At 51.3% G+C, this 461,373-nt stretch carries 382 protein-coding genes, 1 tRNA gene, 3 rRNA genes, 5 pseudogenes and 9 riboswitches (2 of these 400 running past the window's edge); of the genes and pseudogenes, 282 read left to right on the top strand and 109 right to left on the bottom strand.

Annotated features, from left to right (window positions below):
- Nucleotides 1-959: the end of a heavy metal translocating P-type ATPase gene (locus P40081_RS02300; protein ID WP_042133037.1), read on the top strand. It extends 1,495 nt beyond the left edge of the window; only the last 959 of its 2,454 coding nucleotides appear in the window; its start codon lies off the left edge, out of view; the stop codon is at nucleotides 957-959.
- A 676-nt stretch (nucleotides 960-1,635) separates the two neighbouring features.
- Here P40081_RS02300 and P40081_RS02305 read toward each other — a convergent pair.
- On the bottom strand, nucleotides 1,636-2,580 hold the full coding sequence (locus P40081_RS02305) for a DMT family transporter (protein WP_042133039.1): 945 nt from the start codon (nucleotides 2,578-2,580) through the stop codon (nucleotides 1,636-1,638).
- 207 nt (nucleotides 2,581-2,787) lie between these two features.
- Between P40081_RS02305 and P40081_RS02310 the strand changes: the two genes are divergently transcribed.
- Together P40081_RS02310 and nfsA are read left to right on the top strand one after the other, a co-directional pair.
- Nucleotides 2,788-4,131 carry an aminotransferase-like domain-containing protein gene (locus P40081_RS02310; RefSeq protein WP_042133041.1) on the top strand — a complete coding sequence of 448 codons (1,344 nt, stop codon included), beginning with the start codon at nucleotides 2,788-2,790 and terminating at the stop codon, nucleotides 4,129-4,131.
- A gap of 82 nt (nucleotides 4,132-4,213) precedes the next feature.
- Entirely contained in the window at nucleotides 4,214-4,966 is a 753-nt protein-coding gene (gene nfsA / locus P40081_RS02315; RefSeq protein WP_042133043.1) for an oxygen-insensitive NADPH nitroreductase, read from the top strand.
- A gap of 102 nt (nucleotides 4,967-5,068) precedes the next feature.
- Here nfsA and P40081_RS02320 read toward each other — a convergent pair whose 3' ends face one another.
- On the bottom strand, nucleotides 5,069-6,568 hold the full coding sequence (locus P40081_RS02320) for a glycoside hydrolase family 30 protein (protein ID WP_042133044.1): 1,500 nt from the start codon (nucleotides 6,566-6,568) through the stop codon (nucleotides 5,069-5,071).
- A gap of 222 nt (nucleotides 6,569-6,790) precedes the next feature.
- Here P40081_RS02320 and P40081_RS02325 point away from each other — a divergent pair, with 222 nt between their 5' ends.
- The 4 genes from P40081_RS02325 to P40081_RS02340 are packed head-to-tail and all read left to right on the top strand — an operon-like array spanning nucleotide 6,791 to nucleotide 10,241.
- Nucleotides 6,791-7,699 carry an ABC transporter ATP-binding protein gene (locus tag P40081_RS02325; protein ID WP_042133046.1) on the top strand — a complete coding sequence of 303 codons (909 nt, stop codon included), beginning with the start codon at nucleotides 6,791-6,793 and terminating at the stop codon, nucleotides 7,697-7,699.
- A gap of 2 nt (nucleotides 7,700-7,701) precedes the next feature.
- Nucleotides 7,702-8,439 (top strand): ABC transporter permease, encoded by a 738-nt coding sequence (locus P40081_RS02330; protein ID WP_042140683.1) that lies wholly within the window; start codon nucleotides 7,702-7,704, stop codon nucleotides 8,437-8,439.
- Between the two features lie 6 nt (nucleotides 8,440-8,445).
- Entirely contained in the window at nucleotides 8,446-9,642 is a 1,197-nt protein-coding gene (locus P40081_RS02335) for a sensor histidine kinase (protein ID WP_076243548.1), read from the top strand.
- Nucleotides 9,639-10,241: a response regulator transcription factor gene (locus P40081_RS02340; RefSeq protein ID WP_042133048.1), complete on the top strand. Its 603-nt coding sequence runs from the start codon at nucleotides 9,639-9,641 to the stop codon at nucleotides 10,239-10,241. The genes P40081_RS02335 and P40081_RS02340 overlap by 4 nt, the downstream gene beginning before the upstream one ends.
- A 622-nt stretch (nucleotides 10,242-10,863) precedes the next feature.
- Here the strand turns inward: P40081_RS02340 and P40081_RS02345 are convergent.
- The 8 genes from P40081_RS02345 to P40081_RS02380 all read right to left on the bottom strand — a co-directional run bounded on the left by P40081_RS02345 (nucleotide 10,864) and on the right by P40081_RS02380 (nucleotide 19,142).
- On the bottom strand, nucleotides 10,864-11,709 hold the full coding sequence (locus P40081_RS02345) for an ABC transporter ATP-binding protein (protein ID WP_081969800.1): 846 nt from the start codon (nucleotides 11,707-11,709) through the stop codon (nucleotides 10,864-10,866).
- A gap of 89 nt (nucleotides 11,710-11,798) precedes the next feature.
- The gene (locus tag P40081_RS02350) at nucleotides 11,799-12,560 is read right to left on the bottom strand and encodes an ABC transporter permease (protein WP_039299509.1); all 762 of its coding nucleotides are present in this window, start codon (nucleotides 12,558-12,560) and stop codon (nucleotides 11,799-11,801) included.
- The gene (locus P40081_RS02355; protein ID WP_042133050.1) at nucleotides 12,557-12,850 is read right to left on the bottom strand and encodes a thiamine-binding protein; all 294 of its coding nucleotides are present in this window, start codon (nucleotides 12,848-12,850) and stop codon (nucleotides 12,557-12,559) included. Before P40081_RS02355 ends, P40081_RS02350 begins: the two co-directional genes overlap by 4 nt.
- A gap of 53 nt (nucleotides 12,851-12,903) precedes the next feature.
- A complete protein-coding gene (locus tag P40081_RS02360; protein ID WP_042133051.1) occupies nucleotides 12,904-13,989 on the bottom strand; it encodes an ABC transporter substrate-binding protein in 1,086 nt (361 codons plus the stop codon).
- A 131-nt stretch (nucleotides 13,990-14,120) separates the two neighbouring features.
- A riboswitch (TPP riboswitch) is annotated at nucleotides 14,121-14,231 on the bottom strand.
- Between the two features lie 72 nt (nucleotides 14,232-14,303).
- Entirely contained in the window at nucleotides 14,304-15,704 is a 1,401-nt protein-coding gene (locus tag P40081_RS02365) for a hypothetical protein (RefSeq protein ID WP_042133055.1), read from the bottom strand.
- Nucleotides 15,698-16,291, bottom strand: a complete 594-nt coding sequence (locus P40081_RS02370; protein ID WP_042133057.1) for a sigma-70 family RNA polymerase sigma factor — start codon at nucleotides 16,289-16,291, stop codon at nucleotides 15,698-15,700. Before P40081_RS02370 ends, P40081_RS02365 begins: the two co-directional genes overlap by 7 nt.
- A gap of 135 nt (nucleotides 16,292-16,426) precedes the next feature.
- On the bottom strand, nucleotides 16,427-17,887 hold the full coding sequence (locus P40081_RS02375) for a hypothetical protein (protein WP_042133059.1): 1,461 nt from the start codon (nucleotides 17,885-17,887) through the stop codon (nucleotides 16,427-16,429).
- 46 nt (nucleotides 17,888-17,933) lie between these two features.
- Complete coding sequence (locus P40081_RS02380) at nucleotides 17,934-19,142, bottom strand: MFS transporter (protein ID WP_042133060.1); 1,209 nt, start codon at nucleotides 19,140-19,142, stop codon at nucleotides 17,934-17,936.
- 162 nt (nucleotides 19,143-19,304) lie between these two features.
- Between P40081_RS02380 and P40081_RS02385 the strand changes: the two genes are divergently transcribed.
- From P40081_RS02385 to P40081_RS02420, 8 genes are all read left to right on the top strand, one after another.
- Nucleotides 19,305-19,742: a pyridoxamine 5'-phosphate oxidase family protein gene (locus tag P40081_RS02385; protein ID WP_042133062.1), complete on the top strand. Its 438-nt coding sequence runs from the start codon at nucleotides 19,305-19,307 to the stop codon at nucleotides 19,740-19,742.
- Between the two features lie 296 nt (nucleotides 19,743-20,038).
- Nucleotides 20,039-21,076, top strand: a complete 1,038-nt coding sequence (locus tag P40081_RS02390) for an EAL domain-containing protein (protein ID WP_042133064.1) — start codon at nucleotides 20,039-20,041, stop codon at nucleotides 21,074-21,076.
- A gap of 97 nt (nucleotides 21,077-21,173) precedes the next feature.
- Nucleotides 21,174-21,848: a response regulator transcription factor gene (locus P40081_RS02395; RefSeq protein WP_042133066.1), complete on the top strand. Its 675-nt coding sequence runs from the start codon at nucleotides 21,174-21,176 to the stop codon at nucleotides 21,846-21,848.
- Nucleotides 21,845-23,278, top strand: coding sequence for a sensor histidine kinase (locus P40081_RS02400; RefSeq protein WP_042133068.1), 1,434 nt, complete (start codon nucleotides 21,845-21,847; stop codon nucleotides 23,276-23,278). The genes P40081_RS02395 and P40081_RS02400 overlap by 4 nt, the downstream gene beginning before the upstream one ends.
- Before the next feature lie 70 nt (nucleotides 23,279-23,348).
- Nucleotides 23,349-24,260, top strand: a complete 912-nt coding sequence (locus tag P40081_RS02405; protein WP_042133070.1) for an ABC transporter ATP-binding protein — start codon at nucleotides 23,349-23,351, stop codon at nucleotides 24,258-24,260.
- Nucleotides 24,257-24,973 (top strand): ABC transporter permease, encoded by a 717-nt coding sequence (locus P40081_RS02410; RefSeq protein ID WP_042133072.1) that lies wholly within the window; start codon nucleotides 24,257-24,259, stop codon nucleotides 24,971-24,973. The genes P40081_RS02405 and P40081_RS02410 overlap by 4 nt, the downstream gene beginning before the upstream one ends.
- Before the next feature lie 2 nt (nucleotides 24,974-24,975).
- Nucleotides 24,976-25,713, top strand: a complete 738-nt coding sequence (locus P40081_RS02415; RefSeq protein ID WP_042133074.1) for an ABC transporter permease — start codon at nucleotides 24,976-24,978, stop codon at nucleotides 25,711-25,713.
- A 217-nt stretch (nucleotides 25,714-25,930) separates the two neighbouring features.
- On the top strand, nucleotides 25,931-26,296 hold the full coding sequence (locus P40081_RS02420; RefSeq protein ID WP_039299548.1) for an ArsR/SmtB family transcription factor: 366 nt from the start codon (nucleotides 25,931-25,933) through the stop codon (nucleotides 26,294-26,296).
- Nucleotides 26,297-26,609: 313 nt separating this feature from the next.
- Here the strand turns inward: P40081_RS02420 and P40081_RS02425 are convergent, their stop codons facing one another.
- The gene (locus tag P40081_RS02425; protein WP_042140685.1) at nucleotides 26,610-27,596 is read right to left on the bottom strand and encodes a cation diffusion facilitator family transporter; all 987 of its coding nucleotides are present in this window, start codon (nucleotides 27,594-27,596) and stop codon (nucleotides 26,610-26,612) included.
- Nucleotides 27,597-28,127: 531 nt separating this feature from the next.
- Here P40081_RS02425 and P40081_RS02430 point away from each other — a divergent pair.
- Together P40081_RS02430 and P40081_RS02435 are read left to right on the top strand one after the other, a co-directional pair.
- Entirely contained in the window at nucleotides 28,128-30,452 is a 2,325-nt protein-coding gene (locus tag P40081_RS02430; RefSeq protein WP_042133076.1) for a heavy metal translocating P-type ATPase, read from the top strand.
- Nucleotides 30,453-30,805: 353 nt separating this feature from the next.
- Entirely contained in the window at nucleotides 30,806-32,698 is a 1,893-nt protein-coding gene (locus P40081_RS02435; RefSeq protein ID WP_231575270.1) for a methyl-accepting chemotaxis protein, read from the top strand.
- Nucleotides 32,699-32,804: 106 nt separating this feature from the next.
- Here P40081_RS02435 and P40081_RS02440 read toward each other — a convergent pair whose 3' ends face one another.
- From P40081_RS02440 to P40081_RS02450, 3 genes are all read right to left on the bottom strand, one after another.
- Nucleotides 32,805-33,767: an L-lactate dehydrogenase gene (locus P40081_RS02440; protein WP_042133078.1), complete on the bottom strand. Its 963-nt coding sequence runs from the start codon at nucleotides 33,765-33,767 to the stop codon at nucleotides 32,805-32,807.
- 409 nt (nucleotides 33,768-34,176) lie between these two features.
- Nucleotides 34,177-34,683, bottom strand: coding sequence for a CcdC family protein (locus tag P40081_RS02445; protein ID WP_042133080.1), 507 nt, complete (start codon nucleotides 34,681-34,683; stop codon nucleotides 34,177-34,179).
- Between the two features lie 198 nt (nucleotides 34,684-34,881).
- Entirely contained in the window at nucleotides 34,882-35,142 is a 261-nt protein-coding gene (locus P40081_RS02450) for a GlsB/YeaQ/YmgE family stress response membrane protein (RefSeq protein WP_036732764.1), read from the bottom strand.
- A 254-nt stretch (nucleotides 35,143-35,396) separates the two neighbouring features.
- On the opposite strand from P40081_RS02450, the gene P40081_RS02455 reads away from it, so the two are divergent.
- Nucleotides 35,397-36,446 (top strand): lactonase family protein, encoded by a 1,050-nt coding sequence (locus P40081_RS02455; protein ID WP_042133084.1) that lies wholly within the window; start codon nucleotides 35,397-35,399, stop codon nucleotides 36,444-36,446.
- A gap of 241 nt (nucleotides 36,447-36,687) precedes the next feature.
- Here the strand turns inward: P40081_RS02455 and P40081_RS02460 are convergent, their stop codons facing one another.
- Nucleotides 36,688-39,027, bottom strand: a complete 2,340-nt coding sequence (locus P40081_RS02460; RefSeq protein WP_042133086.1) for an alpha/beta hydrolase — start codon at nucleotides 39,025-39,027, stop codon at nucleotides 36,688-36,690.
- 461 nt (nucleotides 39,028-39,488) lie between these two features.
- Between P40081_RS02460 and P40081_RS02465 the strand changes: the two genes are divergently transcribed.
- The 4 genes from P40081_RS02465 (at nucleotide 39,489) to P40081_RS02480 (ending at nucleotide 42,974) form a co-directional block, all read left to right on the top strand.
- Nucleotides 39,489-40,610 carry a sulfate ABC transporter substrate-binding protein gene (locus P40081_RS02465; RefSeq protein ID WP_042133087.1) on the top strand — a complete coding sequence of 374 codons (1,122 nt, stop codon included), beginning with the start codon at nucleotides 39,489-39,491 and terminating at the stop codon, nucleotides 40,608-40,610.
- 114 nt (nucleotides 40,611-40,724) lie between these two features.
- Nucleotides 40,725-41,576 carry a sulfate ABC transporter permease subunit CysT gene (cysT, locus tag P40081_RS02470; RefSeq protein ID WP_042133089.1) on the top strand — a complete coding sequence of 284 codons (852 nt, stop codon included), beginning with the start codon at nucleotides 40,725-40,727 and terminating at the stop codon, nucleotides 41,574-41,576.
- Between the two features lie 202 nt (nucleotides 41,577-41,778).
- Nucleotides 41,779-42,642: a sulfate ABC transporter permease subunit CysW gene (cysW, locus tag P40081_RS02475; RefSeq protein WP_042133091.1), complete on the top strand. Its 864-nt coding sequence runs from the start codon at nucleotides 41,779-41,781 to the stop codon at nucleotides 42,640-42,642.
- A 110-nt stretch (nucleotides 42,643-42,752) separates the two neighbouring features.
- Nucleotides 42,753-42,974, top strand: a complete 222-nt coding sequence (locus P40081_RS02480) for a YezD family protein (RefSeq protein WP_039299580.1) — start codon at nucleotides 42,753-42,755, stop codon at nucleotides 42,972-42,974.
- Nucleotides 42,975-43,101: 127 nt separating this feature from the next.
- Here the strand turns inward: P40081_RS02480 and P40081_RS02485 are convergent, their stop codons facing one another.
- Entirely contained in the window at nucleotides 43,102-43,410 is a 309-nt protein-coding gene (locus P40081_RS02485; protein ID WP_042133093.1) for a hypothetical protein, read from the bottom strand.
- A 271-nt stretch (nucleotides 43,411-43,681) separates the two neighbouring features.
- On the opposite strand from P40081_RS02485, the gene P40081_RS02490 reads away from it, so the two are divergent.
- The 3 genes from P40081_RS02490 to P40081_RS02500 all read left to right on the top strand — a co-directional run bounded on the left by P40081_RS02490 (nucleotide 43,682) and on the right by P40081_RS02500 (nucleotide 46,922).
- On the top strand, nucleotides 43,682-44,098 hold the full coding sequence (locus tag P40081_RS02490; RefSeq protein WP_042133096.1) for a GNAT family N-acetyltransferase: 417 nt from the start codon (nucleotides 43,682-43,684) through the stop codon (nucleotides 44,096-44,098).
- A 51-nt stretch (nucleotides 44,099-44,149) separates the two neighbouring features.
- Nucleotides 44,150-44,782, top strand: a complete 633-nt coding sequence (locus P40081_RS02495) for an NAD(P)-dependent oxidoreductase (RefSeq protein ID WP_042133097.1) — start codon at nucleotides 44,150-44,152, stop codon at nucleotides 44,780-44,782.
- A 202-nt stretch (nucleotides 44,783-44,984) separates the two neighbouring features.
- Nucleotides 44,985-46,922, top strand: a complete 1,938-nt coding sequence (locus P40081_RS02500; protein ID WP_042133099.1) for a bifunctional ADP-dependent NAD(P)H-hydrate dehydratase/NAD(P)H-hydrate epimerase — start codon at nucleotides 44,985-44,987, stop codon at nucleotides 46,920-46,922.
- Between the two features lie 146 nt (nucleotides 46,923-47,068).
- Here the strand turns inward: P40081_RS02500 and P40081_RS02505 are convergent, their stop codons facing one another.
- Complete coding sequence (locus P40081_RS02505) at nucleotides 47,069-47,524, bottom strand: hypothetical protein (protein ID WP_039310540.1); 456 nt, start codon at nucleotides 47,522-47,524, stop codon at nucleotides 47,069-47,071.
- 67 nt (nucleotides 47,525-47,591) lie between these two features.
- The gene (locus tag P40081_RS02510; protein ID WP_042133103.1) at nucleotides 47,592-48,488 is read right to left on the bottom strand and encodes an SDR family oxidoreductase; all 897 of its coding nucleotides are present in this window, start codon (nucleotides 48,486-48,488) and stop codon (nucleotides 47,592-47,594) included.
- 146 nt (nucleotides 48,489-48,634) lie between these two features.
- Here P40081_RS02510 and P40081_RS02515 point away from each other — a divergent pair, with 146 nt between their 5' ends.
- The 3 genes from P40081_RS02515 (at nucleotide 48,635) to sdaAA (ending at nucleotide 50,760) form a co-directional block, all read left to right on the top strand.
- Nucleotides 48,635-49,051 carry a GNAT family N-acetyltransferase gene (locus P40081_RS02515; RefSeq protein WP_039310545.1) on the top strand — a complete coding sequence of 139 codons (417 nt, stop codon included), beginning with the start codon at nucleotides 48,635-48,637 and terminating at the stop codon, nucleotides 49,049-49,051.
- Nucleotides 49,052-49,174: 123 nt separating this feature from the next.
- Nucleotides 49,175-49,885 carry an L-serine ammonia-lyase, iron-sulfur-dependent subunit beta gene (gene sdaAB, locus P40081_RS02520; protein WP_042133105.1) on the top strand — a complete coding sequence of 237 codons (711 nt, stop codon included), beginning with the start codon at nucleotides 49,175-49,177 and terminating at the stop codon, nucleotides 49,883-49,885.
- Nucleotides 49,882-50,760: an L-serine ammonia-lyase, iron-sulfur-dependent, subunit alpha gene (gene sdaAA, locus P40081_RS02525; RefSeq protein WP_042133107.1), complete on the top strand. Its 879-nt coding sequence runs from the start codon at nucleotides 49,882-49,884 to the stop codon at nucleotides 50,758-50,760. Before sdaAB ends, sdaAA begins: the two co-directional genes overlap by 4 nt.
- A gap of 38 nt (nucleotides 50,761-50,798) precedes the next feature.
- Here sdaAA and P40081_RS02530 read toward each other — a convergent pair whose 3' ends face one another.
- Complete coding sequence (locus tag P40081_RS02530) at nucleotides 50,799-51,101, bottom strand: hypothetical protein (RefSeq protein ID WP_039310552.1); 303 nt, start codon at nucleotides 51,099-51,101, stop codon at nucleotides 50,799-50,801.
- A gap of 79 nt (nucleotides 51,102-51,180) precedes the next feature.
- Between P40081_RS02530 and P40081_RS02535 the strand changes: the two genes are divergently transcribed.
- Entirely contained in the window at nucleotides 51,181-51,375 is a 195-nt protein-coding gene (locus P40081_RS02535) for a YwbE family protein (protein WP_042133109.1), read from the top strand.
- Nucleotides 51,376-51,485: 110 nt separating this feature from the next.
- Here P40081_RS02535 and P40081_RS02540 read toward each other — a convergent pair whose 3' ends face one another.
- Nucleotides 51,486-52,289, bottom strand: a complete 804-nt coding sequence (locus tag P40081_RS02540) for an HNH endonuclease (RefSeq protein WP_042140687.1) — start codon at nucleotides 52,287-52,289, stop codon at nucleotides 51,486-51,488.
- 291 nt (nucleotides 52,290-52,580) lie between these two features.
- Here P40081_RS02540 and P40081_RS02545 point away from each other — a divergent pair, with 291 nt between their 5' ends.
- From P40081_RS02545 to P40081_RS02605, 12 genes are all read left to right on the top strand, one after another.
- Nucleotides 52,581-53,063: a hypothetical protein gene (locus P40081_RS02545; RefSeq protein ID WP_042133111.1), complete on the top strand. Its 483-nt coding sequence runs from the start codon at nucleotides 52,581-52,583 to the stop codon at nucleotides 53,061-53,063.
- 53 nt (nucleotides 53,064-53,116) lie between these two features.
- On the top strand, nucleotides 53,117-54,133 hold the full coding sequence (locus P40081_RS02550; protein ID WP_042140688.1) for a LacI family DNA-binding transcriptional regulator: 1,017 nt from the start codon (nucleotides 53,117-53,119) through the stop codon (nucleotides 54,131-54,133).
- 102 nt (nucleotides 54,134-54,235) lie between these two features.
- Nucleotides 54,236-55,579, top strand: a complete 1,344-nt coding sequence (locus tag P40081_RS02555) for a glycoside hydrolase family 30 protein (RefSeq protein WP_042133113.1) — start codon at nucleotides 54,236-54,238, stop codon at nucleotides 55,577-55,579.
- 327 nt (nucleotides 55,580-55,906) lie between these two features.
- Nucleotides 55,907-59,134 (top strand): hypothetical protein, encoded by a 3,228-nt coding sequence (locus P40081_RS02565; protein ID WP_042133118.1) that lies wholly within the window; start codon nucleotides 55,907-55,909, stop codon nucleotides 59,132-59,134.
- Between the two features lie 1,084 nt (nucleotides 59,135-60,218).
- Nucleotides 60,219-60,353 carry a hypothetical protein gene (locus P40081_RS39670; protein ID WP_256704074.1) on the top strand — a complete coding sequence of 45 codons (135 nt, stop codon included), beginning with the start codon at nucleotides 60,219-60,221 and terminating at the stop codon, nucleotides 60,351-60,353.
- A 139-nt stretch (nucleotides 60,354-60,492) separates the two neighbouring features.
- A complete protein-coding gene (locus tag P40081_RS02575) occupies nucleotides 60,493-61,482 on the top strand; it encodes an ABC transporter permease (RefSeq protein WP_039309713.1) in 990 nt (329 codons plus the stop codon).
- An 18-nt stretch (nucleotides 61,483-61,500) separates the two neighbouring features.
- Nucleotides 61,501-62,391 carry a carbohydrate ABC transporter permease gene (locus P40081_RS02580; protein ID WP_042133123.1) on the top strand — a complete coding sequence of 297 codons (891 nt, stop codon included), beginning with the start codon at nucleotides 61,501-61,503 and terminating at the stop codon, nucleotides 62,389-62,391.
- A 100-nt stretch (nucleotides 62,392-62,491) separates the two neighbouring features.
- Nucleotides 62,492-64,189, top strand: a complete 1,698-nt coding sequence (locus tag P40081_RS02585; RefSeq protein WP_042133124.1) for a type 2 periplasmic-binding domain-containing protein — start codon at nucleotides 62,492-62,494, stop codon at nucleotides 64,187-64,189.
- 99 nt (nucleotides 64,190-64,288) lie between these two features.
- Nucleotides 64,289-66,181 carry a cache domain-containing sensor histidine kinase gene (locus P40081_RS02590; RefSeq protein WP_042133126.1) on the top strand — a complete coding sequence of 631 codons (1,893 nt, stop codon included), beginning with the start codon at nucleotides 64,289-64,291 and terminating at the stop codon, nucleotides 66,179-66,181.
- A 2-nt stretch (nucleotides 66,182-66,183) separates the two neighbouring features.
- Nucleotides 66,184-67,767, top strand: coding sequence for a response regulator (locus P40081_RS02595; protein WP_042133127.1), 1,584 nt, complete (start codon nucleotides 66,184-66,186; stop codon nucleotides 67,765-67,767).
- 39 nt (nucleotides 67,768-67,806) lie between these two features.
- Complete coding sequence (locus P40081_RS02600) at nucleotides 67,807-68,610, top strand: AAC(3) family N-acetyltransferase (protein ID WP_042133129.1); 804 nt, start codon at nucleotides 67,807-67,809, stop codon at nucleotides 68,608-68,610.
- 68 nt (nucleotides 68,611-68,678) lie between these two features.
- The gene (locus tag P40081_RS02605) at nucleotides 68,679-69,317 is read left to right on the top strand and encodes a histidine phosphatase family protein (RefSeq protein WP_042133131.1); all 639 of its coding nucleotides are present in this window, start codon (nucleotides 68,679-68,681) and stop codon (nucleotides 69,315-69,317) included.
- Between the two features lie 431 nt (nucleotides 69,318-69,748).
- Here the strand turns inward: P40081_RS02605 and P40081_RS02610 are convergent, their stop codons facing one another.
- Both P40081_RS02610 and P40081_RS02615 read right to left on the bottom strand, forming a co-directional pair.
- On the bottom strand, nucleotides 69,749-71,020 hold the full coding sequence (locus tag P40081_RS02610) for an MFS transporter (RefSeq protein WP_042133133.1): 1,272 nt from the start codon (nucleotides 71,018-71,020) through the stop codon (nucleotides 69,749-69,751).
- A gap of 5 nt (nucleotides 71,021-71,025) precedes the next feature.
- A complete protein-coding gene (locus P40081_RS02615; protein ID WP_042133135.1) occupies nucleotides 71,026-71,931 on the bottom strand; it encodes an ArsR/SmtB family transcription factor in 906 nt (301 codons plus the stop codon).
- Nucleotides 71,932-72,156: 225 nt separating this feature from the next.
- Here P40081_RS02615 and P40081_RS02620 point away from each other — a divergent pair, with 225 nt between their 5' ends.
- The gene (locus P40081_RS02620; RefSeq protein ID WP_331281699.1) at nucleotides 72,157-72,759 is read left to right on the top strand and encodes an RNA polymerase sigma factor; all 603 of its coding nucleotides are present in this window, start codon (nucleotides 72,157-72,159) and stop codon (nucleotides 72,757-72,759) included.
- Nucleotides 72,746-73,891, top strand: coding sequence for a DUF4179 domain-containing protein (locus P40081_RS02625; protein WP_042133137.1), 1,146 nt, complete (start codon nucleotides 72,746-72,748; stop codon nucleotides 73,889-73,891). The genes P40081_RS02620 and P40081_RS02625 overlap by 14 nt, the downstream gene beginning before the upstream one ends.
- 84 nt (nucleotides 73,892-73,975) lie before the next feature.
- Here the strand turns inward: P40081_RS02625 and P40081_RS36140 are convergent, their stop codons facing one another.
- Entirely contained in the window at nucleotides 73,976-81,841 is a 7,866-nt protein-coding gene (locus tag P40081_RS36140) for a 5'-nucleotidase C-terminal domain-containing protein (RefSeq protein ID WP_197074321.1), read from the bottom strand.
- Nucleotides 81,842-82,258: 417 nt separating this feature from the next.
- A complete protein-coding gene (gene serS, locus P40081_RS02640) occupies nucleotides 82,259-83,551 on the bottom strand; it encodes a serine--tRNA ligase (protein WP_042133139.1) in 1,293 nt (430 codons plus the stop codon).
- A 407-nt stretch (nucleotides 83,552-83,958) separates the two neighbouring features.
- Between serS and ssuE the strand changes: the two genes are divergently transcribed.
- Nucleotides 83,959-84,513, top strand: coding sequence for an NADPH-dependent FMN reductase (ssuE, locus tag P40081_RS02645; protein ID WP_042133141.1), 555 nt, complete (start codon nucleotides 83,959-83,961; stop codon nucleotides 84,511-84,513).
- A 105-nt stretch (nucleotides 84,514-84,618) separates the two neighbouring features.
- On the opposite strand, the gene nrdG is transcribed toward ssuE, so the two are convergent.
- Nucleotides 84,619-85,146, bottom strand: coding sequence for an anaerobic ribonucleoside-triphosphate reductase activating protein (gene nrdG, locus P40081_RS02650; protein ID WP_042133143.1), 528 nt, complete (start codon nucleotides 85,144-85,146; stop codon nucleotides 84,619-84,621).
- Nucleotides 85,143-87,128, bottom strand: a complete 1,986-nt coding sequence (locus P40081_RS02655; protein ID WP_042133144.1) for an anaerobic ribonucleoside triphosphate reductase — start codon at nucleotides 87,126-87,128, stop codon at nucleotides 85,143-85,145. Before P40081_RS02655 ends, nrdG begins: the two co-directional genes overlap by 4 nt.
- Nucleotides 87,129-87,224: 96 nt before the next feature.
- Between P40081_RS02655 and P40081_RS39675 the strand changes: the two genes are divergently transcribed.
- The 4 genes from P40081_RS39675 to P40081_RS02675 all read left to right on the top strand — a co-directional run bounded on the left by P40081_RS39675 (nucleotide 87,225) and on the right by P40081_RS02675 (nucleotide 89,332).
- Entirely contained in the window at nucleotides 87,225-87,350 is a 126-nt protein-coding gene (locus P40081_RS39675; protein WP_256704072.1) for a hypothetical protein, read from the top strand.
- Between the two features lie 116 nt (nucleotides 87,351-87,466).
- Nucleotides 87,467-87,697, bottom strand: a riboswitch (cobalamin riboswitch).
- A gap of 340 nt (nucleotides 87,698-88,037) precedes the next feature.
- Nucleotides 88,038-88,346, top strand: a complete 309-nt coding sequence (locus P40081_RS02665) for an MTH1187 family thiamine-binding protein (protein ID WP_042133148.1) — start codon at nucleotides 88,038-88,040, stop codon at nucleotides 88,344-88,346.
- A 50-nt stretch (nucleotides 88,347-88,396) separates the two neighbouring features.
- Nucleotides 88,397-89,176 (top strand): sugar phosphate isomerase/epimerase family protein, encoded by a 780-nt coding sequence (locus P40081_RS02670; protein ID WP_042133150.1) that lies wholly within the window; start codon nucleotides 88,397-88,399, stop codon nucleotides 89,174-89,176.
- Between the two features lie 84 nt (nucleotides 89,177-89,260).
- Nucleotides 89,261-89,332: transfer RNA gene (locus P40081_RS02675), tRNA-Thr, on the top strand.
- Nucleotides 89,333-89,492: 160 nt separating this feature from the next.
- On the opposite strand, the gene P40081_RS02680 is transcribed toward P40081_RS02675, so the two are convergent.
- On the bottom strand, nucleotides 89,493-90,230 hold the full coding sequence (locus P40081_RS02680; RefSeq protein WP_042133152.1) for an SDR family oxidoreductase: 738 nt from the start codon (nucleotides 90,228-90,230) through the stop codon (nucleotides 89,493-89,495).
- A 160-nt stretch (nucleotides 90,231-90,390) separates the two neighbouring features.
- Here P40081_RS02680 and P40081_RS02685 point away from each other — a divergent pair, with 160 nt between their 5' ends.
- Nucleotides 90,391-91,266 (top strand): AraC family transcriptional regulator, encoded by an 876-nt coding sequence (locus P40081_RS02685; protein ID WP_231575271.1) that lies wholly within the window; start codon nucleotides 90,391-90,393, stop codon nucleotides 91,264-91,266.
- 76 nt (nucleotides 91,267-91,342) lie between these two features.
- Here the strand turns inward: P40081_RS02685 and P40081_RS02690 are convergent, their stop codons facing one another.
- Together P40081_RS02690 and P40081_RS02695 are read right to left on the bottom strand one after the other, a co-directional pair.
- Entirely contained in the window at nucleotides 91,343-91,594 is a 252-nt protein-coding gene (locus tag P40081_RS02690; protein WP_042133155.1) for an Atu4866 domain-containing protein, read from the bottom strand.
- A 205-nt stretch (nucleotides 91,595-91,799) separates the two neighbouring features.
- Nucleotides 91,800-92,732: a zinc-binding dehydrogenase gene (locus tag P40081_RS02695; protein ID WP_042133156.1), complete on the bottom strand. Its 933-nt coding sequence runs from the start codon at nucleotides 92,730-92,732 to the stop codon at nucleotides 91,800-91,802.
- A gap of 132 nt (nucleotides 92,733-92,864) precedes the next feature.
- Here P40081_RS02695 and P40081_RS02700 point away from each other — a divergent pair, with 132 nt between their 5' ends.
- Nucleotides 92,865-93,743 carry an MmyB family transcriptional regulator gene (locus tag P40081_RS02700; RefSeq protein WP_042133158.1) on the top strand — a complete coding sequence of 293 codons (879 nt, stop codon included), beginning with the start codon at nucleotides 92,865-92,867 and terminating at the stop codon, nucleotides 93,741-93,743.
- Nucleotides 93,744-93,790: 47 nt separating this feature from the next.
- Complete coding sequence (locus tag P40081_RS02705; protein WP_042133160.1) at nucleotides 93,791-94,213, top strand: ASCH domain-containing protein; 423 nt, start codon at nucleotides 93,791-93,793, stop codon at nucleotides 94,211-94,213.
- A 466-nt stretch (nucleotides 94,214-94,679) separates the two neighbouring features.
- On the opposite strand, the gene P40081_RS02710 is transcribed toward P40081_RS02705, so the two are convergent.
- The gene (locus P40081_RS02710; protein ID WP_042133162.1) at nucleotides 94,680-95,054 is read right to left on the bottom strand and encodes a YhjD family protein; all 375 of its coding nucleotides are present in this window, start codon (nucleotides 95,052-95,054) and stop codon (nucleotides 94,680-94,682) included.
- Nucleotides 95,055-95,905: 851 nt separating this feature from the next.
- Nucleotides 95,906-95,998, top strand: a riboswitch (cyclic di-GMP riboswitch).
- An 82-nt stretch (nucleotides 95,999-96,080) separates the two neighbouring features.
- On the opposite strand from P40081_RS02710, the gene P40081_RS38910 reads away from it, so the two are divergent.
- The 13 genes from P40081_RS38910 (at nucleotide 96,081) to P40081_RS02785 (ending at nucleotide 115,054) form a co-directional block, all read left to right on the top strand.
- Nucleotides 96,081-99,884, top strand: a complete 3,804-nt coding sequence (locus P40081_RS38910; RefSeq protein WP_197074322.1) for a choice-of-anchor A family protein — start codon at nucleotides 96,081-96,083, stop codon at nucleotides 99,882-99,884.
- 504 nt (nucleotides 99,885-100,388) lie between these two features.
- Nucleotides 100,389-100,478: riboswitch (cyclic di-GMP riboswitch) on the top strand.
- A gap of 81 nt (nucleotides 100,479-100,559) precedes the next feature.
- On the top strand, nucleotides 100,560-102,422 hold the full coding sequence (locus P40081_RS37205; RefSeq protein ID WP_081969803.1) for a choice-of-anchor A family protein: 1,863 nt from the start codon (nucleotides 100,560-100,562) through the stop codon (nucleotides 102,420-102,422).
- A gap of 304 nt (nucleotides 102,423-102,726) precedes the next feature.
- On the top strand, nucleotides 102,727-103,848 hold the full coding sequence (gene tnpB / locus P40081_RS02735) for an IS200/IS605 family element RNA-guided endonuclease TnpB (protein ID WP_042133165.1): 1,122 nt from the start codon (nucleotides 102,727-102,729) through the stop codon (nucleotides 103,846-103,848).
- 212 nt (nucleotides 103,849-104,060) lie between these two features.
- Complete coding sequence (locus P40081_RS02740; RefSeq protein WP_042133167.1) at nucleotides 104,061-105,026, top strand: alpha/beta hydrolase; 966 nt, start codon at nucleotides 104,061-104,063, stop codon at nucleotides 105,024-105,026.
- Nucleotides 105,027-105,541: 515 nt separating this feature from the next.
- Nucleotides 105,542-107,056 carry an HD domain-containing phosphohydrolase gene (locus tag P40081_RS02745; RefSeq protein WP_305954220.1) on the top strand — a complete coding sequence of 505 codons (1,515 nt, stop codon included), beginning with the start codon at nucleotides 105,542-105,544 and terminating at the stop codon, nucleotides 107,054-107,056.
- Nucleotides 107,057-107,263: 207 nt separating this feature from the next.
- On the top strand, nucleotides 107,264-107,653 hold the full coding sequence (locus P40081_RS02750) for a NusG domain II-containing protein (RefSeq protein WP_039309813.1): 390 nt from the start codon (nucleotides 107,264-107,266) through the stop codon (nucleotides 107,651-107,653).
- Nucleotides 107,637-108,200, top strand: a complete 564-nt coding sequence (locus tag P40081_RS02755; protein WP_042133170.1) for a Gx transporter family protein — start codon at nucleotides 107,637-107,639, stop codon at nucleotides 108,198-108,200. The genes P40081_RS02750 and P40081_RS02755 overlap by 17 nt, the downstream gene beginning before the upstream one ends.
- 19 nt (nucleotides 108,201-108,219) lie before the next feature.
- The gene (locus tag P40081_RS02760) at nucleotides 108,220-109,086 is read left to right on the top strand and encodes an ATP-binding cassette domain-containing protein (RefSeq protein ID WP_052421644.1); all 867 of its coding nucleotides are present in this window, start codon (nucleotides 108,220-108,222) and stop codon (nucleotides 109,084-109,086) included.
- Nucleotides 109,062-109,964 carry an energy-coupling factor transporter ATPase gene (locus tag P40081_RS02765; RefSeq protein WP_042133171.1) on the top strand — a complete coding sequence of 301 codons (903 nt, stop codon included), beginning with the start codon at nucleotides 109,062-109,064 and terminating at the stop codon, nucleotides 109,962-109,964. Before P40081_RS02760 ends, P40081_RS02765 begins: the two co-directional genes overlap by 25 nt.
- Nucleotides 109,957-110,748 (top strand): energy-coupling factor transporter transmembrane component T family protein, encoded by a 792-nt coding sequence (locus tag P40081_RS02770; RefSeq protein ID WP_042133173.1) that lies wholly within the window; start codon nucleotides 109,957-109,959, stop codon nucleotides 110,746-110,748. The genes P40081_RS02765 and P40081_RS02770 overlap by 8 nt, the downstream gene beginning before the upstream one ends.
- Nucleotides 110,749-110,769: 21 nt before the next feature.
- Nucleotides 110,770-112,695, top strand: coding sequence for a peptidase U32 family protein (locus P40081_RS02775; protein ID WP_042133176.1), 1,926 nt, complete (start codon nucleotides 110,770-110,772; stop codon nucleotides 112,693-112,695).
- Nucleotides 112,696-112,855: 160 nt separating this feature from the next.
- Nucleotides 112,856-114,151 carry an aspartate aminotransferase family protein gene (locus tag P40081_RS02780; protein ID WP_042133178.1) on the top strand — a complete coding sequence of 432 codons (1,296 nt, stop codon included), beginning with the start codon at nucleotides 112,856-112,858 and terminating at the stop codon, nucleotides 114,149-114,151.
- Nucleotides 114,152-114,169: 18 nt separating this feature from the next.
- Complete coding sequence (locus P40081_RS02785) at nucleotides 114,170-115,054, top strand: UbiA-like polyprenyltransferase (RefSeq protein WP_042133181.1); 885 nt, start codon at nucleotides 114,170-114,172, stop codon at nucleotides 115,052-115,054.
- Nucleotides 115,055-116,130: 1,076 nt separating this feature from the next.
- On the opposite strand, the gene P40081_RS02795 is transcribed toward P40081_RS02785, so the two are convergent.
- From P40081_RS02795 to P40081_RS02810, 4 genes are all read right to left on the bottom strand, one after another.
- Nucleotides 116,131-117,111: a polyprenyl synthetase family protein gene (locus P40081_RS02795; protein ID WP_042133185.1), complete on the bottom strand. Its 981-nt coding sequence runs from the start codon at nucleotides 117,109-117,111 to the stop codon at nucleotides 116,131-116,133.
- 18 nt (nucleotides 117,112-117,129) lie between these two features.
- A complete protein-coding gene (locus tag P40081_RS02800; RefSeq protein WP_039309806.1) occupies nucleotides 117,130-117,579 on the bottom strand; it encodes a hypothetical protein in 450 nt (149 codons plus the stop codon).
- A 237-nt stretch (nucleotides 117,580-117,816) separates the two neighbouring features.
- Nucleotides 117,817-119,694 carry an FAD-dependent oxidoreductase gene (locus tag P40081_RS02805; protein WP_039309805.1) on the bottom strand — a complete coding sequence of 626 codons (1,878 nt, stop codon included), beginning with the start codon at nucleotides 119,692-119,694 and terminating at the stop codon, nucleotides 117,817-117,819.
- A gap of 49 nt (nucleotides 119,695-119,743) precedes the next feature.
- Complete coding sequence (locus P40081_RS02810) at nucleotides 119,744-120,664, bottom strand: hypothetical protein (RefSeq protein WP_042133188.1); 921 nt, start codon at nucleotides 120,662-120,664, stop codon at nucleotides 119,744-119,746.
- A 482-nt stretch (nucleotides 120,665-121,146) separates the two neighbouring features.
- On the opposite strand from P40081_RS02810, the gene P40081_RS02815 reads away from it, so the two are divergent.
- The 6 genes from P40081_RS02815 to P40081_RS02840 all read left to right on the top strand — a co-directional run bounded on the left by P40081_RS02815 (nucleotide 121,147) and on the right by P40081_RS02840 (nucleotide 125,811).
- Nucleotides 121,147-121,350: a CsbD family protein gene (locus P40081_RS02815; RefSeq protein ID WP_042133189.1), complete on the top strand. Its 204-nt coding sequence runs from the start codon at nucleotides 121,147-121,149 to the stop codon at nucleotides 121,348-121,350.
- 55 nt (nucleotides 121,351-121,405) lie between these two features.
- Complete coding sequence (locus P40081_RS02820; protein WP_156118517.1) at nucleotides 121,406-121,678, top strand: hypothetical protein; 273 nt, start codon at nucleotides 121,406-121,408, stop codon at nucleotides 121,676-121,678.
- Nucleotides 121,679-121,837: 159 nt separating this feature from the next.
- On the top strand, nucleotides 121,838-123,235 hold the full coding sequence (locus P40081_RS02825; protein WP_042133193.1) for an ATP-binding protein: 1,398 nt from the start codon (nucleotides 121,838-121,840) through the stop codon (nucleotides 123,233-123,235).
- 117 nt (nucleotides 123,236-123,352) lie between these two features.
- A complete protein-coding gene (locus P40081_RS02830; RefSeq protein ID WP_042133195.1) occupies nucleotides 123,353-124,627 on the top strand; it encodes an MFS transporter in 1,275 nt (424 codons plus the stop codon).
- Between the two features lie 32 nt (nucleotides 124,628-124,659).
- A complete protein-coding gene (locus tag P40081_RS02835) occupies nucleotides 124,660-125,322 on the top strand; it encodes an oxidoreductase (protein WP_042133196.1) in 663 nt (220 codons plus the stop codon).
- Nucleotides 125,323-125,430: 108 nt separating this feature from the next.
- The gene (locus P40081_RS02840) at nucleotides 125,431-125,811 is read left to right on the top strand and encodes a RidA family protein (RefSeq protein ID WP_042133197.1); all 381 of its coding nucleotides are present in this window, start codon (nucleotides 125,431-125,433) and stop codon (nucleotides 125,809-125,811) included.
- A 181-nt stretch (nucleotides 125,812-125,992) separates the two neighbouring features.
- Here P40081_RS02840 and P40081_RS02845 read toward each other — a convergent pair whose 3' ends face one another.
- The gene (locus P40081_RS02845) at nucleotides 125,993-126,757 is read right to left on the bottom strand and encodes a TspO-related membrane protein (RefSeq protein ID WP_042133200.1); all 765 of its coding nucleotides are present in this window, start codon (nucleotides 126,755-126,757) and stop codon (nucleotides 125,993-125,995) included.
- Nucleotides 126,758-126,984: 227 nt separating this feature from the next.
- Between P40081_RS02845 and P40081_RS02850 the strand changes: the two genes are divergently transcribed.
- From P40081_RS02850 to P40081_RS36150, 3 genes are all read left to right on the top strand, one after another.
- Complete coding sequence (locus P40081_RS02850; RefSeq protein ID WP_042133203.1) at nucleotides 126,985-129,432, top strand: glycoside hydrolase family 31 protein; 2,448 nt, start codon at nucleotides 126,985-126,987, stop codon at nucleotides 129,430-129,432.
- A gap of 1,258 nt (nucleotides 129,433-130,690) precedes the next feature.
- Complete coding sequence (locus P40081_RS02855; RefSeq protein ID WP_042133205.1) at nucleotides 130,691-133,780, top strand: DEAD/DEAH box helicase; 3,090 nt, start codon at nucleotides 130,691-130,693, stop codon at nucleotides 133,778-133,780.
- Nucleotides 133,781-133,814: 34 nt separating this feature from the next.
- Complete coding sequence (locus P40081_RS36150; protein WP_052421645.1) at nucleotides 133,815-134,603, top strand: hypothetical protein; 789 nt, start codon at nucleotides 133,815-133,817, stop codon at nucleotides 134,601-134,603.
- Between the two features lie 75 nt (nucleotides 134,604-134,678).
- Here P40081_RS36150 and P40081_RS02865 read toward each other — a convergent pair whose 3' ends face one another.
- Both P40081_RS02865 and P40081_RS02870 read right to left on the bottom strand, forming a co-directional pair.
- Nucleotides 134,679-135,350, bottom strand: coding sequence for a GTP pyrophosphokinase (locus P40081_RS02865; RefSeq protein WP_042140699.1), 672 nt, complete (start codon nucleotides 135,348-135,350; stop codon nucleotides 134,679-134,681).
- Between the two features lie 304 nt (nucleotides 135,351-135,654).
- Nucleotides 135,655-136,029 carry a hypothetical protein gene (locus P40081_RS02870; protein WP_039309768.1) on the bottom strand — a complete coding sequence of 125 codons (375 nt, stop codon included), beginning with the start codon at nucleotides 136,027-136,029 and terminating at the stop codon, nucleotides 135,655-135,657.
- A 190-nt stretch (nucleotides 136,030-136,219) separates the two neighbouring features.
- Here P40081_RS02870 and P40081_RS02875 point away from each other — a divergent pair, with 190 nt between their 5' ends.
- Genes P40081_RS02875 through P40081_RS02890 form a run of 4 tightly spaced genes read left to right on the top strand, consistent with a single transcriptional unit; the run spans nucleotide 136,220 to nucleotide 138,841 of the window.
- Nucleotides 136,220-137,020, top strand: a complete 801-nt coding sequence (locus P40081_RS02875; protein ID WP_042133207.1) for a zinc ribbon domain-containing protein — start codon at nucleotides 136,220-136,222, stop codon at nucleotides 137,018-137,020.
- 36 nt (nucleotides 137,021-137,056) lie between these two features.
- On the top strand, nucleotides 137,057-137,875 hold the full coding sequence (locus tag P40081_RS02880; RefSeq protein ID WP_042133210.1) for a TrmB family transcriptional regulator: 819 nt from the start codon (nucleotides 137,057-137,059) through the stop codon (nucleotides 137,873-137,875).
- A gap of 42 nt (nucleotides 137,876-137,917) precedes the next feature.
- Complete coding sequence (locus tag P40081_RS02885) at nucleotides 137,918-138,223, top strand: hypothetical protein (RefSeq protein ID WP_042133213.1); 306 nt, start codon at nucleotides 137,918-137,920, stop codon at nucleotides 138,221-138,223.
- A gap of 42 nt (nucleotides 138,224-138,265) precedes the next feature.
- Nucleotides 138,266-138,841 carry a xanthine phosphoribosyltransferase gene (locus P40081_RS02890; RefSeq protein ID WP_042133215.1) on the top strand — a complete coding sequence of 192 codons (576 nt, stop codon included), beginning with the start codon at nucleotides 138,266-138,268 and terminating at the stop codon, nucleotides 138,839-138,841.
- Nucleotides 138,842-139,704: 863 nt separating this feature from the next.
- Here the strand turns inward: P40081_RS02890 and P40081_RS02895 are convergent.
- A complete protein-coding gene (locus P40081_RS02895; protein WP_042133217.1) occupies nucleotides 139,705-140,652 on the bottom strand; it encodes a diacylglycerol/lipid kinase family protein in 948 nt (315 codons plus the stop codon).
- Between the two features lie 86 nt (nucleotides 140,653-140,738).
- Nucleotides 140,739-141,077, bottom strand: a complete 339-nt coding sequence (locus P40081_RS02900; RefSeq protein ID WP_042133218.1) for a DUF4870 domain-containing protein — start codon at nucleotides 141,075-141,077, stop codon at nucleotides 140,739-140,741.
- 627 nt (nucleotides 141,078-141,704) lie between these two features.
- Here P40081_RS02900 and P40081_RS02905 point away from each other — a divergent pair.
- The 7 genes from P40081_RS02905 to P40081_RS02935 all read left to right on the top strand — a co-directional run bounded on the left by P40081_RS02905 (nucleotide 141,705) and on the right by P40081_RS02935 (nucleotide 147,724).
- Nucleotides 141,705-141,893: a hypothetical protein gene (locus P40081_RS02905; RefSeq protein WP_019913840.1), complete on the top strand. Its 189-nt coding sequence runs from the start codon at nucleotides 141,705-141,707 to the stop codon at nucleotides 141,891-141,893.
- A 407-nt stretch (nucleotides 141,894-142,300) separates the two neighbouring features.
- A complete protein-coding gene (coxB, locus tag P40081_RS02910) occupies nucleotides 142,301-143,350 on the top strand; it encodes a cytochrome c oxidase subunit II (RefSeq protein ID WP_042133221.1) in 1,050 nt (349 codons plus the stop codon).
- Nucleotides 143,351-143,487: 137 nt separating this feature from the next.
- Nucleotides 143,488-145,326: a cytochrome c oxidase subunit I gene (ctaD, locus tag P40081_RS02915; RefSeq protein ID WP_042140700.1), complete on the top strand. Its 1,839-nt coding sequence runs from the start codon at nucleotides 143,488-143,490 to the stop codon at nucleotides 145,324-145,326.
- Between the two features lie 6 nt (nucleotides 145,327-145,332).
- Nucleotides 145,333-145,959, top strand: coding sequence for a cytochrome (ubi)quinol oxidase subunit III (locus P40081_RS02920; protein ID WP_039306709.1), 627 nt, complete (start codon nucleotides 145,333-145,335; stop codon nucleotides 145,957-145,959).
- Nucleotides 145,960-145,963: 4 nt separating this feature from the next.
- Entirely contained in the window at nucleotides 145,964-146,287 is a 324-nt protein-coding gene (locus tag P40081_RS02925) for a cytochrome C oxidase subunit IV family protein (protein ID WP_042133225.1), read from the top strand.
- A gap of 27 nt (nucleotides 146,288-146,314) precedes the next feature.
- Nucleotides 146,315-147,241, top strand: a complete 927-nt coding sequence (gene ctaG, locus P40081_RS02930; RefSeq protein ID WP_042133228.1) for a cytochrome c oxidase assembly factor CtaG — start codon at nucleotides 146,315-146,317, stop codon at nucleotides 147,239-147,241.
- Nucleotides 147,242-147,259: 18 nt separating this feature from the next.
- On the top strand, nucleotides 147,260-147,724 hold the full coding sequence (locus tag P40081_RS02935) for a DUF420 domain-containing protein (protein WP_042133229.1): 465 nt from the start codon (nucleotides 147,260-147,262) through the stop codon (nucleotides 147,722-147,724).
- A gap of 96 nt (nucleotides 147,725-147,820) precedes the next feature.
- Here the strand turns inward: P40081_RS02935 and P40081_RS02940 are convergent, their stop codons facing one another.
- Entirely contained in the window at nucleotides 147,821-148,612 is a 792-nt protein-coding gene (locus P40081_RS02940; RefSeq protein WP_144026148.1) for an MBL fold metallo-hydrolase, read from the bottom strand.
- A gap of 394 nt (nucleotides 148,613-149,006) precedes the next feature.
- Here P40081_RS02940 and P40081_RS02945 point away from each other — a divergent pair, with 394 nt between their 5' ends.
- The 6 genes from P40081_RS02945 to P40081_RS02970 all read left to right on the top strand — a co-directional run bounded on the left by P40081_RS02945 (nucleotide 149,007) and on the right by P40081_RS02970 (nucleotide 153,798).
- Nucleotides 149,007-149,735: a hypothetical protein gene (locus P40081_RS02945; protein ID WP_042133233.1), complete on the top strand. Its 729-nt coding sequence runs from the start codon at nucleotides 149,007-149,009 to the stop codon at nucleotides 149,733-149,735.
- Nucleotides 149,736-149,789: 54 nt separating this feature from the next.
- Nucleotides 149,790-150,185, top strand: a complete 396-nt coding sequence (locus tag P40081_RS02950) for a GntR family transcriptional regulator (RefSeq protein WP_039306744.1) — start codon at nucleotides 149,790-149,792, stop codon at nucleotides 150,183-150,185.
- A gap of 14 nt (nucleotides 150,186-150,199) precedes the next feature.
- Nucleotides 150,200-151,129 carry an ATP-binding cassette domain-containing protein gene (locus tag P40081_RS02955; RefSeq protein WP_042140701.1) on the top strand — a complete coding sequence of 310 codons (930 nt, stop codon included), beginning with the start codon at nucleotides 150,200-150,202 and terminating at the stop codon, nucleotides 151,127-151,129.
- A gap of 3 nt (nucleotides 151,130-151,132) precedes the next feature.
- Nucleotides 151,133-152,035 (top strand): ABC transporter ATP-binding protein, encoded by a 903-nt coding sequence (locus P40081_RS02960; RefSeq protein WP_042133234.1) that lies wholly within the window; start codon nucleotides 151,133-151,135, stop codon nucleotides 152,033-152,035.
- Complete coding sequence (locus tag P40081_RS02965) at nucleotides 152,028-153,317, top strand: ABC transporter permease (RefSeq protein WP_042133235.1); 1,290 nt, start codon at nucleotides 152,028-152,030, stop codon at nucleotides 153,315-153,317. The genes P40081_RS02960 and P40081_RS02965 overlap by 8 nt, the downstream gene beginning before the upstream one ends.
- A gap of 286 nt (nucleotides 153,318-153,603) precedes the next feature.
- Nucleotides 153,604-153,798 (top strand): hypothetical protein, encoded by a 195-nt coding sequence (locus P40081_RS02970; RefSeq protein WP_042133237.1) that lies wholly within the window; start codon nucleotides 153,604-153,606, stop codon nucleotides 153,796-153,798.
- An 82-nt stretch (nucleotides 153,799-153,880) separates the two neighbouring features.
- On the opposite strand, the gene P40081_RS02975 is transcribed toward P40081_RS02970, so the two are convergent.
- From P40081_RS02975 to P40081_RS03005, 7 genes are all read right to left on the bottom strand, one after another.
- On the bottom strand, nucleotides 153,881-154,237 hold the full coding sequence (locus tag P40081_RS02975) for a YxeA family protein (protein WP_042133238.1): 357 nt from the start codon (nucleotides 154,235-154,237) through the stop codon (nucleotides 153,881-153,883).
- Between the two features lie 25 nt (nucleotides 154,238-154,262).
- Complete coding sequence (locus tag P40081_RS02980) at nucleotides 154,263-156,194, bottom strand: FtsX-like permease family protein (RefSeq protein WP_042133241.1); 1,932 nt, start codon at nucleotides 156,192-156,194, stop codon at nucleotides 154,263-154,265.
- A complete protein-coding gene (locus tag P40081_RS02985; protein ID WP_042133242.1) occupies nucleotides 156,181-156,966 on the bottom strand; it encodes an ABC transporter ATP-binding protein in 786 nt (261 codons plus the stop codon). Before P40081_RS02985 ends, P40081_RS02980 begins: the two co-directional genes overlap by 14 nt.
- Before the next feature lie 139 nt (nucleotides 156,967-157,105).
- Complete coding sequence (locus tag P40081_RS02990) at nucleotides 157,106-157,816, bottom strand: sensor histidine kinase (RefSeq protein WP_231575272.1); 711 nt, start codon at nucleotides 157,814-157,816, stop codon at nucleotides 157,106-157,108.
- A gap of 350 nt (nucleotides 157,817-158,166) precedes the next feature.
- Nucleotides 158,167-158,850 carry a response regulator transcription factor gene (locus tag P40081_RS02995; protein ID WP_042133247.1) on the bottom strand — a complete coding sequence of 228 codons (684 nt, stop codon included), beginning with the start codon at nucleotides 158,848-158,850 and terminating at the stop codon, nucleotides 158,167-158,169.
- Between the two features lie 107 nt (nucleotides 158,851-158,957).
- Nucleotides 158,958-160,835 (bottom strand): ATP-binding protein, encoded by a 1,878-nt coding sequence (locus P40081_RS39885; RefSeq protein WP_063779775.1) that lies wholly within the window; start codon nucleotides 160,833-160,835, stop codon nucleotides 158,958-158,960.
- A 40-nt stretch (nucleotides 160,836-160,875) separates the two neighbouring features.
- Nucleotides 160,876-161,589, bottom strand: coding sequence for a response regulator transcription factor (locus tag P40081_RS03005; RefSeq protein ID WP_042133249.1), 714 nt, complete (start codon nucleotides 161,587-161,589; stop codon nucleotides 160,876-160,878).
- Nucleotides 161,590-161,794: 205 nt separating this feature from the next.
- Here P40081_RS03005 and P40081_RS03010 point away from each other — a divergent pair, with 205 nt between their 5' ends.
- From P40081_RS03010 to P40081_RS39680, 8 genes are all read left to right on the top strand, one after another.
- Nucleotides 161,795-163,144: an ABC transporter substrate-binding protein gene (locus P40081_RS03010; protein WP_042133251.1), complete on the top strand. Its 1,350-nt coding sequence runs from the start codon at nucleotides 161,795-161,797 to the stop codon at nucleotides 163,142-163,144.
- 20 nt (nucleotides 163,145-163,164) lie between these two features.
- Nucleotides 163,165-163,560 (top strand): hypothetical protein, encoded by a 396-nt coding sequence (locus tag P40081_RS03015; protein WP_042133253.1) that lies wholly within the window; start codon nucleotides 163,165-163,167, stop codon nucleotides 163,558-163,560.
- 8 nt (nucleotides 163,561-163,568) lie between these two features.
- Nucleotides 163,569-163,871 carry a hypothetical protein gene (locus P40081_RS03020; RefSeq protein WP_042133255.1) on the top strand — a complete coding sequence of 101 codons (303 nt, stop codon included), beginning with the start codon at nucleotides 163,569-163,571 and terminating at the stop codon, nucleotides 163,869-163,871.
- On the top strand, nucleotides 163,871-164,182 hold the full coding sequence (locus P40081_RS03025) for a C39 family peptidase (protein ID WP_042133257.1): 312 nt from the start codon (nucleotides 163,871-163,873) through the stop codon (nucleotides 164,180-164,182). Before P40081_RS03020 ends, P40081_RS03025 begins: the two co-directional genes overlap by 1 nt.
- A gap of 10 nt (nucleotides 164,183-164,192) precedes the next feature.
- Complete coding sequence (locus P40081_RS03030) at nucleotides 164,193-164,660, top strand: hypothetical protein (RefSeq protein WP_042133259.1); 468 nt, start codon at nucleotides 164,193-164,195, stop codon at nucleotides 164,658-164,660.
- 125 nt (nucleotides 164,661-164,785) lie between these two features.
- Nucleotides 164,786-166,117, top strand: coding sequence for an ABC transporter substrate-binding protein (locus tag P40081_RS03035; protein WP_052421646.1), 1,332 nt, complete (start codon nucleotides 164,786-164,788; stop codon nucleotides 166,115-166,117).
- A 181-nt stretch (nucleotides 166,118-166,298) separates the two neighbouring features.
- Nucleotides 166,299-167,666 (top strand): ABC transporter substrate-binding protein, encoded by a 1,368-nt coding sequence (locus tag P40081_RS03040; protein ID WP_052421647.1) that lies wholly within the window; start codon nucleotides 166,299-166,301, stop codon nucleotides 167,664-167,666.
- A 106-nt stretch (nucleotides 167,667-167,772) separates the two neighbouring features.
- The gene (locus P40081_RS39680) at nucleotides 167,773-167,895 is read left to right on the top strand and encodes a hypothetical protein (RefSeq protein WP_269323217.1); all 123 of its coding nucleotides are present in this window, start codon (nucleotides 167,773-167,775) and stop codon (nucleotides 167,893-167,895) included.
- 74 nt (nucleotides 167,896-167,969) lie between these two features.
- On the opposite strand, the gene P40081_RS03050 is transcribed toward P40081_RS39680, so the two are convergent.
- Nucleotides 167,970-168,599, bottom strand: a complete 630-nt coding sequence (locus tag P40081_RS03050; RefSeq protein ID WP_042133262.1) for a class I SAM-dependent methyltransferase — start codon at nucleotides 168,597-168,599, stop codon at nucleotides 167,970-167,972.
- Nucleotides 168,600-168,724: 125 nt separating this feature from the next.
- Between P40081_RS03050 and P40081_RS03055 the strand changes: the two genes are divergently transcribed.
- Both P40081_RS03055 and P40081_RS03060 read left to right on the top strand, forming a co-directional pair.
- Nucleotides 168,725-169,021, top strand: coding sequence for a hypothetical protein (locus P40081_RS03055; protein ID WP_042133264.1), 297 nt, complete (start codon nucleotides 168,725-168,727; stop codon nucleotides 169,019-169,021).
- 102 nt (nucleotides 169,022-169,123) lie between these two features.
- Nucleotides 169,124-169,312: a hypothetical protein gene (locus P40081_RS03060; protein WP_039306684.1), complete on the top strand. Its 189-nt coding sequence runs from the start codon at nucleotides 169,124-169,126 to the stop codon at nucleotides 169,310-169,312.
- 299 nt (nucleotides 169,313-169,611) lie between these two features.
- Here P40081_RS03060 and P40081_RS03065 read toward each other — a convergent pair whose 3' ends face one another.
- Nucleotides 169,612-170,058, bottom strand: coding sequence for a hypothetical protein (locus P40081_RS03065; RefSeq protein WP_042133266.1), 447 nt, complete (start codon nucleotides 170,056-170,058; stop codon nucleotides 169,612-169,614).
- Nucleotides 170,059-170,233: 175 nt separating this feature from the next.
- Nucleotides 170,234-170,401: riboswitch (cyclic di-AMP (ydaO/yuaA leader) on the bottom strand.
- A 603-nt stretch (nucleotides 170,402-171,004) separates the two neighbouring features.
- On the opposite strand from P40081_RS03065, the gene P40081_RS03070 reads away from it, so the two are divergent.
- Both P40081_RS03070 and P40081_RS03075 read left to right on the top strand, forming a co-directional pair.
- Nucleotides 171,005-171,406, top strand: coding sequence for a MerR family transcriptional regulator (locus P40081_RS03070; protein ID WP_042133267.1), 402 nt, complete (start codon nucleotides 171,005-171,007; stop codon nucleotides 171,404-171,406).
- A gap of 32 nt (nucleotides 171,407-171,438) precedes the next feature.
- A complete protein-coding gene (locus P40081_RS03075) occupies nucleotides 171,439-172,461 on the top strand; it encodes an oxidoreductase (protein ID WP_042140706.1) in 1,023 nt (340 codons plus the stop codon).
- 72 nt (nucleotides 172,462-172,533) lie between these two features.
- Here P40081_RS03075 and P40081_RS03080 read toward each other — a convergent pair whose 3' ends face one another.
- Together P40081_RS03080 and ytxJ are read right to left on the bottom strand one after the other, a co-directional pair.
- Nucleotides 172,534-172,776, bottom strand: coding sequence for a glutaredoxin family protein (locus P40081_RS03080; protein ID WP_042133269.1), 243 nt, complete (start codon nucleotides 172,774-172,776; stop codon nucleotides 172,534-172,536).
- A complete protein-coding gene (ytxJ, locus tag P40081_RS03085; protein ID WP_039306673.1) occupies nucleotides 172,773-173,099 on the bottom strand; it encodes a bacillithiol system redox-active protein YtxJ in 327 nt (108 codons plus the stop codon). Before ytxJ ends, P40081_RS03080 begins: the two co-directional genes overlap by 4 nt.
- A 232-nt stretch (nucleotides 173,100-173,331) precedes the next feature.
- On the opposite strand from ytxJ, the gene P40081_RS03090 reads away from it, so the two are divergent.
- The 4 genes from P40081_RS03090 (at nucleotide 173,332) to P40081_RS03105 (ending at nucleotide 175,803) form a co-directional block, all read left to right on the top strand.
- Nucleotides 173,332-174,054: an SDR family NAD(P)-dependent oxidoreductase gene (locus tag P40081_RS03090; RefSeq protein ID WP_042133272.1), complete on the top strand. Its 723-nt coding sequence runs from the start codon at nucleotides 173,332-173,334 to the stop codon at nucleotides 174,052-174,054.
- A gap of 76 nt (nucleotides 174,055-174,130) precedes the next feature.
- On the top strand, nucleotides 174,131-174,766 hold the full coding sequence (locus P40081_RS03095; protein ID WP_042133274.1) for a ThuA domain-containing protein: 636 nt from the start codon (nucleotides 174,131-174,133) through the stop codon (nucleotides 174,764-174,766).
- 136 nt (nucleotides 174,767-174,902) lie between these two features.
- Entirely contained in the window at nucleotides 174,903-175,268 is a 366-nt protein-coding gene (locus P40081_RS03100; protein WP_042133275.1) for a MerR family transcriptional regulator, read from the top strand.
- Between the two features lie 193 nt (nucleotides 175,269-175,461).
- Complete coding sequence (locus P40081_RS03105) at nucleotides 175,462-175,803, top strand: thioredoxin family protein (RefSeq protein ID WP_042133277.1); 342 nt, start codon at nucleotides 175,462-175,464, stop codon at nucleotides 175,801-175,803.
- 178 nt (nucleotides 175,804-175,981) lie between these two features.
- On the opposite strand, the gene P40081_RS03110 is transcribed toward P40081_RS03105, so the two are convergent.
- Nucleotides 175,982-176,884 carry a CHAD domain-containing protein gene (locus P40081_RS03110; protein ID WP_042133279.1) on the bottom strand — a complete coding sequence of 301 codons (903 nt, stop codon included), beginning with the start codon at nucleotides 176,882-176,884 and terminating at the stop codon, nucleotides 175,982-175,984.
- A gap of 288 nt (nucleotides 176,885-177,172) precedes the next feature.
- On the opposite strand from P40081_RS03110, the gene P40081_RS03115 reads away from it, so the two are divergent.
- Nucleotides 177,173-178,069, top strand: coding sequence for a lipoate--protein ligase family protein (locus P40081_RS03115; RefSeq protein ID WP_052421648.1), 897 nt, complete (start codon nucleotides 177,173-177,175; stop codon nucleotides 178,067-178,069).
- A 432-nt stretch (nucleotides 178,070-178,501) separates the two neighbouring features.
- On the opposite strand, the gene P40081_RS03120 is transcribed toward P40081_RS03115, so the two are convergent.
- The gene (locus P40081_RS03120) at nucleotides 178,502-179,281 is read right to left on the bottom strand and encodes a carbon-nitrogen family hydrolase (protein ID WP_042133281.1); all 780 of its coding nucleotides are present in this window, start codon (nucleotides 179,279-179,281) and stop codon (nucleotides 178,502-178,504) included.
- Between the two features lie 109 nt (nucleotides 179,282-179,390).
- Between P40081_RS03120 and P40081_RS03125 the strand changes: the two genes are divergently transcribed.
- The 9 genes from P40081_RS03125 (at nucleotide 179,391) to P40081_RS03165 (ending at nucleotide 187,620) form a co-directional block, all read left to right on the top strand.
- Complete coding sequence (locus tag P40081_RS03125) at nucleotides 179,391-179,819, top strand: MarR family winged helix-turn-helix transcriptional regulator (protein ID WP_042133283.1); 429 nt, start codon at nucleotides 179,391-179,393, stop codon at nucleotides 179,817-179,819.
- 39 nt (nucleotides 179,820-179,858) lie between these two features.
- The gene (locus P40081_RS03130; protein WP_042133284.1) at nucleotides 179,859-180,494 is read left to right on the top strand and encodes a nitroreductase family protein; all 636 of its coding nucleotides are present in this window, start codon (nucleotides 179,859-179,861) and stop codon (nucleotides 180,492-180,494) included.
- Nucleotides 180,495-180,552: 58 nt separating this feature from the next.
- Nucleotides 180,553-180,849 (top strand): putative quinol monooxygenase, encoded by a 297-nt coding sequence (locus P40081_RS03135; RefSeq protein ID WP_042133285.1) that lies wholly within the window; start codon nucleotides 180,553-180,555, stop codon nucleotides 180,847-180,849.
- 27 nt (nucleotides 180,850-180,876) lie between these two features.
- Complete coding sequence (locus P40081_RS03140) at nucleotides 180,877-182,064, top strand: pyridoxal phosphate-dependent aminotransferase (protein WP_042140708.1); 1,188 nt, start codon at nucleotides 180,877-180,879, stop codon at nucleotides 182,062-182,064.
- Nucleotides 182,065-182,306: 242 nt separating this feature from the next.
- Entirely contained in the window at nucleotides 182,307-183,935 is a 1,629-nt protein-coding gene (locus tag P40081_RS03145; RefSeq protein WP_052421649.1) for a phospholipase D-like domain-containing protein, read from the top strand.
- Between the two features lie 65 nt (nucleotides 183,936-184,000).
- On the top strand, nucleotides 184,001-184,378 hold the full coding sequence (locus P40081_RS03150) for a hypothetical protein (protein ID WP_042133286.1): 378 nt from the start codon (nucleotides 184,001-184,003) through the stop codon (nucleotides 184,376-184,378).
- A 112-nt stretch (nucleotides 184,379-184,490) separates the two neighbouring features.
- Nucleotides 184,491-184,817 carry an ArsR/SmtB family transcription factor gene (locus P40081_RS03155; protein WP_039306638.1) on the top strand — a complete coding sequence of 109 codons (327 nt, stop codon included), beginning with the start codon at nucleotides 184,491-184,493 and terminating at the stop codon, nucleotides 184,815-184,817.
- Nucleotides 184,818-184,925: 108 nt separating this feature from the next.
- Complete coding sequence (locus tag P40081_RS03160) at nucleotides 184,926-186,704, top strand: SulP family inorganic anion transporter (RefSeq protein WP_042133287.1); 1,779 nt, start codon at nucleotides 184,926-184,928, stop codon at nucleotides 186,702-186,704.
- Nucleotides 186,705-186,918: 214 nt separating this feature from the next.
- Nucleotides 186,919-187,620, top strand: a complete 702-nt coding sequence (locus P40081_RS03165; protein ID WP_042133288.1) for a DUF1361 domain-containing protein — start codon at nucleotides 186,919-186,921, stop codon at nucleotides 187,618-187,620.
- On the opposite strand, the gene P40081_RS03170 is transcribed toward P40081_RS03165, so the two are convergent.
- Nucleotides 187,596-187,988 carry an MGMT family protein gene (locus tag P40081_RS03170; RefSeq protein WP_042133289.1) on the bottom strand — a complete coding sequence of 131 codons (393 nt, stop codon included), beginning with the start codon at nucleotides 187,986-187,988 and terminating at the stop codon, nucleotides 187,596-187,598. The genes P40081_RS03165 and P40081_RS03170 overlap by 25 nt on opposite strands.
- 281 nt (nucleotides 187,989-188,269) lie before the next feature.
- Here P40081_RS03170 and P40081_RS03175 point away from each other — a divergent pair, with 281 nt between their 5' ends.
- The 10 genes from P40081_RS03175 to P40081_RS03220 all read left to right on the top strand — a co-directional run bounded on the left by P40081_RS03175 (nucleotide 188,270) and on the right by P40081_RS03220 (nucleotide 198,218).
- Complete coding sequence (locus P40081_RS03175) at nucleotides 188,270-189,817, top strand: spore germination protein (protein WP_042133290.1); 1,548 nt, start codon at nucleotides 188,270-188,272, stop codon at nucleotides 189,815-189,817.
- Nucleotides 189,814-190,968 carry a Ger(x)C family spore germination protein gene (locus tag P40081_RS03180; RefSeq protein WP_052421650.1) on the top strand — a complete coding sequence of 385 codons (1,155 nt, stop codon included), beginning with the start codon at nucleotides 189,814-189,816 and terminating at the stop codon, nucleotides 190,966-190,968. Before P40081_RS03175 ends, P40081_RS03180 begins: the two co-directional genes overlap by 4 nt.
- Nucleotides 190,969-190,970: 2 nt before the next feature.
- Complete coding sequence (locus P40081_RS03185) at nucleotides 190,971-191,174, top strand: hypothetical protein (protein WP_042133291.1); 204 nt, start codon at nucleotides 190,971-190,973, stop codon at nucleotides 191,172-191,174.
- Between the two features lie 27 nt (nucleotides 191,175-191,201).
- Nucleotides 191,202-192,296 carry a GerAB/ArcD/ProY family transporter gene (locus P40081_RS03190; protein ID WP_042133292.1) on the top strand — a complete coding sequence of 365 codons (1,095 nt, stop codon included), beginning with the start codon at nucleotides 191,202-191,204 and terminating at the stop codon, nucleotides 192,294-192,296.
- A 123-nt stretch (nucleotides 192,297-192,419) separates the two neighbouring features.
- Nucleotides 192,420-193,040: a BTB/POZ domain-containing protein gene (locus tag P40081_RS03195; RefSeq protein ID WP_042133293.1), complete on the top strand. Its 621-nt coding sequence runs from the start codon at nucleotides 192,420-192,422 to the stop codon at nucleotides 193,038-193,040.
- Between the two features lie 15 nt (nucleotides 193,041-193,055).
- Nucleotides 193,056-193,352 (top strand): antibiotic biosynthesis monooxygenase family protein, encoded by a 297-nt coding sequence (locus P40081_RS03200; RefSeq protein ID WP_039306615.1) that lies wholly within the window; start codon nucleotides 193,056-193,058, stop codon nucleotides 193,350-193,352.
- 17 nt (nucleotides 193,353-193,369) lie between these two features.
- The gene (locus tag P40081_RS03205; RefSeq protein ID WP_042133294.1) at nucleotides 193,370-194,185 is read left to right on the top strand and encodes a phosphotransferase family protein; all 816 of its coding nucleotides are present in this window, start codon (nucleotides 193,370-193,372) and stop codon (nucleotides 194,183-194,185) included.
- A gap of 28 nt (nucleotides 194,186-194,213) precedes the next feature.
- A complete protein-coding gene (locus tag P40081_RS03210; protein ID WP_042133295.1) occupies nucleotides 194,214-194,759 on the top strand; it encodes a DUF1697 domain-containing protein in 546 nt (181 codons plus the stop codon).
- Between the two features lie 261 nt (nucleotides 194,760-195,020).
- Nucleotides 195,021-197,204, top strand: coding sequence for an ArnT family glycosyltransferase (locus P40081_RS03215; RefSeq protein ID WP_042133296.1), 2,184 nt, complete (start codon nucleotides 195,021-195,023; stop codon nucleotides 197,202-197,204).
- 30 nt (nucleotides 197,205-197,234) lie between these two features.
- Nucleotides 197,235-198,218: a glycosyltransferase family 2 protein gene (locus tag P40081_RS03220; protein ID WP_042133297.1), complete on the top strand. Its 984-nt coding sequence runs from the start codon at nucleotides 197,235-197,237 to the stop codon at nucleotides 198,216-198,218.
- Nucleotides 198,219-198,780: 562 nt separating this feature from the next.
- On the opposite strand, the gene P40081_RS03225 is transcribed toward P40081_RS03220, so the two are convergent.
- From P40081_RS03225 to P40081_RS03235, 3 genes are all read right to left on the bottom strand, one after another.
- A complete protein-coding gene (locus tag P40081_RS03225) occupies nucleotides 198,781-199,347 on the bottom strand; it encodes an FAD-dependent oxidoreductase (protein ID WP_042133298.1) in 567 nt (188 codons plus the stop codon).
- A 225-nt stretch (nucleotides 199,348-199,572) separates the two neighbouring features.
- The gene (locus P40081_RS03230; RefSeq protein ID WP_042133299.1) at nucleotides 199,573-201,201 is read right to left on the bottom strand and encodes a sensor histidine kinase; all 1,629 of its coding nucleotides are present in this window, start codon (nucleotides 201,199-201,201) and stop codon (nucleotides 199,573-199,575) included.
- Nucleotides 201,198-201,884, bottom strand: coding sequence for a response regulator transcription factor (locus P40081_RS03235; protein ID WP_042133300.1), 687 nt, complete (start codon nucleotides 201,882-201,884; stop codon nucleotides 201,198-201,200). The genes P40081_RS03230 and P40081_RS03235 overlap by 4 nt, the downstream gene beginning before the upstream one ends.
- A gap of 480 nt (nucleotides 201,885-202,364) precedes the next feature.
- On the opposite strand from P40081_RS03235, the gene P40081_RS03240 reads away from it, so the two are divergent.
- The 3 genes from P40081_RS03240 to P40081_RS03250 all read left to right on the top strand — a co-directional run bounded on the left by P40081_RS03240 (nucleotide 202,365) and on the right by P40081_RS03250 (nucleotide 207,192).
- Nucleotides 202,365-203,528, top strand: coding sequence for a glucose-1-phosphate adenylyltransferase (locus P40081_RS03240; RefSeq protein WP_039309915.1), 1,164 nt, complete (start codon nucleotides 202,365-202,367; stop codon nucleotides 203,526-203,528).
- 22 nt (nucleotides 203,529-203,550) lie between these two features.
- On the top strand, nucleotides 203,551-204,654 hold the full coding sequence (glgD, locus tag P40081_RS03245; RefSeq protein ID WP_042133301.1) for a glucose-1-phosphate adenylyltransferase subunit GlgD: 1,104 nt from the start codon (nucleotides 203,551-203,553) through the stop codon (nucleotides 204,652-204,654).
- Nucleotides 204,655-204,759: 105 nt separating this feature from the next.
- Nucleotides 204,760-207,192, top strand: a complete 2,433-nt coding sequence (locus P40081_RS03250; RefSeq protein ID WP_042133302.1) for a glycogen/starch/alpha-glucan phosphorylase — start codon at nucleotides 204,760-204,762, stop codon at nucleotides 207,190-207,192.
- A 145-nt stretch (nucleotides 207,193-207,337) separates the two neighbouring features.
- Here the strand turns inward: P40081_RS03250 and P40081_RS03255 are convergent, their stop codons facing one another.
- A complete protein-coding gene (locus tag P40081_RS03255; protein WP_039309920.1) occupies nucleotides 207,338-207,817 on the bottom strand; it encodes a GAF domain-containing protein in 480 nt (159 codons plus the stop codon).
- A gap of 221 nt (nucleotides 207,818-208,038) precedes the next feature.
- Here P40081_RS03255 and P40081_RS03260 point away from each other — a divergent pair, with 221 nt between their 5' ends.
- The 3 genes from P40081_RS03260 (at nucleotide 208,039) to P40081_RS03270 (ending at nucleotide 210,608) form a co-directional block, all read left to right on the top strand.
- Entirely contained in the window at nucleotides 208,039-208,338 is a 300-nt protein-coding gene (locus tag P40081_RS03260; RefSeq protein ID WP_039309934.1) for a hypothetical protein, read from the top strand.
- A 177-nt stretch (nucleotides 208,339-208,515) separates the two neighbouring features.
- A complete protein-coding gene (locus P40081_RS03265) occupies nucleotides 208,516-209,076 on the top strand; it encodes a GNAT family N-acetyltransferase (protein ID WP_042133303.1) in 561 nt (186 codons plus the stop codon).
- Between the two features lie 26 nt (nucleotides 209,077-209,102).
- Complete coding sequence (locus P40081_RS03270) at nucleotides 209,103-210,608, top strand: MDR family MFS transporter (RefSeq protein ID WP_042133304.1); 1,506 nt, start codon at nucleotides 209,103-209,105, stop codon at nucleotides 210,606-210,608.
- A gap of 125 nt (nucleotides 210,609-210,733) precedes the next feature.
- Here P40081_RS03270 and P40081_RS03275 read toward each other — a convergent pair whose 3' ends face one another.
- Complete coding sequence (locus tag P40081_RS03275) at nucleotides 210,734-211,201, bottom strand: MarR family winged helix-turn-helix transcriptional regulator (RefSeq protein ID WP_039309924.1); 468 nt, start codon at nucleotides 211,199-211,201, stop codon at nucleotides 210,734-210,736.
- A gap of 403 nt (nucleotides 211,202-211,604) precedes the next feature.
- Between P40081_RS03275 and P40081_RS03280 the strand changes: the two genes are divergently transcribed.
- On the top strand, nucleotides 211,605-212,348 hold the full coding sequence (locus tag P40081_RS03280) for an ABC transporter ATP-binding protein (protein WP_042133307.1): 744 nt from the start codon (nucleotides 211,605-211,607) through the stop codon (nucleotides 212,346-212,348).
- Entirely contained in the window at nucleotides 212,327-213,595 is a 1,269-nt protein-coding gene (locus tag P40081_RS03285; protein ID WP_197074324.1) for an ABC transporter permease, read from the top strand. Before P40081_RS03280 ends, P40081_RS03285 begins: the two co-directional genes overlap by 22 nt.
- A gap of 78 nt (nucleotides 213,596-213,673) precedes the next feature.
- Here P40081_RS03285 and P40081_RS03290 read toward each other — a convergent pair whose 3' ends face one another.
- Nucleotides 213,674-214,942, bottom strand: a complete 1,269-nt coding sequence (locus P40081_RS03290) for a BaiN/RdsA family NAD(P)/FAD-dependent oxidoreductase (protein WP_042133311.1) — start codon at nucleotides 214,940-214,942, stop codon at nucleotides 213,674-213,676.
- Nucleotides 214,943-215,279: 337 nt separating this feature from the next.
- On the opposite strand from P40081_RS03290, the gene P40081_RS03295 reads away from it, so the two are divergent.
- From P40081_RS03295 to nadE, 3 genes are all read left to right on the top strand, one after another.
- Nucleotides 215,280-216,824, top strand: a complete 1,545-nt coding sequence (locus tag P40081_RS03295; protein ID WP_231575273.1) for an ATP-binding protein — start codon at nucleotides 215,280-215,282, stop codon at nucleotides 216,822-216,824.
- Between the two features lie 176 nt (nucleotides 216,825-217,000).
- The gene (locus P40081_RS03300; protein ID WP_039309930.1) at nucleotides 217,001-217,435 is read left to right on the top strand and encodes a BrxA/BrxB family bacilliredoxin; all 435 of its coding nucleotides are present in this window, start codon (nucleotides 217,001-217,003) and stop codon (nucleotides 217,433-217,435) included.
- Between the two features lie 125 nt (nucleotides 217,436-217,560).
- Nucleotides 217,561-218,370 (top strand): NAD(+) synthase, encoded by an 810-nt coding sequence (nadE, locus tag P40081_RS03305; RefSeq protein WP_042133313.1) that lies wholly within the window; start codon nucleotides 217,561-217,563, stop codon nucleotides 218,368-218,370.
- A gap of 112 nt (nucleotides 218,371-218,482) precedes the next feature.
- On the opposite strand, the gene P40081_RS03310 is transcribed toward nadE, so the two are convergent.
- Nucleotides 218,483-219,301, bottom strand: a complete 819-nt coding sequence (locus P40081_RS03310) for an alpha/beta hydrolase family protein (RefSeq protein ID WP_042133314.1) — start codon at nucleotides 219,299-219,301, stop codon at nucleotides 218,483-218,485.
- Between the two features lie 166 nt (nucleotides 219,302-219,467).
- Between P40081_RS03310 and acpS the strand changes: the two genes are divergently transcribed.
- The 4 genes from acpS to ltrA all read left to right on the top strand — a co-directional run bounded on the left by acpS (nucleotide 219,468) and on the right by ltrA (nucleotide 223,918).
- Nucleotides 219,468-219,860 carry a holo-ACP synthase gene (gene acpS, locus P40081_RS03315; protein ID WP_042133315.1) on the top strand — a complete coding sequence of 131 codons (393 nt, stop codon included), beginning with the start codon at nucleotides 219,468-219,470 and terminating at the stop codon, nucleotides 219,858-219,860.
- Between the two features lie 134 nt (nucleotides 219,861-219,994).
- Nucleotides 219,995-221,410, top strand: a complete 1,416-nt coding sequence (mutY, locus tag P40081_RS03320; protein WP_042133316.1) for an A/G-specific adenine glycosylase — start codon at nucleotides 219,995-219,997, stop codon at nucleotides 221,408-221,410.
- Between the two features lie 328 nt (nucleotides 221,411-221,738).
- Entirely contained in the window at nucleotides 221,739-222,008 is a 270-nt protein-coding gene (locus P40081_RS03325; RefSeq protein ID WP_042133317.1) for a hypothetical protein, read from the top strand.
- A 518-nt stretch (nucleotides 222,009-222,526) separates the two neighbouring features.
- On the top strand, nucleotides 222,527-223,918 hold the full coding sequence (gene ltrA, locus P40081_RS03330) for a group II intron reverse transcriptase/maturase (protein WP_081969805.1): 1,392 nt from the start codon (nucleotides 222,527-222,529) through the stop codon (nucleotides 223,916-223,918).
- Between the two features lie 113 nt (nucleotides 223,919-224,031).
- On the opposite strand, the gene P40081_RS03335 is transcribed toward ltrA, so the two are convergent.
- A complete protein-coding gene (locus P40081_RS03335) occupies nucleotides 224,032-224,640 on the bottom strand; it encodes a superoxide dismutase (RefSeq protein ID WP_042133318.1) in 609 nt (202 codons plus the stop codon).
- 480 nt (nucleotides 224,641-225,120) lie between these two features.
- On the opposite strand from P40081_RS03335, the gene P40081_RS03345 reads away from it, so the two are divergent.
- From P40081_RS03345 to folE, 5 genes and pseudogenes are all read left to right on the top strand, one after another.
- Nucleotides 225,121-225,540, top strand: a complete 420-nt coding sequence (locus P40081_RS03345) for a GNAT family N-acetyltransferase (RefSeq protein ID WP_039308670.1) — start codon at nucleotides 225,121-225,123, stop codon at nucleotides 225,538-225,540.
- A gap of 210 nt (nucleotides 225,541-225,750) precedes the next feature.
- On the top strand, nucleotides 225,751-226,368 hold the full coding sequence (gene lepB, locus P40081_RS03350) for a signal peptidase I (protein WP_081969806.1): 618 nt from the start codon (nucleotides 225,751-225,753) through the stop codon (nucleotides 226,366-226,368).
- Nucleotides 226,369-226,406: 38 nt separating this feature from the next.
- Nucleotides 226,407-228,178, top strand: a pseudogene (gene queG / locus P40081_RS03355) (tRNA epoxyqueuosine(34) reductase QueG).
- A gap of 106 nt (nucleotides 228,179-228,284) precedes the next feature.
- Nucleotides 228,285-228,536: a YneF family protein gene (locus P40081_RS03365; protein ID WP_042133331.1), complete on the top strand. Its 252-nt coding sequence runs from the start codon at nucleotides 228,285-228,287 to the stop codon at nucleotides 228,534-228,536.
- Between the two features lie 54 nt (nucleotides 228,537-228,590).
- On the top strand, nucleotides 228,591-229,184 hold the full coding sequence (folE, locus tag P40081_RS03370; protein WP_039308661.1) for a GTP cyclohydrolase I FolE: 594 nt from the start codon (nucleotides 228,591-228,593) through the stop codon (nucleotides 229,182-229,184).
- Between the two features lie 87 nt (nucleotides 229,185-229,271).
- Here folE and P40081_RS03375 read toward each other — a convergent pair whose 3' ends face one another.
- Entirely contained in the window at nucleotides 229,272-230,465 is a 1,194-nt protein-coding gene (locus tag P40081_RS03375; RefSeq protein ID WP_042133333.1) for a Fe-Mn family superoxide dismutase, read from the bottom strand.
- Between the two features lie 203 nt (nucleotides 230,466-230,668).
- Nucleotides 230,669-231,664, bottom strand: a complete 996-nt coding sequence (locus P40081_RS03380; protein WP_042140714.1) for an alpha/beta hydrolase — start codon at nucleotides 231,662-231,664, stop codon at nucleotides 230,669-230,671.
- A gap of 348 nt (nucleotides 231,665-232,012) precedes the next feature.
- Between P40081_RS03380 and P40081_RS03385 the strand changes: the two genes are divergently transcribed.
- The 3 genes from P40081_RS03385 to P40081_RS03395 all read left to right on the top strand — a co-directional run bounded on the left by P40081_RS03385 (nucleotide 232,013) and on the right by P40081_RS03395 (nucleotide 236,379).
- Nucleotides 232,013-232,762 (top strand): IclR family transcriptional regulator, encoded by a 750-nt coding sequence (locus P40081_RS03385; protein WP_042133334.1) that lies wholly within the window; start codon nucleotides 232,013-232,015, stop codon nucleotides 232,760-232,762.
- A 168-nt stretch (nucleotides 232,763-232,930) separates the two neighbouring features.
- Nucleotides 232,931-235,147, top strand: a complete 2,217-nt coding sequence (locus tag P40081_RS39685; protein ID WP_052421652.1) for a helix-turn-helix transcriptional regulator — start codon at nucleotides 232,931-232,933, stop codon at nucleotides 235,145-235,147.
- A 200-nt stretch (nucleotides 235,148-235,347) separates the two neighbouring features.
- Nucleotides 235,348-236,379 (top strand): ABC transporter substrate-binding protein, encoded by a 1,032-nt coding sequence (locus P40081_RS03395; RefSeq protein WP_042133335.1) that lies wholly within the window; start codon nucleotides 235,348-235,350, stop codon nucleotides 236,377-236,379.
- 118 nt (nucleotides 236,380-236,497) lie between these two features.
- Here the strand turns inward: P40081_RS03395 and acnA are convergent, their stop codons facing one another.
- Nucleotides 236,498-239,242 carry an aconitate hydratase AcnA gene (gene acnA / locus P40081_RS03400; protein WP_042133336.1) on the bottom strand — a complete coding sequence of 915 codons (2,745 nt, stop codon included), beginning with the start codon at nucleotides 239,240-239,242 and terminating at the stop codon, nucleotides 236,498-236,500.
- A 444-nt stretch (nucleotides 239,243-239,686) separates the two neighbouring features.
- Between acnA and P40081_RS03405 the strand changes: the two genes are divergently transcribed.
- The 10 genes from P40081_RS03405 to P40081_RS03450 all read left to right on the top strand — a co-directional run bounded on the left by P40081_RS03405 (nucleotide 239,687) and on the right by P40081_RS03450 (nucleotide 247,527).
- Nucleotides 239,687-240,715: an amidase domain-containing protein gene (locus P40081_RS03405; protein ID WP_042133338.1), complete on the top strand. Its 1,029-nt coding sequence runs from the start codon at nucleotides 239,687-239,689 to the stop codon at nucleotides 240,713-240,715.
- A gap of 19 nt (nucleotides 240,716-240,734) precedes the next feature.
- Nucleotides 240,735-241,826, top strand: coding sequence for a D-alanine--D-alanine ligase (locus tag P40081_RS03410; protein ID WP_042133340.1), 1,092 nt, complete (start codon nucleotides 240,735-240,737; stop codon nucleotides 241,824-241,826).
- A 47-nt stretch (nucleotides 241,827-241,873) separates the two neighbouring features.
- Entirely contained in the window at nucleotides 241,874-242,191 is a 318-nt protein-coding gene (locus P40081_RS03415) for a hypothetical protein (protein WP_042133342.1), read from the top strand.
- The gene (uvsE, locus tag P40081_RS03420; RefSeq protein ID WP_042133344.1) at nucleotides 242,188-243,195 is read left to right on the top strand and encodes a UV DNA damage repair endonuclease UvsE; all 1,008 of its coding nucleotides are present in this window, start codon (nucleotides 242,188-242,190) and stop codon (nucleotides 243,193-243,195) included. The genes P40081_RS03415 and uvsE overlap by 4 nt, the downstream gene beginning before the upstream one ends.
- A gap of 165 nt (nucleotides 243,196-243,360) precedes the next feature.
- Complete coding sequence (locus P40081_RS03425; protein WP_042133346.1) at nucleotides 243,361-244,248, top strand: inositol monophosphatase family protein; 888 nt, start codon at nucleotides 243,361-243,363, stop codon at nucleotides 244,246-244,248.
- Nucleotides 244,249-244,263: 15 nt separating this feature from the next.
- Complete coding sequence (locus P40081_RS03430) at nucleotides 244,264-244,554, top strand: hypothetical protein (RefSeq protein WP_042133348.1); 291 nt, start codon at nucleotides 244,264-244,266, stop codon at nucleotides 244,552-244,554.
- A gap of 106 nt (nucleotides 244,555-244,660) precedes the next feature.
- Complete coding sequence (locus tag P40081_RS03435) at nucleotides 244,661-245,953, top strand: stalk domain-containing protein (RefSeq protein ID WP_042133350.1); 1,293 nt, start codon at nucleotides 244,661-244,663, stop codon at nucleotides 245,951-245,953.
- Nucleotides 245,954-246,058: 105 nt separating this feature from the next.
- Entirely contained in the window at nucleotides 246,059-246,625 is a 567-nt protein-coding gene (gene def / locus P40081_RS03440; RefSeq protein WP_042140716.1) for a peptide deformylase, read from the top strand.
- Nucleotides 246,625-246,876 carry a hypothetical protein gene (locus tag P40081_RS03445; protein WP_042133351.1) on the top strand — a complete coding sequence of 84 codons (252 nt, stop codon included), beginning with the start codon at nucleotides 246,625-246,627 and terminating at the stop codon, nucleotides 246,874-246,876. The genes def and P40081_RS03445 overlap by 1 nt, the downstream gene beginning before the upstream one ends.
- 33 nt (nucleotides 246,877-246,909) lie before the next feature.
- A complete protein-coding gene (locus P40081_RS03450; protein WP_042133352.1) occupies nucleotides 246,910-247,527 on the top strand; it encodes a hypothetical protein in 618 nt (205 codons plus the stop codon).
- 72 nt (nucleotides 247,528-247,599) lie between these two features.
- On the opposite strand, the gene P40081_RS03455 is transcribed toward P40081_RS03450, so the two are convergent.
- Nucleotides 247,600-248,925, bottom strand: a complete 1,326-nt coding sequence (locus P40081_RS03455) for a glutamate-1-semialdehyde 2,1-aminomutase (RefSeq protein WP_042133354.1) — start codon at nucleotides 248,923-248,925, stop codon at nucleotides 247,600-247,602.
- A gap of 105 nt (nucleotides 248,926-249,030) precedes the next feature.
- On the bottom strand, nucleotides 249,031-250,089 hold the full coding sequence (locus tag P40081_RS03460) for an LCP family protein (RefSeq protein ID WP_042133356.1): 1,059 nt from the start codon (nucleotides 250,087-250,089) through the stop codon (nucleotides 249,031-249,033).
- Between the two features lie 102 nt (nucleotides 250,090-250,191).
- On the opposite strand from P40081_RS03460, the gene bcp reads away from it, so the two are divergent.
- Both bcp and P40081_RS03470 read left to right on the top strand, forming a co-directional pair.
- Entirely contained in the window at nucleotides 250,192-250,653 is a 462-nt protein-coding gene (bcp, locus tag P40081_RS03465; protein ID WP_042133357.1) for a thioredoxin-dependent thiol peroxidase, read from the top strand.
- A 120-nt stretch (nucleotides 250,654-250,773) separates the two neighbouring features.
- A complete protein-coding gene (locus P40081_RS03470) occupies nucleotides 250,774-255,060 on the top strand; it encodes a 2-hydroxyacyl-CoA dehydratase (RefSeq protein ID WP_052422167.1) in 4,287 nt (1,428 codons plus the stop codon).
- A 435-nt stretch (nucleotides 255,061-255,495) separates the two neighbouring features.
- Here the strand turns inward: P40081_RS03470 and P40081_RS03475 are convergent, their stop codons facing one another.
- Complete coding sequence (locus tag P40081_RS03475; RefSeq protein WP_042133358.1) at nucleotides 255,496-256,185, bottom strand: hypothetical protein; 690 nt, start codon at nucleotides 256,183-256,185, stop codon at nucleotides 255,496-255,498.
- A 208-nt stretch (nucleotides 256,186-256,393) separates the two neighbouring features.
- Between P40081_RS03475 and P40081_RS03480 the strand changes: the two genes are divergently transcribed.
- Nucleotides 256,394-256,846: a MarR family winged helix-turn-helix transcriptional regulator gene (locus P40081_RS03480; protein ID WP_039310060.1), complete on the top strand. Its 453-nt coding sequence runs from the start codon at nucleotides 256,394-256,396 to the stop codon at nucleotides 256,844-256,846.
- On the top strand, nucleotides 256,843-258,375 hold the full coding sequence (locus P40081_RS03485) for a DHA2 family efflux MFS transporter permease subunit (protein WP_042133359.1): 1,533 nt from the start codon (nucleotides 256,843-256,845) through the stop codon (nucleotides 258,373-258,375). The genes P40081_RS03480 and P40081_RS03485 overlap by 4 nt, the downstream gene beginning before the upstream one ends.
- Before the next feature lie 90 nt (nucleotides 258,376-258,465).
- Here the strand turns inward: P40081_RS03485 and P40081_RS03490 are convergent, their stop codons facing one another.
- Together P40081_RS03490 and P40081_RS03495 are read right to left on the bottom strand one after the other, a co-directional pair.
- Nucleotides 258,466-258,762: a zinc ribbon domain-containing protein gene (locus P40081_RS03490; RefSeq protein WP_063779776.1), complete on the bottom strand. Its 297-nt coding sequence runs from the start codon at nucleotides 258,760-258,762 to the stop codon at nucleotides 258,466-258,468.
- A gap of 131 nt (nucleotides 258,763-258,893) precedes the next feature.
- A complete protein-coding gene (locus P40081_RS03495; protein WP_042133361.1) occupies nucleotides 258,894-259,865 on the bottom strand; it encodes a helix-turn-helix transcriptional regulator in 972 nt (323 codons plus the stop codon).
- Between the two features lie 133 nt (nucleotides 259,866-259,998).
- Between P40081_RS03495 and P40081_RS03500 the strand changes: the two genes are divergently transcribed.
- Nucleotides 259,999-261,276, top strand: coding sequence for an MFS transporter (locus tag P40081_RS03500; RefSeq protein ID WP_042133363.1), 1,278 nt, complete (start codon nucleotides 259,999-260,001; stop codon nucleotides 261,274-261,276).
- Between the two features lie 13 nt (nucleotides 261,277-261,289).
- On the opposite strand, the gene P40081_RS03505 is transcribed toward P40081_RS03500, so the two are convergent.
- Nucleotides 261,290-261,976, bottom strand: a complete 687-nt coding sequence (locus P40081_RS03505; protein ID WP_042133365.1) for a DedA family protein — start codon at nucleotides 261,974-261,976, stop codon at nucleotides 261,290-261,292.
- Between the two features lie 109 nt (nucleotides 261,977-262,085).
- Between P40081_RS03505 and P40081_RS03510 the strand changes: the two genes are divergently transcribed.
- The 17 genes from P40081_RS03510 to P40081_RS03590 all read left to right on the top strand — a co-directional run bounded on the left by P40081_RS03510 (nucleotide 262,086) and on the right by P40081_RS03590 (nucleotide 289,786).
- Entirely contained in the window at nucleotides 262,086-263,507 is a 1,422-nt protein-coding gene (locus tag P40081_RS03510; RefSeq protein ID WP_042133366.1) for a polysaccharide deacetylase family protein, read from the top strand.
- Nucleotides 263,508-263,665: 158 nt separating this feature from the next.
- Nucleotides 263,666-265,165: a DUF58 domain-containing protein gene (locus tag P40081_RS03515; RefSeq protein ID WP_081969807.1), complete on the top strand. Its 1,500-nt coding sequence runs from the start codon at nucleotides 263,666-263,668 to the stop codon at nucleotides 265,163-265,165.
- A gap of 28 nt (nucleotides 265,166-265,193) precedes the next feature.
- A complete protein-coding gene (locus P40081_RS03520; protein WP_042133370.1) occupies nucleotides 265,194-267,755 on the top strand; it encodes a DUF4129 domain-containing transglutaminase family protein in 2,562 nt (853 codons plus the stop codon).
- Nucleotides 267,756-268,450: 695 nt separating this feature from the next.
- Nucleotides 268,451-269,989, top strand: coding sequence for a glutamine-hydrolyzing GMP synthase (gene guaA / locus P40081_RS03525; RefSeq protein WP_039309743.1), 1,539 nt, complete (start codon nucleotides 268,451-268,453; stop codon nucleotides 269,987-269,989).
- A gap of 381 nt (nucleotides 269,990-270,370) precedes the next feature.
- Nucleotides 270,371-270,470: riboswitch (purine riboswitch) on the top strand.
- 124 nt (nucleotides 270,471-270,594) lie between these two features.
- The gene (locus tag P40081_RS03530) at nucleotides 270,595-271,995 is read left to right on the top strand and encodes an NCS2 family permease (RefSeq protein ID WP_042133371.1); all 1,401 of its coding nucleotides are present in this window, start codon (nucleotides 270,595-270,597) and stop codon (nucleotides 271,993-271,995) included.
- A gap of 290 nt (nucleotides 271,996-272,285) precedes the next feature.
- On the top strand, nucleotides 272,286-274,280 hold the full coding sequence (locus P40081_RS03535) for a glycosyltransferase family 39 protein (RefSeq protein WP_042133373.1): 1,995 nt from the start codon (nucleotides 272,286-272,288) through the stop codon (nucleotides 274,278-274,280).
- Entirely contained in the window at nucleotides 274,277-278,116 is a 3,840-nt protein-coding gene (locus P40081_RS03540) for a phospholipid carrier-dependent glycosyltransferase (protein WP_052421653.1), read from the top strand. The genes P40081_RS03535 and P40081_RS03540 overlap by 4 nt, the downstream gene beginning before the upstream one ends.
- Before the next feature lie 82 nt (nucleotides 278,117-278,198).
- A complete protein-coding gene (locus P40081_RS03545; protein ID WP_076246315.1) occupies nucleotides 278,199-279,176 on the top strand; it encodes a glycosyltransferase family 2 protein in 978 nt (325 codons plus the stop codon).
- Nucleotides 279,166-279,570, top strand: a complete 405-nt coding sequence (locus P40081_RS03550) for a GtrA family protein (RefSeq protein ID WP_042133375.1) — start codon at nucleotides 279,166-279,168, stop codon at nucleotides 279,568-279,570. Before P40081_RS03545 ends, P40081_RS03550 begins: the two co-directional genes overlap by 11 nt.
- A gap of 71 nt (nucleotides 279,571-279,641) precedes the next feature.
- Nucleotides 279,642-280,295, top strand: coding sequence for a class D sortase (locus P40081_RS03555; protein ID WP_042133377.1), 654 nt, complete (start codon nucleotides 279,642-279,644; stop codon nucleotides 280,293-280,295).
- 127 nt (nucleotides 280,296-280,422) lie between these two features.
- Nucleotides 280,423-280,503: riboswitch (cyclic di-GMP riboswitch) on the top strand.
- A 72-nt stretch (nucleotides 280,504-280,575) separates the two neighbouring features.
- Nucleotides 280,576-280,656, top strand: a riboswitch (cyclic di-GMP riboswitch).
- 32 nt (nucleotides 280,657-280,688) lie between these two features.
- Entirely contained in the window at nucleotides 280,689-281,480 is a 792-nt protein-coding gene (locus P40081_RS03560; protein WP_231575274.1) for a transglutaminase-like domain-containing protein, read from the top strand.
- Between the two features lie 364 nt (nucleotides 281,481-281,844).
- A 16S ribosomal RNA gene (locus P40081_RS03565) occupies nucleotides 281,845-283,402 on the top strand.
- Between the two features lie 335 nt (nucleotides 283,403-283,737).
- Nucleotides 283,738-286,666, top strand: a 23S ribosomal RNA gene (locus P40081_RS03570).
- A 126-nt stretch (nucleotides 286,667-286,792) separates the two neighbouring features.
- Nucleotides 286,793-286,909 (top strand): 5S ribosomal RNA (rrf, locus tag P40081_RS03575).
- The 16S, 23S and 5S rRNA genes sit together here, the layout of an rRNA operon.
- 275 nt (nucleotides 286,910-287,184) lie before the next feature.
- Nucleotides 287,185-287,931, top strand: a complete 747-nt coding sequence (locus P40081_RS03580) for an acyl-[acyl-carrier-protein] thioesterase (protein WP_042133381.1) — start codon at nucleotides 287,185-287,187, stop codon at nucleotides 287,929-287,931.
- A gap of 96 nt (nucleotides 287,932-288,027) precedes the next feature.
- Nucleotides 288,028-288,675, top strand: coding sequence for an RNA polymerase sigma factor (locus P40081_RS03585; RefSeq protein WP_231575392.1), 648 nt, complete (start codon nucleotides 288,028-288,030; stop codon nucleotides 288,673-288,675).
- Nucleotides 288,676-288,751: 76 nt separating this feature from the next.
- Nucleotides 288,752-289,786, top strand: a complete 1,035-nt coding sequence (locus tag P40081_RS03590; RefSeq protein ID WP_197074325.1) for a DUF4179 domain-containing protein — start codon at nucleotides 288,752-288,754, stop codon at nucleotides 289,784-289,786.
- A gap of 76 nt (nucleotides 289,787-289,862) precedes the next feature.
- Here P40081_RS03590 and P40081_RS03595 read toward each other — a convergent pair whose 3' ends face one another.
- Both P40081_RS03595 and tsaA read right to left on the bottom strand, forming a co-directional pair.
- Nucleotides 289,863-290,768 carry an AraC family transcriptional regulator gene (locus tag P40081_RS03595; RefSeq protein ID WP_042133385.1) on the bottom strand — a complete coding sequence of 302 codons (906 nt, stop codon included), beginning with the start codon at nucleotides 290,766-290,768 and terminating at the stop codon, nucleotides 289,863-289,865.
- A gap of 21 nt (nucleotides 290,769-290,789) precedes the next feature.
- Nucleotides 290,790-291,239, bottom strand: a complete 450-nt coding sequence (gene tsaA / locus P40081_RS03600) for a tRNA (N6-threonylcarbamoyladenosine(37)-N6)-methyltransferase TrmO (protein WP_042133388.1) — start codon at nucleotides 291,237-291,239, stop codon at nucleotides 290,790-290,792.
- A gap of 127 nt (nucleotides 291,240-291,366) precedes the next feature.
- On the opposite strand from tsaA, the gene P40081_RS03605 reads away from it, so the two are divergent.
- The 21 genes from P40081_RS03605 (at nucleotide 291,367) to ilvA (ending at nucleotide 319,269) form a co-directional block, all read left to right on the top strand.
- Nucleotides 291,367-293,508, top strand: a complete 2,142-nt coding sequence (locus tag P40081_RS03605; RefSeq protein ID WP_042133389.1) for a DNA topoisomerase III — start codon at nucleotides 291,367-291,369, stop codon at nucleotides 293,506-293,508.
- A 550-nt stretch (nucleotides 293,509-294,058) separates the two neighbouring features.
- A complete protein-coding gene (locus P40081_RS03610; protein ID WP_052421655.1) occupies nucleotides 294,059-295,312 on the top strand; it encodes an MFS transporter in 1,254 nt (417 codons plus the stop codon).
- 147 nt (nucleotides 295,313-295,459) lie between these two features.
- On the top strand, nucleotides 295,460-295,723 hold the full coding sequence (locus tag P40081_RS03615) for a DUF1294 domain-containing protein (RefSeq protein WP_039310312.1): 264 nt from the start codon (nucleotides 295,460-295,462) through the stop codon (nucleotides 295,721-295,723).
- A gap of 50 nt (nucleotides 295,724-295,773) precedes the next feature.
- Nucleotides 295,774-296,208, top strand: a complete 435-nt coding sequence (locus tag P40081_RS03620; protein WP_042133392.1) for a universal stress protein — start codon at nucleotides 295,774-295,776, stop codon at nucleotides 296,206-296,208.
- Between the two features lie 162 nt (nucleotides 296,209-296,370).
- Nucleotides 296,371-296,472: riboswitch (purine riboswitch) on the top strand.
- A gap of 239 nt (nucleotides 296,473-296,711) precedes the next feature.
- Nucleotides 296,712-297,197 carry a 5-(carboxyamino)imidazole ribonucleotide mutase gene (gene purE, locus P40081_RS03625; RefSeq protein WP_042133394.1) on the top strand — a complete coding sequence of 162 codons (486 nt, stop codon included), beginning with the start codon at nucleotides 296,712-296,714 and terminating at the stop codon, nucleotides 297,195-297,197.
- Between the two features lie 80 nt (nucleotides 297,198-297,277).
- Nucleotides 297,278-298,579, top strand: a complete 1,302-nt coding sequence (locus P40081_RS03630; protein ID WP_042140722.1) for a 5-(carboxyamino)imidazole ribonucleotide synthase — start codon at nucleotides 297,278-297,280, stop codon at nucleotides 298,577-298,579.
- 6 nt (nucleotides 298,580-298,585) lie between these two features.
- The gene (gene purB, locus P40081_RS03635; RefSeq protein ID WP_042133396.1) at nucleotides 298,586-299,881 is read left to right on the top strand and encodes an adenylosuccinate lyase; all 1,296 of its coding nucleotides are present in this window, start codon (nucleotides 298,586-298,588) and stop codon (nucleotides 299,879-299,881) included.
- A gap of 368 nt (nucleotides 299,882-300,249) precedes the next feature.
- Nucleotides 300,250-301,140, top strand: coding sequence for a phosphoribosylaminoimidazolesuccinocarboxamide synthase (locus P40081_RS03640; RefSeq protein WP_042133399.1), 891 nt, complete (start codon nucleotides 300,250-300,252; stop codon nucleotides 301,138-301,140).
- A 363-nt stretch (nucleotides 301,141-301,503) separates the two neighbouring features.
- Nucleotides 301,504-301,749, top strand: coding sequence for a phosphoribosylformylglycinamidine synthase subunit PurS (purS, locus tag P40081_RS03645; RefSeq protein WP_039298247.1), 246 nt, complete (start codon nucleotides 301,504-301,506; stop codon nucleotides 301,747-301,749).
- Nucleotides 301,750-301,754: 5 nt separating this feature from the next.
- A complete protein-coding gene (gene purQ / locus P40081_RS03650) occupies nucleotides 301,755-302,444 on the top strand; it encodes a phosphoribosylformylglycinamidine synthase subunit PurQ (RefSeq protein ID WP_039298250.1) in 690 nt (229 codons plus the stop codon).
- A complete protein-coding gene (purL, locus tag P40081_RS03655; protein ID WP_042133403.1) occupies nucleotides 302,422-304,668 on the top strand; it encodes a phosphoribosylformylglycinamidine synthase subunit PurL in 2,247 nt (748 codons plus the stop codon). Before purQ ends, purL begins: the two co-directional genes overlap by 23 nt.
- Nucleotides 304,653-306,149, top strand: a complete 1,497-nt coding sequence (gene purF / locus P40081_RS03660) for an amidophosphoribosyltransferase (protein WP_042140723.1) — start codon at nucleotides 304,653-304,655, stop codon at nucleotides 306,147-306,149. Before purL ends, purF begins: the two co-directional genes overlap by 16 nt.
- Before the next feature lie 691 nt (nucleotides 306,150-306,840).
- Entirely contained in the window at nucleotides 306,841-307,881 is a 1,041-nt protein-coding gene (gene purM, locus P40081_RS03670; protein WP_042133407.1) for a phosphoribosylformylglycinamidine cyclo-ligase, read from the top strand.
- The gene (gene purN / locus P40081_RS03675; RefSeq protein ID WP_042133409.1) at nucleotides 307,881-308,495 is read left to right on the top strand and encodes a phosphoribosylglycinamide formyltransferase; all 615 of its coding nucleotides are present in this window, start codon (nucleotides 307,881-307,883) and stop codon (nucleotides 308,493-308,495) included. The genes purM and purN overlap by 1 nt, the downstream gene beginning before the upstream one ends.
- A gap of 476 nt (nucleotides 308,496-308,971) precedes the next feature.
- The gene (gene purH / locus P40081_RS03680) at nucleotides 308,972-310,519 is read left to right on the top strand and encodes a bifunctional phosphoribosylaminoimidazolecarboxamide formyltransferase/IMP cyclohydrolase (RefSeq protein ID WP_042133411.1); all 1,548 of its coding nucleotides are present in this window, start codon (nucleotides 308,972-308,974) and stop codon (nucleotides 310,517-310,519) included.
- A gap of 23 nt (nucleotides 310,520-310,542) precedes the next feature.
- On the top strand, nucleotides 310,543-311,808 hold the full coding sequence (gene purD / locus P40081_RS03685; RefSeq protein WP_042133413.1) for a phosphoribosylamine--glycine ligase: 1,266 nt from the start codon (nucleotides 310,543-310,545) through the stop codon (nucleotides 311,806-311,808).
- 382 nt (nucleotides 311,809-312,190) lie between these two features.
- Nucleotides 312,191-313,537: an SEC-C metal-binding domain-containing protein gene (locus tag P40081_RS03690; RefSeq protein ID WP_144026201.1), complete on the top strand. Its 1,347-nt coding sequence runs from the start codon at nucleotides 312,191-312,193 to the stop codon at nucleotides 313,535-313,537.
- Between the two features lie 160 nt (nucleotides 313,538-313,697).
- Entirely contained in the window at nucleotides 313,698-314,540 is an 843-nt protein-coding gene (locus P40081_RS03695; RefSeq protein ID WP_042133417.1) for an NmrA family NAD(P)-binding protein, read from the top strand.
- Nucleotides 314,541-314,585: 45 nt separating this feature from the next.
- Complete coding sequence (locus tag P40081_RS03700; RefSeq protein ID WP_052421656.1) at nucleotides 314,586-315,077, top strand: PadR family transcriptional regulator; 492 nt, start codon at nucleotides 314,586-314,588, stop codon at nucleotides 315,075-315,077.
- Between the two features lie 313 nt (nucleotides 315,078-315,390).
- Complete coding sequence (locus P40081_RS03705; protein WP_052421657.1) at nucleotides 315,391-317,475, top strand: methyl-accepting chemotaxis protein; 2,085 nt, start codon at nucleotides 315,391-315,393, stop codon at nucleotides 317,473-317,475.
- A gap of 531 nt (nucleotides 317,476-318,006) precedes the next feature.
- Nucleotides 318,007-319,269, top strand: a complete 1,263-nt coding sequence (ilvA, locus tag P40081_RS03710) for a threonine ammonia-lyase IlvA (RefSeq protein WP_039298277.1) — start codon at nucleotides 318,007-318,009, stop codon at nucleotides 319,267-319,269.
- A 132-nt stretch (nucleotides 319,270-319,401) separates the two neighbouring features.
- Here ilvA and P40081_RS03715 read toward each other — a convergent pair whose 3' ends face one another.
- Together P40081_RS03715 and P40081_RS03720 are read right to left on the bottom strand one after the other, a co-directional pair.
- On the bottom strand, nucleotides 319,402-320,361 hold the full coding sequence (locus tag P40081_RS03715) for a hypothetical protein (protein ID WP_052421658.1): 960 nt from the start codon (nucleotides 320,359-320,361) through the stop codon (nucleotides 319,402-319,404).
- Between the two features lie 41 nt (nucleotides 320,362-320,402).
- Complete coding sequence (locus tag P40081_RS03720) at nucleotides 320,403-321,065, bottom strand: DUF1129 family protein (RefSeq protein WP_042133420.1); 663 nt, start codon at nucleotides 321,063-321,065, stop codon at nucleotides 320,403-320,405.
- 224 nt (nucleotides 321,066-321,289) lie between these two features.
- Between P40081_RS03720 and P40081_RS03725 the strand changes: the two genes are divergently transcribed.
- The 13 genes from P40081_RS03725 (at nucleotide 321,290) to corA (ending at nucleotide 333,355) form a co-directional block, all read left to right on the top strand.
- Nucleotides 321,290-321,490: a hypothetical protein gene (locus P40081_RS03725; RefSeq protein WP_042133422.1), complete on the top strand. Its 201-nt coding sequence runs from the start codon at nucleotides 321,290-321,292 to the stop codon at nucleotides 321,488-321,490.
- 191 nt (nucleotides 321,491-321,681) lie between these two features.
- Nucleotides 321,682-322,512, top strand: a complete 831-nt coding sequence (locus P40081_RS03730; protein ID WP_039298286.1) for an alpha/beta hydrolase family protein — start codon at nucleotides 321,682-321,684, stop codon at nucleotides 322,510-322,512.
- An 85-nt stretch (nucleotides 322,513-322,597) separates the two neighbouring features.
- A complete protein-coding gene (locus P40081_RS03735; protein ID WP_042133424.1) occupies nucleotides 322,598-323,374 on the top strand; it encodes a DODA-type extradiol aromatic ring-opening family dioxygenase in 777 nt (258 codons plus the stop codon).
- A gap of 147 nt (nucleotides 323,375-323,521) precedes the next feature.
- Nucleotides 323,522-324,625 carry a DUF3048 domain-containing protein gene (locus P40081_RS03740; protein WP_042133426.1) on the top strand — a complete coding sequence of 368 codons (1,104 nt, stop codon included), beginning with the start codon at nucleotides 323,522-323,524 and terminating at the stop codon, nucleotides 324,623-324,625.
- Nucleotides 324,626-324,829: 204 nt separating this feature from the next.
- On the top strand, nucleotides 324,830-325,447 hold the full coding sequence (locus tag P40081_RS03745) for a DUF47 domain-containing protein (RefSeq protein ID WP_039298293.1): 618 nt from the start codon (nucleotides 324,830-324,832) through the stop codon (nucleotides 325,445-325,447).
- 13 nt (nucleotides 325,448-325,460) lie between these two features.
- Nucleotides 325,461-326,450 (top strand): inorganic phosphate transporter, encoded by a 990-nt coding sequence (locus P40081_RS03750; protein WP_039298295.1) that lies wholly within the window; start codon nucleotides 325,461-325,463, stop codon nucleotides 326,448-326,450.
- Between the two features lie 350 nt (nucleotides 326,451-326,800).
- On the top strand, nucleotides 326,801-327,529 hold the full coding sequence (locus P40081_RS03755; RefSeq protein WP_042133427.1) for an amino acid ABC transporter ATP-binding protein: 729 nt from the start codon (nucleotides 326,801-326,803) through the stop codon (nucleotides 327,527-327,529).
- 32 nt (nucleotides 327,530-327,561) lie between these two features.
- Complete coding sequence (locus P40081_RS03760; protein WP_039298300.1) at nucleotides 327,562-328,413, top strand: glutamate ABC transporter substrate-binding protein; 852 nt, start codon at nucleotides 327,562-327,564, stop codon at nucleotides 328,411-328,413.
- Nucleotides 328,414-328,574: 161 nt separating this feature from the next.
- On the top strand, nucleotides 328,575-329,225 hold the full coding sequence (locus P40081_RS03765; protein ID WP_039298474.1) for an amino acid ABC transporter permease: 651 nt from the start codon (nucleotides 328,575-328,577) through the stop codon (nucleotides 329,223-329,225).
- A 31-nt stretch (nucleotides 329,226-329,256) separates the two neighbouring features.
- Complete coding sequence (locus P40081_RS03770) at nucleotides 329,257-329,907, top strand: amino acid ABC transporter permease (RefSeq protein ID WP_042133429.1); 651 nt, start codon at nucleotides 329,257-329,259, stop codon at nucleotides 329,905-329,907.
- Between the two features lie 87 nt (nucleotides 329,908-329,994).
- A complete protein-coding gene (locus P40081_RS03775) occupies nucleotides 329,995-331,284 on the top strand; it encodes an ATP-binding protein (RefSeq protein ID WP_039298305.1) in 1,290 nt (429 codons plus the stop codon).
- A 3-nt stretch (nucleotides 331,285-331,287) separates the two neighbouring features.
- Nucleotides 331,288-332,190, top strand: a complete 903-nt coding sequence (locus P40081_RS03780; RefSeq protein ID WP_042133432.1) for a response regulator — start codon at nucleotides 331,288-331,290, stop codon at nucleotides 332,188-332,190.
- A 205-nt stretch (nucleotides 332,191-332,395) separates the two neighbouring features.
- Nucleotides 332,396-333,355 carry a magnesium/cobalt transporter CorA gene (gene corA, locus P40081_RS03785; protein WP_042133434.1) on the top strand — a complete coding sequence of 320 codons (960 nt, stop codon included), beginning with the start codon at nucleotides 332,396-332,398 and terminating at the stop codon, nucleotides 333,353-333,355.
- A 124-nt stretch (nucleotides 333,356-333,479) separates the two neighbouring features.
- Here corA and P40081_RS03790 read toward each other — a convergent pair whose 3' ends face one another.
- Entirely contained in the window at nucleotides 333,480-334,028 is a 549-nt protein-coding gene (locus P40081_RS03790; RefSeq protein WP_042133435.1) for a hypothetical protein, read from the bottom strand.
- Nucleotides 334,029-334,457: 429 nt separating this feature from the next.
- On the opposite strand from P40081_RS03790, the gene P40081_RS03795 reads away from it, so the two are divergent.
- The 6 genes from P40081_RS03795 to P40081_RS03820 all read left to right on the top strand — a co-directional run bounded on the left by P40081_RS03795 (nucleotide 334,458) and on the right by P40081_RS03820 (nucleotide 343,702).
- A complete protein-coding gene (locus P40081_RS03795) occupies nucleotides 334,458-334,748 on the top strand; it encodes a YerC/YecD family TrpR-related protein (RefSeq protein WP_019913624.1) in 291 nt (96 codons plus the stop codon).
- The gene (locus P40081_RS03800) at nucleotides 334,749-335,522 is read left to right on the top strand and encodes a sirohydrochlorin chelatase (RefSeq protein ID WP_042133436.1); all 774 of its coding nucleotides are present in this window, start codon (nucleotides 334,749-334,751) and stop codon (nucleotides 335,520-335,522) included.
- Between the two features lie 372 nt (nucleotides 335,523-335,894).
- Nucleotides 335,895-336,788: a diacylglycerol kinase gene (locus P40081_RS03805; protein ID WP_042133438.1), complete on the top strand. Its 894-nt coding sequence runs from the start codon at nucleotides 335,895-335,897 to the stop codon at nucleotides 336,786-336,788.
- Between the two features lie 43 nt (nucleotides 336,789-336,831).
- Entirely contained in the window at nucleotides 336,832-338,298 is a 1,467-nt protein-coding gene (rlmD, locus tag P40081_RS03810) for a 23S rRNA (uracil(1939)-C(5))-methyltransferase RlmD (protein WP_042133439.1), read from the top strand.
- A 1,416-nt stretch (nucleotides 338,299-339,714) separates the two neighbouring features.
- Nucleotides 339,715-341,433 carry a DUF262 domain-containing protein gene (locus P40081_RS03815; RefSeq protein WP_042133441.1) on the top strand — a complete coding sequence of 573 codons (1,719 nt, stop codon included), beginning with the start codon at nucleotides 339,715-339,717 and terminating at the stop codon, nucleotides 341,431-341,433.
- A gap of 91 nt (nucleotides 341,434-341,524) precedes the next feature.
- Nucleotides 341,525-343,702 carry a hypothetical protein gene (locus P40081_RS03820; protein WP_042133442.1) on the top strand — a complete coding sequence of 726 codons (2,178 nt, stop codon included), beginning with the start codon at nucleotides 341,525-341,527 and terminating at the stop codon, nucleotides 343,700-343,702.
- A 246-nt stretch (nucleotides 343,703-343,948) separates the two neighbouring features.
- Here P40081_RS03820 and P40081_RS03825 read toward each other — a convergent pair whose 3' ends face one another.
- On the bottom strand, nucleotides 343,949-344,704 hold the full coding sequence (locus P40081_RS03825; protein ID WP_042133443.1) for a GNAT family N-acetyltransferase: 756 nt from the start codon (nucleotides 344,702-344,704) through the stop codon (nucleotides 343,949-343,951).
- Between the two features lie 225 nt (nucleotides 344,705-344,929).
- Here P40081_RS03825 and P40081_RS03830 point away from each other — a divergent pair, with 225 nt between their 5' ends.
- The gene (locus P40081_RS03830; protein ID WP_197074327.1) at nucleotides 344,930-345,739 is read left to right on the top strand and encodes an AraC family transcriptional regulator; all 810 of its coding nucleotides are present in this window, start codon (nucleotides 344,930-344,932) and stop codon (nucleotides 345,737-345,739) included.
- A gap of 76 nt (nucleotides 345,740-345,815) precedes the next feature.
- Nucleotides 345,816-346,841, top strand: a complete 1,026-nt coding sequence (locus tag P40081_RS03835; RefSeq protein WP_042133445.1) for a serine hydrolase domain-containing protein — start codon at nucleotides 345,816-345,818, stop codon at nucleotides 346,839-346,841.
- Here the strand turns inward: P40081_RS03835 and P40081_RS03840 are convergent.
- From P40081_RS03840 to P40081_RS39180, 3 genes are all read right to left on the bottom strand, one after another.
- On the bottom strand, nucleotides 346,825-347,115 hold the full coding sequence (locus P40081_RS03840; RefSeq protein ID WP_331281727.1) for an aminoglycoside 6-adenylyltransferase: 291 nt from the start codon (nucleotides 347,113-347,115) through the stop codon (nucleotides 346,825-346,827). The genes P40081_RS03835 and P40081_RS03840 overlap by 17 nt on opposite strands.
- A 661-nt stretch (nucleotides 347,116-347,776) precedes the next feature.
- Nucleotides 347,777-347,926, bottom strand: coding sequence for a serine hydrolase (locus P40081_RS39175; protein ID WP_442950220.1), 150 nt, complete (start codon nucleotides 347,924-347,926; stop codon nucleotides 347,777-347,779).
- A gap of 18 nt (nucleotides 347,927-347,944) precedes the next feature.
- A complete protein-coding gene (locus P40081_RS39180) occupies nucleotides 347,945-348,082 on the bottom strand; it encodes a hypothetical protein (RefSeq protein ID WP_231575277.1) in 138 nt (45 codons plus the stop codon).
- A gap of 1,361 nt (nucleotides 348,083-349,443) precedes the next feature.
- Between P40081_RS39180 and P40081_RS03850 the strand changes: the two genes are divergently transcribed.
- Entirely contained in the window at nucleotides 349,444-352,182 is a 2,739-nt protein-coding gene (locus tag P40081_RS03850; RefSeq protein WP_052421659.1) for a glycoside hydrolase family 32 protein, read from the top strand.
- A 143-nt stretch (nucleotides 352,183-352,325) separates the two neighbouring features.
- Here P40081_RS03850 and P40081_RS03855 read toward each other — a convergent pair whose 3' ends face one another.
- The 4 genes from P40081_RS03855 to P40081_RS03870 all read right to left on the bottom strand — a co-directional run bounded on the left by P40081_RS03855 (nucleotide 352,326) and on the right by P40081_RS03870 (nucleotide 357,382).
- Nucleotides 352,326-353,102 (bottom strand): class I SAM-dependent methyltransferase, encoded by a 777-nt coding sequence (locus P40081_RS03855; protein WP_042133450.1) that lies wholly within the window; start codon nucleotides 353,100-353,102, stop codon nucleotides 352,326-352,328.
- Nucleotides 353,103-353,276: 174 nt separating this feature from the next.
- Nucleotides 353,277-355,160, bottom strand: a complete 1,884-nt coding sequence (locus P40081_RS03860; protein WP_042133452.1) for a leucine-rich repeat domain-containing protein — start codon at nucleotides 355,158-355,160, stop codon at nucleotides 353,277-353,279.
- Nucleotides 355,161-355,497: 337 nt separating this feature from the next.
- Nucleotides 355,498-356,484: a hypothetical protein gene (locus P40081_RS03865; protein ID WP_042133454.1), complete on the bottom strand. Its 987-nt coding sequence runs from the start codon at nucleotides 356,482-356,484 to the stop codon at nucleotides 355,498-355,500.
- Nucleotides 356,462-357,382 carry an AraC family transcriptional regulator gene (locus P40081_RS03870; protein ID WP_171719890.1) on the bottom strand — a complete coding sequence of 307 codons (921 nt, stop codon included), beginning with the start codon at nucleotides 357,380-357,382 and terminating at the stop codon, nucleotides 356,462-356,464. Before P40081_RS03870 ends, P40081_RS03865 begins: the two co-directional genes overlap by 23 nt.
- Nucleotides 357,383-357,539: 157 nt before the next feature.
- Between P40081_RS03870 and P40081_RS03875 the strand changes: the two genes are divergently transcribed.
- Genes P40081_RS03875 through P40081_RS03895 form a run of 5 tightly spaced genes read left to right on the top strand, consistent with a single transcriptional unit; the run spans nucleotide 357,540 to nucleotide 362,469 of the window.
- Complete coding sequence (locus P40081_RS03875; protein WP_042133457.1) at nucleotides 357,540-357,782, top strand: acyl carrier protein; 243 nt, start codon at nucleotides 357,540-357,542, stop codon at nucleotides 357,780-357,782.
- A complete protein-coding gene (locus P40081_RS03880; protein WP_042133458.1) occupies nucleotides 357,779-359,128 on the top strand; it encodes an ATP-grasp domain-containing protein in 1,350 nt (449 codons plus the stop codon). The genes P40081_RS03875 and P40081_RS03880 overlap by 4 nt, the downstream gene beginning before the upstream one ends.
- 16 nt (nucleotides 359,129-359,144) lie before the next feature.
- Nucleotides 359,145-360,266: a glycosyltransferase family protein gene (locus P40081_RS03885; RefSeq protein WP_042133460.1), complete on the top strand. Its 1,122-nt coding sequence runs from the start codon at nucleotides 359,145-359,147 to the stop codon at nucleotides 360,264-360,266.
- Nucleotides 360,266-361,459 carry a radical SAM/SPASM domain-containing protein gene (locus P40081_RS03890; protein WP_042133462.1) on the top strand — a complete coding sequence of 398 codons (1,194 nt, stop codon included), beginning with the start codon at nucleotides 360,266-360,268 and terminating at the stop codon, nucleotides 361,457-361,459. The genes P40081_RS03885 and P40081_RS03890 overlap by 1 nt, the downstream gene beginning before the upstream one ends.
- On the top strand, nucleotides 361,456-362,469 hold the full coding sequence (locus tag P40081_RS03895; protein ID WP_042133464.1) for a Gfo/Idh/MocA family protein: 1,014 nt from the start codon (nucleotides 361,456-361,458) through the stop codon (nucleotides 362,467-362,469). Before P40081_RS03890 ends, P40081_RS03895 begins: the two co-directional genes overlap by 4 nt.
- A gap of 70 nt (nucleotides 362,470-362,539) precedes the next feature.
- Here P40081_RS03895 and P40081_RS03900 read toward each other — a convergent pair whose 3' ends face one another.
- From P40081_RS03900 to P40081_RS03910, 3 genes are all read right to left on the bottom strand, one after another.
- Entirely contained in the window at nucleotides 362,540-363,328 is a 789-nt protein-coding gene (locus tag P40081_RS03900) for a nucleotidyltransferase domain-containing protein (protein WP_042133465.1), read from the bottom strand.
- An 81-nt stretch (nucleotides 363,329-363,409) separates the two neighbouring features.
- The gene (locus P40081_RS03905) at nucleotides 363,410-365,074 is read right to left on the bottom strand and encodes a cellulase family glycosylhydrolase (RefSeq protein ID WP_052421660.1); all 1,665 of its coding nucleotides are present in this window, start codon (nucleotides 365,072-365,074) and stop codon (nucleotides 363,410-363,412) included.
- Between the two features lie 218 nt (nucleotides 365,075-365,292).
- Nucleotides 365,293-366,591, bottom strand: coding sequence for an MFS transporter (locus P40081_RS03910; protein ID WP_042133467.1), 1,299 nt, complete (start codon nucleotides 366,589-366,591; stop codon nucleotides 365,293-365,295).
- A 309-nt stretch (nucleotides 366,592-366,900) separates the two neighbouring features.
- Between P40081_RS03910 and P40081_RS03915 the strand changes: the two genes are divergently transcribed.
- The 4 genes from P40081_RS03915 (at nucleotide 366,901) to P40081_RS03930 (ending at nucleotide 369,323) form a co-directional block, all read left to right on the top strand.
- Entirely contained in the window at nucleotides 366,901-367,890 is a 990-nt protein-coding gene (locus P40081_RS03915) for a tRNA dihydrouridine synthase (RefSeq protein ID WP_042133468.1), read from the top strand.
- A gap of 187 nt (nucleotides 367,891-368,077) precedes the next feature.
- Nucleotides 368,078-368,308, top strand: coding sequence for an AbrB/MazE/SpoVT family DNA-binding domain-containing protein (locus P40081_RS03920; protein ID WP_042133470.1), 231 nt, complete (start codon nucleotides 368,078-368,080; stop codon nucleotides 368,306-368,308).
- Nucleotides 368,302-368,643: an endoribonuclease MazF gene (gene mazF, locus P40081_RS03925; protein WP_042133472.1), complete on the top strand. Its 342-nt coding sequence runs from the start codon at nucleotides 368,302-368,304 to the stop codon at nucleotides 368,641-368,643. The genes P40081_RS03920 and mazF overlap by 7 nt, the downstream gene beginning before the upstream one ends.
- Before the next feature lie 110 nt (nucleotides 368,644-368,753).
- Complete coding sequence (locus tag P40081_RS03930) at nucleotides 368,754-369,323, top strand: SF0329 family protein (RefSeq protein WP_042133474.1); 570 nt, start codon at nucleotides 368,754-368,756, stop codon at nucleotides 369,321-369,323.
- 65 nt (nucleotides 369,324-369,388) lie between these two features.
- Here the strand turns inward: P40081_RS03930 and P40081_RS03935 are convergent, their stop codons facing one another.
- Both P40081_RS03935 and P40081_RS03940 read right to left on the bottom strand, forming a co-directional pair.
- A complete protein-coding gene (locus P40081_RS03935; protein WP_052421661.1) occupies nucleotides 369,389-370,081 on the bottom strand; it encodes a response regulator transcription factor in 693 nt (230 codons plus the stop codon).
- Nucleotides 370,078-372,240, bottom strand: coding sequence for a sensor histidine kinase (locus P40081_RS03940; protein ID WP_042133476.1), 2,163 nt, complete (start codon nucleotides 372,238-372,240; stop codon nucleotides 370,078-370,080). Before P40081_RS03940 ends, P40081_RS03935 begins: the two co-directional genes overlap by 4 nt.
- A 219-nt stretch (nucleotides 372,241-372,459) precedes the next feature.
- On the opposite strand from P40081_RS03940, the gene P40081_RS03945 reads away from it, so the two are divergent.
- Together P40081_RS03945 and P40081_RS03950 are read left to right on the top strand one after the other, a co-directional pair.
- The gene (locus P40081_RS03945; RefSeq protein WP_042133477.1) at nucleotides 372,460-373,482 is read left to right on the top strand and encodes a carbohydrate-binding protein; all 1,023 of its coding nucleotides are present in this window, start codon (nucleotides 372,460-372,462) and stop codon (nucleotides 373,480-373,482) included.
- Nucleotides 373,483-373,632: 150 nt separating this feature from the next.
- A complete protein-coding gene (locus P40081_RS03950; RefSeq protein ID WP_042133479.1) occupies nucleotides 373,633-374,250 on the top strand; it encodes a type 1 glutamine amidotransferase family protein in 618 nt (205 codons plus the stop codon).
- A gap of 132 nt (nucleotides 374,251-374,382) precedes the next feature.
- Here P40081_RS03950 and P40081_RS03955 read toward each other — a convergent pair whose 3' ends face one another.
- Entirely contained in the window at nucleotides 374,383-374,946 is a 564-nt protein-coding gene (locus P40081_RS03955) for a hypothetical protein (protein WP_042133481.1), read from the bottom strand.
- A 195-nt stretch (nucleotides 374,947-375,141) separates the two neighbouring features.
- Here P40081_RS03955 and P40081_RS03960 point away from each other — a divergent pair, with 195 nt between their 5' ends.
- The 4 genes from P40081_RS03960 (at nucleotide 375,142) to P40081_RS03975 (ending at nucleotide 379,189) form a co-directional block, all read left to right on the top strand.
- Nucleotides 375,142-375,450 (top strand): hypothetical protein, encoded by a 309-nt coding sequence (locus P40081_RS03960; RefSeq protein WP_042133482.1) that lies wholly within the window; start codon nucleotides 375,142-375,144, stop codon nucleotides 375,448-375,450.
- 56 nt (nucleotides 375,451-375,506) lie between these two features.
- Nucleotides 375,507-376,082, top strand: a complete 576-nt coding sequence (locus tag P40081_RS03965) for a DinB family protein (RefSeq protein ID WP_042133484.1) — start codon at nucleotides 375,507-375,509, stop codon at nucleotides 376,080-376,082.
- A gap of 273 nt (nucleotides 376,083-376,355) precedes the next feature.
- A complete protein-coding gene (locus P40081_RS03970; RefSeq protein ID WP_042133485.1) occupies nucleotides 376,356-377,921 on the top strand; it encodes a hypothetical protein in 1,566 nt (521 codons plus the stop codon).
- A gap of 41 nt (nucleotides 377,922-377,962) precedes the next feature.
- Nucleotides 377,963-379,189, top strand: coding sequence for an RtcB family protein (locus tag P40081_RS03975; RefSeq protein WP_042133487.1), 1,227 nt, complete (start codon nucleotides 377,963-377,965; stop codon nucleotides 379,187-379,189).
- A 67-nt stretch (nucleotides 379,190-379,256) separates the two neighbouring features.
- Here P40081_RS03975 and P40081_RS03980 read toward each other — a convergent pair whose 3' ends face one another.
- Entirely contained in the window at nucleotides 379,257-382,229 is a 2,973-nt protein-coding gene (locus P40081_RS03980; RefSeq protein WP_042133488.1) for an AAA domain-containing protein, read from the bottom strand.
- Nucleotides 382,230-382,500: 271 nt separating this feature from the next.
- Here P40081_RS03980 and P40081_RS03985 point away from each other — a divergent pair, with 271 nt between their 5' ends.
- The 3 genes from P40081_RS03985 (at nucleotide 382,501) to P40081_RS03995 (ending at nucleotide 388,576) form a co-directional block, all read left to right on the top strand.
- Complete coding sequence (locus P40081_RS03985; protein WP_042133490.1) at nucleotides 382,501-383,970, top strand: type I restriction-modification system subunit M; 1,470 nt, start codon at nucleotides 382,501-382,503, stop codon at nucleotides 383,968-383,970.
- Nucleotides 383,963-385,156, top strand: coding sequence for a restriction endonuclease subunit S (locus tag P40081_RS03990; protein ID WP_052421662.1), 1,194 nt, complete (start codon nucleotides 383,963-383,965; stop codon nucleotides 385,154-385,156). The genes P40081_RS03985 and P40081_RS03990 overlap by 8 nt, the downstream gene beginning before the upstream one ends.
- Before the next feature lie 69 nt (nucleotides 385,157-385,225).
- Nucleotides 385,226-388,576, top strand: coding sequence for a DEAD/DEAH box helicase family protein (locus tag P40081_RS03995; protein ID WP_042133492.1), 3,351 nt, complete (start codon nucleotides 385,226-385,228; stop codon nucleotides 388,574-388,576).
- An 80-nt stretch (nucleotides 388,577-388,656) separates the two neighbouring features.
- Here the strand turns inward: P40081_RS03995 and P40081_RS04000 are convergent, their stop codons facing one another.
- On the bottom strand, nucleotides 388,657-388,905 hold the full coding sequence (locus tag P40081_RS04000; RefSeq protein WP_042133494.1) for a helix-turn-helix domain-containing protein: 249 nt from the start codon (nucleotides 388,903-388,905) through the stop codon (nucleotides 388,657-388,659).
- 151 nt (nucleotides 388,906-389,056) lie between these two features.
- Between P40081_RS04000 and P40081_RS04005 the strand changes: the two genes are divergently transcribed.
- From P40081_RS04005 to P40081_RS04015, 3 genes are all read left to right on the top strand, one after another.
- Nucleotides 389,057-389,554, top strand: a complete 498-nt coding sequence (locus P40081_RS04005) for an aspartyl-phosphate phosphatase Spo0E family protein (protein WP_042133496.1) — start codon at nucleotides 389,057-389,059, stop codon at nucleotides 389,552-389,554.
- A gap of 184 nt (nucleotides 389,555-389,738) precedes the next feature.
- Entirely contained in the window at nucleotides 389,739-390,446 is a 708-nt protein-coding gene (locus P40081_RS04010; RefSeq protein ID WP_042133498.1) for a nuclease-related domain-containing protein, read from the top strand.
- Nucleotides 390,443-391,465 (top strand): restriction endonuclease, encoded by a 1,023-nt coding sequence (locus P40081_RS04015; RefSeq protein ID WP_042133500.1) that lies wholly within the window; start codon nucleotides 390,443-390,445, stop codon nucleotides 391,463-391,465. The genes P40081_RS04010 and P40081_RS04015 overlap by 4 nt, the downstream gene beginning before the upstream one ends.
- Before the next feature lie 62 nt (nucleotides 391,466-391,527).
- Here the strand turns inward: P40081_RS04015 and P40081_RS04020 are convergent, their stop codons facing one another.
- Nucleotides 391,528-394,419, bottom strand: a complete 2,892-nt coding sequence (locus P40081_RS04020; protein ID WP_042133502.1) for a DEAD/DEAH box helicase — start codon at nucleotides 394,417-394,419, stop codon at nucleotides 391,528-391,530.
- Between the two features lies 1 nt (nucleotide 394,420).
- Nucleotides 394,421-394,819: a (deoxy)nucleoside triphosphate pyrophosphohydrolase gene (locus tag P40081_RS04025; RefSeq protein WP_042133504.1), complete on the bottom strand. Its 399-nt coding sequence runs from the start codon at nucleotides 394,817-394,819 to the stop codon at nucleotides 394,421-394,423.
- Between the two features lie 1,037 nt (nucleotides 394,820-395,856).
- Between P40081_RS04025 and P40081_RS04035 the strand changes: the two genes are divergently transcribed.
- From P40081_RS04035 to P40081_RS04050, 4 genes are all read left to right on the top strand, one after another.
- A complete protein-coding gene (locus P40081_RS04035) occupies nucleotides 395,857-396,960 on the top strand; it encodes a slipin family protein (RefSeq protein ID WP_042133506.1) in 1,104 nt (367 codons plus the stop codon).
- A 137-nt stretch (nucleotides 396,961-397,097) separates the two neighbouring features.
- Nucleotides 397,098-397,892, top strand: coding sequence for a hypothetical protein (locus P40081_RS04040; protein ID WP_042133507.1), 795 nt, complete (start codon nucleotides 397,098-397,100; stop codon nucleotides 397,890-397,892).
- A gap of 58 nt (nucleotides 397,893-397,950) precedes the next feature.
- Complete coding sequence (locus tag P40081_RS39690; RefSeq protein WP_042133510.1) at nucleotides 397,951-398,694, top strand: riboflavin biosynthesis intermediates N-glycosidase; 744 nt, start codon at nucleotides 397,951-397,953, stop codon at nucleotides 398,692-398,694.
- A 103-nt stretch (nucleotides 398,695-398,797) separates the two neighbouring features.
- On the top strand, nucleotides 398,798-406,129 hold the full coding sequence (locus P40081_RS04050) for a DUF4972 domain-containing protein (RefSeq protein ID WP_081969817.1): 7,332 nt from the start codon (nucleotides 398,798-398,800) through the stop codon (nucleotides 406,127-406,129).
- Between the two features lie 73 nt (nucleotides 406,130-406,202).
- On the opposite strand, the gene P40081_RS04055 is transcribed toward P40081_RS04050, so the two are convergent.
- Together P40081_RS04055 and P40081_RS39695 are read right to left on the bottom strand one after the other, a co-directional pair.
- Nucleotides 406,203-407,306 carry a response regulator gene (locus tag P40081_RS04055; RefSeq protein WP_042133514.1) on the bottom strand — a complete coding sequence of 368 codons (1,104 nt, stop codon included), beginning with the start codon at nucleotides 407,304-407,306 and terminating at the stop codon, nucleotides 406,203-406,205.
- A 12-nt stretch (nucleotides 407,307-407,318) separates the two neighbouring features.
- Nucleotides 407,319-407,450 (bottom strand): hypothetical protein, encoded by a 132-nt coding sequence (locus P40081_RS39695; RefSeq protein WP_269323223.1) that lies wholly within the window; start codon nucleotides 407,448-407,450, stop codon nucleotides 407,319-407,321.
- Between the two features lie 258 nt (nucleotides 407,451-407,708).
- Between P40081_RS39695 and P40081_RS04060 the strand changes: the two genes are divergently transcribed.
- Nucleotides 407,709-408,863: a cobalamin-independent methionine synthase II family protein gene (locus tag P40081_RS04060; RefSeq protein ID WP_039292589.1), complete on the top strand. Its 1,155-nt coding sequence runs from the start codon at nucleotides 407,709-407,711 to the stop codon at nucleotides 408,861-408,863.
- An 87-nt stretch (nucleotides 408,864-408,950) separates the two neighbouring features.
- Here the strand turns inward: P40081_RS04060 and msrAB are convergent, their stop codons facing one another.
- The 5 genes from msrAB to P40081_RS04085 all read right to left on the bottom strand — a co-directional run bounded on the left by msrAB (nucleotide 408,951) and on the right by P40081_RS04085 (nucleotide 413,577).
- Nucleotides 408,951-410,489 carry a bifunctional peptide-methionine (S)-S-oxide reductase MsrA/peptide-methionine (R)-S-oxide reductase MsrB gene (msrAB, locus tag P40081_RS04065; RefSeq protein ID WP_197074328.1) on the bottom strand — a complete coding sequence of 513 codons (1,539 nt, stop codon included), beginning with the start codon at nucleotides 410,487-410,489 and terminating at the stop codon, nucleotides 408,951-408,953.
- Nucleotides 410,490-410,508: 19 nt separating this feature from the next.
- The gene (locus P40081_RS04070) at nucleotides 410,509-411,234 is read right to left on the bottom strand and encodes a cytochrome c biogenesis CcdA family protein (RefSeq protein ID WP_340949010.1); all 726 of its coding nucleotides are present in this window, start codon (nucleotides 411,232-411,234) and stop codon (nucleotides 410,509-410,511) included.
- 18 nt (nucleotides 411,235-411,252) lie between these two features.
- The gene (locus P40081_RS04075; protein WP_042133520.1) at nucleotides 411,253-412,296 is read right to left on the bottom strand and encodes a sensor histidine kinase; all 1,044 of its coding nucleotides are present in this window, start codon (nucleotides 412,294-412,296) and stop codon (nucleotides 411,253-411,255) included.
- Complete coding sequence (locus P40081_RS04080; protein WP_042133522.1) at nucleotides 412,296-413,000, bottom strand: response regulator transcription factor; 705 nt, start codon at nucleotides 412,998-413,000, stop codon at nucleotides 412,296-412,298. The genes P40081_RS04075 and P40081_RS04080 overlap by 1 nt, the downstream gene beginning before the upstream one ends.
- A 73-nt stretch (nucleotides 413,001-413,073) precedes the next feature.
- Nucleotides 413,074-413,577 (bottom strand): stalk domain-containing protein, encoded by a 504-nt coding sequence (locus tag P40081_RS04085; protein WP_042133524.1) that lies wholly within the window; start codon nucleotides 413,575-413,577, stop codon nucleotides 413,074-413,076.
- Between the two features lie 142 nt (nucleotides 413,578-413,719).
- On the opposite strand from P40081_RS04085, the pseudogene P40081_RS04090 reads away from it, so the two are divergent.
- Nucleotides 413,720-414,028, top strand: a pseudogene (locus P40081_RS04090) (5-methyltetrahydropteroyltriglutamate--homocysteine methyltransferase); the annotation flags it as partial.
- Nucleotides 413,991-414,185, top strand: a complete 195-nt coding sequence (locus P40081_RS04095; RefSeq protein ID WP_042133529.1) for a hypothetical protein — start codon at nucleotides 413,991-413,993, stop codon at nucleotides 414,183-414,185. The pseudogene P40081_RS04090 and the gene P40081_RS04095, both read left to right, overlap by 38 nt.
- Nucleotides 414,186-414,343: 158 nt before the next feature.
- Here the strand turns inward: P40081_RS04095 and P40081_RS04100 are convergent, their stop codons facing one another.
- Together P40081_RS04100 and P40081_RS04105 are read right to left on the bottom strand one after the other, a co-directional pair.
- Complete coding sequence (locus P40081_RS04100; protein WP_231575278.1) at nucleotides 414,344-415,975, bottom strand: sensor histidine kinase; 1,632 nt, start codon at nucleotides 415,973-415,975, stop codon at nucleotides 414,344-414,346.
- A 104-nt stretch (nucleotides 415,976-416,079) separates the two neighbouring features.
- Nucleotides 416,080-416,814 carry a response regulator transcription factor gene (locus tag P40081_RS04105; protein ID WP_042133532.1) on the bottom strand — a complete coding sequence of 245 codons (735 nt, stop codon included), beginning with the start codon at nucleotides 416,812-416,814 and terminating at the stop codon, nucleotides 416,080-416,082.
- Between the two features lie 225 nt (nucleotides 416,815-417,039).
- On the opposite strand from P40081_RS04105, the gene P40081_RS04110 reads away from it, so the two are divergent.
- Entirely contained in the window at nucleotides 417,040-417,351 is a 312-nt protein-coding gene (locus P40081_RS04110) for a YbjQ family protein (protein WP_038585821.1), read from the top strand.
- Here P40081_RS04110 and P40081_RS39190 read toward each other — a convergent pair.
- Nucleotides 417,347-417,554: pseudogene (locus P40081_RS39190) on the bottom strand (hypothetical protein); the annotation flags it as partial. The gene P40081_RS04110 and the pseudogene P40081_RS39190 sit on opposite strands and share 5 nt — an antisense overlap.
- Before the next feature lie 105 nt (nucleotides 417,555-417,659).
- On the opposite strand from P40081_RS39190, the gene P40081_RS04115 reads away from it, so the two are divergent.
- From P40081_RS04115 to P40081_RS04145, 7 genes and pseudogenes are all read left to right on the top strand, one after another.
- Entirely contained in the window at nucleotides 417,660-418,391 is a 732-nt protein-coding gene (locus P40081_RS04115; RefSeq protein WP_231575279.1) for a CPBP family intramembrane glutamic endopeptidase, read from the top strand.
- Between the two features lie 73 nt (nucleotides 418,392-418,464).
- Nucleotides 418,465-418,740, top strand: a pseudogene (locus tag P40081_RS04120) (5-methyltetrahydropteroyltriglutamate--homocysteine methyltransferase); the annotation flags it as partial.
- Between the two features lie 259 nt (nucleotides 418,741-418,999).
- Nucleotides 419,000-420,070: an ABC transporter substrate-binding protein gene (locus P40081_RS04125; protein ID WP_042133536.1), complete on the top strand. Its 1,071-nt coding sequence runs from the start codon at nucleotides 419,000-419,002 to the stop codon at nucleotides 420,068-420,070.
- 1 nt (nucleotide 420,071) lies between these two features.
- Nucleotides 420,072-420,848: an IucA/IucC family C-terminal-domain containing protein gene (locus P40081_RS04130; protein ID WP_042133537.1), complete on the top strand. Its 777-nt coding sequence runs from the start codon at nucleotides 420,072-420,074 to the stop codon at nucleotides 420,846-420,848.
- Between the two features lie 51 nt (nucleotides 420,849-420,899).
- On the top strand, nucleotides 420,900-422,588 hold the full coding sequence (locus P40081_RS04135; RefSeq protein ID WP_042133539.1) for a helix-turn-helix domain-containing protein: 1,689 nt from the start codon (nucleotides 420,900-420,902) through the stop codon (nucleotides 422,586-422,588).
- Nucleotides 422,589-422,759: 171 nt separating this feature from the next.
- The gene (locus P40081_RS36165) at nucleotides 422,760-424,472 is read left to right on the top strand and encodes an ABC transporter ATP-binding protein (protein WP_052421663.1); all 1,713 of its coding nucleotides are present in this window, start codon (nucleotides 422,760-422,762) and stop codon (nucleotides 424,470-424,472) included.
- Entirely contained in the window at nucleotides 424,469-426,193 is a 1,725-nt protein-coding gene (locus tag P40081_RS04145; RefSeq protein WP_042133541.1) for an ABC transporter ATP-binding protein, read from the top strand. Before P40081_RS36165 ends, P40081_RS04145 begins: the two co-directional genes overlap by 4 nt.
- 43 nt (nucleotides 426,194-426,236) lie before the next feature.
- Here P40081_RS04145 and P40081_RS04150 read toward each other — a convergent pair whose 3' ends face one another.
- Nucleotides 426,237-427,148 (bottom strand): SDR family oxidoreductase, encoded by a 912-nt coding sequence (locus P40081_RS04150; protein ID WP_042133544.1) that lies wholly within the window; start codon nucleotides 427,146-427,148, stop codon nucleotides 426,237-426,239.
- Nucleotides 427,149-427,350: 202 nt separating this feature from the next.
- Here P40081_RS04150 and P40081_RS04155 point away from each other — a divergent pair, with 202 nt between their 5' ends.
- From P40081_RS04155 to P40081_RS04185, 8 genes and pseudogenes are all read left to right on the top strand, one after another.
- Entirely contained in the window at nucleotides 427,351-428,613 is a 1,263-nt protein-coding gene (locus tag P40081_RS04155) for a carbohydrate-binding domain-containing protein (protein ID WP_042133545.1), read from the top strand.
- A gap of 230 nt (nucleotides 428,614-428,843) precedes the next feature.
- Nucleotides 428,844-430,397, top strand: a complete 1,554-nt coding sequence (locus tag P40081_RS04160; protein WP_231575394.1) for a response regulator transcription factor — start codon at nucleotides 428,844-428,846, stop codon at nucleotides 430,395-430,397.
- A 969-nt stretch (nucleotides 430,398-431,366) separates the two neighbouring features.
- Nucleotides 431,367-431,704, top strand: a pseudogene (locus P40081_RS39890) (sensor histidine kinase); the annotation flags it as partial.
- 111 nt (nucleotides 431,705-431,815) lie between these two features.
- Nucleotides 431,816-432,142, top strand: a complete 327-nt coding sequence (locus P40081_RS39200; protein ID WP_231575395.1) for a sensor histidine kinase — start codon at nucleotides 431,816-431,818, stop codon at nucleotides 432,140-432,142.
- A 115-nt stretch (nucleotides 432,143-432,257) separates the two neighbouring features.
- Entirely contained in the window at nucleotides 432,258-433,940 is a 1,683-nt protein-coding gene (locus P40081_RS04170) for an ABC transporter substrate-binding protein (RefSeq protein WP_042133548.1), read from the top strand.
- 116 nt (nucleotides 433,941-434,056) lie between these two features.
- The gene (locus tag P40081_RS04175; protein ID WP_231575280.1) at nucleotides 434,057-435,019 is read left to right on the top strand and encodes an ABC transporter permease; all 963 of its coding nucleotides are present in this window, start codon (nucleotides 434,057-434,059) and stop codon (nucleotides 435,017-435,019) included.
- A 17-nt stretch (nucleotides 435,020-435,036) separates the two neighbouring features.
- The gene (locus P40081_RS04180; protein WP_042133550.1) at nucleotides 435,037-435,951 is read left to right on the top strand and encodes a carbohydrate ABC transporter permease; all 915 of its coding nucleotides are present in this window, start codon (nucleotides 435,037-435,039) and stop codon (nucleotides 435,949-435,951) included.
- Between the two features lie 125 nt (nucleotides 435,952-436,076).
- Nucleotides 436,077-437,246, top strand: a complete 1,170-nt coding sequence (locus P40081_RS04185; protein ID WP_042133552.1) for a DUF4317 domain-containing protein — start codon at nucleotides 436,077-436,079, stop codon at nucleotides 437,244-437,246.
- A gap of 138 nt (nucleotides 437,247-437,384) precedes the next feature.
- Here P40081_RS04185 and P40081_RS04190 read toward each other — a convergent pair whose 3' ends face one another.
- Nucleotides 437,385-437,969, bottom strand: a complete 585-nt coding sequence (locus P40081_RS04190) for a DUF4304 domain-containing protein (protein WP_042133555.1) — start codon at nucleotides 437,967-437,969, stop codon at nucleotides 437,385-437,387.
- 367 nt (nucleotides 437,970-438,336) lie between these two features.
- On the opposite strand from P40081_RS04190, the gene P40081_RS36170 reads away from it, so the two are divergent.
- The 8 genes from P40081_RS36170 to P40081_RS39205 all read left to right on the top strand — a co-directional run bounded on the left by P40081_RS36170 (nucleotide 438,337) and on the right by P40081_RS39205 (nucleotide 450,532).
- Entirely contained in the window at nucleotides 438,337-444,666 is a 6,330-nt protein-coding gene (locus P40081_RS36170; protein ID WP_052421664.1) for an S-layer homology domain-containing protein, read from the top strand.
- Between the two features lie 248 nt (nucleotides 444,667-444,914).
- Nucleotides 444,915-445,436, top strand: coding sequence for a MarR family transcriptional regulator (locus tag P40081_RS04200; RefSeq protein ID WP_042133557.1), 522 nt, complete (start codon nucleotides 444,915-444,917; stop codon nucleotides 445,434-445,436).
- Nucleotides 445,417-446,196 carry a Fe-S cluster assembly ATPase SufC gene (sufC, locus tag P40081_RS04205; protein WP_042133559.1) on the top strand — a complete coding sequence of 260 codons (780 nt, stop codon included), beginning with the start codon at nucleotides 445,417-445,419 and terminating at the stop codon, nucleotides 446,194-446,196. Before P40081_RS04200 ends, sufC begins: the two co-directional genes overlap by 20 nt.
- Before the next feature lie 23 nt (nucleotides 446,197-446,219).
- On the top strand, nucleotides 446,220-447,527 hold the full coding sequence (gene sufD / locus P40081_RS04210; RefSeq protein ID WP_042133562.1) for a Fe-S cluster assembly protein SufD: 1,308 nt from the start codon (nucleotides 446,220-446,222) through the stop codon (nucleotides 447,525-447,527).
- Nucleotides 447,528-447,600: 73 nt separating this feature from the next.
- Nucleotides 447,601-448,998 (top strand): Fe-S cluster assembly protein SufB, encoded by a 1,398-nt coding sequence (sufB, locus tag P40081_RS04215; RefSeq protein WP_042133564.1) that lies wholly within the window; start codon nucleotides 447,601-447,603, stop codon nucleotides 448,996-448,998.
- A 286-nt stretch (nucleotides 448,999-449,284) separates the two neighbouring features.
- Nucleotides 449,285-449,524 carry a NifU family protein gene (locus tag P40081_RS04225; protein ID WP_042133566.1) on the top strand — a complete coding sequence of 80 codons (240 nt, stop codon included), beginning with the start codon at nucleotides 449,285-449,287 and terminating at the stop codon, nucleotides 449,522-449,524.
- Nucleotides 449,525-449,594: 70 nt separating this feature from the next.
- Complete coding sequence (locus tag P40081_RS04230) at nucleotides 449,595-450,134, top strand: universal stress protein (protein WP_231575281.1); 540 nt, start codon at nucleotides 449,595-449,597, stop codon at nucleotides 450,132-450,134.
- A 254-nt stretch (nucleotides 450,135-450,388) separates the two neighbouring features.
- Nucleotides 450,389-450,532, top strand: a complete 144-nt coding sequence (locus P40081_RS39205) for a hypothetical protein (protein ID WP_231575282.1) — start codon at nucleotides 450,389-450,391, stop codon at nucleotides 450,530-450,532.
- Nucleotides 450,533-450,556: 24 nt separating this feature from the next.
- Here the strand turns inward: P40081_RS39205 and P40081_RS39990 are convergent, their stop codons facing one another.
- From P40081_RS39990 to P40081_RS04235, 3 genes are read right to left on the bottom strand one after another with little or no spacing between them, the layout of a single operon-like run.
- Entirely contained in the window at nucleotides 450,557-450,868 is a 312-nt protein-coding gene (locus P40081_RS39990; RefSeq protein ID WP_081970402.1) for an IS3 family transposase, read from the bottom strand.
- Between the two features lie 9 nt (nucleotides 450,869-450,877).
- Entirely contained in the window at nucleotides 450,878-451,012 is a 135-nt protein-coding gene (locus P40081_RS39705) for a hypothetical protein (RefSeq protein ID WP_269323227.1), read from the bottom strand.
- Nucleotides 451,013-451,014: 2 nt separating this feature from the next.
- Nucleotides 451,015-451,956: a helix-turn-helix domain-containing protein gene (locus P40081_RS04235; RefSeq protein ID WP_039292517.1), complete on the bottom strand. Its 942-nt coding sequence runs from the start codon at nucleotides 451,954-451,956 to the stop codon at nucleotides 451,015-451,017.
- 176 nt (nucleotides 451,957-452,132) lie between these two features.
- Here P40081_RS04235 and P40081_RS04240 point away from each other — a divergent pair, with 176 nt between their 5' ends.
- From P40081_RS04240 to P40081_RS04265, 6 genes are all read left to right on the top strand, one after another.
- Nucleotides 452,133-453,152, top strand: coding sequence for a glycoside hydrolase family 88/105 protein (locus P40081_RS04240; RefSeq protein WP_042133568.1), 1,020 nt, complete (start codon nucleotides 452,133-452,135; stop codon nucleotides 453,150-453,152).
- 12 nt (nucleotides 453,153-453,164) lie between these two features.
- Complete coding sequence (gene gnpA, locus P40081_RS04245; protein ID WP_042133571.1) at nucleotides 453,165-455,327, top strand: 1,3-beta-galactosyl-N-acetylhexosamine phosphorylase; 2,163 nt, start codon at nucleotides 453,165-453,167, stop codon at nucleotides 455,325-455,327.
- A gap of 555 nt (nucleotides 455,328-455,882) precedes the next feature.
- Nucleotides 455,883-457,151 carry a helix-turn-helix domain-containing protein gene (locus P40081_RS04250; RefSeq protein ID WP_042133573.1) on the top strand — a complete coding sequence of 423 codons (1,269 nt, stop codon included), beginning with the start codon at nucleotides 455,883-455,885 and terminating at the stop codon, nucleotides 457,149-457,151.
- 54 nt (nucleotides 457,152-457,205) lie between these two features.
- Nucleotides 457,206-458,372 (top strand): GyrI-like domain-containing protein, encoded by a 1,167-nt coding sequence (locus P40081_RS04255; protein ID WP_042133575.1) that lies wholly within the window; start codon nucleotides 457,206-457,208, stop codon nucleotides 458,370-458,372.
- A gap of 250 nt (nucleotides 458,373-458,622) precedes the next feature.
- Nucleotides 458,623-459,393: a peroxide stress protein YaaA gene (gene yaaA / locus P40081_RS04260; RefSeq protein WP_042133576.1), complete on the top strand. Its 771-nt coding sequence runs from the start codon at nucleotides 458,623-458,625 to the stop codon at nucleotides 459,391-459,393.
- Nucleotides 459,394-459,593: 200 nt separating this feature from the next.
- Nucleotides 459,594-461,373, top strand: the 5' portion of a protein-coding gene (locus tag P40081_RS04265) for a hypothetical protein (protein ID WP_042133578.1). It continues 1,583 nt past the right edge of the window; only the first 1,780 of its 3,363 coding nucleotides appear in the window; its start codon is at nucleotides 459,594-459,596; its stop codon lies off the right edge, out of view.

The following is a 461,373-nucleotide window of genomic DNA, read 5'->3' on the forward strand; positions in this document are numbered from 1 at the left end:
GCATTAAGGTTGTTGTAGTGGATAAGACCGGAACTGTGACCAACGGCAAGCCTGTGCTGACCGACATTGTAACCAGTACCGGCATTGTAGCACAGGGCAAGGTGCTTGCCGAGAACCGGCTGCTGTCGATTACAGCGGCGGCGGAGAAGCTCTCGGAGCATCCGCTGGCGGATGCCATTGTTGCGGGCGCGAAGAGCAGAAGCATTGAGCTTCCGCCTGCAGGGCAGTTCGAGGCTGTGCCGGGCCGCGGCGTATCTGCTGTAGTGGCAGGCCAGAAGGTAAGCGTGGGCACACGGCGGATGATGGAGGAGAGCGGCCTTGATATCGGGCCGTGGACAGCAATCATGACCCGGCTTGAGCATGAAGGCAAAACAGCGATGCTGGTAGCTGTTGACGGCGAAATTGCCGGTGTCGTAGCGGTGGCGGATACGATTAAGGAAACCTCGCGCGCTGCGGTATCCAGACTACACGAGATGGGCATCGAGGTCGTTATGATCACCGGGGACAACAAGATTACGGCTCAGGCCATTGCCGAGCAGGCGGGCATCCGCACGGTGCTGGCAGAGGTGCTGCCGGAAGGCAAGGCAGCCGAGATCCGCAGGCTGCAGAGCGGCGGAGTCAAGGTTGCCATGGTTGGCGATGGCATCAACGATGCGCCGGCACTGGCAACGGCAGACACCGGTATGGCCATCGGCACCGGCACGGATGTGGCGATGGAGGCGGCGGATATTACGCTCATGCGCGGCGATCTGCTGAGCATTCCGGATGCCATTCTGATGAGCCGCAAGACGATGCGCAATATCAAGCAGAATTTGTTCTGGGCGCTTGCCTACAATACGATCGGCATACCGGTTGCCGCGCTGGGCTTCCTGGCTCCGTGGCTGGCCGGTGCAGCAATGGCCTTCAGCTCTGTATCCGTTTTGCTGAATGCGCTGCGGCTGCAGCGGGTCAAGCTGTAATGTTCACTGCTTCTGCTGCAGACGGAGCGATCCGGACTTGAGCGCCGATAACCAAAGAACCGCCGGAGCGTTAATGTCCGGCGGTTCTTTGTGTTGCCGCCGAAAGCGGGCCAAGGGAGGAAATGAGGGGCACTAGTGCCCTTGATGCCGCCGAAAGTGTGCTAAGGGGTAACCGGACCCAATGTATGCGAAAAATCGAATACAATGTGCCTCCGCGAAGGTAACCGGACTCAATGTATGCGAAAAACCGAATACAATGTGCCTCCGCGAAGGGATCCGGACCCAATGTATGCGAAAAACCGAATACAATGTGCCTCCGCGAAGGGATCCGGACCCAATGTATGCGAAAAATCGAATACAATGTGCTTCTGCGAAGGCAACCGGACCCAATGTATACGAAAAAACGAATACAATGTGCCTCCACGAAGGGATCCGGACCCAATGTATGCGAAAAAACGAATACAATGTGCTTCCGCGAAGGTAACCGGACCAAATGTATGCGAAAAAACGAATACAATGTGCCTCCGCGAAGGGATCCGGACCCAATGTATGCGAAAAAACGAATACAATGTGCTTCTGCGAAGGTAACCGGACCAAATGTATGCGAAAAAACGAATACAATGTGCCTCCCTAGAAGTAGTCTGAATAGAGCAATGTGGAACAGCGCACTACCTGCTTACACAGACTCGCTCCGGCCGGCAACCTGCACGCAAGGCTTGTTCCGTCCGAGCCGGTTGGTGCCGATTACCCCGGCTATGATCAAAAGAGATCCGATCCAATGGTACACTGTAATCTCTTCCCCCAGGAAAAATGCTCCGGCTGCAATGGAGACGATGGTTGAGAGATTGGTGAACACACTCATGAGTGAAGCTTCGATTTTGGACAAGATATAAGTTGAAGTCAGGGTAGTCACCAGCGAGGCTATGACTCCCAGATATACTGCAGACAGGATAAAGGTGCCGCTCGTGAGCGGGCTTAGGAATTCGCTGAAGGTTCCGCTGGCTGCATGTCCGGTGAGCGAAATGATCAGGAAGGTTGCGAAGCCGATCCCCATCATGAGGTAGCTGAGTTCAGCGGGGCTGAAGTGCCTGGAGAGTGACCGGGCCAGCACGCTGTATCCGGCAAACGCCAGACAAGTCAGGAACAACAGCACAATCCCGGTCAGGTTGGACAGCTGAATACTGCTTCCCTTCATGACAAAGATAAACACAACGCCAAATACCGACAGGAAGATGCACAGCTTTTGCAGCAGAGAGGTCTTCTCCTTCAAGAAAATAGAAGCGATGATCATCGTCACGACAGGAGTGAACGAATAGAGAATTCCGCCCTCGGCAGAGGTTGCACGCTGAAGTCCGAATACCTGAAGGGTGAAGAATCCCAGCGGATACATCGCTGCCAGCAGCAGTGCCCGGCCAACCGGCTTGCCGCGGTAGGAGATTTTGACCCAGCCGAAGGCGACCGGGACCGACATCACAACAAACGAAGCAGCGAAACGGTAGGTTAATGTATCGAGCGGTCCGGCATGGCAGAGAGCCACCTTGGTGAACAGGAATGAGAATCCGATAATTACCGCATTGAGTACGGCAAAGCTATAAGCCAACTTGAGTCCTTGCTGCTGCATAGGTACATCTCCTTTGTGTGAGTAAGACTGGATGCTGTGAACATCGTATGTGTTACTTTAAAATTAAAGGGAATTCAGCAGCAGAACAATACCGCCTTTCCGCTACTGTACCGGTACAGTTCGTTGTTTCCTGTATAATAATTGAAGGATAATAGAGGTATCATGAACAGCAGGCCGTGGAATGAAGGCGATGGGAGGCGGGGCAGCGTGAAAAAGTATCATTCGGTTGTATCGGAGATAGAGAAGCGGATGAAGGAAGGACAGTACCGTCCTGGGGAAAAGCTGCCTTCCGTGCGCAGCGCCGCAGCATTCTACGGCTGCAGTGTCAGCACCATTCTGCGGGCCTACGGGGAGCTGGAGAGAACACATGCCATATATTCGATTCCGCAGAGCGGCTATTATATGGTGGAGAAGACGGAAGAACCCGGACCTGCCGGGGGCAGCGGAACAATCGACTTCGCTTCGGCATCGCCCGATCTGAACGTATTTCCGTATCTGGATTTCCAGCATTGCCTTAACAAGGCGATTGACCATTACAAATACAACCTGTTCACTTACGGGGATGCGCAGGGACTGGATTCGCTGCGCCGCACGCTGGTGTCTCATCTGGCGGAGTATCAGGTTTTTGCCAAGGCAGAGCGGATTATCCTTACTTCGGGAATCCAGCAGGCATTGGAGATTCTGGCCAGAATGCCGTTCCCCAGCGGCAGGACGGAGATCCTCGTTGAACAGCCGGGGTATGATATTTATTTGAGGTATTTGGAGGCGGAGGGACTGCCTGTCAGCGGAATCGGCCGCTCCGCAGCCGGGATTAACCTGCGGGAGCTGGAGGAGCGGTTCGCAAGCGGCAGGTTTAAATTGTTCTATACCATGCCCAGGTATCATAATCCGCTCGGAACATCTTACAGCACAGCAGAGCGGCAGGCCATTGCCAGACTGGCCGGCAAATACGATGTGTATGTCGTTGAGGATGATTACATGGCTGATCTGGGTGCCGGACGGCAATTTGATCCTGTATACGCGTATGACCAGACTTCACATGTGATTTATTTGAAAAGCTTCTCCAAAATCATCTTCCCCGGCCTCAGGCTGGGGGCGGTTGTGCTGCCGGAGCCGTTGCTTGTGACCTTCCGCGCCTATAAAGGATACACGGACACCTCCCTGTTATCCCAGGCAGCGCTTGAGGTATATATCAAGAACGGCATGTATGAGCACCACAGGCACAAAATAAAAGCGATGTACGCCAAAAGAATCCAGGCGGTGTATGAGGCGCTCCGGCGGTATAATACGGAAGGTTTAATTGAAGCATCTGCGGACAGCTCCGGCGTCTACATGCAATTCAAATTGCCGGTAACCGTGAATCTGGAACGGCTGGTCAAGCGGCTGGGAGAGCGGAAGATCTGCGTCGTATCCGGCAATGGATTCTATTTATCCGATTACCGGACCCGGGACAAGTTTATACGCATCAGTATTTCCCGCGCCGGGCTGGACCAGATTGATGAGGGGATCAGGGGCATAGTCCAGGAGGTGAAGCGGGGGGGCGGATGGTAGCGCGAAGGCCCTCCTGTTGTCTGGATACTAAATTGTGTTCATAATATTCCTATATAACTGTGAAAAGAGAGGCGAACCTACTGTGAAACCCGTAAATGAAACTCTTGAGCTGTTGAACCGTCATACCTCCGTCCGCCAGTTTCAGGACAAGCCGGTCAGTGACGAGCTGCTCGCTGCCATTATCGGGGCGGGCCAGATGGCCTCTACCTCCAGCAATGTGCAGGCTTATAGCGTAATTGCCGTAACGGAGCCTGCACTTAAAGCGCAGCTCTCCGCCTTATCCGGCAATCAGGCGTATATCGAGCAGTGCCCGGTCTTCCTGGTCTGGTGTGCCGACCTGTACCGGCTGCGTGAGGCGGCGGCTCCCCATCTGCAGGGGGCGCCATCCTATGAGGACAGTACAGAGAATCTGATCGTTGCCACCGTCGATGTTGCGCTCGCCGCGCAGAATGCTGCGGTTGCCGCCGAATCACTCGGTCTAGGCATCGTGTATATCGGCGGCGTCCGCAATAATATTGCCGCGCTGTCTGAGCTGCTGGGCCTGCCTGAGCTGGTCTATCCGGTATTCGGCATGTGCCTTGGTTATCCCGCCGCCGTGAATGGAGTGCGGCCGCGTCTGCCGCTGCAGGCCGTGCTGCATCATAACGGCTATAATGCCGAAGCCGCATTGCAGCAGGCCGGGGTGTATGACGGGATCTCACGCGATTATATGCGCGAGCGGACCGGCGGCCAGAGTGAGGCCTCGTGGTCGGAGATCATGGCGAAGCGCCAGGCTCAGCCGTCAAGAATGCATATGAAGGAATTCCTGCTGGGCAAAGGGTTCATGCAGAGATAACACGTTAAAGTGTGTAACTGAAGCTATATGGATAGCAGCAAGAAGGCTTCCCCCTTAAAGAAAGGGCGAAGCCTTCTTGCTGTTTACAGGATTCAGCCCGCTCTAAGACGGATTGCCGTACCACTTATATGTCATCACTGACTTGGCAGGCACATTTACGATAAACGACTGGCTGCCCCATTGTATCTTGACGTTCTTGGCCGAGGTCTGCGGATTATAAGCGACAACTACCTTGGAGCCGTCGGGATTCTTGAAGGCCACATTCTTCAGATCATTGCTGGTGTTGCTCTGGATGCGGTAAGCACCCGGAACGACAAATTTGCTGAAGTGGCCCAGCAGATAATATTGCTTGGTATAAGTGACATTGTTCTCCGGATTACTGTTTGAATTGTCAGAGTTCTGAATGGTGACCATGCCCCGGTTGGTATTGTAGGCGGACAGCAGGGCAGGACCGTCCTTCTGATCAAGTGCGGCGTTCCAGAGAATAACCGATTTGGACCAGTTACGTGTAATATTAATGAATTCAGTGATCATGTTGTCGAAGCCCTGGCTTGTGCCGTTCTGCGGATCATTCCAGGTGCCGAACCCGCCCTCTGTGAACCAGATGTCTTTATCGGGATGGGCATTATGCATGGAGGTCATCTGCGAGCCGTCACCGCTGTCGTAGTGATGGAAGGCGCTGCCGGCGATATAGCTTGCTTTGCCGGAGTTTTTCAGATTCTGAACGACCGTATTCGGGAAGCTCCAGTTCAGATAATTATGGTCAAAAGCAATGATCTTGGTATTAATCCCGGCATTCTGCAAGGTTGGGCCCAGGTAGTCTCCGATGAAGCCGGTCTCATCCTGCTCGTTCATGGCCATCGAGGGGTACGCTCCGGTTTCATACATAGGCTCGTTCTGTACGGTGACGGCATAAATGGGAATCCCCTGGGCCTGATAGGCCTGAATGTATTTTTTAAAATAATCGGCGTAGGTCTGATAGTACTCAGCTTTGAGCTTGCCGCCGTTCAGGGTCCCGGAGTACTTCATCCAGGCCGGGGCGCTCCACGGTGAAGCAAATACCTTAATGCCGGGGTTCTTGGCAATCGCCGCTTTGACCATTGGAACGATATAAGGCAGATCACGGCTGATCGTGAACTGGCCGAGTGAGGTGTCCCCAGCCGTGTCATCATACGTGTAGGCCGACCAGGTGAAGTCCGAGCTGCGCATCGGCTGCCGCAGCACACTCAAGCCAATACCGGTGTTGCCAAACAGCTTCTCCATCACCTCAGCCCGCTTGGCGGCATTCAGCTTGTAATTGAGCAGCCAGGCGGAGGAGTCGGTCAGGGAAACGCCGAATCCGTCCATTTGCTGATAGCTGGTGCCTTCGTTAACGGTAATTGTATAATCGCTGCTTCCGGTGGCGGAGCTGAAGCTCTTATCCCCGATGCGGGTCAAACGGGCACCAGTGCTTAATCCGACAGCCGGCTCCGTATTCGGATCCGAGGTGGATATCCATACCTCTGCCGTTTCCCCTGCAGCTGAAACCGGTTGCGGTGCAATGCCTCCGCTGCCCGCAAGCAGCGTGGCGATCAGCGCTGCCAGTCCAATTCTTTTGAACATACATTATACTCCTCTCGATTATGCAGAATTGTAATCGCTTACTTTTATGGCAGAAATATCTTAATTCAACCCTCCATAAAAATCAATAATTTCCTCAAAAAGTTATTTATCCGGGTGACAGTTGTCACCTTGAACGAATGACAGTCCATACTGATGTTCACTTTCGGCCTCCTGTACTATAGAAATATAGCCGGAGGGCATATGGATACGGAGGGATACAGGATGGATCATGTGATCGAAATGAAAAATGTCAGCAGAAGCTTCCAGGATAAAAAAGCGGTGGATCGCGTCAGCTTCACCATTAACAGAGGTTCCATTACAGCAGTGCTCGGGCCTAACGGAGCAGGTAAAACAACTACCTTGTCCATGCTTCTGGGGCTGCTTGAGCCCACAGAAGGAAGTGTACAGGTGTTTGGGCTTCCGCCCAAAGACGCCAGGGTCCGGGAGCGTACGGGAGCGATGCTGCAGGAGGTGAGTGTGATGGACCGGTTAAAGGTCAGAGAGATTCTGTCCCTGATCCGCAGCTATTATCCGCGGCCGATGGAGATGGAGGTGCTGCTTCAGGCCACGGGGCTTGCCCCGGCCGATCTGAACCGCTATGCCGAGAAGCTCTCCGGCGGGCAGAAGCGCAGTCTCAGCTTAGCGCTGGCGCTGGCGGGTAACCCCGATCTGCTGGTTTTTGACGAACCGACGGTGGGGCTCGATATCACTGCCCGCCGCCATTTCTGGGAGAAGATCCGGGGACTGGCTGAGCAGGGCAAGACGATTCTGTTCACCACCCACTATCTGCAGGAGGCGGAGGATACCGCAGACCGGATTCTGCTGTTCAGCCGCGGCGCCCTTGTGGCAGACGGCAGCCCGGAGGAGATTAAGGCCAGAATCGTGAGTAAGTCAGTGTCCTTCCTGCCGCTCGGCGATCCGGCGGTGCTGCGCGGTCAACTGCTGGAGCTGCCTGTGGTCGAAGCCTGCTACGAGAAGAACGGGCGGCTGCATGTAACGACGGAGAATACGGATGAGGCGCTGCGGGCTATTTTTACAGGCGGACTTGCGGTGAAGGATGTTGTGATTGATCAGGGGAAGCTGGATGAAGCGTTCGAGCAGTTGACTATGAGCCAGGAGGCGGCGGTATGATGATGAAACAAATGATGGCCCAGTGCAAAGCGGAGCTGCTGCGGATTATCCGCAATCCCTATTACGTGTTCTGGTCGCTGCTGATGCCGATTATGTTCTATTTCATCTTCACAAGAGTGGTTAATACGGGAACAGACGATACGCAGGAGTGGCAGGCGCATTACCTGATGTCGATGGCCGCCTTCAGCGTAATGGGCTCGGCGATCATGACCCTCGGCATCCGGCTGGTGCAGGAGCGCACCCAGGGCTGGAATACGTTCATCCGTATCACTCCGCTGCCGGGTACTGTTTATTTTCTGGGTAAAATGTTTGGCATGGCGGTGATGCATCTGTTCTCGGTGCTGTGTATCTTTGCTGCGGGATATCTGATCAACGGGATATCGCTGACGGCGGGACAATGGCTGCTTAGCGGCCTGTGGCTGCTCGCGGGCTCGCTGCCTTTTCTGGCGCTGGGTACGATTATCGGCTCAATGAAGCGGGTGGATACGGCGAGCGGGGTGAGCAATGTGCTTTATATGGCGCTGGCGGTGGCCGGAGGGATGTGGATGCCCCTGGATATTATGCCGGATGTAATGCAGCGGATCGGCCGCTGGCTGCCTTCCTATAATTACGGAGACGGTGCCTGGGAGATTGTGGGCGGAGGGGTTCCGCAGTGGAATTCCGCGCTGCTATTGCTCGGATACCTGGCAGTTTTTATGCTATTATCGGTCTATATCCGAAAAAAACAGGAAGCGGTGTAATGTACAATGGCATGTGAGCAGTTCCGGTTATTTCCGCGCAGATTTGGGTTCTACCCGTATATTTGGCTGATCTATCTGGTATTTCCGATCTTAAATCTTAAGGGATACAGCGGATACAAATTGTTGGCGGGTTATGTACTGGTGGGGCTGTTTGTGGTTACCTACCGCCAGCTCTACTGGTCGGAGGGCAAGACCTACTCGGCCTGGCTGGGATTGCAAATGCTGCTGATTGCCGTGTTATGCATCGTCTACAGTCCTTACAACTTATATATGGGCTTCTTCGCCAGCAACTTTATCGGCTGGTATACCGAGCTGCGCAGGTTCAAACAGGCTTTTATTGTGTTTACAGTGATGATAATCGGGCTGGCGCTGCTGTCTTTGGCCAAAATGTACGGTACGGAAGGCATATTCCTCTTTCCCTTTGTGCTGATGATGCTGATCTCCCCCTTTGGCATCCGCTCCATGAACCGCCGGCGGATGCTGGAGAAGGAGCTGGACCAGGCGAATGAGGTCATCAAGGAGATGGTCAAACGCGAGGAGCGGATGCGTATCGCCCGTGATCTGCATGACACGATGGGGCATACGCTGTCGCTGATTACGCTGAAAAGCCAGCTGGTCGAGAAGCTGGCCGTCAAGAATCCCGAACGGGCGCAGGCGGAAGCGCGGGAGATCCAGCGCACTTCACGGGCTGCGCTGCGGCAGGTGCGGGAGCTGGTCTCGGAGATGCGCGCGGTCTCTGTTGCCGAAGAGCTGGCCGAGGCCGGGGAGATGCTGCGCAGCGCGGAGATTCGGCTTGAAGTGGACGGAGATGCAGCGCTTCCGGGCGTATCTGATCTGACGCAGAATATTCTCAGCCTCTGCATCAAGGAGGCCATCACGAATATTGTGAAGCACAGCGGTGCGAACCTGTGCCGGATTGGCATCGGGATGACGGCTGGGGAGGTACGGATCACGGTGGAGGATAACGGAGTTGGCGCCGGGCTGCAGGACCGGGGAGCTGAGGGGGCGGCGCAGCGCCGGGACGGCAACGGAATGAAAGGGATGGCGGAGCGGCTGGCCCTGATTGACGGTTCTCTGACCCTGGGCCCGGGAACGGGCAGTGGCATAGGGTCAGGAACAGGAACTGGGACAGGGGCAGGAACATTGTTAACTGTGGTGACGCCAAGAGTAGTCAAGGATAGAAAGGACGGGGAAACGGCATGATCAGCATCGTAATTGCCGAGGATCAGCGGCTGCTGCGCGGAGCGATGGCTTCACTGCTCGATTTGGAGGATGATATCGAGATGGCCGGGGAAGCCGGAGACGGGGCAGAGGCACTGGCGCTGATTGAACGTCTTCAGCCGGATGTATGTCTGATGGATATTGAGATGCCGCTGATGAGCGGTCTGGAGGTTGCGGAGATCCTGAAATCGCGGGGCTGTGCCACCAAAATCATCATCCTGACCACCTTCGCCCGGCCCGGCTATTTCGAGCGGGGCGTGAAGGCCGGGATTCAGGGCTATCTGCTGAAGGATGAGCCGGTGGACAAGCTGGCGGAGGCGATCCGCCGGGTGATGGACGGGTACCGGGAGGTGTCCCCCGAGCTGGTCTTCGGCAGCCTGCGGGAAGAGAACCCGCTGTCGGAACGGGAGCGGGAGATTCTGAAGCTGGCCGGCGCGGGCCGGAGTGCCGGGGAGATCGCCTCGGCGCTGCATCTCTCCTATGGTACCGTCCGCAATTACATCTCGGAGATTCTCGGCAAGCTGGAAGTGAAGAGCCGGATTGAGGCGGTGCGGCTGGCTGAGGAGAAGGGCTGGATGTAGGCCGGGGCATTGGATGAAGGCGGGGGCAACGGATGCAGGACGGGTTACTGGAGGTAGGTGGGTACTAGATGTAGGATGGGGCACTGGTGCAGGTAGGTACTGGATGTAACGGGTTAAATGTAGATGTCCTGGATGAACGGTGGAGCCGGATTTACTGCCAGTTCTGTTGTACTTTGTACAGCAGAACTCTGCAAAGATGGAGTTTTTGGACGAATATTCAGAAATCTGTTGTACGAAATACAGCAGAATGGGATTTATCTCAGAATATTGGGAATTCTGTTGCACCAAATGCAATCACTGGGACAATTGAGCATCTTAAGCTCACGCTGAATAGGCAATATGTTGTACGTAGTGCAACTCTGGTACCCCTTTAATAGGGTGTTTGGGAGAATTGTTGTACGAAATACAGCAATTCTCCCGCTAAGAGGCTTGGAGAAGGAGAAATGCTGCCTTTTGTACAACAATCTTGGATCAGAGGCGGGGATTAGGAGAGGAATGTTGTATTTAGTGCAGGATTTCTCCGGATTTCCGGGAAATGTGACTCCCCATCGCAGACGGCAGGTCATCGGGAAATGTGAATAGCTAGGTTAAGCATACATGGGCCAAATAGCGGCGACTCACGTCAGAGGCTCTTGGCCTGCTCCTCGCGCATCCACAGCGAGAGCTGGCGCTTGAGCTGCAGGAACTCCGGCGCATCGGTGATTTCATCGCGGCGCGGACGCGGGAACGGCACATCTACGGTATGCAGGACGGAGCCGGGACGTCCGGAGAAAACATAGATGCGGCTGGAGAGCAGCAGCGCTTCTTCGATGTTGTGGGTGATGAACAGCACGGAGCGGCGGTTCTCCTCCCACAGCTCCAGCAGCCAGCGCTGCATCTGCTCGCGCGTCAGCGCGTCGAGTGCGCTGAACGGCTCGTCCAGCAGCATCAGCTCCTGCGGAGCGAGCATGGCCCGCAGGAAGGCGGCCCGCTGCTGCATGCCGCCGGACAGCATATGCGGATAAGCGCGCTCGAATCCGCCCAGGCCGACCTTGGCCAGCCAGTGGCGCGCGGCTTCGCGCGCCTCCGCTTGCGGCGCGCCCTGCAGCTCGGCGCCGAGCAGGACATTGTCCAGTGTGCTGCGCCACGGGAACAGCGCGGGCTGCTGCGGCATATAGCTGATCTTGCCGCGCTGCCCGGTAACCGGGATGCCGTCCATGCTGACGGTTCCGGCGTCCGGCAGCGTCAGGCCGCCGATAATGTGGAACAGGGTGCTTTTGCCGCAGCCGGAAGGACCGACAATCGAGACGAATTCCTGCGGCTCTACCGTCAGCGACACCTGATCCAGCACAGGCGTCTCCCGGCGGCGGTGCGTGAACGATTTGGAGACGCTGCTGACTTCAAGTGCAGGCGGTGCGCTTCTGGGCTCGTCAAGGCTGCTGCCGGGGACGTCCTTCTTGAGCTGTACAGTATTCGTGAGTGGAGACACTTCGGTCAGCTCCTTCTATATAGAATTTTTGTACTTAAGGCTTTATCTCAAACGTGCTCAGTATAGCGTGTATTGTTACCCTGTGCGTGTTAAGCTTCCTTGCGCGGTTTCCAGCGCACGAGCCATTTCTCCAGCAAGGCAATCAGTGCAAACAGCACCAGACTCAGCAGCACAATAATGACAATGGCCACGAACATCCGGTCCGTGCGGTAAGAGGCCTTCTGCAGCAGCATATAATAGCCGATCCCTTTGTCCGCGCCAATCCACTCGGCAACCACTGCGCCCATGACGGCATAGGTCGCGGAGATTTTGAGCCCTGAGAACAGGGAGGGCAGGGAGCCGGGTAGCTCCAGCTTGGTGAAGATCTGCCAGTTGCTTGCACCGGCCATTTTCATATAGTTCAACATTACCCTGTCGCTTTGCGCCAGCCCGCCCATGGCCGCTACGGCAACCGGGAAGAAGCAGACGAGGGTGATCAGGACGATTTTGGGCAGCAGGCCGAAGCCGAACCAGATAATCAGCAGCGGTCCAAGGGCAATGGAGGGCACATTCTGGCTGAGGATCAGCAGCGGGTAGAGCGCTCGCTTAAGCCAGGGCAGCAGATGGAGCAGCAGAGCCACAATGAGGCCGATGCCGGTGCCGACCGGGAAGCCGATCAGGGTCAGCCGCAGCGTTGCGGCCGTATGCGCCCAGATCCCGGAGGCATTGCCGCGTGATTCACGCGCGATATCGGACGGGCTGGGCAGCTGCCAGGCCGGGATATGGAACACCGATACCGCAATTTGCCATGCGCCCAGAAAAAAGATGACCGCCACAAGGGGCGGCCAGATTTGTCTCCAGGTGCTTCTCACGGCCGGTATTTCTCCGTCAGCTTGTCCATGCTGATGCCGCTGGGATTATGGGCGATCTTGATCTGGGAGATCACGCTCGGGCTGCCGGAGGCAATCAGTGCCTCATGCATCTGACGTACAACTTCCAGCAGCTCCGTGAGCTCGCCTTCCATGGTGGTATCAAGCGGATTCACCTGGTGTTTAACCCCCGACTTCTGAATTACCTCAATCGCAGTGTCCACGTAAGGGATCGAATCCTCATTGTTTGGAGCCTTGGGAATTACCTGAATGCTAAGCAGTGTATTAGCCATTTATTATTCATTCCTCTCATGTGAGTTAGTGTCATTACTATTCCAACCGGTGTTTATGGGCCTTCCGGCAAAAATTCATTCGTAAATGTACTTGCGGCATCGAGCGGTTTGTCCAGCAGCTTCAGGCCGTACATCCACTCGGCATAATTCTGCCAGATTTCTAGCTTCTGCTCACCCCAGCGGGCGGCATCGTCCTTGTATTTCGGGCTGAGCCATTTCTGGCTGGCCAGCACCAGCTCGGGATCAAGATCAGGCACGGCATCAGACAGGACCGTGGCCGCTTCTTCCGGATGGTCGATCGCGTATTGGTAACCTTTCGACGTAGCTTTGAGGAAAGCCTTCACCACTTCCGGATGCTCGGCGATTTCCTTCTCACTGGTGGTCAGCACCGGTGTGTAGTAATCCAGCTGCGGCGCATAATCCTTCAGGTACAGCATATCCAGCGGCTCGCCGCGCAGCTCGGCTTCGATCCCGGTCCAGGCGTAGAAGATCCAGGCAAAGTCGATATCGCGTTTCACCGCAGTGAAGAAGTCAGCTTCGCCGATATTCACCAATTTCACTTTGGAGACGTCTCCGCCATCGGGGTCCATGATGGCTTTCATAGCTGCTTCTTCCGCTGGAGAGCCCCAGCCTCCGTAGGTTTTGCCTTCGAAGTCTTTCGGCGTCTTAATGTTGCGGTCCTTCGGAGCGGCAAAGCCGGAGGTATTATGCTGAATGATAGCGGCGATGGAGACGAGCGGCACATCCTGCAGGCGGGCCAGGGTGAGCGCCTCCTGTGCACTGATGCCAAACTGGGCTTCACCGGAAGTAACCATGGTGTCAGATCCGGCAGCACCCGGCTGCACGATCTCCACGTCAAGACCTTCCTCCGCGTAATATCCCAGCTCCTTGGCGGTATACAGGCCGGTGTGATTCGTGTTCGGCGTCCAGTCCAGCGCAATCTTAACCGGGGTCAATTCTTTAGGCGCGTCGGTGGTACTGGCGGCTGCGGTTGCTTCAGGTGCAGCGGTGCTGTTCCCGGCGGCAGGTGTGCTGCCTCCGGCATTGCTGCCCGGGTTGACGTTCCCGTTGCCGCATCCGGCCATCACGAGCACAAGCATAGAGCTGAGCAGCAGCGGTAATACTTTTTTGACTCCCATTTCTCTTCTCTCTCCTTCCAGCAATCCCTAGTCTTCCAAAATTCAGAGTAACCCATACCAAAAAGCGCCCCGGAGACCGGGACGCCAGTTACTTGCGCAAGGTGAGTTCAACTTCAGGCCCATGAAGGGGCTCGGGGTTGAATGAAGATTCCTACGCTGGCATTATCCAGATCAGGTATAAGGGTCAGTATCTTGTGGGATACAATCTCAGCCGGCCAATTCCAGCACCCCTGGTTCTATGAAGTTCACGGGTATTGCTATGTTCTTACGGTGTATTATAGACGCCGCTCTTGCGGTTGTCCAGTCTCCCCGTCCTAATCTTCAAGCTTTAGCGGCAGAATCCAGGGGCCTTTGAGCAGGAATAGAGGCTCCGACATTCTAAAACGCAGCGTATCCGCGCCGGGCTCTGCATCCAGAAGAAGAGTCTTCAAGATTCTTGGGAATGTCTCGGTATCCTGCCAGCCGTATGAATATTTGTCCCCAGAACCCGGATAGCGGATGAAGAAATGCGTCAGTGACTTTGCCGCTCCCGGGTCAAATTTCACATCCACATCTACACTGACAGCCGTTTCGCTGCTGCGTTCAATGCGGGTGAATTCTACCGGGAAACCGGCAATTTCAGCGGTAATATGAAGGGGCGCACTCTCCCCGCTGGCGGGCAGCGGCAGAACGACCTCCCGGGAGAGTGCCTTTCGTTCCGCTATTTCGATGTAAGGGATGACGACCCTGTAAGACTGTTCTTCAGCTGATGCCAATTCCCGGAACGAGAACTCCGACGGGTAGACCATGGTTGAAGGAGGTTCAACCTTTGCTTTGACTCCCTCTGCATTCTCGACATACAGGCCATTCCAGGATACCAGCGGCTCCAATGAATAAGAATGGACGGCAGAGAACGAATCTGAAAGGGCCGGAACTAATTCAACGCGGACAAGTCCGTCATCCAGACGAACCGGAAAAGCCGTAATCCGCACATCCTGGTGCACATCGCTTGCGCCTAAATGCTGCAGATCATCGGCGGTCACCGGTGCTTGAAGCACCAGTGGCCCGACTGCTGCTGCATTGATATACAGAGTAACCGGTTCAGCGGTTTCAAGCTCCAAATTTCCGGGAAGTGCAGCACTGTAGCTTGCATACCAGTCTCCGGATGCAGAAGACCGCATATTGGAAGTAAAGGTATAACGGTCCCCTCCAATGTCTGCCTGAAATTCAGTAATGACGGGAGTCTGCTGTCCACGCAGCGTAATGGTCCCGCTGTTCTCCTGCAGAAGTACGGCATTGACTGTCAGCTTTCCCTTGCCTATGGAAGCAGTGTAGGGCTTCTCCAGAACATAAAGCTGACTGCCCGGGCTGCTCTCCAGAACCGTACCGAAGCCGGGCAGGAAGCTAAGGGCTTGCTTTAGACCTGCCTGGACGTCAGGGGAGAACGCCAGCAGGCCTGCGGCCATAAGGATCGCGGCCGCCGCCGCTCCAATAGCTGCCCGCCGCCGCGGCTTGCGGACAGCAGCAGGCAGTTCAGGCGCCGGTTCAGTCTGAATAAGGTCGAGGGTACGGCTCTTGATCCGCTCAAGCGAAGCAATCTCTTCTTTAGACCCGGGTACGGGGCTTGACTCAGGCTCCGACAGTAATCCGTCCAGTGCAAGTTCAGCCTCGCTGAATTCCAGAAGATCGAGCTGATCAAATATGCTTTTCTCGCCGCTGTTCATATCCTTTACCATGACCCGAGTTCCCCCTTTCCATCTTCGCCAGTCAGATGTATAGCCTGCTTCAGCATTGTCCGGCAGCGGTACAGACGGCTCTCGACAGCTTTTTTACTGAAGCCAAAGGCCGCAGCCAGTTCATCCAGACTCTCGTATAGGTAATACCTGCGCAGAAACAGGCTGCGGTCCGGTTCACGGAGCTGCCCGATATAGCGGAGCAATTCCCCCGTTGCCTCACGTTGTAGAAATTCCTGTTCGGTGTTGGTCCCGCTCTGCATGTTAAGTGCTGCTTCGTTCAGCGTCCTGCCAAGTCCCGGCTGCAATTTACGCCTCAGATCCAGCGCCTTGTATTTTGCGAGCAGGAATATCCAGGTGCGGAAGGAAGCGCGTGACGGGTCGTAACGTCCGATATTGTTCCAGGCCGCCAGAAACACATCGCTGACACATTCCTCGGCATCCTCTGCACTCCCGCAGCCGGCCAGAATACGCCGGACCAGTCTGTGCACATCGGGTCCGTAGAAGTCGATGGCATCCGCGAGAGCTTGCTTATCTTTAGTTCTGAACCGGCCGGGCCAGTCCAGGCTGTCATGATCATTACGCGTCATAGGAACCTCCGGCATTTCTTTTCATTAGTTACCCACTAATAAGTCGTATATGTATTACTACGCATGCCTGCGGGAAGATCACTCAGAAGATTTGTGAAGTGAATAATAAAAAAAGCCGCCGTCACCGGCAGCTCCTCAATCCTTATCATAGAACCGCTTCTTACGGCGGCTGCGTATTCCGTTCCACGCCTCCCTCAGCGTCAGGCCCAGGCTGACTGCGATCCCGGAGAAGGTGAGGAACAGCGCCAGGTACTCAAACGCAGAGTACTCCAGCATTTTGCTCCAATCGATGGGTGCCTTCAAGTCCTCAATGACCTGATTCATCCCGTAAATCCCGCTTATTACCGTAAATACAGTCAGGACCATCAGCAGCGTATCCCGGCGTTTGGCCTGGAATTTATCCTGATACTGGAACAGGTCATTCAAAGTCATCTTCACTTCATCGAACAGGGCGTCATTGCCGTAAACCTTGCGCAGCTGGAAGAAGATCTCCCGTCCCTGCGACTGAGAAATCAGCTCCAGAAAGTAGAATTTGGCCGAGAACTTATTAATCAGGAAGATCAGATTCTCGATCTCGTCATAATCGTGGTTGATGCGCAGCCGGGAATGCAGATTGGCCAGCTTCAGCAGCACGATTTTATGAAAAATACTCAGCAGCAGCCCGTAATAATACTCCCCGTACATCTGGTTAATCAACTGGGTGGCGATGTCGGATTCAGCCCGGCTCAGGCAGCAGAAGGTCTGCTCATTGGTCATATAATAGGTGTCCGGCCCCCAGCGGCTGTAGCAATGTTCAGAGGTATACTGTTCGATATATTCGGGATCGCTGGCACTGGTATAGGGTTTACCCTCCATATTCAGCCCATCCAGCTGGGCGGCACGGTAGCGCAGCTCGATACCGATCTCATCCGATTCTTCCCCGCGGTTGAAGCCATAGAAAGCCTGCACCAGCATCCGTTCATCCACGAAAAAAGGCAAAGTCTCGAAATACGCGCCATCGATCTCCGCAGGGTCAAGAAACGGCTCCAGCCCGGCAACCAGATTCTTGAATACGAAATCCTCCACCTGACCGAAAGACTTCTTATGACAATGGATATAAGTCTGTTTATCCTGATAAGACACATCCTCCAGCGTACGGAAGCGGTCAGCGAATTCCAGCGCAGTGCTGTAGGTGAGGTGCTCCTCCTCTATGGCTACTCGTACAGTCAGGAAGCCCAGCTCAAACGGGCACAGGAACACATCCGTGGACAGCACGCGGAAATTCACGGATTGAAACGGCATTTCAAGCTGGCACTGCAGATTGTTCACCCGGGAAAAGCGGCGGAAGGAATCAGCATCCTTCTCACGAGGAAAGAGAACATGAGCGGCAAACGGCAGGTAGCTGCGCTCCATTTTCTCATGAGACACGCAGTAGCCCTCCCCGTAATAAGCATGCTCAAGATCCTTGTTATCAAGAAAAAAACGCGTAAATCCGCCCTGCTGCAGACGCCCGATCAGCTCTTTGTCCTGCCCGGCCTTGATGGAGAAGGGGAAAATGAATTGCAATAATGCAGTATGCAGTGTGGGTTCGGGTCTCTCGGAGTGCAGCTCAGCCATATAGGGGTTCCGTCCTTATTCACAGGATATTAATCTCGTTGCTATATTACCCGATTTTCCAGGCGGCCACGCTAAGCAGGAATAATACGGCGGCAAAAGCGGCCAGAAGCCCCGATGTCTGGGCCACCTGCATATGGTCCATGGACCAGCCGGTCAGCAGCGGCAGCACCGCGCCGCCGATCCCGCCCGAGGCGATCATGATGCTTGGCGTGGATTCCTCCGCACCGGGCAGCAGCTTGCTTGCGAAGACCAGGGCGATGGAGAAGATGCCGGACATGAACAGCCCGAGCAGCAGAATGACGGTGAATGCGGCAATCCGGTGCTCTGCGAACGGGAAAATAACCAGCAGCAGCAGAGCGGCGAAGCAGCTGATGAGCACATAGATGCGGTAGGAAATCCGCTCGGCAACCACACCGGCGAATAGTCTGCCCGCCGACATAGCCAGCCAGAAGAAGGTAACTGTCAGCGCTGCCGCCGCTTCGCTCATGCCGAGCTTGGCGATGAAGATCGCCGGCATGAAATTGACCAGACTCATCTCGGTACCTACATAGAGAAAGAAGAAGACGATGAACAGGCCAAGCAATACCCACTGTTTACCCTTGTAAGGCAGACGTCCGGATTTGCCGGCGGCGGGTACTGTTGCGGTTGCTGTTGCGTCTGCGGGGGCCGCGGCAGCGGCAGGGCGTGACGGCCGCTCATCCAGCACACGCTGGAGCGGACCGAAGCTGCTCTTCGCCCAGAAGAGCAGTGAAACCAGAGAAAAGGCGGCAACGATCAGAAAAGCCAGCCTCCAGCTGCCGGCGGCAATCAGCGGACTTGCGGCCAGCGGCATGAGCAGCGCGCCTACACCGAACAGCACCTCCAGCCGGCTCATGGCAATTGCCGTCCCTTCGGTGATCGCGGCGATAATAATCGTGCCGATGACGGCTTCGATCATGCCGAAGCCGAAGCCTGCGGCAACCGCAATCACGTACATCCAGCCCCAGGGCGGGAGGAAGGCGTACGCCGTTTCGGCGCAGACCAGCAGCCCGGTGGCGATCAGGATGCCGCCGCGTTTGCCGAAGCGGCGGTTCAGCAGCGGCGAGACCAGCACACCGGCGAGGAAGCCGCCGAACTGGCTGAAGATCAGCTCGCCCCCGGCACTGTAGCTGCGGTCATAATGCTGGAGCAGCACAGGCAGAATAGAGCCCAGCACCACATGGGCAAGGCCGATGACGAAATAGGAGAGACAGCCGATCCAGATTAATTTTTTCAAGGGGAGAAGACTCCTTCTGGGTGAATTTATGAACATAGTCCGGGATTCATTATGAACCGAACGGGTACACTATAATAAGCACAGTTTTTATAATAAATCCAAACTGCGGATGTGAATATATAAACTTATATTCACATGAATTCGAAAGGAGCTTTCTCGTCAATGGATAACAAAGAGCTGGAGAAAACGATCATACAGGTGCTGGATGACAACAAGTTCGGGTCCTTCGGCACGATAGAAGCCGGCAACAAACCTAAGGTGCGTTATATGGCGGTATTTCATGACGGATTGAACATTTATCTGGCTACGAACCGCAAGACCCATAAGGTAGAGGAGCTTAAGGATAATCCGAATGCTTGTCTGCTGCTGGGTTACGAGCAGGGCGGCGGCAAGGATGTGCTGGAGATTGAGGCTACAGTAGCTGTCACCAAAGATGAGGGTTTGCGTTCGAAAGTATGGAACACTTCCTTGGAGCAATGGTTCAAGGGACCGGATGATCCCGATTATGTAATCCTGGAGCTCTCCCCGACACGGATTGAATATATGGGCAAAAATAAGGAACACGGAGTATGGCAGGGGGCTGCTGCGGTATCCAAGTAAGTAAGCAGCGGTACTGAAAGGACCCAGTCCATTATAATAATAGAGGTAATGTTTATGATCAGGCCTTTCCTGAGCCTTAGGGTTCGGGAAGGGCCTTGCCGCGTTGTGCAAATATAAGAAGTTACAGGTTTCACACGATAACTTATCCTTCTATTTCCCGCTGAAACGGTACCGTCCTTACAAAAGGACGGCAAAGGCGTTTCCACTTGTGCATGTCCGTAAATAATAGATGGAACATGGGGAATCATGCTATACTTGCCTCAGTATTTTGACATCCTGAGGCGGAGGCGATTGCCATGAATTGTGTTGACTGCGCTGACATAGACCCGATTGAAGATGAAGGGGAGCTGAAGCTGCGCCCCTATTCTGTTCCGCTTGCCGCTGCGGTAAGGAATGCAGGATATGAAGTATTCGGGACAAGCAGGACCTGTATCATTCCCTACCGCTGCAAAGAAGAGTTGCTGGAGCTGTTAGGACAGCTGGAGGTATTCGAGCAGCAGCAGCAGATCTCCTTGTCCTTATGCATTAAGGGCAGAGGAGCCCGCATTTCTCTGGAGCGCTGGCTGACTCTGGATCAGCTGAAGGTCCGCTTTTCCAGCGGGAATCTGGTTTCGATTATTATGAGCCATGATTTCTGCAGCCACATGCAGCCGATTGTGAATTTCTCCGAAGAGATTATTGGCTTTGAACTGCTGCTGCGGCCACTGCCGCAAGGGAATCATTTTCAGCCGTATGAGTTGTTTGAGATTGCCCGGCGTACAGGCTTCCATTCCTTTCTTGACCGCGCAGCCAGGATTTCAGCCATTGAGACAAGTACAAGAATGCTGCCGAAGGGCATCAAGCGGTTCATTAACTTCCTGCCCTCCTCTATTTATAATCCCAAGTATTGTCTCACGCATACGTTCGAGACGATTCAGCGGCTGGATCAGAATCCGGAGGATTATGTATTTGAAGTGGTGGAAACGGAAAAAATAAACGATATGCCGCATCTCCGCGCCATTTTTGCCGAATACCGCCAGCAGGGTATGCTGGTTGCGCTGGATGATGTCGGAGCGGGGTATTCGACTGTAGAAGTGATGTCCAGCCTGCAGCCCGATTATGTCAAAATCGACCGTGATTTGATCAGCTTCTGCGATCAGAATAAGGACAAGCAGAACGTTCTGCGGGATATTATCTCCCGGGCAGGGGATTTCGGTGCAAAGGTGCTCGCCGAGGGAATCGAGCGCCGGGAGGAGTTTCTCTTCTGCCGTGACCTCGGCATGGATCTGGGGCAGGGGTATCTCTTCGGGAAGCCGGAAGAGAAGCCGCCGGCACATTTCGGATTCAGTGCCTGAATCAGCAAGATCCATTCTCCCCGGAGCGCAGCCTTGAACACTGCCTGTTTCCGGGGATTTGTTATGTTATTTGAAGGAGAGAGGGGAGAAGCTCTGCATGGGTGTTACAGTACTATATGTAGAAGATGACCGTGAGATTGGCAACGCAGTATCTGCGGATCTGCGGGAACGGGAGTATGCTGTCCGCTGGCTGGAGAGCGGAGAAGGCGCACTGGAAGCAGCTGAGGGCTGCCAGCTGGTGATACTGGATGTGATGCTGCCGGGACTTGACGGGTTCACCGTCGGTCAACGGCTGAAGCGGGCCTATCCGGAGACGCCGATCCTGATGCTCTCTGCACGCACCTCCATTGACGATAAGCTACAAGGACTGGATTTCGCCGATGATTATCTGACCAAGCCGTTTCATCCCGATGAGCTGGCGGCCAGAATGGAGGTCCTGTTAAGAAGAAGCGGCACTGCTGCACCTGCTCCCATGATGCTTAAGCATCTGGTGGTCAGGCCGGGCAGCAGTGTGGTTATGGAAGCTGCGAGCGGGCGGGAGATTATGCTTACAGGCAAGCAGTTCCAGATCTTCTCTTACCTGCTGCGGCATCTTGGGCAGGTTCTGACCAAGGAGCAGATCTATGAAGCGGTCTGGGGAGAGAGTTATATTGAAGGCGACAAGACACTTATGGTACATATCCGTTATCTGCGCGAGAAGCTGGAGCTTGATCCGGCTGCGCCGGAGATTATTGAGACGGTCAGGGGTATCGGTTACCGGGTGAGAGGATGAAGAGGGCGGGGCGTTTCCAATCTCTGCGCCGTTCCCTGCTCTTCCGGTATCTGCTCATTCTTTTGGCCGCGTTGTTGTTTATCCCCGTTATCGTTCCATTGACTGTTATGCTGTACAGTATCTTTGGCGGACTCACCCATGAAGCGCCTCCCAAGGAGTATGCGCTGTATTCCAGTGTCGATAAGCTGGAGATCATGTGGCATGAGGAAGCGCGCAGGCTCCTTGACCAGCCGCCTAAGGGTATCACTCAGCGGCTCCGGACACTCAGTGAAACCTACCATCTGGCCAGAATATTCTGGGTAGATAACGAGGGCAGAACACAGCTGGTTACAGAGCCCTCGGGTCCTCAGCTGCTGCAGGATGGACAGGCGGCACGGGATATCCCTGCTTATTGGGACGCCGCCGAGGCAATATCCTTCATGAAGGACAGCATGGCGCTTAAACCACTGGCGATTGTTGCTTTTGTAGGGGATCAGGCTGAAGCCGGAGAAGGCTTCATGGTCATGCAGATTCCGGAAGAAATCAGGAATGGGAAATATGCCCCAGGGCTGGATAGGTGGTATTCGATTACGATGCTGGTATTCTTGATCGTCTTCGTCGTCAGCTCCTGGTTCTTCTTTATTATGATCCGCAGAAGACTGCTGCGGCTGCAGACCGCTATGGTTTTTACCGGACGTGAAGGTCTTCCTAAGGCGGTTATTCCGGGCAAGCCTGATGAAATCGGGCGGCTTGAAGAGGCATTCAATACGATGGTGACAGAGCTTGCCGCCAGCCGCTCCAGAGAGACGGAAGAAGAGGGCCTGCGTAAGCGCCTGGTTGCCGACCTGTCACATGATCTGCGGACTCCGCTCACCGTGATCCGCAGCCACCTGCATGTGCTGGGCAAGGAGGATTTATCGGCTCGCGGCCAGGAATCCCTTGAGCTGATGGATCAGCGGATCGAGAGTCTCGGAGGGCTGATTGACAATCTGCTGGCCTATAATCTGCTGAACAGCGGACGGATGACGCTCCAGCTGGAGCAGAAGGATGTGCTTAGACTGCTGCGTGAGAGCGCTGCGGCCTGGTACCCGCTCTGGGAGAAGGAGGGGTATCAGATTGAGATTGATCTGGAGGCAGCGCCGCTCTACTGGAATGTTGATGTCAGCTGGTTCCGCAGGGTGCTTGATAATCTGTTCCAGAATATACTGCGTCATGCGCGCAGCGGCCTATATGTAGGCATTTTTACAGAGATCCGCGGCGGTATCCGTGTCCTTGTAATCTCGGACCATGGCGGCGGCCTGGACGGGAGTACCGATTCCAAAGGGGCGGGCCTTGGCCTGTCCATTGTTGATCTGCTGCTGAAGCGGATGGAGCTGGAATGGAGTATGGAGAGTACGGGGCAGGGCACCGAGATTACAATCTGGAAGCGGCTGCCGGACCGGAAAATTTAAACAAAATTTAAACTTGCTGCTTCCGCGCTTTTAACCTTGGGACGTTATGCTGAATACCGAGGTGAAGAGAATGAAGGATACAGTAATAGAAACAAGAGCTCTGCTTAAGGAATACCGTGGCCGTGCGGCCGTGAAGGAACTGAATCTGAATATCAGACAAGGGGAAATCTATGGATTCCTCGGTCCGAACGGCGCCGGCAAAACAACAACGATCCGTATGCTGCTGGGTCTGATTAAGCCGACCTCCGGCAGTATCGAAATTTTTGGCCGGGAGCTGCGCCGGAACAAACTGCAAATCCTGCGCAAAGTAGGCTCTCTGGTGGAGTCCCCTTCCTATTACGGGCATCTGAGTGCCCTGGACAACCTGGAGGCAATCCGCCGGATTCTGGATGTGCCGAAGCCGCGCATTGCCGAGGTGCTGGATATTGTCTCGCTTACCGGGGAAGAGAAACGGCCGGTCAAAGGCTTCTCGCTGGGCATGAAGCAGCGGCTGGGCATTGCCGCTGCGCTGCTCGGCAGTCCGGAGCTGCTGATTCTGGATGAACCGACCAACGGGCTGGACCCGTCGGGCATTCAGGAAATCCGCTCACTGATTAAGCGGCTGCCGGAAGAGCAGGGAATTACGGTCCTGGTATCCAGCCATCTGCTGAGCGAAATCGAGCAAATGGCCGGAACCGTCGGCATTATCCGTGAGGGGCAGATGGTCTATCAGGATACGATTGCCCATCTGCAGGAGCAGGCGGCAGGCAATCTGAGCCTGGCGGTATCAGAGCCGGAGGCTGCCCTGGTGACTGCACTGCGGCGCGGGTGCGGCGGTGAGCTGCAGGAGGGAAGGCTGATCCTGCCCCGGATGAGTGATGCCAGAGTATCGCTCCTGGTCAAAGAGCTGGTCGAGGACGGCCATGCGGTCTACAGAGTGGAAGAGCACAGACAATCGCTGGAGGAATTCTTCCTGCAGGTGGTGGGGGGAGGGCAATCATGATGTGGCGTGCGCTGTCGGCGGACTGGCTCAAGATCCGCGGCAAAGGCTTATGGTTCCTGGTGTTCCTCGGACCGGTCGGCCTGATTGCCATGCAGGGAGTGAATTTCGGGCTCCGCTATGATTATCTGCGGGAACAATACCAGGCGGATTTGTGGGGAGGCCTGCTTCGCAATGTCTCCGATTTCGTACCGGTAGCCTTGTATCTCGGCGGGACACTGGTCTGCTCGCTGATTGCAAATATCGAGCATCAGACGAGTTCGTGGAAGCAGCTGCTGGCGTTGCCTGTCTCGCGTACGGCTGTGTTCATGTCCAAGCTGCTGATCTGCCTGATGCTGCTTGTGGTGTCTTGTCTCCTGCTGTCGGCAGGGACCGTCTTCCTGGGTCTGCTGCTCGGATTCAGTATGCAGCCCATTCCTTATACGGATGTCCTGCGGATAGGATTTGCTTCTTACGCAGCGGCTATGCCTGTCATTGTGCTGCAGCTGTGGCTGTCCTTGTCCAGCCGTAACCAGACGCTTCCTGTATCTCTGGGTATGACATTGTCGCTGCTCAGCCTGTTCTCGGTATTCCTCTCCGAGTGGATTCCGTTATCCTGGCCTTCCCTGGCCTGGAATGCTAAGCACCCTTGGTTATTCAGCGGAGCAGGCCTGCTCCTTGGAGTCATAGTGCTGCTGCCGGGAGCCCTGCATTTCGCCCGAAAGGATGTGGCCTGAAGATGAGACCATTCTTGCGGATTATGTCTGCGGAGCGGCTGAAGATGTCGGGGTCCTGGGTCTGGCTGCTGGTGCTGATCAGCCCGCTGATCGCTTTGGCCGTCGGGGCTGTCGCAGACCGGCAGCCGGACGGGGTATTCACCTGGCAGGTGTTGCTCAGTGCCATGTCGGTTATTCACGCCATGTTATTCCTTCCGGTGCTCTCGGGCATCTTTGCGGCTCTGATCTGCCGTAATGAGCATAGTGACGGCGGCTGGAAGCTGCTGCTTGCCTTGCCGGTTAGACGGACCTCGGTATACCTGGCCAAATATACAATGGTTATGGCGCTCCTGGCTGCTGTGCAGCTGTTGTTTCTTGCAGCTCTGCTAGGGATGGGATTGTACCGCGGTGCAGAAGGAGCGATTCCCTGGGAACTGTTGCTGACCAGCCTGTTCGGCGGCTGGTTCGCCTGCCTGCCGCTGGCTGCGCTGCAGCTGGCCGTATCCCAGGGCTGGAGCAGCTTTGGCGCTCCGCTTGCACTGAATGTCTGCTTCACCATCCCCAATATCCTGATCGCGAACTCAGCAACATACGGGCCGTATTATCCATGGGTGCAGCCGATGCTTGCCATGTCGCCTTTCGGGGAGGACCGGTTCGGCGCGTTCAACCTGCCTGTGGAGAGCCTGATGATTGTAGTGTCCGGGAGCCTGGCGTTATTCCTGGGAGCGGGTTTGTTCTTCTTTTGGCGTAAAGCGGTATAAAGCCCGGGTTATTGCGGAGTAGGATATAATATTTGTGCGTGTGAGTATGCTGATATTTCTAACTTATAGTTTGCTTTGCTTATACCAGTTATGTGCTGTCTCTCCTGTTCTACATTTCTCTCCATGGACATTGACCGCAGTTTTTTCTATAATTAATCGTAGAAGTAACTATTAACGCCCAGTGTAGCCGGATAAGCATATGGAGGAGGGCGAGAGCATGGAGCCAGCGGCACTTGAAGAATGCGACAACACATGCAATGGTTCCGAGCTGGAACCGGAATCTATGGCATTGATCCTGCCTGACCGCGGGACTACAGACAAGATGGCGGAGATGTTCAAGGCACTCGGCGATCCGACCAGAGTACGGCTCATTTACGCTTTATCCCAACAAGAGTTATGTGTGCATGACTTGTCGTCGATCCTGGATATGGGACAGTCCGCTGTTTCCCACCAGCTCCGTTACTTGCGCAATTTGCGGATTGTGAAACGCCGCAAGGAAGGCAAGACTGTATTTTACTCGCTGAATGATGCACATGTGGAGCAGATCTTCCTGCAGACCCATGAGCATATCCGGCATGAATAGATGACCCTGAACATGAACAAGGGAATGTCCCGGCAGCTGTGAATAGGCTGTTCGGGGACATTCCCTTTTTGTATTACGGGGTGAATGAATTAACTGGTTCGAGCTAAAATCCTGTACGAAATACAACATTCCGCTCAGTAAAACGGCGCTAATTGAAAATTGTTGTACATAATGCAGGATTCTTCCTCTTCCAGGCGGATTAGCAGGAATATTCTTGCATTTCATACAACATTCCTCCCCTACACCCTGGTATCTATGAACCCAAGTTGCAATACGTACAACAATTATGCCTTGTCCGGCAAAAGCCTCCCAATTACACAGGAAGCTCCCAATGCTTCAAGGAAGAATTCTCAATCTGCAGGGTAGTGTGGTGAATGCCGAATTTGTCTTCCACAACCTTAAGTGCCTGCTGCAGCACCTGCTGGTGGTCAGTATGATCCCCGATCAGCAGATGGCCGCTGAGTGCATCCAGTCCGGAGGTAATCGTCCAGATATGCAGATCATGCACATCAGTGACCCCTTCGATTCCCAGCAATGTTTCCTGCACATCACGTATATTCACCGTGAGCGGAGTACCTTCCATAAGAATATGAAAGGCCTGTCTGATAACGCCCCAGGCGCTGCGCAGGATGAGAAGGGCAACCAGCACGCTGATGATAGGATCTGCGACGTACCAGGAGAACAGATTCATGATAAGGCCGGCAATCAGGGCGCCGACGGAGCCGAGGGCATCGCCCATAATATGCAGATAAGCGCTCCGGATATTGATGTTGTCTTTAGCTTCGCTCTTGCGCATCAGCGACCAGGCGCTGATGAGATTGGCCAGCAGTCCGACAGCGGCAATCACCATCATGGTTCCGCTGGCAACAGCCGGAGGCGAGAAGAAGCGCTGGTACGCCTCCCACATAATAAAGCCGGCGATAACAAACAGTGTCACCCCGTTGAACAAGGCTGCCATAATCTCAAACCGGAAGAACCCGTAGGAGTTCTTCGATGACGGCGGCTTCGCGGCAATAATCATCGCAACCAGACTCAGTGCCAGCGAGGCGGTATCGCTAAGCATATGCCCGGAGTCAGATAACAGGGCCAGACTGCCGGTGACAAGGCCGCCGAAGAATTCGAGAAACATAATGCCGCCGGTGATAATTAAGGCGATCAGCAGACCTTTCTTATTATCCGGTGCATGAGAATGAGAGTGTGAGTGTGAGTGTGAGTGTGAATGGGAATGATCCGCAGCCTTGTGCCCGTTGTGCGGGTCTTTGCCGTTCCAATGCTCGCTGTGCTGATGCCCGTTGTGCAGGTCTCCGCCGTTCTCATGCTCACTGTGCTGATGTCCATTGTGCAGCTGTCCGCCATTTCCATGCTCACTGTGCTGATGCTGCTCTGATTGATCTGAGTAGTTTGAGTGGGTTGAATGCCCCGAATGCCCCGCATCCTTACCATCAGGTGCCCCATTCTGCGTTGTCGTGCCGGAATTTTTAGAATGATTCATGGGTAAAACCTCTTTTCAGTTAACATATGAATGATTGCTCATATGTTAATATTATGACGGCTGAAGGTAATTTACAAGGGTTTGCAGCAAGTTTATTTTCGTTTCAGAGCTAGTTGTCGCAATAAATCCCTATCGCTTCAATTACAGGTATGCCGCATCTTCTCCAATTCAAGCTATATAAGTTTTATTTAACGTTGTTTGAATTGTTATTTTTCATGAAAAAGCCAAAAACTATGCGCGAGGTGCATTGACACTGTAAGTTTCAGGGGAATATAATATGTGTAAGTTAACATATGAACAAATACTCATATATAGGTTTTACCAAGGGAGATGAGTCATTTGAATACGGTACAAGGTAATGTGAAGCGTAAATGGGTACTCGAGGGTCTGGACTGCGCGAATTGCGCCATGAAGATTGAGAATAAGGTCAAGAAGATCGAAGGGGTATCTTCCTGTTCCGTGAACTTTGCGATGAAGACCATGACGCTGGAGACCGCTGCTTCTGCTGCAGAAGAAGTAGCTGAACAGGCGCAGCATACTGTCACTGCACTTGAACCGCATGTGAAGCTGCGTGAAGTCACCGCTTCGCGGGCGGTCAAGAAGCCGCTGGCTGCTGGCAGCCCAGGCCAGGTACGCCGCGTAGCTACTCAGGGTCAAGAGCATGACCATCCGGGCGGAGAGCCGCATAGTCATGCCCAGGATGACATACACGGTCATGCCCATGCGGCTGCGGAGCATACCCATAGTCATCCCTCTGCCGCTGAGCACGGTCATGACCACAGTCACGGCCACAGCCATGAGCACGGGGAAGGCGGTACGCGCAGAATCCTGCTGCGTTTGGCCGGTGGAGCCGTTCTGGCTGCTGCCGGGATGTTCCTCCCGGTCAGTGGAATCGCGGAACTGTTAATCTTCCTGGCAGCGTATCTTATCGTGGGCGGTGAGGTAGTCTGGTCTGCCGCGCGGAATATTATCCGCGGCCAGGTGTTTGATGAGAATTTCCTGATGGCGCTGGCGACCATCGGGGCTTTTGCCATCGGAGAGTATCCGGAAGGCGTTGCGGTTATGCTCTTCTATCAGGTAGGTGAGCTGTTCCAGGGGATGGCGGTGAACCGTTCACGCCGTTCGATTACAGCGCTGATGGATATCCGGCCGGAATTTGCCTACTTGAAGGAAGGCGGTAATCTGCGCAAGGTCTCGCCGGAAGAGGTAGCAGTTGGAGACAGCATCGTGGTTAAGCCGGGCGAGAAGGTACCGCTGGATGGCATCATTCTGGAAGGCAGCGCGATGATGGATACCTCGGCGCTGACCGGTGAATCCGTACCCCGGTCAACCCAGCCGGGCAGCCAGGTGCTGAGCGGATTCATTAACCGCAATGGTGTGGTTACCATTGAGGTGACCAAGGATTTCGGCGAATCGGCAGTCTCGCAGATTCTGGAGCTGGTGCAGAATGCGACCAATAATAAAGCGAAGACAGAGAACTTCATCACGAAATTCGCCCGTGCCTATACGCCGGTAGTAGTGATAACAGCCCTGCTGCTGGCGGTGGTTCCACCGCTGGTACTCAGCGGAGCCACGTTCTCGGACTGGATATACCGTGCGCTCGTCTTTCTTGTTATTTCTTGTCCCTGTGCGCTTGTGGTATCGATCCCGCTCGGATTCTTCGGCGGTATCGGGGCCGCTTCGCGGAGCGGGATTCTGGTCAAGGGCAGCAATTTCCTGGAAGCATTAAATGATGTGAAGGTTGTTGTATTTGATAAGACGGGAACCTTGACCAAAGGGCAATTCAGCGTGACCGGGAATTATCCGGCGGAAGGATTCACCCCGCAGGAATTGCTGCGGATTGCCGCTTATGCCGAGAGCCATTCCAGTCATCCGATTGCCGAATCGATCCGCTCTGCTTACGGGGAGGTAATCCCTGGAGAAGCCATCACGGACTATAATGAAATTTCCGGCCACGGCATTGCTGTCACAGTCGAAGGCAAGGCAGTACTCGCCGGGAATGCAAGGCTGATGGAACGGGAGGGGATTGCAAGCCCTATCCCGCAGCAGAGCGGCACAGTGGTTCATATTGCTGTCGATAAGCAGTATGCAGGTTATATCGTTATTGCGGATGAAGTGAAAGAGGATGCACAGCGGGCCATCCAGGAGCTGAGCGCGCTGGGAATCCGCAAGACCGTCATGCTGACCGGCGATGCTGCATCTGTAGCCGAGTCCGTCGGCAGACAGCTGGGCATTCAGGAGATTCATGCGGAGCTGCTGCCCGGAGATAAGGTCGAAGCGATTGAACGGCTGGAGCGGGAGAAGGGACCGAAGGAGAAGATTATTTTTGTCGGAGACGGGATTAATGATACTCCGGTGCTGGCTAGAGCCGATGTCGGGATCGCCATGGGCGGACTTGGCTCCGATGCGGCCATTGAAGCGGCAGACATTGTAATAATGACGGATGAACCCTCGAAGATTGCCGCCGCTATCGGCATTGCCAAGCGCACGCGGACCATTGTGTGGCAGAATATTATTTTTGCGCTAGGGGTCAAGGCCGTCTTCCTGCTGCTGGGAGCGTTCGGAATTGCCACCATGTGGGAGGCCGTATTCTCCGATGTCGGGGTAACCGTGCTTGCCGTGCTCAACAGTATGCGTGCATTGCAGCCTCCGAAATCAGGATAATGCTCAGCTGCCATATTTATAAATTCACTACTATTGCCGGATTCTGATTTATAAATTACGAAATAATTATGAAAAAATAAGTCATCATGATCCTAAATTTTGGGTCCTGAGGCTTATTTTTTATTGGATGTATAATGTTTTTTGTCTATTTATGCCGATATATCATTATATATTTACAGCATATGGAAGATTACAACGGTTTTCTGGGGGGACATTCGGTGAAGAAGGCAGGCTTGTGGTCAAAAATGAAAATGAATGCAAACAATGGAAAAACTGGTTCTCTGCAGAAAAAGTGGTCGTTGGTCATTTTAGCAGTGGCCATTGTACCTCTGCTGGGAGCGACCCTCTTTTTCATGCAATACTTTGGGGGCGTGACCCGGGCGGACAGTGAGGAGCTGGCTGAGAGTATCCTGGAGATGAATACTACACGGATCGATGAATGGATAAACTCCAAAACATCTGCGGTACAGGAACTGATGGCCATGCATCCTGAATTCGACACTGCACAGCCGGCCACTATATTCCCGGTAGTCAAGGTGCTGGAAGACAGCGACAGACAGTCCGAAGGCTACAGTGTCATTAATAAGGAAGGGATATTGTCGAATTCCCTTAATCTTACCGCCGATGTCAGCGGAGAGGCGTATTTCCAGGAAGCCAAGACGAGCCATGCACCGGCTGTAGCCGATATGTCTTTTTTGGAGCAGCTGAATAAAAATATCATTCCGGTCTTCGTTCCGGCAGTGGACAAAGACAATCAATTCGCCGGAGGCATCGCCTTCTCGGTAACACCTGATATTCTGACGGAGATGAGCAAGAACATCCATGTAGCCGAAACCGGTTATGGATATGTGATTTCAGGACAAGGTAATTATTATACCTCTTCGGATCCGGACCGGATCGGGAAGAACATTGCGGACTATGCCGGAACGCCGGAAATGAAGGAAGCCTACAAGAATATACTGGCAAACGACAAGGGTTCGGAGACCTACAAGGGCGAAGACGGGAAGCAGGTCATCACCTATTTCCGTACGATCCCCAGCACAGACTGGAAGCTGCTGATCAGCGTTCCAAAGAGTGAGATTACAGCCAAAGTAACTTCGGCCCAGACCATCTCCCTGATATTCGTTGTTATAGTTATGCTCGTTGTTATCGGTATTTCCCTATATCTTACCCGCTTGATTGTGAAGCCGATAGTAGCGATCTCCGGTGTAATGAGACGGGTGGCAGAGGGTCATCTGAGTGATCGGGTGGCAGTGCGTTCCGGGGATGAGATTGGCCAGATGAGCCAGAGCATCAATGATATGATTGCAAGCCTGGCCGGAATTGTCGGCAAAATCGATGCTACAGTCGCCCAAGTGGCTGTCTCTGGAGAAGGTGTGCTGAAGTATGCCAATCAGACCTCCAATACTTCGGCGGAGATCGAGACCGTGGTCCAGGAAGTAGCAAGGGGCATGGAGGAGCAATTCAGAGGTTCGGAGCAGGCGGCAAGAGCCACAGAAGAGATGGCTATCGGACTGCAGAGAATTGCCGAATCCTCGGTCAGTGTATCAGATCAGGCGGAAACGGTCAGTACCGAGGTAGAGAACGGTTATCTGGAGATCCAGGCTACACTTGAGCAGATGACAGTAATCAGCACTACTGCGGGGAAGACTTCAGAGCTGATCAACAACCTGACCGGTCAATCAGAGCAGATTGGACAGATCGTGGATGTGATCTCGGAAATCTCCAATCAGACGGGGTTATTATCGCTTAATGCTTCTATTGAAGCTGCCAGAGCAGGCGAGCACGGGCGCGGCTTCGGAGTTGTAGCGAACGAAGTGAAGAAGCTGGCTGAGCGCACGGGCGGAGCCATCGTGAACATTGTTGAACTGATCCGCCAGATTCAAGAATCCACCAAGAATGCTGCGGTCTCTATGGAGAAGAGCGTAGTTGAAATCGGTGACGGTATGGGGAAAATGAAAAATGTGGGCGAATCGTTCAACCATATCCGTTCTTCCATCCGCGAGGTTTCCTTGCAGATTCAGGATGTATCTGCCATCAACGAGCAAATGTCGGCCGGGACGGAAGAGATTACGGCTTCCATCTCTGATATGCTGATCATTGCCAGGGATTCTGCGGAAAGTGCCGAGATGGTTGCAGAGGCTTCAACTGAACAGCGGAATCTGATGGGTAAGGTTGTAACCTCGGCTGAATCTCTAAATGGGCTGATGTCCGAATTGCGGAGCGAGATTGAGAAGTTCCATTAAGGGCTGGTTGCAATAAAAAAACACCCCTCTGCCGCACGGGTTACCGTGTGTGAAGCAGAGGGGTGTTTGCTGTTTAATGAATCAATCCGCAGACGCAAGGTCAGGCTTACAGCTTTTCTTCCAGCTGCAGACTCTCAATTCCGCCGCGGATAATGCTGCATGAGGCTGCGAATTTCGCCATTTCAGCATCGCTGAGGTTCAGCTCCAGCAGTTCCTGGATACCGCCGCTGCCAATAATGGCCGGTGCACCTGCGCAGACGCCGCTTTGCCCGTACTCGCCGTCCAGAATCGCCGAAACGGCGATGATTTTGTGCTCATCATTCAGAATGGAGCGCGTGATGTAGGCCAGTGCACTGCCGATCCCGAAATGCGTGGAGCCTTTGCGGGTGAAGATCTCCCAGCCGGCATCCTTCGTCTTGCGGGCGATATCCTCAAGGTCCAGGCTGCTGAAACGCTCGCGGTGCTGTTCCATGATCTGCAGAAGCGGCTTGCCGCCGATCGTTACATGAGACCAGGCCACGAACTGGGATTCCCCGTGCTCGCCGAGTGCGTATCCGTTGACGCTGCGCGGATCGATGGTGAATACCTCGGACAGCAGCGTCTTCAGGCGGGAAGAATCAATCGAGGTACCGGTGCCGATGATCCGGTGCCGCGGCAGGCCGGATATTTTCCATACCATATAGGTGACAATATCAACGGGGTTTGCGGCTACGACAAAGATACCGTCGAAACCTCCAGCCATAATTTCGGTAACAATCTCCCTGGTAATAACAGCGGCGGCATCCAGCACATCCAGCCGGGTCTGCCCTGGTTTGGGATTGGCGCCTGCCGTCAGAATGACGACATCCATCCCGGCGCAATCGCTGGAGGTGCCTGCGTACACCTTAGTACGTGTTCCGGTGAAATCCATGCAGTGCGAGAGGTCAAGCGCTTGTGCCATGGCACGGTCGTAGGTGCGGTCGATCATCATGATCTCATCGCAGATGGCCTGATTAACCATGGAGTAGGCGCAGCTGGAACCTACCATACCAGAGCCGACGATTGCCACTTTTCTCGATTTACTTTTCAATTGCCTTGTCCCCACTCTCTAGAAGTATGCTTTTATTCTAACTGATCTTATCGGAAGTTACCTGACATGAAGTTGAAAAAGTCATGCGTCGCCTGCCCGTTTTTCGACACAATTGACATCGGAGGTTAGAAATATGGCGGTCCAGCCTTATACTGCTTCACTGCTATAATTATTATGTGATCCGGGCTGTTAAGAACCATGCAGAAAGCCCGGCGCCTATTAAATATGAAAGGGGATGTCCCAAGCAGTCATGATCATGGCTGTTTGGGACACCCCCTGTTTGTGAATATAAGGATGTATAAGTGTCATTCCACGAAACATCCTTATACTTCCCGCTGAAACGTGACCGCTCTTTGAACAAGACGGCAAAGCCGTTTCCACCCTGCTGTCCAGGATGTATGTATCCTGCTTACCCTCTGGTCTGTGGTATTTGGGCCTCTGCAGGCAGCATCCGGGTGTAGTGCTTATACATGAACACTCTCCAGTGGAGAATCATGCCAAAGGCCAGAATAAAGAATAATCCGCCGGATTGCGGGACGGATACATATTGATTGATAAACTCATGGAGAAGGGTGCGGATCAGCAGCAGTCCAAGCAGAATGAAGGCGAAGCTCTTGGAGCGCTGGGCATAAATCTGTCCTTCCCGTTCCTCGAACCGGGTGCTGCGCATTAGCGGATAGGCGAAGATAAACCAGCCGACCAGGAAAGCTGCAACAGCCCACCACCAGGGAAATCTGACTTCCGGGACTACAAACATGGCGAATCCGGTGGACATGCCAAGCGGCGGAATCCATATTTTGCGGACGGTTACCGGACGGGCACTAGCCTTCAGGCGGATAAAAATAACCATCAGCGCCATGAACACGGCTCCCAGCGTGGAGCCCACATGCAGAAGTGAGGGGTTGATATTGCCCATGATTCACTTTCCTCTCTGTGATTTGGGTCACTTATTTCTTCATTATAGCAGAAAAAAGATCCAATTCAGAATGGATCACCGGCCGTGGTGAAGGCGGCCCCTGGATGGCCCACACAGCAAACCCGCCAGGGTTAACCCTGGCGGGTTTGCTTGATAAGTGTATTTCAGCAGCTTCAGCTATGAATGCTGCCATAGGGCTTAAGAACGGCTACGTCCGCCAACCGAACGCAGGATCAGGCTGACGATGAAGATCAGAACTACGGCACCAATCAATGAAGGGAAGACATAGTAGTCGCTGATCTTAGGTCCCCAGCTTCCCAGCAGCATGCCGCCGAGCCATGAACCCAGAATACCGGCGATAATGTTGCCGATAATGCCACCCGGAATATCTCTGCCCATAATCAGGCCAGCCAGCCAACCAATCACGCCACCAACAATCAACATCCATAATAAACTCATTATTCTTCAGCTCCTTTGTGTTTGTTATCTTCGATGGTTACTATTAACCTTCTGCAAGACGTTTAAACCAAGTGTCAAATATTGCTTGCACACTTAGAATTAGTATTCTATTGTATCCATATTTATGCTGTTTAAGCCTGGTAATGTCTTGGGTACATAAACATGTTATAGTAAATTTTGCGGAGATCAGCTGAGTGAAAACACCGCTGTGCAGGTTATATATTTGTACACTATACAATAAAGGAGCCGTTGCCATGCACCAGCCTAATGAAGTGTTGTTCTATATCGGAACCTATAGTAGTGAGAAGGAAGAAGCCATCCTGTTGGGGGCGCTGGATAAGGAAACGGGCGAAATGAGAATTATGGGCGGCACCCGCGGAATTGTGAATCCCTCCTATCTGGCTGTAAATGCAGCGGGAACCGTATTATATGCGGTAAGTGAACAGGATGAAGGCCAGGTGCACGCCTACGCCATTGAATCCGGCAGCAAAGCGCTGCGCCCGCTGGGCAGCAGAGCTACCGGAGGCGGTGCGCCGTGTTATGTTTCCGTGGCTCCGCAAGGAGATTACATATTCGTATCTAATTATACGGGAGGAAATGTGAATGTATTCCCGCTGAACAGTGACGGCTCGCTGCAGGACATGTCCTCCCAGGTTAAGCATGAAGGTTCAGGAATCCGTGCAGACCGTCAGGATGCGCCTCATCCGCATTCCGTTATTCCCGATAAAACCGGGGATCATGTGCTGGTCTGCGATCTCGGACTGGATCAGATTGTGTTCTACCGCGTGGAGGAGGGCAAGCTGGTCACCCACCGCGAAGTGGATCTGCCGCCGGGCTCGGGGCCGCGTCATCTGGCTGTACATCCTTCACGGCAATGGATCTATCTGGTGAATGAATTGAATAATACGGTTACCGTATTTGCGGATGACGAGCAGCAGGGCAACCTCAAGATCCTGCAGAATGTCAGCTCGCTTCCTGAGCATTACACGGCCGGAAGTGATGATACAGCGGCGGATATTCACGTCTCCCCATGCGGAAGATACCTGTACGTATCGAACCGGGGACATGACAGCATCGCCCTGTTCCATATTGATAATGCGACAGGTCTGCTGGAAGCGGAGGATTGGGTCATCTCCGGCGGCCGGACACCGCGGAATTTCGCCATTATCAGCGGCATGCTGCTCGCTGCTAACCAGAACAGCGGCAATATCGTATCCTTCAGGATCGACAGTGAGAGCGGCCGGCTGATTCCTACAGGTAATGAACTGGAGATTCCGTCTCCGGTCTGTGTAGTGGCTGTTTGATAGAGCGGATTACGCCGCCATCTGTGGATCTAAGTTGTAATTCATACAACATTTAAGCCAATGGACTTATCTATAGAAAGTGGGCTTAAGAATAAGAATAAGGATTTGCCTTTTCCGGGTTCACGCCAAAAGAACGTCCCTCTGCCCGCTGGCAGTCTGGGACGTTCTTCGTTTGGGCTCATTATATACCCTTGTGGCACAAGTCACACGGAACAGTAATTTTATCATCTGAGCATGCTCTTTACTGCATCCCCAGCTGGTCATCCCGCTCATAGAAGCCGATGTCATCCAGCATAATCTTGTCATCTTCCCCTTGCAGGTAGAAGGTGATTTCGGTCAGCTTGTCCGGATCAAGCGCTGGCTCTTCTTCAAGGAACAGCTCAAAGGGCAGCTCATAGGTCTGGAAGACGGCTTCCGAGCGGTCGCCGAACTTGCCGTCGCTGATCCGCTCCTCCAGCCATGGGCTGATCGTGAATTCGGTCTGGGGCAATGGCAGAATCTCCATTACCTCATCCAGGGGCAGCCGTGCCGTGACCTCATTGCTGTCGGTCAGCTCCACCTCCACATCGGGGGAGAGAGCGCCCGCAGAGGGTGCAGCCGCATCCTCTGCGTCATCAGCGCCGGAATTAAGGTTAGCCAAGGAGAAGGCTAAGCCCTCTGCGGCGGAAGCGGCAAGATTACGGGTGAGTGATTCACTAAGCTTAATCTTGTAGGAGGCTTCAACCGCATCCGCACCAGCATCCGCATCACCAGCTCCAGCCTGGTTCTGAGCGGTGCTGCCGCGCTCCAGCAGAATACCGTATGAAGGTTTATTCTTGGACTCGCGGTCCTTGGCTGCTTCTTCGCTCCAGGTGAGGCCTTCAGCAGTGGCAGTGCCGCCCTTCACCGTATTTCTTTTGCGGTCTTCCTCGTAGTTCGCTACCGTAAGGTAAGTCCCGCTCTGGAACCGGTTATAATAGGCGGTATCCGGCAGCCACTGCGCACCGCTGCGGTAATCACGGAACAATTGCTGATATTCCTTCTTCCCGTGCAGCGTAGTCTCCAGAAATGCAGAGACATAGATCTTGGCAATCTGCCGCTGGTCACCACCATCCATTATATCTGTACGTTTCAGGAACAGCCCCGTCGGCAGTGCCTGGTCAAACAGCCCCCAGTCTGTGTTGAACTGGCTGTGATTGGCATCGGCAATGTAGAGCGAGCTTTTGAAAGCCGGAGTGCTGCCGGTGTAGGAAGCACGCATATACTGCCGGTCCCCGTAGAAGTCATGCACATCGCCGTCACGGGCGCCCTGCAGCGTCAGATAGTTCACATCCACCAGACTGGCCTGTTTGCTGTCAATGGCTTTATCCGTAGGAGCCAGCGCAATAACGGAAGTGATGTTGAACTGCTTCGTTGCCGCCAGTGCCGGATCACCGGTGAACCAGCGCGAGGCATCCGCAGCCATGGCTACAGCCTGACCGCCGCGGCTATGGCCCAGCAATGCAGTCTGGTCATAATCGACCTTCTGATAGAAGGGTGTGCCGGATTGCTCCGCGAAGCTTGCGATCTGCTGCAGATGCTTCAGAATCATCCAGGTCCGCACCTGGAAGTCATTATCCGGAATGCCGGACCACGCAGAATAATTCAGGAAGTTCTCATCCAGCGAGACGGCGATAAATCCCCGGCTGGCCAGCAGTTCCCCGAGATAGGCGTATCCGCCCTCGGAATAATCCTCCATCATATGGTTGCCATGCACCATAAGCACGAGGGGATAAGGCCCGTCACCGTCAGGCATCCAGACCCGGGCATTCAGAGGAAGCGCTCCGGGATCGAATCCCCAGAATAAGGTACGCAGCGCAGGCCATGATTTGATGAATTCCGTAGCATCCACAGAAGCAGAGAGGAGCGCGGCATCCGCGCCATACTCTGTACGGTGCAGGTCCTGGCCGCTCCCATAGGTGAAGCTGTGGAACGTATAGTCCCCCGGCTGTCCGGGATCAGCCGCCGCCGCAGGAAGAACCTCTCCATCCGCAGCCAATGTCTTAACCGATGGGGAGGGAGCAGGGCTGCTTCCCGTCCCATAGGCCAATGCCAAGGGGGTCAGGACAAGAACCGCTGCCAGAAGCCCGCCGGTGAGGGTTCTCCGCGTCCGCAGCAGACCGGCTGCAAGACCTCCCAGCCCCCCGGCCACAGCTGTGATACCAGCGATGGCTGCTGCAGCCTCAAGCTCCAGATCGGCGTAATACAGAATAAGCAGCACGGCGCTCAGTGCACTGAGCCAAGAGCCCGTGAACAGCCGCGGAATGCGCAGTCCGGTTAATGAGAGCAGTAGAGCCAGCAGGTTGCCGGCCAGCGCCATTACAAGGGTTCCCGCACCGGCAGCCAGTATAATATCCGCTGCGCTCCCAAGCCCTGTAGGAATGCCCATAACCGCTATAGTAAAGGCCAGAATGCATAGAATCCAAGGACCGCAGAGTGCAATCCTCCATAATGCTGTATCATACCGGTACGTTTCTAAGCTGCGTCTTCCCATTTCCCTGAGTATGCGCCTGTGCAGGCGTGGTCCCTGCGGTGCGGGTACATACTCCAAATCCATTCCCATAATAGTTTCCCCCGACAATTTGTGGCAAATAGAGGCTGCAGAAATCCGGCAGAACTCATCTCTAGTAATTCAACTTATATCTAGTAATTCGACCTATAAGATGTAGCAATAATATTACTTTAAGACATCAATAACAAGTGGGTCTTACAGGAACGGCCGCCACTTGCTGCCGCCGGGCGGAATAGAGCCATCTTTCATCCAAATTGAAAAAAAGGTTTGACAGCGCGCAGGGCATTCAGTATTATGTCTGTATAACCTACTAAATGGGTAGGAATAATCAAATAAGTTCTTACCGTACAGACGGAGGAACGCCTGCTTCAGGCTCGCAGATACGCGTCCATAGGACCGGTTTGACCAGCCGCAAGTGGGCTTTCCTGCGTCTTTTTTTGACGGAAATCCAACCAACAAGAAATTCACAATGATAATGCAATTACAAGAACATTATGGGGGAGTGGTTTGTGATGAAGAAAGGGATCAAGAAGGGGCTTATCGCCGGTTTCACACTATTATTGACGGCAGGGCTTACTGCTTGCGGCAACAACAATGGAGGGAACAGTGCAGGCGCGGCAACAGAAGCTCCGGCAGCAACAGAGGCGGCTGCGAATACGGCGGCTACACCGGAGGCAACAAAGGCCCCAGCCAAAGATCCGGTCGAGCTGCTGAATGTGTCCTACGACCCTACACGTGAACTATATGAGAATTATAACAAGGCATTCGCCGCTTACTGGGAGCAGGAGACAGGCCAGAAGGTTACGATCAAGCAATCGCATGGCGGATCAGGCAAGCAGAGCCGGGCTGTACTCGACGGTCTGGAAGCAGATGTAGTTACGCTGGCGCTCGGATATGACATTGATGCTCTTCAGGAAACGGGTCTTATCGGCGCGGACTGGCAGAGTAAATATGAGCATAACAGCTCCCCGTATACTTCCACCATCGTATTCCTTGTGCGTAAAGGCAACCCGAAAGGCATCAAGGACTGGCCGGATCTGCTCAAGGACGATGTAGAAGTGATCACTCCGAACCCTAAGACTTCCGGCGGTGCGCGCTGGAACTACCTGGCAGCCTGGGGATATGCGCTTGACCAGAATAATAACGATGAAGCCAAGGCTCAGGAGTTCGTACAGAAGCTGTTCAAAAATGTACCCGTACTGGACACCGGGGCGCGCGGCTCTACAACTACCTTCGTGGAACGCGGAATCGGTGACGTGCTGATCGCCTGGGAGAATGAAGCCTACCTGTCGATCAAGGAGCTGGGTCCGGATAAATTCGAGATTGTAAATCCGTCGGAGAGCATTCTGGCCGAGCCGCCGGTAGCCGTGGTGGATAAAGTTGTCGACAAGAGAGGCACCCGTGAGGTCGCAGATGCTTATCTGAAATACCTGTACACCGAGGAAGGCCAGGAAATCGCCGCCGAGAACTATTACCGCCCGACTCTGGAAAGTGTGAAGGAACAGTACAAGGACCAATTCCCTGAGATCAAGCTGTTCACACTGGCGGACAAATTCGGAACCTGGAAGGAAACCCAGGAGAAGCACTTTAATGATGGCGGAATCTTCGACAAAATCTACGTGCCGGGCAGCTGATAGCCAGTTCCGGGATGGAGCTGAGCAGAACAGGTAAGGCGAATTTTGCAGGCGGGGTCCCGCCCGGTTGCTGATCGGCCAACGAGCCGAAGGCAGGAAAGGATGAATGGGCAAATGAATGTCACCACTAAAGCTGCTGAGGGGGCTGTGTCACGGCGCAGACTTCTGCCGGGTTTCGGAATTACGATGGGGTTCAGCGTATTGTATCTGAGTCTTGTCGTTCTGCTTCCGCTGTCAGCGCTGCTCTTCAATTCGACGGGACTCAGCTGGGCTAAGTTCTGGGATGTGGCTACGGATGCCCGTGTCCTGGCCTCCTATCGGGTCAGTCTGAGTACAGCGGCAGCAGCAGCCCTGATCGATGCTGTTCTGGGGCTGCTGCTGGCCTGGGTGCTGGTACGCTATGAATTTCCGGGCAAAAGGCTATTCGACGCCCTGATCGATCTGCCGTTCGCGCTCCCTACAGCTGTAGCGGGTGTGTCACTGACCGCACTTTATTCCCAGAACGGCTGGATCGGCTCCCTGCTGGAGCCGCTGGGCCTCCGGGTAGCCTTCACGCCGCTTGGCATTACGCTGGCGCTGATGTTTATCGGCATTCCCTTTGTGGTCCGCACGGTTCAGCCCGTGCTGGAGGATCTGGACAGGGATATGGAAGAGGCATCGGCCACACTGGGAGCGGGACGCTGGCGGACCTTCGTGCGGATCGTTATGCCGGAGCTGTTCCCGCCGCTGCTTACGGGCTTTGCATTGGCTTTTGCCCGGGGCATCGGCGAATACGGCTCCGTTGTATTTATCTCCGGCAATATGCCAATGCGTACGGAGATTGCTCCGCTTCTCATCATGTCCAAGCTGGAGCAGTTCGATTATGCCGGAGCAACAGCGGTGGCGCTGCTGCTGCTGCTAATCTCCTTCCTGATGCTGCTGGTCATCAACAGCCTCCAGCACTGGGCGCGGAAGAGCTCGCGTTAAGGATTCAGGAAATCTGGACAACGGCGGCCATTCAAGATGCCTATGCTAACAAAACTTAAGTGAATGCTTCCGAAGCGAGTTTTATTGCGATGTTTATCGAGGAGCGGAGGCTCCATAAAACTTAAGCGAATGCTTTCGAAGTTAGTTTTGTACGAAGCAAATTCAAGATGCCTAAGCTAACAAAACTTTAGGAGGAATAAAAATGGCCGGTACGGTTCCCTTACATGTCCCCGCGCCGCGAAAAGGCGTGTCGTCCCCCCGGACGACTGAATCCAAAGCGGTGAAATGGGTGCTCATTTCCCTTGCCGGACTTGTATTGCTCTGGCTGATTGCCCTGCCGCTGATTATCGTGCTGGTGGAGTCGCTGAAGCGGGGGCTGGATGTCTACTGGGCTGCGCTGACCGATCCGGATGCCGCCTCGGCGCTGAAGCTGACCCTGCTGGTCGCGGCCATTACCGTTCCGCTGAATACGATCTTTGGTGTAACGGCGGCGTGGGCAGTGACCAAGTTCCGTTTTCGCGGCAAGGGCTTTATGATTACGCTGATCGATCTGCCATTTGCCGTATCGCCGGTAATTGGCGGGTTGATCTTTATTCTGGTATTCGGCTCGCATGGCTGGTTCGGTCCTTGGCTGAGCAATCACGATATCAAGATTGTTTTTGCTTTGCCAGGTATTGTGCTGGCTACGTTGTTTATCACCTTCCCTTTTGTGGCGCGCGAGCTGATTCCGCTGATGGAGGAGCAGGGCACACAGGAGGAGGAGGCGGCCATTACGCTAGGTGCGCACGGCTGGCAGATTTTCTGGCGCGTGACGCTGCCCAATATCAAGTGGGGTCTGCTGTACGGCATTATTCTCTGTAATGCACGGGCAATGGGGGAGTTCGGCGCGGTATCCGTGGTATCCGGGCATATCCGGGGAGAGACGAATACCCTGCCGCTTCATGTCGAGATTCTGTACAACGAATATCAATTTTCGGCATCCTTCGCCGTTGCCTCCCTGTTGCTCCTGCTGGCCCTGGTGACGATGATGGTCAAGAGCCTGCTTTTACGTAAAAATGCTCATTGACAGTCCTTGGGGTCCGTGCTAAGTTAATTCATAGTATACAAGGTGGTAATTACGGAATAACGGGATTTAGGCGGAGATACTCCCCTGTCCGGGGAAAGGGAGGCTGGAGAATGGCTAAACCACTGAAAGTGGATGAGGTATGGCTTGCGCGGATAACGGAACTTCTCGACGATATGGAGTTCGGCTCATTGCATATTGTGGTGCATGAAGGTCAAATCGTACAGATGGAGCGCACAGAGCGCAAACGTTTCGAGAACAGCACAGCAAATGCACGTTATAGTGGAGAAACCGGAAGCCGGCGGACCGATTCCCGTTCTGCGGGACGAGGATAGCAATCTGTAGTGCACTGATAAATGATCATACATTTCCGTGAACAGAAAAAAGGGGTATCTCACAAGCCTGGAAATGGCTGAATGAGGTACCCCTTTTGTATGCCGGGACATTAGTGTAAGCTTTACTTTAGTAGCGTGTGTTGCGCCGTGATCCGCTGATTCCCTCCACCAGCAGGATGAGGGCAGTGATGGCATGCATAATCCAGCCGACAAAAGGAATCAAACCGACCACCGAGGTGATGATACCAACTGCGTTACCGATGATAGATCCGCGTTCTCTCAGCAGAATAATTACAGCTACGGCATGGAGCAGAAAAGCAACCCCCAGCGGTACCCAGGCATTGGCTACGACAAATGCCCCGCCGATGAACGGCAGTGCCAGAAAAGCCTCATAAGCGAAAGTTCCCCATTTGAATAATTTCCCTATCGGAGACATAATAACTCCACCAGCCTTCCAAGTAGTCTTATAAAGATCCTATTCCACAGTTTACCCAAGGATACGGGCTAAGAATAACCCTGTGCCGGCAACAGATGCAGAACCGTTTGTATTTCTGAGTAATTGTACGCCGGGGGGAGGCGGGGCGTTTCATTTTTCCGGATAAGATAGGCGCTGCCTTGCCTCGAAACCTTGCAGTCATATATATTGGTAACAGGTTAACAGGAGTGTCCGCGTGCAGGCGGATAATCATGACAAGAGGGGATAATGTATGGACAAGACATTGCAGCCGGATATCCGGCATGAGCTGCCAACAGTGGAGCAATACCTGGCCCTGCGGCTGGAAGCCGGGCTTAGTCCCATGAGTGTGGAGGGAGCCGGAATCGGGCTGCCCCGCTCCGCGTTTGCTGTAACCTTGTATGAAGGAGATATATTGGCTGGAATGGGACGGGTAATCGGGGACGGGGGCTGTTTTTTTCAGGTGACCGATATTGCCGTGAAGCCTTCCTTTCAGGGGCAGGGTCTGGGGAAAATAATTATGCGGGAAATCCGCCGGTTTCTGGATACCGTGCCGGACAAGGCGTATATTAGTCTCATTGCTGACGGGGAAGCCTCCAGGCTGTATGCCCAATATGGATTCGCACCGGTCCTGCCGGATTCTCAGGGGATGTTCCTGCGGCGTTCATGATGAAAAGAGGATCAGGGCTGCAAACAAATACGAAAGTGAGGCAACAAGAGAATGGATATCGTAGTATTTGGTGCATCGGGTAAGATCGGAAGTGCGATTGTAGAAGAAGCGTTAAAAAGAAAACATGAGGTTACCGCTGCCGTCCGCAAACCGGAAGCCTTCAGTATTCAGCATGACCGGCTTAAGGTTGTTGCAGCCGACCTGCTGGACCCGGCCACGGTAACGGCAGCTCTGCACGGACATGAAGAGGTTATCAGCGCATTCGGACCGGCGCCGGGGCATGAGAATGATCTGCTGCAGGCGGCGGATTCCCTGCTGACAGGGATGCGTGCCGCCGGGCTCCAGCGCCTGATCGTTATCGGCGGGGCAGGCAGCCTGAAGACGGAAACGGGGGAGTGGCTGATGGACACGGCTGATTTCCCGGAGAACTTCCGTCCGCTTGCGTCGGCTCACGCCAATGCCTATGAAATCTACAGAGGGTCAGAGCTGGATTACACGTACCTGAGTCCGCCTGCTGCCATTAGCGCCGGACGCCGGACCGGCCAGTTCCGGATTGGTCTGGACCGTCTAATTGTGGACGAGAACGGGCGGAGCAGCATCAGCATCCAGGATTTCGCGGTAGCGGTTATCGATGAGCTGGAGGAAGGCAATTTCAGCAAGACCCGTTTTACAGTGGGGTATTAATAGCTACAGTTTAAGCTTGTCAGGAAATAAAGCGGCCTAGAATGCAGGCTTCGTAAGCTTTAAGCCCGTCCTCTTGAACGCTCAGGAGGGCTTTTTGCTGTCATTCCGGGCGCCTTAGCCGGATGAGGATGTGTCAAAGTCTGCAATTTGCCTGATTCTATAGTACTGGGTACAATCGAAGCAACTAAAGGGGGGCTTGGCTATGGATGTGGTAACTGCGGAGGAGATGCGGGCATTCGACCGCGAGACGATTGAGCGGCTGGGAATTCCGGCAATTGCGCTGATGGAGAACGCCGGGCGGGCGATTGCCGAGGAGGTCATCGCATTGTGCCGGCGGCGGGGGGCAGGCGCGGGCGGCGGCATAGGGAGCACGGATGCAGAGGGGCGATGCTACGGGGCAGGATCCGTGGGCGGCGTGGGCGGCGGAAGGCAGAGCTATGGAGCGGGCGTGGTGGGCGGCGGAGGCAGAGGAACGCAGAGCTATGGAGCGGGCCTGGCCGGTGGTGAAAGCGAAGGAACGCAGAGCTATGCGGCAGGCGTGGGCGGCGGCATAGGGAGCACGGATGTAGAGGGGCGATGCTACGGGGCAGGATCCGTGGGCAGCGCGGGCGGTGGAAGAGGAGGAACGCAGAGCTATGGAGCGGGCGCGGTGGGCGGCGGAGGCGAAGGAACGCGGAGCTATGCGGCTGGCGGGCCGGCGGTCCAGCCGCCGGGCTTCTCTGTCAGCGCCGACCCGGCGCTGACGCTTACCGCTGCCGGCGGCGAGCACTGGCTCGTCCTCGCCGGCAAAGGCAACAACGGCGGCGACGGGCTCGCCGCCGCCAGGCACCTGCGTGAGGCCGGCATCGCCGTCACGCTGGTGTACGCGGCCGCGCCGGAGTCGCTGGCCGGCGAAGCCGCGCTGCAGCGGGATGCCGCTGCAGCCATGGGCATCCCTGCCGCAGTCTACGGCAGGGATGCTGTGGACCTTGCCGCATGCAGCGGCATCATAGATGCGCTGCTCGGCACAGGCAGCGCGGGAGCCCCGCGCGGTGCCTATGCGGAGCTGATTGCCGCTGCGAACGCCAGCGGCAGGCCTATTGTGTCCGCGGACATCCCCAGCGGGCTGGACGCGGACACGGGCGAGACGCATGAGCCCTGCATTCATGCGTCGGTGACCGTCTGCCTCGCGTTCCTCAAACGCGGGCTGCTGCAGTATCCCGGCGCCCGAGCAGCCGGGCAGGTGGTGGTCCGCTCCATCGGCATCCCCGCTGCCCTGGCGCGTGAGAGCGGCGTCCCGGTCAGCCTGCTGACGCCGGAAGTGCTGCGGACACGTCTGCAGGTCGACGTGTCGCGCCGCCGTTCGCCCGAAGGCCACAAGGGCACTTACGGGCATGTCCTGCTGGCAGCAGGAAGCCTGCGCATGAGCGGCGCCGGTCTGCTGTGCGCCCGCGCTGCGCTGCGCGCCGGCTGCGGGCTGGTGACGTGGGCGCTGCCGGATAAGCTGCTGCCCTATGTGATCGGCTGCGCACCTGAGCTGATGCTGGCCCCGGTATCCGGCGGCGACGGGGAATGGAATGCCGGTACGGCGGCTGAAGTGCTGCAGCTAAGCGGAAGCCGCGATTGTATAGCTGTCGGCCCCGGTCTTGGCCGGTTCGAAGGAGATACGGATTGGCTCCGCAGGCTTTGGGAGGAGACGGAGTCTCCCCTGATTCTCGATGCGGATGCGCTGAATATACTGGCAGATGCCGATTACGGGTCCTGGACCCGCCGCCATCCGGTAATTCTGACCCCGCATCCCGGGGAGATGGCCCGGCTGGCAGGGACTTCTACAGCCCGGGTGCAGCGTGACCGGATCGGACTGGCGCTGTCTTATGCCGCAGCGCACGGCGTAATCCTGGTGCTCAAGGGAGCCCATACAGTCATAGCAACGCCCGAAGGACAGGCTTATGTGAACATCACGGGTCATCCGGGTATGGGAACCGGCGGTGCGGGTGATGTGCTGACCGGAATCATCTCCGGCCTGCTGGCCCAGGGCCTGGATGCTGCACAGGCGGCAGCCTTTGGGGTCTATCTCCATGGGCTGGCCGGAGAACGGGCCGCCCGGAAACGGGATAACCCGGCGGCCTTGATCGCCGGGGATATTATTGAGGCGCTGTGAACCGTAACTCCGGAGCTGCTGCGGCTCATTATCTATACACCATACCCGTGATCCTGCCGCTTCTGCTGCGCCAGTGCGAGTCTAAGGGTAGCACTGCTCTGCCCTGAATGGATTAGTGATACAGCTCTGCCTGCGGAAGCACTGTATCAGAACAAGACCAGGCAGAGCAGCGGAATAAACAAGGCGAAGAAGGGAAGCAGGAGCGGGTAGCGTTCGCCGGCAATCTGGGCGAACCGGAACAACAGCAGCACTACAAGTCCGGCAAGACCGCTGGTCATTGCATCGCCGCCTTGCTCAGAAGCCAGCCACAGGCCGGCTCCAAAGCCGGCTACGGCGTATAACACCAGGGCCGGACTGAGCGAAGTGGACCGGAACATGCGCAGCAGGGCATCGGCAAGTATCGCTGCCGGTAAGCCGTAAGCGTAGATGGCATACGGCACCGATACCGGCCAGCCATCCGGCACTCCGCCTTCGTAGCCATGGCCGAGCATAAACAGGGAAACGAGAATAAAGGTCAGTCCGGCGGCCGACAGCTTGGTCAGTGCGTACATGCCCGCAGTCAGGCGGACAGAAGGCAGATCATAATCCTTATGTGTGGTCATCGCTTAACATCCTTTCGGGGTGGGTGAAGAGCACGGCCGGAATGACCGGACGAATCCGGCGCATGAATCAGCTTGTAACCATGTCCCCTCCGTTAACATGAATACAGGTGCCTGTTACATAGGAAGCATCAGGGCTGGCCAGATAGACATAGGCTCCTGCCAGCTCATAGGGCTGTGCCGCCCGCTTGAACGGGGTGTCTGTGCCGAATACACTGACCTCTTCAGCGGAATAGCTGGAAGGAATCAGCGGTGTCCATACCGGACCGGGAGCTACACTGTTGACGCGGATGCCGCTGTCCGCCAGTGAAAGAGCCAGAGAGCGGGTGAACGAGACAACGGCGCCTTTGGTGGAGGAATAGTCAATGAGCTCCTTGTTGCCCTGGTAAGCGGTAATGGAGGCGGTGTTAATAATGCAGCTTCCTTTGTGCAGATGCGGGAGTGCGGCCTGGGTCAGGAAGAAGAAAGGGAAGATATTGGTGCGGTAGGTCTGGTACAGCTGCTCCTCTGTGATATCCAGAATGCTCTTCTGCGGATATTGGACGGCGTGGTTATTCACCAGAATGTCGAGCTTGCCGAAGGTCCGCACGGTGTGCTCCACCGCTTCGAAGCAGCACTCTTTATAGCGCAGATCCGTCTCAATCCGCAGGCAGCGGCGTCCAAGCTCTTCTATCCGGTGCTGCGTAGCTGCGGCATCAGAAGCTTCGTCCAAGTAAGCGATGGCAATATCTGCCCCTTCTTTGGCAAAAGCGATGGCGGCTGCTCTTCCAATGCCGCTGTCTCCGCCGGTAATCAGGGCAACCTTTCCTTTGAGCCTGCCGCTGCTGCTCTCGGGGTTCTCGCTGATCGGACGCGGATTCATCAGACTCTCCAGCCCCGGCTGGCGGTCCTGATGCTGTGGGGGGAAGGCGATAGGCTGCACGCGGCATACCGTCTTTTCTCCGTAATAGGGGTAAACGGGATTCATCGGGTGATACTCCTCCTTGCCTGTTGGCTCTCCGTATATTGGTATGCATGCGCCCAGAAAAGCGTGCGCCGCAGTCCTCTTCTGGGTGATCCTTAAGACGCTCTTAACTTTACATACTAAAAACTTAGAAATGGAGAGAATAACTAATGCTATACAGACCAATGACAGCCGATGATTACGAGGCAGCTTATCAATTATGGAAGAATACGGACGGGATGGGTCTTAGTGAAGCGGACTCGCGCGGGGAAATTATCCGTTATCTGGAGCGTAATCCGGGAATCAGCCAGGTGTGTGTGGATGAGGACGGTACACTTGCGGGTACAGCGGTGTGCGGACATGACGGACGCAGAGGATATATGTATCATGTGGCTGTCAGCAGCAGCAGCCGGGGTAAGGGTGCCGGGCGTGAGATGGTCACACGCTGCCTGGAGAGACTGCGGGAGGAAGGCATCAGTAAATGCCATCTGATGGTCATCGGGCATAACGCTCTGGGCCGCAGCTTCTGGTCAGGCACCGGCTGGCAGGAGCGGGATGGCCTTGTACTGTTCTCGCGGAACAGCTGATAGGTCACAAACAATGTAATAGTGTAGCTTTTGTCCGGACGCAGTATAATATATAGGAGCTTTACAAATGACTTGCACTATTCTATGTGCAATGTCGAATTTTGATAGCGGGAGACCTGAGCGATGCGGTTTAAAGATGTATTCTCAATTATCGGTCCGGCGATGGTCGGACCTTCCAGTTCGCATACAGCGGGGGCGGCGCGGATCGGCAGAGCGGCACGCCAGGTGCTCGGTGAATTGCCGCGTACGGCAGAAGTCACGTTCTTCGGTTCTTTTGCGGCCACGTATCAGGGACATGGAACAGACCGGGCTATCGCCGGAGGTCTGCTGGACTTTACGACCGATGACCACCGGCTGCCGGATTCCATAGAGCTTGCTGCCGAAGCCGGAATGGAGGTTTCCTTCGGTCAGGGGACGGGCTTGTTCCCCCATCCCAATACGGTCCGCTTGCGGCTTACCGGCAGCGAGAGCGGCACAGAGCTGATGCTTACCGGGATTTCGATCGGCGGCGGCAATATCGAAATTGTTGATATTGACGGATTTGGCGTGAAGCTTACCGGCATGTATCCAACCGTGCTGATTAATCATATGGACTATCTGGGCGTACTGGCCAGCGTTACGGATGTAATGCGGCAGGGCCAGTGCAATATTGGACATATGTCGCTGGACCGCAAGAACCGCAGCGGAGCAGCCTTGACGGTGCTGGAGCTGGATGAAGCCGCTACACCGGAGCTGCTGCGGAATCTGCGGGCGCTGCCGGCTGTGAAGTCCGTGAAAGTTGTCGATTTGAATGAACAGGCACATGAGCAGAAAGGAAAGGACATTACATCATGAATTTTCAAACACTCAGCCAGCTGGCTGTATTATGTGAAGAGCGGGGTCTGGGAATCGGCGCTCTGATGCTTGAGGAGCAGAGCGCGGAGTCTGGACGTTCCAAGGAGCAGGAGTTCGCTACCATGAGCCAGTATTACGGCGTAATGAAGGAAGCGGTGCACCGCGGCATGCATGAAGACACCACCTCGCGCAGCGGCCTGACAGGACTTGACGCCCAGCGTGTGGCTGCTTACAATGCAGCGGATGAACCTTGCCTTGGCGGTCCTGCCGGCCAGGCCATGGCGTATGCTCTTGCGGTTTCGGAAGTGAATGCTTCCATGGGGCGGATTATCGCTACGCCGACCGCAGGCTCCTGCGGAATCATTCCCGGGGTGTTCCTGAGCTGTCAGGAGCGCTTCGGCTGGGATGATGACTATATGGTTACCGGCCTGTTCGCGGCTGGAGCCATCGGGTATGTTATTGCCAACAATTCCTTTGTATCGGGAGCGGAAGGCGGCTGTCAGGCCGAGGTCGGCTCAGCCATCGGGATGGCGGCAGGGGCCTTGACTGAAATGCGCGGCGGCACACCGGCGCAAGCCGTGCATGCCGTAGGGCTGGCACTGAAGAATACACTGGGGCTGATCTGTGATCCGGTAGGCGGACTTGTGGAGATTCCATGTATTGTCCGTAACGGCTTCGGTGCCGTCACGGCACTTGCTGCGGCCGATATGGCACTGGCCGGTGTCCGCAGTGTGATACCGTCCGATGAAGTGATCAAGGTCATGCTGGAGGTAGGCTCCGCCATGCCCGAGAAGCACCGCGAGACGGCGGGGGGCGGACTGGCGCAGACGCCAACCGGCCGCCGGATTATGAAGGATTTACGGAACAAGAAATAAGCTGCGGGAGCTTTCGGACGTCAGCCATTTTTGCGGGGCTATAGCATACGGAACCGTTCAAGCTGATCCCACAGCCCCTCACGCCGGAGGATTTCCTCCTGCTTCGGTCCCATCAGGTCGAAGTGGGGAAACGGCTGGCGGTTATGAATATATTGCGGCGGAAGACCGTTCTTCCTGCACCACTCCCTCAGGCGGGGGAGATCACTGCACCCGACCTTGGTCACTGTGGTGATGTCAGGAAAACGCTTGTCCAGCCAGTAATGCGTAAGGAACGCGATTTCACCAGCGGAGACCGCTTGTTTCCAGCGGGCTAGTTCTGCTCTGTTAATGCCAAAGGCCATAGCTGTCATCATCCTTATTGATCATAGTGAATTGATTAAATACAAGAATATAAGATATTTCCGGAAAGGGGAGAAGAACATGAACGGGCAAGTTAGAGCGGATATCCGCCCCGGACTTCAGGTTGATATTGTACTGAAGCAGGATCAGGCGACCGGCAAACTCACACATGGCGCGGTTAAAGACATTCTGACCAATTCGCCCCGCCATCCGCACGGAATCAAAGTGCGGCTGACTGACGGACAGGTAGGACGGGTCAAGAACATTACAGGTTAAGCAGTATACAGAAGAATGAAGAAGCGCCGCGAGCCGGGGCGGCTGTGTCCCTTGGGCAGCCGCCGGGGTAAGAGGCGCCTTTTGATTTGCGTACAGGATCATGAGCCTGCTTAACGGCCCATGAACTCCTCTACATACTGGTCGGCCTTGGTCTGATTACATAAATTGCAGGCGCAGACACAGTTGTCCGGCGTAGTGTGCCCGCCCTTGGCACGGGGCAGCAGATGGTCAATGGTATCCCCGTATAAGCCGCAGAAATAGCAGATATACTGGTCCCGGGTCAGAATATAGGCGCGGAAATCCTTATTGCTGTATAAGCGGCGGATTGTACGGCGGTTCACGACAACTGCGGCATGCTCCCGGACAAGCGTTACCGCAAGCGCAAGATCAATCTCCTGATGCCAGCGCCGGCCTTTGTCGCTGTGCCCGCGCATCAGAATCATACCCTTGCCTGAAGGGATGAGCGCAGAGGCATCCTGGGGATCGGGCTTCGGTCCGCGCTGCTGGGGGATCGTGCGTCCCGTTTCCGCACTGCGCGGACGGGACTTGCCCTTGAGGCCGGAGGTACCCGCGCTGCCGCGGCCTTCCTTGGCACGTTCGGGCAAGGAAGGCTGACGGCCCAAGGCAGCAGGCGGTTTGGCAGCTCCGGAGCCCGCTGCAGAGATCGAGACCAGTGTCTTATCCCGCTTGGCAGTCCCTGTGCCGGGCGGACGCTCCGGCAGTGCGGGTGCCGCGCTTGCACGCGGCGGCGCAGCCGCAGCCCCTGCTTCACGTAGCTTGCGGCATTCCCGGCAGGCTCCGCGCCGGGAGATACCCTTGGAGCGCTTGCCTGTACGTCTGCGGAATTCGGAGAGCGGCTTAAGCTGATGGCAATAGGTACATTGTTTGGATGGAGGAAGAATAGTTTCAGTCATAAGTATACTTGGCAGGACGGCCCTCAGCCGCAACTGTCCAATCCCTTCTGTATTTTGAAATAGAAACTTATTTACGGTATACCGCCATGTGATTTCATCGATTTGATAATAGTATAGCGTAAAGCACAGGTATTCACACAGCATGCGCCAAAAGCCGCAAATCTCCAGGGCTGTGACATCCTTCTTCGCAGTCTTGAGGAAAAACCCGTAAACTCGCAAAGTAAGGCCGTAAATCGATGATGAGGCTTGTATAGGAATACAATAATTATGAACCAGAGAGGAGGAAGCTGAATGACCGTTAGTGAAAAAAAGCCCGGGGCCGTAAGACTGCTATTTGTGCTTCAGGCATTCTTAGGCCTTGGAGCTGTCGCCGGAGGGCTGGTCCTGCTCGCCGATCCCAGTGGTGAAATGATTGGAATGCCGGCGTCCATACTGGAAAGATCGCCCTTTGACAGTTATGCAATTCCCGGCATTCTGCTGCTGGTCATTTTTGGGCTGCTGCCGCTAATGGTGCTCTATGGTCTTTTTAAGCAGCCTGAGTGGTCTTGGGGCTATTCGCTCACTCCGTTTAAGGCGCTGCATGCAGCATGGAGCTTCTCGCTTTATATCGGCTTTGGCCAGATTATCTGGATTATGGTGCAGACGTATATGATGGATACAGTCAGTATTGTTCATGTTTTCTACATGTCTCTGGGCATGCTGGTTCAGATCGTTACGCTGCTGCCTGCGGTACAGAGATATTTTATGCTGGACGGCCGTTCTGAAAGAAGTTAGAATGACAGTGAACATAAAAGGGCTTTCATTTGGGCCGCGGGAGTGAACCGGAAGTGACTACCATATACGATATTGCCAAAAGAACCGGCTATTCACCAACCACGGTATCCAAGGCGTTCAATAACTACTCTGACGTGCGGGAGAAGACGCGGCAGGAAATACTGCGTACCGCCCAGGAAATGGGATATCTTCCTAATGCGCATGCGCGTACACTGACGACCAAGAAATCCTGGACGATCGGTGTGCTGTTTGTGGAGAACACGGGAGCGGGTATCCGCCATCCTTTCTTCAGTGCGGTTATTGAGAGCTTCAAGCAGGTTGCCGTAGCCAAGGGTTACGCCCTCATGTTTATCTCGAAGGATGTCGGCGGCAAGCAGAGCGGATATCTGGAGAACTGCCGGATTCGCGGAGTCGATGGGGTTGTAGTGTTCCTTTCCGATTATGAGGATCCTTATTTCCGGGAGCTTCTGGAGAGTGATATTCCTACAGTGGTTCTCGATTTCGAAACGGAGTTGTCGCATACGGTCTGCTCGGATAATATGACCGGTGCACTGCAGGCAGTGGAATATCTGGTATCGCTCGGACACCGCAGAATTGCCCATATTTCGGGAGGCGGGAATACGTATCCGGGACAACAGCGGGAGCTGGGGTACAGAGCGGCGATGGAGCAGCAGGGTCTTGAGGTGCCGGACGAATATGTTGCCGAGGGAGCATTCTACTCTCTGGAGAACGGTTACGGCGCAATGAAGTCTTTGCTGGAGCTGCCGGAACGGCCAACTGCCGTGTTTGCTTCAGGTGACTTGCTTGCACTGGGTGCCGTAATGGCTGCCAAGGATCAGGGCCTGTCTGTACCGGAGGATATTTCAGTCATGGGTTATGATGATATTGAGCTTGCGGGATATGTTACCCCTGCGCTGACCACCGTCCGCCAGAACACGGAGCTGCTGGGTACCCGGGCGGCGGAGCTTTTACTGGCTTCGATGAACGGGCCGCGTACAAATCAGGAGGCGCTGGTTCTGCCTGTAGAGATCATCGTCAGAGATTCCTGTGCACCGCCGGTCAAGAGATAAAAGTGCGTTCAACCGGGAATGCATTTTTTTTCAGCAAAATCGAAACCGGTTTCGATTTCTTTCGTTTTATTTCGAATTCAAATGATGAAGGAGTGAACCCACATGCCAACCGTTCAAACCGTAGTAACCGCCAAAGATACAGCAGATCGTCTGAGCTCCAGGGAAGGTATTCAGTTCAAGGCGGGAATTCCCGGTACCACAGCAGATATACTGCTGCAGCCGGAGCAGGAGTATCAAACAATCATTGGTTTTGGCGGCGCTTTCACTGAAGCGGCTGCGTATACCTTGTCCCGGATGAGTCCGGAGAAACGGGCAGAGGTCATCCGGCGTTATTTTCACCCGGTGGACGGGCTGAATTACAGTATGGGCCGCGTGCATATTCATAGCTGTGACTTCGCGCTCGGCAACTATACCTATGTACAGGATGAGGATACGGAGCTTACGACCTTCGATATCTCGCATGATCACCAGTGGGTCCTGCCGCTCATTAAGGATGCTATGGAGGTCAAAGGCGGGCCTTTCACGATGCTGGCTTCGCCTTGGAGCCCGCCGGCCTGGATGAAAACGAACGGGGAGATGAATAACGGCGGTTCGCTGAAGCCGGAATATGCTGCAGTCTGGGCGCGCTATTATACCAAATTCATCGAGGCTTACCGTAAAGAGGGCGTTCCGGTCTGGGCGGTATCGGTGCAGAATGAGCCGGCGGCAGTCCAGACTTGGGACTCCTGTGTATACACTGCTGAAGAAGAACGCGATTTCGTCAAAAACCACCTCGGCCCGGTGATGCGCGAGGCCGGAATGGAGGATGTGAACATCGTCATCTGGGATCACAACCGGGATATTATGATCGAACGCGTGACACCGATTCTATCCGATCCGGAAGCAGCGCAGTATGTATGGGGAACCGGAATCCACTGGTACGGCGGTGAGGAGTTCGACAAGGTGGAGAAGGTGCATGAGCTTTTCCCGGATAAGCATGTGCTCTTCACCGAAGGCTGCCAGGAAGGCGGCGTGCGTCTGGGGGAATGGTTCACGGGTGAGCGCTACGGCCGGAATATGATCGGCGATCTGAATGCCTGGACAGAGGGCTATCTGGACTGGAATCTGGTGCTGGATGAGACGGGCGGACCGAATCATGTGGGGAATCTCTGCGATGCTCCGGTGATTGCGGATACGGCTACGGACGAGGTTCACTATAACAGCTCGTATTATTACATCGGGCATTTCAGCAAATTCATTGCACCGGGTGCTGTGCGGATCGGGCTGCAGTCGGCTGCGGAAGGCGTGCTGTCAGCGGCGTTCCGCAATCCGGACGGCAGCATCGCTGTTGTATTGATGAACGAAGGCGAAGCAGAACGCTCCCTGACGCTTGGCCTCGGCGGCGAAATCGCTGAGTGCACATTGCCTGCACATTCCATTGCCACACATCTGATTTCGCAAGGTTAAGCCAGCTGGCAGCAGACATGAAGAAGATGAACAGAAACGAAGCGGATGGGATCGATTCAAAGGCTGATTCAGCGCGAGTTGAGACACTCTTGCTTGAGGCCGTCTATTGTACTATCTACAGCAGATGTCGCCTAAATCCGCCGCAAAAAAACGGAAATCAAATGTATGAAATACAACAGAATGATGTTCAGGGCATAATAAAGCAATTTCTAATGCAGGAAGTGCAATCATTCAGGAACTGCATAGGAAGCAGAGGCTGCCTTGAGCAAACTTGCCGCAACAGAGCAACAAAAGCATATATCAACAAACTTTTAGGAGGACTTAAGCATGAGCCATTATTATTTCGATTCAGGTAAATTTGTCATAGAGCAGTTCCACGAAGGCAAACCGTTCGCCAGCTTCCTGCCCGGACTTGCCGGATTGAAGGGGATCCCGATGTGGACGTTCTACGTGAACCGGGGTCAAGGAATCAGCAGCTTCGGAGTACGGGACAAAAATTCGCCGATTATGGAGTTCTCTCCGGCCAATATTTCGTATAAGAATGTAGCCTCCACCGGATTCCGCACCTTCATCAAGCTGAAGGGTACAGCAGAAGTCTATGAGCCGTTCCAGTCGGCACGCCCTGACCCGGCGGCCAAGCGGATCATGACGATCCTGCCGAACGGACTGACCATTGAGGAGTCACATGCAGGACATGGGCTGAAGACGACGGTCCACTACTTCAACCTGCCGGGTGATGATTATGCCGCGCTGATCCGGCAGGTGGAGATCGAGAATATCAGCGGGACAGAGCTGGGGCTGGAGCTGCTCGACGGTCTTCCGGAGGTTCTTCCCTTCGGCGTAGCGAACGGGGGCTACAAAGAGATGGGCAACCTGCTGCGCAGCTGGATGGATGTGTATAACCTGGAGAACGGAATTCCGTTCTACAAGCTGCGCTCCAGCACAAATGACGATGCGGAAATGAGCCTGATTGAGAGCGGGCACTTCTATCTCTCCTCCACAGCGGAAGGAGAACAGCTGTATCCGGTCGTAGATTATGAAGTAATCTTCGGCGGCAATACTTCGCTGACGTATCCCGACCGCTTCGCGGAGCTTCCGCTGGCGGAGCTGCTTGCACAGGCCCAATACCCAACCAACAAGGTGCCGTGCGGCTTCAGCGGCGTATCCAGAACACTTGCACCGGGAGCTTCGCTGAAGCTGAATACAATCATTGGGCATGTAAATGATATTGCCAGAATCAATCATCGGGCGGCTGAGCTCTGCCGGGAAGATTATTTTACCGCCAAGGCACAGGAAGCGGCCAGTTTGACCGAGGATTTAACGGCTGATATTGCTACGCATACCTCCTCGCCGCTGTTCGATGCTTATTGCCGCCAGTCTTATCTCGACAATTTTCTGCGCGGGGGCTATCCGTTTATTTTTGATAACGGCGGTGAAGGCTTCGTTGTACATCTATACTCGCGCAAGCATGGCGATATGGAACGGGATTACAACTTCTTCTCGCTGGCGCCTGAATATTATTCGCAGGGCAACGGCAATTTCCGAGATATGAACCAGAACCGGCGCAGCGATGTGTTTTTCCACCCGAAGGTAGGCAGCTTCAACATCAAGATGTTCTACAGTCTGATTCAGGCTGACGGCTACAATCCGCTTAGCGTGCAGGGTACCAGCTTTGAAATTCTGCCGGGTGAGGGAGAGAAGCTTAAAGCATGGGTTACCGGGGCGCTTGTGGAGCATCATGCCGGATTTGAGCGGCTGCTGGCCGGACGCTTCACACCAGGCAGCCTGATTAACTACATTGCGGATCACAATCTTGCTTTGAACATCAGTGAGCAGGAATTCCTCAGCGGTGTGCTTGCCCTGTCGCAGCAGAACATTGAAGCCGCCTTCGGAGAAGGCTTCTGGTCCGATCACTGGACCTACAATCTTGATCTGGTGGAAGGTTATCTGGATATTTATCCGGAACGGCAGGAGGCGCTGCTGTTCGGGGACGAGACTTATACGTTCTATGACAGCCCGGCTTATGTGCTGCCGCGCAGCGAGAAATATGTAATCAGCGGCGGGCAGGTGCGGCAATTCGGAGCGCTGCTGGAGGATGAGGAGAAGCTGCACAAGCTGAAGCGCAAGGCCAGCGATACCCAGTGGCTGCGCACACAAGGCGGGCACGGGGAGATCTACCGGACCAGTCTGTTTGTGAAGATGCTGTCGCTTGCCATGAACAAATTTGCCACGCTTGATCCTTACGGGATGGGTGTAGAGATGGAAGGCAACAAGCCTGGCTGGAATGATGCTATGAACGGTCTGCCGGGACTGGTCGGCTCCGGAATGAGCGAGACCTTTGAACTCAAGCGGATGCTTGTGTTCATGCTGGAAGCCCTGGAGAGCGGCGCGGATCTTCCTTCAACAGTAGCGCTTCCGTTAGAGATGGCTTCGCTGCTTGAGCAGGTGAACCGTGCTGTAACTGAAGTGCTTGACGGTTCACTGGCCCAATTCCCGTATTGGGACCGCGTAGCTTCGGCGCGCGAGGCTTACCGGGCAGAGATCCGCTTCGGAATTACAGGCGAGACCGCCGAAATCTCCCTTGCGGTCATCCGTGAGGCACTGGGCAAATGGCTGCGTAAGGTGGATCAGGGTATTGAGCGTGCGGTAGGGATTGGCGGCGGACTGGTTCCGACCTATTTCCGCTTCGAGGCAACACGGTTCCAGCCTGTAACGGATGAAGCCGGAGAGCCGGTCATCAGCGGCTACGGGCTGCCGAAGGCTCTGGTTGAAGAGTTCGAAGCTGCTGCCCTGCCGTATTTCCTGGAAGGTCCTGCCCGCTGGCTCAAAACGCTGGACAGCAAGGAAACCGCCAAGGGAATCTACAGCAAAGTGAAACAGAGCGGGCTCTTTGATCCGGTTACATCGATGTACCGGACTTCAGTGTCGCTGGAAGAAGAATCGCATGAGATCGGCCGCATCCGGGCCTTCACACCGGGCTGGCAGGAGCGGGAATCCAATTTCCTGCACATGTCGTACAAATATTTGCTTGAGCTGCTGAAGGCGGGGCTGTACGAAGAATTCTACAGCGAGCTGAAAACCTCGCTGATTCCGTTCCTTGACCCTGAAGTCTACGGTCGCAGTACACTGGAGAATTCCTCGTTCATCTCAACAGGCGGCAATCCCGATCCTGCAACGCATGGCAGAGGTTTTGTTGCCCGGCTGAGCGGCTCTACGGCGGAGTTCCTGAGCATGTGGAGAACGATGATGGCCGGCAGCCGGCTGTTCTCTGTGGAAGACGGCGAGTTAACCCTGCAGCTGAATCCGGCCCTTCCCGGCTGGCTGTTCGATGAGCAGGGGCATGTATCCTTCACGTTGCTGGGAAGTACGGAAGTAACGTATTATAATCCGCGTCATGCCGATACCTTCGGCGGCAGCAAGGCGGTCATTCAGAATCTGACGCTGCAATTCCGCAGCGGCGAGGAACGCCTGATTGCCGGCGGCCTGCTGCGCGGCGGGGATGCCGAGGCATTGCGGCGCGGAGAGATTGCCGCCATCCGTGCGGTAATGGAATAATCAGGCGGATTTCCACCGCGAAACAGCGGGTTAAATTCAAGAAATTTGTAGACAACAGCGGCTGGAGGGCCAAATATTCTTTGGAGCCACGGCAATCCCATAATAGCAAAAATACAAGTTCAATCTATATATTCATTCAAGTTGATAAAGGTACAGGAAGGAGGCCCGGTTGGGCCTCCTTTTAATTGCCCGGGGTTAGGTGGATTAAAGGTGAATACTCTTGAATCCGCCAGTTGTCGGCGATACGGGGAATGAGGAGCAGAAGCTCTTAAGCCCTCTGATTCCGCCGGAAGTAGGCGGAATGAGCAAATTAGAGGGATAAATCCCTCTAAATCCGCCGTAAGTGGGCGGAATGAGCAAATTAGAGGGATAAATCCCTCTAAATCCCCCGGAAGTAGGCGGAATGAGCAAATTAGAGGGATAAATCCCTCTAAATCCGCCGGAAGTAGGCGGAATGAGCAAATTAAAGGGATAAATCCCTCTAAACCCGCCAGAAGTAGGCGATAGGGTGAAATGAGGAGCAGTAGTGCCCCTGAATCCGCCAGAAGTAGGCGGTAGGGTGAAATGAGGAGCAGAAGTGCCCCTGAATCCGCCGGAAGTCGGCGGAATGTTGGAATGAGGGGCAGAAGTGCCCCTGAATCCGCCAGAAGTCGGCGATAGGGTAGAATGAGGAGCAGAAGTGCCCCTGAATCCGCCAGAAGTAGGCGGTAGGGTGAAATGAGGAGCAGAAGTGCCCCTGAATCCGCCGGAAGTCGGCGACAGGGTGAAATGAGGGGCAGAAGTGCCCCTGAATCCGCCGGAAGTCGGCGGAATGTTGGAATGAGGGGCAGAAGTGCCCCTGAATCCGCCAGAAGTAGGCGATAGGGTGAAATGAGGAGCAGAAGTGCCCCTGAATCCGCCAGAAGTAGGCGGTAGGGTGAAATGAGGAGCAGAAGTGCCCCTGAATCCGCCGGAAGTCGGCGGAATGTTGGAATGAGGGGCAGAAGTGCCCCTGAATCCGCCGGAAGTAGGCGATAGGTTGAAATGAGGGGCAGAAGTGCCCCTCATTCCTCTAAAAGTAGGCAAAACCAGCAGCCCCGAGGGATTGGCAGCTTTGAATTTGTCCCAAACGGGCAGAGTAGCACTCACCCATGCAAGCGCGGAAGGGGTTTCGATCGGGAAGAGACAATGGCTGCCGGAAGTTCAGGGCTTCCGGCAGCCGATCTCCGATGGCGGTTGAGTTTTTGAGCCAAGCCGAAAAATGAGCCCCCAAATACGAAATCTGGGACCTTACGCCCAAATACTAAAACGCATACAATAAATACATAGAGATGAAAACGCTTCACACATTAAAGTTGGGGATTTTGGAGGTCCATACGATGGAGAACAAACAAAGCACCAAACCAAATCCGGTAATGGGGCCGCTCATTCCGGCGTCAATCGAAACCGGTTCAGTTCGCAAAAATACGCTCTGGAGGAAATTTGTAGCCCAGCGTCATCTGCAGACCATGGCACTGCTTGGTGTAGTGTGGATGATCATATTCAACTACATCCCGATCTACGGCTTGATTATTTCTTTCAAGGAATATAATATCGTCAAGTCGATCGCTGAAGCCCCTTGGGTGGGCCTGGAGCATTTCAGGGAACTGTTCGCAGATGAGGATCTGCCGAATGTTATCCGCAATACTCTCGGGATCAGCTTGATCAAGCTGCTTATCGGGTTCCCGCTGCCGATCATATTCGCCCTGTTCCTCAATGAGGTCCGTTCCATCAGATTCAAGAAGACGATTCAGACGATCTCCTATCTGCCGCATTTCCTCTCCTGGGTTGTGCTTGGCGGCATTCTGGCCACCTGGCTCGCGGATATAGGGATTATCAATAATATTCTGCTTGCCCTCAATCTGATTGACAAACCGATCACTTACCTGGCTGAACCGAGTTACTTCTGGACGATAATCATCACCTCCGACATTTGGAAGGAGCTTGGCTGGTCAGCGATTATCTACCTCGCGGCGATTGCCGGCGTGTCTCCGGAAATGTATGAGGCAGCAACGATTGACGGCGCAGGACGTTTCCAGAAAATGTGGTTTGTCACTCTGCCGGCCATCCGGGCCACGATCAGCATCCTGTTCGTCCTGGCAGTCAGCGGTGTACTGAACTCGAACTTCGACCAGATTCTGGTGCTGCGGAATTCGCTTAACGACAGCACTTCCAATGTAATTGATTACTATATCTATCAGACAGGTATTGTCTCCAACCGCTTCTCCTATTCTGCGGCGGTCACCCTGGTCAAAGCGGTCATTGCACTGATTCTGCTGCTGATTGCCAATCAGGTATCCAAAAAAATCAACGACACGTCGCTGTTCTAGGACAAGGAGGACCTATATATGTTTGCTCTTAAACGTAAAACCAAAGGCGAAGCAATTTTCGATATCGTCAACAATCTGGTTATGCTCTGCGTCTGCTTCCTGACGCTGTATCCGATCTGGTATGTGCTCGTCAACGCTTTCAATGACGGTAATGACGCCATGCTGGGCGGGATTTACTGGTGGCCGCGGATGTTCACACTGAAGAACTTCGATGCAGTATTTGCAAGTCCGGGGATTATGCTGGCGATGGGGGTTACCGTACTCAAGACAGTCCTTGGTGTGGCTCTGCATGTATTCTTTACAGCGATGGTAGCTTATGCCTTGTCCCGCAAGGATCTGGTTGGCGGCAAGCTCTACATTCTGATCGGCACCATTACATTATTCTTTAACGGCGGCCTGATCCCAACCTTCCTGCTGATGCGTGATCTGCATTTACTCGATAACTTCATGGTCTTTATCATTCCTGTCATGTTCAGCTTCTTCGATCTTATTATCTTCATGACCTTCTTCCGGGAGATCCCCGAGGGTCTGGAAGAAGCAGCGCGGATTGACGGAGCCAATGACTGGTCCATCTTACTGCGGATCGTGCTTCCGGTCTCCATGCCGGTTATTGCCACCATCGCGCTGTTCCACGGCGTGTATCAATGGAATGATTATTTTGCCGGCATCATCTATGTGAACAATGTGGACCTTCAGCCGATTCAGACCTATCTGTTCCGGGTCGTGGCCCAGTCCAGCTCGAATACGATGATGGTTGCTGTCCAGGGCAGCGCGGCCACAAGATCGGTAACCTCCCAGTCCATCAAGCTGGCAACCATGGTTGTCACAACGCTGCCAATCGTGTTCGTCTATCCGTTCCTGCAGCGCTATTTCGTTAAAGGCATGATGATCGGCTCCATCAAAGGCTGAGCATCTGCGAACCACAGGGTAACTCCTCCGGAGCCCATTGTCTTGCGGGCAGCGGGGTTGAGCTTATAATTACTATTTTCTAGAAAAGGGGTAAACAAGCATGGGCATGAAACATAAGCCAAAGAAAATGGTCCTGCTGCTCTTGGGACTAATGCTGACATTCTCTGCAGCGGGTTGTTCAAGCAATAATAATGCCGCAAACGGAAATACAGCAACGGAGAAGCCGGCTGAAGCTACAGAGGCACCGGCAACCAATGCAACAGAAACGACAGCTCCGGCAGCAACAGGCGATGAGCCAGGCTGGATGAGCGACACTTCACCAATCACCTTCGACTGGTATCTGAACTTTGCCTGGTTTGCCAACAAATGGGGCGTAGATCCAACTTCGCAATATGTTTCGAAGAAGACCGGCGTTAATGTTAACTTTATCGTGCCTGCAGGGAATGAGAATGAGAAGCTGAACACGCTGATTGCTTCCGGCAAGCTGCCTGACTTCATCACCCTCGGCTACTGGGAAGATGCCATCAAAAAAATGGTAGAAGGCGAATTGGTGCTTCCGCTGAACAAGCTGGCTGATGAATACGACCCGTACTTCTACAAAGTTTCCGATAAAGATAAGCTTGGCTGGTACACTCAGCCGGACGGCAATGTATACGGCTATCCTAACTCCTCCTCTTCTCCTGCCGACTATGAAAAATATGGCGATACCTATGTATCGAACCAGACGTTCGCAGTCCGCAAGGATATTTATGAAGCCATCGGCAGTCCGGATATGCGTACCCCTGAAGGCTTCCTCGCTGCGCTGAAGACTGCACAGGAGAAATTCCCTGAAGTCAACGGCCAGCCGCTGATTCCGCTGGGTCTGCATGAGTTCACTGAGAACGGCAACGACTCGCTGGAAGGCTACATTCAGAACTTCCTGGCGATTCCTTGGGAAAAAGACGGCAAGGTATATGACCGTGAAACCGATCCTGAATATGTACGCTGGATGAAAACACTCCGCCAGGCTAACCAGGACGGATTGTTGGCAAAAGATATCTTCATTGACAAACGGGCACAAATGGAAGAAAAAATCGTACAGGGACGCTACTTCGCAATGCTGTATCAACGTACAGACTTTGCTTCCCAGCAAGGAACTATTTTCCAGAAGAATCCTGAGATGGTCTACATTGCTGTAGATGGACCAGCCAACACCAAACTGGATCAGCCTACACTGAATGGCCCTGGGATCTCCGGCTGGACCGTTACCCTGATCTCGAAGGATGTTAAGGATAAAGCACGCGCAATTAAATTCCTCAGCTACCTGAACAGTGAAGAAGGCCAAAAGGATCTTTTCCTGGGCGAAAAAGGGGTCAGCTATGATACAATTGAGGGCAAGGATCAATTCCTCCCTGAAGCCCTTAAGCTGATGAACTCGGACCGTGCAGCATTTGATAAGCAATACGGCTCTTCATTCACCTTCTGGATGATGCAAAATACGAATATTACTGACCAATGGGCACCAAAATCCGTTGAGCCGTTCAAACAACTGGAAGACTGGACCCGCGGGAAATCTATTAATACTTCGGAATTCCAGCTGATTGATCCTAGCGGTAACTCGCCGGAAGGCATCATCGCGACCAAGCTGAAACAGCTGCGCGGCAAAACCATGCCGAAGCTGCTGATGGCTGAATCCGATGCGGAATTCGATAAGATCTGGTCTGAATATCTCACCAAAAAAGAGAAGGAAGGTCAAGCGACCTTCGATGCATACCGCCAGACTAAATATGAAGAGAACAAGAAAAAACTCGGAATGTAGTCTCCAATATAAGACCCAATTGCCCGCTAACCGCGGGCTTTTGGGTTATTTTCTAGTAACGGGATCTACAAGGCTCCAGCTATTAACGGAGAGGTGAATATGCGCAAACGAACAGGAGCATTATGGAATTCCTTCCGTTATTGGCTCGGACGGAGATCACTGCAAAGCCGGCTGGTTGTGGCTTATATCTTTATTATTCTGGGACCCAGTCTGCTGGTGTCCTTCTATTCGTACAAGGCCATTAACAATACGTATATGCAGGATGCGATCGAGAAAAACGACTATCTGCTGCAGATGGAGAAGCTGCATGTACTCAATCAGATTGAGGCGATGGAGCGGGCGCTCCAGATGGCGTATAGTGATAAAATCACCCGGGAGTATCTGATCAGCGAAAGTGATCCTACACTCGGAGAGCTGATTGATTACAACACAACCAGCTTCATGAACCTCAGCCAGATCCAGTTCAATAATCCGAATATTGAGCATTTGTACCTGTATTCCAGCAGCAAAAATGTATATGAGATGTGGCCGGTTATTTTCCGTGAGTCCCGGGTCTCCATGGAGCCCTGGTTTCAGAAGGCATTGGAGCTGGAAGGATTGCGGAATCTGTGGTCCTTTCAGAACTCGGATATCGACCTGATGAAGCGCTTCTCGGGGGAAACAGAGCAGGGGCAACCGAAGGTATCGGTGCTGCGGGAGATCAGCATTCCGGCGGGCAATCACATCGGGATGGTTCAGGTAGATATGCTGCTGAGTAAATTCACACCCAAGACGTATACCTCCGTGCAGGATAATGAATCCCAGATGATTCTTGCGGATGATGAGCTGAACCTGTTCACCCGGACAGACAACTCTTTTCTGGAGAATAATAAGGGGCTGACTGCGGCAATCAAAGACCGGCTGGCAGAGTTCGGAAAGACCGGTAAATGGGTGATGGATTATAAGGAGAACGGGAATTCCTTCATGCTGATTCAGGCGCCGCTGGAGCAGATCAATGCTTCTCTCGTCACTGTGGTCTCGATGAAAGGTGTGATGATGGATATTTCGCGTACCCGTAATCTGATTATTGGGGTCAATATCGGCTTCATCTTCCTGGTCACTGCCATTGCTTACGTGCTGAATGCATTCATCCTGAAGAATCTCCGCCGGCTGACCGAAACGATGAAGAGAGTCCGCCGGGGAGAGCCGTATGGAAGTATCCGCGTCAGCGGAGGCGGCGAGGTCGGCGAGCTTGCCCATCACTTCTCCAAGCTGATGAACACAATTAATACGCTGGTGGCTCAGGCTGTCCATAAACAGGCGCTGTCGAAGGAAGCTGAGCTGCGGACGCTGCATAATCAGATCGATGCCCACTTCCTCTACAATACACTGGAGAATATCAAAATGCTGGCGGAGATTGAGAATCAGCGGACGATCTCGGATGCGCTTACCCGGCTTGGCGGCATGATGCGCTATAATTTCAAATGGACGGGTGAATACGTGAAGCTGAAAGACGAGATCCGCCATATCCAGAACTATATAGAGGTTATGAATATAAGATTCGAGCATACCATTAGGCTGGAGCTTAATATTGACAGCGCTTATCTGGAAGTGGAGGTGCTCAAAATGTCGCTGCAGCCGATTGTTGAGAACAGTGTAAAGCATGCCTGGAATGCGGACGGGATAGAGCTCACGGACCGTGTTGTGCGGATCGATATTACGGAGGCCGAGGGGGATATCTTCATCTCGCTGCGTGATAATGGCCTCGGGCTGACGCCGCAGCAGCTGACCCAGCTGCATGAGGCGATTTATGCCAAGGAGGAACCGGGGGCTGACCCTTCGGGAACCAGCAGCGGCGGGTATAAGTCGGGAGGCGTCGGACTGCGCAATGTGCATCAGCGTCTGCAGCTGTTCTACGGTGAAGCCTACGGGCTGGAAGTGCAGAGTGAAGCAGGGAAATGGACAACTGTGTTCATGTCACTGCCCAAAGTTCTATTGACGGGGGATAACTAGCTATGACCAATCTGCTGATCGTGGATGATGAAAAAATGATCCGTCAAGGTCTGAAGGCGATGATCGAACGGGAATATCCGTCTGTCTACAGCATCACGATGGCGGGCAACGGTGCGGAAGCGCTGGAGCTGTACAAGCAGGAGCGGAAGGATGTCATTATTACGGATATCCGGATGCCGATTATGGACGGGATCACGCTGCTGGAACGTTTGTCGGTGGAAGCAGGCAAGGAGGAGCCGCCTGCTGTCATTATCTTAAGCGGCCATGATGATTTCGAATATGCCAAAAGCGCGATCCGCTACCGCGTGAAGGATTATCTGCTGAAGCCGATCCGCCGCGAAGAGCTGTTCGAGATTCTCGAACGGATTGACAAGGAGGGAATGGACCGCCAGTCGAGCAGCCTGCGGCAGAAGCAGGAGGCGGAAGGCTACCGCCGCGAGCTGCGGATTGCCCGCCTGCGGGGGCTTTTGATGCAGCGGGAGGTAGAAGCATCGGCGGCACAGCTGGAGGAGCTGTCGACGCTGCAGATTCCTTTTACAGTAGGCGTGGTCAATTATTATCACCGGGACGGCGCGCGGATGAATCACGGAGAGGTCCAGGGCGTGCTGGAGCGGCTGATCGGACCGCTGGAACATAAATTCACGGAAATTCTGACCGATTGGGACGGGAAGCTTGTACTTGTGGGGAATATGGAGAGCTTCCTGGAGCTGTCCGGTAAGGCTGAGGCCAAAGAACTTAAGCGGCTGCTCATCGGCATCAGCAGTGAGAGCCGGAGTCCGGAGCAGTTCCGTGCCTGTTACATGGAGGCGTACCGGGCGCTGCAGTATACTTTTTTGTCCCCGCAGGCCAGTTTTGTCGACTATAAGGATATCCGCGCCGGCCGCCTGAGCTTCCCTTCTCCGGAGGAGGAGCTGCGCAAGCTGCTTAATATGCTGGGAACCGAGCGGGAGAAGGAGATTAAGACGCTGCTTGGTGTTATTTTTCAGACGGATCATTTGCTGCATCTGGATTTGGATTACCTGGAGAATGTAGGGCGGAGTATTAATGAACGGGTGCTGGATGAAGTGTTCCGTGTGCATGGAGAGGCTTCGGTGGAAGTGCTGAAGCTGTACCGAGCGGTCGGCAACTTGTATAATTTCAGCAATTTCCATGACTATTACCGGGCACTGGAGCATTTGCTCCTTAGTGTGAACGATTATATTATAGGTATAAGATCTGCGCATACCGAGCATGCGGATATGGAAGAAGCGCTGGCGTATATCGAAGCGAATTATGCGCGTCCGCTGAATATGGCTATGGTCAGCAATTATGTCTCGCTCAATTATTCATATTTCAGTGAAGCCTTCAAGGCGTACACCGGGGAGAGCTTTGTGCTGTATCTCAAAAAAGTCCGCATCCGCCACGCCAAGGAGCTGCTGGCTGATCATTCCGTCAAGCTGGCTGGGGTCTCTGAGGCTGTAGGTTTTGAGAACAGCAAGCAATTCGCGCGTGTCTTTAAGGAGCTGGAGGGTATCTCTCCCGGTGAATACCGGGCGAAGCAGCTGATGGAGCGTTATTCGGGGCAGACGGAGGATAAGGAATTTTAAGATATGAACAACGGATGGCTAGAGGCTGGAGGCAATGGAATGGAAGAAGTACAAGGAACACTGATTACCGTAGATACACTTGCCGCCGACTTCCGTAAGCTGGGCGTGCATGAAGGAATGACCCTGCTGCTGCATTCTTCCTTTAAATCACTGGGACAATGGGTGGCCGGTGGTCCGGTTGCCGTTATCCTGGCGCTGGAGAAGGTACTGGGTGAAGAAGGGACGCTCGTTATGCCTACGCAATCCTCGGATCTGACCGATCCGTCAGGCTGGAGCAAACCGCCGGTGCCGGAGGCCTGGTGGCCCGGCATCCGGGAGCATATGCCTGCATATGATCCGGACTTGACTCCGCTTAGAGGGATGGGCGTGATTCCCGACTGCTTCCGCAAGCAGCAGGGCGTCCGGCGCAGCAGCCATCCGATCGACTCTTTTGCCGCTTGGGGGAAGCACCGGGATGTCATAATCGACGGGCATAGCCTGGAGTACGCCTTCGGTGAGCAGTCTCCGCTGGCCCGGATCTATGAGCTGGGAGGAAGCGTGCTGCTGCTTGGCGTAGACAATCTTAATAATACCTCACTGCATCTGGCGGAATACCGGGCAGACTATGCCGGGAAACAGGAAGTCATGGCTGCAGCGCCGATGATGGTGGACGGAGTCAGACGATGGATGGAATTCAGTGATTACAACTGGAACTCGGATGATTTCACGGAGCTGGGCGTGGATTTTGGCCGGGAGACCGGGCTTATTGCCAGCGGTTTGGTGGCCGCATCGGCGGCACAGCTGATTCCGCAGCGGGAGATTGTGGATTACGCGGTGAAGTGGCTGGAACGCAAGCGCACATAAGAGGTGCGGAGGCGTAATTGATTATGGATAGAGCAAGAGAGCTATCGGCTTGAGGGGAGCAAAGTTTCATGACTACAACAACGGTGTACATTACCCGGCACGGGCAGACCGAATGGAATGTGCAGAAGCGGATGCAGGGCCATCAGGATTCAGAGCTTACGCCGCTGGGCGTCCAGCAGGCAGAATGGCTAAGCCGGAGCATGCAGCAAGTGGAGCTGGACGCGGTGTACGCGAGCTCTAGTCCCCGGGCGCTGCGGACGGCGGAGATTATCATGGGAGAGCGGGACTTGCCGCTTACGGCCTGCGATGAATTCAAGGAGATCGGCATGGGAGTCTGGGAAGGCCGTGATACCGCAGAGCTGCAGCTTCAGTATCCGGAGCAGCATCAGTTCTTCTGGGGCGACCCGGAGCAGTTCAGTGTAGAGGGCAGTGAGACCTTTGCAGCGGTGCAGGAGCGTGCGCTGGGCAAGCTGCGGGAGATCGCAGACCTCCACGCAGGCGGCTCGGTGCTCATTGTGACGCATACGGTTGTGATTAAGGTGCTTATGGCTTATTTCGAGAGCAGAGCCATGAACAAGCTCTGGGATCTGCCCTACATCTATCCTACCTGTCTGTGCAGAATCGATATCACGGACGGTGTGCCCGAGATTGTGCTTCACGGCGATACCAGTCATTATGAGACCACTGAGGGCGGGATGGAATCCTGATTCTGCAGCACGGACTTCTTAAGAATAACAGGGCGATGTGCATGACGGCATCGCCCTGTTTGACGTGTTGCGCCGGCCGCTTCCTGCGGCTTCGCAGGTGAAGCAGCAGCTGCTTGCGCTGCGCTGCCCGTAGCTCCGTCCAGACTGATGAATTGCTGTGCAAATTACAACAATTTACTTCTGGTGAGCAGCGAATCCGCAATAATCTTGCAGAAAGTGCAACAACCTAGCTCTGACGAGCACCAAACCGGCAAAAATCCTGCAAAAAGTACAACAATGCGCCCCGGAAGGCCCCTTCTGTGCGAAAATTCTGCAGAAAGTACAACATTTTACTTCTATCCAGCAAAAATTGTAATGCCCGCCGGAAGTCCAGACATTTCACGGAGTTTCGAGCGTGGCCTAGCCCAAAATTATAGAAAACAGAGTTCAGTCTATACAGGTATATTACCCGTTAGGGTGACTTCACTCTTCGGACGCGTGCTCTGTTCCAGCACGGATAAGTCCCCGTCCAGCGCCTTCAGTCCCGGCAAGCGCAGCGCCACTCCAGCATACAGGGCAGGAAGAATTCCTGCGGCCAGCAAAAGAGCAGGCACCCCATAGAGCTCAGCGACCGCTCCTCCTGCCAGGGCGCCGAGCGGTGACAGGCTCCCGCCAATCAGGAACCGGACCGAGTTGACCCGCCCCTGCAGGTGGCCGGGAACCAGCCGTCCATGCAGGGAGGAGCTTAAGGAACCGAAGAAAGGTCCCAGCAGTCCGGCGGCGAATACCGCAAATAGGGCAAAGAAATAGCTGGGGATGAACCCCCACACCATAGTGACGATACCCGATAAGCCCAGGCTGCCGAGCATCACGATGCGCCGCTTCGTGATCTCGCCCATCAGGGAGATCACGCCCAGCCCGGCTAAGTATCCGAGCGCAGAGGCCGTAGACAGCGAGCCTACCGCTGCTGCATCCCGGTGCAGCACCTCGCGGACATAAGGGACCATCATGGTCCATACGGCAATGGAGCTCAGATTGCTGACGGCGGCCATCATCATAATCGTCAGCATGGCGGGGAACTGCCGGTAGAACGAGAAGCCTTCGGCTACCTCCCGCAGATAGAGGGCTGTCGAGAAGCTGCCGGCAGGGGCTGCTGCCGGCTTACCCATGCGGGGCAGCAGTAGCAGAGTGGCTATCGCTGCCGTATAACAAACGGCATTGATGCCGAGCGCCGGCAAGGCCCCGCTGGCTGCGGTCAACACGCCGGCGAGGGCCGGGCCGAGAAGTGCGGCGGCACCCTTGCAGCCGTCGATGATGGCGAAGGCGCGCATCAGCTTGCTGGTGCTTGCGATGCCGGGAATCACGGCCATTGCGGTTGGCATGAATAAGGCGGAGCAGGCTCCGCTGAGACTGGCGGCAGCGAACAAATGCCACAGCTGCAGGTGGCCGGCCAGCCCCATGCCCAGCGGTAGCAGGAGGGCCAGCAGACGCAGCGACGCGAGGCAGGCCATGAACCGGACGCGGGGCAGCCGGTCGGACAAGGGTGAGCCGAGCAGGCGGAGCGCCTGTTCCGGAATCATGGAGCTGAGGGCAAGTGCACCCATAGCCAGCTTGGAGCCAGTCAGCTCATAGACAAGCCATTCCATTGCCAGCAGTCCAAAGGCATCGCCGAAGGCACTCAAGGAAATTGTGGATAATAACCCGTAATAGCTGCGTTTCTGCATAGAACTCACCCCTCCAGATATTCCCCGATTCGTCCGGGCAGGCCGTTCAGCGCCTCAAGGCGCAGGCTGTAGGACGTGTTTTTGCTGGTAGTATGAACAATGACCAGGCCCGCCGCCCGCAGTGCGATCAGATGGTAGTGGATCGTGCTTTTGGACAGGCCGACCTCCTTCACAATCTCAGTGAAATTCAGCTGCCTGCCGGTCAGCAGGCGGAGAATGTAGAGCCGCGTCTCATCCGACAGCGCCCGGGTAAGCCGCAGCAGAGCCGGTGCGGGCCGCCCATCTTCCGGAGGAAGAATATCACAGGAGTAGCTGGTGAACATAAATTCATCAAAGAGTGTGGAGGTTACGAGAGGCCGGGCATGATATTGCGGTGTAATAATGACCTGCTTCAGGGTTTCTGAAGGGTATAGCCGCATGCCTGCTGTGGCCGTCTCGTACACCTCCATATCATTCGTCCCGTTCAGCAGCGCCGCCCTTGCCGCAGCCTCCTGCTGCAGCCCTTCCATAATGGCCGGATCAATGCTGCTGAAATACCCCGTATCCCAAGCTCTGATGACTTCAGCGGCAGAGCTTCGCAGCTCGGCCAGGTTGGAGGGGACGGTCTGCCCGAAGCGGCCGGCAATCTCATACAGCTCACCCGGGGAGAGGACTTCGAACCAGCCCAGGAACTTCTTGACCGTGCGCTCTTCCGGACAGCTCCATATGTAAGGAGACAGACTGAAGTTATCGGTGAGCTTCATTACTTCTTTCATTTTCTGGAGCATTACGGGGGCGAACCGGGTCTGCACCTCGCGGATCCAGGAGATTCCAGCGTCCATAGCATTGTGGTTCTGCTTCCCGATAAAAGCATTTAAGCTGGAGATGCACTCATAGATTGGCGCGAAATCGACTGTTACCTTGTAATCCATAGGGGTACCTGCTTTCTGGAGAAGTGATATTACGGCAGAGATATAATGAACAAATGATAACTATTTTTGATTAGTTCTATAAATATAGAACTTACTGTTAGTTTTATAATAAACGAACATATTTGTGTTTGCAAGGGCTGACTTCACAAGTCTCCAGGATTTTTTAGAGCGCGTGTCACAAAATCAGGATTTTGACAGTTATACAGGCAGAGAGGAGGGGGAGCTGTGGATGAAACGGAAATCTGCCGGACGAATAGAGACGCAGAACAGGAGCAGGCGGCAGAGCTGACCGTGGAGCAAAGGGTCGAGAAGGTTCAGCTGGGAGATATACAGGCCTTCACTTGGATCATCAGACATTTTCAGCGGCCGATTTACCTGTACTGCTATTACCTGCTGGGTAACCGGGAAGAGGCGGAGGATGCGGCTCAGGAGATTTTTATCAGAGCCCTGGAGCGGGTGGGGCAGTACTCGGCAAAGGTCTCTTTCTCGGCCTGGCTGTACACCATTGCACGCAACCATTGCCTGGACCGGATTAAACAGAGAAACAAAGGCTTCAGGCTGCTCTCCATCTACAGGAGCCATCAGCAGCAGGCGGAGTGCGCCGAAGGTTCACGATATACGGAGGTTGTTCATGAACTGCTGGAGAAGCTGAGTATGGAGGAACGGCAAATTCTGCTGCTGAGGGCACTGGAGGAGCATAGCTTTGAGGAAATCGGAACGATTATGGACTTGAACCCCGGGGCGGTCCGCAAAAAATATGAACGGCTGCGCAAAAAACTCGGACGCCGTCAAAACAGTGGAGGGATGATCGCTCATGAACCACGCTAACAGGGAGGAAGAAGAACTGGAGCGGATCGGTCGGATGGTCCGTGATACACCGGTTCAGGTAGATCTGGAAGAACGCATAATGAACCGGTACGTGGACGGGCAGCAGCGGGGAACGAGGACAGAACCAGTCGGACTAAGCAGAAGACGAGGCAGTGTACTTCGAAGAGGTGCAGGCATAGTGGCTGCGGTGCTGCTGCTGCTGCTGCTGATCACGGGGACAGAGTTTATCTCTCCGACGCTGGCCGCGTCCATTAAGCAGATTCCGGGGATGGAGTCGATCTTCAGACTGGCCGGGGATCTGGGGCTGCGGAATGCGGATCAGCAGGGGCTGGCGGCAGTACAGAAACCTGAGCTGAGCGATACCCATGACGGACTAAAGCTTATTGTACCTGAAGTGCTGTACGATGGAATTCGCGTATCACTGGGGATCGGGCGCCAAACGGATGTGTTGGAGTTCCGGCAGGGTGATGTTAGTGATCTCATGACAGCTATTAAGCTGTCGATCAACGGTGAGGATATTAATACCTATGGTCCGCTTGGCAGCAGCGGCGGCGGTTCGTTTGGCCCGTTCTTGCTTCGCGGGAAGGATGCGGATTCAAGGATCATTCAATTCACGGATTTGCAGAATCAGGGGGGGCGGGCTTTCCCGGATGATTTTGAGCTCACGCTTACCATAGAAGTACAGGGGATCCAGGAGCCCTTTGTAATTAAGCTGCCGGTGCAAAAGAAGACCTATCACAGCATCATTGCGGAGCCGTTAATCCGCCAGAGCTCCGGTATGATTTTCACACTCGATACTGTTGAGCTTACTCCGATTACAACGAGGATCACCACCCGGCTTGAACAGCCTGCGGGTCAGCCTGTCGATCATAAGGATTTCTTGGGCTATGATCTTGTGGATGATCAGGGCCATGTATTGCGGGAGATCAACGGGTCTACCGGCTGGAATGCCACAGGGGGCAATGTGCTGATCGCTGCTGCACTATTCGAACCGCTCCAGAATAAGACGGAGCATATTACGGTAAGGCCCTTCCGGATATTGTCCATAGACCCGGAGGGGAACCAGGAGAAGGAGTATATCCCTGAATTTGAGGTGGAGGTACAGGTGCCGGTATCAGCGCTGGCGAAGTAATCATACCCGTATAGAAAAAGGCGGCACCCGCAGCGCATGATGCGCCGCGGGTGCCGCCTTTTCAATGTCTAACTTTGAGCCTGGTCAGTTAATGAATTGAAGTGACTTCAAGGTCTTCTCCAGCATCGTAGCGGCTTCCGCACGGGTAGCCAGCTTCGCCGGAGCGAACGCGCCGTCAGGTGTCCCCTGAATGATGCCTTCGGCAGCTATTTCTGCTACTGCTGCTCTGGACCAGTCCGGGATGCCTGCAGCATCACTGAATTTTGCCAGCACTGCCGGATCGGCAGTCAGGGTTTTGCCGGTGTACTTGATGGCTTTGGACAGGACCGCAGCCATTTCCTGGCGGCTGATCGGATTGCCCGGCTTGAAGCTGCCATCCGTATATCCGGTAATCAGACCTGCTGCGGCTGCTGTCTGTACGGCATCAGCATACCATGCGCCTGTGCTGACATCACGGAAGGTGGTTCCTCCGCTTGCGGATGCGAGTCCGAGAGAGCGGGTAATCAGTGCCGCGAATTCTGCCCGCGTGATAGACAGCGAAGGCGAGAAGGCGGTACTGCTGGTGCCGGTAATAATCAGCTTGGAAGCCAGCAGCTCAATGGATGATTGCGCCCAGTGCCCTGTAGTATCACCGAAGGTCTTGGTGGACTTCACAACCGTATAGTAGCTGTTGCTGTTGCGTTTGATCGTCACTTCAGTATCTCCGTCTGAGATGCCGGCGAAGATCGAAGGTACGAAGGACAGCTTGCCGGTAGCCGGGTCATAGGAAACGGCTGTTGCCCCTTGAGAACTCAACGCTCCCGTCGCAGTAATAGTCCGCTTCACGTAGGTGCTGCCGAAGCTGTTCAGCGGCACACTTGTATTGCCGGCCTCAGCGGTAACCGAGAATTCAATGACCGGTGCGGCCAGAGTGACGGAGCCAGCCTGTGCTGCGATAGCCTTGTTCAGACTGTCGAGCGTGGCGGTAGCCGCCTGGAGCAGAGAAACTGTAACCGTAAAGTCACTGGTACCAAGCTGGGCAGCCAGTGCCGTTCCGTTAATAAGGCTCAGCGGCAGCGAATAGGATGCTCCGCCGGTAGAGGTGAAAGTCAGCACTGTATTTGGTTTAGCAGCAGCCTGCTGAACCAGCACACTGCCCGGCAGTACAACTTGAGCACCGCCCGCTGAAGCCGTAAGCGGGATGATCAGCTCACTGGTGCCGGCAGGCAGGGCTGCGAGCTGTGCAGTCAGATCAGCTGCGGAAATCGTTGTTACCTGCGGCTGCACTGCTGCTGTGGCAGCAGCTGTTGGACTAGGTGATGGTGTTGCAGTTGGTACCGTTGTTCCCGGACCTCCACCTGAACCTGAAGTCGGTGCCGGTGTAGGAGTCGGAGTCGGTGTCGCACCTTTCAGGTCTGTGATGCGTCCTTCTATACCGATATTTACTGTTTTGAGTTTATCCAGATAATCCGTAAATACTTCATAATCCGGCAGGTACAGCTCATAATAACGTCCGTCTGCTTTAGCTTTCGCTAGGGAACGGTAGAAGTCGCCGCCGCCAGCCATGAAGGAGTTAGTCGACAGAATGTAGTACGCGTTAGGATCAACTGCGGTGTAGCTGCCATCTGCCTGCTTGATATCAACGGAGATGATGCGCTGACCTTCCTGCTGTAGTACATTCGTTGTCGGATTGATGATTTCTGCGGTCTTGGTGGAGTCATAGGTATAACGCATTCCCGAGACTTGAGCGAAGCGGCCTTGATCGTTTTCCAGTCCGCTGACGCCATTTTCCAGGGAATCGATAATTTCCTGTCCGGTAACCTTCAGAGCCACCAGACTATTAGAGAATGGCATAACTGTCAGCACTTCACCCAGGGTAATTGTGCCCTGGTCAATACCGGCACGGATACCGCCGCCGTTCTGAATGGCTACAAATCCCTTGATGGTGGACAGTTCGGATTCAGGAATTAGCTTGCTGACCAGTTCCTTAGCTTTGACGTTGATTCCGTCAGCAATCAGGTTCCCGAGGTTAGTCTCTTCATTCCGGACCACACGGGTGAGTTTGCCGTTAATCATCCGCTCATAGACCAGTGGAATCGCAGATTCGCCAACCACGGTCTGACGGATTTCGGTCAGTTTAGCATCGTATCCAGCCAGCATTTCTTTAGCCTTAGGATCTTCAACATATTTCGTGGTGTCGATTAGCTTGCCGTTATACGTAGTGATAATACCCTCGTCGTCGAAGTTAACATCGAGTTCGCCGAGGTACGTGCCGTATTCACCGGTCTGTACAATCAGTGTAGGCTCGGTGTCTGCATTAACGAGCACCGGTGCATCCAGCTTGGTGTGGGAGTGTCCGCCAACAATGACGTCGATACCTGCAACCTCAACAGCTAGTTTTTGGTCAACACTGTAACCCAAGTGGGAAACGGCGATGATTTTGTTAACGCCGAGCGCCTTTAAGGCTTGAACAGTGCTTTCAGCGCTTGTTTTGTAATCTTTGAAGGCGATGTTTTCTCCTGGAGAAGATAGGCCCACGGTGTCCTCGGTGGTGAGACCGAAGATGCCGATCTTTTCTCCGTAGACTTCCTTAATTACTGATGGATAGATATGCCCGTTTTCTATAGGAGTATCGGTATCTGAACCACCAACCTTATCTACGAAGATATCCTTCAGTTCGTTGTTCTTGGTGATAAAGTCAATATTCGAGCTGATGAACGGGAATTCTGCTTGGTTGATGAAGGATCTAAGCGTAGGCAGTCCTTTATCGAATTCATGATTCCCAAAGGTCATGGCATCGTATCCGATGTAGTTCATAAATTCCAGATCGGCAAGTCCTTCGAACTTAGTGAAGTAAAGGGTACCCGAGAAAACATCCCCTGCGTCAATCAGTAAGGAGTTTCCGGTGCGCTCCTGCTTGATGGCTGTCATCCGTTTAACCACTGTTTCCAGATGACTGTGTGTGTCATTGGTGTGCAGGACTCTCAGGGAGAAGTCTTCATCAGGAGTAGAAGCTCCTTTCAGGTCTGTGATACGTCCTTCAACACTGGAAGTCACCGGGTTATGTTTCTTCAGGTAGGCTAACAGGACTTCAAAGTCGGGTAGACCCAGCTCGTAATAACGTCCGTCTGCTTTGGCTGAAGCCAGTGCGCGGTAGAAGTCACCGCCGCCTGCCATGAAGGAGTTCGTGGACAGGATATAGTAGGCTTTGGGATCGATCGGCAAGTAGGAACCATCTGCCTGCTTGATATCAACCGAAATGATACGATTGCCGGCTTGTGTTACCGTACCTGTTAATGGATCTACAATTTCAGGTGTCTTGGTAGAATCATACGTGTACTTCATACCGGATACCTGAGCGAACCGGCCTTGATCTGAGCTGAGTCCGCTGACCGAGTTCTCCAGTGAAGAAATAATTTCTTCTCCGGTAACTTTCAGTGCGACCAGACTGTTGTTAAACGGAAGGGTCGTCAATACTTCGCCCATGGTAATGTCGCCTTTGTCAATGGCTGCACGGATACCGCCGCCGTTCTGGATAGCGATAACACCTTTAATGGTATCCAGTTCAGTCTCCGGTACAAAGTTTGGCATTAGTTCTGTTACTTTCTCCGCGATGCTGTCGGCAATCATGTTGCCAATTGGTGTTTCTTCCTGCCGCACAACACGAACGGACTTGCCGTCGATGGTGCGGTTGGTATAGAGATCAACATTGGAATATCCTACTTTCTCAGCCCGGACAGCCGAGAGCTCGGAGTCATATTTGGAAGCCAGTTTAGCTTTGGCTTCCGGATCTTCGGCATATTTGGCCACTTCCAGCAGCTTGCCATTGTAAGATACAATCTCGCCGTTCTTATCGAAGGTTACATCCAATTCCCCTAGATATTGGCTATATTCTCCAGTCTGAACGACCAATACTGGTTTACCTGTACCGACATTGGTAACAGGCTCCGGAGGGTTGTCGATCTTCGTGTGTGAATGTCCGCCGACAATGATATCGATGCCCGGAACGGCTGCGGCTAGATCTTTATCAACGGTATAGCCTAGATGGGTTACAGCGATAATTTTATTGACGCCTTTCGCTTCGAGCATCGCTACGGTATTCTTCGCGCTCTGCATATGATCCTTAAAGCTGATCTTATCTCCTGGGGAAGACAATCCGACGGTATCCTCTGTGGTTAAGCCGAAGATACCAACCTTCTCCCCATAGACGTCTTTGATCACAGCCGGATAAATGTTACCGTTGTGGGCAGTATCGCCTTGTGCAATCGTGACAATGTCGTCATGGTACAGCTCCGCAAGTTCGCTGTTTTTGGTTGTGAAGTCAATGTTGGAGCTTGCAAACGGGAATGCTGCAGCCTCTACAAAATTCTTGAGGATTTCAGGATGTTCCTTGTTCTGGTCAAATTCATGGTTCCCGAATGTCATCACGTCGTATCCGATGTCATTCATGAAATCAACGTCAGCCATTCCCTTGAACGTAGTGGAGTATAGTGTTCCGGAGAAAACATCACCTGCATCAAGCAGCAGGGTATGGCTATTGCGTTCCTGCTTGATAGCTGTGGTTCGTTTGGCAATTGTCTCCAAATGTCCATGTGTGTCGTTCGTATGCAGAACACGCAGATCGAAATTGGTTAGATCGAATTGGGCTACGACCGGATCATGGTCGGATACCCGTCCGCGGGATTCGGGGAAGTCTGCGTTCAGATGGACGACATCGACTTTGGCGGAATTCGCGATGTTTTTGCTGGTCAGGATATGGTCAAGTACCTGGGAGTTTCCGTCATACGTGTAAGTGTACTGTTCATTAAGCGGTAATTTTTCGATCAGATTATCGAGCTCATTGCCTTTGAGAATTGCGGCGGTCTTGGTGAATTGGAAATCGTTCAAATCGCCGAGTGCAACAATATTTGCTGACGGGTTGGCAGTCAGCACATCTTTGACAAAGCCGTTCACGACAGCAGCAATTTTGTGGCGCTGCACTTCACTCGAAAGCACTGGAGGCTGAACATTTCCAAACGGCCCGTTGTCGCCGGATTTTGAATTAAAGTGGTTAGCAATTACAATGACTTTCTCACCATTAAATTCAAATTGTGCCGCAAGCGGCTTACGGGAATTCGCGAAAGCATCATTTGTCGGGGCGATTCTTCCAGGATTGTATGTCAGTTCGTCTGCTTCTGCATTGTAGCTGACGGATTGAATGGCTGAGCCCTTTTGTCCGTTAATGCTGTCAGAAAGCTTGACTCTTGCTGGATTATACAGGAAGCCTACACGGATGTTGCCGCCTGGTGCTCCACCGTCTGCGTTGTTTACAGGTGCAATATCAATGTAATTGTAGGCCGGACCTCCGGCTGTCTGAATGGCCTGAATCAGCTCGGCTGCACTGGCCTCGACGGTACCGTTGTTGGTTTCCCCATCGCTGTCCTGCATCTCTACAACGCTGATGATATCCGGCCTTTTCAGATTTACCGTGATAGACTGGGCCAGGTTCTGAATCTTCGTGGCACCTACACCTGGATAGTAGTTCTCAATATTGTAGGAAGCAATCAGCAGCTTCTCCTCATCTACAGTAATTGTAGAGGTTTCCTGTGTGAAGCTGCTTGGGGAAATGCTCGGCAGACTTCCATTTGCAGGGATAACTTTATAGTTGCCGTTGTTATAGCCGATAACGCCTGTAACATCCCCATTAAATTTATCACCAGTACCGACTTCCTGACCAGGATCACCATAGGCGATCAGCAGGCGTTGCGGGTTGAGGTTGTCTGCTCCTTTGAGTACGAGACCTCCGGCAGCTGTAATTACATCTTCGGCTGCATTGTCCACTCTTGCAGGAATATTATATACGATTGATGTACCGCCGCCGCTTGTCCAGTAAGGACTAATAATAGTAGGGGTAGGGAGGGTGACGAGCATGCCCTCAAGGGATTCATAGAAATCTATGGCATCCTCAGAAGGCTGGAATACAGTTAAACCATCATTATCGATGACTGAAGAAGGGATTGCTCGTCCGCCTTTGCCCAGTACTACAGGTTCAGGCAGGTCTGCTTCCTTAGTTATTGTATTGATTGTGTTGAGTGTAATTTGTGTGGAAGTCATGTTGCTGCTGCTTCCTTCATTATATTCGGATACAAGTCCCGAGACAGATACATGATCCCCGATATCGGGCTTCAGGCTGGTATTGGTGCTGTATACGAATATTCCTTCTGATGTGCTGTCATTATCGTCCGGTTCAGGGTCTTGAATGAAGAAGCCTTTATAATTGCCGTTTGCAAAAGTATATCCGTATTCAGTAACAATCCCTTCGACATCCTTAACAGTTTGTCCGGCATAATCGGAGATGTGCGATTCGCCTTGAATATCATGAATGCGCGGAAGCTCTGAAGCTACGTATTCAAAAGTATAAACTTTGCTGGTCTGGCCTTGGGATGAAGCAATCGCCTTAATCACTGTGTCAGCCGTTATTAAAATTGGTGCTGTGTACAACATGCTGGATATTGTTGGCTCTGATCCGTCAATCGTATAATAGACTTCCGCTTCTGCGGTAGGGCTGGACAGCGCAACAGAGCTGCCGATGATGATACGGCCCGCACCGGGACTGGCAGTAACAGAGAATAGTTCTTCTACCAGACTTTCTGCACTGAGCGGAATGAATTGATAAACGGTATTAAATTGTTCGATTACACCAGTGATCCGGTCAAAATGTTTACCTGCAGTCAGCTGAGAAAGCCCTGAGTAAATTGTAAAGGTCTGATTGCCCTGGCTGGCAATGACAGTAGTACCTTCTTTGCTGTCAATAGTCACATCTGTAAGTGTGACGAGCTGGGCTTCATGGGCTTCACCATTTGCAGCTGTCAAGTCTGCAGCGGTAATTAATTTGGCTGCAGGTATGCCGATAGTTTCAGTAATAACTTTATATTCAAGTCCTGCCGCAGGTTTGAGCTCCTGCAGATTATTGTAAATATCCATAGTACCCTGAACTTCAACGAGATCTCCGACCTCGGCGAATGCCGGGAATCCGTACAGCACGATGGCTGCAGTCGCATCCTGAATATACATTTTTGGGCCGTCGATGCGGGTAACTACACCTTCGGTCCATACATTCTGGCCTTTAGGCGCAAGTCTTGCCGAGGCAATATCTGTTTTCGTTAGGATCGTGTAGTTATAAGTGGACGTTGAACTGTATACCGAATCCGAAACCGAGGCGTACGTTTTGATTGTGGTAGGTACGTTCAGCAGGATTTGACCGCTGTATGGCTTGAATTCTGCACCAGCGCCGTCTATGTAGACTGCGGCGTAAACGGATGCACCAACTGTAGAAGAGTTAAGGGAGATGGCTGTACCAGCCGGCCAGGCGTTAGCTGCTGGGTTGGCGGTTACCGCTTCTACGGCTTGTGTAAGGCCATAACTGCTGTTACGGGGATCAGGGGTTCGAACAACGAAGTCTGCAGCGTTATTGTCTGTATCCAAGCCGCGGTTGCCGGCAGGTGCGCCCGTTAGTGCAAGCCGAATGGCTGCTGTGGAGTTAGACAGGGCAGGTGTAGGTAAGGTTTCCGAGGAATTTGCCGTTCCATAACCTACGAAATCAATAACATTTTCTGAACCGTCTATCAGATTTACTTTGCCGTTAGTACCGCTGAAATCTAAGCTGCCGGTAAGATCAGGAGCAGGGAGATCGGCACCATTACCGCCAGTTCCCGCTTTCTGTTGTATAAGTAGATACCCACCAGCCTTAATTGTTCCGCTTAAAGTGGCAACATTATTGAATGCACCAGTGGCGCTGGCATACCGCACCTCCCAACCTTCAAGACTCACTGCTGAATCGGTTGGATTATATAATTCAATGAAATCATTCTTAAATAATGCACCGGTGTTGCCGCCGCCGCCGTAGACCTGTGAGATTACAATATTACTGTTATCTTTTGCTGCCTGTGCGCTTTGTCCGGCTGGTACTACAATGCCAATAAGCATTAACATTGCTAGTCCTGCGGATAACCATTTCTGCATCCTGTGAGATATAACCATTATTCTAAACCCACTCCTCTCAAAACTATGATTTACAACCTATTAAGTGTAACATCTGTTTGTAAAATGAAAGGTTGTCTCACATGAATATATATTAATTTCGAGTTAATTAAAATTAAATGGAGGTAAGTTTATACAAAATGCACAAAAAACCTAGAGATATGTAGTGATAATCTATAACAATTACATCTTGATTACTTTTAATATTAGAATAAAATTGAATTTCTCGTAAAATAAATGTTATGTTTGGGTAAAATGAATGTATTTTTTGTCCACAATATTAAAAAATGAAAAAGCAGAGCGGTAATTCTCAAAAATAAGAGAATTGCTGCTCTACTAGTTTTCTTGTTATAATTGTTCAGCTCAATTTCAGATGTGTTGTATATTAAGTTCAAGCCGCTCCTTGCCGCCCATATAAGGCCGCAGTGCCAGCGGAATATACACCGATCCGTCTTCCTGCTGATGATTCTCCAGCAATGGAATCAGAATGCGCGGTGTAGCTACCGCCGTGTTGTTCAGGGTATGGCAGTACTGCAGCCGCCCGTCTTCATCGCGGTAGCGGATACCTGAGCGGCGGGCCTGGAAGTCGAGCAGATTCGAGGCCGAGTGGGTCTCGCCGAAGGCTTCCCTGCTGGGCATCCAGGTCTCAATGTCATATTGCTTATGTGTCTTCATCGCCATGTCGCCGCTGCACACGGCCACTACCCGGTAAGGCAGCTCCAGCAGCTGGAGAATATGCTCGGCATTGCCGAGAATCTCCTGCAGCATCTGCTCCGACTCCCCGGGATCGTTCCGGCACATCACCACCTGTTCGATCTTCGAGAACTGGTGCACACGGTACAGCCCGCGTACATCGCGGCCTGCCGAGCCTACCTCGCGGCGGAAGCAGGCCGACATTCCGGCGAGCCGCAGCGGCGTTTCAAGATCGAGAATCTCATCGCTGTACAGCGAGACCAGCGACACCTCTGAGGTGCCGGCGAGCCAGCGTTTTTCTCCCGTGAGCTCATAGGTCTGATCCATGCCGCCCGGGAAGAACCCGGTCCGCTCCAGCGCTTCCGGCCGGACGATTACCGGCACATCCATCACGGTGAAGCCGCGCTGCATCAGCACATCCAGCGCCAGCCGCTGTACGGCCAGATGCAGGAGCAGCCCGGCCCCCTTCAGCACATAGCTGCGGGGTCCGCCGGCTTTGACCCCGCGTGGGATGTCTAGGATGCCGTGCAGCTCTCCGAGCTCGACATGGTCCCGCGCGCTGAAGCCGAACACCGGCGGCGCGCCATGCCGCCGTAGCTCTACATTCGCGCTGTCATCCGGCCCGATCGGCGTATCGGCCGATATGGGGTTCGGCGCGAGCAGCAGCAGCTCGCCGCAGCGGCGCTCCGCCTCCAACAACTCCGCCTCCAGCGTGGTCAGCTGGGCGTTGATCTCCCGCACCTGCTCCTTCGCCTGTTCGCCGCCTGCAGCGTCGCCCTGGCGCAGCAGGCGCTCAACCTCTTTGGTCAGCGCGTTCCGGTCTGCCCGGCGCTGCTCCGTTTCCCGGCGGGCAACCCGCCGCCGGTCATCCCATTCCAGCAGTTCCGCAAGCGGGAACGCTATCTTTTTCCACTCCGCCGTCTTCCGTACAATGTCCTCATTCTCCCTGATCCAGTTCATGTCCAGCATGCCGCTATCGCTCCTTTTGTGTTAAAAAAATGCAAAAAACGCCCTCATCCATGGGACGAGGAGCGTCAGCTCGCGGTGCCACCCAGGTTGACCTAATTCCGTTTAAATAGCTGCAAAGCGCGGAATAAGGCCCTCTTTGGTCTTCGCGGTAACGGGCGAAACCCGGTAAACTTAGGGAACAGGAGAACTGCTCCGGTCGCAGACGCCTCGCGGTTGGATGCCGGTCATTGGCCTGGTCGGGATATAGGTTTGCCGTTTATTATAACCAGAGAAGGGCCGGGTTGCAAGCACATTTGAGGTTTGACAATATTCCCTGTACTCTGCTAGGATTATTACTAATTTAAAGTATTTGTGTCCGGCACAGCAGCCCGGCATATCTTATAAAAGCGGACGGAAGAGGTGCGGAAGTGGCCAAAATAGTGGTAATTAACGGTACGCCATCCCTGGTATCCCGAATCAATGCGGTGATCGAATATGCGGAGGGGGATTTGCGGGAACGCGGGTTTGAAGTGGAACGGATTAATATAGCGGAGCTTCCGGCGGAGGATCTGATTCATACCAGGTTCGAGAGCGAAGCCATCGTCAAAGCGAATGGCCTGGTGGCTGAAGCGGATGCGGTGATCGTCGTCAGTCCGGTGTACAAAGCTTCCTATACGGGAGTGCTGAAGACCTTCCTGGACCTGGTTCCGCAAAAAGGGCTGGCCGGCAAAATTGTGCTGCCGCTCTTCATGGGCGGAAGCCTGGCCCATCTGCTCGCGATCGACTATGCGCTGAAGCCGGTGCTGTCTGTGCTGGGCGCCCGGCATATTCTTGGCGGAGTCTACGCGGTAGACTCACAGGCTGTGCGCAACGACCAAGGTGTCGTTGAGCTGGCCGAGGAGCTGAAGCTGCGGCTGAACAGCGTGCTGGAAGAACTGGCGGATGAGACAGCGCATAAGGCGGCACGTAAGTCGGGAGAGTAGGCGAAAGATATCACCCTCCTGAGGAACATAAAAGGGCACTAAACCACCGGAATGCGGTAGTTTAGTGCCCTTTTTGCTGGGTGTAAGCCCGGCTTTTACCGTGATTTATGCCCTTTGAAAGCTTAGCGCAGGCTCCCAAAGTATAACCGTATCTCCGGCAAGGCTTGCCGGGATATCTATAATCCGCTGGTTGCTGCTTCCCCGGTAGGGGAGAGTGGTGTCTTTGAGTTCCTCTACAAATCGTCCGTCGATGACCACCTGGCACAAGGCCAGCAGATTCCATTCCGGCGAACCGGGGGAAGCCGTCAGCTCCTCGTACGTATAACCGGTATAGATCCAGACCGGGAAGCCCGGCAGCTCGGTGCGGAGCTCATGGATGAAGTCAGCCGCTCCCTCTGCCGAGAAAAAAGGGTCCCCGCCTGCCAGCGTCAAGCCGTCCAGCAGCGGATTGTCTGCTATCTCGGTGATAATCTCGCGCCTGCGCTCCGGAGTGAAGACCTCTCCATAATTGAAGTTCCAGGTCTTCGGGTTGAAGCATCCGGGGCAGCGGTGGCGGCATCCGCTGAAGAAGAGGACCGCCCGCAATCCCTCTCCTTCATTGATCGACTCCGGATAATATCCGCAGATGTTCATAGATGCTTAACGCGGTCCCGTACTTCGGCTTGCTTGGCGGCATTGAAGCGGGTCTGATAGTCGCCGGTCAGATATCCGGTTACCCGGCGCAGCCGGCGGATATGCGTTGTGTCTTCATGAGCGCCGCAGGATGGGCAATTCGTGCCGATTACACCTTCGTGGCCGCAGCCGGAGCAGCGGTCGATCGGGTGGTTGATGCTGAAATAGCTGATGTCCTGCTCCAGCGCGTATTTGATGATTTTGACGAATGCTGCAGGGTTGCTGCGGGCGTTGCCGTTCAGCTCTACATAAGAGATCGCTCCGGCGTTGCAATATTCATGGAATGGAGCTTCCAGGCTGATCTTCTTGGCTGCGCTCAGGTCGTAATAGACCGGAATGTGGAATGAATTCGTATAGTATTCACGGTCCGTTACACCCGGGATGGAACCGAGAACCTTGCGGTCTATCTTGGTGAATTTGCCGGAGAGACCTTCGGCAGGCGTAGCGAATAGAGTAATGTTCAGATCCAGCTCTTCGCTCTTGCGGTCGCAGTATTCACGCATGTGGCGGACAATAGCCACTGCCTTGGCATGGACCTCCATATCTTCGCCATGGTGTTTGCCGTACATAGCCTTCATGCACTCGGCCATACCGATGAAACCAAGGGACAGGCTGCCGTGCTTCAGCAGTTCACCTACGCTGTCTTCCGGTGCAAGCTGTTCGCCGCCTTCCCAGACGCCTTCACGCATCATGAAATCGGAGGCTTTGGCTTTCTGGGAGGCCTGAATGCGGAACCGGTGCAGCAGGCCGTCCAGCGCAACATCCATATAATGATTAAGATCTTCGAAGAAGCCTTCCTCGTCAGCGGCAAGGCGGCGGCCGGTTACTGTGCCGTAAGCCAGTCCAAGACGTACAAGGTTAAGCGTATTGAATGAAAGGTTGCCTTTGCCCGAGCAGTGATTACGTCCGAAGCGGTCGCCCAGAACACGTGTCCGGCAGCCCATCGTAGCAAATTCAGTATCCGGATCGGTTGGATCGTAGTACTGCATATTCAGCGGAGCATCCAGATTGGCGAAGTTCGGATACAGCCGGCGTGCAGAGCACTCTGCCGCTTTCAGGAACAGCTCATAGTTAGGATCACCAGGCTGCTGGTTGACACCCTGTTTGCATTTGAAGATCTGAATCGGGAACACCGGTGTTTCTCCGCTGCCAAGTCCGTTCATAGTAGCAGTTAAGAGGGAGCTAATCACCAGCTGGCCCTCCGGAGAGGTGCAGGTTCCGTAGTTGATGCTGGTAAAAGGAATCTGGCCGCCTGAGCGGCTGGACATGGTATTCAGGTTATGTACCATGCTCTCCGCAGCCTGAAGGGTTTCAATTTCTGTCTCTTTCAGGGCGAAACGGAAGGCACGCGGATACTTCTCTTCCAGATCGCTGCGGGTCATAGTGACCTCGCCGAGTGCTTCGCCGGCTGCACCTTCCTCGAAATATTCCATTCCTTTGCGGAACAGCTTAGCGAAGGATTTAGTGACATAAGGCGCCAGATCGTAATCCAGCTTGTTGGCGGATACGCCGCCGTACTGGGCATTCTGCTGGGACTGGAAAATAATCGCCACCAGCGACATAGCCGTCATAATCGAATTCGGAGGGCGGACGCTGCCGTTGCCGGTATTGAAGCCTTCGCGGAGAAGCCGTTCAAACGGGATGAAGATGCAGTTGGTTGTTCCAATGGCATATTGATCCAGGTCGTGTACATATACAACATTATCTTCAATAGCCTGCACGAGCTGTGGCGGCATCGTGAAATTGCGGGCGTACCACTTGGAATATTCACTGCCGAATTTGCTCATCTTGCCGGAGAAGCTCTCCCCGTTCAAGTTGGCGTTCTCGCGCAGCAGATCCAAATCCCGGCTGTCGATAATATCCCGTCCCAAATGAATAACTTCTTCCAAAAGAACTTCCTGTGCAGCTTGTCCTTCGTTATATCGTTTCTCCAGCAGCGTCATTGTATAGCTCTCTCCTCTCGGTATCGTAAGCGTGAAGCGTGTGCTCCATGACATCAGTAAAAAGGCATCTCCAGCCGGGAGGCGGGAAATGCCCGAATGCGTATTGCAAATATCCGAAACAGCGGACATTTGCCGGTGGTCTATGTGGAAAATACGAACGGGCACAGGGCTTGTCCTGTTCTGGAACCTGTTCTTGTACCTTCCGCAGAAGCCGATACCTGAGGACGATATTCTATCGTCCTCAGGTATCGGCAGCCTATTGCCCGATTAACGGAAAGGCTAACTCTGCTCGTGCAGGCCGCATGCGGGCACCTCGCCTGTTCCTCGCAGGAGTCTAACCGGTGCCACAGAAACAGGCAGGTCTCCTGGCTTCCGGCATGCCCTCCGGCGCCTTCCCGAGGGGCCTCGCAGCCCCCTAGTGGCTTGTTGTCGGAGGATGCTGCTCCAGCGGCGTCTGGCAGCTGGAACATCCGGTTACAGTGGCGGGACCGCAGCGGATTTGCACCGTGTTTCCCTATTAAGCTTCAACCCTAGCAAGAGGGCGAAACACCTGTTTCTACTATATTTTGTTGTTGTTAAATAAAAGTAACTCAATATATTGTGTTTGTAAACATTTTTTTGCGAATCCGCGCGGGGAGCGGGTTCCGCAGGTTTACTCACAGATGATCCACAGTTAGTCCACAGGTAATCCACAACTTTCCTGTGGATATGGCCTTAAATGAGTCATAAATTGTCCCAAAAGATGCCACAAAGACTCCATAAATAGAGTGCGTCTAATCCTAGTAGTTTTACTGGGGAGATAGTAATAGAGAGGGGGGGCTATGGGTATTTGTGGGAGCGGCGCTGAAGGGTTACAATTAAGGAGTAAGGACAGAACAGACTCATCAAACTTGCAGGAGGGATTTCATAATGGCGATTGGCGAAGTGACCGTTATTCCGATTGGCACTGGCAGTACCAGTCTCAGCAGCTATGTGGCCGATATGCAGCGTGTGCTGCAGACCGTGGAGGGGATTACCTATGAGCTTACTTCGATGGGGACTATTATTGAAGGACCGGTTGCACGGATTCTTGCTGCGGTAGAAGCGCTGCATGAGTCGCCGTTTACGTCAGGAGCACAGCGGGTTTCCACCTCGCTTAAGATTGATGACCGTCGTGACAAGCCTTCTACGAGCCGCAGCAAGCTGGAATCCGTGGAACGCAAGCTGCAAGGAGAGTAAAGAGTACCTGTAGTTGTAATCAGATTCAACCTATAAGGAGCGGATCTTTCATGGCAAAAGCCTCACAGCAGATCGGGATTCAAATGTACACACTGCGTGACCAGACGGAGCGCGATTTCCTGGGTACACTGGGCAAAGTTGCGGAGATGGGATATCAGGCGGTAGAATTCGCCGGTTATTTCGGCGTGTCTGCAGGAGAACTGCGCCGTACATTGGACCGGTTGGGTCTTGCTGCGCCTTCGGCGCATGTGGGCCTGGATTTCAGCAGTCTGGATAACATGGAACGGGCGTTAGCCAAAGAAATTGAATATGCGAAGGAACTTGGATTACAATATATGATCACCCCTTCGGCACCGCTTCCGCAGAACCCCTCAATGGAGGATGTGACGGCGGTGATTCCCTTCCTGGAGAAGGCCTCCGCGATGGTCCGTGCAGCAGGCCTGCAGTACGGGTATCACAACCATGATTATGAATTTGCAGAGGTAGACGGCAAAGCAGTCATCGATATATGGCTGGAACAGATTCCTGCGGAGCATATGTTTGCAGAGTTCGATCTGGGCTGGGTACACAGGGGCGGAGCACGTCCTATTGACTATGTCTCCCGTTATGCCGGCCGTGTTCCGCTGGTTCACATTAAGGATTTCGGGGCAAATAATGAAGAGACTGACCTCGGGAAAGGGCAGGTTGATTTCCGGAGCGTCTTCGACAAGGCAGAGGAGAGCGGGATTCTGTACTATATAGTAGAGCAAGAGGCTTATGCCGTGTCCTCGTTGGAAAGTGCTAAAGAGGCACTGGAATATTTCCGCGGGCTGGGGCTAATGCTGGACTAGGCAGCGCGAATGATCAAAAAAGGGTTGCGTTTTCTGCTGAAAGAGTTATAATATTTTTTGTTTGGCAGGCAGACTATCCTTTAAGCTGGTGTAGCTCAGGGGTAGAGCAACGCACTCGTAATGCGTAGGCCGGGGGTTCAATTCCCTTCACCAGCATCTTTTGAATTCATATGCAGCGCGGCCTCCGGGGATTTCGGAGGCCGCGCTTTTTTCTGTACCACCATAAACCTCTACCATTCTTCTACCATATTCGAGTGAAGTAACGGAATTCACTTTTGGTAGCCGTCAAGTCTTATTTCCTAATCTGCTTAGCGGTTTAAGCCGGATGCCCCATTGGGCGCACGATCAATTCATTTACATCCACTTCCGCAGGCTGCTCAAGGGCATAGGCAATGGCGCGGGCAATACCGGAAGAGGGCAAAGCATTGGCCCGGAAGGATTTCATCATCTCGAGGGCTGACTCATCAGTGATGGTATCAGCCAGTTCGGATTCGGTTACGCCTGGAGAAATAACCGTCGTACGGATTGTTGCTCCCAACTCCTGACGCAGGCCCTCTGTAATCGCCCGGACCGCGAACTTGGTGGCACAATAAACCGATGATTTCGGAAAGACAGTATATGCGCCAACGGAGGCAACATTGATGATATGGCCGGAATTCTGTTCCTTCATTACGGGAATAGCAGCTCCGATCCCGTGCAGCACACCGCGAATATTGACATCAATCATACGGTTCCACTCCTCGATCTTTAATGCATCAAGTGGCGATAACGGCATCACACCTGCGTTATTTACAAGGGCATCAAGGCGTCCGAATTGATGAACTGTAAATTGGACGATTGATTTCATTTGCTCAAAATCCGTTACGTCGAGGGAATGGTATTCAGCAATCCCGCCCGCGTTTCTGATCTCCTCCGCCAGCTTTTCTAGCCTGTCCGTCCGTCTTGCACCGAGCACCACCTGTGCTCCACGCTTAGCGAGCCATTTGGCGGTCGCTTCTCCAATGCCGCTACTGGCACCGGTAATAAGCACTACTTTATCTTTTAATGTCGACATGCCACACCGCTCCTTTTATGAATGAAATACGCTTAGGTGTTACATGTTCATTATGCTGCCGACCTCAAAGCTTGCGGTAGCCGGATACTGTGAAGAGATTGCCTAATCCTCCAAAATGCAATAAAGTAAATTGTAATAGTCGCAGAATGGAGGAATACGCTTGACTGAATTGACCGAACGAATCGAACGTATTGCCGTACAAGATGGGACCATCGTTACCGCCTATCCTGCTCTTTCTTTTATTCGTTCTTCCGACATATCCGCGCCAGTGCCTGCGGTATACAAGCCATCCCTGTGTGTGATTGCTCAAGGTGCCAAGCGGGTAATGCTGGGGCCGGAAAGCTATTGTTATAATCACGGAAGCTATCTGGCCGCTTCCGTGCACCTGCCAATTACCGGACAAGTCATTGAAGCCTCTCCAGAGACCCCGTACTTGTCCCTTCAGCTACAGTTCGATATGGATCAGATTTTGGATGTGATTCAACAATCCAATGTCACAGAAAACACAGGACAAGAACCTCCCCGCGCTTTGGTTATCAGCCGGATGAGCGATCCGCTTCATGAGGCTGTCATGCATCTAATCCGTTTGCTGGATACGCCGGATGATCTACCGGTGCTGGCTCCTTATGCAGTGCGCGAGATTCTTTACCGTATGCTGCAGACTGAGCAAGGGGACTCTATACGGCAGTTCGCTCTCTTGGGCAGCCGTGCCCATCAAATTGCCCACGTGATTGAAGGGATGAATCTCCACTATGCGGAACCCATGCGGGTGGAGAAGCTCGCGCAAGCAGCCGGAATGAGCAAATCATCTTTTTTTGCCTGTTTCAAAGAAGTGACGGCAATGACCCCCCTCCAGTATCAGAAACGCCTGCGGCTGACAGAAGCTCGGAAAATTCTCCTGGCGACAACGAGCGATGCGACAAGTGTCGCTTATCAGGTTGGCTATGAGAGCGCCACGCAGTTCAATCGTGAGTATGCCCGCTTGTTCGGCCAGCCGCCTATTCGGGATGTACATCGGTTCCGGGAAACGATATAGTTGCATCACACAAAAACACCGCCAATTCTCCTGAGAATGCGGTGTTTTTGTTATTCCTGTTATGTGGAAACTTGGTTTACTCCCGATACAAGACCATGCCTCCGTGATAGAGCACCGAATCGCGAAAATCACCATCGGCGGTGAAGCCGGTATCATCTACATATTCAATATGATCACCTGTAATAGAATAACTTCCTTGATAAGCGCTTTTTCTGCTTCCGCGTGCTTCAGCATAGCGGCCGTTAGGCAGCAATTCATGCCTTATATAACCATCTGCGGTTACCCACATTCCAATATAAGGATGGAAGGGGTTAATGCTATCTTCCATTATATTCATCCTTTCTTTCTTTATTTAGTTCTGCATGTTTATTATCCTCCTTCAATACAATGGGGGGTAGCCTGATTCATTGAGATTGTTGCCTAATCCTCCATTTAAGAGATTGAGAACATTATGACCAATTTAACCTCTTTTGTGGTGAAACGGGTCTGCCATATCTGTCGTGCGTGCTTTACAGGCGCTTTTTATATCAGAATTATTCGGTCAACAGCACGGCCTTACCGGAATATCTGCGTTCCAGCAGCGCCTCGGATACCTCCGCTATCTTCTCCCATGACGCTTCCACTTCAATGCGGGGGGTTAATTGGCCTGTTGAGAGGAGGCCGGCCAGCAGTTTGAGATCGTCGGCTACGGAGTAACGGCTAACTTCTTCTCCAAGAAAGAAGCTGTACAAGGTTCTGCCGCCTAAGCCTCTGACATCAAGTGTGGAGTAAGGAGAGGCTGAATGTCCCATCGAGACTAGGGTCCCTCCCGGTTCCAGCTGAGGCATCAAAGCAGCCAGTGTATCACCGCCCACCGAATCCACGATTAGATGATAAGGCCCAAAAGGAATTGCCTGAGATATCGCAGCTTCTCCAACCACAACCTCATTAGCGCCGGCTTCCCGGGCAACCTGGGCTTTTTCCTTTGTTCTTGCTACACCTACTGTAAATGCCCCGGACTGTGCGGCTAACTGATGAGCCATGATTCCCACGCCTCCAGTGGAGCCGGTGATCAATATTTTCTTGCCGAGCAGCATTCCGCCCTTTCTAAGGGTGTAAAGTGCGGACAGGCCTGCTACAGGCAAAGTGGCGGCTTGGGCGAAGGTTATGTTATCCGGTATCTCTGCCAGGAACGAAGCGGGTGCAGCCACCCGCTCTGCCCATGCCCCCATCGGGAGAAGCCCGGTGACACGGCTTCCTTCTCTGGGTCCGGTGCCATTCCGGGCTTGCTGGACAACAGTTCCTGCAAAATCCCAGCCCGGCCGGAATCCCTCAGCCTCCTTCCTTGCATCAACAACTTCACCCCGGTTAAGGGAGAAAGCATGCACTCTAACGATTGCCTCCCCGGGCTGGGCCTCCGGTGCGGCGACTTCCTTGACGGTCAAATATCCATGAGCCGGTGAGTCTGTAACAATTGCACGATTCATAGGATCTCCTCCATAAATATAATTAGAAGCGTAATGGAAATTGCGCCCTGTTTTCATAGTGGAGTATACTGTAGGAATTGGCTTGTACCAAGAGTAGAACTACACCTCAATATGGTAAAGGCGGTGAGCCTGATGACTATGCGTAAGGATAGGGACGTTCAGGATGAGACGTTGAAGGGGGTAATCGCTGAAATTGAGAATCTTCGCGTAACACGTCAACTGGATTATGCTAATCAACCCCATCCGTTGTTGAAACGGTTTACTCAGCAGGAGCTTAACGATATGGCTTGCCCTACGTATAAAAACCTATTAATGGGACGCTCACACCGCGTGCCGGATCGCCGGATGATTATCTGTATTGCTGAATATCTGGAGTGTACAGCCGTTGAACGGAATGCTCTGCTGCTGGCTGCCGGTTATCTCCCGGTCTATCCGGCTCTTGAAGGAGCAGCTATGGAGCAGGCGCTGGAAGAAGTGAGGCAGATCCTGAGCAGCCTGCCGCTGCCGGCAATGATTGTGAACCACATGTTAAATATCAAGGCGGTGAATGAACGGTTTAGCCGGTTATTTGAGTTGCCTGCACATCAAGCTTTCTATAAAGACTTGAATATGGCAGATCTTCACTTCAATGCGGATTATCCTGTGCGCTCCCGCTCGACCTTCAATGCCGCATCCTTTGAATTATGGGAATCTCATGCAGTGGAGGGTATACATGCTTATCAAAAAATACACACCGGCTCCAGACAGGAGCCATGGTATACGCATAGCCTCGAAAGACTCCGGCAATACAGTGATTTCAATAAGTACTGGAATAAGCGGCCTGATAACACAGGTACCGAGCCTGGTCAGCACAAAATGATCTTAGCCAGAATGGGTGCCTCAGATAAGTTGGTTCCTATCCGGTACAAGCAAATTCATATTTCCGCGGGCCATCATCTATATCCAAGAATTGAGGCCTACTTACCGGTCGATGAAGCTGCGCATACAGTTTTTGAACAACTGGGAAGCTGAGTGTAAACTGGACATTATGTGTTTTCTGGAATGGAGGCAAGCCTTGTATGAAGTGTCTGACGATTCGCCAGCCTTGGGCCACCTTAATTGCGCTGGGTGAAAAACAGATCGAGACCCGTTCCTGGCCGACGTCTTACCGGGGGGATTTAGCCATCCATGCCGGTATGCAGGTAGATAAGGCCATATGCAAGACGGAGCCGTATCAATCAGTGCTTGCCCGGCACGGCTACACCGCGGATAATCTGCCCTCCGGAGTAATCCTTGCGACCAGCCGGCTGGCCGGTTGCTGTGGGGTTACGCCTCAGCAGGCGCAGCAGAGCTGGCCGGGCGGGAATGAATATGTGTTCGGCGATTATGCAGAAGGCCGGTACGCCTGGAAGCTGGAGGGGGTAGTTGCGCTGGCTCATCCTATAGCTGCCAAGGGGCGCTTAGGTTTCTGGGAATATCCCGTTCTTGAGCAGGAGTGGTGAATCCGTTTGTGGCCAAATAAATAAAAATTTCATGCAGATCAGCTGTCAGCGGGTATGATAGGGATATTCAGCGGGTAATCTTCTTATATATATGGAAAGCGGACTCTGCGGCGGTATGCTGCAGGAGCCAGGGCAGAATTGCCGGGAAGGAGCGTATGCATAAGAGATGGGCAGCCTTCTTATCGCATGGCTTTGTATGCTTTGTTTGTTTATTGTGTTTAAGGATCAGGTAAGCCGGAAGATCCTGTATCCCGTAGCGGCTGTGGTTATCTGCGGCACGCTTGGGTATTGGACGATTTTAATGTAATCTTTATCTGGGTATCAGCTTATTTTCAGGTAAGGGTTGTATATTGGGGTTACCAAACATCCCCCGGTGTAATATGGTACCCTGAGGTCTTGCCGATCATGGCGGGCCTCTTTTTTATGAGGGGAGAAACGCTGAGAATTAACATCGCCAGAATGCTGTTCATCTCAAGGCGGTTGAGTCCGGAGTGCCAAGACCCAGATATCTGCGCATGCGGATAGTAGACTGGGCGGTAATGACATCATCCAGCAGCAGCATCCGTTCATGATAACCCCTGCAGACAAATTTGGCTTCAATGCCAACTTCCAGCTGCTGCTGTGCATAGACCTTCAGACCACGGGCTCTCATCTCGGTGCGGACATTCCGCAGGTCGGCTATGGCTGCGCCCGCCGCTGTCCGGACAACCTCCAGGTAAGGAGCGGGTGTGCGCAGCTCTGCAGATAGGATGGAAGCATCGCGTTCAAAGGCGGATAAAATGAGCGGCAGCAAGATATACGATTTCACCAGCATATTGTCCTGGCTCTCTGCTCTGTGCATCAATCTCACCCCCTCTAATGAGAACGTATATTCGTAATTTAACCTGAAGTTCAAAAAAAATCAATGGTATTTAAAAAAAGAGGGCTATTGATGTGACATAATTCACAATAAAATAAGAAGAATTATTTTATATTAAAATTGAAATATTAAAGATTAAAAATAAATCAGATTAAAAGGAGAATGGCAATGAGTCATGAAGGAAATCTCCGCCGCGGTTTATTATTCGGGTTATTCCTTAGCGTTCCGCTCTGGGTGTCAATGATTGGCTGGATTCAGCTGCTCTAAAAATGGATTCCTGCGTGTGCAGATTTTCAGCCCTCTACGCAAACTCCCTAGAAATGTCGATTAAAGACTGCTGCCAGGGTTTGCTTAGGCGCCAGTTTTTGTGAAAATATATGATTATCATAGAGCCCTTACTATAAAAGAGCTCTCCGGTATGAACGGAAAACGGGCGGTATCCTTAAAGGGGATGGCGCCCGTTTCTTCGCGTTTACCATGGTGCGGTTTGCTTAAGCGGAGATGAGTTGGGGGAAGGGAGAAGGAGTAGGACTAAAATACTAAATTTTAATATTTAAAATTGTAAGAAATAGCTCTGTGAAAAGGAAGAAATACTGCGGCGAATTAGCGGAATTATCGACCTTTTTCGTCAGGAGGTTATATTCTAAACTTCTATAAATCCTTATAAATAAAGGGTTTTTTCAATCTTTTTTCATCAAAAAAATAGCTGTGAAATCAATTGGAAATATATTGACAATATGCCAGTCGGCATCTAAACTGAAGTTAGTTCTAAAGTAACAAATATCACAGATTTCAGTTGGGTATTACATAAGCTTTTCCAATTTCATATCAATCATGTACAAACGCAAACCGTTTCGAAAGAGCGGGACGCAAAGTCAGGAATCTGATGCCCCTTAAGTCCGGGCTATGGTCGTCCGGCCGCCGTGAAGCTAACCCTTCGTGGCGGTCTTTTTTTTGTTATAGTTTTGCGGCGATTTCATAGAATAGTTGAATAGGAGGTGTAGATTATTGAGAAGAAAAATGCGAAAAGCGGCCGCCTTTATTCTGGCGGGCGTACTGACCGTAAGTAGCGCCTTCACTTGGGGGACGGAGGTAAGGGCAACATCTGGTGTGCCTTACAATCCAACGCCGGTCTTGGGGATTGCCGGGAATTTTAATGCTTTTATCTTTGACGATTTCACGCAAGGCAATGATCAAATTGAAGGCCGTCTTGCAGCGGGGGGGAATATTACTCTCTCTGGAGGTTACGGGGTAGCCAGGGCCTACAGGAATTCTTCAGCCACCGACGTACTCGTTGCCGGCAAGAAGTTTAAACATTCGGGCAGCGGAGAAATCTACGGAAACGTTGTGTATGGGGACACCTTTGAAGCCAATGAGCCTAGTGTGAACATTATAGGCGCGAAGAAGCAGGGAAGCCCGATTGATTTCCCGGCTGAGAAGCAGTATCTGATCTCGCGTTCTGCAGCATACGGGGCATTGTCCGCTACGAAAGAAATTGGTAATAATTATGGAACACTTACAATAAGTGCGCCGGATCTTTTCAACGTAGTTCATCTGGATGCGGCAACGCTGGCGAATACAAACAATATTCAATTCAACATTGCCCAGAATGCCACGTTAATTATTAACATAAGTGGAGCTACGGTCAATGTACCAAGCTTCGCAATGAATAACGGTAGAGCAAGTCAAGTGTTGTTCAATTTCTACGAAGCGACCAAGGTGAATATTGCGTATACGACCTTTTTGGGAACGATACTGGCGCCTAAGGCGGATGTCAATTATTCCGGTGCAGAGCTTTACGGAACGCTAATTGCCAAGTCTTTTAGCGGCGGAGTAGAAATGCACCTTGGAACATACGAGGGAGATGGACCGCCGCCAAGTCCGACACCGACCGCAACACCAACACCCAGCCCATCGCCAACACCAACCGCAACACCAAGCCCGACACCAACAGTGAAACCGACCGCAACGCCAACGCCGACGGCGACGGCGACGGTGAAACCAACTCCAACACCGACACCAACACCGACAGCAACGGTGAAACCGACACCCACGGTAAAACCAACGCCAACACCTAAGTGCACTCCGACGCCAACACCGACAGTGAAGCCGACACCAACACCAACGGTAAAGCCGACGCCGACAGTGAAGCCGACGCCGACACCAACGGTAAAGCCGACGCCGACAGTGAAGCCGACGCCGACACCAACGGTAAAGCCAACGCCGACAGTGAAGCCGACGCCGACACCAGCGGTAAAGCCAACGCCGACAGTGAAGCCGACGCCGACACCTAAGTGCACTCCGACGCCAACACCGACAGTGAAGCCGACACCGACAGTGAAGCCAACACCGACAGTGAAGCCAACACCGACAGTGAAACCGACACCAACAGTGAAACCAACGCCGACAGTGAAGCCGACGCCGACAGTGAAACCAACACCGACAGTGAAGCCGACACCGACAGTGAAACCAACACCGACAGTGACACCAACGCCGACAGTGAAACCGACGCCGACAGTGAAGCCAACACCGACAGTGAAGCCAACACCGACAGTGAAGCCAACGCCGACAGTGAAGCCAACGCCGACAGTGAAACCGACACCGACAGTGAAGCCAACACCGACAGTGAAGCCAACACCGACAGTGAAGCCAACGCCGACAGTGAAACCGACACCGACAGTGAAGCCAACGCCGACAGTGAAACCGACACCGACAGTGAAGCCAACGCCGACAGTGAAACCGACACCAACGCCAACAGCGGCACCGACACCAACGCCAACGGCAGCACCGACACCAACGCCGACGGCAGCACCAACACCAACACCAACGCCAACGGCAGCACCAACACCAACACCAACAGCGACACCAACGCCAACGGCAGCACCAACACCAACGCCAACGGCAGATCCAACACCGACACCAACGGCAGTGCCAACACCAACGCCAACGGCAGCACCAACACCAACACCGACACCAACGGCAGCACCAACACCGACACCAACGGCAGCACCGACACCAACGCCAACGGCAGCACCGACACCAACACCAACGGTAGCGCCGACCCCAACACCGACGGCAGCACCGACATCAACACCAACGCCGACAGCAGCGCCAACACCAACGCCGACAGCAGCACCGACACCGACGCCAACGGCAGCACCGACACCAACACCAACGGTAGAGCCAACACCAACGCCGACGGCTGCACCGACACCAACGCCAACAGCGGCACCGACACCGACACCAACGCCAGAGCCAACACCAACACCAACACCAACGGCAGATCCAACACCAACACCAACAGCAGCACCGACACCAACACCAACGCCGACGGCGGCACCAACACCGACACCAACACCAACGGTAGCACCAACACCAACGCCGACGGCGGCACCAACACCGACACCAACAGCAGCACCAACGCTAACGCCAACGGTAGCACCAACGCCAACGCCAACGGTAGCACCGACACCAACACCAACGGCAGCGCCAACACCAACGCCAACGCCAACGGCAGCACCGACACCAACGCCAACGGCTGCACCGACACCAACGCCAACGGCTGCACCGACACCAACGCCAACAGCGGCACCAACACCAACGCCAACGCCAACGGCAGCACCAACACCAACGCCAACGGCAACACCGACACCGACGCCAACAGTAGCACCAACACCAACGGTAGAGCCAACACCAACGCCAACAGTAGCACCGACACCGACGCCAACGGCAGATCCAACACCGACACCAACAGCAGCACCGACACCAACGCCAGAGCCGACACCAACACCAACAGTAGCACCGACACCGACGCCAACGGCAGATCCAACACCGACACCAACAGCAGCACCGACACCAACGCCAGAGCCGACACCAACACCAACAGCAGATCCAACACCAACACCGACAGCAGTACCAACACCAACGGTAGAGCCGACACCAACGCCAACGGCAGCACCGACACCAACACCAACAGCAGATCCAACATCAACACCGACAGTAGCACCGACACCGACGCCAACGGCAGATCCAACACCGACACCAACGGCAGCACCAACACCAACGCCAACGGCAGAGCCAACACCAACGCCAACGGCAGCACCGACACCGACACCAACGGCAGAGCCAACACCAACACCAACAGTAGAGCCAACACCAACGCCAACACCAGCACCGACACCGACACCAACGGCAGAGCCAACACCGACACCAACACCAACGGCAGAGCCAACACCGACACCAACACCAACGCCAGAGCCGACACCAACACCAACACCAACGGCAACACCAACACCAACACCAACACCAACACCAACACCAACACCAACACCAACACCAACACCAACACCAACACCAACACCAACACCAACACCAACACCAACACCAACACCAACACCAACACCAACAACAACACCAGCACCGACATTACCACCGGCACCAGTGCCATCGTCTGCACCGCCCGTCTTTATTAATGTAGTGCCAACGCCGACTCCAATAATCGGCTATATTGTAAATCCGGATACCATGATCATTGATGATCCGCTGCCTTTGGGCCCTGTGGCAACAGCAACACCTCGGCCGTTAGTGGTGACACCAAGTCCAACCCTAACGCCAAGCCCAAGCGCAACACCAAGTTCAACGCCGATTGTGACAATCATTGATGAAGAGATTCCGTTAGGCAATGTACCTGCGGATGCCGCGCTCCCGAAGACTGGTGAGTCCAGTCCGGCTCCTTATTACTTAGTCGGTCTAGCCCTTGCAGGATTGGGAATATTCCTCGGCAGAAGATCCAGAACAGATAAACGTAAATAAATGCAATCCGTAAGATCCTTTCCGAAAGGCTGGCGATATCACCGCTAAATCGGGAAAAGGCTGCTTTGGGAGAAGACGTTCTCCTGAAAGCAGTCTTTTTTATGTGGGATATACATTTGTTATTATGTTTCCTCGTAAAAGAAAATGTGCTAAGGAGAAAGAGGTGCGTCTTTACGATCATGGGCCCTCGTGTTTATATTAAAATTTGCAATATTTAAATTAGTTCTTTATACATGGTTCCAAAATATTCTTGTAGGTGCCATCGAGGGCGATGAGAGGATCGGGATTTAGGTGAAAAAGCTATAGATTCTTTAAAAAAACCTTTTGTAACAGTGCTTTGGAATGAATCAGCAGATATAATCTATTACCAGATGTTTCAAAGGATTTCATTGACAATCAGCCCTGATAGCGGATAAACTAAAAATAGTTCCAAAGTAACGAATGTCATAGACATTAGTATAAAAGTTTGATTTAGTACATAATTTCACAACCTAATCTTCCACTGACGTATAAACGCAAACCGTTCGAAAGGACGGGACGCAAAGTCCAGGAGTCTAAAGCGCGATGGAGCGCAATGATCGTCCGACTGCCGTAAAGAGAGCAATCCTCTTTCCGGCGGTCTTTTTTTGTTATATAAATGTGGCCTATATCTATATTAACTGTGAGGTGAGCTGTATGTTCCAATTAAAAAAATTCAAACGTCTTACGGTGTTCGGACTTATAGCAGTTCTGATTGTGGGAAGCGGCGGAATTATTTCACTGGGGAGCACCTCAGTTAAAGCCGAGGGCAACTCTTTGCCGGGCAATACATCCAAGTATAATGTGTTCATCTTGGGAGATGTTGATGTTAAACATAGTGATATTGAAGGTAGATTAGCTGCCGGCGGAAACGTGAATTTAAATGTTAATTATTCTGTGGGACATAGTCTTACTAGTGAGGAAACGAAGGAAGCCTACTCTCTCATCGCCGGTGGTAATCTGTATTATTCCCAGGGAGAAACCGTGGGTGATGTAGTCTACGGGGGGAGTTATAGCGGCAGCGGCGGCCCGCGCGGGGGGACAGGAAGCTTACAACAACAAATAAATGTTGTGGACTTTGCAGCCCAGTTCAGTTTGCTCCGAGAGAAATCTCAACAGCTTGCTTCTCAGCCTGTTAATGGGGTTACCACTGCCAACTCCGGTAATTTCTTTTTGGAAGGTACAAATTCGGGTGTTAACATATTTACTGTAGACGGCAGCAAGCTGTCTAGTGCAAATGAGTTGAGAATTAAGATTCCTGATGGCTCAACAGCTATAGTTAATATCTCCGGTACTACAGTAACTATGAAGAATATGGGGACTGGAATTAATGGTAACGGAAATAAGGATAACGCTATGAACAGTAAAGTTTTATATAACTTCAGTCAAGCGACCAGTCTTCAAATCGAAGGTATCGGAGTTCTGGGATCTGTGCTGGCTCCATATGCCTCTATTCAATTTAATAATGGTCAAATCAACGGGAATCTGATCGGAGCTTCGCTCTCAGGATCGGGGGAATCGCACCATATTCCTTATAAGGGGCAAGATCCTCCGACGCCAACAGCAACGCCGGCAGTGACACCGACGCCAACAGCAACGCCAGCAGCGACGCCGACGCCAACAGCAACGCCAGCAGCGACGCCGACGCCAACGGCAACGCCAGCAGCGACGCCAACGCCAACAGCAACACCGGCAGCGACGCCAACGCCAACGGCAACGCCGACGCCAACGGCAACGCCAGCAGCGACGCCGACGCCAACGGCAACGCCGACACCGACGGCAACGCCGACAACAGCGCCAACGGCAACACCGACACCGACGGCAACGCCGACAACAGCGCCAACGGCAACACCGGCAGCGACGCCAACAGCAACACCGACAACGGCAACACCGACAGTGGCACCAACGGCAACACCGGCAGCGACGCCAACAGCAACACCGACAACGGCAACACCGACAGTGGCACCAACGGCAACGCCGACAACAGCGCCAACGCCGACACCAACGGCAACGCCAACAACAGCGCCAACGGCAACGCCGACAGCGGCACCAACGGCAACACCGACAGCGGCACCAACGGCAACGCCGACAACAGTGCCGACCGCTGTACCGACAACAGCACCGACAGCAACCAGCACGAGCGTCTTTGTCCCAAGCTTCGTATTTCCGACATCAACCGCTCCGACAGTGATTGGGACTATTGTGACTGATACTGACACGACTATTATTGATGACCCGGTTCCTCTCGGGCCGGCAGCATCACCGGTTGTGACGGTGCTGACAACAACAGCGCTACAGCCAGTTGTGGAGGTTCCTGCACCTGGACCTTCACCTGTAGCAGGACCGGCACCTGAAGAAATCATTATCGATGACGAGATTCCTCTGGGCAGTGTGACTGCAGAGCAAACCCTGCCGCAGACGGGTGAATCAAGTCCTGCGCCGTACTATATTACGGGTGTTGCTCTTGCCGGTCTGGGCCTGCTTCTTAGAAGAACTGCCAGAGTGAACAAGCGCAAATGATTATGATTAAGCCGCTGTGTTTGGATGAGGGCTGCTGCCGGAGAGATTCTCCGGGAAGCAGTCTTTTTGTATACGGGGAGCGCATTCAATTCGTAGCTCACTACTTACACACACCAGGCAGCGCAGACTGACGGCAGTGTTTTTAGTTGGACGGATACCATGCTATACTATGCTCAAATTATTTATCTAAAAAAGCTGAGAATACTCCACCCTCGATAGGGTGGGGATGAATCAGCAGTTTTCGATTTCAAGACGAACATATGTGCTATAATATGAATGAGATCACTAAAAGGAGGTGTTGCACATGCTCGTGTCTGCGCAGGAGGTTTCTTCGAAACCCCTGGTTCATCAAGCCTATAAATATCGGATCTACCCCAATACAGAGCAAAAGCAACTCATTCGTCGAATGTTTGGCTGCTGCCGTTTTGTGTTCAATTACTTCTTGGAAGCTTGGAATCAAAGGTATGCGGAAACGGGAAAAGGCTTGTCTTATCACGCTTGTGCAACACAACTCCCCGGTTTAAAAGCACAATACGACTGGCTGAAAGAAGTCGATAGCATCGCTTTGCAGTCGGCTGCCCGTCATGTGGCGGATAGCTTTGATCGTTTTTTCAAGAAGCAAAATCAAGCGCCACGCTTCGAGAGCCGAAAGCATCCGATTCAAAGTTACACGACCAAATTCACCAACGGGAATATCGCCATGGAGGGCAGTCGCTTGAAGCTCCCAAAAGTCGGCTGGATACGTTTTGCAAACTCCCGGAAGCTGGAAGGCCGGATATTGTCCGCTACCGTTCGTAAAAACGCCAGCGGGAAATTTTTCGTTTCGCTCGTTTGCGAAGTTCAAAAGAACCCTCTGCCCCAAGTGGATACACCTATTGGCATCGACTTAGGCTTGAAAGAATATGCAGTATGCTCAAACGGGGAACATATCGCCAATCCTCGCTTTTACCGTCAATACGAGAACAAGCTGGCGCTTTGGCAGCGGCGGATGGCTCGGCGTACTCCGGGCGGCTCCAACTGGAAGAAAGCAAGGCAGCATATCGCTCGTATTCACGAACGCATTGCCAATAAACGAAATGACTTCCTCCACAAGCTGACCACGAGACTGATTCGTGAAAACCAAACGATTAGTATCGAACATCTGCGTGTGGCGAATATGATTCAGAACCCCAAGCTTTCAAAATCCATTGCTGATGCGTCTTGGGGCGAGTGGGTGCGACAGCTGACGTATAAAGCGAAATGGTATGGACGAAATCTTCGGATCGCCGACACGTTTGAGCCGACCAGTCAGCGTTGCCATGTGTGTGGCACGATCCACCCCGAGGTGAAGAACCTGTCCGTTCGGGAATGGACATGTACGGCCTGCGGGACGATCCATGACCGTGACGAAAACGCCGCTCACAATATTGAACAAGTAGCGGTTTAACCGCCACCTAACCAAACGATAGAATTCAACATTTCACTTGCGTCAAAAATGTAAAACTGCGGGAACGCAGGGATCGCTTGCTCCATAAGAAGAGGGTACTCTTCTGTTCGCAAGAATCCGCCACTTCAAGCGTTAGCTAAGTGGGGGAGAATTCAAAAGCAAGAATACACATTTCCTCAAAGGGATGGTTGCTTACTGAAAGGGTGAACGTTATGTGGGGTATATACCTGCTAGTAGTGCTGGTTGTAATCACGGGGATTTTGGCTTATGCCGGATTTTACTTTTATGGAGTGGCTATTAAGCGGGCGCCCAAGGAATTCCTGGGCAAGACGCCGGATCTGAAGGTGGACCCGCCGGTAGCCGGAGCTTCGTGGGGGGAAGGGGCGGAATGGGTGGCACGGCAGAACTTCCGGGAAGTGGAGCTGGTCTCGGAAGATGGACTGAAGCTGCAAGGCTACTATCTGGCTTCAGAGCATGCTGCGGGCCGTACCGTAATTATCGCCCACGGTTATTCCGGCAAGGCTAAGGACATGGGGGCAACCGCCAAAAACTATTATGACAACCTGGGATATAATGTACTGCTGCCCGACGCCAGAGGTCACGGGAAGAGCGAAGGGGACTATATTGGCTTCGGTTGGCCGGAGCGCCGTGATTATCTGCAGTGGATCGGATTTATTCTGCAGGAGACCGGGCCGGAGGCGCAAATTGTGCTGCATGGCGTATCTATGGGCGGATCGACAGTGTTAATGACCGCCGGTGAACAGCTTCCTCCGCAGGTCAAAGCCGTTGTCGCTGATTGCGGCTACACCTCAGTCAAAGCGCAGCTGACTTACCAGCTGTGGCGGATGTATCATCTGCCGGGCTTTCCCTTTGTGCAGATAGCCAGCCTGGTAACGCGGATGAAGGCCGGCTATTATTTTGGTGAAGCGTCAGCGCTGAATCAGGTGCGTAAAGCCCGGGTGCCGATTCTGTTTATCCATGGAGATGCGGATAAGTTTGTGCCTTTTGCGATGATGGATGAGCTGTATGATGCCTGCAAGAGTCCGAAGGAGAAGCTGGTGGTGCATGGAGCGGGGCATGGTCTTGCCTATGATACGGATAAAAGGGAGTATATCCGCACAGTAGGCGACTTCGTGGAACGTTATGTACACAGCCCGGCAGCGGCTGATTGGGTCTAAAAAAAGTCCCCGGAACGTAGACGCGCCCGATATCCGCAAACAGCGGGTATCGGGCGCTTATTATGTTCCACACATGGGGCCTTTCCCTGTGTCAGGGAAGCAGCCAGCCATGTCTTATCGGTATATGAATCCCCCGCCGTTTGTGAGCGAAACGGGTGTCGTTGTTCCTTGTTATTTCCAGCAGCCGTGTGGCGAGAGAAATCCTTCCAATACGACAAAAGCCCTACCTCTCTTTTGTCCTTGCGGCTCCGTGGCCGCGCCAGTGCGAATCGGAATGCTATGTTTGAATTTAATCTCATAAAAAGGAAAAGTACTGCAAGAAAACGTAAGATTTTGTGTCCAAACTGCCGATAATAAAGACAAGTAATTCACCGGCCTGACATCTTCTTGATGGGGATAATCATACACGAAAACAAATATTATATTATTATAACATGCGATATATAGAAATGCAAGCGGATATTGGGCTGAGGCCGGGACGGATGATGGGACAGATGAGATTATACAGAAGATTTTTGAAAAATCAGATCCGGAATTATATATTCGGCTCAGCAGTAGCGGTGCTGGCGGTAGGGAGTTTGATCCTGCTCTCCTCTCTGGAGATTAGCAGCATCGAATACTTCAGGCTCTTGCTTGTGCTCGCCTTGTCATTCGTGATTATGGCGGTCATGGAGATCGGGGTTTTTATCAATCAGATCAGACCGGTACGCACTGCGCTGTATGAAGATAACCTTACTTTGTCTATGCTGGAAGAGGCGTATCTGCATACACATCAATTGCCGAAACGCGCGGTTCAGCGGATTATGGGGCCTCACCTTCTGGGCTTGTCCCTCCCGGCTGTCCTGATGACATTCTGGATGATCTACAACGGCTGGATTACTATTCCTTATTTTTATCTGATTCTGGCTATGTGCGGCGCTGTTCTTGTGGCGTGTATGCATGCGCTGATTGAATTTTTTCTGACCTGTACGGCCATTATTCCGCTGATCAAAGAATTCAGGAACCGGGCGCTGGAGCAGTATGGCGTCGACTTTTCCCTGGAAGGACATGTATTTGTACCTATCCGTCCCAAATTTCTGGTGAGCTGCATGCTGATCGGCACCTTTCCGCTGTTCCTGTTTATCATGGCTACCCATATTCGTCTGAATGGTCATGAGAGTCCTGTAGTTGTGGTGGGGCTTCAAAGTTACTGGGCCTGGGCGAGTATGGTGCTGCTGATCGGCACGCTCTTCTCCTCTATTGCGGCATGGCTGCTGACCAATAGTGTGCAGCACCCTATTAATGAGCTGTATCAGGCAATGAATCATGTGAAAGACGGCAATATGATTCAGGTGCAGGATGAGTACTCCGATGAATTCTCTAAGCTGGTAGCGGGGTTTAATATGATGGTCCGGGGGCTGCAGGCCCGGGAGCAACAGAGCCGGCAGCTGCTGGGCAGCTACTTCACTACACTGGCTGTGGCACTGGATGCCCGTGATCCTTACACGGCAGGGCATTCCCTGCGTGTCGCGGAATACTCTGTCATTATCGGCCAGCTGGCCGGACTTACCGGGCAGCAGCTGGACGATCTGCGCAAGACGGCCCTGCTGCATGATATTGGCAAAATTGGGGTGAGGGACAGCATCCTGTTCAAGGAAGAAGCCCTTACCGATGAGGAGTTTGACCAGATCAAGAGCCATTCGGTGCTTGGAGAGAATATTCTGCGGCAGATTGAACCGGTAGAAAAGATGGCACCCTATCTGGGCGGCGTCCGTTCCCATCATGAACGTTATGACGGTAAAGGATATCCGGATGGCCTTGCCGGTACGGATATTCCTTTACATGGCCGGATTATCGCTGTGGCGGATGCCTATGATGCCATGACCTCTAACCGCCCGTACCGCAAAGGGATGGATCACGACCGGGCGCTGGCTATTCTGGAGCAGGGAAGGGGCACTCAATGGGACCCGGAATTCGCCGGCTTGTTTCTGTCTTACTTTGGACGGAAGCCGGAACCTCTTCAAACAGGCTATCCCGTCAAAACAGGATAAGGATGCAGCGTTCTTCCGGTTATCCTTATATTTCTTGCAGAAGCGGATGCCATCCAGTTTGTGGAGGGTTCCGCTTCTGCTTTGCGTGCCTATTTTGTGAACTGCCATTGAAATGCGACAATTAACGACTACATTCATTGAAGGATTGCGGGCGGACCGTTATAATTATTAAGTCTGGATTTTAATTAAAAAATAAGGGAGATTTCTATGAAACGCGCAGATGTGCTGCTGATTTCTATCGTTTTGATTGCTGCGCTTGCTTTTCTGGTGCCGAGATGGCTGTCAAATGATGCTGATAAAGGTGGGCCGGGCAAGGAACTTACGGCCAATATAACGGTAGACGGCAAGCTGTTCAAAACAGTAACGCTTACCAAAGAAGAGCAAACCATTGATATCCGTACAGATCGGGGCTATAACATTTTGAAGGTGCATGATTACGGGATTGAGATGTACGATGCGGATTGTCCCGATCAGGTATGTCTCGGCTTTGGATTTATCACGCTGCCCAAGCAGACCATAGTATGCCTTCCGCACCGGGTATTAGTTGAAATTGCAAGCGGGTCGGGGGAGGATGAAGTAGATGCCTATGTCCAGTAGTGAATCGGCTACAGCGCTGAAGCGGACGGTCATTATTGCGATTTTCGCGGCCGTTGCCGTAGTGCTGAGTATTGTCGAGGCTCAGATTCCGCTTGCGGGAATGGGGCTGATGCCCGGAGCCAAGCTGGGTTTCGCCAATATTATGATTTTGACCTGTATTTACTTTTTGCGTGGACGAGATGTATTCGTGCTGGTCATTCTGAAGACGCTGCTGACCGCATTTCTGCTCGGCACACTGTCCAGTCTGCTCTTCAGCCTGTTCGGCTCGTTGTTCAGCTTTGTGGTCATGTTCGCGCTGGTTAAGCTGGGGGGCAAGAAGTTCAGTGTAATCGGAATCAGCATTGCCGGCGGACTAGCCCATAATACCGGACAACTGCTGGCGGCAGCGATTGTATTCAAATCAATGAGTATTTTATACTACTTGCCGGTTCTGCTGATTATGGGAATCGTGACAGGGATTGCTGTCGGCTTCGCCGTGCGGTATGTCGTAGACTCGCTATCCAAGATATCCTTGTTTGAAGAGTTCCTGAACGGACCGGGTCACTAGCTGCGGAAGGATGACTAACATGAATCAATCGTACAATGATACAGAGGCCGGTGAGGAACCGGCCGTTATTACGCTAGCGGGGGTCTCCTTCGGATATGATCCGGAGCATCCGATTCTCCATGATATTAACGTGTCTATCCCGCAGGGCCAATGGGTAAGCATAGTAGGACCCAACGGCTGCGGGAAATCTACGCTCGTCAAGCTTCTGAATGCACTGCTGCCTAAGAGTGCCGGGGAGATTACTGTCTGCGGACATACGCTGCAGGAAGAGACAATTGGAGACATCCGGCAATGCATCGGGATGGTGTTCCAGAATCCGGATAACCAGTTCATCGGACAGACGGTAGAGGAAGATATCCTCTTCGGCCTGGAAGGCCTGTGTCTGCCCTACGAAGAGATGAAGCAGCGGCTTGATCTCTATACCGTGAAGATGGGCATTGATCATCTGCTGTCCAAGCATCCCGGAGAGCTGTCGGGCGGACAGAAGCAGCGTGTCGCGCTTGCTTCGATTCTTGCCATGAAGCCAGGCATCGTCATCCTTGACGAGGCCTCTTCTATGTTGGACGAAGGCAGCCGTGATGAGCTTATGGGCATTCTGCGGGACATGCAGGCAGAAGGGGCGTACACGATACTGCTGATTACACATGATCCGGATGAAATCCTGGCTTCGGACCGTGTGCTTGCGCTGCATGGCGGAAGCATAGCGGCGGATGTGCCGCCTGCGGAGCTGTTCCGTAATGAAGACCTGCTGGAGAAATGCCATTTGCGGGAACCCTACCCTTGGCGTCTTGCCCGTGAACTGCAGAGCAGGGGGATTACGGTGGATGTACCCGCCAGCGAAAAGGAGCTTATAGACACACTATGGCCATACAACTTCAGGAAGTAAGCTATACGTATGCTGACCGCAGTATGTGGAAGCAGACGGCGCTGCATGGGATTAATCTGAATATTGCCCAGGGGTCACTGACCGGGATTGCCGGGGCAACGGGCTCCGGTAAATCCACACTGCTCCAGCTGTTCAACGGGATTCTGAAACCGACAGATGGTACGGTGCAGGTGCTTGATGTGACTATCACTGCAGGAGAGAAGTCGCCGAAGCTGTTTCCGCTGCGCCGCCGGGTCGGACTGGTCTTTCAATTCCCGGAGCAGCAGATGTTCGAAGATACGGTGGAGAAGGACCTCTGCTTCGGGCCGCTTAACTTCGGCGTGAGTCCGGAGGAGGCCAAGGAGCGGGCACGCAAAGCGATGACGGACATGGGCCTGGATCTGGCCCTGCTTGAGCGCAATCCGTTCCGTCTGAGCGGCGGACAGATGCGCAAGGCGGCCATCGCCTCGGTGCTGGCGATGGACCCGGACATTGTCGTGCTGGATGAGCCGACAGCGACGCTGGACCCGGTAAGCCGCGCCGAGCTGATTGCGCTGCTGGAGCGGCTGTGCCGCGAGCAGGGCCGGACGATCATCATCGTGACGCACCGGATGGATGAGCTGCTGCCGTATGCCGACAGCTGGGCCCTGCTTAAGGACGGCGGGCTCGCCTTCCAGGGCAGCGGCCAGGAGCTGGCCGCTGATCCGGCGATCCTGGAGCGCTGCGGACTGACGGTTCCGCAGTCGCTCCGGTACTGGCAGGCCGTCGCCCAGCGCTTCGGCCTGGCCGGCGAGAAGCCGCTCCTTACGGCGGAGGCCCTCGCGGAACGGATCGCCGCCCTGCTCGCAGAGCGCAAGAACGCCGCCGGCATGGAAGAAAAGGGGAATGGCCATGAATGAACGCCTGCTGCTGGGACGCAGCATTGATACGGGCTCATGGGTCCATAAGCTGGATGCCCGGTCCAAAATTACGGGCATGCTGCTCTACGTAGTGATTATCCTGCTGTCCAATTCGTGGATGGCGATTGGGCTCATAGCCCTGTTCTCCATCATTGTTATGGCAACCACCCGCATCCCGCTAAAATATTTCATTAAGGCTGCGAAGCCTTTGCGTTATCTGATGTTATTCATCTTCATTGTGCAGTCCCTGTCCGTGAAGGAAGGGGATGTCCTGTGGTCGCTGGGCTCCTTCTCTCTGCATGAGGGAGGCCTGCGGCTGGGGGCGTTCTCAGTCATCCGCATGCTCTTCCTGCTGACCTTCACGGCACTGCTGACCTTTACGACAACGCCCGGCAAGCTGAACCAGGGCCTTGAAGGTGTGCTCGCTCCGTTTAAGAAGCTCGGCCTGTCACCGGACCGGATCACGCTGATGATCAGCATCGCGCTGCGCTTTATCCCGACGATTCTTGATGAAGCGCAGATTATTCTGAAGGCGCAGGCCTCGCGCGGCGCGGATCTGAAGGAGCTCCCTTTGAAAGAGAAGGCGCGGATGCTAGTTTCCCTGCTGGTTCCGGTCATCGCCAGTGCTTTCCGGCGTGCCCAGGACCTGGTGTATTCGATGGAAGCCCGGGGCTTCCGTATGGATGCGCCGCGCAGCCGGTATCACCGCCTCAGGTGGGGCGCCGCTGATACGCTGTTTGTTGCTATGTTCGTTGTCTTGGGAATTGCAGTAGCATTATTGTAGGAAGTTTAGGAGGAAACAAGAATGGCACGTTATTTTAATGGTAAAGAGATTGAATTGTTGGCACCTGCCGGAACGTTTGAGATTTTCAAGGCTGTGATTGAATCGAAGTGTGATGCCGTGTATTTCGGCGGTCCGGTGCTGAATATGAGAATGATGCGCAAGGGCTATAACTTAAGTCATGAGGAAATAATTGAAGCCGTGTCGATCGCCCACAAGCTGGATAAAAAAGTATACGTCACCGTAAATAATCTGTTTAGCGAAGAAGACGTGGAAGAAGCCCGAGAGTACCTGAAGTTTCTGGATGGCGCCCGTCCGGATGCGCTGATCGTTCAGGATATGGCTGTGCTGGAGCTGATCCGTGAGATGGAGCTTACCGTTCCGGTTCACGCTTCGGTCATGATGAATGTGCATAATCTGGAGATGATTCACGCACTGAAGGAGCTTGGCGTCAGCCGGGTCGTTACCTCCCGTGAGATGGATCTGCAGACAGCGAAGCTGCTGGGAAGCAGAAGCGGTGTAGAGCTGGAATATTTCATCCATGGCGATATGTGTTCCGTGCACGGAGCGAACTGCTATTTCAGTTCCCAGGTGTTCGGGATGAGCAGCAACCGGGGCAAATGCATGAAGCCTTGCCGCTGGGATTACCGGATCAAACGTGACGGCTATGTCTTCCCTGCGGAATACCCGCTGGCCGTGAAGGATATGTTCATGTATGAGCATCTTCCGGAGCTGATTGAGTCCGGTATTACTTCCTTCAAAATTGAAGGCCGCATGCGCGACCAGGAGTTTATGGTGAACCTGGCCAACAGCTATGGCGATGCGATTGACCGCTATATCGATGATCCGCTGGGCTTTGACCGTACGGTGGATTCCAAAGAGCTGTACAAGAACCGCAAACGTGATTTTTCCACCGCGTACGCTTTTGGCAAACCGGGACTAACGAATATCAACCGCCGCTATGAAGGTACAGGCAAGTTCTATAGCACTGGCAAAGTATTCAGTACACCGACTGCAGAGCGCGAGCTGTCCGAAGCACGGGTAATGCAGCTGCGCGAACGGATGGCCGAAGATAAACGCAGTAAGCAGACGAAGCCGGAGCTGGCTGTGCGGGTGAACAATATGGAACAAGCGCGCCTCGTGCTGGAGATGGGTGTAGAGAGCTTATATATTCCGGGTGATGTGTTTGAGCCGGACCGTCCGTTCACGAAGCAGGATATTAAGGAGCTTGGAGCCATCAAAGGCCGGACTAAGCTGTACCTCGGAATGCCGCGGATGATGACGGAGCTGCATTTTGATCAATATGACCACTTGCTGAACGGGGAGAAGCTGCCGATTGACGGCTTGATGATTACGAACCTCGGAGCGATCCGCCGCTACCGTGGGACCGGCTACCCGATGATTGGCGATGCCAACCTGAATGTCTACAACCACCTGTCTGCCGGACTGTATACCGGACTCGGCCTTACGAAGCTTACAGTTTCACCGGAAATGACGTTGGAGCACTTTGCCTCTTTCATCTCGCGCAGCGATTTGCCGCTGGAAGTTGTGGTTCACGGAACGCCGGCGCTGATGTATATGGAGCATGATCTGTTCGAGAATACGGAAGTGATGGAGCCGATTGGTGAGGAAGACAACCAGTTTGTCAGCAATGATGTGCTGGTGCTCAAAACCGACAAAGGTGAGAATCCGGTCTACCGCGACCAATATGGCCGCTGCCACCTGCTGTTCGCCAAAGAGCTGTGTTATCTGCCGATGCTGGATGAGTTGAACGGACTTGGGATTACGAGCTTCCGAATTGAAGGGGCTACTTACAGCACTGAAGAACTGCGCACGATTATTGCTGCTTACCAGGCTGCGCTTAACGGACCGAAGCTGGGCGATGATCTGCTGGGCGGACTTAAGCCGGTATACGCGGGCTACACACTGGGTTCACTGCAATTCAATTAATAATAATTCAATTTTAAAATAACGCTAGGGCGAGTATAATAACGGTAAGTGGCGCATTGATAAGTTATTATTTTCACAAACTAATAAGCTGATTTATACTTCGTATCCACATTATGGCCATCATCTTGGATTATCAGCAGCTGAAAGCGAGGGAACCTTCATGGAACAGAGCAACATCATTGGAAGAGATGCGGTAGCCGTCAAAAGAAAGCAGTATTTCTACCCGTGCACTGCACATTTTTACCGGGATGCCCCGCAACTGGTACGCGGAAGCATGCAGTACGTGTACGATGAGAACGGCCAAGAATATACGGATTTCTTCGCCGGGGTATCGGTTGTCGCCTGCGGCCACTGCAATCCGGCGATTACCTCCCGCACGATAGCACAGCTGCAGCAGCTGCAGCATACCTCGACCGTCTATCTGACCCAGCCGAATGTAGATTTGGCCGAGCGTCTGGAGGGTCTGCTGCCGGGCGCGTTGCGCCGGACCTTCTTCGTTAACAGCGGCTCGGAAGCGAATGAAGGGGCACTCCTGCTGGCACGGATGCATACCGGACGCAAAGGGTTCATTGCCCTGGAAGCCGGACTGCATGGACGGACCAATCTTACAATGAGCGTGACCGGCCTGCAAATGTGGCGGACAGACGCTTACCTGGATGAAGATGTGACGTTCATTGAGCGTCCGTATCATATGGAGATGACGCTGGAAGAAGCTGCTGCGCAGTCGATTCAGAGCCTGAAGCGTGTTCTCGCCGAGAAAGGTGATACTATCGCCGCCATGATCGTTGAACCGATTCAGGGGAATGGCGGCATGATTATGCCAGCCCTGTCTTATTTCCGCGAGGTAAAAGCGCTGCTGGAACAGTACGGTGTACTGCTCATTGACGATGAGATTCAGACCGGCTATGGCCGTACGGGAGCTATGTTTGCCATTGAGCATTTTGGCGTAGTACCGGACATCATCAGCATGGCTAAGGCACTGGGCAACGGCGTACCTGTCGCCGCATTTTCGACTACAGATGAGATTGCCGCTTCACTGAACAAGCCTTCGGCCTCGACGTTCGGGGGCAACCCTGTATCCGCGGCTACGGCGCTGGCTGTGCTGGATTATATCCAGAGTGAACGGCTGCCGGAACGTGCGGCTGAGCTGGGCGGACGTTTGAAGGAAGGCCTGCTCCGGCTTCAAGAGCGTTATCCTGCGCTGATCACCGATGTGCGGGGGACCGGATTCATGCTGGGTGCCGAGCTTGCCGGCTCCGAAGCTGAGGGGGCGGCGGAGCGGACAGACCATGTCCTTGAAGAGATGAAGGACCGCGGCTACCTGATCGGCAAAAACGGCATAGGCCGCAATGTTCTCGCCTTCCAGCCGCCGCTGGTCGTCACCGCAGAGAATATTGATGCTATGCTTGCTGCCTTGGATGAAGTGTTGTCCCTGGTCAAGCAAGCGATTCATTGAAGAAAGAGGCACAACATTATGGTTATCATTAATGCTTTTAAGCATACGGCACTTAAATTGAAAATGTTCAGCGAGCTGGTCATGTTCTCCCATACGCTCTTTTCCCTGCCTTTTGCCATCATCTCGATGGTATGGGCGGCGGGAGGCTGGCCTTCCGGCCATATGATGCTGTGGGGGCTGATCGCTCTAATCGGCGCGCGTAACGGGGCCAATGCGTTCAACCGTTTGGTGGACCGTACCTTTGACGGCAATAATCCGCGTACCGCACACCGGCATCTGCCGCAGCGTCTGATCGCTGAGAAGGAAGTCATCCTGTTCATCATCATCAACTATGCGCTGTTTATTGTCGCATCCGGGATGCTGAATCTGCTCTGCCTGCTGCTGTCTCCGGTGGCCATCGTGCTGATCTCGAGCTATTCGTACACGAAGCGTTTTACCTTCCTGAGCCATCTGTATCTGGGCTTCGTGATTGCTTCAGCGCCGATCGGTGCCTGGTTTGCTGTAACTGGGAATATTGCATTCACTCCATTCGTTATCGGAACAGTGGTCATGCTCTGGATTGCCGGCTTTGACATCATCTACGGGACCCAGGACATCGATTTCGACCGGAAAAATGGCTTATGGTCCATTCCGAGCTTCTTCGGACTGGAGAACGCGCTGCGGATCTCCAAGGGGCTGCATTTCATTATGATTATGCTGCTGCTGTTCCTGTACCTCTGGCGTGATCTTGGCTGGATGTATCTAGTGGGCATCGGGATTGCTACATTACTGCTGATGACAGAGCACAAGATCATCAAACCTTCGAACCGTAAGATGATGAAGGTGGCCTCTTATAATTTGAACCAGGTGATCAGTATGGTGATATTGCTGTGTACGTTGATTGATTATTTTTACGTTAATTAGTTTGCGGAGGCGCGGCTGGCGGCTGGCTGCCGGCCGCGCGGTAGAGGTTGGGATGCTGCACTGCGATGAATATTTGGACCTCCGGTCGCTGTTAAGCTCAGATTCCCTGATTAGAACCACTGTGAGCGGTAGGAATCCGAGCTTAGCGTATGCTTCCGATGCGAGCTTTCCTACGGAAAGCTTTCAGGCGAACGCTGACGCTTCTCCAGTTCCAAAATTCCTCTCCGTTCCGTCCTAACCTCTCCCCAGGCAAGATTAACTTCAAAAAGACAACAAGCCTACCCAGCGGGGCGGGCGGCAAAGAGCGCGATAAGCTTAGGCTTCGCGCTTTTCTTTTTGCCTCCGTGAGACAACCCCCAAGAGACAACCGCAAGAGACAACCGCAAGAGACAACCGCAAGAGACAACCCCCAAGGGACAACCCACAAGGATAAACCCCCGAGAGACAACCCCCAAGAGACAACCGCAAGAGACAACCGCAAGAGACAACCCCCAAGGGACAACCCACAAGGATAACCCCAAGAGATAACCCCCAAGAGCAAACCTAAAAAGCAAACCTAAAAGCAAAACCACTAAGCTAAACACGCTCACGTTCGCGTTGCTGCGTTCACTTGTTTAGCAACATCATACAGGTAGAATTAATGCCCAGCTTAACTATTTCTGCTGCGCACCGTACAGTATAATCCATCAAAAAAACACGAATGAATCCTACCCTACTGGGTTCTTGTATAGTTTAGGTCTCTATAAAGTACCTGAGTAACTCTGAAAGGGCATAATGTTGTACGTATTACAACTCTGATTCATTAATAGTAGGGTATTCGAACGGATTGTTGTATGAAATACAACAATTGTTCCGTTAAGCGGCTCGGAAGAGGAGAAATGTTGCCTTTTGTACAAAAATTTTGGATTTGAGTCAGGTTTATGAGGGAAATGTTGTATTCTGTGCAGGATTTTCATAAAAATCGCTGGGATATAGGCGGGGGTTCGCATAAAGCAAAAAAACGAGCCCCAAAGGACTCGTTTACTTAGAAATTGATATGGCGTGCAGTGGTTAACCTGCTGCACGGCTGCTCAGGCTCACCGGTCACGTCCGGCGAAATACTGCAGCAGGATCTCCAGATCGGCATGTGCCGGGAAGCTGGAGAGCTGCTGCACGATCGCTGCGGCCTTGGACAGGTAGTCCTGGCTGACAGCTTCTGTGCGGGCCAGAGCGTCGCTGTTCTTTACCAGCTCCAAGACATGCGCAACCTCTTCGGAAGAAGAAGAGGGGCCAATCCGGCGGATCACTGGGGCAAGCTCAGGGTCCTGCAGGGCGAAAAGTACAGGCAAGGTAACCTGGCCATGGCGCAGGTCGCTACCTGCGGGCTTGCCGAGCACATCCGCCGACTGGGTGAAGTCGAGGATGTCATCCTGAATCTGGAATGACATGCCGAGCGATTCGCCGAAATTATAGAGAAGATCGGCGACTTCTTCGGTGCTTTCTGTGGATAGTGCACCTACCCGCAGGCAGGTAGCCATCAGCAGCGCTGTTTTGTTACGGGACTTCTCCAGGTATTGCTCAAGTGTCAGGTTGTAATCAAAGGCATGCTCCATTTGCTGGTATTCCCCCAGACATAACTGGGCAGTGGCCACAGAAGACAGATCGTGAACGTAACGATTCTTATCACCTGAATACTTGCTTAGCAGCTCGATGACGCGGGCGGACATATAATTGCCGATATGCACAGCGGATAGGATGCCGGTCTTGGTATGCAGCGCAGGCTCGCCCCGCCGCAGTTCGGCGTCGTCAATAATATCATCATGAATCAATGAGGCGGCGTGGATGAATTCAGCGGCTGCGGATAATTGCAGGGTTCTGCGTCCGGCCGGCTTGCGTCCGAACCGGCTGCCGACTATGACCATCAGCGGGCGTAGCCGTTTGCCGCCGGAGCCGGTCAGTTCAAGAATACTCTGCGCCAGCAGCGACTTTTTGGGAACATCCTTATCGCGGGTCACCAAATTCTTAATTTCACGGTTAATTTCATTGAGATCAATATGCAAGGCTTCGTGCAGCTTCATCTTTTGTGTTCCCACCTGTCAAATGGCTTTGCTTGTGCGGCTTCGCTGTCTGCGCTCCTGAATGAGGAATTCATCAAACCCCTGGGCCGGATCCTGTTCCGTGAAATCTCCATTTGACCGTCCAATTTGCATTTTTTTGATTGAGGGAGCCAAATAAGCAACCAGATCCAGCTCTCGGCATTTCACTGCAAACTGCAGGTAAAAGCTGTATAGGTAATCTCCATCCAAAATGCTGCGGGTCAGGTCAGGATGATGTGGGACACATTCCATATGGCGCTGTGCAGCCACGGTAAGAATGGTATAAATACCTAGCAAATGGACTTTGCGGTCATATTCCAGATCATGGCGTTCCAGTACCGAGAGCAATTGCTCGCATTCTGCCGGAGAGAGATACAACTGAATTCCGGCGATCGGGGACATTTCAGCCTGAAGCATCCGGAATGTATCTTCAATGAGTTTTTTGTTCACAAGATTCTCTCCTTCTTGTCGGTTTTGCCGGAAGAAACCACAGCCCTGATTATCCCTACAAAACCATTCTGTACATCTTTATGCAGATATGTGCTTTCACCTTGTTAAACAAGGAGAGTAATGTGTCCTAGGGACACATTACTCTTAAGAACATCATATTCAGCTTGCAGCAGCGCAGCATGTGCATACACCGCCACTGTAATAAGTTATACACTTACTAAGAAGTTACCCGTATGATCAGTCGGTAAACAGATACCAGCGCCGGACGAGTGGAATCCTCTTCCACTGCTTCTTGAGCCAAGGAAGAACATAGTAATCCAGACCGAACACGCTGCCTGATCCGCCGATGCAGGCAATAGCCGCCGCAACGTACCAGAGCATTTCTGTAGCTGCCATCTTGGTGGTCCAGATCATGACCGCCATACCTATAGTAGCCAAGGAAGAAATAGCCGTGAACAAACCAACGATAAGCATAACACCGAAGACGATTTCGGCACAAACCATGCCGATTTGGAACCATTTAGCCAGGAAGGTGTAAGAACCGTCCGGGTTGTAGAACATAAGATCCATGAACCAGTTAGAAATATCATAGATGAAACCTGGAACCGGCAAAGCCGATACTGCTTCTTTGGCAGTGGATACTGCGGAAGCTGCAGATTGGGCATCTACGGTGTCTTTAACGGCATCCACAGCCACGCTGGCTGCAGAAGTAGCATCTGCATAAGGAGCTGCAGGAATCAGGAAGATCTTATTGGGATCAACCCAGATTTTTCTGATCTTCTCTATACCTTCATATAGCCACATACCACCCAAAAGCATACGGAGCGGAACGAGCCAGAAGTTCGGCGAGCGCTTGGAGAAGTATCCGCCGACAAAGCTCTTGCGGTTCTCAACATGGAAGAACTCGTGCATCATGTAAGTCCATACTTTGTTGAAACCCACAACCTGGGACAGGTAGAACATATTGATGAAATGTTTGGACAGCATAGCCATGAAGCCGGTCAGCATGAAGAATTTGCCCGGAAGACCAACGTTCGCTACACCGTAGCGGCTGCCGATCGAAACCATGGTGCCATGGAATCCTGGTTTGTAAGCTTTTTTAGGCGTGCCCTTGATATCGGCAGTAATATTGCCCGCGATAACAGGTGCAGCTTGTTCAGCATTCTCAACCATTTGTGGAACTGGACGTTCTTCGCCTTCAGGGATGAAGAAGATGTTATCCCCTACAACGTATACGTTCTTATGGTCAACACTTTCAAGGTGTTCATTCGTAACAATACGTTTGCGGCCTTGCTGCTGAACATCAAGACTGCCAACGATTTCGGAGCCTTCAACACCGGCCGTCCAGACGATAGTCTGAGCATCCACGATGTTCTTTTCGCCGAGGGCTACAGAACCTGTGCCTACCTCGGTGATTTTGGCGCCGGTAACAATTTCTACATTCATCTTACGCAGGCGGGCTTCGGCTTTCTGAATCAGCTTCTCTGGAAGGATAGGCAGAATCTTCGGAGCCATATCAGCTACAATCAATCTTACTTCGGAAGGATCAATGAAGAATTCCTTACACAGTTCTTCACGTTGCTCAGCCATTTCACCAACCAGCTCGACGCCAGTGAAGCCGGCACCGATGATTACGAAGGTCAGCATGGAACGGCGTACTGCCGCATTCTTTTCCTTCGCAGCTTTGGTGTACATGTCGCGGATTTGACGCTTCAGGGCAACTGCATCGTCATAAGACCAGAAGGAGAAGGTATTCTCTTCAGCTCCGGGAATTCCGAAGAAGGTTGGTTTACTTCCTGTGCCGATTACCAGGTAATCATAAGCATAGGTAGCTTTGTCGGATTTCAGCTTCTTGTTCTTGAAATCAATGTTGCTGATTTCGTCGAGAACAACATCCACTTTCAGGCCGGCAAAGATTTTCTTCAAGTCAATTTTGATCGAATCCTCAGGTGCGCGATTCGCAGAAACCTCATGCAGCTCAGTCAAGAGAGTGTGGTATGGATTTCGGTCGATCAGTTTGATTTCTACATCTTTGTCGTTCTTAAATTTCTTTGCCAGTTTCTTAGCCGTGAGTACGCCGCCGTAGCCGCCGCCCAAAATGACTATTTTCTTCAAGAGAAACTCACCTCATTCGTCTGATTAGCTGCAAAAGGATAGCGAATAATTATTTCGCGCCTTCAAGTGCTTTTTGTGCCAGTGTGAAATATTCACCAACGTGGATAGATACGCCGGAAATTGCATCTGTTTTGCCTTCAGCATCCAGGGTAGGAGCTGCGCCTTTATTTTCAAGGAAGTATTTCTCAGCAAGAGCGATTTCTTCGTGCCATTCAGCAGAAGCGCCGCCAGCTTTCATTCCATACTTACCGTCTACAGAATATTGTTTCTTATCATCGCCTGCAGCATTCACGCCGCTGAAATTAACAGCTACAACGTTACCGCCGGCAACGGATACAGCTACAGTGGATTTCCAGCCGGATTCAGCATCCATTTCGCCTTCAGCTTTGTAACCGCCGTCTTTGTAAGGACCCACTTGTACTGGACCAGCAGCAAGAGCAGCTTGAGCAGCGCCTACGAAGTCACTAACATGTACAGATACGCCGGATACAGCGTCAGTATGTCCTTCAGCATCGAAAGCGAGTGCTGCCGGATCTTGTTTTTCAATCAGGAAAGCTTCAGCTTTAGCTGCTTGTTCATGCCATTCGGATTGAGCACCGCCAATTTTAACCAAACCGTAGTTGCCGTCTTCAGATACTTTTTTCTTCAGATCGCCGGCTGTTTTGGTATTGAAAGCATTCCAGTCAGCTTTGGTGATTTTGCCGCCTTCTACAGTAAGCAGAACGAAAGTCTGCCAGCCAGTTTCTGCATCAACATCAACTGTTCCGTAGTAGGTGCCGTCTTGGTATTTGCCTGTTTCTGTTCCAGCGTTAGCTGCAGGAGCATTTGTTGCGTCAGCAGCAGGAGCAGTGGTCGCAGCAGCAGGTGCATTAGTTGCAGCAGCGTTGCCCGCATTGTTGTTGTTACCACAACCCGCGAGTAAAGTGCCAAGTACCAGGGCGCTCGACAAGATTACAGAAGCTTTTTTCATTTTGATATGACCTCCAAGAAAATAGTTTAAAATATATATATTAAAATGTAAAACATTTTAATAGTAATTGGAAGTGATAAAAATCACTTTATAAATGACATTTGTCACTTTGGAATCGGTCTTAGGTCCCTTTTTGTAGCAGGCATACGACATATATCGGCAGGTAATAAGAAAAAATTTAATTATCTCGTTTCTTGTTCGATGGCATTCTAGCACAAGCTGGGAAATACTCATGTGAAAATAATCACTTAAATGATAAATAAATTTACTTCTGAAGTATATCAAATTTTAAAATATATGAACAGCTTTTTAAAAGACTATTATGTGACAAACTATGACTTTATTTGCGGTTTGCGCTGCAGTTCCATTATGGGGGCCTGTCCCGGGGGTTAGGATTCACACAAAGGGCCAACGGGTAATAATTCACTGAGAATTATTAGCTTGTGCCAACAATAACCGACAGCTAAGGAGATGAGCTTGTAATGGACAACAATGTGCTAAAAGGTAAATGGTTGCAGATCAAAGGTGAAGCCAAGAAGCAATGGGGCCAACTGACGGATGATGACCTCGATGTAATAGACGGCGAAAAAGATAAACTGGTAGGTAAGCTTCAGGAGCGTTACGGGCATTCCAAGGATGATGCAGAGGCGGAATACCGCAACTGGGAGCAGTCGATCCGCAGCTAAACGAAGAATATGGCCAGGCCTCAGATCAGATCATCACAAATGCAGGGAGAGGCGGATGTCTATGAATAATTCCCTCGTCGTTACAGGCCGGATTATTGAGATACATGCTGACCGGGTGCTGACACAGCAAGGAGATACCATCAGCACCTACCACCCCCGGTACTATATACTGCCGGAAGCAGAGACGTGGACGCCGGCCGAAGTTGATCTGGATGAGGCACCTGTTATACAGCTTGGCGGCAATGGCGGAGCTTCCGTACCCAAAAGGCGCTGGAAGGCAATGATACCCTGGTTCACGCCGCAGAAGAAGAGCGCAAATCGTATCTGATTTGCGCTCTTCTTCTGCGGACAGGCACAAGGGAGACTGCGTTTAGAAAGACTACCTCTTATACATATGCCATAGCACTGTGGCTTCATGATTTCATTCCTCTATGATAGTATAAATAATAATCGCTGTTATATCATTTTTGGCTGCAGGAGTGAGGCTATGGAATATGTAAAAATATTTTTTGTGAATACCGCTTTGCTGATTACATTGTCTTATCTGGCAAACTTAATATACAAACATACGGTGACCTATGCTTCTGAACCTGTGAAAAAAGTAAGCTGGGTCCTGCTCGCGATCTTCGCCGGGTGGGTAAGTACAATTTTCGGATACAGGCTGGACGAGCATGTGATTTTTGACCTGCGGTTTGTGCCGCTTATTATTTCTACACTGGCTTATCCCCAGCCTCTGGTTCTTATCATTATTGGTGTCGGCACCGGGCTTACGCGGTTGACCTTCGGGGTTACCGAAGCAGCTGTGGTAGGCGTGCTGAATTTATCTATCCTCGGCTTTGTCTGCGCCGGCCTGAGCCTCTGGATGCAGCGTTCTTCTGCCTCTGTGATCCAAAAGGGACTGATTGCTGTCCTGGTGGTAAATGTAGTGAATGCGTTGAATATTACGGTATTTGGAGTTATCCCGGCGCAGGAATACATAACGGATATTCTGCCGGTCACGTTCCCGGCAGGCTTTGCTCTCAGTGTGCTGTTTGCGCTGATTATCCGCGACTTCCAGCTGGATCTGATGCGCACCGGACAGATTGTTAGAGCGAATGAGCTTTTGTCAGAGCAGACGGAGGAGCTTCATAAGAATAAAATCGTGCTGGAGGAGCGGGCCAAACAGCTGATGCTTGCCTCGCAGTTCAAGTCGGAGTTCCTGGCCAATATGTCCCATGAACTGAGAACACCGCTTAACAGTATCATTAACCTGTCCCAGCTAATTGAAGAAAGCGAAGATGAACTGAGTGTGGAAGAGCTGGCAGAATACGGCGGGATCATTCACCGCTCGGGTGAAGACCTTCTCTCGCTTATTAATGATATTCTGGACTTGTCCAAGGTAGAAGCCGGGAAGCTGGATATTATTAATGAAGACTTCAATGTCAGTGAGATCCCTGATCTGCTCCTTCAGCAGTTCAGTGTGGTAGCCAAACAGAAACAGCTGGACTTCGATATTTCACTGGATGCAGACATGCCGGGGGTTATCCATACGGATCCCCAGCGGGTGCAGCAAATTCTCCGCAATCTGCTCTCAAATGCCTTCAAATTCACTATGACAGGCGGTGTATCGGTGAATGTCCGCGTAGTGGAACGGCAAGAGGGGCTCTCCTCGCGGAAATGGGTCGCCTTTGAGGTGCAGGATACCGGGATTGGTATTCCGCCGGAGAAGCATGATCTGATCTTCGAGGCATTTGAGCAGGCGGATACAAACATCGGCCGCAAGTACGGCGGAACAGGGCTGGGCTTGTCAATCAGCAATGATCTGGCCAGACTGCTTGGCGGGTTCATTACTTTGAACAGCCGCGAGGGACAGGGAAGCTTATTCTCCCTGTATTTGCCGCTTTAACCCCAGAGAATGGGCAGATTCCGGGCTCCAACTTTATTTGTGATTTCGGTGTATTGACAGGAGATTGATGCGGAGTAGAATGAAGCAAAAGCCGCATCAAAGGAGTGTTATCACCCCATGAACATCATGAGAAACCGGCCCCTGCGGAACCGTTCCAAGGAAGTCCGCAAGGCCTCGATACATCGTAAGAATCTGCAGATCGCTACCTTTGAGGGGATACCAGCCACAATATTTCAGGTGCTGCTGCAAGGGCAGTTCCTGACAGGCTTTCTGTTATATTTAGGGGCGAGCTCCAGCCAGATCGGATTCGTTCTGGCGCTTACCACCCTGGTGAATGTGGCACAGATTGGTGTAGCTTTCCTGATCCAGAAGCTGCCGAGCCGTAAATGGGCTATGGTTACTTTTATTGGCCTGCACAGACTGCTCTGGGGATCTACCGGTCTTGTGCCGTTCATTTTTCCGCAAGAGTATTGGGTTACCGCTTTCATAGTTATGTATACAATCGCTTTCATTGCCAATACGGCAGGCGGCGTGCTGTGGAGCTCCGTCATTAGTGACCTGGTTCCAGCGCGGGTCAGAGGCCGGTATTTCGGCATCCGTAATACATTGCTTAATGCGCTTGGAAGCCTGGTGATGTACGGAGGCGGCATTATTCTGGACCGTTATCCGGGCGGACACGGGTTTCTTATCCTGTATATTATCGTATGGATTTTCTCGCTTTCCAATGTTATTGTGTTCTTCTTCTACCCTGATGTCCCGTTCGAGAAATCAGAAGAGACAGAGTTTCTGCCGATGTTTAAGAAGCCGCTTCACGATAAGCTGTTTATGAAGTCTACGCTGTTCCTGGCCGCATGGCTGCTGCTGCAGAATTTGACCGTGCCGCTGTATTCCTATGTGATGCTGCAGCTGCTTCATATCAATTATGAGAAGCTGTCGCTGCTGAATGTATCGCAGACGATCTTCATGATGGGCAGCTTCTATGTGTGGGGGAATCTGAACGCCAAGTACAGCAACAAACGGCTGCTGCTCTGGACGCTGCCGATTATCGCAGTCTCCTCGCTGATGTGGGGCCTGCTGTCCGTATTGCCGATGCTGCCGGTTCTGTTTGCCGCGCATATTGTATTTGGCATGGGCGTGGGGGGCTTCAACCAGCTGGCCTTCAACTTCATTATCGGGGATACGCCGAAGAAGGAACGGCCGATGTATATGGCTATGTATGCGGCACTCACGGGTCTGGCAGCCTTTTTCGGTCCGCTGCTGGGCGGCCGCATCTACGAATGGATTAAGAATTGGCCCGAATGGACGCAGGTGTACGGCATGCAGCTTGTGGTAGGGACGCTGATGATCACTTTGGCGCTGCTGCTGGGCCGGCGTATTTTGCGGGATGAGTAATAAGAGGATCTGCTGAAAGGGAGGCAATCAGGGTGACAAGAATTGCGTTAGTACTGGGAGCTACGGGTCTGGTGGGCAGTGCCCTGACAGAGGATTTACTGAATGGTGACTGGGATGAAGTCCGCGTGCTTGTCCGCCGGCCGCTGAAGCTGCAGCATGCGAAGCTTCGGCAGATCCAGATCGACTGGGATCAGCTTGGGCAATATAAGGAGCAGTTCGCAGGAGTGTATGCGGTATTCTGCTGTCTGGGAACCACGATTAAGCAGGCGGGTTCACAGGAGCAATTCGAGAAGGTGGATCTGGACTATCCGCTTGCTGCTGCGGCTCTAGCCAAGGACTATGGTGTGAAGCAGTTCCTGGCAGTGTCCTCTATGGGAGCAAACGCAAAATCACGCAACTTCTATAGCCGGACCAAGGGACGGGCAGAGGACGGGTTGATTGCTGCCGGATTCCACGGCTTACATCTGTTCCGGCCTTCGCTGCTGCTCGGTGACCGCGAAGAATTCAGGCTGGGAGAACGTACCGCTTCCGTAATCATGAAGGCGCTGGATTTCGCTATGGTCGGCAAAGCTGCGAAGTACCGGGCAATCCCCGCTGCCAAGGTGGCGCGGGCGATGAGGAATATTGCCCTTGCCGATACAGGCGGTGTGCATATTTATACCAATGAAGTAATTCATGTGATCGGCAAGCACTAGAACTTCAGAGGGTTTGCAATAAGCAGACCTCAGGACTTACAATGAGACTTAAAATGATGTGTACATAACGGCCCGCTGGCCGCGTACAGCAAGCAGGAGGAGCGAGACATGAGTAAAAAGCAGGTAGCAACAAGCAAAGCCCCGGGGGCCATTGGACCGTACAGCCAGGCAATTATTGCCGGCAACTGGGTATACACCTCCGGCCAGCTTGGCATGGACCCGGAAACGGCCGCATTGGCGGACAATGTGCAGGAACAGGCGCGCCAGTCACTTAACAATGTGAAGGCCATTCTTGAAGAGGCCGGCGCATCTATGGAGCATGTAGTCAAAACAACGGTATATCTGAAGGATATGAATGATTTCGCAGCCGTTAATGAAGTATACGCCACTTTCTTTACTGAGCCTTATCCGGCCCGCAGCGCAGTCGAAGTGGCGCGTCTGCCGAAGGATGCACTTGTTGAGATCGAAGCGGTAGCACGCAAGAAATAAGCTTTACTGAAGATAGAACCCGAAATGCCGGGCTGAATCCCATGTACCTCTTTGCAGGTGCGTGGGATTTTTGCTGCGGATTAGTGTGGAATAATGAAATCGGCCGGTAAGCAGGTAATGATAAAGGCTGCCCCGTCCCTTTGCAGGAGCGGGGCAGCCTTATGTCTTTTCACCGGTATCGTTAATATCTGCTGCGGGTACGCGGCGGGGTGAGCAGCAGCCAGATGCTGTAGAGCAGCAGAAGTCCTGCGGCAATCAGCCCGGTGAAGAAAATATTATCTGTATCCTTCTGTTCGATAGCAATGGCAATGAAGGCCCAGACGAAGACGAGCGGATAAATGCTGTCCCGGTGAGGGAAGCTTACAATAACAGCCAGCACTGCACCTACACAGAGGATAATTACAGCCCAGAGTGAATCGCTTAGCCCGAAGCCGTCCCAGTTGTTCTTCTCCAGCACGATGCTGACATTAACGATGGTAGCTACAGAGATCCAGCCGAGATAAATGCTGAAGGGCAGTCTAACCAGCCATTTCTCGCCGGAGGTGGGGTCCGGGATGGTGCGGGTACGGCGGTAGATTACGATCAGTGAAACCAGCATAAGCACCATGACAACCAGCGACAGCTCGATGTACAAATAATGCCAGAGGAACAGCCAGCCCATATTAAATATACAGCTGAGCATGAACCAGATGCCTATACGCTGCACGGAATCTCTGCCTCCGGTATCACTGCGGAACTGATAAATAATGAACCCGGCAAGCAGCAGGTAGATCAGAGACCAGATGGAGAATGCGTAGCCGGCCGGTGTAAGGTAAGTATGATATCTGTCTGAAATTTCTCCGGTACTGTTCCCGCCAAGCGGCAGCGTCACCGACAGCGTATTGACGGCAAGCACGCCGAGGTACAGCAGCAGATTCCACCACTTATAAGGGTTGCTTCTTCTCATGTTCTTATCACTCCCTAAGTTAGGTTATTTAGTACTTGCCTATCCTTGGCCTACATTGAATATACCCGCTTTAACAGCAATTAAGACTATCTCCGGCAAAAAAATGACCAACAGGTCATGAAATTAACGGATAGCTTTCCGTAAGCTCGGGGTAATATGTAGAGAAGAAGAGCTAATACGGGAACGATTAAGATCAAGCAGGTAATAGCCGAAGGGGGACATGAGGCATGGAGAGCAGCGAGGCGATACGCCCCGAGAAGATGGGACCACTCGTAATGAAGGAGACCTGGAACACTCCGGGAAGCGTGGTTTCCTGGGAACGGTCGGAGAATGTCTATATCTGCCGCGGAGAATGCGCCGGGGTTGTCTTTATCTTTTTGAGCGATGATATGTTCCGGATGAAAGTCTTCCATGGTGAGGTTCCTGACCTGACCACATCGGAGGCGGTGATGAATGAGAGCTGTATCCCGCATCTGTTTCCTGTGGATGAGACGGAGGAGCAGCTGATCTTCACAACGAGCGCCATCCGGCTGATTATCGAGAAATCATCGTTTCTTCTCCGTGTGGAGAATACCTCGGGCAAGGTGATTATGCAGCAGAATCTGACCAGCTGGAACCCGCGCGGCGCAAGCCATGCGGAGTATGATATGCAGCCGGATTCACATTTTTACGGACTGGGTGAGAAGTCGAGCTTCCTCGATAAACGCGGGGAGCGTTATACGAACTGGAATACCGATGTTTTTGCCCCGCATCTGCCGGAGATTGAGGCACTCTACGAATCGATTCCGCTGCTCATTCACATGCACGGCGATCTCTCCTATGGATTATTTCTGGACAATACGGGCCGGAGTGATTTCGACATGCGCTCGCATGGCGTTGCTTTTACCATTGGCTGTTCTACGGGAGAATACGACATTTATTTCATTAACGGGCCCGAGATGAAGGATGTGGTCAAAAGATACACCTCGCTCACCGGCCGGATTGCGCTTCCTCCCAAATGGGCGATCGGCTACCACCAGTCGCGCTACAGTTATATGAACCAGCAGGAGGTGCTGCAGCTGGCACGTACCTTCCGTGAGAAGGATATTCCGTGCGACGTCATTTATCTGGATATTCATTATATGGATGAGTACCGCGTATTCACCTTTGACCCCGTCAACTTCCCGGATCCGCAGAAAATGATCTCAGAGCTCGGGGAGCTGGGTGTGCGGATCGTGCCCATTGTGGATCCCGGAGTCAAAAAAGACCCCAAATACAACGTCTACAAGCAAGGTGTGCTGGAAAAGCATTTCTGCCGCCGTCTGGAGGGCGATATCTTCTTCGGCGAGGTCTGGCCGGGGATCAGCGCATTTCCCGATTTCAGCGACAGCCGGACCGCCGAGTGGTGGGGCGACCTGCACAAGTATTACACGGACCTGGGCATCCAGGGGATCTGGAATGATATGAACGAGCCGGCGGTCTTCAATGAGACCAAGACGATGGACCTCGATGTAATGCATTTTAACAACGGCCGCCCGGTTACCCATGAGGAATACCACAATCTGTACGGGATGATGATGTCCAAAGCCACGTATGAGGGACTTGCCGAGCATATGGGGGGCGAGCGGCCTTTTGTGCTGACCCGGGCCGGTTATGCGGGTATTCAGCGGTATGCAGCCGTATGGACCGGGGACAACCGCAGCTTCTGGGAGCATATGGCGATGGCCATGCCGATGGTGCTCAATATGGGACTGTCGGGACTGGCGTTCTCCGGGCCGGATATCGGCGGGTTCGCCCATCATACGTCTGCACAGCTGCTGGTGCGCTGGACGCAAATGGGCGTGTTTTTCCCATACTGCCGCAATCATTCCTCCATCGGAACACTGCGTCAGGAGCCCTGGTCCTTCGGGGAAGAAGTGGAGGGGATTCTGCGCGAATTCATCGGACTGAGGTACCGCTGGATGCCGCATTTGTACAATCTGTTTCATGAGGCGGAAATGTGCGGGCTGCCTGTGATCCGTCCGCTTATCCTTGAATATCCGCGTGACCCGCATGTGACCAATCTGTGCGATCAGTTCCTGCTTGGCGAGAATGTGCTGATTGCTCCCGTCTACCGCCCGGATACAGATCACCGCTCGGTCTACCTGCCCGAAGGCTGCTGGATTGACTATTGGGATGGGGAGATTCACGAAGGCGGCCGTCATATTCTTGCTGCTGCACCGCTGCATATTATGCCGATGTATGTGAAGGCGGGCAGCTTCACGGCCGAAGGTCCGCTGAAGCAGTATGCGCTGGAGGACACGGAAGAGACGGTCATCTTCCATCTGTACGGGGCGGAAGCTGCCAAAGGATTCTCGGCGGCCTTCAAGCTGTATGAGGATGACGGGCACAGCTTCGGTTACCGAAAAGGTCAATATACAGAGCTTGCTGTGCAGGCTACGGGGACTGAAGGCGGTTTGGTGCTGCAATGGGTATATGGCGTGCATGATTATAAGCCGCGCCGGGAGATGCTGCGGTTTGCGCTCTGTTATCCGTTCTTCACCGTGGCTGCGGTGGACGGCCTTGAGGAGATCACCCTGGAACAGCTGAATGAAGGCAAAGAGGGCTGGGTTTATAACGGCAAGAAGGGTGCGATTATTGTACAGGTAGCGGATGCTGCAGACGGCGGGGAGCTGCGGATTCAGGCGGACAAGTAACTCTTTTAGTTTATAAAGAGCCGGCTTCCCCTTGCTTAGAGGGGAGGACGGTTCTTTGTGCTGCCTGAAAAAACAGTTTTGCCGGGTACGGATGATGCAAAGGACCGATTAGTTGGATTTTCTCCACCTGCTGGCAGATGAAGGGCCACCTGATAAACAACAGTTGGAAAAAAAGCACTTAAATTTCTGCATGTGAGCCAAGCCAGCAGTAATGGACGAAATTAAGTAGCGTTTATCCACTTATTTGATGAAAATCACTTAAAATAGCCGAATTAAGTTACATTATTCCACTTAATATTCTATTGATGTCCTTTGTAAGGACTGAAAATGAGTTTGCATAATACTGCACAAAATACAACATTCCTATCATGAAATCTACCGGAATCGGAAATTGTTGTAAGAAATGCAGCATTTTCTCTCATTCAAGCGACGTGGGGAGATAATTCTTGCATTTCATACAACATTCCCTTCGGAAGCCTTCGTATTATGGGATCAAGGTTGTAATACATACAACATTTTGGATTATTTAATCTGACCACCGCCGGTTGAGTGGTTGCGTGCTTACAATGAGTCTTAATTACGGCCATCAGAGTTAAGTGCGGCTTATAAGGTAAAGGAAATGAGGCAGGTGCTAGTGAGCTCCCAAGGTGCCATGGAGTTCTCAAGGTGCTAGTGAGTTCCCAAGATACCATGGAGTTTCTATGGTGCCAATCAGTTCCCCATATGCCATTAAGTTTCCTGAATTGCCTGCGAGTCCCGTACAGTGCTGTTGAGGTCCCCGAAAGACATACTGGTTGCACAATAATCCTATTGGCGTTAGGCCGATGCTTGCGGCTGCCAGTTTTGCTGTGCCGATGGTGTGGGATATCTGACAATTGGGTTAATGATTAACGTAGGAGGTACCAAGGGCTTAGTCCAATGGCGAGGCGAGTCAAATGACTTCAAGCTTCAAGCTTCAAGCAGCCCCGATTGGGTCTGAGGACCCCTCCGGAATGCTGACGGAACTGCGAATGGGGCAGATTTGCAAAAAAATCTGCAGATTTTCTGCAGAAAACGTGCAGAAAAGTTTTTAAATATAGACTTTTTCGTATAAGATGAAGGGATGAAGAAAAAAGTTGCAGTGATAACCACAATGGGATGGCTGTACAGTTACTGCTGCTAGTACAGCTTCATAATATATTTCTCGCAGAGAAGGAAACAGTCTTCCCGCTGGGACGGACTGGCTCTTTCTGTTTGCTTAAAAGAATGGAGATCATCAATGATTAAGCATCTGTATGCAATATGGTTAGGGGACGTATTATTTTGCTTCTCGGGTGAAACTTCTGAGCCGAAGGTGGACGCGTGGACACGTGTGATTAAACGGCTGGAATTTCGGAGCGGCTGGCGTCCTTTTGCGGGTGCTGCGCTGCGGCTGGCGGAAGTGAAGTATCCTGCCGCCGCCGCCGTGGAAGGGAAGACGGCGCGGCGCGGAATGCCGGGGCGCACCCTCGAAGGGCTGGCCCTGTCGCCCAAGGACGCTTTTGAGCTGCTCCTTGCCTGGGATGAACAGGCAAGCCGCGCCCAGGGCATAGAGCCTGGTGGAGAACTGCGCTACTGGTCGGCTGCTGCCCGGTTTGCGCTGGAACTGATGGGCAAAGGCGGGATTGTCCCCGGCGCTCAGCCGCCGCGCAAGGTGGGCTCACGCCGCCGCGGAGGCGAGCAGGCGGCAGCGGTATGCTGGTCGCCGGCTTTCCGGGAAGAGGCGGATAAGGATTTCTTCCTGCAGATGGCGGCTTCCATGCCGGTGCTTGCACTCGGCACTCACGTAGCCGAGGAGGGGGATCTGTCCTCGCGTGAGGAAGCAGGCGGGTACGTGCTCTATTCGTTCCTGCAGGCTGTGATGACGGCGGAGATCAAGAATGTGGTCGCGGCCAACGAGAGTGCGCTGAGTCCATTCAAAGCGAACTACCGCCGCGGCTACTCGCCGCTTACAGAGCTGTGGTGGAACAGTCTGCTGACCGGCAGCCGGGATATCCCTGTTCAGGGAACTCCGGCTGAAGTGACCGAGCTACTGGCTGCCGTGAGTGAGACGGCAGGCAACGAGGTTCCGCATTTCGAGACTGAGGAGGCACGCAGCGGACAGCTCAGCCTGGGCCTGCGGCTGGAGCCGCCTGCAGACGACAGTGAGCTGTGGCGGCTGACGTTCTGGGCGGAGAGCCGGGAGGAAGGTGAATTCTGGATTCCGGCTGAAGCGGTCTGGAGCAGCCGGGAACGGGAATTCACGCTGTGGGGCAAGCGCTACCGCAACATTCAGCAGCAGCTGCTTGCTGCGCTGGGGCGGGCAGCCAAAATCTCGCCGGACATTCAGCGTGCGCTGGCCGAACCGGCGCCGCGCGGGGTAGAGCTGCTTCCGGAGCGGCTGTATTTTTTCCTGAAGGAGAGTGTACAGCAGCTGCGTGAACGGGGAATTACGGTGCAGATGCCTTCACGCTGGAGCCGCGAAGGACGGCGGCGGATCGGGATGAGAATGAAGATGCAGCCGCCGCCAGGCGGAGTGGACGGCCCTGTACAAGCAGCGCTAGGCATGGAGGAGCTGATCTCCTTCCGCATCGAGGCCTCCCTGGGCGATTCGGAGATCAGCGAGGATGAACTGAATGCTCTGGTTGAAGCCGGAGTGCCATTTGTACGTTTCCGGGGCGAATGGATCGAAGTGGACCCGAAGGAGGTCCGTCAGGTCCTGAGATATATGAAGCGCAACGAGAGCGGAGAGATGACGGCAGCAGACTGGATGCGCCTGGAAGCCGAGGATGGCGAAGAACGGCTATGGAAGGGCATGTCGGTCACGGGCATGGAGACCTCCGGTTTGCTGGCCTCCCTTATGCATGGCGATGTGCTGCGCGGGCTACCCATGCGTCCGGTGCCGGATGATCTGAATGGTACCCTGCGGCCTTATCAGGAGCGGGGATATCAATGGCTTACGGCGCTTAGCGGCCTTGGCTTCGGGGTCTGTCTGGCCGATGATATGGGGCTTGGCAAAACCGTGCAGGTGATCACCTGCCTGCTGGACCGTGCGCTGAATGCGCCGCCGGGAGAGAAGCAGGAGCCTGTGCTTATCCTCTGCCCGACCTCACTGCTGGGGAACTGGCAGCGGGAATTGCAGCGGTTTGCACCTTCGCTTAGTGTGCATATCCATCATGGCGGCCGGCGGGTACGCGGAGAAGGCTTCACCGAGCTTGCCGCCAGCCATGAGATTGTACTGACTACGTATCATCTGGCAGGCCGGGACAGTGAGGATCTGGCCGGGGTGCGCTGGTCAACCGTTGTGCTGGATGAGGCGCAGTATATTAAGAACCACCGCACCAAACAGGCGCAGAGTGTCATGAAGCTGAACGCGCCGCACCGGATTGCGATGACCGGTACCCCGGTAGAGAACCGGCTCGGCGAGCTGTGGTCGATCTTTCATTTCTTGAATCCGGGGTATCTCGGAACCTATCATTCCTTCCGCCAGCGGTATGTATCCGGCGAAGGCGGGGAACGGCTGCGTGAGCTTCACCGACTCGTATCGCCATTCCTGCTGCGCCGCCTGAAGAGTGATCCCGATATTTCGAAGGATCTTCCCGAGAAGATCGAGCTCAAGTCGTATTGTCCGCTAACAGAAACGCAGGCAGCCCTGTATCAGGGCGTTGTGGATGAGATGCTCGGCGTAATCGGTGAGCGGTCGGGCATGGCCCGGCGGGGGCTGGTGCTGTCCTCGCTGACCAAGCTGAAGCAGATCTGTGATCATCCGCAGCTGTTCCGCAAGGATGACGGACGGAGCCTGCGCAGTGAGCCTTCCGGCAAAATGGATGTGATGTTCGAGGTGCTGGACAGCATCTCCGAGCTTGGGGAGTCCGCGCTGATCTTCACGCAGTATGTGGCGATGGGCGAGCTGCTCGTCAGCCGGCTGGCCAGAAGGTACGGGCAGACACCGCTCTTCCTGCATGGCGGTATTCCGAAGCGTGAACGCGACGAGATGGTGCATGCTTTTCAGGAGGGGGAAGGTCCTGCATTCTTCGTCCTGTCCCTCAAAGCCGGGGGCGTAGGCCTCAATCTGACCAGGGCCAATCATGTGCTGCATTATGACCGCTGGTGGAACCCGGCAGTGGAGAACCAGGCTACGGACCGGGCATTCCGGATCGGGCAGCACAAGAATGTTCAGGTGCATAAGCTGATCTGCCAGGGAACGCTGGAGGAACGGATCGATGAACTGATTGAGCGTAAAAAAAGTCTGTCCGAGCAGGTAGTCGGCTCCGGCGAGAATTGGTTGACCGAAATGTCCAACCATGAGCTGAAGGAGCTGATCGAGCTGCAAGGACAGGACTGGATGTAAATGATAGCTGTATTGCAGAAAGAGGGGGACATCCATGAGTGAACTGCTGGAGTTGAAGCTGGAGGTGCTGCCGGGAAAGATCAAGGCCACCGGGAGCCTGGGAACCGCTGCTGCGGAAGGTGCAGGCAGACGGAACGGCAAATCCGGCGCAGTTGCAGAGGAACAAGCGCAGCGCGCGGTGTTCACTTTGCATATTCCGGAATGGACGGCCGCCCGGAAGAATGAGGTGCTGCTACAGCTCTCTGCGCATCCGGGTGAATTGTATGAGCTGCTCCAGGGCAGCCTGGAAGGCGGACTTGCTGCTCTTGAGGTGCTGCCTGCTGATGCTGAGCTCGAACAGGCGGCCAATGAACAGGGCACAGGCTTGCTGCCCGCCGGGGAGCTGCGGCTTCGGGTGAAGCAGCAGCTGGCGAAGGAGCCGCTGCTGGCTTTTGCCCTGCGCGGCCTGTCCAAGGAGGAGCTGCTCTCCGGGGTGTTTGCTCTCTGGGCGGAGCAGGAGAATGAGCGGGTTACCGAAGAAGGGATGCCTGCACCTGTAACGCTTGCGTCCGAGCTGGCCCGGCTGGAACGTAAAGGTCCGGCAGTGTCCTCGGGAGAATGGCTGGCCGAGGCGGCTGCGGAGGGCTCGCTTCATCAGCCGGGGCCGCTGTTTCATGAGATCTCTGCCCGGCCATTTCCGGCTATGCCTGATGTCATTGAACCGGAAGAGGACTGGAGCGCGCTGCTGCCGCAGACGCCCAAGGCCCGGGAAGGACTTGCCCTGCTGATGCGCCGGGTATCAGAAGCCGCCGCCAAACGTGCGGCTCGCTTGAATAAATTGTAAGCGGACAACGCAAATCAAGGCAGTACTTTAACATCCTAGCTGTTAAAGTACTGCCTTGATTGTATACAAATATACTTATACTAAGGGTTCATTACTGCTGCCTTCCGCTTCTGACAGTTCGAGGATCTCCCGGCGCAGGCGGAGCATCTTCTGATCCAGTTCATCAGCGGCACGCGCAGCCTCCTTCAATTCCTCAGCCACATGCGGCGGCAGCTGTTTGTCAAATTTATAGTAGAGAATATGCTCCATGCTGGCCCAGAAATCCATAGCGAGTGTGCGGAGCTGAATTTCGGCTTTGACCCAGCGGGTTCCTTCCAGCAGCACAAGGGGGATGGCGACGATAAGATGCAGACTCTGATAGCCGTTAGGCTTCGGATGGGCGATGTAATCCTTAATTTCCAGTACACGGATGTCCTCGCGCGCGCACAGGTGATCCACCAGCCGGTAAATATCCTTCACAAAAGCACAGACGATCCGCATACCTGCAATATCGTGAATGTGCTGCTCCATATTTTCCAGCGTGAAATCATGGCCTTTGCGTTCCATCTTCTGTACAATGCTCTTCGGTTCCTTAATGCGTGACTTCACATGCTCGATGGGGCTGAAGCCGTCGCGTACCTGCCATTCTGTACGGATGACATCAATTTTATTCTCAAGCTCATTCAGAGCATGTCGGTAAAGCGCCGGCAAAGCTTTGAAATTCTCAACCTGCTTGGCAAAATCTTCGTGTACCTGCCACTTCTGCATATCCTTCACATGGACCTGCAACTTGTGTAGTGTAACCTGTGTACTATCGTATTCTTCCACTGAAACTCTCCCGGTATTCGTTATTTGTGACTGTAGACCATGAACGGATGACTACGGCGTTCGCATAAAATGCGCTGCAGTTTATGTGATTCTATTTTAACCGAAGTACAGCCCCGGAAGCAAAACAAAGCCGGATGAAGCAGAAGAGAAACATTCTTCCCGCAGCAGCGTATTAGCTCACAATAGGCCTATCTGTCAGACGGGACGGGGCTTTACGATCCAGATTAGGGCGGCAGAGCCGTTTCTACTTGTTAGTCGGAGAACCGCCGCCGTAACCTTCATCCTGGTAGCCGGTATTTCCGAGCCTCTGCAGAACATTCATTTCATCAATGAGCCGGCGCGTTTCGTCTGTGCCGTGGTCATGCAAATACTGGAACAGATGAATGGTGGCATCGTCAAACTGCTCAGCAGCATCATCATGATCGGCTGATTTATAGGGGACAAAAGCACGCCGGAAGGCATAGTCGTCCTCACCGGCCAGACCTTTCAGAAGATCCTGGAGCACGGTAAGCTCTTCATCCGAGAGCAGAACCTCAAATTCGTTCGAGTCGTTACGCACATCCTGAATCAGGCCATGATTCACGGATACGAAATATCGTTTATGGTTATCGTCAGGCAATATTATCCCTCCATTATTCGATAATGTTCGTCATGTAGTATTTAACACCTGACGACAAATAATGAATCTGTCAGGGACTTTTGGTATGATAGAGTCACGTTTCCACTGCTATACGGAGCGATAAGGATGTATAGGGTTATTTTGCGGCTGCGAATCAGCCTATTCTCACTCTGGAGAAGGAGGAACTACAATGAATTTTCTGCAACGCATTAAAGACGGTGCCAGCCGGGTGAGTGAAAAAGCGCAAAGCTCGGTGGAAGTAGGCAAGCTGAACGGGCAAATTTCTGATATCGAACATGAGATGCAACTTGAATTTTTGAAAATGGGAAAGCTTTTCTACGAAGGATATCGTTCCAGAGATATGTCGGTGGCAGAGGGGCAGATGATCGAGCTGGCGCGCGGCTGTAACAAGCTTCAGGAGCAGATTGAGGGTGTGCGCTCAAGAATTGCCGAACTGAAGAATGAACGGCTCTGTGCCTGCGGCCAGATCGTAGCACTGGATGCCAACTTCTGCCCGCACTGCGGACGCAAGCTTGAGGAGCTGCCACTGCGCAAGGAACCGGTGCTGCGCAAGGACCCGGCGCCTACCGTTACGGTACATACCGTACATGAGCACGAAGATGAGGAAGATCAATACTACGGTGAGGAAGAATTGACAGAAGCGGAGCGGGAACTCGCTAAGAGACCTGAACAACCTGTCCAGTACGCCGAAGCCTTGCCGGAAATTGAAGTTGAACCGGAGCCTGAAGAGTATGAACGGGTTCTTCCGGATACAGAACGGGGCCGCCGTGAGGCCGATGAACTGGAGCGTGAACGTGAGCGCCAGCTGGAGCTGGACCGCCGGATCCGCGACTGGAAAGCCAGTGAGCCTGCAGAAGAGACTGCCGTCAGCGAATCGGGTACACGGGATATTGTGAAATGCCAGATTTGCCGCGCCGATCTGCCGAAAGGCTCAATGTGGTGCCCGCGCTGCGGATCGGAGCAAATTTAGACAGGGTTAGACAGACAGCTTAGGGGGACAACATAGATGGAACAGTTGCTGCTGCATCTGCGCAATTTGGGTTTCACAGAGATGGAATCCAAAATTATGGTTGAGCTGGCCACCAAGGGCCAGGCTTCGGGCTACGAAGTGGCAAAGCAGCTAGGAGTATCAAGATCGAATGTATACGCGGCGCTTCAGCGCCTGACGCAACAAGGCTACGTACGCTGCGGGGAAGGGGAGCCGGCCCGCTACAGCGTGCTGGACCCTGAAGAGCTGGCGACGATGATATCCGGCCGGGTACAGGCGTCGCTGGCGTATATGGAAAGTGAAATGCCGCGCGGAGGCCCGGTCAGCCCTTCATTCTATAACGTGGAAGGTGACCGCAACGTAACGGGAGCGCTGATCCGCCAGCTGAATCTAGCGGCTCAGGAGATCGTGGTCGATGTATGGCGGGAGGAAGCCTCGCTGCTGCGCAGCGAGCTGGAGCAGGCAGAGCTGCGCGGAGTGAAGCTGCTGTGGGCTTTTGACGGCGGCAACGCGGCCTCTGCGCCATACCCGATATGGCCGCCGCTGGACGGTAAGCCACAGCGCAGCGGGGGGCGGAAGTTTTCTTTTGTCATCGACCGTTCCTGGTGTATGCTCGGCATGCGTTATGAGGACGGAACCGCGCAGGCGGTGGTTACCGAGCATCCGGTGCTCGTGGAGCTGCTGCTGAATCATTTTACACAGGAAATGGTATTGTTCGAGCTTGAAGAAGATATGGGGCCTGAGCTGCAGAAGCGGTACGGGGAACGCTATGGCCGGATTTACAGCAAATATGTACTGCATGACCAGGATGAAGCCGGGGAAGAACAGGCGGAGTAGCTCCTGGGATGCAGAGGGTACTAAGCTAGGGAGGTGACAAGCGTGGAGTGTATTGTTCATTTTGATGTGCAGCATTCGGAAGGCGTTAAGCCGTTACGCGGATTGCTGTTTTTGGACGAAGGGAAGACCCCGGGAGAGCAGGATCTAATCGGCATGTTTAAGGACATGAATTTTAATGTCCGGCTTGAGGACCGGGAGAAGTTAGTGTTCAAACCTGTGGCACCTGGAGAGAAGTATTCAGAGATTCGGATTACGAGCTTTGACAACGGCAAAAAGAACAGTAAGCAGGATAACGAGCTGAAGTCGATTGTCGGTAACCTGCTGCCCCAGAAACCTACGGGTCTGTAGCAGACGAAGCAGGGTCCATTTGAGGATAGAGGAGGAGCACGGATGGAGTTATTGAGACAAAAGGTCATTAACGAAGGTATTGTTCTCGGCCCTGGTGTGCTCAAGGTTGATTCTTTTCTGAATCACCAGATGGACCCTTTCCTGATGCGTGAAGTAGGGCGCGAGTTTACCCGCCGTTTCGCCGGGGAAGGAATCACCAAGGTGCTGACCATCGAATCCTCGGGGATTGCCCCCGGCATTATGACGGCGCTGGAGCTTGAGGTCCCGATGATTTTTGCCCGCAAGCAGAAGTCGCTGACGCTGACGGAAGATATTTATGTGGAGAAGGTCTACTCCTTCACGAAGAAGGAAACCAATGAAATTACCGTCTCCCGAAAGTTCATCGCACCCGGTGAGCGCGTGCTGATCGTCGATGATTTCCTGGCGAATGGTGAAGCGGCCTTCGGGCTGGCACGGATTGTTGAACAGGCGGGCGGCAGTGTTGCCGGGATTGGGATTGTGATCGAAAAAGCTTTCCAGCCCGGCAACCGGCTGCTGAAGGAAGCCGGCTACCGCGTGGAGTCGCTGGTGCGGATCGCTTCGCTGGATGACGGCGTTGTTGGCTTCGTGGAGGAATAGGAGAACTGCCGGGTGGACTTTTGCGGCAGACGTAAATAACAGGCAGGCCCCCGGAGATTATCCGTGGGCCTGCCTGTTTGTGTTTGAAGGCGGGCATAGTTAGTGCAGCTGAGGGGACTGCTGGGCTGTAGCCTTAGAGAGCAGGGACGAAGCTCACGGCTAACTCCTTCAGCGTGCGGCCAGTCATACGCCTCCAGTGCTTCGGTCAGGCGCTGGTTTGGCCTGCTGAGTAATGCGGGAGAGGAGCTGAGACGAATCTGCTGGACTGAAGCTGAAGGGATGAGCGAGCTAGTTTGTGAGTAACAAGGGGCATAAGCGGGCGGAAGAGTGAGTTGAGGGGAGCAAGGGGTGATGGAGTTACGGCCGGCCGAAGTGTGAATTGATGGGAGCAAGGGATGATGGGATTACGGGGAGATTGGGAGTGTGCATTGTAGAAGCTAGTGTGAGTAATGCAGATGTTGTGCGGGAGCGGGAGGGTATGTGCGAGCTGGTTTGTGAGTAACTGGGTTCAGGCGGGGGATAGGTATGTGCAATATACTACGCGGACTGAAATGCGCTTATTTCGGAAATTTGGCGTGTTTTTGCTGCCAAGCGGACTCCAGTGCGCTTATTTGTTCATTTGGTGCATCAGATCAATCAATTTGTGGGGCATAGCGGAATCTCAGTCTGCAAGTCAACTAAAAACCCCTTGCCGGAGAGATTAAGGTCCTCTCAGTCCGCAAGGGGTACATAGTGGCTAGATCGCCGGAACGTCGTTGGTGGAAGCAGCCGTTAGCTCAACCGGCTGCCCGTGCTCGGCCAGCCGGCCGTGCCTCCCGCCGTCTACGCCCCGGCTCCCACAGCCGCAGCTGCCTGCGCCCCGCCTAGCCGCTCGCGTGGCACGGCCCGGCCGCGCCCTGCGCGCCGGCCGCCGCCAGCGGCGAGAGCACGCGCAGCGACCCCGGCTCGCAGCGCACAGCCAGCGGCGCGGTGCCGAGGGCCTCGCCGTCGCCGATGGCATGGCGCGGCTGCGCGAAGTGGACGGCTACGCTGCGTCCGCGCAGCATGGTGACGTAGGGCAGCGCAACATGCTTGCCCTTCACCACCGTCGGGAACAGCCGCAGCAACTGCCCGCGGCTGATCCCGTGGACGACGCAGACGTCGAGCAGGCCGTCGCCTGACTCCGCCTGTGGGCAGATCAGCAGCCCGCCGCCGTAGCTGGGCAGATTGCAGACCGAGACCAGCCACGCCCGGTCGAAGGTCTGCTCCCTGCCGTCGCAGGTCACGCTGACCCGGCAGGGCTTGAAGGTAATCAGCGTATGCAGAATGCCGATGATATAAGCCAGGCGGCCGGCGCCGATGGCATTGCACAGCCGTTTGTAGCGGCTGTTGTTCACATTGACGGCTACCTGGGCATCGAAGCCGCTGGCTACGGCGGTCAGGGTGAGCCCGTCCGCGCCCGAGAGCAGATCAGCTTCGAGACAGCGGTCCTGCAGCGCGTTATCCAGCGCTGCCTCCGGAGTGAGCGGGATGCCGAAGCCCCGCGCGGTGTCGTTGCCGGAGCCGGCGGGGATTACGCCGAGCGGCACCCCTCTGCGCCGCAGTGCGCCCAGCACGCTGTGGATCGTGCCGTCGCCGCCGATAACGATGGCGGCGCGCCAGTCCTCGCGGCGGGCAAGGGAGTGCAGCACCTGATTCTCCGCGCTGTCTGCGCTTTGCGTGAACAGTGCTTCATGCGCAATGGCGCGTGCCTTGAGCATGGCTTCAACGGTATGCCAAGTCCGCAGCCCCGCTCCGCCGCCCGAGCGGGAATTTATGATCAATAAATACATGGTTGTTCCCCCAGCCTGTAAAGATTCCTGTAAGTCCTGATTCCATTGTACGGAGAGGACAGGCAAAAGGGAATCTTTTTTACCGGTTACAGCTGCCGCAGCTGACTCTCGGCAATTGCTCCTGCCCAGGGCAGCTTATACCATCTTCCGCCCAGTGCGTGGTAGATCATCAGCAGCCATACGGCGAAGCCCAGCAGGGAGAGAAGGGCAGCCACGACAAAACCGAGAAAAGGGATGAAGCCGCTCAGTACATGGGCTACCATCAGCGCCCCGAAGGCAATCAGGGATTGCAGCGAGTGGAACAGGACGAACCGGCTGCGCTTCTCCAGCGCGAGGAACACAATGGCACCAATGAACGGGAAGAAGTAACACAAGGCGGCGGCAATATTATCGGGCAATCCGGTGGAAGATCTGAAAGGGGACAAAGGGCTCACTCTCCTTGGTTTGAAGAAGAAAGGCACGGATAATCAACCTTCCTCCCTACAAGCCTATGAAGAATCACGTTAAAGTATGAACTGCACAGGGGATATGTCCAATATTTTCTGCAGCATTGGTTAGACTAATATCAGGTTCCCGAAGCTGGCGGAAGACATACTATATATTTTAGCCACAGGGGGCCGGACGCGTTGCTGAGGTCAGGTCAGGAGTAGCGGTTGTAGCGGAAAATGAGGAGCTTACTTAGCGTGGAAGCTAAAGAAGTATAAAAAATTTCCATTCGCATATTTTACAAGGAAAGGTGGAACTTGGACTGGAATATGATACAATATAACGATAAGGCCCGAAAGGAGTGATTCAGCAAGTGGCTCTTCGGGTAACTAAAGTGTCAAGGTGTCTTTACTCTGAGACATCCTTACTCTCAGCCCAAATCACGACGAACCTGCTTCACCGGCAAGGCGGATTTCCGGAATACCGGAAGGATGGTCAAGGCGGATAATGCAAGCCACGTATGTGTAATGGTTTCTTAACTTGCATTTCAAGGTTACGGCGGACTTTTCATCATGCATTCTCTACAACGGAGCATTCATTTTCAATGTTTTGGGAGGGAACTGATCATGGCAAGTAAAGGTCATAACGAAGTCAAGGAAAGTCTACGGGAAATGACACGCATTTTCCGGCCCAAAGATCCCAAGAAATTTGTGAAGGAGTACGTCCGGAAGTATCGGATCACGGGAGGCTATGAAGAAGAGCTGACCATGGTTGTGGAGCATGAACTGGTAAGAATGAATTCGTCCGTTTCTTAAACAACAGATAGAATTGTTCTGCTTCTGCTTCTGCTTTTTGATGACAACATTTTGCGCTATAACATCCATGAGGATTCTCATAAACCGTGCCCGGGCAGCCTGCTGCCGCTGGAATCGGTTTTTTTTGTCTGCCCGGTTTACCGGATACAGGTCTCTATAATTAGTCAAATGAATTAATAGACACAAATACATATGAATACGCTTTAAAAGTAGTTTAACAGTTTTCACCTTATTTTGAAAGCGCTTTTAAAATCAGTAAGGACAAGCTTTTTTCTTTTTCAAAATGATTATGTGAAATTGTTGTGAACGATTGACAAAACAGTGGGGCGAACTTATATTAATAGTGATTGTTATAATTGACAGGAAAATACTCTAATCTACGAATTCGGGAAAAGCGGGGTAGATCAATGATGAAAACGTGGCAGGCTGGAAAGCGGCTTCTTCCCATGACCGCAGCGCTTGGACTCATTCTTGCCGGATGCGGGCGGGAAGACTTGTCGGTACTCAGACCGCAGGGACCCGCAGCGGAAAGCTCGTTTGCACTTATGAAGCTGTCGATCTCAATCATGATCGTGGTGCTTTTGGTCGTCTTCTCCATTGCGGCTTATGTATGGATCCGTTTCCGCCGGAAACCGGATCAGAACGAGATTCCCAAGCAGGTGGAAGGCAGCTTCAGGCTCGAAGTGCTGTGGACGGTCATCCCGCTTATTCTCGTAGTTGTGCTGGCGGTTCCTACAGTGAAGGCGGTGTTCGCTGCCGGCAATGATCATTCGGATGATAAGGATGCCATTAAGGTCAAAGTGACCGGCCATCAATACTGGTGGGAGTTTGAATATACGGATTACGGGGTGACAACAGCACAGGATCTGGTGATTCCCGCCGGCAAGGATATCGCTTTTGAGCTAAGCACCAAGGATGTCCTGCACTCCTTCTGGGTACCTTCGCTCTCCGGCAAAATGGACACCAACCCCGACGGAACGGTCAACCGCTTCAGCTTCAGTGCGCCGAATGAAGGCGTTTACCGCGGCAAATGTGCGGAGCTGTGCGGGCCTTCCCACGGCTTCATGGAGTTTAAGGTAAAGTCAGTCAGTAGTACGGCCTTTGAGGAGTGGTTAGCTTCGATGAAGGCTCCTGATTCCGTGTTGCCGGATGATCCGGCGCTCGCGGAGACCTTCAAATCCCAGTGCCTGACCTGCCATGCGACTGGAAGTATGCAGGATCTTTCCCAGGCTCCCAATCTGACCGGAATCGGCTCCCGCGAATCGGTGGCCGGCATTCTGCTTAATGACGACACTCGCGTGGACGGGGCACCGGTAGAAGAGAATCTGAAGACGTGGCTGCATGATCCCCAGAGCGTGAAGCCGGGCAACAAGATGCCGGATCCCAAGGACCTGGGCTTAAGCGATGAAGAAATTGACGGAATTGCCGAGTTTCTGGCCGGTTACACGCTGGACTGAAGCCGGATAGCCTATAGCCCGAAGCGGAAGCAGCATATTTGAAAAAGGGGGTACGTACCTTGGCCGAAGCAGCGCAATCCTTGCATCCCTCCCAGCCCTTGAAGCATGGCCACAGCGTTAAACGGCATACCGGGCTAATGGACTGGATCACCACCGTCGATCATAAGAAGATCGCGATTCTCTACCTGTGGGCTGGAGGCATCTTCTTCGGCATCGGCGGACTGGAAGCGATTCTGATCCGTATTCAGCTGATCAAGCCGATGAATACCTTTCTGGATGCCCAGACCTTCAATGAACTGATTACCATGCATGGCACGACGATGATCTTTCTTGGCGTGATGCCTGTCATCTTCGCACTGATGAATGCAGTCATACCGCTGCAGATTGGTGCACGTGACGTAGCCTTTCCTTTTCTCAATGCGCTCGGATTCTGGACCTTCCTGTTCGGCGGAATTCTGCTCAACCTCAGCTGGGTAATGGGCGGTGCGCCTGATGCGGGCTGGACCGCATATACCCCGCTCTCCAGCACGGGCTACAGCCCCACGCACGGGGTGGACTTTTATACCATCGGACTGCAGATTGCAGGCCTTGGCACACTGATTGGCGGCATTAACTTCCTGGCCACCATCATCACGATGCGCGCACCGGGGATGTCCTTCATGCGGATGCCGATGTTCGCCTGGACCACTTTTATTACTTCAGCCATTATTCTATTCGCTTTCCCTGCTATTACTGTAGGCCTTGTCCTGCTTACTTTCGACCGGATACTGGAAGCCAACTTCTTCAATGTTGCCGGAGGCGGCAATCCGGTGCTGTGGCAGCATATCTTCTGGATCTTCGGCCATCCCGAAGTATACATTCTGATTCTTCCGGCCTTCGGCGTCATCTCTGAGGTTATTCCGACCTTCTCGCGCAAGCGGCTGTTCGGGTATAGCTCCATGGTGTTCGCAACGATTCTGATCGCCTTCCTGGGCTTCATGGTCTGGGCGCATCATATGTTCACCACCGGCCTCGGTCCGGTAGCGAATGCGTTGTTCTCAGTCTCCACCATGCTGATCGCCGTTCCGACCGGGATCAAGATCTTCAACTGGCTGTTCACCATGTGGGGCGGACAGGTACGCTTCACCACCCCTAATCTGTTCGCAGCCGGCTTCATCCCAACCTTCACCATGGGCGGGGTAACGGGGGTCATGCTGGCCTCTGCGCCTGCGGACTTCCAGTTCCACGATACTTACTTCGTAGTGGCGCATTTCCACTATGTTATTGTCGGCGGTCTGGTGCTCGGGCTGTTTGCCGGACTGCATTACTGGTGGCCGAAGATGTTCGGGCGGATGCTCAGTGAGACGTTAGGTAAGTGGACCTTCTGGACGTTCATTATCGGCTTCCACCTGACGTTCTTCGTGCAGCATTTCCTGGGACTGATGGGCATGCAGCGCCGTGTATTCACCTATTTGCCGAATCAGCAGTTTGATCTGCTTAACCTGGTCAGCACTATTGGTGCGATGCTGATGGGGGTCGGCATGCTGATCTTCCTCACGAATATCTTCCTGACCTCGAGACGGCCGGCTGATGCAGCCGACGATCCGTGGGAAGACGGCCGGACACTCGAATGGACGATCCCTTCACCGCCGCCGGAATATAACTTCAAGCAGACGCCGCTGGTGCGGGGCCTGGATGCCTTCTGGAAGGAAAAAATGGCCGGACACAAGGGGATGACCCCGTCCGAACCGGTGGGCTCGATTCATATGCCTTCAGCAACGATCCTGCCGTTCCTGATGTCGGTCGGTATTTTCATAGCGGGACTGGGCTTCATGTTCAGCCGTGATGAGTTCAGCAGCAGTATAATGAGCTTTCTGTTCAATAACTATATCGTTACGGCACTGGGACTGCTTATTACCTTCGGTTCCATGCTGATGCGGTCGCTGTTCGATGATCCGGGCTGGCATATTGAACCCGAAGAGCTGGAAGGAAGGTGAGCGGATATGACTACAGCACATGCTGAAGCAGCGAATGGGACTCTCCCGCATGAACCGGAAAAAGCAACACTCGAAGGGCGCAACAAGGTGCTGGCCTTCTGGCTGTTCCTTGGTGGGGAAGCGGTGCTCTTCGGCACCCTCTTCGCAACCTTCCTGGCGCTGCGCAATCAGACCAATGAAGGCCCGTCTGCGAATGAGCTGTTTCATCTTCCGCTGGTCGCGGCGGCAACCTTTCTCCTGCTGGTCAGCAGTCTGACCAGTGTCTTCGCGATCCAGGCGATGCACCGGGGCCGCGTCACCATGCTGCGGAACTGGCTGCTGGTCACGGTACTGCTCGGACTATGCTTCCTGGTTCTGGAGATTTACGAATTCAGCGTATACATCAGGCATGAGGAATTCGGAATGACCACCAGTGCATTCAGCTCGGCTTTTTATACCCTGGTCGGCTTTCACGGTGCCCATGTGGCCTTCGGTATCCTGTGGATATCAGTACTGATTGGCCAGTTAATGCATAAGGGGCTGACGGTGGTAACCGCACCGAAGATTTATGTGTCGGCGATGTACTGGCATTTCATTGATGTGGTGTGGGTCTTTATCTTCACGGTAGTATACCTCCTTGGAAAGGTGGGATGAAGCCATGGCGACGAAGCAGCATTCTCCGGACTCTCCGGTGAAGCACCGGCACCGCCCGGAAGGACCGCAGCGGCATATTGTTGTCTTTGTCTTCTCCATTGTCCTGACGCTGATCGCCTTTTCCGCAGTGGCCGCCGGAGGGGTGAATGCCACCTTTGCCGTTATTCTGCTGCTGGTGATGGCTGTGCTGCAGGTGATCCTGCAGATGGGCTTCTGGATGCATCTGAAGGACAAAGGGCATATGATGCCGATTATCTTCATGCTGGGCGGATTTTTTATCGCGGGCACTTGCATTATAATGTCGCTCTACTGGGTATGGTGGGATTAATACTGTACGGGGGGAGGGCTTGCCATAATGCCGGGATTACAATACTTCAGCTTTACTGAACTGTGGAGTCCGCTGTTTCTGGCCCTGATGCTCCTGCTGACCGCCGGATATTTTGTGCTGATCGGTCCGCTGGCCTCCCGGTTTGAAGGCAGTACTGCAGTCCCCTTCTGGCGGAGGGGGCTGTTCTTATGCGGAATGCTGGCCCTCTATCTGGCGCAGGGCGGTCCTGTCAGTCTGCTGGGGCATATCCTTTTTTCGTTCCATATGGTCAGTATGGCCTTGTCTTATCTTGTCGCAGTTCCGCTGATTATGCTGGGGATTCCTGACTGGTGCTGGCATGCGCTGCTCCGGGTGAATCCGCTGCGCGGCCTTGCTTTTCTGGCTAAGCCCATCGTTGCCGCACTGCTCTTCAACGGATTATTCTCGTTCTACCATATCCCGGCGATTCATGATTATGTCATGCTGCATTTCGCGGTTCATCGCCTGTATTATGCCGTATTATTCCTGACTTCAGGGCTCATGTGGTGGAATCTGATTAATCCCCTGCCGGAATACCGGGCGCTGGGCGGCCTAGGTCAGGTGGGGTTCATCTTTCTGAACATGGTCCTGCTGACACCGGCCTGCGGGCTGATTATTTTTGCCGGTTCTCCCCTGTATGCTACGTATAGTGACCCCAATACCTGGGCGATGGCCATGGGCTACTGTGTACCGCAGAGTCCGGCTGCTTTGCTGCAGGCTTTTGGCGGTCCCGGCTTCTTCGGATCTCTGTCCCCCAAGGTAGATCAGCAGGTCGGCGGCATCGTGATGAAGTTCATTCAGGAATTTATTTTTGCCTCGATGCTTGCTTATGTGTTCTATCATTGGTATAAAAAAGAGAACGGACAAGAGGACACGGAGTTGTCCGCGCCTGCCTCTGAACTTGCGGAGGAGGGTCTGAACTATAAGGGCTGGTAAGTGCCGAGGGGGATAATCATGGATATTTTCACATTGTTTCCAACGATCAGTACATCGTTCATCGTCATTAGCGCGGTGCTGGTGGCTATCGGCTGGAGACAAATCATTCAGGGCAAACGCGAAGCGCACAAGAAGACAATGATTGCAGCTGCTGTGGCGGCAATTCTCTTTTTCCTGGTGTACTCGTCAAGAACGATATTCGTGGGGAATACGACCTGGGGCGGACCGGATGATCTGTCGACGCTGTACCATGTCTTCCTGATCTTCCACATTGTGCTGGCTACCGTAGCTGCTGTATTCGGCATCACTACGCTGACGCTGGGCTTCAAGGCCAAGTATGCCAAACACCGCAAGTGGGGAAGAGTGACGGCTATGATCTGGTTTGTCACCGCTATTACGGGTGTTGCCGTTTATGTGCTGCTGTACATCTTCTATCCGGGCGGACATACGCTGCCGGTCTGGAAAGTCATTATGGGCGGTTAGCTGTAATTGAAGACAAGCCTGTACATCTGCTGTTCCGCTTATGCGGGGCGGGTGTATAGGCTTTTTGTTTGTGGTGCAGGAGTGGGGAGCGGGGGCTCAGAACTGCACGCTGAACCCCTTAAACCTATGTATCCCCGTTCCAAAATGATCCAGCTCCTGTTCCTGCAGATATTGGGCCGCCCGCCCGGCTTCCCGGAGAATCTCCGGATCGAGCCCCAGTGTATTATGCGAGCCGTACACTTTGCGGATGCCGTTAATTTGTGCAATCCTTGCCAGTGAACGCACCAGGCCGGCAGGACTTGTCGAAGGATAGAACGCATAGACTGGCGTTGTGTCGTAGAGCAGATCACCGGTGAACAGGAATCCCCGGCTGTCGTCCCCGAAGCATAAATGGCCCGGTGAGTGCCCGGGAGTATGATACACGGTTATTATCCGTCCTCCGCCCAGATCAAACAGATCTCCATCCCTGAGCAGCCCCGCCGGTTCCCCCTGATAAGGAGTATAGGCCGCCGGATCGAATCCCTCCGGAACCTTGCGCGTAATGTCCCTGCCGATATCCCGCCGGATCTGCTCCAGAGTCAAACCCTGAATACCGTGGACCAGCCAGTCCCGGTCACCTTCATGTACATAGATCCGTTCGAATTGCCCATGGCTGCCGATATGGTCGGTATGCACATGAGTGGTAAGCACATCAACCGGGAGATTCGTCAGCTGGCCGGTTATGCTGCGGATATTGCCGATGCCTAGCCCCGTATCAATCAGCGCCGCCCGGTCTTCCCCGATTAGCAGGAAGGAATGTACCTGCTCCCAATGCCCGTATTCGCTGATGGCGAAGGTGGTTTCATCTATAGACTCTACAGTAAACCAAGGATCATCCAATCTATGCAGATCCAACTATACGCACCTCCAATATATAAACATCCAATACATTAACCACAATGCTCCAATTCCCCTATCGGATTTGAATTCCACACCATGCCTTGTGCGATATTTCCCGGTGATCCGTTAATTATGCTGAGTTCTTACTGATCCGCAGGAAGCAGGTGCATGTGCGGCAGCGGGCCCATATTATTCCATAATAGCACAGTGAACCGGGAAGGCGTGTTTCCGGGCTCTATAATAATGCGCCCAATTACTTTTGTTGAAAACCCTTGACACTGGAAAATACAGGTCATATACTGTTTATATAGATATATACAGTAAGCACAGAGAGAAGCACACTGAACTGTGTGAATCTGCTGCCGACTGCCGATGATGAAATCACAAAGCGAGGTTAACGGTTATGACAACATTAAAGAATGCATGGTTCATCGTGCGCAGCGATTTCCGCGGTGACAGGCTGAAGCTGCTGTGGGCACTGCTGTTCGCCGTCGTATTCATGGGGTATATGGCCGCACTGGCCGGAATGGTATTGGATGATGCGATGGACCGGGGCGAGGGGAGGCTGCTGAGCGATGTTTTGCTGGTCACTATTATTTCTATGCTGGGCATTACCTTCTCCCGGAGAAATATGAAGTATTTGGCGGAGGATACCTATACCCGAATGCTGGCTTATATGCGGTCCCTGCCGGTACCTGCTGAGGTCATTCTCTGCAAAAGAAAACTGAATACGCTGTTTGCCTTTATCCTGAACAGCACACTGTACTTTGGTTTAATCTATACGATCGGCGCCAATATACGCAGCGAACTGCCGGTCACCGCGTATCTCGCATTTGCCCTTACCTGGATTGGATGCGGTCTGGTTATTGCTGGAATATACATTTTTATCGAGTTCTCGTTCAGCGGCAAAGCATATTTCCTGATTATGATCATCGTCATATTTCTGTCCATGGGTATTGCTGGACTGGTCTATCTGGCCGGAGGGAATCTGCTGATTGCAAGTGTGGCTGTCTCCAAGGAGTGGGGGCTGTTGTCTCCTCTGATGTGGGGTTCGCTGCTGCTCGGCATTGTATCGGTGCAGCTGTTCTCCAGGTGGACGATTCACCGGCTGAAGAGCCGTGATCTCGTATGAAACGGGGCAAAGTGTTAGTCCGGCATGCCGGAGCGTGGAAGGCAGGTGCGTATCATGTGGATACCCATACAAATTAATGAGAACAGTGCAGAGCCGCTGTATCATCAGATCGAAACCCAGCTGAAATCGCTGATTATCTCTGGCACGATCACGGAGGGCACCCTGCTTCCTTCCATCCGTGAATTTGCGGGTGACCTGAAGTGCAGTGTGATCACCGTCCGGCGGGTCTATCAGGATCTGGAGAATGAAGGGCTGCTGCGCACAAGACAGGGAACGGGCACCTTCGTCTCCCATGTAGGAGACGGAACCATGGCAGGCTATAAGCAGGACGCCATCCGCAAAGCGCTGGAGAGTGCAGTGGATGTGGGGCTGTCCGTACATTGCAGTGAAGATGAGCTGACACAGCTGTTCAAGGAAATTGTGCAGGACAAATACGGGAAACAGAAATGAAGGACGGGGATCTCATGGTACAGCAAGCCATAGAACTACGGAATGTGTGCAAGAAGCGGAGGGGCAAGACGGTAGGGCCGCTTAATGTTAATCTGCCGCAGGGATACATTACTGCGCTGGTGGGCCAGAACGGCTCCGGCAAAAGCACGCTGCTGCACATGCTGCTGCAGCTGACTTTTCCAGAGGAAGGCGAGATCCGCTGGTTTGAGGAAGCCTACCGTGACGGGCTGCCGCTGCAGCTCCGCCAGACTATCGCTTATGTACCGGAGATCTCGCAGAATGAAGAGAATCTCTGGACAGCCAGCGAGGCTGCCGGATTCCGCCGACACTGGTATCCTGCCTGGGACCAAGGCTATTACGAGGAGCTGCTCCTGAAGCTGGAGGTGCCGGAGAATGCCAGGCTGGGCAAGATGTCCAAGGGTGAACGCCGCAAATTCGAGATTGCCGCGGCCCTGGCTGCGAAGCCCCGGCTGCTGCTGCTGGATGAGCCGTCTTCCGGCCTTGACCCTTTTGCCTGGAAGATTATGATTGAGACTCTCCAGCGGTATATGGATGAGCATGAGGCTACCATCGTGATCTCGACCCACATTGTGGAAGAGGTACGGCGGCTGGCGGATTACATTGTCCTGATGCATCAGGGGCAGCTGCTGGGAATGGCCGAGAAGGACAGCTTGTTCGGCTCCTGGAGTGAAATATGGGTTCAGGCAGAAGGCGGACAGGCGCTGGAGGAACTGGCAGCAGAGCTGCCGCAGGCGCTGGAGCTTAAGCTGGAGACGCCGGGAGTGGCTTCATTTTTGACCCAGCAAATCTATCAATATGAGAAACGCATTCATGATTTGGGCGTAAAGGTTATCAAGAGCCGCAGCCTGGAGCTTGATGAAATCCTAAGCTTATGGAGCCGGGGACATCGTCCGGTTCTGATTGACCAGAAGAGAGGGGAATAAGGAATGGAAGCTTTGCATTTGGAACAGGTAGTGAAGCAGTACGGTGATAAGACAGCAGTCAACGGAATCAGTCTGAAGGTAGAACAAGGCGAAATTTACGGTCTGCTGGGTGCAAACGGCGCCGGCAAAACGACGACTATGCGCATGGTGCTGGGTCTGATCTATCCAGATGAAGGCCGGATTCTTTATAACGGCAAGCCGTATAGTACGGAGCTTCAGCATCTGATGGGTTATCTTCCAGAGGAGCGGGGGCTCTACCCGAAGGTCAAAGTAAGCGATCAGATTATCTATCTGGCCCGGCTTCGCGGCATGCCGGCAAGTGAGGCGGATAAGAGCCTGCGTTACTGGCTGGACCGGTTCGACGTTCCGGAATACTACAATAAGAAGATTGAAGAATTGTCCAAGGGCAATCAGCAGAAGATGGGCTTCGTTGCTGCCGTTGTCCATAAGCCGAAGATTCTGATTCTGGATGAAGCCTTCAGCGGCCTCGATCCGGTGAATGTGGAGCTGCTGAAGGATACAGTCAGAGAGATGCGGGATCAGGGCACGAGTATCCTTTTCTCCACCCACCGGATGGAGCATGTGGAGGAGTTATGCCGCAATATTACGATTCTCGACCGCTCGAACACCGTAGTTCAGGGGGATATCCGTGAGATCAAGAAGGGGTATCCGCGGGAAGCAGTCGTACTGCGTACAGCCGGGGAAGTGAACGGGCTTGCGGAGATTGCCGGAGTTACTGCAGTAGAGCGCCAGGAACGCGGATATCTGCTGTCCATCAGCGAGATTGGCGCAGCGCAGCGCATTCTGCAGCTGGCCATGGCCCAGGGCGAGGTAGAGCATTTCGAGATTAAGGAACCGACGCTAAACCAAATCTTTATCAGAGCGGTGGGTGAAACTAATGAATAAGATGGGGAGCATTATCAACTTCACATTCAAGAACAAGGTAAGAACCAAGTCCTTCATGATTACAACATTAATTCTGGTGCTCCTGCTGAGTATCGGGATGAATGTTCCTTATCTGATCAAGGTGTTTAAGGGAGAAGACGGTGCTAAGGAAGCTACGCAAATCGGAGTGGTTGCCGAGCAGGGCTTCCGGCCTGCCGAACTGCTTCTGGCGTACACACCACCGGCTGATACGGATGCTCAAGTCGAATTCACAGCTTATACCTCCGCAGATGATGCTGCGCTGAAGCAAGGGCTGGAGGACGAGAAGATTGAGGGTTATCTCACCTTTGCTCCAGAGGGCAGTGAGGGGGTACCGCCGGTAACGTATCACAGCAAAGACGGGGATATCAGCGACAAAGTGCAGAGTTATCTTCAAACTGCTTTGCAGCAGGTGAATACCGGACTTATTGTCGGCGATAAGCTGACGGAGAGCCAGGTAGCAGCGATATTCGCTCCAGTTTCAATTGGTACAGAGCAGCTGAATGCAGATGCAGCAGCCTCGGGTTCAGAAGAAGGGGATGCCAAGCCGGTCATTAACTATGTTGTCGTCTACGTCCTGCTGATGCTATTCTTCATGTCGGTGATGATGACCGGCAACATGATCGCCGCTGAGATTACCTCGGAGAAAAGCTCGCGTATCATGGAGATTCTGATCACCAGCGCATCACCATTAACACAGATGTTCGGCAAGGTCATCGGGATCTTCCTCGTCGGCCTGCTGCAGATCGCCATTATATCTGCCAGCATTGCTGTCAACCTGATGCTGCCGCACAATTCCGGCATCCTATCTGATTTCAACCTGGATCTGGGACAGCTGAATGCCAGCATTCTGGTGTATGGATTTATCCTGTATATCCTGGGTTACTTCCTGTACGCTCTGATGTATGCAGCTGTCGGTTCGATTGTCAGCCGGACAGAGGATCTGGGACAGGCAGTTATGCCTGTGATGATGGTGGGCTTCGTCAGCTTCTACCTGCCGCTGTTCAGCATCTCGAACCCGGATACCCTGCTGGTTAAGGTAGCGAGCTTCGTTCCATTCACCTCTTCACTCAGCTTGCTGCTGCGGATCGGCGTTGGCCATGTGGCCTTCTGGGAGATCATGGTCTCGCTGGCAATCCTGCTGGCAACAACCTTCGTCTTCGGCTGGCTCGCCGCCAAGATCTACCGCACCGGCGTCCTGATGTACGGCAAGCGTCCTAGCATCAAGGAGATTAGAAAAGCGATGAAGGCTTATAAGATCTAAGGAGTGGGAGTTAATGTGTGAGCCATTATAGTCCGGGCTGTTTATCATAATAAACCGGGCAGATTCGCCGCACATGTTTGAGACAAATCGAACCCTTGATTTAAAGAAAACGTAGATAAATCAAGGGTTTTCCATTTTAGTGTAATCTTATGTAAAAACCGATTGTTGCGAGGGAAAACATCAGGCGATACAAAGAAGGCGAGCATTTATAAATCGGACATATCGTTACTTTTCATGTTTTTTAGAGCTAAAGGTGAAGAGTTGAATTTACTAGGGAGTGGGTAGAGTGGATAAAAAACAACAACAGAATGTAGCGATGCTGTTCTTGGCTTCTTCCTCATCGATTGGCGTCAGTCAAATTATCCAGTCAAACGGAAGTAATCTAATGGATTTCTCGCAAGGGATGTTAACGGGAATTGGAATTGCGGGGATGATGCTGGCCATCGTAACCGCTGGAAGATATAATAAGCGTAGTCAATAGTACGGACTTTTAACAGGTGGAAAAAAGCTCATCCGATGTTGGCTGGGCTTTTTTAGTGTGTATATGTTCAGGCATCATGTGTTCAATGGGAACGTAACTGGTTTAAGACTTTCTCCGGAATCACTTTCTCCTCGACTATAATCCAGTCTTTCGTATAGGCTCCCTTAGCAAGCACCCTGACATAGCTTTCCGCTTTCTGTTCTTTGCTTGAAGAGAAAGTGATCTTTTTCTTCTCTCCTTCACTTGTGTAACCTGTCAGATTGTATCTGTAGCGAATCCATTCATTTTTACCTTCCTTTCCGGCTGGTTTATTGATTTCTGCGTATACATATTGTTCCTTATACAATGGGTTGAACTGATCCAACTCCCGTTTGAATGTAAAATACAGGACCGAGCACACAACCAGTGCGATCGAAATGAAAATCACAGTTTTTTTCATGCTTAATTACCTCCAGCAGTAGTTGTTATAACATAGCGTTTTTAACGACTTTTTTGTAATACCCAAGTGTGAAGAAAGCGAACATGAAGTAAATGGCGGCATAAGCTCCCATCGCAATCATCGCAGGGATCGTATCGTCGGCAAGAGTTATGAAGTAACTCGCCCTGACTGCATAGATTGAATGTAATATTCCAATGAACAGCGGAAGCAGGAACACCAGCATCTGCTTCCTCAAGATGCCTTTCATGATCATCTTTTCATCAAAACCAAGCTGACGCAATGTTCTAAAACTTTGTTTCTCCTGTTCGGCTTCACTCATCTGTTTGAAGTACAGAATGCTGCCGGTAGAAGCAAGAAAAGCAAGTCCCAGAAAGGCGGCTATAAAAATTAATAATCCAGATTGTTGAAGCAGACTTGTGTAACGGGAATAAAAGTCGGCCGAATAAAAGTCATCCGTTTTATATTTCTGGTAGAGAGAGGAAGCCAGCGCAAGCTCCTTATTATCCGGGACTTGGAATGTATCTATCTGAACCCGCTCAAAACTGTCTGTACCGGACATTCTCCGCTCAACTTCTTCCAAGGTTTCTTCAGACACTAGCATTTGTCTGCCTGATATTCCGGCATTCACGATGTTTTCCAAGAATATTTCATTCAAGGGATAACTCTTGGTCTGTTTGTCTGAGCGCAGTTCAATCATGGTTGGATAACGTTTGGAGAGATCAATGTCATCATATAAGCTCAGCGCAGAAGCGTTATATTCTACTGCCTCGCCATAATCAGGTACAGAGATATCTCTGCCTGATTGTTGCAGCTGTTCAGCCGGAAGCCATAATAACATGCCTTCTCTATACCCGGATTCAGTCAACGGATCCAGGATAATACCGTTAGACCGGAATGTATCGATGGTTTGGTGTTTGTGATGAACACCGCCGCTCTCGAGCTCGGCTGTAAATGCAGCTGCATCCCGCTGGTTATTCTCAATTGCAAAATCATAAGGATATTCATTGCGGGTGACTTGTTCTACAGAGTAATATAAAGAATACGCGATGGTAACAAGTGTAAGGGTTAAAGCTGAGAGCACAGTAATTAAAGTGAGCGAATTGGCATTGGCTTTCATACGGTGCATCAGCGGAGCAAGCGAAAGGCTGTTGTAAAAGCCCAGGTGTCCTTTTTTACGCTTGCGGAACCAGTAAAGACACCATCTGATCGTCACCCGGAATAAGATATAGGTTCCTGTTATTGTAGATGCCATTACCAACAGCGCATTAACAGCTAGTTGCTCATCTATCATACGTCCCGATAATTCATAGCCATAGCCGATCATTATAACACCAAATATAGCTAATATAGCCGTAAGAATAGAGGGCCGCTTGCTGACAAGATCAGGCTGCTTATCTGCCTGGAATAAGCCGAGCAGGGTTCTGCGGCTGATCATAAATATCATCTGAATGGAAGTAATAAAGATGATAAGAATAAACACTAATGCCGTTTCTAAGGCTGCCGGCACAGAAAAATCTATTGAAGGCAGGCCGTCCAAGTTAAGCAGTTTCATTAAAATCAGGACAAACAGACGGGACACCAGCGCTCCGGAGATGATCCCTGCTAGTAAAGCACCTAAACCCAGCAAGATATTCTCAATGATTAAATAACGGATAATCCAACCTTTGGAAAGGCCTATGAGCTGGTATAATCCAAATTCCCGGCTGCGTCTGCGTAAGAAAATGCTGTTAGAGGAAACTGCGAAAATTCCTATGATTACCACAAGCAGGACTGCAGCGGACTGAAAGGCTGTCGTGATATTAACACTTGAATCCAGCATGTTCTGTACCTGCTGATCATACTTGAGTGATGCAAAGACGAAGAACAGGCTCATACTGAAAATCAGGGCGAAAAAATACAGATAGTAATGCTTTACATTTTGCCGCATACTGCGGAGTGCCAGATCAAATACCGTCAATATTATCTCCCCCTAATACAGCCTGCACATCAATGATTTCCTTGAAGAACGACTGTCTGGATTTCTCCCCCCGGTACAATTCGGAATAAATTTTTCCGTCTTTCAGAAAGACCACGCGGTTACAATAGCTGGATGCGACCGGGTCGTGCGTGACCATGATAATCGTGACCTCTCTTGTCCGGTTAACCTCATCCATTACGGACAACAGCGATGATGCGGACTTAGAATCCAAGGCACCCGTCGGCTCGTCTGCAAAGATGATGGAAGGCTGATGGATCAAAGCCCGTCCGGCCGCAGTGCGCTGTTTTTGTCCTCCTGATATTTCGAAGGGGTATTTCTCCGACAATTCCCGAATGCCCAGTACATCTGCAATCGCTGTAAACTCTCTTTCAGCGTGTTTTTTACTTAGCTTGTTAAGCGATACCGGCAGAAGGATATTTTCCTTTACCGTCAACGTATCAAGCAGATTGTAATCCTGGAAGATGAAGCCAAGCTTGTTACGGCGGAATGCGGAAAGGGAGGCGTTGTTCATGGCGGATATATCTTCATTATCGATTAATATCGTACCGTCAGTGGTCCGGTCAATCGTCGCAAGTACGTTTAGCAGGGTGGTCTTACCGGAACCGGAGGGACCCATGATGCCGACGAATTCTTTATGAAGAACGCGTAAATCAATGCCTTTCAGAACATGTTGCGTACTGCCTCTTGAGCCATATGCTTTGTGAACATTCCGGGCGTGTAATACTGTATCTTGTTCATTCATTTCATTCATAGTGAACCTCCCAAATTCGATTATAGGTTAAGCTTACGCGTATATATCCCGGGTGTCGCACGTTTCTGGTGACGAGTTGAAGCGGTAGGTGACAAATTCGTCAGGTTAACACAAAAACAGCCAAGATGACCTTGGCTGTTCATAATGGGATATTGTCTGCTTGTCCTCTTCTAACGGTCTCGAATGCATTAGAATCTGTAAAAGTCATCCGCATTGTCGTACCTTGCGGCTGGATGGAATGGACTTGAAGCGTAATCCCAATTTTGGCTGCAACGGTGTGGGCAAGATAGAGGCCGAGACCTGTAGAAGCATTATGAATCCTTCCATTCCCGCCGGTAAATCCTTTGTCAAATATACGCGGAAGGTCATGAGGCTGAATACCCGGACCCTCGTCTATTAAATCCAGAAAGACATTCTCTTGTTCCGTAACATTTGTCCTGAACGTGAGTGACGTGCCTGTAGGACTGTATTTGATGGCATTGGTCAATAACTGCCTAATGATAAAACGGCACCATTTACGGTCTGTAACGACGGTGGCATCATTGCCTTCAATACTGACTGCCAGGTTTTTCTCCATACACCAGGCAGCCAGTTCCCGGACTTCTTCTGCCGCAAGACGTTGTACCGACACCTGTTCAAGAACATAGTCCGATTCCAGGGCAGGAAGGCGTGTCATATATAGCTGACGGTCTACAAGCAGGTGAATCCGCAGCCATTCTGTTTCCATTTTGCGGATATCCGGATCACTTTGGCGTGTGGCCATAATCAGTTTCATAGCGGTAAGAGGAGTCTTGATTTCATGAATCCAGGAGGCAATAAAATCATTCTCAACCAGTTGGGCTTCCTTCATCCCAGAAAGCTTCCGTTTGAAATGGGAAGAAGCCTCTCTTAATACATGGCCCGTGATCCTATCCAATTCATTGTCAGGTTCGGGAAGACTCTCAATCCAGTCAGCGGGCATGACTTCCTGCAGTTTGGCAACCGCTGCCAGATACCTGGTTTCTTTCCTGTACCGCCAAATGAAAAATACAACAAACAGAATAATATACAACGAATTTAAGTATATGAAAGAGGTGGGTCCAACACTTACTCCCTGATCGAGTAATATTAGCAGGTCAGTAACACCCAGCAAACTGATAAAAAGCAGGATCCAGCTTTTTCTGGCAATAACGTAACGGACTAACATATCAACTTTTCCTCCTATAAAGTCACTGCCATATAACCCATTCCTTTCTTTGTCACAATAGCGTCTGAAAGCCCAAGCGGTTCTAACTTCTGCCGCAAGCGGGTGATATTGGCTGTAAGTGTATTATCATTTACGAACTGCTCATCTTCCCATAGCTTACGAATCAGGTCATGACGTGAAATGACAGAGTTGTTGAACTTCACCAGCGCAATCAGTAAGAAAAATTCGTTTTTGGTCAAGTCTACTTCCTCGGCTGATTTTCGGATAACCCCCCGCTTTAAATCAATCAAGGCACCGTTCCATTCGAGTGTATCTGCCTGGGTTTCACCATAAGCGTACGTCCGTCGAAGAATCGCTTGAATTTTGGCATACAGCACATCCGTATGAAAAGGTTTCTGGACAAAATCATCCGCACCCATATTAAGCGCCATAACCATATCTAACGGGTGATCGCGGGAAGATAAGAAAATGATGGGGATTTCGGATACAGAGCGAATTTCCCGGCACCAATGAAAACCGTCAAATTTAGGCAGCGTGATATCCATGATTACAAGATGAGGCTGCTGATCAAGAAACGAACGCATAACCTCATCAAAATCATCCGGTTTCGTAACCCGGAACGCCCAAGCTTCCAGTCCGGTTTGCAGCGCTTCGAATAATGCCGTATCATCTTCAACTATAAATATATTAAATTCCATAGAATGAACTTTTCTCCCTTTTGTAATGTATTTAGTTCATAGTACTCTAAATGAATAAAATGGAGTTTGTGCTGCATTTAGGGTTGATATGGAGGCTTCATCTAGGTTTAATTCAACAACGGTGAACTTTGACCATTGGCTTTTCGTATATAATTTTTTTTAACAGGAATTTCGAAGCTCCAGTTTCCGGCGAGTGTAAGCTGCTGAGCAGTGTCATCCGAGAGAATTAACTCTTTTACGCTGACTTTCAACATGAACTTGTCTGGAGGTGTGGTTCCGTTAAAAGAATAATTGATGGTGCCGTTTTTGGCCAACGTTACACCTGGATCTGTGGCGATGCCGGGCACTGCCTGTATCGTTGAAGGGTCCAATTTAAAAGTCGGCTTGACTGATTGTTTCGCCCATTGTGACTGCGATATCTCGTTAAAATTTTTGATTGAGTATTGGAGAATTAGGTTCTGGCTGTCGTACATATAACGATGAATGAGAAGTGTATAGCCTTGGTCTGATTTACCGCCTATAGAAGTCATCATGTCATTTTCGCTTGCTGTCATCAGCGCTGGATCGCTATTTGCATCCAGCTTTACCATGAGCGGGGAGGTAAATGAATTCTTAACGCTGAATAGTACCACTGCACAAATGAGCAGCACGATCATCGATACTGCAGGTACCCTGGATTGGAATAAGCCCCGTTTCCGGGGGGATATTCTTTGTTTCGGCGTCAGGCCCCGCTTGGGAATCACGGTCGGTACCCGTTTAATTTCATTATGAACTTCTTCCGGAACAGCCGCTTGCGCCTGATGGATGCCGGAATCCGGGAGCCGTGTCTCAAATATAGTTGCCTTCTTGCTACTGTGTACAGTGATACTCCCTCCGTGTACATCGATAATGCTTTTTGCGATGGCCAGTCCGAGACCTGTGCCTCCGGTCTGCTTCGACCTGGAGCGCTCCACCCGGTAAAAGCGGTCAAAAATAAAAGGCAAATCCCGTTCCGGAATGGGGTCTCCATAGTTTTGGATCCGCACGACCAGTACATCTCCATCCTTAGCAATATCGATATCTATATATCTGCCCGCCTTCCCGTATTGTATGGCATTGGAGATAATATTCTCGTACGCCCGTACCAGCAGCCCTCCGTCTGCTTGGATCTTGAATTCTCCTTCATGCATGTTCAACCTGATTTCCATGCCTACGTTCTCCGTAACCGGTACGAATTCCTCTTCCAGCTGACGGATCAGCCCGGCGATATCGAGCTCGCTCAGTTCCAGAGGCATGCCGTTGTTAATACGCGTATATTCGAACAGCTCGTCGATCAGGCGCCGAAGCGACAAGGATTTCTCATACGCGATGTTGATGTAATAGCGCATCTCCAATTCATCCTGATACCGATCCTCCTCAATCACTTCGAGAAAACCGAGAATCGAGGTCAGTGGAGTGCGCAGGTCATGCGATACACCGGTAATTAAGTCATTTTTGGTCTTTTCCGCTTTGCGCTCCTCCGCTATCGAATGCTTCAACTGCGTACTCATTTGGTTGATGCTATGCGCGACTTCGCCCAGTTGGTTACCGGCAATTTCCGGAATCTGATGGTCGAACTGCCCATTGGAAATCTCCTTCAAACCGCGCGTAATTTCCGCCAGATATTGATCCCATTCGCTGCTGAGTTGATTCATACTCTCCGCTGCAACGCTTAACTCATCCTTGCCCTTGACCGTTATTACACGCCCGAACCGACCTGCCGATAACTCCTGCAGCCCTGCGTTGATTTCGCGCAAATCCTGAACCAAACGTAAGCTGGCCAGGAAGAAAGTGACGGGAAAGAGAATGATACCAGTGATGATCATCACGCGAACGGATCCGGCATGCTCAATGCTCCAATTGATCGGAGCAGCCACGTATTCGATTTTTTGCAGTTCCCCGGCCATGAAAAAACCAAAAGAAATAACTGCGCCTGTTAGGGCCAGGCTTCCAATCATGATCAGCATTAATCTCCAACGAATTGTATACAGCCACTGTAGTTGTATCCTACTCACCCCTTGCTTTTAGAACGCCTTCGATTTTGTATCCAACCCCCCACACGGTTTTGATTATCCGCGGTTCGCGCGGATTAGCTTCTATCTTCTCACGAAGCTTTCGGATATGAACCATAACACTATTCTTCGACTCCATAAAAGGCTCGTTCCAGACCTCCTCGTAGATGCGGTCCATGCTCAGCACCGTCCCTCGATTGACTGCCAGCATGTGAAGGAGCGCGAATTCACGGGGAGTCAGCTTGATCTCCTGCTGATCGACCGTTACCGTATGGGATGCTTCATTAATAACGACGTTTTCGATACGTATTTCGTTTGCGTTAGCCGCAGTGGAGTTAAATTGGTTCATCCTCCGAAGCTGTGACTTGATGCGTGCAATCAGCTCAAGCGGGTTGAACGGTTTGGTTACGTAGTCGTCGGCGCCGATACTGAGGCCTGATATTTTATCGATATCTTGACTTTTAGCCGAGAGCATGATGATGGGAATAGGATTCGTTTCCCGTATTTTCATACAAGCCTGCAACCCGTCCATCTCGGGCATCATTAGATCCAGTACAATCAAATCGACTTGCTCCGACTGCAGAATCTCCAGTGCCTCCAGTCCATTCGACGCCTGCAGGAGCTTGTATCCTTCGTTATTGAAATAAATATTCATCAATTGGATAATTTCCGCTTCGTCATCCACCATCAAAATCGTGCTTTCCGCCATAGATCCTCCCTTAGTTCTCTTATTTTTCTTAGATAGAGAGTAGAACAATAATTATAAGCGATATTTCTAATGCAATGAATAACGCTAGCCATATTTAAGGAAATGATAAGGATTTCGGTAGCTGGCTGATAAGCTTTCTCTTCTATACTTGGGTCAATACAAGTGAATAACCGTTTGAAATAACAAATGAGTGGAGGTTTTATTTTTGATACACAATTTATTGCAGAAGGTCATGCTGGCTAGTCTCAGTGTGATGCTATTCGGTACTTCAGCAGCCTCTGCAAATTCGGACAGCCAGTCAAATACCAAAGATACCTTAAAAGTATTGTACTGGAACGCAGACGATTTCAATAGGACGTATGGGAATCTGTTCAGTAAGAAGTACCCGGATACAGACATCCAAGTAGTTACACCTACAGGTTCGAGTGCGATTACGGATTACAACGGAGCTATCCAAAAGTATTCACCAGATCTTGTATTGCTGCCCCCATACCAGTACAAAGAAATGTCTAAAGATAAAAAGCTGACAGATTTAGAACCGTTAATTAAACGGGATCAGTATAACATGACAACAGTATACCCAGGCTTGCTTGCCGAATTAAAGGAACAAGGCGGCGGTAAACTTTACGGGTTAAGCCCAAAAACGGAGTCGTATGCTCTTTTGTATAATGCTGATTTATTTAAAAAGCACAAGGTTAAAGCACCAAGTGAAGGAATGACGTGGGAAGAAATATTGAAGCTTGCTAAGAAATTCCCTACTAAAGGGGATAAGAATACCCGAATTTGGGGCCTAAGCGCCTCCGGATCCAGCAATTTGGTAATGGATATTGCAAAAACGGAAGGATTAATATATATCGATCCAAATACTCTTAAGGCTACTGCGAATACAGCTGCGTGGAAAAATGCCTATCGTATAGCGAGCGAGGCCACGAAGTCGGGGGTGCTTGACGAAAGGATCACTCTGCCGGGTAAAAGTTATTTGGAGAGCAGCCCGTTCATTATGGGACGATCCGCTATGATAGTAGCCTCTATCAGTCAGCTGCAGTCCTTGCAAAAAGCAAAAAATAATGTAAAGAATTATAAACCGTTTACGCTTGGTATTGCTGCCGGCCCTTCGGATTCTAAGGACCGGAAGTCAACAGGAGACGTTCGTATTACTGAGATATTCGCGATTCCGGCAGGTGCATCGAATGTGGATGCCGCTTGGGATTACATCAAATATTTCAATGGGGATGACTACGCTAACGAATACTATAAACCCAATACCACTGGTAATAATATAGGTGCTCCTCTGTCCCGCATGGTTAAGGAGTACTCTGGTTACAAGCTGGATGCGTACTATAAATTAAAACCAAATTTGGATTCAGCTAGTACAAGTTATGCTCTCATGAACAAGTCAGCAAATTTTGAATTAAATTTCCGGTCAGTTCTATTTAAAGAACTGGCACAGGTAGTAAACGGGAAGAAAACATTGGACAAAGCAACTGCTGCTATTCAATCAAGCACTCAAGCTGATGCTGATAAACTGGCAAAGGCTCAAAAGACAAAGAGATAGAGATAAAGAATCATGGAGATATGAAAAATATTTTTATAAGCCTTTTGGGTGTCAAAGAATGCACGGTATCTGAGGGGGGCTCCTGCGGAAAGCAAGTGCCCCTCTATGTTGTTTGGACTGTAATGTTGTTCTTAGAAGAACGAAGCGGGGGTGGAATCTTGAAGTATAAGGTTGCTATGTATATGAAAAAAGTATTTATATTTATTAGTGTAGCGGCACTTGTTCTTGGTTCCACTGCTTGTAATTTGCCGAAGGAACAGACACCAGACTCGGACAATCTGGCGGAGTTGGAAAAGGGTGTTCTGAAGACAACAGCTTTTGAAAAGGAAGTAGATTATTTAAGACAAAAGGGTCTTGAGCTTCCTGATTTGCCACCTGATAGCTGGAAGGTGAAGCGGCATCGGATCAGCGACTGACTAGGCTGATGGCAGCTGAAATGTTAGTATCGGCTTATGAAGCTATATTTGGAGAAATACAAGCGGTTCCAGCCTCCAAGCCAAAGGATACGGAAGATATCAATGCATGGAAATCGAGCGGATTTTTCTTCTGGTCGGAGTCTGGGAACTTTGAGCCTGGAAAAACCGGCAACTGGGATGATTGGTCTTTTATGCCGGCGATTGTTTATGACGCTACTCTTCGGTCAGATATGAAGCTGCAAGAGTCTAAGGCACCGTATGGTTCGGTTGTAGCTGCACTGGCCGCCCTGATGTGGTTGCCGAGAATGTAATGCTGCAGTATGGCTTGGAGTTCACTGATGCTTTTGATACTACAGTTGATTTGGATAAGATGTTAGATCATTTGGATAAAGGGAATATCTTATATGTCATGTTTAGGGAACTGGACATTCCAGAGGGACACTCGTCTATGATCAAGGGCTACTGGAAGTTAGGAAACCATGTCCAGTTCATCGTCTCTGACCCGAATTACAACATGATGGGGCCTTTTGGCTATCTGGAATATTTAAAGGATGCCGAGACCGTGTTGCTTGATATGGAAAGGCATCTACCGAGGTATTATATAATACCTCCGGGAGAATAGGAGGAAATGAATGATGAAGAAAATTATATTCGCATGCGTCATCTGTGCTTTCTTCCTTGTGGGATGTAGCAGCAATAATGAGGCGAACCCAGATAAAATAAGTCCCGATGAGAATCTGCAACATACGTTGGAGCAATACATGCGGGCCATCGCTAATAAAGATGCTGAAACTTTGGTCGAGTTATACGGCGGCAGCTACCAGGGGCTCATGAATTTATCTCCTGAAACAGATCCTGACGATGAGCAAGAATTATTCAATCAGTATCTGGAGCTGATTCCTGACATCTCCCTTAAAGAGATTGTTGATCAGACCGAGGTAAGCAAGGATGAATGTAAATTCGTGATTACGTTAAAGCATGAAGACGGAACCTTGTTCCAGACACAGGAGTTCGACACAATCACTGATAAGTTCACCTACACAGTTAAAAGAGTTGACGGTAGATTAAAGGTAATGGAAGTCCCTCCATATCAACCCTAAGGTTGATATGGAGGCTTTAAGGAAATGATAAGGATTTCGGTAGCTGGCTGATAAGTTTTCTCTTATATACTTAGCTCAGTACAAACAGATAATCGTTTTAACAATAAAGGAGTGGAGGTATTATTTTGAAGAGAACTATTTTAAAAAAGTCAGTAATCGTTAGTTTGAGCTTTATGCTATTGGCTATTTCAGCAGGCTTTAGCCAAGACCCAAAAGCTTCTGCTAATTCAAACACCCAGGTTAACACGAAACAAACTCTAAAGGTGCTGTACGAAGACAAATATTATTTCGATGAGAACTTGTTCAAAGCGCAATTTCCCGATACTCAGATTCAGGAAGTGAAATGGGATGGGAAATCAGACTTAAAAGCTTTTATCGCCAAGCAATCGCCAGATGTTGTCATGTTGAACACCCTTGAATATAAGCAGATGTCCAAGGAGAACCAGTTAGCAGAACTGGGACAGTTAATCAAGAGTGACAACTATAACACTGCAACCCTATATCCTGGATTGTTGGACGCACTCAAAGTGAATGGAAAGCTCTACGGGCTAAGTCCGCGCTTCAACACAGAATCCCTTTTTTACAATGTAGACTTATTCAAAAAATATAATGTCCCCTTACCGAAGGACGGAATGACTTGGGAAGAAATACTGAAACTATCCGCGAAATTCCCAACTAAAGGAAATAAGGACACCCGTATCTGGGGACTTCACTATCCGCTTGATAATTACACCTATTTGATCAATGATATAGCAACTTCTGAAGGGTTAACCCGTTATAATCCTGATACACTTAAAGTAACTATGAATACAGCCGCTTGGAAAAGGGTATTCAGTATGGCTATCACTGCGATAAAATCCAATACCATAGAAGGCTCAAATAAAAGTGGATATGATGTGGACCCTTTCCTTATGGGAAGAGCGGCTATGACAGTAAGTACGACTAGTATGAATACTTTAAAGGGGGTAACTGCAAATAAATCTGCTATAGCAAAGTACAAACCGTTTACCGTTAAAATTGCTGCGGGTCCTGCCGATCCTAAGAACCGGAACATGACACGAAACATTCATCTTGATTCAATCTTTGCGATTCCGGCTAGTTCATCTAATAAAGATCTTGCTTGGGATTTCGTCAAATTCTATAACGGAGCGGATTTTGCTAAATTTAAGTCCGAGATGCTTTCAGATTATTCCCTGTCACGGATGGATTATAGTAAAGAATACAAAGGATTTAGTATGGAGGCCTTCTATAAATTAAAACCAAACCTGGAAACACCACCATATGTTAATCCAATAGGAGTTCCATTTAACAATGCACAGTATTCACTTATCCTGCAGAGTGAAGTTAAACAGGTAATAAGCAACAAAAAGACACTAGACAAAGCGCTGGCTTCCATTCAAACACAGGTTCAAAAGAGCCTTGATGAGGCTGTGAAAAAGCAAAAAGCGAAGAAATAACCCAGGCCCCATTCTTAGATAGCTTCTATCTGAGAATGGGTTCCTTTTTGTCCGCACTTCTCAGCCTTATTTAAGGAAATGATAAGGATTTCAGTAGCTGGCTTATAAGCTTTCTATTCTATACTTGAGTCCATCCAAGTGAATAACCGTTTGAAATAACAAATGAGTGGAGGCTTTATTTTTGAAGAAAAATATGATACAGAAGATCATGCTTACTAGTTTCAGTGTGATGTTGATCGGTACCTCAGCAGGTCTTGCCACAGGTCAACTGGTTTCCGCAAATTCGAATAGCCAGGCAGATACGAAAGATACTTTAAAAGTATTGTATTGGAACGCTGATGATTTCAATAGGACGTACGGGAACCAGTTCAGTAAGAACTACCCGGATACAGACATCGAAGTCTTTGCACCTACAGGTTCAGGTTCGGTTACAGATTACAATTCGGCGATCCAAAAGTATTCACCGGATCTTGTAATGCTGCCCCCCTATGATTACCAGCAAATGTCTAAAGATAAAAAGCTGGCAGATTTAGAACCGTTAATTGAACGGGATCAGTATGACATGACAACAGTGTACCCTGGCTTGCTTGCTGAATTGAAGGAACAAGGCGGCGGCAAACTTTATGGGTTAAGCCTAAAGGTGGAGTCGTATGCTCTTCTGTATAATGCGGATTTATTTAAAAAGCACCATGTTAAAGCACCAAGTGACGGAATGACGTGGGAAGAAATATTGAAACTTGCTGGTGAATTCCCTACTACAGGAGATAAGAACACCCGAATTTGGGGTCTAAGCTCCTTTGGGTCCAGCAATTTGGTAATGGATATTGCCAGAACAGAAGGATTAACGTATATTGATCCAAATACTCTTAAGGCTACTGCGAATACAGCGTCGTGGAAAAATGCCTATCGCCTGTCTGTCGAGGCTACGAAGTCGGGGGTACTTGACGAAAGAATCACTCTGTCGGGCAAAAGTTACCTGGAAAGCAGCCCGTTCATTATGGGACGATCCGCTATGATAGTAGCCTCTATCAGTCAGCTGCAGTCCTTGCAAGCAGCAAATAGCAATGTAAAGAATTATAAACCGTTTACGCTTGGTATGGCTGCCGGCCCTGCGGATTCTAAGGACCGGAAGTCAACAGGATATGTGTTTGGTTCTGAGATTTTGGCTATTCCAGCAGGTGCATCGAATCTGGATGCCGCTTGGGAGTTCATTAAATATTTCAATGGGGATGACCACGCTAACGAATACTACAAACCTAACAACTCTAATAATAGTATAGGTGCACCTCTGTCCCGCATGGTTAAAGAGTATTCTGGTTACAAGCTGGATGCATTCTATAAATTAAAACCTAACTTCAATTCATCTATTACAAGTTATGCGCTCATGAACAAGTCACCAGATTTGGAATTGGATTTTTGGTCAATACTATCTGAAGAACTGACACAGGTAGTAAACGGGAAGAAAACATTAGACAAAGCTACTGCTGCAATTCAAACACAAACACAAGCTGCTGCTGATAAAGTGGCAAAGGCTCAGATGAAAAGGTAATTAACACAATGTGTTTCTGAAATCAGGATCATTTAATCATCAACTTACCAGATTGGAACACACATTATTACAATTCCCTTCTTTTCTTTCACTAAAGGCGGGCCGAATGTTAGTTTCTAACGGAAGCAACCTGATAGATTTCACGCAAGGGATGCTAACGGGTATAGGCATTGTGGGTATAGTGGTGACCATCATAGCCTTTGGCAGATATCAGAAGCGCAGCCAGTAAACATAGATCAAAGCCCATTCGCCGGGGGAGGCGGGTGGGCTTTTTTTACTTATGCAGACAGTGCGCTTGGAGCGCTATCCTTCCTTTTTACATTTTACAAATAAGAAGTTTATGGAAGGTTTGTTTTTCATATTCTTACCGGGCTCATCTATTTCTGATATCTCGACCAGGCCATAGTTGGCAAAGTCTTGTTGAATGGAGTCAGCATCATAAAAAAACATTTTCACTCGGTCCATGATTTCGAAATAGTCTGTATCCAGTTGGACGCCCTTACCGTACATTGGTGCTTTTTTGGATACCGTTGTAAAGACCATATATCCTCCCGGCTTCAGCTGATTATAACAATCCTGAATGAACTTCTCCCGCTCACGCTGATCCAATAAGTGAATCAGTGCATAGCAGAAAATACCGTCATAGAGTTTGTTGTCAAATGGCATGTCGGTTACCGAGCCGTGGTAAACATTCATATCCAGCCCGCGCTGCCTCGCCAGATCAATCGCTGTTTGCGAAATTTCAATACCAGTAACATCTATACCATTGTCCATAAAAACCTTTGCATTTCTGCCATATCCAATGCCGGGAATCAGGATGTCTTTAACATTCTTTTCAAGGAAAAAATCCTTGGTTAAGATTGCCGAGTCAGAAGGTTCAAATCCCCACATCGTTTGTTTTTCTATGAAGCTTGCTTCCCAGAACTCCGTCATAGCCCGATCTCCTTTAATTACACTAAATAGTTATTACGGACATATTATATCTACGATAGAACCAATTTGCAATGTTATTGTTAACCTTCGTATTTTAGCTAAGTGATGATCCGGAGTTGAACAGTGTGGTAGTGAGCTATCTGGATGATTTCATTGCGAAAGTGCACATGTGGTGTTCCGGAGATACCTCAGAAAGTAAGACGATAGATGAAAGGAAGGCTCTGTATGCTGAAATCAGCAAGGAGACGGCAAATATAACAGATTACGAAATTAATGAAATGAATAAAATAAACGCTGATGAATACGAAGTGGTAGTGGACAGGTCCTGGGATAACGGGAGTGATGATACCGCTGTCTATTCAATGATTAAAATGATGGGATATGGAAGGTGGATGACCTGTAGTGATGAAACGGGCTTATAAATAATGCTGTTCTATAGAGTGATCACAAACCACTCTAAACTGGTTAAACCCCCGCAGATAGTGTACCTTAGTAATATTAGTAATTAGGAGTGGTGATTTTTTGTGAAAAAAAGTAGACAAACCCCCGTGCTGGTCGTGGTCTCCATCCTGCTGATCATTATCAGCAGCCTGATCCCGTCGGACAAATCAACCTGGCTGGGAGCACTGCAGACCATCTTGCTGGGCGTCGGGCTGCTCGGATGCTGCATGGCTTTTTGGCGGTTCGCCAAGGGCGGCAAGGGCAAGCGCTGATTTCTGGCACTGGAACAGATAGCATAGCATTAGCAAATGGAGAGCCGTGGCGGATGCTGCGGCTTTTATTAATATGTACGACGTCAGCGGATTTACTCTATGCAGCGCTTGCTACGCGGACTGAGAGGACCTTATTTTGTGAAAAAGCCTGCTTTTTTGCCCGTTGCGGACTCAGGCGCGCTTATATTGTTCGAAGGAGCTCAAAATGAGGCGAAACTGGTTAGTTAAGGTCCTCTGAGTCCGCATGGATCGCAGTGGCATGATTGAGTCTATTGTTGCAGGCCTAGCCATCTTCCCTATTATCCCGCCGACGGACGCGGGACAGCTGGCCGCGCAGCAGCCATCTGTTCGCGAATCCCTCTGAGCTGCGCTTTCAGCTCAGGAACGCTTCGCTGCAGGATGAGGCTGATCTCGGGCAGCGGCAGCTGGATGCCGTACCATAAGGCGCTGGCGATCTGATCCTCCCAGGTGAGCAGGGCAGAAGAGCAGCGGCCGCGGTCTTGAGCAACCAGCGAGCATTGCCGGATGCATTCCCTGTAGGCGGCAAGGGAGTAAGCATCTGCTTGGATGCTGCCCTTGAGCCAAGGCTCATAGAGTGCCGCGAATGTAGCAATTGCGGCTTGATCGGCGCGGGCGCCCTTCTCCAGCAGGAGACAGCTTAGCGCATAGATGGTTCCGCTATATTGCTCAATATAGCTGGTGAATCCGGCAGCGGGAACTGCATTGGACGATAATGGGTCTGGCATGTGGACACGTTCCTTCCTGAATGTGGGCGATTTATAGTTTGGATATGTAGTTGATAGGTTTGCCGAAATGCTGATCCGCCGGAATAAGTGCGCAAAAAACCGCAGACAGAGGAGGACCTCTGCTGCGGTTTTGTTACAGGCGTAAGAAGCCTGGGGCAAAATCGTGGCGGATCAAGATCTCTCTCTTTACGCTTACGGGGTTAGCTGTCGGATTCGGACGGTGAGAGTCGCCCTACCTTTTGAGACTGCGTAATTGAAGTCTCCTTCGGATTCACCCCAAGTAGGCCTGCGGCCTGATGGTTCCCCCGTTTTCCGCTTGGCGGAAATTCAGCGTGCATTCACATTATCGCTGGTAACTTTCAACACGAATCATACCCTTTCAGGATTGTCTTTGTAAAAATGGAAAAGAGTGCTTCTGCGCCGGATTTGCAATAAATTGCTGCTTCGCGAGGAATATTGGAGACTAAAACCATATATGTGGCCGATTATCATCCGTTTATCTCGCTCAATCGCCGTTTTTTATTTTTGGGAGGTAGCGGTGAGGGAACTCCGGAAATATTAATGCGTTAGACCGGAAACGCCGTCGATATTGATTTTTTGTGAAATGGCGTATTAGTGAGTAATCGGGAGATAATGAGAGATTGAAGATGAAGTAAGCGTTACCCGTCTGGCAAATAGATTCGTGAATGTGTTATTAGAGTAATTATGGCGGTTTACAATTTGTACCTGAATTAGAGCCTGATTCTACGAAAAGTGTACCTTTCTAGCCGCACAAACTATACATCCGGGAAGGCCTAATTCCCGCTTCCCGAATGCTTGACTTGGACCCTACTCCAGGGATTATCATTTGATTCTGTAAGGGCAGACGGTCAGTAAATTACCAAGACTGAAAGCCAAACTAAGAAGCTGGATTAAGAAGCTAGATTAGGAAGGAGGCCAGCAGCCAATGGAGCCTGTTTTTACGATCGCCGAGGTAGCAGAGCGGACAGGACTCAGCCAGGATACCATCCGCTATTATGAGAAAATCAAGCTCCTGCCCCCGGCAAGCCGCAAGGAGAACGGCCAGCGGGCATACAGCAGGCGTGAGCTGGACCGGGTGCATTTCGTCGCTATTCTCAAAAGAACCCATATGCCGCTGCGCACCATTCAAGAATATATCAGGGCTTCAGCGGAAGAGGACTACGAGGAATGCTACAGTGTGCTGGACGGGCATAAAACGTTGATTGAAGAGCAGCTTACGGAACTTACGGCGGCACTGGAGCTTATGAAATACAAGCTGAAGAACTTCCGGGAGCTTAAGGACGGCAGGTTCATCGCGGAAATGGAACAGAGGAGGAACGAAGTGTGAAAATTGGGATGAATACGGAGCTGAAAAGCGGGATGAGTAAAGAGTCGAACAATGAGACAAACAATGAGGCGAGTAATACGAAGTTTATGCAGCGACCGATTCCTTCCGGATGGGGTCCGGACACTACGGCAGAGCAAGTAATCCAAGGCCATAATCTGAGCGGTAAAATAGCGGTCGTGACCGGCGGCTACTCCGGCCTGGGCCTGGAGACCACACGTGTCCTGGCTGCCGCGGGGGCCACTGTGATAGTTCCCGTTCGGACACCGGAGAAGGCCCGGCTTGCCCTTGCCGGGATTCCCGGTGTCGAGCTGGAGGCGCTGGATTTGCTGGACCCGGCATCTGTGGATGCCTTCGCGCAGCGGTTCCTGGACTCCGGCCGGCCGCTGCATATGCTGATTCACAGCGCAGGCATCATGGCCTCGCCGCTGGCCCGCGACAGCCGCGGGTACGAAGCGCAGTTCGCGACCAACCATCTGGGGCATTTCCAGCTGGCGGCCCGGCTCTGGCCGGCGCTGGTGCAGGGCGGAGGCGCGCGGGTAGTCTCCGTATCTTCACGCGGCCATCGCATTGCCGGTGTTGATTTCGCAGACGTGAATTTTGAGCGTAGAGCCTATGAGAAATGGACAGCCTACGGCCAGTCGAAGTCCGCCAATGTGCTGTTCGCCCTTGAACTGGACAAACGCGGGCAAGCACATGGTGTCCGGGCATTCTCCGTGCATCCCGGCAGCATCCTGACCGATCTGGCCCGGCATCTGTCGGATGACGAGCTGCGCGGCATGGGGGCGCTGGATGAAGCGGGCAACCGCATTCCGGCCGGGCGTACAAGTCATATGAAGACGGTCCAGCAGGGAGCCGCGACCAGTGTCTGGTGCGCGGTGAGTCCGCTGCTCGACGGCAAGGGCGGCGTGTATTGCGAGGATGCTGACATCGCTCCTGTAGCGGAGTCCGGGGATTCGCACCAGCCTGGGGTGCAGGACTGGGCGATTGATCCGGGCAACGCTCTGACGCTGTGGGAGCTGAGTGAAGCTATGACGGGGGTTACATTCCCGGCCTGACAGATCTGAACGACAAAAATGGTGCCGGCCCTGTAAAGAGGGCGGCACCATTTTGCATAACTGACTGAATCCTTACTGTACCGCTGCCTCAATAAGCTCCTGAAGCTCAGGAAGATTGAAGCCCTTGACAGCCCGGTCTCCGGATACGGTGACTGGAACACCCATGAAGCCCAGCTTCTCGACTTCTTCCTGATAGACGGTACTGGTCATCACATCTCTGACTTCGAAGGGAATGCCCTTGCTCTCAAGCAGCTGCTTCACCTGATTGCAGTCGCTGCAGCCGGATGTGGAATAGATGATTACGTTCTGGCTCATTGCTCCACAGCTTCCTTGATGGCGCCACGGGTGATTTTCCAGTGGGAAGTGTTCCAGCGGACCTCACCATCCTCCAGCAGGAAAATCTGCGGCGATTCATGCTTAATCCCGAAATCCTCGGCAATCTGATTGGAGACCGGACGGTCTTCGATAACATGTACAATGGCGGCAGGCGTGTCGGAATTCTGTGTATAGGCCTGGAACTCCTCATTTGCTTTGGCACTGATCGGGCAGGTGGTGCTGTGCTTGAAGAGCAATTTTTTGCCGGGTTGCCCTACGTATTGTTGCAGTTCATCCAGTGTATGGATTTGTTGAATAGACATCAGAGGATCACCTTCCTGGAATAGAATTTAGAAAGCATCTTGTCAACAATTGTGTTGTTAACAACTATTATTCTTGATTGTAACATAGTTCAAAATTAAAGCAAAAGAATGTTCAGCAGGCTTATCCCCCTCCCTTACGGGATGTTGATTAAGCCCTATTGCCATGCTAATGTGAGAGTGATGCAGCAACGCTCTGCGCATAAATAAGCAGGTATGAGGGGGTGTGCAATTCATGAAAAGGGTCGCTTTTGTAACCGGTGCCGACCGCGGGCTCGGGTTTTATCTGGTACGCTTTCTTCTTGAGAATAAATACACAGTGTTTGCCGGCCGGTATTTACCGGAAGTGGAGGCACTAGAGGCTTTGAAAGCGCAATACCAGGACACTCTGATGCTGGTCCCTCTTGATATCGGCAGCGCAGAGAGCGTGAAAGAGGCAGCGCGGAGTATTGCCGGCAGTACAGGACACATCGATATTATTATCAACAATGCCGGTATTATCCACCAGGCGGACAATGCTACAATGCTCGTGGATATGGATGATGAGGCTATGGCGCAGCTCTATAATGTGAATACGCTCGGCGCACTCCGGGTGAGCAACGCGTTGATGGGATTGCTTCTGCAGGGCAAGCAGCGGCTAATTATTAACATCTCCTCAGAGGCAGGCAGTATCAGCCGGAACAAAAGAATTAATATGTACGGCTACTGCATGTCGAAGGCGGCGCTGAATATGCAGTCCTCGCTGATGCACAATCATCTGCGTAAGCTGGGCGGACAGGTGATGGTCTTTCATCCCGGCTGGCTGCAGTCTTATATGAGCGGAGAGAAGAATATGGAAGCACCGATTCCCCCGGAGGAATCAGCGTATAAGATCATGAATATCGTACAGGATCATAAGAAATATCTGGGCGAGGAACCGGTGTACATCGATCTGGACGGCAATCTCTGGCCCTGGTAACAGCAGCGGACTTTTGTGGGATAATGGATTAAGCAATAATAGATGATCAACTTTGCACAAGAGAGGTGTGAATGCAATGACTTCCTTCAAAGCACTTGCGTTTGGCAGCTATACCGAGGTTAAATATCATCCGTTCACGGGAGTAGACCGTGAGATCGAGCAGCTGCTGGAGCCGGAGCTTCAGGTCGTATCGACTGAGGATTACGGGCTGATGAACAAGGAACAATTGTCGGACTGCAAGCTGGTGGTCTCCTATACTGAATTCTCTGATGAGAAATTATCCGCTGCGCAGAGCGGTGCACTGCTGTCTTATGTGGCTGGGGGCGGCGGTCTGCTCGTAGTGCATAACGGGATCTCCCTGCAGCGCAATCAGGAGCTCGGCGTAATGCTGGGCGCCCATTTCACCCACCATCCGGACTATACCGCGCTTCATATGACGATTTCCAGCCGGGAGCATCCGATTATGCAGGGCATCAATGACTTTGTAATTGAGGATGAGCCGTACTATTTTGAGCAGCTGCCATATTTCGAATCAACCATTCTCGCAGAATATCCCCATGGAGGGGCTATGCGGCAGGCGGCCTGGTGCCATGAATTCGGACAAGGGCGGGTAGTCTACCTGATGCCTGGCCATCATCTGCCTTCCTTCTCGGTAGAGCCGTTCCGGCAGATGATCCGCAGAGGCGGGTTATGGGCAGCGGGACTGCTGTAAGATAATGTGGAGGCCAGCTTAAGTTATGCTTAGGCTGGTTTTTTTGTTTATTCTGAAAAAACACCTTGACCCTGACACTAGTGTCAGGGTTTATACTGAGTGCAGACCATTTCTCATGAACCCCGGGGAGGATACCATGAAAATAGGTGAATTAGCCACACTTACGGGCGTAAGCGTCCGTTCATTACGATATTATGAGCGTCAGGGACTGATCAAACCGCTGCGCCAGGACAACGGGTACCGTGAATACTCTCCGCTTGCCGTGGATACGGTGGAGACGATTAAGCTGTATTTGAATCTTGGCTTGTCGACAGAAGAGATTGCCGGATTCCTGAACTGTGTCCTCAAGAATAAAGAGGCGTTCTGTGCAGAAGTAATGCCGCTGTACCGCAGCAAGCTGGAGGAGATTGAACGCCAGCTGATTGAGCTGAATCAGATCAAGCTGAACCTGCAGGACCGGATGGCTTCAATTCTGCATGAGCAGCAGAATGAAGAGGAATAAGGCGGATCGATAAGATGAATAGAAGAAAATAACAAGAAGCTAGAAGGATCGAAGAGGGATTCTGGAACTGTAGGAGCGATAGCGTCCGGAAGTCCAAATATTCACCGTAGTGACGACTAAGCTTTAAGTTAGTATCTTAAGTTCAGCTTATATAATTGAGGTTAATCATTTGAGAGTTGAAGGAGGGCTTGAGATGGCTATGATAATTGCCGATAACGCCGGAGCTGTGCGTGAACAGCTGAAGGCTGGCGGAACCGTGCTGGTGGATTACGGTGCGTCCTGGTGTCCGCCTTGCAGAACCCTGCTGCCGATTCTGGAAGAGCTGAATTCCGAATACGGGGATGACGTGAGCATGATTAAGGTGGACTGCGATGAACTGCCGGAGCTTGCATCGGAAGCCGGTGTGATGAGCATGCCGACAGTGATCGTATACAGCGGAGGCCAACCTGTGGAGAAGCTGGTCGGCCTGCGGCCGAAATCCGTATATCAGGGTGTATTGAACAAAGTTGCCGGAGCGGTGCGCGGTACTCTTTAACGTATTGTAACGGGGAGGGGCGGGAGCGCCGCTTTGCCGCGGATATCGTGGAGCACAGGCCCGCGATTCTTCCCAGGCAGCGTTTCCTGGCACTCGCAGCCCAAGAATTAAGGCAGGATGCCGCATGAGGATCATGCAGCGTCCTGCCTTTGTATTTTCGGGAATATATATAATGCCGCTATTTCGTGCTCTCTGCTCCAGGAACTACAGGGACAACCTCATTCTGGTGCAATGCTTCCAGTACCTCTGCGCGCAGACTTTCGGTGAACGCCGCCCATGTTTTTTTACCGACATCCAGCTCTTCACGTCCAATGGAATTCAGTGTTTCGAGCCACACGCGCTTATCATTAATCACCCCGAGCTGCTCTTGAATATCCTTGTAGATGGCCTCGTGGGCATGGAATTTCTGATTCAGCGCAAAAGCGGCCGCATTAGCGGTATAGCGCAGATGCTTGGCGGCAATCCGCAGCTCATGGAGCGCTTCGAAGGCTTCCTTCGATTCAGCCTCAGGCCCCTTGAACAGGGTCTTGCAGGCTTTTTTCTTCTGTTCAAAAGCGACTTCAAGCTCGCGCATGACCACATTGGCATCTTTCTTGGCGGCGAGCGGCTCCAGCTGTGTATCGATAAAAGGGGTCCACTGCGCGTCTAGGGCCTTGCCGGTCAGCTTGGGAAGCGCATCCTCCAGCTTCTTGCGGAATGTCTTCCGCTTGGCCTTCTGGTGTTTGATTACTGCTGTGAGCAGTTCGGCGGTTTTGACATCACCCGCCTCTTTGGCGGCCTTGCGCCGTTCCTTGAACGATGCGATCAGTACATCTGCGTCCCTTACCTTGCCGAGCTTCTTCTGTGCCTGCTTGAATGTGCTGTACAACTCTTCCGTAGCCGAATGGCCCGGATCAAGAATGGACAGGAGCGTCAGCAGCTTGCGGCTGTTGACTCTGGCCTGATGAATATCTTCATCTCCGAAGCCCTTCAGCACATCTTGGCTGTAGTCCCGGAAGTTGATATACAGCTTGTTCATTGCCTGCTCCCATTGTCTGGCCTTGCTTAGTTGCCTGTCCTTTGTCAGTTGTTCGGTTGTCATGCGGCATCACTCCTAAGGGTTGTGTATAGCATGAGCTTCAACGCGATTCTTATGGCTGGGATTATCTTCTTATCCTCTAAGGATAACGGGTTCCAGCCGCCATTTCAAATACAGAGTTCATATACCAGGGGCTTCGCGGCCAGGGCGGAGATCGGTTACAATAGGACTAATTAAGAAAGTGTAATTACAATACATCGGAATACGCAGCGTGACTTGCGGGATCAGCATGGTGCCCGGCCTGCCGTATCCGGGAAAGAAGGTAGTCAGTGGGACTCGCAGGCAATCTGAATGAGAAGTGAACCTTATAATGTGCTGGAAAATGGAGTGGCGGGCAGGCTGCCTGAAGATATGCTGCTCTTCACGCATTTGAGCGGGGAAGCGGAGGAAACGGAATCCGGGCAGGATATGCTGGTTCCGTTTGCCTTCGAGGAAATGCTGTGCCGGGATGTCGGAGCCGGACAGGTTCCGCCGGTACTGCATCTTTGGAGCCACCAGGGCGGTGTGGCGCTGGGGCTGCGGGACAGCAAGCTGCCCCGTGCGGGGGCGGCGATGCAAGCGCTTGAGGAGCAGGGAATCCGCACGGCGGTCCGGCATTCAGGCGGCGCAGCAGTGCCGCTGGATGCCGGGATCATCAATGTGTCCCTGCTGCTGCCCAAAAGTCCGGGCAAGCTGGACTTTCACGATGATTTCCGGCTGCTGGCTTCGCTGATTGCCGAAGCCGTAGCTGTGAGCCATCCGCAGGCGGCGGCGCTGATCCGTGCCGAGGAAGTCACCGGGTCGTATTGCCCCGGTGACTTCGATCTGTCCATCGGCGGCCGCAAGTTCTGCGGCATCGCCCAGCGGAGACAGAGCAACGCGTACTTCGTCCACGCGTTTGTTGTCGTGTCCGGCTCCGGGCTTGCGCGCGGAGAACTCATCCGCAGCTTCTATGCAGAGGCAGCGGACGGGGACGAATCGCTGGACTATCCCCGCGTGCGTCCGGAGACGATCGCCGCGCTCGGGGAGCTTGGCGGCCCGGATTCGGCCGCAGTCTTCACCGCAGGCATCCGGCAGGCGGTTGCCCGCCGGGGCACACTGCTGAAGCCGGCGGAACGCCTGCAGCAGGAGACCGGCTACAGCCTGCAGTACGGCGATCCGCGAGTACTGGAGGCGGCGCGTGTGCTGCGGGAGAGGTATGCGCGCTGAAGCAAGCGCGCAATGTAACGGGAGTCCTGGGAAGCGTGGAGAGCGGGCGGTCATTGAAGAGTGCAGGCAGGTGCATACGAGAAGGGTGCAGGCAGGTGCACACGAGAAGGGTGCAGGTAAATGCAGACGAGTGCAGGCGAGCTAAATTCGCCTGTGCTTTTTGCTGTTTGGAGAGATAGAGGGAAAAATCCCTTTAAATTGGTTGGTGGGAGGGCATTTGGAGGTAGATAGAGGGAAAAATCCCATTAAATTGGTTGGTGGGAGGGCATTTGGAGGTAGATAGAGGGAAAAATCCCTTTAAATTGGTTAGTGGGAGGGGATTTGGAGGTAGATAGAGGGAAAAATCCCTTTAAGTTGGTTGGTGGGAGGGCATTTGGCGGAAATGAGGGGCAGAAGTGCCCCTGAATCCCTGGAGAGGGCGTCTTATCTGCCCTACAGATACAGCTCTGGCCGCCGGTCGGAGAAGACCGGGATCTGCCCGCGTACTTCCCGCACCCTGGCGAGGTCGATCTCGCCGCTGAGAATCTCTTCGCTGCCGGAAGCCTCGCTCACAATCTCTCCCCAAGGGTCAATAATCATGGAATGGCCGCCGAAGATGTTGGCCAGATCAGAACCGGAGCGGTTGCAGGCCACCACGTAGCACTGGTTCTCAATCGCCCGGCTGATTAGCAGCGCCCGCCAGTGGGATAAGCGGGGCAGCGGCCATTCTGCGCTGATGAACAGCACTTCAGCGCCCTCCGCCATATGAACACGGACCCATTCGGGGAAGCGGATATCATAGCAGATTAATCCGGCGCATAAGGTGCCGTCCAGCTTGAACAGTCCTTTGGCTGACCCGGGCTGGAGGTAGAGATGCTCATCCATCAGCTTGAACAGATGCAGCTTGCTGTACTGCCCGGCGGGTGCTCCGGTACGGTCGAAGACGAACATGCTATTGGTAATCCCGGTATCCTGCCTCACGGCGACAGAGCCGGCGACGATATTAATCCCGTATTTCCGGGCCAGACCGGATATCAGGGTCCCCGCAGTGCGGCCCCCGTGATCTGCGATCTCGTCCAGCCGGGTCAGATCGTAGCCGGTCGTCCATAATTCGGGAAGGATTATGCAGTCCGGGTTACCGGCGGCGGCTTCGCGAATTTTGCGTTCTGCCGCAGCATAATTCACCTCCGGATTGCCAAATGCTATATCGAGCTGAATCAGGGCTATTTTCATACGGGCAAACTCCTCTTTAATTTTATTAGTTGACGGGTCAACGATTCCGGTGTAAAGTAAGGTTTGTCAAAAAGATTTTGCACAATATATTTGCGTAAGGGGGTTAATTTTGACAGAACATCTGCCCGATGAAGATACAATCTTTGAGCTGCTGCAGGCGCTGCATAAGGGAATCAGCCCGAAGTTCGAGCGCTGTGCGGGCATTACACCCACCCGGTTCCGCCTTCTCCAGGAATTGTTTCGAGTCTCCGAGATCAGCCAGATTTCGCTGCAAAAGACACTCGATATCGATGCCGCAGCAGTCACCCGCCACTTGAGAGGACTTGAAGACAGCGGAATGATTGCCCGCCGGAATAATCCTGCCGATAACAGGGTCACCCTCGTCTCCCTGACCGATCACGGCCGGGAACATATTAATTCCTACCGGGAAGAGAAGACCCGCTTCATCAGCGAACTGCTTACCGGGTTCAATGAACAGGAACGCACCGTACTCGCAGAGATGCTTACCCGGCTGCAATATAATATTAATTTACTGTAGCCGTCACCTATAATCAAACCATAAAGGAGCTTATTATTCATGAACACAACCAGAAACAACGATTTCACAAGCATTATTACAGGACGCCGCTCAATCCGCAAATACGATACCTCCGTCAAAATCAGCAAAGAGGAAATGACTGAGATCCTTACTGAAGCGACTCTGGCCCCTTCCTCCGTTAATATGCAGCCTTGGCGTTTCCTTATCATCGAAAGCGCGGAAGCCAAAGCCAAGCTGGCCACCATTGCCAAATTTAATCAGCTTCAGGTAGAAACCTCCGCAGCAATGATTGCCGTATTTGGTGATCTGAACAACTTCGACTATGCTGAAGAAATCTACGGAACTGCTGTAGAACGCGGACTGATGCCTGCCGAGGTAAAAGAAAGACAGCTGGCCTCTCTGGGTGCCCACTTCGCGAAGCTGCCTGCGGACGTAAACAGAGAAACGGTATTGATTGATGCCGGTCTGGTCTCGATGCAATTGATGCTGGCAGCCCGTGCCCATGGCTATGACACGAACGCGATCGGCGGATTCGAGAAGGATCAGATTGCGGAATTGTTTGATATGGACAAAGAGCGTTATATTCCGGTCATGCTGATATCGATCGGCAAAGCGGTTGAAGAAGGCTATGCATCCGTCCGTCTGCCGGTTGACACTGTTGCCCAGTGGAAATGAATATTGGATAATACTGGATCATTGAGTTAATATTCAAGAAACTTAGGAGGAATACTAAATGATTATTATTCACGCATTGCTTCAGGTAAATCCCGCACGTGAGCAGGAGTTCCTTGAAGTCGCGAAGACTCTGGTTGCTGCAACCCACGAAGAAGATGGCAACATCTCATATGAATTGTATAAGCATACAGCGGACGGAAATACCTATATCATGGTCGAAATCTGGCGTGACCAGGCGGCTGTAGCTGCCCATAATACAAGCCCGCATTTCACCGGCTTCGCCGCCAAAGCAGGAGAATTCCTGACTGCACCGCTGGATGTTAAGCTGTATAACGCTGAAGAATTGAGCAAATAATTCTGGTTTGAAGAGGGGAGCATGCCCGTGAATCGTTTTGAACCTTCACAAATGCTGAAATCTCTGCCCAGGCAATTCTTCGCCGCGCTTGTCGCCAGAGCCGGAGCCGTTGCTGCCGAAGGGCATGACGTAATCAATCTGGGGCAAGGCAATCCGGACATGCCTACACCGGCCCATATCGTGGAGTCCCTCCAGCTGGCCGCAGTGAACCCTCTGAATCATAAATATCCGCCGTTTCGCGGCCATGTTTACCTCAAGGAAGCCGTGGCCGAGTTCTACCTGCGGGAATATGGAGTAGAGCTTGAACCGGAACGTGAAGTCGCCATTCTGTTCGGCGGCAAGACCGGTCTGGTTGAGGTGGTGCAGTGTCTGCTCAATCCGGGGGATACGGCGCTGGTGCCTGATCCCGGTTATCCGGACTATTGGTCGGGGATTGAGCTGGCACGGGCTGTTATGGAGATGATGCCGCTGACGGCAGAACGCGGGTTTTTGCCCGATTATGGCAGCATCAGCCCGGAAGCCGCCGCGAAGGCGAAGCTGATGTTCCTGAACTATCCGAATAATCCTACGGGAGCTGTGGCGACCGCGGATTTCTTCAGGGAAACGGTGCAGTTCGCATCGGATCACAACATTTGCGTGGTGCATGATTTTGCCTACGCCGCCATTGGTTATGAAGGGCAGAAGCCGCGGAGCTATCTCCAGACCCCGGGTGCGAAGGAGAATGGCATCGAAATCTATACGTTGTCCAAAACCTACAATATGGCCGGCTGGCGCGTCGCGTTCGCCGTAGGGAATGCCAGCGTGATCGAGAGCCTTAACCTGCTGCAGGATCATATGTATGTCAGCCTGTTCGGCGCGGTGCAGGAGGCAGCCAGAACGGCATTGCTTGGCCCGCAGGCCCCGGTACAGGCGAATGTGGCCCGCTATGAAGCGCGGCGTAATGTCCTGATTCAGGGTCTGCGCAGCATCGGCTGGGAAGTGGAAGCCCCCCGCGGCTCCTTCTTCGCCTGGCTCCCGGTTCCTGCAGGCTATACCTCGCAGAGCTTCGCTGACCTGCTGCTTGATGAAGCTCATGTGGTGGTAGCGCCAGGCATCGGCTTCGGAGCCTATGGCGAAGGATATGTGCGGGTGGGGCTGGTCAGTGAGGAGGCCCGGCTTGCGGAAGCGGTAGAGCGGATTGCCGCGCTGAAGCTTTTTCAGCCCTCCGGGCTATAATTATGTAGCTCTCCTATTAAACTAGCTAATATACACACTCACTACGGGGAAACCCCGGCAGTCTTAACGGCTGCCGGGGTTTCCCCTTTGGCATCCCGCAGCGGGAGGCGGAAGAAAATAATGCTAAGAAGCGGAACGTTTATAAAACAGGCGTGCCGGGTATCTAAGCTTACCCTTACACGAGCTGTAACGCGCAGGCGGGACCTGAAGAGAGTGGGGAATGAAAGGGATGAGGGGATCGAATGGGAAACATACATAGCAACAAGCAACTGCCGCAATTACCTGCAGCGCAGTGGGATGAACGGCTTCGGCAGGATCTCGCGGATTACGTGAATTACCGGATATCCGGCGGCTATTTAAGAACTATCGCTAAGAACACGGACGCCGCCGATTCTATTATTGAGCCTATTCTGGACAGCGCTACTGTCCGTGCTTACCGGCAGGCACAGCATGGGGGGGTGATCACCGATGTCCGGCAGCTGGAGGAGCTTCCCGGATTCAGCCCGGAGCTGCTTGAGCAGCTCGCATCAGCCGTGTCCGGCCTGGATTCCGGCAAGCTTAGAGCGCTGGCGCCGCAGACTACAAGGCATAACAAGGTGGATCCATATGTGAACGGGCCGCAATGCCTGGAGATGCTGCTGGAAGAGATCCGCAATGCACAGCGTTATATCCATCTGTCCGTGATGCTGTTCTTCAATGACCATTCGGGAAAGCTAATCGCCTCGGAGCTGCTTCATGCGCTTCAGCGGGGAGTAGAGGTCCGGATGCTGGTGAATTACACCGTCACCGCCTTGGGATACGGAAGCAATCTTGAAGTAGGAAGATTCTCCGAGATTGCAGCAGTCCTTGAGCAGGCTGGAGCCCGGCTGAAGGATACATTTCATTCCTGCTACGCTGCTGCGGAATGGGCAGTGAAGCGTGAGGAACTGAAGTCTCAGGGCGTCCCTGAGAGTATCCTCTTTCTGCAGGACAAGGTGCAGGAGGATGTCAAAATTACCGGGCTGAATGTGATCGATCACCGTAAATTTATGGTCATTGACGGAACAACGTCCATTATAGGAAGTCTCAATATCGGTGACCAGTATACTTTTGCAACGCCTATCCGGGAGTCGGCAACTGAACAGATTGACGGACGCCCGCTTGGGATTCCCTCCAGGGAAGAGGAGTGGCATGACGGCTGCTTCCGGATTCAAGGGGAGGCTGCCCGGCCGCTGAATGAGGCTTTTCACGCCAGATGGCTTCTGCTTGGAGGAGATCACTTTGAGGTGGAAGACCCGTTCTACCACCCAGCGGCAAACTATGAATTCGGCGGGGAAGAATGCACGCTCTTTCTAAGTTTTCCCGGAAATCCGGTGAATCTGATTCAGCAGTATTATCTGGATTTGCTTACGTATGCCGCCGAAGAGACTATTATTGTGAATCCTTATCTGATCGACCAGGCTTTCTGGGACCGGCTCGGTGAAGTTGGACCGGAGTGTTCCCGCCATATCTCGATATGCAATCCGCTTGAGGTCAATGATCATCCTACGAACAAGGCGGCGGTGCGCAGCAATATGTACATTCCTTTTTGCAATGGGGTGTCCTTCTATGACTACAGCTTTACAGAACGCTTCTCCCACTGGAAAATCACTTATGACCACAGAGCGCGGGCTGTATTCCACGGCTCGTATAATATCAACGAACGAAGCGCCTGCCATGATTTCGAAATGGGAATGCTGGTTAAGAGTGAGCCGTTCGCAGACAAGGTGAAACGGATGATTGATTATGATCTTGGGGTATCCCGTAAAATCAGCGACAAGCACGAATTCTTCAAACATCCCTGGCTGCATCCCAGCACGTATCTGAACAAGGCGACACAGAATTACACCTGATATGTCTGCTGGCCCCATGTCATGTATAATGAGCGGTATAACATATGAAGATGGAGCTAATGAGGATGAACATAAACATACTTGGGACAAGCCTGAAGAAGAATGAGGTACTCTTCGCGTCCGAATTCGGCGAGGGCAGAGGAACCTGGTGCGGTGCCGCTGTGGCTGCCGGGGAGACCTGCGAGGCTGAATTTGAGCTGCCCCCGCTGTTCATGCGCTGGGTGGATATTGTGCCGGCGCACGGAGGCCGTTGTGAGATACGTATGGACGGGAATGTTGTCATATTGACGGGTATACTGGAGAATATAGAGGAAGACGGGACCGGTTATCTGCGGCTTGGCCGCGATGTAATCATGTTCGAATGCCTGGGTGAACCGATGGCGCTGGGCGGATTCGTGGAGATCAGGACCGGGGAGATCATGTTGTACCCTGTCAATCCTTGAGCTTGCGGGGCGTATGCCGGACTAACTATTTCCTGCTCCGGCGTAGCCACCTTCGGCTAAATGAGCTAAGATAATATACATTAGAAAGTATAGCAAGAGGAGCAGAAGTCCCATGAACAGCGATATTCAACAATTTAAGACGGAATTCTTCAAGGCGCTGGCTCATCCGATGCGGATCCGCATTCTGGAGCTGCTCAGCGAAGGCGAGAAGAATGTGAATGAGCTGCAGGCGATCCTCGGCTCGGAAGGCTCTGCCGTATCCCAGCAGCTGGCCGTACTCCGTGCCAAGAACGTAGTGGCCAGTGTCAAAGAAGGAACCACCGTAATTTATGCCCTCCGTGATCCTCTGATCAAAGACCTTCTGGCTGTAGCCAAACAAATATTCGACAATCACCTTGTGAACACCATCTCCCTGCTTGAAGGCATCCGCAGCGAATGACCCCGGCTTCCCGGGGGGCGGATTACCCCGTTGACAAGAACGGCAGGCAGGAGTAATGTGAGTCTTATATTCAAATAATCAGATATTTAAAGAAAAGAAGGTTAAATGATGACAGGGTGGGGCCGTTTTAAAGGCTACAATATTGCTTCTCTGCGCAAGGATATCATTTCAGGGACGATCGTCGGCGTGATTGCCATCCCCTTGGGGATGGCATTTGCTATTGCCTCCGGTGTGAAACCGGAGTACGGAATTTACACGACCATAGTAGCCGGTATTCTCATTTCCTTATTCGGCGGTACAAAGTTTCAGATTGGCGGGCCTACGGGTGCGTTTATTCCTATTTTATTCGCGATTGCCATGCAGTACGGGTACGAGAATCTGCTGATTGCCGGAATGATGGCCGGGGTCATTCTCGTGGTGATGGGCGTTCTGCGGCTCGGGGTGCTGATCAAGTTCATTCCGAAGCCGGTGACAATCGGGTTCACGGCAGGAATTGCCGTTATTATCTTCAGCGGGCAGATCGCTAACTTTCTCGGACTAAGGGATATGGAGCGGCATGAGAGCTTTCTGGACAATATGAAAGAGATCGGCGCCCATATCTCGACAATCAATCTGTACAGTATTCTGACTGCGGCGATTTGTCTGGCTGTCGTAGTGCTGGGGCTGCGCTTCGCACCGAAGGTGCCCGGTTCTCTGATCGGGCTGCTCTGCGCTACGGTCATTGCTGCCTTATTCTTCAGCGGCAAGGTGACTACCATCGGTTCAGCTTACGGGGATATCCCGAATACATTGCCGAGCTTTCATTTCCCGGTCATTACCTGGGAGAAGATCAGGCTGCTTATCCGCCCGGCCTTCATCATTGCGATGCTGGGCGCCATTGAGTCGCTGCTGTCCGCAGTAGTCGCCGATGGCATGTCAGGCAGCCGCCATGACAGCAACCGCGAGCTGGTCGGCCAGGGGATCGCCAACATTGCTGCGCCGTTGTTCGGCGGAATACCAGCGACCGGGGCGATCGCCAGAACGGCAACCAATATCCGCAGCGGTGCGGCTTCGCCGCTCTCGGGTATCATTCACGGCGTTGTTGTGTTTCTGATCCTGCTGTTATTCGCACCCTATGCCTCCAGCATTCCGCTGGCCGCGATGGCCCCGATCCTGATGGTCGTGGCCTGGAACATGAGTGAACGCAAGGAATTCCTTCACCTGCTTAAGCTGAAGACGGGCGATTCACTGGTGCTGTTCATTACTTTCCTGCTGACTGTGTTTGCGGATCTGACGCTGGCGGTAGAGGTGGGGCTGGTGCTCGCGGTGATACTCTTCGTGAAGCGGATGGGAGAAGTACACATGGTCTCCAAAGTACTGCCCGACCCTTCCTCCGTGAAGGTTGAGGCACATATGGTGACGGACAGCCACGATTGTCCGCAGATCGGAATCTATAATGTCGAAGGACCGCTGTTCTTCGGGGCAGCCTACCGCTTCGACAGTACCATGCCGGGACTGGGGCCGGATCAGCCGAAGGTCATTCTGCTCCGCATGGGGAAGGTGCCGCTAATGGACACCACCGGTGAAGCCAATCTGGCTGGCCTGGTGAAGCAGCTGCACGCGGATGGCGGAAGACTGATGATCTCCGGTATCCAGAGCCAGCCGCTGGATCTCTTGAAGAAGACAGGTCTGTATGACAGAATCGGGGCTGCGCAGTTCTATGATCATACAGGGGAAGCGATCAATGAAGCGCTGGGAAGCATTGATTACAGCCGTTGCCTGGGCTGCAAGCATGCTGCCTTCAGAGAATGCAGCGCATTCTCAGGGCTTGATGAGGCATACCCGCGCAGCGCAGCCTTCAAAGGGCGTACTCCGGCTGTCGCCAGGAAGCTGAGCGGCGGGGTATAGAGACCGGAATCCGGTCCTGTTAATCCAGATTTACATTAATAGGAACAATAGCAACAGCTCCAGCCCGGACATTCACACGTCCGGGCTGTTTTTATAGCTGCCGCATACAATGTTGGACTATGCGGTTCCATATTTGTACAATTAGGAAGAGTGAAAAGGCAATTGCAGAGTGTACATAGCTGAATTATATAACAAGTAAGGAGAGTATTCCCTCATGAAGGAACTGAATTATTCGAAGGTATTTATACTTCTGGCTGGAATGACGGCGGCAACACTTGCCGTATATCGCGTAGTTTCGCTGCAGACCGATACGTTCTATGCTTTTCTGCTCTGGAATCTGTTTCTGGCCTGGGTGCCGTTCTTCTTCTCCATGGCAGCGCATGAGCTGGATAAGCGGAAGATTGGGGGGCTGCTGATTCTGCCGCTTGGCATAGCCTGGCTGCTCTTTTTCCCGAATGCGCCTTATATTATGACTGACCTCGTGCATTTAACCATCCGCAAAAGCAAATACATCGTAGGCGGGACAATCCAGAACCGGTACTGGTACGATCTGACCACCCTGCTCTTGTTCACCTGGAGCGGCTGGCTGACCGGATTCTTCTCCCTGTACCAGTTCCAGCATGTGATCTACCGCAAAACCAATGGGGTGCTGTCCTGGATCTTCGTGCTCTTTGCCTGCGTAATGGGCGGTTATGGCGTTCTGCTGGGCAGAGTCTACCGCCTGAACAGCTGGGATGTGCTGACAGACCGCCACCAGCTGTACCAGCTGGTTAAGGACAGCCTGAACCGGCAGTCCGTATTTTTCAGCTTATTCGTAGCCTTTGTGCTGCTGGTGATTTATGCCACGCTCTATTGTCTGCTGAACGGACTTGCCAGCGGGAGCGGCAAAGCTTATTCGAAGGGCGGCAGAAGATGATCTTCAGGGTCAGGGTTGAAATCCTGCTCCGGCTCCAGCTCTAATTCCAGCTCCAGCCCGGGTCCTGGGTGATACTGGTAACGTTCAAGATCAATCACACCCCGCTCATCAAAAATAATCCCTTCACCCAGCAGGTACAGCTGCTGCAGTGAGCCGGATTCGTCTTCGGTGAGCGAGATCATTCCTTTGGAATTGATGACCCTGTGCCATGGCAGCTTGTACTTCCTGCTCATAGAGTGCAGAATACGCACCACCTGCCTGGCTCCCCGGGGGCTTCCGGCCGCGCGGGCAATACCGCCATAGGTCATGACGGCTCCTTCCGGGATGGACTGAATAATGGTGATCACTCTTTGGGTGAATGGCGTCATGTACAGGCTCCTTTGTCTATAACAGAACTATCCGCTGTATGTACTTAAGACAACCATAACATAAAGCGCCGCATAGAGCATCTGCCGGGAAGGAGTAACCGCGACAGCGTGATAATAGCTCTCCCCGGTCCCGCCCGGCCAAGCCCCTATCTGCACAGAAGGGGCTATTTGCTGTTCTCTGCCTAATCCTGAGTTCTTCCTCTACAGCATAATTATGGCGAATAGGAGTTAGAGAGACGGGGGATAATCAGAGCAATAGAAATGTGACAGGAGTGACTGCTGTGAAGAGCGAGGATGCTGCAATAGACAGTGAAGCTGACGGCAAAATATCATCTTCCCAGCCGCTAAGTCCTTCGCTGGATGATACGCTGGCTCTGTTCCGGAAGATTTTCAGTAATGATGGGACCCTGAGAATTCGTGTGATTGAGAATAAGCATAGCATGCCCATCCGCTGCGGCTTGATCTACGTGGATGGAATGATTGACCGTGATCTCATACAGAATGGGATTACCAAGCCGTTCATGGCCTATGGATTCACAGAGCAAGAGAGCGGCAATCCCGCAGAGCTGATGGAAAAAATCCGTATGGAAGTTATCAATATCAGTGACATTATGGTTTCCACGAAACTGGAGGAGCTGGTTGGTGCTGTAGTCAGCGGCAAAACAGTATTCCTGCTCGACGGCTACGCAGGAGCCCTAAATATCAATGCCCAAGGCTGGGAGACCCGGGCTATAGAAGAGCCTACCACGGAAAAAGCCGTCCGGGGCCCCAGAGAGGGATTCACCGAATCCCTGCTCGTCAATCTAACCCTTATCCGGCGCAGGGTACAGAATTCCGATCTGAAATTTGTGTTCACTGACATCGGGACACGTACGAAAACGCAGACCTGCATCTGCTACATGGAGGGCTTGGCTTCACCCGATATTCTTAAAGAGCTCTACAGCCGGCTGGAGCGGGTGGAGATTGATTCCATCCTGGATACGGGTTACTTGGCTGAGCTTATCCGCGATGAACCCTATTCCCCATTCGAGACGATCGGCAATACCGAACGGCCGGATGCTCTGGTGAGCAAAATCATGGAGGGCAGAATCGCTGTGCTCATTGAAGGTACCCCGTTTGCCTTGACGCTGCCGTATGTTTTCGTAGAGAACTTCCAGGCCAGTGAGGATTACTATATCAACTATTATTTTGCATCCTTTAACCGTCTGCTCAGAGTGCTGGGAGCTTTCATGTCCATTAGTATTCCAGCCGGGTATGTCGCACTTGTAACCTACGCGCAGGAAATGGTGCCTACATTACTGCTGCTGAGTATCGCTACCGCAAGGCTGTCTGTCCCCTTTCCTACCGTCGTTGAGGCGCTGCTCATGCTGACAATCTTCGAGGTGCTGCGCGAAGCGGGGGCGCGGATTCCGACCTCAATTGGCCAGGCTGTAAGTATTGTAGGGGCGCTGGTGCTGGGCCAGGCTGCGGTAGATGCGCGGATTGTCAGTGCGCCCATGGTGATTGTGGTGGGGCTAACAGGAATAACGACACTGCTGAATCCAAGGCTGACAGGCCCATTGATTATAGTCAGGCTGGGCCTGCTGTTCCTCAGTTTTTTCCTGGGGATATACGGATATTTCTTCGGTCTGCTGGGTCTGGTGATTCATCTGATGAGCCTGCGCTCCTTCGGGGTCCCTTATATGCTAGGAGTGGGCTCGATCCGGCCGCAGGATATTAAGGATACTGCCATACGTGCACCCTGGTGGGATATGTATCTGCGCCCTGCGATGATCGGAGCGCGGAATATGAAGCGGAAGCCCTCGAACAAGCGGGTGAAGCGGTTATGAGCATCTTGCGCAGAGTCCTGTTGGGCCTGTCCTCAATAGTACTGCTGTTCAGCATATCCGGGTGCTGGAATTATACCGAGGTGGATGATATGTCCATTGTAGCCGGCGTAGCGATCGACAAGAACAAGGCGGACGGCAAGCTGCTGCTTACTGTAGAGTTGATAGATATCAACGGGGGACTGGACAAGACACAGGCAGGGTTTAAGATGATTAGTCTAAGCGGGGATACCATGTTTGAAATTGTCCGCAATATCATTTCCATAACCGGCAAAAAGCTGTTCTGGAGTCATGCCAAGGCCATTATTTTAAGCGAGGAGGTGGCCCGTGAGGGCCTCATTAAAGCAATTGACTGGTACAGCAGAGATACGGAGACAAGATCGGATGTATATATCTTCGTCTCGGGAGAGAAGACGGCCCGTGAGGTTCTTAATCTGAACAGTACGACGGAAATGATCATGTCGTTTGAACTAGCCCAAATGATGCGGGATGAGATGCATATCAGCAGTGCGCCGACTGTGGAAATATGGGATTTCATCGACAAGCTCGAAACGTCTGGTAATAGTGCGGTTGCGCCGATAATTACGATTCATCAGAAGAATGGACAGAAGAACGAACGCGTGGAAGGCACTGCCATATTTGTGGAAGACAAGATGGTCGGCAAGCTGGACGGGAATGAGGCAAAGTGTATGCTGTTTGTTAAAAATGCAATTAAAGGCGGGGTGCTGGATGTGGAGGATAGACACGGAACCCCATCGTATTCCCTGGAGATCAACTCCAGTCAGACCAAGCTGAAGCCCAGAATGGTTGACGGCAGGCTGCAGATGCAAATCCAGATTCTGACTACAACCGGACTGGATGAAGTCATGACAGCGGAAGGCTTCATGGAAGGGGAAACCATTCAGGATATCGAGAAAAGGGCTGGTGAGCGTATGGAGGCAGATATTCTTGCCTTAATCCATAAGGTCCAGCAGGAGTACGATGCCGATATTTTTGCCTTTGGCGAGAATATTCATGAGAACCGGCCCAAGCTTTGGGCTAAGGTCAAGGATCACTGGCCCGAAGTATTCGCTGATCTGGATGTGACGGTCAGCTCCAAAGTCGAGATCCAGAGCAGTGCCAAAACAACGCGTGCGATTAGGCTGGGGGATTAGTCATGGTTATTTACATTGTGGTTATCTATGTGTTTGTAGCCATCCTTGATCCCTACGGACTGCTGAAGCGGGGAATGAAGCGGGACTTCTATGTATGCTCTGTGCTGTACCTGATCTCCTTCTCCCTGGCCTTTGCCTTGTCGATGCACTGGAAGATTCCCAGTCCGTCCCCGCTGATTGAAAATCTGATTAAGAGGCTGTACTAGAGCATACTCCTGAAGGAGGAGGTAAGCATGAGCAAAGAGATTATACCAGCGGGGCAGTCGATCAGCATAGCTGTATTATTTATCAGCGGCAGCTCACTGTTCATGGGAGCCTCGGGGGAGTCCGGCAACATCAGCTGGATTGCCCTGCTTTTGGCTATCCTGTTAGCCGTTCCGCTCATGCTGGTCTATTCGAGACTCCATGTGCTTTTTCCGGGTAAGGATCTGTACGACATGCTGATCGCTGTGTTCGGGGCAGTCCTCGGGCGTATGCTCTCCTGCCTGTACATATGGTACGCGCTGCATTTGGGATCGCTGGTGCTGCGCAATTTCGGGGAATTCAGCAAAACCGTTGCCCTTACTGCTACACCGATGATTGCCCCGATGCTTGTGATCGGATTGCTCTGTGTCTGGGTGGTGGGTGCCGGGATGGAGGTGCTGGGGAGAAGCTCCAAGTTCCTGCTGCTGTTTTCGCTCATGGTGATTGTGTTTATAGAGCTGCTCTCTGTTCCTAAGTATGAATATCATCACCTCAAGCCGCTGCTGGATAGCGGATGGGGACTTGTCCTCAGGGATACTGCCGGCTCCTTCACCTTTCCCTTTGCCGAGATTGTAATCTTTCTGGGTGCCTTCAATGTACTCCCGGCCAAAGGCTCGGCCAGAAGGGTGCTGCTCAGCGGTACACTGATCGCCGGGATGATCATTATTGTTGTTACATTGCGCAATTTACTGGTACTGGGCCCTGATATTCTATCCAGTCTGTATTTCCCTTCGTATGTGGCGGTCAGCAGAATTAACATTGGGGATTTCCTGACGCGGATCGAGGGTTCGTCGGCTATTATATTTGTAACAGCGTTGTTCATAAAGGCCAGCCTGTGCCTGTATGTAACCTGTAATGGGGTAAGTAAAGTATTCAAGCTGAAGAGCTACCGGTCCGTGGTGCTCCAGATGGGGCTCATCATGGTGTATCTATCCGGTTTCATCTATAAGGATATTATGGAAATGCAGTATTTTGCCTATCACATCTACAAAGTGTATGCCCTCCCGTTCCAGGTGGTTATTCCCGTTATGCTGTGGATTACAGCAGAGATCCTCTCCCGCAGAAAGAGCAGCAAATCCATATGAGCTATGCCATCCCTCCACAGCCCCGCGTTGCGGGGCTATTTATTTTCAACCTGCGCGGAAGTTGGCTATAATGAGAGGCAGAGAATGTGTTGTAGAAGAGGATAACGAAAGGCGTGAGAATAGATGAGTGTATCCAGCATCGTAATGTCCTCACATTGGGGCAGGGAAGTCAGACATAAGTATGTGGCACAAGGCTCCAAGTCGCTGACCGTGGTGTTTCCGGGGCAGAATTATTCCGCCGAGCGTCCGTTGCTGGAGTATGCGGGCAAGCTGGCCCGGGAATACGGCTGTGATCTGCTGCTGCTGGAATATGGATACCAAAGTGCACGGGCGCCCTTCAAACGTGAAGAAATTGATATTGTCGCAGAGGAATGCAAGGTGGCGCTTGCTTCGCTTCCGGAGTATGAGCAGCTGCTGTTCATCAGCAAAAGCATGGGGACAGTGATCGCCGGCAAGGTAGCTTCAGAGACAGGAATAGGAGAGAAGGTTTCCCATCTGTTCCTCACCCCTGTTGCTGAAAGTATCCCGTACATTAAGCAGAGCCGGGGAAGCATTATTTACGGCGGGAGTGATCCGCTGTTCACGGAGCAGCATTCTGCCGAGCTCAGCGGCCTGAAGCAGGTGCGGGTGTACAGGATTGATGATGCCAACCATTCTTTGGAGGTAGGCAGTGTCAACGAGTCACTGGCCGTGCTGCTGGTCATTATTAATTTCTATCATGAGTTTTTCCGCGATTCACTTTAAGAGGGAGATGAGAGCATGATTACAGAAGCGGCAATGCTGCAGGTAAAGCCGGGATTGACCCGGCAGTTTGAGCAGAGCTTCAGGGAGGCATCCCCGCTGATTGCCTCGATTGACGGTTATTTGGGGCATGAGCTGCAGCACTGTATGGAGGACGACCATAAATATCTGCTGATTGTCAGATGGCGCAGCCTGGAGGATCATACGGTGGGGTTCAGAGAATCCGCCCAGTATCAGAAGTGGAAAGCGCTGCTGCATCATTATTACAGCCCATTCCCTGTAGTTGAGCATTATACCCGTATCATTCTGGATTAGAGGAAAGGAAGCGCAGTATGTTGGGGAAAGTAATCGGTAAAGGCCGGACTGCGGAAGTTATGGAGTATGGCGAAGGAACGATTCTTAAGCTCTATCTGAATGAGGTGCCGGAGCATCATGTGGACTGGGAATACCACATCAGTACCTATGCCTATGAACAGGGAGTGCGTACCCCGCGGCCGGTTGAGCTTGCCGCGGAAGAGGGCAGAAAGGGCATTGTGTTTCAGCAGATTCATGGCTCCCCGCTGCTGAAGCTGATGGGTGCGAAGCCGTGGCTAATTGCCAGCTACGCCAAGCAGATGGCTGCTCTGCAATACAGCCTCCATCAGCTTGCAGGCCCGGGTGAAGCCGGAGAACAGAAAAAACGGCTGAAGCAGAATGTTATTGCTGCCCCCATGCTTAATATGGAAGAGAAGGCACCTATTCTATCTCAGCTGGAGCTGCTTCCAGGCGGGAATAAGCTATGTCATGGTGATTTCCATCCGGACAATGTGCTGATGGACGGGCAGCTGTGGGTTATCGACTGGATGACTGCCGTTTCAGGAGATCCTGCAGCAGATGCTGCACGGTCCATAGTCATGTTCAGTATAGGAGCCATGCCCAAACATGCTTCTTTGTTCACCAAAGTATTCTTAGGCTTCGCCAGAAAGCGGATGACGAGCCAATACACCCGTGAATATATGAGACTATCAGGGGTGTCCCGGGCGGACATTGAAGCCTGGATACTGCCGGTAGCGGCTGCACGGCTGGTGGAGTGGCTTCCGGTATCAGAGAAGGAACAGCTGGTCCGCGAAATCCGCAAGCGCTTGAGATCATTGCCTTCCGCCCGATAACCATTTCATAGAGAAAGCAGGTGAGCTTATGAATACATACATCGCACTGCTGCGCGGAATTAATGTCGGCGGCAACAAGTTGATCAGAATGCAGGAGCTTAAGGCGATGTTCGGGGAGCTTCAGTATGCGAATGTACGGACGTATATCCAGAGCGGCAACGTGGTATTTGAGAGTGAAGCGGCTTCCGGCGAAGGGCTTGCCGAAGTGATCAGCCAGCGTATCCGGGAGACCTTCGGCTTCGAGGTCCCTGTGATCATCCGTTCCGTGGAGGAGCTGGAAGCGGTCATTGCCGGCAATCCGTTCCCGCTGACAGAGCCGGAGGAATTCAAACGCCTGTATGTATCATTTCTGGCTGACGAGCCTTCGGCTGAAGCGCTGGAGAAGGTTCGTCCCTATGAGGATGGAGCGGATCAGGTACGGGTGATCGGCAAAGAAATGTACACTTACTATGAGGTGAGTGTAAGCGAATCGCCGCTGTTCAAAGTGCAGTTCGATAAGCTGCTGGGCACGAATCTCACGGCACGCAACTGGAATACCCTCGGTAAGGTGACGGCGCTGGCCCGCAAGCCGTAGGTAAGATTAGCTTAAGAATATTGCCCTGTGTGCTTTATGTATACCCCCGCATCCGTTCTCTAGAGTGCTGCTCAGGCAGCATGGACGGCTAAGCGGGGGTGTTTGCCGTTCCCTTTTATACAGTACCGTTTCAGCAAACATTCAGCCAGTATTCATTATGAGTTAAGGTAAGGATGCAATAATACACCTATACAAAGACAAGGCCGGTCAACAAGGCGTCTTACCGGATGTCAAGAAGAACGGATTGGAGCGGGTGAATCTATGAAATGGTTAAAAAGGCTGGGTTCCGACGCCGTCTTGCTGGGTATTCTGCTGCTGGCGGCAGTTCTGTACGGCTATGGAATCTGGAATGATCAATATGTCAATACGTACTACACTACGGCAGTAGGGAGCATGCTGCAGAGTTTCCATAACTTCTTCTTCGCCTCACTTGACTCTGCCGGATCCGTAACTGTCGATAAGCCGCCGGTAACGTTCTGGCTGCAGACTCTAAGTGCGCTGATCTTTGGCCTGCATGGCTGGAGTGTCATTCTGCCGCAGGCACTGGGCGGTGTAGGTTCGGTCTTGATCGTCTATCTGCTGGTGAAGCCTACTTTTGGAAAAGCCGCTGCAAGGCTCGCTTCCCTGGCTATGGCGGCTACACCGGTAGCAGCTGCAGTGAGCCGCACGAACAATATTGATGCGCTGCTGGTGTTTACTTTGCTGCTGGCGGCATGGTTTCTGTTCAGGGGCATCAGGACCGGCCGGATGGGCAGCTTACTGGCTGCATTCGGGCTGATTGGTGTAGCCTTCAATGAGAAGATGCTGCAGGCCTATATGGTTGTTCCGGCATTCTATCTCTTCTATATTCTGGCGGCCAAGGTCAACTGGAAGAGGAAAACCGGGACTCTGGCGGTCTGCACCGCAGTGCTGCTGGCGGTTTCGCTCTCATGGGCGGTAATCGTTGATTCCATACCGGCCGACAAACGTCCTTATATCGGAAGCAGCGGCACCAACTCTGTACTTAATCTGGCTTTTGGCTATAACGGGGTTTCCCGTCTAACGGGTGACCGCAGTACGGGCGGCACTGGAAGCGGCGGCGGTTTTGGCGGCGGGGGAATGCCCGCAATGAACGGGGAGATGCCGGAGTTTGGCGGTGAAATGCCGGCGTTGAATGGAGACGGCGGATCGTTCAGCGGAAATCAGCAGGGACAAGACTCGCCTCCGGGGACAACCGGTGATGATCAGGGCGGCGGCAGCGGTAGCGGAACAGCCGGGACTGCAGACGGCGGAGGCCGGGGAACGGCTCCTGGCCAGGCTGACGGAACGCAGGGGCAGGATGGAGGAGGCAGAACGGGCGGAGGCGGACGTCAGTCTGGTGATTGGGGCGGCGGGGACGGCGGCCAAGGCGGACGGGGTGGAATGAACGGCAGCGCTGGTGCTGGCGGGATGTTTAATACCGGTACCGCCGGCCCGCTGCGGCTGTTCCAGTCCGAGTTATCCGGCCAAGCCAGCTGGCTGCTGCCGTTCGTGTTGTTCGGCTGCATCGGGATTTTTGCCAGCCTGCGCCGGAAGAACTTCACCCGGAAGCATAAGGAGGCCTTGTTCTGGCTCGCCTGGCTGGTACCGGTCATGGGCTTTTTCAGCATCGCCGGCTTCTTTCACCAGTATTATCTGATCATGATGGCTCCGCCGGTTGCGACGCTGGCAGGTGCAGGGTGGTCACAGCTCTGGAGCTATTACAAGGAACGTACATCGTGGCTGTCCTGGCTGCTTCCGGCAGCGGTACTCGCAACAACGGTGCTCGAGGTATATATCATCCATCCGTATGACGATACCATCGGCAGCGGCTGGTCCATTGTTGTCCTGGCAGCGGGTGTTGCAGCTTCCGTAGTGCTGCTCATCCTGCGGCTGCTGAAAGCCAGCGCAAATAAGCAATCCTTATTGCATGCCGCTGCTGTAACAGGACTTCTCGTTCTGCTGATCGGTCCGCTCTACTGGGCATTTACACCGATAACGTACGGCAATAACAGCATGACTCCGGCAGCGGGCCCGGACAGCAGCAGTGCTGGCGGCATGGGCGGCAGGAATAGTGCTACAGGAGTTAATGAGAATCTGCTGGCCTATCTTAAAGAAAACAATACTGGTGAGAAATACCTGTTCGCAGCTATGGATTATGGAACGGCAGGTGCTTATATTATCGACGAAGGCGAATCGGTGGTCATCCTTAACGGATTTAACGCATCAGACGTTCCCTACACCACAGATACTTTGAAGGCGCTCGTAGAGAGCGGCCAGGTGAAATACTTCCTGGTCAACAGCGGCGGTATGGGCGGCGGGCGCGGAGGCGGCAGCTCGGAAATTACATCCTGGATCACTGAGAACGGGACGGAGATTCCTTCCGCAGACTGGCAGGGAACATCAGGGGGCGCTGGCGGATCATTATACGAGGTCACGCTTAACTAAGTAACTACATCATTTGAGGAGGAGCTGCCCATGAGCACCCAAGTGCGCTATTCCATAATTATACCGATGTTCAATGAAGAGGAAGTGATTCAGGAGACGTACCGGCGGATCAAGAAAGTAATGGGAGCAACAGGGGAGTCCTATGAGCTGCTCTTCGTCAATGACGGCAGTACGGACAACTGTGCGCAGATGATCGAGGAGTACAGCTACTGGGATGAAAGTGTGAAGCTGATTGACCTGTCCCGTAATTTCGGCCATCAGATTGCTATTACAGCAGGGATGGATTATGCGCTTGGAGATGCCGTGGTTATTATCGATGCGGATCTGCAGGACCCCCCGGAACTGATTCTGGATATGATTGCCGAGTGGAAAAAAGGCTATGAGGTTGTCTACGCCAAGCGTATCAAACGAAAAGGGGAGTCCCTGTTCAAAAAATGGACGGCAGCCCTCTTTTACCGGATACTCCGTTATTCGACAGATATCTCTATCCCGGTAGATACCGGCGATTTCCGGCTGATTGACCGCAAAGTCTGCGATGAGCTGAAACGTCTGCCGGAGAAAAACCGTTTCGTCCGCGGACTGGTAAGCTGGGTGGGCTTCCGCCAGAAGGCGCTTGAATATGAGCGTGATGAACGCCTGGCGGGCGAAACCAAATATCCGCTGAAACGCATGATTAAGCTGTCGCTGGACGGTATCACCTCCTTCTCCTACAAACCGCTGAAGCTGGCGGGCTATCTGGGAGCACTGCTGTCCGCATCCGGCTTTCTGTACCTTATGTATGTGCTCTACCTGGCGCTCTTTACGGACGAGGCCGTTAAGGGCTGGGCGTCGATGATCGGGATTACGCTAACCTTCAACGGGTTTGTGCTGATTATGCTGGGTGTGATGGGCGAGTATGTCGGCCGGATCTATGACGAGTCCAAGGGACGTCCGCTCTACATTGTTCAGGAGTTCTATGGCGGCAAGAAGCAGCAGAGTGCACAGAAGCACAGAGTAGCCCATCTCAACAAATAACGGAAGGCTGCGCGGACGATTACGATTACGGCAAGCGAACCGTAATCGTCCGGAGCAGTTTTTTGCTGCGGCTGAACTCTGGAGCATTATCGTTAACGCCCAGACCCCCGAACCCCAAAGCCTCCTAGGTTCAACGCCCCGTTACAGCACCCGGCTCATGAAATCCTGCATAAAATACAACAATCCAAAGACATTTACCCGGAAAAATCGGAAATCTTGCACGAAATGCAACAATTTAGCGCGCTGGGGCCTCGATGGCGCTGAAATGTTGTATTGTCTGCAGCAATATTTACTTTGTGGGGGTCCTGAGCTGGAAATCCTGCATTTAGTACAACAATCCGCAGTTTGGATAGGCTGCAGCAGACTCTGTTGCGTTTAGCGGTTCTCGGATAAAGGTGTTTGTTCAAGGCTTGCACACTCAGTAGCGGATTTCTGCCAACAATAGCCCGGCTAGGCTAGCTGATTCTTCTCCCTTATAACAAAAAAACGACCCGCCCTTCATCCATGATGAAGGCAGGTCGTTTATGCATTTTTTATTGGGAATCTTATTAGTCTGTGTGAATTATGCCTTCAGCAAGTCGTGATCAACATACCGCGCACCGTTCAGCTCACTGATAACATTAACCGCAACCTTGGCACCGTCTCCGGCAGTAATAATAGCGTGCACACTCACACCGGCAACTGTTCCTGCTGCCCAGATGCCGTCAATGTTGGTTTTGCCTTCTGCAGTAGCTGCAATAACTGTCTTGATTCTCGGCTCCGTGCCATCCTTGGTTTCCACTCCGGCCTTGGCGGCCAGATCGGTGAGAACCCCTGTAGCCAGAATAACATGCTTGGCCTCGTAAGCAGCTCCGCTCTCCGTCTCGATTACGAACCCTTCACCGCTTGCGCTCAGTCCGGTAGCCTGCTCAGCGACCAGCTCGGCTCCGAATTTCACGGCCTGCTTATGTCCGGTCTCCACGAGGTCGGGTCCGCCGATTTCGCTGATTCCGTAAAAGTTCTCATACCAGCCTCTGCGGGTCATGCCTTTGTCATTGTCAATCAGCAGTGTTTTTTTGCCCGCCTTGGCGGCGAACAATGCGGCACTTGCCCCGGCAGGACCGGCGCCGATAATAGCGATTTCGTACATGATGTAACCTCCTAAAAGTTTTGTTGTAGCCCAGCTTCCGTGAATTCACTTCGTACAAAACTCGCATCGGAAGCGTGGGCTTAAGTTTTGTTGTAGCCCAGCTTCCGTGAATTCACTTCGTACAAAACTCGCATCGGAAGCATGGGCTTAAGTTTTGTTAGCCATGCTCAATGAGGACAGCTATTTCTTCTGCTTACTATTATATCGTTAATTACAGGTCATTAGCTAATCCGGCAGGCAGGGGAGAAAGACTTGGAAGATTGTGAATTCACCAGGAGTGCTGGTTACAGTAATCTCTCCTTGATGCGCCTCCACGATAGACTTGGTAATGGATAACCCGAGCCCCGAGCCGCCGTACTTTCTGGTGCGGGATGAATCACTGCGGTAGAACCGGTCGAAGACATGCGGGAGATGTCCGACAGCAATACCGGAGCCGTTGTCCTTCACAGTCAGAACAGCCACTGTTCCTCTGGCATGCAGCGAGACTTGTACCGCTCCGGATTCCGCATCCGTATGCTGCACGGCGTTATGGAATAGATTAAGAATAACCTGCTTTATTTTGTCAGGGTCAACAGGGCCGCGTACACCATAAGAAATATCGAAGTTTACCTTCCGTTTGCCGGCCAGCACCAGCAGCTGCGGCTGCATCTCGTCAATCATCTCACCGAGCAGCAGATTCTTGACCCGCAGCTGCGGAGCACCATCCATACGGGCGAGCAGCAGCAGATCCTCCACCAGTTTGTTAATGCGTTTGGCCTCTCCATGCATGCTGTTGAGCGCGCTATAGAGCTGGTCCCGGTTATCGGCTGCTCCCCGGAGCAGTACCTCCAGGAATCCGTATATTGAGGTCAGCGGGGTTCTTAGCTCATGGGATGCATCTGCCGCGAACCGGCGCATCTGTTCTTTGGCCTCACGTTCATTGTGAAAAGAAATCTCCAGACGCTCCAGCATTCCGTTGAAGGACTGGGAGAGCTTGTCGACCTCAAGCTGGCCCTGATCTACAGGGAAGCGCACATCCAGATTGCCGGCGTCGATGCTTTGCGCGGATTCTCCCATTTTGGACAAGGGAATCAGCGTTTTGCGCAGCGCGGGTAAGTACAGGAACAGTCCGGCCAGCAGAGCGACCACCGATAACGCGCCAAAAATAAGTAGCTGCTGCATAATCACATCTCTCAGAGGGCCGGTTTCTACGCTCATTTGCAGCAACAATTTAGTAGCACCCGGTCTGCCAAGGTTCATGAAGACAGCCAGATGCTCGTTGCCGTCTGCTGCAGTAATCAGCCTGTATTTCCCGGTAGCCTTATCCGATGCCTGCTTCAGCAGGGTGTTATATTCGCCGTTGCTCATTCTTGGTGCTACTGACCCAGACAGGGTTTCTTCCTGCAGATCCTTGAAGGTGCCGTCTGAGCTGTATATGGCTATCGTAGTATGGGCATCAAGCAGCAGCGGGCGGCGGTCTCCGTAGAACCGCTTGTTGCCAGGGCTCATGTTGGCGTTATTCCCGGCGCTGTCAGCCCCGCCAGGAGTTCCGCCTTGGAGCGTGTTGCCAGGGCTTATAGTCCCGCTTACAGCTCCGCCAGGAATATTGCCCCCCGCACTGTTGTTTAGATCTGCTGCATTTCCCGCAGGATTATTAAGGTTAATGTAATAGAATTCGCGCGGCACGGAGCGCATCTGGGTTTCCATCGCCTCCGCGCGGTTGCTGTAGATGAAATTCCGCATCAGAGCATACTGGAGTACGCCGATCAGAATCAGCAATACGGACAGGATTAACAGCGAGGTGGCCAGCAGCTGTTTGCGCAGGGATCGCGGTGCCTGCAGTTTGCTGAGGAAACCCCGGGTCCGGGCAATCATACAAGGTCCACCCGGTATCCCGCGCCGCGCAGGGTGCGGATAATCCGGTGATCCTTGTCCCCGAGCTTCTCGCGGAGGGAACGGATGTAGACCTCAACGATGTTCTCCTCGCCGCCGAAATCATATCCCCACACCTTGTCCAGAATCATGGGTTTACTCAGCACCAGCCCGTGGTTAATAACCAGATATTGCAGCAGCTCATATTCTGTGGGCGAGAGCTCCAGCACCTCCTCCTTGTGGCTGATTTCTTTGCGCCGGCCGTCAATCCGGAAGGGGCCGCAGCGCACCTCGCCGAGCAGTCCCGGGAACTGGTTGCGCAGGCGGGCCTGAATCCTGGCTAGCAGCTCATCGAAGCTGAAGGGCTTGACCATATAATCATCCGCACCGATAGACAGGCCTTTAACCCGGTCATCCACTTCATCCTTGGCGGTAAGCATGATCACGGCCACCTCTGCCTCCTCTGAACGGAGATAGCGGACGACCTCGAAGCCGTCCATGCCGGGCATCATGACGTCGAGAATCACGACATGCGGCTTGAACTCTGCGGCCGCAGCGATTGCACCTGCACCATCCGGCGCAGTCTGCACTTCAAATCCTTCGTTCATTAATCCCAGTTCGAGAAACTGGAGGATATGAGGCTCATCATCCACCAGAAGCAATCGGACGCCTTGCGCTGCTTTCATTAGCAGTTCCTCCATATTCAGTGGTTATAGTGTCCATAGTATGACGCTATACGTTGAACGTTTGCTGAAAATAGGTCTTTGGAGCCAAAGATTGGATTCAGAATTGTCGTTCATGGTTAATCATAATGGTTAATCTAATTATACGGAAATATTAATGTTATTAATAAGGAATATAGTTAGAAATTAAAAGTTTTTGAAGCGGACAATAAAGGGTTTTGACGGCGGGTAGAGAACACTTTACAATAAGGATACAATCCCGGTTTTGAGCGTTTTTCCTGACAAAACCGGCAGCATGTCCCAATTCTCTGTTTCCTCCCCCGTTTTAAATCTTATTCATTCCTGTCACAAGCATTTCTTATGGTTTGCTTCTTTCCGCTTCATTTCTTTTTGGGTTTCAATGTGGGATCTACACTACACCGCACCAATCATTCAACCTATTTATTACATGTTTCACTACCCATAAGTCAAGGAGGCTCTTCCATGAAGAAAAAAGAGATGGTAGCCATGCTATTGGCGGGAGGCCAAGGAAAAAGATTGAAGGGATTAACCAAATCGATTGCCAAACCGGCTGTTTATTTCGGAGGAACCTACCGCATCATCGACTTCCCTTTAAGCAACTGCTCGAATTCGGGTATCGACACAGTGGGTGTACTGACACAGTATGAACCGCTGGTGCTGCATTCGTATATTGGAGTCGGCAGTGACTGGGATTTGAACCGCAAGGACGGCGGGGTGTTTGTATTGCCGCCGCATGAGCGGGAGAATGGAAGCAGCTGGTACCGGGGCACGGCTGATGCGATTTACCGCAATCTGAAGTTCGTTGATCAATTTGATCCGGAGCATGTACTGATTCTGTCCGGTGACCATATTTACAAGATGGATTATCATGCTATGCTGCAGTATCACAAATCCAAGAACGCCGACTGCACCATTTCGGTCATTGACGTGCCACTCCAGGAAGCGAGCCGCTTCGGCATACTGAATACGGAAGACGACCTCAAAATTTACGAGTTTGATGAGAAGCCTGCCAAACCTAAGAGCACACTTGCTTCTATGGGTGTATATATTTTTAAATGGGATGTTCTCCGCAAGCATCTGCTTGAGGACGGGGAGAACGCCGGCTCGTCCCATGACTTCGGGAAGGACATCATTCCGCTGATGCTGAATGACGGAGAGTCCCTGTATGCTTATCCATTCGAAGGCTACTGGAGAGATGTCGGTACTGTAGACAGCCTGTGGGAAGCGAACATGGATCTCTTGAGTGACAATCCTCCGCTGAACCTGAATGATACCAGCTGGAGAATCTTCACCCGCAATCCGAATCAGCCAGCGCAATATGTTGCACCTGGAGCCAAGGTATCCAGCTGCATTATTAACGAAGGCTGCATTGTATACGGCGAGGTTAAGCATTCGGTACTGTTCTATGGGGTAGAAGTGGGCGAAGGCAGCGTGATTACGGATTCTGTAATTATGCCTAAGGTGAAGATCGGCAAGAATGTAAGAATTCACAAAGCCATCATCAGTGAGAACACAGTCATTGAGGATTATATGGAAATCGGCGTCGACCGGGAGAATGAGGACGAAATTCTGCTGATTGACAAACGCAGCAAAAAAAACAAATCCGTAGCAGCCAAAACCATATAACCACAGAGGACGGGGGATACCGATGAAAGAGCTTATGGGCGTAATCAATCTTGACCATGAACTGGATAATTTAAATGAATTGACCTATTTCCGCTGCGGGGCAGCGGTCCCGTTCGCCAGCCGCTACCGGCTGATCGATTTCGTCTTGTCCAACATGATGCGTGCGGAGCTGGAGAGCGTGGGACTGTTCGTCCGCCGCAAGTACCGCTCGCTGATGGACCATCTCGGCGACGGGAAATCCTGGGACATGAACCGCAAGCATGGCGGCTTGTTCATTCTGCCGCCGGACTGGAATGACCCTACAGACACGTCCCTTGGCGATCTGCAGCATTATCATAACAATCTGGATTTCTTCAAACGGGCGTCTGCCAAATATATTGTATTCTCCGGCAGCCAGCACATTAATACGGTTGATCTGCAGGATGTATACCAATACCACCTGGAGCAGGGCGCAGATGTGACCATGGTCTACAAGCAGATCGATCAGCTGCAGCCGGAGCATGATCCCTGCCTGCGGGTAGAGGTCGATGAAGACAACACAGTAACGAATATTCACCATGAGAAGCATCATCCCAATGTATATTTGGATATCTTTATTATGGAGAAGAAGCTGTTCCTGGAGCAGGTGGAGCATTGCATCGCCCATGGCGAAAGTTATTTCTTCCGCGATGCCATTCAGAAGAACCGCCACAAGTTCAAGATTGCCGCTTATGAATACAAAGGCTATCATTCCGTTATCAATTCGCTGGAGAGCTACTACAAGAACAGCTTGGAGCTGCTGAAGCAGGAGAATTATTTCGGCCTGTTCAAAGAGAGTCCGGTGCAGACCAAGATTAAATATGAAGCCCCTACCCGTTATCTGGACAGCGCCTCGGTCAGCAATTCGCTGGTAGCCAACGGCTGTATTATTGCCGGAACCGTGGAGAACAGTGTAATCTTCCGTGGTGTGCAGGTTCGCAAGGGAGCCAAAATCATCAATTCTGTAATCATGCAGAAATGTGTAATTGAAGAGAATGCCGTAATTGAGAATGTCATTATGGACAAAGACGTGCATCTGAGCAAGGAACGGATACTCGTCGGAGACAGCAGGCGTCCGTTTGTCATTGCCAAGAGCAGCAAGATATAATATCTGGATCAGGGGAACTGTGCAGTGCGGCAGTTCTTCTGATCCAGTGTTGTAATAGGCAATATTTTTCCACAAATACAAGCATCTGTTAGGAGGAACCTGCTGTTGTTCAACGATAAAGAGACTTTCAAACAAGTGTTCCGCGAGAAACTAATCGGGAAATTAGGCAAACCGCTGGAGGAAGCTTCGAACGCCGATATTTACAATATCCTCGGGAATATGATCCGCGAGAATGCCGGCAAGAACTGGGCGGACACCAATCAGAAGTTCAAGATCGATCAGGATAAGCAGGTCTATTATTTCTCCATGGAGTTTCTGATCGGCAGGCTTCTGGGCAATAACCTGCTGAATATGGGTGTGCTGGAGGTTGTCCGTGAAGGACTCTCGGAGCTGGGCTTCTGCCTGCAGGATATCGAGGAGGTTGAAGCGGATGCAGGGCTTGGTAATGGCGGTCTGGGCCGCCTGGCTGCCTGTTTCCTGGATTCACTCGCCTCACTGCAATATGCAGGGCATGGCTGCGGCATACGCTATAAATACGGCCTGTTCGAGCAGAAGATTGTAGACGGATATCAGGTAGAGCTGCCGGACTACTGGCTGCAGAATGATAATGTGTGGGAAGTCCGCCGTGAAGACAAGCAGGTGGAAGTGCACTTCTGGGGACATGTGGATACCCGCTGGGAGAATGATGAGCTGTTCTTTGAGCACAAGGACTATGAAGCCGTGAGGGCCGTTCCGTATGACATTCCGGTGATCGGGGCAGACCGTAGGCATGTGAATACACTGCGCAACTGGAGTGCAGAGTCGATCACACAGCCTTCGAGAGTCTTCGGTGCACTGGGGGGGACAGATTATCACAAGTTCCTGGAGTATAAACGCTCCGTAGAATCCATCTCGGAGTTCCTGTATCCGGATGATTCACAATACGAAGGCAAGCTTCTCCGGCTGAAACAGCAATATTTCCTGTGTAGTGCCGGACTGCAGAGTATTCTGCGTACCTTCGCCAAGACAGGGGCTCCAATTGACAGCCTGCCTGACAAGGTGGCCCTGCATATTAACGACACGCATCCTACACTGGTTATCCCTGAGCTGATGCGTATACTGATGGATGTGCACGGGATTGGCTGGGATCAGGCCTGGGGCATGACGACACGTATGGTCTCTTATACGAATCATACCATTCTGAGTGAGGCGCTGGAGAAATGGCCGCTTGGCATGGTCAAGGAGCTGCTTCCGCGCATCTTCCTGATTATTGAGGAGATCAATGCCCGCTTCTGCGGAGAGCTGATGAGCAAGTATCCGGGAGACCAGAACCGGATCAATCAGATGGCCATCATCCATGATGATCAGGTCCGGATGGCGCATCTTGCCATCGTGGCCAGCCACAGCGTAAACGGCGTAGCGGCACTGCATACGGAAATTCTGCAAAAGCGTGAGATGCGCCTGTTCAATGAGATGTATCCGCACCGCTTCAATAATAAGACCAACGGCATCACACACCGCCGGTGGCTGCAGCATGCCAATCCGGAGCTTGCCGGACTGATCAGCGAATCGATCGGCACCCGCTGGATTCATCAGCCGCAGGAGATGATCGGACTCATCAAATACAGTGAGGATTCCTCCTTCCAGGAGCAGGTGGCTGCGATCAAACGCCGCAACAAGCTGCATCTGGCCGACTACATCTACGGGAAGCACGGTGTCCGGGTGGACCCCGACTCCATCTTCGATGTGCAGGTGAAGCGGCTGCATGCCTATAAGCGCCAGCTGTTGAATGTATTGCACATTATGCATTTGTACAATCAGATCAAAGACAACCCTTCGCTGAACATCGTACCGCGTACGTTCATCTTCGGTGCGAAGGCGGCCCCGAGTTATCATCTGGCTAAGCGGATCATCAAACTGATAAATACGGTGGCTGATGTAGTGAATAAGGACCCGGACATTAACGGGAAGATCCGCATCTTCTTCCTGGAGAATTATTCGGTATCGCTGGCGGAGAAGATTATTCCGGCAGCGGATGTAAGTGAGCAGATCTCTACAGCGAGCAAAGAAGCCTCCGGTACCGGGAACATGAAATTTATGATGAACGGTGCGCTGACTGTCGGGACGATGGATGGAGCTAACGTGGAAATGCACGAAATGGTAGGAGACAATAATATGTTCCTCTTCGGTCTCCGGGCAGAGCAGGTCATGGACTACTACCAGTACGGCGGTTACCACGCCCGCGATATCTATAATGGCGACGGCCGGGTGAAGGAAGTGTTGGATCAGCTGATTGTACCTGGACCGTTCTGCGCTCATGCCCAGGAATTCGATACGCTCTACCAGTCGCTGCTTGATAATAATGATGAGTTCTTCGTCCTCAAGGATTTCGCCAGCTATGTGGAGACCCATGTCAAGATTGACCTGGCCTACCGCAACCAGAAGGAATGGCTTAAGAAGTCAATTATCAATATCGGCCATTCCGGCAAATTCTCCAGTGATAATACGATCGCACGCTATGCCTCCGAGATCTGGCATATCCATCCGGTTAAGGTATAACGCGTCAGCTACAGGCTGAATCTCCGCAACAGGAGCCTCAGCCTGTGCTATTTCTGCACATGCACATGAAGAAGCCGCTCCATCAGCAGGACATTCCTGCAGTGGAGCGGCTTCTTCATGCTAAGGCATATGGAGAGGAGGAGAATTACAGCACCTCGGATACCATGGCTGCGAACCGTTCAAGGAAACGGCGTTCCTCATCGTCGAAGCGGTGTTTGAGCGGGCTGTCGATATCCAGTACGCCGTACAGGGTATCCCCCTTAACCAGCGGAACTACGATTTCGCTGTTCGAGGCAGCATCACAGGCAATATGCCCCGGAAAGGCATGGACATCGCCTACGACAAGGGTGCGGCGTTCCGCAGCCGCTGTTCCGCATACGCCGCGGCCAAGCGGAATACGGATGCATGCCGGAAGTCCCTGGAACGGGCCCAGAACCAGCTCTTTGCCGTCAAATAAATAGAAACCGGTCCAATTGGTGTCCGGTAGAGAAAGCTTTAACAGAGCCGAAGCATTGGATAAGTTGGCGATAGCATTGGGCTCGCCCTCCATAAGTGCCCCGAGCTGGCTTAGAACGGCTTCGAACCGTTCACTGCGGGTGCCATCATAAGGCATGGCTTGAAACATGAAGCATCACCTTCCTGTACCTTGAGTCAGTATGAATCCATAACTGTTAACTAACAAGATAGTACAGCGGAGCGCAATACGTCAAGCGATAACGGAATTATCCGGTTAGTGGAAGATCAGGAAGATGTATGAATAGTCTCCGGGCGGATGTTTCCGGCAACCCCGGGCAGGGTAATGCTTTTATAAATATACCGAAGGCTTATAGCCGGAAGGAGTGGAATATGCGCGCCGACGTACAGAACTTGTTTATAGGAATCCATATGCTTTATTTCGCACATGAGAGGAATCTGACACTGACGGAGATGCAGCCGGAGCTGGAGGATTTGGGATACCGGGTAGCGGAACGCGAAGTGAAACAGGAGCTGGAACGGCTGACCCAGGAGAACTTTCTCACGGCTCATGGTGAGGCATACAGCATTACCGGAACGGGAATAGAGGAATTCAAAGCGATTCAGGCCAAACTGGGAGTGCTATGCACCGAAGTGCTTAAGCCGGTTAAGGCTGCGGGTACATCGGGTTAATTCTACATCAAGTAACCATTCATGTTCAGAAAACGTACAGCGTCTGATCGCGCGGAAGCAAGCCGCGCGGAGCAGGCGCTATTTGTATGTAGTGTGGAGTTCGGATTCATGTCAGATTTCGCTTAAGGGAATGCTTACATCTGATGTATACTTATTAGGATGAAAGGGGACGGGAAGATGTATATATGCGGCGGAGTAATTCCGGAATTAACCGGCCGGAGAGTGCGGCTCCGGGCTATGGCTGCAGGAGATGCAGGAGCGCTGTTCGGGATCTGGTGCCATCCTCAGGTTGCGCCCTGGCTGGATGCCCCCTTCTTGTCCTCTGCAGAAGAAGCGGGAGCACTGATTGCTCTGCTGGCACAGATGGCCCGGGAAGAAGAAAGCATACGCTGGAGTATTCTGGGGCCGGAAGGGGAGGTTATCGGAAGCTGCGGCTATAATCACTGGCAGCTTGAGGGTGCTTACCGGGGGGAGATCGGTTTCGAGCTGTCACCTGCTGCCATGGGTCAAGGGTATATGCGGGAAGCGCTGGAGCTTATGCTGGAATTCGGCTTCGGCAGTATGGGGCTGAACCGGATTGAGGCCTTATGCCATCCTGACAACATCCGGGCAGAGAAGATGATTACAAGGCTCGGCTTCCGGCAGGAGGGACTCCTGCGGCAATACCGGCATACGGCTTCCGGCTATCAGGATGTACGGATGTATTCCTTGCTGCAAGGAGAGAAAGTGCGGGGCTGAGAACATAGAGAGAGGATTTGGATTCATTGAAGTCACCTGGTGAAACTGAACGCAAGTTAATTTTAATTGGAGTACTGCTGGCCACTTTTCTGGCAGCAATCGAAGGTACGGTCACAGGACCGGCGGGACCGGCCATTGTCGGCGATTTTCAGGGCATGCAGTGGCTCAGCTGGATATTTACCGCTTATCTGCTGGCTATGGCGGTTACGACGCCTATTTTTGGCAAGTTAAGTGATCTGATTGGCCGCAAGCCTGTGTTCATTGGCGGGGCCGTGGTCTTTCTGGCAGGCTCGCTGTTATGCGGGGTTTCGCAGAGCATGCAGCAGCTGATTATTTTCCGGGGGATACAGGGGATCGGTGCGGGTGCGCTAATTCCTATGACTTTTACGATTATCGGGGATATCTACAGCATTAAGGAACGGGCGAAGACTCAGGGGCTGCTCAGCTCGGTATGGGGGATTTCCTCTCTCGTAGGACCGCTGCTTGGCGGTTATGTGGTTGATTATTTGAGCTGGCGCTGGGTGTTTGTCTTTAATCTGCCTTTTGGGCTGCTATCTATTATATTCATCTCGCGGTATCTGAAGGAAGAGAAGGTCCGGCGCAAGACCAGAATCGATGTGGCCGGAGTGCTGCTGTTCGCGGCAGGAATGGGAGCGCTGCTCTTTGGTCTTACGGCGGGAGGGCAGAGTCTGGCATGGAACTCTCCGCTGCTGCTGGCTATCTTAGCGGGGGCTGCGGTGCTGCTGGCCGTGTTCCTGTTCGTGGAGCGCCGTGCTCCCGAGCCAATGCTGCCGCTGGAGCTGTTCTCTATCCGCAATATCGCTGTCTCTACAGGAGCTAACCTGCTGGTCAGCACCTTGATTATCGGGCTGTCTACGTACGTGCCGCTGTGGGTGCAGGGCGTCTTCGGCAAAAGCGCAGCCCTCTCGGGCCTGTTGCTCGCCCCGATGTCGGTGGGCTGGATGCTCGGCTCCATCGCTGGCGGAAGAATGATTCTGCGCGCGGGTACCCGCCGTACAGGGATGCTGGGGCTGTCGCTGATTGTTGTCGCAGCGGTAGGGCTGACTCTGATGAACGGGGATTCGTCCCAGCTGCTGCTATTGATTCTGATGCTGTTCTGCGGCGTAGGTTTTGGTTATGCTTCTACAGTCTTCACGATTATCGCGCAATCCTCTGTACAGCATGAGCAGCGCGGTGCGTCAACGGCCCTGAATACCTTCACCCGTTCACTCGGGCAGACGGTGGGGGTAGCGATCTTCGGGTCTTGGCTGAACTACAATATCGACAGGAAGCTGGCGGAACAGCCTGGGGCTTCTGCTACAGGGGCTGATATCAACCAGCTGCTTAACCCGCATAGCGGGAGTACCCTGTCCGCTGAGGCCTGGGGCAGTCTGCACGGCGCGCTGGAGAGCGGCCTGCACTCGCTCTTCATTGTGATGGCCGTCTTTGCTGTGGCCTCCCTGGTTATTTCTGCGGGGCTTAATAAAGGGCTGCCAACCATTCAAGAGGGAAGTACCGCGTCCAAGCCATAATCTTCAAGCCTGCTTATTCATAACAAAGCGGCAGCGCATCCATCAGGATTGCGCTGCCGCTTTGTTATCATTACTATTAAGTAGGTTAGTGAATAGATTCACAACTGCATCTGCCTCAACTGCGCTTATTTGCGTGGAAGCGGGGAGAGCTTCTCAGCCTGCAGGCCCATCTTCTTCAGAAGAATAATCATTTGTTCCTTTTCTTCATCGCTCAGTCCGCTGAAAGCCAGATGCAGGCGTTCCGAATACTTCGGGTACATTTCGTTCATCAGGCGCTCGCCTTCTACAGTCAACTCGGCAAAAATCACACGCCGGTCGCTCGGGCAGGGCTTGCGCTGCAGGTAGCCGCGTTCTTCCAGTTTGTCGATTACGTAAGTAACGTTGCCGCTCTGCAGCAGCAGCTTGGCACCGATCTGCTGGATAGGCTGTGCCCCCTTATAATAGAGGACCTCCATAACGGCGAAGGCTGTAGGATTGAATCCTTCAATCTTGCTGCCGGTAACGGCGTGTTCGTTAATGCTCTTGAAAGACTTGGCAAAAACCCGGTACAAATGCAGTGTCAATTGAGTATCGCGTTCATATGATTGTATCATGCTTCTCCACCTCTATTGTTAATCGTACAGGCTTCCCCGCACGGTTTGGAATACTGCTTTTCTTGATCTAGCTTTACATTACTTCAAACAAAGAATGAAGAACATGTCATTTGTCACAATAAGCACACTTTTAATTATTAAAAATCAAACAATTTTTTGATGGTGCATAGCTGCTGCGGATTTCACACGATTTTCACATAATGATCTGTACCTAAGCTGTAACGCAGGGGTGGAATAGTGGGATCCGGCGCGGGTTTGAGGTCTGCCCCCGGTAATTCGTATAATGGGATACAGAGACCAGGCCGCTGACGGATAGCGGTGGTGAAATTTTTTGCAGCATAGACCCGTCTATGGTGTTATGATCGCATTACTATGAACGATTGCCTAGGAGATGGAGAGTTGTATGGACCAGATTACGAATTATTACGAAGAGCGTGAAGACGATGAGGATATCGTGCTTGATGTTGTTATTGAGGAAGCCGGTTATGAAGCCGGAGATATACGGATATCAGGGATTTCCTTTCAGGTGCGTAAGGGCGAGCTGCTTGGATTAATCGGACCGAACGGGGCCGGCAAAAGCACTACGATCAAGACCCTGCTCGGCCTGCTGAAGCATGCCAAGGCTAAGGTGAAGCTGGGCGGCGAGAACAAGTCCTATGCCTATGTGCCGGAGCAGCCGGTATTCTACGAAGATCTGACGCTGTGGGAGCATCTCGATCTCGCGGCCGCAGCCTACGGGCTAAGCTATGAAACCTTCGAGTCAACAGCGGAGAAGCTCTTGACCCAGTTTGGTATGGAAAGTGTGCGCAATGATCTGCCTGCCGGCTTCTCCAAGGGCATGAAGCAGAAGATGATGCTGATGCTGGGCTTTCTGGTCCAGCCCGATGTCTATATCGTGGACGAGCCGTTCATCGGGCTTGACCCCCGGGCAACCAAGGATTTCCTGCGCCTGCTTGAGGCGGAGCGCGAGCGTGGAGCCGGGGTGCTGATGTCTACGCATGTTCTGGATACAGCGGAGAAGATCTGTGACAGCTTCATATTAATCTCCGGCGGCAGAATTGCTGCCGAGGGCACGCTGGAAGGTATACGCGGGGATGCAGGGCTGCCGGAGGGGTCGTTGTTTGATTGCTTCGACGAATTAACATGAGCAGGAATTCATTTGCGTTTCCTACAGCTGCTGCTCTTTTCCGGCGCCGGCTGGCTTCCCACTTCCGTGAGCAGTCTACTATTATCCGTACAGCTGTAGACTGGACCGTCCTGCTGTATATTATTATCCCGGGAGGCTTGCTTGGCGGACGCTTCTACTATGGGTACTGGAACGGGGAGCAGCCGGCGTGGATCAGCACTGTCCCCTATATGGTCGTACCTGCGCTGCTGGCCATTCTGCTGGCTACCGGAGGAATCGTATTGCTGCTGCAGGAAGGTGACTCGCTGTTTCTTAGACAGCGGCAGAACTGGATCAGCACCATTATCCTGCGGGGAATGGTCTACAGCCTTGCGGTAACCACTCTGAAGATGGCGGCGGCCTTTGCCATTCTGCTGCCGTTTCTAATCAAGGGCTTCGGAGTCAGTGCGGCAGGGGCCTACGGGCTGCTGGCGCTGACGATAACCTGCAGCTGGTCCGTTAAGCTGCTGGGCCATATCGTTAAGGTGCAACGGCAGGGCTTCCGCCGCTGGCTGTGGCTGATTCCGGCTGTCACCGTGCCCTGCGGTGTCTATCTGCGTCTGGCAATCCTCTGGAAGGACAGCCCCGTCCTGCTGTTCATTGCTGCTGGCGGATTCACTGTGATGGCAGCCATAGTGTTCAGGACCCGCCTGCGGCTGCGCGGCACCTTCATGAACGATGTGCGCGAAGACTACAAGCAGCGGATGAAGATTGCGGCCATTCTGCTGCGCGGAGTACTGGATAAGCCGCGGCCTACACGGTATAAACCGTGGATCTTCCGCAAATCGCAGCCGCTGCTGGCCTCGAAGGAACCGGAGAGCCGCTTCTCGGCCGCAGCGGTCAAGGCGATGCTGCGCAATCCGGCCCACTTCAAGCTGTATTTGTCGTTTACCGGCGTGGCGCTTGTGGCCATCTTTATTGTGCCGGCCGTTCTGAAGTGGCTGCTGTTTGCCATCCTGACAACACTGATGGCGTATTGGCTGTCTTCCTTCTGGCTGCTGTTCTCCGGCGATGACTATATCGGTATTCTGCCGTTCACCAAAGCGCAGAAGGCGGATGCCGGTTCCAAGGCCATGCCGATTCTATTAATGCCGTTTGCGGTCCTCAGTGCAGCCGTTGTCTGCATCCCCGTGTATGGCTGGTGGGGGCTCCTGCTCTTTATACCGGTAGGCGCTGCGGCAGCCATCTGGATCGGCCGTATATTCAGTGTCATGCGGTTTGCCAGATAACATACAATAAGCCTTCCTCCGCACCTGGAGGAAGGCTTATTTAATTACAGGAATGAGCCCGGGAGCCTCAGCGGCTGCTTATCCGTGCACTTGCCCGGCCGCATGTTTGCCGGCTGTGTATCCGGTCGAGAAGGCAGCCGTAATATTATAACCTCCGGTATATCCGTGAATATCCAGAATCTCGCCGCAGAAATACAGCCCCTGCGTAAGTTTCGATTCCATTGTTCTCGGATCAATCTCCTTCAGATTCACCCCTCCGCCAGTCACAAAAGCTTCTGCCAGGGAACGCGTTCCGTAGACCAGTACCGGCATACGCTTCAGCAGGGTAGCCAGTGCCTGAAGACCGGTCCGCGGCAGGTGATGACCTGTAAGCTCACCGTCCAGTCCGCTTTTGGCCAGCAGCAGCGGAATCAGGCGCTCAGGCAGCAGGCCCTTCAGCGAATTGCGGATGGCCTTCTTGGGCTCCAGCTCCAGCTTATTCTGCAGCAGGTTCTCTGCCTCTTGCAGAGTCAGGTCGGGGAAGAGGTCGATAGACAACTCTACGGTATCTGTACCTGATTTCTTCTGAACCTGGCGCAGGAACTGGCTGCAGCGCAGGGCGATCGGGCCGGACAGCCCGAAATGAGTGAAGATCATATCTCCGCGGTGGGAGATCACCTTCTTGCCCTTGGGATTCCAGACCGTAAGACTCACGTCACGCAGGGATAAGCCCTGCAGCTCACCAGATTTAATCCATTCCTCCCTTGAAAGGATCGGCACCTCCGTCGGGAACAGCTCCGTGATCGTATGTCCGGCAGCAGCGGCCCACGGATAGCCGTCACCGGTAGAGCCGGTCTGCGGCACCGATTTGCCGCCGGTAGCGATAATAACGGCCCCGGCACTGAAGGCTTTTCCCGATTCCAGACGTACGCCCGTGGCCGCACCGTTCTCATAGATAACCTCGCGCACCGGACTGTCTGTCATAATCTGTACGCCAAGACTGCGCACTTTGCCAACCAGCGCGGAGACAACACTTGCAGCCTTGTCCGATACAGGGAACATCCGACCGTTGTCCTCTTCCTTCAGGGCGATACCGAGGGCTTCGAAGAACTCAATAATATCCCGGTTGTTGAAATGATCGAATGAGCTGTATAAAAAACGGCCGTTGCCCGGGATATGGGCGATCAGCTCCGCAGTTTCCTTGATATTGGTAACATTGCAGCGTCCGCCGCCTGAGATGCCCAGCTTCCGGCCAAGCTTGGCACCTTTATCAATTAATAATACAGCCGCCCCGTGTCCGGCTGCCGCTACGCAGGCCATTAATCCGGACGGGCCGCCTCCAATGACAATTACATCATAGTTACTCATAACTCTGCTCCTTTACATGTTGCAGCACTCTGCTAACGGCATCATACCATTCCGGCCGGAGTGTAGCCAGACCCGGAGAGGCTTGATGTGATTATCGTTGTCAGGAGTGCGCGGTTGTGCTTTAATCTAAGGGGAAAGGGTATTTTGTCCAAATTGGGGAGTGATTGCAATTATTCATGCGGTTAAGGATATTTTATTGCAAATATCGGCTGCGTGCACCTTCCTGTTTCTGTTTCAGTGGCGGTTGGACCAGGGCCATTTCACACGCAGAAACCGCAGATTTCCGGATGACCAGACTTTTCTGATAATATGCTGTGCACTCGGGGTTACATTGTGTATGGCCTTGTCGACTACAATGTTCGGAGTAGTGTATCTGAATCTGGCTATCCTTCCGGCGTATATAGGGATCTTGTACGGGACTTTTCGTTCAGGGGCTTACCTGGCAATGTATTTCATCTTTTGCACTGTACTATTCTCGGTTCCTTCAGGATTTGATCATCTCATATTAAATTCGGGGGTACTGCTGTATCCGCTGTTGTTTGGTATGGCCAAGCCCTTCAAGAGTGCCTCTTTAATCCAAAAAGTCGGCATGCTATGGGGTACTCTGTTTCCCAGTATGCTGTTTATTGTAATTGTACCTAAGATGCAGGGACAAAGCATCTTCAACACACCCCCCACGGATGCGATTCTGGTAGGGGTGTATTTATTAACGGCTGTTATTTTGGGCGGACTGTTTATTGTATATATTGAAACGGCCTGGGACAAGCTGCAGGTCAAGGAACGGATGAAAGGTATCTCCGAGAGATTCCAGTGGGAATCGGAGAAGCTCCAGCAGATTACTAATGTGGTGCCGCTGAATATTATGTCGTTTGATGACAACGGATATGTGACGGAGCTGAATGAATACATGCTCAGCCTGATTCAGCGTCATTGCCCCCATCTGACCAGAGAGATTATATTATCCCAGCCGGCTGACCGGGTCTTCGGCCACAGCATGGATCAGGAAACCTATGAACACTTACGGGGAATCCTGCTGAACAGGCAGCGTGCCAATACCAAGATCAAGTATGATTCCATGACCTATCATATCTTCACGGCGCCGTTACAGCATGAGTCCGGTATTGCGGGCGGCCTTGTCATGATTATACAGGATCTTACGGAAGAGGAGAAAATCCGCAGCGAGCTTGATAATGTTGAACGCCTGACGCTGGTCGGGCAGATGGCGGCCGGAATTACCCATGAGATCCGCAACCCGATGGCGGTAGTGCGCGGATTCCTGCAGCTGATGCGGGAAAAGAGTCCGGAGGACCTGCATTCCTATTACCATATTGTAATGGAGGAGCTGGACCGGGCCAACAGTATCATCAATGACTTCCTGTCGCTGGCCCAGAGCCGTGTATCGGACAAGGAAATGGTGCAGCTGCATCTCATTATGGAGGAGCTTACCCCCCTGATCTGGGCGGATGCCAATCTTCGCGGACAGAGCGTTGAATTGAAGCTTAGCCCGTCTCTGCCGCTGCTGCGGCTGAACGTCAGGGAGATCAAGCAGCTGATACTCAATCTGGCCCGCAACGGAATGGAGGCAATGGAGGCCAAAGGGGTGTTGACGCTGGAAACCTGTGAGCATGAAGATACTGCTCAGCTGATCATCACAGATACGGGAAGCGGCATCCCGCAGAGCCAGCTGAAGCAATTGTTTGCCCCGTTCTTCACAACCAAAAGCCAGGGTACAGGACTTGGACTGTCGCTTTGCCTGAGTATCGCCGAGCGTCACAACGGAACCATTCATGTGGAATCCGAAGTGGGCAAAGGCACCTCGGTCATCGTTACGATCCCCTTTGAGCCCAAGGAGGAACCCGCTGAGGTGGAAGTCTATTCTTAGGGATTCAAGGCTCTAACTATGCGCTATAGCGCTGCTGTATAACGGCTTGTAGGCAGGCTGCTTCTCTTGCTTTCACAGAGTATGTATGTATAATAAAGTTAGCAAGTAGTGCAGTAACGCGGCGATGTTATCCGGGTTCTGACAACTATTCTAAGGGTAAAGGAGAGTGCAGAGAAATGTCCATGTCTTTTAATCAATATATGAAGGATTCCATTCAGCCTATGCGCGATGATCTGACGAGTATCGGATTTCAGGAGCTGCTGACTCCGGATGAAGTTGAAGCAACTCTTCCAGCCGTTAAGGGAACTTCGCTTGTGGTTGTTAACTCCGTTTGTGGTTGTGCCGCCGGCCAATGCCGTCCAGGTGTAGCCCAGGCGCTGCAGAACGAAATTCTCCCCGATCACCTGTTCACGGTATTTGCCGGCCAGGAGAAGGAAGCTACAGCCAAGGCGCGTGAGTATTTTGCTCCGTACCCGCCATCTTCACCATCCATTGCCTTGATGAAGGACGGCGAGCTTGTTCATTTCATCGAACGTCACGGCGTTGAAGACCGTTCGGCTGCTGAAATTGCTGCTGAGCTGAAGGAAGTTTTCAATCGTCTGTGCCAATAAGCTCATTTTCTGTAAGGGATATTCCCGCATCAGCCGGAGGCTAGGCTCATGCGGGATTTTTTCTGAACATATAGGCACCTGAGTCCCATCGGACAGATCAAGTTATAAGATAAGGGGTGTGTGAATTGGGAATGCAGGAAGAGATTATTAAAGCCCTGGGAGTCAAGCCGGTGATTGATACCGGGGCGGAAGTGCGCAAACGTGTGGATTTCCTGAAAGCATATGCGCTGCAGGCGGGTGCCAGGGGGCTGCTGATAGCGATCAGCGGAGGAGTGGACAGTGCAGTGGCTGCGGGTCTATGCAAACAGGCCACGGACGAGCTGACGGCAGAGGAAGGCAAAGCGTATATTACACTCGGTGTATTCCAGCCTTACGGCGAGCAGGAGGATATTGAGCACAGTTACGCGGTAGCCAAGGCGTTTGAGCTGACGCATACGGTGGAGACGAATATTGAAGAAGCTGTAAACGAGATCGCGCTGGAGGTAGAGCATAGCCTGAAGGCGCTGGGACAGCACCGCCACATCACCCATCAGGGCAAAGGGAATGTGAAGGCGAGAACGCGGATGGTTATGCAGTATGCACTAGCCTTCGAGAACAATCTGCTGGTGGTAGGAACAGACCATGCCTCTGAAGCCATCACCGGGTTCTATACCAAATGGGGCGATGGTGCAGTTGATATTACACCGCTGTCTTCACTGAATAAACGGCAGGTGCGGCAATTGGCTGCGGCGATTGGAGTACCGGCCGATATCGTAACCAAAGCACCGACAGCCGGCCTCTGGCCGGGCCAGACGGATGAAACCGAGCTGGGGATCACCTATGATGACAACAGTGACTATCTGGAGGGCAAAGCGGTGTCTCCTGAGGTCGCCGGGAAGCTTGAAGCCTACTACCGCAGAACGGGGCATAAACGGGATGCAATCCCTGGAATATAAGCAGTCAGAAGTATAAAAGAACCGCCGGAGAAGCTGCAGTCATTTCGCAGAATTCCCGGCGGTTCTGGCTTTCATAAGTATTAGCTGGAGAGGCGCTGCCCAACTTGTAAGCTTAGCCGGCCAGGATCTGGTTAATAAACTCCAGGGAGGCGGATATTGCCTCCTCCAGCTGCGGGGTAGCTCCTTCGAACGGGTGCACGGTACCGAAGGTGTGGTTGCCGCCGGGAATCTGCACCCAGCGGATATCCGGGCGGAGCTCCGTTAATTGCTCTGATCCCCGGCGCAGCCGTTCACTGTCCTGGCTTCCCTGAATAAGAACCGCCGGGAAGCTGGCTGTTGTCATCCGTTCCAGCAGGTTGTAGCGTCCGGCATGCTGTTCCAGGTCCTCCAGCAACACGGCATCCAGCGGCATTTGCTGGCCGGTCCGGCCATTAAGCACATGGGTCCGGCCGCTGCGCCTCATCTCAATCTTCTGTTCCTCCGTGAACAGGTCGAGGTCGGTAATGCCGTTCCAGGAGATCACTCCGGTGATCTCTCCCGGATGGTCCAGCGCGTACAGCAGGCTGCCTCCGCCGCCACGGCTGTGGCCCAGCAGGAATAACGGCAGGCTGCCGAATTTGTGGTGCTGGCTGAGATAAGAGAGCAGGATCTCCATATCCTTGATCTCACGGGTATAGGTATTGCGGGCGAACTTCTCAAGCTCCGTGAAATTCTGCAGATCTTCGCCGATTCCGGCATGTGAGAAGTTGAAGGTTATGACCTCATGCTCCTGGCTGAGGGCTGCCGCAGCATAAGGAAACATCCCCCAATCCTTGAACCCCTTGTAACCGTGGGCGATAACAATCAGGCTCTTAGCCTTATCCCGGGCGGGGAAATGCGAGCAGCGGAGTACAGCATCTTCTCCTGCGGGCAATTGGAAATTACGGGTCATCGGGTAAATCCCCTCTCTATATAATCTGAAACGGATTTGAAGGTTGTATTATTGATAATGTTTATGAATAATGTTTATGAAGATCATACCATTATTAAAGCAGGTAAGGATAGGGCGGTTTTTTACAGTAATTGCATATTGCCTGTCCAGCTAAGGAGTGGATATAGTGATTTATGGAATCGGAAATGATGTGCTGGAAATCCGCCGGATTACGGCTCTGCTGGCAAGCGGACAAGCAACCGGATTTCTGCAGCGCATTCTTACAGAGCGTGAGCTTGAGCTGGCCGCAGGGCGGAAGGGGAAGGCAGCGGAATTCGCTGCGGGGCGTTTTGCCGCCAAGGAAGCAGTAGTGAAGGCACTGGGCTGCGGAATCGGCGCGAAGGTGGGATTTCAGGATATTGAAATTCTGCCGGACAGCCAGGGCAAACCGGTCGTTTCACTGTCGGAGGCGGCCTGGGACCGGCTGCTTCTGCCGGGCGGCCGCCATATCATCCATCTGGCCATTACACACAGCGGGGATCTGGCTTCAGCCTTTGCCGTAGTGGAGCAGGTAAACTAAGCTGCTGCGGAGTGCCGGATCCTGCCTGCGGCTTCGCAGAGCGGTATTTATACGGGTAAACTTTACGCAATAAGGGGACGAGCTGCTTATCGCGGAATATAGATACATTTAATATAGAAGCAAGGAGATTAATGATGACTACAAATGAGCAGCAGGAAGCCAAGTCATATTTCAGCCGTAATTTGCTGGAGTGGTACCATGGGCAGAAGCGGGATCTGCCGTGGCGGCGTCACCGCAATCCTTATTACATCTGGATTTCGGAGATTATGCTTCAACAGACAAGAGTCGATACGGTTATTCCTTATTTCAACCGGTTCATCGAGCGGTTCCCTACGGTGGAGTCACTGGCCGATGCCCCGGAGGAGGATGTTCTGAAGTGCTGGGAGGGGCTTGGCTACTATTCACGCGCCCGGAATCTGCAGCACGCCGCGAAGCAGGTGAAGGAAGAGTATGGCGGGCAGGTTCCCAATGACCGTGATGCCGTATTCGGGCTTAAGGGAGTAGGGCCTTATACGGCCGGAGCTATTCTCAGCATTGCCTTCAACCGGCCGGAGCCCGCTGTGGACGGCAATGTCATGCGGGTGCTGTCCCGATATTTCCTGATTGAGGATGATATCGCCAAAGGCCCCACCCGCGTCAAAATGGAGCGCCTGGCGGCAGAGCTGATTCCCGAAGGGGAAGCCTCGCACTTCAATCAGGCGCTGATGGAGCTTGGCGCGCTGATCTGCACGCCGAAATCACCGCGCTGTCTGCCGTGCCCGGTGATGGAGCACTGCTCAGCGCGCCTAGCGGGCTGCGAGACCTCGCTGCCCGTCAAGACCAAGGCCAAGCCGCCTCGCCCGGAAGAGCGGCTGGCAGCCCTGATAGAGGGCCGCGGCGGGCACGCGGGCCGGGTACTCATCCGGCAGCGGCCATCCAGCGGGCTCCTGGCCCGCATGTGGGAGCTGCCGCACTGGCCGGCGCCGCCTGCGGAGGGCGGCGCTTCCGCTGCGCTGCTGCCGGAGACGGCAGCGCAGGACCGGCTGCGCCGGTCCCTGCTTCAGGCCGGGATTTTCGCCCGGCCTGAAGGGCACTGGATGGCTGCGGAGCATACATTCAGCCATATTGTCTGGACCCTGCAGGTGTACCGCTGCAGGGAAGAGGAGGCCCCGGCCCTGCTGCTGGCTGCGGAAGGGCGGGCCTTGTACAGCGCAGCGGCCGGGAACGGCGCTGCCACCGGCCCGGCTGATCCGGGCAGCACCTCAGCTCCCGGCCCGGGTGAACCGGTTGCCGCTGCAGACTATGCCGCCGCCAGTGCGGCTGGTGCCGGTGATCGCTCCGCCACCAGCCAAGGCATGTACAACGCCGGGCTCACCGCGTCCGTTCCCGCCGATTTATTCGCCGATGGCAGCGGGCCCGTCGAGCGCTTCGCGGACGGAAGCGGAACAGCGGAGGATGCAGGCGCAGTACGCTGGATCAACCGCAGCGACATGGCGAATTACGCCTTTCCCAATGTGTTCCTCAAGCTGCTCAACGCTTATTTTGATGAGCAGGAGGGGGGCGCCGTGTAATCCGGCTCGGCTATGCAGTCTTGCTAGCTATAACCGGGAGTACCGGCAAACCGTTTGGTCTGGCAACTCCGCTTCTGAGGTTAAGGAAGACAGTTTGGCCAGGCCAGTTATTGCGGACGGGTATAACCCGGAGGAAGCTCCATTCCTTGTGCGTCATCCCGGAGAACAAGTGAACAAAGAGCATTTGATTTTCTCTAATTATTCGGAATTCGTCCTCGAAGGTGAAATCAGATAAATTAGCTGCCGTTTATCCACCTTTCCTGTTCTGCGCGGACGACATCGTATAATTAAATGTGCAATTTCTCTAATTCCACCAAAAGTGGGCGGTATGAGGAAATTAAAGGGAAAAATCCCTCTAATTCCGCCGAAAGTGGGCGGTATGAGGAAATTAAAGGGAAAAATCCCTCTAATTCCGCTGAAAGTGGGCGGTATGAGCAAATTAAAGGGAAAAATCCCTCTGATTCCGCCGAAAGTGGGCGATATGGTGAAATTAAAGGGAAAAATCCCTCTAATTCCACCAAAAGTGGGTGGTATGTGGAAATTAAAGGGAATTTCCACTTATCAGGCATGTACCCGAAGGGATAGCGCATCGCACTAAGACATATACCTGCATTCGCAGGAATGTGTGCCGCGGGTGCCTGTTCCTCCGCATTCCCAGCACAAAAAACCGGGAGCCACCCACAAGGGTGCTCCCGGTTTTTCTTAGTACGCCCAGCATGGGCGTCATCTTTAGGGTGAAAGTCCCGAACGGGGGCTGGCGAGCGCCTACCGTTAGCCAAGGGCAAGGGTGTCCACCGTGAGGTGGAATCTGAAGGAAGCCGGAGGCAAAAGCACGGGCCAAGGTACACGAACTGGATTTGAGGCTGTGTCAGTCGGATGAGTCACCTAAACATGACGAAATCCAAAGCCGCCAAGGGCTGGCGCGGTATACTCCAGTGGTCGCGGGCAGACAGATGACGTTCTTATCTGGGGAGACCTGTCAGATAAGCAAGAAAAAAAAACTTGTAACCGTAGCTGAGAGGCTGCGCTGAACTGGCAGGAGTCAGCAGAAGCCATAGTACGTAAGCTGTTGCAACAATTTACGGAAGGGCTGAACCGAAAGGAGAGAGGAAAGCGATGCGTTCGCATGAAGAGCAACGACAGCAGAATATCTCGCAAGGGAGCTTGCGGCAAAGAGAAGCGGTGAAGCCGTCAGGGTATGCCGGAGCGCCGAGTTCTTCGTCGGCACAAGTCGTCCCTTCCTCTCGCGAAGACCAGAACAACTTGCTGGAGCAAATGCTCAAAGGAGATAACCTTCGACTCGCTTACAAACGAGTGGTGCAAAATGGAGGAGCGCCCGGTGTGGACGGTGTAACGGTAGCGAATCTACAAGTTTACCTGAATACGCACTGGACATCGGTGAAAACTGAACTTCTGACGGGAACTTACAGACCTGCGCCAGTCAAACGGGTGGAAATCCCCAAACCTGGAGGCGGTGTACGGCAGCTAGGCATCCCGACTGTGATGGACCGTTTCCTCCAGCAAGCACTTTTACAAGTCATGAACCCGATCTTTGACGCACAATTCTCGTGGTACAGCTACGGCTTTCGGCCGGGGAAGAGCGCGCATGACGCCGTTAAACAAGCCCAAAGATATATCCAAGGCGGCCTCAGATGGGTCGTGGATTTGGATCTGGAGAAATTCTTTGACAAGGTAAACCACGACATGCTAATGGCAAGAGTGGCGCGGAAAGTGGAGGACAAAAGAGTGCTGACGCTAATCCGTGCTTACTTAAACGCCGGAGTTATGGTGGATGGAAAATGGGAGCGTAGCCGGGAGGGAACGCCACAAGGCGGTCCGCTTAGTCCGCTTCTAGCAAACATTCTATTGGATGATCTGGACAAGGAACTGACCGGGCGAGGTTTGCGATTCGTACGCTACGCGGACGACTGTAATATCTTTGTGGCGAGTAAACGAGCAGGCGAGCGTGTCATGGAATCGGTAAGTCGGTTTGTAGAAGGAAAGCTAAAACTGAAAGTAAACGGGGAGAAAAGTGCGGTAGCGAGACCTTGGCACCGAAAGTTCTTAGGATTCAGTTTCCTGAGCCAGAAACAGGCAACGATTCGGATTGCTCCGAAGAGTCTCGCAGCTTTTAAAGGGAGAATTCGAGAGCTAACGAAACGTACCTGGTCCATTTCCATGGAAGAAAGGATTTACCGACTGAACCGCTATCTGATGGGTTGGCTCGGTTATTTCCGTCTAGCCTCGGCGAAGACACACTTCCAAACACTGGACCAGTGGATTCGGAGGAGACTTCGAATGTGTCTGTGGAAACAGTGGAAACGAGTACGTACACGAATCCGCGAGCTTCGAGCACTCGGGGTTCCAAAGTGGGCTTGTTTTAAGATGGCCAACTCGCGGCGAGGCGCGTGGGAAATGTCCCGGAACACGAATAACGCCCTTTCGACTTCCTATTGGGAAGCAAAAGGGCTGAAGAGTTTACTTTCACGCTATCTGGAACTTTGTTAACCTTTTGGAACCGCCGTATGCGGACCCGCATGTACGGTGGTGTGAGAGGACGGGGGCTTGCCGCCCCCTCCTACTCGATTACCGTGATGCTGCGGCTTACACGCCGCAGTTCTTTATTTTGCGCTTTCGTAACGTTTGCCGACTTCTTCCCAGTTCACTACGTTCCAGAACGCCTTGATGTAGTCAGGACGTTTGTTCTGGTAGTTCAGGTAGTAAGCATGCTCCCATACGTCGAGGCCGAGGATTGGAGTTGCGCCTTCGCTGACCGGGTTGTCCTGGTTAGGAGTGCTGGTCACAGCAAGCTTGCCGTCTTTCACGACGAGCCAGGCCCAGCCGCTGCCGAAGCGTGTAGTAGCTGCAGTAGCGAAGTCTTCCTTGAATTTGTCTAATCCGCCCAGTTCGCTGTCAATTGCAGCAGCCAGAGCGCCAGTGGGTGCGCCTCCGCCGTTCGGTCCGATAACTTCCCAGAACAAGGTGTGGTTGGCATGTCCGCCGCCGTTGTTGCGAACAGCAGTGCGGATAGCTTCAGGTACAGCGTTCAGGTCAGTCAGCAGCTCATCGATGCTCTTGTCTTGCAGTTCAGGTGCTTTTTCCAGTGCGGCGTTCAGGTTCGTCACATAAGTGTTATGGTGCCTGTCGTGATGAATCTCCATCGTCAAAGCGTCGATGTGTGGTTCAAGAGCGTTGTTTGGATAAGGAAGTGCCGGTAATTGAAATGCCATGGAAAAATCCCTCCTGAGTATATTAGAATTTGTATAGATAAAGAATTTTGGCGGTCTTGACGTCAAAACCCCTTATTTCCGATGTGGCTTATAGGTTATATATCCGTTGAGATACTTATTATTAAACCGTATCTGGAACAATAATGCAACATTAAACAAACAATAGTGTTTATAAAGTATTTTTTCATCCATAGCTCACTACAAATGTTAAGGGTGTGTTAAAGTTATAAAACTCCTTAAGAGAGAGTGTTTGCACTGCGATAATTTCCTTAATCAAGAAAAAATGAAACTATATTCAATGAAAACGCTTCATATCAAGCGCTTTCAAAAGAAAATTGATGATATCGCGAGAAAAGTGTGCTTTAATAGATTTAAAAGCAGGTATTCCTCGGTTTTTGATGCTTTTTTCCTCTTTACACTGTTATGGAAACTCCTTCTTTTTGTAAAATTCTAAGCCATAGAAAAGGGAGACTTTTAAGTATGCACGTTCGTTCCTTTCAATTAAGCGACGTTACTCCAGTGACTGAATTGCTGCAGACCGCATTATCGGAAGAATGTTTCGAGAGCACGATCGAGCCCTTCTCCAGGCAGCTTTCATGGGATTCAGATCTCATTGTAGTTGCAGAGGATGAAGGAGAAATCATCGGCGCACTGATTGGTACGATTGAGAAGAACCACGGCTGTTATTTCCGCATTGCCGTCCATCCTGAATACCGCCGCAGAGGAGTCGGCAAGAGTCTCGTATCGGCGATGGAACACAGATTCCAGGCACGCAAGGTCAGCGGTATTTATGTAGCCGTTGATGAGCATAATTCCTTCGCACTGCCGCTGTATGAGGCCATGGGTTATGGTGAGGACCAGATCTTCAAATCTGTACGCAAGCTGAGCATTGTCGGGTAATTATTTTTTGAAACGGTGCTGTAAGCGGAAACAATTGGTAGAGTAGAGAACTAATGCAGCCTGTACTTTTAGAATAAGGTCACACCTGCATAGTCTGTTTCATTATACTAAAGCATATCTTCCCAGTGTCCATTGCATTGCAAATGGGCGGAAGATATGCTTTTCTATTGTTATGGACTTATAAACCCAATCGAAGCAAGTAGGTGGCCTATGAACCGGGAGCTTGAAGAAGAATTCATGCGGAGCCGCAAACAACGATACAGATCCGTTACCCATAACAAATCCAAGCGCGAATCGAGAAGAATTTGGCTTAAGGATATGCGGGAGTGGATCATCACTGCGGGGATTGTATTCGCGATAATGTCACTGCTTAATATTTTTGTGTTCAATGTGTCTACTGTGATTGGCCAATCCATGCAGCCGACCCTCTACGAAGGGGAGAAGCTGATTATTAATAAGATTGCACTGAGCTTCGGGAATCCGGGCCGGGGCGATATTGTTGTTCTGCATGACCCCAGCACAGGGCCGGACCGTAAGGAGTACCTGGTTAAGCGGATTATTGGTATCCCCGGTGATATCGTGGAAGTTCAGGACCAGCAGCTATATGTTAATGGTAAAGTAGTGGATGAGCCTTACATCGATACGGCCATTCAAGACCCGGATTTCAGTCAGCTGACTGTGCAGGACGGCACCTACTTTGTAATGGGGGATAACCGCCATGCCGGGGCCAGCAAGGACAGCCGTTATTTCGGCGCTGTTGCACAGGAGCGTATTGTGGGGAAGGCATCACTGATCTGGTGGCCTGTAGCTAAGATGAGAGTCCTGTAAGGGATTTGTATAGACATAATAATAAAGGAGAGGCGGAAATGAATTCTAACTTCCAGTCACCTTATGCTCCGCCGCCTTCCAAGTGGGAGGATCTCAAGGCTGCAATCAAGGCTGCTGCGCCGGCGCTCGGTATTGACGATATCGGGTTCACCACCGCAGAGCCGTTTTTATATTTAAAAAATATTCTTCAGGAACATAGGGACAACGGGTACGACTCGGGCTTCGAGGAGCCGGATCTGGACAAGCGGACGGTTCCGGCGCTGCAGTCGGGAGAGCAGCCGCTCTCTATTATTGCAATCGCTGTAGCCTATCCCTCCAAAATGGAGGACCCGCCCAAGTCCGAGCCCGGAGCACGCAGAGGCATACTGTCCAGGGCATCGTGGGGGCAGGACTATCATCATGTACTCCGTGAAGCGCTGGCGAAGCTGGAGAACTTCATCCGCGAGCGTGTTCCGGATGCCGTACTGGAGAGTATGGTGGATACGGGCGCTCTTGTTGACCGGGCGGTTGCAGAGCGGGCGGGCATCGGGTTCAGCGGCAAAAACTGCGCGATTATCTCCCCCAAATGGGGATCTTGGATCTATCTCGGGGAAATGGTGACGAATATACCGCTGCCTCCGGATCAGCCGGTGCAGGAAGGCTGCGGGGACTGTACGAAATGCATCGATGCCTGCCCTACCGGCGCACTGGTGGGTCCGGGACAACTCAACGCCCAGGCTTGCATTTCCTACCTGACACAGACCAAGGGGTTCCTCAGTGAGGACTATATGACCAAGATAGGGAACCGGCTGTACGGCTGCGATACCTGCCAGATTGTCTGTCCCCATAACCGCGGCAAGAACTGGAATCACCGCCCGCAGCTGCTTCCTGATCCGGAGATCGTGAAGCCGCTGCTGATGCCGATCCTGGATCTCAGCAACCGTGAGTTCAAGGAGAAATTCGGCAGCAGCTCGGCTGCATGGCGGGGCAAAAAGCCTATCCAGCGTAATGCGGTGATCGCGCTTGGCAATTTCAAGGAAGCTTCTGCCTTGCCGAAGCTGACCGAGATTCTGCTGCAGGAGCCGCGGCCGGAGATGCGCGGGACTGCCGCCTGGGCCCTAAGCCGCATCGGCGGCAGTGAAGCCCTCACAGCCGTGGAGCAGGCACTGCAGAAGGAAGAGGACGTTACGGTGCGCGGAATGCTAAGCCGGGCACAGGACAAGCTGCTTGGGCAGAAGGAGGCGGAAGGAGAATGAATCACCGTCCAGAGAGCAGCGAAGGGGCGGAAGCTTCGCTCTATTATAAGGAGATCGATTCAATCATTGGCCCGTTGACGCTATGCGCGACAGCTTCCGGACTATGCATGATCAAGTTCGGCACCTATGATTCGAACTCGGACACTATTGCAGGCTGGGTGAAGACGCAGCTGGGTCCCGCTGCACAGATTTATGCGGATGCCGGGAGCTTGTCCGAGACGGAGCGGCAGCTTACAGCGTATTTCTCAGGGGAGCTGCAGAGCTTCAGTGTGCCGCTGGATATGCGCGGAACGGATTTTCAGCGCCAGGTATGGGAAGCTCTGCTCAGCGTGCCTTACGGGGAGTCCGCCTCTTATAAGGATATTGCGGTCATGATCGGCAATCCGCAGGCTGTACGTGCTGTTGGCGGGGCCAATAACCGCAACCCGGTTCCGGTCATTGTACCCTGCCACCGGATTATAGGTGCCGGAGGCGCACTTGTCGGTTATGCCGGAGGTCTGGGAATCAAAAGCCGCCTTCTGCAGCTGGAAGCGGAGCAGGCAGGGCCCGGCTTAAGCGGCAACTATCTCTTCTGAATCACGGGATTTGCCAATTGCTGTCCAGTTGTTGAAATGCTATGATAGATTCGCGTGCCTTAAATAGGGGCATTGCCAGACAATAGAGTACAAAGGTGGATTACAGATGAATATTGCATTGCCTATTATTACGCTTGTTGTAGGTCTGATCGGCGGATTCTTTATCGGTGTGTATTATCTGCGCAGACAAATGACAACGATGCAGAATGATCCTGAAATGCTGCAGAAGGTTGCTAAGCAAATGGGATATAACCTGAACGGAAAGCAGATGCAGCGTGCCCAGCAGATGATGAAGAACGGCAATCAGCCGGGGCGTGCTCCTGCGGCAGCCAAAGGACAGGCCCGCAAGAAGAAATAATCAGGATAAGGAAATAGATAAGAATCAGCTGCGGGTGCGGAAGGGGGAGATTTCATGGGGAGCATCAAGGAGTACATGAACGGGAAGGTTTCTGTAAACCGTGAGCAAATCGAATATCATGTTGAGAAAATATTAGAGCTGATTGGTGAAGATACCAGCCGCGAAGGCCTGCTGGAAACACCGGCTAGAGTCACGCGGATGTATGAAGAGATATTTGGCGGTTATTCGATTGATCCGCGCGAGGCGCTGGGCGTAACTTTCGACGAGTCTCATGAAGAGCTTGTCATTGTGAAGGATATTGTCTACTACAGCCAGTGCGAGCATCACATGGCTCCTTTCTTCGGCAAAGTGCATATTGGCTATGTCCCCAGCGGGCGGATTGCCGGACTGAGCAAGCTGGCCCGGCTCGTGGAAGCGGTCAGCCGCCGCCTGCAGGTGCAGGAGCGCATTACTGCCCAGATCGCCGACATCATGACCGAGGTGCTGAATCCGCACGGTGTCATGGTGGTTGTCGAAGGAGAGCATCTGTGCATGTGTGCCCGGGGTGTGAAGAAGCCCGGCAGCAAGACAGTAACCATGGCAACCCGGGGCACTTTCCGTGAGGATGCTGCTGCCCGGGCCGAGTTTCTTGCTCTGATCAAAGAATAGTACGCGGGACTAATATTCCCTGACTTGTGCAAGGCAAAGCCCGGCGGCCACTTTCGAGTGGCCGCCGGGCTTTTTTGGGGAAAGACCTCAAAAAGGCTGCCAGACCAGCTTGCGGGCGGCACTGTACCGCTCGGCTACGTAAGGCCAATTCACGACTTTCCACCAGTCCTGGATATAATCTGCGCGGTTATTCTGATGCTTGAGATAATAGGCATGCTCCCATACATCCAGCGCCAGCAGCGGGACAACATCCCACTGGGACAGATTCTGATGCTTCTCAGCAGTCAGAATCTCCAGCCTGCGGCTGCGCGGGCTCCAGACCAGGATGGCCCATCCGCCGCCCTCCACTTTATTGGCCGCTTCAGTGAACTGGGCCTTGAAGGCATCGTAGCTTCCGAAGCTCCGTATAATGGCATCCAGCAGTGCTCCGGATGGCCGGCCGCCGCCCTGCGGGGACATGACGTTCCAGAAGATCGTGTGCAGATAATGGCCCGCCCCGTTAAAGGCAAGCTCCCGTTCCCAGTGTTTAACGAGATCATAATCATTGCTCTTCCGGGCTTCCGCCAATTTAATCTCTGCTTTATTGAGTCCGTCTACATAGCTCTGGTGGTGCTTGTCGTGATGAATAATCATCGTCTTCTCGTCAATGTAGGGCTCCAGCGCATTATAAGCATAAGGGAGCGGGGGCAGTGTGTGCCCGCCGATCGGGACCGGCCCCAATTCACGGGCTTCCCACAGAGGAGCCGTCCAAGCCGCCGTTTCCTGGGGAGAGTCTTCACTTAGGGACACCGCAGGCACAGCAGCCGGTTCATCCTGCTCTATTGGGTTCTGCCGCATCATGCCGGCACCGGCTCCATATTCCGGGGCGCTGAGAGCTGTAAGCACGGCAAGGAAATACTCCGATTCGCAGATAAAATGCTTCACTACGACCCCGGCCAGAGGGGAGGCGCTCATGGCCTGGCTAGCCTCCCCCATAGCCTTCAGCTGGCGGATGAATTCACTGGATTGGCTGCAGGCTGTATGAAGCAGCAGCTCTGTTTCGGCGGCAAGGCTTCCCGGACCGCCGAAGGCCGGAGCCTGTTGGCTTCCGAGCAGTTGACACGCCGCCTGCTCCGTAGCCAGGAAGACAACCGTCCATTCCTGGAGCAGCTTGACATAAGGCTCCTCGAGGTTTGGAGTAAGCTGGATAAGAACCTCAGCGTGTTCTTTCTCCTGTTTTTTCCAGAAGGCAATTTCCCCTAGAATGTGCACTGGCAGCGGCGCACCGGATACATATTGCATAGCATGCAGTCCTCCCGTCCTGAATTTTCAACGCTTCATTATATGACCGGGAGAGTCCGCTTATGTAACGGTATTCGTTGTGGCCTAAGGCACTATGGTTAGCAAACCCCAAAAAAGCATGCGCAGCATGTATAAGGAAATACATCTGCGCATGCTTAGTTAATCCAATATAGGTATAGGAACGCTGCTGTATCTGCTTGTGGTTACTTGCTGGCCTGACTTCCGTTGTCCCCGCTGATGCGGGCCAGCTGGACATTGCCGAGAAATGCTGAGACACGGCGCAGATACTCGCGCGGATGCTCGCGGAACAGCAGCTCATGATGACTGTCCTCCACAATCCATGAGTCGGAGTACGGGTTGGTCTGGTTCGCGGCCAGTTCTTCGGCAATCGGATAAGGTGCCTTCTCGTCCATAGTACCGTGCATGAAGAGTACCGGGAACGGATAATCCTCGGATTTCACCTTGGAATAGGGAATCTGATTCAGCCCTGTACCGTTCAGTACCGGGAACAACAGCTCCATAATCTCCAGTGAAGGCTGGCGGGGAAGATCTATATTCTGCTTGATATTGTGATAGAGTGTATCCGGCTCCAGCAGGAAGGTGCTGTCCAGTATCATCGCATCCACGTCTTTGGTTACGAGACCCGCCTGCAGCGCGGTACCAGCACCCATGGAGAAGCCCCAGACTACGATTTCGTTTGCACCCTTGTCCTTGGCATATTCGATCGCCCCAAGAAGCTGCTGGGATTCTTTTTTGCCGCCGGTAGCGATATCTTTATTGACCTTGGAGGCGAAGCCGTAATCAAACATGACCACATTGAATTTCAGGCTGTGCGCATAATGGGCCAGGTCGTACATAGGAACCCAGCTTTCCTCTCGGTTAGCACCGTAGCCATGGCTGAAGACAATGGTCTTCTTGGCTCCCTCTGAAGGAATATACCAACCCTGCATAATACGGCTGCCGTCCTTTGCCGGAAAGGTGATCTCCTCATACGCCAGCCCTTTGGCAAGATAAGGGTTAGAGTAGAGGGGCGCTACAGTAGGATTCGAGAGCACCCAGGCTATATAGCCGTGCAGGGCGATGAAGCAGAATAAAAAGAAGAAGAACACAGATAACAGCAGAGCTACGACAATATGCTTAACGCGTATCATCCGCAGTGAAATAATAGGTATGGAATTAGGTTTATCCTCGTTAGGCATACGGGAGACCGGCGAGCCGGGGTGACTTGTTGCCAGATCCATAAGGTCCCCTCCTAAAAGTTTTGTGGAACATCCGCTTCCTGTGAGACTACTTCGCAGCAAAACTGCTTCGGAAGCATGAACTTAAGTTTGATTAGCAGAAATACTTCATATATTTAATCGTATGGTTATGCCCTTACAAAGTCAATGAATTCAGCGGTTTTGTAATGTAACTGTAAACTGCGGCCCAGTCTTTACCGTACAGTGAATATGCTGGACTTTTTTCGGACCTTTGCACTAAGATAGAATGGATCTGAAGAATAATGTAACCGGGTTTCAAGAGGTGAAACACATGAGGGGGAGAACAGGGTGGAAGACCGGAAACTGACTGTACGCGCCGTGGAACGTGCGCTGGATATATTGCTCTGCTTCACTCAGGATAATGATTATGACCTCAGTCTGACGGAGATTTCCGCCAAGATTGGCCTGCATAAAAGTACGGTGCACCGCCTGCTGACTACGCTTGAGGAGAAGGGCTTCCTGCAGCGCGATGAGGGCACGGAGAAATACCGGCTCGGGATTCGCATCTGGGAGCTGTCTACGCATTTGCCGACCCTGAATGAACCGGCGGTACTGCTGCTGCCGGCGATGGAACGGCTGCGTGACCGTCTGGGAGAGACGGTCAGCCTCTATTTGCGCGACAATCTGGAGCGCGTGCGCATCCAGGCCGTACAGAGCCGGCAGGCGATCCGCCGGGTGGCACAGATCGGCGCAAGGCTGCCCCTCTCTGTAGGCGCATCGAGCAAGGTGCTGGCCGCTTACGCGCCTCCGGAAGTGCAGGTCCGGCTGCTGGCCGATCCGGCATGGCCGGAAGCTGTAGACCGGAGCCAGTATCTGGAGCAGCTCAAGGAAATCACCCGCTGCGGGTATGCCACCAGCTTCGAGGAACGCGAACCGGGTGCGGCTGCAGTGGCGGTGCCTATCACCGGGCGTGCCGGGGGAGTGGTTGCAGCGCTCTCTCTTTCAGGTCCGGTCAGCCGGCTTTCGCGGGAGACGCTGGAGGACTATGCAGTGATTCTGGGTGAAGCTGCGGCTGAAATGGGGCTGATGATGGGCTGAAACGGCGGCGCCCGTTATATGCCGTGATTAAGGGGTAATTTTAGTAAATAGAGGCTAACCAGGCCTGTCAGTTCCATTGTATATCTAGTTAAAATGAACTATTATTAAAAAATATTAGTTACAATTATTAAAAGATATGAAATGTAATCCAGAGCATGAGGTGATGGGATGAAAGCTGTAATACCCGATTCACTGATGGGAGAAATTCAAGAGCTCCAGGATACGTTCGGTTCTGTCACGAGTCAGGCTATTGTGCTTACGGATCAGGCAGGGAATGTAATAACCCGTCCAACGCTTTACGGAATATTCTATCAGAAAATGTTCAGTTCTTTGCAGGAGACGCAGCGCCCTTTCGAGCCGGCTTTGCTCAGACTGGGCCCCTTATCGCATCCTGCTGTATTGGAAGAATGGGTTCCAGGGCTAAAGTATGTGGTCAGTCCGCTGGTTCCCGAGTATGGACAGACTTATTATTTGTGGTCGGGCCTATACATGGAAGAAGGGACCCGGGAGCTTGTACTGCAGGCGTTTGAGGCCAAAATGAGGATTCACCCCCACTATGATGAGTTACGGACTGAACTGCTTGCCATGCCTGAGCTTAGCCGGGAGCGTATCGGCATAATCAGGGGCAAACTGGCCGTTCTTGGAAACATACTGTCTAAATTACTGGCGGGCGGTGTACTCAAACCCCTGGCGCAGAGAAGCGGCATGGTGGTTTCACAGCTGCTCTCCAATCTGGAAACAGACTTTCTGAAGATTGAGGATGTTTTGCAGCAAATGGCAGGAAGGTTCTCGGATGCCGATTTATATGCTTTTGCCAAAGAGGAAGAGGCAGGCAGGTATAAGGTGAAATATTCCGCCGGCAAAGAAGCGAATCTGTTGATGAATGCCGAGTTCCAGCAGGGGGACGGATTTCTGGGACAAGCTGTTCTCGGCAGGGAGCCCCGGCACTGGCAGGGCGTTGCCAAAGATCCGAGGTCGTTATTCTTCACCCAGCGCGGAATTACGCAGCCGGAGTATTTGTCATGTTATCCGGTTCAGATTCACAGCGGCAAAAAAGCGCTGCTGTTGGCTGTGGGCTTTGGTGAAATCCGCCAGTTACAGGACCATGCCCAGCAGGACCAGATGGTTGCTTCTCTGCTTGGGCTATCCTCACGGGGGGAGAAGCTGCGGCAGCGCGAAACCCTGCGTAATGATGCTACACTGAGGCTTAAAGAGGCCGCGTGCCTGCTGCCGCAGACTACATCATCGCAGGAGCTGGGCATTCAACTGCTCGATATCATTATGGGGATGCCGTTCTATCCTTCATCTGTACTCGTCTACTTTGAGGAGGCAGCGGGAGGCAGCCATCATGCGAAGGGCTGGAGCCCGGAGGCGGCTGCCCAGTATGTCCAGGAGATTGAGGAACGGTATTCGCCGCAAGCCTTTCTCTCCTCTGCTATTATCAACGAGGATGCCGAGGGGCAGGTGCTGCTGGAATGTCCGCTGATTGCCGAGAAAGTATTCAAAGGAATTCTGGCGGTAGGCTTCAGACGCCGCAGTGAAGCAGAGGAATGGCTGACATTCGCCAGCTGCCTGGCCAGTCTGGCCAGCACGGCAATCCGGCTCATCGAGAAGGATAGCAGGCTTAATAAGCAGGCGGGGGTATTCCTCCAGCATACCCGGGATTATCTGAGGAGCACCAATCCTGAGCTGCAGCGCTTGTCGCTGGAAGCCTCTTCAATGGCGCATGAGCTTGCCCGCTACACCGGTCTGCCGGAACGGGAAGCGGAACGGATGAGAAACGCCTGTCTGCTGGCTCCGTTCAAACTTGATTTTCTGCAGGGATACGGCTTCTATCAGGAAGAAATAGCTCTGCTGAAGCAGGTGGATCAATTGGCATCCTTCTATTTCAAGATGGATAAGCCGTCGGTTTCTTTGCCCGCACAGCTGCTGGCACTTGTGCTTCATCATACCGCCAAACATGCGGATAGGGATAAGCTTGCGGAACCAGAGGTTGAGTGGCTGGACCCCTCCCGCTACAGTATGGATGATTATATTGCCGGGGAGATTGACAGTGAGCCGCAATCAGCCCTTCAATCGTTTCTGCGCAGCCGCTCGGATGCGCAGCCAATGAGGAGAACGGTTTCGGCAGTCAAGCTGCTGAACAGCGCTGCACTGAAGACACCTAAGGAAGAATGGGGAATCTCGCCGCGTGAAGAGGAAGTGCTTGAATTGATCATTCTGGGCAAGACGAATAAGGAAATTGCCAGTGCCTTATTTATCAGCGAGCATACCGTTAAGAATCATCTAAGCCGTATTTTCACCAAAATGAATGTAACGGACCGTTCACAGATTATTGCTCTGGTCTATAAAAGAATACTTGACTCTGAGCGCATCGAGATCTGATCATACGCCGGGTTTAACTGCTTTGCTCCATATGGATATCCATCCCCTTTCGGCTGAAAGGGGATTTTTTGCGGTTATATGCAGCAGGAGGGCAGGTGCACAATTTTAAAATTTAACAAAATGAAGTTGTCAGAGAGAAAGAGCTGTGTTATATTTTAAATGATAATGATTATCAATATCATATACATAGGGGGATCATTTTGCGACATTCTAATAAAAGTCTGGTGCTTATCGTTTTCACCTTGGCTCTGGCTCTGCTGCTGGCAGCTTGCGGCCAGTCCGCTAATAACTCTGCAAACAATTCCGCTGCAGCAGCTGATTCCGGAGCTTCTCCTGCGGCCTCTTCTACGGCGGCTCCTGCTGCAACAGCTGGCAGTGCGGATTCAACCGGTGATGTAGAAATGGTCACTTTCCAAGACAGTGTAGGAGAAGTTCAAGTACCCAAGAATCCGCAGCGAATCGTTGATACCACTGCGTTCTACACGGGTTATTTCCTGGCATTAGGCGTTAAGCCGGTAGGCGCCATGGAGGGGGCAATGGGCAATCCATATCTTGCCGGAATGCTCGATGGCGTGGAGTCGCTCAGCAATGATGTAACACCGGAGAACATCCTTGCCTTAGATCCTGATCTGATTATTGTATACACCGGCACGGAAGGCATCTACAAGCTGAAGGAGATCGCTCCGGTGGTGCAGATTCAATACGGCTCCAAGAACTATAAGGACCAGATGATGGACTTCGGTAAGCTAACGAACAAGAATGATGAAGCCAAAGCCTGGGTAGATCAGTGGGAAGCGAAGATTGCTGAACTGAAGCCGCAGGTACAGGCTGCCGTGGGTGACAGAACTGTATCGATCCTGAATCCATACGCCAAGGGATTGTTTGTATTTGGTCATAACTATGGACGCGGCGGCGAAATTCTGTATGGGGAATTCGGCTTGAAGGCTCCGGCAGAGGCCCAGAAAGAGGCAATCGACAGCGGTACGGGCTGGGCCTCCATCTCTCTGGAGAAGCTCCCGGACTTTGCCGGTGATATTATCTTCACTTGTCCATGGTCAGGGGATACAACAGATCCTAAGATTGTATATGACAATCCGCTTTGGGCAGGCCTGCCTGCGGTCAAAGCCGGTAACGTATTCCAGCTTAACCCGGATGCAGACACGTATAATGATCCGGTGTCCCTGGAGGCACAGCTGGATTTCATCACAACAAGCCTGCTGTCCGTGAAATAATCCATTATTATTGAAATAATGAAGCTATCTGCAAATCTGCATATAAAAAGCTGCGCCGGTGTCAGATCAATATCTGATACCAGCGCAGCTTTTGTGATATTTAAGCCTGTGTATACAATTATTCTACCGGCAGAGCCGTTTCCGAAGCTGTGGCATCAGCCAGCATCTGGCGGAGCACCGTCTGCAGGATACCGCCGTTACGGTAGTAGTCGATGTCAACGGTGCTGTCGAGCCGGGCAATGACCGGGAAGTCGAACTGGGTTCCGTCTTCGCGTGTGGCGGTGACGGTCAGCTCCTGACCGGGTAGTACATAGTTGTCGAGACCGGTAATGTCGAAGGTCTCACGTCCGGTCAGGCCCATACTGCTCCAGCCATGGCCTTCCTGGAACTGCAGCGGCAGTACGCCCATGCCGACGAGATTGCTGCGGTGAATCCGCTCGAAGCTCTCGGCGATGACGGCTTTGACTCCCAGCAGCAGCGTGCCCTTGGCGGCCCAGTCACGCGAGCTGCCGGTTCCGTATTCCTTGCCGGCAATGACGATCAGGTTCTGACCGGCCGACTGATACAGCATGGATGCGTCATAGATCGACATCACCTCGTCGCTCGGCAGGAAGGTGGTTACCCCGCCTTCTGTTCCCGGAGCAACGGCGTTGCGGATCCGGATGTTGGCGAAGGTACCGCGCATCATCACTTCATGGTTCCCGCGGCGCGAGCCGTAGGAGTTGAAGTCGGCACGTTCTACGCCATGATTACGCAGATATTCTCCGGCCGGACCGGAGGTGGAGATATTACCGGCTGGTGAGATATGGTCCGTGGTGACGGAATCGGCCAGCAGCGCCAGAACACGCGAGCTGCGGATATCCTTGATGTCGCCTACACCGTCTGCCAGATGCTCGAAGAATGGCGGATTCTGAATGTAAGTGGAATTATCATCCCATTCATACAATTCGCCTTCCGGTACCGGAATGGAATTCCAGCGCTCATTAGCTGTGAAGACATTCTCATATTTGCTGCGGAACATTTCCGGACTTAGCGAGAGTCCTATAGCTTCGCGGATCTCGGCAGTAGTAGGCCAGATATCGGCCAGGAAGACAGGCTCGCCCTGCGGATCGTAACCCAGCGGCTCGGTCTTCAGGTCAATATTAACGGTACCAGCGAGCGCATAGGCTACCACAAGCGGCGGTGAAGCCAGATAGTTGGCTTTGACTTGGGCATGTACGCGGCCCTCGAAATTACGGTTGCCGGATATAACAGCGGCAACGGTCATATCATGTTCTGTAATGGCCTGGCTGACTTCATCCGGCAGCGGGCCGGAGTTACCGATACAGGTGGCGCAGCCGTATCCGGCCAGATAGAAGCCCAGCGCTTCCAGCGGCTTCAGGAGATCGGCCTTTTGCAGATATTCCGTAACGACCAGCGATCCGGGCGTCAGGCTGCTTTTGACATAACCGGGTTTGGTCAGTCCGCGTTCCACAGCCTTCTTGGCGAGCAGTCCCGCTCCCAGCATAACGCTTGGGTTGGAGGTATTCGTACAGCTGGTAATGGCGGCAATTACAACAGCTCCTGTGCTGAGCTTGCTGGTGCTGCCGTTCTTGTGCTGCACTTCCACGACTTCGGCAATCTTCTCATCACTGAGGCCATAGCCGCCCTTATCGATTGGTGTACGGATGATGCCTTCAAAGTTCTCCTTCATATGGGTCAGCTCGACCCGGTCCTGCGGACGTTTCGGTCCGGCCAGGCTGGGCACTACAGAGGCAAGATCCAGCTCGATGATATCGCTGAACTGAGGGTCCGGCGTACTTGCGGTGCGGAACATCCCCTGCGCTTTATAGTAATCGCCTACCAGCTCAACCAGCTCATCCGGGCGTCCGGTGCTGCGCAGATAGGCCAGCGTCTCGTCGTCTACCGGGAAGAAGCCGATCGTAGCCCCATATTCAGGTGCCATATTGGCTACGGTCGCGCGGTCCGCCAGACTGATATTAGCCAGACCAGGACCGTAGAATTCGACAAATTTGCCGACTACGCCTTTCTTGCGCAGCATTTGGGTAACGGTCAGGGCCAGGTCGGTAGCAGTGGCGCCTTCCATCAGACTGCCGGTCAGCTTGAAGCCCACGACATCCGGTGTCACAAAATAAAGCGGCTGTCCGAGCATGCCTGCTTCCGCTTCAATCCCGCCTACACCCCAGCCGACCACGCCAAGGCCGTTAATCATTGTGGTGTGGGAGTCGGTTCCGACCAGGGAATCCGGGTATACGACCGTTTCGCCGTCAATAGTCTTGGTAGTGGCTACAGAAGCCAGATACTCCAGGTTAACCTGATGCACAATCCCTGTTGCCGGGGGAACTGCGCGGAAGTTGTTAAAGGCAGTCTGCGCCCAGCGCAGGAAGCGGTAACGTTCCTCGTTGCGCTCGAATTCAACGTTCATATTATATTCCAGTGCGTCGGCAGTTCCGAAGGCATCGACCATAACCGAGTGGTCAATAACCAGGTCAACCGGCACAAGCGGATTAATCTTCTTAGGGTCGCCGCCGGCTTTCTTGACGGTGTCACGCATTGCGGCAAGATCAACGACTACCGGTACGCCGGTGAAGTCCTGCAATACAATCCGGGCCGGGATGAAAGGGATTTCTTTATTACGGTCAATGCCGCCGGACCAGCCGGCCAGCTGCTTCACATGCTCTTCTGTAATTGCCCGTCCGTCATACTGGCGGACAGCAGCTTCAAGTAATACCTTAATGGAGAATGGCAGGGATGAAATGTCGCCCGCGCCTTGTTCCTCCAGCGAGTTCAAATGATAGTAGCGATAAGTTTTGCCGCCTGATTCCAGGTTCTTAGCCAGTGAGAAATGGTCCTTGCTTGGCATATATGCGCCTCCTCGTTTCATCTGGTGAAACTACATTTCATATTTCCTATACTTTAAGTATAACGGTTGCAAAGAGGGGAGTAAAGTTTTTTTTCCTTCTTCATGGAAGGTTTGTAAGAGGTTGAAACTGCGCTAAATGGAGCGAAAATGCCGTTTATCCAGAAATTTATATGCTTCATGCAGCAAAGCCGTTTCCGCCTATTTCCAGCCATGCCTGGAGCGGATGGTTTCCCGGATTCAAATGTAGTTAAATCGTTCCTGTCCTGTATAGCGGCAGGCAATCCTTCATATACATAGGACTACATAGGACAGCAGCCAAAACGGGAAGGGGAACGGCTATGCCGCCCTTCAAAAGGACGGCACAGTTTCAGCGGGAAATAGAAGGATTATTTATAGTGCCAGAGCCTATAAATTCTTATATTTGAACGAAAGGGCGGAGAATGAATGGAGCAGCAGTGGAAGAAAAGTCTCTATGTCTATGTGGATCAGCTGAACAAGGGGCGGGTTGCACCTGGAATTGAACCGCGCCAAACCACAATCAAGGATCCGCGGTTCATGGACGAACAGCGTACACGCTTCCGCCGTATTGCGCAGTGGTACAGCCAGCGGGGGATCACTCCGCTGCGCGGGGAAACAGGCGTCAGGACACTGCGTACCGTGCGGCAGAATCCCGCCGAGGTGGTCGCCGATGTGGCGCTGCACAGCGCATTCTATTATGAGAAGGGCGGAATGACTCACCGCGAGGATGTGATTGAGTCCGAGCGGCTGACCTTTGTGCGGAAAGGTGGAGACTGGGAGATAATCAACGTGGAGCGCAGTGTTCCCGAGCGGAATGCTGTGCGCAAAGTGGTGGAGACTGAGCCTGCCTTGCGGCTGTCGCAGTGGGGGGAGGTGCTGCCTTCACCGCGGCCATCCCAGCCGCTGCTGAACCGCAGGGTCCTGCGCGGAGTGAGCGGCGCAAGAGAGGTCCGCTACCGCCGCGAAGAGGCGGCGGCGTATGCCGACCGCTGGTGGAAGGACGGCAATCCGGAGTTCGAGATTTTCGAGGTGGACTGCACCAATTATGTCTCCCAATGTCTCTTTGCAGGGGGAGTACCTATCAACTATACTGGTAAAAGAGAAACGGGCTGGTGGTACAAGGGCTACAACGGGGCACAGGAATGGTGGAGCTTCAGCTGGGCGGTTTCAGACAGCCTGCAGCGTTATTTGAGCGGCAGCCGCAGCAGCGGTCTGCGCGCTGAAGTTGTCGAGCGGCCGGAGCAGCTGATGTTAGGCGATGTGATCCAATACGACTGGGACGGCAACGGACATTACCAGCACAGCACGATTGTTACCGCCTTTGATGCGGGAGGCATGCCGCTGGTGAACGCCCGGACGGTGAGCAGCCGCCACCGCTTCTGGGATTACAAGGATTCCTACGCCTGGACGGACCGCACGGCCTACCGTTTTTTTCATATTAATGACTACTTATAATTCAGAAAGAGGTTAGGGCATGGGGAACGCTAAATTGACCGTAGGACTAGTGTACGGCGGAAAATCCGGAGAGCATGAGGTATCGCTCCAGACGGCTTATGCGGTTATGAACGCTTTTGACTACGATAAATATGAAATTATTCCATTCTACATTTCCAAACAGGGAGTGTGGAAGGTAGGGGCAGCCCTGGAGGCTCCATTCAGCGGAATTGAAGAGCTTAAGCTGTCCGGAGCTTCCGGTGATATGGGGATGGCCCTGAATGCGTTATTCAGCGGTCTCAGCGGCGGAGATTCCATTGTGGATGTGATGTTCCCGCTGCTGCATGGTACGAACGGGGAAGACGGTACCATCCAGGGGCTGTTCGAAATGGCGAATATTCCGTACATTGGCGCAGGTGTGCTGGCTTCATCGGCAGGTATGGATAAGGTTGTCATGAAGAAGCTGTTCGGCGAGGCAGGGCTCGAGCAATGTGAATATTGTTATTTCAATGCTGCTAACTGGAAAAGCAAAAGCCATGAGCTGATCGTTGGTGTAGAGGATAAGCTGGGGTATCCGGTATTCGTGAAACCGGCCAACCTTGGCTCCAGCGTAGGCATCTCCAAAGCAGCCGACAAAGAAAGTCTGATCAAGGCTGTTGATTACGCCTTCCGTTATGATACCAAGGTCATCATCGAGGAATTCATCGATGCCCGTGAGGTAGAAGTTGCCGTACTTGGCAATGAAGAGCCAGAAGCCTCAGTTCCGGGTGAAATCGTCTCTTCCGGCGAATATTATGATTATGCGGCCAAATACACGGACGGCAAATCGCAGATGCTGATCCCGGCACCTGTCGATCCCGAGGTGGCAGACCGCCTGCGCGAATCGGCACTGCTGGCTTTCAAGGCCATTGAGGGCAGCGGCATTACCCGGGCTGATTTCTTCCTGCGGAAGTCTGACGGCAAAATTCTCATTAATGAAGTGAATACAATGCCCGGCTTCACCCCGTTCAGCATGTATCCTCTGCTGTGGCGCGAGACCGGCGTATCCTACCAGGTGCTGCTGGACCGGATGATCGGGCTGGCGCTGGAGCGGTACCAGTTCAGACAAGGGCTTAAGTACGATAACGAATAACATATGGTGATCGGCGGGAGCATTCCGGCCGGGAAGGAGAGAGAAGCATGGGGTTTCAATCAGAATTCAATTCAGTGTGCAAATTCAAGAATGAACAGGAGCTATATGAGCTGCTGGAGTACGGACGAACCAAAATGGTGAAGCAGGGCTTCCGTGTATACCCGACCGGCCAGAAGGTCATCGCCTTCAATCCGGAGAATGTTGCTGTAGCGATCGTCAAGATTTCAGCTTCAATTGCTGAAATCAACTTCCAGGGCAATGAGGTTACAGCTGTGGAGATGGATCTGGTACGCAAGCTGAATGAGGAAGAGTCGCGGGTACAGACGGCCCTTGCCTACGAAATGTTCTTCGGAGAAGAAGGATGATTGTCCGCTTCGGCTATGTCGCCATGTCTACCGTCATCCCGGACTGCTCACCCTCTAAGACAATGACTATGGCAAGCTTTAACAAGCTGGGCGACCGGGAAGCCGGACTGCGTAAGCTGGAATCAATCGCACGGATCAATCTCCATAATACACTCCGCCTGCTGAAGCATAATTCAGGCTCGGATATTATGGTCTACCGCCTGACCTCCAAGCTGATTCCGCTGGCGACCCATCCTGATCTGGCGGATTGGCATCCGCTGTCCGCACTGGCGGAGGAGTTCGCTGAGGTGGGCACTTATGTGAAGAAGCACGGCATGCGGGTCAGCTTTCATCCGGACCATTTCACGGTTCTGAGCACTCCGCGTCCCGAGGTGCTCGCAAGCTCGATCCGCGACCTGCAGCATCATGCCGATATGCTTGAGGCCATGGGGCTGCCGGCAACCGCCAAGAGTAATATCCACATTGGCGGTGCTTATGGGGACAAGCCTCTGTCTGCGGCGCGTTTCTGTGAGCAATGCTCCGCGCTTCCGCTTGCACTCCGGGAACGGATGACGCTGGAGAATGACGACAAGACGTTCAATGCGGTGGAGACACTGGAGGTTAGCCGGAGCCTCGGACTGCCGATGGTGCTGGATATCCATCATCAATGGGTCAACAACGAAGGCGAGCTCCCCTGGGAGCTGTGGCCGGAGATCCAGAAGACATGGACAAGCAGTCTGGCCCGGAAGGATGTCCTGCCCGGGGAAGTACTGCCACCGAAGATTCATGTCTCCAGCCCGCGCAGCCCGTCCGATCCGCGGAGCCATGCCGACGGTGTGGAGCCGGCTCCGCTGTTTGCTTTTCTGAAGCGGATCGCCGCAGATACCCCGGCAGTGGATGTCATGATCGAAGCGAAGCTCAAGGACGGAGCCTTGTTTGGCCTGATGGAGGCCATGAAGGAGCTTGCACAGGGCGGGAACGGAATTACGGTACTAAACGGAGCCAGCGTGAATATACAAGCATAACAGGCAACAAACAAGGGGATTAGGCCTTATTACGGTGCCAGTATTAACTTGATAAGTGGGCGGAAATAGGGTACGTTGAATGAAAGTTGAGCAGCAATTTGACGTCCTGCGCGTAACAGCGTTCCATGGGAGAACGATCATGCTCAAAGAAAGCGGAGTGAAGAGATGAGTCCTGTAAGTCCTGATAACCGAAATGAACGGGAACCCTATGTAGTTACAAGCAAGGGACATACGGCGGCGGCAATTAATGCTGCAGCCAAAGCGGGGGAATGGATCAAGAGCAGACAAGGCCAGGTGAAGGAGCTGGGCAGCAAGACATCCGCGCAGGATCTGGTTACAGAGGTCGATAAAGGTGTGGAGCAAATGATCCGCCGGCTGATCCTGACCCATTATCCCGACCATGCCATCCTTGGGGAGGAAGGCGTTCAGCCGGGAGCGGACGCGCTGACTGCCGCCCTGGATGAAGCGCGGGAGCATGAGTATTTGTGGATCGTTGATCCCATTGACGGGACTACCAATTTCGTACACGGCTTTCCTTTCTACTGTGTCTCAATAGCCCTCGTCGTTAAGGGGGATCTGACAGTCGGTGTTATTTATGATCCGATCCGTGACGAAATGTTCGTTGCCGAGAAGGGCAAGGGTGCGTATATGCACGGGATTCCTACCGCCGTGTCAGCGGAGACGGAGCCTGGAAGCAGTCTGATTGCGATGGGCTTTCCGCCGGACCGGGTATTCGCCCAGCCTGCCAATATGGCCGGACTGCAGCAGATTCTGCCGCAGGTGCGCGGCGTTCGCGCCGGCGGCTCGGCAGCGCTGCACCTGGCGTATGTTGCGGCAGGCCGGGTGGACGGCTACTGGGAAGTGGGCCTGAGTCCGTGGGACTGTGCGGCAGGCGTGCTGCTGGTGCTGGAATCCGGCGGGAAAGTCACTGATACCCAGGGCAATCCCTACGATATCAGTACACGCCATGTGGTGGCGAGTAATGGACGGATACATGATTATCTGGTGAACTCCCTGCAGGCAGCTGATGCCACGGGATTCAAGAAGCAGTAAGGAGGCGGCATTGCCATGAGTGACAATGATGATCTGGAGCGCAGACTGAGTGAGCTTCTGGAGGATGGCGAGATGGAGCCGGATGACCGGCAGGCCAAGGAAATCCGCCAGATTTCGCCCAAGTATGAGATCCGGATACAGACTACGCTTGATCCTATAGTTGAAGAAACGCGCCGATACCGCAAAATCGCTTACGAATTGGACAGCCGGTATGATAAATATGTGCAGCGTTCTGAACAAATCAGCGGCCCGTCTAGCGCGGGCGGCCATAAGAATTCTACAGAATCCGGCAGCGGAGAGCAGTAAGCCGCAGCAAGCCTCAGGAGCGGTTTTCCGAACAATCGGGAAACCGCTCTTTTGCGCAGCGTGGCTGGGTGTTAGAATGGAATTATACTAATTTAGGGGGAATACGATGCTGAAGACATGGAGAAGATTCATATCAGCCGGAACTAGCGGGCTGCTGCTGTTCGCTGTAATAATTAATGTGCATGCAGGCCCTGCCGGTGCCGCTGCAGCAGCCGTTACGACGGCCCCGGAGCAGGATGTCTTTCGCATCGTGGCACTTGGAGATTCCATTACTGCCGGATATGAGCCGGGGATGACTGATTCCAGTGTGAAGCCGTACGGATATGCCGAGAGATTACTGGAGCAGGGCTGGTATCACGGCAGAAGCACGCTAAGCAATTACGGTATATTAGGTCTGAAGACATCCGGATTGCTTCAGTATACCGCATCCATCAAAGACGGCATCGCAACTACGGCAGAGGCAATCCAGCCGGGGCTGCCTGATCCGCGCATCGCCCAGTTTGCCGCTATGACGCCGCAGATTAGAACGGAGCTTGCTGCAGCGGATTTGATTACGCTCACTATAGGCGGCAATGATGTCAGCAGTCTGTTTCTGAATGTTAAGACACTAACGGAGGCTGACTTCACAGCCCAGCTTGCGGAACGCCTCGCGGCGTACAGCAGCAATGTGAAATCGGCACTGGACAATATCCGGGCCGTGAATCCCCTGGCAACGATTCTGCTGGCCGATCAATATCAGCCTGCTCCCAGAATTGCCCTGGGTGCTTCGTATGACAAGCTGATGAGTGCCGCTGCACAGTTTACAGTAGCCGCCGAGAATATTGCAGCTACCCTGAACCAGGCGGGAGCACCTGTAAAGGTAGCCCATGTAGCCGCTAAGTTTGCCGGTGTAGAGGGATCGCTCACCCATATTATCGGGGCTGGAGCGGCAGACTTCCATCCGACGCAGCTGGGCTATGAACGGATCGCCACGGTGTTCGCAGAGCTGCAGTGGGGGGAATACCTTACTCCGGCAGCTGCAGTGATGACTTCAGCCTCCGCACCGATGTCAATTGTAGTGAATGGGACCACGCTTAACACTCCCAATAAGCCCATTCTGAAGAATGGACAGAATTTCCTGGCGCTGAAGGACATTCTGAATGCGGTAGGTGCAACTGGTAAATGGGATAACAAAACATCCAGCGCGACGATTATTTACGGCGGAAGAACCGTGGTAATTACGATTGGCTCGAAGACGATTAAGGTGAACGGAACGGATGTAGCGATTGATACCCCGGCATTCCTGCAAAAGGTCGGCAAAGAGGATAAAACGTACCTGCCGCTCGCCGCGCTCGCTACCGGGCTTGGCTTCGATGTGAATTACAGCAGCAAGCTGCGGACAGCTTTCATTAATCCATAATCCAGCATAATATATCAATATTGCATAATAAAATCAGGCCCGTAAGGCAAAGGTGGATGAACGCAGTTGTCTAGTACAAAATATAATGCCGGATATATAATCACGATGGATGATATCGTGCGTGAAGGGGATCCCGTACTCCGTGCGGTAGCAGAACCCGTGCAGCTGCCGTTGCAGGAGGAAGACCGCGAGGCGCTGAAGTGTATGATGCAGTTCCTGAAGAACAGCCAGGATGCCGAAATGTCTGCCAAACATAAGCTCCGTTCAGGGGTAGGCTTATCCGCCAATCAGGTGGGGCTGAAGAAGCGGATGTTCGTGATGTGCCTGAAGGACGATAACGGCAAGAATGTAGAGTATACCTGGGTGAACCCCAAGATCATCAGCCATTCTCTGGCGATGGTGTATTTACCGGAGAGCGAAGGCTGCCTGTCCGTGGACCGGCCTGTACACGGCTTTGTGCCGCGGTATGAAACCGTGAAGGTTCGGGGATTTGATCTGAACGGTCAGGTGATTACCCAGAAATTCAAGGGTTATCAGGCGATCGTGATTCAGCATGAGATGGATCATCTGGACGGGATCATGTTCTATGACCGGATCAATCAGCAGAATCCGTTCAAGCTTCCGCAGGATGTGGAAATCCGCAGCCTGTATGAACAGAAGAGCAAGGGGTAATGATGGATATTCAAGGATTGCCGCTAACCCTTCTATATATAGGATTGGCACTTGTCATTGCGCTGGTTTTTGTCTACAGGATTAGAAAAGGTACATTCCACAAGCACATCATGGCGGAAGCGGCCATCGTTGTAAGTTATGTGGTTGTCGCTATTGCGGGAGGCAGTATGCCGCTCGCAGTAAGGCTGGTGACCCCGCTCGCGGTTGCTGCGCTGTTCATGTATGGACAGCGCAAGAGCGGCGGGAGCTGATCATTTCAACCTTGAAATCGGGAGTGAAGCGGTTTGGAGTGGAACAGAATAGCCATAAGAGGCTTGCAGAATGTATACAACGATGAAGCGAAACAGATTGATGAGCAGATTCTAAGATTAGTACAGCAGAGGAAGTCGGTCGCGGAAGGACAAAAGCTGTTTCCGGATCCGGAGATGATACAGCAATGGTCCGATGAACTGGGGCTGGAGCTTTCGGAAATATCGCTTGTACTGGGCAGCTTGAATGAATCGGTGCCCAGACGCCACTTTTGGGAAGAGCCGGGTGAATTGCGCGGAGTGCTTCCGATCATGAAGACAACACGGGATGGGGATTTCGAATATGCTCTCACTCATTCCATGCAGTATGAGAACCTGAGTATTCTCTCGGTCGAGATCAAGTGCCTGACAGCGGCCGTAGAAAGCGTCAGCATCGAAGCCCCTCTTACACTCGCAATTTTGGGAGAGGCTGAATATGAGGTGCAGATGCATGGTGGCCGGGGCGGCGGTGCCCAGGTAGAGATGCGGTTTCTAATTTGGCCCCCGCTGCCGGAAGCGCTGGATTCCATTGAATTCTCACTGGTCCCTGACGGCAGAGGACTTAGACGTCCGCGCCATAAGGAAGTCACTCTGGACAAGCAGATTGATTTCTAAGGAACCTGCACGGTATATTGGGTGTGAAAAGAGGCTGGTCCCTTTGGGGCCAGCCTCTTTATCTAGAGTATATTACAGCTGTTGCTGCTCCGCTGCCATAGCCGCGAACGAGGCCTCTGCTGCCTCCAGCGTAATATCGATGTCGGCGTCCGTATGGGCAGTGGTCAGGAACCACGCTTCATATTTGGAAGGCGCCAGATTAATGCCGCGGTTCAGCATATGGCGGAAGAAGCTGGCGAACATTTCACCGTCGGTATCCTGCGCTTCATCGTAATTGGTAATCGGATGATTGCAGAAATGCGTAGAGAATGCACCGCGTATCCGGTTGATGGTCAGTGGAATGCCGTGCCGTCCGGCAGATTCCTGCAGCCCTTCAGTCAGGCGGATAGCGAGCCGTTCCATCTCGTCATACACACCCTCGGCACTCAGCACCTCAAGGCAGGCAATCCCTGCCGAGATCGAGGCTGGGTTACCAGCCATCGTTCCGGCCTGATATGCCGGACCCAGCGGAGCGACCTGCTCCATGACATGCTTACGTCCGCCGTAAGCGCCGATAGGCAGCCCGCCGCCGATGATTTTGCCCAGTGCAGTCAGATCGGGAATGATATCCTCATGGCCCGCAAGACCTGCATAGGTCTGGGTGGAGCCGTAATGGAAACGGAAAGCGGTGATGACCTCATCATAAATGACAAGCGAGCCGTTCTCATGCGTCAGCTTGCACAGGCCTTCGAGGAAACCGGGATGCGGCATGACCATGCCGAAGTTGCCGACAATCGGCTCGACCATAACGGCAGCCACATCTTCGCCCCACTGCTTAAGCGCCGCGCGTAGCCCGTCCAGATCATTGAAGGGTACAGTGATGACTTCCTGGGCGATGCTGGCCGGAACGCCTGCACTGTCCGGGATGCCCAGCGTAGACGGTCCAGAGCCTGCAGCTACAAGCACCAGGTCGGAGTGACCGTGGTAACAGCCGGCGAACTTGATGATCTTGCTGCGCTTCGTGTAGGCACGGGCCACGCGGATGGTCGTCATAACGGCTTCTGTACCAGAGTTGACGAAACGTACCTTGTCCATGGAGGGGATAGCTTCCTTCAGCATTTTGGCCAGCCTGATTTCAAGCTGGGTTGGCGTGCCATAGAGCAGTCCATTCTGTGCAGCCTCTGTAATGGCAGCGGTGATATGCGGGTGGGCATGTCCGGTAATGATCGGGCCATAGGCGGCCAGATAATCAATATATTCATTGCCGTCCTCGTCCCAGAAGCGGGAGCCTCCGGCGCGTTTCATGAATACGGGAGCGCCGCCGCCTACGGCCTTGAAGGAACGGGAGGGGCTGTTGACGCCTCCGACGATATGCTGCAGAGCTTCCTGGTATAAATGTTCTGATGTGCTGCGGTTCATGGAATAACATCCTTTCGTATGCCGGAGGCGCAAGGGAAAGGGCGAACTGGCGGTGTATCCCGCTGTCCGCCCGCCCCTGTGTGCCAAGCATGGTTATATTGTATTCTAGTTAGACCCCGGTGTAGCGGAAGGGCTGCTGCCCGGGGAAGCCTCTGCCTCAGGAGTCGGAGTAGGATCAGGCGCAGTGACTGTATCCTGCACGAACTGCTTCAGATCTTCATCACTGGTGAAGCCGATGACCTGGGAGCCATCCTTGGTGGTTTTCTCTCTGATCAGCTCCATCGGCGGGATTTGTGCACTGCCGCCCATGGAGCTGTCATAGCCGACGCTCCCCAGCTTCCACATATCACTTAAGGTAAGATTGGTATCAATATAAGGCGTAACCTCTGACAGAATCGTGGGCAGCTTAATAATAGAAGTGGTACTGATCACCTTGTCCGCCACGGCCTTGAGGAATCCGCGCTGACGTTCCGTCCGGGTGAAATCGGAAGTGGCGTCATGGCGGAAGCGCACGTACTGCAGCGCCATATTGCCATCCAGGTGCTGGAAGCCTTTTTTGAGATCAATATCGAACTCAGGCCCGTCCGCCTTGGAAGTATAGTGCATGTCTTTCTCAACCTCATAGTCGACACCGCCAACGGCATCTACAAGCTTCATGAAGCCCTGGAAATCGGTATACACATAATATTGAATCGGGATGCCGAGCAGGTCGCTTACCGTCTGCATCGCCGTATTGGGTCCATAGGTAATTGCAGCATTGATCCGCTGTGTCCCGTGGTCAGGGATAGGGATATAAGTATCGCGAAGAATGGAGAAGACATAGAATTTTTTCTTGACCGGGTCTAATGAGGCAACCAGCATGGTATCCGAACGTGGGACCTCGCCTTTCTTCACTCCGCGCGCATCGACACCCATAAGCAGGATGTTCACAGGCTCTGTACCTTCCCATTCGGGGGGCTGGACAGTTTCCGCCGAGGCTGTTGGCACATTGGCAAACGGAGAATCTTCACCTGTCTTGTGCAGGTTGTCGAGCTGGTTGTAGATTGCGGTGAAATAATAAACCAGACCTCCGATAATTAGAAGGAGTATGATTGCCAGAGTCCAGAGCAACGTCTTCTTTTTTGATTTGCCGGCTTTTGCGTGCCGGTTCTTTCTTGGCGGCATTTCGTTCTTCCTTTCCGGTTCACATTCTCTACATTATAATTTCTTTTGGGAATACACGCAATTTCCGAATCATCAGCCATATCCATAAGGAGTGAACATTAAATGAATATCAAGCTTGGACAAGCGGTTCCGGACTTCACGCTCCCCGCTTCCACAGGGCAGGAAATCAGCTTAAGCCAGTATCGCGGCAGGAAAGTCCTGCTCTACTTCTATCCCAAGAATATGACACCCGCCTGCACGCAGGAAGCCTGCGATTTCCGTGATGCCCATGACAGGGTTACAGCCCATGGAGCGGTCCTGCTGGGAATCAGCTCGGATAATCTGGCCTCACACGGCAAATTTATCGCGAAGAACGGTTTGCCATTCCCTCTGCTGTCCGATGAGGAGCATAAGGTAAGCGAATTATTCGGAGTGTGGCAGCGGAAGAAGCTCTACGGCAAAGAATTTATGGGCATTGTGCGCTCCACCTTCCTGATTGACGAAGAAGGAATTCTGATCGCGGAATGGAGAAAAGTCCGGGTCAAGGGCCATGTGGAGGCCGCATTAGAACAAATCGTGAAATAATTAAGTATGCTAGGAGTTAATTGTATTTGTCTGTTACTTTTTTAACAGCTTTGGTCAGCCTCTCTCATGATATAGTTGCCTCATATTACTTCAAATTTGGAGCAAGGCATGGGGGATGGCATGAAAATACTGCGTATTGGGCTTGACGTCGGATCAACTACGGCCAAATTGGTTGTTATGCAGCGGGATACAATTATTTATCAAGATTATGTGCGTCATTTCAGCGATATAAAAAAAGCGGCGCTATCTCTCTTGTCCGATGTACAGGACCGGTTCCCGGATAGCGAAGCAGCACTCACTGTAAGCGGCTCCTCCGGTTTATCACTATCCAAACTGGGGGAGATTCCGTTTGTCCAGGAGGTCATTGCCTGCACCAAGGCGATCAGCGAACGGATTCCGCAGTGCGATACAGCGATTGAGCTTGGCGGGGAAGATGCCAAGATTATCTATCTCAGCGGCGGCATTGAGCAGCGGATGAATACCGCCTGTGCTGGCGGTACCGGAGCGTTCATCGATCAGATGGCCTCGCTGCTGCAGACCGATCCCGGCGGGCTCAATGAGCTTGCAGTGAAGCATGAACGGATCTATCCAATCGCTTCACGCTGCGGGGTATTTGCCAAGAGTGATGTGCAGCCGCTGCTTAATGAAGGAGCACGCCGCGAGGATGTGGCGGCCTCCATCTTCCAGAGCATTGTGAACCAGACGATCAGCGGACTTGCCTGCGGACGGCCGATCCGCGGCCGTGTGGCTTTTCTGGGCGGACCGCTGACGTTCTTGTCTGCACTCCGCGACCGTTTTGCGGATACGCTGGGACTTAAGGAAGGCGACATACTGTTCCCGGAGCATTCACAATATTTTGTAGCGATCGGTTCGGCGCTTGCGCAGTCGGATCCCCTGTTCCTGCCGCTGTCTAGCTGGATCTCGCGGATTGCTTCCGTGGACTTCTCGCTGGACCGTGCGGAGGATGCCGAGCTGGCACCGCTGTTTGAGACTGCGGATGATCTGGCGCAGTTCAGACTCCGCCACGGCCAAGCGACAGCACCGCGTTCCGAGCTATCCGCCTATCGCGGACCTATTTATCTCGGCATTGATGCCGGCTCTACAACGACAAAGCTGGTGATTACCGGGTCGGCGGATGAGATTCTATACACTTCCTATGGAAGCAATAAAGGCAACCCGCTGCAGTCTGTTACGGATGCGCTGAAGGAAATCTACCGGATTCTGCCGGAGGGCTGCTACATCGCCGGAGCTTATGCTACCGGTTACGGTGAGGGATTGGTCAAGGCCGCACTGCGGACAGACGGCGGCGAAGTGGAGACGGTAGCGCATTATAAAGCGGCCTCCAAATTCATGCCGGAAGTAGACTTTATCCTCGATATCGGCGGCCAGGATATGAAGTGCATCAAGATCCGCGGCGGCGCTATCGACAGCCTGATGCTTAATGAAGCCTGCTCGGCAGGCTGCGGCTCCTTCCTGGAGAGCTTCGCTTCCGCGCTGGAGCTTGGCATTGAGGAGTTCGCCCAATCGGCGCTCGAATCCGTCAAGCCGGTGAATCTCGGTTCCCGCTGCACCGTGTTCATGAATTCCAAGGTGAAGCAGGTACAGAAGGAAGGCGCGTCTCTGGCCGATCTCTCGGCCGGACTTGCCTATTCAGTTATCAAGAATGCCCTGCAAAAGGTAATCAAAATCCGCAATCCTGAGGATTTGGGCCGCAACATTATTGTTCAGGGCGGCACTTTCTACAATGAAGCCGTACTGCGGGCCTTCGAGCAGCTGACCGGGAGAACCGTGGTCAGACCTGATATTGCCGGCGTTATGGGCGCCTACGGCTGTGCGCTGATTGCCAAAGAACAGGCTGGCCCGGAAGGGATTAGCACTATTCTGGGACCCGAAGAGCTGGAGACATTCCAATATTCAGTCTCTCCCGGCCGCTGCAGCCGCTGTGCCAATAACTGCGCGCTGACCATCAGCCGCTTCCCGGACAAGAGCTTCCACGTGACCGGGAACCGCTGCGAGCGCGGGGCAGGCGGCAAGAAAGAGAAGAATACGCTGCCGAATCTGATGCAGTATAAATATGAACGTTTCTTCGACTATGAGGGATTGCCTGAAGAAGCGGCGGTACGGGGCACGGTCGGAATTCCACGGACGATGAATATGTTCGAGAATTATCCGTTCTGGCATACCTTCTTCACCTCTCTGCGCTACCGGACTGTACTGTCGCCGAAGTCCACCAAGAAGCTGTATGAGAGCGGAATGGATACCATTCCGTCGGAATCCATCTGTTATCCGGCCAAAATGGCTCACGGGCATGTGCAGAGTCTGATCGGCAAAGGCGTCGATTTCATCTTCTATCCGGCGGTTGTCTTTGAGAAGAAGGAGGATGAAGCCGCCCAGAATCATTTCAATTGCCCGGTGGTTGCCTCTTATCCAGAGGTAATCCGCAACAATATGGATGGGTTGAAGGAGCAGGGGGTTCCTCTAGTCAGTCCGTTCCTGACCTTCGATGATATTCCGGCGCTGACGCGGGTGCTGGTGAAGACCTTTGCCGATGTTCCCAAGGAGGAGATCGCTGCAGCTGTACAGGCGGGACTTGCGGAAGCCGATCAGGCGAAGAATGATGTGCGTACGAAGGGTGAAGAAACGCTGGTCTTCCTTACGGAGACAGGGACGAAGGGGATTCTGCTCTGCGGACATCCGTACCACGCTGATCCGGAGATCAACCACGGTATTGCCGATATGATCACCGGCATGGGTCTTGCGGTGCTGACCGAGGATTCGGTCTGCCATCTGGACCACAGTGAAGGAGACGTTGGCGTAGTCAACCAATGGACCTACCATGCGCGGATGTACCGTGCGGCCCGGCTGGCTGCGGGAAGAAACGATCTGGAGCTTGTCCAGCTGACTTCCTTTGGCTGCGGTATTGATGCGATCACCTGCGATGCCGTTCAGGAGATTATGGAACGCCACAATAAGGTCTATACGCTGATTAAGATTGATGAGATCAGCAATCTGGGGGCCGCACGTATCCGTCTGCGTTCCCTGCTGGCAGCTATGCGTGAGCGGGAGCAGGGGGATGTGCAGCCTCAGCTGCTGTACAAGACGCAGGCAAATGTGCCGTTCACGAAGGAAATGAAGGAAACCTATACCATTCTGGCTCCGCAGATGTCACCGATCCATTTCGAGCTGTTTGAACGGGTGTTCCAGGATGCAGGCTATCGTCTGAAGATCCTGGAATCAACCGGACCGCAGGAGACCGAGGAAGGTCTAAGGTACGTGAACAATGATGCCTGTTATCCGGCGATTGTAACCATCGGGCAGATGCTGTCCGCGCTGAAGAGCGGGGAATACGATCCGGACCGGACTGCCGTAATCATGTCACAGACCGGCGGCGGCTGCCGGGCGACCAATTACATCTCCCTGCTGCGCAAGGCACTGAAGGATTCGAATCTGGGGCAGATTCCGGTTATTTCACTGAATGCATCCGGCATGGAGAATCAGCCGGGCTTCCGGATCAGCCTGAAGCTGGCGAACCGCCTGATTGCTGCGGCCTGCTACGGTGATCTGATGATGCGTCTTCTGCACCGCTTCAGACCGTATGAGACTGTTCCGGGAAGCGCCGGAGCCTTATTCCGCAGCGGTATGGAGCGCTGCAAAAAAAGCCTGTCGAACTTCTCGTTCCGTGAGTACAAGCGGCTATGCCGTGAGATCGTCGCTGAGTTCTCCCGGCTCGCGGTTAACCCGGCAGTGAAGCCGAAGGTGGGCATTGTCGGTGAAATACTGATCAAATTCCATCCGGACGCCAATAACCGCATTATCGATATGATTGAGGCAGAAGGCGGAGAGGCTGTAATGCCGGATTTCCTGGACTTCATTTTCTATTGTGTCTATAATCCGATCTACAAAGCCGAGCAATTCGGCAAAAGCAAACGGCTGGGATATATTAATCCCATGCTGATCTCGTATCTGGAGATTTACCGCAAGCCGGTCAAAGTGGCGCTGGAGCAAGCGGGACTGGCCAAAGGCCGGGAGAATATTTATGGGCTGGCCGAGAAAGCAAGCCGTCTGGTCTCTGTAGGCAACCAGATGGGCGAAGGCTGGTTCCTGACAGCGGAGATGATGGATCTGCTCGATAATGGCGTGAACAATATCGCCTGTATTCAGCCATTTGCCTGCCTGCCGAATCATATTACCGGCCGGGGCATGATTAAAGGACTGAAGGAGCTGTATCCGGGCGCGAATATCGTTGCCATCGACTATGATGCCGGGGTCAGCGTCGTGAATCAGGCTAACCGGATCAAGCTGATGATGTCAATTGCCAGCGGACTTGCGAGCGGCAAACAACCGTCAGCAGAGGAAATCGCACGGCTGCAGCCTACTTTAACTGGCACTGTGGGCTGCGGGATATAAGCCCAGTGATGCTGTAAAGCCCTGCATATGCCAAAGAGCGGACCGGATTAATCTCCGGCCCGCTCTTTTTAGATTCATCCGCTTTCTGTGGTGGAACTCCCGTAACTCTTCATAAATTCCTGCCCATAATACAACAATTCCCTCCTCCTATCGGCTCAAAACCAGAATTGTTGTATAAAAGGCAGCATTTCACCTTTTTCAAGCAGCTCAGCAGGAATATTCTTGCATTTCATACAACAATCCTCCCGATTACCCCGCAATCCATGAATCAAAGTTGCAAAACGTACAACATTTATGTCTACAGAGCTTCCTAAGAGGTCTCCATTCTGCCGCTAAAGAATCAAGTGTAAGGCATTGAGCATTGACGTATTCCGCCAGTCTGCAGCGACTGACCGTAATTTGAATGGTTGTTGCCTTAAGTGCGGTTAATATAGCTCACTTCTGCAGCTTCTGCTTCACGCACATCGCTTTGTTAAGATGGACGAAATTATGCCGTGTGGCAGGCATCAGCACCAGTCCGGCAAGGGTCTTGCCGCCCCAGTAATCGAGTAGCCACTGCTCGGTTTCCAGGACGGCTTTTTCCTCCAGCACCCTGCTGAACTGCGCCGGAGTGGCTTTGCGCCCGAATTGCCCCGGCTGCACAGCGGAAATGATGGAGCGTGTTCTGATTGCTACAGCACGCCGGTATGCCGCTAATGCCCCGATATTCACCTCTGCACTGAATGCAGCCACTTCCTGATCACTCATTCCATTACCGGAGTGGATGAAAGGGGTCTGCAGGCTCTCTGCATAGTGCTCTGAATGAAGCACCTGCGCACGGTCTGCACCAAGGATGTTCATGGTGATGTCCTCGATCCGCGCGCTGTGCCATATATGCCAGACTATAGAATTACGGCTGCCGGGCGTCTGAACAGGATAGCTGCGCAAAGTAGACTCTAACAGATTGTTCCATAAGGAATCCTCGAAACTAGGCTGTTCCCCGCTGCTTATGTCTGCAGCATACAGGGCTGAATGCAGCCTCAGGAATAAAGCGGCAGCTTCAGCATGCGCTTCAGGCTTTACGATGATCTCCGACAAAAACTTATGCTCCCCGCTCCAGCTCTTACGTTGTTGCTCCAGACTCATTTGTTTTCCCCGCTTTCGTGTAATTCATATTTTGGACCCGGGAAGTCCACAATAAACGCAAACTTTTGCCGGTGGCATCCCGGTAGGAGTGAAAGAATAATTACTTTTTCAGAAAATTTCTGCAAGTTATTGACGAATAAATAGGTAAATAGTAAAATAGTTCGTATGCGAAGTATTATTTCATATTGGGCGATTGGAGGGATTGAGGTTGGAGGAAAAGGAAAAGCAATTGGACGATATTCTGTCCTCTTTCCGCTGCATCAACCATAATTTCCAGCAGCTTTTGTGGAAGGACGCAGAAGAGCTGAAGATTACATCCACCCAGCTAATGGTATTGCGTAAGTTATCGGCACATCCCGATATCGGTATCACTGAGCTTGCAGATCTGCTGCATCTTGGCAACAGCGCGGCAAGCGGAGTGGTAGACCGGATGGTGAAGGCTGGACTGATTACCAGAGAACGCTCGCAGAGCGACAGACGTATATTTAAGCTGGCGATGACCGATAAGGGCAAGGAGATCCGGGAGTTAAGCAAACAGTCTCTGCGCAGGTATCTGCAGCCACTGGCTAATATACCTGCTGAGGATGCCGGAGAATTGCTGCGGTTGCATGGTGAAATCATCAAAATTCTAGAACAAGGGAGAGACAAAAAGAAGCTATGAGTACAATTACTGCAGACACTGCATCGTCTAAAGCGATCCGCAGAGGTCCGATTATCGCAGCGCTCCTGATCGGCGCCTTCGTGGCGCTGCTGAATCAGACACTGATGAATGTGGCGCTGCCCAAAATGATGGAGGACCTGAAGATCGCCGCCAATACGGCGCAATGGTTGACTACAGGGTTCATGCTGGTTAATGGTGTACTGGTGCCAATCAGTGCTTATCTGGTAGAGAAATTTACGACCCGCCAGCTCTTTACGACGGCGATGATGCTATTTTCCATAGGTACACTGGTTTGTGCAATAGGATCAGGCTTTGAAATGATTATGGTCGGCAGAGTTATCCAGGCGGTAGGTGCCGGGATTCTGATGCCGCTGATGAACATTGTGTTCCTGCGCATCTTCCCGATTGAAGAACGCGGCAAGGCCATGGGACTTATGGCGGTTGCGATGATTTTTGCTCCGGCAGTCGGACCTACCTTGTCCGGTTGGGTGGTTCAGAACTACTCCTGGCGCGTGCTGTTCTACATCGTGCTTCCGCTGGCGATCTTCTCGATGCTGCTTGGCATGAAGACGATGCAGAATGTAGGCAAACTGACTTCTCCGAAGCTGGATAAGCCGGGTGTGGTTCTTTCGACCCTGGGCTTTGGCGGCTTGCTGTATGGCTTCAGTGACGCCGGAACGGACGGCTGGGGGAGCACCACAGTTATCCTCTGTCTGATCCTGGGTATTGTCTCCCTGGGGCTGTTCGTATGGCGTGAGCTTACAGCGGATAAGCCGCTGCTTGAATTCCGCATTTTCCGCTACAACATGTATTCACTCACTACGGTAATTAACATTATTGTGACTATGGCTATGTACGCAGGTATGATCCTGCTGCCGATTTATCTGCAGACGATCCGCGGATTTACACCTATGGAATCGGGACTGATGCTGCTGCCGGGTGCGATCCTGATGGGTATTATGTCTCCGATCACCGGAATTATATTTGATAAAATCGGTGCAAGATGGCTGGCGGTTATCGGCCTTGCCATCACAGCTATTACGACCTGGGAATTCAGCCAGATCAGCGACAGCACAACCTATACACATCTGATCCTGACTTATACTGCGCGGATGTTCGGGATGTCCATGCTGATGATGCCAATCGTAACTGCCGGCCTGAATCAGCTGCCGCAGCGTTTGGCTTCGCACGGTACGGCAATGTCCAACACCTTGCGGACCGTAGGCGGTGCACTGGGTATGGCGCTGTTCGTCAGCCTGATGACCAACCGTACGAAGAGCAACATTACCGATGCACTGACAAGCGGTGCGGTATCGCAGACCGATAAGGCGGCGATGCTTAAGCTTACGCAGGAAGCAACGATTAACGGGATTACCCATGCGTTCACTGTAGCTACCTGGGTGACAGTTCTTGCCCTGGTGCTGGCATTGTTCATCAGAAAGACTTCTCCGCAGCCGGATTTCCTGAAGACGGAAGAAGAGGATGCAGTACAGCCGCAGCCTAAAAAGGTGAAATCGCAAAGAGCTTAGTTGTATGAACAGGCTATAATTTCAACAAAGGGACTATCCGCAAAGCCGTACGGTTTTGCCGGGTAGTCCTTTTGTTGTCCGTTTACAGCCTCAGCTAATCCCGGCTCCCTTGCTCCAGCGCTTCAGCTGCGGAAGGGAATACCCCAGCATCTGGCGGGCGGCAGCTTCATCCATCCCTTCCTCCACCAAGTACCCGGCACAGAGATCGGTCATCTCCTGCAGAGTGATATCCGGCTGCTTGAATTCACCATGCTCATAACAGTAGATGCAATACTCCTCCGTTTTGTTGCCTTCCTTGTCGCTGCCCTGCAGCTCAGTTTCGTTAACCGGCATTCCGCAGCTTTGGCAGAACAAGCCCTCCGTTTGTTTCATTGACGCCGTTTCCATATTGCACACTCCTCAGGGTTCTGGTTCAGGCGGTGTTTGCCGCCTCTTCCTGTCCAGTATAAGCCGGCAAACCTGACAGCATAGATTCAGGTTCATGTGCGGGTTATGGAAAAAAGAAATTATTCCCTTCTTTATTCAGCAGGGTGTGCCGGCTGCGGCTGCGGGAGGCTGGAGGCGTATTTGGCAGCAACGCCTCCGGCCAGCTCGCCTATTCTCCGGCGGATATGTTCCGGCTCAAGCACCTCCAGCACGGTTCCGAAGCTTAGCAGGAAGCCGTACAGCCAATCGTTCTCGGGATAACTTACGGTAAGGGTATACCCGCCGCTGCTATCCTGCTGAAGCTCCTCAGAGTCGAAATACTCTTCCGCAAGATGCCTGCCTTCCGGTGCAAATTGCAGCCGGATCGGCTGGATATGCTGCGGTTCTTTCCAGCCGTCCGTCCAGGGCAGCTCCTTCAGCGGAAGATCCTGGCGGGTATAATGCTGCTTCTCCTTCACCAGCGCTTTCATCCGCAGCAGCTTGAAGAGCCGGAAATCCCGGCGTTCTGTGCAGAAGCCGTATAAGTACCAGCTTTGTCCTTTGAGTACAAGGGTGTAGGGTTCAACGGTACGCGTGCTTGCCCGGCCTTCGGCCGAGATATATTCGAAGGAGATGACGGTATTTTCCTCCAGCGCCTCTTTAAGAAGGCTGATCCGCTCCTCCAAAGGGCCCATCAGTCCCCAAGGGGAGAGATCAACGATCATCTGGGTGGTTTTGCTGCGGAAGGCGGCAGTCTGGGAAGGCGGGATCACACTGCTGATTTTCTCCATTAACAGCTGGTGCCCTTCACCGCCATAAGAAGAGACGCTTTGCAGTGCGCCGAAGATATCGGCCAGCTCACGCTCGGATAGAACATTACGGTCCAGCCGGTAGCCTTGCATGAGGCCGATACCGCCCCCGGCCCCCTGATACGTGACGACAGGAATACCTGCGGTATTAATGCTGTCTATATCGCGGTAGATGGTGCGTACGGAGACTTCGAACATATCGGCCAGCTCCTTGGCCTGAATCAGCGGCCGGTTCAGCAGCAGAATGACAATGGAGAGGAGACGGTCTATTTTCACAGAAATGCACCCGCTTTCTTTCAGGTTAATGGTCTAAGCTTAGCAAATTGTCTGAAATAAAGCATTGCTCCAAATTTCATATTATATTATCATCTAATTAGATATTTATATAATTTAATGAGGGGCTAAAGTTATGAGCACAAATGCAGGATCACTTGCGGGACGCAATAAAGGCTATCAAAGGCTGTTTGCAGCCGGGTTAATCAATGGTATCGGCGACCGCTTCAGCAGTATTGCCATGCTGGCCCTGGTTCTTCATTTGACCGGGTCGGGAATGGCCGTAGGGATATCGCTTGGCGTGCGGGTGCTGCCTTATCTGTTCATGGCACCGCTTGGAGGGTTACTGGCTGGCAGACTGCCGCGCACAACAATCATGATGGCTGTGGATTTCCTGCGTGTCCCCGTAGCCTTGTCCTTGCTCTGGGTAGACGGGGAGCATATGCTGTGGCTGGTGTATACCGGCAGCTTTGTGATGGCAGCGGGTGAAGCCATCTATAGTCCGGTGCGCAAATCTTCCATCCCGCTGCTGGCAGCGCCGGAGGATTTGCTGCGGATCAACAGCCTGGAACAGCTTTTGAACGGCTGCGTGCTGATTCTTGGCGCCTTTACAGGAGGGATTGTCTCGCTGTATCTCGGTCCGGACATGGCCTTTGTTATGAATGCTGTGTCGTTCCTGGCGGCCGGACTGCTGATAAGGGGGATTCATTATCCCAAGCAGGCACTTGCCGGAGATGCAGGCCGGGAGTCAACACCGCATGCTGAAGGCAGAAACCATACCTTAGGCTTGTCTGCCAAAGGGACACGGCGGCGGGCGCTGTGCACAGTCCTTGGAGGCAGTCTGGCACTGCAGATTGTGCTCTGCTATGAATTACTGGTGCCGGTAATCAATGGCTGGGACAATGTGCTGATCAGCGTATATGCTGTGCAGGTATTTCATGCGGGAGACAGCGGGGTGGGGGCGTTCTACGCAGCGCTTGGCATCGGGCTCAGCCTGAGTTTCTTTGCCGGGCGTTTATTCCGCAAGAGGCTCTTAGCGGTAGCACTGGGCGGTCTGCTGCTCGAGGGCATTCTGCTCATGATGATTAGCAGCAGCGGTCATTTCGCTGCAGCATTTCTGCTGTACATTCTGCTATCGTTGGCCGGAGGGATCGGCAATGCCTGTCTGGATACGCTGGTGATGAGAGAAACGCCGCCTGCGCTGCAGCCGGCCGTATTCGGCCTGCTGGCGGCAGTAAGCGGAACCTTGCTGGGTCTGTCCATGCTAGGGGCAGGCTGGCTGCTTGATGATGTGGAGCCCAGAATGCTGGGATTCGCGGGCGGGGCGGGTTTTGCTGGGATTGCGCTGCTGCTGGGAGGTTATCACCTGCTGCGCAGCAAATGGAATAAGCGGTACAGGGAGTCCCGGCCTTAATGATCTGAAAGAATCAGCGGCTCTTGGAGGTTTCTTTGACCTTGACCTTTACTTTGGCCTTCGTCTCCAGCGGAGCAGCGGATTTGTGCCGGGACAGCCGGAGAAGGATGACATTCCGGTAACGGTACATCACAATCAGCGCAGCAATGGCTGCTGCGAAGAGGGCAATCCAGAGGGCGTAGGTTTCGATTAAGTGGAAAATGCCCATCCACTGCGGTCCGAAGATTTTGCCGATACCCAGGAATAACAGTACCCAGAACAAGGCGCCGCCATAGGCGTACATTGCGAATTTGCGGAAAGGCAGTGCGATAATACCGGCGAAGTAGCCGGTGAAATGGCGGACGCCCGGAACAAAGTAGCCGATTGAGATCAGCACGCTGCCGTACCGCTCGAACCAGCGCTGGGTCTTTTCCAGCTTGGCCGGAGAGAACATGAACCATTTGCCGTAACGCTGGATGAAGGGCAGCCCGGCCCTAAGTCCAATGAAATAAGTAATGGTCATGCCAACTGTGGTCCCTGCAAAAGCTACGATAACCAGCGTGAAGAAATCCAGCCTCCCGGTATAGGACAGAAACCCGGCGAAGGCCATGGTAGTCTCTCCGGGAAAGGGAAGAGCAATGAATTCCAGCAAAAGCCCAAAGAACAATACGCTATATCCATAGCTGGCGAACAATTCCTGTATCCATTTCAGCATTTCCATACATTCATCACTCTCCGAAGGCGGCGCGCCTGATTCTATTCTGAAGCTTGTCTTCATACAATCTACCAAATGGCGTGAAATCGCCAATAGAATGCTGGAGGTAGAGAAGATGAAGGATAGCCGGGAAAATCCTATCCGCCGGGTTATGATCCGCGGGTTGCTTGTTATGGCAGTGCTTCTAAGTATGTCAGCCCTTGGGGGCAAGGGGCAATCCCCGGCTTCATGGAGGACATTCTCCCTGCAGGCTGAAGCAGGCAGTGCAGCATCTTTACTCTCTAAGAATAATCCTCCGGAAGTCCCGGTGCAAGATTTGCCGCCGGCTGCAGTCAAGAATGCTGAAGCAGAGCCGCTGCAGCCCCACGGTTCAGGGGGTTCAGCTTATGCACTTGCTACCGATCCGCAGGCTTCTACCCTACAGAAAGTATCCGCCGCTGCGGGCACATCTAATCAGGAAGCTAAGCACAGCAAGGCAAGACGGGTCGTCTACCTTACATTCGATGACGGGCCAAGTGCGGTTACTCCCCGGGTGCTCCAGATATTGCAGGAGCAGGGAGTGAAGGCTACCTTCTTCGTGCTGGGGGAGCAAGCTGCCAGCCGCCCCGAGCTGGTCAATGCCATCTGGGAGCAGGGGCATGCCATCGGCAATCATACCTATAACCATAATTATCATGATCTCTATAGCGGATTCACGGAGTTCTGGCGTCAGATCAAACAGACAGAGGAAACGGTCAGAGGCATTACAGGGGTTCGTCCGCAGCTGGTCCGTGCACCGGGAGGCACCTTTGGCCATTTTGACAATACTTATTTTTATCTGCTGAAGCAGGCGGGCTATGAGGTGATGGACTGGACCGTAGACAGCGGAGACTCCAGCCGGCGGGGAGTGCCTGCCGCAGAGATCCTTCAGCATTCGGTTGCTGATCTAGACTCCGGGAGTGTTATCCTGCTGCTGCATGACGGGTCGGGTCATGAGCAGAGTGCCAAGGCCTTGCCGGCCATTATTGAACGCTACAAAGCCGCCGGTTATGAATTCGGCTTACTTAATGCGCAGAGTGAGCCGGTACAGTTCAGAGTGTCGGCTCAGGCAGCGGCACTGCAGCGGGTGAAGCCGTCCAAAGCCTGGATCTCGGCGAATATTGTTCCGAATGCTGAACTGTTTGCACCCGGCAAACCGCTTGCTCTGGAGGTAGGCAGGCTGGAAACCATCCTGAAGCCTGGAGAGTACAACCTTAGAAACGGGCAATATTTCGTGCCTCTCCGTACCGCCGTGGAGCGGCTTGGCGGGCAAGTCGGCTGGGATACGGCTACCCGCAGCGGACAGGTAAGCTGGAATGGGCGGACAGTGACTGTAAATTCAAAGAAACAGCAGATAGAGGTCGTCCAGCCGGACGGAGCGGTGGAGCTTAAGACAGCAGAGATACAGCTCATTGGTTCTTCCTTATGGGTATCCCTGCGGGATTTGCTCGAAGCTACAGGACATCCGCCGCTTGCGGCCAGTGTAAATGTAGAAGAGCGCAGAGTGAAGGCACTTTGAACCGATGTGTCAGCCGTTGATATAAATAGCCGGGAGAGTCGGGGCTAAAAAGAATTCGCTGAATGTCTGGGCACCCTTTTTGATGGAAAGAATAGATAGTAATAGGCTCCCGGAAGCCGAATAGCCAGTGAAATTGCGGGCAGGCTGGGAGCTAGTCTATGACCGAAGGAAGGGTGTCATCCTTGTCCTCTTCATCATTGATAGATCAGATCAAATATGAGCATGGGAAGCGGGATAGTTCCGGGAAATCTGCGGCTGCGTTCCTGTCCCGCCGGCGTGTCCGCAGCACTGTACAGGAGTGGGCGCGGATGCTGCTTTTAACCGCAGCAGTCTTAGGGTTATATCTGTGGCGGGGCGGAGAATCACTGTTGCTGCTTCTGACGGCTGGCGTAATTGTAATGTCCGGCGGGCTGCTTATGCATCTTTGCGGTCCACGGAGGGTAGCCGTTCTCCGCACAATAACTCCCGCACGCCCGTCGGCCGGGGATACCGTTACCGTTAAGGTACAGATCAGCTTTGTCTCCAAGATCCCGCTTCCATGGATAGTTGTTGCCGATTACTGGAGTGAAGGCAGCCATCAGGAGCTGCTGTTTCCCGGATTCCGGCGCTCCTTCACTTATTCGTATGAACTGAAGTCTGTTCCCAGAGGGGTCCACCAGCTTTACGGCTGCGGTGTCACCTGGGGGGATCTGCCTGGTTTGTTCACTGGCGGCTGTCAGCCGGGCGGCAAAGAGAGCTTCAAGGTGCTCCCGAAGGCGCTGTATCTGGCCGGCAGCTTGCCGGATAACCGTGTAATGCCGGGAGACCGGATGCTTCCCGGACGGGGGAAGCAGGGCAGTGCAGAAGCAGCGGATATCCGTGACTATGCCCCCGGTGATCCGCTCAGCCGGATTCACTGGAAGAACAGCGCCCGCAAGGGAACCCTGCAGAGCAGAGTACCTGAACGGGAAGCCGGGCAAATGACCTGTATCGTGCTTGCCAATTCTCCGGAGGATTATGAGGTTCCTTACGGTGCCCTGGTACCTCGCGGGCAGCGCGGAACGGTTATGCCTGCTTTTGAACGGGCGGTGTCGGCGGCAATGGGACTGATGCTCTCTGCCGAACGTTCCAGCAGTTACCTGCAGCTCTTCAGCGGCGGCTGGCCTGAAGGGATGGCCAGATATGAAGGCCTGGGTCAAATCCCCGGCAGGGTACAAGACCTGCTGACGGAAATATCCCCATCCGGCTCACAGAGTCTCAGCCGGCTGCTGGAGGATGCTTCGCGGGGCTGGATTCCCGGCATGACGGTGTCTGTCATTACCGGCCGGCTTGAAGAAGAGTCTGCCCGGACGCTTGCCCGCTTTTTGGTCCAGGGAATTAAGGTCGAGCTGTACTATGTCTGGGATCAGCCCTCTCCGGGGGGAGGACCGGCGGAAGATCCGGTACGGAGTTCAACCGGAACCAAGGAGGCCAGGGAAGGATTCCCTGAGCCTGTAGAGAGTTATCCGGCTGTTAAGTATAGCCCTGGTTCCGGCGGCAAGCAGCGTACATTGGGCACTATAGCCGGAAGTCTGATGCGGCTGGGTGCGCGGATCCATGGTCTGAACGATGTCTCTCCTGCACAAGGGTACAAGGGGGCGGAGTATTATGGATATCCGGGCCAACCGACATCGCATTAGGGTTACTCCAGCAGACTTAGGGGGCCCTGTGAATTCTCCAGGGGGCAGCCGGCAGCCGGAAGCGGAAAGTACGGAGAACAGCTTCGCCGATAAAAGGGAGAGCAGTCCCCTGTATTATCGCGGGCTGTTCTCTTTGGCTATTATGGGGATGTTCACCCTGTGGCTGCTGCCGCTCAAGCGGCTGGCCGCATCGGCGGATACCGCCGAGCTTCTGAAGCTCCTGATGCTCTCGGCTGCCGGACTGCTGTTATGGGGATGTATTCAGCTTCCCCGCCTTCTGCAGGCCTGCGGGCAGTTCCTCCTGATCTTCCTGACCTGGTTCTACCTGTGCGCGGCACAGGAAGGAACTGCCTGGCTGCGGCTCTATGCAGCAGATATGCGTGAGGATGCCCTTCTGCTCCTGTCAGGCCGGATTTCAGCCTTAAGTGAGGACAGCCGGCTGCTGATTCTGGTGCTTGGCTGGGGCCTGTTAGTGTCATCTGTCCAGCAGCTGGCTCTTTACAGGGGAAGTATCACCTTATTTACAGGTGTAACCCTGGTATATCTGCTGGCGTTCGATATGGTCTATGCTGTCGATACGTCCGGTGATGTACTGGTCTCAGCGGGGCTGATTCTCTGGATGCGGTCATTAAGCGGACTGCTCCGTCTGCAGGAGCGGACAGGAAGCCACGCTCTTCCTTACGCCCGCTGGGGAATATGGGCGTTCTCTACAGCGGTGGCCGTGACGGTGGCAGCCTGGATAGGCGGGCAGGGACTCGGTGCCCGGCCAGTGGTTCCCATTACACTGCAGCCGGTTCTAAACAAGCTGGAGAATTGGGCGGAAACGCAAAGGCCCGGAGAATCTGCCGGACCTCAGGCGGCCAGCACCGGTTACAGTGCGGGAGACGGGGAGCTGGGAATGCCCTTGTCGCCCAGCAGAGAGGCCGTCTTTAGCGTAACGGCTGCCCGTCCGTCCTACTGGCGGGGAGAAAGCATAGCTTATTATGACGGCCGCCGCTGGATCAGAAGCGGGGTGTCCTATGAACCGCTTAATTTAACGAGCCTCCCGGTTGCGGAGCCGGAAGCGGCCGGGCCAGCGCCGCTCATTCAGCGGATTCAGTTCGCCAAGCCCTCATCCGGCGGGCTTCCTCTCTTCAGCGCAGGCACGGCAGTCGATGTACAGAATATCCGGCTGGCTGATGGGAGCCAGCTTGGTTATGTCCTTGCGAACGGCGAGAAGAGCAGCTTCCGGCTGCCGGAGGTCTCCGGGTCCGCCAAGTTAACGGAATATACGGTGAAGTCCGTGCTTCCGGAAAGTGATCCGGCTGTGCTGCGCAAGCTGCAGGGGATTGATCCTGAGCGGGTGAGCAGTCTGTATTTGCAGCTCCCCGCAGCCGTGCCGGAGCGGGTGAGGCTTCTGGCAGAGCAGCTTACCGCTGCTGCGGCTAACCGTTATGATGCCGCTGCTGCGGTTGCAGATTATTTGCAAACCGCCTACACCTACACCCTGCAGACCCGAGTGCCGCCGTCCGGTGCCGATTTCGCCGACGATTTCCTCTTCGGGACCCGGCAGGGCTACTGCGTGCATTTCGCCACGGCGATGACGGTCCTGCTGCGCAGCAGCGGCATTCCGGCCCGTTACGTCCAGGGCTACGGCCCGGGGACGCTTGTGGCCGGCTCCATGCCGCAGCGCTACAATGTGACCGGCGGTGATGCCCACGCCTGGGTCGAGGTCTATTTCCCCGGCGCCGGTTGGGTCCCCTTCGACCCCACGCCTGCTGCCTCCGCCGCTGCCGCAGGCGCGGCGGAGACGAATCCGGCGGCTGCCTCCGCGCCGCCAGGAGCCCGCATGTCCGCTGCGCAGCTCGCGGACGCTCTGTCCGCCGCCCTGCCGCAGGCGGGCGGCACAGCTCCGGCGCCGCTTGCCGCAGCGGCGCTGGGGCTGGCCGCCGCCATCCGCTGGCGGCGTTGCCTGGCCCTGCTGCCGGCGGTGCGCCGCGCCGGCAGATTAAGCCGTGAGCGGCAGCTTCGCGCCGCCGCTCTGGCCTGGCACGGGCTGGCGGCGCGGTATGGGCCGCCGCTGCCCGGGGTTACCGCCAGGGAGTACGCAGACTCCCTGGCCATTGAGGACGGGCGGCTGCGCGCCGCCGTCCGGGACTTCGTACGCCAGTGGGAAACCCTGGCGTACAGCGGATGCGCGGGCGGGCTTGCCGCCCGCGCGCAGCCACCGCGCCGGGGCGCAGCCGTCGCGGACCCGCAATCGCCGTGCCGCGGCGCAGCCGTCGCGAACCCGCATCCCCTGCGCTCCAGCGCAGCCGTGCCGCTCCCGCAGCCCTTGCGCTCCAGCGCAGCCGGCGCGGACCCGCAATCCCCGCGCCCCGGCGCCTCCGTCGCGGACTCGCATCCCCTGCGCTCCAGCGCAGCCGTCGCGGACCCGCAATCCCCGCACCCCGGCGCCTCCGTCGCGGACCCGCATCCCCCGCGCTCCGGCGCAGCCGTACCGCTCCCGCAGCCCTTGCGCTCCAGTGCTCCTGCCAAGGATGCGGAAGCCAATGACGCTGCCGCGTTTATTGCCAGATGTTTGACGATTACATTCCGTCTGACCCGATAAGATGAAAAGGCGTTCACTGCTAATGCAGCGAGCGCCTTTTCATTTACATCAATATTTAAGCTGAACTTGGATGCCAACTGAAATCCTGCACGAAATACAACAATCTCCTCATAATAACGAGCCAAATCAGAAATTGTTGTATAAAAAGCAGCTTTTCCCCATAATCAGGCAGCTAAGCGCATCAATTCCTGCATTTCATACAACAATTGTTACGAATCCCCCAGTATTCATGAATCCATGTTGTAATACTTACAACATTTAGGCCTTTCTTTACAGGTGAACTTAAGTGAGCCCGCTTTGCTGCTGTGCGGCGCCCCGGAGAGTACAGCGTGACCCTTGGAGGGCTGCAAAAGTATAGCTCTGGCGTATTAGTTGGTTTTCCGGCGTATTAGTTAGTTCATAGTAACTTCCCCGGTGTCGCCCGCCGGCTAGCCCTCTGTTCTGTCCAGCATATGACGGCATTCCTGAAAGAGGAAATCACTTGTTAGCAGCGGTAGCGTCACACTTTTCCCCAGCATGCAAACGTGGAAGCGGATACGCATTCCAAGATCTGGATACTGTCTTTACAGGCTCCCCTAAATCGCCCCAGACCCCGTCACATATGGGAGAAATCCCCGAAGACAAGACGTCTCCTTTCCTTGACGCTGAGAATTAACCATGAGTATAATGAATCCAATAATCAAGGGAGGCAAGTAATGAACAAGCCAAATGAAATTATCGTTGTTCTGGATTTCGGGGGACAGTATAACCAGCTTATCGCGCGCAGAATTCGGGACCTGGGGGTATACAGCGAGCTTCTGCCGTACAATACACCAATGGAGAAGATAAAGGCACTGTCGCCAAAAGGGATTGTTTTCTCAGGCGGGCCAAGCAGTGTGTACGCTGAGGATGCACCACATGTAGATCCGGCGATTTATGAACTCGGACTTCCGATCTTCGGAATCTGTTACGGGATGCAACTGATGGCCCAGCAGCAGGGCGGCAAGGTAGAACGCGCATCCAAGCGGGAATACGGCAAAGCGGATGTGGAATTCTCGCCAGGGTCTGTGCTTGCAGCAGGTCTTGAGAGCAATCAGACCGTATGGATGAGCCACGGTGACCATGTTGTGGAGCTTCCGGAAGGCTTTAAGCTGGACGCCGGGACAGAGAGTGCTCCAATCGCAGCTATGAGCAATGATGCACGCAAATTCTTCGCCGTACAGTTCCACCCTGAGGTGCGCCACTCTGTGAACGGGAATGAGATGATTTCGAACTTCCTGTATGAGGTCTGCGGCTGCGAGGGCAAATGGACGATGGAGTCGTTTATTGACGATGCCATTAAGGATATCCGGGACAAAGTCGGCGACAAAAAAGTGCTCTGCGCACTCAGCGGCGGTGTAGATTCCTCTGTTGTGGCTATGCTGATTCACCGTGCCATCGGCGACCAGCTGACTTGTATGTTCATTGACCACGGCCTTCTGCGCAAAGGTGAAGCGGAGAGCGTTATGGAGACTTTTGTCGGCAAATTCGATATCCATGTGGTCAAAATCGACGCCCGTGACCGCTTCCTCGGCAAGCTGGCCGGTGTTTCCGATCCCGAACAGAAACGTAAGATCATCGGCAATGAATTCATTTATTGCTTCGACGAAGAATCGGCCAAGCTGGGTGATTTCGCGTTCCTGGCACAAGGCACACTGTATACAGATATCGTGGAGAGCGGTACAGCAACGGCTCAGACCATTAAGTCCCACCATAATGTAGGCGGGCTGCCTGAAGATATGAAATTCAGTCTGATCGAGCCGCTGAACACCCTGTTCAAGGATGAGGTCCGCAAGCTGGGTGAGGAGCTCGGAATGCCGCATGCCATCGTCTGGCGTCAGCCTTTCCCGGGTCCGGGTCTGGCCATCCGTGTTCTGGGTGAAGTAACCGAAGAGAAGCTGACTATTGTTCGTGATTCGGACTTTATCCTGCGTGAAGAGATTGCCAAAGCCGGTCTCGACCGTGAAATCTGGCAGTATTTCACTGCATTGCCTAACATGAAGAGTGTTGGCGTTATGGGCGACGAGCGTACGTATTCCTATACCGTAGGTATCCGCGCTGTAACTTCCGTAGATGGAATGACCGCAGACTGGGCGCGTATTCCGTGGGATATTCTGGAGAAAATCTCCGTCCGCATCGTCAACGAAGTGGATAACGTCAACCGTATCGTGTACGACATTACTTCGAAGCCGCCTGCAACGATTGAGTGGGAATAGGCCTCATCAACAGCTGACTATCAAATTCCGGAGCCGGAACGCCTTCACTGGCGTTTCCGGCTTTTTTGCTGATATAAGGGCAAGCCGTTTCTATTTGAGAATCTTCTCTTTTCTGTCCTGCATACAAACGGAAGGACAGTCAAATGCTATACACAGAAAATGATGCCACCCGGCTATCCCGCTTAGCGCTCCATCATACGTGTATAAACTGACTTAAGTACAGTACCGTCCGCGTTTATACCGCGATGTTTGGCGGATCATCCCTGTACCAAGCGAAATTTGTCATGAAAATGTTCGATTTACGAACAATTGTATAAACCTTACGCTTAATGTTCGTATTTACCATTGACAACTCATGTCATATACACCTAAAATGATAAAGCGCTACAGCAAATACATATTCGTATAATTCCGGGGATTGGCCTGGAAGTCTCTACGAGGTCACCGTAATGACCTGGCTACGATTAAGAAGAGCAGCTTACCTGGAATTCCGGTTAACACCGGATATGCCGGGCAAGAATCTCTTTTTTCGGGCCGGTGTCTTCCCAGATGCCGGCTTTTCTGTTGCTGTGATGGCATAACATACACCTTAGGGGGAGAACAATTTGAATCGCTTTTTCAAGTTGAAAGAGAACGGCACCACAGTACGCACAGAGATCATGGCCGGTTTGACCACGTTTATGGCAATGGCTTATATCCTATCGGTTAATCCCAATACCCTGACTGCCTTTGGCCGCATTGATATGGGCTGGTATTCCGTATTCCTGGCTACAGCACTTGCAGCAGGTATTTTCACAATTGCCATGGGATTATTCATTAATTTCCCGGTAGCTCTGGCACCTGGTATGGGCCTTAATGCATATTTTGCTTCCGTAGTGTTGTCTTCGGCAACCACCGAACATGAGTTTACCTGGCAAATGGGTCTTACTGCGGTATTTATCTCCGGTATCATCTTCATCCTGCTGACCGTTACCCGGGTCCGGCAAATATTGCTTACCGCAATTCCTGACAGCCTGAAGCATGCCATCACGGTCGGTATCGGGATGTTCATCACCATTATCGGCCTGAAGAATAGCGGATTGATGACGATCGGCGTTGAAGCCGGTAATGACATTGCCGCTAATAAATTCACGGATGTTCTTTCCTTCGAAACTGTAATTCATATGGGCAGCCTGGAGAACACCGATGTTCAGCTCGTAATTATCGGCCTGCTGCTGATTTCCATCCTGATGGTGCTGCGCGTACGCGGCGCAATCCTGTTCGGTATTCTGGGTACTACGCTGGCTGCGATCCTGATGGGCGCTGTAGATTTTGGTTCCATTAATGATTCACAAGCCCATTGGATTCCGGACTTCACGCAACTCAACTTCTGGGAATTTGACTGGGAAGGCATCATGCACACCGGTATCGTTTCCGCAATTGCTACCTTTACCTTTGTAGAATTGTTTGATACCTTCGGTACACTTGTAGGTACTGCCGAACGTGCAGGAATCATGAAGGATGCTGAAGAAGGCAAAAGACGTGTTGGTAACGCCATGTTTGTAGATGCAGTAGCCGTTGCCGGTGGTGCGATGCTGGGTACTTCCACAACCACTGCTTATGTTGAGAGTGCTGCCGGTGTAGCTGAAGGCGGACGTACGGGTCTGACTGCAGTAACTACAGGTGTGTGCTTCCTGCTCGCATTGTTCCTGGCTCCGGTTGTAGCGCTTATTCCCGGCCCTGCAACAGCCGCTGCACTGATTATTGTCGGTGTCCTGATGGCCCAATCCATCCGCGACATTGATTTCCAGGACATGGTCCTGGCGATCCCGGCCTTCCTTACCTTTGTTATTATGCCTTTCACTTACAACATCGCTAACGGTATTTCGTTCGGGATTGTCACTTATGTTATTCTGGCTTGCGTAGCGAATCTGGCCGGCAAGAAGAAATATGATATCCACTGGATGATGTGGGTACTGGCTGTTCTGATTATTCTGCGTTATGTTCTGATCGGCAGCCAAGGCTAAGAGAGAACGACATCCGTCTTTAAGTACACGGTTCCTTCATTAATATGAAGGGGCCGTTTTTTTTATAAAAATATAAGAATTTATTTGCTTCACGCTATCAATTATCCTTCTATTTCTCGCTGAAACGGTACCGTCCTTATAGAAGGACGGCAAAGCCGTTTCTACTTGTTATAGAAATGTTCGGTTTCACTGGAGAATCCCTCATAAGGAGGCTGCAGCTGGGGTTAACCTCTGCTTTACCCTTTTCTTCATCCAGTATTTAGATTATATTGTTGAAGAGGTGATAAACGTTGTCCGGCTTACTTACGAGAGCTTACAAGTCCTGCATTAACAATCCCTGGCCGTACTTATTGTTTCTGCTGGGGGCAATCGTTCGTATCATATACATAAATTCTATTCCTCCGGGACTGAACCAGGATGAAGCATCTATCGGCTATGATGCTTACGCCATTCTTCACTACGGAATGGACCGCAATGGTGTACATCTGCCCGTTCATCTTATCGCCTGGGGCAGCGGACAGAATGCGCTGTATGCCTACTTGTCCATGCCATTTATTCTGCTGTTTGGCCTGACGCCGCTGTCTGTGCGGGCACTCAGTCTGGTCATGGGCTTACTGGCCATGATTGTCTTCTACCTGATTATGAAACGGCTGTCCGCCTCATCCGGAGCAGGAATCGCTGCCATGTTCTTTATTGCGATCAATCCCTGGCATATTATGATGTCCAGGTGGGCGCTGGAATCGAATCTGTTTCCCACGATGATTCTGATAGCTGTGTACCTTCTGCTAAGATCCTTCGACAATCCGCGATGGTTTTATGCGTTTACCGGCATGCTGGCCCTCTCGCTGTATGCCTATGGAACAGCTTACTTTTTTGTCCCGTTATTTGCGGTTGGTACGGCAATTCTTCTATTGTATAGCAAGATACTTAAGCTCAGGACTCTTGTGTGGAACAGCCTGCTGTTTGCAGCAATGGCCCTGCCTATACTATTATTTATTGTTATTAACCGTTACTCCATGCAGGACATAGCCACTCCATTGTTCACTATTCCCAAGCTTACGATGCCGCGTGTGGAGGAGATTTCATCCGTGTTCAGCGGACAGCTTGGGAGGGCAGCTGCGGATAACTTCAGTGCATTCAGCAAGCTTATGCTTAGCGGGACTGACGGCTTGCCATGGAATTCAATTTCTCCTTATGGCTATGCGTACCCGATCGCGCTTCCCTTTGCGCTGCTGGGGCTGGTTGTCCTCATACATTCGTGGTGGACCAGGCGGCGGGAGAACGCAGGGTATGGAGTGTTGCTGCTCTGGTTCCTGATTGCCGTGCTGATGGCGTTTATTACAAGTGTAAACATCAACCGGATCAATATTATTTTTTATCCGTTCATCATGCTGGTAAGCGCCGGATTTGTGTGGCTTGCGGGGAGAGTCAAGGGAGCTGCCGTATTGGCCGCTGCAGTGTTTACAATATTTTTTGTCCTGTTCTCAAGTGATTATTTCCGTGAGTTCCCCGGCCGGATCGGACCGGCTTTTTATGATTCTTTCGGTGAGGCGGTGCAGTATGCCTCCGAACACAGCCCGGGAGAAATCTATATTACCAATAATGTGAATATGCCCTACATTTATGTGCTGTTCTATGAGCGGATCAATCCGCAAGACTTCCAGGATTCCGCCGTTTACGCCAATCCGGGAGAAGCTTTCCAGCGTGTATCCTCCTTTGGGAGATACAGATTTGACGATTTGAACATGGTGCCTGCAAATGCCGCATATATCTTTGGGAATAGCTCTCCGCTTCCTGCGGCAAGTACAGAATATACAGTTAAGCGTTTCGCCAACTACAGCGTAATGCTTACTAAAGACAAAGCGGACGGGCTTCCGGCAGCTCCGGAGGTTCCCGCTGCTGAATTTAGGAACGGGGGGTTTGAAGAAGGGACTTCGGGCTGGACATTCTCTGCGGGAGCGGGAGTGGCTGACAATAAGCCTTACGCCGGAACTAGGCTGGCTTATCTTGATGCGGGAGCTGACAGAAGCGTGTCACAGGTTTTTGCCGCGGCAGCCGGTGACTACAAGCTATCCGCAATGGTTAGTGCAGGCGGCAGCGGCGGCGGGAAGATCGGAATCCGTGCAGCCGGCACTGTGCTGGCAGAAGCCGAACTGCAGGCGGGGGAAGATTATCATCAGGTTACACTTCCTGCGGTCACGCTGGAGCAGGGGATGCAGGCAGAAGTTTACATAACCGGCGGTAACGGCTGGATTAACATTGACGAGGTGAGGGTGGAACGATGACCAAGAATACACGTGCGGCGGCAACCGTTATACTGATGCTCTTATTATTTATTCTTCCTGTAACAAACGTTTATGCTGAGGGGAATTTACTGCAGAATCCGGGTTTTGAGGATGGGGAGGACGGTGCGCCTGCCAGCTGGAGCAAAGATATGTGGATCTCGGGCGATGCCTCCGGTCTGCTGTCCGTTCAGTCCGAGGATGTTCACTCCGGCAGCAAGGCGGCAGTCATTGAGAACCTTGAACCCAATCACCTGAAGTGGGTACAGACGGTTGCCGTCTCGCCGGACAGCTACTATAAGATCTCGGGTTATGTCAAAATAGTCAGTACAGCAGGCGGGGGAATGGGTGCTAATATATTCCCGGTCGGAATTGGCGGCGGTTATCCCGCCACCCAGGATACAGCTGGCGAATGGCAGCATCTCGAGTTCATCGGCCAGACCGGCAAAGAGCAGACCGAGATCGGGATAGGTGCTGCCCTGGGCGGATATGCCAACCTGATTCAGGGCAAGGCCTATTTCGATGATCTGTCCGTAGAACAGCTGGATGCTGCTCCGGAAGGCGCGAACATTGTATCGCTGGACAGCGGGGCACCGGCGGCCGGGGCGGATGCGGGCGGCGGGAGCCAGCCGGCAGAAACACCGCATAAGGTGTCACCTGCCAAGCTGCTGCTGATATCGGCAGTGTTCAGTGTGTTCTTTGCTCTTTTATATCACAGAGCCTTCAGCAGTAAACGCCTGCTGAACCAGCAGGATGTGATCTATACACGCTGGCTGTATGTCCTGTTTGGTGTAGCATTCATTCTGCGGATCTGGATTGGCCTGACTGCGCAGGGCTATCAGAATGATATGAATACATTCATGGCTTGGAGCCATCGTCTGACAGACCTTGGTCCGGGCAAGTTCTATGAAGAAGGCTATTTCGCGGATTACCCCCCAGGCTACTTGTATGTGCTGTACCTGCTGAGTCTGCTCCGCGGATTGTTTAATTTTGCGGGCGGGTCAGGCGCAGAGACTGTGCTATATAAGCTGCCGGCCATCATCTCCGACCTCGTGCTCGGCTGGATCATCTACAAGGGCGCACGTGCCAAGATCGGACCCGGACTTGCGATCGGGCTGATGATGCTGTTCCTGTTTAACCCGGCAGTGCTGATGGACTCTGCAGCGTGGGGACAAGCAGACTCCTTCTTCCTCATCTTCCTGCTGCTCAGCATAATGGGAGTAGTGGATAGAACCTTTGTACGCGCAGCGATCTTTTTCGCCATTGCCACACTGATCAAACCGCAGGCGCTGATTTTCACACCGGTCCTGATCTTTGCCTTCTATCATCACCGTGCCTGGAAGCAGCTTGCTCTGGGCGCTGTCTACGGACTGGGAATATTTGCTCTGCTCGCAGCCCCGTTCTTCTGGAATAACGGCGGTTTTGCCGGAGTGATTGATTTATATAAGAGCACTTTATCTTCTTATCCGTATTCTACAGTTAATGCATTCAATCTTTATGCTTTGACGGATCCGATGTGGTCAGCGCTTGATGTCACCTGGCTCGGCATACCTTACCGCATATGGGGCTTTATTTTCATACTTGTAGCGGTAGCTCTTGCAGCTTATTATTCCTTCAATACCAAGGACCGCAAGGATCTTTCTAAATCGTATTTCCTCGGCATGGTGCTGATCACGGTTGTCTTTGTATTTGGCACCAAAATGCATGAACGCTACCTGTATCCTGTTCTGCTCCTGTCTCTATTCACCTTCATTGAGAGCAAGGACCGGCGTTTCCTGACACTGTTTCTCGGATTCTCGCTGACTCAATATATTAATGTAGGCTATACGCTGGCCTATCTCAATACCGGCAGCAATCCGCCGACAGACGGAATTGTCCTGGTTACAGCGATTACTACCGTAGTTCTGGCATTATATCTGCTGTATGTTGGGTACGATGTATATATCCGCAAAGCAACAAAGCTCCTGCCAGAGCCTGTTACAACGCAGGCTGCATTTGAAGCAGATGTGCGGCTTGCAGAGGGGATTCAGCCCCTTGCCAAGCAAGAACGGCGTTCCCCGCTGAAGCTGCAGCGCAGAGATTGGATCTGGATGATCGCGATCACGGTACTCTATGGAGCGCTTGCGCTTTATCATCTGGGGGACAACAAGTCGCCTGAAACCCTGTGGGAGCCTGCCGCCAGCGGCGAGAGCTTCTATGTGGATCTGGGGCAGGCCCACCAGCTGGAGCGGGTAAATATCTTCGGCGGTGTCGGCACAGGCAAGTTTCAGCTGGAGTTCAGCCAGACTCCGGATAATTGGAGCAGCCCGCTTGATGTGAGCGAGGATGTCGGCAATGTCTTCATATGGAAAAGCCAGCCGCTGAACGTATCGGCAAGATACGTCAAGCTGACAGTCACCTCTCCGGGCTTCACCCTGAATGAAGTGGCTTTCTATGGCCAGGAGGCACCGAAGACGCCTCTGCAAATTGCCGGTGTTACACCGGATGCCGCTGCGGCCCCCAAAAGAGGGACGCCGGCCAATCTGTTCGATGAGCAGTCCATAATCCCGGAGAACTCGAATTTCATGAACAGTACGTATTTTGATGAAATCTATCATGCGCGGACAGCTTATGAACATTATCATGATATTGTCCCTTATGAGAATACGCACCCGCCGCTTGGCAAGCTGCTGATCGGTGCAGGCATGGAGCTGTTTGGCGTCAATCCGTTTGGCTGGCGTATCATCGGCACCCTGTTCGGCATTGCAATGCTGCCGCTGATCTATATCATGGCGATGCGGCTGTTCCGGAAGACTACCTATGCTGCATTAGCAGCCGGACTGTTCGCGCTGGACTTCATGCATTTCACCCAGACACGCATTTCAACGATTGATGTATACGGCGTATTCTTCATTATGCTGATGTTCTATTTCATGCAGCGGTATTATACGATGAACTTCTACCGTATGCCGCTGCGCACAACGCTGGTTCCGCTGTTCTGGTCCGGACTGTTCTTCGGAATCGGAGTTGCTTCCAAGTGGATTGTTCTCTACGGAGGGGCAGGACTTGCGGTGATGCTGGCACTGGCGCTGTTTGAGCGGTATAGGGAGTATAAGGCTGCAGGCCGTCTGCTGGCTGAGGGCAAGCTGACCGGTCAGGAGCTCAAAGCTGCCTGCCGGACAGCGGACCAATCCTTCTGGAAGAACACCATCATCACTTTGGCCAGCTGCATCGTATTTTTCATTGCTATCCCGGTTATCATCTATAGCCTGTCCTTTGTCCCGGCGCTCTCTGCTTCGGCGGAAGGCTTCACCATTAAGGGACTGATTGATGCCCAGAAAAATATGTACAACTATCACAGCCAGCTTGTAGCAACGCATCCGTTCGCCTCCTCCTGGTGGGAGTGGCCGTTCATGAAACGTCCGGTCTGGTTCTTCAGCGGCGGTGAAGGCTTGCCGGAAGGTAAGGCCAGCAGTATCGTGACCATGGGGAATCCCCTCATCTGGTGGACAGGAATCTTCGCTATGCTGGCAGCCGTGTGGCTTACCGTGAAACGCAGGGACAAGAATCTGTACATGATCTGGATCGGGTTCTTCTCACAGTATGTCCCGTGGATGCTTGTGCCGCGTGAGACGTTCCTGTACCATTATTTTGCGATGGTGCCATTTATGATTCTGTCGGTTGTCTATATCCTGAAGCTGCTTGACAGCAGATTCGGCGACGCCAAATATCTGCGGTATGCCTACGTGGCTGCTGCAGCCATCCTGTTTGTAATGTTCTATCCGGTGTTGTCCGGAATGCAGGTTAACAGCAGTTATATAAATACTGTACTGCGCTGGTTCCCTTCCTGGGTATTCTAGGGGGCACTATTTAAGAAGGCATATGTTTCAGAAGACAGTTTTATTGCGGGGTATCTCGTAGAAACTTATAGGAGGAACTAAGGTGAAAGCCAGATACAGTGTAATTGTCCCCATGTTCAATGAGGAGGAAGTCATTCAGGTAACCTATGAGCGGCTCAAAAAAGTAATGGATGGTTGCGGTGATTCCTATGAACTGGTTTTCGTCAATGACGGCAGCCGGGACCGCACGGCGGAGATCATGCGCGAGATCAGCAGCCGGGATGAGCATGTCAAGCTGATCGACTTCTCCCGTAATTTCGGCCACCAGGTGGCGATTACGGCTGGTATGGATTATGCCGAAGGCCAGGCAGTCGTGGTGATTGACGCAGATCTCCAGGATCCTCCTGAGGTTATTCTGCAGATGATTGCCAAGTGGAAAGAGGGCTACGAAGTCGTGTATGCCAAGCGGTTGAAGCGTCACGGGGAGACTTTCTTCAAGAAAGTCACCGCTAAGATCTTTTACCGCCTGCTCAGCAGTATGACCAGTGTTGAAATCCCTACCGATACCGGGGACTTCCGGCTGATCGACCGTAAAGTCTGTGATGTGCTGCGCGGTCTGAAGGAGAAGAACCGGTATGTCCGGGGTCTGGTAAGCTGGGTAGGCTTCCGGCAGACCATGGTAGAATATGTGCGGGAGGAGCGCTTTGCCGGGGAAACGAAATATCCGCTCAAGAAAATGATCCGGTTTGCGCTCGACGGCATCACCTCCTTTTCCCACAAACCGCTCAAAATCGCATCCTATATCGGATTCTTTCTGTCCTTTTCCAGCTTCATCTATCTGTTCCTGGTATTGTTCCAAAAAATCTTTACCTCCTGGACCGTACCCGGATGGGCATCTATAGTCGGCGTGAACCTGCTCTTCAACGGGATTGTGCTGATGCTGCTGGGGGTAATTGGTGAGTATATCGGACGGATCTATGATGAGTCGAAGGACAGACCGCTCTATATTGTACGTGAGACCAAAGGCTATCCGGATGCGGAAATAGAAGACACGCGGAAGGAAAGCGATTATGCCAGATAAGAAATGGAGTGCGGGGTTCATCCAGTTCCTGAAATTCAATGCGGTAGGCCTGCTGAATACACTGATTGATTTTGCTGTATTCACACTGCTGCATTCCCTTGGGATGATCAACACCCCTGCGCAGATTATTTCCTACAGCGCCGGTACGGCCAACAGCTTCTTCTGGAACAAAAAGGTAACCTTCCGTGATCGGGACAGAGGCAATAAAGAGGGCTTCGACCGGATGCAGCTGATCAGGTTTATCGTGCTGAATCTGTTGGTGCTGGGTATATCGGTGCTGCTGATTCATATATTGACCGATTCTCTCGGTATTCAAGTGCTGGTCGCCAAAGTGCTGGTCACATTTGTTACGGTGATCATTAATTTCTTCGGAAGCCGGAAATGGGTATTCTGATAATTAAGAAGCATTGCTTCTTAATTATTCCGGAAGGGTAACATCTATTCTATATTACGGAGGCGATTGTCATGCGGAAATTATCCTATTTGATTATACTTGCCGGGGTGCTTATTATGCTCTATCCCAAAGGAAGCGAATGGTACAATGACCGTCAGCAGCAAAAGCTGCTGGAAGAGGCTGAACAGGCCTACAGTGAAATCGTTCCGTCTGCGTCAGCTCCGGCCAGTGCTGATCTAAGTAAGCCTTACGCGGAAGTAACCCAGCTGCTGGCGGATGAGTCGGCTGCGGAAGAGCCAGAACCCTCTGCTGCGCCTGAGATTGAAGTCGGAGGCAAGGTGATGGCAATCATCGAAATCGACAAAATAGATCTGAAGCTGCCTGTCCTGGAAGGCGCCACCAAGGCGAATATGAAGCATGCTGCTGCGCATATGAAGGAGACGGCTCCGCTTGGCTCTGCTGGGAATGCTGCAATTGCAGCGCATAGATCAAGAACTACGGGAAGGCTATTCAACAGATTGAATGAAGTTGGAGTCGGGGACACTATTTCCGTTACAACCGGCAAGCAGGCATACAATTATGTAGTTTATGATGTGACTATTGTGGAACCAACCGATGTATCCGTATTGAAAGGGAATAAGGATGACAAGATTCTAACACTCATTACTTGTGATCCGCTGGTGAATCCAACGCATAGACTTATCATTCACGCAAAGTTATCGTGATGTTTGTAGAATAATGACGGAAAAACTTAAAATACTTAAAATTTTTATTTGTTTTCGCGGAAATCTAGTGATTTAGGTCTTGATAATAGAAATAGATATGGTAAGATATAACTATACAAAGCTAATACACGATAAACGGCAAACCTATCGAAAGGTAGGGACGCAAAGCTAGAGGGCCTTCCCGTAAGGATGGCAGCCAGCTACCGAATGAAGAGGCTTTTTTGTTTGTTCTTATTGTGAATCTAGCATTTTATGGTAGAAGCAAGGACAGATAAAGCTTATACGATAACGGCAAACCTATCGAAAGGTAGGGACGCAAAGCTAAAGGGCCTTCCCGTAAGGATGGCAGCCAGCTACCGAAAGGGGTTTTATCCAATGAAGAAGTTCTATTTAATGTTGGTTACACTATTCGTAGTGGTTACGTCGGTGCAGACAGGTACAGCTCAAGCTGCTAATGCAGATGCAAGCTGGTTGAACATAGGTCAACTTGATCAGGGTGTTATCGGAGTTTCTTATAATGTTCCTAAGGATAAGAAGATTAAGCTGATGATCACCAAAGATAATAACAGCTACACCTACAACTTATACACTTCCAAACCAACTGAAACATTCCCGCTTCAACAAGGTAACGGTTCATACAAGGTTTCCGTACTTGAGAACACTAACGGCAACAAATACAAAGTAATCTCTTCCGAGACGGTAGATCTTAGCCTGAGCAACGCCAACGCCGTATATCTGAGCTCCGTACAGAATGTTAAATGGAGTTCTTCCGATAAAGCAGTTCTGAAAGCAACACAGCTTACACAAGGTTTGACATCAGATGAAGACAAAGTGAAGGCTATCTATAATTATATCGTAGCCAATGTGAAATATGATTATTCCCTGGCTTCCAGTGTTACTACAGATTACATCCCTAACAACGACAGCACCTTGGCTACCAAGAAGGGGATCTGCTACGATTACGCTTCCTTGTTCGCTACTATGCTTCGCAGTGAAGGCATTCCTACCAAACTGGTTATGGGTAACACAAGTTATGTGACTTCTTACCACGCTTGGAATGAAGTGTTCCTTAATGGCAAATGGGTAACTATTGATACTACAGTTGATGCTGGACTTGCCAAGAACAGCAAAACAGCAGATCTGGTTAAAGTAGCAAGTAAATATACTGCAGCTAAGTTCTACTAAGAGCACAGATGCATTCATAGTTTCATTGAGGATAACCCGCTTAGTAATTAAGCGGGTTATTTTTATTTTGGAAAAGGTTGCTTTTTGGTAGAGAGATAGGGTATTATAAATAAGCGTTGTTGGAGCGGCAAACTTAATAAGAAATGGCTTAAATAAGTGATTTCAAAATAAAGCTTGCATTACTCGAATGAACGTGATATATTATAAGAGTTGCTGGTGACGCGGTAGTCGGCGCTGACAACGAGCTTGATCTTTGAAAACTGAACAACGAGTGAGTATCGGAAATCACGAAAGTGACTTCCAAAATAGAGAATGAAAATTCTCGTCAGATGTTTCAAAATGAGCAATCGCTCTTTCTAAATACAATTTGGAGAGTTTGATCCTGGCTCAGGACGAACGCTGGCGGCATGCCTAATACATGCAAGTCGAGCGGAGTTTGAATGGAAGCTTGCTTCCATTCATGCTTAGCGGCGGACGGGTGAGTAACACGTAGGCAACCTGCCCTCAAGACTGGGATAACTACCGGAAACGGTAGCTAATACCGGATAATTTCTTTCCTCTCCTGAAGAGAGAATGAAAGGCGGAGTAATCTGCCACTTGGGGATGGGCCTGCGGCGCATTAGCTAGTTGGTGGGGTAACGGCTCACCAAGGCGACGATGCGTAGCCGACCTGAGAGGGTGAACGGCCACACTGGGACTGAGACACGGCCCAGACTCCTACGGGAGGCAGCAGTAGGGAATCTTCCGCAATGGGCGAAAGCCTGACGGAGCAATGCCGCGTGAGTGATGAAGGTTTTCGGATCGTAAAGCTCTGTTGCCAGGGAAGAACGTCCGGTAGAGTAACTGCTACCGGAGTGACGGTACCTGAGAAGAAAGCCCCGGCTAACTACGTGCCAGCAGCCGCGGTAATACGTAGGGGGCAAGCGTTGTCCGGAATTATTGGGCGTAAAGCGCGCGCAGGCGGTCATTTAAGTCTGGTGTTTAAACCTTGGGCTCAACCTGGGGTCGCACTGGAAACTGGGTGACTTGAGTACAGAAGAGGAAAGTGGAATTCCACGTGTAGCGGTGAAATGCGTAGATATGTGGAGGAACACCAGTGGCGAAGGCGACTTTCTGGGCTGTAACTGACGCTGAGGCGCGAAAGCGTGGGGAGCAAACAGGATTAGATACCCTGGTAGTCCACGCCGTAAACGATGAGTGCTAGGTGTTAGGGGTTTCGATACCCTTGGTGCCGAAGTTAACACAGTAAGCACTCCGCCTGGGGAGTACGGTCGCAAGACTGAAACTCAAAGGAATTGACGGGGACCCGCACAAGCAGTGGAGTATGTGGTTTAATTCGAAGCAACGCGAAGAACCTTACCAGGTCTTGACATCCCGATGAAAGCATTAGAGATAGTGCCCCTCTTCGGAGCATCGGAGACAGGTGGTGCATGGTTGTCGTCAGCTCGTGTCGTGAGATGTTGGGTTAAGTCCCGCAACGAGCGCAACCCTTGACTTTAGTTGCCAGCAGGTAGTGCTGGGCACTCTAGAGTGACTGCCGGTGACAAACCGGAGGAAGGTGGGGATGACGTCAAATCATCATGCCCCTTATGACCTGGGCTACACACGTACTACAATGGCCGGTACAACGGGAAGCGAAACCGCGAGGTGGAGCCAATCCCAGCAAAGCCGGTCTCAGTTCGGATTGCAGGCTGCAACTCGCCTGCATGAAGTCGGAATTGCTAGTAATCGCGGATCAGCATGCCGCGGTGAATACGTTCCCGGGTCTTGTACACACCGCCCGTCACACCACGAGAGTTTACAACACCCGAAGTCGGTGGGGTAACCCGCAAGGGAGCCAGCCGCCGAAGGTGGGGTAGATGATTGGGGTGAAGTCGTAACAAGGTAGCCGTATCGGAAGGTGCGGCTGGATCACCTCCTTTCTATGGAGAATCGTCACCTGCAACGGTGACATTCAAATCGGAAGCGTAAGCTTCCACAACTCAGGTTTAGGCCTGTTACTCACTCGTTGGTCAGTTTTGAGAGTTCAAACTCTCAAGTAAGACACTTGATCCTTGAAAACTGGATACCGAAACGAATTTGCGTTTTAGAACATCTTTTAGCTGAAACTTGTGTAAGCAAGTTGAAATAGTTATTAGTGCAGAACGAAGGTTTTCGATTGTGCAGCGACCTTTGGCTTTGAATGTGTTGGTGAATGGAGCAATCCATGAGCGGCATTCAAAACAAGATGAGCAAGCAAGCGAAACACCGGAGTGACGGTTAAGCTAATAAGAGCACACGGAGGATGCCTAGGCGCCAGGAGCCGACGAAGGACGTGGCGAACAACGAAACTGCCTCGGGGAGCTGTAAGCAAGCTTTGATCCGGGGGTGTCCGAATGGGGAAACCCAGCTGTGGTAATTCGCAGTTACTCGTATCTGAATACATAGGATACGCAGAGGCAGACCAGGGGAACTGAAACATCTAAGTACCCTGAGGAAGAGAAAACAATAGTGATTCCGTCAGTAGCGGCGAGCGAACGCGGAACAGCCTAAACCAAGGGGCTTGCCTCTTGGGGTTGTGGGACGTCTCACATGGAGTTACAAAGGAATATGGTAGGCGAAGAGGTCTGGAAAGGCCCGCGATAGAGGTAAAAGCCCTGTAGCCTAAACTGTGTTCTCTCCGAGACGGATCCCGAGTAGTGCGGGGCACGTGAAACCCCGTATGAATCCAGCAGGACCATCTGCTAAGGCTAAATACTACCTGGCGACCGATAGTGAAACAGTACCGTGAGGGAAAGGTGAAAAGCACCCCGGAAGGGGAGTGAAATAGAACCTGAAACCGTGTGCTTACAAAAAGTCAGAGCCCGATCTATGGGTGATGGCGTGCCTTTTGTAGAATGAACCGGCGAGTTACGTTTAACATGCAAGGTTAAGGTGAGAAGCCGGAGCCGCAGCGAAAGCGAGTCTGAATAGGGCGATTGAGTATGTAGACGTAGACCCGAAACCGTGTGATCTACCCCTGTCCAGGGTGAAGGTGCGGTAACACGCACTGGAGGCCCGAACCCACGCATGTTGAAAAATGCGGGGATGAGGTGGGGGTAGCGGAGAAATTCCAATCGAACTCGGAGATAGCTGGTTCTCCCCGAAATAGCTTTAGGGCTAGCCTCGGTGAATGGAGTGGTGGAGGTAGAGCACTGATTGGGTGCGGGGCCCGCAAGGGTTACCAAGCTCAGTCAAACTCCGAATGCCATTAACTTCTTGCCGGGAGTCAGACAGTGAGTGCTAAGATCCATTGTCAAAAGGGAAACAGCCCAGACCATCAGCTAAGGTCCCCAAGTGTGTGTTAAGTGGGAAAGGATGTGGAGTTGCACAGACAACCAGGATGTTGGCTTAGAAGCAGCCACCATTGAAAGAGTGCGTAATAGCTCACTGGTCGAGTGACTCTGCGCCGAAAATGTAACGGGGCTAAACACACCACCGAAGCTATGGCTAGATACTTTGTATCTGGGGTAGGGGAGCGTTGTATGCAGGTTGAAGGTGTACCGTAAGGAGCGCTGGACAGCATACAAGTGAGAATGCCGGTATGAGTAACGAAAAGATCAGTGAGAATCTGATCCGCCGAAAGCCCAAGGTTTCCTGAGGAAGGCTCGTCCGCTCAGGGTAAGTCGGGACCTAAGGCGAGGCCGAAAGGCGTAGTCGAAGGACAACAGTTTGAAATTACTGTACCACCGTAATCCGCTATGAGCGATGGGGTGACGCAGGAGGGTAGTGACGCGGACTGATGGATATGTCCGTCTAAGCAGTGAGGCTGATGTGTAGGCAAATCCGCACATCGATAAGGCTGGGCTGTGATGGGGAGCGAAAATTGTAGTAGCGAAGGTCATGATCTCACACTGCCAAGAAAAGCCTCTAGCCAGGAGAAGGTGCCCGTACCGCAAACCGACACAGGTAGGCGAGAAGAGAATTCTAAGGCGCGCGGAAGAACTCTCGTTAAGGAACTCGGCAAAATGACCTCGTAACTTCGGGAGAAGAGGTGCCTCGGTAGGGTGAATAGCCCGAGGGGGCCGCAGTGAAAAGGCCCAAGCGACTGTTTAGCAAAAACACAGGTCTGTGCGAAGCCGCAAGGCGAAGTATACGGGCTGACGCCTGCCCGGTGCTGGAAGGTTAAGGGGAGTGGTTAGGAGCAATCCGAAGCTGTGAACCGAAGCCCCAGTAAACGGCGGCCGTAACTATAACGGTCCTAAGGTAGCGAAATTCCTTGTCAGGTAAATTCTGACCCGCACGAATGGCGTAACGACTTGGGCGCTGTCTCAACGAGAGATCCGGTGAAATTTTAATACCTGTGAAGATGCAGGTTACCCGCGACAAGACGGAAAGACCCCATGGAGCTTTACTGCAGCTTGATATTGAATTTGGGTACGATCTGTACAGGATAGGTGGGAGCCGTTGAGGCAGGAGCGCAAGCTTCTGCGGAGGCGCCGTTGGGATACCACCCTGATCGTATCTAGGTTCTAACCTAGTGCCCTAATCGGGTACGGGGACCGTGTCAGGCGGGCAGTTTGACTGGGGCGGTCGCCTCCTAAAGAGTAACGGAGGCGTTCAAAGGTTCCCTCAGAATGGTTGGAAATCATTCGCAGAGTGCAAAGGCATAAGGGAGCTTGACTGCGAGACCTACAAGTCGAGCAGGGACGAAAGTCGGACTTAGTGATCCGGTGGTACCGCATGGAAGGGCCATCGCTCAACGGATAAAAGCTACCCTGGGGATAACAGGCTTATCTCCCCCAAGAGTCCACATCGACGGGGAGGTTTGGCACCTCGATGTCGGCTCATCGCATCCTGGGGCTGAAGTAGGTCCCAAGGGTTGGGCTGTTCGCCCATTAAAGCGGTACGCGAGCTGGGTTCAGAACGTCGTGAGACAGTTCGGTCCCTATCTGTCGTGGGCGCAGGAAATTTGAGAGGAGCTGTCCTTAGTACGAGAGGACCGGGATGGACGTACCGCTGGTGCATCAGTTGTTCCGCCAGGAGCATGGCTGAGTAGCTACGTACGGACGGGATAAGCGCTGAAAGCATCTAAGCGTGAAGCCCCCCTCAAGATGAGATTTCCCAACTAGTAAGACCCCTTGAAGACGACGAGGTAGATAGGTTGGAGGTGGAAGTGCAGCAATGCATGGAGCTGACCAATACTAATCGGTCGAGGGCTTATCCAAATTCTTAGAGCGCAGATTCGTTTCGGATTCAGTTTTCAGGTGATCAAGCCTGTACGCCATGAAATTCATTCACACGTCCGTGATGAACCGAATTTCAAGCGGCAGCGTCTGTTTCACAGACGCATGTTTGGTGGCGATAGCGGAGGGGTTCCACGCGTACCCATCCCGAACACGACCGTTAAGCCCTCCAGCGCCGATGGTACTTGGACCGAAGGGTCCTGGGAGAGTAGGACGCCGCCAAGCACATGAAGCCATTGTTGAGTAATCGACAATGGCTTTTTTGTGTCCTTTAGAGAATAGTATTACAATTACTTAGGGCCCTATTTCTGGTACTGCTTGTGCATTTTGTGCATAGCTTGTGTATAATTCGGTGGTAAATAGAAAGAAATGAAAACTTATACACATGTGGATAGATTATATTTTTTAACAATTACTCCCCAATTCATGTGGATATCATATTAGATAATGTGGATACAACAGAGGGAATTGTGGATGAATGCGTAAAGGAGCGTAAAGTTATGGACAAGCACGGCAACCTTTTGTGGACAGAGGAATTTATGGTTCATGCAAGTGACACTGATTTTCGGTCAAGAGGCAAGCTCTCCTTTCTTCTTGATATTATGCAGCGTGCTGCGGATTCGGCTGTAAGCAGCCTGGGTCTAAGTATTGATACAATGCTTAATGCAAGAATGGGCTGGATGGTTATCACACTCGATCTGGATCTTCGACGTTTACCGTCGCCTAACGAGCTTCTTAATGTGCGTACCTGGAGTAAAGGAAACAAAGGAGCGCTCTGGCAGCGGGATTATCGGATTTTTGATAGTAATGCTGTAGAACTGGCGGCGGCACGCTCAATCTGGGCACTTGTGGATATGGATAAGCGAAAGATCCTTCGTCCTTCAGCCCTTCCCATTGCTGTAGAGCCTTTTCTGGAGGATTCGGTAGGAAGCCTCCCGGACAAAGTAGTGATTCCCGCTGATCTTTCTCTGCAGGAAGCCTATCGCTATCAAGTAAGGTATAGCGGGCTCGATAACAACGGGCACCTTAACAATGCAAGGTATGTAGATTTATGCTGCGATGCGCTGACTTTGGAGGAATGGGAAGAGCTGGAGCTTACCGGTCTTCACATAACCTATGCGCAGGAAGCCCAGTATGGTGAGGAAATTAGCATTTTACGGTCTTCGCGGACTGAAGAAGGAATATATGTACGCGGCCAAGGCGGCGACAAGGTGTTTTTTGAAGCTTGTCTAAGGTTTGAGAGATAAACCTTTAACAAGAACAGTCTTAAATGTAATATCTTCTTATGGCAGCCACTCTGTTTTCAGAGAACTGCCTTTTTTTCGTATCCGGCCCATTTCGTGATGTCACAAATAAGCAGTTGGCATTCGTTATACAGGTGTAAAAGGAAAATGGAGGTGATTCTTTTGGAGCAAGGCAACCCCGGGGGCCAAGTGAATCCAAAACGAATTGAAGAAGCAATTGATAAGGTGCGTGCAGGTGAAAAGCATGCTTTTACTTCAGTGATAACTGCATATGAACGGCAAATATATACATATTGCTATTATATTTTGAGGAGCCGTGAAGAAGCAGAGGATGCTGTGCAGGATATATTTGTGAAGGTGTATCAGGAGCTTGGGCGTTATGAGAAGCGTGTCTCTTTTTCAGCGTGGTTATATAAGGTAGCTTATCATCATTGCCTGGACCAGCTTCGCAGGAATAAGCGCCGCAACCGATTAATGTCACTTTATAAATTGCAGCTGGTACGGGAAGCTCCTGAGTCTCCAGACGATTCGCCTGTGGACAGAATATTCGGAGACCTAACTTCGGAGGAGCGCAGTTTGTTGATCCTGCGTGTCATTGAACAATACAGCTTCGAAGAAATTGCGCAAATTACCGGGAGGAGTTCAGCGGCGCTCCGCAAGAAGTATGAACGGCTCCGGAGAAAACTGATCCAGCAAAAAGCGAACGAAGGAGGATGCACTCGTGGAGAAGTGGCAGAATCAAACTGAGAAGCAAATGTTGGAGCAGATTCGCAGCAGCATCGGAAAGGTTCAATTCCCTGTGGACAGCTATAATGAGCAAATTATGAACCGTATTGAGCATATGGAGATAAAAAGAGGCGGTAAATTGTTTAAAAAGACGTTAGCATCCGCATGTGTGGCCGTAATGATCGGGTTAGGTACAGTAACAGCAGGATTCATCTCCCCTGTGTGGGCCGATACATTGAGTCAATTCCCCGTATTCAGCAGTATATTCAAGCACATGGAGGACCCTGGTTTGAAATTGGCGGCGGAAAAGGGCCTGACTACTTCACCTAACATGAGCGTTACAAAGGATGGAGTTACATTAAGTGTTATAGAAGTATTTTATGACGGTACCCGTTTGGCTTTTGGATTTAAAAGAGAGGGAGTTATGGATGAACGGGTTCAGGCGCAAATTACTGATCATAAAACCCATGATTTTGATCAATCGACCAAAGGGATGGTGGGCTGGCCGGTCGTTACCCTGCCATCAGGGGAGCCTGTGAGCTTCGGCTCCGCTTCAACAGGTGACGTACATGGACAACCTCATACTCTTCTATTAGAGCTGAATAATCTGCGGAACACAGCAGCCTTAGGAGACGAATTCAAGGTGGATATCCAGGTGCCTGTTGCTCAGATCGCAGAGCCTTTCGAGTTCCAGGTAACGGTGAAGAAGGTAACGGAGGGGATAATCAACCTTACTCCGGATCAAGGTGCAAGCAGGGGCTCCTTCCATTATAGAGTCAAGAACCTCGACATCACACCTGTTACCATGAGGTTGATCATAACCAGTGAAGGAGAAGTGCCTGCCTCACCGGAGCAGACAGGAGAATATGCTCCAACTGAGGTATTCTATGAGCTTGTGGATGATGCCGGCAATGTGATCAATCCCCGGCAGATGGGGTATGGGATGGGCAAAGCACTTCGGCATCCTATTCTGGATAATATATATGACGTCTTCCCGCAAAAACCAAAGACGGTTACGGTTAGACCGTATACTTGTACTTTTGATAGTGAATTCAATCTCTTGCTGGATGGTAATGGTGATAGGTTAAAAACTTATTATAAAGAACTTGAGACCACTATAGTAATTCCTTAAATCAGAAAATTAGTTATGTGTAAAATGAACTGTATTCTTGTCCGCGTCTGCTCTGCAGAGGCGGACTTGTTTGTATTCAAAGCAAAGTTAAAGGAATGTAGATCTCACTTACCGAGTCCGGATTATCCGGGCCAAGATAACCTGCACCGTAATATTCAAATTCATAAGTGAGGTTTAGGCGATAATCAGTTCCGGGCAGAAATACGCCATATATATATTTGTATGTAGCGGAGACTTCTGCTGAGGGACCTTTATGCAGAAATTTAAGATAACGCGCTGGTGGCAGGATGTGGACGGGAAGATTGCTATCTGCTTGTCCTCTGTTTGCCCGAAATGTAGTGCCGGATGGTAAAGGCGATGATGCGTTCAACTCACAGGCACAGAGAAAAGAGATGCCGCTATCCTCATAGTTATCCGGCCAATAACCAAGCTGATAATACCTCTCCGGAAGCTTACGGCAGGGAATAGAGGCGATACCGCTGAATAGCTGTTCCCAAGCTGCACCTATAATAGAAGGATCGTTGTTAACCGTAATAAACGGTCCCTGAAGTCTGATTTCCCCAAGCTCAATGATTTCCGGAGATCCGGTGTTGTGGACAGTCCAGTGCGGCAGATCCATTCCCCGTATAGGATGCAGCAGCAGAGGGATGTCCGGATTTGATTTTTGGCGGAGACAGGTGGGGGTGGTATGGAGCAATCTTTTGAAGGCACGGGTGAAGGTCTCATAATCGTTAAAGGAATAATCCAGCGAAATATCCTGGAAGCTGCGGTCAGGCGTTCTCAGAATCTCACGTGCAGCCTCGGAAATTCGACGTCTTGCGATATAGTCGCCGGGTGTCAGCCCGGTAACCCCCTGGAACAGCCGGATAAAATGATACAGCGAGTAACCGCTCACTCTGGAGAGGGTCAGGACAGACAATGGTTGCTTCAGATTGGATTCAATGTACTCAATCGCTTGCAGAATAAGCTTGCAGTTAGTCATGAGCGCTCTCCTCGTAATAGTTTACTCTAGAGCCCACTCCCCCCAGGAGGCAGCCCATACAGGAACCCTGACATGGCGGACACGGTCGGTAGCAGGAAAATAGGCTTTGATATCGAGCACAGGCGTCCCCGGATAGGCATCCAGTCCGGTAACCTCAACAATTCCCTGTTCAACATCAACGGACACAATTTCGGCCACAGAAAGGCCAATAGGATTAGGGCGTACGGGAGAACGTGTGGCAAATACACCCGTTACCGGAGCCTCATATGGAGGCTCAATCTGCGTAGTACGCCGGAAGGCATTGTCTGCAAATTCATGAATCCACCAGAGAATCTGGCAGTGGCTGAAATCAGCCAGCCCCTTCAAGGCAGGTCTGTATTGAGGTTTAATCTCGAGACGCAGGTTGTGCTGTGATCCGGATACGGATACTACACCTACTGATATAACATTATACGGTTCTGTTGTGAGCATTGGCTGTGACTCCTTTCGGCTGGGGAATAATTCTAGTTTATCTGAAATGAAGTGAAATCAGCCTGATGATATTTGCGGTCTTTTATCCCGTGGTATAATAAATTGTTGATATGGAGGGGAGAGAATTATGAAGGTACTGGTACTGGCGGAGAAGCCATCGGTTGCCCGGGAGATTGCCCGGGTGCTGGGCTGCGGAAATAAGCAAAAGAGCTATATGGAGGGGCCGAAATATGTGGTTACCTGGGCTTTGGGGCATCTGGTTGGCCTGGCTGAGCCTGAGGACTATAACAATAAATATGCTACCTGGGCGTTGGAGGATTTGCCGATTCTTCCGGAGAAGGCCAAGCTGAAGGTGCTGCGGGAGACCAGCCAGCAATACAAAGCGGTACAACAGCTGATGAAACGGCAGGATATTGAGGAGCTGATCGTTGCGACGGATGCTGCGCGTGAGGGTGAGCTGCTGGCACGCTGGATCATGAATGTGGCTGGGTGGAAGAAGCCGTTCAAGCGGCTATGGATTTCCTCGCAGACAGATAAGGCGATTAAAGAAGGCTTCGCCGCGCTTCGGCCGGGCAAGGACTTCGACCGGTTGTATGAGTCTGCCCGCTGCCGAGCAGAGGCGGATTGGATGATCGGGCTGAACATTACACGCGCCTTAACCTGTAAGTTCGGTGCGCCGCTCTCGGCAGGACGTGTACAGACACCTACGCTTGGCATGATTATGGACCGGGAAAATGAAATTACGGGCTTCCGTTCCCAGGAATACGATCAGCTGACTGCCGATTTCGGCAATTTCCAGGCGGGATGGCGTGCGCAGGGCGGGGACGGGCGGATTTTTGATAGAGACAAGACGGGTATCCTGAAGGAGAAGCTGACCGGCCGCAGCGGACGGATTACCAAGGTGCACAAAAGCGAGAAAAGCGAACCCCATCCGCTGGCCTATGACCTGACGGAGCTGCAGCGGGATGCAAACCGTAAATTTGGCTTTTCGGCCAAACAAACCTCAAGCCTGCTGCAAAAACTGTATGAACAGCATAAGCTGGTTACTTATCCGCGTACGGACAGCCGCTACCTGACTGCCGATATGACCGGTACGCTAAAAGAAAGATTGGACAGCGTAGCAGTCGGACCGTATGCGGCCCTCGCTAGACCGCTACTGCGCAAAACGCTGCTGGTTACGAAACGGATTGTTGACGACAGTAAGGTCAGTGACCATCACGCAATTATTCCAACAGAGCAGACGGTATTGCTTAATCTGTTAAGTGCAGAAGAACGGAAGCTGTATGATCTGATTGTACGGCGGTTCATCAGCCTGTTCTATCCACCGGCACGTTATGATGCAGTGGCTGTGACGGTGAGCGTGGAGGGAGAAACGTTCCAGGTTAAAGGCACTACGGTTAAGGACGCGGGCTGGCGCGAAGTCTATGGCGGGGATATGAGCTCGGATGAGGAGGATGAGAACGCGGGCGACGAGCCTGCAGCGGGCAGTGTGAAGCTGCCGGAACTGCGGGAGGGCGACAGCGTGAAAATTGAGCGCTGCATCATCAAGCCCGGCCGGACGCAGCCGCCGAAGCGTTATAATGAAGCTTCGCTGCTGACGCAGATGGAGAAGTACGGGCTGGGAACACCGGCAACCCGTGCGGATATCATCGAGAAGCTGGTCAGCTCGGATACGATTGAGCGGCAGGGTAATCTGCTGCATCCGACCGGCAAAGGCAAGCAGCTGATCGGACTGGTCTCAGGACAGCTGCGCACTCCGGAGCTTACGGCACGCTGGGAAGCGGAGCTGGAGAAGATCGCGCGCGGGCAAGGGCGTCCGGAGCCTTTTCTGCAGGGCATCCGCAGTATGGCCCAGGAGCTGGTGTCCGGGGTCAAGAACAGCGGGGCGGAATACAAGCCGCATAATGTCTCTAACAGCCATTGTCCGGAATGCGGGACAAGAATGCTGGAGAAGAAGACCAAACGCGGTAAGCTGCTGGTCTGCCCCAAAGAGGACTGCGGCTATACCCGGGCAGGGGAGAAGCAGTTGTCGAACCGCCGCTGTCCGCAGTGCCATAAGAAGATGGAGCTTAAGGAAGGCAAGGCAGGGATGTATGTGCAGTGCCTCGGCTGCGGGATTACGGAGACGATGGATAAGGACCACAAACATATCAACAAACGTGAACAGCAGAAGCTGGTCCAGCAGTACAGCAAGCCGGAAAGCGCCGGCGGCTCTAACCTTGGTGAATTGTTGAAGGCAGCGATGGAAGCCAAGCAGAAGGGGAAATAAAAAAGCCTAAAGTGTAAGGGCAACAGTGCATTAAATGAAGTGAGTGACTTAAATGAAGTGAGCAACAAACTAAGAGCCAAGATACAAACGAAGATACAAACGGAGATAGAACAAAGATAAAACGAAGATGAAACAAAGATAAAACAAAAAACAAGCCAAGAAACAAGCCAAGAAACAAGCCAAGATACAAACGAAGATACAAGCCAAGATAAAACCCAAGATACAAACGAAGATACAAACGAAGATACAAACCAAGATACAAGCGTAAGACTAGTTAACGTAAGAGCAGCATGTTTATTCTAAGCTCTGTTATATAGAAGTTAGTTTCCCTTCCAGAGAGGGAATGCTTCGAGAACAACAAGACTGCCGGAGCATCCGGTGGTTTTGTTGTGTTTATGGAAAAATAGGATACGGCTGGTGTGAAACTGCAGATTAAGTGTAATGTTACTTTACGAAGGCTGTCCAAGGGGCGGCAGATATGTTTTACTTAGGAGATTGAAGCTGGAAGGGCTATTAGGGTTCCGGCAAATATAGTGGAGCGGGTGATGAAGTGGCGGCGGCTAAGCAACAAGAGGATCAAATTCAATCGGTACAAGGCTCAGGCAAGAGGGGGGGCAGCCGGTTTTTCTTTTTGGTGATTGTCTTTATGTTCTGGTTCTCTTCTTATATCTATGTGCCTGTGTTGTCTCCGTATGTCGAGCATCTGGGAGCTTCATATGTCATGGTAGGAGCGGTGCTGGGCGTATACGGCCTGATGCAGATTCTGTTCCGGTTGCCGATCGGGATCGGTTCGGATTATCTTAACCGGCGGCGGCCGTTTATTTATCTGGGGCTGATCGCCAGCGGAGCAAGCTGTCTGCTGTTCCTGGCTGGTGCACATCCGGGCTGGGCGCTGGCTGCACGTGCCGTCTCAGGGATTGCGGCCTCTGCGTGGGTCGTGTACTCGGTGATGTTCGCGGGGTATTTTCCGAAAGAAGAGGCTGGTAAAGCGATGGGCATGCTGCAGTTCACGACGGTTATTGCCCAATTGACCAGTATGATGATCAGCGGCTATATGGTCGATCACTGGGGCTGGAACACTCCGTTTATTATCGGTGGGATTGTGGCGGCGGCTGCGCTGCTGCTTGCACTACGTCTGCCTGAACAGAAGCAGGAGAAGCGGAATGCGATTCAGATAAAAGATCTTGCCGGAGTAGTCCGGGAACCGCTGCTGGTCAAGGTCTCGCTTTTGTCCGTGCTGGCACATTGTGTACTGTTCATTACGATGTTCGGCTATACGCCGAATCAGGCGCTGGATATCGGTGCGAGCAAAGAGAGTCTCGGCTGGCTGACGCTGGCTTTCATGCTGCCGCATGCGATTGCCACACTGTACGGCTCACGTCTATTCGGCAAATGGCTTGGGGACCGGGGGACGTTAATGCTGGGTTTTGCCGGGAGTGCGGTATTCACGCTGCTGATTCCCTCTATGCCTACTCTAGCCGCTCTCTGTGCAACGCAGATTGGGAACGGCTTCATGCAGGGTCTTATTTTCCCGCTGCTGCTGGGTAAATCGGTGTCGGGAGTCGCTCCGTTCAAACGGGCAACGGCTATGGGCTTCTATCAGGCGGTGTATGCCATAGGGATGTCAGGGGGACCATTTGTTGCAGGATGGATGAGTGCGGCGTATGGACTGACCGGCGGTTTCTGGCTTGGCGGAATTGCGGCGCTGCTTGCTGCAGTGTTGTCCTGGCTATGGATCAGAGAGGCCGGGGAACCGGGCACAGGGAGCAGACAAGAGCGGCGGATACTTGGCAGGCAGGGTTAGGTTTATTGTAATAGAAGGGGTCCCCGCAAAGTACCTGAGTGATCACCTGCGCCAAAACCTCACTTTGTGGGGGAACTTATTGGTTTTTTGCCGAAAAGGGTAATATAATAGAGAGTAGATAGGATGCAAGGAGGAGGGGCCGGAAGGATGGTCAAGGTTGTATTGCTGTGGTTCGCACTGATCAATATTATCGGGTATGTAGTGATGTCGGAAGACAAGAACAAGGCCCGCAAAAGACGGGATCGGGTGCCGGAGAAAACACTGTTTCTGCTCGCGTTCATGGGCGGCGCGCTGGGTGTGCTGATTGCCATGTACCGCAAGCGCCACAAGACGAGGCATACTTCCTTCAGGATTGGAATTCCGCTGCTGCTGCTGCTGAATATCCTGCTGTATGGATATTTTTTGAGTTAAGTTTCTTGTAGTTTGGCTAAGGCTGTACACAATAGAAAGAGGTGGCGTATATGTTATTCTCTAAAATTTTGCTAGCCTATGACGGTTCGAAGGCTTCCAATCAGGCATTGGAACGTGCGATTGAACTGGCCAAGGTAACTCCAGGGTCCTCCCTGTACGTCGTACACGCATTTGAATTCCCGCGGTTCTTCATCGGGGAAGCTCTCGCGCCTCTGCCGGCATCAGTGAACAAGGATTATTATGACCTCGCGGTCCAGACTACGGATGAAGTGAAAAGCCGGCTGGAAGCCGAAGGCCTGAACGCTACTGTAGAATTGCTGCAGGGATCGCCTGCCGAAGTGATTCTGGCTTATGCCAAAGAGCACACGGTGGATGTCATCGTTATCGGCAGCCGCGGGCTTGGCGGAATCCGGGAGTTCGTTCTGGGCAGCGTCAGCCACAATGTAGTGCAAAGCGCGCGCATTCCGGTGCTGGTTGTTAAATAATAGAGATACTTGCAGAGGAGCGCTTAGGCGTTCCCCTTTTTTTCTGCGGAGATGGCCGGAATAGGCGGAATAAGAAAATTAAATGTGCCCAAAAGCGAACATTTGAGAGACATGATATGACAATGTTCGTGTTTAAGTTGACACGAAGTGTAGGGCATTGTTAAACTGAACCTATGAAGAGCTCGTATAAAACCGGGGATAGGGCCCGGAAGTTTCTACCCGGTAACCGTAAATTGCCGGACTACGAGGAAATAGGATGACTGAAACGGCCAGCCGCCGCCGCATATACCGGGGGTGTGCTCTGCGCCGGCTCTCTTAAAGGCCGGGTATCTGCAGATGCCGGAGCAGTACTCTCCTAATTCCTTAGTAGTCCGGGTCCACCCGCAGCAAAATGCGTCTGGAATCCGGGCTATTTTTTTCGGATTTATGGGAAACTAGAGGGAAATGGGACACACTTAAATCCAAGGAATATCAATAAAGGGAAACGGAAGGCTGGGTGAACAATGTCTGTGCAAGTAGGTGTCATTATGGGCAGCAAATCGGACTATGAAACTATGGAGCATGCATGTGCTGTGCTTGAGGAGCTGGGTGTGCCTTATGAGAAAAAGGTCATCTCGGCACATCGCACGCCGGATCTGATGTTCCGTTATGCCGAGGAAGCGGTGGAGCGCGGCTTGAAGGTGATTATCGCCGGAGCGGGCGGTGCGGCGCATCTGCCGGGTATGGTGGCAGCCAAAACTACGTTGCCGGTCATCGGGGTGCCTGTGCAGTCCAAGGCGTTGAACGGCCTGGACTCGCTGCTGTCGATTGTGCAGATGCCGGCTGGCATCCCGGTAGCCACGGTAGCCATTGGCCGTGCCGGAGCTACGAATGCAGGGCTGCTGGCTGCGCAGATCATCGGTGCTTTCGAGCCGGAGGTGGCGAGAAAGGTGCAGCTGCGGCGCGAGGCGATCCAGCGCGAAGTGCTGGAAAGCAGCGAGACGCTATGAGACCGGTGGAGTCGAAGACCGGAGGCTTAGAGAACTTGGAGCAGCAACGAGCAGAGCGGGATCAAGCTGGAGCTGAGAGAATGGAGCGCCGGGAGGAGGCAGCCGCTGGTGCTGTTGAAGCACCAGGGGCGGGAACGCCCCGGACGCTGCTGCCCGGCGCGACGATCGGCGTGCTCGGCGGCGGGCAGCTCGGGCGCATGATGGCGCTGTCCGGCAGCGCCATGGGGTACCGCTTCGTGGCGCTGGACCCTGCGCCGGATGCGCCCTGCGGGCAGGTTACGCCGCAGATTATTGCGGCGTACAACGACCGGGACGCGGCGCGTGAGCTGGCGCAGCGCGCGGACGTGATCACGTACGAGTTCGAGAACGTCGACGCGGGCGTAGCCGCGCTGCTGACGGAGGAATCGTACGTGCCGCAGGGCAGCGCGCTGCTGTATACGACGCAGCACCGGCTGCGCGAGAAGGTGGCCATCGAGGCGGCGGGCGTGCCCGTTGCCCCGTACCGCAAGGTCGGCAGCCTGGCGGAGCTTGAGGCCGCGGCTGCCGAGCTGGGCCTGCCCTGTGTGCTGAAGACAGCCACAGGGGGGTACGACGGCAAGGGACAAGCCGTCATCCGCCGGCCGGAAGAGCTGGCAGCAGCGTTCCGGCAGGTAGCACCGGGAGCGGCGGCTCCAGCACCGCAAGCAAGCGGGGTAGCGGCTTCGCCCGACTCGCCGGGAGCGGCTGAAGCGAAAGACGCTGCCGAGGCCAGGCCACATGCACCCGAGCTGGTGCTGGAGAAATTTATCGCCTTCCAATGCGAAATTTCGGTCATAGCCGCCCGCAGCGCGTCAGGTGAAGTCAAGAGCTTCCCGCCCGCCGAGAACATACACGTAGACAATATCCTGCATCTCTCGATTGTACCCGCCAGGGTGCCGGAGGAGATTCAGCGGCGGGCCTGCGAGCTGGCCGAGCAGATTGTGTCCGGCATGGATGCCGTTGGACTGCTGGCTGTGGAGATGTTCGTGACGGAGGACGGAGAGCTGTTCGTTAACGAGCTGGCTCCGCGCCCGCATAACTCCGGGCATTATACAATGGATGCCTGCGTAACCTCGCAGTTCGAGCAGCATGTGCGGGCGATCTGCAATCTGCCGCTGGGCGACACTACGCTGCTTACGCCTGTAGTCATGGTGAATGTGCTCGGCCAGCATCTGGAGGGCGCCATTCAGGCGGCCTGCAGTGCGGATGAAGAATCAAACCGGCTTGGGGTATCCCCTAAGCTTCATATATATGGCAAGACTGAGAGCAAGACCGGCCGCAAAATGGGCCATATCAACCTGCTCTGCAAGGACACCGGAGACGGCCTGTCCTGGGTAGAGCAAACTAACTTTTGGAGGAACTGACAAGCTATGATCGAACGTTACAGCAGACCTGAGATGCGGGCCATTTGGACCGAAGAAAATAAATTTAACGCGTGGCTGGAAGTTGAAATTTGCGCCTGTGAGGCTTGGGCCGAGCTGGGAGTGATCCCGCATGAGGATGCCGCGAAGCTGCGCAAGGACGCCAAATTCGACATCGCGCGGATCGACGAAATTGAACAGGAAACGCGTCATGATGTGATTGCTTTTACCCGTGCAGTATCGGAGAGCCTGGGTGCAGAACGCAAATGGGTGCATTACGGACTGACCTCCACGGACGTTGTCGATACGGCGCTCGGCTACCTGCTGCGTCAGGCCAACGAAATTCTGGAGCAGGATATTATCCGGTTCATTGAGATTCTTAAAGATAAAGCAGTAGCTTACAAGGATACCCCGATGATGGGCCGTACACACGGCGTACACGCTGAGCCGACGACTTTTGGACTCAAGATGGCGCTGTGGTATGAGGAAATGAAGCGTAATCTGGAGCGTTTCCGTCATGCGGCGAGCGGCGTCCAATTCGGCAAAATCTCCGGGGCTGTCGGCACCTATGCCAATATCGACCCGTTCGTTGAAGAATTTGTCTGCCGCAAGCTGGGCACCAGCCCGGCACCGATCTCCACGCAGACGCTGCAGCGTGACCGTCACGCTGAATACATGGCTGCGCTGGCACTGGTCGCCACTTCGCTGGACAAGTTCGCTACTGAAATCCGCGCTTTGCAGAAGAGTGAGATCCGCGAGGTGGAGGAAGCTTTTGCCAAAGGTCAAAAGGGTTCATCCGCTATGCCGCATAAGCGCAACCCGATCGGCTGCGAGAATATCTCCGGTCTGTCACGCGTGATCCGCGGCCATATGGTTACAGCATACGAAAACGTGCCGCTGTGGCATGAACGCGATATCTCGCATTCCTCGGTAGAGCGGATCATCCTGCCGGATGCGACCATGCTGCTGAACTATATGCTGAACCGCTTCGGCAATATCGTGAAGAACCTGACCGTGTTCCCGGACAATATGAAGCGCAACATGAACCGCACCTTCGGTGTTCCGTTCTCCGGCCGCATCCTGACGAAGCTGATCGACAAAGGCTTCAGCCGCGAGCAGGCTTACGACACCGTGCAGCCGCGTGCGATGCAGGCCTGGGAGGAACAAACCCAGTTCCGTGACATCGTTGAAGCTACACCGGAAATCACAGCCGTACTTAGTCCGGAAGAGATCGAGGATGCGTTCAATCCTTCCTGGCACCTCAAGCATGTGGACACCATCTTCCGCAAACTGGAGCTTATCTAATTAAAAAAGGTGAGTCAGTGGTGAACTGATGAGCTGGAGAAGATATGGGCGGAGCGAAGGGGAGTTGTTGTTCTGGAGCGAGTAGCTGCAGAATTGAATGGAATAGGCCAGTTAATAAGGAACGGAGAGGAATTTTGGGACTGGAAGAAGCGTCAGCGTTCGCCTTTATCCTCGGATTTCTACCGCGGTCAGCGGTTTAAATCAGGAAATCTGAGGATAACAGCGATCGGAAGTCCAAAATTTTTTGTAGTGTTACCGATTAGCTAGCCGTTCAGTTCATATCTCAAAGGCAAAGCGGAGAATGACAGCGTCCCAGGCGCTTTTAGCCCAAATATAAGCAAGATCATTTGTTCAAGGGAGGAAAGGTCATGACATCAACGGCCGTATCCACTGCCGTGGAACTCGTAAATGCACCGCTGCTCTACAAAGGTAAGGTTCGTGAGCTGTACGATTTGGGGGATGAGGTACTGATTGTCGTTACGGACCGCATTTCCGCATTTGATTACGTGCTGGACCCGGCAGTGCCGGACAAAGGCAATGTGCTTAACCGGCTTAGCGCGTTCTGGTTCGGTCAGACCAAGGAGCTTATTGAGAACCATGTGGTTCATATCGACGTGGACCGGCTCGGGGATATTGTGCGGGACCGCGAAGCGCTGAAGAACCGCATCATGGTTGTCCGCAAAGCAGAGCGGATTGATATCGAATGTGTCGTGCGCGGCTGCATTACCGGCGGCGGCTGGCGGCAGTATCAGGAGACCGGCAAAGTGAACGGCATCGAGCTCCCCAAAGGGCTGCGCAAGAATGCGGTGCTGACCGAGCCGATTTTCACACCGGCAGCAAAGAATGATGTTGGCCATGATGAGGACATTCCTTTTGAGCAGATGCAGGAGCTGATTGGCGCGGAGCTTGCACTGGAGCTGAAGGAGAAGAGCCTGAAGCTGTTCGCTTTTGCCAGAGAATATTGTAAAGACCGCGGCATCATCCTCGCTGATTGCAAATTCGAGTTCGGGTTGCTGGACGGCAAGGTCATCCTGATTGACGAGATTTTCACACCGGATGCTTCCCGCTTCTGGGCCAAGGACAAATACGCGCTGGATATCGAGATCGACAGCATGGATAAGGAACCTGTACGGACTTACCTTTCGGCATCCTCCTGGGATAAGAATAGCACGCCGGATCCGCTGCCGGTTGAAGTGGTGGAAGAGACCTCACGCCGGTACCTGGACATTTATCACCGCCTTACCGGTAAGTCCTTATAGATTATATGATACGCCTGTTCCGACCAGCAGCAGCCAACTTTTAATTGTATTCTCTGCAGTTATTTTGCCCGAAAAAGATGCCATTTGCTCTTTAACTGTATCTGATACAACTAAAATGTGTGAAATGGCCTGAAAAGCAGATTTTCAGAGAAATAGCTGTACGAAATGCAACTATAGTTGTTATCACAGAAGATATTGAGATTATAGCTGTACATTATGCAGTTAAGTTAGCTGCCCGCAGTGAAGTGAGTTGTTGCAGCTCACCGTTAGAGGTTAGCACATCGTTGTAATGTTGAGTTACGGTAAGTTTTCATTCCAGGTACCCAGTCCAGCTCATTAAATTTTAGGAGGAACTACAAGCGTATGTTAAAAGCGACAGTCTACGTCACCATCAAGAAAAGCGTGCTCGATCCCCAAGGTGTAGCCGTGCAAGGGGCGCTGCATTCCGTAGGTTTTCAGGAAGTTGAAAGTCTGCGTATCGGCAAATATATGGAGCTGACCCTCGATACCGACAACCGCGCTGAAGCGGAAGGACGCCTCAAGGATATGTGCGAGAAGCTGCTGGCCAACACGGTGATCGAGGATTACCGCTACGAATTGGAGGACTAAAAGTCATGAAATTTGCTGTACTTGTCTTTCCAGGCTCCAATTGTGACATTGACTGCTACAAAGCAGTAGAAGACAGCCTCGGCGAACCTGTAGATTATGTGTGGCATACGGCGACAGATCTGTCGGCTTATGACTGCATTCTCGTGCCGGGCGGCTTCTCTTATGGTGACTATCTGCGCTGCGGCGCGATTTCCCGGTTCGCTCCGGTGATGGCTGAAGTGGCCAAAGCGGCGGAACAGGGCAAATTCGTGCTCGGCATCTGCAACGGGTTCCAAATCCTGACCGAAGCCGGCCTCTTGCCAGGCGCTCTGCGCCGCAACATGTCGATGAAGTTCCGCTGTCATGACACGGTGCTTAAGGTAGTGAATAACACAACTCCGTTTACGATCGACTATGCGCAGGATGAAGAAATCGTTATTCCGATTGCGCATGGCGAAGGCAATTACTATTGTGATGAAGAGACGCTGGCTGAGCTTAAAGCTAATAATCAAATCGTATTCACTTACAGCGACAACCCGAACGGTTCAGTCGCCGATATCGCCGGAGTCAGCAATGTAGCGGGCAATGTGGTTGGTATGATGCCTCACCCGGAACGTGCAGCGAACAGCCTGCTTGGTTCGGAAGACGGCAAACGGATGTTCACATCCATTCTTACATCGTGGAGGGATCGTTATGACGCAGCAAGTATCCGCTAAGGAGCCGACCGCAGAGCAGATCGCGGAGCAGAAAATCTACAGTCAGTTCGGTGTATCGGACAGCGAATATGAGCTCATTACTTCCTTCATGGGACGTAAGCCTAACTATACAGAAATCGGTGTATTCAGCGTGATGTGGTCTGAGCACTGTGCCTATAAGAACTCGAAGCCGCTGCTCAGCCGTTTCCCGACAAGCGGACCGAAGGTGCTGATGGGACCGGGCGAAGGCGCAGGGATTGTTGATATCGGAGACAACCAGGCGGTTGTTTTCAAAATCGAGAGTCACAACCATCCATCGGCAGTTGAGCCTTATCAGGGCGCGGCGACCGGGGTGGGCGGGATTATCCGCGATATTTTCTCCATGGGTGCAAGACCGGTGGCGCTGCTGAATTCCCTGCGTTTCGGGAAGCTTGAGAGCGACCGGGTAAAATATCTGTTCGAGCATGTTGTGTCCGGGATCGCAGGCTATGGCAACTGTATCGGCATCCCGACCGTCGGCGGGGAGATCATGTTCGATGACAGCTATGACGGTAATCCGCTGGTTAATGCGATGTGCGTGGGCCTGATAGATCACGATAAAATCCAGCGCGGTGTCGCCAAAGGGGTAGGTAATCCCGTATTCTACGTGGGTCCTCCAACAGGCCGTGACGGCATTCATGGTGCGACCTTCGCCTCGGTTGAGCTTAGTGAAGAGTCAGAAGCGAAGCGGACGGCGGTTCAGGTTGGCGATCCGTTCATGGAGAAGCTGGTTATGGAATCCTGCCTGGAGCTGATCGACAGCGGTATCGTCCTTGGTATTCAGGATATGGGTGCAGCCGGACTCACCTGCTCCAGTGCTGAAATGGCGAGCAAAGCGGGCAACGGCCTGGAGCTGTATCTGGATCAGGTGCCGCAGCGCGAAGACGGCATGACGCCTTATGAAATGATGCTCTCCGAATCCCAGGAGCGGATGCTGTTCGTGGTTGAGCCTAAGGATGAAGCACAGGCACAGGAAATCTTCGACCGCTGGGGCGTGATTTGCCGCAAAGTGGGTAAGGTAACGGATGACGGCCGCCTGAAGCTGTTCCATCACGGTGAAGTGGTCGGCGACATGCCGGTAACAGCTCTGGTTGATGAATGTCCGATTTATAACAAACCATCGGCAGTTCCTGCTTACTATGAGGAGAATGCCGCGGTGGATACGCTTCGCTATGATGAAGTAACCGATCTGGGCGGCGCCTTGCGAACCGTACTGGGATCACCTACAGTAGCCAGCAAAGCATGGGTATATAACCAATATGATTATATGGTGCGGACCAGCACGGCCGTTCGTCCGGGTTCCGATGCAGCAGTAGTAACGATCCACGGCACACGCAAAGCTCTGGCGATGACTACGGACTGTAACGGACGTTATGTCTATCTCGATCCTGAAGTGGGCGGGCGGATTGCCGTCAGCGAAGCAGCACGTAACATTGTCTGCTCCGGTGCCCAGCCGCTGGCGATTACGGATAACCTGAATTTCGGCAGTCCGGAGAAGCCGGAAATCTTCTGGCAGATGGAACGTGCGGTAGACGGTATGGCTGAAGCCTGCCGTGTGCTTGATACCCCTGTAATTGGCGGTAACGTCAGTCTCTACAATGAAAATGCTTCAGGAGCTATCTATCCGACACCGGTTGTCGGCATGGTGGGTCTTGTAGAAGATACCGATCATATTACAACTCAGGCCTTCAAGCAGGAAGGCGATTCGATTCTGCTGCTCGGTGTTACGAAGGCAGAGCTAGGCGGCAGTGAATTCCAGTATGCTGTTCACGGCGTGACTGAAGGACGTCCGCCAGAACTCGATCTGGCAACGGAACGCAAGCTGCTGGATGCCGTACTTGCTGCGATCCGCAGCGGGCTGGTCCGCTCGGCGCATGACCTATCCGAAGGCGGCCTGGCCGGAGCGCTTGCAGAAAGCTGTATCAGCGGCAAAACCGGAGCAAATATTGAGCTGTCCGCTGGCGGATTGCGTCCAGATGTGGCGCTGTTCAGCGAGAGCCAATCCCGGATTATCCTGACTTCTGCGCCTGACCGTGCGGAAGAACTGAAAGCGGCGGTTGCCGCATACGGCGTACCTGTAGAGATTATTGGAACCGTCGGCGGAGACCGCCTGCGTGTTGCTCTGGACGGCGCGGCTGCACTGGATGAAGCAGTTACTGAACTCAAGACCATTTGGGAGGATGCTATTCCATGTCTTATGAAATAAAGACCGGGAAAGAGCAGGAAGCCCCTATCCTGTGGACCGGCGACTTTTACAACGAAGGAACGGGCTCGGGAGATATTTTTGACACGTTAAAAGAAGAATGCGGCGTCTTCGGGGTCTTCGGACACCCGGAAGCCGCTTCCATGTCCTATTACGGCCTGCATGCCCTGCAGCACCGCGGGGAAGAGAGCGCGGGCATCTGCGTAGCGGATGGACGGGACTTCAACTACCACCGCGGCATGGGCCTGGTGAAGGAAGTCTTCGACAAAGACAAGATCGCTTCGCTGATCGGAGATATGTCTATCGGACATGTGCGTTATTCGACCAGCGGAGACAGCCGGCTGACCAATGCGCAGCCGCTGGTCTTCAAATACCGTGACGGTGATCTCGCGATTGCCACGAACGGCAATATCGTGAATGAACCTCTGATCCGTAAGCAGCTGGAGCAGGGCGGCTCGATCTTCCAGACCACCAGCGACACTGAGGTGCTGGCGCATCTGATCGCGCGTTCACAGAAGGATTTTGTCGAAGCCACGAAGGATGCCCTGGCCCAGCTGGTTGGTGGTTTCGCCTTCCTGCTGATGACAAACGACAAGCTGATTGTTGCTTCTGACCCGCATGGCTTGCGTCCCTTAGTGATGGGCCGGCTGGGCGAAGCTTATGTCTTCGCTTCCGAATCCTGTGCACTCGAAGTCATCGGCGCTAAGCTGGTACGCGATATTGAGCCGGGTGAGCTGCTCGTGCTGGATAAGGATGGTTTCCGGGAGGACCGCTTCGCGGAGCCTAAACGCAAAGCGCTGTGCGCGATGGAATACATCTACTTCGCACGGCCGGACAGCGATCTGAACGGCTCCAACCTGCACTCCGCCCGCAAGCGGATGGGCAGCCGGATGGCGCTCGAAGCCTTCGTGGATGCCGATATCGTAACCGGCGTGCCGGATTCCAGTATCTCCGCAGCCATCGGCTACGCTGAGCAGACTGGCATCCCGTACGAGCTTGGACTGATCAAGAACAAGTATACCGGCCGGACCTTTATCCAGCCGAGCCAGGAGCTGCGTGAGCAAGGCGTGAAGATGAAGCTCAGCGCGGTGCGACGTGTCGTGGAAGGCCAGCGTGTAGTCATGATCGACGATTCCATCGTGCGCGGCACGACCTCGCGCCGGATCGTTAATCTGCTGCGCGAGGCCGGAGCGGCTGAGGTTCACGTGCGGATCACCTCGCCGCCGTTCAAGAATCCCTGCTTCTATGGCATCGATACCCCGGACCGCCGCGAGCTGATCGCCTCTTATAAGACAATCGCCGAGATGTGCGAGGAGATCAATGCGGACTCGCTTGCGTTCCTTTCACCAGAGGGACTCATCCAGTCCATCGGCGGCTATAATAGTGACGATTACAAAGGCGGACTATGCCTGTCCTGCTTCGATAATGATTACCCGACACAGGTTGATTTCGGCGGGGAAGAGAAGGACGGATGCAGTTGTTAAAAGGGTGCCCATCCCCCTAAGTCCCCCTTGCGAAGGGGGATTCCGGAGGGCGCTGCCCTCCGGCCACCCGAAAGTTTGGTGGTAGGAGTTTGCTCTAAACTTGCTAAGAGGGCGTGGGTGCGGGTGCCCGCTTTGTCCCTGTGTGCTGCGCACGGCCGGGACACGCTTTACGGCGCTGCGCGCCCTGGCGGCATGCTGTCCGCCGGGCTTGGCTCCAGAACCTGCCCTGTTTGCTGCCGCAAATCCGGAGGTTCTGTCGCCTAAAGGATGCGCACGAGCTTCGCCCCGTGCGCTAGAGGCTCCCGCCCCCGTCCTGTTTGCTAACGCAAAGTCGGGGGGCCGGTCGCCTAAAGGGCACGCACGGCTTCGCCCCGTGCGCTTGGAGGCGCTGGGCTTCGCCCACAGCGCCGAAACAGTGCTGCTGTGCAAGGCGCGAAATTTCGGCTTGCGGCACGGGTTTGACCCCGGTGGTTGGAGTCATGAAGAGGAATTTTGGAACTGTAGGAGCGTCAGCGTTCGCCTTTATATTTGGATTTCTACCGCGGACAGCGGTTCAAATCAAGGAAATCCAAATATAACAGCGGCCGGAAGTCCAAACATTCTTCGTAATGACGACTATAACCACCAAAAGATTCAAATCCCTGCCGCCCCGAACCCGCGCTCTAAACTAACTTAAATGAGGTGTCCAAAAGTGTCGGAAGCTTATAAAAACGCCGGAGTGGATATTGCGGCTGGCAATGAAGCGGTAGAACGCATGAAGAAGCATGTGAAGCGCACCTACCGTCCTGAAGTGATGACGGAGCTGGGCGGATTCGGCGCACTGTTTGGCCTGAATAAGGACAAATATGAAGAGCCTGTTCTCGTATCAGGAACGGACGGCGTGGGCACGAAGCTCAAAATCGCGTTCGCAGCGGACCGCCACGACACGATTGGCATCGATGCTGTAGCCATGTGTGTGAATGACATCGTAGTACAGGGCGCAGAGCCGCTGTTCTTCCTCGACTATCTGGCCTGCGACAAGGTAGTGCCGGAGAAGATCGAGGCGATTGTCGCCGGAATCGCCGAAGGCTGCCATCAGGCAGGCTGCGCATTAATTGGCGGCGAAACGGCCGAGATGCCGGGGATGTATTCGGCCGGCGAGTACGATATCGCCGGATTTACGGTAGGCGTTGCCGACAAGGCGAAGCTCGTAACCGGCGCGGACATTGCTCCGGGAGACACGGTGATCGGCCTTGCTTCCAGCGGTATCCACAGCAACGGGTTCTCGCTCGTGCGCAAACTTTTGCTGGAGGAAGACGGCTACGGACTGAATGAAGTAGTGCCTGAACTGGGCGCTCCGCTCGTGGATGTGCTGCTGGCTCCAACCAAAATCTATGTGAAGCCGCTGTTGTCGCTGCTGGAACAGCTTCCGGTTAAAGGCATGGCTCACATTACCGGAGGCGGGTTCATCGAGAATATCCCGCGCGTGCTGCCTGAGAATGTAAACGTAGAGATTAACTACGGCTCTTGGCCGATTCAGCCGGTCTTCGGCTTGATGCAGAGCAAAGGCAATGTAAGCAACCGCGATATGTTCACCACATTTAACATGGGCATCGGTCTTGTGCTGGTAGTAGCTGAAGCGGACGGAGCGCGCGCGCTGGAGCTGCTGAAGGCCAGCGGGGAAGAAGCTTATCTTATCGGGACTGTAACGGAAGGCGAACGCAAGGTAACCTTTACAGGAGCTGAAGTCTGATGGAGTGGAGCCGGATCGCTGTATTTGCTTCGGGGCAGGGCAGCAATTTCGCCGCACTGGTCCAGGCGCAGCAGGAGGGGAAGCTCGGCGGAGGCAGCATAGAGCTGCTGGTCTCAGACAAGCCGGAAGCGCCTGTGGCACAGCGGGCGGAGGAAGCGGGAATTCCCGCCCTCCTGCTGCGGCCGAAGGACTTCGCGGGCCGTGAACTGTACGAGGCAGCAATTGTTGCTGAGCTTCAGCGCCGGGACATCGGGCTGATCGTGTTGGCCGGGTATATGCGGCTGATCTCACCGGTGCTGCTTGAGCCTTATGCGGGACGGATCATCAACATCCATCCGTCGCTTTTGCCGGCCTTTGCAGGTAAGGATGCGATTGGCCAGGCGCTGGATTATGGCGTGAAGCTGACGGGAGTTACGGTGCATTTTGTCGACGGAGGCATGGATACCGGACCGGTTATTGCTCAGCGCAGCGTTGAGGTGAACCCGGGAGATACCGCTGAATCATTGGCAGAACGGATCCATCAGGTAGAGTACGGGCTGTATCCCGAAGTGGTGGCAGCTTTGGCAGCCGGCAGAGTGGATCTGAACGGAAGAATAACGACAATTGGCGAATAATAGCAGAAGCCATATCAGCCGGATCTGACAAACAAAAAAATGTATTTCAGGCAGGTGCGGCTGATTCTGATATTTCTCGGGAAATATTGCACAAAGTCTGCAAGATGTCGGATTGGCTGACTGGGCAGTTTGAAATTGCCGGAATTACGGGTTTGCTGACATGCCGGTTGCTGTCGATACAGCAATTGAATTCACTCCACTTAATTTGTCTGAATACCAGTGATCGCAGAACGTAATTGGATAAAGTACAACTAATTCTGGCGTTTGTAGGCTCTAAGGCGCATATGGCATCATTTAGATGGACAATTTCCAACTACCTTTCTATCTGGCTGATAACAAGCCGAAATTAAATGACTTAAATCCACTTATTTTATAAACATTATAAACTCAAGTATAAGCATGGGCTAACCGGCAATGATCCTGCGATCATAGGCCACAACCTAATCTAGCGTGAATCCAGAGGAGGACTATTCAAAGTGAGTATCAAAAGAGCGCTGGTCAGCGTATCGGACAAACAGGGCATCGTGGATTTTTGCCGCGAGTTGTCTGCACTAGGCGTAGAAATTATCTCCACAGGCGGCACCAGCACACTTCTGGCTAAAGAAGGCGTTCCGGTCATCGGGATTTCCGATGTGACGGGCTTTCCCGAAATTATGGATGGACGCGTCAAAACGCTGCATCCTGCTGTACACAGCGGCCTCCTTGCGGTTCGTGATAACGAAGAGCATACACGGCAGATGACCGAGCTTGGACTCGACTACATCGACCTCGTAGTGGTGAATCTGTATCCGTTCGCGGAGACCATTGCCAAGCCGGATGTATCGTATGAGGAAGCTATCGAAAATATCGATATCGGCGGACCTACGATGCTGCGTTCGGCGTCGAAGAACCACGCCTTTGTCAGTGTGGTAGTGGACGCGGCAGATTATGCTACAGTGCTTGAGGAAGTTCGTGCGGGTGGAGATACCACCCTTGCAACCCGCAAACGTCTTGCGGCCAAAGTCTTCCGCCATACGGCGGCTTACGATGCCCTGATTGCCGATTATCTGGCGAATGTAACCGGTGAACCGCTGCCGGAGCGCTATACTGTCACTTATGAGAAAATCCAGGATCTGCGTTACGGGGAGAACCCGCATCAGAAGGCTGCTTTCTACCGCAAGCCGCTGGCTGCGCAGGATACACTCACCGCTGCCGAGCAGCTGCACGGCAAGGAGCTGTCCTACAACAATATTAACGATGCTAATGCGGCTCTGCAGATTGTAAAAGAGTTCGAAGAACCGGCTGTAGTGGCTGTTAAGCATATGAATCCTTGCGGCGTAGGCGTGGGGGCGAGTGTATATGAGGCTTATCAAAAAGCTTACAATGCCGATCCAACCTCCATCTTCGGCGGAATTGTTGCGGCGAACCGGATTATCGATGAGGATACGGCTAATATGCTGAAGGATATTTTCCTAGAGATCGTTCTGGCTCCGGGCTTCACGGATGAAGCGCTGGAGATCCTGACGAAGAAAAAGAATATCCGCCTGCTCAAGCTTGGTAACCTCAGCACGGCAGCTTCCCGCAAAACCAGCTTTGTCGTAACCTCCATTGAAGGCGGAATGGTTGTGCAGGAAAGTGACGTTCATTCCGTGAATCCGGAGGAGCTGCAGGTCGTAACCGACCGCAAGCCAACGGAAGAAGAACTGAAGCAGCTGCTGTTCAGCTGGAAGGTGGTTAAGCATGTGAAGTCGAACGCGATCGTGCTGGCGGCTGATAATATGACCGTAGGCGTAGGTGCCGGACAGATGAACCGTGTCGGCGCGGCCAAGATTGCGATTGAGCAGGCCGGAGAGAAATCCAAAGGCTCCGTACTGGCGTCAGATGCCTTCTTCCCGATGGGCGACACCCTGGAGATGGCTGCCAAGGCTGGTATTACGGCGGTTATCCAGCCGGGCGGATCAATTAAGGACGAGGAATCCATTAAGGTTGCTAATGAATACGGCATTGCCATGGTCTTTACCGGCGTTCGCCACTTCAAACACTAGAACGCTGGGAGGGTAACATACTTATGGATATTTTAGTGGTCGGCGGCGGCGGCCGGGAGCATGCGATCATCTGGAGCTTAACCCGCAGTCCCAAGGCCGGTAAAATCTACTGTGCACCCGGCAACGCCGGGATTGCGCAGTTTGCCGAATGTGTGCCGATCGGCGTATTCGAGTTCGATAAGCTGACCGCGTTTGCCAAGGAACGGGAGATCGGGCTGGTCGTCATCGGACCGGATGATCCGCTGGCAGCGGGGATCGTCGATGCATTTGAAGCGAAGGATATTCCTGTATTCGGCCCACGGAAGAATGCGGCGGAAATCGAGGGCAGCAAGACCTTCATGAAGGATCTGCTGCATAAGTACAGCATTCCGACAGCGGCGTATGAGAAGTTCAGTGATTATGGGACTGCACTTTCCTATCTGCGTACTCAGGAGCTGCCGATTGTAATCAAGGCGGACGGATTGGCCGCAGGCAAAGGTGTGACCGTGGCGTATTCCCTTGAGGAAGCGGAGGCGGCTCTGCAGGATATCATGGTGGCTAAGGTGTTCGGTGAAGCCGGCGCACAGGTCGTGATTGAGGAGTTTCTGGCCGGGCAGGAAATGTCGATTCTGGCCTTTGTGGATGGCGAAACAGTGCGGCCGATGGCGGCTGCACAGGACCATAAGCCGGTATTCGACGGCGATAAAGGACCTAATACGGGAGGCATGGGGACATACTCCCCGCTTCCGCATATCGATGAGGCTATTATCCGCGAAGCAGTGGAGACCATCATCGAGCCGACAGCCAAAGCCATGGTGGCTGAGGGGCGCCCCTTCAGCGGCGTACTGTTCGCAGGGCTCATGATCTCGCCGGACGGCAGACCGAAGACGATAGAATTCAATGCCCGCTTCGGTGATCCCGAGACGCAGGTTGTTCTTCCCCGGCTACAAAGCGACTTGCTGGAGATCTTTCTGGCTGTTACAGAAGGCAGGCTGGCGGATATTCAGATTGAATGGAGCGATGAGGCCGCAGTCTGCGTGGTCCTGGCTTCGGAAGGTTATCCCGGTCCGTATCCGAAGGGTGTGCCGATCAGCGGACTGGAGGAGAACGGTACAAGTCTGGTCTTCCATGCGGGAACTGCACGCGGTGAGGATGGCAGCTGGGTAACCAGCGGCGGCCGGGTGCTTGGAGTTGTAGGCATGGGTCCTACGATTGCTGAAGCGCGTGCAGCAGCATATGCCAGTGCCGGAAAGATCACCTTCCCGGGCAAACAGTGCCGTAGTGACATCGCTATGAAGGCTCTGATCTGAGGATAAAGCACTGTATTTCAGCCAGATAAGAGTGCCTATGCTTTGGGGCCAATGCAAATTACCCGTATACTCATCGAAGCTAAAGCCCCACTTTGCGGGGTTAGTTTATGCTATTAGTCCCAAAAAAAGGACTGACAAGTAGTAGGAGAAGTGCTATAATACAACTCGTACGGGGGAAAATGTGCGGATATATACAGATAAAGGGTCTTTCCTTTCATGGAAAGGCCTTTTTTAAAATTTAGGGATTTATATTTTTGAACTGTCCTTAACAGGATGGGCAAGCCGTTTCCACTTGCTGAATGTTCAGGGGATATAGAAAGCCCCATGCCGGGAAATGATACTTAAATAATAAGTACAATAACAGCGATGCCGTTTTTTACGGATGCTTAGTTACAGATTTAAGGGGGAATTGTTTTTGAGTAAGGTCGGAAGAAATGACTTATGCCCATGCGGAAGCGGGAAAAAATATAAGAAGTGCTGCTTGGATAAAGAAACGTCAGCGGTCGAATCCATACTGCGGCTGGTAACGACGGAGGATGCGGCAGCACAAGAGGCTGTATTCAGCGAATCCGTACAGGAACAGTCAGCAGCGGAGGCCGCGGTACGTACCGAGAGTAAGCTTACACTGCCCAAGCTGAAAAAGATGGTCGCACGCGAACTGAAATGGGAGCATCCGGCCCATGAACAGCTGGCGTTGCAGCTCATTGAGAGCATGAGAAATCAATACGACCGGGAACTGATTCTGGAAGCCCTGGTGCTGTGGAATGGCTTCTCCCGGCAGACCAAACCTGCGGTGAAGAAAGCCGGCTCGTTCTGCGCGGCCATCGAATATCTGCTGTCAGAGGAATACGGCTTCATGCTGTCGCAGACGGAGCTTGCCGATAAATACGAAGTTACGGCGGCCACCATCTCCCGTAAAGTCAAAGAATTATATAATTATGTCGAAGAATACGGAATGGGCGGAGAAGCTGATGAGCTGATCACGCTGAATGGTCCGGGTACTCCCCAGGAGAAGGCGCAAGCCCTTCTGTACAAAGCGGTGGAGGCCACTTCTGCGAAACGCCGTGTTCAGCTGGCGGAGACGGCACTGGAGATTTATCCGGACAGTCCGGATGCCTATCTTATCCTGGCCGAGGAATCGGAGAATGAGCATGAGGCGCGTAAATTCCTCAAAGCGGGAATTGCTGCAGGCAGACGTGAACTGGGCGAGCTTTATTTTACCAAGAACAAAGGGTATTTCTGGGGGCTTACGGAGACCCGCCCTTATATCCGTATCTGCCAAAGCTATGCGGAATCCTGCTGGTTTGGCGGGAAGGCCGAGGAAGCAGCGGAGATTCTGGAGCATATTCTCGAGCTTAACCCGGATGACAATACCGGTGCACGCTATCTTTTGACCGCTGTCTACTTGTACAGCAACCAGTTGAAGGAAGCGGAGCGGGTGATCAAGAACTACGGGGAAGACGATGCCGCAGCGGCTTTTGCCTATGACCGGATTGTACTGGAGTTCAAGAAGAACGGAATTACCTCACAGCTCAAAATGCTGTACCGTGTTGCGCGCGGGGTGAACAAGCATGTGCCTGATTATCTGCTGGGTGTGAAGCGGCTGCCGCATAATCTCCCGGATTTTGTCGGAATGGGCGATTCCAATGAAGCCATTGAATATGTCATTATGCATTCGCGTTTGTGGGCAAGCATGCCGGATCTGCTCAAATGGATGCTGAAACAATAGAATATAGATGATCTATATTATGATCTGAACATGAAATTTCTGACACAGTCCTCCGGGGCTGTGTTTTTTTGTATAATAATCCTTGCCAATTTAGTCTAATTAGACTAAATTATGTGATGTGGTCTAATTAGACTAAATTTTCGGAAAAGAGGTCCTTGTAATGTTATTTATTACTGGAGCAACTGGAACCGTTGGAAATCGGGTTATACATTACCTCAAGCTTAAGGATATCGAATTTAAAGCCCTCACCCGAACACCTGAGAAGCTGTTAACAGACCGGACAGAGCATATGATGATCGTCACCGGCGATATCAAGAATTGCAGCGCCTGGTCAGACAGCCTGCGCGGCGTGGAGACCTTATTCCTGATCCTTCTGGATGATGCTGAAGAGATTCTGCAGGCTGCCCGGGCCAAGGGTGTCCGGAACATCGTGTTCTTATCCTCAGCCTCCATCAACCGCTCGGATGCCGGTTACAACGAGAATGCGATTAAACATAAAAAAGTCGAGGATCAGATTCAGGCGTATGGCTTTCAGTATGTGTTTATCCGTGCTGAGGCCTTCATGCATAATACCATTTACTGGGGGGACCTTTTTAGATACAATAGGGGGACGATCCGGTTACCGGCCCTGGAGGCTAAGCTGGCCAGTGTGCACGAAGCAGATATTGCTGAAGTTATCAGCGTGGTTGTTACCGATTTTGACAGATTCTCTGGGCAGGTCTTAACGCTTACAGGGGCGAGTATTCTCAGCCAGCGGAACATATTGACAGAAATTTCCAAACATTTAGGACAATCGCTTGAACTGGAAGAGCAGACAATCGATGACTTCCGATCCTATATGGGCAAGTACATTGCTGAAGAGTATATTACTCTTAGAGTCCAGGACTGGGAGTATACCCTGAAGCATAAGCTCGCCGTGACGGACACGGTACTGGCTATTCTGGGACGGGAGCCTTATACGTTCAGAGAATGGATATCTGAGCATATCCTTGATTTTCAATAATCTATAGAAAGAGGAATTATTATTATACCCTTATTAATACTGGGTTTGCTGAAGGATTGCGGACCATCCAGCGCTTATGAATTGATGAATGTCTTTAAGGAACGGGACTACAGGTATCTCGCTCATATGACGAAGGGATCACTGTATTACAACCTGCAGAGGTTAGCGGGTGAGGGCTTGGTCCGGCTGGTTGAAGTCGTTAGCGTTAACAACTATCCTGAACAATACATCTACGAGATTACGACGCAGGGCGACGAGCATTTCAAAGCGCTGATGGCTAAATATTCGCTGCAGACGGACGATATCACGTTAGCCTTTTATATGACCACGCTATTCGCCCACCAATATGATTCTGAGCGGTTCAAGTCGGCCGTAGCGGTGCAGATGGAGCAAACACGGCGCAAAATTGCTGAAATTGATTCTGCGCTGGATGCCAAGCAAGATAGGATCTACTACACGGCAAAGTCGATGATGAATAATGTCAGAGCGCACCATGAATTGAACCTGAAATGGTTTCAGGAGCTGCTCGAGCAGTAGGGCGGCGTACTCCCGGATAATAGGAACTGAATATTGGTGTATGAACTCATACTCCCTTTTATTTGCTGAATAGCGCAGATACAAGGGTTTTTTTGTGCAAATAACCTGACATGAATAAGCAGAAATGCGGGATATTCAGATGATGGACATGACATTTGTGAGAAAATATCTGACATGGTCACAGTTTTTTCACAGCTTACGGGGAAACGGTAAAGGGATAAAGGGGATTTTTGCAGAAATAAGTCGAAAGATAGAGAAGATTCGGAGCAGCATAGCTGACCTGAGTCTTTATACATGGAAGGTGGAAGGACCTATGACACTGGGGAAGAACAGAAGGGGCAGGGAGAGGAAGCTTATAGCCTCTTTCAGCAATATGGGAATCCGCGGCAAGCTGTTTATGTCCGTGATCCTCTCTGTGATTGTTATTCTTGTGATTGTATCCGTAGTGATTTACAGCAATGCCAAGCAGATTATAGTCAATGGCCTGAACAATTCGCTGACCTATCAGAAAGGAGAGATAAGCGTTAAGGTCAACGAGCTGCTGCAGCCCGCTTCGGACAGTGTAGAGCTTCTGAATGCCAACGCCTATATCCGTGACTATATCGCCAGTGTAAGTGATCCGGAAACAGCGAAGACCACCAGCGGGTACAGTGAACTGATCCGCACCCTGAATCTGGTCAAGAACAACAATAAGAACCTGCTGAATGTGTATATAGGTCTGGATGCTGCGAACAAGGTGATTACGCAGGATGAGTTCGAGCCGCCGGCGGACTTCGTGCTGAAGGAGCGGGGCTGGTATGCCAGCACAGCCAAGAATAAGCGTGTTACGGTTACGGATCCCTATATTGATGCCGGCTCCGGCAAAATGGTCGTCAGCGTCAGCGCACCGATTCTCGACGATGCCGGCAAGCTGATCGGTGTGGCGGGTGCCGATATCTCCACGGAGCAGATTACCCAGGCGCTGAGCGCTTTTAATTACAATGGCAGCGGGTATGCCGTACTGATTGATAAGACAGGAACCTTCATCTACCATCCGGATACAGACAATATTCTGCTGAAGAAAATGTCCGATCTCGGTGAAGACTGGAAAGCTGTCGGGGATAAGATGGTACAGTGGGGCTCGAATGTGATAAAGACGGATATTGACGGCGAGGCCAGTTATGTGTCGTATTCGCCGGCTGTAGAGAACCAGTGGTCTGTGGCGCTGATCGTACCGGAGAAAAAAGCGGAGCAGGAATTGAAGAAATTCGAGCTGATCTTTATTCTCTCGATTATTGCTTCAATTGTAGTGATGTCTGTGTTGCTGTACTTTGTCTCCAACAGTATTTTGAAGCAGATTCCTATCCTAACGGCTGCCTTCCGAAAAGCGATGTCCGGCGACCTGTCGGTAAGAGCAAAGGTTACCGCCAAAGGGGAAATCGGCGTACTGGCAGAGGGCTTCAACGATATGATCTCCTCACAGCAGTCGCTGATTCAGGAAATCATGCGCAGCTCGCAGAGCATCTCTGGCGCAGTGGAGAATACGGAGAAGAATGTGTTCGTGCTCGACGGCAGCATCACCGATATTTCGGGGATTACCGAAGAGCTGTCAGCGGGCATGCAGCAGACGGCGGCTTCGATGGAAGAAATGAACGCCAGCACGATCGAATTCGAGCATGCCATTAACGGTATCGCCCGCAAAGCCCAAGAGGGGGCAGATGCGGCCCGGGAAATTAATGTACGGGCGGATAAGCTGAAAGAGGGAGCATTTGAGTCACGCAGGCAGGCGGATCATATCTACGGACAGAGTGAAGAAAAGCTGCGCATGGCGCTTGAACAGTCGAAGTCGATCTCGCAGATAGGCGCGCTCACAGGAGCGATTCTGGAAATTGCCGCCCAGACCAATCTGCTGTCGCTGAACGCTTCCATTGAGGCTGCTAGAGCCGGGGATGCGGGCAGAGGCTTCGCCGTTGTGGCGGAGGAAATCCGCAAGCTGGCTGATAACTCGCGGGAGACGGTGACCGAAATCCAGGGAGTTACTGAAGCGGTAGTCCAGGCGGTATCCAATCTGGTTGAGGGCGCGGAGAGCATGCTGCGGTTCATGGACCGGCAGGTGCTGAAGGATTACGATGCGATGCAGGAGACGGGTGAGCGGTACAGCGAAGATGCCAAGTATATTGATGAGCTGGTAACGGACTTCAGTGCCACCTCCGAAGAGCTGCTGGCTTCCATTCAGAGCATGCTGACTGCGATCAGCGAGACGGGCAGTGCAACGAATGAAGGCGCAGAAGGGGCCGGGGTCATCGCCGTCCAGGCGGAGCAGATCATCGGCAAGTCCGGCAGCATCGTTGCCGAGATGGAGGAGATCAAGATGAGCTCGGCGCAGCTGCTGCAGACGGTCTCGCGGTTTAAGGTCTAGTTATAGCAAGCTAGGGGACGGTCCTGCTGATGTATGGCAGGGCCGTTTGCTTGTTGCGTATGGAAAGTAAGCATAGGCGCATAGGAAGGGCATTTGGAGTGCTAAATGAGGAAATGAGGAGATTAAAGTATGAGGGTAGGACGCCGTGAAGGGATTACGGTATATGCCTAGGAGGGTCTTCCGGTAGGCTTAATTGCACTTTGTACAACTAAAACGTCTGATTTACAACCAATTATCCGTTTAGTTGTATTTCGTGCAACTAAAAAGCACTATGTAGACGGTTCTTGCCCATTCGGGCAGATTTAGTTGTACAGAATACAGTTATAAGAGGCGGGCCTCCCTTTTCGCTGTTTTTAATTACACATTATACAACTATATAAGATGAACTTAAGAATGAGGGGTGGAGTAGCAGGATTCCACCGGCAGTGGATTCTGTATTGTGTGAGGAGGACAAGGGTTGAAAAAATGTCCTTGGAAGAGTATGTTACAAGAAGCGAAACGATAAGAAAGAGACAGTGAGGCGAGGAAATGATGAGAGAAGGCGAAAACCGGATCGTAGGAATGGAAGATATTGTACGCGCACATCATGTGCTGCGGGAGGTTATCGTCCGTACGCCGCTGCAGCTGGATGCGGTACTGTCAGCTAAATACGGCTGTAATGTGTATTTGAAACGCGAAGATTTGCAGATTGTACGCTCCTTCAAGATCCGCGGGGCCTACAATATGATCCGCAGTCTGTCCGACGAGGACAGAGCCAAGGGGATTGTATGTGCAAGTGCGGGTAACCATGCCCAGGGTGTGGCGTATTCCTGTAAGGCACTGGGAATCAAAGGCAAGATCTTTATGCCGAGCACTACACCTAATCAGAAGATTAAGCAGGTCCGGCGTTTTGGCGGCGAATTCGTGGAAGTGATTCTGAAGGGGGATACCTTCGACGATGCTTACGATGAAGCGCTGCAGGCTTGTATAGACTATAGCATGACGCTGATTCACCCGTTTGATGAGCCGCGCATTATCGCCGGCAATGGTACGATTGCGATGGAGATTATGGAGAGCCTGGACAAGCCGGCTGACTTTGTATTTGTTACGATTGGCGGAGGCGGCCTGGCGGCAGGTGTAGCCACCTATGTGAAGACCGTGAGCCCGGCGACCAAGGTGATCGGTGTGGAGCCTACCGGAGCAGCTTCCATGAGCGAGGCGATGGAGTGCGGTGAGGTGATCACCCTGAAGGAAATTAATAAGTTTGTTGACGGTGCGGCGGTGAAACGTGTCGGCGGCTTGACCTTCGACATCTGTTCGAAGCTCCTGGATGATGTAGTCAAAGTGCCGGAAGGCAAGGCTTGTACAACCATTCTGGAGCTGTATAACGAGAATGCGATTGTTGTGGAGCCGGCAGGCTCGCTTCCGATTGCTGCGCTGGACATGTACCGGGATCAGATCCGCGGCAAAAGCGTGGTCTGCATCGTCAGCGGCGGCAATAATGATATCGACCGGATGCAGGAGATCAAGGAGCGTTCACTGATCTATGAAGGCCTGAAGCATTATTTCATGGTTAATTTTCCGCAGCGCGCGGGTGCCCTGCGTGAATTCCTGACTGAGGTAGTCGGACCCGACGATGACATTACCCGGTTCGAATACACGAAGAAGAACGAGAAGGAGAACGGCCCGGCACTGGTGGGCATTGAGCTGATGTCCACAGATGCCTACGCCCCGCTGATTGAGCGGATGAAGCAGAAGGGCGTGGATTACGTAGAGATCAACAAGGATGTCAATTTATTCAGCATGCTGATCTAATATAATCGTTGTCAGCGGCAATAGCCGTTTATATGGATATGAATAAGACCCGCCCGGGTTCAACCCGGGCGGGTCTTATTTCATAGCGATAAGTTTGCTGCGCACATCCGGTGCTGCTGAGTTATACGCTTATCAGGACTGGGGCACTTCTGTCTTCAGATACTGCTCGGCGTCATCATCCAAGAGATAGCCGTTGCTCTTCATCAGCTTCATGAAGCCATCGAGCTTCTGCAGGAACGGACTGGTGCTGCTGTTTTTGGCCAGGATGCTGCTGTAGGCTTTCTGTGCCTCCAGATCCATTTCCAGATTATCGTAATGGAAGAGCGGCGTGTTGTTCTGGCCATAGAATGTATTCACTGCGTACATGTTATAAAGTGTCTTGACTGCTGATAGGCGGTTGGATTTGGGATAGGTCTGAATGAACTGCTCCTGGGTTAGTGCACGGGAAGCGACATCCCCCCAGGCGATCACAAGCCCGTTATCCTTGGAAGGGGGCAGATCCGACTCGGTCGCCATTATTGAAATATAATCACGGATATCCTCTGTCACGTACAGTTTATATTTGCGGTAAGCGGCATAATCAATCACCGGGAAAAAGGTTCCTTCGGCCGTCTCCAGCTTATAGCCGCTCTCTCCCGCGCTTTTCAGCAGCGCACGAAGTGAAGCATTCTCCGTACTCTCGGCCAGCCTCACCATGCTGACTCCCGCCTTATAGACGGAGATGAGCTTCCGCTGTACCTCACTGCTGCTGAATTTCTTCTCCCAGGAAGGCAGGAGCGATTTGTGCAGGTTCTCCAGCTTCAGTGTCAGAACAGTCGCCTGATAAGGAGTGACAGCATACAGATTGGTATTCATATAAGTAATAGCACCCGGCAGGTTGCCTGAGGAGAACAGTGGCAGCGCAGCCCTGTAGACAGCCTCAGCATGGCTGAGGACGGCTGCACCGGTAACACCCGCCTTAGCGCTGGCAGCCGCCTCAGACGTGCCTGTGCCGCGGCCCGCGCTGCTCTCAGCACGGGCAGGAGCGGAGCTTGCTGCCTCCAGCCCCATGAGCAGAGCAATAGCGGCGGTTAGAACGATGTGCTTCTTCATACAAGTCTCCTCCTGTGTGGAATAAAAGTTGAATATATTCTCTATGATTTGAAAAATATTAATTTCAGTCCGAGACCACCAGCTGCGGCAAGAACCAGACTGACCCAAGGTGCAATCCGGATGACCGGGAACAGATTATCGAGGAACATTCCGGCAAATACGGCAGCAATCGCAATTCCGACATAGAGTCCCAGCCCTTTGATATCAAAAGCCTTGGGCTTCGGGCTATCGTCCTCAGACAACGAGGCCATCCATTTCATAATTAGCTCAATCAGAACAATCGAGCCGATACCTACTATGATAAGGGTGAAAATACTGATCTGGCCGAAGATTTCATCCGGACCTCCGCTCCACTGCATGATCAGTCCGGCAGCGCCCATCACTCCGAACAGAATGGTCAGGGCGGACAAAGAGATCATCAGGGAGTTCTTCAGCTTGCTGCGCGGAGAGCGCGGGGGGCTGCTGTTCATCACATCTTTGAAATAATCTCCGGGGTTCTCGCCGAAGATTTGCTTGGCATTCCGGCCTTTGGCCTGCCCCTTCAGCAGCAGTTCAGCCGCCTCCAGCAGCAGCTCCTCTGCACGGACAGAGTCTACCGAGCTGGCCCGCATGGCCAGAATCATATCTTCAAAAAAAGAGCGGTTAAATGGCGTCATCTGCTCACGCAGCAGGTTGTTTTGCTTAATCATAGCTTTAACTTTCATAGTATGGACGTATACCTCCAAGGTGGATTAATCAGGTTAGCCTTTAACCTAGAGTATACGTTTGTGCAGCAGTGGTGTGCAAGGACAACCCTTGCAGGCGGATCAGAAGATTCCGCTTCTGCGTAACTTTTCTTTCGTTAATCCCTGAATAATCCGTTTGGAAGAGTGAACACTGAAGAGGTGGTTGCTTCACCAAATATAGCTAGAGGAAGGCAGGGAGCGTTATGAAACAGGAGAACAAACAGGAACCCGGCAAATTTGTGGGCGACGGCTTCGCGCCTGCACCTGCTAATGAAGTGGGGGATTGGGGCAATTCTGACGGCTTCAGTCTTTGGGATGCTGCGGGCGTGACACCGGAGAACGGACTTGAAGACTGGGAAGGCCGGCAGGAGACCCATGATATGTTTCACGACAGCTATGACTGAGTGAAGCTCAAGCTTGCACCACGGCCTCTTTTGCTCCTGCGGGAGCGGAAGGGGCTCTTTTCAGGAAATCCGGAGGACTATGGTTATTGACAAGAAATTAAGGAGAATCGTATAATAAAGATATAAATCATACTAAATTAATCGGAATAATTATAATTTGAAATAAATCAGCTTTCAGGGAGGGCGCAGCAATGGAACGGAATATTATCATCCGGCATAATGGAGAGGAACTGACAGCGAGCATACACTATCCATCCGCAGACAAGGCAGGCACCGGACGGTGCAAGAACCGGGTGCCGCTTGCAGTGATCTGCCACGGCTTCGTGGGCAGCCGGATTGGTGTAGACCGGATCTTCGTTAAGGCAGCCCGTGAGCTGGCGCAGGATGGCTATATGGTTATCCGCTTTGACTACGTAGGCTGCGGGGAGAGCAGCGGTAATTACGGAAGCGAAGATATGGAGTCGATGATCAGCCAGACCCGGGCGGTGCTGGATTACGGCATCAGCTCGGCCGATGTGGACCCGCAGCGTGTGACGCTGATCGGACATAGTCTGGGCGGTGCAGTAGCGCTGCTGACCGGTGTCCGTGACCGGCGGGTGAAGAACCTGGTGCTGTGGTCTGCGGTCGGCTATCCGTTCAATGATATCGTAAAGATTGTCGGAAGGGAAGCCTATGACCGGTCGGTGAAGAGCGGCTCAGCCGATTATTCCGGCTATTCGTTCACCCCGGTGTACTTCAACTCACTGGCAGCGTTCCAGCCGTTCCAGGAGGCCGGGAAATTCAGCGGTGATGTGCTGGTCATCCACGGGACCTCCGATGATGTTATTCCTGTTGACTATGCCTTCCTCTACCAGAAGCTGTTCTGGACACGTCCTGAAGGCCGTTGCGACAAGGAGATTATTTTCCAGGGCGACCATACCTTCTCGTCAGGTCCGGCACAGGAGCAGGTGCTTAAGCGCACCAGGGAATGGATGAATCAGCAGGAGCATCTGCAGGAGGAATGGCAGAACTGGATGATATAGGAGAAGTACCATGCGTGCAATACGTAAGAATAAGCGGTAAAATAAAAGGGCAGACCATATACTGGGTTATGGAGGTTGGCACCCTATGAAATTACCGGCATTCTTTATTGCGCACGGCTCTCCGCTGCTGGCTCTTGAGGATAACGAATACACACGTTTCCTGGAGCGGCTGGGTTCTGATCTGGGGAAGCCCCGCGGCATTGTAGTTTTCTCGGCGCACTGGGACAGTCCCCAGCAGCTGATTACAGTGGACGCACAGCATGAAACGCAGCATGATTTCTATGGTTTTCCGGAAGAGATGTATAAGCTGGCCTACCCGGCCCCGGGCGATCCCGCGTTAAGCAGCAGGATTTCCGCACTCTTCAAGGATAGCAATCTTTGTCATCAGCCTATACTCGGCCGGGGCCTTGACCATGGGGTCTGGGTTATTCTGAAGAAAATGTTCCCGCAGGCCGACATTCCCGTCGTAGCCTTATCCGTCGATTCGATGCGTTCTCCCGAAGAGCAGTACAATATCGGACGGATGCTGGCCCCGCTGCGCGATGAAGGAATCCTCCTGATCGGAAGCGGAGGACTGGTCCACAATCTCAGGCTGCTGAAGCAGGATGATCAGCCCGAGCCCTGGGCGCTCGACTTCGATGCCTGGATCGCTGAGCGGCTCGAAGCATGGGATCTGGCTTCACTTTTTGCATTTGAGAAGCAGGCTCCGCATGTGCGGGAGGCCGTTCCCACCTACGGGAAGGAACATTTCGTACCGCTCTTCTATGTAATGGGTACAGCCGATGAGGGCAGACGGGCGCAGTTAATGATTCAGGCCTATCAATACGGTACCCTAAGCTTAAACTGCTGGATGGTCGACTAATACACAAATAAATGCAGGATACAGCCGCTTTAATGGCTGTATCCTTTTTTGTATGCAGATTTTCCCGTGTGCTCAAGACAAACTCTGCCAGCTATGATTAAATGAAAGAAAGCTTACTGACAAAACTTTAGGAGGAACAACAAGTTTATGACGATAAACCGGTCTTCAGCCCGTCCTATATCAGTCTTCGTCCTTGCTGCCGCGCTGTTCTCCGCCTGCGGGACAGAGAATGCAGTAACGGTTCCAGTGCCGACTACAGTAGCAGCTACTGTTGAACCCCAGCCGACAGAAGCTGCGCAGCCCACTCCGACAATAGCGCCTGCAGCGGGAATAGTATCCAGATTAACGGGGCTTCCGGCTACGGACGGAACGCTGCCCCGGCCGCTCGCAGTCATGATCAATAATGCCCCGGCTGCCCGGCCGCAATCCGGAGTCAGCGAAGCGGATATCCTCTACGAAGTACTGGCGGAGGGCGGAATTACCCGGCTGATCGGAATCTTCCAGACTCATACCGGGGTGGTGAAGATCGGCCCGATCCGCAGTATCCGCCCTTATCTGCTCGACATTGGCGAGAGCTACGGCGGTGTGACTGTGCATGCGGGAGGCAGTCCGGCGGCTTACGCCATTCTGCAGAAGCAGAAGAAGGAGGACATGGACGAGATCGGCCGTGCAGGTGCCTACTTCTGGCGGGACAAGGAGCGCAAAGCCCCGCATAATCTATACAGCAATGCCGCCAAGCTGCGGGAAGGTGCAGGGAAGCTGGGATTTGCCGAAAGTGTGGAGGTTCCCGGGTTGCTTTTCACAGATCCGGATTATGCGCCTACTGAGGGGAAGCCCGCGCTGGAATTCAATGTAAGCTTCCTGCTGAAGAGCTATACGGTGGGGTATAAATATAATGCTGAGCAGCGCACCTATGTCCGCTGGGTGAACGGCAAACCGCATCTGGATCTGAATAATAACAGTCCGGTGGCAGCGGCGAACGTAATCGTAATGGGCTCTGACCATAAGGTGCTCGATGATGTCGGCAGGCTGCAGGTGGATGTGGAGCTGGGCGGGGAAGCGCTGCTGTTTCAGCGCGGAGTAGCGATTCCCGGCAAATGGTCGCGCAGGCCCGGAGACATCATCCGGTTCGTGAAAGAAGACGGCAGGGAAGCGCTGATGTACCCCGGCATAACGCATATTCTGATTGTACCGAACAGTCCATCCTTCGGCAGCCATGTCGATTATGCGCTGACACCTAGTCCCACCTGATAAGCACCGGATAATTAACCGTTCATATGATTATTTTCGCAATTACAGGGAATTGTTATTATAGTGTAAAAAAGTTCGGTTTTTTACTTCTATCCATTCTATTGATATGATAAGATAACAAGGGTTGTCATTCATTTTCATGCTGTTTACATTTGGGTGGCTTCACGTTTTCACGGCAATTTTATGTAAAGGGGTTTAAAGCTAATGAAGTTGAGAAAAAAGGATATATTCTTTGAGACGCTAGAAAACATGGCGGATACCATTGTTCAGGCGGCAGATTACTTCGCTCAGAATATTTCGACTCTCCAGGACAATGTTGAGAATTTCGCCGGGGTGATGAAGAAATACGAATCCCAGTGCGATACCTACACGCACACCGTCATCAAGGAACTGAACAAAACTTTTATTACGCCGCTGGAACGTGACGACATCATGGACCTGATCACAAGCATGGATGATGTTATTGATGGTCTGGAGGCTTCTGCCTCGCGTTTCTATATGTATAACCTGCTGGATGCGGATGAGTATATCGTCCAGTTCGCGGAAATTCTGCGCCAAAGTGCGTATGAAATCCAAAAAGCGGTTCATTTGCTCTCCCAGAAGAAGCTGCTGGCGATCCGTGAATACACGATCCGTCTGAATGATCTGGAGAACCAAGGCGATGAAGTGCTTCGTATCTGTACGAAGGCCCTGTTCGAAACTGTAAAAGACCCGATTGAGCTGATTAAGCGCAAAGAATTGTACGAGCGGTTGGAGACGACCACGGATAAATGTGAAGACGTAGCCAACATGCTGGAATCGATCATCATGCGCAATTCATAAGGGGCTCTGAAATATGGATACATCTATATATGTACTAGGTTTTGTTATATTTCTTGCGCTGGCGTTTGACTTTATCAATGGTTTCCATGATACAGCCAACGCAATCGCTACCTCAGTCTCTACACGCGCGCTGAAGCCGCGTACAGCCATTATGATGGCAGCAAGTATGAACTTTATCGGTGCGCTGATGTTTGAAGGCGTAGCGAAGAAGATCGGCGGCAGCATTGCTGACCCGGCACTCCTGGATAACGGGATAGATATTCTTATTGCGACGCTCATTGCGGCGATTATCTGGAATCTGGTAACCTGGTGGCTCGGGATTCCATCATCGTCCTCCCATGCGCTTATCGGAGCTTTGGCCGGAGCGGTATATGTAGGTGCAGGTTCGGAGAATGTGAAATGGCATGGCTTCATTGAGATTGTGGAGGGGCTGATCTTCTCCCCGCTGATCGCATTTGCCATCGGTTATGTTGTGATGATGATTCTAAAGTGGATCTTTGCAAAGCGCAGTCCGCATACCGTGAACAAGGGTTTCCGTTCCATGCAGATCATTACGGCGGCGCTCCAATCCTTCACACATGGTACGAATGACGCCCAGAAGGCGATGGGGATTATCACCTTTGCCCTCGTAACATCGGGACGGCTCGACACTATGCATGTACCACTCTGGGTTAAGATTGCAGCGGCAACATCCATGGCGCTCGGAACGTCCATCGGCGGCTGGAAGATCATTAAGACCATGGGTACCAAAATTTTCAAAATTGAGCCGATTAACGGCTTCGCAGCAGATATTTCGGCCGCGTCCGTTATCTTCACAGCTACACTGCTTCATCTGCCGGTAAGTACGACACATGCCATTACCTCTGCAATCCTCGGGGTAGGCTCAGCCAAACGCTTCTCCGCCGTGAAATGGGGAGTAGCCGGACGTATCGTGGTGACCTGGTTTATTACCATTCCGATCAGCGCAGTGCTGGCGGGAGTAATCTTCAAACTCTTTTTCTAGACTTGAATTGAATAGATTGCCCGTACAAGATGTCGCGGAAGCCACGAATGGCTGCGGACATCTTTTTTTGTGTTTCCAGCTTTTTTTGTGTTTCCGGCTTTTCTTGATTTTGCGGGGAGTATTTTGGTTTTTCAAGAGAGGAATGTCACAATAAGTTACAGCGAACTGATAAAAAACATTAATAGGCGTAAAAAGAAAATGAAATACGTCACATTTAGAAAAGAAAATGACATGAGCGATTAAAGGTTTTCGTAGTTTTTTGTAGTTTTCGGTAGTCTTTAAAGTAAGGTGTGTTTTAAGTGTTACCATAGCTGACAAACACATAATGATATACAAAGGAGGCCCTGTCGTTGATCGACTTTCATCAGGTAGACAAACATTACGGACATTTCCATGTACTGAAAGCCATTGACCTGCATGTTCAGGAAGGGGAAGTGGTTGTCGTAGTCGGTCCTTCCGGCTCCGGCAAGAGCACTATGCTGCGCTGCATTAACCGACTGGAGGCTATTACGAGCGGCGGACTGACCGTTGACGGTATAACTGTAAATGAACGCAAGACAGATATCAACAAGCTGCGCAAAGAAATCGGAATGGTCTTCCAGCATTTCAATCTGTACCCGCATAAAAAAGTAATCGATAATATCACACTCGCGCCGGTTAAGGTGCTTGGACTAAGCAAAGCGGAAGCCGAGAAGACGGCGATGTATTATCTGGAAAAGGTCGGGATTGCCGATAAAGCACAGTCCTATCCTTCACAGCTGTCCGGCGGACAGCAGCAGCGTGTGGCGATTGCCCGGGGGCTGGCGATGAAGCCGAAGATTATGCTGTTCGATGAGCCGACCTCGGCGCTTGACCCGGAAATGGTCGGGGAAGTACTCGATGTTATGCGGACTCTGGCCCGCGAAGGCATGACGATGGTTGTCGTTACCCATGAGATGGGCTTCGCCCGCGAGGTGGCCGACCGGGTAATCTTCATGGATCAGGGACAGATCGTGGAAGAAGCGGAGCCGGAGCAATTCTTCGCCAGTCCGCGTGAAGACCGGACACGAACGTTTCTCAGCCGTGTATTAAGTCATTAAACAAATATATAGGATTCAGGGGAGGAACAGAAATGAAAATGTCAAAAAGCTTCAAAATGTTAAGTGTACTGATGATTGCGGCTATGCTCGTGATTGCCGGCTGCGGCAACAACAATGCCAAGAACAATGCCGGAGGGAATGACGCTGCTGCAGGAACGGCTACTGACTCTGAGGCGATTGCCAAGATCAAAGAACGCGGCAAGCTGCTCGTAGGCGTGAAGTACGACACCCGCCTGTTCGGTCTGAAGGACCCTGCATCCGGCAACGTAGAGGGCTTCGACATTGATATCTCCAAAGCCATCGCCAAAAAAATTCTGGGTGACGAGAACGCGATTGAGCTGAAGGAAGTAACCTCCAAGACACGTATTCCGATGCTGAATAACGGCGAAATCGATATGGTTGTAGCTACAATGACCATCACTGAAGAACGCAAGAAGGAAGTTGATTTCTCCGACGTCTATTTCCAGGCAGGCCAATCCCTGCTGGTGAAGAAGGGCAGCCCGATTACCGGACTGGATGACGTAACGAAGGATACGAAGATCCTGGGCTCCAAGGGCGCAACCTCCATTAAGAATATCAAAGAAAAAGTGCCGGGTGTAACCGTGCTTGAATTCGATAACTATCAGGATGCATTCAGCGCCCTGAAGGCCGGCCAAGGCGATGCACTGACTACGGATGATGCGATTCTGTACGGTATGGCTTCGCAGGACCCGGGCTATGAAGTTGTAGGCGAGCCGTTCACGGATGAGCCTTACGGCATTGCAGTACAAAAGGGCAACACCGATGTAGTTAAAGCCGTGAATGATACACTGGCTGAACTGAAAGCAAACGGTGAGTATGATGCCATTTATACGAAATGGATTGGTAAAGCTCCAGCGAAATAAGCATGTTCTAAGCTTCAGCTTACTTAACAACCTGCCTTATATTACTCGCAGAAACGGATGCCATCCCATGAGGATGGCACTGCCGTTTCTACTTGTTTATAGGAAGAATTCCTGTGTGGGGCAAGAATGAACTCATCTTTGGGCAAAGGCAGGTGAAATCTATGGAATTTTCAATATTAACGAATTATTTCGGGCTGTATATGGAAGGATTCTACGGCACCGTGCTGTCCAGTGTATTGGCCCTGATCGGCAGCTTCCTGATCGGAGCGGTAATTGCCGTCTTCCGCATTACTACTGTGAGAGCGCTGCGCTGGTTCGGAACGGCGTATGTGGAGTTCATCCGCAATATCCCGCTGCTGCTTGTAGTGTACATCTTCTATTATGGACCTTCTGCTCTGGGCTTTACGCTGGACGGCTTCAAGGCGGGAACAATCGGACTTGCGGTATACACCTCGGCCTTCATCGCCGAAGCGATCCGCGCCGGAATCATGGCTGTTCCCAAGGGACAAATGGAAGCCTCGCGTTCATCCGGCCTAAGCTACATACAGACGATGCTGCATATCATCCTGCCGCAGGCGATCAAGCTGGTTATCCCGCCGCTCGGCAACCAGTTCATCAACCTGATCAAGAACTCCTCGGTGCTGACGCTGGTAGCCGGCCTTGATCTGATGTATTTCGCGGACAGTATCTCAACAGAGACTTACCGAACCTTCGATACCTATATCTTCGTGGCGTTGTTCTATCTGGTACTTACCCTTCCGCTCAGCTACGGCGTACGCGTGTGGGAACGCAGACTGCAGCGCAAATATTAAGAAGCCACTCAAAGCATAAAGGAGGGATATCATGGATTTTATTGGTGCATACTCCGCCGATAATTTGAAGTTTTTGCTGGACGGACTGTATATTACGCTGATCGTTGCTTTTGTATCGATCATCCTGAGTTTTGTTATTGGCTGTATTATTGGAGTCATCCGCTACTCGGAAGTGCCGGTATTGTCTCCGGTGATGTTCTACCTGGTCGAGCTGATCCGTAATCTGCCGCTGCTGCTGATCATATTCTTCATCCGCTTCGCTTTGCCGGAGGTAGGGATTAAGCTTGGACTGATAACGGCGGCGATTGCTGCACTAACGATATTCGAGGCGGCGATGATCGCTGAGATTGTCCGGGGCGGGTTGACGTCCATTGATAAAGGGCAGATTGAGGCTGCACGTTCCTCCGGTCTCAGCAATTTCCAGACCCTGTGGCATATCGTGCTCCCCCAGGGACTGCGGCGGATGGTTCCGCCACTGGTCAGCCAGTTCATTTCGCTGCTGAAGGATACCTCACTCGCGGTGGTCATTTCATTGCCGGAGCTGATGCACAATGCCAATATCGTAATCGGGCACAGCTATGGCTACGCGATACCGACGCTCGCGCTTGTGGCACTGATCTATTTCACCGTAAACTTCCTGCTGTCGATGCTCTCCAGAAGACTTGAGAACAAAACAGCATAAATCGAGCGGGACCGGGGCAAAGCCGTATAAAATAAAGTGCGGGTATGATACTATAGTTGTCAACATCTCTAGGCGGGAGCAGTGGCGATGGGACAATCTATTCTGAGAATGAGAGTTGCACAGATTCTGCTGGTGGCAGTCGTTACGGCTGTAGCCGGTGAATTCAAAATAAATCCGTTTGATGGCGACATCTTCCGGATTGCTATGGGCAGCAGCGCTTTTCTGCTGTTTTTGCTTTTAATGAGGCAGTTGCCGTATATCAGTACAGGCATTGCTACGGGTGTGGTCGTTCTGCTGTTCCGCACGGCAATGGATGCAGTAGAAGGAAGCGGACTGACGTTTGAGCAGAGCCTGAACAGTCATTTCTCCGCGATGGTCTATTATATTGTGTTCGCCTTGCTGATGCATGCCATCAAAAGCCGGCTGGATACCTTCCATCCGCTGGTGCTGGGCGCTGTTGCCGCAGTAATCGATCTCTTGTCGAATGAAATGGAGCTGCTGACGCGGCTGATTGTGCTGGATTCGGCCTCCTTCCGGCTGAACGAGTGGACTTATCTGATGGCGATTGCTGTCCTGCGTACGTATTTCACAACCGGGGTATACAGTAGTATCTCGGTCAGCCAGATGCGGATCAGGGCACGTGAACAGAATGAGCGGATTGAGCAGATGCTCGGATTCGGCTCCGGCCTGTACGGCGAAGTATTCTATCTGAAGAAATCCATCGGAACACTGGAGAATGTGACGCTAAACAGCTTCGAGCTGTACCGCAATCTGAAGGCCGGGGAAGGACCGGAGCCGTATAGCCGGCAGGTGCTGGATATCACCCAGCAGATTCATGAGGTGAAGAAGGATTCCCAGCGGATTCTGGCCGGGCTTGTGAAGCTGGTGGAGCGCGAGGTTACCGGTGATATGCAGTTATCGGGAATTCTGCGGTTCACGGTCAAGAGCAATGCCAAATACGCCGAAATGCTGGGCAAGCAGATCAATTTTCATATTCATATTACCTCCGATTACACAACCGACAGTTATATTCCTCTGCTGACTCTGCTTAACAACCTCACTGCCAATGCGGTGGAAGTCATCAAACGTAAAGGCAGCATCAACCTGGATGCTTATGAGAAAGACGGCATGACCATTTTTACAGTGACCGATAGCGGGGCAGGGATTCATAAGCGTGACCTGGAGCTGCTGTTCGAGCCGGGTTTTACTACGAAATTTGATGAAGAGGGAATCGCCGCTACGGGGATTGGACTCTCTCATGTACGGGATATAGTGAATATGTTCGAGGGAACGATTACCGTTCAGCCGGTGTCGCATGCCGGAGGGGCCATGTTCCAGATTATTGTGCCGAGTGCAAAGCTGCGGAAGGAGGAATAGAGAATGCCGCTTTCTTTCTGTATTGTAGATGACGACGCGTCGGCAAGAAGAATGCTGCAGCATATTATTGAGGATAGCGGACTTGGCGAAGTGGTGGGTACGGCGGAATGCGGGCAGGAGGGGGTAGCCCTGATCCTGAGTGAGACGCCGGATATTGTGCTGATGGATCTGCTGATGCCGGACCAGGATGGTATTGAGACGATCATTTCCCTTCAGGCACAGGGTTGCCGGTCCAAATTCGTGATGATCTCACAGATTGAGCATGGAGATATGGTCAGCCGCGCATACAAAAGCGGGATTGAATTCTTCATCCGTAAGCCGATCAACAAGATTGAAGTCGAATCTGTCCTGTACAAGGTGAATGAACGTTATGCGATGGGCCGTTATCTGGATGAGATCAAGCTGACGCTCGGCAAGCTGGAGGGTCTGCAGTTCGGAATGCCGCAGATGCCATCCGGTAAACGTACGGTCAAAGAGATTATCCAGCCGATACTGATGAATATGGGAATGATCTCGGAGAACGGCAGCAGGGATATTATCACCATCATGGAGCTGGCGGTAGCGGGCGGGAACAGCGGGAGCCTTCCGCCGCTGAAGGAATTATACGAAATGGCTGCCGCTACGTACAAGCCGGTGCCGGCTGATGCCGCCAAAGAAGTCAAAGCCATTGAACAGCGGCTGCGCCGCGCGCTCGCGGCCGGACTGGCGAACCTGGCTTCCATCGGTCTGACGGATTACGGCAATCCGAAGTTCGAGCATTATGCGCCGCTGTATTTCGACTTTGAAGAAGTGCGCCTGAAGATGAAAGAGATTGAACAGGGGCGCGACACCGGCAAGGTGAAGGTGAACATCAAGAAGTTCCTGCAGGTGCTTCATTTGGAAGTGCTGGAGGGGATGGGCCGCTAGAACGGAATTGATACGGAAAATGAAGCGAAAAATAAACCTCCGGAACCGCTGCCCAGCGGACTGGCGGTTATTTTTTTGAGATAACGGGAGCCCGGGCGGATACAGAAGTTTCATAATAGTAGACCTCATGCGTTACAATAGTAGCAGGCCGACAGGCAACGGGATGTTGCCGTGCGGATAGCAGGATAAGGTGGAGGACTCATATATGATACGAACGCTTGCGGTAACACATAAGGGCGAGGTGCTGACTGACCTGCCGCTTCAGAGTATAGTGCTGGATGACTATGCCTGGATTTGGGCGGATTTTGCCATGCCTACGGAAGAAGAGACATTGCTGCTGGACACTTATTTTCATTTTCACCCGCTGGCCATTGAAGACTGTATGCATGTGCTGCAGCGTCCGAAGCTGGATTACTACGAGGATGTGCAGTTCTTTGTGCTGCATGCGCTTAATGAGCGTACGCTGGAGGCGGAAGAGGTCGACCTTTTTCTCAGCAAAAAATTCCTCGTCTCCTACCATCACCAGAATAAATCGGAAATGGAGGAAGCGTGGCAGATGGTTCAAGCTGAAATTCATAGCCGTAAGGGCTGGTCGGGCGGGCCGATGGCTGCAGCTTACACGGTAATGGACAAGCTGGTCGACAGGTATTTCCCGTCACTGTACACCCTGGAGGATGAACTGGCAGATCTGGAGAGCAAGAGTGACAGTGAATCGGTGGAAGAGCTGATGAGTCAGGTGTTCAACGTGCGCGGAAGACTGCTCAAGCTGCGCCGGACGATCGTGCCGATGCGTGATCTGATGTACCGGATTGTCAACTCGCAGCATGTGCAGAGCAACGGGGAGGAGCGGATCTACTTCGGTGATATTTATGATCATCTGCTGAAGCTGACCGACATGATTGAAGTTGACCGGGAAATGACCGCCGATCTGCGTGACAGCTACATCTCGCTCAACTCCAACCGGATGAATTCCATTATGAAGACACTGACGGTAATCACTACCGTATTTATGCCGCTGACGCTGATCGCCGGAATCTACGGGATGAACTTCAGGGTAATGCCGGAGCTGGACTGGGATTATGGTTATTTCGCGGTATTGCTGCTGATGCTGGTGCTGGGAGTAGGGATGTTCAGGTGGTTCCGGCGGAGCGGCTGGTTTAAGTGAACCTGTGCTGAAATCTGGACAAGCACCGGCGGTAGACAAGAATGATTGTGACTGACGACGCATGGGTATTCATGGAATACAGCGGTCTGGCAGCAGACAGAGAAGGCGTGTTAAACGCCGCCGCTTAAGAACGGCGGCGCTTAACAGAGGAAGGGGCCCCGGTTTTGCGGCTTTTGGAGGTATTTTTGCGGCGCTGCGTGGTTGGGCGTCTTTTTTTGCGCCGTTTGGGGGTATACAGTGCCGCATCTTCTTCCGCCGCAAGTGCTCCCGCTGCGCTTCCCTTGCCTTTGCCGAATCCGCCCATCACCAGCTTCACCATCGGAGCCATCTGCGAAAAGCCCTGCATAACCTTCTGTACCTTGCCCATGGAGTTGACGATCCCGTCAATCCCGCCCATCCGGTCGACAATTCCCTTGATCTGCTCCATATTCGCGAGACTCCCGAGGTTGCCCAGCCCGCCCAGCAGACCCCCGGCCTTCGCAGTAGCAGCTTCGGCAGCGGGCACAACAAGTGCAGTATCGGCAGCTTCAGCACCGAAGGCAGGCAGTATTCCGGGTTCTCCGGGAAGCGGGGCAGGGGCGTAGGAAGAGAGGCCCGGATAGGGTGACGGATTGTACGGCTCAGCCAGTGAACGCCCTTCCCTGCGGGAATGATTATAGTAATGCTCAGGCATAATATCACATTCCTTCGTTAGTGGTTTGCTATACTGTATGTCATGGGCGAACATACGGTATAGACGAATGCCCGGGTAACCGGGATACTAGCGGAAAAGGGCGAATGCCTACAAGGACCCTCCGGAAGTGAAGAAACCGTGTCCATGCTTGATTTCGTGAGGTTTTGTAGTACTATAGTTAAGGCGGTAAAACCTAGGAATCAGAGGAAGAAGGCCGTAAGCCCCATTAGTGGTGTGCGCCCGGGGTGGACGTTTGTCCATCATTTTCGTTCTTTACAGCGTGAAACCGTTAATGCTTGAAAAATGTGCTCCAGTGCAATATAGTAGAGGCAAGATAGTCACATTAAGTTTATGCTTCCGAGTATCTAATTTGTACGAGGCTTAATCAGTGATGCTAATGCTGACCAAACTTTTAGGGGATGATTAACGATGCAGCTTAAGAAGCTAAACGATAAAAGTATCGATCAATTATTTGAGGCTATTTTAACATTGAAAAATATGGAAGAATGCTATGTGTTCTTTGATGATTTGTGCACGGTGAACGAAATTCAATCGCTCTCGCAGCGCCTTGAAGTCGCGCGGATGCTGGGCAAAGGGTCTACATACAATCAAATTGAAGCAGAAACAGGTGCCAGCACAGCAACAATCTCCCGTGTGAAGCGCTGCCTGAACTACGGCAATGACGGCTACAAGCTCACGCTGGAACGTCTGGGACGTTAATTGATGCAGCCGGGTGTGCTGATGATCAGTCACGGCTCCCGCGATAAGACCTGGGTGTCGATCGTAGAGGAAGCCGTGAGTCATTTATCGCTGGGGGAAGAGATTCCCGTGGCGGTATCTTTCCTGGAGCTGGTAGAAGGACGATTGATTCAGGACGGTATAGACAAGCTGGAACATTCAGGGGTCACAGATATTATTGTGATCCCCTTGTTTGTGTCCTCCGGCAGTACGCATATCGATGAGATAGAGTATGCACTGGGCGCTAAGCCGGTTCCGGAACGGGAGACGGACCTGGAGCGGTTCCGGGTTACAGCGCAGATTCACTTCGGCTATCCCGTCGACGACGATCCGGACATAGCGCTGATGATCTGGGATAAGCTCCGGGAGCTCTCGAAGCATCCGGAGCGGGAGACCCTGCTGCTCGTCGGACACGGCAGCATTCATGAGGGCTTCCGGCAGCGCTGGGAGCAGGGGATCTCCTCACTCGCGGCGCGGGTACGGGACATAAGCGGGCTGGCTGCGGCCGATTACGGGCTGCTGAATCCGGACAGCGTAAAAAGCAGAGTGGAGTATTGGCAGGAGCAGGGCCATGATGTTCTGGTGGCTCCGCTCTTTTTAAGTGAGGGGTATTTCACCAAGGTTGTTATTCCGCGGCGGCTGGAAGGGCTCGATTATGCCTACTCCGGCCAGACTCTGCTGCCGCATCCGCTGCTGCCGCGCTGGATTGAACGGCAAGTCGAGGCGGCGCTGCAGCGTCTGCGGGGCCGGGGTTAGAAAATAACATATGCGAGAAGGATCGAAGGGGATTTTGGAACTGTAGGAGCGTTAGCGATCGCCTGAAAGCTTTCCACAGGAAAGCTCGCTACGGAAGCAGCGTGCCCAGTCACAGGATATTCACCGTAGTGACGATTGAGCTTTAGTTAGCATCTTAAGTTCAGCTTATATAGAAAAAATAGAATGCGTCCAGTATTTATTTTGGCAGCCGCCGCATACATATATCTATACTTTCTGACGGGCTAAGGAGTCTTCAGCGCTGCGCGGGAGTATAAATATAATCCTCTAAAGCTCCCTGACATTGCTTGTGGGGTCCTGAATTGGGTATAATCAGTAAGGTTATCCATTATATAAACAGGTGGCGTTCCGGTAATGAAAACTGCGAGATTGATTTATAATCCCACTTCTGGTCGGGAAGAAATGAAAAGAAGACTCGCCGATATTTTAGACCGGCTGGATGTTGGCGGCATTGAAGCCTCCTGTCATGCAACAACCGGAGAGGGCGATGCCACAGCAGCCGCAGCTGAGGCTGTAGAGCGCGGTACGTATGATCTGATCATAGCTGCCGGAGGCGACGGTACGCTCAATGAAGTAATCAACGGGATGGCTGAGAAGCCTAACCTTCCCCCGCTCGGCTTATTACCGCTCGGGACTACCAACGATTTTGCCAGGGCCATGGGCATTCCGAAGAATTGGGAGGATTCCTGCGACCTGATTCTGCGCCAGGAGTCGCGCCTGATTGACCTCGGCAAAGCCAATGACCGTTATTTCATTAATATAGCCGGCGGCGGCCAGCTGACGGAGCTTACCTATGAGGTTCCCAGTAAGCTGAAGACCATGATGGGCCAGCTTGCCTATTACCTGAAGGGTATTGAGAAGATGGCCAGCCTTGCTCCGCAGGAGCTGTACATCCGCGCGAACGGCCAAGAGATGATCCATGACGAGTTCATGCTCTTCCTGATCGCCAATACGAACTCCGTCGGCGGCTTCGAGAAGCTGGCTCCGGGTGCCAGAATCGATGACGGTCTGCTCGACGTAATTGCCGTCAAGAAATGCAACCTGGCCGAATTCATCCGGCTGGTCCGGCTTACGATCCGCGGCGATCATCTGAATGACAAGAAGGTTATCCATTTCCGCACGGATGCGATGGAGGTTACCTCCCCAGGCTACGTCCAGCTTAATCTGGACGGCGAACTCGGCGGCACGCTGCCGGGCAATTTCAGTATTCTGCCGCATCATCTGCGGATCTTCGCGCAGAATAATTAACAAGATTAATAGTGAAGATAATGAAAGAAGTGAACCTATACACATGAGTAAACACCGCAGCGGGCGCAGCGCAAGCCGCCGGGAACAAGGGCCGGCTTCTGTCGCCGGACTGCCAGTGAATAAGAATGATGAGGTCCTGCTCGATATTATCGGCATGACGCATGAAGGTGAAGGGGTAGGCCGTGTAGAGGGCTTTACCCTTTTTGTGCAGGGTGCTCTTCCCGGTGAGAAGGTCCGCGCCAGAGTGCTGAAGACCAAGAAGCAGTATGGCTATGCCAAGCTGATGGAGCTGGTGCAGGCCAGCCCTGACCGTATAGGGCCGCCTTGCCCGATCTATGATCAATGCGGCGGCTGCCAGCTGCAGCATATGGACTATACCGCCCAGCTGGCGTGGAAACGGCAGCTGGTGGTGGACAACCTGCAGCGGATCGGGAAGCTGCAGGTTGCGGATGCGGCTGACGGTAATGCCGCAACAGCTGAAGGGACCCGAGTCCTGCCTACCCTTGGCATGGACGAGCCTTGGCGTTACCGCAACAAAGCCCAGGTGCCGATCGGTGTAACCGATGGCGGCCTGGTCGGCGGCTTCTACGCACGCGGCAGCCACCGGATCATCGACATGGAGACCTGTCTGATTCAGCATGAGGACAATGACAAGGTCGTCGCCACCGTGAAGAGCCTAGGCCGGGAGCTTGGCATTACCGCCTATGACGAAGAGACCGGCCGCGGGCTGCTGCGCCACGTTGTGGTGAAGAAGGCCTTCCGCACCGGGCAGATGATGCTGGTGCTGGTAACCAATGGCCGGGATATCCCGCATCTGGATGCCTGGCTCGGCAGTATCCGTGAGCAGCTTCCTGAAGTGGCGAGCATCTGCCAGAACATTAACACCCAGAAGACCAATGTAATCTTCGGTAACGATACCCGCGTCTTATGGGGCAGCGATGTGATCTACGATTATATCGGAGATGTGCAATTCGCCATTTCAGCGCGCTCCTTCTATCAGGTGAATCCGGTACAGACCGAGGTACTGTACGGCAGAACCCTGGACTACGCTGCGTTAACCGGCAGCGAGACCGTAATCGACGCCTACTGCGGCATCGGAACCATTTCCCTGTTCCTGGCCCAGCATGCCGACCAGGTCTACGGCGTGGAAATTGTGCCTGAGGCAATCGAGGATGCCCGCGCGAACGCGAAGCTTAACAACATGAACAATGTGAATTTTGAAGTCGGTGCATCTGAGGATGTTATCCCTGCGTGGAAAGAGCAGGGCATCACCCCGGATGTTATCGTCGTCGATCCGCCGCGCAAGGGCTGCGACCCTAGGTTATTAGAGACAATCCTGCTGATGAAGCCGGAGCGTGTGGTGTATGTATCATGCAACCCGTCCACCCTGGCCCGCGATTTGCGGGTCCTGGAGGATGGAGGGTACAGAACCGTGGAGGTCACTCCGGTGGATATGTTCCCGCATACGGTGCATGTGGAGTCGGTTTGTTCCTTGGTATATAAGGTGTAAAGAATTAATAAACTCCTGCTATTACAAATAAATTCGTGCTAAATATCGAATAAAGTCGTGATAAAACCATCAAATCGCTAAATGGAGCACGGTGTAAACCTAGATCTATGCGATTCCGCAGAGCCGACCGATTTTCAGGATTTCCTCCTGCATTTCTCTCGGTTTTTTTCTCTTTCTTTTACTTAGCCCACCCCCGCCTCATCACCCAAATCCGTTCTTCTCATACCTTTTCCCTCTCTTTTTTTTTACTTGCCTAACCTCTGGAATCGCTTGCCACACCTGCATTCTCCGTATTTCCCCCGAATCTTTTCCTCCGGCTTTTTAAGCCTATCTCATGTGTTTCCTCTGATTAATTTCTTTCTAAACCCATCACTTTACCTATGTTTTCTCCTGCTCTGACGGCAGATGGTTAGCTATTTGACGTAGAGAAGAAAAAGGCGAGAAAAGGCTGAGATGCCTTGTAGGACGTGGGGTTTGGGCAATTGGAACGGGAGGAGGCAGGAGCAGTGAATGTTAAGCCTTTTCCTGTGTTTGTAGCAAGACATTATTCAGATAATAATAAAGTCGTGATAGAAAAAGTTGGGTGAGAAATTGAGGAAATGGGTGTTTTGTAGCAAGAGTTTATTTATTCGGGCAACGGTGGAATGCGGGTTTGAGGGGCTGTTTTTTAGCAGGGGTTTATTCATTTTGAACAGATGAGTGTAATTCAAAGTCATCTCAAAGCCTAAATAGTCGTATTAAAGCCTAAAAAGTCGTGTCACGAGCCGAGCGGAATTCAGGTATTTCACTCCTGTTTTTCCCGCGGCTCTTTTCATTTGAGGGGATTAGTGGAAAGGCATGGGAAGGGGGATAACCCGCTCCGGCGTTATAGGGAAAATGTAGGAATGGCAAGGGCGGAGTGGTTCGAGGTGCCGGCTAACAATGTCCGGCCATATCTAATGAAATGGTTAGGATTATATATGTGATTGTTGTTTGGAACCTCAAGCCTAAATGTATCTAGGGCTGAGGTTCTATTTATTAGGAGGAAATCAATAGAAAGTGTCGAAATTACATAGATGGAAAATATAGCCGAACAATCATATATTCCATGACATACTTCGGCCTTAATGAGATGACATATTTAAATCAATCTATCTATCTTGCTGGAGGTAGCGATTAGTCTAAAAGCTGTGTTGGGGGAACTGGTTACAAAATGCCCCATATTCCATAATGAAGCCGACTGAGAGGCATGACTGTAAGATCCGATACTCCTTTGCCTCAAAGTATTGTAGTCATCACAATCCACTCGATTATCCGATTTATGATAGCTTCGTCGATGAGGTACTTCGCTATTATAGAAATCGTGATAACTTCTCAGATTTCCAAGATGGCGTCTGGAAAAGGGAATAGAATTAAGGGGAATAAGGAGAACTATTTATGGCATACGAGAAGAAAAATATAAGAGCTGTAATTCAAGATATAAATAGCCGTAAGATGTATCTTCCAGCAATACAGAGAAAATATGTATGGGATGATGAGCAGATAACAAGACTGATGGATTCTATCATGCTTGGATACCCTATAGGAACATTTCTCTTCTGGAAGGTTAGGAAGTCTGTCGTTAATAAAAAAGAGTACTCAATGTATGAGTTTATTAAGGATTTTCATGAAAGGGATATGTATAAAAATCCATCTGCGCCGCAGCCATTTCCAGTAGGAAACGATGAGGAATGCATCTGGGCAGTTCTGGACGGTCAGCAGAGATTAACATCACTTTATGTTGCATTGCAAGGTAGCATGAGTCGTAAACTTCCTATGAAGCGCTGGAAGAATGATGATGCGTTTCCTAAGAAAGAGTTATATTTTAATCTTCATAGCAAAAAGACTGATGATGAGGATATTTCATATGAATTTACTTTTCTTACCGCTGATCAAGTTCAGAATCCAAAGGAAGGAAAGCTGTGGTATCTGGTAAAAAATATACTGAAGTATTCTCAGGCAGAACTTGTTAAGGAAGTCATCATTAAAAATGGATGGGTTGATGATGAACTCGCGATGGATAACATATCTTTGCTACATTCAAAACTCACAAGCGATGAGATAATAAACTATTTTGAAGTTAGCGCTGACTCTATTGACAGCGTGCTGGATATTTTTGTGCGTGTTAACTCCGGCGGTACAGTTTTATCTAAGAGTGACCTTTTATTTTCAACTATTGTGTCTCATTGGGATAAGGCCAGAGACGAAATTGATAAACTACTAGCTGAAATAAATAAGATTGGTGAAGGATATAAATTTACAAATGATTTTATAATGCGTACTTGCCTTTATCTTTTGGATATGTCTGTAACTTTAAAAGTCGAGACCTTTAAAAAGGATAGTGTATTAAAAATCAAAGATAACTGGTCAGCGATCAGTACCGCAGTAAAAAGTACTGTACATATGTTAAATGATTTTGGATTTAACTCTGAGAATATAATTTCTTATGTTGCAATAACACCGATTGTTTATTACGGATTTAAACGCGGTGGATTTGACGCTGGCAGTAAATTAGAACTAAGAAAATATTTTGTAATAGCACAAGTTAAACAGATCTTTGGTGCAGCAACTAACTCGGCACTTGCAAATATTAGAGAAACACTTAAGATTTCGCCATCAGATTTGTTCAAAATGAGCTACTTAACAAATGTGCGCTTTACAGGAGATAGAAGCTTGCGCTATACATCTGACGAGATCGATGCGTTGTTTGATACGTATGAGATCGGCGCATACACATTTATGCTATTGTCACTTCTATATCCAAATTTGAAGTACAGCCAGAAAGGTTTCCATCAGGATCATATGCATCCTCATACTGGATTTGAGGAAGATAAGATAAATGGACTTGTTTTGCCGGATGGCTCTGTTATTGACAATAACAGAAAAGATGAATGGCAGCGTCGAAGAAACACACTTGCAAATCTTCAATTGCTTGAAGGTCGAGAAAACGAGAGTAAGAATAAGATGCCACTTGTTGATTGGTTGAAGAAACCGGAAAATAATGAAAATGCAAAATACTTGCCTGCCGATATTTCTTATGAACTGGTGAATTTCGAAGAGTTTATGGAGAAGCGTCAAAAGCTGATGAGTGATGCATTAAAAGCAATCTTATTATGATAGTTGATATACATATTGTATGCATACTAGAATATTGCAGGGGAACAATGACTGGACCAAACATACTAATTATTATATAGAGGTGTTTAAGTTGATAGGAACAATTATGGATTTAATTTACCGTGTAAAATTTAAAATTAAATTATTTTTAATAGAGTTTGATATAAATACTTTTTTATTGAACTTATTTATATTTTCAACACTAGGTTTTAGTGTGTATTTAATAAATAAATTCAATATAATTTTTAACGAAAGCATAACTAATTTCAAAGATAGTATTACATTGACTATCTATGTAGTAACGTTGTATGGAATTTTTTTCGCATTTTTACAATTCTTAATTGGCAATCGTTCAAATAGATTCTTCTATTGGGGAACAAACAAAATAAAGTTTTCTATTTTAAACAAGTTTATATACCGCCTAGTTAATATCTTTGCAACAAAACTAATAATTATAGCTTTTATAATTGTTCCAATTGCTAGCTTTATAATTAGTGAATTGAATTTGAGTCTTTTGTCGGACAATCAATCAATTCTAAACATTATTTGGGAAGTTTCCTTGATATACCTAGTTGTTGCATTTGGATTTTTACTCACTAAATCGCTTACTGCACTATTTTTAGTTTTTGAAATAGAAAATAATGCAGATCGTAAAATTAAAAATAATATTAAAAAATTTATGTTGAAACAAGCTTTATTAGGTGTGAAAAAAGGGTATTTTTGGTACTACTTTGATGATCAAAAAAAATGCATTGAAAAAGACCAATTGTTTCATTTTACTAGCTTTATTTTTAATGGGGTATTAGAGCATATATGTCGCAAGATTCCAAAAGCAAAACAAGATATTTACTTATACCACAAAAAGAGTAAAATGCCACTTGATAGTTTCTTAAACGAAAGATGGAAACATAGCGAGGGATTATCTGTAGAGGAAAAAATTAAGCTTTTAGAAAATGAAAATAAAAGTTTAAACATTTTTTTTGTATTTTGCAAACATCATGAGCTATTTAATGAATGTTTAATAAATACCGAGAATTTACTTGAACCTTTTTATGATATTTTATCTGAAATTAAATCATCAGAAGATATGGAATTCCTACTTAAAACAATAAGTAGTTATAAATATTTTGATTTTTCTGAGGATGAACATGGTTATTCTGAGCATGCATATAGAATATCAAGCCAGTTATTTTTTTCAATTAAAAACAATTTTTCTACCATAACAAATGATACTGTTAAGAATTATTTAGTAGAATTAAATAAAAATAAAAAAGCAATAGCTAAAAGCTTTTTTAAACTTATTTATTTACATGAGTGGGAGAATAGTGAAAACGAGAAAGAATTTATTAAATTCATGCTAGGCACATTAGGTTTGAATTACATATATGCTTTTATATTCTATTGTGTATTACACTACGGTAGCCCTTCCGAAACTGTACTACAAGAAGAAATATATTATTTTAGAGAACTTTACCTTTTAAATAATAAAAAATATGAAATAATTGATATTCAAAAAATTTGTGATTTAGTTGAAGATACAAATATAGGGCATAAAGTAGAGTCCAGACTAATAAGTTGGCTATTAAATAACATGAACAACGATCTCAATAATGAAGTGCTTGATAACATCTACAGTTTTAAGTATTTGAATTATTCTAAGTTTTTAAAGATTAGATTTATATTTTCAGATGGTTATAAAGAAGGTCGGTTTTCATATGAATTTTTTGATGATGTTAAAACGAATGAACTTAATAAAAATACTATTGATGAAATTATAAACAGTTATTTTGCATATATCTCATCAAATATTGAATCATTAAATTTCTATTTTATGTCTGAACACCACAAGGCATTCATAAAAAAATTTGAAGATTACATATTAGCCTTCCTTGAGAATCAACTGAAATATTCCAATTATAATTGTAAACATATTATTTTGTATCTTATTAAAGATGTTCCGAAAGTTCAAGAGTATTTATTATGCAAAAAATTTATTTTTAAATACGATTTTAGTGGGGATTTTTATTTTGAAAGCTACTTCATTGATTTTATTATGCTTGTATTTGAAGATGCAAAGTATTTTGAAGTATTTAGCAAGGATTATGTTATAAAAACACATATAAAGAATAAATTAGAATTTCTCTCCAAAGAAGGGGAATTGAACGATTACCTTGAGAACTTATATTTATCAATTGACAAATGTCGTAATTTTAAAAAAATAAAAAATATTAAAACAAAAATACTTGAATATTTTGAGATTGGAGCATAGTCAGAAATAAAGCTTCCACATTTTTGTAGTCAGACACTTCTTTTGATGGGGGCACATCGTATAAGTTTGTTCTCACTGAGCACTCCACACATGTGGAGTGTTGCTCACTGTTGGTAAGGAACGACTAATAGGTGAGATGTATTGGCGAAAATAAAAAAACAACATTAATTGATTAACCAATCGTTATGAAGAAAACCGAGACGGTTTATCAAAAGCCCACTCCTTTGGGAGAGGGCTTTTCGTCTTTCAGTAAATCCGGAATCCAAGCTTAGGGAGCAGATATTTGCTTTTTCCAATCGACCTTACCGTAATCAGCTCGGCTCCTTGAGCAAAGGCATGTTCAACAGCAGCGATGACCGCTGCCGTAGCGACTCCTCTTCGGCGGAAGGCGTCTGATACAGCAACAAATTCCAGGGAGAAAACCCCGTTGTGATTTAATAGAGATGACACCCCTGCCAGTGTTCCTTGATCAGACACATTAAAGCACGTTAGAATACCTTCCTGGCACACCGGGTAATGAAGTTCGGGATGAATAATGGGATACCCTTGGTGAATAACAAAGTTGCACAAAAGCGCCCAGAGCTTGAAATCTTCGGCATTGTTAACCTTATGTACCGTGATATGGTTGGGAGTCCTGGGATATTCAGCCTTCTCTGCGGCCAGCAGAGCCATACCGGCCTCCTCCTCGTTCGGCTCTGGCAATGGCTCCGGTCTGGGTTCACCCTCTCCAACATACGGCATCAATCGCCCGGAGGGATACATTCCCCAGAATATATGCTCCTTGTAGCTTTTGATCTCCTGAATAAGGCGTAATGCTTCGAGCTCGGGCAAATGTTCAATTTGAATGTTATAGATGGACGTTCCCCCATGGTATCCCTTTTTGGGATGGATCAATGTATAATGAGGACGTTGTTCGGTCTCCATGTGTTCGGATTTCCCCAGAATATCCAAATAAAACGTGCCGCCCTCATCAATATGGCTTCTTATGATTTGCGGGTTCATCTTCATTCTCCTCTGCTGGATTTTTGTGAATGCGTTTTCTGATCAGCCTGATTATACTAAAGAGGAGCAGAATCAACCTTAACAAATTGTGCTCTTTGTGCCAGAAATGAATTCGTTAGCCGGGATCACAGACTTGGGGTGGAACATGTGAGCGAGAATGATCGGATAGGGCATATCCAGAATACAGTTGATTGTATTGAAGCGAATATGTATCAACATCTATCCATGGAGGATATATCCGGACAGGTGTACTTGTCCAGGTACCACCTTCAACGGATTTTTAAGTCTTTGACCGGGCGCGGCATTATGGAGTATGCTCGTTCCCGGAAGCTGACGGAAAGCTTGTACGATTTGATTCATACCGATGACCGAATTGTGAGTATTGCCGAAAAATATGGATTCGAGTATGAGCAATCTTTTACAAGGGCCTTTAAGGGCGAGTTCGGCTTGTCTCCTTCCGAATATCGAAGAAGCCCGCGCCATGTTCCAATTACGCCCAAGGCAGATCCTTCGCTCCTTATTGAATTGGATCATGCCCTGCTCGTAAGACCATTTCATGTTTTTCGGCCTGCCTTTGAGCTTGGCGGTCTGCTGCATCAGGTGAGTATCCAGGGAAATCTGCAGGAGTTTAAAGCCACTAGCCTGGCTGTTGAATTTTTCCACGGGCATCGTTCAAGGATCATGCAGCCTGTCAATCCAAACGTTTATTACGGGTATACCTTTTGGGGAGAAGAAAGGGGCCAGTACACCTACTACTTATCCAGTGTGGAGATTGGAAAAGACAGCGCTTTGCCTATCGATATGAAGCGGCTTGTCGTTCCCGCCTGCAGCTATACGGTTTTCCGGTTTATTGGTTTTTTTCCTCCGGAGGAGTTGACATGGGAACATCTGCTTGAATTTTGGAATTTCAAGGATGATTTCTTGACAAAGAACAAGCCGATTGATTGGGAGAACCACTTTCATTTTGAGTATGTAGATAGGAGTCTGTGTACCCAAGATTATTGTGAGCTGGACTACTATGTGCCGGTCGTATAGGCATAGGAAAAAAACGAATACATGCAAATGACAAAGTCATCACACGCCTTTATTGAATGGAGGGAAGAAGGATAATATGGAAATAACACTGGAAGGATATTATGAAGGAACTTATACAAATAACTCAGCTGGAATCGCATTAATTGCAATCAAAAATTCGAATGTGGTATTCGAAGATTATCGTGGTCTTGCCAACTGTGAACATGGCATTCCTATTACGTCCAGTACTGTATTTAACATTGGTTCTGTATCCAAGCAGTTTACAGGTATCGGCATATTGCAGCTTATTGAAAGCAAAAAGCTTTGTGAACAGGATCTGTTGGTAAAGTATATACCCGAGTTGAAGCATTATGCAGATGAAATCACGATTTATCACTTGGCGCATCATGCTTCCGGATTGGCAGACTATAATGACTTGCTTTGGAAAAAGGCAAGAAACAACGCCCTGTATTCTACAAATGCCGAGGTTTTGAGTCTGCTTGAGGCCCAGCAGCAATTATGCTTTAAACCGGGCAGTAAAATGGAATATTGTAATTCCAATTACGTACTGTTGGCGATCATTATTGAGAGAATTATGAATATGAGCCTTGCTGATTATATGAAAAGAAATATTTTTGATGCAGCAGGCATGAAGCATACTTTGATTTTTGATGAAAAACAACCTCTTGTTCCCAATAGAGCCTACGGATATGAGCAACACGAGAGTGACTTGAAATGCTATTATGTCGATACACTTGCAACAGGCTGTGCAAATGTATTTACCTCAATTTCAGATATGAAGCTATATGACGATATTCTGTATGGCAGTAAATTATTGGGTCAGGATATCAAAAAACGGATTTACGAAGAGGGTATCCGTTCGGACGGGAAAGCGCTGTACGATTCCTGCGGCGGTTACAGCTATGGCTGGATGATCCAAAATAAGTGTGGACAAAGGACACTTTGGCATACCGGCGGAGATGCCGGATTCAGAAGTATTTATGTTAGATTTTATGAAAAACGGTTCAGTGTCATTTTATTTTGCAATTGCAGCAATCTTAATTGGACCAACATCTATAAGCTTGTGAATGACTTATATTACAAGTTCAATCATGATGAATAAGTTTTAACGTCAAGCTAAACGAATCCTCAACCTTTATTTTTGGCAAAAACCCATCCTTGTCAAGAAGAATTACAGCCGGCTCTCCATCATCGACGTATGGATTTTTCTCAATTGACAAATCAATTCGATTGCCGTCCTCAAATATCATCAGATCAGTAAAATGTCCATCATTGGCAGGCGGAAGAAGCGGATGGGTATTGAGTTCCGGTGACTGCATCACCGACGGCTTGCCGAACATCTCTGTGATCCATTCGACCTTTCGGGCAATGAAGATTGGCGTGCGAGCCTGTCATAAGTTTTATTTTTGCGCTTTTGCCTTGTTGAGATAGGGCGCAGATCGCGGAAGCGGAGAAAGGGCTGGATAGGTCGAGTTATTCAAGGTTCTATAGCCCAGAATTGCGGTGTTCGCAATAAAGACAAGTCCTGCAGCATTCATCGAAAGATAGTATTTGTTCAACGGGGCAGGCGGTTTCGCCGTTTTTTTGAATCTGTGAACGACCCATCCGATTAGGCCGCCAAGAAGAGAAAAGGTTATGATTGCTGTACCCAGACTGAGTGCGATTAGGGTTATTCGAACACTTTGTGCAGACAGGCCTGTGAGCAAAAAAAATCGTTATACGGGTTCGAGAATTTGATCACTTCTCCCCCGGCATTCCGCACAAAATACATAAATCCCGAACTATAGACCGAAACATAAGCATCTGGCGATATTTGGCTTAAGGGTTGGCCGTTATGATCTATATATGAAGGGTTACTGAGATAGACTCGACTCTTCTTAATCAGCTTCAGCTTCGTTGTGTATCCTTGAATTCTGCTTCTCCCTTCGGCAACTGCTGGATTATCCTGCTGCGCCCAGTGAATGGTATGGTCCATACCAAGTACTTCAAAGATATGCTTTTGTACATAGGTATAGAAGGGCACGCAGCTCTGAAGCTCTACAATATAAGCCAGCCTGCGTTGTGATTCATCAGGTTTAGCAGAGAAATAGGCGACTCATATTTTAGCTTTTTGAGAAAGCCTTCAGGAAGATATTCGCGTATATCCGTCTCCAGATTAAGTTTCCCCTGCTCAACCAGTTGCATCACACTGGTCCATACTAGCAACTATAAGAGTGAGCCGGAAGGAAGCAGAGCCAGTTCTTCCTCAGCAGCATGTGCAGGAACTACCAGCATCAGCATAATGATAACAAGTATACTGGCAAAGAACTGTTTAACTTTGCTCCTTCTGTTTTGTGCTCTCATAGGTAAACTCCCTTATATAATTCAAATGGATTGAAACGCCCTTGAGTATTTTCACAAAATCACATTGAGTTCCTTCTTTTTTTATCAGGTTGAATTTTGCCTGGATTTCGAAAAGTACTGTATTTAGCATCGCGAGGGCTTAGATGTTTCCGGTAATTGATTTAGTGTGTTGACTCTACGTACTCCATACATGTGGAGTCGGTGGCGGTGTTGGTGATGGATGTTGTCACCCTCTAATAAACCCGTGCTATAACAAATAAACCACTGCTAAAAAATGAATAAAGATGTGATAAAGCCGATAATTAGATGCAGGGGAGAGGAACAATCCCTCTGCTGTAACCCCCCATAAACTGACCTCTGATCACTTAATGTTTACCTATAAGCCGAGCAATCTTCAGGCATTCCCCTGATTATCGCTCGGCTTTTCTTTTCCCAGTAGCCCTTTCTACGAAGCTTCAGATGCACTTTCACTTCCAATCCTTTCCTAGAAATTGATTATCGTACAAGCCATAAAGAACAACCCCAGAATAGGGTAGGTTAGTTCTGAGGTGAGGTAACGTACAAGTAGATTATAATATTTAAAAGTATGAACAGAGAATATTGAATGTAATCGCCTCTTTCATTTGATAGGATGATATCGTAATGGGCAAAAGCAATCCAGAATGGGGGGGGTTAATCGAGAAAGTCAATTCGTTTACAGCATGCTTGTTGGCGGAAGGGTTTTGATCAATTGCGCACCTAGCCAAGCTAGGCACAACTAGCCGGAGAAAGTCCGGTCGAGGTAGGAGCCAAGTCGCCTCGTAGCTGGCACGCAACTGGTGGAGAGATCCTAAGGTTGAAGCCCTGTGCAAAAGTACCTTCTAGAGGAAGGGCGAGCAAACCAGCAGGCCGTAACGTGAAGTGAATCCTGTCGTGTCGTCACAAAAGACTCGAAAGAGTCAAGATGCATATGAAGATACCGTGCTTGCAGAAATGAATGAATTTCATATAGTAAACGGACTGCCAGCGAAACTTGATGGAGGAAGCGATAAACGGCATCCTTACCATGGAAGGACTCACGTTCGCTGCTCTCCAACAATCGGAATCAGGTCTTCTGGTTAAACAACAGGGTAAAGACAATGCGGAATAAATAGGTATAAGTGAACCTGATTTTTTTATTGAAAGCGTTACCATCTTAGTGATTGACGACATGGAGTTCCATAAATACCGGTTTGATTTCTTTTGGTAGTTAATTGAATGACTGCTTTTGTTCTATCGTAGAGAAAACACCTCTTCGATATGCTTAAGCTGATTTTCTAGGTGTGAAAGTTGAGTTTATTTATTATCATTTTCACAATCCGATGAATGGGAGTGGATGACTGTTGTTGAAGAATCGAATGTTTTATGGGGTAAAGCTCATACTCGCGATGATGCTTGCCATACCGATTTTATGGACAGGTAACGCTACAAGAGCAACAGCCGATGGTACTGGGGTGAACACGAACTTAAGCGGCTGGGCGACTTCGGGGGATGCGGGGACATTAACGAACAGTGCAGACGGGAAGCTGCTCACGTCTGGCGGTAATTTCTTTGCGCTATCGACAACGACTGCCAACGATTTTACTTATGAAACGGATGTGACCATTCGCCAATTCCAAGGGAGTGGCGCATTGGTATTCCGCTCCAATAACAGCGGCTGGGGCTCTTATATGCTGCAGATCGATCCGGTAGGCGGCCGGATTCGCTTGAAGGATGCGAACGGAGATCGTGAGTTGGGCGTGTACAGCGTTTCGCTTGCGGCTAACACAACCTATCATCTGAAAGTGAGAGCTGTTGGATCAGCGCTCCAGGTATACTGGGGGAGCAGTGCTACACCTGTGATTAGCATAAATGACAACGCTTACACCGGAGGTTACTTAGGTGTTCAAGTTTGGAACAGCTCGATGTTGTTCCAGAACATCATAATGACACCGGATTCGACAACGCCAACTGCAACGCCAACTGCAACTCCAACTTCAACGCCAACTGCAACTCCAATTGCAACCGCAACCGCAACCGCAACCGCAACCGCAACCGCAACCGCAACCGCAACCGCAACCGCAACCGCAACCGCAACAACTCCACCCGTGTACACGAACCTAAGCGGCTGGGGAACTAGTAATCTGAAAAGTTGTATGTCAAGGGGCGAGTGGACGCTGAATCAGAACATAGTTAAGGGCGTCGGATCTGCGAACGCAGAAGCGACTTGTATCGCCGACAGTGTGACAAGCGATTTCGTGTTTGAGGGTGACGTGACGGTGGATTCCCAAGCGCCGCAAGCGGTCGCAGGGTTGATGTTCCGTTCTGACAGGGATGGTACGAACGGATATATTCTTCGAATACGGCCGAGCGATCATACCGTCACATTACTCAAAAAACACGGGGACACCGAAACGGTAATCCAATCGAAATCCGGCATTCCTTTGAAGACTGGGAACAAACACCATATTGAAATAACGGCGATAGGTTCGAACCTTACGGTTTATGTCGATGGGTATTCGGCGGAGAAGATCGTAGCACAAGATGCCGACTTTTTGAGCGGATACGCCGGAATGACGGTGAAGAATGGGGCCGCATATTTTCAAGATGTGTATCTTACCCCATACAGCAATTATTATACTGAACTGTACCGGCCGCAATACCATTTTACGGACACCCGAGGATGGGCCAGCGATCCGAACGGACTGGTGTATTTTGAAGGTGAATATCATCTGTTCCACCAGGATGGAGGCCAATGGGCTCATGCCATCAGCACCGACCTTTTACATTGGAAGCAGATGCCGCTTGCGTTGAAATGGAACCACTTGGGGCATATTTGGTCGGGGTCCACGGTTGCTGATTTAACCAACGCTTCAGGGTTGTTCGGGGACTCGGGCGGTAAGGGTTTGATTGCCTATTATACTTCATTCAATCCGAATAAGCCGAACGGCAATCAGAAGATCGGGGCTGCGTATAGCAAAGACAAGGGACGCACGTGGGTATATTACGGGGATGACGCCATAGTGCCTAACCCGGGCGGCATTAACGGCAGTTGGGATTTCCGCGATCCGAAAGTCGTGCGTGACGACGTCAATAACCGATGGATTATGGTGGTATCCGGCGGGGATCACATTCGATTTTTTACATCGACTGATCTGCTTCATTGGACGTGGACCGACAATTTCGGATATAGCCAATATATACGCGGCGGGGTGTGGGAGTGCCCGGATTTGTTCCAACTTGCGGTGGACGGGAATGCAAACAATAAAAAATGGGTGCTGATGATCAGTACCGGCGGCAACCCGAATACGCAAGGTTCGTCGGCGGAATATTTCATTGGTCAGGTAACGGCGGATGGAAAATTCGTAAATGACAACCTTCCGGGCAAAGTGTTGCTTACCGACTTCGGGAAAGAGAATTACGCTGGGATGTCGTTCTACAACACACCAGATAACCGGCGCATTACGATGGGATGGATGTCAAATTGGGATTACCCATTTAGCTTCCCGACCGAAGGTTGGAAAGGGCAATTGACAATTCCCCGCGAGCTGTCGTTAAAGACCGTGAACGGGAACGTCATCCTTGCGCAGAATCCGATAAGCGAACTGAGTTCATTGCGTGGAACCGATTTTTCAGTTAACAATGTTCCGGTAACACCGCAATCCGGCAATATCCTTGGAACGGTCAATGGAAATGCATACGAAATTGTCGTGGAACTCCAGCTCCCCAATTCTGGAGCGGCTACCGAATTCGGATTCCGATTGCGGGAAGGCGGAGGACAGAAGACGGTCGTCGGCTATCGGAGTACCGATAACAAGATGTTCATCGATCGATCCGCTTCCGGCAGAACGGATTTTGCTTCCAATTTTACGACGTTGCATGAGGCGGGCGCGCAACCCGTCAACGGTGTCGTCCGTATGCATATCCTTGTGGATGAGTCTTCTTTGGAGCTATTTGGCAACGACGGGGCAGTGGTCTTTTCGGACATCATCCTACCGGATTCCACTAGCAGCGGGATGAGCTTTTATGCATCCGGTGGAACGGTTGTCGTGAAATCATTACACGTGTATTCCTTGAAAAATACATGGAGAAGTTCGATGTAGATGGCAATACAGTACAATGAATAGTGCTGGATCGCCGATTGCCGGAACTCGGAGTCGGCGATCTAGTATGGATGAAAGATGCGCGGGGAGCCGCAATCTGAGGGAATTCGCCTAAGTTAAAATTGGGTGATTTTCGTCTGATTTCAGTTGGCCTGCTTCACCGCGCAGATGCGCAGCCGCCGGTAGTCTGCGATCCACTGGCCCTGCTGGTAATGCTCCGGCCGCAGTTGTTCTTCTACTGCTTGATAGATCGCTACCTTGTGCTCCGCGCTGACATCGTAGAAGAAGTCATCGGCCATCATGTCCAGCCAATCATGGACTCCGCTCTCACCATGCAAGGGTGTAGGCCGTTCAAAATGCTGGGCCAGCGTAACGAGGAAGCCATGCTCCTCCAGTACTGCCGCATATTGGCCGATGGTAGGGAAGTACCACGGATTACGTCCTTGCGGGTCATAGCCATGCGCGGTCAGTGCGCTCTCGGTCGCATTCACGAGAGCGGCGACGTTGCGATAGCCGCCGAACTCGGCGACGAATCGCCCGCCGTCCCTTAGTGCGCTTGCTACAGTCACCGCGACCGCGTGCGCGTCCTTCATCCAGTGCAATGCTGCGTTAGAGAACACCGCATCGAAGGGTTGGGCTGCCCGGTAAGTGTACGCATTCTGGGCGCTCAGACTCAGGTGCGGGTACTTGCCGCGGCCGCGTGCGATCATCTCAGGCGACAGATCGATGCCTACCGTCACCGCTCCGGCTGCCGCGATCTTAGCCGTCAGGTCTGCCGTCCCGCAGCCGATATCCAGCACGCGTTCACCGGGCTGAGGCTGTAGCAGCGAGAGGACGTCACCGCCCATTTTGGAGACAAAGTCCAGTTTGTGATCATACGTGTCCGCCTGCCATTGGTTATTGGAAGTCGAGTGAGTCATGTGCTTCCCCTCCTTTGAAATCCAGTATAGCGATGCACAGCTTATAAATGAAATATATAGTTTCTATTTAGTTTATATCCATTGCCTATAAGTGCTGCTCTTCAATAAATAGAAAATAGACCGCAAACCTCTGGCGGTTAGCGGTCTATTTACGTATATTGGATAGTAATGGAATTAATACACGAGCACGCCCGCACCAAGCATGGATTTGTTTAACACGGAATTGCCGGCCAGAAATACCTTTTGCAGATTAGGCAAGCGGCTTAAGGTTTCTATATTGGAAATGGCATTGTTCTCCAGATGAAGCTCTTCGATGGCCTGCCAGTTGCTCATGAAGTCCAGAGAAGCCAAATTGCTGTCTTGCAGGGTGAAGGAACGCAGAGCGGACAGGTTGGCGAAATAAGGAAGCACCTGGTCAACTTCACTGACGGAGTTATTGTTCATGCTAAAAGAGGGCCGGTCTAAGGTCAAATGCTCAAGCACGCTGTTCGCCGCGCCAGCCTTTTGGCCGAAATCCAGACGGCATTCCGAGCACACCAGTGTGTTCACCTGCTTCAAACGAAATAAGGCATCGCTCTCCTTATACAGCGACGAATCGTAGATGCTTAGTGTCTTCAGGCGGGTCAAGTCGTTCAGGGCGTCAAGCTGGGTCATTTCGTCGATGTCCCAGAGAGAAAGCTGCGCAAGCTCCGGGAATTTCCCCAGAGCGGCCATATCGAGCTCCTCACTTCCGCCCCGGATTGTCAGGGCGGTTACGGCAGGCGCTTTCAGTCCGGGGAGAAAGTCGCCGGGTATTTCGACCCGTCTTACGCCCGGCAATGTCAGCGCTTCTGCCTTCTCGTAGTACCCGGACAAGGTGAATTCCCGCAAAGAGGGCAGGCTGTTCACGGCCGCTACCGAGCTAAGCTGGCTTAAGGAAGCCAGGCGGAGTGTGGTAATGGAAGTCTTTCCGGCCAGAGGCTTCAGATTAGAAAAATTCAAATTTTCCGTGTCAAGCGTTTGCAGAGCAGGCATGTTTTGCACAAAGTCGATGGACTTTACATTGGTCAGATAAGAAAGGTGAAGCTCCTGAAGCTGGGTTAAGGCGTACAGCGGCTGCAGGTCTGTGGCTTCACTGTGATGGATGGCCAGGGATGACAGCCCGGACATGGACGATAACCACCCCAGTTCATCGACAAAGGTAAGCGACAGGGACTTCAGCGGCAGCTTATTCAGTAAATGAAAATCCGTCACAGACTCATCCACATAGGTAATGGACAGAGAGCTTAGATTGGGGAATTCCAGCAACATCGCCAATTCCTGATTGCTGCGAAGCTGGGTGGTTAGCTCCGTAATTTTAGACTTATCGCCAAAGTAGCGGGAAAATGTGCTGAAGGATTCGTTAAAGGCACCGCCATAGCTTTTTAATCCGGCCATATGGGCAAGCGTTGTTTGGTCCGCCTGGGAGATTTCGTAGGTATCCATCAGGTTCAGTGCCGTCAGCCCCTTAAAGGCTTCGAAATCCCGCTGATCGATCTCCTGGGTATTCAGTCTTTTGTCCTGGGTAACATAAGTGATCTTCTCGGCCCGCTCATTGCTGAAGGGATCGGAGAGGCTATAGGTGAAACGCCACTGGTCATTCTCCGAATGATCTACGGTTAAATAGCGCAGACGGGCCAATTCCTCTTCTGTCGGCATCGCAGAGCCTTTATCCAAGATCTCCCGCAAAAAAGAGAGCAGGACCTCGCTTTCGGGCATCTTCCGCACAGACAGATTGGCTTCTGTTGTGTGCTGAGGGGAGTCTAAGCCGTAATAGAAATAAGTACCGATGGCGCCTGATATGACGAGCAACAGGATAAGTACCAGCCTTAGGGGGACGGAGACAGAGACGGACGGCTTTGGCGTGGCCGTGGCCTCAGGAACTGTCCCGTGATAATGGTTAATGGTCTGATCCACATAGTAGACATGATTTTGCTTCAATAGAAGCTCTGTATGGCAATAGGGACACTTGAGGATCGTACCTTCCTTGTAATCAATTCTTCCGCTGCAATTGGGACAGTTTAACGGAATAAATGCCACGAATGCCTCCTCCTTCATGATGTGATGATGATAAGCTCATACTGAGCTGGCATCTGAGTTTATTATACTTCTTCTATTCTATTACACTTTCCAGAGAGGATAGAGCCAGTTGTTGTCAAAAAACAAGTGATTTGTAGGTGGCTTGGTTGGTGAGGGCAGGTAAAGGTGATACAGATGGCGGGAGACAGATTTGACATAATATTAATGTGGAAATCCACCAATTTCAACCTATTTCCCCAAAAATGAAAAAGAAGACCCCAGGAAACTGCAAGTCCTGGGATCTTCTTTTTTGTACTTATGCTTCATCATAGAGAATCAATAATGCTTGCTGACGAACTTACCGGGCCCGTCCAGCCTGCATCGTCAACTGTACCAATTCCTCCAGCAGCTGCTCCTCCAGACTGATGATTTCACACATTCTTCTGTGAATCTTCTCCCGCCCGGCCGGCTTATTGCCGGAGCACATCACCTTGATCATGAATTGATTAATCAGATCCCACTGCTCTCCTGCATGACGGTAGCCCTCGGTGGCCCGGGAGAGTGCAGGTTCAGAGGCCTCGCGGTTAAGCAGCTGCAGGAACTGGCTGAACCGGATCCGGCTGATGGGCAGGGCGTTGGCGTACAGCTTGAAGCGGGAACCGGCTTCGGCAGAATGATCGGCGGGAATTCCTGTATGCAGATAGGTCCCGGCATAGGATCTGAGGTTAGCAGCAACCTCGCCGGGCTGAACCTGATTGGCTGGATTCGTCAGCATTTCATGAAGTGTTGTCTGCCAATCTGTGTAGGAACGCGAAGTATCACAAAGCTCAAAGATGGCATAGAAATGGCAGGCTTGCTCGAGGATATCGAAATCTATTGCTTCAAGCTCTTTGCCATAGTAGGCATCCGTCAGATAGATGATGTTTCCGGGCCGGTCCAGTCCAACGGCGATACAGGCGTGGCTGGTATGCAGCCTGCGGAAGGCTACACACCAGGGGCAGTCATAAGAATCGAAGCCGACCAGCACCGGCATTCCCGAAGACAGCCGGCTCTCCAGGAGGTCCAGTAGAAAGTTCTTATCCATGGCCGGACCCTTTCGTTCTATGTAATTGAACATAAGGCCATGGTATGCAGAGAGAGAGTCTGTACTGATCCGCGGCAGCACTAACCTCTCAATTAACGGCTGATCCGGGGACTGCTGTTCTGCGAAGGACATCTGCCAGGCATTGCCGTACATGCACTTGCTGTCCTTGCCCTGCCACTCTGCAACAGACTGGATACAGTCATCAATACAGCTGCGCAGGGTAGGATAGGGCGTACTCTTAATGGGAGCAATGTTCAGCACTGCTCATCATCTCCTTTGCCGACAAAAAGTGACTCTGCAACCGGTTTCGATAAGAGGCAGGAGTCATACCGCTATATTCACGAAATAGCCGGTAGAAATATTTCATGTCGTAAATTCCGACCTCAAGGGCAATGGACTGTATCCCAAGCTCTGTGAACATCAGCAGGAGGCAGCTATATTTCATGCGGATTTCCTGGAGCATCTGGATATAGGACCTGCCGGTCTTAATTTTGAATAATCTCTGAAACTGGCGGGAGCTCACCGCAATCTGGCGGCTCATCTCCTTCAGTGTGATTTTCTCTCTGAAATGACTGATCATATACAGGATGACGTCATGCAGCGGATCATAGTCTATCTCGGGCTGCTGAGCGAACGGAAGGGCGGCTGCGGGCATTATGAGGTCTGCGAGTTCAAATAGCAACGGGTATAGCTGCTGTTCGTCCCCAAGGGAGCCGCAGCTCTGCATCTCATGCATACGGCGGAGCAATAAGGCCAGCTCCATGCTGCTCTCCCTATACCCAAACCATTGCTTGACCTCCAGAAGCTCCAGGAGCGGGAACATCTCTTCTTCAGAAAAGGGTTCCGGCAGCCTCCTGAGCATCCTGCCAAGCTCAGGCCTGAGCATACAATTGTAGATGAGGAGCGGCTCTGCACCGGTCAGATCCTGCGGCTGGAAGACATGGGAAACCCCGGGCGGTATAACTAACAAATCCCCTTGCATAACCTGCATTTTATCCTCATCCGCTTGGTGGATGCCTTCCCCCTGAACCACATAGGCGAGCTCTACAAAATCGTGCTGATGACGTACGGAAGTGACCGTTTCCTGAGTCAGGAGCATTTGTACCGGCGAACAGGAGTCAAATAGATATTCCCCAGTAAAGACCGGAAAAACTTCCATAACACAAACCTCCGTTTCCTGCTTCCTTAAGATAGACATCTGGAATCCATCCTAGTATATCTGAATATTTTGGCGTATTCAACCATATATTAACAGTCCACTATTTGGTATATTCATCCTATTCATTCCTATCATGCCTACTGAAAGGGGTATACACATGCAGCAAAAGGTTATTGAGATTATCGCGGAAATCAAGGAGGAGCCGGGCCTGCTTCAGACGCTGAGCGGAGCTTCCGATCTGACGCTGGATGCCGCACTGGATTCGCTGCAAATCATCAACTTTATTCTGAGAATCGAAGACGAATTCGATGTCGAAGTAGACTTTGATACCTTTGATCTTGAACATTTGAAATCGGTGGACCGCTTCTCCGCGTATGTCGCCGAGCTTGCTGTACGATGAAGCACGCTGTACACTGCGGCAGCCTGGAGTCGGAACGGTACTGGCGGGAGGAAGATCTGGCTGCGCTGCCATCCGTTCCTGATGCGAAGGCTCTGGCTATCGTGCAGGCCATGGATGAACTGCTGTTTGTCTTCTGCGGGAGCGGAGATATTCTATTAACCCGCCATGGGATGGACAAGGCTCAATATGACTATCTGCAATCTCTCAATTATTCATTCAAGACCAATATGAATCCATTAACCCTGGGCGTGGAGGCACCTGGCACAGCACAGAACGCACTGAATGCAATGAATGTATTCGAGCTGCTGGGCAGGCTGAACCCCGGGCAGGAGCCGGACAGGTTAATACCGGAAGGAGCATGGCTTGAGCCCTTTGCCGTGCTTCCCGGAACGCATGAGGCGGTTAAGCGGTATAAGCTTCAGCCCGCTCTCCCGGATGAACAGACTGTGCGCAAAGTGAACACCAAAACCTACTCTGCTGCTATGCGGGACAGGCTGCTGCTGCCGAATATCGCTGTTGTTGTCCATAGCGCGGAAGAGCTGCTGCAATCCGGACAAGCGCTGCTGGAGGAGGGGGCTTTTCTGATCAAGGATGAGTATGGTGTATCCGGCAAAGGCAATCAGCTCGTGGACTCTGAGCGGATATTGCGCCGGATTGCCGGGTACCTGGAATCCAGCCGGAACCAGGACAAACGAATAAAGTTTGTGCTCGAGCCGCTGCTGGACCGGGAGACCGACTTCTCCTGCCAATTTCACATTGATCCGGAAGGCCGGATCTCGATATTGTCCGTTCAGCAGCTGGTCAACCATGGCTTTGCCTTCGGAGAGTCCCACTCCCCGGAGCCGGCTCTGCTCGAAAGGCTGGACCGGGAAGACTATTGGGAGATCATGCACAGCATTGGGCGGGAGCTGTATGCAGACGGTTACTTCGGTGATGTATGCGTGGATTCCATGCTGCTGCGTGACGGAGGCCTCGCGCCTCTGGTCGAGATCAATGCCCGGAAGTCGATGAGTCTGATCAAGCATAATGTAGACCGCCAGCTTAAGCAGGAGGGAATGCATACCTGCCTGTTACAGGTGCCGCTGGCAACCATGGGCGAGGTTCATTATGCAGATCTGCTGGGGCGGCTTGAGCGGGAAGGCATATTATTTTCGCTGGGAGCGGGGGAAGGCGTGATTCCTTTGGCTTCGGGCACACTTCAGCCTCCTGACCCGTCCCGGTCTGCCGGCTCCACTAAGGGCAAGCTGTATGCAGCACTCGCTTACCGGGATGAAGACAGCAAGCACAGACTCACCCGCAAGCTGGACGAATCGCTTCTGCGCTCGGGCTACACTATACTGCGATAAAGAAAGGGACCCTCCAATGAATAACACCGTGACGATTCTATGCTCTGGTTTTGGTCTGGGCTTCTATGTCCCCGGCCTGCTGATGGAACGGAGACTTACCGCACTTGGCATCCAGGCGGAGATTGAGGTTTTTGAAACACTCATGTCCGACAGCAAAAAACAGCAGACAGACAACAGCCGCAAAGCGTACCAGCAGAGCTTTGCCGTAGCCTTGACCTCGCAGAAAATACCGGGTGATATCCGGGGCAGCCTGGATGCTGCGGCCGTGGAACATTTATTACAGCAATGGAAGCAGCAAGAACGGCAGCGCTTCATTGTATTATCCGGGCATTGGGTGCATGTCATGGACAGGTACCGTGAACTGGCCGGCTTTCCTGTGGAGGCTGACCTGCTCTATATTGACGCCGACCTCTCGCCGTCATGGAAGAACCTCCGCAGGCTGAACACCGGTTACGCGGAGGGGTATCGTGAAGTAAGTATGTATGACCCTGCGGCAAGGGAGATTCTATGCAGCATAGATGCCGGACCCGCGGAGGCGCTGCCCGCTGCGGCCAGGAACGGGAGACTGGTTGTTCATGGCGGCGGCTGGGGAATTGGCACCTTCCGTGAGAAGTTTGATAGCCTGGAGTCGGCAGGGTATGAACTGGATATTGCCGCGTACAGTCCTCAGGAGATTGGAGATGCCGTCCATGGAAGACGTTATTATATGAACGATCCGGAGTGGCGGACCTGGAAGCGTGACAGCAGCGGGCAGTATACCTTCCCGCCTTTTGCAGAAGTAACCGTCAGCCAGCCGGACCACTATCCGCCCTGCCGTAACTACCAGGACGGGATGTATGGCGTCATCCGGCAGGCATCCGCAGTCATCAGCAAACCGGGTGGAGGGGCCCTGATTGATTCCCTGGCCTCGGGCACACCGCTGGTGCTGCTGGACCCTTTCGGCCCGCATGAGAAGATTAACAGCGATCTGTGGGTGGAGCTGGGTTACGGCATCCGTTACGGGGATTGGGCCGAGATGGGCTTTGACCGTGAGGCACTGCGGAAGCTGGCGGATAACCTCCAGTCAGCCAAGGGCCGGTACCCGGATTATGCGGCAAGCTATGCGGAGCAGCTATCCGCAGCAGAAGGGAGAAGCTAATGCAGCCTACCAGTAGAGTGAGCCTGGACGCCAAGTCCTTTGAGGCCCTGAAACGTACGATTAAGAATGTGGTGGTCCCGCACAGGGAACGCAAGCTAGATCCAGGGTTCAAAACCGTTATGCCGGAGATTATGTCCCTGAAGCTGACCAACCGCTGTAATCTCCGCTGCAAGCATTGCTACCAGTGGAATGAATCCGGCTATCATCATGATATGGACACCGCCGAGCAGAATCTCGATATGGATGTGGAGATGATCCGGAGGCTGCTCGAGGAGACAGATGAAGCGCAGTCCCGCCTGTATTTATGGGGCGGCGAGCCGCTGTTTCACCGGAATACCAAGCAGATTCTGGAGCTCCTGCAAGAGCATCCCCGGGACACCACGATCTGTACCAATGCCTATCTGATTCCTAAGTATGAAGAGGAGCTGTGTGCAATCTCTGACAACCTGGAGCTGCTGATTCCGATCGAGGGGTTCGAGGCGGAGCATGATTTGCTGCGCGGCAAAGGCTCCTTTCAGAAGGTGATCGAGAGCGTCGAACGGCTGCTCGAGCTGCGCAGGCAAGGCCGCTTCCGCGGCCGGATCTCTGTGCACAATGTGATTAATGACAATATGATCGGCAGATTGTATGAGCTGGTGGAGTTTTTTGAGCACAAGGGCGTCGATCTGGTACTGCTCTGCTTCCCGTGGTATATCTCTGCGGACACGAGCCTGGAAATGGACCGCTTCTACGATGAACACTTCCAGTGGCTGGCGGAGCTTCCGCCGGATCACCGGAGCAGCTGGCATGCCTTCAAATACCATATCAAACCGGAGAATGTCACAAGGCTGACCGAAGACCTGAAGCGGATCAACAGCAACACCTGGCATAATACCCGAATCCGTTACCAGCCGGGGCTCGACTTTGATGAAATCGAGGATTTTGTGGCGGGCAAGCCGATGCTCTCCCGCAGTACATCGAAATGTCTGGCGCTCAGTACCCGGGTGGATATTGCTCCGAATGGCATGGTCAGTGCCTGCAAATTTTTTGGCGAGCTGGCCATTGGCAATGTGAAAGAGCAACCGCTGACGGAAATATGGAATTCAGCCCGCTACGACAGGCTGCGGCGGATTCTGGATGAAGGCTTGTCGCCGGCCTGCTCCAAATGTAATGTGCTGTACCTGAATACCTATGCTGCCCTGACGCATGTATGAAGAACGGGTGTGATCAGCCTGCCTATAGGCTCGGTATCCTGGGTGCCTCGAATATTGCTGTACCTGCCATGCTGGAGCCAGCGCAGGTTGTGGAGAAGGTGCGGATAACCGCAATTGCCAACCGGACATTGGAAAAGGCAGTGAAACTGGCAGAGGCTTACCATATTCCTTATGTGGCGGGCAGTCTGGAGGATCTGCTGGAGCTTGGCGATCTGGAGGGGGTATATATTGCACTCAGCAATGAGCTTCATGCAGAATGGGCAGTCCGGGCATTGGAGGCGGGGAAGCATGTATTGGTAGAGAAGCCGATGTGCCTGCATCCCGAAGAAGCTGAACAGTTACGGCTGGTACGGGAAAGCTCCGTCGCTCCGAAGCTCGCCGAAGGTATGATGATTGCCTTCCACCCCTGGCAGCAGGCGCTTAAGTCCATAGTCGACTCCGGGCAATTCGGCCCGCTCTATAAGATCAGTACAAGAATATCCGTGCCTGCCAAGGACAGATATGCCGGGAATTACCGCAGTGTCAAGGCGAAGGGCGGAGGTGCTTTTGCCGATCTGGGCTGCTATTGGCTGCAGTTTCTGCAGACCCTTATCGGTCTTCAGCCCAGTGAAATCAGGGCGAAGTCGGCTTTTGACGGGCCGGAGGGCTGTGACTGGACCTTTCAGGCGGCGCTGCAATATGAGAACGGTCTGGAAGCTGAATGTCTGACTTCCTTCGAGCTGCCCTTCCGGGCTTCGCATACCCTGCATTTCGAGCAGACGGTGCTGACGGTCCCGGATTTCTTCCGGCCGGTCAAAGGCTTCTACAAAATCAAAATACGGCATGATCTGCCGGACAACCGCAGCACCCTGTGTGAATTCGCGCCGATGAACTATTATGTCAATCAGCTGGAGGCTTTCGCAGAAATAATGAGCGGGCAAAGGGCGGAGCAGCTGGAAGCTACATGGGAACGGGTACACCTGCAATCCCTGATCATGGCCGAGGCGCAGCAGCACCGGGTTTATCTATGAAGAAGCAATCTGCCCCTGGCCCAAACGTCAAAACAGCGATTCTCCATCATCGGAGAGTCGCTGTTTGTTGTTAACGGTCCTGCAAGGAAGGAGGCTGCTCTATCCAAGAGCGCTCGTTGCTCAGCACATAAATCCCCAGCGCCTGCTCGAAGGTAAGCCCATGATTATAGAAAGCCAGCATCTTCGCAGCGAAGCGCATACTCTTATCTGTGCCGGGCGACTGCAGCAGCTCTGCAGCGAGCTTACGGAAGTCCTTCGGCTTAGCTTCTGCAGCCTCAATGGCATCCAGCAGCCCCTTGTGGCTTGGAAAGAGCATCCGGTTATAGGCCAGGATCATTCGCCCGCTGAAGAAGACCAGATTACTGGCCGTGTGAGCGAGCAGGTAAGCGTCGTTCTTCCGGGCCGCTTCTTTGGCGAAATAGAAAGCATACACGAAGATCTGGGCGCAAAAGTCCCGCAGATTACGTTCCCGGTGTTCTTCAGGATAGAGCGAAATTCGGGCGACCAGTTCGCCCAGCTCCGGGATTCTGGAGAATAGTACATCCGATCCGGTAAAAGCATACCTCGTCGGCTCGTTGCCCCGCCCCGCGGCAAGCTCCAGGAACCGGAGGTTGATCACTTTGATATCGGCGTATCCGCCTTCATAGGTGCTGACTTCACGGTCTACGTAGGACAGCCTATTCTTCCGGTGATACTCTTCATAGGCTTCATCGGTGAATACCAGGTGAACATCCACATCCGAGGTCTCCTTGGCGGTTCCCTGGGCTACTGAACCACTGGTGATTACCGCCAGGCAGGAAGGGTCCTTCTCCTGCTTCTCCACCAGCTTCTCCAGCGTCTGTCTATGGTGCGCATACATCTCTTTCATCCTCCCTTAACGTGCTCCTGCACATTAAGCGTAACCATTAGACAGCTCACCAGCTATGGTCAATTCAGACATTTAGGGTTCAATTCCGTAAATTAGCTGGCCTAGATGATAAATCGTGATGTGGTCATTCGCGGCGTAGCTGATGATGGCGGGCTGGAATGAGTAGTCATTAGTCTGGTTGAGATTCGCCCAATTCGTGTTGTGAATGCGGAACTGAATATCTCCGGTTGTGCCGGAAGCTGCGAGTGAGCCTGCACCTGCCGTGAACCCGATCTCCGCATAGGTATCGGCACCTGCCCGCGGTGTAGCCAAGGGGACGATTTGCGTCAGCAGTTTTTCTTTGCCGATGACCGCGTAATCAAATTCCAGGGTCTGTGCAGCGTTTCCATCTCTGTTGTACCAATAACGTATCGTAAGCTCATTCAGCGGAATAGAGCTACCGGACTCGTTCTTCAGCTGTAGACTCGCCCGGATTGAGCCCACGGCCGTCCCCGTCTCACCGGCACGGTAGAGCAGTGTGGCATGAGGGTCGCCAGATCCCGGGCCTTCACCGGGTCCGCCAGGATCACCAATAGGGGTGAAGGTGACCGGCTTCATAATAAGGTCCAGCATAGCCTGCTTCGGCGCATTCCAGGAGGTCCAGTCATCCAGCAGCAATCCGCCAGTGTCTCCGCTGTTCGGATTCAGACTCCAGTACGTCCAGTAGAGATTGTTCTGGCCGATGTAGCTTACAAGCGCATGCTGCCATTTCCCTTCCGCCGATAAGGTATCTACGCTGCGCCCGCCGAATTCTCCGGCAAGAACCGGGGCAATTTGTTCCTTGCTGATGTATCCCCAGGTATCATCCCACAGCTTCGGCAGATTATTGGGGAAGTCGGCAGCACTGAACCAGGTCTGTGAGGCAACGCCGGGACCATAATCATGCGGGGAATAGACCACCCGGTCCGGCACAGTAAGCGTGACCGGGTAATTACGCACGCCTGTCAGATTACCGCCCCACCAATAGCTGCTGGAGTTGCCCTGAACGTTGGTCTCAATGCCTTCGACAATAATGAGCCAGTTCGGATTCGCGGCGAGAATCGCATTGCCTGCCCGTTGACTGGCCAGCCGCCAGTCTGTGGCAAGATTACCTGTTCCCCAGCTTGCCGTACCATGCGGTTCGTTATGCAGGTCGGCTCCAATGACGGTAGGATTATCTGCATAGCGCTGGGCCAGCATCACCCAGTCACTGATCCAGCGGGTTTCGGGATAGGCCGCAGTATACCACAGTGCCGATTGTCCGCCGGAATCCGGCCGGTGCCGGTCAAGGAATATCCGGATGCCGCGGTTCCCGGCTTTCTCAATCAGTTTATCCATAATCTGCACCGGCGTAAGGCCGGCCAGATCAGGATTTTTGGCATAATCGATACTATTGGCTGCAGAGCCTGCATCGAACATCTGGTTGCAGTAGGGCAGCCTGATCAGGTTATAGCCTTCCGTCTTGATCTGGTCGAGCACATCATCCATGGAACGGGACCACAGCCCATGCGGAGAGTAGTTCGCGGTTTCGAAGCCAAACCAGTTGAGTCCGTTGAATACGGCCGGACTCCCTGTGGAATCCACGATTTTGTTGCCTGAGGTGTGATAATAGCCTGCTGCACCTTCAGCCTTCACTTCATAACCCGGATACGCATAAGCACCTGCCAGCAATATTAAAGCTGCAAACCATACACCCAATTTCCGGAACCCAAACGACATCCATTTTCCTCCTCTTAGTGATTTCAGTGAGGTCAGACTTTATAGCATACGATCCGGATGTTAACGTATTCATCTGAATTAGGATGAAATATGAATAATTGGAAACATATATGTTAATACAAGCGTGATTGGGATACGGCACGAAATTGAAAAAGCACAGGGCAGCCGTAGAGCCGCCCCGTGCTAATTGCAGTTGGGGTAAGTTGGGGGAGAAGAAGCTATTCCTCCAACCTCCAGATATGTTTGTCCGCCCGGAACGGCAGACAAGATAATGCACCGGTAATTCCGATTACCAGGAACAGCAAAGCTGCTCCGGAGCCTTTGCCTGTTCCGACCAGTGCGACCCACAGACTGCTTAGCGGCTGCCCTGCCATAAAGGGTTCAAACACCCTGTCTACCAATATACCGCCGCACAGATATCCCAATGGAATGGTGAAAAACTGCAAGGTATTTCTTGCCGAATAGACACGCCCCTGCATCTCAATAGGAATTGTGGAGCGGAACAGCACATCCATATTAGCGTTCATAACAGGAATGAATATCCATCCGAGGATTGCACCCAAACACCATATAGGCGTGCTTCTGCCAAAGGCAAGGAAGAAATTCTCGGTGCTCATGGAAAAAAGCAGGCAATTACAAATGACCCGGACCCGGCTTCTGGGCGGCGGCAGGATAGCAACCGAAATACTCCCAAGCATCAGGGCTATCCCTGTAACGGTGTTGACCATCCCCAGCGCCAGCTCTCCGCCACCCGTCCGTGAGAGCATCATTGCGGGCAGGGCAGCATTGAAAATGGAGGCGGTGAAATTGATCAAGGCCAAAAAAAGGATCAAATCCAGAATGCCACGGTTATCCCTGAGATACCGCAGGCCGCTTGAAGCCGATTGCAATATCGTCTCGCTATCGGTGCTGCTCCGCTTAGGAACCTGCGGGATATGGACACAGCATAGCAATGCCGTGAACGCTGTGGCAAAGGTAATCAGATCAAACAGAATCACAACCCGGATACTGGTGAAGGAAAGTATTGAAGTAGCGAGTATAGGCGTCAATATGGTAACCAGTGAGTTGGAAAAGGAACGCATTCCGCTAACCTTCTGATAATGTTGCTGCGGAGCCAGCAGACTGATCGCTACATCCGACGCCGGCTGCTGTACAGTGTTCATTACGCCAGTCAAGGTATTGATCAGATACAGATGCCAGATCTGGAGTTTACCCATTGTCATCAGTATAAGGACCGTAACGGTACAAAGTGCCGCAAAGCTGTCACTGATCAGCATCGTAGCCTTCTTGTTCCAGCGGTCGCTCAGTGCACCTGCGAAGATACTGAGCAGCACATAAGGTGCGTAGGAACAGATAACCAACAGAGAGCTGGTTAGAGCCGATCCATTCTGCTGATAAGACCAGATCACCAGGGCAAAGGCGGTCATTGCACTGCCCAGTGCCGAGAATGACTGTGTAATCCATAAAATCAGGAAAGTACGAAGCTCCCTGAGGTTGACTTTGAATTTTGTTATCATGACTCTGCTCCTCTTTCAATGAATTCTTAACGATTCAATGAAAGTGCAAAGCCGAACGGACGAGCTGTAGTCCGCTCCGTGCAGTTTCGTCCGGTTCAGACTTTGCACGGAGCGTTGTCACTGCATATTCTCATATTCATTCTCCTTCTTGATCGCTTGAAGTTACATTCACCTGGAAAGTAAATTCTGCTTTATTTTACCATATGCGAGTCGTTCCGTCTTACATGAATTAATTGGGTAAGTATGTTTCCTCCGGGATTATGATATAATTTGCTTTAATATCTTGCTATTTATAGAGAGGTTTTTAATATGATGAATAATTTCTGGCGTGAACTACCACGCCCTTTTTTCATACTGGCACCCATGGAGGATGTGACGGATGTTGTGTTTCGCCATGTCGTAAGCAGAGCGGGCAGACCGGATGTCTTCTTCACGGAGTTTGCGAATTCAGAGAGCTATTGTCACCCGGAGGGGCACCATGCTGTGCGCGGGCGTCTGACTTATACTGAGGATGAACAGCCGATTGTCGCTCATATCTGGGGTGATAAGCCGGAATACTTCCGGCAGATGAGCATCGGCATGGCTGAGGAAGGCTTCAAGGGCATCGATATAAATATGGGTTGTCCTGTAGCGAATGTAGCCGAGAACGGGAAGGGAAGCGGTCTGATCTGCCGTCCCGGGCTCGCAGCGGAGATCATCCAGGCGGCCAAAGCCGGAGGACTGCCCGTCAGTGTGAAGACAAGACTCGGGTTCACTGACATAGACGAATGGCGAGGCTGGTTAACCCATATTTTGCAGCAGGACATTGTGAATCTATCGATTCATCTGCGCACCCGGGAGGAAATGAGCAAGGTGGATGCCCACTGGGAGCTGATTCCGGAGATCAAGAAGCTTCGTGATGAGATCGCACCGCATACCCTGCTGACCATTAACGGGGATATCCCCGACCGTCAGACCGGCCTGAGGCTTGCTGAAGAGTATGGTGTGGACGGGATTATGATCGGGCGCGGGATTTTTCAGAATCCGTTTGCGTTCGAGCAGGAACCGAAGGAACATAGCAGTGAGGAGCTACTTGATCTGTTGCGGCTGCATCTGGATCTCTATGATGAGTATTCGGGACAGAAGCCACGTTCATTCAGTCCGCTCCAGCGGTTCTTCAAGATTTATGTCCGCGGCTTCCGCGGGGCCAGTGAATTAAGAAATAACTTAATGAACACGAAGTCGACAAGTGAAGTGCGTGCGCTGCTGGATGAGTTTGGGAGCAGGGAGCAGGACGGGGCGGACGAGCTTGGAAATTAGGCGGCCAGGATTGTAGATATCCTAGTAGTAAATAGAATAGACGCTAAAGGAGTGAGGATCGGCTGAATGGAGAGGGGGCAAACCCGGAGCCAGCAGGCCGTTCCTCAGTTTTATATATCCTAGACATGATTTGACTTCTCGAATCGCTTTGTTTACACTTTGTTTATACATTCTAGGAGGCGGTTCTATGTTTCAGGTTCAGAAATGGGGCAACAGCTTGGGCATTCGCATTCCGAAATCCCTTGCTCTAAAGGTCGGTATTGAGGAAGGCTCCGAAGTCGATCTTGATGTGGAAGATGGACATCTTATCATCAAGCCGAAGTCGGCCACACTGGACGAACTCCTGTCCCGGGTCACCCCGGAAAATCTCCATAATGAGGTCTCTACAGGCGAGCAGCAGGGACGGGAAGTATGGTAACGGGCGGGTATGTGCCGGATCGGGGTGACTTGATATGGCTGCAGTTCAACCCGCAAGCGGGGCATGAACAGGCAGGCAAACGCCCGGCTTTGGTCGTATCTCCTGCTTCTTATAATGGTAAAGTCGGACTTTCGTTGCTCTGTCCGGTAACTTCTAAACCAAAGGGCTACCCGTTTGAAGTAGTCATACCGCAGGATCTGCCCATTGAAGGGGTTATCCTTGCAGATCAAGTAAAGAGTCTCGATTGGCAATCCAAGCAGGCAGCGTTCATCTGTAAAGTACCACAGAGCATTCTTTCAGATGTCACTGCTAAACTCGACATACTGATTCGCTGATCCTAGTAGGAAATAGAATAGACATGAGACTGAGGATCGGATGAGGGGGAAGGGACAAGCCCGGAGCCAGTAAGCCGTTCCTCATTTTTGTATATGGAAGGGGGGATTACATGTCCTGGAGCAAATTGAAGCAGCAGCTGGAGGGCTTTCTCAGTCCTGCGTTAGAGGGCAGGGTAGAATACCGCGCGCCGGGTTACCGTTATCTGCCTGATAAATCAGGGATCTGTTACATCTCAGTGGACAGAAGGAACATACTCAATATGGGTGATAAAACAAACACGATCCGATGGTATCAGACAGAGCTGGAGATTAAGAATGATCCGGATATCCGCATTCCTGTCAGTAAGGAAGAGATTGAAGCGGTCAGACAAGCTGCCAAGGGACCCGTGCCGGAGGATCGCCTAATCATAATGGCCAGAAGCAGATTAAGTACAGAGCATGCCAAAGAGCTAATGTCAGCGCAGGCAACACTCGTTAAATCGAATTTCATTGTGGTTGCGAATAAGTTCCTGACTACTCCTATTGAGGAGAGCCTGGAGAGCAGGGACATGGTACTTAATATTCTTGCGCTGGTGGATCGAAGAGTCGGGAAAAAGCGGATTCTGGGTATGACGGAGAAGATGGAGTTGAAGCATCCGGTGGTGCAGTATTTCTATGAGCTGCGGCGGGGGGCGCTCTGAATAGTATGCCAAAGGTTCAAGCGAGAGTTCATGCTTGAACCTTTATTATGGGAACATTGCTATGCTCAACGCTTGCCGGCAACCAGCATATATCCGGCCCCCCGAATCGTAAGGATTCTCTCCGGATTGACAGGATCAGCCTCGATTTTTTTGCGTAAGTTACTGATGTGTACGGCGACCGTTCTCGTATCCTCCAGACTCTTCATTCCCCAGATTAGATGAAACAACGTATCGACCGTGACGACTTGATTAACGTTTTGTGCCATATAGGAGAGTAGACTAAACTCTTTCTTAGATAAAAAGATCGTTTTACTGCCCATGTTAACGGACTGTGCGTAGAAATCCAGTGTCAAGCCCGGTAATTCCAGCAGCTGTTCCCTTCTGCCCGTCGATACTCTGCGAAGGTGAGCCTTGATCTTGGCCATGAGGACTCCCGGACTGAACGGCTTGGTCACATAATCGTCGCCGCCATAAGATAAAGCGCTGATCTTCACCTCGTCCTCCTCCTGACTGCTCAGAAACACAATCGGCGCATTCGTGAAGCTGCGTGCGTTCCTGCACCAGTCAATGCCGTTCTCATTAGCCAGCAGGACATCCAGTACAATCAGATCCGGATTAAACGATGCAAGCAGCATCATGGCTTCTGTCCCGCTATGGCTAGACGAGGATACGAAGCCTTCCCGTTCGCAATACGCCTGAACAATCTCACAGATATGGGGATCATCATCGACGATCATAATTTTGTACGTGTCCATCATGTTGTCACCTTCCTGCTTCCCGGATACAAAGGCAGCGATACATAGAATACCGACCCCGTCTTGCCGTCGCTCTCCGCCCGGACCGTTCCGCCATGCGCTTGTACGATTTCCCTGCAAATCGCCAGCCCAAGCCCGCTGCCCTCTATTCCCATGTCCATGCCCGGCCGGTCAACCCTGTAATTGCGGTCGAAGATTTGCTCGAGCTGCTCAGGGGGGATGCCCGTACCAGAGTCTTGTACGCTAATGATTGCAGTGCGGGTATCCTTCACCTCATCCCAGGTTAGAGCAAGACGCACCATCCCGCCGCTAGAGGTGAACTTCATCGCATTCGACACCAGATTAAATAGCGCCTGCGTTAATCTTTGCGCATCGATCCCGGCAACAGGCAAGAAGGCTCCCAGATCCTCCGTATGTCCGGTATCCAGGTTGAAATCAAGCCCCGCGTCACGCACTACCAGCTCATATTGTTCATAGAAACCGCGCAGGAAATGAATCACATGAACCGGCTCCATACGGTATTCTACCTGCCCCGTCTCCAGATGCGACAAGAAGGACAACTCCCCGATCATGCGGTTAATCCTTACCGTGTTATCCCGGATATACTTCAGGTACTGTTCATTGCGTTCCGGCTTAACCATGTCGATCACAGCCTCAACATAACCAAGCATGCTGGACAGCGGCATACGCAGATCATGTGTAATGTAGGCAAGCAGCTTCTTCCTGCCTTGCTCGGATTGAAGTAACCGCTCATACGACATGCGGAGGTCTTCGTGGGCTGCGGATAAGGCATGTGTACGCTCCAATACGAGCTGCTCCAGATTGGAATTCATTTCAGTCAGCTTGTTATTGGCTTCGTACAGCTCACGTGCAATTCTCTCTTCGTTCGTTACCGCCCGCGTATATCTGGAAGACAGCAGAATCATCTGTGCGATCGTGAATATGAGCAGCCCAAACGGAGAGGTATTACCGATGAGTGACCATTCATTGAAATACAGGAAATCGTTGATCACCGTTACCAGAGCAACCATCGACACGAGCAGGAAGATCAGCGCACCCTCCATACGCCGCACAGCCGCTTCAGCCAGACCCACCATCAGATACACCATGTGCAGAACAACGATTACACCGATCAGCAGTAACATTCTTGAATATATAATTGCAGGGGTCAGTATAACAACCAGACAGAGTGCGCTCGTTACGATCCGGCTGCCCAGACGAAACCACCGAGATACATAATTCGGGAAAATGCATTCAAAATACATGGTGATGATATAACCACTGACACATAGAATCAGATACTCGAGCTTGAACTGCAATTCCCACGGAAAACGGGGAAACCATTGTGTGAACATGAGCTCGCCGACCAGCAAGGACCGGATACCGAACAACACAGTGAACAGTCCAAAATAAAGCGGTGCCCTGTCCTTGCGCCGCAGCATGTAGAGTAGCAGATGATACACGCCGATGACCAGCAGGCTTGCGGTTATGAACATCTCTGCGGCAACCTTCCGAGTGGTCTTGGCCGCTAATACGTTACTGCCACCCAGCTCTATAGACGTGGTGATGCCGCCCCGCTTATGATGGAAGTTTGCAACTTGCATAACCAGCTCTACGGTATCGCTCCCGGGCTGGAAGAACACCAGCTTCGTTGCCAGACGCGGTGTCACGCTACTCTTGTCCTGACCAACCTCGCCAACTTCCGCCAGCAGCTCTCCATTCACCCATAATTTATATGCATGAAAAATGGTAGGCAGCCGCAGCGCAAGCCGCTCACTCCTGTCCTGCCCGCTAAGCCGGGTGACCAGCCGAAAGGTTGCAAAGCCTTGCCCTTCCAGCTCTTGACCATCAAGCTTGTAGCCCAGCCAGGAGCTGGGGATGCTGATATACCGGTCAGCCATTTCCCCGCTTGCCATCCGGCTCCGTATATCCTCTGGCGAGAGCAGCTCCTGCCAGTAGAACTCCCATTCTCCCTGTAACTTTAGCGGGTTCTTAAGGATAGAATCCTGCGTTAGATCCAGAACGCCTTCTTCGCTTCGAAGCTTGGGGGCGCCTGGCGTTACAGGCACGATGGCATAGCTTATGGCCAGACCGATAACAACGGCAACCGCTATATGAAAGAAGATATTACGAGAAACGAACCTTAGAATACCCCTCATCATGAAGCCGACCCCAATCTACAAAATTCGCTATAAATGAGTTGATTGTTTCATGATAGCATCATTACAGGAAGCTGTGTTGATGAAAACGCGGAATTTGTCATTTCAGCAAGGGGTTGGGGAGTAAAATTGATGGAATTATTTTCACAAACGACAATACAATATACCTGTGGTTCGCCTAATGGGCGAAACCGGTAAATTAAATAAAGGAGGTTTAAGTGATTGATTAAAAAAGTTCCAGCCAGAGCCTTATCCCTTTTGGTAGTTGCAGCCATATTCCTGTCCCTGTTCTTCACAGCCTTACCGCAGGCAAACGCGGCCGCCAGAGGAGCATGGGCTCCTAATACGGCTTATGCAGTAAATGATACAGTAACCTATAGCGGAAGTACGTATACCTGTCTTCAGGCACATACTTCCCTCACAGGCTGGGAGCCGCCTAATGTTCCTGCTCTGTGGAAGAGCGGAACCACAACAACGCCGACCCCCACACCGGCACCTACAACACCCCCGGCAACAAACGGAGTCACATTCTACGCAGACATCAACTATGGCGGCAAGGTAGTAACCCTGGGAGTAGGCAATTATGTACTGTCCCAGCTGAATGCTGCCGGAATTCCGAATGACTGGATGTCTTCGCTCAAGGTTCCCGGCGGCTGGACGGTTGAAGTCTATGAGAATGATAACTTTGGAGGAGCCAAATGGACCTATACGGCAGATTCCTCCTGGGTTGGCGACAGTGTCAATGACAAGATGACCTCGGTTAAAATCTATACGGGTTCGCAGCCTCCTTCGGTAACCAAACCTGCCGAGGTTCCAAGCCAAATCTGGACTTATGTCGTGAATGCTGACAATGCTTATGGCAAGGGTGGAGATTTCGCACTGCTGCTGAGTGCAGTGATTAAGAAGGAGAGCAGCTTCGGAGCAGGTCTGCCGGGCAGTCCATCCGCCGGTGACGGATTGATGCAGGTCGAGCCCAACACCCGCAATGCCTATGCCTCACAATTCAGCGCCAAATTCGGCCGCGCGTATAATCACAGCAGTGAACAGGATCAGGTCTACCTGGGCGCATTGATCCTGAATGAGAAGATTGTCAGATTCGGAGATATCTATAACGGATTGCTGCACTATAACGGAGGCGACAACTGGTATCCGGGCGCTACCGACTCCTATGGCCGTCCGATTCTGGCAGATCAATATGCCAATGCCGTTTACGCTACATATAAGGGGTATGGGGGGAAGAACTAAGGGGTTATCTTCTATAAAAGAAGGAGAAAGACGCTCGGGAGGAGTCCCGGAGCGTCTTTGTTATATGTTCAGCTAAAATAGCTTCACTGACAGCAGCTGTCAGTGAAGCTATTTTATAATACAGGAAAGGACTTGAAGGAGGACGTAGAAATGAATAATAAAGTATATCTATATGTGTTCGACACCATGGCAGACTGGGAGATAGGGTATTTAACTGCCGAACTGAACTCGGGAAGATACTACAAGAAGGGGCAAGCCCCCACTGAAATAGTAACCGTAGCCAATGAGAAGACGCTTATCACTACAATGGGCGGACTGGCAATAATGCCTGACATCACGGTGGGTGAGTGCAGCATTACAAGCACTGATGCCTTGATTCTACCCGGTGGAGAGACATGGACCGAAGCCATCCACAAGCCCATTCTCCAACTTGCTGAGAGATGCATACAGGAAGATATAGTAGTGGCAGCGATTTGTGGGGCTACAATGGCGCTTGCCCAGGCCGGACTGCTGAACTCACGCCCGCATACAAGCAATGATCTGGAGTACCTCAAAATGATCTGTCCCGCGTACACCGGCGAAGAGCTCTACCAGATGCAGTCTGCTGTAACGGATGGGAAGCTGATCACTGCCTCTGGAATAGCGCCGCTAGAATTCACTGTACATGTCTTGAAAGCCCTGGATGTAATGGCTCCAGAAAAATTGAAAGCCTGGTATAGTCTCTACAAGACCCAGGAAGCTAAGTATTTCTATGAGTTGATGGGATAAGAGCAGATAATAAGGGTACCCTCTCTTCGCGGAGAGGGTATTTCTGTTGGTCTGGCCAGGGATGGCAGGACATCTTCTGGACATCTATAAGTAGTTGTGGGGGGATTTGCCGTGCACCACTATAGGGTGAATTTAAGTTGCAGTTTTCATGTTACTGCGTAGAATTTTGAAATCTTCTAATATATTGGAGATTCTTAGAATCATATCTCTATTCATATCTTGTTCTGTAGGGTTATTTGGTAAGTATAAGCCCCACTGCTGAAACTTGCCCTCTAATAGAACAAATCCGGATACATGAGCTCCAAAACCATTTATTCTTGCAGATTCAAGAGTTAATCTGTCGTCATGAAATACACTCACCAGTAGATTCTCAGTTCCCATGAAAAATACCGGATACGTTATATTACTGAAAAAATCTTTATATTCCTGCTTGGCTGCTTCAGCCAGATAATCCTTTGCAATGATTAACCCGTCATAATTTATATTAGTGTCTTCAATAATATCGTTGAGGCTTTTGGGTATGTAGCTTAGATTTCTAATTGTATCAAAAGGAACATCACCAACAACTGCAATTTCTAACTGGATTGAAGGGGGATTATAAAGCTCCTCCGCCTGAGGCTCATTTACAATTTTGATGTCACAGCTTACAAACAACACGGATAACAATATAAGAAGTAATAACATTTTGTTTTTCATTAGTGAGTATCCTTTTTTGTTTTAATATAATGGTTACTTCATATTTAAAAATATAGAAAAATAATCCTTTTTGCAAGTGGATAATTAACTCGTTGGAGTCTCGGACGATAGGAAGGGAATTCCAACATATGATACGATGTAATAGAAGTGCGTAAGGTTTATTTTGTATATGTGTAAGGCTAAGGGGGAAGGCAAATGAATGAAATAACCTCTCATAATTGTAATTTGAATATATGGGCCCATCTACCTGATGAAGTATGGAATACAGTTGCTAATATTTATGAGCGTATGCCTGGTTGGAGAGGGTACATAGATGGGATTCCACACTGGTTTGGGCAGGAAGATGAGGATGTTTATATTCAGGCATCCGTTGAGCCAAGTGGATTATCATTCTTTGCTCGAATGAATCAGAGTGATTGGGATTCTTGGATTGGAGCGTTTAAATCAGAAGCAACTAAAGTGTTAGGGTTTGAGGTGGGGGAGCCTGAGGATGGGTTTGTGTAGTATGAAATTTTAGAAGGTAAGGCAATTCATAGATAACTCGAAAGCTGGTGACAAACATGAATATAAACCAAGCGATAAACGTTATAGATATGGAATTATCTCAAACATTAAGTGACTACCAAAACTGGTTTACTTTAAATCCCGAAGAACTATCCTTTAAACCTCAGACCGGATGGAGTATTGAACAAATATTAGAGCATGTAACACTAACCAATCACTTTTTATTGATCCTAATAAGAAAAGGGACTCGGAAAGCAATTGAACTATCAACAAAGAAAGACTTGAATACAATAATAGAATCAAGCCAAATTAATTTACAAGAACTTGAAGCGATAGCTATACATAAGTCTTTTGATTGGATCAGACCAGAACATATGGAGCCTAAGGGTGAACAAGAATTAGGACAAATAAGAGCATTACTAGGTAATCAAATTAACGAATGCAAAGAGCTTTTGAAAGAGATGAACAACGGAGAGGGAATACTTTATAAAACTACAATGACGGTAAACAACTTAGGCAAGATTGATGTTTATCAATATATCTACTTTTTGTGTCAACATGCCAAACGCCACATTGTACAAATGCAAAAGGTTATGGATGAGTATACAGGGGTGGAGGGGCTGGGCGATTAAACTGCCAGGATTGTAGAAATCCGTGTAGTGAATAGAATTGACGCTAAAAGAGTGAGGATCGGATGTATGGGGAAGGGGAGAGCCCGAAGCCAACAAGCCTGTCCTCTGTTTGGTTATAAAAATTATATGCCCAGTTGTAATACTTTCGCCATGTTCGCCGCTCCCAAAATAAACCAATATAGATATAGAAGTTGATATGATAATGCAGCCGCTTATAATCATTGAGTTGTGCTATTGGTATCGCAGGAAGTATAGGAAGAGGTGTGGTGAACGATGGTTATATTCTTCGAAAGAGCGAAACGGCCGTTATGGGAGGGTAGAACCTCCATTTACGCTTATATTAAGGAGCAAGGAGAGTCCGTGGACGGATCGCTGCCGGATGACGAAGAATTCTGGTCCGGTGATAAAATCAGATGGGTAGCGGGCGGTTTGGATGGAGCGTTTGGACATCATGCCGGACCTGCTAAGATGACGGATGAGGCAAGAGAGCTGGTTCGCCTGCTGGCGAAGCAATCCAGAAAGCCTAAGAATTCAACAAGAAAGGCCCTATATGCCAAGCTTGTGAAGACAGATATAGGCGGCATGATGGATGAAGTTATAGATGAGGTTCGCAAGCACCCCGGAATACAGCCGGATTCCGTATTCCTTGAGGCGAAATGGCTCGCGGAGCATGCGGCGCACCGGAATGCCGTCAAATTCGGCATTGCAATGCTGGGCCTTTTTCAGAACGGGCAAGTAAAGGAACTGCTTCTAACGCTTGGGAGACACGAGGAATTTACGCTATATGCCGTAGTTGCGATTCATAATGGAATGGAGGATAGCAATCAAGTTCTATTTGAACTCGCTGGGCAGGTTCATGGCTGGGGGAAAATACATATCGTCGAGAGACTTGAGCCTGCCAGTCAGGAGATCAAAGATTGGCTGCTGCGGGAAGGGTGCCACAACAACGTCATGAACGAATATTTAGCCTGTATTTGTGCAAGAAATGGTGATTTGCGGGAGGCACTTTCGGCTGATCGGGTAGATGGCGCATTATTTAATGGGGCAACCGATATCATTGAAGCGTTATTGAATGGCGGGCCGGCAGAGAATATTGACGATTATGAGTATGCCCCGCAGGTGTTATGGGATTATGTGAGGCTTGTCCAGGAGGCAGAGACAACGGCAAAGCATCTGTCAGTGCTATTCAGCATTCACGACTTCCTGGCGGAGGATGAGGAGAAGTGGACCGCTCGGATGTCCTCAGGCTGGAGTGAGCAGCTAAGAAGCGATATGCGGGAGGCTTGCCAGTTGATTATGGCCGACACCAAATGGAACAGTATGGTTATGGATGCCGTTAGCAGCAGTGATATGTCAGACGTTTACTATGGTATAGCGTGTGCAGAGAAGCTTGGCTTGGATATTTGGGATACTCTCTATGATCAGCTTGCAGCTAACCCGCTGGAGGATTTCTATTACTATCAGCTAATAAGATCGGATGACCGGGACCGGATTCACAGATTTGTTCAATTCGCCAGTGAACACATTCCCCTGCAGCAGATCGCCACGGGCCCCGGAACTGAAATGGGATTCGGCGAAGAATATGCAGCGCATAGGAAGCTGGGCGTGATCCTGCAGTGCTTGGACCGGTTCGAGGGGATAGGGGCAGAGTTGATCCTCACGGGCTTGAACAGTCCAGTGACCTCTAACCGGAATATGGCGATCAAGGCACTAGAAGGTTGGGACGTTTCATCCTGGGGGGAGCAGCTTGCTCATGCGGTCGCTCATTTATTAGTAATCGAGACTGAAGATTCGGTAAAAGAACGGCTGCACAAGCTCCGGGCGGCAAAGGGATTGTAAGTAGGGGAAGAACATTCATTATGTAGGAGTTGAATACTTGTATGGCTTATCAAAATATAGACGGCGTGCGGGTCTGGGGGAATCCTGACAGCGGAGCGCTGGCTCAAGCAAAGACGTGTGCGGAAACAGGCAATGTTGTGCAAACCCTGCTCATGGCAGATCATCATAAGGGCTACAGCCAGCCGATCGGCGGGGTGGTCGTATACGATGGGCAAATCTCCCCGTCCGGCGTCGGTTATGATATTGCGTGCGGGAATAAAGCGGTGCGAACCAGCTTAACTGTTGAAGATATCAGGCCCCGATTGGCGAATATTATGGACGAGATCGCCCGGAGAATCTCCTTCGGAATAGGCCGTGTTAATAATGAAAGGGTCGATCATGAACTTTTTGACGACCCGGATTGGGCTGTTTTCATGGCGGTAGGCAGACAGAAGCACGACAAACTGAAAGCTTTGGCACAGAGTCAGCTAGGTACGGTCGGCAGCGGCAATCACTTCGTAGATTTGTTTGAAGAAGCCGGAACAGGCCGGGTGTGGATCGCCAATCATTTTGGGAGCAGAGGGTTCGGCCATAAGACAGCGAGCGGTTTCCTCAACCTGGCAGCGGGCAGAGACTTTCTGGCTAACGCCCCCGGTGAAAAGATGGACCAGCCGCCCGTACTGCTTGATACTAGCAGTGAGCTTGGCGATATGTATTACAGAGCCATGAAGCTGGCCGGACGCTACGCCTATGCCGGCAGGGATTATGTGATCCGGCAAGTATTAGCCATCCTGGGAGCGGAAGCGGACCTCGAAGTTCATAACCATCATAACTATGCCTGGAAAGAAACACATGGCGGCAAAGAAGTCGTCGTCGTCCGCAAAGGGGCGACCCCGTCTGCGCCGGGCCAGGTTGGCTTTATCGGCGGCAGTATGGGCGATATATCGGTGATCGTTAAGGGAAAAGATAGCGTGGAGAACAAAGACTCCTACTATAGCACCGTTCATGGTGCAGGACGAATCATGAGCCGGACCCAGGCGGCAGGCAAAATGAACTGGAAAACCCGCACCCGCAGCGGCGGTCAAATTACGTCAACGCAAATGCTGGAGGCGGTTCGGGATTGCGGTGTTGAGCTGCGCGGTGCAGGCACGGATGAAAGTCCTTTTGTGTACCGGAAGCTTCAAGAGGTGCTGGATGCGCATGCCGGGACCATCGAGGTTATGCATGTGTTGAAGCCGATTGGGGTATGTATGGCTGGGGCGGATGAGTTTGATCCGTATAAGGATTGAGTTTCTGGACGTGGTATGACTCCACGTCCTTTTTATCGTAGAGTGAGTATCTTAAAGAAGGAATTTATCAGCTAATAGACTGCAAATATCCCTTTAGTTCCTCCCATCCCCCGGTTTCATCATTGGATTTGATGCGGATCAACTTGAATTCAGTGTATGAACATAAATCATCTTTCATTTTGTCATTCGAAATTGTTTTTGGATCCCGGCGATGATAACTTCCGTCGTATTCAATGGAGAAGAGCGGCTGCAAAGATTCCCTTTCGTAAATAACAAAGTCCATGTGACTCGTAAAGTAGAAGTTTTTTAAAGAATAGTCTAACGGTAGATTGATTGATAATACATCTTTTATGGGGACTTTAGGAAAGACAAGCAGAGGCATACCGCCAAGGAATATTAGCAGTTTATTATAAATCATCCGCTCACCTTCATGCATCAGCTTAATCCGGTTTTCTTGCCGGATAATCTGGTTAAATGCAATGGATAATTCAATTGAAGGGCGATGAAAACTGCTTGCTTCAATTGTATAAATATAACGGCTCAATTTGGTTAAGTAGCCTTGCCCGTTATCAATCTGTGCAAGATTTCCGACAAGCATGAAATAATCAAGTGCACGGGTAAGGGCAACATTAATTAACCGGTAGCTATTCTGTACAAAGTTAATCTGAAAAGATGTTGAACCTTGTGAAATCACTGTGCTGAAAATAATAGCCTTACACTCACCGCCTTGAAACGTATGAACAGTTCCTATTTTTATATTAGGTTTACCGCTGAACATTTTTATAAGATGTTCTTTCTGAGCTGAGAATGGTGTTACGATACCGATCTGATCAATGCCATTTTGTTCAAGTTTACTCACGATTGTATGGATTTCATTTAATTCATGATGATTAATCGTTCCTGATACAGAACCGTATACATTGGTTGAATAAATTCCGGCTGTATAGGGTTGTCTCTCTGGCTCATGACGCATCATATGTAAGCGGTTATGGTAAAACTGCTGATTACTGAAGGACGCAATGGATGGAATGCAGCGATAGTGATAGTTAAGGAGGTGAGTACCCCCTTCGCTTAGCAGGCACGCCTGTTCAGCTCTTTCGAATGCAGAATTATTCAGATAACAATAAGGTTCAAGGTCTATTCCTGGTGCATGTGTTTCAAACAAGTTTCTGCTAAGAGTGTCCTCAATCGAAACAATATGACTCAATTGATTGGTATCCCCGAATAAACAGGCCTTACGTGCAGACTGGAGCAAGCAAAAAATACTTGGAATCGAACACTGGGATGATTCATCGATGATAGCAAGATCTAAGGACATTCCGGCTGGAATACAGTTGCGTGCAGATAGACTGCTAACGAGGAGTACAGGAAACAGTTTAAGGAAAGAAGGAAAAGCAGATGAGCTGTTTCTAATATTTCCTTTTTCACGCAGCTCTTGAATAAGCCCTTTGATTTTTTGGAGCTCTTTCATATCTTTGAGAACAGGTCTGGCTCTGTGGAGCCACTGGTACTGCAAAAGGTGCAGGTCAATATCATTTTTCTTACTATATAAATTCTTCAGGTCAACTGAGGCGTCCTGTTGTTGTTTCTTTATCGAAGCTAACTCTTCAACAAGTTGAGAGTAGCGTAATTCAAGGTTAATAACTTTGATAATCTCCTCACAGAAGGCCAGGGATTGAACCGGGGTGCTGCTGTCAATATGCTCCCAGAGCTGTGTTGCCCCAATGGGCCTTAACTGCTTTTTTATTCTGAATTTCATATAGGTACGTAGTCTTCCAGCTATGTACGAACGAAATTTTCTGAAAATATCATTGCCGTAGAGTTGTAACGGCTCATCGACCAGTTCACGCAGACGAGATTCTATTTTCTCATTAGCAATTGAAATAGACTCTAAATCATTTTTCATAGGGATCAAGTGGTTTAGACGCAATCTGTCATTGAGGACAATAATTAAGTCTTTAAGCTGATTAATCGTACTGGTCAGATCAATAATTTGATTCTCTATTTGTTCAGCATGGGTTATTTCATCCATCAAGGCTTGGCTTGTAGCTTGATATGTTGAATAAGACTCAGCAGTAAGCATATTATTGGGGTTCTTTCTCACGATCTCTATCATACGGTCTAAAGCATACTGAAGCGGTACTGCAGCTTCTTTGTTCTTCGCATTACTTCCTAAGCGGGCGTAACCGAAGAAGTATTTGCTTATTCCGTTTGCATCCAGTTTCTCTACGATATTATCTACGGCCTGGTTATTTGTACTGGCAATAACGCAAGTTTCTTGATGATTGACCTGGTTGGCGATCAAGTTTAGGATAGTCTGTGTTTTTCCGGTTCCTGGAGGTCCCTTAACAATATTAATCGTATGATTTATATCATGCAGTACATTATTTTGAGGAAGGTTGCCAGGTACAATATGGATGAGTGACTGGTCTTCTGAAGTCTTTGGAATTGCGAAGCTATGATTAAGATAACTTTTTAGAATAGAACTTGGCTCATACTTATCTTCTAGAATTGCCTGAATCTCCTGTGAGATATGATAGTTACTAAAATCGGAATTCTTCGCCAGGAAGATAGTGTATGCGGGCACGCTTCTTTTTTCTTCGAGATTCGCAATTTCAAGTAGTTGTGTAACCATTGTGTGGTCATTCAAGAACCCAGTAGGATTCGAGGAGAATTGTTCTTTCAAGCGAGTAAGAATATTAAGGGAGTTCCTATCGGCCAAAGCTTTATATATTTCCTTATGGAACCCCGATTGATCAGCCTTAAAGAAATTATGATCTGATTGAAATGTTGAACTGCTCCAGAGAATTAATGGAATATACGTATCTTTTTTATTTAATTTTAAAAGCGGGTAGCCAAACATAATTATTTGATCGGCTTTTAAATCATGGCTTAGTTTTTCATACCGTTCAACAACAGCCTCTATGTTTAATGGATCTATTTGAGCCTGGTTTAGATCGGAAGGTTTGAGTTGGGTTGAATAATATCCTTCATATTTTAAGCATTCTGAATAATACTGGAGCAGGGCCTTGGTAATCATGTAGTTCTCCTTATGGGAAACAAAGTATGGGTATTTCTATTATCCTATAAAAATATTGGAAATGTTATAAAAAAAGTACTTATCTCGAAACTTATAATTTTTATAATTAAGATTTATTTGGTGTCAGATTTCTCCTCTTACTGGGTGTATAATAAGAGGAGTATTATCGCATTAAGGAATTTATAGTTGGATTATGGAAATGAAATTGCTAAATTACTGTAGAGAAAATTCAGAGCAGAACAATATTAGCTATAGAAATGGAGAAATATGAATGCTAACAGGGGAAGTACGCAATAAAATTGATAGAATATGGTCTGATATTTGGGCTGGCGGGATTAGTAATCCCTTAACCGTTATAGAACAACTGACTTACCTGATGTTTATCCGTTCCCTGGATGAAAAGGAATTGGAGAATGAGAGCTTTGAGGCGATTAGCGGAGCTGAGATGCCGAAAATATTCCCTCAAAACGAAAAAGGGCAGAATATGCGCTGGAGTAAGTTCAAAACCAAAGACGCCCGTATAATCTATGATATTGTCGGCACGCAGGTATTTCCATTTATTAAAACGATGAATGGAGAAAACATGACAGCCTTTACACGTTATATGCAAGATGCTATGTTCCTTGTTCCAACACCGCAGGTACTGCAGAAGATGATTACAGGTCTCGATGAACTGTATGAACATGATATCAAAGATCTGGATATGCAAGGCGATCTTTATGAGTACATGCTGGGCAAGCTGGCTTCGGCTGGTCAAAACGGCCAATTCAGAACACCTAAGCATATTCGCGACCTGATGGTCCGTTTGCTTGCACCTACACCGAATGACAAGATCGTTGACCCGGCTTGCGGCACAGCAGGTTTCCTTGTTTCTTCTGCCGAATATATCCGTGAAAAATATGAAGCTGAGATGACCAGCGTACAGTGGGAGCATTTCTCAGGCGAGATGTTCTCCGGATATGATACCGACAGAACGATGCTGCGACTGTCCGCGATGAACCTGATGCTCCATTCCATCAGCCAGCCGCATATTGATTATGTAGATAGTGTATCCAGACAAAATAATGTGGCATCTGCCTATGATATTGTGCTTGCGAATCCACCATTTACCGGAACCGTAGATGCTGAAAGCATTAACGATAATCTAAGAACAATTACGGATACCAAAAAGACAGAGCTTCTATTCGTGGCCCTATTCCTGCGTATTCTCCGTAAAGGCGGACGCTGCGCTTGTATCGTGCCGGATGGCGTATTATTTGGTTCGACTAAGGCGCATAAGTCGCTCCGTAAGGAACTGGTAGAGAATCATCAGCTGCAAGCGGTGATTTCCATGCCAAGCGGAGTGTTCAAACCTTATGCGGGAGTCAGCACAGCGATCCTTTTGTTTACCAAGACAGGGGCAGGCGGCACGGATAAAGTATGGTTCTATGATATGAAAGCCGACGGCTATTCGCTGGACGACAAACGTTCCCCTATTACGGCTAACGATATTCCTGATATCATTACCCGTTATCACAACCTAGAAGGTGAAGCAGATCGTCTGCCGACAGAGCCGAGCTTCCTAGTAGACAAATCGGCAATTGAAGCGAATGACTATGATTTGTCAATCAATCGATATAAAGAAGTTGTGTATGAGAAAGTAGAGTATGACAAGCCTGAAATCATCATGACCCGTCTGGATCAGCTGAATCTTGATATTGCCTCTAAGATGGATGAATTGAGGGGGCTGCTGGGTGAGTAAGTGGGAAAAGGTAAAGTTAAGTGAAGTATGCACAGTAAATCCACCTAAAAAGCAACTCCAGACTCTTTATGAAAATAATAAACTTATCTCTTTTATTCCTATGTCCGAAGTATCTGAGGACGGGAAAGTTAATACTAAGATTGAAAGATCGTATTCTGAAGTTAGTAGTGGGTTTACTTATTTTACTGAGAATGATGTCTTATTTGCAAAAATTACACCTTGCATGGAGAATGGAAAAGGTGGAGTAGCACGCGGTTTAATTAACGGTTTAGGAGTAGGATCGACCGAATTTCATGTCTTACGTCCCAATGAAACCGTAACAAGTGATTGGATTCATAGATTTCTTTCATATTCTAAATTTAGAAAACTAGCTGAAAAAAATATGACGGGAAGTGCAGGTCAAAGAAGAGTGCCCAAGGCATTCCTGGAGAAGGTCCGTATCCCCCTTCCACCTCTCGAAACTCAAAAGCGAGTTAACAAGAAATTAGACACAGTCTCAGAACTGCTTGCTATGCGTAAACAACAGCTTGCTGAGCTGGATAATCTGATCAAAGCTACCTTTTATAAGATGTTTGGAGAACCATTCAGGAATGATTTTAAATGGGACAGAGTAGTGTTGAAAGATTATTTGAAACTTTTTCCTCAAAATGGTTTGTATAAACATCAATCAAAATACGGTAGTGGTACGAAAATTGTACGTATAGACTCTTTTTATGACGGTTATGTGGAGAATATTTCAAGTTTGAAAAGGCTGAGTCTAGAACCTGAGGAAATAGAACAATACGCTCTAAACAAAGATGATATTTTAATTAATCGTGTTAATAGTATCGAGTATTTAGGTAAAGTAGGAATAGTTCCTGATATTACAGAGGATATAGTCTACGAATCAAATATGATGAGATTCCGTCTGAACCAAGAGTACTTAATACCAATTTTCTTAATGTACCTATGGAGGACTCAATTCATTAAAGCTCAAATTAGAGGAAGAGCAAAAAATGCAGTGAATCAATCGAGCGTAAACCAGCAAGATGTTCTTTCCTTTACTGTTGTAAAACCACCACTATCACTCCAAAACCAATTCGCCAACATCGTCACCAAAATCGAAGAACAAAAAGCCATCGTTAAACAGGCCATCGACGAAACACAGCATCTCTTCGACAGCCTGATGAGCGAGTATTTCGAATAACGATCTCATCCTAATTGATACACATAATTAGCATATTGCTATCATCATTTTACCCATGAGGTGAACCGAATGCCTGCAAACTTTGGATTCTTACAGGGACAAACGGAATATAAGCTGTTTGCTACAGCGGCTATTGAAGCGGAGCGGGTGCTTGCCACCTCTCCGGCGATGGCGGCCGTGGGCAGCCGGAAGGCTTTTGAGCTTGCAGTGAAGTGGGTGTATGCTGCCGATAACACTATCACTATGCCTTATAAGGATAATTTGCAGGCATTGATTCATGAGCCAACATTCAAATTCGCGATGGAGAACCAGACTTGGGGGAAGTTGGGTTACATTATCAAGCTTGGGAACCTCGCGGTACATACGGACAAGAATATCAGCAGGAGTGATGCGGTATTGTCGCTTGCTGCGTTGTTTGAATTTGTGCAGTGGCTAGATTACTGCTATGGAACAAATTACGAGGAGCGTCATTTCAAAGAGAGTGACATCCCGGACGAAAAGCTTGTTCTGGATGAAGCAAAGATTAAAGAGAAGGACAGCTTAATCGAACAAAAGGAATCGGAAATTGAGGCTTTGCGTGCCCAGATTGCAGCGATGAGTGATAAGTTTACCGCTGATAAAGGGCAGCATCAGGAAGAACGTCATTTCACACCTGGGGATCTTTCTGAGTTCCGTACACGCAAGAAATACATTGATGTTGACCTGAAACTGCTCGGCTGGACACTTGGAGACGATGTTAGGGAAGAAGTAGAACTGTTTGGAATGCCTAATGAGGAAGAAAGAGGTTATGCTGACTATGTGCTCTACGGTAAAGATGGCCTGCCTCTGGCGGTAATTGAAGCTAAACGCACATCCAAAGACCCCAAGATCGGCAGTCATCAGGCCAAGTTGTATGCTGATTGTCTGGAGCGGATGACCGGAAGACGGCCGATGATGTTTACAACGAATGGTTTTGAAACGAATCTGTGGGATGACCTCACCTCACCACAGCGTAAAGTGAGCGGGATGTTCTCCAAGTCGGATCTGCAAAAGCTGATGAACCGCAGAAGTGAACGCAAAGTGCTGAACGAGGTCATTATTGACGACAAGATAACAGACCGTTACTACCAGAAGGAAGCGATTCGCGCCGTATGCGAGAATATTATGGAGGGGCACAGACGATCGCTGCTAGTAATGGCCACCGGAACCGGCAAGACCCGAACAGCCTCCAGTTTAACGGATGTGTTGTCACGCGGGGGATATGTGACCAATATCCTGTTTCTAGCTGATCGTAAGGCGTTGGTTAAACAGGCTAAAGATGACTTCAAAAATTATTTGCCGGACATGTCTCTGTGTAATCTGCTGAGCAATAAGGACGATAAAACGGCGCGTATCGTGTTCTCTACTTATCCGACGATGCTGAATGCTATTGACAGGGAAAAAACTGATGATGGCAAGCGCCTGTTTACGCCCGCCCACTTTGACTTGATTATTGTGGACGAGGCTCATCGGAGTATATTCAAGAAATTCCGCGCGATTTTTGAATATTTTGACGGTATAATTGTAGGTTTGACCGCTACCCCCAAGACGGAAGTAGACCGGAATACGTATGATTTCTTTGAGATGCAGAACGGTGTGCCAACTTATGCCTACACCTATGAAACGGCTGTGGAAATTGACCATGTTCTGGTTCCTTACTATAACATTGAGGTTACGACAAGATTCCTGGAGCAAGGGATTACTTATGATGATCTCTCGCCGGAAGATAAGGCGCGGTATGAGGAGGACTTTACGGATGAGGACGGCGAAATGCCTGAGTTCATTCCATCTCCTGCAATTAACGAATTCATTTTTAATCAGGCTACAGTGGACCGTGTGCTGGAAGATCTTATGACTCAGGGGATTAAGGTAGCTGGTGGGGACCGGCTTGGGAAAACGATTATTTTTGCCCAGAAGAAAAATCATGCCCAGTATATCGTGGAACGCTTTAACAAGCTATATCCGCAATATAAAGGGAATTTCGCCAAGAGAATTGTCTCGGGAGATACTTACACGCAGAGCCTAATTGATGAATTCAAAATACCCGATAAAGAGCCCCACATTGCCGTTTCTGTAGACATGCTGGATACGGGGATTGATGTGCCGGAAATTGTTAACCTTGTATTTTTCAAGCGGATTCGTTCCAAAACGAAGTTCTGGCAGATGATCGGTCGCGGGACAAGACTACGCAGGGATTTGTTCGGAGAAGGTGAAGACAAGCAGCGTTTCGTCATCTTCGATTACCTGGGCAACTTTGAATTTTTTCGTCAGCACAAGGAAGGTCTGCAGGGGAATGAAGGCCAGAGTTTGTCTGAAGCGATCTTTGCCAAACGGGTGCGGCTGATCTATCATCTGCAGCAGGCAGATTTCATTGAGGAGTCCTATCAGGCAATCCGTACAGAATTAATAGTTGTGGTGTTGGGGCAGATTCTTGCATTAAATACCGAACTGGTATCTGTGAAACTGCAACTGCAATATATAGAAAAGTATAAACATCAAGAAGCTTTTGTCTGTCTGTTGGATCAGGATAAATCGAATCTAATTATGTACCTTGCCCCTATTGTATATATGTCTGATACAGATGAGCATGCCAAACGGTTTGATAATTTTATGTATGGTTTGATGATTGCCCAGCTTGAAGAGTCGCCGCAGTTCAAGAAGGGAAAGAAACAGCTGATAGATGTGTCTTCCATATTGCTTCAACGGGCCACCATCCAGTCGGTAAAAGAAAAACTTTCGCTTATACAGACTATTGGTACGGAGGAGTTCTGGGAGAGTGCAGGTCTGCTGGATTTTGAACTAGTACGCAAGGAACTGCGCAGTTTGATTAAATTCATTGTAGATGAGGGCGGCGGCAAGAATCCGATTTATACGAATTTAACTGATGAGATTATCGAAATCCATGAAGGTAAAGCTATGTATGAGGCTTATACTTTCGAAGATTACAAGCTTAAGGTCAACCGCTATATTGAGAAAAACCGCGATTCCATTGTAATTCATAAGCTTCGTAATAATATTCCGTTAACTGCGCTGGACTATGAAGCACTGGAGAAAATTTTTACGGGTGAACTGGGTACAGCGGAGGATTATCAGCGAGAATTTAAAGATACGCCATTTGGTTTATTGGTACGTAAAATTGCAAAGCTGGAGTATGAAGCTGCCATCGCTGCATTCTCGGAGTTTATTAATGATCAGTCTTTAAACCAGGGACAAATCGTATTTGTCAAAAAGATTATTGATTATATTGCTCAGAACGGCTATATCGATAATGTGTCTGAGTTGGTTAAGCCGCCATTCGATAAGCCACAAAGCTTTGTAAAGCTTTTTGACGGTACGAAACAAAAGCGGTTGGTAGAGACAATAACGAAGATTAAAGATAATGCAATAAGGATTATCGGGTAGAGAAAAAGTTGGCATATTATCGAAGACGGTCTATTCCAATGAGGATTGGAATAGACCGCCTTTTCTATTTTTTCATTATTTCACATACTCTCCCCCAACAGCTCCCCAACAGAAACCTCCAGCGCCTTCGCAATAGCAACAACCTCATAATCCTGCACAAGCCTATATTGACCCTCCAAGCGAGACAAACTTGTCGGGCTGATGTCTAAACCAAAAGTTTGCAACCTCGCAAGGAAATCTTTCTGCTTCATTCGTTTAGCTTTTCGAATAGCTACAACTCGGCTCCCGATGATGTTTTTGTCACCTGGGGGCTCTTTGCGATGTCTCATTTCCGTGTCACCTCACAATTTAACCAAATTGTATGCGAGGTAACTGTTGTTTTAATGCGGATATCGAATTAAAATGAAATAAACCGATAAACGCATTAAAATTTCTGTACATCGTCTACAGATATAGCTTTCCCAGGAAGGAGAGGGTGCGATGCAACATCTTACGCATAATTATGAGGAGGAGAAGCGCAAGCTGAATGAACTCGGAAATAAATCATTGGAGCAGGGAATTCCGCTAAGCAGCAATGAAGAGGTTCAGGCTCAGAGCCGCAAGCTGGACGAACTCATTAATCGAATGTATCAAGAAAAAAGTGGACATACAGCATCATTTCGTTTGAAAATCTGTCTTGGAGGGGATTTAGTGAGCTTTCCAGCATGGTTTATACAGACGATTCAAAGTCGATTGAATGAGGTTACCGCACAGATCGAGCATCAATCCGAGCCTAGACTTTCGTTTGAAGAAGAGAGCAAAGCTTCTCAAGCATTATTTGAGTCCATGGACACTGCACATATGCCAGAGTTTGAGTACTGGGAGGACAAGCTTCAATTGAAGCAATCCGTTATTTATGAACGCTTATATCTACAAGGGCTTAAGGATGGTATGCAACTTGCAAATGCCTCTACTGCCCCTCCAGTTCTCTCGGACTAAGACATGTCCTGTGGAATATACTGCAAAAGTATTTTGGTATCAGAACGAAGAGTGATACATGCATACTTTATTATTGGGCTGTCCATGCGACAGTCTTTTTTCTTGGTGTTTTTGGGGAGGTAATCCTTCCCATATTGTCGAATTACCATACATATTGTAAATCCAGTTGATATGAGGTTTTGCTATGTTAAAAGCACTGTTCTCTCTCTTCAAAAAGTCTGATGCTAAGCTTCCACAGGCTGTGCAGAAGATACAATCTCCAAAGCCAAAGCCAAAGCCAAAGCCAAAGCCAAAAGTGGCCTCCACACGAATTGGTGAGCTAGGCGAACATAAAATTAATATCCAACTGGATCAGTTACCTAAAGAGTGCAAATCGTTAAGCGATTTAATGCTCCCTAATCCCAAGTCTCGAACAGGCTACACTCAGATTGATCATATTGTTATTTCTCCCTACTGCATATTTGTCATTGAGACGAAAAACTACAATGGGGAAATTAAGGGTGGGCGGTCGGATCAGCAATGGTCAGTGAGCAACCGTTACAAGATGTATAATCCGCTTAAGCAAAACTACGGACATATCAAGGCCATCGAGAGTCTGATGAAAGGTGTAACGGCAGTGAAATTCATCTCTATGGTTTCATTCACGATGAGATGTCGGTTCAGTATTGATCCTGAACTGCGGAAGATCCATTCGGACGAACTGATTGTCTATGATGTGGAACTAAGTGAGTATATCTCTAGGAAGCTGATCAGTTTGAAAATGGGAACCCCTGAACCTCCTATTTCTGCGGCGCAGACCCAAACGATATACGATCATTTGGTTAAGGCCAATATCACCGATGCCGAGATTCGTAAGTTTCATGTACAAAGAATAAAGGGAGGTCAACTATGAAAAGTATGTGGCTTGTTCGAGCGGGAGAAAGGGCATATCTTATTGACGAATTTAAAGAAAAGCAAGCGGTGGCGATTGGTTGGGCTCAATTGGGAGATATCGGTGCGGTAAATACACTGCAAGAGATGAAGAGGCTGTTGAAGGTAAGGTATCCTGGATATAAAGAGGGTAAGATTAATATTACTGCTGGCCAGATTTTTCGTTTTGTAAGTGAATTTAAAATAGACGACCAAGTAATCACATATAATCCTGAAGAGCGACTCTATTACATAGGAAGAATCAAGTCTAATTATGAATTTAAGCCTAATTATATTACGGATAAACCCCATGTTCGCAGAATCGATTGGGAAGGAACTGTATCCAGAGATGTTTTGACGGCAAGCGCCAGGAATACTCTTGGTTCCATAATGACTATTATATCTATCCCGAATGATGTTCAGAAGGAATTGCTCAAGCAAATGGTAACCGGACAGACAGAAGGTAATCAACCAAGTCAACCTATAGAGTCTGTGCAAGCTGAGACGGAGGAAGAAGCTGAAGAATTAGAGCTAATCAAGGAAGACGTTATTGAGAAGTCCAATGAATTTATCAAAGATAAGATTGCTAAGTTAGACTGGGAGCAGATGCAGGAACTTGTTGCGGGCATCCTAAGAGGAATGGGCTACAAGACACGAATATCACCCAAGGGGCCGGACCGGGGAAGAGATATTTTTGCATCCCCAGATGGTCTAGGGCTTGAAGAACCCAGAATTATAGTGGAAGTAAAACACCGTTCAGGCAGTATGGGATCTAATCAAATACGTAGTTTTACCGGAGGATTAAGAGTAGGAGATCGGGGGATTTATGTATCAAGTGGTGGATTCACCAAGGAAGCGAAATATGAAGCGGAAAGATCCAATATCCCTTTATCGTTAATAGACTTGGATTTGCTCGCGGAGTTGGTCACGCAATACTATGATCAATTTGATTCGGAGACACGGACATTAATACCGTTAAGAAAAATATATTGGCCGTTATAAGTTTGAATGTTTTTGGCTAACTAAGGACGTGGTGTATTCACGTCCTTAGTTATTGATACATTTCAAGATTTAGTCAGATATCCATAAAGCTTACTTTCCACAGAATTCTCTAATAGCAGATTCATATGCACTACAGATATTGATTCATTATTCTTATCCAGCATAGATGCCTGAACAGCGCTCGATTGATCGGGATGTGCTTTACCTAAGTAGTAGAATTCTGTTCCATCTGCATCATCCTTTTTCACGAAAACATGAAGGTCGATTTTTAAGCGGTCTGCCTCAAGAATCGTTTTAACCTCCTCAGATTCAAGTGTTCGTCTACTCCTTGTTGACCACGTTAGAACCTCTGCGTTGATGAAGTTTTCTTGATATTTCGTACTTGCTTCTATTTCTTCCTGTTTGTGATAGGTTACAAAGATTGGGCAAGTCTGATGTTTTGTTTTATAACCATAGATAGTTGAGCCCTCATCATTACTCCAATTCAAAAGTTTACAAGAATCTTTTCTGGAATACTTCTTGTATAAAGTTAAGGGTTCGCCACAATCATACTGTTCATTTTTATGAAATGCAGTCTGAATAATATCAAAGATCATTTCTCGAAAATACATATTATTCTTTAGCGAATTAGCCAACATTGGGTGGAAAACATAATTTTGAGATGGATCGAATTGCACTACAGCTGTTTCTCCATATTTTTTCCTTGTTGGTTCTGTGAAAAATGATAGGTTGAGTACACGTGTGACAGAATCAATAGTTCTGGAATCTGTTGGGCATCCATTCTCCATAAGGGCATTCATATACTCCGTCGAAGTAACATTATCTTTAGAGAAAAGTAAGTTTATTAATACAATTTCATGCTTACGTTTTCCATTAAGAATCTCTGCTGATAACATCGCTATATAATTCTTCTCGTGCTCTGATAAGATGGGAATGTTTTCTTTAATCTTTTGTAGAAAGTGATAATAGCTTGAATGCTCATCAGTGAATATAAGCGGATCAATTGAATTTGCTTCAATGAAATCCATTAGTTTGGGTATTCGATTAAGGCGATTTTTAAGTTGAGAGTAAGATTCTTTAAGAATCTTAAGTGCTGTAAGATTGCTATTACTAATCGAGCGATAAATTTGTTGAATGGCAATTTCTTCGAAGTTAATGGTTGAGATGCCCTTAATATAACTGGTGTCTTTCATATGACGACGGATATTATCTTTGTTCTGAGTCTGGTCTCCAGAAAGGGCTACAGGAATCAAATAATTATTTTTATAGTTACCAATAAAGTCGATGATCGTGACGAACTCTTTATTAGGATGCTTACGTAAGCCACGCCCTAGCTGCTGAACAAACACTATACTGGACTGAGTTTGACGAAGCATCACAACTTGGTTAATACAAGGGATATCGATTCCTTCATTGAAAATATCTACAGTTAAGATATAGTCTAGGTTACCTGATTCAAGATCAGTTACACAGCGCTCCCGTGTTTCTTGACTATCGCTTCCAGTCAAAGCTACTGTACGATAACCTTTCATATTTAGAATGTTAGATAGCTCGATAGCTTCTTCTCTGCGACTACAAAAGATCAATCCCTTTATGGCTTCCCCTGAGTAACCGTAATATTCAATCTTTTCAATTACATAAGATACTCTTTCATCAGTGACTAACTGGGAGAGTAGAGTCGTATCGTCAATGATTTGGCCGTTGTATTCAAAGTCAGTAACGCCAAAGTAGTGAAATGGACACAACATGTCTTCCTCCAAAGCTTCCTGAAGGCGAATTTCATAAGCGATGTTGTAGTCGAAGAGTTCATATATATTAAATTCATCAGTGCGTTCTGGAGTTGCTGTCATGCCCAGTAGGAACTTAGGTTTGAAATGTTCGATGACTTTAAGGTAGGAACGTGCTCCGGCTTTGTGAACCTCGTCAATCAAAATATAATCAAACGCCTCAGGATTAAAATTGCTTAATGACGAGTCCTGAGAGATGGTTTGAATTGTAGCAAAGAGGTACTTGGCCTCTGTTTCTTTACTGTTTCCAGATAAAATACCAAAATCACTGTCCGCACCGCCTAGAATTCGCTGATAATCAGCCAAAGCTTTTTGCAAAATTTGTTCTCGGTGTACTACGAATAACATTCTGCTTGGAGCAAAGCTTTTCACGTCAAAAGCAGAGAGATAGGTTTTTCCTGTTCCTGTCGCTGAAATAACAAGTCCTTTAACTGCCCCTGTTGTGCGCAACTCTTTTAGATTTTGTAGTGCTCTCTCCTGCATTTTATTAGGTGAGACTAAACCAGATACGGCTTGAGGGAACTTTTCAGGAGTGAAGGGCATTGCTAGTCGATCATTAAGGGTTACCCTCTGAAACTCTTCATAAAGAATTTGATATAATTCGATCCATTTATTCGTTAGTGGAACAGCATTTAGCCATACCTTTTCAAACTCACTATGGAACTGCCCAAGAAGGCCCCCATGTTTAAATGAGGTTAATTTCACGTTCCATTCGTAGTTGGCCTTTAATGCTGCTGCAGTCAGATTAGAGCTTCCCATAATGATTGTTGAATGATCTTCATGTTGAAAAACGTAACCTTTAGCATGAAAACCACTTAGATCTGTCAAACGAACTTCAACATTCGTTATTTTTAGCAACTCACTATATATTTTTGGCTTGTTAAAGTTTAGATAATTGGAAGTTAGAATTTTACCAGTAATTCCTCGTGATTTCAGATCAGCTAAATGAGATTTAAGAGTGGCTAAGCCACTCTCCGTAATAAATGCAACAGAAATTATGAAAGAGGAACAGTGATCAAGCTCCTCTAGCAAAGGTGTAAGCACGTAATCATTGGTGTCCTTATTATTGACTAATAGTTTTGGCTTATATTTATCCGGTGAATCCTGTTGATGGTCAATAAATGCCCAATTTAAAGAACTGTTCAAATGTAGAAGGGGATTGTCCATTTCAATTCCCCAGTGTTTCTTGAATTTTTTGAACAGCAGGAATATCAGCAGGTGCCCATTCTAAAGACATCAATTCATTAGCAGGTAGCCATTGTATGGCAATATGTTCAGTTAAGGTTGGTGTACCTTTTAATAGATTGCAATAAAAAGTAGTGAGATGAACAAAACCAAAGTCATATTCATACACAGTGGTCTCGATCGCTTCACCAATTTCGATTGTGCAGTTCATTTCTTCATCGATCTCTCGTTTTAGTGCAGACTGTGGTGTTTCGCCATCCTCAATTTTCCCGCCTGGGAATTCCCACATGTAAGCCAATGCTTTGCTAGCTCCTCGCTGCGCACAAAGTATCTTTTCATTTTCAATGATTACAGCACCAACTACATGAATATGTTTTTTCATTAGTTCCCTCCGGTTATGCAGCTTAATGAGAAAGTTATAGATTCTGCATTGATAATACTATTTTAGTATAATTTCATTAATGTTTACATACTGCATATGAGGAAGGGGTCCGGCTCCGCAGAATTCTATAGATACAGCGCGATTTGGGCGGGACTAGATCAGCATGAGGGTAATCATTTCGTTTTAGATTAATGCAACTGAGATTTTCTTACTTTATGAATTGATTTGTGGTACAGTAACTCCAGAAAAAAAGTATAATACAAAGAGAGCCGTGCTGGACACACGACTCTCTGCGCAATAGCCGCTTTTAATGGCGTAGGCTTTTAAAGGTTATCCGTTGAAATAGGACCGCTACCTTTGACCGGGCGGCCTATTTCTATTTGTGGAAAGATAGAATCAGCAAAACCCAAAACTGAATCCCCCAAAAAAGCTCAAGCGCAGGCTTCCCATCCCTGCCTTTGAGCTTTTTTCTATGCAGTTCAAGACTCCCCTCTGGAAATTTATTCTTCCGTCGTAATACTTTCGCCATGTTCGTTGCGCTGGATTTCAGCGATGATAGAGCCTGTAAGATAACGCCGAGCGCGTTCATCATACATCCGGTTCTTATCCGGGCGGGCGTAACGAGGCGGGGATCTCAGGTGATCCCGCAGTGCCGGCATGTATGTTACGGTATCCTGTACGGTCCGTTTCGGTAAGAGTCCCTAATCGCCTTCTAAGCGACGTTGGTACAGTACTCGATTTCCATCGAGCGACTATTGAAGCAAATTGTGAGTAGGCAAACCAATGGACAGGATCTCTGGCGGCTAGTCTAGCGCTACTGCGGAAGGGCTTTGCAATCCGTGGATACCGATGGTGCGGTAGCTGGGAGGCTGTGGCAAGGAAAGAAGGGAACGAAGGCCGGCTGAAGTATGGGTTAGCCTCGGACCTCAAGTAGTCCTCCCGGACCTCCCGGCAGGGCCGCCTGTCTCAAACGTGATTCCGCCTGAGCTGCAGCGGGATTCTGTCAGCCATTGGTCAAACATGAAGGGGGCATACATATGTTGAAGCAAATAACGATTCAAGCGGACCAGCGCGGTCTGCTCTTTCATAAGGGAAGTTATGTGAAGCGGCTGCTGCCGGGAACCTACCGTTACTTCTCATGGTCGCAGCATACAGTGGCAGTACTGAATATTGGCAAACCGTTTAGTGTCGAGGGCAAAGACCTGCAGCTATTTTTACAGGATGATGAACTCCTCCGGGAGCTCGATGTCGTACGCGTACAGGATCATGAGATTGTTCTGCACTATGAGGATGGCCAATTCATGCAAGTGCTGAAGCCGGGTGTGTATGCTTATTGGAACCTCCTGAGAAAGCATACCTTCGTACATACGGATATAGGGCAGCCGGAGCTGCCTGCCGGGATCGACCGCTCGATTATCCCGAAGCTTACTCCGTATGTGCAGTGCTGCGAAATCGCAAGCTACGAGCAGGGATTCCTGTTCTATGATCATACGCTCGAGCGGGAGCTTACGCCTGGTAAGTATTATTTCTGGAAGGGACCGGTCTCGGTACTGACGAAAACGGTCGATCTAAGACAACAGCAGATGGATCTGGTCGGCCAGGAAATGATGACAGAGGATAAGGTCTCGCTGCGTCTGAACTTCGTATGCCAGTACACCATCGTAAGTCCGCACCGCGTTCTGGAGATGAAGGCTTTTGACGAGCAGATACACATCCAGCTTCAGCTCCTGCTTCGGGAGTATGTCGGGACGCTGAAATTGGACGATCTTCTGAAACGAAAAGAGGATGTTGCCACATTCATTCTGTCCCGTATCCAGGAGAAGGAAGAGGCGTTCGGGGTACGTTTCCTCGGGGCGGGGGTGAAGGATGTAATTCTGCCGGGGGAAATGAAGGACATCCTAAATACCGTCCTGCTCGCAGAAAAGAAGGCGCAGGCGAACCTGCTTACCCGCCGGGAAGAGACGGCTTCCACGCGCAGCCTGCTGAATACAGCGAAGCTGATGGACGAGAATCAGACCCTGTTCCGTCTGAAGGAGCTGGAATTCCTCGAGAAAATATGCGACAAAATCGGCTCTATCTCTGTAACCGGCGGTGGAGACCTCCTGGAGCGGTTAAGCTCGCTTATCGGTAGTAATAAGTAGATCGCCTCCTGGCGGTCTATTTTTTATGCAAATCGAGAGAATTAAGCTTAGTCAAAGTTCCGCAAAACAGGTAATTACATAGAAGCTATAGAACTAAGCTATAGAGCTGATTAAGCCAAACCCGAGGAAGTGACTCCATGGACAACAAAGCAAAGAAAATCCTCATGAACACCTTCTGGACCTCAGCCGGCTGGAAGAGTAGTCCTGCTGCCTTCACCGGTGAGGATTTCGATTATGCCAAAAGCAAAGGCCTGATGTTCGATCCAGTGACGATTACTCATGACGAGATTGTCTTGCGGCTACATGAGCTGCATCAGACGATCACTAAGGAGCGGGTTGCTGCCGCATTCCTTCACAGTCTGTCGACGAAGAAGGTCTATTTGCGGAGTGCCCTATCCAGCTGGGCCCTGACTTCCGATTTACCTGTACATACCTATGAGCAGCGGAGTTCAGTACGGCCCAATTATAGCAGCTGCGGGGATTGTAACTTTCACAGATTAATGTCTGATCGGGAATATATAAATAATGATCTGAATGTGCTGAATTTCGAACGGGTCAAATGGGGCGGGATTCGTCTGAACTGGCTTTTATACTGCTGGCTGGGCCTTGAATTATTCAGTAAAGAAGAAGAGTTCGAGGTTACCGCCGAGGATACTGCCATACTCTCCGGGATGCTCGAAGCGATACGGGATTGTGCGGACCATGAGAGTGCGCGGATGCTGGAGAAGCGGTGGAAGGACGTGATTCCCTCCAGTAAGAATGAACGGGATGTGATCATGGAGATCTGGGGCTATGCCGGATTGCTGGTACCGCGGGACACACCCCGGAAACGCAGAGGCGGGAGTCATGATTTTAACTCTATGGCTGAGTGGCAGGGGGATGACGGTTATTCTCAGGAGGCGGTAGAGTTGTATTTTGGTGCGTTTTTGTAGATTCACTATGAACTTGAATGACGCTTAGATGAAATTCGGACAAGGAGGCACGCTCATTATGAACACCCCGGAACACATCCAGAGGATACTTGAAGACAACAGAAGAAAGCTGCTGGCTCTCAATCCCGAAGAACGCTTTATACGCTTCTATGAAACGGATAAGCCTTACGGTTGTTTCTCTAATTTTGCCAAGTACCCCATAGTGTTAAAAGGCAAGGCGTGGGCAACCACGGAGCATTATTTTCAGGCGCAGAAGTTCGCAGGTACTGAGCATGAGGAAGAGGTCCGGCTCGCCGGAACTCCGATGGAGACAGCACGGTTGGGGCGGGACCGGAGTAAGCCGCTTCGTTCCGACTGGGAAGCATGCAAGGTTGAGGTCATGAGAGAAGCGCTGATGGCTAAGGTTGAGCAGCATCCCGCTATAAAGTCCATTCTTTTGTCGACAGGCGATTGTACCTTAGTTGAACATACGGCCAATGATGCCTACTGGGGAGACGGGGGTAACGGCCAAGGCGGCAATATGCTGGGCAAGCTGCTGATGGAGATTAGGAACGGATTAGATGAATATGTGCCGGAATTCTTGCTGCCGCAGTGGATAGTGTATCCTGAAATTGAGCCGTTCAGCATTGGCTGGAGAATGGGGTATGGTGAAGATTACTTGATGCACTTATGGGAATGGAGAGAGCAGCAGTCGCCGGAGGCGCTGAAGGAGTACGATGCGTACTTCACTCCGCCGGAGGAGTGGGCTGAGGCTGTAAGAATCCAAGAGGAATATAGGAAAAAGAATAAGGATCAGGACTGAACCCCGTAGACAATCCATTACTTCATGCCGCCACCCTTCGTGGCGGTTTTCTTGTTTATTCTACGTTTAGCGCTGTCGTGTAGAATAAATTGATGTAGAAAAAATGAAAATAATGGAGGAAAAGGCATTGAGATTTAAACGGATAATCGCCTTGTTGCTGGTGTTTGCGATGATCATACCGACGGGCTTGATACATGCGGCTGATCTGGTATTGAAAGATGATTTAAATATTATGAAGTATACTTCTGCTGGATTGAGAGACCTGGAGGATACTATTGATGTTACGGATGAATCGTATGAGGCAGAGATAATTGTTACCTTTGAGTACGGGGAGGCATCTTATCCTCCAGATTATGTTCAATTATCCATTGTGGAAGAAAATCCGGTAGGCAAGCGGATTGTGGGCAATACACTGTTCGTTGATAAAGGAGCACCAGCTGGAACGATTACCATCAAAGCTGTATTGCCGGATAATTTTTATACTACTCATACTATTACTGTGAATTCAGGTGGGGGTACTCCGCAACCGGCGCAGCCAAGAATAGCCCCTACGCCGCTGGATACAAGTGATCTTAATCATCTCATCGTAAGTGCAACGGCACTGGATGGCGGAATTCACAATGTACAGATAAGAACATTTTTTAAGCATGCCTATGGTATGGTGCCGGGTGACATTATTAGCCTGACACGGGAAGACGACAATAGTTCAGTATTTTCTGCTGACATTACCTATCAAGTCAAGAGTAAGATAAGAGAATTCAATGCGTATGAAATGACTTATTTTTTCACTATGTTAGATGAAGATGGGGGATTCCTGCAATATCCCGAGGTTATTGACATGAACTCGTTGGAAGGAGCTTTGACGGTTAAGCTGGCTGATCCGCCGGACTTTTCCACAGCAGCTATAGTCGAGCACACTCCGCCTGTTGTTACCAGTTTCGACAATATACCCGCTACATTCAAGATTACGCAGTTGCAGGAAGGCGAAGTTCCAACAATCAATGTCTATTACAGGTCAGAATTAACTTCCGATGGATTAAGTATAGTGAAGGGTATGGGCCAACTAACCCATGTGGACGGCGATACGTACACCGTTAATTTGGCTGATCCCGAATTTAAACAAATGGAAGCCTATACGATAGAGTATTATATATCCACCAATCGGGGCTACCAATGGTACTATTATCCGCAGGGCATGAATCCTTATGCTCATACCGGCTTGTATAGCACCTCCATCCCACGTGAATTATACGGTTCGGAGGAACCGGAAGAGCCGGAAGAACCAGAAAGTCCCGAGATCACTAGGGATGACTTGTATTTAAAAGTTATCGAGGCATCCGACCTTTATCTATATAGTCTTGAGGGAGATGGCGAAGGACAATACTCAAGACAAGCAAAAGACGCTTTAAACGATGCCATTATGCAAGCAGTAGATGTGTACCACTATTCAGATAATCAAGCAGAGATTAAAAATGCACATCAAATGTTATCCGATGCCATAGAGATATTTCGCGCGGCAGCAGTGACACCGTTTCAGGCCAAGATTAGCTATGCGCAAAGGATATTCGATTATACCACTGTGGGGACAGACTACGGTCAATATCCGGCTGAGGCAAGAGATACGTTAGGAGCTGCTATTACTTCGGCTAAAGAATGGAATAATCCCACCTCTACCGAAGCTGAGCTAGAGGCTGCCTATCAAGCTTTGGATGCCGCAATTACAAAATTCTTAGACTCCGAAATTAAGAGGGGAGATCCCTCGGTACTCCAGGAGAAAATTGGTGAGATATGGGATTTCCTGAGGTTTGCTTCGGAAGGAGATGGACCAGGACAGTATCCTTCATCAGCTTACACAGATTTGTACAGTGTCATCGATGCAGCAAATGTTCTGATTAGGAATTCAGGGACCGAAGCACAAATTAATGAAGCCTATGAAAATTTGGTGAATGCACTACAGGTTTTTAAGGATTCAAAGAATCCCGATACTAATAAAGTAGCGCTCCAGGCTGGCATCGAGACTGCCCGGGCATTTTTGGATGCCAGTGAAGTAGGTACCAAAGTTGGACAATATCCGGCAGATTCGAAGGACATTCTCCAAGGTTCCATAGATGCTGCGTGGGAGACGTTAATCAACCTGATGTCTACTCAATTGGAAGTTGATCAAGCGTTAGCGAGTATGAATAATTCATTGGCGAATTTTAAGGCGTCTGTAATTAAGGCGGGAGACAATACAGCACTACAAGCCGCAATTACTGAGGCGAAAATCCTCCTGGAGGGAAGTACTGAAGGAAATGCTGTAGGAGAATATCCGCTAGAAGCCATGGACTTACTGGCATCCGCGATTACAAATGCAGAAAACTTGGCAAATGAAGAAGCGACTCAAGTAGCAATGGATGAGGCTATCCTAACTCTGAACAACGCAGTTGCAGCTTTTGAAGCTGCGGTGATCAAGGAAGGGAACAGCACAGAGCTCCAACTCAAAATTGAAGCAGCAAGAAATCTTTTGAGTTTTAGCGCAGAGGGTGATCGCCCTGGAGAGTATCCGTCAGAAGCCTTCGATGCTTTGGATAAGGCTGTTGAAGCTGCCGAGTCTCTGATGGATTCCCCCGGGACACAGCAACAGATTGATGATGCCCATCATGATTTGGTACAAGCAATCGAAGCTTTCGAAAATGCTAAGATTCAGGAGGGCGAGTATGCCCCGCTTCTAATGGCGTTGTCGGAGGCAATGACACTCTATGATACTAGCCCGGAGGGCTACGGTGCAGGGCAATATTGGCCGGAAGTCAAAGCGTTGTTCATGACAGCCATTGAGGCGGCAAACATAGTAGTAGGCGGGCCGTCAACTCAAGAAGAAATAGAGGAAGCACTTCAAACACTTGCGGATGCGGTTGAAGATTTTCAGAAATCTGTAGTTCGTGCCGGGGACAGCACAAATCTTCAATTGGCCATTACGGATTTGACCACTCTTTTGAGCAACAGCAAAGAGGGGGATGACGCAGGAGAATATCCGGCAGGATCAAAAGCGATTTTGCAATCAGCGGTTACGGCAGCATCGAATGTGATCAGCGAACCGGCTACCCAGCAGGAGATTGATCAGGCTTATGAGGAACTGATAGATGCCGCAGGTATTTTCATCGCTAAAATAATTCCAGCGGGCAATATCTCGAAAGCTCTCGAAAAAATTTATGAGGTAGGCAGGCTTTTGGAGGCCAGCAAAGCAGGAACCGGAGTTGGACAATATCCGGCTGAGGCAATAGCAGCATTGGAGGCAGTATTTGATGCAGCGATTATTGTGGTCGATAAACCCTCTTCGCAAGTGAAGCTTGATGCTACTTACCAAGCCCTTGTAGACGCGGTCGATGTGTTTAAGAAGGCGCAGATACTGGCTGGAGACACTGAAGAAGCTGATGTGGTAGTTACCGGCGCAGAAACGCTGCTGAGAGACAGCATTGTAGGCGAAGGCTTAGGTGAGTACCCGCTGGCAGCCAAAACAACACTGGAAGCAGCGATTGCAGCAGCGAAAGAAGTGTTTGAACAACCAGCGACACAAGCGCAGATTGATACAGCTAAGGCGGCGCTGGAAGCAGCGGTCGCAACTTTCAAAAATGCAGTGAATAAAGAAGGCAGCAGCGAAGAAGCTGATGCGGTAGTGACCAGCGCAGAAACGCTGCTGAGAGACAGCATTGTAGGCGAAGGCGTAGGCGAGTATTCGCTGGCAGCCAAAACAACACTGGAAGCAGCGATTGCAGCAACTAAGGAAGTGCTGGAACAACCAGCGACACAAGCGCAGATTGATACAGCTAAAGCGGCGTTGGAAGCAGTGATCACAACTTTCAAGAATACAGTGAATAAAGAAGGCAGCAGCGAAGAAGCTGATGCAGCTGTGACCGGCGCAGAAACGCTGCTGAGAGACAGCATTGTAGGCGAAGGCGTAGGCCAATATCCACTGTCTGCCAAAACAACACTGGAGGCAGCGATTGCAGCAGCCAAGGAAGTGCTGGAACAACCAGCGACACAAGCGCAGATTGATACAGCTAAGGCGGCGTTGGAAGCAGCGATCACAACTTTCAAGAATACAGTGAATAAAGAAGGCAGCAGCGAAGAAGCTGATGCAGCTGTGACCGGCGCAGAAACGCTGCTGAGAGACAGCATTGTAGGCGAAGGCGTAGGCCAATATCCACTGTCTGCCAAAACAACACTGGAGGCTGCGATTGCAGCAGCCAAGGAAGTGTTTGAACAACCGGCAACACAAGCGCAGATTGATACAGCTAAGGCGGCGTTGGAAGCGGCAATTACCGCATTTGTAGCTAAGGTAAATGGAGCAGGTAGCAGTGAAGAAGCTGATGCGGTAGTGATCGGCGCAGAAACGCTACTGAAAGACAGCGTTGTAGGTGAAGGCTTAGGTGAGTACCCGCTGGCAGCCAAAACAACACTGGAAGCAGCGATTGCAGCAGCCAAGGAAGTGTTCGAAAACCCGGCAACGCAAGCTCAGATCGATGAGGCCAAAGCGACGCTGGAAGCAGCAATCAAGACATTTGAAGCTGCGGTAAATAAAGAAGGCAGCAGCGAAGAAGCTGATGCAGCTGTGACCGAAGCAGAAGCATTGCTGGTTGATGTACCAGTAGGCGAGGGCGTAGGCCAATATCCGTCAGAAGCAGTCGACGTATTGAAAGCAGCAATCAAGGCAGCGAAAGAAGTGTTCGAAAACCCGGCAACGCAGGCGCAGATTGACGAAGCGAAAGCAACGTTGGAAGCAGCAATCACGACATTTGAAGCTGCGGTAAATAAAGAAGGCAGCAGCGAAGAAGCTGACGCAGCTGTGACCGAAGCAGAAGCACTGCTGGTCGATGTACCAGTAGGCGAAGGCGTTGGCCAATATCCGTCAGAAGCAGTCGACGTGTTAAAAGCAGCCATCCAGGCAGCCAAGGAAGTGTTTGAACACCCAGCCACGCAAGCGCAGATTGATGAAGCCAAAGCTACATTGGAAGCAGCCATCATAACATTTGAAGCTGCGGTTAATACAAAAGGCAGCAGCGAAGAGGCTGACGCAGCTGTGACCGAAGCAGAAACATTGCTGGTTGATGTACCAGTAGGCGAAGGCGTAGGCCAGTATCCGGCCGAAGCGGTCGACGTATTGAAAGCAGCCATCCAGGCAGCTAAGGAAGTGTTTGATCACCCGGCAACACAAGCACAAATTGACGAAGCGAAAGCAACGTTGGAAGCGGCAATCAAGACATTTGAAGCTAGGGTGAATAAAGAAGGCAGCAGCGAAGAAGCTGACGCAGCTGTGACCGAAGCAGAAACATTGCTGGTCGATGTGCCAGTAGGGGAAGGTGTAGGCCAATATCCGTCTGAAGCGGTCGACGTGTTGAAGGCAGCCATCAAGGCAGCCAAAGAAGTGTTTGAACATCCAGCAACTCAGGCGCAGATCGATGAGGCCAAAGCTACATTAGAAGCAGCAATCACAACATTTGAAGCTGCGGTAAATAAAGAAGGTAGCAGTGAAGCAGCTGACGCAGCTGTGACCGAAGTAGGAGCATTGCTGGTCGATGTGCCAGTAGGCGAAGGCGTAGGCCAATACCCGTCAGAAGCAGTCGACGTATTGAAAGCAGCCATCCAGGCAGCTAAGGAAGTGTTTGATTACCCGGCAACACAAGCACAAATTGACGAAGCGAAAGCAACGTTGGAAGCGGCAATCAAGACATTTGAAGCTAGGGTGAATAAAGAAGGCAGCAGCGAAGAAGCTGACACAACTGTGACCGAAGCAGAAACATTGCTGGTTGATGTACCAGTAGGCGAAGGCGTAGGCCAGTATCCGGCCGAAGCGGTCGACGTATTGAAAGCAGCCATCCAGGCAGCTAAGGAAGTGTTTGAACATCCGGCAACGCAAGCGCAGATTGACGAAGCCAAAGCGACGCTGGAAGCAGCAATCAAGACATTTGAAGCTGCGGTTAATACAAAAGGCAGCAGCGAAGAAGCTGGCGCAGTGGTAAACGAAGCACAAACGCTGCTGAAAGACAGCATCGTAGGCGAAGGCGTAGGCCAATACCCGGCTGAAGCTGTAAAAGCGTTGGAAGCAGCAATGGCAGCAGCCAAAGAAGTGCTTGAACACCCGGCAACACAAGCACAAATCGACGCAGCGAAAGCGACATTTGAAGCCGCGGTGGCGGCCTTTGAAGCGGCAGTCATCAAGGCTGGAAATGCCGGAGAGATTCAGGCCCAGATTACTGAAGCGGCAACTCTTTTAAATGAAAGCACAGAGGGCAACGGCGTAGGGCAGTATCCGGCGGGTTCCAAAGCAATCCTGCAAGCCGCAATTACGGCGGCGGAAAATGTCATCCGCACGGCGGCAACACAAGCAGAGATTGACAAGGCTAATGAGCAATTAACAGCGGCTTATAATGCCTTCCGGGCAGCTGTAATCAAGACTGCACCGGTAGATTCGTATACACCGCCCGTTAATTCCTATACACCGCCGGTTAGCACCGATACCCCACCGGCAGCTACACAGCCTGTGACACAGCCGTCTACCAAAATTACAGATGGACTGAACACAGTTGAAACGGGACAAGGCACAGTAAAAACAGCTGCGTCTGAGGTTCAAGAGATCATGAAGGCTGCGAAGCCGGTTATTCTTGAATCTACGCTTGGTGTAATTGATTTTGGTAAGAATGGCTTGAACGTACCGGAGCTCAAACTAGGATTAGGTGCTTCCCTGGAGTTAGGAATACTTATGACAGAGAAGTCCAAAACCGATGAGGTGTTGGCAGGAGCCAAGCTGGATCAGGCGGGCTTGCAGCCGCTAGGCGGGAAGGTTCTGGACCTGATTGCCCAGCTGAATTATTCGAACGGCACCAGCACGAGAATCAAGAGCTTCGCTGAACCGGTCAAAGTCACGATTAACTTGAAGGAGCTAGGGGTGACCGGTGATACGACCAACCTGACAGCGGTTCGATTCGTACCTCAGGCAGACGGCACGTATAAGACGATCAAGCTTGGCGGGGTCTATATCCCGGCAACGAATAGCTTTGAGTTCTATACGGACAGCTTCAGCTTGTACAGCATCGTTAAGGCTGATTCGGTTACCAAGATTACGTTCAAGGTTGACAGCAAAGAGTATTCAATTGGAGCACTTGCTAAGCAAAACGATGTGCCGCCTGTTATCCAGGAGCAAAGAACCCTGGTGCCGATCCGGGCTGTAGCGGAAGCTTTGGGCGCTGAAGTCAAGTGGGACCACGCAACCAAAACAGCTACCATTACGCTTGACGGTAAAGTGCTGACAATGACTTTGGGAGAATTGATTGAAGGCATGGACGTACCTGCGCAGGCGATTGACGGCAGAATCATGGTGCCGCTGCGTTACGTTTCGGAAGCCTTAGGAGCTTATGTCATGTGGTTCTCGCAAGACAAACGGATCGAGATTATCCGTTAGTATCATCCTAATCTAAAAAGCCGGTTGCCTGTTTCAGGGCAATCGGCTTTTGTCTGCTTATTAAACTTTCTGCTTACCTGTTCAATCTATGCATCATCTCACGGATGGGGGTGCCCGGCTGTGTTCCCAGCTCCTGCAGCAGAACCTCCTCCAGCTTGCGGTACCGCCGGATGGCCTCGCTTGTTCTTCCGAGTCCGATCAACAGCCGGATGGCCTGTCCGGCGATATCCTCGCGCAGGGCATCGATCCGGAGGATTTCATCATATGCCTGCAGTGCCTGCTCCATCTGATACTTCTCGAGATAGATACGTGCGGCCAACTCTTGCAGCTCTATATAATCCTGCTCCAGGCGGCGCGCCTTGGTGCTGGCCCATTCGTAGGTTTTACCCTTAAGAAAAGGTCCGGTATACAAAGCTGCTGCCTGTTTCAGTAATTCCGTATGCCCGTCCCGGTTCATTCTGATTTCTCTCAGCAAACGCTCGAATGCATACAGGTCACAGGACAGGGAATTCTCAACAATCTGTACCTCATTCCGGTCAGGCAGCAGGCACACCTTAAGCCCGCTTTCACTGATAGCTTTGCGGATATAATACAGATTGCTATTCAGGTTGTTGCTTGCCTTCCCGGATTCAAACCCGCTCCACAGGGTGTCCATGATCTCGTCACGGCTGACTGAGCGTTTGTACAGGAGATAAGCGAACAGCTCCTCCGTCTTGGGGCTCCTCAGCTTGAGAGGCTTCCGGTCCGGTCCGGGGTGCAGCAGCTTAAAGCCGCCGAACATGCATACCTCCAGCACAGGCTCCACCTCCGGCCGCCTCGGCCGCCTTCTTATTTTATCCAGAGTCTGTCTTACCCGTTCCGCAGAAACCGGCTTCAGCAGATAGTCAGTCGCGCTGGCGTCGAACGCCTGAAGTGCATATTCCTCATAGCCGGTAACGAATACCACGTCCATGGCCTCATATAGCTCATGAAGCTGCCGGGATAACTTCATCCCGCTTACCTCTGGCATGGAAATATCCAGAAAAGCAATATCGATAGGGTTGTCCCTGGCATATTCATAGGCCTTCACCGGATTCTGGAAGGTCTGGCAGATCACGACCTCTCCGCTCTCGGACAGAACCCAGCTGAGCTGATTAAGTGAAAGCCGTTCATCATCGACAATTATCGCCCGAAGCATATGTTCACCTGCTTATTCTTTTTTAGCCACATCTGCCATCTGCCAATCTTCCGGCAGCCCGGGACGATATTCCCTGCCGTTATCCTTAATGGCAAACCCGACCGCACCATTCTCCAGCCGGCCCAGCCGCTCCTTGATCATCATGAGTCATTAGTCCTAGAAATTCCAATCAGCCATTAATATTAGCAAATTACAGATGGGCTTTCAATTAGAATTCACACCGGGAAAAGTCTATTTGTGTCGGCACGGAGGAAAAATGGTACGGACACTACATAAAAGATCCTTACTATACCTTTTGACTATAACCAGATATCATTTTTAAGTGTTACGTACCTCTAAGTCCTCCATGCTAGAATTTAGACACATGAGAAAGAGATGTATGAGAATAGAGGAGGACTATATATGTGCAATAGATTTCAAATCGTAGGCAGCCTGCTGCGTCCGGCGGAGCTATTAGAATATAAACAGCAGATTGAACACCGTGATGATATCCAGTATCCCTTTTACCAGGACTTTCAGGGGTATGAGCAGTGTGAATCGGAGGCCATTCAGGCTGTAGTGGATAAAGAAAGAGACAACGGGTTGTCCATTCTTACGGATGGGGAATACTCCAAATCGATGTGGCATTTGGACTTCGTCTGGGGCTTCCAGGGGATTGACCGCTATATCGCGGATCATGGATATTTCTTCAGAGATATAGATGGAGCTTCCAAATATGAGACCAGAAAAGATATCGGTCTGCGCATTACAGGTGAATTGGGCGGAAAGAACCATCATTTCATTCATGCCTATAAGAAGCTTCAAGCTCTTGCCGGCGACCGTGAGACCAAGCTGTGCGTACCTTCGCCATCCCATATTTTTGGTGAGCTGTCCTGGTCGGATAACATTGGCAGTACAGGAGTGTATAAGGACAGAAATGAGCTGAAGGCCGGTTTGATTAAGGCCTATAAGGATTTTGTAGGGGAATTCGCTGCTGCCGGAGGACAAATTCTGCAATTCGACGATTGCTTATGGGAGTTATTTGCCGATGATAACCCGAACTCTCCATTTACCGGCGAGAAAATCAATCATGAGGAAGTACAGGGTCTGGCTGCAGAATTTATTGACATCAACAACACCATTATTGATTATGGTCATAGCTTAGGCCTCAAAATGTGGACGCATAACTGCCGCGGCAACTACGATTCCCGTAATATGGGCGGCGGCTCGTATGCCAAGATTGCGAATCTGTTCCTGAAGCAGCTGAAGTACGACCGCTTCTTCCTGGAATGGGATGATGACCGTGCAGGCTCCCTGGAGGCGCTGGCGGTATTCAAAGATAAACCGGAGACGGAAATTGTATTAGGCTTACTGTCTTCCAAAACGAATACGCTTGACGATGAGGCCCGTGTAGTTCAAATGCTTGATGAAGCATCAAAAATTATTGATAAGGACAGATTGTTACTGTCCCATCAATGCGGGTTCGCGTCCTGCGATGGCGGTAATGAATTAACGGAAGATGAGCAGTGGGCGAAGATTAGACAAGGACAAGAAATTGCCCTGCAATATTGGGGTTAAGTAACAAATAACAATCGCCCTCCACACGGCTCTCTTGAGCGTAGGGAGGGCGATCTTTTTAAGAATCTGTATAAATCTCCACTTGATCTACTCCACCAGCCCCAATAAATACCCGTAATGCTCCGCTTCCATCTGGTCCAGGGGGATGAAGCGGATGGAGGCGCTGTTGATGCAGTAGCGTTTGCCGCCGCGGTCTTCGGGGCCGTCATCGAACACATGACCCAGGTGGATATCGCCGGATTGGCTGCGGACCTCGGTGCGCTCCATGCCGAAGCTGGTGTCTGTGGTGTAAGTTACCACCTCCGGGGTAACCGGCTTCGTGAAGCTGGGCCATCCGCAACCGGAATCGTATTTGTCCCGGCTGGTGAATAAGGGCTCTCCAGTCGTGATATCGACATACAGGCCAGGTTCGTAATTGTCCCAGTATTCGTTGCTGAAGGCATGTTCGGTATCATTGTTGACAGCGACCGCATACTGTTCAGCGGTTAATTGTTCTTTCAATTGTTCATCGGAGGGGCGGGGGTATTGGGCAGGATCAATCACAACCGCTTGCTCATCCAGAATACTTAAGTCAATGTGGCAGTACCCGTTCGGGTTCTTCTCCAGATAATCCTGATGGTACTCCTCGGCCAGATAATAGTTTTTCAGAGGCAGAACCTCCGTTACGATCGGCTTATCATAGTTCGCCTGCTCCTGATCTACGGCCTGCTGAATGATGGCTGCATCCTCTGGGGACGAATAGTAGATTCCTGTCCGATATTGAACGCCTCTGTCATTGCCTTGCTTATTCCGGCTGGTAGGATCAACCACTTTGAAATAAGACTCCAGCAATTGCTGCAGCGTCACTTGCTTCGGATCATATTTCACATGAACGGTCTCCGCGAACCCCCGGTCCCCGCGAATGACATCTTCATAGGCCGGATTCTCGCCTTCCCCGTTGGCATAACCCGAGGTTACATCCTGAACCCCCTGAATGCGGGACATATAAGCCTCCACACCCCAGAAGCAGCCGCCCGCCAGGTACAGATTGTGCAGATCCTTATCAGCAATGGGAGTGGTCTTGACAGTGCGGACCGTGGACGTCATTTCCCCGAAGGTCTGGGTAATTTGCTCATTGGAAGCATGACCCGGGAGTGATTTCACTAGATTTCCGTCTGCATCAATATAAAAGGAGGTAGGGAATGCCCTGACTTCAAATTTCTTGGCCCATACCCCATCCTCATCCAAAAGTACGGTTAAGTTGTCATAAGACTGTCTGTTGAACCACTCTGTAAATTCCTTGGAGGACTTCTCTCCCTTGGAATCCGGTGTAACAATCGTGATCACCTGGAAATCATTCTCTTGCCCGGCCAAGGTATTCAGGTCCTCAAGTCCGGCCAGACAGATGGAACACCAGGAAGCCCAGTACTTCACATACACTTTCTTACCCTGTAGATCCGACAGTTGAAGAGAGTTACCCTTCAGATCCTGTAATGCAAAGTCAGGTGCAGGCTTTCCTTTGTCCATTGCAGCGGGGGAGCCGGTATTGCCGGCGGGTGCGTTCGGCTTCGTACCACAGGCCATCAGGAGCGACAGCATTCCGCCAATCACCAGGACATATCCCATCCATTTCCACGCACTCCTCATAGCTAACCCTCCTAGCGATTTATTGAATCCAGCCGACAATCGTATTCAGCCGGTCTGTCATAAGCAGCAGTCCCATTACAATCAGCATACAGCCGGACGCGATTTTGATTCCTCCCATGAATCTGTACAAGCGGCGAATCCGCTTCACCAGAACTTCCGAGAATACGGATATGACCAGGAAGGGGAGGGCTAAACCGAGCGTATACAGAAACATGAGGAAGCCTCCATAAGCAGGAGAGCCTTCACCGGCAGCGATGCTGAGAATGCCTGCGAGTACCGGGCCGATGCAGGGAGTCCATCCGAAGCTGAACGTCAGACCGAGCAGGAAGGCACCTATATATCCGCCTTTTGTAACACGATTGCTGGATAGCTTTTTTTCCCGTTCCAGCCAAGATAACTTGATGAGGCCTGTCTGATAGATCCCGAATAAGATAACGATGGCTCCGCAGATGGCAATGAATCTCGGGCTGGATATGATATTGCCCAGGATGCCGGAACCGAAACCAAGTAAGATGAAGACTACAGATAGTCCAAGCACAAACAATAACGTCCGCATCATAAAACTGGAACGAAACCGGAAGGAGCTGGTGTCAGCCACTCCCTGATTCGTGCCGTCTGCTAGGCTTCCTGACAGATAAGACACATATACCGGAAGCAACGGCAGAATACATGGCGCAAAAAACGATAACAGCCCTGCGCCGAATACGCCGAACAGAAATATTGAATCACCGGCCAAATCAGTCACCACCTTAATAAATGCTGCTTACCCTGACCCGTTATAGATGGGAACGGTGAACCAGAAGCAGCTGCCTGCTCCCTGCACACTGTGCACCCCAATTGCGCCGCCATGAAGCTCAACAATTGATTGTGCGATGGCGAGGCCCAGACCGGCACCCCCGTTGTTCTTGCTGCGTGATTTATCAATCCGGTAGAACCGTTCGAATATACGTGCGGTCTCCTCCGCTTCAATTCCCTGGCCTTCATCGGTCACTGAGATTCGCAGGTATTGACCCTCTTCAGCGGCAGCCAGAATGACCTTTCCTTCCACAGGTGAATGCTGAATGGCATTCTGCAATAAATTGGACAAGACCCGCTTAATCTGCGCAGGCATCATCAGAGCGGCAGGCAGTTTATCCGGCAGATCAATCTCCACGTTCAGCTTCTTCTCCGCGAGGTGAAACGAGAAGCTCTCCAGCGTACTGATCAGCAGCTCATCGGCATGACAAGGCAGCGGGTCGAAGATTTCACCTTTGGCTTCCAGACTGGATAATTCAAATAGATCATGAATCAGCCCCCCGAGCCGCTTCGTCTCCAGCCGGATGGTATTCAGATAACGTTGAAAGGTAACCTCATCCTGAATGACATCGTCCTCCAGCGCTTCAACAAACGATTGAATGGAGGCGAGGGGGGTCCGCAGATCGTGGGAGACATTCGCAATCAGCTCCCGGCGCGCGGATTCAGAATGGTGCAGATTGTCGAAGCTTTCCTTCAGCTTGAAGCTCATTACATTGAATTGCTGTGCCAACAGCTTGAACTCCTGCGGGCCGATTAAGGGGACTTCGGTATGGAAATCCCCTTCGGCAATTCGCACAGTCTGCTGTGTAATCCGTGCAATGGATTTCTCTAACGGCCGTGTCAGCAAATGCTGCAGGATGAAGGAGAGCAAGCCTACCCCGGCCGTTATACCAGACAACCAATAGAATTGATCGATGGTGAGGAGCATTTTGGAGTAGCTGACGAATAAACAGATGAGTAATACGCCAATCCCCGTGAGGCTGGACAACAATAAATACGTACGCAGTTTCATTAGATGCCATCCCCCGCAAACTTATAGCCTATTCCCCAGACCGTCTTGATATATTTCGGATCAGAGGGAGTCTGTTCGATCTTCTCTCTTAATCTCCGGATATGCACGGTAACTGTTGTGGTATCTCCTTCGTAGCTGAAATCCCATATTTTGCTCAGAATCTGGGTCCGCGAGAACGCCTGGCCAGGATGACTTGCCAGCAAGTACAGCATCTCGAACTCTGTGACCGTCAAGTCAATCACTTGCCCGCTGATCTCCACCGTACGCTTCGCTACGTCCACGGTAAGTCCTTCATACTTAATGGTGTGTTCAGCGGCGGTAACGGGCGATGCCTGAACCACCCGCATTCTGCGCAGGATCGCCTGCACACGCAGCACGAGTTCTCTTGGACTGAAGGGTTTGGTCAAATAATCGTCAGCCCCCATCGTCAGCCCCATCAGACGGTCCTGTTCCTCCCCGCGGGCCGTCAGCATAATGATCGGGACATCTTCAGTCTGCCGAACCTCGTTGCACACTTCCCAGCCATTCTTATGCGGCATCATCAGATCGAGCACAATCAGGCTGGGAGTCTGACTGCGCCACAGCTCCAGCGCCTCTAATCCGTCTTTGGCGGTGATCACCAGGTAACCTTCCCGTTCAAGATATCTGCGGCACACATCGGTAATATTTGAATCATCATCAGCGACCAGTATTCGTTCATTCACCCTAACCCACCCCATATCCGGAAAAATACATTTGAATCCATCATAGCATATGGTGATGGTAGCTCAGTCCGTCTTATTTCATAGCCTTGGCAGGCTTCATGTAGTCTGCAACTACCATGTCCACCACATAAGTGCTGCCATCGTAGAGAGCAGGGGCCATATTCAGGCTGACAGCCATACCGTCGACCATAATTTTTTTCGATCCAATCCATACCTTGATCATTTTGCCCATCGGCTTCATACCATCGTCCATCATCTTGCTGTCGTCCATCATCTTGCTGTCGTCCATCATCTTGCTGTCGTCCATCATCTTGCTGTCATCCATCATCTTGCTGTCGTCCATCATCTTGTCGTCGTCCATCATCTTGTCCATGTAAACCAGGGACACGGACCGGTCTTTGCTGTTCCACTCGATGCTATAGCCGTACATCCCGGCCGCCTGTCTTAAGTTCACTAGCTCCATGCCGTTCTTTTTCATCGTTTTCATTCCTGCCGCACCGGCTATTCCGGACACCGCCAGAGAGAGCACCAATACCGCGGTCATCATTAACCTTTTGCCTGGTTTACCTTTAACCATGTTTATCACACTCCATCGCTTTATTTGATTACATGAACAGCATAAGCAAGAGAGCTTACGATTCTCTAAGCTAAGTATTACGATTGTCTTACGAAGTGAGCAGAGCTTGGATATCCGGGCTGGCGCACTATAACCTTTCACTATAACCAGATTGGAATATAAACAGCAAATTGAGCATCGGGATGATATTAGCTATCCTTTTTACCATGATTTCCAGGGCTATGAGCAGTGTGAGGATGAGGCGATTCAGACTGTAGTCGAGCAAGAGAGCGAGAATGGGCTGTCCATTCTTACGGATGGGGAATATTCCAAATCGATGTGGCATCTGGACTTTGTCTGGGGCTTCCAGGGGATTGAACGCTATATTGCTATTCATGGATAATTCTTCAGAGATACGGACGGAGCTTCCAAATATGAGACTCGAAAGTACGTTTGCAGTATATCAGGAGAGTCCGATTCAATGTTTGAGACGGAATGAAAAGGGTGGGGTGACGGGCAGTATTACATGGGGGCTGCTCTTCGGGCTGCATTTTGCTTATTTGCAGTGGAAGCGGGATGTGACTTCAGCGATGATTGCGCATGGCGTGGTTGATTTTATTCGGTTCTGATTGTTCGGCGTGGGAATGCACTCTCTTTATCGGGAGGTTTTTTTTAGGCGTTCCCGTTAATTTGTTGTTGTATGTGTTGACTCTGCTTACTCCACACATGTGGAATCGTGTTCAATGTTGGGAGTACATACAGGGAAGAATCATTCCCAGCCAAACGCTCAGTTGGGCAATAAGATCTCAATTATCGTGCCTTGCCACACTTTGGATTTTACCTGGATTTCGCCGCCATGCGCTTCCACGATGGTTTTGGCGATGCTCATCCCGAGCCCGGATCCTTCCGTCGATTCATCGGAATTCGTTCCCCGGTAGTAGCGATTGAACAAATGATGCAGTGTTTCCTCGTCCATCCCTTTGCCATTATCGATTACTCGTATGCATACCTTGTCGTTCATCCTGCCGACATAGACGTTGACAACTACGCCAGGCGGGTTATGCTTCACGGCGTTGGACAGCAAATTGTCCATCAACCGCATCAGCCAGGTTTCATCGGCCTGTATCAGCAAGGGACAATCCTCCCCAACATAGTGAAACTGATACTCAGACATCATGGCGCCGTTGACGTACTTCAGTACGGAGCAGCGCACCAGCTCAACCAAGTCGATCTCCCGAAACTTCATGATCGAATCGCCCTGCTTGAGCTGATGAATCAATGAGAAGTCGGAGATCAGCTCCAGCATATAATCCCCCTTTTCCCGGATCGTCGAGCCCATGATGCGCATCTCCTCTTGGCTCCATTGCTCAGGCAAGCTCTCCAGCATATACCCATAACCTTGAATTGTGGCCAGTGGTGTGCGCAGATCGTGGGAAATCCCTGACATCCACTCCGCTTGCGCCTTTTCCATCCTCTCGCGTTCCTTCTCGATCTGAGCCAATTGATGAGTCATCTGATAGAAGGATTCAATCACTTCCTTATAGAGCCTGTAGCGGATGCGCATCATGCCGTTGCGGCGGAATACCTTGCGCATGTCCTTGGCGGTCAGTACCTGGTCGTACTGTCCCCGGCCCATACGTTCGAACCAGCCTGCAAACAGAATCAGCGGCTGACCGTAGCGGTAGCCATGCCAGATGGAGATCGGCAGCGCCAAGAGCAGGATCAGAACTGTAATCCGGACGAGTCCACGCGTTGCCTTTTCCATCACAGGATGCTTCAGAGGGGCTCCCGCTGCATGGGGTGTATAGAGAATCCACGTCATTCCGCTCAGCTTGTCCCGATGGGCGACAATATTCGTGTCATAGTTGCTGGGCGATTGCTGGATGGCCAGGATATCCAGCTGTCGATACGCCTTCTGCACGTATGCTCCATCGCCGATGCCTTGTACGATATGGCTCTCGGGGTCGATCACCTGCAGATAGCTGCCGGTTTTGCGCAGCCGCCGGTCCAAGTGGGAAACCGCTTCGCTACGCACGATTCCATGCTGCCCGTAGGCATGAAACCAGGCAACGAGCTGGTCAAGGTCAGGACTAGGATAGCCCAGCATATACAGAAGCGGGTCTTGGAAAGCAAAATTAAGCTGAGTGTGTACGGCATACGTCCCAAACGTCCGTGTCTCTTGGATATCGAGCAGTTGAGCGATGGAGTAGGAGGCCGGCAGCGTATGGTGCGGAGTTGTATTGACGGCGTAGATCACCTCTCCTTCGGCACTGACAACCTGTAGCCACATGCCTTTTTCCTCGATGAGCTTGTCCCACTCAGGGGAGATCTGAACCATCCCGTCCTTGTAATGAGCTTCTTGAGCGATCTGTTGCAGGACGCCAACCGGAAAGTTCCGGCGTATCTCATTACTCGTCATGTTCTGGAAAAACAAGATGCAGGCAACCAGAGTGATAGCCACCATAAGCAGGGCATAAAAAATCAATTGATACGTGAAGTGGAAGGCCATGCGCTGTTGGATCTTCATCGCTCCTGCGGCTCCTTCACCAGCTTGTAGCCAAGCCCGCGTACGGTAAGCAGCAGCTTCGGATTACCGGGGTCGATCTCGATCCGCTCTCGGATGCGCCGGATATGCACCATTACCGTCGAATCATCGCCCTGTCCGTTGATCCCCCAAACCTTGTCGTAGAGCTGTGTTTTGGAAAATACGATGCCGGGAAACTTACAGAAGTGCAGCAGCAACTGGAACTCCTGCGCGGGGCAAGGAACTGGCTGTCCCTCCACGATTAGTTCGCCCTCCACCTCGTTGACGGTGAAGCGGCCAAACCGATAAATCCCCGGATCGGGCCGTTTCGCCGGACTGGACGTCGAGGTTTCTGGCTCCAGTCGGCGTATGCGTGCCTGAATTCTTGCGGCCACCTCCAGAGGATTGAAGGGCTTCGTGATATAATCGTCCCCGCCCATAGCGAAGCCTCGCAGGACATCGAGATCGGAAACCTTGGCCGTCAGAAACAAAATATGCGGATTCCCGTATTTGCGGAGCTTGGAGCAGAGCTCCAGGCCGCTGCCGTCGGGGAGCATGATGTCGAGCAGGAGGATATCGGGGGCTTCACGCTTCGCTAAATCGAGAGCTTCCGCACAGGTGGAAGCCGCGTACAGCTGATGAAACCCTTCCCTGCGAAGCACCATTTGCAGCATCGTGACAATCGAAGGCTCGTCGTCGACGATTGCGATTTTAAAATCGGATAGATTTGTCATTGTTATCACCCATTTCCATAGTAGCATAATCACTTTAACAGAACCTAAACGGCGGGAGTGAAATTAAGCTGATGTTTGTCTATCCGTTTAGGTTCTGTTTCATTGGGGCTGGTAGGATAGGGGTGAGAAAGCTCTTCGAACATACAAAGGATTGGTTTATGAGAAGATCGTCCCTAGTCAACAAAAGTATTACCCTATAGCCAGACCAATTGAGGAGGATAATTTATGATTATAACCACTACATCAACTATTGAAGGCTCCCCGATAAGGCAGTATCTGGGCATTGCCACCGGTGAAGTCATTATAGGAGCCAACGTATTCAGAGACTTTAAGGCTTCGATTACCGACCTCGTAGGGGGGCGTTCGGGCGCTTACGAAGGCAAGCTTCAGGAAGCGAGAGATACGGCATTTGCTGAGATGACTCAGAAAGCTTCAGGGATGGGAGCTAATACGATTGTCGGAGTCGACATTGATTATGAAGTCATTCGCGATGGCATGCTGATGGTTGCCGTAAGCGGGACGGCCGTGATCGTTTAACACCACGATGTTTGCCTCTTGTCTGGATGACACGTTGCTTGCCTTTGAGCAACCACGTATGCTGAAGCGCTTGGTAATCGCGGATCATCGACTCATCTTTGAAGAGCAAGTGAGGGGTTTTCTCGTCCATTAACTTTTTTCAAAGTAGGAAAAGTTACTTCTGTGAAGGCTTGTTGCTTGACTTCATCCACCGCAGCTAGCGTAGGTTGAAGTTCTTTATTCGATGATATGAAAAAAAACCCTTTAGTTCAACTTATATACTAAATAAGTCTTTATCTACGCACAACGATGCAAAGAGGTGTACACCCGTGAAAAAGGTTCAAAAATTGTCTGAAACTGAAAAGGAACTCATGGAGGTAATTAGCTCTTCCACGTCCACTATGCCCCAAGCCCGACCTGGCTGGCCAGAGACCCTAACTGCACTGGGGCTCTATCTGATCGGCATAGTTATGCTCGGTCTTTGGATGACGCAAATCCCTGACGAGCAAGCCATTTTGCGAATTAACATCGGGGGTGCAGGCAATGGTCTTGTTGGCCTCGCCGCCTTGTTCGCAGCCTACGCCCTGCGGGTTCGAAGTCTGCGCGCTTTCGGTTTCCGGGCGATCGAACGGAAATGGCTGCTTGTGGGAGCCGCCCTCGGTGTTGTCGCGTTCGGCGGATGCTTCGTTATAGAGGGGGTATATTTTCACTTCATCACCGAGCTGAACAACCAAGCGGACTTCCAGACGGCAGCGCAAGGTGGCGCGCTCTCACTCTTCGTTCTGCTTATCACTGGCGCTATCCTCACGCCGCTCGGCGAGGAGTTTGTATTCCGGGGCGTTATTGCCAATGCGCTGAACCGTTACGGAGCATGGGCCGGTGTGGTTGGCAGCGCTGCGATCTTCGGCGTCGTTCATGGATTCAACGTCATCCTGTTCGACGCATTCATGGTCGGCATCCTGAATGGTATACTGTTCCGTAAGACGGGTTCCATCTGGCCCGGGGTCGTGGTGCATATCGTGTATAACGGCCTCAATCTTCTCTACTATTCTACGCTATAGATCTAATTTTATGAGACATCGTGGCAGAGACAAACAGCTCGGTCAGCTGCGCGCGACCGGGAAACCAAGCTGTGCAGGCTCCCTTGAGGCGCTTGCGGTGTTCAAAGATAAGCCTGATACAGAAATTGTACTTGGATTGTTGTCTTCTAAGACCAATACGCTTGACGATGAGGCCCGTGTAGTTCAAATGCTTGATGAAGTCTCGAAAATCATTAATAAGGATAGATTATTACTTTCTCGTCAATGCGGGTTTGCGTCCTGTGATGGCGGCAATGAATTAACGGAAGATGAACAGTCGGCGAAAATTAAACAAGGACAACAGATTGCCCAGCAATATTGGGGTAATTAATATTTAACTCAGTTAATGAGGGGAGCAGGTCCCCTTCCTTAAGACTGTCGAAGGTAATGTCGGCAGTCTTTTTATATTGGATTATCGGAATCCCGAAGAGATACTGTGTAAAAGGAAGCATGCTCCTATGGAACACAATGTCGCATTAATCCGGCTGCAATGTCGCAAAAGTACATGGAAACGGAGCAGGCAGATCGATTATACTCACTTTACGAATATGATAATGAAAATCATTATCACATAAGAAGGGGGAGTCAGCATGATAAGAGCAACAAAGAGGCAGGCAACCGGCAGCAGGATATACACCGCCCGACAATCAGGACTATTAATATGGATGCTGGCACTGATACTTGTGCTGACGGCTTGCGGCACTGGAGGGGATACCAAGGGAGGCACAGCCGCACAGCCGTCTGCAGCAGCTTCAGCGGGGCCGTCGGCGCCACCGGATACAGAGGCTCAGTCGTCGCCGGAGGCGCAGGCTGCTGCAGCTTTTCCGGTAACGATCTCACACCTGAAGGGCGAATATACACTGACGGAGAAGCCAAAGGTGATTGCAGCGCTTGATGTGAAATTCGTCGATCAATTGATAGCGGTTGGGGAGCGCCCTGCGGGCAGCGTTGTGGCTGGGACGAAGGATGAATTTCCGGAATATTTGAACGCCCAATTGGGTGATGTGAAGGTCCTTGGCACACGGGATGAGCCCAATCTTGAGGCTATTGTGGCGCTGAATCCGGACCTTATATTGATGACCGACTTTCAGGAGGAGGTATATGACAGCGTCAGTCAAATTGCGCCCACTGTGGTGCTCGACTTCTACGAGGATTGGCGGGATACGCTGGCTGTCATCGGTGCGATAACAGGTAAGCAGGCGGAGGCAGAGACCGTGCGTCAGGCTTACGGGGACAAAATCACCGGACTGCGGGAGCAACTGGCGGCGAAGCTGGGCGATGAAACCGTAGCGCTGATTCGTCCGAGACCGGAGGGTATCCGTGTACATGGTCCCGAACACCGGACCGGAAGCATTCTTTATGAGGATTTGGGGTTAAATGTCCCGGCCTTCGTTCAGGAGATTAAAGATGACACCTCCGTTGAAATTTCGATGGAGACAGTCGCTGATGTCGGAGCAGATCATTATTTCCTGCTGTCTGATGATTTGTTCGCCAAGGAGGCAGAGGCTCTGGCAGGCAGCCCGGTCTGGAAATCACTTGATGCCGTCAAGAATAACCTTGCCTATGACGTGAATTCAACGCTCTGGATCGCTTACTATGGCCCCATTGCACTCAATATTATTGTAGATCAGGCCTCGGAAGCACTGCTGGGAACGCATTGAAATGGATAGCTATCTGTCTTCGGCCTCATGGAGGGACATGGCGGAGGAATACCGGCTGCGGCCGGGCGGTCCGCCTAAAGACAGCATCCGCACCCTTGCCCTGAGCCAGCTGCAGGAAGAAGCGGCATGCCGCGAATATGTAAGCTGGCTTAAGGATTATATCGGCGCGCCGGATATGCAGGTTGCGGCTTCTATGCTGGCTAAGCGGATCGGCTATCTGTGGATCGCGCCGTTGCTGGCTGCGATGACCTTTCATAACCGGGAAGTCTCCTTTCCGCTGGATACAAGCTTCCTTTATCATCCGGCTTCCCCGGAGTTTAAAGGGGATACGCATTTTCCTTTCCTGGCGGTGAACGGGCTTCGAACAGCATCGCCAACGGAAGACAGGGAAGCGTGGCGGGAGGAGGTCATTAAGGAGATTTTTGCGGTACAGCTTACCCCGCTGCTGCAGACGCTTGCCGCCATAGGACCCGTCCCGATGGCGGTGCTCTGGGAGAATATTATGGTGCGCATTGCCCCGCTATATTCTCCTGGAACAGACGAATCCGGGCAAGACAGGCAGCGGATGCAAGCCGATTTCGCTTTTCTGACCCGGACGGCTCCCGGAGAGTTGTTTGGGCCAAGGCGCAATCCGTTTACCCGGTTCACAGAGCATAATGACGAGACAACGGTTGCGAAGAACAAGCGCAGCACCTGCTGCTTCTATTACCGGATGTCAGGGGAGTATTGCAGGAAATGCCCGAAAATTGACAATGAGAATGAATCTCAATTAAAATGACAACAAGCACGTCCGTCTAGCAGAGGATGCTATTGTCAGGAGATGAGAGAAATGCCGCTGCAGGAGCAGGCAAGTTTATGGAGTGATACGGCGATCAAGACGCTTGACGTGCGCAGCGGTACTGTGCCGCCTGGCGGTGTTCTGAGCGAAGCGGGATTGTCAGCCAATCTGTTATTGCTGGCAGGCGGCGGGGAAGGGAGGCTTGTGATGAATGGCGAGGTTCGCCGTATCCAGGCCTCTTTTGTCTGCCACGCTGTTAAGGGGTCGGCATTTACGATGACTGCCGGACCGGAGAACATTCATTATACCGTTATTCTCTACAAGGCTGTTCCAATGTCGGGAGCCGCCCGTGTACTGTTCCCGCAGCAGAGCCACCCGCTGCGCACTTCGTTTGTTCATCATCCCGCGCATCCGGTGGAGCTGCACCAGACGGCAGACAAGCTCGCAGCCAAATGGAGCCGGGGAGAAGGGCTGGAACGGTTCCATGCCAATGCGCTGCTGCAAGGAATGCTGTACGAGCTTATTATGGAGCATGAACGCGGTCAGGGCGGCGGGGAGCCGGATATGGTGGAGGTTGTTGCTGCCTATATAGCGGGGCATTACCGTCAGGAGCTGGAGCTTAAAGAGCTGGCTGCGCTTGCCGGATGCGGTGCAAGACAGCTGCAGCGGCGGTTCAAGCAGGAGAAGCTGCTCGGCCCGATGGAATATGTGATCCGGCTGCGGATGGAGAGCGCAGAGCGGATGCTGCGTCATACGGATGCTCCTATCGGCGAAATCGCTGAAAGAACAGGCTACCGCGACATGTATTACTTCAGCAGGGCGTTCAAGAAATATTATGGAGTCCCCCCGCAGCTCTACAGGCGGACTGCCGCTTCAGAGCCCCGTGCTGGCGCTGCGTATTCCGGGCTGCCGGACCCGGTGATCAGTCATATGCGGGGCGATTATAACGTCACTGCTTCTCCGCAGCGAATCGCTGTACTCGATGTTCAATATGCTGACCATTTGCTTGCCCTTGGGCTGTCACCCGCAGGAAGTGTAGGATTGGGCGGTGCAGTGTTGAAATTCCCCCAATATATCCGGGAAAGGCTTAAGGCAACGGAAATGCTCGGAACCTATGAGTACCCGGACCTGCAGGCTGTGGAACGGCTGCAGCCGGATTTGATTATCTGTACCGAGGTGCATGATCCGCATTATGAACGCTTAAGCCGGATTGCTCCCACTATCATGTTTCGGCGCAATAAGAGCTGGCAGACGATTCTGAGCCTGCTCGGTGAACTGACGGGCAAGCGGGCCGAGGCGGAACGTATTATTGCCGATTACCTTCGCCGCACGGCATTGCTCTCAGAAGAGCTTGCCCCGGTGCTGGCAGGCAAGAGCGTGGCTCTGATCCGCCCGCGGGAGTCACTGGTCCGCGTACATACGGCTTCGCACCGCACAGGCGCTGTGCTGTACCGCGACCTGGGTCTGCCTGCTCCGCTATTCGTCGCAGATACCTCCGACACGGCGTATCATATTTCCGTCGACAGGCTGCCGGCAGTGCATGCCAGCCACTACTTTTGGCTAAGCAACGAGCTGCTGCAGGATAACCTGGCTGTGACCGAGCAGAACGCCCGGGGCTTGCTGGATGCAGATGAACGGCAGCATATATACCCGGTGGATACCGCTACATGGATCGGCTGCTATGGGCCGACAGGCATCAATTGCATTGTGGATCAGGTAGCCCGCGCCTTGCTGGCCTGAGTAGTGCCAATCCCAATAGATTCTATTAGATTTAGCCGGTTGTTGCATCCCTAACACCTGTCATTGGCAGGTGTTTTTTTGAGCTTCTTATATGCGAACGTTTGTGCTACAATACCTTTTGTGAATATATGGAAGGGGCTGCGTGAGTCTATGACAAAGAGGCAATGGGTCATGAAATTTATGCTGATGCACAAATGGGTTTTTCTATGCGGGTTCATGATCACTACGTTAATGACGATGGTCAACCTGATTTATCCGTTCCTGGGCGGGAAGATGATCAATATCGCTTTTTATGATAAGGACATGAGCGCCTTCTTGGATCTATGTCTGGTCTATGCCGGCATACTCTTGTTCAATCAGTTTGTTGTTGCAACGTTAAACAATCTTATTTCGTCGCAGATGATGACCGGGTTTGTCTTCGATATCCGGCGGGCTCTGTTCAACAAGATATTACATAAAAAAGGCAAAGACCTCTCCGGGATGTACAGCGGGGATATGATCAGCCGGATGAACCACGACGCTACGGATATTATGAATCTCGTCTTCTGGAGCGGACTGTGGGGATACTCCAACCTGCTGCATATCCTATTCGCTGTCTGTTTTATGTTTTACTACAATGTACTGCTGGGCGCTTTTACGGTCGTTCTGGTTCCCGCCGTGTTTTTTGCCTCGAAATATTTCAAGACCAGAGCGCAACAGGTCAACAAGGAGCTTCGGGCGGAACAGGGAAAGTTATCCTCGTATTTATTCGAAATTGTGAAGAATCTGCAGGACGTCAAAATCCTTAGCGCAGGTAAAAAAGTAACAAGCACTTATCTAAGGAAAACGGCTGCCATTCATAAAATGAATGTGGAAAACGGAAGAATCGGAGTGACCACAGAAAGGGTGAATGCATTCATCACGCTTGCCGCACAATTGCTCATATTTATTATCTGCGCCTATTTCATTGTTAAAGGCCAAATGCAGCTCGGTGTGTTTGTAGCCGCGATAAGCTATTTCAATATGGCCGTGAATTACTTCAGCTCCATTAACGGCAAAATTACCGATGTCTGGGGGCAGAGGGTCTCCCTGCAGCGTGTCGTGGATATTCTGAATGAGGATGAAGAGGATTACCGGGAAAACCAGCCTCCGCAGCCCATAAAAGAGGGCCTGATTGAATTTAATAATGTCACCTTCGGATACAGCCAAGACAGACAGGTTCTGAACGGGTTCAATCTCCGCGTCGATGCAGGCAGCACGATCGGCATTGTCGGTAGGAGCGGTGCGGGTAAAACAACGATGGGCAACCTGCTCTACAATCTGTATCAAGTGGACAGCGGCGAGCTTCTGATCGACGGTGTAAATGTTAATGACTATAACCTGCATAGCTTGCGGAGCCAGGTGGGGATTGTCCATCAGGAGACTATTCTGTACGATCAGACCTTGCGTTACAATCTTTCATTTACAAATCTTAAGGATAATGATGAAGCCCTGATAGAAGCGATCAAGAAGGCTGCTCTGTATGATGTGGTCATGACCTTCCCGGACGGACTGGATACTCTGTTGGGGACGGGAGGGCAGGAATTATCCGGCGGGCAGAAGCAGCGTCTGGCAATCGCCAGGATTTTAGTCAAGAATCCGAAGATTCTGATCTTCGACGAAGCTACATCCTTCCTCGACAGCCGGAACGAAGCGCTGATCCGGAAAGTAATGCGTGAGCTCTCGCAGGACCGGACGCTGATCATCATCGCCCACCGGTTCTCCACCATCCAGAGCTGTGATAGAATCGCGGTGTTAGCAGACGGTGTTGTCAAAGGCTACGATACTCACGACGTACTGATTACTAGCAATCCAACATACATAGACTTATTCAGCGAACAGTATGCAGGAGGTGAAGCTGTATGAAACGATGGGACACCTATAAGGCCTTAACCCGGGAAATAGACGGTATCCGACAACCGCTCCTTGCGCTGGGGATGTTCAAGATATGGAGCTTAGTATTCGGGCTGATCCCCCTGTTCTTGTACTCGTTATTGGTTAACCGCGTTTTGGTAGATAAGCAGTTGAATGAGCTTTGGCTAATCATCAGCGGGTATCTGGCGGTTTTCCTGCTTACTACAACCGGGATTGCCGTCAGTAAGCGATTTTCTAACCAGTTAATGCTGAAGTATGATCTGAGAATCAAGAATAAACTGCTCAAAAGGCTTATCAGCCTCGATAACGATGACTATAGCCAATATAGCATTGGCGATGTTAAGAGCCGGATTGAGAACGATTCGGCAATTGCCGGGAAATTTTTCGAGACGCATATCTTAGATTTTATCTACGCTGTTGTTTATGCTGTGGCGTTAGCGGTAATTCTACTATGCTATGACTGGCGGATTGCGCTCATCAGTTTTATTTTTGTTCCGGTTTCTTTGGTAACGGTTAATTTTCTGGGAGGGAAAGCGAAGCTTACCGGAGAGGAGCTCTGGAAACTGCAGATTCAGTATGAATCCTTTTTACACTCCAACTTTCAAAACTGGAAGGATATCAAAACCAATAATCTTGAAGACACCCAATCGGCTGAGCTAAACGGACATTACAAGAAGATCAGGCATGTGTGGTTTCTTAACCAGCTCTATATGCATCTGGGGATTACCTATTCGTTCTTCACCAAGAATTTCATTACCCAGCTGTTCATCTATTTTATCGGCGGATTATTTGTCATCAAAGGCTACTCGGAGGTTGGTGTGCTGCTTGTGTTTATCAGCTTTTACGGGCAGTTTTTCGGATACATCGAGAACATTAGTAATTCCATAATGAACTTCAAGAATGACTCGGTGAGTATCGGTAAAGTGATCGGGCTTCTAAATATAGAAGCAGCTAAGAAGCCTTTTAAGAAGATTGAAGGAACAGATATCAATGTTGACCAGCTGAAATTCACCTATGAGGGGAACGATTCATTTGCGCTTGACGGTATATCATTCTCTGTGGGTAAGGGGGAGCATCTGGCGATTGTTGGACAAAGCGGCAGCGGTAAATCCACCATCGCCAAGCTGTTGACAGGGCAGATGGAACCGCAAGGGGGAACGGTAAGCATTGGCGGCACAGATATCTCTTCGGTGAACAGTGAGAGTGTGTCCGACAAAGTGAGTATTGTTGTGCAGGAACCCGTTCTGTTCAATATGTCGATTAGAGACAACCTGCTGCTGGCCAAGGCCGGGGCAACCGACGCGGAATTGATAGAGTGCTGCCGCAGGGCGAGTATATATGATTTCATTGACACCTTGCCGGATCAATTGGATACGATCATTGGAGAAAAGGGTGTGAAGCTCTCCGGAGGCCAGAGACAGCGGTTATCGATTGCGCGTGCTTTTCTGCAGGACAGGGACATCATTATTTTCGATGAAAGCACAAGTGCGCTGGACAGCGAGAATGAGAGTGACATCATTAGCGAACTCAAGAGCCTGTCATCGGGGAAAACCATGATCTCCATTGCTCACCGTCTATCTTCCATTCTGGACTGCGACAAGGTAATGGTTCTGCAAGCGGGCAGGGTCGCAGCCTTCGATACCCATGAGAACCTGTTTAACCGGAACGAAGCCTATAATTTGCTGTTCCAGAATCAGTATAGGGCAGGTTGATATAAGGAGACCCGGATGCGTTCAGCGCCCGGGTTTTTGTATTTTATCTGTATCCTTCAGCATCCGCCGGTTTACCGGCATCTACGACCTCGACCATGTAACGCCAGCAATCCGGCTGGGAGCCGTCCATATCTGTGTACCCGTAGACTTGTGCCAGCTCTCCACTTGAGAGTGACCGTCCGTTCCATCTGGATAATTCGGGGTCTTGAGCAAGAGCAGCGACGGCCCGGCCTACATAACGTGGGGATTCCGAGATGATGAAGTGAGGCTCATTGGCAGCAGCATCCCGCCAGTTATCTTCTTGTATCCCATAGTGTTCGAGCATCATCTCCGAACGAAGCCAGCCTGGTGTGAGTGCTACCGCTGTACAGCCATAAGGCTTAAGCTCCTGGGCAAGAGCCCAGGCCATACGGGTCACGGAGGTTTTGGCCTGATCATAGAACATTGACACCCGGTAATTCTGATTGTTGTATTCAGCGATTCCGTCCGTCATCTCTACAATTAACCCATTCTTATTCTTAATCAGAAGAGGGATCGCAAAATGGCTTGTAATGAGATGGGTATCTATCGCGAGCCGTAACATCCGCAGCCCCTTCTCAAGGGAATGCTCCCACAACGGAACATTCCATTCGATGATCTTTTCGGCGCCCCAGATATCATTCACAAGAATGTCGAGCCGGCCTTGCTCCTCTTCAATGCGATTGACCAATTTCTCTACCTGGACAGGGTCCAGATGATCGACTTGAACCGGAATTCCGTGACCGCCAGCCCGGGTGACAAGCTCTGCCGTTTCTTCTATGGTTTCAGGTCGGTCATATTCGGAGCGTTGGGCTAGAGTTGATCTTCCTGTCACATATACCGTTGCGCCAGCTGCCCCTAGCTCGGTAGCAATCCCCCGGCCTGCTCCCCTGGTAGCTCCGGCTACTAAAGCGATTTTCCCTTGTAAACTCCTCATTCCGTGGTTACCTCCTTTGTTGAATACAGCTTCATTATAGAGTATGGGAATGACATCTATTGTCATATATAGTTTAGTTTTCGCGGTTTAAGTTTGATTTAAGTGTTATGGCTTATGCTTGGAATAAGTCAGGTAGCGTTAATGCTTATTGAACGATAAACAGCCTATAGATGACTACTAACTATACGAGGAGTGTTAATCCATGAAAATCATAAAGCTGAACAGCATAAGTGTCATTGCTCTAGCCGCAGTACTTTCTGCCGCAGGATGCTCTAATGCACAAGAAGGCAGCGGGGTTGCTGCTGCAACCACTCCATCTGTAGCTCAGACCGTGTCACCAAGCGCAACATCCGCAGCAGAAGAAGGTACTGTTGTTGAAACACCGGAAGCAGCCGCTCTAGACACCGCGGAATTATTCAGTGACCGGGACTTGGAGCAGTCGGCGGATCTTACCGCTGCAACACCAATGAATCTGGAAAGCAATCAGGATGTGACACTGAGTGAGGAAGGCGTGTATGTTTTGAGTGGTGATGTGGACAATGTGACGGTAACGGTTGAGGCTGCCGACGATGCCAAAATTCAAATCGTTCTTGACGGTGTGAGTATAACCAATGAAGATGCACCTGCCATTTATGTGAAAGCTGCGGATAAGGTATTCGTTACCTCCACGGACAGTGAGAACTATATGGAGGTATCCGGAAGCTATGTAGCGGATGGGGAGACCAATCTGGATGCGGTTATTTTCTCAAGAGCAGATCTGACCCTGAATGGAACCGGAACCTTAGATATTGTATCGGGTCAAGGAAATGGGATCTCTTCCAAGGATGATCTCAAAATTACCGGAGGCGTGTATACCATAGAGTCCTCTGCGGATGCATTAGAAGCGAATGATGCGATTCTGATCCATGATGGAACGATCACGATTGATACACAGAAGGATGGATTGCATAGCGAGAACGAAGAGGATACTACCCTTGGTAATATTTATATTGAAGGCGGCACCTTAACAATCACTGCTGCTGACGATGCCATTACCGGCAATAACCTGGTGCAAATCGATGGCGGAATCATCAACATTAAGAGTGCAGTAGAAGGTATTGAGGCAAATAATATTATTGTAAATGAGGGTCAGCTTACGTTGTATGCGACTGATGACGGTATAAATGCTACACCCAAAGTTAGTTCCGGCGCATCAATTGTGGTCAATGGCGGTACGATTGATGTAAGTATGGCTAGCGGGGATACGGATGCCTTTGATTCAAATGGTGATATTTATATTAATGGCGGGACCATTAATGTAGAAGCGACTTCCGCTTTTGATGCGGATGGTACAGCTGAATTAAATGGCGGCACTGTCACAGTTAATGGCGAACAAATCACTGAAATCACGGAATCACGCGGAGGCGGGTTCGGCGGTGGAGGTGGCCGGGGGGGCGCAGGCGGCGGTAGAGGGACGGGGCAATAATTAAGGGGAAGTTTCCTGGAATCCCCAATGAAGAGGCTGTCCCCAACTAACATGGCCTGAAGGCCACCATCGTGAACGAAAATGTCTTGGCTTGTGAATCTGTGTCTTCCATAATGGAGGTGCAGGTCACGAGCCGAGGCTTTTTTGATTTATAAGCTGGAATTTATATGCATTTCATGATAAATGAATACACAGCAGATGAACTCGAAGGAGGAAGGGTATTGTATAAGGTGCTGATTGTGGATGACGAAATTTTTGTGCGAAAAGGCTTGATTACGATCATGAATGAATGCTCGCTGGAATTTGAAATCTGCGGTGAAGCAGAGAACGGGGAGCAAGCGCTCGCTCTTATTGAAGAACTAACCCCGGAGCTGGTCATTGTGGATATACGCATGCCTGTACTTGATGGTCTGGAGCTGATCCGGAAGGTCAAAACAGAACAGGAGCATCAGCCGCTGTTCATTATCTTAAGCGGATATCCTGATTTCTCGTATGCCCAGCAAGCCTTAAGCTACAATGTCTCAGAGTATATTCTCAAGCCGGTTGATGAGCAGGAGCTTACCGCTGCCTTGAAAAAGATAGCCTCTACCCTGAATCAGCAGCAGCTTTTATCCATAACACGGGAGAAGCCGCTTGTCGAAACTGTCATCGAGAGCTTACTGCAGACGGAACCCGATGACCAGGTTATGGGGCGGATAGCTTTTGTACTGGAGCTTCCGCTCGCCTCTTCCTATACGTATGTCATCGCAGAAATGCAGGACAAGCTTCCTCATGGCGAAAGGGATTATATGCCCGCATTGAAGGCATCGCTGCAGCGTTATTTTCATCACGAGCTACAGACCTTGCTCATTCATGTACGTGCGAACAATCAATATGGGATTATTGTGCCTGAGCTCTGGATGTACGAGCGGAATGTGCCTGACCGGAGTAACTATATCAACCTGCTGGACACGCTGGAGAGAGAGCTTGGAACGACCGTTGCTTTGTTTATAGGCCATAAGGCAGGTCAGCTGAAGCAGATCGTTGGTTCCGCCGCCAGTGCCGAGAAATGCCTGAATTACCGTTTTGCCGCTGGCTTACAGGGAATCTTTATGGCAGATGAGCTGCTGGAGCAGCCCTTATATTATTTTGATATTGATGAAGGACTGCACAGCAAGCTCATTTATGAGGTCGAAGCCAATACCAAACAAGGCTATAGCTCCGTTGTTGATACTATTTTCAACGTATTTCAGGAACGTTATTTCGCTCCAGGGGCGGTTACGAACACGATCAGGCGGAGTATGATTGCCATCATTAATATTATCCGGCAGCTCGAAGGGGACGAGAATAACCTCTATTGGACGGACGAACTCCTCAACTGGCAGGTGAAATACCGCAATCTGAATCAGCTGAAGCAGGTTTTCCTGCATTTTGTCGGGGAGGCTGCTGAATATATCACCGGGAAACGCGGAGGCAAGAGCGAAGGGAATATTGAAAAAATCAAAAAATATATTGATGGGCATTACAGGGAAAATATCTATTTGAAAGGGATTGCTGCGGATTTCGATATGAATCCGATCTACCTCGGACAGCTGTTCCGCAAAACTTACGGTACGTATTTCAACGAATATCTGCTGTCGCTGCGTATCGAAGAGGCCAAGCGGCTGCTGCGGCAAACGAAGAAACGCATGTACGAAATCGCTGAGCAGGTCGGCTTCCAGAACGCTGATTACTTTGCCACCCAGTTTGAAAAGCTGGAGAATATGACGCCAACCGATTATCGCAACAGCATGATCGGGCAGTAAATAAGGAGGCTCACTTCTGTGTTGAACATTCGCCTGCATCATATGAAGCTAAGAAGCAAGCTGATTGTAATCTACATTGTATGCGTATTCATCCCGATCATATTGACCAATGTGATGTTCTACCAGGTAACCACCGTGAATATCAAGAATCAGAAGACAGCGGACGCAGAACAGGCAATGACCCTTTTACAAGCTGAACTTAGGACTGTTATTGAGGATGCGGCAGGCATATCCTACCTCTATTCTATAGACAGGCAGCTCCTTCAGCATTTAAACACCACCTATCTGTCTAATGACCATTATGTGGAGTCGCTGAATGCCATATCGAATCTGTTCAATCGTACCGACACGGAGAATAAAATAATCAGCTCCTCTGTCATTATGACGGACAATCCGACCGTTCTGTCCTCGGGACATATCATACAACTTGAGGATGAAATGCGGAATCAGGACTGGTATAAACAGATCAGTCAATTCAGCAATACACATCCCCATCTCTACGTTACGCCTGACAGTATCAGTATCATCCAAAGACTCACAGACCGCCGGCTTGAGACCTATGAGCATGTATTCAAAATTGATCTGAATATGAACTATATTAGACAAATCCTGGATTTGTCCAGCTTTAGTGGCGACTTCTATATTCTGGACCCCTCCGGTCAAGCGCGCTTCGGACGTCTCTCCAGCGGACAGCCGAGCGGGCTGATCACACAAGGACAGACCCTAACCCTGGGTGAGATCCCCAGGCCGGATAAGGCAATCGTAATCGGCAAGACCTATCAGAACAATCGTTATTTGGGCGGATGGTCGGTATACGGGGTTCTGGATGAAGAGATCATTTTGTCAGATGTCAGACAATCGGGACAATTTATCCTGTGGTTTGCGGGGATTAACTTCATTGTGCCGACCATCGTCATCCTGATCATATCCCGCTCGATCCATGCACGCATTAAAAGCATTCTGAAGCACATGAAGTCGGTAAAGGACAAAAATTTCGAGTTGATTCCTTATCACCGGGAACGGGATGAGGTCGGTGAGCTTGCCGTGGAGTTCAACCGGATGAGCAAACGGATCGAGAACCTGATCAATGATGTGTATGTAGCGGAAATACAGAAGAAAGAGCTGGAGCTGCGTCAGCGTCAGGCTCAGCTGCATGCGCTTCACAGCCAGATTAATCCTCACTTTTTGTTCAATGCGCTGGAGACGATCCGGATGCGGAGCCTGATGCCGCCCGGACGATTCAGAATATGGCGAAGATCTTCCGCAAATCGATTCTGTGGAAGAGCAGCTTCGTGACGATCCGTGAAGAGCTTGAGTTAATCGAGAGCTTCCTGGAGATTCAGAAATACCGCTTTGACAGCAAGCTTGACTACCACATCGAGGTGGATCAATCGTTGCTGGACATCGAAATACCGAAGATGGCTTTTCTTCCGTTTGTGGAGAACGCAAGCATTCATGGCATCGAAAATATAGCAGGCATCGGGTATATCAATATTCAGATCGCGCAGGAGAACGGACAAATCGTCTTCGTCATTATGGATAATGGCAAGGGGATGGATCAGGAGAAGATCAGGGAGCTTCATCATTACTTTGAGGCGGAGTCTGCCATGGGCGATTCGATCGGCATGAAAAATGTCATTACACGGCTGAGAATATACTACGGCGAATCCTTCTCCTTCACCATTACCAGCGAGTCTGGAGCGGGAACACGCATCATGCTCAGGCTGCCGCTCAATAATAAATAAAGCTTGTTTCTTAATTATTCAAAGACCGATCTAAGGTTTGCCCTGTAACAATGTTAAGCGCTTTCTTTTATAATGAGGGTGTTCTCAAGCACAAAGAAAAGAAAGGGGATATGAAATGCGTACAAAGAAATGGTTGCAAACCGGCCTGGCTGTTGTCATGGCTTCGGCACTCCTCATTGTCGGCTGCTCGAATGGCAATTCAGGGGGAAAGAACAGTGAGTCCGGCGGAAAGAACAGCGAGGTCAGCACCGAGCCGGTTACCTTCACTTACTTCGGGTTCGGGTCACAACCAGATATCATGGGCAGTGAAACCACCATCGGCAAGAAGCTTCAGGAGCAGACGGGTGTGGACTGGAAGATAGAAAACGTGGTTGGGGATGCAAGCACCAAGTCCGGTGTTATGATTGCCGGCGGCGATTATCCTGATGTCATCTCTCCGGTCGGCGAGCTGGCCAAGTTCCTGGATGCCGGTGCACTGATTCCGCTTAATGACCTGATTGAAAAGTACGGCCCCAACATCAAGCGCGTCTACGGCGACTACATGAACAAAATTACGAATGAGGATGGCAACATCTACATCCTTCCCTACACTGCAAATGTAAACGGATACTTATCCCCGCCGGACCCAAGCGGCACCTTCTGGATGCAAAGACGCGTCCTCAAGGAATTTGGTTACCCGCAAGTGAAAACGCTTGACCAGTACTTTGATCTGATTGAGAAATACCAGGCCAAGTATCCTAAGGTTGATGGTAAAGATACCATCGGCTTCGTAACCTTCGCCGGTACAGCCGGTGAATTCTACACCATTACGAATCAGCCGATGCATCTGGCCGGTTACCCGAATGAGGGCGGTGTCATGGTCGACATGGAGACCCATGAAGCCAAGCTGTATCAGGGAACCGACAATGAGAAGCGCTGGCTGGCCAAATTGAACGAAATGAACGGCAAAGGCCTGGTTGACCCGGAGACGTTCACCGCGAACAAAGACCAGTATCTGGCCAAGCTGACCTCCGGCCGTGTACTGGGATATGTCAACTATTCCTTTCAGATTAATGATGCCATTACCAACCTGAGAACTGCCGGTAATGACGATCTGCGTTATGTAGCCCTTCCAATCGTATATGAAGAAGGAATTAAAGATGCTTACGTTGATCCTCCATCCTTCGTTAACAACCGCGGACTGGGTATCTCGGTCAGCGCAAAAGATCCGGTACGCATCATTAAATATTGGGATAACCTGCTGACCGACGAGAATCAGAAGCTCGTGCAGTGGGGTGAAGAAGGCGTTACTTACTCCAAGAATGCCGAAGGCCGTATGGTAATGACCGAAGAACAGCTTAAGAACCGCAACGACAATGATTTCAAGCACAAGTACGGCTTTGCTTATTTCGACTACGAATGGCCGCGTTATGGTGATAACTCTGTGTATGAGGACGGCAACGCCCATGTTCCGTTCAACCAGCCGGAAGTTGCAGCCATCAACTATACAGAAGGCGACAAAGCCTTGCTGAAGGCCTATAACCTGAAGACCTTCTCCGACCTCTACGCCAAACCAGTGGAACGTCCATGGTACCCTGCTTGGAGTATTGAGAAAGAACCGGGCTCCCCTGAGCAGCTCTTCAGCCAGAGATCCGGCGATTTGCAGCAGAAATATTATCCTCGTATGGTGCTTGCCGCACCAGGAGGCTTCGAAGCGGTCTGGAATGAATACCTTGCAGAATACAATAAATTGGACATTAAAGGCTACGAGGAATTTATGACGAACAAGGTGAAGGACCGCATCGACGGCAAATGGTAAGCTGACCGCTTCTCCATAAGCATGATGAACCGGGAAAAGTGAAGCCAGCCTTCACTTTTTCCTTCTATCCTTGTTACGAAAGAGAGAATATGGAGCTAGGAAAGGGGACGGTACAGGTGGGGAAAACCGCTGTGCAGTTGGCAAAATCGAATAATACCGGCACTTCGCGCTTCACAACCTTTTTTAAAGAGCTATCTAAACAGAAAATGCTTATGCTGATGTCTTTGCCCTTTCTAGTCTGGGTGTTTGTATTTAAATACCTCCCGCTATGGGGATGGACCATTGCTTTTCAGAAATTCAAACCGGCCAAGGATCTGTTCGACCAGAAGTGGGTCGGATTGGACAATTTCAAGTTCCTGTTCCAGGAGCAACAGTTCTATCGCGTACTGCGTAATACACTTGTTATGAGTTCCATTAACCTGGTACTGGGTTTTGTAACGGCTATTGTACTGGCTCTTCTGCTGAATGAGCTGCGTAATATCTTCTTCAAGCGCACGGTGCAGACGATCAGTTACTTGCCTTACTTCATCTCTTGGGTTGTTGCGTCCAATATCGTGCAAACGGCACTGGCACCGGAAGGGATCATCAATGTGCTCCTGCTCAAGATGCAGCTCATTGATCATCCGGTTCTGTGGCTTGGCGTCGGCAAATACTTCTGGGGAATTCTCGGAGCAACAGAGGTCTGGAAGAATGTCGGCTGGAACACTATCATTTATCTGGCGGCCATCACCTCTATCGACCCGTCACAATATGAAGCGGCCGAGATTGACGGGGCCTCCCGTCTGCAAAGAATGTTCTACATTACGCTTCCAGGCATCAAACCGGTTATTGTGCTGATACTTATTATGAATCTGGGCCATATTCTGGAGTCCGGGTTCGAGGCACAGTACCTGCTGGGCAACGGTATGAATTTGGACTTCTCGGAGAATCTGGATATCTTCGTACTGAAATACGGGATGCAGATGAACAACTTCGGGCTTGCCACCGCAGCAGGTATATTCAAGACGCTGGTCAGCTTTATCTTCTTAATCTCAGCCAATAATATCGCCAAACGTATGGGCGAAAGCAGATTGTACTAGAAAGGAGGGCACATGTTATGGCTCAATCCAAATCATTCCGCAATTCTTCATTAAGTGACCGGATCTTTGATATATGCAATATTATCTTCATGATTCTATTGGTTATTGTCACCCTCTATCCGTTCTTGAATATGTTCGCTTTATCGTTTAATGATGCGAATGATTCCGTCCGGGGGGATATTTACATTTGGCCGCGGGAATGGACGCTGCGAAACTTTGACTATGTGTTTAGCGGATCCAATATCTTCTATGCAACGTTTATCTCTGCGGCACGGACCATTGTGGGGACTGTGGTCTCCGTATTCTGTACAGCGATGCTGGCCTATACGGTAAGCCGCCCGGAATATAAGCTGAAGAAGTTTGTGTCCGTCACTTTTATTTTCACTATGTATTTCAGCGGCGGTCTGATTCCGGGCTACCTGCTGATCAAAGAGCTGGACATGCTTAACACCTTCTGGGTTTATATCATCCCGGGCATCATCGGCGTTTTCAATATGATTGTCATCCGCTCCTTCATCGAAGCATTGCCTGAAGGGCTAATGGAATCGGCCAAAATTGACGGCGCCGGAGACTTCATTACGTTCGCGCGCATTGTACTCCCGTTGACCGTTCCGGCCCTTGCTACAGTCTCATTGTTTGTGGCAGTCTATCAGTGGAATTCCTGGTTCGACGTATTCCTGTATAACTCTTCCAAGCCAGGTCTGAGTACCCTGCAGTATGAACTGATGAAAATGCTGTCCACCACAAACACCTCCTCTGCAAGCTCGGCAGCCGATGCCTTTGCTAACGCACAAGGCAACAAGGGTGCCGTGACACCGACTTCTATACGTGCAACGATGACTATTGTCGCCAGTGTGCCTATTATTATCGTGTATCCCTTCCTGCAAAAGTACTTTGTCAAAGGTATGGTTGTCGGTGGTGTGAAGGGTTAAAATGAGGTCTTATGCCTGGCGAAAATTAGTATAAAATAAACGATATAAAAACCCTTCTGGCGAAGGGTTTTTATATCGTTTATACTGATTAAACCAATTTATTTCATAGGAGCTGTGCCCAGAACATGATAAAAAAAGAAGCTGCACATATACGTAAGCAATTTAAGATGGACCACGATCAGCTGCATCTGTTCGATATTCTGAACGTGTATATTATGAAGGAAACCAATGAAATCTATCATTGTGAACGCCAGCCGTTCGCCATGCTGGACCGGGAGAAGCAGGAGCTGTATATGGCGAATTTCCGGAAACTGCTGACCGGCGAGCTGGATCATAAACTGTTCGAGCTGAAGTTCCTTGAAGAAGCGGAGGAGCCGTCGCAGGTCATGCTTCACCAGGGGCTGGTGACGGGCGATCCGGAAGAATGGCAGGACCTGATGCTGATGCTGGTGGATAAAATGCTGGTGGACGTCAAGTATGAGAAGGATGCGGTAATTACGTTTGTCCGCGGACAATACTTTCGGCCGACCAAGGCCCGGAATGACGAAGCCGAAGAGACAGGTAAGGATGAGATGTTCTCACATCCGTTCATCCTATGCAGTGTGAACTCCACGGAGCAGCAGCGCAAAACCCTTCTGTTCGATTATGTGGAGCGGGAATTCAAATACAATGTGATGGTTGATCCGATCATCAAGCTTAGCACGCCGGAGCAAGGGTTCTTCTACCCGAGTGTGACGGACAACTATTCGGATATTAATCGTATCCTGTATTGCACAGGGAGCTCGAATAATCCGAACCCGCATTTCATCGAACAGGTGCTGAATGCGGAGCGGTCCGTGACAGCCATGGAAGAGAGATCCATCTTCGAGGATATCGTAAAGGAAATAACGGGCGAACAACTCGATGTGGCGACCATTGCGCAGGTATACGAAAGTATTCATCAGGTCATCGAGGACCATGAGGATGAGGAAGAGCCGCCGAAGCTCGATTACCGGGATGTAGAGCGTGTGCTGAAGGCAAGCGGCGTAGAGGAAGTCACGATGGAGAAGGTAGAGCGCGCGTTCGAAACCATCGTCGACGATAAGAATTATGAGATGAAAGCAAGCAGCGTGATCCCGAAATTCACATCCAAATCGATCAAGATCGATACAAAGGTAGCTTCTATTACGGTCAGCCCGCAGGATCTGAAGTATGTGAGACAGGTAAATTATCAGGGGAAACGCTGTATCCTGATTGAGATTGATGAGGATGCTGTAATTGAAGGGTTTACACTGATGTCGGAGAATCTATCCTGACCTGTACAGATAGATGTATATTGCAAGGGCTATCCCGACGTCTCCTTACGAGAGCGGGAAGCCCTTTTATTTGTGTAGGGTTGGTGCGAGTGCGCACGGGCCGAATGTATGCGAAAAACCGAACCCAATGTGCTAACGCTAAAGCTTCAGCCCGTATTTCGCCCAAACCGCTGCATACTTCTTCTCCAAGATCGCCCAGCGCTTCTCGGCGCCGTATTTCGCTTGGAGCTGCTTCAGGTATTGCTCCGCAGTCTCTGTATCCCCTGTATCCAGCAGGAACCCGAAGGTCTCCTCACTTAAATGCAGTGCTGTCCGCTGCATATAGTATTCAATAATGGCCCTGGCATCGGTTAAGGTGTACAAGAATTGAAGACCCTGATCCAAATGGAGCAGCAGGTCTGCCGTGAACTTGTCCACATCTACCTCCGGCGTCAGGAAGTAGCGTTCCGGGGCGGCGGGGACGATGTTCCTGATCCGGACATAGAAGTGAGGCAAGCCCAGAGACGAAGCAGGCCTATATTGCGCAAGCTCTTCGGAATGAAGACTGTAATTCACATAGAAGCTGAGTTGCTTGTGTGTATTGTACTTGTATTTCTGGATATTGATTTTATAGCTGAGTTGGCCTTCTGTTTTGTAGAAATTCAGATCTTTTGTACGATAGCCCTGTGCGGAGAAAAAAGGTTTCACGTCTTGCTTGATGATCGTCTTAAACAACTCTTGCAAAGGAATCCCTCCCCATCCATAGTTAATTATGATGAACCTCTGATTGATCACATGCCAGGCACCATTCTACTATAGCAATAAATACTTGCAGATGCCAAAAAGAGGAACCAAAAGTAAATGCGGAATCCGATGATAGGGTTACCCCGGAATAGATATAGACATAGGGCCTGGGCATGGATGCTTGGGTCTTTTTGTTATTAAGCAATAATAAAAGTCATGTGAATCAGGCTAATTACTACGATTGTTTGTCGAAAATTAAACTTATTCATGCGAAATGTCGATAAAGTAGACTAAGAGTTTTTGTTGTGCGCTCATACGGAAACGTTATCAATTTATAAAAGATACTCATTCGACAAGGAGGAACGAAATGTTGAAAAAGATAGGCAAGGTAGGCAAAATAGGACTGGCTCTGGTGCTGGTCATTGGGCTGCTGCCCCTGATGTCACTCCGCGCATACGCGGCGATGCCTTCATTCACGGAAACAAAGGACTTTGTTATCGAGCCTCCGGCAACATACAATGCGGGCAAAAATATTTCCACTGCCCAAGGTCTTCAGGACGGAAGTACGGCAGTGTTGCTGAATTCATTTGTCTATGAAGGTAATGTTTTTGTTTCATCTAATTTTTTGAGGGTTTTTGATAGTGCGGGAACGCTGATCACGGATGTGGATCTGAGCAGTTTAATGGACACTTATTACAAAATGACTTATGTGAGTATGCTTGCGCTAAATAACGGTAATCTATTAATTACTTACAATAAAAGCGACTCTAATGACCATAATCTGCAATTGGGGACAGTGAAGGAGAGCACTCCTAACACCTATTTCATGGTACTTAACAAAGAGGGGCACAAAGTAACCGCCCAGACTCAGATTAATACATTTAGTGATGGAAGTCTTCCGCCGCAGCTTACACGTAATGTATCGATAGCAGAATTGTCCGATGGTAACATCGCCTTCTCCTGGCAAAGAAACGACAATAAGAGCACAGTTACCCGTGTGTTCACCGCTGCGGGTTCGCCTGTTACAAGTGAAACACTTCTGGTAGATGCTAATGCGAGCATGTCTTATGTATCCGCCGGAGATGGTGTATATATGGTTGCTTACAATTCGGGGCCCTCGAACGATAATATTTATCTGAAGCTATTCAGCAACAGCGGAACACTCTTAAGAACAATTGATGTAGGAGCAAGAACGAATGAGAGACAGCTGTATCTGTCTACGCTAAATAACGGGAATTTCATGCTCAGCCAATATTACTGGGTTAATGATAGCTCTACGGTCTCCTTATATGATAACGAGGGGAATAGCCAAGGCAGATTTACGATAAGCGGTTCCCTGGGGGAAGCTTCGGCTGCAATCTATAAGAACGGTGCACTGCCGGGTTTTGTAACAGTAAGCACTGATCCCACCTCTAATGAAGCCATCAACGATGCATACAACTACGGTACAGAGTGGTCAGGAACTCAGTATGCTTACCTGAACTACTATGATTATGAAGGCAACCTGGTCTTAACCTCAGATCAGCCTGTAGATTCCGCTCCGGTGGTATTTCAGGGATATGATGAAGACAGCTGGATGTTCGCTGTAGAATATTATCCGAAATTCGCTTTGTATCCCGCCTTCGGCGATAAGGTTGTTCTCATCAAAACAGATAATACGGATGCGAGTCACTATAGAATAAAGGGGAAGCTGTTTGATACAGAGACTTCAACTCCGGTTGTGCTGCTGTCAGCGGTAGCTGACGGCGTAGCCGGAACAACAACATCGACGAAAATTGATCTGACCTTCGATACTGCGATTGCCGGGCTGACGGCAGGCGATATTACAATTACAGATGGCGCTGGTTCTGCTGTAAAAGGAGCTTTGAGCGGGTCAGGGACAGAATGGAGCATCGGTCTTACTTCGGTGATAACTGAAGGTGACGTATCGGTAGCGGTAAATTCGCCAAGCGGGTACAAGATCAGCGGTTCGCCGATGACGGTAGCTGTATCGCTGTTCACGGCATTGCCGGAAGCAACCCCGGCAGCAGAAATTGACTATGCGGCTGAGCAGCTGACGGGACTGGCGACAAGCGGGTCGTACACGATAAACGGTACACTGGCAGTAACGGCGACAGCAGATGGTAAGCTGGCTATAGATAGTAGCTGGCTGGGCACGTCACTGAGCATTGTGAAGAAAGGCAACGGTTCGACGACTATAGATAGCGTGGTGCAGACGGTGAGCATCCCTGTTCGTCCGGCGGCACCTACTGGTGTGGCGGCGACGGATGAGACAGCAATAGGTGCTGAAAATGGCACATTGACTGGCGTAACCCCGGCGATGGAGTACAAAAGAGATATCGCGGGGACGTGGCTTGGTATAACGGGCGCAAGCGTGACAGGGCTTTCGCCGGATACGTATTACGTCCGGACGAAGGCGACTTCGATGGCGTTTGCCTCAGAAGTACAGAGTGTAACGGTTGTGGCGTTTGTGCCAACATCGGAAGCAATTCCGGCCGCAGAGATTGACTATGCGGCTGAGCAGCTGACGGGACTGGCGACAAGCGGGTCGTACACGATAAACGGTACACTGGCAGTAACGGCGACTGCAGCTGGTAAGCTGGCTATAGATAGTAGCTGGCTGGGCACGTCACTGAGCATTGTGAAGAAAGGCAACGGTTCGACGACTATAGATAGCGTGGTGCAGACGGTGAGCATCCCTGTTCGTCCGGCGGCACCTACTGGTTTGGCGGCGACGGATGAGACAGCAATAGGTGCCGAAGATGGCACATTGACTGGCGTAACCCCGGCGATGGAGTACAAGAAGGGCATCGTGGGTAACTGGGGAGATGTTACAGGCGTAACCGTGACAGAACTTGCACCGGATACGTATTACGTCCGGACGAAGGCGACATCGACAGGATTTGTATCGGAAGCACAGAGCGTGACGGTGGCTGCGTTTGTGCCAACATCGGAAGCAATTCCGGCCGCAGAGATTGACTATGCGGCTGAGCAGCTGACGGGACTGACGGCAAGCGGTTCGTACACGATAAACGGTACGCAGGTGGTAACGGCGGCCGCAGATGGTAAGCTGGCTATAGATAGCAGCTGGCTGGGCACGTCACTGAGCATTGTGAAGAAAGGCAACGGTTCGACGACTATAGATAGCGTGGCGCAGACGGTGAGTATTCCTAGTCGTCCGGCAGCACCTACTGGTGTGGCGGCGACGGATGAGACAGCAATAGGTGCTGAAAATGGCACATTGACTGGCGTAACCACGGCGATGGAGTACAAAAGAGATATCGCGGGGACGTGGCTTGGTATAACGGGCGTAACCGTGACAGGACTTGCACCGGACACGTATTACGTACGGACGAAGGCGACATCGACAGCATTTGTGTCGGAAGCACAAAGCGTGACAGTGAATGTTTTTGTGCCAACATCGGAATCGACCCCGGCAGCAGAAATTGACTATGCGGCTGAGCAGCTGACGGGACTGGCGGCAAGCGGTTCGTATACGATAAACGGTACGCTGGCAGTAACGGCGACCGCAGATGGTAAACTGGCTATAGATAGCAGCTGGCTGGGCACGTCACTGAGCATTGTGAAGAAAGGCAACGGTTCGACGACTATAGATAGTGCGGCGCAGACGTTGAGTATTCCTAGTCGTCCGGCAGCACCTACTGGTGTGGCGGCGACGGATGAGACAGCAATAGGTGCTGAAAATGGCACATTGACTGGCATAACCACGGCGATGGAGTACAAAAGAGATATCGCGGGGACGTGGCTTGGTATAACGGGCGTAACCGTGACAGGACTTGCACCGGACACGTATTACGTACGGACGAAGGCGACATCGACAGCATTTGTGTCGGAAGCACAAAGCGTGACAGTGAATGTTTTTGTGCCAACATCGGAATCGACCCCGGCCGCAGAAATTGACTATGCGGCTGAGCAGCTGACGGGACTGACGCCAAACCGGTCGTACACAATAAACGGTACACTGACAGTAACGGCGGCCGCAGATGGTAGGCTGGCTATAGATAGCAGCTGGCTGGGAACGTCACTGAACATTGTGATGAAAGGTAACGGTTCGACGACTTTAGACAGTGCGGCGCAGACGTTGAGTATTCCTAGTCGTCCGGCAGCACCTACTGGTGTGGCGGCGACGGATGAGACAGCAATAGATGCCGAAGATGGCACATTGACTGGCGTAACCACAGTGATGGAGTACAAAAAGGGGACAGCAGGTGAGTGGACCGATGTAGCGGGCACAACTGTAACAGCGCTTGTGCCGGACACGTATTACGTCCGGACGAAAGCTACAGCATCGGCATTCACTTCGGCTTCTGTGCAACTGACAGTATTGTCGTTCACGGCAACGCCGGAAGCGACTCCGGCAGCGGACATTGACTATGCGGCTGAGCAGCTGACAGGTCTGACACCGGACGCGTCATACACAGTGAACGGTACACCAGTAACAGCGGCAGCGGATGGTAAGCTGGCTATAGATAGCAGCTGGCTGGGAACGTCACTGAACATTGTGAAGAAGGGTAACGGTTCGACGACTATAGACAGTGCGTCGCAGACTGTGAGTCTTCCAGCCCGTCCGGCAGCTCCGGTTGGTGTTACTGTTACAGATGTGACGTACAACGGGGCGAATGACGGTACCCTGCAGAATCTGACAGTACAAATGGAGTACAAGATTGGCAGTACAGGTCTTTGGTCAGAAGTTACAGACACAATCATTACTGGCCTTGCACCGGACACGTATTATGTACGGGAGAAGGCCACGTCAACAGCATTCGCTTCTAATATTGCTCAGGTTACCGTTCATGATTCGGATGCAGTCATCCCGGCTGCACCTGAAGTGGCAGCGGATGACCAGAACAATACGATTGTTGGTCTGGACACCAGCATGGAATTCTCAGTGGACGATGGAACTTTCGTACGCTACGACGGAACCAACCTGCCGGACTTGAGCGGTGAACACACCGTTAAGGTGAGGGTTGCGGCCAGCGGATCGGTTCCGGCAGGGCCGGCAACTACACTGGCCTTTACAACTAATGAGCTTATCCCTGCGGGGGGCTTGTCGGTGAGCGCCAGCGATCCAAGTGGTGCAGGGAATAACGGATATACGCAGATCAGTGTTACACCGGAGCCAACTGCAGGACATAAGCTGCTGTACAAGAATTTTGGCACTGGCAGCGTTGTTGCACCTAATGCGGGGGAAACCCTGACGGGATACACCCTTGTAGGAATCGATGGTCTAATTCCTGCAGCTAACGGCGATAGGATTGGAATAGCAGAAGTGGATGCTGACGGCAAGGTAGTGAAGTACGGCAGCGCAACAGCGGTTGTTGTGGCGGCTAATACCGTAACACCAGATCCCGATCCCGTCAGTCCGGGAACCGGAAGCAATCCGGGCAGCGGAACCAGTACCGGTAACGCGGCAAGCAATGTTACCGATGTGATCGTCCTTGTTAACGGCAAGGAAGAGAACGCGGGCAAAGCCACAACAACGACCTCCGGAAACTTGAAGATAACTACTATCGCTGTTGATCCGGCGAAGCTTCAAGCGAAGCTGGATGCGGAAGGGAATGGCGCTGTAGTTACAATTCCGATGATGCTGGATTCCAATATCATCATCGCGGAGTTGAACGGCCAGATGATCAAGAACATGGAGAATGTATCGGCTACCCTGGTGCTTCAGACAACCAAAGGGACTTATACTTTGCCGGCCTCCGAGATCAACATCGGTGCGTTGGCCGAGAGACTCGGAAACGGGATTAAGCTGGAGGACATTACGCTGAGGATTACGATTGGCGAAACCCCGGCATCCATGAACCAGGTAGTGACAGCTGCTGCAGGCAGAGGGGGCTTTACCCTTGTTGCACCGCCAATAGATTTCACCGTTACCGCAACTTACGGTACATTGACAGTGGAAGTGAGCCGGTTCAATGCTTACGTGGAGCGGACAGTAGCTCTTCCGGATGGTATTGACCCTAACCGGATTACGACGGGCATCGTCGTAGATCCGGATGGTACAGTGCGCCATGTGCCGACCAGACTCGTCCGGAATGACGGCAGATATTACGCAGATATCAAGAGCTTGACGAACAGCTCGTATGCGGTGGTCTGGCATCCGCTGACTTTTGCAGATGTGGACAATCACTGGGCGAAGAACGCAGTGAACGATATGGGATCGCGTCTGGTCATTAACGGTGTGAACGAAACGACCTTCAACCCGAACGCAGACATCACCCGTGCAGAGTTCGCAGCGATTATCGTACGCGGCCTGGGATTGAAGCCTGGGGAAGGAACATCGGCGTTTGCAGATGTTGCAGCGGATAGCTGGTATGCAGCAGCGGTGGAAACAGCATCCGAATACGGGCTGATCACCGGCTTCGAGGACGGAACCTTCCGTCCCGAAGCCCGAATCACACGTGAACAGGCCATGAACATTATCGCCAAAGCGATGAAGCTGACAGGCCTGGCAGACCAGACTGGCACAGTGGATACAGCAAGTGTACTTGCAGCCTTTACAGATGCAGGCAGCATAGCTGCCTGGGCCGGGGATAGCCTGGCGCTTGCTGCTAAGGCTGGCTTAATCACCGGCCGTGGAGACAGCAAGCTGGAGGCAAAGGCTAATGTTACCCGCGCGGAAGTGGCAGTACTGATTCAGCGGCTACTGCAGAAGTCGGATTTGATTGATTAATTAAGTTAATTATAGGAGAAGCGAATTCAGACACTGTGCTGAATTCGCTTCTTTATTGTATAGAAAATTATACAATTTCCAGAAATGTCGATCCGGGCATTCGTTTGGCTTCCTAATGCTAATTGATATTGATTATCAATATCAATTATGTTAATATAATTTTGTTCACTAGAGAACAAAAATAAAAAAGTCTATTGCTGACACTGAACTTGGTCTGCAACTACTACAAGAGAGGGGAGATAGCGAAATTGGAGTTTCAAAATAATTTTAAAGGTCACCTTTACGAGCAATATATTAGAATGCTGCATCTGAATGAGTTGTATACAGAACAAGAATTTAATTCGTTTCGGGAACAGGCCAGAAAGTACCAGATTGACATGCTCTCCAACAATATTACTAGTGTACACGTTATTGATTGCATTGGTGATTATGAACCGATAAATCATACCGGGATTGTGGAGAAAATGGGGTTGTCCAAAGCTGGCATTAATAAAATTTGTTCAAAGCTGCTGGAAATGGGCTTCATTATGAGAAGTCAGCTGAACAACAATCGTAAGGAGATTTACTTTAGTTTAACGGATAAGGGAAGACACGTTTATGATTTGCATAAAGAGCTGCACAAAGAAAAAGAAGAAAGGTTTTACCAATTCATTGAATCCTATACAGAGGCTGAACTGCAGACTATTGGAAAATTTATGAGCGATTTGGTGGCGCGTGCCGAAGAATACTCCGAAGGGAAGTTTACGATAAATGACGACATTAAGGATTGAGGAATTAAGATCCAAGATTGAAGGGAAAGAAATTTTAAAAGGGCTCTCACTGGAGCTTCAGGGCGGAGAGATTCATGCGATTATGGGGCCTAACGGGACGGGGAAAAGTACGTTGGCTTCAGCTTTAATGGGCCATCCCAAATATGAGGTTACTGGCGGCAAGGTGACACTAGACAATGAAGATCTTCTGGAGATGGAGGTGGATGAGCGTGCCCGTGCAGGCTTGTTCCTCGCTATGCAGTACCCAAGTGAAATTGCCGGCGTAACCAATTCGGATTTTCTCAGAAGTGCCATCAATTCACGGCGTGAAGAAGGAGAAGAAATATCCTTAATCCGTTTCATCCGTGAAATGGAGAGCAAAATGAAGGGGCTGGAGATGAACCTGGAATTTGCGCATCGTTATTTGAATGAGGGTTTCTCCGGCGGTGAAAAAAAGCGGAATGAGATTTTGCAAATGATGCTGCTTGAACCCAAGTTTGTGATCCTGGATGAAGTGGACTCCGGGCTTGATATTGATGCACTGCGTATTGTGGCCAATGGTGTAAATGAGATGCGCTGCGCGGATAGAGGCTTTTTAATCATCACCCATTATCAACGGCTGTTGAATTATATTACCCCGGATTTTGTACATGTCATGATGCAAGGCCGGATAGTTAAATCTGGCGGTCCGGAGCTTGCCCACCGTTTAGAGGCAGAAGGGTACGATTGGGTGAAGGAGGAGCTTGGGATTACGGATAAGGCGGTAGGCGGGGAAGTTTAAGAGCCGGAGAGGAGGAATAGCAAATGGCTATACAAGCCAGAAATTCAATGAATGTGGATGAATTACGCGCATGGTCAAGCGCTAAGGATGAACCTCGTTGGCTGCTTGAACGCCGGATTCGGGCACTTGAGCTGGCAGGGACACTGGAGCTGCCAAGCGTGGAGAAAATCAAACTCGAAAAATGGGATATCTACGAGAGTGGAGACTACAAAGCTGAGAATGCGTGGTCAGGTTTGGAAGATGCGCCGGAGATTGTTCGAGGTTTGGTTGCTTCTCCAGTGACAGGCGGACTAATCGTTCAGTTCAATTCGGATGTAGTATATACGAAATTGTCCGAGAACTTAGCCGCCCAGGGAGTAATCTTAACGGACCTGCATACTGCGGCAAAAGAGTATGAGCAGTTGGTTCAACGTTATCTCTTTCAGGCAGTGAAGCCGGAAGAACACAGATTGTCAGCTGTGCACAGTGCCTTATGGAGTGGTGGCGTTTTTCTATATGTCCCAGACGGTATAGAGATTGAAGTTCCCATTCAAGCGATCTTTTATAGCGATACGAGCGGGGTTCGTTTTGCTCCTCATATCTTGATTGTGACTGGTAATAACAGCAAGATCAGCTATGTGGATCATTATATATCGAGCAGAGATGATATCAAGGTTTTGCATAACGGTGTGGTAGAGGTGTTTGCAGGGGCAGGCTCCAAGGTGCAGGTCGCTTCTGTTCATCAGCTTGCTGCAGCAACAACGGATTTCACCCAGCGGCTTGCGGTTGTGCTTGCGGATGGCGGTGTAGAATGGATTGTCGGCGAGATGAATAATGGCTATACCGCCAGTGATACCAAGACATTACTCCAAGGCAACGGGTCCATCTCTGACGCTAAGGTGATTGCGATAGGCTCTGGGGACCAGAAATTGAGTTTTACTACGCAAGCCCAGCATTTTGGCAGAAGCTCGGTGAGCCAAATGATCACACGCGCAGTAATGCGTGAAGAAGCTACAGCCATTATCAACGGGATTACAAAAATCGAAAAAGGTGCAACCCATTGTGATGGTCAGCAAACAGAACGTGTACTGATGTTAAGTCCAAATGCGCGCGGCGATGCCAATCCGATCCTGCTGATAGATGAGGATGATGTAACCGCCGGTCATGCTGCATCCGTGGGGCAAGTAAATGCGGAACAAATCTATTATCTGATGTCGCGCGGGATCTCACGGAGTGAAGCCGAATATCTTGTTATTTTCGGATTCCTCGCTCCTGTCATTTCGGAGATCCCGCTGGAGGGAGTGCGTAGCCGCCTGCAGGATGTAGTGGAGAAAAAGCTTGGCAGATCATAGGGAATCAGAGCCAATCAGAGCCAATCAGAGCCAATCAAAGTGATTCTTATGAAGGTTAAAAGGAGCGACACTAATGGCTAAAAAAGCGCCGGATATGGGTGAATATAAATACGGGTTTCGCGATGAGCACCAGTCTATTTTTCAATCTGGAAAAGGTCTGACTGAAGAGATTGTCCGGGAAATTTCCCGAATTAAGGAAGAGCCGGAGTGGATGCTCGATTTTCGGCTGAAAGCCTTGAAGCAATTCTACAAAATGCCGATGCCTGAGTGGGGAGCGGATTTGTCCGGGCTAAATCTTGATAACATCCAATATTACGTTCGGCCATCGGAAAAACAGGGAAAGACCTGGGAGGAGGTTCCCTCCGAGATTAAAGCAACCTTTGACAAGCTGGGGATTCCTGAAGCGGAGCAAAAGTTTCTGGCAGGTGTATCCGCTCAATACGAGTCGGAAGTAGTCTATCACAGTATGCGGAAGGAACTGGAGGATCAAGGTGTTGTTTTCCTTGATACGGATACTGCTTTAAAGCAATATCCTGAAGTGTTCAAGCAGTATTTCGGAACGATCATCCCTCCCGCCGACAATAAATTTGCTGCGCTTAACAGCGCGGTTTGGTCAGGTGGCAGCTTTGTATACATCCCGAGAGGTGTTCAGTGTGAGGTGCCGATCCAAGGGTACTTCCGGATTAATTCTGAAAATATGGGACAATTCGAGCGGACATTAATTATTGCCGAAGAGGGCAGCTTTGTCCACTATGTGGAAGGATGCACAGCGCCTATTTATAGTACCAGTTCTCTGCACAGCGGAGTTATTGAAATTATTTGCCGGAAAGATTCCCGTGTCCGTTACACGACAATCCAGAATTGGGCTCCTAATATCTACAACTTGGTAACCCAAAGGGCTGTGGCAGAGGAAAATGCCACAATGGAATGGGTGGACGGCAACATTGGCTCCAGGGTAACCATGAAGTATCCGGCTGTAATATTGAAAGGAAGGGGAGCTAGGGGGTCCATCCTGTCTATTGCCGTAGCCGGTAAAGATCAGCATCAAGATGCCGGCGCGAAGGTAATTCACCTTGCTCCCGAGACAACATCTACGATTATATCCAAATCCATCAGCAAGCAGGGCGGCAAAGTAAACTACCGGGGATTGTCCAGCTTCAGCCGCGATTCTGCAGGCTCCAAGTCTAATATTAAGTGTGATACGTTGATTTTGGACAATCTGTCATCATCAGATACGATTCCGTACAATGAAATTAAAAATGATCAGATTACTTTGGAGCACGAGGCAACAGTATCCAAAGTGTCCGAGGAGCAATTGTTTTACTTAATGAGCCGCGGACTTACAGAACAAGAGGCCACACAAATGATTGTAATGGGCTTCATTGAGCCGTTTACCAAAGAATTGCCGATGGAATATGCCGTTGAAATGAATCGGCTGATTCAATTTGAGATGGAAGGAAGCATCGGTTGATTCATAAAGGAAGTACGAGGTGTTGGTAATGAAGAAAAAGAATTCGGACAATTCAGAACTAGCTCAACTTACCCGGGAGATACGGAAACTTCAGTTCTACTACAATATGCTGTCAGGATTGAGCGCAAGCTGTGGTGCGTTGATACCTTTAGACTCTGTTTATACGCTTATAAGGGAACTTTCGGATCAAGAGGCCATTCTTAGGCAAAAAGCAAAGGATCACTCAGACTATCTAGGTTGAAAAAGAGAATTGACTGTTGGTAAAACAATGATAGGAGCTGGAATTATGGAGGAGAATGGAATTTTATTCGATGAAGTATCGGAAGTGCTTCTCAAACTACGTCCTTTCTTACTGCGTGACGGCGGAGATGCTGAACTCGTCGAGGTGGAGAACGGTATAGCCAAATTAAGATTTTTGGGAGCTTGCAACGGTTGCCCAAGTGCTACGATTACGTTAAAGGCTGCTATTGAGCGCGCAATTCTTGAGGAAATCGATGAGATTAAAGAGGTTGTACAAGTATTCTAACTTCCTTTTAACAGAAGAGGCTGTTATACAAAAATCCGCATAGAAGGTGTCGCCGGAAAGGAACCTCTTCATGGGTTCCTTATTCAATAATCATACCGTTCTTCATCATGAGGATGACATCCGCAGAGAAAAAATGCCGAATCAATTAAGACATACGAAGGAAAGGATTGATTTAATAATGTTCGAGAAAATTTTCGTGGCCATCGATAAATCTGAAATAACTAACAAAATCCTTGAAGCAACCGTTGAAATTGCACAAAACAAAAATACTCAGGTAACTTTGGTGAATGTCAGCCATGCATATGTAAACAGCGGAATGCCATATATACCAGAGAGCTACTTGGAAGAAATGTTAAATGAGATGGAAAAGATGAGTTTAGAACAGCTTCAACAAGCCCGATTCAAATTAGCGGCTGAAGGGATCTTTGCAGAAACGATTCATCTTAAGGGAGACCCAGCGCATGAAATATTAAATTATGCAAAAAACACCAAACAGCAACTAATTATTATTGGAAGTCGGGGGCTAAGCGGTATTAAAGAAATGATGTTAGGTAGTGTCAGTCACAAAGTTTCACAGTTATCAAATTGCCCCGTCCTGATTGTTCACTAAATTTCATAACGGGACGGCTCCCTTACGGGCAACAGTTGGATAATAACGTCCAAATTAAGATACGTTTATCCAATTACTAATGTTATCAATCGATTGATGTAGCGGGGAAATATCTGATGCCGGGCTGATCATGCGCATGTCCATCTGTTTGCAGATGGTAAGCCGTTCACGTTGCCCGTCAGCGAAGGGCTGCTGCATTTTGCCTATCATCATATTCTGAAACGAAGCTTGGCCGGAGTGTACTGAAGAAAAGAATGAAGCGGAATGCTCTGACCGCACTGTATTCGGGGGTAACCACTATGCGCAGTGTAGGGGAGTTCTTCTATACAGATGTTCAGTTAAGGGATGAAATGAAGGCGAACCAGTATGTTGGGCCTAATCTGCTGGTCAGTGGATGAGCTGCTTGATTCGGTATGGGGCATTCAGGAGTGATCCTCTGCGAGTTTATCCACCTGCTTGTTGTAAGACGCACGTAAACCAAGTTCCCGCATGTACTTTCCTACTGTCCGTTCGCTAATAATATAGCCCTCTTCCCTTAAGAGGAGGGTGATTCTTGGACTGCCGTACTGGCCGTGGTTAGCCTCAAAGAGGTAAGCGACCCGCTTTAGAAGTAAGGCTTTGCGCTTCGCCTGAGGGCTGACTTCGGTGCTTCTCCATTTGTAAAATCCGCTCCGCGATACTTCAAGAATGCTGCACAGCCTCTCTACCGTAAATTCGGAGCTATGGTCTTCGATGAACTGAAATCATTGTGCTTTAGATTGCGGAAGATATACGCGGGTCTTTTTTAGGACGGCAAGCTCCTCTTCTTTTGCCAGCACCTGCTTGTTCAGTTCGTGAATCTTGTCTGCAAGGACAGACTTTTCACCCTTATTATTCATTCTCATACCCACCCCGTAAATTCCAGAATACTTGCCTTCGCCGACTGTGTCTCGGACTGGGCACTCTTACGCCATTCCTTGGGTGACGTGCCCATTAGCTTAGAGAAGCAGCGGTTGAAGCTGGAGATGGAATGAAACCCCACCTTCTCAGAAATCTCAAGAATAGAATCCTCGGTGCTCTTCAGCTGCTTACAAGCCTCTTCGATCCGGGTACTGCTCAGGAAATCGAGAGGGGCGGTGCCCATCATTTCATGGAATTTGCGGCGGAAGTGGGTGGTGCTCAGGTGGCAGAGGTCGGCCAGGAAGTCGATGGTCATCGGCAGCATATAGTTTCTGGTGATATACTCCAGTGCCGGGGAGATGACGAAGTCGCCCTTCAGATTATGCCCTGCTTCCTGATCGGTCAGCGCCTCATTCGTGGAATGGATTCGGAGCAGCTCGATATACAGGGACAGCAATAAGCCATAGGCGCTCTCCTGATAATAAGGCTTCTGCTGCTGCAATTCCTCCACGATCGACGTGGCCAGACTATACACCATGGGGTGCTTATCCTTATTCAGGATACAGTTCTTCCCCAGCACCGCCCACAAATTGGGCTCGAAGTTGCTATAGGCGCTCTTGAAGGAATGCTGAAAGAGGTCCTCCGGCGAGAAAAAGAGATAAGACCACAGACTGGCCTCACCCGGAGAACTATACGTCGTATGCGGAAGGTACCGGGGGAGGAAGGTCACATCACCGGCTGTAAAAGGTACAGACTCGCCTTTGATCTCCATGATGCCGCTATCCGAATAACAAATCCCAATCTCCAGGTGGTTATGGAAATGGAGGTGCTCGCTCTTGATATCGGAGATCTTCCAGCGTTCCCCGCTTAACAGCAGCACTGGGAAATGGATCGGCAGGCTGTAGTGGCGGTACTCGATGACGGGTTTCTTTTTTCTGGGCATATCCGGGGGCTCCTCTATAATATTAAAATAGATAAATGGTCGAAAATGCGCAGTTTTGCTGTGAATATGCTTAGATATAGAATATTTTACTGCTTACAATGGAGTATGTAAAGCGCTTGCAATGAGACGGATAGTAAGCGCTATTGAGGCGCGTGAGACAAGAGAGGGGTAATAAGATGATTCAAGTGGATTTCAACAGGGAAGAGATTCTGAGCATTATTGACAAGGTCACCACCAAAACACTGGCGATGGACTTAACATGGGACTGGCCTTGCGGCGTAGCTTATTATGGGGTATCCAGAGCTTATCAGACTACAGGGAACAAGGAGTACCTGGACAGGCTGGTTCAGTGGGCGGATGAATATATTGAGCTGGGGCTGCCGGACTGGACGGTCAACACTTGTGCCATGGGCCACATGCTGATCACCTTGTATGAAGCGACTGGAGAGCAGAAATATTGGGATATTGCGATGAGCAAGGTGGAATACATCCGGAAGAATGCACTGCGGTTCGGAGACAATGTGCTGCAGCATACGGTATCGATTTCTAATGATTTTCCGGAACAGGCTTGGGCGGATACGCTGTTTATGGCGGCATTCTTCCTGCTGCGTGTGGGCAGTAAGCTGAAGGATCAGGAGCTGATCCAGGATGCTCTTAACCAATACTACTGGCATATCAAATACCTGCAGGATCCTGGCACCGGCTTCTGGTTCCATGGCTATAACAATGTGAAGCAGGATCATATGTCCGGATTATACTGGGGCAGAGCGAATGCCTGGGGTGCGTATACGATGTCGCAGGTGAAGCCGCTTTTGAAGGACTGGTATTTGTATCCGCAGTGTATGGACGTGGAATGTTCGCTCCGTGATCAGCTGGCGGCGCTGAAGCTTGTCCAGACAGATAACGGCTTGTGGCGGACGGTGCTGGATGATGAGGAATCTTATGAAGAAGTATCGGCATCCTGCGGCATTGCGGCGGCGATGATCAACAACGGCAACCCGCTGCACACCAAATACGTGCAAAAAGCGTTAAAAGGCATTCTTGCAAACATCAGCGAAGACGGACGTGTCCTGGGCGTATCCGGCGGCACAGCCGTAATGAAGGACCGCGAAGGGTACCGCAATATTCCAAAAGACTGGATTCAAGGCTGGGGCCAAGGCTTAGCGCTTGCTTTCTTGTCCGATATGCTTAAATAGGAGGGAACCGAATTGTCCAAACCATCAACAGGCGCATTCACACTGCCGGGAGAATCCGGTTACGAAGCGCTAACGCTTGAACTCGCTGAACGCTGGGGTGCCGATGTCATCCGTGACAGTGACGGTACACAGTTATCTGATGAGATTATCAATGCCGGATACGGCATTTATTCTACAGTCTGTATCATCCGGGACCATAATGAATGGGCGTCGCAGAACCCGGATAAGCTGCAGCAGAGCTTCCTTATTACGAATCCGAAGGTGGCTGTGCAGGATTATTTATCGGTCTACCTGATGGAGGATTTCTTCGCTGAACAGTTCAGAGTGAATGATTCCCGTGAGGCGTTCAAGTACTGGCAGGTGTATGACCGGACGACCGGTGAGGAAGTACCGCGAGAGCAATGGAATTACGACCGGGAATCAGGCAATGTGGTGCTTACCGGAATCGTACCTTGGCATAAATACACCGTCAGCTTCATGGCCTACCGGATCTGGGAAGAGATCTCGATGTACAATCACACCACGAACAACTGGAACAAAGAGCATCTGATGCAGATTGATCCTATGTATCAGGACACGCAGAAGTACCTGCTGGACTGGATGGAAGACTGGTGTGTGAAGCATAAAGAAACAACGGTTGTCCGCTTTACTTCCCTGTTCTATAATTTCGCCTGGATCTGGGGCAGCAGTGAGCGTAACCGTCATCTGTTCTCAGACTGGGGTTCCTATGATTTCACGGTGAGTGCCAGAGGTCTGGATCTGTTCGCGCAGCAATACGGCTATTCGCTGACGGCAGAGGATTTCGTGAACGGCGGCAAATACCGCGTCAGTCATATCCCGGCGGAGCAGCGCAAGCTGGACTATATGGCTTTTATCAATGATTTCGTGATCCGATTCGGCAAGCAGTTAATAGATATTGTGCATAAGCATGACAAGCTGGCGTATGTCTTCTACGATGACAGCTGGGTTGGCGCAGAGCCTTACAATGACCGCTTCGGTGAGTTTGGTTTCGACGGAATGATCAAATGTGTGTTCTCCGGATATGAAGCAAGGCTCTGTTCAGGGGTGAAAGTGGATACGCATGAGATACGGCTGCATCCGTACTTGTTTCCGGTGGGTTTAGGCGGCGCGCCTACCTTCATGGAAGGGGGGAATCCGACACTGGATGCCAAAAAATACTGGATCAACATCCGGCGTGCCCTCCTGCGTGAGCCGATTGACCGGATTGGCCTGGGCGGATATCTGCATCTGGTCGAGCCTTACCCGGATTTCTGTGATTATATCGAGAAGATTGCGAATGAATTCAGAGAGATTAAGGAGCTGCATGAGCAAGGCAAGCCATATCATATCAAGACCAAGGTTGCTATTCTGCATAGCTGGGGCAAGCTGAGATCTTGGACCTTGTCCGGCCACTTCCATGAGACGTATATGCATGATCTGATTCACATTAATGAAGCTCTATCCGGTCTGCCGGTTGAGGTGCAGTTCATTGATTTCGAGGATATCCGCCAGGGCGTGCTGCAGCATGTGGATGTAGTGATTAATGCAGGCAGTGCCGGTACAGCCTGGAGCGGCGGGGACTACTGGAAAGACAGCAAGTCTGTAGATGTCCTGACCAAATGGGTGTATGAGGGCGGTACCTTTATCGGGATTAACCAGCCTTCAGCGGTTGAGGGATACGACAGCTACTTCAGAATGGCGCATGTTCTGGGTGTGGATGAGGACACGGGTGCGCGGGTAGCTCACGGCAAATGGGCGTATGAGGTTCAAGCTGAGCAAGGTCTGGTGCCTGATGGCGCCAGCATTACACCGAAGAACGGTGTCCATCTTACGGATGGTTCCGCTGCTGTGATGAGTGAGTTGGACGGTAAGATTACATTGTCTACGAATAACTTTGGTAAGGGTAAGGGAATCTACCTGCCTTCCTTCGAATTCGGCTGGGAGAATACCCGCCTGCTGCTGAACCTGATCCGCTATGCCGGTAAGGAGCTACAGGAAACGAAATATATTCCGGATAACCTCTATACCGAGTGCGCGTATTATCCGGAGAGCAAGATGCTTGTCGTGATCAATAACAGCGACCAGCTGCAAAAGACTACGATCGAGACGGAGTATGGTCCGCAGACTCTGGAATTGGAACCGTTCGATACGATTATTCGGACTATTTGGGAATAGGAATGTGAAAAAGCTCAAGCCTGGGGTGTTATGCCGGGCTTGGGCTTTTTGTGTTGTGTGAGATGTTAAACGGGCCCAATGTATGCGAAAAATCGAATACAATGTGCCGGCGATAGGGTAGATTGGCCCAATGTATGCGAAAAATCGAATACAATGTGCCGGCGATAGGGGAGATTGGCCCAATGTATGCGAAAAATCGAATACAATGTGCCAGCGATAGGGGAGATTGGCCCAATGTATGCGAAAAATCGAATACAATGTGCCAGCGATGGGGTAAATGAGCCCAATGTATGCGAAAAACCGAATACAATGTGCCGGCGATAGGGTGAATGGGCCCAATGTATGCGGAAAATCGAATACAATGTGCCGGCGATAGGGGAGATTGGCCCAATGTATGCGAAAAACCGAATACAATGTGCCGATGATAGGGGAGATTGGCTCAATGTATGCGAAAAACCGAATACAATGTGTTACTGGAAGGATTCCCCTAACCTTTGTGGAATTACAAAGCAAAGACGCTGAAGCTTTCAGCGACAGGCTCCCGGAGGACTTCCCATGGACAAATCCGCCCGCTTCAAACAATCCATAGCCTTCATAGAGGAACGTTTATACGAAGACATCAACCTTGGACAAGCTGCGCAGGCCGGTTACACGTCGCTGATGCAGCTGTATCGTGACTTCTACACCTATACCGGACATTCGGTAAAAGAATACATACGCAAGCGCAGGCTGTCAGCCGCGCTCGGGCTGATCCGAGCTTCGCAGCGTCCGCTTGCTGAGATTGCCTACTCCTGCGGCTATAGCTCCCAGCAGGCTTTGTGCAAATACGTGAAATCCGCAACCCATATGACACCGCTAGAGTACCAGAAGAGTGAAGCCTGCTACTTCTTCCCCAGATTCGACAGTGAAACCATCCGGCAGGTAACGGTCACCGCTGAAACGATCCCCAAGACCTTACGCGCGAAATTCTATCATCCCAAGCAGTACGGCATTGAGCAACAAGCGCTAGAAGCGCTGCATTTTCTAATACCTGAATACCAGGGCAGAATCTTCGGCAGAGACGGGCAGCAGCGGGACGGCTTATTCTGTTATGAGCTCGCTGTGGAGTATGGTGCGGATTTGCTAGACACACTGGCAGACAGTACTTTTCAGGGAATAAAGGTGGCTCAAGAATTCAGTTCAACCTTCGCGAAGACAACCGTTAGGAACGATGAGGCCGAGATCGGGCTGGCGTGGGATTATCTCTATCTGAAGTGGCTGCGAACCAGTATGTTCGTGCAGGATGATGTGCGTTATTTCGAAGAATATATCTGCAAAAGCGGGCAAGTGAGGAAGCTGATTCTGTATCTGCCAGTGAAGAGGCGGACGGATTATGACAAGATCAGTGTGAATTTCTGTGCAGGTCTAGAGTTTCTGGTGTCGTCCCGGGAAGGGGATCAGGCAGAGGAGGAGGCATCTGCTGCGGTGATGAACTATATATCCCTTCATACCCCTGAGGTGATAAGCACAGTAAAGGAGTTCTATGTAGCCCAAAGCGGCTTAAGCTACACCTGCGGTGTGTGTCTGGAACAGACGATAGAGCTTCCCGTGAATAGCAGGCTTAAAATATTGCGGGTTGCCGAAGGCCATTATGCGATGCTCGAGAGGGACAGTTGTAGTGACCGCGGAGTGTTTATTGCTCTTTTGGATACATGGATACAGGAGCACGGATGGAGCAAGGATGAGCTGCCTGCTTTTACTACCTATGAGACCGGAGGTCAGGGTGACCCGGATGCTATCACAATGAGAGTGTGGATCAAGCTGAAAGATGTTAAGAACGGATAATATTTAGTACGCGTTCATCTATAAACTAGATTTATATAGGAAAGGAGCACACAAATGAATCTAAGAAAACAAGCACTGCCGCAGCATGCGCCCGAAGACTACAGCCCCCGCGTGAAGCCGGTAATCCTGAGAATGGTGGAGGAGATGAAGCAGATGGAGATTCCAAGTGAGATTCAGGTAGAACAGATTACGGAGCTGTGCAGTATTGTGGACCGGCCGGAGATGAAAGTGGTGGGCATCGCGCTGCCGGTTTCGTATGAGAGCCGGGGATATGGCGGTTTCCATGGGTCTGAGCATGCGAGCTGTACGTTGAATGATTACTTGTATACCAAGAAGCTGACTTCAGAAGGCGATATCGCGCTCCTCTCCGGTCTCATCACCCAGCAAATCAAAGGTAAAGAGGTTGTTACCGTACGATCAGAGGTGCAGGGTGACGGCAATTATAAAATCATTGTGGGATATGAGGTAAGCAGCTTCGACGGGTTACCCGCACATTTGCCGGAATATACTGAGACGCTTACAGTGCCTGCATGCCGCTATGCCAAAGTCCTGATCAATGAGACAAAGGAGGCTGGACGGATCGGCTATGATGAGCGGATGCATGCAGATGAATATTTCATCGGCCAGTTCCGTAATGACACCAGCTACGTCTATAACCCTTCCGGCCTTAGCTTCAATACATATGATGACTCAGGGGAGATTCTCACCAAATACGAACCCGTTAAGATACCGGGAAATGATGCGGAGCGGTTTGACTCTTTGCGCTTCAAGGCGGTGACAATGCCGGAGATGAAGATCGCCTGCAGCATGACGCTGCCGGATGATGAGGAGTTTGTAATCACGAAATATTTTGACGTGCAGGACCAGGTATTCGCCACTGAGGCGGCTAAATATTATCTGCATGATTATTACGGTTTTCCGGTGAACAGTGAGGAGGAGGGGAAGGTTAACTCCTGCTTCGGCACCAGAGTCAGCACCTTTGAGTCACTTCCTGACTGCGTTGAAAAGATTACGGTGCCCGGAGGCATCTATCTGCACATTACCCAGCTCGAAGTGAATGGTGATAATCCCGGCATGCCGTATGATGTGGCGTTCAATCATCTGGATGAGCTATTCCTGAATGCTCACCCTGAATATACGCGTGACTGGAGCAGGCATGTGATCGCCCGTTTCCGGCAGGCGAACTGTGCCTCCGTATTTGTGCCGCTTGCCAGCGAATAACTAAATAAGATGGATAGAAGAAATAACAAAAAGCGGAAGGAGCGAAGGGGGATTTTGGGAACTGTAGGAGCGGTAATAATCAAGAAATCTGGGGACAACAGCGGCTGGAAGTCCAAATATTCACCGCAGTGACGACTAAGGTTTAAGTTAGTATACTAAGTTAGTATCTTGAGTTCAGCTTATATAATATAAATTATGATAGTATAAAGGTACATTTAGTTTTCCCCGCGGGGGTAGAAAAGGGAGCAGCATGAGGATCATTATATCGCCTGCCAAGAAGATGAAGACGGACACGGATTTCTTGGATTACCGCCAAGTGCCGCAGTTCATCAGCGATTCGCAGACTCTTCTGGCCTTATTACGCAAGTTGAATTATGAAGAAGCCAAAGCGCTATGGAAATGCAATGATGCCATCGTCACGCTGAATATGGAACGGATCCGGGAGATGGATGTCACCAGGAATCTGACGCCGGCTATCTTCTCATATGAGGGAATACAGTACCAGTACATGGCGCCCGGAATCTTTCAGACGGAGGAGCTGGATTATCTTCAGCAGCATTTGCGGATTTTATCCGGATTCTATGGAGTCGTCAGACCTTTTGACGGCGTTGTGCCGTACAGGCTGGAGATGCAGGCTAAGCTGGGTGGTAAGGGCTTCAGTTCTCTCTATGAGTTCTGGAATAGAAGACTGGCGGACCAGCTGTTCGCGGAGAGTGACATCATTCTGAACCTGGCTTCCAAGGAATACAGCAAATGTATCTCTCCGTACATTGGCAAGGACGCTCGAATGATTAGTGTGGTGTTCGGGCAGGACATCGGCGGCAAGGTGGTTGAGCGGGCGACGCTGGTCAAGATGGCCAGGGGTGAAATGGTCCGCTACATGGCCGAGCGGCAAATTACCCGCGTGGAGGATATCAAAGGCTTCGACGGGTTTGATTTCGCATTTGCGGAAGCCTTGTCGGATGAGAAGACGTATGTGTTTATCCAACAGAAGCGCGATAAGAATGAAATGGTAGAGTAAGGCTTGCAACGGGTAATCTTGAAGACGGTTGAATAACCGGATTGGGGTTGCCTTTTTTTTGTTAAGGAGATTATCTAAACTGAATAAAAGAAAATAACAATAGCGCAAATATTCACCGTAGTGACAATTGCGTTTAAGTTAGTATCTCTTAAGTTCAGCCTATAATGAATGGAACCAGAACAGGTTAACGAGGAGGACTTATGATTTTGAGAAGAGATCCATTGGACAAGCAGAGCTTACTTAAAGAACTGGATTCACTAGGTTACTCCGACAGAATCAGAAAAGTAACGACATTGGGCCGTGAGCACCTTGGATCAGCCAAGTACTCCGAATTACTGGCCTCATTACTGGAGGGCGGTGCGTATGAAGCGCGCCTTGCCTTAATGGGTGCCATCGCCACACTGGATGCCCCGGTTATTCTGTCTGCGCTGCGGCATCCCCTGGCAAGTATCAGGAACACGGCTGCGGGCCTATTGGCTAAAGCAGCTTCAGATGAAGAAATAGAACGTGAGCTCCCGCACTTATCACATGATTGCCGCCGCAAGCTGCTTCGCACCATTTCACAGATAGACCGTCAGGAGCTGGCGGAACGCCTGTTACCCTTGGTATACGCCCGGTGGGGTGCGGAGGAGGCAGCAATTATACTGCAGGCCTGCCATGCGGCAACGGTTAGCACGTGGCTTGCGGATATCGGGTTTGCCATCAGAGACTGGAAGAAGTTAGCCAGCCGGCATCTTGATGTAGTAGCGGAATACTTCGCAGCCACGCTGGAGAGCACCCCACTCAGGGAAAAAGGGCATGTCTGGTCGAGGTTCTCGTCTGCTATGGAGCATCTGTGCAATCATAAGGCGGATCTGATGCTTGCGTGTGCACTGAATCACGGGCCTATGGGAATTATACATCCTGCACTCAAAGAACATCTGGGCACACTTGTACGCCAGAATCCGGATAAGGTGTTTCAGCTGCTGACACAAACGGAATTGCGGAGCGATCTGCTGTCCCATGGTGTTCCTGAGGCTGTGCTGAAAAGAAAGAAAGTTCTGTCTATAGACCAGTGGATCGGGATTGCGAAATTACTCGCAGATTACCCTATGCATGTAGCGAAGCTGCTTGAACATATGGCGCCGTCTAACCGCAAGGTGATTTTTGATGCCGTGTATGAGGAGGATAGACGCAAAGAGCGGATTTTCCCGGAAAAATTACTGTATGTATTGCCGCATGCCTTGCGTGATAAGGAGGCTGCCCGGATGTTTGGCCTTCGTGAGATCAAGGATAACCGGGACCGGACCATTCGTATTGCCGCCTGCCGCTCCATTCTCTATTCAAGGGAGCCGCTTGAGCTGGCCACACGGGTATCTGGTGCAGACGAACGTGCTACGGCGCTTATGCAGCTGATAAGAAGTACGGTTCTGTCGAGGCAGGGGATGAATGAAACCCTGGTATATCTGGGCCGGATTAAGAATGACCAGGACCCTGTCCGCAGCGCAGTGTTCAAGGAGCTGTCGGAAAGTCCTGCGTCTGTATACGAGGATGCCCATGTGCAGGCGCTTACTTTACTCGTTGATAGTGTTATCGATGCCAGAGATATCTCGTATGGAACGAAGTTCTCTGTCCAGCAGCTGGCCTTTGCTATTCTGCGGCATAACGCAGGGCAGCCTCACGGTGAGCTGTTCAAGTTTGCGCTAGATACAATCAGGAAGCTGGCTAAGCAGAACGGGCAGCTATCCCTTCCATCACTAGAGAAACTGCCCCAGGGAGTAGAAGAGATGATCTTCGACGGCATATATGCCTTTGCTGCACAGGCCAACCGGACAGAGAACTACTATCTGGTAATGAGCCTGGCGGGTTCTTTTGGCAAAAGAGGTCACGGTATTATTAAACTTCAGAATCTGTTAAAGGAAGCCACGAGGTCCACGGCAGATGCAATAGCTATGCGTGCAACCCGGCTCTGGCTTGAACCACATCAGATGCGTGATGCCA

It is taken from the genome of Paenibacillus sp. FSL P4-0081 (assembly GCF_000758565.1).
Classification (GTDB): domain Bacteria; phylum Bacillota; class Bacilli; order Paenibacillales; family Paenibacillaceae; genus Paenibacillus_AQ; species Paenibacillus_AQ phytohabitans.

Excerpts from the sequence above, each read along its gene's own strand:
- P40081_RS02305 (WP_042133039.1), bottom strand. The coding sequence starts at position 2,580 with ATGCAGCAGCAAGGACTCAAGTTGGCTTATAGCTTTGCCGTACTCAAT.
- P40081_RS02320 (WP_042133044.1), bottom strand. The coding sequence starts at position 6,568 with ATGTTCAAAAGAATTGGACTGGCAGCGCTGATCGCCACGCTGCTTGCG.
- P40081_RS02325 (WP_042133046.1), top strand. The coding sequence starts at position 6,791 with ATGGATCATGTGATCGAAATGAAAAATGTCAGCAGAAGCTTCCAGGAT.
- P40081_RS02330 (WP_042140683.1), top strand. The coding sequence starts at position 7,702 with ATGAAACAAATGATGGCCCAGTGCAAAGCGGAGCTGCTGCGGATTATC.
- P40081_RS02335 (WP_076243548.1), top strand. The coding sequence starts at position 8,446 with ATGGCATGTGAGCAGTTCCGGTTATTTCCGCGCAGATTTGGGTTCTAC.
- P40081_RS02340 (WP_042133048.1), top strand. The coding sequence starts at position 9,639 with ATGATCAGCATCGTAATTGCCGAGGATCAGCGGCTGCTGCGCGGAGCG.
- P40081_RS02355 (WP_042133050.1), bottom strand. The coding sequence starts at position 12,850 with ATGGCTAATACACTGCTTAGCATTCAGGTAATTCCCAAGGCTCCAAAC.
- P40081_RS02360 (WP_042133051.1), bottom strand. The coding sequence starts at position 13,989 with ATGGGAGTCAAAAAAGTATTACCGCTGCTGCTCAGCTCTATGCTTGTG.
- P40081_RS02365 (WP_042133055.1), bottom strand. The coding sequence starts at position 15,704 with ATGGTAAAGGATATGAACAGCGGCGAGAAAAGCATATTTGATCAGCTC.
- P40081_RS02370 (WP_042133057.1), bottom strand. The coding sequence starts at position 16,291 with ATGACGCGTAATGATCATGACAGCCTGGACTGGCCCGGCCGGTTCAGA.
- P40081_RS02375 (WP_042133059.1), bottom strand. The coding sequence starts at position 17,887 with ATGGCTGAGCTGCACTCCGAGAGACCCGAACCCACACTGCATACTGCA.
- P40081_RS02385 (WP_042133062.1), top strand. The coding sequence starts at position 19,305 with ATGGATAACAAAGAGCTGGAGAAAACGATCATACAGGTGCTGGATGAC.
- P40081_RS02390 (WP_042133064.1), top strand. The coding sequence starts at position 20,039 with ATGAATTGTGTTGACTGCGCTGACATAGACCCGATTGAAGATGAAGGG.
- P40081_RS02395 (WP_042133066.1), top strand. The coding sequence starts at position 21,174 with ATGGGTGTTACAGTACTATATGTAGAAGATGACCGTGAGATTGGCAAC.
- P40081_RS02400 (WP_042133068.1), top strand. The coding sequence starts at position 21,845 with ATGAAGAGGGCGGGGCGTTTCCAATCTCTGCGCCGTTCCCTGCTCTTC.
- P40081_RS02405 (WP_042133070.1), top strand. The coding sequence starts at position 23,349 with ATGAAGGATACAGTAATAGAAACAAGAGCTCTGCTTAAGGAATACCGT.
- P40081_RS02410 (WP_042133072.1), top strand. The coding sequence starts at position 24,257 with ATGATGTGGCGTGCGCTGTCGGCGGACTGGCTCAAGATCCGCGGCAAA.
- P40081_RS02415 (WP_042133074.1), top strand. The coding sequence starts at position 24,976 with ATGAGACCATTCTTGCGGATTATGTCTGCGGAGCGGCTGAAGATGTCG.
- P40081_RS02420 (WP_039299548.1), top strand. The coding sequence starts at position 25,931 with ATGGAGCCAGCGGCACTTGAAGAATGCGACAACACATGCAATGGTTCC.
- P40081_RS02435 (WP_231575270.1), top strand. The coding sequence starts at position 30,806 with ATGCAATACTTTGGGGGCGTGACCCGGGCGGACAGTGAGGAGCTGGCT.
- P40081_RS02445 (WP_042133080.1), bottom strand. The coding sequence starts at position 34,683 with ATGGGCAATATCAACCCCTCACTTCTGCATGTGGGCTCCACGCTGGGA.
- P40081_RS02450 (WP_036732764.1), bottom strand. The coding sequence starts at position 35,142 with ATGAGTTTATTATGGATGTTGATTGTTGGTGGCGTGATTGGTTGGCTG.
- P40081_RS02455 (WP_042133084.1), top strand. The coding sequence starts at position 35,397 with ATGCACCAGCCTAATGAAGTGTTGTTCTATATCGGAACCTATAGTAGT.
- P40081_RS02460 (WP_042133086.1), bottom strand. The coding sequence starts at position 39,027 with ATGGGAATGGATTTGGAGTATGTACCCGCACCGCAGGGACCACGCCTG.
- P40081_RS02465 (WP_042133087.1), top strand. The coding sequence starts at position 39,489 with ATGAAGAAAGGGATCAAGAAGGGGCTTATCGCCGGTTTCACACTATTA.
- cysT (WP_042133089.1), top strand. The coding sequence starts at position 40,725 with ATGAATGTCACCACTAAAGCTGCTGAGGGGGCTGTGTCACGGCGCAGA.
- cysW (WP_042133091.1), top strand. The coding sequence starts at position 41,779 with ATGGCCGGTACGGTTCCCTTACATGTCCCCGCGCCGCGAAAAGGCGTG.
- P40081_RS02480 (WP_039299580.1), top strand. The coding sequence starts at position 42,753 with ATGGCTAAACCACTGAAAGTGGATGAGGTATGGCTTGCGCGGATAACG.
- P40081_RS02485 (WP_042133093.1), bottom strand. The coding sequence starts at position 43,410 with ATGTCTCCGATAGGGAAATTATTCAAATGGGGAACTTTCGCTTATGAG.
- P40081_RS02490 (WP_042133096.1), top strand. The coding sequence starts at position 43,682 with ATGGACAAGACATTGCAGCCGGATATCCGGCATGAGCTGCCAACAGTG.
- P40081_RS02495 (WP_042133097.1), top strand. The coding sequence starts at position 44,150 with ATGGATATCGTAGTATTTGGTGCATCGGGTAAGATCGGAAGTGCGATT.
- P40081_RS02500 (WP_042133099.1), top strand. The coding sequence starts at position 44,985 with ATGGATGTGGTAACTGCGGAGGAGATGCGGGCATTCGACCGCGAGACG.
- P40081_RS02505 (WP_039310540.1), bottom strand. The coding sequence starts at position 47,524 with ATGACCACACATAAGGATTATGATCTGCCTTCTGTCCGCCTGACTGCG.
- P40081_RS02510 (WP_042133103.1), bottom strand. The coding sequence starts at position 48,488 with ATGAATCCCGTTTACCCCTATTACGGAGAAAAGACGGTATGCCGCGTG.
- P40081_RS02515 (WP_039310545.1), top strand. The coding sequence starts at position 48,635 with ATGCTATACAGACCAATGACAGCCGATGATTACGAGGCAGCTTATCAA.
- sdaAB (WP_042133105.1), top strand. The coding sequence starts at position 49,175 with ATGCGGTTTAAAGATGTATTCTCAATTATCGGTCCGGCGATGGTCGGA.
- sdaAA (WP_042133107.1), top strand. The coding sequence starts at position 49,882 with ATGAATTTTCAAACACTCAGCCAGCTGGCTGTATTATGTGAAGAGCGG.
- P40081_RS02530 (WP_039310552.1), bottom strand. The coding sequence starts at position 51,101 with ATGGCCTTTGGCATTAACAGAGCAGAACTAGCCCGCTGGAAACAAGCG.
- P40081_RS02535 (WP_042133109.1), top strand. The coding sequence starts at position 51,181 with ATGAACGGGCAAGTTAGAGCGGATATCCGCCCCGGACTTCAGGTTGAT.
- P40081_RS02540 (WP_042140687.1), bottom strand. The coding sequence starts at position 52,289 with ATGACTGAAACTATTCTTCCTCCATCCAAACAATGTACCTATTGCCAT.
- P40081_RS02545 (WP_042133111.1), top strand. The coding sequence starts at position 52,581 with ATGACCGTTAGTGAAAAAAAGCCCGGGGCCGTAAGACTGCTATTTGTG.
- P40081_RS02555 (WP_042133113.1), top strand. The coding sequence starts at position 54,236 with ATGCCAACCGTTCAAACCGTAGTAACCGCCAAAGATACAGCAGATCGT.
- P40081_RS02565 (WP_042133118.1), top strand. The coding sequence starts at position 55,907 with ATGAGCCATTATTATTTCGATTCAGGTAAATTTGTCATAGAGCAGTTC.
- P40081_RS02575 (WP_039309713.1), top strand. The coding sequence starts at position 60,493 with ATGGAGAACAAACAAAGCACCAAACCAAATCCGGTAATGGGGCCGCTC.
- P40081_RS02580 (WP_042133123.1), top strand. The coding sequence starts at position 61,501 with ATGTTTGCTCTTAAACGTAAAACCAAAGGCGAAGCAATTTTCGATATC.
- P40081_RS02585 (WP_042133124.1), top strand. The coding sequence starts at position 62,492 with ATGGGCATGAAACATAAGCCAAAGAAAATGGTCCTGCTGCTCTTGGGA.
- P40081_RS02590 (WP_042133126.1), top strand. The coding sequence starts at position 64,289 with ATGCGCAAACGAACAGGAGCATTATGGAATTCCTTCCGTTATTGGCTC.
- P40081_RS02595 (WP_042133127.1), top strand. The coding sequence starts at position 66,184 with ATGACCAATCTGCTGATCGTGGATGATGAAAAAATGATCCGTCAAGGT.
- P40081_RS02600 (WP_042133129.1), top strand. The coding sequence starts at position 67,807 with ATGGAAGAAGTACAAGGAACACTGATTACCGTAGATACACTTGCCGCC.
- P40081_RS02605 (WP_042133131.1), top strand. The coding sequence starts at position 68,679 with ATGACTACAACAACGGTGTACATTACCCGGCACGGGCAGACCGAATGG.
- P40081_RS02610 (WP_042133133.1), bottom strand. The coding sequence starts at position 71,020 with ATGCAGAAACGCAGCTATTACGGGTTATTATCCACAATTTCCTTGAGT.
- P40081_RS02615 (WP_042133135.1), bottom strand. The coding sequence starts at position 71,931 with ATGGATTACAAGGTAACAGTCGATTTCGCGCCAATCTATGAGTGCATC.
- P40081_RS02625 (WP_042133137.1), top strand. The coding sequence starts at position 72,746 with ATGAACCACGCTAACAGGGAGGAAGAAGAACTGGAGCGGATCGGTCGG.
- P40081_RS36140 (WP_197074321.1), bottom strand. The coding sequence starts at position 81,841 with ATGTTAATGCTTATTGGCATTGTAGTACCAGCCGGACAAAGCGCACAG.
- serS (WP_042133139.1), bottom strand. The coding sequence starts at position 83,551 with ATGCTGGACATGAACTGGATCAGGGAGAATGAGGACATTGTACGGAAG.
- nrdG (WP_042133143.1), bottom strand. The coding sequence starts at position 85,146 with ATGAACATCTGCGGATATTATCCGGAGTCGATCAATGAAGGAGAGGGA.
- P40081_RS02655 (WP_042133144.1), bottom strand. The coding sequence starts at position 87,128 with ATGACGCTGCTGGAGAAACGATATAACGAAGGACAAGCTGCACAGGAA.
- P40081_RS39675 (WP_256704072.1), top strand. The coding sequence starts at position 87,225 with ATGCGTATTGCAAATATCCGAAACAGCGGACATTTGCCGGTGGTCTAT.
- P40081_RS02665 (WP_042133148.1), top strand. The coding sequence starts at position 88,038 with ATGGCGATTGGCGAAGTGACCGTTATTCCGATTGGCACTGGCAGTACC.
- P40081_RS02670 (WP_042133150.1), top strand. The coding sequence starts at position 88,397 with ATGGCAAAAGCCTCACAGCAGATCGGGATTCAAATGTACACACTGCGT.
- P40081_RS02680 (WP_042133152.1), bottom strand. The coding sequence starts at position 90,230 with ATGTCGACATTAAAAGATAAAGTAGTGCTTATTACCGGTGCCAGTAGC.
- P40081_RS02690 (WP_042133155.1), bottom strand. The coding sequence starts at position 91,594 with ATGGAAGATAGCATTAACCCCTTCCATCCTTATATTGGAATGTGGGTA.
- P40081_RS02695 (WP_042133156.1), bottom strand. The coding sequence starts at position 92,732 with ATGAATCGTGCAATTGTTACAGACTCACCGGCTCATGGATATTTGACC.
- P40081_RS02700 (WP_042133158.1), top strand. The coding sequence starts at position 92,865 with ATGACTATGCGTAAGGATAGGGACGTTCAGGATGAGACGTTGAAGGGG.
- P40081_RS02705 (WP_042133160.1), top strand. The coding sequence starts at position 93,791 with ATGAAGTGTCTGACGATTCGCCAGCCTTGGGCCACCTTAATTGCGCTG.
- P40081_RS02710 (WP_042133162.1), bottom strand. The coding sequence starts at position 95,054 with ATGCACAGAGCAGAGAGCCAGGACAATATGCTGGTGAAATCGTATATC.
- P40081_RS37205 (WP_081969803.1), top strand. The coding sequence starts at position 100,560 with ATGTTCCAATTAAAAAAATTCAAACGTCTTACGGTGTTCGGACTTATA.
- tnpB (WP_042133165.1), top strand. The coding sequence starts at position 102,727 with ATGCTCGTGTCTGCGCAGGAGGTTTCTTCGAAACCCCTGGTTCATCAA.
- P40081_RS02740 (WP_042133167.1), top strand. The coding sequence starts at position 104,061 with ATGTGGGGTATATACCTGCTAGTAGTGCTGGTTGTAATCACGGGGATT.
- P40081_RS02750 (WP_039309813.1), top strand. The coding sequence starts at position 107,264 with ATGAAACGCGCAGATGTGCTGCTGATTTCTATCGTTTTGATTGCTGCG.
- P40081_RS02755 (WP_042133170.1), top strand. The coding sequence starts at position 107,637 with ATGCCTATGTCCAGTAGTGAATCGGCTACAGCGCTGAAGCGGACGGTC.
- P40081_RS02760 (WP_052421644.1), top strand. The coding sequence starts at position 108,220 with ATGAATCAATCGTACAATGATACAGAGGCCGGTGAGGAACCGGCCGTT.
- P40081_RS02765 (WP_042133171.1), top strand. The coding sequence starts at position 109,062 with ATGGCCATACAACTTCAGGAAGTAAGCTATACGTATGCTGACCGCAGT.
- P40081_RS02770 (WP_042133173.1), top strand. The coding sequence starts at position 109,957 with ATGAATGAACGCCTGCTGCTGGGACGCAGCATTGATACGGGCTCATGG.
- P40081_RS02775 (WP_042133176.1), top strand. The coding sequence starts at position 110,770 with ATGGCACGTTATTTTAATGGTAAAGAGATTGAATTGTTGGCACCTGCC.
- P40081_RS02780 (WP_042133178.1), top strand. The coding sequence starts at position 112,856 with ATGGAACAGAGCAACATCATTGGAAGAGATGCGGTAGCCGTCAAAAGA.
- P40081_RS02785 (WP_042133181.1), top strand. The coding sequence starts at position 114,170 with ATGGTTATCATTAATGCTTTTAAGCATACGGCACTTAAATTGAAAATG.
- P40081_RS02795 (WP_042133185.1), bottom strand. The coding sequence starts at position 117,111 with ATGAAGCTGCACGAAGCCTTGCATATTGATCTCAATGAAATTAACCGT.
- P40081_RS02810 (WP_042133188.1), bottom strand. The coding sequence starts at position 120,664 with ATGAAAAAAGCTTCTGTAATCTTGTCGAGCGCCCTGGTACTTGGCACT.
- P40081_RS02815 (WP_042133189.1), top strand. The coding sequence starts at position 121,147 with ATGGACAACAATGTGCTAAAAGGTAAATGGTTGCAGATCAAAGGTGAA.
- P40081_RS02820 (WP_156118517.1), top strand. The coding sequence starts at position 121,406 with ATGTCTATGAATAATTCCCTCGTCGTTACAGGCCGGATTATTGAGATA.
- P40081_RS02825 (WP_042133193.1), top strand. The coding sequence starts at position 121,838 with ATGGAATATGTAAAAATATTTTTTGTGAATACCGCTTTGCTGATTACA.
- P40081_RS02830 (WP_042133195.1), top strand. The coding sequence starts at position 123,353 with ATGAACATCATGAGAAACCGGCCCCTGCGGAACCGTTCCAAGGAAGTC.
- P40081_RS02840 (WP_042133197.1), top strand. The coding sequence starts at position 125,431 with ATGAGTAAAAAGCAGGTAGCAACAAGCAAAGCCCCGGGGGCCATTGGA.
- P40081_RS02845 (WP_042133200.1), bottom strand. The coding sequence starts at position 126,757 with ATGAGAAGAAGCAACCCTTATAAGTGGTGGAATCTGCTGCTGTACCTC.
- P40081_RS02850 (WP_042133203.1), top strand. The coding sequence starts at position 126,985 with ATGGAGAGCAGCGAGGCGATACGCCCCGAGAAGATGGGACCACTCGTA.
- P40081_RS02855 (WP_042133205.1), top strand. The coding sequence starts at position 130,691 with ATGATTAAGCATCTGTATGCAATATGGTTAGGGGACGTATTATTTTGC.
- P40081_RS36150 (WP_052421645.1), top strand. The coding sequence starts at position 133,815 with ATGAGTGAACTGCTGGAGTTGAAGCTGGAGGTGCTGCCGGGAAAGATC.
- P40081_RS02865 (WP_042140699.1), bottom strand. The coding sequence starts at position 135,350 with ATGCAGAAGTGGCAGGTACACGAAGATTTTGCCAAGCAGGTTGAGAAT.
- P40081_RS02875 (WP_042133207.1), top strand. The coding sequence starts at position 136,220 with ATGAATTTTCTGCAACGCATTAAAGACGGTGCCAGCCGGGTGAGTGAA.
- P40081_RS02880 (WP_042133210.1), top strand. The coding sequence starts at position 137,057 with ATGGAACAGTTGCTGCTGCATCTGCGCAATTTGGGTTTCACAGAGATG.
- P40081_RS02890 (WP_042133215.1), top strand. The coding sequence starts at position 138,266 with ATGGAGTTATTGAGACAAAAGGTCATTAACGAAGGTATTGTTCTCGGC.
- P40081_RS02895 (WP_042133217.1), bottom strand. The coding sequence starts at position 140,652 with ATGTATTTATTGATCATAAATTCCCGCTCGGGCGGCGGAGCGGGGCTG.
- P40081_RS02905 (WP_019913840.1), top strand. The coding sequence starts at position 141,705 with ATGGCAAGTAAAGGTCATAACGAAGTCAAGGAAAGTCTACGGGAAATG.
- coxB (WP_042133221.1), top strand. The coding sequence starts at position 142,301 with ATGATGAAAACGTGGCAGGCTGGAAAGCGGCTTCTTCCCATGACCGCA.
- ctaD (WP_042140700.1), top strand. The coding sequence starts at position 143,488 with ATGGACTGGATCACCACCGTCGATCATAAGAAGATCGCGATTCTCTAC.
- P40081_RS02920 (WP_039306709.1), top strand. The coding sequence starts at position 145,333 with ATGACTACAGCACATGCTGAAGCAGCGAATGGGACTCTCCCGCATGAA.
- P40081_RS02925 (WP_042133225.1), top strand. The coding sequence starts at position 145,964 with ATGGCGACGAAGCAGCATTCTCCGGACTCTCCGGTGAAGCACCGGCAC.
- ctaG (WP_042133228.1), top strand. The coding sequence starts at position 146,315 with ATGCCGGGATTACAATACTTCAGCTTTACTGAACTGTGGAGTCCGCTG.
- P40081_RS02935 (WP_042133229.1), top strand. The coding sequence starts at position 147,260 with ATGGATATTTTCACATTGTTTCCAACGATCAGTACATCGTTCATCGTC.
- P40081_RS02945 (WP_042133233.1), top strand. The coding sequence starts at position 149,007 with ATGACAACATTAAAGAATGCATGGTTCATCGTGCGCAGCGATTTCCGC.
- P40081_RS02950 (WP_039306744.1), top strand. The coding sequence starts at position 149,790 with ATGTGGATACCCATACAAATTAATGAGAACAGTGCAGAGCCGCTGTAT.
- P40081_RS02955 (WP_042140701.1), top strand. The coding sequence starts at position 150,200 with ATGGTACAGCAAGCCATAGAACTACGGAATGTGTGCAAGAAGCGGAGG.
- P40081_RS02960 (WP_042133234.1), top strand. The coding sequence starts at position 151,133 with ATGGAAGCTTTGCATTTGGAACAGGTAGTGAAGCAGTACGGTGATAAG.
- P40081_RS02965 (WP_042133235.1), top strand. The coding sequence starts at position 152,028 with ATGAATAAGATGGGGAGCATTATCAACTTCACATTCAAGAACAAGGTA.
- P40081_RS02975 (WP_042133238.1), bottom strand. The coding sequence starts at position 154,237 with ATGAAAAAAACTGTGATTTTCATTTCGATCGCACTGGTTGTGTGCTCG.
- P40081_RS02985 (WP_042133242.1), bottom strand. The coding sequence starts at position 156,966 with ATGAATGAAATGAATGAACAAGATACAGTATTACACGCCCGGAATGTT.
- P40081_RS02990 (WP_231575272.1), bottom strand. The coding sequence starts at position 157,816 with ATGAAGGAAGCCCAACTGGTTGAGAATGATTTTATTGCCTCCTGGATT.
- P40081_RS02995 (WP_042133247.1), bottom strand. The coding sequence starts at position 158,850 with ATGGAATTTAATATATTTATAGTTGAAGATGATACGGCATTATTCGAA.
- P40081_RS39885 (WP_063779775.1), bottom strand. The coding sequence starts at position 160,835 with ATGCTGATCATGATTGGAAGCCTGGCCCTAACAGGCGCAGTTATTTCT.
- P40081_RS03005 (WP_042133249.1), bottom strand. The coding sequence starts at position 161,589 with ATGGCGGAAAGCACGATTTTGATGGTGGATGACGAAGCGGAAATTATC.
- P40081_RS03015 (WP_042133253.1), top strand. The coding sequence starts at position 163,165 with ATGAAAAATATTTTTATAAGCCTTTTGGGTGTCAAAGAATGCACGGTA.
- P40081_RS03020 (WP_042133255.1), top strand. The coding sequence starts at position 163,569 with ATGGCAGCTGAAATGTTAGTATCGGCTTATGAAGCTATATTTGGAGAA.
- P40081_RS03025 (WP_042133257.1), top strand. The coding sequence starts at position 163,871 with ATGCTGCAGTATGGCTTGGAGTTCACTGATGCTTTTGATACTACAGTT.
- P40081_RS03030 (WP_042133259.1), top strand. The coding sequence starts at position 164,193 with ATGATGAAGAAAATTATATTCGCATGCGTCATCTGTGCTTTCTTCCTT.
- P40081_RS39680 (WP_269323217.1), top strand. The coding sequence starts at position 167,773 with ATGTTAGTTTCTAACGGAAGCAACCTGATAGATTTCACGCAAGGGATG.
- P40081_RS03050 (WP_042133262.1), bottom strand. The coding sequence starts at position 168,599 with ATGACGGAGTTCTGGGAAGCAAGCTTCATAGAAAAACAAACGATGTGG.
- P40081_RS03065 (WP_042133266.1), bottom strand. The coding sequence starts at position 170,058 with ATGCCAGACCCATTATCGTCCAATGCAGTTCCCGCTGCCGGATTCACC.
- P40081_RS03070 (WP_042133267.1), top strand. The coding sequence starts at position 171,005 with ATGGAGCCTGTTTTTACGATCGCCGAGGTAGCAGAGCGGACAGGACTC.
- P40081_RS03075 (WP_042140706.1), top strand. The coding sequence starts at position 171,439 with ATGAGTAAAGAGTCGAACAATGAGACAAACAATGAGGCGAGTAATACG.
- P40081_RS03080 (WP_042133269.1), bottom strand. The coding sequence starts at position 172,776 with ATGAGCCAGAACGTAATCATCTATTCCACATCCGGCTGCAGCGACTGC.
- ytxJ (WP_039306673.1), bottom strand. The coding sequence starts at position 173,099 with ATGTCTATTCAACAAATCCATACACTGGATGAACTGCAACAATACGTA.
- P40081_RS03090 (WP_042133272.1), top strand. The coding sequence starts at position 173,332 with ATGAAAAGGGTCGCTTTTGTAACCGGTGCCGACCGCGGGCTCGGGTTT.
- P40081_RS03095 (WP_042133274.1), top strand. The coding sequence starts at position 174,131 with ATGACTTCCTTCAAAGCACTTGCGTTTGGCAGCTATACCGAGGTTAAA.
- P40081_RS03100 (WP_042133275.1), top strand. The coding sequence starts at position 174,903 with ATGAAAATAGGTGAATTAGCCACACTTACGGGCGTAAGCGTCCGTTCA.
- P40081_RS03105 (WP_042133277.1), top strand. The coding sequence starts at position 175,462 with ATGGCTATGATAATTGCCGATAACGCCGGAGCTGTGCGTGAACAGCTG.
- P40081_RS03110 (WP_042133279.1), bottom strand. The coding sequence starts at position 176,884 with ATGACAACCGAACAACTGACAAAGGACAGGCAACTAAGCAAGGCCAGA.
- P40081_RS03115 (WP_052421648.1), top strand. The coding sequence starts at position 177,173 with ATGAGAAGTGAACCTTATAATGTGCTGGAAAATGGAGTGGCGGGCAGG.
- P40081_RS03120 (WP_042133281.1), bottom strand. The coding sequence starts at position 179,281 with ATGAAAATAGCCCTGATTCAGCTCGATATAGCATTTGGCAATCCGGAG.
- P40081_RS03130 (WP_042133284.1), top strand. The coding sequence starts at position 179,859 with ATGAACACAACCAGAAACAACGATTTCACAAGCATTATTACAGGACGC.
- P40081_RS03135 (WP_042133285.1), top strand. The coding sequence starts at position 180,553 with ATGATTATTATTCACGCATTGCTTCAGGTAAATCCCGCACGTGAGCAG.
- P40081_RS03145 (WP_052421649.1), top strand. The coding sequence starts at position 182,307 with ATGGGAAACATACATAGCAACAAGCAACTGCCGCAATTACCTGCAGCG.
- P40081_RS03150 (WP_042133286.1), top strand. The coding sequence starts at position 184,001 with ATGAACATAAACATACTTGGGACAAGCCTGAAGAAGAATGAGGTACTC.
- P40081_RS03155 (WP_039306638.1), top strand. The coding sequence starts at position 184,491 with ATGAACAGCGATATTCAACAATTTAAGACGGAATTCTTCAAGGCGCTG.
- P40081_RS03160 (WP_042133287.1), top strand. The coding sequence starts at position 184,926 with ATGACAGGGTGGGGCCGTTTTAAAGGCTACAATATTGCTTCTCTGCGC.
- P40081_RS03165 (WP_042133288.1), top strand. The coding sequence starts at position 186,919 with ATGAAGGAACTGAATTATTCGAAGGTATTTATACTTCTGGCTGGAATG.
- P40081_RS03170 (WP_042133289.1), bottom strand. The coding sequence starts at position 187,988 with ATGACGCCATTCACCCAAAGAGTGATCACCATTATTCAGTCCATCCCG.
- P40081_RS03180 (WP_052421650.1), top strand. The coding sequence starts at position 189,814 with ATGAGCATCTTGCGCAGAGTCCTGTTGGGCCTGTCCTCAATAGTACTG.
- P40081_RS03185 (WP_042133291.1), top strand. The coding sequence starts at position 190,971 with ATGGTTATTTACATTGTGGTTATCTATGTGTTTGTAGCCATCCTTGAT.
- P40081_RS03190 (WP_042133292.1), top strand. The coding sequence starts at position 191,202 with ATGAGCAAAGAGATTATACCAGCGGGGCAGTCGATCAGCATAGCTGTA.
- P40081_RS03195 (WP_042133293.1), top strand. The coding sequence starts at position 192,420 with ATGAGTGTATCCAGCATCGTAATGTCCTCACATTGGGGCAGGGAAGTC.
- P40081_RS03200 (WP_039306615.1), top strand. The coding sequence starts at position 193,056 with ATGATTACAGAAGCGGCAATGCTGCAGGTAAAGCCGGGATTGACCCGG.
- P40081_RS03205 (WP_042133294.1), top strand. The coding sequence starts at position 193,370 with ATGTTGGGGAAAGTAATCGGTAAAGGCCGGACTGCGGAAGTTATGGAG.
- P40081_RS03210 (WP_042133295.1), top strand. The coding sequence starts at position 194,214 with ATGAATACATACATCGCACTGCTGCGCGGAATTAATGTCGGCGGCAAC.
- P40081_RS03215 (WP_042133296.1), top strand. The coding sequence starts at position 195,021 with ATGAAATGGTTAAAAAGGCTGGGTTCCGACGCCGTCTTGCTGGGTATT.
- P40081_RS03220 (WP_042133297.1), top strand. The coding sequence starts at position 197,235 with ATGAGCACCCAAGTGCGCTATTCCATAATTATACCGATGTTCAATGAA.
- P40081_RS03225 (WP_042133298.1), bottom strand. The coding sequence starts at position 199,347 with ATGTACGAAATCGCTATTATCGGCGCCGGTCCTGCCGGGGCAAGTGCC.
- P40081_RS03230 (WP_042133299.1), bottom strand. The coding sequence starts at position 201,201 with ATGATTGCCCGGACCCGGGGTTTCCTCAGCAAACTGCAGGCACCGCGA.
- P40081_RS03235 (WP_042133300.1), bottom strand. The coding sequence starts at position 201,884 with ATGAAAGCAGCGCAAGGCGTCCGATTGCTTCTGGTGGATGATGAGCCT.
- P40081_RS03240 (WP_039309915.1), top strand. The coding sequence starts at position 202,365 with ATGAAGAAAAAAGAGATGGTAGCCATGCTATTGGCGGGAGGCCAAGGA.
- glgD (WP_042133301.1), top strand. The coding sequence starts at position 203,551 with ATGAAAGAGCTTATGGGCGTAATCAATCTTGACCATGAACTGGATAAT.
- P40081_RS03255 (WP_039309920.1), bottom strand. The coding sequence starts at position 207,817 with ATGTTTCAAGCCATGCCTTATGATGGCACCCGCAGTGAACGGTTCGAA.
- P40081_RS03260 (WP_039309934.1), top strand. The coding sequence starts at position 208,039 with ATGCGCGCCGACGTACAGAACTTGTTTATAGGAATCCATATGCTTTAT.
- P40081_RS03265 (WP_042133303.1), top strand. The coding sequence starts at position 208,516 with ATGTATATATGCGGCGGAGTAATTCCGGAATTAACCGGCCGGAGAGTG.
- P40081_RS03275 (WP_039309924.1), bottom strand. The coding sequence starts at position 211,201 with ATGATACAATCATATGAACGCGATACTCAATTGACACTGCATTTGTAC.
- P40081_RS03280 (WP_042133307.1), top strand. The coding sequence starts at position 211,605 with ATGGACCAGATTACGAATTATTACGAAGAGCGTGAAGACGATGAGGAT.
- P40081_RS03290 (WP_042133311.1), bottom strand. The coding sequence starts at position 214,942 with ATGAGTAACTATGATGTAATTGTCATTGGAGGCGGCCCGTCCGGATTA.
- P40081_RS03295 (WP_231575273.1), top strand. The coding sequence starts at position 215,280 with ATGGCCTTGTCGACTACAATGTTCGGAGTAGTGTATCTGAATCTGGCT.
- P40081_RS03300 (WP_039309930.1), top strand. The coding sequence starts at position 217,001 with ATGTCCATGTCTTTTAATCAATATATGAAGGATTCCATTCAGCCTATG.
- P40081_RS03310 (WP_042133314.1), bottom strand. The coding sequence starts at position 219,301 with ATGACCCGTAATTTCCAATTGCCCGCAGGAGAAGATGCTGTACTCCGC.
- mutY (WP_042133316.1), top strand. The coding sequence starts at position 219,995 with ATGACTACAAATGAGCAGCAGGAAGCCAAGTCATATTTCAGCCGTAAT.
- P40081_RS03325 (WP_042133317.1), top strand. The coding sequence starts at position 221,739 with ATGAGGAAATTAAAGGGAAAAATCCCTCTAATTCCGCCGAAAGTGGGC.
- ltrA (WP_081969805.1), top strand. The coding sequence starts at position 222,527 with ATGCGTTCGCATGAAGAGCAACGACAGCAGAATATCTCGCAAGGGAGC.
- P40081_RS03335 (WP_042133318.1), bottom strand. The coding sequence starts at position 224,640 with ATGGCATTTCAATTACCGGCACTTCCTTATCCAAACAACGCTCTTGAA.
- P40081_RS03345 (WP_039308670.1), top strand. The coding sequence starts at position 225,121 with ATGCACGTTCGTTCCTTTCAATTAAGCGACGTTACTCCAGTGACTGAA.
- lepB (WP_081969806.1), top strand. The coding sequence starts at position 225,751 with ATGAACCGGGAGCTTGAAGAAGAATTCATGCGGAGCCGCAAACAACGA.
- P40081_RS03365 (WP_042133331.1), top strand. The coding sequence starts at position 228,285 with ATGAATATTGCATTGCCTATTATTACGCTTGTTGTAGGTCTGATCGGC.
- folE (WP_039308661.1), top strand. The coding sequence starts at position 228,591 with ATGGGGAGCATCAAGGAGTACATGAACGGGAAGGTTTCTGTAAACCGT.
- P40081_RS03375 (WP_042133333.1), bottom strand. The coding sequence starts at position 230,465 with ATGCAATATGTATCCGGTGCGCCGCTGCCAGTGCACATTCTAGGGGAA.
- P40081_RS03380 (WP_042140714.1), bottom strand. The coding sequence starts at position 231,664 with ATGCCTAACGAGGATAAACCTAATTCCATACCTATTATTTCACTGCGG.
- P40081_RS39685 (WP_052421652.1), top strand. The coding sequence starts at position 232,931 with ATGAAAGCTGTAATACCCGATTCACTGATGGGAGAAATTCAAGAGCTC.
- acnA (WP_042133336.1), bottom strand. The coding sequence starts at position 239,242 with ATGCCAAGCAAGGACCATTTCTCACTGGCTAAGAACCTGGAATCAGGC.
- P40081_RS03405 (WP_042133338.1), top strand. The coding sequence starts at position 239,687 with ATGGAGCAGCAGTGGAAGAAAAGTCTCTATGTCTATGTGGATCAGCTG.
- P40081_RS03410 (WP_042133340.1), top strand. The coding sequence starts at position 240,735 with ATGGGGAACGCTAAATTGACCGTAGGACTAGTGTACGGCGGAAAATCC.
- P40081_RS03415 (WP_042133342.1), top strand. The coding sequence starts at position 241,874 with ATGGGGTTTCAATCAGAATTCAATTCAGTGTGCAAATTCAAGAATGAA.
- uvsE (WP_042133344.1), top strand. The coding sequence starts at position 242,188 with ATGATTGTCCGCTTCGGCTATGTCGCCATGTCTACCGTCATCCCGGAC.
- P40081_RS03425 (WP_042133346.1), top strand. The coding sequence starts at position 243,361 with ATGAGTCCTGTAAGTCCTGATAACCGAAATGAACGGGAACCCTATGTA.
- P40081_RS03430 (WP_042133348.1), top strand. The coding sequence starts at position 244,264 with ATGAGTGACAATGATGATCTGGAGCGCAGACTGAGTGAGCTTCTGGAG.
- P40081_RS03435 (WP_042133350.1), top strand. The coding sequence starts at position 244,661 with ATGCTGAAGACATGGAGAAGATTCATATCAGCCGGAACTAGCGGGCTG.
- def (WP_042140716.1), top strand. The coding sequence starts at position 246,059 with ATGGATGATATCGTGCGTGAAGGGGATCCCGTACTCCGTGCGGTAGCA.
- P40081_RS03445 (WP_042133351.1), top strand. The coding sequence starts at position 246,625 with ATGATGGATATTCAAGGATTGCCGCTAACCCTTCTATATATAGGATTG.
- P40081_RS03455 (WP_042133354.1), bottom strand. The coding sequence starts at position 248,925 with ATGAACCGCAGCACATCAGAACATTTATACCAGGAAGCTCTGCAGCAT.
- P40081_RS03460 (WP_042133356.1), bottom strand. The coding sequence starts at position 250,089 with ATGCCGCCAAGAAAGAACCGGCACGCAAAAGCCGGCAAATCAAAAAAG.
- bcp (WP_042133357.1), top strand. The coding sequence starts at position 250,192 with ATGAATATCAAGCTTGGACAAGCGGTTCCGGACTTCACGCTCCCCGCT.
- P40081_RS03470 (WP_052422167.1), top strand. The coding sequence starts at position 250,774 with ATGAAAATACTGCGTATTGGGCTTGACGTCGGATCAACTACGGCCAAA.
- P40081_RS03475 (WP_042133358.1), bottom strand. The coding sequence starts at position 256,185 with ATGAGTCTGGAGCAACAACGTAAGAGCTGGAGCGGGGAGCATAAGTTT.
- P40081_RS03485 (WP_042133359.1), top strand. The coding sequence starts at position 256,843 with ATGAGTACAATTACTGCAGACACTGCATCGTCTAAAGCGATCCGCAGA.
- P40081_RS03490 (WP_063779776.1), bottom strand. The coding sequence starts at position 258,762 with ATGGAAACGGCGTCAATGAAACAAACGGAGGGCTTGTTCTGCCAAAGC.
- P40081_RS03500 (WP_042133363.1), top strand. The coding sequence starts at position 259,999 with ATGAGCACAAATGCAGGATCACTTGCGGGACGCAATAAAGGCTATCAA.
- P40081_RS03505 (WP_042133365.1), bottom strand. The coding sequence starts at position 261,976 with ATGGAAATGCTGAAATGGATACAGGAATTGTTCGCCAGCTATGGATAT.
- P40081_RS03510 (WP_042133366.1), top strand. The coding sequence starts at position 262,086 with ATGAAGGATAGCCGGGAAAATCCTATCCGCCGGGTTATGATCCGCGGG.
- P40081_RS03515 (WP_081969807.1), top strand. The coding sequence starts at position 263,666 with ATGACCGAAGGAAGGGTGTCATCCTTGTCCTCTTCATCATTGATAGAT.
- guaA (WP_039309743.1), top strand. The coding sequence starts at position 268,451 with ATGAACAAGCCAAATGAAATTATCGTTGTTCTGGATTTCGGGGGACAG.
- P40081_RS03540 (WP_052421653.1), top strand. The coding sequence starts at position 274,277 with ATGACCAAGAATACACGTGCGGCGGCAACCGTTATACTGATGCTCTTA.
- P40081_RS03550 (WP_042133375.1), top strand. The coding sequence starts at position 279,166 with ATGCCAGATAAGAAATGGAGTGCGGGGTTCATCCAGTTCCTGAAATTC.
- P40081_RS03555 (WP_042133377.1), top strand. The coding sequence starts at position 279,642 with ATGCGGAAATTATCCTATTTGATTATACTTGCCGGGGTGCTTATTATG.
- P40081_RS03560 (WP_231575274.1), top strand. The coding sequence starts at position 280,689 with ATGTTGGTTACACTATTCGTAGTGGTTACGTCGGTGCAGACAGGTACA.
- P40081_RS03580 (WP_042133381.1), top strand. The coding sequence starts at position 287,185 with ATGGACAAGCACGGCAACCTTTTGTGGACAGAGGAATTTATGGTTCAT.
- P40081_RS03585 (WP_231575392.1), top strand. The coding sequence starts at position 288,028 with ATGTCACAAATAAGCAGTTGGCATTCGTTATACAGGTGTAAAAGGAAA.
- P40081_RS03590 (WP_197074325.1), top strand. The coding sequence starts at position 288,752 with ATGAACCGTATTGAGCATATGGAGATAAAAAGAGGCGGTAAATTGTTT.
- P40081_RS03595 (WP_042133385.1), bottom strand. The coding sequence starts at position 290,768 with ATGACTAACTGCAAGCTTATTCTGCAAGCGATTGAGTACATTGAATCC.
- tsaA (WP_042133388.1), bottom strand. The coding sequence starts at position 291,239 with ATGCTCACAACAGAACCGTATAATGTTATATCAGTAGGTGTAGTATCC.
- P40081_RS03605 (WP_042133389.1), top strand. The coding sequence starts at position 291,367 with ATGAAGGTACTGGTACTGGCGGAGAAGCCATCGGTTGCCCGGGAGATT.
- P40081_RS03615 (WP_039310312.1), top strand. The coding sequence starts at position 295,460 with ATGGTCAAGGTTGTATTGCTGTGGTTCGCACTGATCAATATTATCGGG.
- P40081_RS03620 (WP_042133392.1), top strand. The coding sequence starts at position 295,774 with ATGTTATTCTCTAAAATTTTGCTAGCCTATGACGGTTCGAAGGCTTCC.
- purE (WP_042133394.1), top strand. The coding sequence starts at position 296,712 with ATGTCTGTGCAAGTAGGTGTCATTATGGGCAGCAAATCGGACTATGAA.
- P40081_RS03630 (WP_042140722.1), top strand. The coding sequence starts at position 297,278 with ATGGAGCGCCGGGAGGAGGCAGCCGCTGGTGCTGTTGAAGCACCAGGG.
- purB (WP_042133396.1), top strand. The coding sequence starts at position 298,586 with ATGATCGAACGTTACAGCAGACCTGAGATGCGGGCCATTTGGACCGAA.
- P40081_RS03640 (WP_042133399.1), top strand. The coding sequence starts at position 300,250 with ATGACATCAACGGCCGTATCCACTGCCGTGGAACTCGTAAATGCACCG.
- purS (WP_039298247.1), top strand. The coding sequence starts at position 301,504 with ATGTTAAAAGCGACAGTCTACGTCACCATCAAGAAAAGCGTGCTCGAT.
- purQ (WP_039298250.1), top strand. The coding sequence starts at position 301,755 with ATGAAATTTGCTGTACTTGTCTTTCCAGGCTCCAATTGTGACATTGAC.
- purL (WP_042133403.1), top strand. The coding sequence starts at position 302,422 with ATGACGCAGCAAGTATCCGCTAAGGAGCCGACCGCAGAGCAGATCGCG.
- purF (WP_042140723.1), top strand. The coding sequence starts at position 304,653 with ATGTCTTATGAAATAAAGACCGGGAAAGAGCAGGAAGCCCCTATCCTG.
- purN (WP_042133409.1), top strand. The coding sequence starts at position 307,881 with ATGGAGTGGAGCCGGATCGCTGTATTTGCTTCGGGGCAGGGCAGCAAT.
- purD (WP_042133413.1), top strand. The coding sequence starts at position 310,543 with ATGGATATTTTAGTGGTCGGCGGCGGCGGCCGGGAGCATGCGATCATC.
- P40081_RS03690 (WP_144026201.1), top strand. The coding sequence starts at position 312,191 with ATGCTTAGTTACAGATTTAAGGGGGAATTGTTTTTGAGTAAGGTCGGA.
- P40081_RS03695 (WP_042133417.1), top strand. The coding sequence starts at position 313,698 with ATGTTATTTATTACTGGAGCAACTGGAACCGTTGGAAATCGGGTTATA.
- P40081_RS03705 (WP_052421657.1), top strand. The coding sequence starts at position 315,391 with ATGACACTGGGGAAGAACAGAAGGGGCAGGGAGAGGAAGCTTATAGCC.
- ilvA (WP_039298277.1), top strand. The coding sequence starts at position 318,007 with ATGAGAGAAGGCGAAAACCGGATCGTAGGAATGGAAGATATTGTACGC.
- P40081_RS03715 (WP_052421658.1), bottom strand. The coding sequence starts at position 320,361 with ATGAAGAAGCACATCGTTCTAACCGCCGCTATTGCTCTGCTCATGGGG.
- P40081_RS03720 (WP_042133420.1), bottom strand. The coding sequence starts at position 321,065 with ATGAAAGTTAAAGCTATGATTAAGCAAAACAACCTGCTGCGTGAGCAG.
- P40081_RS03725 (WP_042133422.1), top strand. The coding sequence starts at position 321,290 with ATGAAACAGGAGAACAAACAGGAACCCGGCAAATTTGTGGGCGACGGC.
- P40081_RS03730 (WP_039298286.1), top strand. The coding sequence starts at position 321,682 with ATGGAACGGAATATTATCATCCGGCATAATGGAGAGGAACTGACAGCG.
- P40081_RS03735 (WP_042133424.1), top strand. The coding sequence starts at position 322,598 with ATGAAATTACCGGCATTCTTTATTGCGCACGGCTCTCCGCTGCTGGCT.
- P40081_RS03740 (WP_042133426.1), top strand. The coding sequence starts at position 323,522 with ATGACGATAAACCGGTCTTCAGCCCGTCCTATATCAGTCTTCGTCCTT.
- P40081_RS03745 (WP_039298293.1), top strand. The coding sequence starts at position 324,830 with ATGAAGTTGAGAAAAAAGGATATATTCTTTGAGACGCTAGAAAACATG.
- P40081_RS03750 (WP_039298295.1), top strand. The coding sequence starts at position 325,461 with ATGGATACATCTATATATGTACTAGGTTTTGTTATATTTCTTGCGCTG.
- P40081_RS03760 (WP_039298300.1), top strand. The coding sequence starts at position 327,562 with ATGAAAATGTCAAAAAGCTTCAAAATGTTAAGTGTACTGATGATTGCG.
- P40081_RS03765 (WP_039298474.1), top strand. The coding sequence starts at position 328,575 with ATGGAATTTTCAATATTAACGAATTATTTCGGGCTGTATATGGAAGGA.
- P40081_RS03770 (WP_042133429.1), top strand. The coding sequence starts at position 329,257 with ATGGATTTTATTGGTGCATACTCCGCCGATAATTTGAAGTTTTTGCTG.
- P40081_RS03775 (WP_039298305.1), top strand. The coding sequence starts at position 329,995 with ATGGGACAATCTATTCTGAGAATGAGAGTTGCACAGATTCTGCTGGTG.
- P40081_RS03780 (WP_042133432.1), top strand. The coding sequence starts at position 331,288 with ATGCCGCTTTCTTTCTGTATTGTAGATGACGACGCGTCGGCAAGAAGA.
- corA (WP_042133434.1), top strand. The coding sequence starts at position 332,396 with ATGATACGAACGCTTGCGGTAACACATAAGGGCGAGGTGCTGACTGAC.
- P40081_RS03790 (WP_042133435.1), bottom strand. The coding sequence starts at position 334,028 with ATGCCTGAGCATTACTATAATCATTCCCGCAGGGAAGGGCGTTCACTG.
- P40081_RS03795 (WP_019913624.1), top strand. The coding sequence starts at position 334,458 with ATGCAGCTTAAGAAGCTAAACGATAAAAGTATCGATCAATTATTTGAG.
- P40081_RS03805 (WP_042133438.1), top strand. The coding sequence starts at position 335,895 with ATGAAAACTGCGAGATTGATTTATAATCCCACTTCTGGTCGGGAAGAA.
- rlmD (WP_042133439.1), top strand. The coding sequence starts at position 336,832 with ATGAGTAAACACCGCAGCGGGCGCAGCGCAAGCCGCCGGGAACAAGGG.
- P40081_RS03815 (WP_042133441.1), top strand. The coding sequence starts at position 339,715 with ATGGCATACGAGAAGAAAAATATAAGAGCTGTAATTCAAGATATAAAT.
- P40081_RS03825 (WP_042133443.1), bottom strand. The coding sequence starts at position 344,704 with ATGAACCCGCAAATCATAAGAAGCCATATTGATGAGGGCGGCACGTTT.
- P40081_RS03830 (WP_197074327.1), top strand. The coding sequence starts at position 344,930 with ATGGAGGATATATCCGGACAGGTGTACTTGTCCAGGTACCACCTTCAA.
- P40081_RS03835 (WP_042133445.1), top strand. The coding sequence starts at position 345,816 with ATGGAAATAACACTGGAAGGATATTATGAAGGAACTTATACAAATAAC.
- P40081_RS39180 (WP_231575277.1), bottom strand. The coding sequence starts at position 348,082 with ATGAGAGCACAAAACAGAAGGAGCAAAGTTAAACAGTTCTTTGCCAGT.
- P40081_RS03855 (WP_042133450.1), bottom strand. The coding sequence starts at position 353,102 with ATGACTCACTCGACTTCCAATAACCAATGGCAGGCGGACACGTATGAT.
- P40081_RS03870 (WP_171719890.1), bottom strand. The coding sequence starts at position 357,382 with ATGGAAGTTTTTCCGGTCTTTACTGGGGAATATCTATTTGACTCCTGT.
- P40081_RS03875 (WP_042133457.1), top strand. The coding sequence starts at position 357,540 with ATGCAGCAAAAGGTTATTGAGATTATCGCGGAAATCAAGGAGGAGCCG.
- P40081_RS03880 (WP_042133458.1), top strand. The coding sequence starts at position 357,779 with ATGAAGCACGCTGTACACTGCGGCAGCCTGGAGTCGGAACGGTACTGG.
- P40081_RS03885 (WP_042133460.1), top strand. The coding sequence starts at position 359,145 with ATGAATAACACCGTGACGATTCTATGCTCTGGTTTTGGTCTGGGCTTC.
- P40081_RS03890 (WP_042133462.1), top strand. The coding sequence starts at position 360,266 with ATGCAGCCTACCAGTAGAGTGAGCCTGGACGCCAAGTCCTTTGAGGCC.
- P40081_RS03895 (WP_042133464.1), top strand. The coding sequence starts at position 361,456 with ATGAAGAACGGGTGTGATCAGCCTGCCTATAGGCTCGGTATCCTGGGT.
- P40081_RS03900 (WP_042133465.1), bottom strand. The coding sequence starts at position 363,328 with ATGTATGCGCACCATAGACAGACGCTGGAGAAGCTGGTGGAGAAGCAG.
- P40081_RS03905 (WP_052421660.1), bottom strand. The coding sequence starts at position 365,074 with ATGTCGTTTGGGTTCCGGAAATTGGGTGTATGGTTTGCAGCTTTAATA.
- P40081_RS03910 (WP_042133467.1), bottom strand. The coding sequence starts at position 366,591 with ATGATAACAAAATTCAAAGTCAACCTCAGGGAGCTTCGTACTTTCCTG.
- P40081_RS03915 (WP_042133468.1), top strand. The coding sequence starts at position 366,901 with ATGATGAATAATTTCTGGCGTGAACTACCACGCCCTTTTTTCATACTG.
- P40081_RS03920 (WP_042133470.1), top strand. The coding sequence starts at position 368,078 with ATGTTTCAGGTTCAGAAATGGGGCAACAGCTTGGGCATTCGCATTCCG.
- mazF (WP_042133472.1), top strand. The coding sequence starts at position 368,302 with ATGGTAACGGGCGGGTATGTGCCGGATCGGGGTGACTTGATATGGCTG.
- P40081_RS03930 (WP_042133474.1), top strand. The coding sequence starts at position 368,754 with ATGTCCTGGAGCAAATTGAAGCAGCAGCTGGAGGGCTTTCTCAGTCCT.
- P40081_RS03935 (WP_052421661.1), bottom strand. The coding sequence starts at position 370,081 with ATGATGGACACGTACAAAATTATGATCGTCGATGATGATCCCCATATC.
- P40081_RS03940 (WP_042133476.1), bottom strand. The coding sequence starts at position 372,240 with ATGATGAGGGGTATTCTAAGGTTCGTTTCTCGTAATATCTTCTTTCAT.
- P40081_RS03950 (WP_042133479.1), top strand. The coding sequence starts at position 373,633 with ATGAATAATAAAGTATATCTATATGTGTTCGACACCATGGCAGACTGG.
- P40081_RS03955 (WP_042133481.1), bottom strand. The coding sequence starts at position 374,946 with ATGAAAAACAAAATGTTATTACTTCTTATATTGTTATCCGTGTTGTTT.
- P40081_RS03960 (WP_042133482.1), top strand. The coding sequence starts at position 375,142 with ATGAATGAAATAACCTCTCATAATTGTAATTTGAATATATGGGCCCAT.
- P40081_RS03965 (WP_042133484.1), top strand. The coding sequence starts at position 375,507 with ATGAATATAAACCAAGCGATAAACGTTATAGATATGGAATTATCTCAA.
- P40081_RS03970 (WP_042133485.1), top strand. The coding sequence starts at position 376,356 with ATGGTTATATTCTTCGAAAGAGCGAAACGGCCGTTATGGGAGGGTAGA.
- P40081_RS03975 (WP_042133487.1), top strand. The coding sequence starts at position 377,963 with ATGGCTTATCAAAATATAGACGGCGTGCGGGTCTGGGGGAATCCTGAC.
- P40081_RS03980 (WP_042133488.1), bottom strand. The coding sequence starts at position 382,229 with ATGATTACCAAGGCCCTGCTCCAGTATTATTCAGAATGCTTAAAATAT.
- P40081_RS03985 (WP_042133490.1), top strand. The coding sequence starts at position 382,501 with ATGCTAACAGGGGAAGTACGCAATAAAATTGATAGAATATGGTCTGAT.
- P40081_RS03995 (WP_042133492.1), top strand. The coding sequence starts at position 385,226 with ATGCCTGCAAACTTTGGATTCTTACAGGGACAAACGGAATATAAGCTG.
- P40081_RS04000 (WP_042133494.1), bottom strand. The coding sequence starts at position 388,905 with ATGAGACATCGCAAAGAGCCCCCAGGTGACAAAAACATCATCGGGAGC.
- P40081_RS04005 (WP_042133496.1), top strand. The coding sequence starts at position 389,057 with ATGCAACATCTTACGCATAATTATGAGGAGGAGAAGCGCAAGCTGAAT.
- P40081_RS04010 (WP_042133498.1), top strand. The coding sequence starts at position 389,739 with ATGTTAAAAGCACTGTTCTCTCTCTTCAAAAAGTCTGATGCTAAGCTT.
- P40081_RS04015 (WP_042133500.1), top strand. The coding sequence starts at position 390,443 with ATGAAAAGTATGTGGCTTGTTCGAGCGGGAGAAAGGGCATATCTTATT.
- P40081_RS04020 (WP_042133502.1), bottom strand. The coding sequence starts at position 394,419 with ATGGACAATCCCCTTCTACATTTGAACAGTTCTTTAAATTGGGCATTT.
- P40081_RS04025 (WP_042133504.1), bottom strand. The coding sequence starts at position 394,819 with ATGAAAAAACATATTCATGTAGTTGGTGCTGTAATCATTGAAAATGAA.
- P40081_RS04035 (WP_042133506.1), top strand. The coding sequence starts at position 395,857 with ATGTTGAAGCAAATAACGATTCAAGCGGACCAGCGCGGTCTGCTCTTT.
- P40081_RS04040 (WP_042133507.1), top strand. The coding sequence starts at position 397,098 with ATGGACAACAAAGCAAAGAAAATCCTCATGAACACCTTCTGGACCTCA.
- P40081_RS39690 (WP_042133510.1), top strand. The coding sequence starts at position 397,951 with ATGAACACCCCGGAACACATCCAGAGGATACTTGAAGACAACAGAAGA.
- P40081_RS04050 (WP_081969817.1), top strand. The coding sequence starts at position 398,798 with ATGAAAATAATGGAGGAAAAGGCATTGAGATTTAAACGGATAATCGCC.
- P40081_RS04055 (WP_042133514.1), bottom strand. The coding sequence starts at position 407,306 with ATGCTTCGGGCGATAATTGTCGATGATGAACGGCTTTCACTTAATCAG.
- P40081_RS39695 (WP_269323223.1), bottom strand. The coding sequence starts at position 407,450 with ATGATGATCAAGGAGCGGCTGGGCCGGCTGGAGAATGGTGCGGTCGGG.
- P40081_RS04060 (WP_039292589.1), top strand. The coding sequence starts at position 407,709 with ATGTGCAATAGATTTCAAATCGTAGGCAGCCTGCTGCGTCCGGCGGAG.
- msrAB (WP_197074328.1), bottom strand. The coding sequence starts at position 410,489 with ATGAGGAGTGCGTGGAAATGGATGGGATATGTCCTGGTGATTGGCGGA.
- P40081_RS04075 (WP_042133520.1), bottom strand. The coding sequence starts at position 412,296 with ATGAAACTGCGTACGTATTTATTGTTGTCCAGCCTCACGGGGATTGGC.
- P40081_RS04085 (WP_042133524.1), bottom strand. The coding sequence starts at position 413,577 with ATGGTTAAAGGTAAACCAGGCAAAAGGTTAATGATGACCGCGGTATTG.
- P40081_RS04095 (WP_042133529.1), top strand. The coding sequence starts at position 413,991 with ATGAGACTCGAAAGTACGTTTGCAGTATATCAGGAGAGTCCGATTCAA.
- P40081_RS04100 (WP_231575278.1), bottom strand. The coding sequence starts at position 415,975 with ATGACGAGTAATGAGATACGCCGGAACTTTCCGGTTGGCGTCCTGCAA.
- P40081_RS04105 (WP_042133532.1), bottom strand. The coding sequence starts at position 416,814 with ATGACAAATCTATCCGATTTTAAAATCGCAATCGTCGACGACGAGCCT.
- P40081_RS04110 (WP_038585821.1), top strand. The coding sequence starts at position 417,040 with ATGATTATAACCACTACATCAACTATTGAAGGCTCCCCGATAAGGCAG.
- P40081_RS04125 (WP_042133536.1), top strand. The coding sequence starts at position 419,000 with ATGATAAGAGCAACAAAGAGGCAGGCAACCGGCAGCAGGATATACACC.
- P40081_RS04130 (WP_042133537.1), top strand. The coding sequence starts at position 420,072 with ATGGATAGCTATCTGTCTTCGGCCTCATGGAGGGACATGGCGGAGGAA.
- P40081_RS04135 (WP_042133539.1), top strand. The coding sequence starts at position 420,900 with ATGCCGCTGCAGGAGCAGGCAAGTTTATGGAGTGATACGGCGATCAAG.
- P40081_RS36165 (WP_052421663.1), top strand. The coding sequence starts at position 422,760 with ATGAAATTTATGCTGATGCACAAATGGGTTTTTCTATGCGGGTTCATG.
- P40081_RS04145 (WP_042133541.1), top strand. The coding sequence starts at position 424,469 with ATGAAACGATGGGACACCTATAAGGCCTTAACCCGGGAAATAGACGGT.
- P40081_RS04150 (WP_042133544.1), bottom strand. The coding sequence starts at position 427,148 with ATGAGGAGTTTACAAGGGAAAATCGCTTTAGTAGCCGGAGCTACCAGG.
- P40081_RS04155 (WP_042133545.1), top strand. The coding sequence starts at position 427,351 with ATGAAAATCATAAAGCTGAACAGCATAAGTGTCATTGCTCTAGCCGCA.
- P40081_RS39200 (WP_231575395.1), top strand. The coding sequence starts at position 431,816 with ATGGCTTTTCTTCCGTTTGTGGAGAACGCAAGCATTCATGGCATCGAA.
- P40081_RS04170 (WP_042133548.1), top strand. The coding sequence starts at position 432,258 with ATGCGTACAAAGAAATGGTTGCAAACCGGCCTGGCTGTTGTCATGGCT.
- P40081_RS04180 (WP_042133550.1), top strand. The coding sequence starts at position 435,037 with ATGGCTCAATCCAAATCATTCCGCAATTCTTCATTAAGTGACCGGATC.
- P40081_RS04185 (WP_042133552.1), top strand. The coding sequence starts at position 436,077 with ATGATAAAAAAAGAAGCTGCACATATACGTAAGCAATTTAAGATGGAC.
- P40081_RS36170 (WP_052421664.1), top strand. The coding sequence starts at position 438,337 with ATGTTGAAAAAGATAGGCAAGGTAGGCAAAATAGGACTGGCTCTGGTG.
- sufC (WP_042133559.1), top strand. The coding sequence starts at position 445,417 with ATGACGACATTAAGGATTGAGGAATTAAGATCCAAGATTGAAGGGAAA.
- sufD (WP_042133562.1), top strand. The coding sequence starts at position 446,220 with ATGGCTATACAAGCCAGAAATTCAATGAATGTGGATGAATTACGCGCA.
- sufB (WP_042133564.1), top strand. The coding sequence starts at position 447,601 with ATGGCTAAAAAAGCGCCGGATATGGGTGAATATAAATACGGGTTTCGC.
- P40081_RS04225 (WP_042133566.1), top strand. The coding sequence starts at position 449,285 with ATGGAGGAGAATGGAATTTTATTCGATGAAGTATCGGAAGTGCTTCTC.
- P40081_RS04230 (WP_231575281.1), top strand. The coding sequence starts at position 449,595 with ATGGGTTCCTTATTCAATAATCATACCGTTCTTCATCATGAGGATGAC.
- P40081_RS39205 (WP_231575282.1), top strand. The coding sequence starts at position 450,389 with ATGAAGCGGAATGCTCTGACCGCACTGTATTCGGGGGTAACCACTATG.
- P40081_RS39705 (WP_269323227.1), bottom strand. The coding sequence starts at position 451,012 with ATGAATAATAAGGGTGAAAAGTCTGTCCTTGCAGACAAGATTCACGAA.
- P40081_RS04235 (WP_039292517.1), bottom strand. The coding sequence starts at position 451,956 with ATGCCCAGAAAAAAGAAACCCGTCATCGAGTACCGCCACTACAGCCTG.
- P40081_RS04240 (WP_042133568.1), top strand. The coding sequence starts at position 452,133 with ATGATTCAAGTGGATTTCAACAGGGAAGAGATTCTGAGCATTATTGAC.
- P40081_RS04250 (WP_042133573.1), top strand. The coding sequence starts at position 455,883 with ATGGACAAATCCGCCCGCTTCAAACAATCCATAGCCTTCATAGAGGAA.
- P40081_RS04255 (WP_042133575.1), top strand. The coding sequence starts at position 457,206 with ATGAATCTAAGAAAACAAGCACTGCCGCAGCATGCGCCCGAAGACTAC.
- yaaA (WP_042133576.1), top strand. The coding sequence starts at position 458,623 with ATGAGGATCATTATATCGCCTGCCAAGAAGATGAAGACGGACACGGAT.